Source organism: Orlajensenia leifsoniae, from assembly GCF_004570845.1.
Lineage (GTDB): Bacteria > Actinomycetota > Actinomycetes > Actinomycetales > Microbacteriaceae > Orlajensenia > Orlajensenia leifsoniae.
This window is the reverse complement of sequence record NZ_SPQZ01000001.1, coordinates 1-450,288: the sequence shown is the minus strand read 5'-3', so window position 1 is coordinate 450,288 and position 450,288 is coordinate 1. Positions and strand designations below refer to the sequence as shown.

At 68.2% G+C, this 450,288-nt stretch carries 437 protein-coding genes, 5 tRNA genes, 2 pseudogenes and 2 riboswitches (1 of these 446 only partly in view); of the genes and pseudogenes, 253 read left to right on the top strand and 191 right to left on the bottom strand.

Going from position 1 to position 450,288, the window contains the following annotated elements; all coding sequences use genetic code 11:
* Together E4M00_RS02205 and E4M00_RS02200 are read right to left on the bottom strand one after the other, a co-directional pair.
* Nucleotides 1-2,627 carry the 5' portion of an FtsX-like permease family protein gene (locus tag E4M00_RS02205; protein ID WP_135118907.1) on the bottom strand. Its footprint begins 91 nt before the window's first position, so the window shows 2,627 of its 2,718 coding nt (coding positions 1-2,627); it begins with the start codon at nt 2,625-2,627; the stop codon falls past the left edge of the window.
* The gene (locus tag E4M00_RS02200) at nt 2,624-5,314 is read right to left on the bottom strand and encodes an ABC transporter permease family protein (RefSeq protein WP_135118906.1); all 2,691 of its coding nucleotides are present in this window, start codon (nt 5,312-5,314) and stop codon (nt 2,624-2,626) included. Before E4M00_RS02200 ends, E4M00_RS02205 begins: the two co-directional genes overlap by 4 nt.
* Nucleotides 5,315-5,767: 453 nt before the next feature.
* Between E4M00_RS02200 and E4M00_RS02195 the strand changes: the two genes are divergently transcribed.
* Both E4M00_RS02195 and E4M00_RS02190 read left to right on the top strand, forming a co-directional pair.
* Nucleotides 5,768-7,630 carry an ABC transporter ATP-binding protein gene (locus tag E4M00_RS02195; RefSeq protein WP_135118905.1) on the top strand — a complete coding sequence of 621 codons (1,863 nt, stop codon included), beginning with the start codon at nt 5,768-5,770 and terminating at the stop codon, nt 7,628-7,630.
* The gene (locus E4M00_RS02190) at nt 7,627-9,432 is read left to right on the top strand and encodes an ABC transporter ATP-binding protein (RefSeq protein WP_135118904.1); all 1,806 of its coding nucleotides are present in this window, start codon (nt 7,627-7,629) and stop codon (nt 9,430-9,432) included. The genes E4M00_RS02195 and E4M00_RS02190 overlap by 4 nt, the downstream gene beginning before the upstream one ends.
* Here the strand turns inward: E4M00_RS02190 and E4M00_RS02185 are convergent.
* Both E4M00_RS02185 and E4M00_RS02180 read right to left on the bottom strand, forming a co-directional pair.
* Nucleotides 9,429-10,712: a type III PLP-dependent enzyme gene (locus E4M00_RS02185; protein WP_204772950.1), complete on the bottom strand. Its 1,284-nt coding sequence runs from the start codon at nt 10,710-10,712 to the stop codon at nt 9,429-9,431. The two genes, E4M00_RS02190 and E4M00_RS02185, sit on opposite strands and share 4 nt — an antisense overlap.
* Nucleotides 10,657-11,172 carry a hypothetical protein gene (locus tag E4M00_RS02180; RefSeq protein ID WP_135118903.1) on the bottom strand — a complete coding sequence of 172 codons (516 nt, stop codon included), beginning with the start codon at nt 11,170-11,172 and terminating at the stop codon, nt 10,657-10,659. Before E4M00_RS02180 ends, E4M00_RS02185 begins: the two co-directional genes overlap by 56 nt.
* Before the next feature lie 392 nt (nt 11,173-11,564).
* Here E4M00_RS02180 and E4M00_RS02175 point away from each other — a divergent pair, with 392 nt between their 5' ends.
* From E4M00_RS02175 to E4M00_RS02165, 3 genes are all read left to right on the top strand, one after another.
* Entirely contained in the window at nt 11,565-11,915 is a 351-nt protein-coding gene (locus E4M00_RS02175) for a response regulator (protein WP_135118902.1), read from the top strand.
* A gap of 89 nt (nt 11,916-12,004) precedes the next feature.
* Nucleotides 12,005-12,682, top strand: a complete 678-nt coding sequence (locus E4M00_RS02170; RefSeq protein WP_135118901.1) for a response regulator transcription factor — start codon at nt 12,005-12,007, stop codon at nt 12,680-12,682.
* Nucleotides 12,679-14,472 carry a sensor histidine kinase gene (locus E4M00_RS02165; RefSeq protein ID WP_135118900.1) on the top strand — a complete coding sequence of 598 codons (1,794 nt, stop codon included), beginning with the start codon at nt 12,679-12,681 and terminating at the stop codon, nt 14,470-14,472. Before E4M00_RS02170 ends, E4M00_RS02165 begins: the two co-directional genes overlap by 4 nt.
* Before the next feature lie 33 nt (nt 14,473-14,505).
* Here the strand turns inward: E4M00_RS02165 and E4M00_RS02160 are convergent, their stop codons facing one another.
* Together E4M00_RS02160 and E4M00_RS02155 are read right to left on the bottom strand one after the other, a co-directional pair.
* Nucleotides 14,506-14,883 carry an MGMT family protein gene (locus E4M00_RS02160; RefSeq protein WP_240036783.1) on the bottom strand — a complete coding sequence of 126 codons (378 nt, stop codon included), beginning with the start codon at nt 14,881-14,883 and terminating at the stop codon, nt 14,506-14,508.
* On the bottom strand, nt 14,867-15,319 hold the full coding sequence (locus E4M00_RS02155; protein WP_135118899.1) for a GNAT family N-acetyltransferase: 453 nt from the start codon (nt 15,317-15,319) through the stop codon (nt 14,867-14,869). Before E4M00_RS02155 ends, E4M00_RS02160 begins: the two co-directional genes overlap by 17 nt.
* Nucleotides 15,320-15,479: 160 nt before the next feature.
* On the opposite strand from E4M00_RS02155, the gene E4M00_RS02150 reads away from it, so the two are divergent.
* The 9 genes from E4M00_RS02150 to nagB all read left to right on the top strand — a co-directional run bounded on the left by E4M00_RS02150 (nt 15,480) and on the right by nagB (nt 26,425).
* Complete coding sequence (locus tag E4M00_RS02150) at nt 15,480-16,694, top strand: NADP-dependent isocitrate dehydrogenase (RefSeq protein ID WP_055911435.1); 1,215 nt, start codon at nt 15,480-15,482, stop codon at nt 16,692-16,694.
* 153 nt (nt 16,695-16,847) lie between these two features.
* The gene (locus E4M00_RS02145; RefSeq protein ID WP_135118898.1) at nt 16,848-18,440 is read left to right on the top strand and encodes an ABC-F family ATP-binding cassette domain-containing protein; all 1,593 of its coding nucleotides are present in this window, start codon (nt 16,848-16,850) and stop codon (nt 18,438-18,440) included.
* A gap of 126 nt (nt 18,441-18,566) precedes the next feature.
* The gene (locus E4M00_RS02140; protein ID WP_135118897.1) at nt 18,567-19,724 is read left to right on the top strand and encodes an ROK family transcriptional regulator; all 1,158 of its coding nucleotides are present in this window, start codon (nt 18,567-18,569) and stop codon (nt 19,722-19,724) included.
* A 99-nt stretch (nt 19,725-19,823) separates the two neighbouring features.
* Nucleotides 19,824-21,122: an extracellular solute-binding protein gene (locus tag E4M00_RS02135; protein ID WP_135118896.1), complete on the top strand. Its 1,299-nt coding sequence runs from the start codon at nt 19,824-19,826 to the stop codon at nt 21,120-21,122.
* Between the two features lie 139 nt (nt 21,123-21,261).
* Nucleotides 21,262-22,215 carry a carbohydrate ABC transporter permease gene (locus tag E4M00_RS02130; protein ID WP_240036781.1) on the top strand — a complete coding sequence of 318 codons (954 nt, stop codon included), beginning with the start codon at nt 21,262-21,264 and terminating at the stop codon, nt 22,213-22,215.
* Nucleotides 22,212-23,153, top strand: a complete 942-nt coding sequence (locus E4M00_RS02125) for a carbohydrate ABC transporter permease (RefSeq protein ID WP_135118895.1) — start codon at nt 22,212-22,214, stop codon at nt 23,151-23,153. The genes E4M00_RS02130 and E4M00_RS02125 overlap by 4 nt, the downstream gene beginning before the upstream one ends.
* On the top strand, nt 23,150-24,730 hold the full coding sequence (gene nagZ / locus E4M00_RS02120; RefSeq protein WP_135118894.1) for a beta-N-acetylhexosaminidase: 1,581 nt from the start codon (nt 23,150-23,152) through the stop codon (nt 24,728-24,730). The genes E4M00_RS02125 and nagZ overlap by 4 nt, the downstream gene beginning before the upstream one ends.
* Nucleotides 24,727-25,647, top strand: a complete 921-nt coding sequence (locus E4M00_RS02115; RefSeq protein ID WP_135118893.1) for an ROK family protein — start codon at nt 24,727-24,729, stop codon at nt 25,645-25,647. Before nagZ ends, E4M00_RS02115 begins: the two co-directional genes overlap by 4 nt.
* Complete coding sequence (gene nagB / locus E4M00_RS02110; RefSeq protein ID WP_135118892.1) at nt 25,640-26,425, top strand: glucosamine-6-phosphate deaminase; 786 nt, start codon at nt 25,640-25,642, stop codon at nt 26,423-26,425. Before E4M00_RS02115 ends, nagB begins: the two co-directional genes overlap by 8 nt.
* A gap of 127 nt (nt 26,426-26,552) precedes the next feature.
* Here nagB and nagA read toward each other — a convergent pair whose 3' ends face one another.
* From nagA to purU, 3 genes are read right to left on the bottom strand one after another with little or no spacing between them, the layout of a single operon-like run.
* A complete protein-coding gene (nagA, locus tag E4M00_RS02105) occupies nt 26,553-27,704 on the bottom strand; it encodes an N-acetylglucosamine-6-phosphate deacetylase (RefSeq protein ID WP_135118891.1) in 1,152 nt (383 codons plus the stop codon).
* A complete protein-coding gene (locus E4M00_RS02100) occupies nt 27,701-28,060 on the bottom strand; it encodes a YrdB family protein (RefSeq protein ID WP_135118890.1) in 360 nt (119 codons plus the stop codon). Before E4M00_RS02100 ends, nagA begins: the two co-directional genes overlap by 4 nt.
* A 22-nt stretch (nt 28,061-28,082) precedes the next feature.
* Nucleotides 28,083-28,964, bottom strand: a complete 882-nt coding sequence (gene purU / locus E4M00_RS02095) for a formyltetrahydrofolate deformylase (RefSeq protein ID WP_056165958.1) — start codon at nt 28,962-28,964, stop codon at nt 28,083-28,085.
* A gap of 155 nt (nt 28,965-29,119) precedes the next feature.
* Here purU and E4M00_RS02090 point away from each other — a divergent pair, with 155 nt between their 5' ends.
* Complete coding sequence (locus tag E4M00_RS02090) at nt 29,120-30,346, top strand: MFS transporter (protein ID WP_135118889.1); 1,227 nt, start codon at nt 29,120-29,122, stop codon at nt 30,344-30,346.
* A gap of 10 nt (nt 30,347-30,356) precedes the next feature.
* Here E4M00_RS02090 and E4M00_RS02085 read toward each other — a convergent pair whose 3' ends face one another.
* Genes E4M00_RS02085 through E4M00_RS02075 form a run of 3 tightly spaced genes read right to left on the bottom strand, consistent with a single transcriptional unit; the run spans nt 30,357 to nt 34,486 of the window.
* A complete protein-coding gene (locus E4M00_RS02085; RefSeq protein ID WP_135118888.1) occupies nt 30,357-31,568 on the bottom strand; it encodes a low temperature requirement protein A in 1,212 nt (403 codons plus the stop codon).
* A 34-nt stretch (nt 31,569-31,602) separates the two neighbouring features.
* Entirely contained in the window at nt 31,603-32,823 is a 1,221-nt protein-coding gene (locus tag E4M00_RS02080; protein WP_167756792.1) for a low temperature requirement protein A, read from the bottom strand.
* Nucleotides 32,824-32,833: 10 nt separating this feature from the next.
* Nucleotides 32,834-34,486: a beta-N-acetylhexosaminidase gene (locus E4M00_RS02075; RefSeq protein ID WP_135118886.1), complete on the bottom strand. Its 1,653-nt coding sequence runs from the start codon at nt 34,484-34,486 to the stop codon at nt 32,834-32,836.
* Nucleotides 34,487-34,578: 92 nt separating this feature from the next.
* Nucleotides 34,579-34,663, top strand: a riboswitch (ZMP/ZTP riboswitch).
* 37 nt (nt 34,664-34,700) lie between these two features.
* On the opposite strand from E4M00_RS02075, the gene glyA reads away from it, so the two are divergent.
* The 5 genes from glyA to E4M00_RS02050 all read left to right on the top strand — a co-directional run bounded on the left by glyA (nt 34,701) and on the right by E4M00_RS02050 (nt 40,520).
* On the top strand, nt 34,701-35,975 hold the full coding sequence (gene glyA, locus E4M00_RS02070; RefSeq protein WP_056165971.1) for a serine hydroxymethyltransferase: 1,275 nt from the start codon (nt 34,701-34,703) through the stop codon (nt 35,973-35,975).
* A complete protein-coding gene (locus E4M00_RS02065) occupies nt 35,972-36,856 on the top strand; it encodes a bifunctional methylenetetrahydrofolate dehydrogenase/methenyltetrahydrofolate cyclohydrolase (RefSeq protein WP_135118885.1) in 885 nt (294 codons plus the stop codon). Before glyA ends, E4M00_RS02065 begins: the two co-directional genes overlap by 4 nt.
* A 109-nt stretch (nt 36,857-36,965) precedes the next feature.
* Nucleotides 36,966-38,225 (top strand): acylneuraminate cytidylyltransferase, encoded by a 1,260-nt coding sequence (locus tag E4M00_RS02060; RefSeq protein ID WP_135118884.1) that lies wholly within the window; start codon nt 36,966-36,968, stop codon nt 38,223-38,225.
* Between the two features lie 34 nt (nt 38,226-38,259).
* Nucleotides 38,260-39,135, top strand: a complete 876-nt coding sequence (locus tag E4M00_RS02055; protein WP_056165977.1) for an N-acetylneuraminate synthase family protein — start codon at nt 38,260-38,262, stop codon at nt 39,133-39,135.
* A 5-nt stretch (nt 39,136-39,140) separates the two neighbouring features.
* Nucleotides 39,141-40,520 carry a DUF6716 putative glycosyltransferase gene (locus E4M00_RS02050; protein WP_135118883.1) on the top strand — a complete coding sequence of 460 codons (1,380 nt, stop codon included), beginning with the start codon at nt 39,141-39,143 and terminating at the stop codon, nt 40,518-40,520.
* A 53-nt stretch (nt 40,521-40,573) separates the two neighbouring features.
* Here the strand turns inward: E4M00_RS02050 and E4M00_RS02045 are convergent, their stop codons facing one another.
* On the bottom strand, nt 40,574-41,110 hold the full coding sequence (locus tag E4M00_RS02045) for a gamma carbonic anhydrase family protein (protein WP_135118882.1): 537 nt from the start codon (nt 41,108-41,110) through the stop codon (nt 40,574-40,576).
* 112 nt (nt 41,111-41,222) lie between these two features.
* Between E4M00_RS02045 and E4M00_RS02040 the strand changes: the two genes are divergently transcribed.
* Nucleotides 41,223-41,711, top strand: a complete 489-nt coding sequence (locus E4M00_RS02040) for a YbaK/EbsC family protein (RefSeq protein WP_135118881.1) — start codon at nt 41,223-41,225, stop codon at nt 41,709-41,711.
* 86 nt (nt 41,712-41,797) lie between these two features.
* On the opposite strand, the gene galK is transcribed toward E4M00_RS02040, so the two are convergent.
* Nucleotides 41,798-42,958 carry a galactokinase gene (galK, locus tag E4M00_RS02035; RefSeq protein WP_135118880.1) on the bottom strand — a complete coding sequence of 387 codons (1,161 nt, stop codon included), beginning with the start codon at nt 42,956-42,958 and terminating at the stop codon, nt 41,798-41,800.
* Nucleotides 42,955-44,133 carry a galactose-1-phosphate uridylyltransferase gene (gene galT / locus E4M00_RS02030; RefSeq protein ID WP_135118879.1) on the bottom strand — a complete coding sequence of 393 codons (1,179 nt, stop codon included), beginning with the start codon at nt 44,131-44,133 and terminating at the stop codon, nt 42,955-42,957. The genes galK and galT overlap by 4 nt, the downstream gene beginning before the upstream one ends.
* An 87-nt stretch (nt 44,134-44,220) precedes the next feature.
* Between galT and E4M00_RS02025 the strand changes: the two genes are divergently transcribed.
* A complete protein-coding gene (locus E4M00_RS02025; protein ID WP_135118878.1) occupies nt 44,221-45,072 on the top strand; it encodes a DeoR/GlpR family DNA-binding transcription regulator in 852 nt (283 codons plus the stop codon).
* Nucleotides 45,069-45,992, top strand: a complete 924-nt coding sequence (locus E4M00_RS02020; protein ID WP_135118877.1) for an aldose 1-epimerase family protein — start codon at nt 45,069-45,071, stop codon at nt 45,990-45,992. Before E4M00_RS02025 ends, E4M00_RS02020 begins: the two co-directional genes overlap by 4 nt.
* 112 nt (nt 45,993-46,104) lie before the next feature.
* On the opposite strand, the gene E4M00_RS02015 is transcribed toward E4M00_RS02020, so the two are convergent.
* On the bottom strand, nt 46,105-46,761 hold the full coding sequence (locus E4M00_RS02015) for a fasciclin domain-containing protein (RefSeq protein WP_135118876.1): 657 nt from the start codon (nt 46,759-46,761) through the stop codon (nt 46,105-46,107).
* A 313-nt stretch (nt 46,762-47,074) separates the two neighbouring features.
* Here E4M00_RS02015 and E4M00_RS02010 point away from each other — a divergent pair, with 313 nt between their 5' ends.
* Nucleotides 47,075-47,674: a sigma-70 family RNA polymerase sigma factor gene (locus E4M00_RS02010; RefSeq protein ID WP_056165996.1), complete on the top strand. Its 600-nt coding sequence runs from the start codon at nt 47,075-47,077 to the stop codon at nt 47,672-47,674.
* Nucleotides 47,671-48,597: an anti-sigma factor gene (locus E4M00_RS02005; protein ID WP_135118875.1), complete on the top strand. Its 927-nt coding sequence runs from the start codon at nt 47,671-47,673 to the stop codon at nt 48,595-48,597. The genes E4M00_RS02010 and E4M00_RS02005 overlap by 4 nt, the downstream gene beginning before the upstream one ends.
* 132 nt (nt 48,598-48,729) lie before the next feature.
* Here E4M00_RS02005 and E4M00_RS02000 read toward each other — a convergent pair whose 3' ends face one another.
* Nucleotides 48,730-49,458, bottom strand: coding sequence for an alpha/beta fold hydrolase (locus tag E4M00_RS02000; protein ID WP_135118874.1), 729 nt, complete (start codon nt 49,456-49,458; stop codon nt 48,730-48,732).
* 290 nt (nt 49,459-49,748) lie between these two features.
* Here E4M00_RS02000 and E4M00_RS01995 point away from each other — a divergent pair, with 290 nt between their 5' ends.
* Nucleotides 49,749-50,789: an LLM class F420-dependent oxidoreductase gene (locus E4M00_RS01995; protein ID WP_135118873.1), complete on the top strand. Its 1,041-nt coding sequence runs from the start codon at nt 49,749-49,751 to the stop codon at nt 50,787-50,789.
* A 30-nt stretch (nt 50,790-50,819) separates the two neighbouring features.
* On the opposite strand, the gene E4M00_RS17975 is transcribed toward E4M00_RS01995, so the two are convergent.
* A complete protein-coding gene (locus E4M00_RS17975; protein WP_204772949.1) occupies nt 50,820-51,623 on the bottom strand; it encodes a DUF2510 domain-containing protein in 804 nt (267 codons plus the stop codon).
* 91 nt (nt 51,624-51,714) lie between these two features.
* Nucleotides 51,715-52,656: an oxygenase MpaB family protein gene (locus tag E4M00_RS01985; RefSeq protein WP_135118872.1), complete on the bottom strand. Its 942-nt coding sequence runs from the start codon at nt 52,654-52,656 to the stop codon at nt 51,715-51,717.
* 106 nt (nt 52,657-52,762) lie between these two features.
* On the opposite strand from E4M00_RS01985, the gene E4M00_RS01980 reads away from it, so the two are divergent.
* Nucleotides 52,763-53,719: a 5'-3' exonuclease gene (locus E4M00_RS01980; protein ID WP_135118871.1), complete on the top strand. Its 957-nt coding sequence runs from the start codon at nt 52,763-52,765 to the stop codon at nt 53,717-53,719.
* A 114-nt stretch (nt 53,720-53,833) separates the two neighbouring features.
* A complete protein-coding gene (locus tag E4M00_RS01975) occupies nt 53,834-54,835 on the top strand; it encodes a hypothetical protein (protein ID WP_135118870.1) in 1,002 nt (333 codons plus the stop codon).
* A gap of 3 nt (nt 54,836-54,838) precedes the next feature.
* Here the strand turns inward: E4M00_RS01975 and E4M00_RS01970 are convergent.
* Nucleotides 54,839-54,911 (bottom strand) — tRNA-Lys (locus E4M00_RS01970).
* An 87-nt stretch (nt 54,912-54,998) separates the two neighbouring features.
* Here E4M00_RS01970 and E4M00_RS01965 point away from each other — a divergent pair.
* From E4M00_RS01965 to E4M00_RS01955, 3 genes are all read left to right on the top strand, one after another.
* The gene (locus E4M00_RS01965; protein WP_135118869.1) at nt 54,999-55,628 is read left to right on the top strand and encodes a DNA-directed RNA polymerase subunit beta; all 630 of its coding nucleotides are present in this window, start codon (nt 54,999-55,001) and stop codon (nt 55,626-55,628) included.
* A 107-nt stretch (nt 55,629-55,735) separates the two neighbouring features.
* Nucleotides 55,736-56,509, top strand: coding sequence for a class I SAM-dependent methyltransferase (locus E4M00_RS01960; RefSeq protein WP_135118868.1), 774 nt, complete (start codon nt 55,736-55,738; stop codon nt 56,507-56,509).
* A 283-nt stretch (nt 56,510-56,792) separates the two neighbouring features.
* Nucleotides 56,793-57,680: an aminodeoxychorismate lyase gene (locus E4M00_RS01955; RefSeq protein ID WP_135118867.1), complete on the top strand. Its 888-nt coding sequence runs from the start codon at nt 56,793-56,795 to the stop codon at nt 57,678-57,680.
* Between the two features lie 105 nt (nt 57,681-57,785).
* Here E4M00_RS01955 and pstB read toward each other — a convergent pair whose 3' ends face one another.
* From pstB to E4M00_RS01920, 7 genes are all read right to left on the bottom strand, one after another.
* Nucleotides 57,786-58,565 carry a phosphate ABC transporter ATP-binding protein PstB gene (gene pstB / locus E4M00_RS01950; protein ID WP_055821005.1) on the bottom strand — a complete coding sequence of 260 codons (780 nt, stop codon included), beginning with the start codon at nt 58,563-58,565 and terminating at the stop codon, nt 57,786-57,788.
* Nucleotides 58,566-58,623: 58 nt separating this feature from the next.
* Nucleotides 58,624-59,715 carry a phosphate ABC transporter permease PstA gene (gene pstA, locus E4M00_RS01945; protein ID WP_193555534.1) on the bottom strand — a complete coding sequence of 364 codons (1,092 nt, stop codon included), beginning with the start codon at nt 59,713-59,715 and terminating at the stop codon, nt 58,624-58,626.
* Nucleotides 59,715-60,659 carry a phosphate ABC transporter permease subunit PstC gene (gene pstC / locus E4M00_RS01940; RefSeq protein WP_135118866.1) on the bottom strand — a complete coding sequence of 315 codons (945 nt, stop codon included), beginning with the start codon at nt 60,657-60,659 and terminating at the stop codon, nt 59,715-59,717. Before pstC ends, pstA begins: the two co-directional genes overlap by 1 nt.
* 136 nt (nt 60,660-60,795) lie before the next feature.
* Entirely contained in the window at nt 60,796-61,887 is a 1,092-nt protein-coding gene (gene pstS, locus E4M00_RS01935) for a phosphate ABC transporter substrate-binding protein PstS (RefSeq protein WP_135118865.1), read from the bottom strand.
* A gap of 178 nt (nt 61,888-62,065) precedes the next feature.
* Nucleotides 62,066-63,004, bottom strand: coding sequence for an NUDIX hydrolase (locus E4M00_RS01930; RefSeq protein WP_135118864.1), 939 nt, complete (start codon nt 63,002-63,004; stop codon nt 62,066-62,068).
* Nucleotides 63,001-65,169, bottom strand: coding sequence for an RNA degradosome polyphosphate kinase (locus E4M00_RS01925; RefSeq protein WP_135118863.1), 2,169 nt, complete (start codon nt 65,167-65,169; stop codon nt 63,001-63,003). The genes E4M00_RS01930 and E4M00_RS01925 overlap by 4 nt, the downstream gene beginning before the upstream one ends.
* Nucleotides 65,170-65,386: 217 nt before the next feature.
* Nucleotides 65,387-66,067 (bottom strand): winged helix-turn-helix transcriptional regulator, encoded by a 681-nt coding sequence (locus tag E4M00_RS01920; protein WP_055823076.1) that lies wholly within the window; start codon nt 66,065-66,067, stop codon nt 65,387-65,389.
* Between the two features lie 76 nt (nt 66,068-66,143).
* On the opposite strand from E4M00_RS01920, the gene E4M00_RS01915 reads away from it, so the two are divergent.
* Genes E4M00_RS01915 through E4M00_RS01900 form a run of 5 tightly spaced genes read left to right on the top strand, consistent with a single transcriptional unit; the run spans nt 66,144 to nt 69,426 of the window.
* Nucleotides 66,144-66,428: a hypothetical protein gene (locus E4M00_RS01915; RefSeq protein WP_135118861.1), complete on the top strand. Its 285-nt coding sequence runs from the start codon at nt 66,144-66,146 to the stop codon at nt 66,426-66,428.
* A gap of 30 nt (nt 66,429-66,458) precedes the next feature.
* Nucleotides 66,459-66,581, top strand: coding sequence for a hypothetical protein (locus E4M00_RS18135; RefSeq protein WP_268765571.1), 123 nt, complete (start codon nt 66,459-66,461; stop codon nt 66,579-66,581).
* Between the two features lie 6 nt (nt 66,582-66,587).
* Entirely contained in the window at nt 66,588-67,196 is a 609-nt protein-coding gene (locus E4M00_RS01910) for a nitrobindin family protein (RefSeq protein WP_135118860.1), read from the top strand.
* A 5-nt stretch (nt 67,197-67,201) separates the two neighbouring features.
* Nucleotides 67,202-68,359: a CAF17-like 4Fe-4S cluster assembly/insertion protein YgfZ gene (ygfZ, locus tag E4M00_RS01905; protein WP_135119194.1), complete on the top strand. Its 1,158-nt coding sequence runs from the start codon at nt 67,202-67,204 to the stop codon at nt 68,357-68,359.
* Nucleotides 68,359-69,426, top strand: coding sequence for an FUSC family protein (locus tag E4M00_RS01900; RefSeq protein ID WP_135118859.1), 1,068 nt, complete (start codon nt 68,359-68,361; stop codon nt 69,424-69,426). The genes ygfZ and E4M00_RS01900 overlap by 1 nt, the downstream gene beginning before the upstream one ends.
* Before the next feature lie 145 nt (nt 69,427-69,571).
* Here E4M00_RS01900 and E4M00_RS01895 read toward each other — a convergent pair whose 3' ends face one another.
* On the bottom strand, nt 69,572-70,381 hold the full coding sequence (locus E4M00_RS01895) for a class I SAM-dependent methyltransferase (RefSeq protein ID WP_420813401.1): 810 nt from the start codon (nt 70,379-70,381) through the stop codon (nt 69,572-69,574).
* Nucleotides 70,382-70,414: 33 nt separating this feature from the next.
* On the opposite strand from E4M00_RS01895, the gene E4M00_RS01890 reads away from it, so the two are divergent.
* Nucleotides 70,415-71,167, top strand: coding sequence for a phosphoglyceromutase (locus E4M00_RS01890; RefSeq protein WP_135118858.1), 753 nt, complete (start codon nt 70,415-70,417; stop codon nt 71,165-71,167).
* A gap of 114 nt (nt 71,168-71,281) precedes the next feature.
* Here E4M00_RS01890 and phoU read toward each other — a convergent pair whose 3' ends face one another.
* Complete coding sequence (gene phoU / locus E4M00_RS01885; protein WP_056166052.1) at nt 71,282-71,935, bottom strand: phosphate signaling complex protein PhoU; 654 nt, start codon at nt 71,933-71,935, stop codon at nt 71,282-71,284.
* Nucleotides 71,936-72,126: 191 nt separating this feature from the next.
* Here phoU and E4M00_RS01880 point away from each other — a divergent pair, with 191 nt between their 5' ends.
* On the top strand, nt 72,127-73,281 hold the full coding sequence (locus E4M00_RS01880; RefSeq protein WP_135118857.1) for a sensor histidine kinase: 1,155 nt from the start codon (nt 72,127-72,129) through the stop codon (nt 73,279-73,281).
* Nucleotides 73,278-73,958 (top strand): response regulator transcription factor, encoded by a 681-nt coding sequence (locus E4M00_RS01875; protein WP_056166058.1) that lies wholly within the window; start codon nt 73,278-73,280, stop codon nt 73,956-73,958. The genes E4M00_RS01880 and E4M00_RS01875 overlap by 4 nt, the downstream gene beginning before the upstream one ends.
* 87 nt (nt 73,959-74,045) lie before the next feature.
* Here the strand turns inward: E4M00_RS01875 and E4M00_RS01870 are convergent, their stop codons facing one another.
* The gene (locus E4M00_RS01870) at nt 74,046-74,555 is read right to left on the bottom strand and encodes a hypothetical protein (protein ID WP_135118856.1); all 510 of its coding nucleotides are present in this window, start codon (nt 74,553-74,555) and stop codon (nt 74,046-74,048) included.
* Between the two features lie 175 nt (nt 74,556-74,730).
* On the opposite strand from E4M00_RS01870, the gene E4M00_RS01865 reads away from it, so the two are divergent.
* From E4M00_RS01865 to E4M00_RS01835, 7 genes are all read left to right on the top strand, one after another.
* Complete coding sequence (locus E4M00_RS01865; RefSeq protein ID WP_055820959.1) at nt 74,731-75,213, top strand: CarD family transcriptional regulator; 483 nt, start codon at nt 74,731-74,733, stop codon at nt 75,211-75,213.
* A gap of 99 nt (nt 75,214-75,312) precedes the next feature.
* Nucleotides 75,313-76,506 (top strand): 2-C-methyl-D-erythritol 4-phosphate cytidylyltransferase, encoded by a 1,194-nt coding sequence (gene ispD, locus E4M00_RS01860; RefSeq protein WP_135118855.1) that lies wholly within the window; start codon nt 75,313-75,315, stop codon nt 76,504-76,506.
* A 39-nt stretch (nt 76,507-76,545) separates the two neighbouring features.
* Nucleotides 76,546-77,964: a cysteine--tRNA ligase gene (cysS, locus tag E4M00_RS01855; protein ID WP_135118854.1), complete on the top strand. Its 1,419-nt coding sequence runs from the start codon at nt 76,546-76,548 to the stop codon at nt 77,962-77,964.
* On the top strand, nt 77,961-78,980 hold the full coding sequence (gene rlmB / locus E4M00_RS01850) for a 23S rRNA (guanosine(2251)-2'-O)-methyltransferase RlmB (RefSeq protein WP_135118853.1): 1,020 nt from the start codon (nt 77,961-77,963) through the stop codon (nt 78,978-78,980). The genes cysS and rlmB overlap by 4 nt, the downstream gene beginning before the upstream one ends.
* A gap of 31 nt (nt 78,981-79,011) precedes the next feature.
* Entirely contained in the window at nt 79,012-79,785 is a 774-nt protein-coding gene (locus tag E4M00_RS01845; RefSeq protein ID WP_135118852.1) for a hypothetical protein, read from the top strand.
* A 125-nt stretch (nt 79,786-79,910) separates the two neighbouring features.
* Entirely contained in the window at nt 79,911-80,738 is an 828-nt protein-coding gene (locus E4M00_RS01840) for a DUF4397 domain-containing protein (RefSeq protein ID WP_135118851.1), read from the top strand.
* Nucleotides 80,739-80,770: 32 nt separating this feature from the next.
* Nucleotides 80,771-81,409: a class F sortase gene (locus tag E4M00_RS01835; RefSeq protein ID WP_135118850.1), complete on the top strand. Its 639-nt coding sequence runs from the start codon at nt 80,771-80,773 to the stop codon at nt 81,407-81,409.
* Nucleotides 81,410-81,419: 10 nt separating this feature from the next.
* Here E4M00_RS01835 and E4M00_RS01830 read toward each other — a convergent pair whose 3' ends face one another.
* Both E4M00_RS01830 and E4M00_RS01825 read right to left on the bottom strand, forming a co-directional pair.
* Nucleotides 81,420-82,736: a DUF4032 domain-containing protein gene (locus E4M00_RS01830; RefSeq protein ID WP_135118849.1), complete on the bottom strand. Its 1,317-nt coding sequence runs from the start codon at nt 82,734-82,736 to the stop codon at nt 81,420-81,422.
* A 77-nt stretch (nt 82,737-82,813) separates the two neighbouring features.
* Nucleotides 82,814-83,914 carry an ABC transporter ATP-binding protein gene (locus E4M00_RS01825; protein WP_135118848.1) on the bottom strand — a complete coding sequence of 367 codons (1,101 nt, stop codon included), beginning with the start codon at nt 83,912-83,914 and terminating at the stop codon, nt 82,814-82,816.
* A 286-nt stretch (nt 83,915-84,200) separates the two neighbouring features.
* Here E4M00_RS01825 and E4M00_RS01820 point away from each other — a divergent pair, with 286 nt between their 5' ends.
* The 3 genes from E4M00_RS01820 (at nt 84,201) to E4M00_RS01810 (ending at nt 86,317) form a co-directional block, all read left to right on the top strand.
* Complete coding sequence (locus tag E4M00_RS01820) at nt 84,201-85,121, top strand: DsbA family protein (protein WP_135118847.1); 921 nt, start codon at nt 84,201-84,203, stop codon at nt 85,119-85,121.
* Nucleotides 85,122-85,233: 112 nt separating this feature from the next.
* Nucleotides 85,234-85,306, top strand: a tRNA-Thr gene (locus E4M00_RS01815).
* A gap of 18 nt (nt 85,307-85,324) precedes the next feature.
* Complete coding sequence (locus tag E4M00_RS01810; RefSeq protein WP_135118846.1) at nt 85,325-86,317, top strand: DMT family transporter; 993 nt, start codon at nt 85,325-85,327, stop codon at nt 86,315-86,317.
* A 3-nt stretch (nt 86,318-86,320) separates the two neighbouring features.
* Here the strand turns inward: E4M00_RS01810 and msrB are convergent, their stop codons facing one another.
* Complete coding sequence (msrB, locus tag E4M00_RS01805) at nt 86,321-86,722, bottom strand: peptide-methionine (R)-S-oxide reductase MsrB (RefSeq protein WP_056166090.1); 402 nt, start codon at nt 86,720-86,722, stop codon at nt 86,321-86,323.
* 159 nt (nt 86,723-86,881) lie between these two features.
* Here msrB and E4M00_RS01800 point away from each other — a divergent pair, with 159 nt between their 5' ends.
* The 5 genes from E4M00_RS01800 to groL all read left to right on the top strand — a co-directional run bounded on the left by E4M00_RS01800 (nt 86,882) and on the right by groL (nt 91,045).
* Nucleotides 86,882-87,187 carry a DUF3263 domain-containing protein gene (locus E4M00_RS01800; RefSeq protein WP_135118845.1) on the top strand — a complete coding sequence of 102 codons (306 nt, stop codon included), beginning with the start codon at nt 86,882-86,884 and terminating at the stop codon, nt 87,185-87,187.
* A 10-nt stretch (nt 87,188-87,197) separates the two neighbouring features.
* Nucleotides 87,198-87,740 (top strand): LytR C-terminal domain-containing protein, encoded by a 543-nt coding sequence (locus E4M00_RS01795; protein WP_135118844.1) that lies wholly within the window; start codon nt 87,198-87,200, stop codon nt 87,738-87,740.
* 220 nt (nt 87,741-87,960) lie between these two features.
* Nucleotides 87,961-88,164 carry a cold-shock protein gene (locus E4M00_RS01790; RefSeq protein ID WP_055820931.1) on the top strand — a complete coding sequence of 68 codons (204 nt, stop codon included), beginning with the start codon at nt 87,961-87,963 and terminating at the stop codon, nt 88,162-88,164.
* Nucleotides 88,165-88,258: 94 nt separating this feature from the next.
* Nucleotides 88,259-89,293: a DUF3048 domain-containing protein gene (locus E4M00_RS01785; RefSeq protein ID WP_135118843.1), complete on the top strand. Its 1,035-nt coding sequence runs from the start codon at nt 88,259-88,261 to the stop codon at nt 89,291-89,293.
* 132 nt (nt 89,294-89,425) lie between these two features.
* Complete coding sequence (gene groL / locus E4M00_RS01780; protein ID WP_056166098.1) at nt 89,426-91,045, top strand: chaperonin GroEL; 1,620 nt, start codon at nt 89,426-89,428, stop codon at nt 91,043-91,045.
* A 151-nt stretch (nt 91,046-91,196) separates the two neighbouring features.
* Here the strand turns inward: groL and E4M00_RS01775 are convergent, their stop codons facing one another.
* The 3 genes from E4M00_RS01775 to E4M00_RS01765 form a co-directional block, all read right to left on the bottom strand.
* Nucleotides 91,197-91,487, bottom strand: a complete 291-nt coding sequence (locus E4M00_RS01775) for a WXG100 family type VII secretion target (protein ID WP_056166101.1) — start codon at nt 91,485-91,487, stop codon at nt 91,197-91,199.
* 120 nt (nt 91,488-91,607) lie between these two features.
* Nucleotides 91,608-93,350 carry a sensor histidine kinase gene (locus E4M00_RS01770; RefSeq protein WP_135118842.1) on the bottom strand — a complete coding sequence of 581 codons (1,743 nt, stop codon included), beginning with the start codon at nt 93,348-93,350 and terminating at the stop codon, nt 91,608-91,610.
* A gap of 76 nt (nt 93,351-93,426) precedes the next feature.
* A complete protein-coding gene (locus tag E4M00_RS01765) occupies nt 93,427-94,119 on the bottom strand; it encodes a response regulator transcription factor (RefSeq protein ID WP_056166107.1) in 693 nt (230 codons plus the stop codon).
* Nucleotides 94,120-94,284: 165 nt separating this feature from the next.
* Between E4M00_RS01765 and E4M00_RS01760 the strand changes: the two genes are divergently transcribed.
* From E4M00_RS01760 to E4M00_RS01750, 3 genes are read left to right on the top strand one after another with little or no spacing between them, the layout of a single operon-like run.
* On the top strand, nt 94,285-95,529 hold the full coding sequence (locus tag E4M00_RS01760; protein ID WP_135118841.1) for an NAD(P)/FAD-dependent oxidoreductase: 1,245 nt from the start codon (nt 94,285-94,287) through the stop codon (nt 95,527-95,529).
* Nucleotides 95,526-96,437: a dihydropteroate synthase gene (gene folP, locus E4M00_RS01755; RefSeq protein WP_135118840.1), complete on the top strand. Its 912-nt coding sequence runs from the start codon at nt 95,526-95,528 to the stop codon at nt 96,435-96,437. The genes E4M00_RS01760 and folP overlap by 4 nt, the downstream gene beginning before the upstream one ends.
* A complete protein-coding gene (locus E4M00_RS01750; protein WP_204772948.1) occupies nt 96,424-97,077 on the top strand; it encodes a pyrimidine reductase family protein in 654 nt (217 codons plus the stop codon). The genes folP and E4M00_RS01750 overlap by 14 nt, the downstream gene beginning before the upstream one ends.
* A gap of 233 nt (nt 97,078-97,310) precedes the next feature.
* Here E4M00_RS01750 and E4M00_RS01745 read toward each other — a convergent pair whose 3' ends face one another.
* The 3 genes from E4M00_RS01745 to E4M00_RS01735 all read right to left on the bottom strand — a co-directional run bounded on the left by E4M00_RS01745 (nt 97,311) and on the right by E4M00_RS01735 (nt 101,182).
* Nucleotides 97,311-98,960, bottom strand: coding sequence for a DNA repair helicase XPB (locus E4M00_RS01745; RefSeq protein ID WP_135118839.1), 1,650 nt, complete (start codon nt 98,958-98,960; stop codon nt 97,311-97,313).
* Between the two features lie 85 nt (nt 98,961-99,045).
* The gene (locus E4M00_RS01740; protein WP_135118838.1) at nt 99,046-100,902 is read right to left on the bottom strand and encodes a helicase-associated domain-containing protein; all 1,857 of its coding nucleotides are present in this window, start codon (nt 100,900-100,902) and stop codon (nt 99,046-99,048) included.
* Between the two features lie 13 nt (nt 100,903-100,915).
* Entirely contained in the window at nt 100,916-101,182 is a 267-nt protein-coding gene (locus E4M00_RS01735) for a hypothetical protein (RefSeq protein ID WP_135118837.1), read from the bottom strand.
* Nucleotides 101,183-101,380: 198 nt separating this feature from the next.
* On the opposite strand from E4M00_RS01735, the gene E4M00_RS01730 reads away from it, so the two are divergent.
* A complete protein-coding gene (locus E4M00_RS01730) occupies nt 101,381-101,761 on the top strand; it encodes a cold-shock protein (RefSeq protein ID WP_056166128.1) in 381 nt (126 codons plus the stop codon).
* Nucleotides 101,754-102,563 carry a DUF3027 domain-containing protein gene (locus tag E4M00_RS01725; protein ID WP_135118836.1) on the top strand — a complete coding sequence of 270 codons (810 nt, stop codon included), beginning with the start codon at nt 101,754-101,756 and terminating at the stop codon, nt 102,561-102,563. Before E4M00_RS01730 ends, E4M00_RS01725 begins: the two co-directional genes overlap by 8 nt.
* A gap of 21 nt (nt 102,564-102,584) precedes the next feature.
* Here E4M00_RS01725 and E4M00_RS01720 read toward each other — a convergent pair whose 3' ends face one another.
* Both E4M00_RS01720 and serC read right to left on the bottom strand, forming a co-directional pair.
* Nucleotides 102,585-102,821 (bottom strand): DUF2530 domain-containing protein, encoded by a 237-nt coding sequence (locus tag E4M00_RS01720; RefSeq protein ID WP_135118835.1) that lies wholly within the window; start codon nt 102,819-102,821, stop codon nt 102,585-102,587.
* Nucleotides 102,822-102,963: 142 nt separating this feature from the next.
* Nucleotides 102,964-104,082, bottom strand: coding sequence for a phosphoserine transaminase (serC, locus tag E4M00_RS01715; protein ID WP_135118834.1), 1,119 nt, complete (start codon nt 104,080-104,082; stop codon nt 102,964-102,966).
* Between the two features lie 99 nt (nt 104,083-104,181).
* On the opposite strand from serC, the gene E4M00_RS01710 reads away from it, so the two are divergent.
* From E4M00_RS01710 to E4M00_RS01690, 5 genes are all read left to right on the top strand, one after another.
* A complete protein-coding gene (locus E4M00_RS01710; RefSeq protein ID WP_056166138.1) occupies nt 104,182-104,874 on the top strand; it encodes an iron-dependent transcriptional repressor DtxR in 693 nt (230 codons plus the stop codon).
* 341 nt (nt 104,875-105,215) lie between these two features.
* Entirely contained in the window at nt 105,216-105,917 is a 702-nt protein-coding gene (locus tag E4M00_RS17935; protein WP_240036779.1) for a C40 family peptidase, read from the top strand.
* Nucleotides 105,918-106,315: 398 nt separating this feature from the next.
* A complete protein-coding gene (locus E4M00_RS01700) occupies nt 106,316-106,813 on the top strand; it encodes an HNH endonuclease (protein WP_055820881.1) in 498 nt (165 codons plus the stop codon).
* 222 nt (nt 106,814-107,035) lie between these two features.
* The gene (locus E4M00_RS01695; protein ID WP_135118833.1) at nt 107,036-108,208 is read left to right on the top strand and encodes a CHAP domain-containing protein; all 1,173 of its coding nucleotides are present in this window, start codon (nt 107,036-107,038) and stop codon (nt 108,206-108,208) included.
* 288 nt (nt 108,209-108,496) lie between these two features.
* Nucleotides 108,497-109,321: a hypothetical protein gene (locus E4M00_RS01690; RefSeq protein ID WP_135118832.1), complete on the top strand. Its 825-nt coding sequence runs from the start codon at nt 108,497-108,499 to the stop codon at nt 109,319-109,321.
* On the opposite strand, the gene E4M00_RS01685 is transcribed toward E4M00_RS01690, so the two are convergent.
* A complete protein-coding gene (locus E4M00_RS01685) occupies nt 109,318-109,602 on the bottom strand; it encodes a GlsB/YeaQ/YmgE family stress response membrane protein (RefSeq protein ID WP_056166146.1) in 285 nt (94 codons plus the stop codon). The two genes, E4M00_RS01690 and E4M00_RS01685, sit on opposite strands and share 4 nt — an antisense overlap.
* Nucleotides 109,603-109,743: 141 nt before the next feature.
* On the opposite strand from E4M00_RS01685, the gene E4M00_RS01680 reads away from it, so the two are divergent.
* Nucleotides 109,744-110,412, top strand: a complete 669-nt coding sequence (locus E4M00_RS01680; protein ID WP_135118831.1) for a response regulator transcription factor — start codon at nt 109,744-109,746, stop codon at nt 110,410-110,412.
* 65 nt (nt 110,413-110,477) lie between these two features.
* Here the strand turns inward: E4M00_RS01680 and E4M00_RS01675 are convergent, their stop codons facing one another.
* Complete coding sequence (locus tag E4M00_RS01675) at nt 110,478-110,759, bottom strand: hypothetical protein (RefSeq protein WP_135118830.1); 282 nt, start codon at nt 110,757-110,759, stop codon at nt 110,478-110,480.
* A gap of 276 nt (nt 110,760-111,035) precedes the next feature.
* Between E4M00_RS01675 and E4M00_RS01670 the strand changes: the two genes are divergently transcribed.
* The 5 genes from E4M00_RS01670 (at nt 111,036) to E4M00_RS17765 (ending at nt 119,191) form a co-directional block, all read left to right on the top strand.
* Nucleotides 111,036-111,752 carry a hypothetical protein gene (locus E4M00_RS01670; RefSeq protein WP_240036777.1) on the top strand — a complete coding sequence of 239 codons (717 nt, stop codon included), beginning with the start codon at nt 111,036-111,038 and terminating at the stop codon, nt 111,750-111,752.
* A 7-nt stretch (nt 111,753-111,759) separates the two neighbouring features.
* Nucleotides 111,760-112,146 carry a PRC-barrel domain-containing protein gene (locus E4M00_RS01665; RefSeq protein ID WP_135118829.1) on the top strand — a complete coding sequence of 129 codons (387 nt, stop codon included), beginning with the start codon at nt 111,760-111,762 and terminating at the stop codon, nt 112,144-112,146.
* A 456-nt stretch (nt 112,147-112,602) separates the two neighbouring features.
* Nucleotides 112,603-112,674, top strand: a tRNA-Arg gene (locus E4M00_RS01660).
* Nucleotides 112,675-113,618: 944 nt separating this feature from the next.
* Nucleotides 113,619-118,751, top strand: a complete 5,133-nt coding sequence (locus E4M00_RS01655) for a glycoside hydrolase family 2 TIM barrel-domain containing protein (RefSeq protein ID WP_135118828.1) — start codon at nt 113,619-113,621, stop codon at nt 118,749-118,751.
* A gap of 284 nt (nt 118,752-119,035) precedes the next feature.
* On the top strand, nt 119,036-119,191 hold the full coding sequence (locus E4M00_RS17765; RefSeq protein WP_167756791.1) for a hypothetical protein: 156 nt from the start codon (nt 119,036-119,038) through the stop codon (nt 119,189-119,191).
* Between the two features lie 131 nt (nt 119,192-119,322).
* On the opposite strand, the gene E4M00_RS01650 is transcribed toward E4M00_RS17765, so the two are convergent.
* The 4 genes from E4M00_RS01650 to E4M00_RS01635 form a co-directional block, all read right to left on the bottom strand.
* Nucleotides 119,323-121,617 (bottom strand): FAD-dependent oxidoreductase, encoded by a 2,295-nt coding sequence (locus E4M00_RS01650; protein ID WP_338033183.1) that lies wholly within the window; start codon nt 121,615-121,617, stop codon nt 119,323-119,325.
* A 10-nt stretch (nt 121,618-121,627) separates the two neighbouring features.
* A complete protein-coding gene (locus tag E4M00_RS01645; protein ID WP_135118826.1) occupies nt 121,628-122,929 on the bottom strand; it encodes a type 2 periplasmic-binding domain-containing protein in 1,302 nt (433 codons plus the stop codon).
* Between the two features lie 72 nt (nt 122,930-123,001).
* Entirely contained in the window at nt 123,002-123,910 is a 909-nt protein-coding gene (locus E4M00_RS01640; RefSeq protein ID WP_135118825.1) for a carbohydrate ABC transporter permease, read from the bottom strand.
* A 3-nt stretch (nt 123,911-123,913) separates the two neighbouring features.
* Nucleotides 123,914-124,843, bottom strand: a complete 930-nt coding sequence (locus E4M00_RS01635) for a carbohydrate ABC transporter permease (RefSeq protein ID WP_240036775.1) — start codon at nt 124,841-124,843, stop codon at nt 123,914-123,916.
* Between the two features lie 412 nt (nt 124,844-125,255).
* On the opposite strand from E4M00_RS01635, the gene E4M00_RS01630 reads away from it, so the two are divergent.
* The 6 genes from E4M00_RS01630 to E4M00_RS01605 all read left to right on the top strand — a co-directional run bounded on the left by E4M00_RS01630 (nt 125,256) and on the right by E4M00_RS01605 (nt 129,615).
* Nucleotides 125,256-125,588, top strand: a complete 333-nt coding sequence (locus tag E4M00_RS01630; RefSeq protein WP_135118824.1) for a twin-arginine translocase TatA/TatE family subunit — start codon at nt 125,256-125,258, stop codon at nt 125,586-125,588.
* A gap of 37 nt (nt 125,589-125,625) precedes the next feature.
* Nucleotides 125,626-125,817, top strand: coding sequence for a twin-arginine translocase TatA/TatE family subunit (gene tatA / locus E4M00_RS01625; protein ID WP_135118823.1), 192 nt, complete (start codon nt 125,626-125,628; stop codon nt 125,815-125,817).
* 1 nt (nt 125,818) lies between these two features.
* Nucleotides 125,819-126,667 (top strand): twin-arginine translocase subunit TatC, encoded by an 849-nt coding sequence (gene tatC / locus E4M00_RS01620; protein ID WP_338033182.1) that lies wholly within the window; start codon nt 125,819-125,821, stop codon nt 126,665-126,667.
* A gap of 120 nt (nt 126,668-126,787) precedes the next feature.
* A complete protein-coding gene (locus E4M00_RS01615) occupies nt 126,788-127,561 on the top strand; it encodes an IclR family transcriptional regulator (RefSeq protein WP_167756790.1) in 774 nt (257 codons plus the stop codon).
* A gap of 243 nt (nt 127,562-127,804) precedes the next feature.
* Entirely contained in the window at nt 127,805-128,962 is a 1,158-nt protein-coding gene (locus E4M00_RS01610; RefSeq protein WP_240036773.1) for an alpha/beta fold hydrolase, read from the top strand.
* A gap of 227 nt (nt 128,963-129,189) precedes the next feature.
* On the top strand, nt 129,190-129,615 hold the full coding sequence (locus E4M00_RS01605) for a BP74-related protein (RefSeq protein WP_135118820.1): 426 nt from the start codon (nt 129,190-129,192) through the stop codon (nt 129,613-129,615).
* Between the two features lie 287 nt (nt 129,616-129,902).
* Here E4M00_RS01605 and E4M00_RS17760 read toward each other — a convergent pair whose 3' ends face one another.
* Nucleotides 129,903-131,672 (bottom strand): peptidase associated/transthyretin-like domain-containing protein, encoded by a 1,770-nt coding sequence (locus E4M00_RS17760; RefSeq protein WP_167756789.1) that lies wholly within the window; start codon nt 131,670-131,672, stop codon nt 129,903-129,905.
* A gap of 99 nt (nt 131,673-131,771) precedes the next feature.
* Between E4M00_RS17760 and E4M00_RS01590 the strand changes: the two genes are divergently transcribed.
* On the top strand, nt 131,772-134,018 hold the full coding sequence (locus E4M00_RS01590) for a CocE/NonD family hydrolase (protein ID WP_204772947.1): 2,247 nt from the start codon (nt 131,772-131,774) through the stop codon (nt 134,016-134,018).
* A 4-nt stretch (nt 134,019-134,022) separates the two neighbouring features.
* Nucleotides 134,023-134,640: a DUF2165 domain-containing protein gene (locus E4M00_RS01585; RefSeq protein ID WP_135118818.1), complete on the top strand. Its 618-nt coding sequence runs from the start codon at nt 134,023-134,025 to the stop codon at nt 134,638-134,640.
* 1,224 nt (nt 134,641-135,864) lie between these two features.
* Here E4M00_RS01585 and E4M00_RS01575 read toward each other — a convergent pair.
* Nucleotides 135,865-137,859, bottom strand: coding sequence for a beta-galactosidase (locus E4M00_RS01575; protein ID WP_135118817.1), 1,995 nt, complete (start codon nt 137,857-137,859; stop codon nt 135,865-135,867).
* Nucleotides 137,860-138,026: 167 nt separating this feature from the next.
* Between E4M00_RS01575 and E4M00_RS01570 the strand changes: the two genes are divergently transcribed.
* The 5 genes from E4M00_RS01570 to E4M00_RS01550 all read left to right on the top strand — a co-directional run bounded on the left by E4M00_RS01570 (nt 138,027) and on the right by E4M00_RS01550 (nt 143,965).
* The gene (locus E4M00_RS01570) at nt 138,027-138,941 is read left to right on the top strand and encodes a carbohydrate ABC transporter permease (protein ID WP_135118816.1); all 915 of its coding nucleotides are present in this window, start codon (nt 138,027-138,029) and stop codon (nt 138,939-138,941) included.
* 4 nt (nt 138,942-138,945) lie between these two features.
* The gene (locus tag E4M00_RS01565) at nt 138,946-139,923 is read left to right on the top strand and encodes a carbohydrate ABC transporter permease (protein WP_135118815.1); all 978 of its coding nucleotides are present in this window, start codon (nt 138,946-138,948) and stop codon (nt 139,921-139,923) included.
* Nucleotides 139,924-139,987: 64 nt separating this feature from the next.
* A complete protein-coding gene (locus E4M00_RS01560) occupies nt 139,988-141,349 on the top strand; it encodes an ABC transporter substrate-binding protein (RefSeq protein WP_135118814.1) in 1,362 nt (453 codons plus the stop codon).
* Nucleotides 141,350-141,366: 17 nt separating this feature from the next.
* Nucleotides 141,367-142,944 (top strand): family 43 glycosylhydrolase, encoded by a 1,578-nt coding sequence (locus tag E4M00_RS01555; RefSeq protein WP_135118813.1) that lies wholly within the window; start codon nt 141,367-141,369, stop codon nt 142,942-142,944.
* A 121-nt stretch (nt 142,945-143,065) separates the two neighbouring features.
* A complete protein-coding gene (locus tag E4M00_RS01550; RefSeq protein ID WP_135118812.1) occupies nt 143,066-143,965 on the top strand; it encodes a MurR/RpiR family transcriptional regulator in 900 nt (299 codons plus the stop codon).
* Nucleotides 143,966-144,111: 146 nt separating this feature from the next.
* On the opposite strand, the gene E4M00_RS01545 is transcribed toward E4M00_RS01550, so the two are convergent.
* Nucleotides 144,112-146,355 carry an FAD-dependent oxidoreductase gene (locus tag E4M00_RS01545; protein ID WP_135118811.1) on the bottom strand — a complete coding sequence of 748 codons (2,244 nt, stop codon included), beginning with the start codon at nt 146,353-146,355 and terminating at the stop codon, nt 144,112-144,114.
* A gap of 146 nt (nt 146,356-146,501) precedes the next feature.
* Here E4M00_RS01545 and E4M00_RS01540 point away from each other — a divergent pair, with 146 nt between their 5' ends.
* Complete coding sequence (locus tag E4M00_RS01540; RefSeq protein WP_135118810.1) at nt 146,502-148,280, top strand: glycoside hydrolase family 35 protein; 1,779 nt, start codon at nt 146,502-146,504, stop codon at nt 148,278-148,280.
* 205 nt (nt 148,281-148,485) lie between these two features.
* Here E4M00_RS01540 and E4M00_RS01535 read toward each other — a convergent pair whose 3' ends face one another.
* On the bottom strand, nt 148,486-151,116 hold the full coding sequence (locus E4M00_RS01535; RefSeq protein WP_135118809.1) for a helix-turn-helix transcriptional regulator: 2,631 nt from the start codon (nt 151,114-151,116) through the stop codon (nt 148,486-148,488).
* A 163-nt stretch (nt 151,117-151,279) separates the two neighbouring features.
* Entirely contained in the window at nt 151,280-152,560 is a 1,281-nt protein-coding gene (locus tag E4M00_RS01530; protein ID WP_240036826.1) for a threonine/serine exporter family protein, read from the bottom strand.
* A 607-nt stretch (nt 152,561-153,167) separates the two neighbouring features.
* Between E4M00_RS01530 and E4M00_RS01525 the strand changes: the two genes are divergently transcribed.
* Nucleotides 153,168-153,761 (top strand): hypothetical protein, encoded by a 594-nt coding sequence (locus E4M00_RS01525; protein ID WP_135118807.1) that lies wholly within the window; start codon nt 153,168-153,170, stop codon nt 153,759-153,761.
* 224 nt (nt 153,762-153,985) lie between these two features.
* Here E4M00_RS01525 and E4M00_RS01520 read toward each other — a convergent pair whose 3' ends face one another.
* Nucleotides 153,986-154,315, bottom strand: coding sequence for a hypothetical protein (locus E4M00_RS01520; RefSeq protein WP_135118806.1), 330 nt, complete (start codon nt 154,313-154,315; stop codon nt 153,986-153,988).
* Nucleotides 154,316-154,550: 235 nt separating this feature from the next.
* Between E4M00_RS01520 and E4M00_RS01515 the strand changes: the two genes are divergently transcribed.
* Nucleotides 154,551-155,402 carry an SAM-dependent methyltransferase gene (locus E4M00_RS01515; protein WP_135118805.1) on the top strand — a complete coding sequence of 284 codons (852 nt, stop codon included), beginning with the start codon at nt 154,551-154,553 and terminating at the stop codon, nt 155,400-155,402.
* Between the two features lie 247 nt (nt 155,403-155,649).
* Nucleotides 155,650-156,093, top strand: coding sequence for a hypothetical protein (locus tag E4M00_RS01510; protein ID WP_135118804.1), 444 nt, complete (start codon nt 155,650-155,652; stop codon nt 156,091-156,093).
* A 61-nt stretch (nt 156,094-156,154) separates the two neighbouring features.
* Here E4M00_RS01510 and E4M00_RS01505 read toward each other — a convergent pair whose 3' ends face one another.
* Together E4M00_RS01505 and E4M00_RS01500 are read right to left on the bottom strand one after the other, a co-directional pair.
* Entirely contained in the window at nt 156,155-156,655 is a 501-nt protein-coding gene (locus E4M00_RS01505; protein ID WP_204772946.1) for a GyrI-like domain-containing protein, read from the bottom strand.
* A 421-nt stretch (nt 156,656-157,076) separates the two neighbouring features.
* Entirely contained in the window at nt 157,077-157,682 is a 606-nt protein-coding gene (locus tag E4M00_RS01500; RefSeq protein ID WP_135118802.1) for an HAD family hydrolase, read from the bottom strand.
* 231 nt (nt 157,683-157,913) lie between these two features.
* On the opposite strand from E4M00_RS01500, the gene E4M00_RS17755 reads away from it, so the two are divergent.
* Both E4M00_RS17755 and E4M00_RS01495 read left to right on the top strand, forming a co-directional pair.
* Complete coding sequence (locus E4M00_RS17755; RefSeq protein WP_167756787.1) at nt 157,914-158,054, top strand: hypothetical protein; 141 nt, start codon at nt 157,914-157,916, stop codon at nt 158,052-158,054.
* Nucleotides 158,055-158,368: 314 nt separating this feature from the next.
* Nucleotides 158,369-158,698, top strand: a complete 330-nt coding sequence (locus E4M00_RS01495) for a biopolymer transporter Tol (protein WP_135118801.1) — start codon at nt 158,369-158,371, stop codon at nt 158,696-158,698.
* Between the two features lie 144 nt (nt 158,699-158,842).
* Here E4M00_RS01495 and E4M00_RS01490 read toward each other — a convergent pair whose 3' ends face one another.
* The 7 genes from E4M00_RS01490 to E4M00_RS01460 all read right to left on the bottom strand — a co-directional run bounded on the left by E4M00_RS01490 (nt 158,843) and on the right by E4M00_RS01460 (nt 163,017).
* The gene (locus E4M00_RS01490; RefSeq protein WP_135118800.1) at nt 158,843-159,328 is read right to left on the bottom strand and encodes a hypothetical protein; all 486 of its coding nucleotides are present in this window, start codon (nt 159,326-159,328) and stop codon (nt 158,843-158,845) included.
* A 42-nt stretch (nt 159,329-159,370) separates the two neighbouring features.
* Nucleotides 159,371-159,736, bottom strand: a complete 366-nt coding sequence (locus tag E4M00_RS01485) for a hypothetical protein (RefSeq protein ID WP_135118799.1) — start codon at nt 159,734-159,736, stop codon at nt 159,371-159,373.
* Between the two features lie 105 nt (nt 159,737-159,841).
* Nucleotides 159,842-160,036, bottom strand: coding sequence for a hypothetical protein (locus E4M00_RS01480; protein ID WP_135118798.1), 195 nt, complete (start codon nt 160,034-160,036; stop codon nt 159,842-159,844).
* A 99-nt stretch (nt 160,037-160,135) separates the two neighbouring features.
* On the bottom strand, nt 160,136-160,471 hold the full coding sequence (locus tag E4M00_RS01475; protein WP_135118797.1) for a hypothetical protein: 336 nt from the start codon (nt 160,469-160,471) through the stop codon (nt 160,136-160,138).
* Nucleotides 160,472-160,476: 5 nt separating this feature from the next.
* Entirely contained in the window at nt 160,477-161,019 is a 543-nt protein-coding gene (locus tag E4M00_RS01470; RefSeq protein WP_135118796.1) for a hypothetical protein, read from the bottom strand.
* 292 nt (nt 161,020-161,311) lie between these two features.
* Nucleotides 161,312-161,926: a response regulator transcription factor gene (locus E4M00_RS01465; RefSeq protein WP_135118795.1), complete on the bottom strand. Its 615-nt coding sequence runs from the start codon at nt 161,924-161,926 to the stop codon at nt 161,312-161,314.
* Nucleotides 161,923-163,017 carry a sensor histidine kinase gene (locus E4M00_RS01460; RefSeq protein WP_135118794.1) on the bottom strand — a complete coding sequence of 365 codons (1,095 nt, stop codon included), beginning with the start codon at nt 163,015-163,017 and terminating at the stop codon, nt 161,923-161,925. The genes E4M00_RS01465 and E4M00_RS01460 overlap by 4 nt, the downstream gene beginning before the upstream one ends.
* Before the next feature lie 147 nt (nt 163,018-163,164).
* Between E4M00_RS01460 and E4M00_RS01455 the strand changes: the two genes are divergently transcribed.
* The 3 genes from E4M00_RS01455 to E4M00_RS18240 all read left to right on the top strand — a co-directional run bounded on the left by E4M00_RS01455 (nt 163,165) and on the right by E4M00_RS18240 (nt 164,738).
* The gene (locus E4M00_RS01455) at nt 163,165-163,512 is read left to right on the top strand and encodes a hypothetical protein (RefSeq protein ID WP_135118793.1); all 348 of its coding nucleotides are present in this window, start codon (nt 163,165-163,167) and stop codon (nt 163,510-163,512) included.
* 216 nt (nt 163,513-163,728) lie between these two features.
* Nucleotides 163,729-164,100, top strand: coding sequence for a hypothetical protein (locus E4M00_RS01450; protein ID WP_135118792.1), 372 nt, complete (start codon nt 163,729-163,731; stop codon nt 164,098-164,100).
* Between the two features lie 194 nt (nt 164,101-164,294).
* Nucleotides 164,295-164,738: a DUF6984 family protein gene (locus E4M00_RS18240; RefSeq protein ID WP_420813409.1), complete on the top strand. Its 444-nt coding sequence runs from the start codon at nt 164,295-164,297 to the stop codon at nt 164,736-164,738.
* On the opposite strand, the gene E4M00_RS01440 is transcribed toward E4M00_RS18240, so the two are convergent.
* The 8 genes from E4M00_RS01440 to E4M00_RS17750 form a co-directional block, all read right to left on the bottom strand.
* Entirely contained in the window at nt 164,735-165,205 is a 471-nt protein-coding gene (locus E4M00_RS01440; protein ID WP_204772945.1) for a GNAT family N-acetyltransferase, read from the bottom strand. The two genes, E4M00_RS18240 and E4M00_RS01440, sit on opposite strands and share 4 nt — an antisense overlap.
* Nucleotides 165,206-165,465: 260 nt before the next feature.
* Entirely contained in the window at nt 165,466-166,434 is a 969-nt protein-coding gene (locus E4M00_RS01435) for a GNAT family N-acetyltransferase (protein ID WP_135118790.1), read from the bottom strand.
* On the bottom strand, nt 166,431-166,865 hold the full coding sequence (locus tag E4M00_RS01430) for an SRPBCC family protein (protein ID WP_167756786.1): 435 nt from the start codon (nt 166,863-166,865) through the stop codon (nt 166,431-166,433). The genes E4M00_RS01435 and E4M00_RS01430 overlap by 4 nt, the downstream gene beginning before the upstream one ends.
* Nucleotides 166,862-167,158 carry a hypothetical protein gene (locus tag E4M00_RS01425; protein WP_135118788.1) on the bottom strand — a complete coding sequence of 99 codons (297 nt, stop codon included), beginning with the start codon at nt 167,156-167,158 and terminating at the stop codon, nt 166,862-166,864. The genes E4M00_RS01430 and E4M00_RS01425 overlap by 4 nt, the downstream gene beginning before the upstream one ends.
* A gap of 233 nt (nt 167,159-167,391) precedes the next feature.
* Nucleotides 167,392-169,050: an ABC-F family ATP-binding cassette domain-containing protein gene (locus tag E4M00_RS01420; protein WP_135119186.1), complete on the bottom strand. Its 1,659-nt coding sequence runs from the start codon at nt 169,048-169,050 to the stop codon at nt 167,392-167,394.
* A gap of 553 nt (nt 169,051-169,603) precedes the next feature.
* Complete coding sequence (locus E4M00_RS01415; RefSeq protein ID WP_193555533.1) at nt 169,604-169,837, bottom strand: hypothetical protein; 234 nt, start codon at nt 169,835-169,837, stop codon at nt 169,604-169,606.
* Between the two features lie 4 nt (nt 169,838-169,841).
* Nucleotides 169,842-171,008 carry an inorganic phosphate transporter gene (locus tag E4M00_RS01410; RefSeq protein WP_135118786.1) on the bottom strand — a complete coding sequence of 389 codons (1,167 nt, stop codon included), beginning with the start codon at nt 171,006-171,008 and terminating at the stop codon, nt 169,842-169,844.
* A 9-nt stretch (nt 171,009-171,017) separates the two neighbouring features.
* Nucleotides 171,018-171,164: a hypothetical protein gene (locus E4M00_RS17750; RefSeq protein ID WP_167756785.1), complete on the bottom strand. Its 147-nt coding sequence runs from the start codon at nt 171,162-171,164 to the stop codon at nt 171,018-171,020.
* Between E4M00_RS17750 and E4M00_RS01405 the strand changes: the two genes are divergently transcribed.
* The 4 genes from E4M00_RS01405 to E4M00_RS01390 all read left to right on the top strand — a co-directional run bounded on the left by E4M00_RS01405 (nt 171,163) and on the right by E4M00_RS01390 (nt 174,055).
* Nucleotides 171,163-171,546, top strand: coding sequence for a hypothetical protein (locus tag E4M00_RS01405; RefSeq protein WP_135118785.1), 384 nt, complete (start codon nt 171,163-171,165; stop codon nt 171,544-171,546). The two genes, E4M00_RS17750 and E4M00_RS01405, sit on opposite strands and share 2 nt — an antisense overlap.
* 460 nt (nt 171,547-172,006) lie before the next feature.
* Nucleotides 172,007-172,312: a hypothetical protein gene (locus E4M00_RS01400; protein WP_135118784.1), complete on the top strand. Its 306-nt coding sequence runs from the start codon at nt 172,007-172,009 to the stop codon at nt 172,310-172,312.
* Between the two features lie 261 nt (nt 172,313-172,573).
* Nucleotides 172,574-173,002, top strand: coding sequence for a hypothetical protein (locus E4M00_RS01395; protein WP_135118783.1), 429 nt, complete (start codon nt 172,574-172,576; stop codon nt 173,000-173,002).
* 24 nt (nt 173,003-173,026) lie between these two features.
* Nucleotides 173,027-174,055 carry a D-glucuronyl C5-epimerase family protein gene (locus E4M00_RS01390; RefSeq protein ID WP_135118782.1) on the top strand — a complete coding sequence of 343 codons (1,029 nt, stop codon included), beginning with the start codon at nt 173,027-173,029 and terminating at the stop codon, nt 174,053-174,055.
* Nucleotides 174,056-174,249: 194 nt separating this feature from the next.
* On the opposite strand, the gene E4M00_RS01385 is transcribed toward E4M00_RS01390, so the two are convergent.
* Nucleotides 174,250-174,462, bottom strand: a complete 213-nt coding sequence (locus E4M00_RS01385; protein ID WP_135118781.1) for an LPXTG cell wall anchor domain-containing protein — start codon at nt 174,460-174,462, stop codon at nt 174,250-174,252.
* A gap of 246 nt (nt 174,463-174,708) precedes the next feature.
* Between E4M00_RS01385 and E4M00_RS01380 the strand changes: the two genes are divergently transcribed.
* The gene (locus E4M00_RS01380) at nt 174,709-175,230 is read left to right on the top strand and encodes a sigma-70 family RNA polymerase sigma factor (protein WP_240036767.1); all 522 of its coding nucleotides are present in this window, start codon (nt 174,709-174,711) and stop codon (nt 175,228-175,230) included.
* Nucleotides 175,220-176,590, top strand: a complete 1,371-nt coding sequence (locus tag E4M00_RS01375; RefSeq protein ID WP_135118779.1) for a hypothetical protein — start codon at nt 175,220-175,222, stop codon at nt 176,588-176,590. The genes E4M00_RS01380 and E4M00_RS01375 overlap by 11 nt, the downstream gene beginning before the upstream one ends.
* Nucleotides 176,591-176,668: 78 nt before the next feature.
* Here E4M00_RS01375 and E4M00_RS18010 read toward each other — a convergent pair.
* Nucleotides 176,669-176,789, bottom strand: a pseudogene (locus tag E4M00_RS18010) (recombinase family protein); the annotation flags it as partial.
* A 100-nt stretch (nt 176,790-176,889) separates the two neighbouring features.
* On the opposite strand from E4M00_RS18010, the gene E4M00_RS01365 reads away from it, so the two are divergent.
* The gene (locus E4M00_RS01365) at nt 176,890-177,360 is read left to right on the top strand and encodes an SHOCT domain-containing protein (protein WP_240036765.1); all 471 of its coding nucleotides are present in this window, start codon (nt 176,890-176,892) and stop codon (nt 177,358-177,360) included.
* A gap of 62 nt (nt 177,361-177,422) precedes the next feature.
* Here the strand turns inward: E4M00_RS01365 and E4M00_RS01360 are convergent, their stop codons facing one another.
* A complete protein-coding gene (locus E4M00_RS01360; RefSeq protein WP_135118778.1) occupies nt 177,423-178,376 on the bottom strand; it encodes a hypothetical protein in 954 nt (317 codons plus the stop codon).
* A 51-nt stretch (nt 178,377-178,427) separates the two neighbouring features.
* Between E4M00_RS01360 and E4M00_RS01355 the strand changes: the two genes are divergently transcribed.
* Both E4M00_RS01355 and E4M00_RS01350 read left to right on the top strand, forming a co-directional pair.
* Nucleotides 178,428-178,835, top strand: a complete 408-nt coding sequence (locus E4M00_RS01355; RefSeq protein WP_135118777.1) for a DUF6855 family protein — start codon at nt 178,428-178,430, stop codon at nt 178,833-178,835.
* Between the two features lie 95 nt (nt 178,836-178,930).
* The gene (locus tag E4M00_RS01350; RefSeq protein ID WP_135118776.1) at nt 178,931-179,740 is read left to right on the top strand and encodes a class I SAM-dependent methyltransferase; all 810 of its coding nucleotides are present in this window, start codon (nt 178,931-178,933) and stop codon (nt 179,738-179,740) included.
* A gap of 17 nt (nt 179,741-179,757) precedes the next feature.
* Here the strand turns inward: E4M00_RS01350 and E4M00_RS01345 are convergent, their stop codons facing one another.
* The 3 genes from E4M00_RS01345 to E4M00_RS01335 form a co-directional block, all read right to left on the bottom strand.
* Nucleotides 179,758-179,958: a hypothetical protein gene (locus E4M00_RS01345; protein ID WP_240036763.1), complete on the bottom strand. Its 201-nt coding sequence runs from the start codon at nt 179,956-179,958 to the stop codon at nt 179,758-179,760.
* A gap of 154 nt (nt 179,959-180,112) precedes the next feature.
* Nucleotides 180,113-180,538 (bottom strand): pyridoxamine 5'-phosphate oxidase family protein, encoded by a 426-nt coding sequence (locus E4M00_RS01340; protein WP_135118774.1) that lies wholly within the window; start codon nt 180,536-180,538, stop codon nt 180,113-180,115.
* Nucleotides 180,539-180,641: 103 nt separating this feature from the next.
* A complete protein-coding gene (locus E4M00_RS01335; protein WP_135118773.1) occupies nt 180,642-182,132 on the bottom strand; it encodes a DUF6345 domain-containing protein in 1,491 nt (496 codons plus the stop codon).
* Between the two features lie 276 nt (nt 182,133-182,408).
* Here E4M00_RS01335 and E4M00_RS01330 point away from each other — a divergent pair, with 276 nt between their 5' ends.
* The 7 genes from E4M00_RS01330 to E4M00_RS01300 all read left to right on the top strand — a co-directional run bounded on the left by E4M00_RS01330 (nt 182,409) and on the right by E4M00_RS01300 (nt 189,993).
* The gene (locus E4M00_RS01330) at nt 182,409-185,141 is read left to right on the top strand and encodes a helix-turn-helix transcriptional regulator (protein ID WP_204772943.1); all 2,733 of its coding nucleotides are present in this window, start codon (nt 182,409-182,411) and stop codon (nt 185,139-185,141) included.
* Nucleotides 185,142-185,236: 95 nt separating this feature from the next.
* A complete protein-coding gene (locus E4M00_RS01325) occupies nt 185,237-186,061 on the top strand; it encodes an alpha/beta fold hydrolase (RefSeq protein WP_135118771.1) in 825 nt (274 codons plus the stop codon).
* 36 nt (nt 186,062-186,097) lie between these two features.
* Nucleotides 186,098-186,940 (top strand): alpha/beta hydrolase, encoded by an 843-nt coding sequence (locus E4M00_RS01320; protein WP_135118770.1) that lies wholly within the window; start codon nt 186,098-186,100, stop codon nt 186,938-186,940.
* Nucleotides 186,941-186,972: 32 nt separating this feature from the next.
* Nucleotides 186,973-187,752 carry an MBL fold metallo-hydrolase gene (locus E4M00_RS01315; protein ID WP_135118769.1) on the top strand — a complete coding sequence of 260 codons (780 nt, stop codon included), beginning with the start codon at nt 186,973-186,975 and terminating at the stop codon, nt 187,750-187,752.
* Between the two features lie 55 nt (nt 187,753-187,807).
* Nucleotides 187,808-188,644 (top strand): alpha/beta fold hydrolase, encoded by an 837-nt coding sequence (locus tag E4M00_RS01310; RefSeq protein WP_135118768.1) that lies wholly within the window; start codon nt 187,808-187,810, stop codon nt 188,642-188,644.
* A gap of 143 nt (nt 188,645-188,787) precedes the next feature.
* A complete protein-coding gene (locus E4M00_RS18235) occupies nt 188,788-189,204 on the top strand; it encodes a DUF4279 domain-containing protein (protein ID WP_135118767.1) in 417 nt (138 codons plus the stop codon).
* 57 nt (nt 189,205-189,261) lie between these two features.
* Nucleotides 189,262-189,993: an alpha/beta fold hydrolase gene (locus E4M00_RS01300; protein WP_135118766.1), complete on the top strand. Its 732-nt coding sequence runs from the start codon at nt 189,262-189,264 to the stop codon at nt 189,991-189,993.
* Nucleotides 189,994-190,034: 41 nt separating this feature from the next.
* Here E4M00_RS01300 and E4M00_RS01295 read toward each other — a convergent pair whose 3' ends face one another.
* A complete protein-coding gene (locus tag E4M00_RS01295; RefSeq protein WP_135118765.1) occupies nt 190,035-190,817 on the bottom strand; it encodes an SDR family oxidoreductase in 783 nt (260 codons plus the stop codon).
* A 77-nt stretch (nt 190,818-190,894) separates the two neighbouring features.
* Between E4M00_RS01295 and E4M00_RS01290 the strand changes: the two genes are divergently transcribed.
* The gene (locus E4M00_RS01290; RefSeq protein ID WP_135118764.1) at nt 190,895-191,779 is read left to right on the top strand and encodes a sigma-70 family RNA polymerase sigma factor; all 885 of its coding nucleotides are present in this window, start codon (nt 190,895-190,897) and stop codon (nt 191,777-191,779) included.
* A gap of 47 nt (nt 191,780-191,826) precedes the next feature.
* Nucleotides 191,827-192,540: a LysE family translocator gene (locus E4M00_RS01285; RefSeq protein ID WP_240036761.1), complete on the top strand. Its 714-nt coding sequence runs from the start codon at nt 191,827-191,829 to the stop codon at nt 192,538-192,540.
* Nucleotides 192,541-192,786: 246 nt separating this feature from the next.
* Here the strand turns inward: E4M00_RS01285 and E4M00_RS01275 are convergent, their stop codons facing one another.
* Nucleotides 192,787-194,172 carry a GGDEF domain-containing protein gene (locus E4M00_RS01275; RefSeq protein WP_135118763.1) on the bottom strand — a complete coding sequence of 462 codons (1,386 nt, stop codon included), beginning with the start codon at nt 194,170-194,172 and terminating at the stop codon, nt 192,787-192,789.
* A gap of 168 nt (nt 194,173-194,340) precedes the next feature.
* Nucleotides 194,341-195,306: a LacI family DNA-binding transcriptional regulator gene (locus E4M00_RS01270; RefSeq protein WP_167756784.1), complete on the bottom strand. Its 966-nt coding sequence runs from the start codon at nt 195,304-195,306 to the stop codon at nt 194,341-194,343.
* Between the two features lie 115 nt (nt 195,307-195,421).
* On the opposite strand from E4M00_RS01270, the gene E4M00_RS01265 reads away from it, so the two are divergent.
* The 5 genes from E4M00_RS01265 (at nt 195,422) to E4M00_RS01245 (ending at nt 203,740) form a co-directional block, all read left to right on the top strand.
* Nucleotides 195,422-197,863 (top strand): glycoside hydrolase family 2 TIM barrel-domain containing protein, encoded by a 2,442-nt coding sequence (locus E4M00_RS01265; RefSeq protein ID WP_135118761.1) that lies wholly within the window; start codon nt 195,422-195,424, stop codon nt 197,861-197,863.
* Nucleotides 197,864-197,905: 42 nt separating this feature from the next.
* Nucleotides 197,906-199,249, top strand: coding sequence for an MFS transporter (locus E4M00_RS01260; RefSeq protein ID WP_135118760.1), 1,344 nt, complete (start codon nt 197,906-197,908; stop codon nt 199,247-199,249).
* A 62-nt stretch (nt 199,250-199,311) separates the two neighbouring features.
* The gene (locus E4M00_RS01255; protein ID WP_135118759.1) at nt 199,312-201,393 is read left to right on the top strand and encodes a hypothetical protein; all 2,082 of its coding nucleotides are present in this window, start codon (nt 199,312-199,314) and stop codon (nt 201,391-201,393) included.
* On the top strand, nt 201,384-202,640 hold the full coding sequence (locus E4M00_RS01250) for a glycoside hydrolase family 1 protein (RefSeq protein WP_135118758.1): 1,257 nt from the start codon (nt 201,384-201,386) through the stop codon (nt 202,638-202,640). Before E4M00_RS01255 ends, E4M00_RS01250 begins: the two co-directional genes overlap by 10 nt.
* Entirely contained in the window at nt 202,637-203,740 is a 1,104-nt protein-coding gene (locus tag E4M00_RS01245; RefSeq protein ID WP_135118757.1) for a family 43 glycosylhydrolase, read from the top strand. Before E4M00_RS01250 ends, E4M00_RS01245 begins: the two co-directional genes overlap by 4 nt.
* Nucleotides 203,741-203,758: 18 nt before the next feature.
* On the opposite strand, the gene E4M00_RS01240 is transcribed toward E4M00_RS01245, so the two are convergent.
* Complete coding sequence (locus E4M00_RS01240) at nt 203,759-204,655, bottom strand: ADP-dependent NAD(P)H-hydrate dehydratase (RefSeq protein WP_135118756.1); 897 nt, start codon at nt 204,653-204,655, stop codon at nt 203,759-203,761.
* Complete coding sequence (locus E4M00_RS01235; protein WP_135118755.1) at nt 204,639-205,388, bottom strand: histidine phosphatase family protein; 750 nt, start codon at nt 205,386-205,388, stop codon at nt 204,639-204,641. The genes E4M00_RS01240 and E4M00_RS01235 overlap by 17 nt, the downstream gene beginning before the upstream one ends.
* 205 nt (nt 205,389-205,593) lie before the next feature.
* Here E4M00_RS01235 and E4M00_RS01230 point away from each other — a divergent pair, with 205 nt between their 5' ends.
* The gene (locus E4M00_RS01230; RefSeq protein ID WP_135118754.1) at nt 205,594-205,941 is read left to right on the top strand and encodes a hypothetical protein; all 348 of its coding nucleotides are present in this window, start codon (nt 205,594-205,596) and stop codon (nt 205,939-205,941) included.
* 9 nt (nt 205,942-205,950) lie between these two features.
* On the opposite strand, the gene E4M00_RS01225 is transcribed toward E4M00_RS01230, so the two are convergent.
* Nucleotides 205,951-206,271, bottom strand: coding sequence for a DUF7882 family protein (locus E4M00_RS01225; RefSeq protein WP_135118753.1), 321 nt, complete (start codon nt 206,269-206,271; stop codon nt 205,951-205,953).
* Nucleotides 206,272-206,575: 304 nt separating this feature from the next.
* Between E4M00_RS01225 and E4M00_RS01220 the strand changes: the two genes are divergently transcribed.
* Nucleotides 206,576-207,274 carry a 4a-hydroxytetrahydrobiopterin dehydratase gene (locus E4M00_RS01220; RefSeq protein WP_135118752.1) on the top strand — a complete coding sequence of 233 codons (699 nt, stop codon included), beginning with the start codon at nt 206,576-206,578 and terminating at the stop codon, nt 207,272-207,274.
* Here the strand turns inward: E4M00_RS01220 and arfB are convergent.
* From arfB to E4M00_RS01205, 3 genes are all read right to left on the bottom strand, one after another.
* A complete protein-coding gene (gene arfB / locus E4M00_RS01215; protein WP_135118751.1) occupies nt 207,265-207,702 on the bottom strand; it encodes an alternative ribosome rescue aminoacyl-tRNA hydrolase ArfB in 438 nt (145 codons plus the stop codon). The genes E4M00_RS01220 and arfB overlap by 10 nt on opposite strands.
* Nucleotides 207,703-207,801: 99 nt before the next feature.
* Nucleotides 207,802-208,368, bottom strand: a complete 567-nt coding sequence (locus E4M00_RS01210) for a GrpB family protein (RefSeq protein ID WP_135118750.1) — start codon at nt 208,366-208,368, stop codon at nt 207,802-207,804.
* Between the two features lie 98 nt (nt 208,369-208,466).
* Entirely contained in the window at nt 208,467-209,486 is a 1,020-nt protein-coding gene (locus tag E4M00_RS01205; RefSeq protein ID WP_135118749.1) for a VOC family protein, read from the bottom strand.
* 261 nt (nt 209,487-209,747) lie between these two features.
* On the opposite strand from E4M00_RS01205, the gene E4M00_RS01200 reads away from it, so the two are divergent.
* The 6 genes from E4M00_RS01200 to E4M00_RS01175 all read left to right on the top strand — a co-directional run bounded on the left by E4M00_RS01200 (nt 209,748) and on the right by E4M00_RS01175 (nt 216,324).
* Nucleotides 209,748-210,776 carry a fumarylacetoacetate hydrolase family protein gene (locus E4M00_RS01200; RefSeq protein ID WP_135118748.1) on the top strand — a complete coding sequence of 343 codons (1,029 nt, stop codon included), beginning with the start codon at nt 209,748-209,750 and terminating at the stop codon, nt 210,774-210,776.
* Nucleotides 210,773-211,780 (top strand): cyclase family protein, encoded by a 1,008-nt coding sequence (locus tag E4M00_RS01195; RefSeq protein ID WP_135118747.1) that lies wholly within the window; start codon nt 210,773-210,775, stop codon nt 211,778-211,780. Before E4M00_RS01200 ends, E4M00_RS01195 begins: the two co-directional genes overlap by 4 nt.
* 51 nt (nt 211,781-211,831) lie before the next feature.
* The gene (locus E4M00_RS01190) at nt 211,832-212,965 is read left to right on the top strand and encodes an FAD-dependent monooxygenase (RefSeq protein WP_135118746.1); all 1,134 of its coding nucleotides are present in this window, start codon (nt 211,832-211,834) and stop codon (nt 212,963-212,965) included.
* Nucleotides 212,962-214,044, top strand: coding sequence for an amidohydrolase family protein (locus E4M00_RS01185; RefSeq protein ID WP_135118745.1), 1,083 nt, complete (start codon nt 212,962-212,964; stop codon nt 214,042-214,044). The genes E4M00_RS01190 and E4M00_RS01185 overlap by 4 nt, the downstream gene beginning before the upstream one ends.
* Nucleotides 214,041-215,015 (top strand): fumarylacetoacetate hydrolase family protein, encoded by a 975-nt coding sequence (locus E4M00_RS01180; RefSeq protein ID WP_135118744.1) that lies wholly within the window; start codon nt 214,041-214,043, stop codon nt 215,013-215,015. Before E4M00_RS01185 ends, E4M00_RS01180 begins: the two co-directional genes overlap by 4 nt.
* 67 nt (nt 215,016-215,082) lie before the next feature.
* Nucleotides 215,083-216,324 carry an MFS transporter gene (locus E4M00_RS01175; protein ID WP_135118743.1) on the top strand — a complete coding sequence of 414 codons (1,242 nt, stop codon included), beginning with the start codon at nt 215,083-215,085 and terminating at the stop codon, nt 216,322-216,324.
* Between the two features lie 61 nt (nt 216,325-216,385).
* On the opposite strand, the gene E4M00_RS01170 is transcribed toward E4M00_RS01175, so the two are convergent.
* Together E4M00_RS01170 and E4M00_RS01165 are read right to left on the bottom strand one after the other, a co-directional pair.
* Nucleotides 216,386-217,324, bottom strand: coding sequence for a LysR family transcriptional regulator (locus E4M00_RS01170; RefSeq protein WP_135118742.1), 939 nt, complete (start codon nt 217,322-217,324; stop codon nt 216,386-216,388).
* Nucleotides 217,325-217,420: 96 nt separating this feature from the next.
* Nucleotides 217,421-218,284: an IclR family transcriptional regulator gene (locus E4M00_RS01165; RefSeq protein WP_135118741.1), complete on the bottom strand. Its 864-nt coding sequence runs from the start codon at nt 218,282-218,284 to the stop codon at nt 217,421-217,423.
* A 114-nt stretch (nt 218,285-218,398) separates the two neighbouring features.
* Here E4M00_RS01165 and E4M00_RS01160 point away from each other — a divergent pair, with 114 nt between their 5' ends.
* Entirely contained in the window at nt 218,399-219,382 is a 984-nt protein-coding gene (locus E4M00_RS01160; RefSeq protein ID WP_135118740.1) for a PDR/VanB family oxidoreductase, read from the top strand.
* Between the two features lie 27 nt (nt 219,383-219,409).
* Complete coding sequence (locus tag E4M00_RS01155; protein ID WP_135118739.1) at nt 219,410-220,615, top strand: cytochrome P450; 1,206 nt, start codon at nt 219,410-219,412, stop codon at nt 220,613-220,615.
* Between the two features lie 38 nt (nt 220,616-220,653).
* On the opposite strand, the gene E4M00_RS01150 is transcribed toward E4M00_RS01155, so the two are convergent.
* A complete protein-coding gene (locus E4M00_RS01150) occupies nt 220,654-221,109 on the bottom strand; it encodes a MarR family winged helix-turn-helix transcriptional regulator (protein ID WP_135118738.1) in 456 nt (151 codons plus the stop codon).
* 63 nt (nt 221,110-221,172) lie between these two features.
* On the opposite strand from E4M00_RS01150, the gene E4M00_RS01145 reads away from it, so the two are divergent.
* The gene (locus E4M00_RS01145) at nt 221,173-221,541 is read left to right on the top strand and encodes a VOC family protein (protein ID WP_135118737.1); all 369 of its coding nucleotides are present in this window, start codon (nt 221,173-221,175) and stop codon (nt 221,539-221,541) included.
* Between the two features lie 81 nt (nt 221,542-221,622).
* Nucleotides 221,623-222,303, top strand: coding sequence for an SDR family NAD(P)-dependent oxidoreductase (locus tag E4M00_RS01140; RefSeq protein WP_135118736.1), 681 nt, complete (start codon nt 221,623-221,625; stop codon nt 222,301-222,303).
* A 27-nt stretch (nt 222,304-222,330) separates the two neighbouring features.
* On the opposite strand, the gene E4M00_RS01135 is transcribed toward E4M00_RS01140, so the two are convergent.
* Entirely contained in the window at nt 222,331-225,072 is a 2,742-nt protein-coding gene (locus E4M00_RS01135; protein ID WP_135118735.1) for an ATP-binding protein, read from the bottom strand.
* Nucleotides 225,073-225,208: 136 nt separating this feature from the next.
* Here E4M00_RS01135 and E4M00_RS01130 point away from each other — a divergent pair, with 136 nt between their 5' ends.
* The 4 genes from E4M00_RS01130 (at nt 225,209) to E4M00_RS01115 (ending at nt 230,006) form a co-directional block, all read left to right on the top strand.
* Entirely contained in the window at nt 225,209-226,300 is a 1,092-nt protein-coding gene (locus tag E4M00_RS01130; protein ID WP_135118734.1) for a class I SAM-dependent methyltransferase, read from the top strand.
* A gap of 27 nt (nt 226,301-226,327) precedes the next feature.
* Nucleotides 226,328-228,469 carry an alpha/beta hydrolase gene (locus E4M00_RS01125; RefSeq protein WP_240036759.1) on the top strand — a complete coding sequence of 714 codons (2,142 nt, stop codon included), beginning with the start codon at nt 226,328-226,330 and terminating at the stop codon, nt 228,467-228,469.
* Nucleotides 228,470-228,607: 138 nt separating this feature from the next.
* The gene (locus tag E4M00_RS01120; protein WP_135118733.1) at nt 228,608-229,639 is read left to right on the top strand and encodes an aldo/keto reductase; all 1,032 of its coding nucleotides are present in this window, start codon (nt 228,608-228,610) and stop codon (nt 229,637-229,639) included.
* 1 nt (nt 229,640) lies between these two features.
* A complete protein-coding gene (locus E4M00_RS01115) occupies nt 229,641-230,006 on the top strand; it encodes a DUF2255 family protein (RefSeq protein WP_135118732.1) in 366 nt (121 codons plus the stop codon).
* A gap of 7 nt (nt 230,007-230,013) precedes the next feature.
* Here the strand turns inward: E4M00_RS01115 and E4M00_RS01110 are convergent, their stop codons facing one another.
* Together E4M00_RS01110 and E4M00_RS01105 are read right to left on the bottom strand one after the other, a co-directional pair.
* Nucleotides 230,014-230,601: a VanZ family protein gene (locus E4M00_RS01110; RefSeq protein ID WP_135118731.1), complete on the bottom strand. Its 588-nt coding sequence runs from the start codon at nt 230,599-230,601 to the stop codon at nt 230,014-230,016.
* Nucleotides 230,598-231,254 (bottom strand): M15 family metallopeptidase, encoded by a 657-nt coding sequence (locus tag E4M00_RS01105; RefSeq protein ID WP_135118730.1) that lies wholly within the window; start codon nt 231,252-231,254, stop codon nt 230,598-230,600. The genes E4M00_RS01110 and E4M00_RS01105 overlap by 4 nt, the downstream gene beginning before the upstream one ends.
* An 87-nt stretch (nt 231,255-231,341) precedes the next feature.
* Between E4M00_RS01105 and E4M00_RS01100 the strand changes: the two genes are divergently transcribed.
* The 4 genes from E4M00_RS01100 (at nt 231,342) to E4M00_RS01085 (ending at nt 236,199) form a co-directional block, all read left to right on the top strand.
* Nucleotides 231,342-232,028 (top strand): response regulator transcription factor, encoded by a 687-nt coding sequence (locus E4M00_RS01100; RefSeq protein ID WP_135118729.1) that lies wholly within the window; start codon nt 231,342-231,344, stop codon nt 232,026-232,028.
* On the top strand, nt 232,006-233,106 hold the full coding sequence (locus E4M00_RS01095; RefSeq protein ID WP_275668141.1) for a sensor histidine kinase: 1,101 nt from the start codon (nt 232,006-232,008) through the stop codon (nt 233,104-233,106). Before E4M00_RS01100 ends, E4M00_RS01095 begins: the two co-directional genes overlap by 23 nt.
* Nucleotides 233,107-233,529: 423 nt before the next feature.
* Nucleotides 233,530-235,458: a diguanylate cyclase gene (locus tag E4M00_RS01090; protein WP_240036756.1), complete on the top strand. Its 1,929-nt coding sequence runs from the start codon at nt 233,530-233,532 to the stop codon at nt 235,456-235,458.
* 60 nt (nt 235,459-235,518) lie between these two features.
* A complete protein-coding gene (locus tag E4M00_RS01085; RefSeq protein ID WP_193555532.1) occupies nt 235,519-236,199 on the top strand; it encodes a DNA alkylation repair protein in 681 nt (226 codons plus the stop codon).
* On the opposite strand, the gene E4M00_RS01080 is transcribed toward E4M00_RS01085, so the two are convergent.
* The 3 genes from E4M00_RS01080 to E4M00_RS01065 form a co-directional block, all read right to left on the bottom strand.
* A complete protein-coding gene (locus E4M00_RS01080; RefSeq protein WP_240036754.1) occupies nt 236,171-236,800 on the bottom strand; it encodes a GyrI-like domain-containing protein in 630 nt (209 codons plus the stop codon). The two genes, E4M00_RS01085 and E4M00_RS01080, sit on opposite strands and share 29 nt — an antisense overlap.
* Nucleotides 236,801-237,005: 205 nt before the next feature.
* The gene (locus tag E4M00_RS01070; protein WP_135118727.1) at nt 237,006-237,323 is read right to left on the bottom strand and encodes a hypothetical protein; all 318 of its coding nucleotides are present in this window, start codon (nt 237,321-237,323) and stop codon (nt 237,006-237,008) included.
* Nucleotides 237,324-237,448: 125 nt separating this feature from the next.
* Entirely contained in the window at nt 237,449-238,336 is an 888-nt protein-coding gene (locus E4M00_RS01065; RefSeq protein ID WP_135118726.1) for a helix-turn-helix domain-containing protein, read from the bottom strand.
* Between the two features lie 216 nt (nt 238,337-238,552).
* On the opposite strand from E4M00_RS01065, the gene E4M00_RS01060 reads away from it, so the two are divergent.
* Complete coding sequence (locus E4M00_RS01060) at nt 238,553-239,374, top strand: alpha/beta fold hydrolase (RefSeq protein ID WP_135118725.1); 822 nt, start codon at nt 238,553-238,555, stop codon at nt 239,372-239,374.
* A 105-nt stretch (nt 239,375-239,479) separates the two neighbouring features.
* On the opposite strand, the gene E4M00_RS01055 is transcribed toward E4M00_RS01060, so the two are convergent.
* From E4M00_RS01055 to E4M00_RS01045, 3 genes are read right to left on the bottom strand one after another with little or no spacing between them, the layout of a single operon-like run.
* Nucleotides 239,480-240,277, bottom strand: coding sequence for a glycosyltransferase family 2 protein (locus tag E4M00_RS01055; RefSeq protein ID WP_135118724.1), 798 nt, complete (start codon nt 240,275-240,277; stop codon nt 239,480-239,482).
* Nucleotides 240,274-240,924, bottom strand: a complete 651-nt coding sequence (locus E4M00_RS01050) for a DUF2238 domain-containing protein (protein ID WP_135118723.1) — start codon at nt 240,922-240,924, stop codon at nt 240,274-240,276. Before E4M00_RS01050 ends, E4M00_RS01055 begins: the two co-directional genes overlap by 4 nt.
* Nucleotides 240,921-241,871, bottom strand: a complete 951-nt coding sequence (locus E4M00_RS01045) for an endonuclease/exonuclease/phosphatase family protein (protein WP_135118722.1) — start codon at nt 241,869-241,871, stop codon at nt 240,921-240,923. Before E4M00_RS01045 ends, E4M00_RS01050 begins: the two co-directional genes overlap by 4 nt.
* Nucleotides 241,872-241,982: 111 nt before the next feature.
* Here E4M00_RS01045 and E4M00_RS01040 point away from each other — a divergent pair, with 111 nt between their 5' ends.
* A complete protein-coding gene (locus E4M00_RS01040; protein ID WP_135118721.1) occupies nt 241,983-242,372 on the top strand; it encodes a VOC family protein in 390 nt (129 codons plus the stop codon).
* 15 nt (nt 242,373-242,387) lie between these two features.
* Here E4M00_RS01040 and E4M00_RS01035 read toward each other — a convergent pair whose 3' ends face one another.
* Both E4M00_RS01035 and E4M00_RS01030 read right to left on the bottom strand, forming a co-directional pair.
* A complete protein-coding gene (locus tag E4M00_RS01035) occupies nt 242,388-242,684 on the bottom strand; it encodes a GNAT family N-acetyltransferase (RefSeq protein ID WP_135118720.1) in 297 nt (98 codons plus the stop codon).
* Nucleotides 242,685-242,802: 118 nt separating this feature from the next.
* On the bottom strand, nt 242,803-243,123 hold the full coding sequence (locus E4M00_RS01030) for a DUF7882 family protein (RefSeq protein ID WP_135118719.1): 321 nt from the start codon (nt 243,121-243,123) through the stop codon (nt 242,803-242,805).
* A gap of 113 nt (nt 243,124-243,236) precedes the next feature.
* Between E4M00_RS01030 and E4M00_RS01025 the strand changes: the two genes are divergently transcribed.
* On the top strand, nt 243,237-243,497 hold the full coding sequence (locus E4M00_RS01025; RefSeq protein WP_135118718.1) for a hypothetical protein: 261 nt from the start codon (nt 243,237-243,239) through the stop codon (nt 243,495-243,497).
* A gap of 3 nt (nt 243,498-243,500) precedes the next feature.
* Here E4M00_RS01025 and E4M00_RS01020 read toward each other — a convergent pair whose 3' ends face one another.
* A complete protein-coding gene (locus E4M00_RS01020) occupies nt 243,501-244,289 on the bottom strand; it encodes an EAL domain-containing protein (RefSeq protein WP_135118717.1) in 789 nt (262 codons plus the stop codon).
* Between the two features lie 302 nt (nt 244,290-244,591).
* On the opposite strand from E4M00_RS01020, the gene E4M00_RS01015 reads away from it, so the two are divergent.
* Together E4M00_RS01015 and E4M00_RS01010 are read left to right on the top strand one after the other, a co-directional pair.
* A complete protein-coding gene (locus tag E4M00_RS01015; protein ID WP_135118716.1) occupies nt 244,592-245,410 on the top strand; it encodes an alpha/beta fold hydrolase in 819 nt (272 codons plus the stop codon).
* Nucleotides 245,407-246,801: a sensor domain-containing protein gene (locus E4M00_RS01010; RefSeq protein WP_135118715.1), complete on the top strand. Its 1,395-nt coding sequence runs from the start codon at nt 245,407-245,409 to the stop codon at nt 246,799-246,801. Before E4M00_RS01015 ends, E4M00_RS01010 begins: the two co-directional genes overlap by 4 nt.
* A 44-nt stretch (nt 246,802-246,845) precedes the next feature.
* Here E4M00_RS01010 and E4M00_RS01005 read toward each other — a convergent pair whose 3' ends face one another.
* The 3 genes from E4M00_RS01005 to E4M00_RS00995 form a co-directional block, all read right to left on the bottom strand.
* Nucleotides 246,846-247,709: a serine/threonine-protein kinase gene (locus tag E4M00_RS01005; RefSeq protein WP_240036752.1), complete on the bottom strand. Its 864-nt coding sequence runs from the start codon at nt 247,707-247,709 to the stop codon at nt 246,846-246,848.
* 98 nt (nt 247,710-247,807) lie between these two features.
* Nucleotides 247,808-249,070, bottom strand: coding sequence for a glycosyltransferase family 2 protein (locus tag E4M00_RS01000; protein WP_135118714.1), 1,263 nt, complete (start codon nt 249,068-249,070; stop codon nt 247,808-247,810).
* A complete protein-coding gene (locus tag E4M00_RS00995) occupies nt 249,067-250,116 on the bottom strand; it encodes a glycosyltransferase family protein (protein WP_135118713.1) in 1,050 nt (349 codons plus the stop codon). Before E4M00_RS00995 ends, E4M00_RS01000 begins: the two co-directional genes overlap by 4 nt.
* Nucleotides 250,117-250,231: 115 nt before the next feature.
* Between E4M00_RS00995 and E4M00_RS00990 the strand changes: the two genes are divergently transcribed.
* The 4 genes from E4M00_RS00990 to E4M00_RS00975 are packed head-to-tail and all read left to right on the top strand — an operon-like array spanning nt 250,232 to nt 254,317.
* Nucleotides 250,232-251,380 carry a glycosyltransferase family protein gene (locus E4M00_RS00990; RefSeq protein WP_167756783.1) on the top strand — a complete coding sequence of 383 codons (1,149 nt, stop codon included), beginning with the start codon at nt 250,232-250,234 and terminating at the stop codon, nt 251,378-251,380.
* A complete protein-coding gene (locus E4M00_RS00985) occupies nt 251,377-252,504 on the top strand; it encodes a glycosyltransferase (RefSeq protein ID WP_135118711.1) in 1,128 nt (375 codons plus the stop codon). The genes E4M00_RS00990 and E4M00_RS00985 overlap by 4 nt, the downstream gene beginning before the upstream one ends.
* Entirely contained in the window at nt 252,501-253,523 is a 1,023-nt protein-coding gene (locus E4M00_RS00980) for a glycosyltransferase (protein ID WP_135118710.1), read from the top strand. Before E4M00_RS00985 ends, E4M00_RS00980 begins: the two co-directional genes overlap by 4 nt.
* Complete coding sequence (locus E4M00_RS00975; protein WP_135118709.1) at nt 253,520-254,317, top strand: glycosyltransferase family 2 protein; 798 nt, start codon at nt 253,520-253,522, stop codon at nt 254,315-254,317. The genes E4M00_RS00980 and E4M00_RS00975 overlap by 4 nt, the downstream gene beginning before the upstream one ends.
* Here E4M00_RS00975 and E4M00_RS00970 read toward each other — a convergent pair.
* A complete protein-coding gene (locus E4M00_RS00970) occupies nt 254,307-255,479 on the bottom strand; it encodes a glycosyltransferase family 4 protein (RefSeq protein WP_167756782.1) in 1,173 nt (390 codons plus the stop codon). The genes E4M00_RS00975 and E4M00_RS00970 overlap by 11 nt on opposite strands.
* Before the next feature lie 29 nt (nt 255,480-255,508).
* Entirely contained in the window at nt 255,509-256,405 is an 897-nt protein-coding gene (locus E4M00_RS00965) for an ATP-grasp fold amidoligase family protein (protein ID WP_135118707.1), read from the bottom strand.
* Between the two features lie 104 nt (nt 256,406-256,509).
* Between E4M00_RS00965 and E4M00_RS00960 the strand changes: the two genes are divergently transcribed.
* Nucleotides 256,510-256,821, top strand: a complete 312-nt coding sequence (locus E4M00_RS00960; RefSeq protein ID WP_135118706.1) for a DUF7882 family protein — start codon at nt 256,510-256,512, stop codon at nt 256,819-256,821.
* A gap of 10 nt (nt 256,822-256,831) precedes the next feature.
* Here the strand turns inward: E4M00_RS00960 and E4M00_RS00955 are convergent, their stop codons facing one another.
* The 4 genes from E4M00_RS00955 to E4M00_RS00940 form a co-directional block, all read right to left on the bottom strand.
* Nucleotides 256,832-258,007, bottom strand: a complete 1,176-nt coding sequence (locus E4M00_RS00955) for an alcohol dehydrogenase catalytic domain-containing protein (protein ID WP_135118705.1) — start codon at nt 258,005-258,007, stop codon at nt 256,832-256,834.
* Nucleotides 258,008-258,088: 81 nt separating this feature from the next.
* The gene (locus E4M00_RS00950; RefSeq protein ID WP_135118704.1) at nt 258,089-258,817 is read right to left on the bottom strand and encodes a GAF and ANTAR domain-containing protein; all 729 of its coding nucleotides are present in this window, start codon (nt 258,815-258,817) and stop codon (nt 258,089-258,091) included.
* Nucleotides 258,818-258,851: 34 nt separating this feature from the next.
* On the bottom strand, nt 258,852-259,478 hold the full coding sequence (locus E4M00_RS00945) for a GAF and ANTAR domain-containing protein (protein WP_135118703.1): 627 nt from the start codon (nt 259,476-259,478) through the stop codon (nt 258,852-258,854).
* Between the two features lie 38 nt (nt 259,479-259,516).
* On the bottom strand, nt 259,517-260,638 hold the full coding sequence (locus tag E4M00_RS00940) for a fatty acid desaturase family protein (RefSeq protein ID WP_135118702.1): 1,122 nt from the start codon (nt 260,636-260,638) through the stop codon (nt 259,517-259,519).
* 386 nt (nt 260,639-261,024) lie between these two features.
* Here E4M00_RS00940 and E4M00_RS00935 point away from each other — a divergent pair, with 386 nt between their 5' ends.
* The 4 genes from E4M00_RS00935 to E4M00_RS00920 all read left to right on the top strand — a co-directional run bounded on the left by E4M00_RS00935 (nt 261,025) and on the right by E4M00_RS00920 (nt 263,937).
* A complete protein-coding gene (locus tag E4M00_RS00935; RefSeq protein WP_135118701.1) occupies nt 261,025-261,816 on the top strand; it encodes a hypothetical protein in 792 nt (263 codons plus the stop codon).
* Entirely contained in the window at nt 261,816-262,232 is a 417-nt protein-coding gene (locus E4M00_RS00930; RefSeq protein ID WP_135118700.1) for a phage holin family protein, read from the top strand. The genes E4M00_RS00935 and E4M00_RS00930 overlap by 1 nt, the downstream gene beginning before the upstream one ends.
* Nucleotides 262,229-262,801, top strand: a complete 573-nt coding sequence (locus E4M00_RS00925) for a DUF3618 domain-containing protein (RefSeq protein ID WP_135118699.1) — start codon at nt 262,229-262,231, stop codon at nt 262,799-262,801. The genes E4M00_RS00930 and E4M00_RS00925 overlap by 4 nt, the downstream gene beginning before the upstream one ends.
* Before the next feature lie 77 nt (nt 262,802-262,878).
* On the top strand, nt 262,879-263,937 hold the full coding sequence (locus E4M00_RS00920) for a YihY/virulence factor BrkB family protein (protein ID WP_135118698.1): 1,059 nt from the start codon (nt 262,879-262,881) through the stop codon (nt 263,935-263,937).
* A 24-nt stretch (nt 263,938-263,961) separates the two neighbouring features.
* Here the strand turns inward: E4M00_RS00920 and E4M00_RS00915 are convergent, their stop codons facing one another.
* The gene (locus tag E4M00_RS00915; RefSeq protein WP_135118697.1) at nt 263,962-264,147 is read right to left on the bottom strand and encodes a hypothetical protein; all 186 of its coding nucleotides are present in this window, start codon (nt 264,145-264,147) and stop codon (nt 263,962-263,964) included.
* A 94-nt stretch (nt 264,148-264,241) separates the two neighbouring features.
* A complete protein-coding gene (locus tag E4M00_RS00910; RefSeq protein WP_135118696.1) occupies nt 264,242-264,841 on the bottom strand; it encodes a dienelactone hydrolase family protein in 600 nt (199 codons plus the stop codon).
* A 228-nt stretch (nt 264,842-265,069) separates the two neighbouring features.
* On the opposite strand from E4M00_RS00910, the gene E4M00_RS00905 reads away from it, so the two are divergent.
* Nucleotides 265,070-266,317: an HNH endonuclease signature motif containing protein gene (locus E4M00_RS00905; RefSeq protein ID WP_167756781.1), complete on the top strand. Its 1,248-nt coding sequence runs from the start codon at nt 265,070-265,072 to the stop codon at nt 266,315-266,317.
* A gap of 198 nt (nt 266,318-266,515) precedes the next feature.
* Here E4M00_RS00905 and E4M00_RS00900 read toward each other — a convergent pair whose 3' ends face one another.
* From E4M00_RS00900 to E4M00_RS00880, 5 genes are all read right to left on the bottom strand, one after another.
* Nucleotides 266,516-267,034 carry a DUF6328 family protein gene (locus tag E4M00_RS00900; protein ID WP_135118694.1) on the bottom strand — a complete coding sequence of 173 codons (519 nt, stop codon included), beginning with the start codon at nt 267,032-267,034 and terminating at the stop codon, nt 266,516-266,518.
* An 89-nt stretch (nt 267,035-267,123) separates the two neighbouring features.
* A complete protein-coding gene (locus E4M00_RS00895; RefSeq protein WP_135118693.1) occupies nt 267,124-267,852 on the bottom strand; it encodes a DUF72 domain-containing protein in 729 nt (242 codons plus the stop codon).
* Nucleotides 267,853-267,864: 12 nt separating this feature from the next.
* A complete protein-coding gene (locus tag E4M00_RS00890; protein ID WP_135118692.1) occupies nt 267,865-268,821 on the bottom strand; it encodes a TIGR03557 family F420-dependent LLM class oxidoreductase in 957 nt (318 codons plus the stop codon).
* 113 nt (nt 268,822-268,934) lie between these two features.
* Entirely contained in the window at nt 268,935-269,600 is a 666-nt protein-coding gene (locus E4M00_RS00885; RefSeq protein WP_135118691.1) for an HAD family hydrolase, read from the bottom strand.
* A complete protein-coding gene (locus E4M00_RS00880; protein WP_135118690.1) occupies nt 269,597-269,986 on the bottom strand; it encodes a hypothetical protein in 390 nt (129 codons plus the stop codon). Before E4M00_RS00880 ends, E4M00_RS00885 begins: the two co-directional genes overlap by 4 nt.
* Before the next feature lie 150 nt (nt 269,987-270,136).
* On the opposite strand from E4M00_RS00880, the gene E4M00_RS00875 reads away from it, so the two are divergent.
* Together E4M00_RS00875 and sufU are read left to right on the top strand one after the other, a co-directional pair.
* Entirely contained in the window at nt 270,137-271,447 is a 1,311-nt protein-coding gene (locus tag E4M00_RS00875) for a cysteine desulfurase (protein WP_135118689.1), read from the top strand.
* Complete coding sequence (gene sufU / locus E4M00_RS00870; RefSeq protein WP_135118688.1) at nt 271,444-271,881, top strand: Fe-S cluster assembly sulfur transfer protein SufU; 438 nt, start codon at nt 271,444-271,446, stop codon at nt 271,879-271,881. Before E4M00_RS00875 ends, sufU begins: the two co-directional genes overlap by 4 nt.
* Before the next feature lie 25 nt (nt 271,882-271,906).
* Here sufU and E4M00_RS00865 read toward each other — a convergent pair whose 3' ends face one another.
* The 4 genes from E4M00_RS00865 to E4M00_RS00850 all read right to left on the bottom strand — a co-directional run bounded on the left by E4M00_RS00865 (nt 271,907) and on the right by E4M00_RS00850 (nt 275,463).
* On the bottom strand, nt 271,907-272,689 hold the full coding sequence (locus E4M00_RS00865) for a PspA/IM30 family protein (protein ID WP_135118687.1): 783 nt from the start codon (nt 272,687-272,689) through the stop codon (nt 271,907-271,909).
* Nucleotides 272,686-273,318, bottom strand: a complete 633-nt coding sequence (locus tag E4M00_RS00860) for a hypothetical protein (protein WP_135118686.1) — start codon at nt 273,316-273,318, stop codon at nt 272,686-272,688. The genes E4M00_RS00865 and E4M00_RS00860 overlap by 4 nt, the downstream gene beginning before the upstream one ends.
* 180 nt (nt 273,319-273,498) lie before the next feature.
* On the bottom strand, nt 273,499-274,110 hold the full coding sequence (locus E4M00_RS00855) for a CGNR zinc finger domain-containing protein (RefSeq protein ID WP_135118685.1): 612 nt from the start codon (nt 274,108-274,110) through the stop codon (nt 273,499-273,501).
* Between the two features lie 342 nt (nt 274,111-274,452).
* Nucleotides 274,453-275,463: a LacI family DNA-binding transcriptional regulator gene (locus E4M00_RS00850; RefSeq protein WP_135118684.1), complete on the bottom strand. Its 1,011-nt coding sequence runs from the start codon at nt 275,461-275,463 to the stop codon at nt 274,453-274,455.
* A gap of 206 nt (nt 275,464-275,669) precedes the next feature.
* Here E4M00_RS00850 and E4M00_RS00845 point away from each other — a divergent pair, with 206 nt between their 5' ends.
* The 7 genes from E4M00_RS00845 to E4M00_RS00815 all read left to right on the top strand — a co-directional run bounded on the left by E4M00_RS00845 (nt 275,670) and on the right by E4M00_RS00815 (nt 285,480).
* On the top strand, nt 275,670-276,986 hold the full coding sequence (locus E4M00_RS00845; RefSeq protein ID WP_240036750.1) for an ABC transporter substrate-binding protein: 1,317 nt from the start codon (nt 275,670-275,672) through the stop codon (nt 276,984-276,986).
* A gap of 88 nt (nt 276,987-277,074) precedes the next feature.
* Nucleotides 277,075-277,959: a carbohydrate ABC transporter permease gene (locus tag E4M00_RS00840; RefSeq protein ID WP_135118683.1), complete on the top strand. Its 885-nt coding sequence runs from the start codon at nt 277,075-277,077 to the stop codon at nt 277,957-277,959.
* 4 nt (nt 277,960-277,963) lie between these two features.
* Nucleotides 277,964-278,875, top strand: coding sequence for a carbohydrate ABC transporter permease (locus E4M00_RS00835; RefSeq protein WP_135118682.1), 912 nt, complete (start codon nt 277,964-277,966; stop codon nt 278,873-278,875).
* A 4-nt stretch (nt 278,876-278,879) separates the two neighbouring features.
* The gene (locus E4M00_RS00830; protein WP_135118681.1) at nt 278,880-281,522 is read left to right on the top strand and encodes an alpha-L-rhamnosidase; all 2,643 of its coding nucleotides are present in this window, start codon (nt 278,880-278,882) and stop codon (nt 281,520-281,522) included.
* 62 nt (nt 281,523-281,584) lie between these two features.
* Entirely contained in the window at nt 281,585-282,625 is a 1,041-nt protein-coding gene (locus E4M00_RS00825; RefSeq protein ID WP_135118680.1) for a family 43 glycosylhydrolase, read from the top strand.
* A gap of 44 nt (nt 282,626-282,669) precedes the next feature.
* On the top strand, nt 282,670-284,394 hold the full coding sequence (locus E4M00_RS00820) for a long-chain-fatty-acid--CoA ligase (RefSeq protein WP_135118679.1): 1,725 nt from the start codon (nt 282,670-282,672) through the stop codon (nt 284,392-284,394).
* A gap of 75 nt (nt 284,395-284,469) precedes the next feature.
* A complete protein-coding gene (locus E4M00_RS00815; protein WP_135118678.1) occupies nt 284,470-285,480 on the top strand; it encodes a diacylglycerol/lipid kinase family protein in 1,011 nt (336 codons plus the stop codon).
* A gap of 42 nt (nt 285,481-285,522) precedes the next feature.
* Here the strand turns inward: E4M00_RS00815 and E4M00_RS00810 are convergent, their stop codons facing one another.
* Together E4M00_RS00810 and E4M00_RS00805 are read right to left on the bottom strand one after the other, a co-directional pair.
* On the bottom strand, nt 285,523-286,479 hold the full coding sequence (locus tag E4M00_RS00810) for a manganese catalase family protein (protein ID WP_135118677.1): 957 nt from the start codon (nt 286,477-286,479) through the stop codon (nt 285,523-285,525).
* A 110-nt stretch (nt 286,480-286,589) separates the two neighbouring features.
* The gene (locus tag E4M00_RS00805) at nt 286,590-287,768 is read right to left on the bottom strand and encodes an ROK family transcriptional regulator (RefSeq protein ID WP_167756780.1); all 1,179 of its coding nucleotides are present in this window, start codon (nt 287,766-287,768) and stop codon (nt 286,590-286,592) included.
* Nucleotides 287,769-287,939: 171 nt separating this feature from the next.
* Between E4M00_RS00805 and E4M00_RS00800 the strand changes: the two genes are divergently transcribed.
* The 6 genes from E4M00_RS00800 to E4M00_RS00775 all read left to right on the top strand — a co-directional run bounded on the left by E4M00_RS00800 (nt 287,940) and on the right by E4M00_RS00775 (nt 293,323).
* On the top strand, nt 287,940-288,992 hold the full coding sequence (locus E4M00_RS00800; protein ID WP_135118675.1) for a substrate-binding domain-containing protein: 1,053 nt from the start codon (nt 287,940-287,942) through the stop codon (nt 288,990-288,992).
* Between the two features lie 85 nt (nt 288,993-289,077).
* Complete coding sequence (locus tag E4M00_RS00795; RefSeq protein WP_204772941.1) at nt 289,078-290,073, top strand: ABC transporter permease; 996 nt, start codon at nt 289,078-289,080, stop codon at nt 290,071-290,073.
* A complete protein-coding gene (locus E4M00_RS00790) occupies nt 290,070-290,837 on the top strand; it encodes an ATP-binding cassette domain-containing protein (protein WP_135118674.1) in 768 nt (255 codons plus the stop codon). Before E4M00_RS00795 ends, E4M00_RS00790 begins: the two co-directional genes overlap by 4 nt.
* Nucleotides 290,838-290,842: 5 nt before the next feature.
* Nucleotides 290,843-291,727, top strand: coding sequence for a sugar phosphate isomerase/epimerase family protein (locus tag E4M00_RS00785; RefSeq protein WP_167756779.1), 885 nt, complete (start codon nt 290,843-290,845; stop codon nt 291,725-291,727).
* 41 nt (nt 291,728-291,768) lie between these two features.
* Nucleotides 291,769-292,638, top strand: coding sequence for a sugar phosphate isomerase/epimerase family protein (locus E4M00_RS00780; protein ID WP_056166493.1), 870 nt, complete (start codon nt 291,769-291,771; stop codon nt 292,636-292,638).
* A complete protein-coding gene (locus E4M00_RS00775; RefSeq protein ID WP_135118672.1) occupies nt 292,628-293,323 on the top strand; it encodes a nucleoside/nucleotide kinase family protein in 696 nt (231 codons plus the stop codon). The genes E4M00_RS00780 and E4M00_RS00775 overlap by 11 nt, the downstream gene beginning before the upstream one ends.
* Before the next feature lie 69 nt (nt 293,324-293,392).
* On the opposite strand, the gene E4M00_RS00770 is transcribed toward E4M00_RS00775, so the two are convergent.
* Nucleotides 293,393-294,115: a hypothetical protein gene (locus E4M00_RS00770; RefSeq protein ID WP_135118671.1), complete on the bottom strand. Its 723-nt coding sequence runs from the start codon at nt 294,113-294,115 to the stop codon at nt 293,393-293,395.
* Between the two features lie 59 nt (nt 294,116-294,174).
* On the opposite strand from E4M00_RS00770, the gene E4M00_RS00765 reads away from it, so the two are divergent.
* Nucleotides 294,175-295,347 (top strand): epoxide hydrolase family protein, encoded by a 1,173-nt coding sequence (locus tag E4M00_RS00765; RefSeq protein WP_135118670.1) that lies wholly within the window; start codon nt 294,175-294,177, stop codon nt 295,345-295,347.
* Between the two features lie 111 nt (nt 295,348-295,458).
* Here the strand turns inward: E4M00_RS00765 and E4M00_RS00760 are convergent, their stop codons facing one another.
* A complete protein-coding gene (locus E4M00_RS00760) occupies nt 295,459-296,097 on the bottom strand; it encodes a CoA transferase subunit B (RefSeq protein WP_135118669.1) in 639 nt (212 codons plus the stop codon).
* 1 nt (nt 296,098) lies between these two features.
* Complete coding sequence (locus E4M00_RS00755; RefSeq protein WP_135118668.1) at nt 296,099-296,833, bottom strand: CoA transferase subunit A; 735 nt, start codon at nt 296,831-296,833, stop codon at nt 296,099-296,101.
* Nucleotides 296,834-296,965: 132 nt separating this feature from the next.
* On the opposite strand from E4M00_RS00755, the gene E4M00_RS00750 reads away from it, so the two are divergent.
* Nucleotides 296,966-297,745 (top strand): IclR family transcriptional regulator, encoded by a 780-nt coding sequence (locus E4M00_RS00750; protein WP_135118667.1) that lies wholly within the window; start codon nt 296,966-296,968, stop codon nt 297,743-297,745.
* A gap of 27 nt (nt 297,746-297,772) precedes the next feature.
* On the opposite strand, the gene E4M00_RS00745 is transcribed toward E4M00_RS00750, so the two are convergent.
* A complete protein-coding gene (locus tag E4M00_RS00745) occupies nt 297,773-298,423 on the bottom strand; it encodes a VOC family protein (RefSeq protein ID WP_135118666.1) in 651 nt (216 codons plus the stop codon).
* Nucleotides 298,424-298,517: 94 nt separating this feature from the next.
* Nucleotides 298,518-299,408 carry a helix-turn-helix domain-containing protein gene (locus E4M00_RS00740; RefSeq protein WP_135118665.1) on the bottom strand — a complete coding sequence of 297 codons (891 nt, stop codon included), beginning with the start codon at nt 299,406-299,408 and terminating at the stop codon, nt 298,518-298,520.
* 139 nt (nt 299,409-299,547) lie between these two features.
* Between E4M00_RS00740 and E4M00_RS00735 the strand changes: the two genes are divergently transcribed.
* Both E4M00_RS00735 and E4M00_RS00730 read left to right on the top strand, forming a co-directional pair.
* A complete protein-coding gene (locus E4M00_RS00735) occupies nt 299,548-299,874 on the top strand; it encodes a carboxymuconolactone decarboxylase family protein (RefSeq protein WP_135118664.1) in 327 nt (108 codons plus the stop codon).
* Between the two features lie 68 nt (nt 299,875-299,942).
* Nucleotides 299,943-300,929, top strand: coding sequence for an aldo/keto reductase (locus E4M00_RS00730; protein ID WP_135118663.1), 987 nt, complete (start codon nt 299,943-299,945; stop codon nt 300,927-300,929).
* 59 nt (nt 300,930-300,988) lie between these two features.
* On the opposite strand, the gene E4M00_RS00725 is transcribed toward E4M00_RS00730, so the two are convergent.
* Together E4M00_RS00725 and E4M00_RS00720 are read right to left on the bottom strand one after the other, a co-directional pair.
* Nucleotides 300,989-302,842 (bottom strand): glycoside hydrolase family 3 protein, encoded by a 1,854-nt coding sequence (locus tag E4M00_RS00725; RefSeq protein ID WP_135118662.1) that lies wholly within the window; start codon nt 302,840-302,842, stop codon nt 300,989-300,991.
* Between the two features lie 4 nt (nt 302,843-302,846).
* Entirely contained in the window at nt 302,847-304,169 is a 1,323-nt protein-coding gene (locus E4M00_RS00720) for an MFS transporter (RefSeq protein WP_135118661.1), read from the bottom strand.
* 133 nt (nt 304,170-304,302) lie between these two features.
* Here E4M00_RS00720 and E4M00_RS00715 point away from each other — a divergent pair, with 133 nt between their 5' ends.
* The gene (locus E4M00_RS00715; protein WP_135118660.1) at nt 304,303-305,583 is read left to right on the top strand and encodes a TetR/AcrR family transcriptional regulator; all 1,281 of its coding nucleotides are present in this window, start codon (nt 304,303-304,305) and stop codon (nt 305,581-305,583) included.
* A gap of 206 nt (nt 305,584-305,789) precedes the next feature.
* Complete coding sequence (locus tag E4M00_RS00710) at nt 305,790-307,250, top strand: HNH endonuclease signature motif containing protein (RefSeq protein WP_135118659.1); 1,461 nt, start codon at nt 305,790-305,792, stop codon at nt 307,248-307,250.
* Nucleotides 307,251-307,253: 3 nt separating this feature from the next.
* Here E4M00_RS00710 and E4M00_RS00705 read toward each other — a convergent pair whose 3' ends face one another.
* Genes E4M00_RS00705 through E4M00_RS00695 form a run of 3 tightly spaced genes read right to left on the bottom strand, consistent with a single transcriptional unit; the run spans nt 307,254 to nt 309,457 of the window.
* A complete protein-coding gene (locus tag E4M00_RS00705; protein WP_135118658.1) occupies nt 307,254-308,219 on the bottom strand; it encodes an endonuclease/exonuclease/phosphatase family protein in 966 nt (321 codons plus the stop codon).
* Nucleotides 308,220-308,264: 45 nt separating this feature from the next.
* Nucleotides 308,265-308,837 carry a YdeI/OmpD-associated family protein gene (locus E4M00_RS00700; protein ID WP_135118657.1) on the bottom strand — a complete coding sequence of 191 codons (573 nt, stop codon included), beginning with the start codon at nt 308,835-308,837 and terminating at the stop codon, nt 308,265-308,267.
* A 35-nt stretch (nt 308,838-308,872) separates the two neighbouring features.
* Complete coding sequence (locus E4M00_RS00695) at nt 308,873-309,457, bottom strand: GNAT family N-acetyltransferase (RefSeq protein ID WP_135118656.1); 585 nt, start codon at nt 309,455-309,457, stop codon at nt 308,873-308,875.
* A 47-nt stretch (nt 309,458-309,504) separates the two neighbouring features.
* On the opposite strand from E4M00_RS00695, the gene E4M00_RS00690 reads away from it, so the two are divergent.
* The gene (locus E4M00_RS00690) at nt 309,505-309,810 is read left to right on the top strand and encodes a Dabb family protein (RefSeq protein WP_135118655.1); all 306 of its coding nucleotides are present in this window, start codon (nt 309,505-309,507) and stop codon (nt 309,808-309,810) included.
* 33 nt (nt 309,811-309,843) lie between these two features.
* On the opposite strand, the gene E4M00_RS00685 is transcribed toward E4M00_RS00690, so the two are convergent.
* On the bottom strand, nt 309,844-310,896 hold the full coding sequence (locus E4M00_RS00685; protein WP_135118654.1) for a LacI family DNA-binding transcriptional regulator: 1,053 nt from the start codon (nt 310,894-310,896) through the stop codon (nt 309,844-309,846).
* Between the two features lie 167 nt (nt 310,897-311,063).
* Between E4M00_RS00685 and E4M00_RS00680 the strand changes: the two genes are divergently transcribed.
* From E4M00_RS00680 to E4M00_RS00665, 4 genes are all read left to right on the top strand, one after another.
* Complete coding sequence (locus tag E4M00_RS00680; RefSeq protein ID WP_135118653.1) at nt 311,064-312,356, top strand: ABC transporter substrate-binding protein; 1,293 nt, start codon at nt 311,064-311,066, stop codon at nt 312,354-312,356.
* 84 nt (nt 312,357-312,440) lie between these two features.
* Nucleotides 312,441-313,364: a carbohydrate ABC transporter permease gene (locus tag E4M00_RS00675; RefSeq protein WP_135118652.1), complete on the top strand. Its 924-nt coding sequence runs from the start codon at nt 312,441-312,443 to the stop codon at nt 313,362-313,364.
* A gap of 3 nt (nt 313,365-313,367) precedes the next feature.
* Complete coding sequence (locus E4M00_RS00670) at nt 313,368-314,273, top strand: carbohydrate ABC transporter permease (protein ID WP_135118651.1); 906 nt, start codon at nt 313,368-313,370, stop codon at nt 314,271-314,273.
* On the top strand, nt 314,270-316,243 hold the full coding sequence (locus E4M00_RS00665) for a glycoside hydrolase family 127 protein (protein WP_135118650.1): 1,974 nt from the start codon (nt 314,270-314,272) through the stop codon (nt 316,241-316,243). Before E4M00_RS00670 ends, E4M00_RS00665 begins: the two co-directional genes overlap by 4 nt.
* Before the next feature lie 137 nt (nt 316,244-316,380).
* On the opposite strand, the gene E4M00_RS17745 is transcribed toward E4M00_RS00665, so the two are convergent.
* From E4M00_RS17745 to E4M00_RS00660, 3 genes are all read right to left on the bottom strand, one after another.
* A complete protein-coding gene (locus tag E4M00_RS17745) occupies nt 316,381-316,548 on the bottom strand; it encodes a hypothetical protein (protein WP_157497832.1) in 168 nt (55 codons plus the stop codon).
* A gap of 5 nt (nt 316,549-316,553) precedes the next feature.
* Entirely contained in the window at nt 316,554-316,721 is a 168-nt protein-coding gene (locus tag E4M00_RS17740) for a hypothetical protein (protein WP_167756778.1), read from the bottom strand.
* Nucleotides 316,722-316,836: 115 nt separating this feature from the next.
* Nucleotides 316,837-317,304, bottom strand: coding sequence for a DUF805 domain-containing protein (locus tag E4M00_RS00660; protein WP_135118649.1), 468 nt, complete (start codon nt 317,302-317,304; stop codon nt 316,837-316,839).
* 215 nt (nt 317,305-317,519) lie between these two features.
* On the opposite strand from E4M00_RS00660, the gene E4M00_RS00655 reads away from it, so the two are divergent.
* From E4M00_RS00655 to E4M00_RS00645, 3 genes are all read left to right on the top strand, one after another.
* Nucleotides 317,520-318,095 carry a hypothetical protein gene (locus E4M00_RS00655; RefSeq protein ID WP_135118648.1) on the top strand — a complete coding sequence of 192 codons (576 nt, stop codon included), beginning with the start codon at nt 317,520-317,522 and terminating at the stop codon, nt 318,093-318,095.
* Nucleotides 318,096-318,178: 83 nt separating this feature from the next.
* Nucleotides 318,179-322,177 (top strand): Pls/PosA family non-ribosomal peptide synthetase, encoded by a 3,999-nt coding sequence (locus E4M00_RS00650; RefSeq protein WP_135118647.1) that lies wholly within the window; start codon nt 318,179-318,181, stop codon nt 322,175-322,177.
* Entirely contained in the window at nt 322,177-323,508 is a 1,332-nt protein-coding gene (locus E4M00_RS00645) for a M1 family metallopeptidase (RefSeq protein ID WP_135118646.1), read from the top strand. Before E4M00_RS00650 ends, E4M00_RS00645 begins: the two co-directional genes overlap by 1 nt.
* Here the strand turns inward: E4M00_RS00645 and E4M00_RS00640 are convergent.
* The 4 genes from E4M00_RS00640 to E4M00_RS00625 form a co-directional block, all read right to left on the bottom strand.
* Nucleotides 323,450-324,199: a 4'-phosphopantetheinyl transferase family protein gene (locus E4M00_RS00640; protein WP_135118645.1), complete on the bottom strand. Its 750-nt coding sequence runs from the start codon at nt 324,197-324,199 to the stop codon at nt 323,450-323,452. The two genes, E4M00_RS00645 and E4M00_RS00640, sit on opposite strands and share 59 nt — an antisense overlap.
* Before the next feature lie 9 nt (nt 324,200-324,208).
* Nucleotides 324,209-324,421: a three-helix bundle dimerization domain-containing protein gene (locus E4M00_RS00635; protein ID WP_056166566.1), complete on the bottom strand. Its 213-nt coding sequence runs from the start codon at nt 324,419-324,421 to the stop codon at nt 324,209-324,211.
* Between the two features lie 77 nt (nt 324,422-324,498).
* A complete protein-coding gene (locus E4M00_RS00630) occupies nt 324,499-324,717 on the bottom strand; it encodes a hypothetical protein (protein ID WP_135118644.1) in 219 nt (72 codons plus the stop codon).
* Nucleotides 324,718-324,784: 67 nt separating this feature from the next.
* Nucleotides 324,785-326,866, bottom strand: a complete 2,082-nt coding sequence (locus E4M00_RS00625; RefSeq protein ID WP_167756777.1) for an acyltransferase family protein — start codon at nt 326,864-326,866, stop codon at nt 324,785-324,787.
* 131 nt (nt 326,867-326,997) lie between these two features.
* Here E4M00_RS00625 and E4M00_RS00620 point away from each other — a divergent pair, with 131 nt between their 5' ends.
* Both E4M00_RS00620 and E4M00_RS17735 read left to right on the top strand, forming a co-directional pair.
* Nucleotides 326,998-327,645 carry a DUF2278 family protein gene (locus E4M00_RS00620; protein WP_135118642.1) on the top strand — a complete coding sequence of 216 codons (648 nt, stop codon included), beginning with the start codon at nt 326,998-327,000 and terminating at the stop codon, nt 327,643-327,645.
* A 34-nt stretch (nt 327,646-327,679) separates the two neighbouring features.
* A complete protein-coding gene (locus tag E4M00_RS17735) occupies nt 327,680-327,856 on the top strand; it encodes a hypothetical protein (RefSeq protein WP_167756772.1) in 177 nt (58 codons plus the stop codon).
* 46 nt (nt 327,857-327,902) lie between these two features.
* Here E4M00_RS17735 and E4M00_RS00615 read toward each other — a convergent pair whose 3' ends face one another.
* The 4 genes from E4M00_RS00615 to E4M00_RS00600 form a co-directional block, all read right to left on the bottom strand.
* A complete protein-coding gene (locus tag E4M00_RS00615; RefSeq protein ID WP_167756776.1) occupies nt 327,903-328,355 on the bottom strand; it encodes an SRPBCC family protein in 453 nt (150 codons plus the stop codon).
* Nucleotides 328,352-328,699: an ArsR/SmtB family transcription factor gene (locus tag E4M00_RS00610; protein ID WP_135118640.1), complete on the bottom strand. Its 348-nt coding sequence runs from the start codon at nt 328,697-328,699 to the stop codon at nt 328,352-328,354. The genes E4M00_RS00615 and E4M00_RS00610 overlap by 4 nt, the downstream gene beginning before the upstream one ends.
* A gap of 18 nt (nt 328,700-328,717) precedes the next feature.
* Nucleotides 328,718-329,419, bottom strand: coding sequence for an RNase H family protein (locus E4M00_RS00605; protein WP_135118639.1), 702 nt, complete (start codon nt 329,417-329,419; stop codon nt 328,718-328,720).
* 135 nt (nt 329,420-329,554) lie between these two features.
* On the bottom strand, nt 329,555-331,444 hold the full coding sequence (locus tag E4M00_RS00600) for a DEAD/DEAH box helicase (protein WP_135118638.1): 1,890 nt from the start codon (nt 331,442-331,444) through the stop codon (nt 329,555-329,557).
* Between the two features lie 100 nt (nt 331,445-331,544).
* Between E4M00_RS00600 and E4M00_RS00595 the strand changes: the two genes are divergently transcribed.
* The 3 genes from E4M00_RS00595 to E4M00_RS00585 all read left to right on the top strand — a co-directional run bounded on the left by E4M00_RS00595 (nt 331,545) and on the right by E4M00_RS00585 (nt 336,376).
* Nucleotides 331,545-331,808, top strand: a complete 264-nt coding sequence (locus tag E4M00_RS00595; protein WP_135118637.1) for a hypothetical protein — start codon at nt 331,545-331,547, stop codon at nt 331,806-331,808.
* Nucleotides 331,809-331,943: 135 nt separating this feature from the next.
* Nucleotides 331,944-333,584, top strand: coding sequence for an esterase/lipase family protein (locus E4M00_RS00590; RefSeq protein WP_167756775.1), 1,641 nt, complete (start codon nt 331,944-331,946; stop codon nt 333,582-333,584).
* Nucleotides 333,585-333,685: 101 nt separating this feature from the next.
* The gene (locus tag E4M00_RS00585) at nt 333,686-336,376 is read left to right on the top strand and encodes a reprolysin-like metallopeptidase (RefSeq protein ID WP_135118635.1); all 2,691 of its coding nucleotides are present in this window, start codon (nt 333,686-333,688) and stop codon (nt 336,374-336,376) included.
* On the opposite strand, the gene E4M00_RS17730 is transcribed toward E4M00_RS00585, so the two are convergent.
* Nucleotides 336,369-336,683 carry a helix-turn-helix transcriptional regulator gene (locus tag E4M00_RS17730; protein WP_167756774.1) on the bottom strand — a complete coding sequence of 105 codons (315 nt, stop codon included), beginning with the start codon at nt 336,681-336,683 and terminating at the stop codon, nt 336,369-336,371. The genes E4M00_RS00585 and E4M00_RS17730 overlap by 8 nt on opposite strands.
* 107 nt (nt 336,684-336,790) lie before the next feature.
* Between E4M00_RS17730 and E4M00_RS00575 the strand changes: the two genes are divergently transcribed.
* The 4 genes from E4M00_RS00575 to E4M00_RS00560 all read left to right on the top strand — a co-directional run bounded on the left by E4M00_RS00575 (nt 336,791) and on the right by E4M00_RS00560 (nt 341,902).
* Nucleotides 336,791-337,282, top strand: a complete 492-nt coding sequence (locus E4M00_RS00575; protein ID WP_135118633.1) for a pyridoxamine 5'-phosphate oxidase family protein — start codon at nt 336,791-336,793, stop codon at nt 337,280-337,282.
* Nucleotides 337,283-337,399: 117 nt separating this feature from the next.
* Complete coding sequence (locus tag E4M00_RS00570) at nt 337,400-337,816, top strand: DapH/DapD/GlmU-related protein (protein ID WP_135118632.1); 417 nt, start codon at nt 337,400-337,402, stop codon at nt 337,814-337,816.
* Between the two features lie 81 nt (nt 337,817-337,897).
* Complete coding sequence (locus tag E4M00_RS00565; RefSeq protein ID WP_240036747.1) at nt 337,898-341,674, top strand: AAA family ATPase; 3,777 nt, start codon at nt 337,898-337,900, stop codon at nt 341,672-341,674.
* Between the two features lie 36 nt (nt 341,675-341,710).
* Complete coding sequence (locus E4M00_RS00560) at nt 341,711-341,902, top strand: hypothetical protein (protein ID WP_135118631.1); 192 nt, start codon at nt 341,711-341,713, stop codon at nt 341,900-341,902.
* A gap of 78 nt (nt 341,903-341,980) precedes the next feature.
* Here E4M00_RS00560 and mscL read toward each other — a convergent pair whose 3' ends face one another.
* The 3 genes from mscL to E4M00_RS00545 are packed head-to-tail and all read right to left on the bottom strand — an operon-like array spanning nt 341,981 to nt 343,417.
* Nucleotides 341,981-342,400: a large conductance mechanosensitive channel protein MscL gene (gene mscL, locus E4M00_RS00555; RefSeq protein WP_135119176.1), complete on the bottom strand. Its 420-nt coding sequence runs from the start codon at nt 342,398-342,400 to the stop codon at nt 341,981-341,983.
* Between the two features lie 41 nt (nt 342,401-342,441).
* The gene (locus E4M00_RS00550) at nt 342,442-342,798 is read right to left on the bottom strand and encodes an FmdB family zinc ribbon protein (RefSeq protein WP_135118630.1); all 357 of its coding nucleotides are present in this window, start codon (nt 342,796-342,798) and stop codon (nt 342,442-342,444) included.
* Nucleotides 342,799-342,838: 40 nt separating this feature from the next.
* Nucleotides 342,839-343,417 (bottom strand): 5-formyltetrahydrofolate cyclo-ligase, encoded by a 579-nt coding sequence (locus tag E4M00_RS00545; protein WP_135118629.1) that lies wholly within the window; start codon nt 343,415-343,417, stop codon nt 342,839-342,841.
* Between the two features lie 91 nt (nt 343,418-343,508).
* Between E4M00_RS00545 and galU the strand changes: the two genes are divergently transcribed.
* The 4 genes from galU to E4M00_RS00525 all read left to right on the top strand — a co-directional run bounded on the left by galU (nt 343,509) and on the right by E4M00_RS00525 (nt 346,271).
* Nucleotides 343,509-344,402 (top strand): UTP--glucose-1-phosphate uridylyltransferase GalU, encoded by an 894-nt coding sequence (galU, locus tag E4M00_RS00540; RefSeq protein WP_135118628.1) that lies wholly within the window; start codon nt 343,509-343,511, stop codon nt 344,400-344,402.
* 9 nt (nt 344,403-344,411) lie between these two features.
* Nucleotides 344,412-345,074: a GNAT family N-acetyltransferase gene (locus tag E4M00_RS00535; protein ID WP_135118627.1), complete on the top strand. Its 663-nt coding sequence runs from the start codon at nt 344,412-344,414 to the stop codon at nt 345,072-345,074.
* Nucleotides 345,075-345,140: 66 nt separating this feature from the next.
* Entirely contained in the window at nt 345,141-346,148 is a 1,008-nt protein-coding gene (locus E4M00_RS00530) for a hypothetical protein (RefSeq protein WP_135118626.1), read from the top strand.
* Nucleotides 346,149-346,198: 50 nt separating this feature from the next.
* Nucleotides 346,199-346,271, top strand: a tRNA-Ala gene (locus tag E4M00_RS00525).
* Nucleotides 346,272-346,320: 49 nt separating this feature from the next.
* Here E4M00_RS00525 and E4M00_RS00520 read toward each other — a convergent pair.
* The 9 genes from E4M00_RS00520 to E4M00_RS00480 all read right to left on the bottom strand — a co-directional run bounded on the left by E4M00_RS00520 (nt 346,321) and on the right by E4M00_RS00480 (nt 352,813).
* Nucleotides 346,321-346,821, bottom strand: coding sequence for a DUF427 domain-containing protein (locus tag E4M00_RS00520; protein WP_135118625.1), 501 nt, complete (start codon nt 346,819-346,821; stop codon nt 346,321-346,323).
* 92 nt (nt 346,822-346,913) lie between these two features.
* On the bottom strand, nt 346,914-347,087 hold the full coding sequence (locus E4M00_RS00515) for a CsbD family protein (protein WP_055901669.1): 174 nt from the start codon (nt 347,085-347,087) through the stop codon (nt 346,914-346,916).
* An 84-nt stretch (nt 347,088-347,171) separates the two neighbouring features.
* On the bottom strand, nt 347,172-347,873 hold the full coding sequence (locus tag E4M00_RS00510; protein WP_135118624.1) for a DNA alkylation repair protein: 702 nt from the start codon (nt 347,871-347,873) through the stop codon (nt 347,172-347,174).
* Between the two features lie 3 nt (nt 347,874-347,876).
* Complete coding sequence (locus E4M00_RS00505) at nt 347,877-348,752, bottom strand: alanyl-tRNA editing protein (RefSeq protein ID WP_135118623.1); 876 nt, start codon at nt 348,750-348,752, stop codon at nt 347,877-347,879.
* Nucleotides 348,753-348,756: 4 nt separating this feature from the next.
* Entirely contained in the window at nt 348,757-349,146 is a 390-nt protein-coding gene (locus E4M00_RS00500; RefSeq protein WP_135118622.1) for a VOC family protein, read from the bottom strand.
* A gap of 46 nt (nt 349,147-349,192) precedes the next feature.
* Nucleotides 349,193-350,557 carry a threonine/serine exporter family protein gene (locus E4M00_RS00495; protein WP_135118621.1) on the bottom strand — a complete coding sequence of 455 codons (1,365 nt, stop codon included), beginning with the start codon at nt 350,555-350,557 and terminating at the stop codon, nt 349,193-349,195.
* 9 nt (nt 350,558-350,566) lie between these two features.
* The gene (locus tag E4M00_RS00490; protein WP_135118620.1) at nt 350,567-351,052 is read right to left on the bottom strand and encodes a glutathione peroxidase; all 486 of its coding nucleotides are present in this window, start codon (nt 351,050-351,052) and stop codon (nt 350,567-350,569) included.
* A 48-nt stretch (nt 351,053-351,100) separates the two neighbouring features.
* Nucleotides 351,101-352,303 carry a cation:proton antiporter gene (locus E4M00_RS00485; RefSeq protein ID WP_135118619.1) on the bottom strand — a complete coding sequence of 401 codons (1,203 nt, stop codon included), beginning with the start codon at nt 352,301-352,303 and terminating at the stop codon, nt 351,101-351,103.
* 15 nt (nt 352,304-352,318) lie between these two features.
* A complete protein-coding gene (locus E4M00_RS00480) occupies nt 352,319-352,813 on the bottom strand; it encodes a cation:proton antiporter regulatory subunit (RefSeq protein WP_135118618.1) in 495 nt (164 codons plus the stop codon).
* A 1-nt stretch (nt 352,814) separates the two neighbouring features.
* Here E4M00_RS00480 and E4M00_RS00475 point away from each other — a divergent pair, with 1 nt between their 5' ends.
* On the top strand, nt 352,815-353,000 hold the full coding sequence (locus E4M00_RS00475) for a hypothetical protein (RefSeq protein ID WP_135118617.1): 186 nt from the start codon (nt 352,815-352,817) through the stop codon (nt 352,998-353,000).
* Here E4M00_RS00475 and E4M00_RS00470 read toward each other — a convergent pair whose 3' ends face one another.
* The 3 genes from E4M00_RS00470 to E4M00_RS00460 form a co-directional block, all read right to left on the bottom strand.
* Complete coding sequence (locus E4M00_RS00470; RefSeq protein WP_420813396.1) at nt 353,001-354,164, bottom strand: acyl-CoA dehydrogenase family protein; 1,164 nt, start codon at nt 354,162-354,164, stop codon at nt 353,001-353,003.
* A gap of 10 nt (nt 354,165-354,174) precedes the next feature.
* Nucleotides 354,175-355,134, bottom strand: coding sequence for a DUF4349 domain-containing protein (locus E4M00_RS00465; protein ID WP_135118615.1), 960 nt, complete (start codon nt 355,132-355,134; stop codon nt 354,175-354,177).
* A 127-nt stretch (nt 355,135-355,261) separates the two neighbouring features.
* Nucleotides 355,262-355,855 (bottom strand): TetR/AcrR family transcriptional regulator, encoded by a 594-nt coding sequence (locus E4M00_RS00460; protein WP_135118614.1) that lies wholly within the window; start codon nt 355,853-355,855, stop codon nt 355,262-355,264.
* Between the two features lie 117 nt (nt 355,856-355,972).
* Here E4M00_RS00460 and E4M00_RS00455 point away from each other — a divergent pair, with 117 nt between their 5' ends.
* A complete protein-coding gene (locus E4M00_RS00455) occupies nt 355,973-357,124 on the top strand; it encodes an ABC transporter permease family protein (RefSeq protein ID WP_135118613.1) in 1,152 nt (383 codons plus the stop codon).
* A gap of 39 nt (nt 357,125-357,163) precedes the next feature.
* A complete protein-coding gene (locus E4M00_RS00450) occupies nt 357,164-358,147 on the top strand; it encodes an aldo/keto reductase (protein WP_135118612.1) in 984 nt (327 codons plus the stop codon).
* A gap of 112 nt (nt 358,148-358,259) precedes the next feature.
* Here the strand turns inward: E4M00_RS00450 and E4M00_RS00445 are convergent, their stop codons facing one another.
* Together E4M00_RS00445 and E4M00_RS00440 are read right to left on the bottom strand one after the other, a co-directional pair.
* On the bottom strand, nt 358,260-359,057 hold the full coding sequence (locus E4M00_RS00445) for an aldo/keto reductase (RefSeq protein ID WP_240036743.1): 798 nt from the start codon (nt 359,055-359,057) through the stop codon (nt 358,260-358,262).
* A gap of 23 nt (nt 359,058-359,080) precedes the next feature.
* Nucleotides 359,081-360,307, bottom strand: a complete 1,227-nt coding sequence (locus tag E4M00_RS00440) for an MFS transporter (protein ID WP_135118610.1) — start codon at nt 360,305-360,307, stop codon at nt 359,081-359,083.
* 76 nt (nt 360,308-360,383) lie between these two features.
* Between E4M00_RS00440 and E4M00_RS00435 the strand changes: the two genes are divergently transcribed.
* The 7 genes from E4M00_RS00435 (at nt 360,384) to E4M00_RS00405 (ending at nt 367,706) form a co-directional block, all read left to right on the top strand.
* Nucleotides 360,384-361,220: a sulfurtransferase gene (locus E4M00_RS00435; protein ID WP_135118609.1), complete on the top strand. Its 837-nt coding sequence runs from the start codon at nt 360,384-360,386 to the stop codon at nt 361,218-361,220.
* A gap of 14 nt (nt 361,221-361,234) precedes the next feature.
* On the top strand, nt 361,235-362,134 hold the full coding sequence (locus tag E4M00_RS00430; RefSeq protein WP_135118608.1) for an ABC transporter substrate-binding protein: 900 nt from the start codon (nt 361,235-361,237) through the stop codon (nt 362,132-362,134).
* 2 nt (nt 362,135-362,136) lie between these two features.
* Nucleotides 362,137-363,102, top strand: a complete 966-nt coding sequence (locus E4M00_RS00425) for an amino acid ABC transporter permease (RefSeq protein WP_135118607.1) — start codon at nt 362,137-362,139, stop codon at nt 363,100-363,102.
* Nucleotides 363,099-363,887, top strand: a complete 789-nt coding sequence (locus E4M00_RS00420; protein WP_275668140.1) for an amino acid ABC transporter ATP-binding protein — start codon at nt 363,099-363,101, stop codon at nt 363,885-363,887. The genes E4M00_RS00425 and E4M00_RS00420 overlap by 4 nt, the downstream gene beginning before the upstream one ends.
* A 98-nt stretch (nt 363,888-363,985) precedes the next feature.
* A complete protein-coding gene (locus tag E4M00_RS00415) occupies nt 363,986-364,993 on the top strand; it encodes a PLP-dependent cysteine synthase family protein (protein ID WP_135118606.1) in 1,008 nt (335 codons plus the stop codon).
* The gene (locus E4M00_RS00410; protein ID WP_135118605.1) at nt 364,990-366,291 is read left to right on the top strand and encodes an NtaA/DmoA family FMN-dependent monooxygenase; all 1,302 of its coding nucleotides are present in this window, start codon (nt 364,990-364,992) and stop codon (nt 366,289-366,291) included. The genes E4M00_RS00415 and E4M00_RS00410 overlap by 4 nt, the downstream gene beginning before the upstream one ends.
* Entirely contained in the window at nt 366,291-367,706 is a 1,416-nt protein-coding gene (locus E4M00_RS00405; RefSeq protein ID WP_135118604.1) for an aromatic amino acid ammonia-lyase, read from the top strand. The genes E4M00_RS00410 and E4M00_RS00405 overlap by 1 nt, the downstream gene beginning before the upstream one ends.
* Here the strand turns inward: E4M00_RS00405 and E4M00_RS00400 are convergent.
* Both E4M00_RS00400 and hrpA read right to left on the bottom strand, forming a co-directional pair.
* Nucleotides 367,673-368,179, bottom strand: a complete 507-nt coding sequence (locus E4M00_RS00400) for a GNAT family N-acetyltransferase (protein ID WP_135118603.1) — start codon at nt 368,177-368,179, stop codon at nt 367,673-367,675. The genes E4M00_RS00405 and E4M00_RS00400 overlap by 34 nt on opposite strands.
* Nucleotides 368,180-368,496: 317 nt before the next feature.
* Nucleotides 368,497-372,411: an ATP-dependent RNA helicase HrpA gene (gene hrpA / locus E4M00_RS00395; RefSeq protein WP_135118602.1), complete on the bottom strand. Its 3,915-nt coding sequence runs from the start codon at nt 372,409-372,411 to the stop codon at nt 368,497-368,499.
* A gap of 235 nt (nt 372,412-372,646) precedes the next feature.
* Between hrpA and E4M00_RS00390 the strand changes: the two genes are divergently transcribed.
* The 6 genes from E4M00_RS00390 (at nt 372,647) to E4M00_RS00365 (ending at nt 376,759) form a co-directional block, all read left to right on the top strand.
* Nucleotides 372,647-373,381 (top strand): hypothetical protein, encoded by a 735-nt coding sequence (locus E4M00_RS00390; protein WP_135118601.1) that lies wholly within the window; start codon nt 372,647-372,649, stop codon nt 373,379-373,381.
* Nucleotides 373,374-373,670, top strand: coding sequence for a transcriptional regulator (locus E4M00_RS00385; protein WP_056166689.1), 297 nt, complete (start codon nt 373,374-373,376; stop codon nt 373,668-373,670). Before E4M00_RS00390 ends, E4M00_RS00385 begins: the two co-directional genes overlap by 8 nt.
* Nucleotides 373,667-374,608: an ABC transporter ATP-binding protein gene (locus E4M00_RS00380; RefSeq protein ID WP_135118600.1), complete on the top strand. Its 942-nt coding sequence runs from the start codon at nt 373,667-373,669 to the stop codon at nt 374,606-374,608. Before E4M00_RS00385 ends, E4M00_RS00380 begins: the two co-directional genes overlap by 4 nt.
* The gene (locus tag E4M00_RS00375; protein WP_135118599.1) at nt 374,605-375,357 is read left to right on the top strand and encodes an ABC transporter permease; all 753 of its coding nucleotides are present in this window, start codon (nt 374,605-374,607) and stop codon (nt 375,355-375,357) included. The genes E4M00_RS00380 and E4M00_RS00375 overlap by 4 nt, the downstream gene beginning before the upstream one ends.
* An 87-nt stretch (nt 375,358-375,444) precedes the next feature.
* The gene (locus tag E4M00_RS00370) at nt 375,445-375,837 is read left to right on the top strand and encodes a PPOX class F420-dependent oxidoreductase (RefSeq protein ID WP_135118598.1); all 393 of its coding nucleotides are present in this window, start codon (nt 375,445-375,447) and stop codon (nt 375,835-375,837) included.
* An 88-nt stretch (nt 375,838-375,925) separates the two neighbouring features.
* Nucleotides 375,926-376,759 carry an aldo/keto reductase gene (locus E4M00_RS00365; protein ID WP_240036741.1) on the top strand — a complete coding sequence of 278 codons (834 nt, stop codon included), beginning with the start codon at nt 375,926-375,928 and terminating at the stop codon, nt 376,757-376,759.
* A gap of 29 nt (nt 376,760-376,788) precedes the next feature.
* On the opposite strand, the gene E4M00_RS00360 is transcribed toward E4M00_RS00365, so the two are convergent.
* Nucleotides 376,789-377,652: a hypothetical protein gene (locus tag E4M00_RS00360; RefSeq protein WP_135118596.1), complete on the bottom strand. Its 864-nt coding sequence runs from the start codon at nt 377,650-377,652 to the stop codon at nt 376,789-376,791.
* Between the two features lie 41 nt (nt 377,653-377,693).
* Here E4M00_RS00360 and E4M00_RS00355 point away from each other — a divergent pair, with 41 nt between their 5' ends.
* The 4 genes from E4M00_RS00355 to E4M00_RS00340 all read left to right on the top strand — a co-directional run bounded on the left by E4M00_RS00355 (nt 377,694) and on the right by E4M00_RS00340 (nt 383,017).
* Entirely contained in the window at nt 377,694-379,598 is a 1,905-nt protein-coding gene (locus E4M00_RS00355; protein WP_135118595.1) for a thioredoxin domain-containing protein, read from the top strand.
* 70 nt (nt 379,599-379,668) lie between these two features.
* Nucleotides 379,669-380,256: an FMN reductase gene (gene msuE / locus E4M00_RS00350; RefSeq protein ID WP_056166711.1), complete on the top strand. Its 588-nt coding sequence runs from the start codon at nt 379,669-379,671 to the stop codon at nt 380,254-380,256.
* Nucleotides 380,256-381,584: an aminotransferase class V-fold PLP-dependent enzyme gene (locus E4M00_RS00345; RefSeq protein ID WP_135118594.1), complete on the top strand. Its 1,329-nt coding sequence runs from the start codon at nt 380,256-380,258 to the stop codon at nt 381,582-381,584. The genes msuE and E4M00_RS00345 overlap by 1 nt, the downstream gene beginning before the upstream one ends.
* The gene (locus E4M00_RS00340) at nt 381,584-383,017 is read left to right on the top strand and encodes an NtaA/DmoA family FMN-dependent monooxygenase (RefSeq protein ID WP_135118593.1); all 1,434 of its coding nucleotides are present in this window, start codon (nt 381,584-381,586) and stop codon (nt 383,015-383,017) included. The genes E4M00_RS00345 and E4M00_RS00340 overlap by 1 nt, the downstream gene beginning before the upstream one ends.
* Nucleotides 383,018-383,067: 50 nt before the next feature.
* Here the strand turns inward: E4M00_RS00340 and E4M00_RS00335 are convergent, their stop codons facing one another.
* Nucleotides 383,068-383,412, bottom strand: a complete 345-nt coding sequence (locus E4M00_RS00335; protein WP_135118592.1) for a hypothetical protein — start codon at nt 383,410-383,412, stop codon at nt 383,068-383,070.
* A gap of 101 nt (nt 383,413-383,513) precedes the next feature.
* Nucleotides 383,514-384,014 (bottom strand): hypothetical protein, encoded by a 501-nt coding sequence (locus tag E4M00_RS00330; RefSeq protein ID WP_135118591.1) that lies wholly within the window; start codon nt 384,012-384,014, stop codon nt 383,514-383,516.
* A gap of 59 nt (nt 384,015-384,073) precedes the next feature.
* Here E4M00_RS00330 and E4M00_RS00325 point away from each other — a divergent pair, with 59 nt between their 5' ends.
* The gene (locus E4M00_RS00325) at nt 384,074-386,584 is read left to right on the top strand and encodes a DEAD/DEAH box helicase (protein WP_135118590.1); all 2,511 of its coding nucleotides are present in this window, start codon (nt 384,074-384,076) and stop codon (nt 386,582-386,584) included.
* Nucleotides 386,585-387,108: 524 nt separating this feature from the next.
* On the opposite strand, the gene E4M00_RS00320 is transcribed toward E4M00_RS00325, so the two are convergent.
* Nucleotides 387,109-387,384, bottom strand: a complete 276-nt coding sequence (locus tag E4M00_RS00320; RefSeq protein WP_135118589.1) for a GIY-YIG nuclease family protein — start codon at nt 387,382-387,384, stop codon at nt 387,109-387,111.
* A 465-nt stretch (nt 387,385-387,849) separates the two neighbouring features.
* On the opposite strand from E4M00_RS00320, the gene E4M00_RS00315 reads away from it, so the two are divergent.
* The gene (locus E4M00_RS00315) at nt 387,850-390,807 is read left to right on the top strand and encodes a helix-turn-helix transcriptional regulator (protein WP_240036739.1); all 2,958 of its coding nucleotides are present in this window, start codon (nt 387,850-387,852) and stop codon (nt 390,805-390,807) included.
* 60 nt (nt 390,808-390,867) lie between these two features.
* Complete coding sequence (locus E4M00_RS00310) at nt 390,868-392,571, top strand: stealth family protein (RefSeq protein ID WP_135118588.1); 1,704 nt, start codon at nt 390,868-390,870, stop codon at nt 392,569-392,571.
* On the opposite strand, the gene E4M00_RS00305 is transcribed toward E4M00_RS00310, so the two are convergent.
* Nucleotides 392,501-393,451, bottom strand: coding sequence for a phosphodiesterase (locus E4M00_RS00305; protein WP_240036737.1), 951 nt, complete (start codon nt 393,449-393,451; stop codon nt 392,501-392,503). The genes E4M00_RS00310 and E4M00_RS00305 overlap by 71 nt on opposite strands.
* Nucleotides 393,452-393,608: 157 nt before the next feature.
* On the opposite strand from E4M00_RS00305, the gene E4M00_RS00300 reads away from it, so the two are divergent.
* A complete protein-coding gene (locus E4M00_RS00300) occupies nt 393,609-393,827 on the top strand; it encodes a hypothetical protein (RefSeq protein ID WP_135118586.1) in 219 nt (72 codons plus the stop codon).
* A 14-nt stretch (nt 393,828-393,841) separates the two neighbouring features.
* Nucleotides 393,842-395,383 (top strand): DUF7059 domain-containing protein, encoded by a 1,542-nt coding sequence (locus tag E4M00_RS00295; protein ID WP_240036735.1) that lies wholly within the window; start codon nt 393,842-393,844, stop codon nt 395,381-395,383.
* Here E4M00_RS00295 and E4M00_RS00290 read toward each other — a convergent pair.
* The gene (locus E4M00_RS00290; RefSeq protein ID WP_135118585.1) at nt 395,355-395,822 is read right to left on the bottom strand and encodes a LysM peptidoglycan-binding domain-containing protein; all 468 of its coding nucleotides are present in this window, start codon (nt 395,820-395,822) and stop codon (nt 395,355-395,357) included. The genes E4M00_RS00295 and E4M00_RS00290 overlap by 29 nt on opposite strands.
* Before the next feature lie 147 nt (nt 395,823-395,969).
* On the opposite strand from E4M00_RS00290, the gene E4M00_RS00285 reads away from it, so the two are divergent.
* Complete coding sequence (locus tag E4M00_RS00285; RefSeq protein WP_135118584.1) at nt 395,970-396,386, top strand: hypothetical protein; 417 nt, start codon at nt 395,970-395,972, stop codon at nt 396,384-396,386.
* A 51-nt stretch (nt 396,387-396,437) separates the two neighbouring features.
* Nucleotides 396,438-397,367 carry a J domain-containing protein gene (locus E4M00_RS00280; protein WP_135118583.1) on the top strand — a complete coding sequence of 310 codons (930 nt, stop codon included), beginning with the start codon at nt 396,438-396,440 and terminating at the stop codon, nt 397,365-397,367.
* Nucleotides 397,368-397,432: 65 nt separating this feature from the next.
* Here the strand turns inward: E4M00_RS00280 and E4M00_RS00275 are convergent, their stop codons facing one another.
* Both E4M00_RS00275 and pdxR read right to left on the bottom strand, forming a co-directional pair.
* Nucleotides 397,433-397,861, bottom strand: coding sequence for a DUF1761 domain-containing protein (locus E4M00_RS00275; protein WP_135118582.1), 429 nt, complete (start codon nt 397,859-397,861; stop codon nt 397,433-397,435).
* A 42-nt stretch (nt 397,862-397,903) separates the two neighbouring features.
* Nucleotides 397,904-399,361 carry a MocR-like pyridoxine biosynthesis transcription factor PdxR gene (gene pdxR / locus E4M00_RS00270; RefSeq protein WP_135118581.1) on the bottom strand — a complete coding sequence of 486 codons (1,458 nt, stop codon included), beginning with the start codon at nt 399,359-399,361 and terminating at the stop codon, nt 397,904-397,906.
* A gap of 78 nt (nt 399,362-399,439) precedes the next feature.
* Between pdxR and E4M00_RS00265 the strand changes: the two genes are divergently transcribed.
* From E4M00_RS00265 to E4M00_RS00250, 4 genes are all read left to right on the top strand, one after another.
* Nucleotides 399,440-400,108, top strand: coding sequence for a pyridoxamine 5'-phosphate oxidase family protein (locus E4M00_RS00265; RefSeq protein WP_135118580.1), 669 nt, complete (start codon nt 399,440-399,442; stop codon nt 400,106-400,108).
* A 131-nt stretch (nt 400,109-400,239) separates the two neighbouring features.
* Nucleotides 400,240-400,659: a hypothetical protein gene (locus tag E4M00_RS00260; RefSeq protein ID WP_135118579.1), complete on the top strand. Its 420-nt coding sequence runs from the start codon at nt 400,240-400,242 to the stop codon at nt 400,657-400,659.
* 35 nt (nt 400,660-400,694) lie between these two features.
* On the top strand, nt 400,695-402,005 hold the full coding sequence (locus E4M00_RS00255) for a M18 family aminopeptidase (protein WP_135118578.1): 1,311 nt from the start codon (nt 400,695-400,697) through the stop codon (nt 402,003-402,005).
* Between the two features lie 209 nt (nt 402,006-402,214).
* Nucleotides 402,215-402,544: a hypothetical protein gene (locus E4M00_RS00250; RefSeq protein WP_135118577.1), complete on the top strand. Its 330-nt coding sequence runs from the start codon at nt 402,215-402,217 to the stop codon at nt 402,542-402,544.
* Between the two features lie 16 nt (nt 402,545-402,560).
* Here E4M00_RS00250 and E4M00_RS00245 read toward each other — a convergent pair whose 3' ends face one another.
* From E4M00_RS00245 to E4M00_RS00235, 3 genes are all read right to left on the bottom strand, one after another.
* Nucleotides 402,561-402,983 (bottom strand): four-helix bundle copper-binding protein, encoded by a 423-nt coding sequence (locus E4M00_RS00245; RefSeq protein WP_240036733.1) that lies wholly within the window; start codon nt 402,981-402,983, stop codon nt 402,561-402,563.
* 156 nt (nt 402,984-403,139) lie between these two features.
* Entirely contained in the window at nt 403,140-403,409 is a 270-nt protein-coding gene (locus E4M00_RS00240) for an acylphosphatase (RefSeq protein ID WP_135118576.1), read from the bottom strand.
* Nucleotides 403,406-403,954: a dihydrofolate reductase family protein gene (locus E4M00_RS00235; protein WP_167756773.1), complete on the bottom strand. Its 549-nt coding sequence runs from the start codon at nt 403,952-403,954 to the stop codon at nt 403,406-403,408. Before E4M00_RS00235 ends, E4M00_RS00240 begins: the two co-directional genes overlap by 4 nt.
* A 127-nt stretch (nt 403,955-404,081) precedes the next feature.
* On the opposite strand from E4M00_RS00235, the gene E4M00_RS00230 reads away from it, so the two are divergent.
* The 4 genes from E4M00_RS00230 to E4M00_RS00215 all read left to right on the top strand — a co-directional run bounded on the left by E4M00_RS00230 (nt 404,082) and on the right by E4M00_RS00215 (nt 407,614).
* Nucleotides 404,082-404,570 (top strand): rhodanese-like domain-containing protein, encoded by a 489-nt coding sequence (locus E4M00_RS00230; RefSeq protein WP_135118574.1) that lies wholly within the window; start codon nt 404,082-404,084, stop codon nt 404,568-404,570.
* Between the two features lie 73 nt (nt 404,571-404,643).
* Complete coding sequence (locus E4M00_RS00225) at nt 404,644-405,771, top strand: type III polyketide synthase (RefSeq protein WP_135118573.1); 1,128 nt, start codon at nt 404,644-404,646, stop codon at nt 405,769-405,771.
* Nucleotides 405,772-405,774: 3 nt separating this feature from the next.
* The gene (locus tag E4M00_RS00220; protein ID WP_240036731.1) at nt 405,775-406,503 is read left to right on the top strand and encodes a class I SAM-dependent methyltransferase; all 729 of its coding nucleotides are present in this window, start codon (nt 405,775-405,777) and stop codon (nt 406,501-406,503) included.
* Nucleotides 406,496-407,614, top strand: a complete 1,119-nt coding sequence (locus E4M00_RS00215; RefSeq protein WP_135118572.1) for an FAD-dependent oxidoreductase — start codon at nt 406,496-406,498, stop codon at nt 407,612-407,614. Before E4M00_RS00220 ends, E4M00_RS00215 begins: the two co-directional genes overlap by 8 nt.
* A 69-nt stretch (nt 407,615-407,683) precedes the next feature.
* Here E4M00_RS00215 and E4M00_RS00210 read toward each other — a convergent pair whose 3' ends face one another.
* Entirely contained in the window at nt 407,684-408,571 is an 888-nt protein-coding gene (locus tag E4M00_RS00210) for a sulfurtransferase (protein ID WP_135118571.1), read from the bottom strand.
* An 80-nt stretch (nt 408,572-408,651) separates the two neighbouring features.
* Between E4M00_RS00210 and E4M00_RS00205 the strand changes: the two genes are divergently transcribed.
* Entirely contained in the window at nt 408,652-408,954 is a 303-nt protein-coding gene (locus tag E4M00_RS00205) for a hypothetical protein (protein WP_135118570.1), read from the top strand.
* Here E4M00_RS00205 and E4M00_RS00200 read toward each other — a convergent pair.
* Complete coding sequence (locus tag E4M00_RS00200) at nt 408,946-409,821, bottom strand: aminoglycoside phosphotransferase family protein (RefSeq protein WP_135118569.1); 876 nt, start codon at nt 409,819-409,821, stop codon at nt 408,946-408,948. The genes E4M00_RS00205 and E4M00_RS00200 overlap by 9 nt on opposite strands.
* 36 nt (nt 409,822-409,857) lie before the next feature.
* Nucleotides 409,858-411,231 (bottom strand): L-serine ammonia-lyase, encoded by a 1,374-nt coding sequence (locus E4M00_RS00195; protein WP_135118568.1) that lies wholly within the window; start codon nt 411,229-411,231, stop codon nt 409,858-409,860.
* 116 nt (nt 411,232-411,347) lie between these two features.
* Here E4M00_RS00195 and E4M00_RS00190 point away from each other — a divergent pair, with 116 nt between their 5' ends.
* Complete coding sequence (locus E4M00_RS00190) at nt 411,348-412,358, top strand: ATP-binding cassette domain-containing protein (protein ID WP_135118567.1); 1,011 nt, start codon at nt 411,348-411,350, stop codon at nt 412,356-412,358.
* Nucleotides 412,355-413,197, top strand: coding sequence for an ABC transporter permease (locus E4M00_RS00185; protein WP_135118566.1), 843 nt, complete (start codon nt 412,355-412,357; stop codon nt 413,195-413,197). The genes E4M00_RS00190 and E4M00_RS00185 overlap by 4 nt, the downstream gene beginning before the upstream one ends.
* 108 nt (nt 413,198-413,305) lie before the next feature.
* Here E4M00_RS00185 and E4M00_RS00180 read toward each other — a convergent pair whose 3' ends face one another.
* Nucleotides 413,306-416,533 carry an AfsR/SARP family transcriptional regulator gene (locus E4M00_RS00180; RefSeq protein WP_135118565.1) on the bottom strand — a complete coding sequence of 1,076 codons (3,228 nt, stop codon included), beginning with the start codon at nt 416,531-416,533 and terminating at the stop codon, nt 413,306-413,308.
* A gap of 80 nt (nt 416,534-416,613) precedes the next feature.
* Between E4M00_RS00180 and E4M00_RS00175 the strand changes: the two genes are divergently transcribed.
* Nucleotides 416,614-417,177 (top strand): hypothetical protein, encoded by a 564-nt coding sequence (locus tag E4M00_RS00175; protein ID WP_135118564.1) that lies wholly within the window; start codon nt 416,614-416,616, stop codon nt 417,175-417,177.
* A 21-nt stretch (nt 417,178-417,198) separates the two neighbouring features.
* Here the strand turns inward: E4M00_RS00175 and E4M00_RS00170 are convergent, their stop codons facing one another.
* Both E4M00_RS00170 and E4M00_RS00165 read right to left on the bottom strand, forming a co-directional pair.
* Nucleotides 417,199-417,798, bottom strand: a complete 600-nt coding sequence (locus E4M00_RS00170) for a CoA-binding protein (RefSeq protein WP_135118563.1) — start codon at nt 417,796-417,798, stop codon at nt 417,199-417,201.
* Entirely contained in the window at nt 417,798-419,090 is a 1,293-nt protein-coding gene (locus tag E4M00_RS00165) for an O-acetylhomoserine aminocarboxypropyltransferase/cysteine synthase family protein (RefSeq protein WP_135118562.1), read from the bottom strand. Before E4M00_RS00165 ends, E4M00_RS00170 begins: the two co-directional genes overlap by 1 nt.
* A 75-nt stretch (nt 419,091-419,165) precedes the next feature.
* Here E4M00_RS00165 and E4M00_RS00160 point away from each other — a divergent pair, with 75 nt between their 5' ends.
* From E4M00_RS00160 to E4M00_RS00145, 4 genes are all read left to right on the top strand, one after another.
* Complete coding sequence (locus E4M00_RS00160) at nt 419,166-420,515, top strand: MFS transporter (protein WP_240036729.1); 1,350 nt, start codon at nt 419,166-419,168, stop codon at nt 420,513-420,515.
* A gap of 65 nt (nt 420,516-420,580) precedes the next feature.
* Nucleotides 420,581-420,907 carry a rhodanese-like domain-containing protein gene (locus E4M00_RS00155; protein ID WP_135118561.1) on the top strand — a complete coding sequence of 109 codons (327 nt, stop codon included), beginning with the start codon at nt 420,581-420,583 and terminating at the stop codon, nt 420,905-420,907.
* On the top strand, nt 420,904-421,200 hold the full coding sequence (locus E4M00_RS00150) for an antibiotic biosynthesis monooxygenase family protein (RefSeq protein ID WP_135118560.1): 297 nt from the start codon (nt 420,904-420,906) through the stop codon (nt 421,198-421,200). The genes E4M00_RS00155 and E4M00_RS00150 overlap by 4 nt, the downstream gene beginning before the upstream one ends.
* A gap of 24 nt (nt 421,201-421,224) precedes the next feature.
* A riboswitch (guanidine-III (ykkC-III) riboswitch) is annotated at nt 421,225-421,290 on the top strand.
* A gap of 14 nt (nt 421,291-421,304) precedes the next feature.
* Nucleotides 421,305-421,622, top strand: coding sequence for a DMT family transporter (locus E4M00_RS00145; RefSeq protein WP_056166812.1), 318 nt, complete (start codon nt 421,305-421,307; stop codon nt 421,620-421,622).
* 119 nt (nt 421,623-421,741) lie between these two features.
* Here E4M00_RS00145 and E4M00_RS00140 read toward each other — a convergent pair whose 3' ends face one another.
* The 3 genes from E4M00_RS00140 to E4M00_RS00130 form a co-directional block, all read right to left on the bottom strand.
* A complete protein-coding gene (locus tag E4M00_RS00140; protein WP_240036728.1) occupies nt 421,742-422,848 on the bottom strand; it encodes a fatty acid desaturase family protein in 1,107 nt (368 codons plus the stop codon).
* A gap of 189 nt (nt 422,849-423,037) precedes the next feature.
* Nucleotides 423,038-424,024, bottom strand: coding sequence for a YeiH family protein (locus tag E4M00_RS00135; RefSeq protein WP_135118559.1), 987 nt, complete (start codon nt 424,022-424,024; stop codon nt 423,038-423,040).
* Between the two features lies 1 nt (nt 424,025).
* Nucleotides 424,026-425,717 carry a dolichyl-phosphate-mannose--protein mannosyltransferase gene (locus E4M00_RS00130; protein ID WP_135118558.1) on the bottom strand — a complete coding sequence of 564 codons (1,692 nt, stop codon included), beginning with the start codon at nt 425,715-425,717 and terminating at the stop codon, nt 424,026-424,028.
* Between the two features lie 97 nt (nt 425,718-425,814).
* On the opposite strand from E4M00_RS00130, the gene rsmI reads away from it, so the two are divergent.
* Entirely contained in the window at nt 425,815-426,630 is an 816-nt protein-coding gene (rsmI, locus tag E4M00_RS00125; RefSeq protein WP_135118557.1) for a 16S rRNA (cytidine(1402)-2'-O)-methyltransferase, read from the top strand.
* 84 nt (nt 426,631-426,714) lie between these two features.
* Nucleotides 426,715-427,806 carry an NADP-dependent oxidoreductase gene (locus E4M00_RS18005; RefSeq protein WP_135118556.1) on the top strand — a complete coding sequence of 364 codons (1,092 nt, stop codon included), beginning with the start codon at nt 426,715-426,717 and terminating at the stop codon, nt 427,804-427,806.
* Nucleotides 427,807-427,816: 10 nt separating this feature from the next.
* Here the strand turns inward: E4M00_RS18005 and E4M00_RS00115 are convergent.
* Nucleotides 427,817-428,800 (bottom strand): annotated as a pseudogene (locus tag E4M00_RS00115) (AI-2E family transporter); the annotation flags it as partial.
* A 62-nt stretch (nt 428,801-428,862) separates the two neighbouring features.
* Here E4M00_RS00115 and metG point away from each other — a divergent pair.
* The 8 genes from metG (at nt 428,863) to E4M00_RS00075 (ending at nt 437,944) form a co-directional block, all read left to right on the top strand.
* Nucleotides 428,863-430,425, top strand: a complete 1,563-nt coding sequence (gene metG / locus E4M00_RS00110) for a methionine--tRNA ligase (RefSeq protein WP_135118554.1) — start codon at nt 428,863-428,865, stop codon at nt 430,423-430,425.
* The gene (locus E4M00_RS00105) at nt 430,418-431,353 is read left to right on the top strand and encodes a TatD family hydrolase (RefSeq protein ID WP_135118553.1); all 936 of its coding nucleotides are present in this window, start codon (nt 430,418-430,420) and stop codon (nt 431,351-431,353) included. Before metG ends, E4M00_RS00105 begins: the two co-directional genes overlap by 8 nt.
* Nucleotides 431,350-432,219 (top strand): 16S rRNA (adenine(1518)-N(6)/adenine(1519)-N(6))-dimethyltransferase RsmA, encoded by an 870-nt coding sequence (rsmA, locus tag E4M00_RS00100; RefSeq protein ID WP_135118552.1) that lies wholly within the window; start codon nt 431,350-431,352, stop codon nt 432,217-432,219. The genes E4M00_RS00105 and rsmA overlap by 4 nt, the downstream gene beginning before the upstream one ends.
* A 32-nt stretch (nt 432,220-432,251) precedes the next feature.
* Nucleotides 432,252-433,187: a 4-(cytidine 5'-diphospho)-2-C-methyl-D-erythritol kinase gene (locus tag E4M00_RS00095; RefSeq protein ID WP_135118551.1), complete on the top strand. Its 936-nt coding sequence runs from the start codon at nt 432,252-432,254 to the stop codon at nt 433,185-433,187.
* A gap of 184 nt (nt 433,188-433,371) precedes the next feature.
* Nucleotides 433,372-435,192, top strand: a complete 1,821-nt coding sequence (locus E4M00_RS00090) for an ABC-F family ATP-binding cassette domain-containing protein (protein ID WP_135118550.1) — start codon at nt 433,372-433,374, stop codon at nt 435,190-435,192.
* A 146-nt stretch (nt 435,193-435,338) separates the two neighbouring features.
* Entirely contained in the window at nt 435,339-436,247 is a 909-nt protein-coding gene (locus E4M00_RS00085) for a MetQ/NlpA family ABC transporter substrate-binding protein (protein WP_135118549.1), read from the top strand.
* A gap of 9 nt (nt 436,248-436,256) precedes the next feature.
* A complete protein-coding gene (locus E4M00_RS00080; protein ID WP_135118548.1) occupies nt 436,257-437,285 on the top strand; it encodes a methionine ABC transporter ATP-binding protein in 1,029 nt (342 codons plus the stop codon).
* Nucleotides 437,285-437,944 (top strand): methionine ABC transporter permease, encoded by a 660-nt coding sequence (locus tag E4M00_RS00075; protein ID WP_056166847.1) that lies wholly within the window; start codon nt 437,285-437,287, stop codon nt 437,942-437,944. Before E4M00_RS00080 ends, E4M00_RS00075 begins: the two co-directional genes overlap by 1 nt.
* A 19-nt stretch (nt 437,945-437,963) precedes the next feature.
* On the opposite strand, the gene E4M00_RS00070 is transcribed toward E4M00_RS00075, so the two are convergent.
* Complete coding sequence (locus tag E4M00_RS00070) at nt 437,964-438,482, bottom strand: pyridoxine/pyridoxamine 5'-phosphate oxidase (RefSeq protein ID WP_135118547.1); 519 nt, start codon at nt 438,480-438,482, stop codon at nt 437,964-437,966.
* 26 nt (nt 438,483-438,508) lie between these two features.
* Here E4M00_RS00070 and E4M00_RS00065 point away from each other — a divergent pair, with 26 nt between their 5' ends.
* A complete protein-coding gene (locus tag E4M00_RS00065) occupies nt 438,509-439,294 on the top strand; it encodes a TMEM175 family protein (protein WP_135118546.1) in 786 nt (261 codons plus the stop codon).
* On the opposite strand, the gene E4M00_RS00060 is transcribed toward E4M00_RS00065, so the two are convergent.
* Nucleotides 439,275-439,766: a MarR family winged helix-turn-helix transcriptional regulator gene (locus E4M00_RS00060; RefSeq protein WP_135118545.1), complete on the bottom strand. Its 492-nt coding sequence runs from the start codon at nt 439,764-439,766 to the stop codon at nt 439,275-439,277. The two genes, E4M00_RS00065 and E4M00_RS00060, sit on opposite strands and share 20 nt — an antisense overlap.
* Before the next feature lie 97 nt (nt 439,767-439,863).
* Between E4M00_RS00060 and E4M00_RS00055 the strand changes: the two genes are divergently transcribed.
* The 3 genes from E4M00_RS00055 to E4M00_RS00045 all read left to right on the top strand — a co-directional run bounded on the left by E4M00_RS00055 (nt 439,864) and on the right by E4M00_RS00045 (nt 442,412).
* Nucleotides 439,864-439,935, top strand: a tRNA-Gln gene (locus tag E4M00_RS00055).
* Nucleotides 439,936-439,963: 28 nt separating this feature from the next.
* Entirely contained in the window at nt 439,964-441,400 is a 1,437-nt protein-coding gene (gene glmU / locus E4M00_RS00050; RefSeq protein WP_135118544.1) for a bifunctional UDP-N-acetylglucosamine diphosphorylase/glucosamine-1-phosphate N-acetyltransferase GlmU, read from the top strand.
* 34 nt (nt 441,401-441,434) lie between these two features.
* Nucleotides 441,435-442,412, top strand: a complete 978-nt coding sequence (locus E4M00_RS00045) for a ribose-phosphate diphosphokinase (RefSeq protein ID WP_056166854.1) — start codon at nt 441,435-441,437, stop codon at nt 442,410-442,412.
* A 21-nt stretch (nt 442,413-442,433) separates the two neighbouring features.
* On the opposite strand, the gene E4M00_RS00040 is transcribed toward E4M00_RS00045, so the two are convergent.
* Nucleotides 442,434-443,057, bottom strand: coding sequence for a hypothetical protein (locus tag E4M00_RS00040; protein ID WP_135118543.1), 624 nt, complete (start codon nt 443,055-443,057; stop codon nt 442,434-442,436).
* Nucleotides 443,058-443,249: 192 nt separating this feature from the next.
* On the opposite strand from E4M00_RS00040, the gene E4M00_RS00035 reads away from it, so the two are divergent.
* Nucleotides 443,250-444,944 (top strand): long-chain-fatty-acid--CoA ligase, encoded by a 1,695-nt coding sequence (locus tag E4M00_RS00035; protein ID WP_135119169.1) that lies wholly within the window; start codon nt 443,250-443,252, stop codon nt 444,942-444,944.
* A gap of 18 nt (nt 444,945-444,962) precedes the next feature.
* On the opposite strand, the gene E4M00_RS00030 is transcribed toward E4M00_RS00035, so the two are convergent.
* Nucleotides 444,963-445,658, bottom strand: a complete 696-nt coding sequence (locus tag E4M00_RS00030) for an SDR family NAD(P)-dependent oxidoreductase (RefSeq protein WP_135118542.1) — start codon at nt 445,656-445,658, stop codon at nt 444,963-444,965.
* A gap of 111 nt (nt 445,659-445,769) precedes the next feature.
* On the opposite strand from E4M00_RS00030, the gene E4M00_RS00025 reads away from it, so the two are divergent.
* Nucleotides 445,770-446,630: a helix-turn-helix domain-containing protein gene (locus E4M00_RS00025; protein ID WP_135118541.1), complete on the top strand. Its 861-nt coding sequence runs from the start codon at nt 445,770-445,772 to the stop codon at nt 446,628-446,630.
* Nucleotide 446,631: 1 nt separating this feature from the next.
* Here the strand turns inward: E4M00_RS00025 and E4M00_RS00020 are convergent, their stop codons facing one another.
* On the bottom strand, nt 446,632-446,994 hold the full coding sequence (locus E4M00_RS00020) for a hypothetical protein (RefSeq protein ID WP_135118540.1): 363 nt from the start codon (nt 446,992-446,994) through the stop codon (nt 446,632-446,634).
* Between the two features lie 48 nt (nt 446,995-447,042).
* On the opposite strand from E4M00_RS00020, the gene E4M00_RS00015 reads away from it, so the two are divergent.
* Nucleotides 447,043-448,290: an APC family permease gene (locus tag E4M00_RS00015; RefSeq protein ID WP_240036727.1), complete on the top strand. Its 1,248-nt coding sequence runs from the start codon at nt 447,043-447,045 to the stop codon at nt 448,288-448,290.
* A 3-nt stretch (nt 448,291-448,293) separates the two neighbouring features.
* Here E4M00_RS00015 and gnd read toward each other — a convergent pair whose 3' ends face one another.
* On the bottom strand, nt 448,294-449,706 hold the full coding sequence (gnd, locus tag E4M00_RS00010; RefSeq protein WP_240036822.1) for an NADP-dependent phosphogluconate dehydrogenase: 1,413 nt from the start codon (nt 449,704-449,706) through the stop codon (nt 448,294-448,296).
* A gap of 319 nt (nt 449,707-450,025) precedes the next feature.
* On the opposite strand from gnd, the gene E4M00_RS00005 reads away from it, so the two are divergent.
* A partial coding sequence (locus E4M00_RS00005) for a 50S ribosomal protein L25 (RefSeq protein WP_135118537.1) occupies nt 450,026-450,288 on the top strand: 263 nt, incomplete at its 3' end.

Here is a 450,288-nt window from a genome sequence, read left to right as displayed (position 1 = left end):
AAGCCGAGCACGAGGGCGAGAGTGAGGAGCGGGTCCACCGCGAGCGCGGGCTGCAGCCGGCCTCCGGTGAATCCGCGCAGGTCGACGCCGGCGAGGATCACGAGAGGCAGACCGATGCCGAGCGCTGCGCCGAACACCAGCGCGACGACGGCCATCGGCGCGATCTCCCAGACGGCGAGCGTGCGCGCCTCGCGCCGGCCTCCTCCGAGCATGCGCAGCAGCACCAGGATGCGGGCGCGCGCCGGACCTCCGAGCACGAGGGTCATCGCGATGGTGAGGGCGCTGAGCAGGGCGGTGACGGCGATGGCGATGAGCAGGGCGGACTGCAGGCCGGCAGCAGCCGGAGTCGAGGCCAGGACCGCGGCGGAGTCGGCCGGGGTGTCGACTGTCGCGGCATCGCCCGCAACGGCCTGAACTGCCGCCCGAGTGGCCTCGAGGTCGGCGCCGGGCTCGAGCCTGAGCAGCATCACATGCGTCACGGGGTTGACGACTCCGACCCTGTCGGCGAACCGGCTGTCGACGACGGCCCAGTTCGCCCGAGTGCTGAGAGCCGTGCTTCCGTCGACCGTCGCGACGATGGTGATCGGCTCTCCGTCGAGGGTGGCATCCGTTGACGTGCCGACAGCGGCCGTCGTCGCGCCCGACGCGACGATCGGGACCGAATCGCCGTCGGCGCGCAGTGCTGCCCCGACAGGGATGGCGCCGGGAGCGTCGCCCTGCACCCGCCCGAGGGCATCGGTGTCGACGACGATGATCGAGGTGTTGGTGCGCCGCCCGTCGACGTCGATGAGCGCGCTGTTCGCGCCGGACACCGCAGCGGCATCCGCCACCCCGGGGACGGCGCCGATCGCCTCCACCTGTTCGGTGGTGAGCGGCGTCCCCTTCACGCGCAGGTCGGCACCGACGGCCGTCACGGCGGCATCGTCGATGCCGGACCGGATGGTCGTGAGCAGCACTCCCGACGACACGGCGACCGCGACGCCCACCACCAGCGCGAGCACAGGTGCGAGGCCGGTCGCCGGATCGCGGAGCGCCCGCACCGGGCCGAGGTAGGCGCTGAGGCCGCGTCGCCCGTGCGAGCGGCGGGCCAGCCACGCCAACGGCACCGGGTAGATCCTGAGCGCGGCGACGCAGACGGCCAGTGCGAGCAGCAGGGGAGCCGCGGCGAGCAGCGGATCGATTCCGGATGCCGCCGCCGCCGTCGTGAGACCCCGCTGCACCAGCGCGAAGGTCGCCACGGCCGCGAGGCCGACGACGACGAGCTCGACGATGATGCGGGCCCGGCCTGAGGCCCGGCTCGCGCCGTCGAGGTCGTCGCGCTCGCCGCGTCGGAGGTCGGGCGCCGGAAGCGCGAGGAGCACTGCCGGGAGGAGTCCGAGCAGGACCGGCAGCAGAAGCGCGCCGGCCGTGACCGGGCCGGTGGTGACGAGGATTCCGACGATCGATCCCACGATCGCGGCCGGAACGCCGATCACCAGTCCCTCGATCGCCATGAGGCCGCGCAGGGTGCCGCCGCTCGCGCCCCGGGCCGCGAGCAGGCGAAGGGCATCGGCCCGGCGGCCGCTGATCATCCGGCAGCCGAGCAGCAGCACGGCGATCATCACGCCGAGGGGTCCGGAGGCCGTCATGGCGAGCACGGCGTCGACGGCGGCATCCGTCGTCAGGGTGTCCTCGATGGTGTCGGCCGGACCGGCGGAGAACGACAGCATGGAGTCGAAGAACTCGTTGCGCGTCATCACGACGGTGGGAGGAGCCGACTCGAGGCGGCGCAACTGCTCGACCAGCTCCGGCGCGTCGGCCTGCGTCACGGCATCGGGGTCGAGCGGGAACCACACCTCGACGCGCACCGCGGTGGGGGAGACGGCCAGAGCGGGCAGCTCGGAGGAGTCGACGAGCCCGGTGACCGTGTACACCGGAGGACCGAGCGGCTCCTGCACGAGGCTCGGCTCGAGCAGGAGAGGGGCGTGCGACCAGTAGTCGTCATCGGGGTCGACAGGCTCGAAGACGCCCGAGAGGCGGGCGCTGTACGTCTCGCCACGGTCGGCCTGGACCTGGCGGATCTCGCCGACTCCCCAGGAGAGGATGTCGGCATTGGCGGTGGCGAGGCCGATCTCGACGACGTCGTCGTCCGTCTCGGAGGGCGGTGAGCCGTCGATGTACCGCACGTGGTCAGAGGCTCGGGGGTCGTAGGCGAGGGCCAGTTCGCCGTAGTTCTCGTCGCCGATCCTGGTGATGGGCAGGCTGTCCTGCGACAGGAAGTACTGCGGCCGACCCGTCGCCTCGCGGAGCGGTGACGGCAGGCTGTCGTGCAGGGCCACGACCCTGTCGTTGAACCCGCCCCATGCCGCCCGGGACTCCGACGGCAGCGCATCGGGCCCTGACGTGCCGCCGGCGCCGGGATTCGGCACGCCGATCGCCCCGCCTGTGACGTCGCGTTGCGCGGGTTCGAGCGCACTGACGGCGTAGTCGAGCGATCTGGTGTGCATGGCCTCGACCGCCCGGGGCGCTGCGGCAGCGAGGGCTGACAGCAGGATGACGAGCACAGCCACGGTGAGTCCGCCGGCGGGGTGGGCGGCGAGATGGCGCAGCAGGAGCGCTGGGCCGGAGTGTGCTGAGCGGCGACTCACGATGCCTCCCCGACGGCCGCGGGGCTGGCGGCACGGCGACGCACGGAGCGGGCGTGCAGCGCGATGATGACAGCCAGCGGCAGACCGAGGGCGAGCAGGGCCAGTACGAGGGCGAGCACGCCGATCGATGGCGGCACGCCCGTGACGAGGGACGCCTCGGCGACGGATGCCGCGGCGAACTGCGTGGCCGTGAGTGCAACGGTCGCGGTCCCGACGGCGACGCCGACCAGGCCGCCGGCGACGACCGCCACAGTGAGCTCGACCGCGCGGCCCCTGCCCTGCGCACGCGACGGCACGCCGATGGCCCGGAGGAGCGCCACCTCGCCTGAGCGGGCGGCGCCCAGCGCCGAGAGGATGCCGACGGTCGCGATGAGGGCGAGGGCGATGGCGGCTCCGACGCCGACCCACACGGCGGCGACGACGGGCTCAGCGAGCAGCGTCGCGGCCCCGGGAGACGCGATCGTGACGACGTCGGCAGCGCTCTCAGCAGTACCGTCTGCCGGCCCGGCTTCGATGGCTGCGGCGACGCCGGCCGGATCATCGGCCGCAGCCCAGACCTCGTTCGCGGCGGCCGTCGTATCGTTGCCGCGCAGGAGCGCGTCATCGAGGGTGGCGAGCGGGAAGAGGGCAGCGAGTTCGTCGGCCGACCCGGGTACCGAGGGCGTCAGCCCCGCAACGACGGCTGATCCCGAACGCAGCAGTCCGTCGAACTGGTAGTCGAACGGGTCGCCGACCCGCAGTCCGCGCTTGTCGGCGAGGGCGGTCGAGATCACGGCAGGCACGCCCTGGCCTGCGGCATCCGTCGTCATGATCCGGCCGAGCGGCTCGGTCGAGGCCAATGTCGCCTCGGCGGCACTGGGCAACGGCAACGTCTCGGGAGCTTCCGGCGCCGTCTCGACGGCGGTCAGCTCGATGACGATGCCGTCCGCGCCATCTGCGGCACTCAGCCGGCCGTCGACGGCGAGCAGGCTCCAGCCGCCCTCGGTGGCAGGCAGCTCGCCCGTGACAGTGCCACGTCCTGGGCCGTCGACCTCGAGGGTGCCGAGGTCGATGGAGACGAGGGCACCATCGACGTCCGCGAGCCAGGCGCTCAGCGCGATCGCGCCGCGTCGGCTGTCATCCGGCGCCGAGACGCCCACATCGAGCCGCAGCGACTCGGAGCCCTCGGGAAGGGCGAGGCCGGGTCGCACGTCCTCGGCGAGTGCGGCGGCCAGGGCGGCTGTGTCGACCGTGCCGCCGACGTCGGCCAGCACTCCGGTCATCTCCGCGGGCGAGAGGGCCGTGAGCGAGGCCGGGTCGTCGCCCACCCTGATGGGAGCCGTGGCGACGGGGGCGGCATCCGTCACCCCGTCGACCTCGCGCACGGCAGCCGTCGTCGTCGCGGCCGTCGAGTCGTCGGCGAGGGCCACCCGCACCGACGTTCCCGTGGCCTGCTGGGCTGATGCCTCGGCTAACGCACGCCAGGTAGCGGAGTACCCCGAGGCGAACACGGCGCTGCCCACGGCCAGGCAGACCAGGAGCACGGCCACCTGGAACATGGGGAAGCGCCGCGCGACCTGGCGGGCGGCGAGAGAGCCGGCGAGCCCCGTTCCCCGGGCCGTCGCCCGCTCGACGGCGACGACGGCGGGCCGCAGCACGAGCACGGCGATGAGCGCCCCGGCCACCAGCACGAGCACGGGGGCGAACTCGGCGATGAGGTCGACGCGCACGCCGCCGTCGGCGGAGGAAACGAGGGGCGAGCCGTACTGCAGCAGCTGCGCGACGGAGACTGATGCCGCGACGGTGGCGAGAACGGCCCCGGTCGCCGTGGCCGCGAGGGTGCCGACGCCGCGACCCGAGCGCTCGGCCCGCCGCCCGGCGGCGCCGCCGAGCACACTGCGTGCGGCGCTGAGCCCAGCCACGAGAAGCGCCAGGAGTGCGACGACGACTGCGAAGGGCCATCCACTCAGCGAGGTCGCCTCGACGGGGTGCAGGACCCCCAGCAGGGCGACGGCGACCGCCGTGCCGACGATCGCCGCGGGGATCACCGTCACGGCCGACTCGAGCACGGCCAGCGTGCCCAGCTGCGACGCCGTCATCCCGCGCGCCGTCAGCAGCTCGCCCTCGAACGAACGAGCACTGCGGAGAAGGCGGGCGATCTGGGCCAGCGCGAACCACGCGAAGACGAACACGAGCAGCAGCGGAACCGGCTGCACCGACGACACGGCGACGACACCGCGATCGAGCTCGGCGAGGGTGGCGGGCAGCGCCCCGGAGGTGGACACCGTCGTGGCCGGGATGGTCGCCGTGTCGAGCACCGCCACGAGGTCGTCGATCTCGTGGCGCAGCTCGGTCGCACCGTCGGGCGTCAGCGCGCTCTCGGCCGGGGTGATCACCCACACCAGCCGGTCGTTGTCATCGACGGATCTCTCGACCTCGCCGTGTCCGACCGTCTCGCTGATGAGGGCGTCGACGGCGTCCTGGGCGGCCGCAGCGTCGTCGGGATCGGATGGGTCGGCCGCGACCACGAACTCCGTGGCGGGTCCGGATGCCGCCAGGGCATCGTGCACGCCGGTCGCCGTCGAGGTGGCGAGCCCTCCGATGATGCCGACGCCGGCCAGCGCCGCGACGGCCACGACGGCTCCGAGGCCGAGGAGGAGTCCCGCGTGGGCTCGTGCTCGGAGCACGGCGAGACGGATCGATCCCACCAGCGCCCCCTCGTCTCGTCCGCGTCCGCCGCCATGCCGACACTCCCGTCAGCGTAATCGACACATCGGCAGCAGATCGCGCGACGCCGCCGTTGCGGTCGACGGACGCGCGGGTATAGTCTGCAAGGCTGCCTGCCGCCCCGCACGCGACGGTGGCACCCAGATTCGACGAAGACGCGCAGGAGGATGCCATGACGAAGACACAGAAGCCGACGCCCCGATCCGGAGCGACCACCGGCCTTGTCGTCGCGGCCCGCCTCGCCGCGATCACGGAGTAGCCGAACCGCACGCCGCACGGGCGACGCCCGTCCCGCACAGCGCCGGTCCGCGCGACCGACCGGCGCTCACACCCTCACCACCACGCCGACAGCGGATTCCCGCTCGCCAGCGCCGTCCTCAGCACGGCCGCGCCACGAGCAGGTTCCTCGGCCACCCCGTCAGAAACAGTGAGACATGCCCTCCGTTCAGCACCAGCACCCGCCTCAAGACCGTCCCGGAACGATCCGGACGCTCCTGAGGCTCTACCCCTACGTCAAGCCGGCCGTGCCCTTCCTCATCCTGGGCGCGGTCTCGGCGCTGCTCGCCAGCCTCGTCGCGCTCGCGATCCCGCAGGTGCTGCAGGTGCTCGTCGACGGCCCGCTGTCGACCGGTGACGCCTCGGCCATCTGGCCGGCGACCCTGCTCGTGATCGGGCTCGGCGTGCTCGAGGCCATCTTCATCGCCCTCCGCCGCTGGTTCGTGCTCACCCCGGGCACCCACGTCGAGGCGGCCATGCGCAACGGCCTCTACGACCAGCTGCAGGATCTGCCCGTGGCGTTCCACGACAAGTGGCCGAGCGGCCAGCTGCTCTCGCGCGCCGTCAGCGACCTCGGCCTCATCCGTCGCTTCCTCGCCTTCGGCATCATCCTGCTCGTGGTCAACGTGATCACGATCATCGTGGGCTTCGGCATCCTCATCTCGATGAACTGGATCCTCGGCCTCATCTTCTTCGTGTGCTCGATCCCGCTCTGGATCTACGGCTTCGTCTTCGAGGGCAAGTACTCGACCATCGCCCGGCGCAGCCAGGACCAGGCCGGAGACCTGGCGACGGCCGTCGAGGAGTCCGTGCACGGCATCAGGGTGCTGAAGGCGTTCGGTCGCGGAAAGCATGCGCTCAAGAACTTCACCTCGCAGGCCGAGGACCTGCGCGGCACCGAGATCGAGAAGGCCCGGGCCATCGCCGGCATCTGGCTGTGGCTGCTCATGGTTCCGGATGTCGCGTTCGCGCTCTGCCTCGTCGTCGGCGTGTGGCTGACCGCGCAGGGCGAACTCAGCGTCGGAACGCTGCTGGCGTTCTTCGCCACGGCGACGGTGCTGCGCTTCCCCGTCGAGTCGATCGGCTTCCTGCTGTCGATGACCTTCGACACCCGCACGGCCACCGACCGCTTCTTCGACATCCTCGACGAGGTCAACGCCATTCGCGACCCCGAGGCTCCGGTGACCATCACGGATCCGCGCGGCGAGCTGCACTTCGACGACGTGCACTTCCGCTACCAGGACTCGCCCGAGCGCTTCCCCGACCTGGTCGACGGCGTCGAACTCACCCTGCAGCCGGGAGAGACCATGGCGCTCGTCGGCCTCACCGGCTCGGGCAAGTCGACGATCACCGCTCTCACCACACGCCTGTACGACGTCACCGGGGGAGCAGTGCGCCTCGACGGGGTCGACGTGCGCGACTTCAGCCGCGAGGAACTGCGCCGCCACATCGCCATGGCCTTCGAGGACGCCACGCTGTTCTCGGCGTCGGTGCGCGACAACGTGCTGCTCGGACGCCCCGAGTTCGCCGAGCGCAGTCCTGAAGCGGATGCCGCCCTCGCCGAGGCGCTGGAGATCGCCCAGGCCGGCTTCGTGCACGACCTGCCCGAGGGTGTCGACACCACCGTCGGCGAGGAGGGCATGAGCCTCTCGGGCGGTCAGCGCCAGCGACTCGCCCTGGCTCGTGCCGTCGCGGCCAAGCCGGCCGTGCTCGTGCTCGACGACCCGTTGTCGGCGCTCGACGTCGACACCGAGGCCCTGGTGGAGGCAGCACTCCGCCGGGTGCTCGCCTCGACGACGGCGCTCATCGTGGCGCACAGGCCGTCGACGGTCATGCTCGCCGACAGGGTGGCGCTGCTGCAGGACGGCCGCATCACGGCCGTCGGGCGGCACTCCGAGCTGCTGGAGACCAACGACCACTACAGGTTCGTGATCTCGAGCCTGGAGGACGAGGAGCGCCGTGACCAGGCGCGCCAGACCGATCGAGATCTGTTCGATGAGAAGGAGGGGGTGAACCGATGAGCGTCACCGGAGTGGAGGGCGAGGAGCGCACCGACTTCAGCAAGGAGGAGTCGCGTCAGATCCGCCAGCGCTCGTTGAAGCTGCTCGGCTCGCTGCTGCGTCCGTTGCGGCCGCACGTCGTGCTCGCCGTCATCGTCATCGTGTTCTCGACCGCCTTCCAGGTGGCCGGTCCGGCGCTGATCGCCATCGGCATCGACCAGGGCCTTCCCGCCCTCATGAAGCAGGACTGGGGTCCGCTCGGCCTCGTCGGCGGCGCCTACCTCGTCACCGGCGTGCTCGGTGCGGTGCTCATCGCCTGGTACACGGTGTTGAGCGCCCGCATCAGCCAGGCCGTACTCATCGACCTGCGCACACGTGTGTTCCTGCAGACGCAGCGCCTCAGCCTCGAGTTCCACGAGTCGTACACCTCGGGTCGTATCATCTCGCGCCAGACCAGCGACCTCGACGCCATCCGCGAGCTCCTCGACGAGGGCATCAACGGCCTCATCCGCGGTGTGCTCTACATGGGATTCATCGGCATCGCACTGTTCACCCTGGACTGGACGAGCGGCCTCGTGCTGGTCGTCGCGCTGGTGCCGTTGTTCGTGCTCACCCGCTGGTTCCAGACGCGGTCGCAGCGGCTGTTCCGCGAGTCGCGCGTGGCCTCGGCGAAGCTCATCGTGAAGTTCGTCGAGACCATGACCGGCATCCGTGCCGTCAAGGCGTTCCGCGTGGAGAAGCGCAACGGGAAGGAGTTCGGCGACCTCACCGAGGACTACCGCGACGTGAACGCCCGCGTCATCCAGCTGTTCGGCATCTTCGACCCCGGCCTCGTGCTCATCGGCAACGTGGCCGTCGGTGTCGTCCTGTTCGTCGGCGGCTTCCGCGTGATCGACGGGCAGATGGCGATCGGCGTGCTGCTCGCGGCCCTGCTCTACACGCGGCGCTTCTTCGACCCCATGGAGGAGATGGCGATGTTCTACAACTCCTACCAGTCGGCCACGGCGGCGCTCGAGAAGATCTCGGGAGTGCTCGAGGAGAAGCCGAGCGTGCCGGATCCCGTGAAGCCCGTCGACCTCTGGGAGGCCCAGGGCACGGTGCGGTTCCAGGGCGTGAGGTTCGCCTACAGGTCGGATCGCGAGATCCTGCCGCAGTTCGACCTGGAGCTGCCGGCAGGCCAGACGATCGCCCTCGTCGGGTCGACCGGTGCGGGCAAGACCACCCTCGCCAAGCTCATCTCGCGGTTCTACGACCCGACTGACGGGGCCGTCACGCTCGACGGCGTCGACCTGCGCGACCTGCACCCGAAAGACCTGCGGCGCGCGATCGTCATGGTCACGCAGGAGGCCTACCTGTTCTCGGGCTCCGTCGCCGACAACATCGCCATCGGCAAGCCCGACGCGTCGTTCGACGAGATCGTGGCGGCGGCGAAGGCGGTCGGTGCCCACGAGTTCATCGACGGGCTGCCGAACGGCTACGACACCGACGTGAACAAGCGGGGTGGGCGGGTGAGCGCGGGTCAGCGCCAGTTGATCTCGTTCGCCCGGGCATTCCTCGCCGACCCCGCCGTGCTCATCCTCGATGAGGCGACGTCGTCGCTCGACATCCCGAGCGAGCGTCTCGTGCAGGAGGCCCTGCAGACCCTGCTCGCAGACCGCACGGCCGTCATCATCGCCCACCGGCTGTCGACCGTCGCGATCGCCGACAGGGTGCTGGTGATGGAGTACGGCCGCATCGTCGAGGACGGCACCCCCGACGACCTCATCTCGGGCACGGGGCGCTTCGCCCAGCTGCACGCGGCCTGGCGGGACTCGCTGGTCTAGAAGCGGAGCGGGCCGGCGTCGATCACATGGATCGGCGTCGGCTCGAGTCCGTTGAACCCCGAAGCCGTCACCGAGGTGTACGCGCCCATCATCGGGCTCACCAGCAGGTCGCCCTCATCCAGCGCGGGCAGTTCGATGCCGCGCGCGATCACGTCGACGCTGTCGCAGGTCGGTCCGGCGAGGGTGGCGCGTTCGCGTGCGGCATCCGGGACCGCCGATCCCGTGAGCTCGCTCGCGGCGAAGACCAGCGGATGCACCCCTTCGGTCAGCACGTTGGAGTAGCTGCCGTACAGCCCGTCGTCGAGGTAGTGCCACCGCCCGTCGACCCGGTCGCTCGATCCGATCACGCGGGAGACCAGCGTCATCGCCGTGGCGGTGACGAACCGGCCGGGCTCCAGCAGCACGGTGTCATTCCGACCGCCCGCGGCGATGGCCGTGCGGATGCCGGCACCCAGCACGGCGAGATCGGGCACGGCCTCGTCATAGCCGATCGGGAAGCCGCCGCCGAGGTCGAGCACGGAGAAGCGCGCTCCGGTGCGAACCTCGAGTTCGCTCATCAGGCTGGTCGTGCGGCGGATGGCGCGCTCGAAGGGAGCGACCGTCGTGGTCTGACTGCCGACATGGAAGCTGAATCCCGCAACGCTCACTCCCAGCCCGATGGCCTGCTCCACGAGAGCCGCTGCCTGCACCTCGGTCGCGCCGAACTTGGTGGACAGGTCGCACCGCGCGGCGGGGTTCGGAAAGCTCAACCGCACGAGCACGTCGATGTCGCGGGGCAGCACCGCGAGCTTCCACAGTTCGCCCGGGTTGTCGACCACGAAGCGCCGGATGCCGCTGCAGTAGGCATCGGCGATATCCGCTCGCGACCGGATCGGATGCGTGTGCAGCGTGCGCCCGACATCGACGCCGGCGTCTCGGAGCAGGGCGATCTCACCCCGTGACGCGACCTCGAACGAGGCCCCGGTCTCCGCGATCGTACGGACGACGGCCGGATGCGGGAGGGCCTTGGTCGCGAAGTGGACGTGCGCAGCCGGAAGTTCCCGCTGCAGGAGGTGGAGTTGGTCGCGCACGCGCGCGGTGTCGAGCACCAGGAGCGGCGAGCCATGGCGCCGCACGATGCCGGTCAGCCCGATGGCCGCGCTGTACCGCGCGAGCTCGGCGCGCACCCTGGCGCGGTGTGTAGGGGCCGGAACGCGGGCGGCGGTTCGAACGATGTGCCCGTCGTCAGCGGACTGCCGGACCGACGGAGCCGGCAACGTCGACAGGGATGCGGGGGTCATGATTCTCCTTCGGGTGGGGCAGGATGACACGCTTGCCGAGCTCGAAGCTCGTGATGGTGATGACATAGAAAACGACGTCGGAGGCGAGCTTGCCGACCAGCCAGGCGAGCGGGGTGGCGCCCATCGTGGCCGGGATGGCCCAGAGCAGTGCGGGGCGCACCAGCAGGGTGTCGACGATCTCGGCCGGTCCGAATTCGGCACCGAGCGAGCGGATGCTGAGCCACGTCGTGGCGACCGGGCCGTTCGTCGCCGCATGCCCGCGCACCGTGCGCGCGACGATGACCGCGTAGTAGCCGATGGTCTCGGCGAGAGTGCCCGCCACCGCGGAGACGGCCAGGGACCGAGTCGCCTCGTAGACGCTCCACGCCGCCAGCAGGGCCGCCGCCGTTCCGAGGATCTCGGGCACCAGGTAGCGCGCGAGCCACACCTGGGCTGATCGACGGGTTCGGAGGGAGGTCACGCAGGCGATCCTCGTCCGCTGCAGCCGCTGCCGCGTCGGTGCTGGCACCTCGACGTGGAGGGGACAACCCGGACATGTGGCCGGCCGCCGCGGGGGAGTCCGGCCGGCTCCACGCGCACGTGAAGAGGGGGAGGACCTGTCGGGTTCAGGTCTTCCCCCTCTTCGTGAACCCGACCGGCTGATCGTCTGTCCGTGTTCGGGTCCGGATGCCGACGAGCTGGATCTGCGAGTCACGACCGCTGTGCCCGGTACGTTTTCGCGAGTTCGACAGTCATGTTCCTCCCTCGAACGGGGGCGCGGATCGGTGCGCGCCCTCCGTGAGGTCTCGGGGTGGTCCCCGATCTTCGGCTCGCTGGTCAGGTCGAGGTCTGCGCCCGGGGGACAATCGGGACATGGTGTCTCGGGTGGTGATCGTCGACGACCACGACGTGTTTCGTGATCAGGTGCGCAGGCTCCTCGAAGCCGACGGCTTCGAGGTGGTCGGCGACGCCGCGTCCGCCCTCACCGGGGTCGCGCTCGTGGGCGAGAGCCTGCCGGACCTCGTGCTTCTCGACGTGATGCTGCCGGATGCGATGGGTTTCGATGTTGTTCCATCGCTGCGCGCGCTCGGTTCGTTCGCTATCGTTCTCACATCGAGTCGCGATCGGAGTGACTATGGCAGTCGCATCGAGACGAGTGGCGCCGACGGCTTCATCCCGAAGGACGAGCTCTCCGGAGCCGGTCTCCGCGAATTCGTCGCCTGACCCGCGGCACCTGCACAATCGCACAGCACCTTCAGTCAAATCCGTCACCCCCAGCGTCGCGAGAACGGCGCCCGACAGACTGGACGATCATGAACGCGGAGAGAGTCACCCCTGACGGGACGCCGACCAGGGTCGCCATCGCCGACGACGCGATGCTGTTGCGCACGGGGATCTCCACGGTCCTCACGGCCGGCGGCTGCGAGATCGTCGCCTCGGTCGGCACGGCGGCCGAGTTGCTGCGGGTCGTGCAGGAGCAGCCCGTCGACGCCGTCGTCCTCGACATCCGGATGCCGCCGACGCACACCGACGAGGGCATCGTCGCTCTCGAGACCCTGCGTGCCAACGGCTCGAAGGTCGGCGTGCTCCTGCTCTCCATGTATGCGACCCCGGCCTACGCCATCCGGGCGATGAGCGCCGGTGGAGGCACGGGCTACCTGTTGAAGGACCGCGTCGCCGAGCCGGAGCGGCTCGTCCAGGCGGTGCGGACCGTGGCATCGGGCGGTTCGGTCGTCGACAGCGAGGTCGTCGCCCAACTCGTCGCGCAGAAGGGCAACCCATCGGTCGAGGTGCTCACCCCCAGGGAACGGGACGTGCTCTCGCTCATGGCCGAGGGGAAATCGAACTCCGGCATCGCCTCGACGCTGTTCCTCAGCCTCAAGACCGTCGAGACCCACATCGGGAACATCATGTCGAAGCTCGGCATCGACGAGTCGCCCACGGATCACCGGCGGGTCCTCGCCGTGCTCCGCCTGCTCGGCCAGCCGTGACACCACTGCGGCTCCGCAGGCTCCTGCTCGTCGCCCTCGCGGCGGCGCTCATCGTCGCCCAGGAGGTCATCGGCTTCGAGGCCGCGGCACTGACCCAGCCCTGGTCGCTGAGTGGGACGATCTTCCACGCCTTCGCCGGCCTCAGCTACGCCGTGTGCGCGTGGATCGCGTGGGAGACGGCCGACTCGCCCATCCCGGCGCGCATCATGATCACGATCGCGTTCCTCTGGCTGCCGCCGGCCTTCATCGCGGCCATGTGGCCCTACGGCGCGCTCTGGCCGCTGCTGGAGTCCGTCGGGCTCTTCTGGGCCGTGCTGCAGGCTGGACTCGTCGTCGTGTATCCGACAGGGCGCTTCTTCGGCCCCGTGGAGAAGTGGCTGCTCGCCATCGGGGGCGTCGCGGTCGTCATCCGGATGCTGGCCGTGCTGTTCCTCATGCCGGCTCCGGCTCGCTACCCCGACTGCGCCTGTGCTCCGAACGCCTACGCCTTCGCGGCCAACGAGGCTCTCTACTCGGCCATCGACCTCGGGTTCCGGGCTCTCGGCATCGCGCTGATCATCGGCATCATCGTGCTGGTCACTGTGCGCTGGATGCGCGGCACGACGCCGGCGCGCAACGTCGCGTTCGTGATGCCCGTCGCCCTCATCCTGTGGTGCGCCGCAGTCACCTACGGCACGGTCTCCGACATCACCGGCGGCAGCTCCGCCCTGTTCACCTACCTCGGGTACCTCGGAACGGCTTCGATCCCGATCAGCTTCGTCGCCGGGCTCGTCTTCATCCGGAGCCTCCGGGGGCGGGTGTCGGACCTCATGGTGCACACCCGTGACGGCGTCGACCGCGACTACTGGCAGGCGGTGCTCGCCGAGACCCTGCGCGACCCGGCGCTCAAGGTGTACTGGTGGGAGCCGCAGCTCGACGGCTACGTCGACTCCCGTGGCACCGTGATGCAGGGGGAACCCGATCGGTCGCGGCCCCGCGGGCGCGCCATCATGCCGATCGACTCCCAGTCCGGGCGTCTGGCCGTCATCGATCACGACAGGGCGCTCAGCGAGAACCAGGAGCTGCTGGACGCCGTGTCGACCGCCCTGACCCTCTCCGTCGACAACGGACGCCTGCGCGAGGAGCTGGAGCAGACGCTCGAGGAGGTGCGGGAGTCGCGCGTGCGCATCATCGAGGCCGGCATCCAAGCCCGCAAGAAGATCGAGCGCGACCTGCACGACGGCTCGCAGCAGTCGCTCGTGTCGCTCGCCCTCAGCCTGCGGATGGCGATCACGCGTGCCAGCGCCGACGGCAACGACGGGCTCGCGGCCGATCTCGAGGACGCACTCGCGCAGCTGAGCGGCTCCCTGAAGCAGCTGCGCGAGCTCGCGCGCGGCATCCACCCGAGCTCACTCACCCTCGGCGGCCTGGGCATGGCGATCAGCGAGCTGGTGGCGCGCTCACCGGTGCCCGTGCAGGTCGACGTCGACGTCCCCGATCACCTGCCCCCGTTGACCGAGACCACGCTCTACTTCTTCATCGCGGAGTGCCTGACGAACGTCGCCAAGTACGCCGGGGCATCGCACTGCAGCATCCGTCTGGCCGCAGATGACGACGGACTGAGCGTGAGCGTCACCGATGACGGCCGCGGGGGAGCCGACTTCTCGAAGGGCACGGGGCTCATGGGGCTCGTCGACCGCATCGCGGCGCTCGGCGGAACGGTGGAGCTGTCGATGGGGGATGGAGGGCGCGGCACGACGGTCGCCGCGCGCATCCCGGCCGCTGCACTCGTCGAGCAGCGCGTCAGCTGACGACCACCACGGGCGAGCTGGGGGACCGGGCGGTCAGGGCCGCCAGCGCGCCGCCGACGCCACGCGGTAGCCGGCATCCGTCAGCACGATGGGGGTGCCCTCGTCGCGGTAGTGCACGAGAGCGCGATCCTCGTGGTCTATCGGCGGATGCCCGCCGGCCCTGATGACGCGCCACCAGGGCGCATCGGAGCCGTACCGCGCCATGACCTGCCCGACCACGCGGGCGCCACGCGAACCGAGGGTGGCTGCGACATCACCGTAGGTCATGACGTGGCCGGGCGGAATGGAGTCGACGACCTCGAGCACCGCGGCGACGAAGCCCTCCGCGATGGCAGGCTGACGACGGGGAGCGGATGCCGCTGCCGGCCGTCCGGCGCGCCCGACGTGGCCGGGTTCAGAGGGCGAGGGCACCGATGATGTCGCCGTACTGGGTCTGGTCGACGTCGACGAATCCGATGCGGTGGAAGAACGCCTCCGGCCCCTCGGTGCCGGGCTCCCACATCACCGTGATGCGGTCGAAGCCGCGCGTGCGGGCCTCCTCGGCGAGGGCGCGGGCGAGGAAACGTCCGACGCCCTGGCCCTGGGCATCGGCGTCGACGTTGATGCGCCAGATGCAGGCACGGAACTCGTCGTGCTCGTTGTCGGGATCGAAGTTGCCGTGGATGAAGCCGACGACCTTGTCGTCGAGACGGGCGACGCGCTGCCAGGCCGCGGCGGGGTCGGTGACCGTCGTCTCGGCCGAGTACGAGACCGGCGTGATGAACTGCTCCTGACCGGGCTTCAGGCTCAGGGTGTTCGCCGCCGCGATATTCGACGCCGACAGTTCTTCCAGTCTGATCTCACCCATGACGCAAGGCTATCCTGCTCGTCGCCGCAGCGGAAAGTCGGCCTTTGCGCCGACGTCACCCGCGGAAATCCGAGCAAACTGTCTTGATGTCGAGATAGTTGCGTTGCTCGGGTAGGATTGTCGGGGCCGATCGGCCCGCATCTTTCGAGGAGAACAACAATTGTCCAAGATCAAGGTTGAAGGCACCGTCGTCGAGCTCGACGGCGACGAGATGACACGCATCATCTGGCAGGCCATCAAGGATTCACTCATCCACCCGTACCTCGACATCGACCTCGAGTACTACGACCTCTCCATCCAGAAGCGTGACGAGACCGACGACCAGATCACGGTCGACGCGGCTCACGCCATCCTGAAGCACGGCGTCGGCGTCAAGTGCGCCACCATCACCCCCGACGAGGCCCGCGTCGAGGAGTTCGGCCTGAAGAAGATGTGGCGCTCGCCGAACGGCACCATCCGCAACATCCTCGGCGGCGTGATCTTCCGCGAGCCGATCATCATCTCGAACATCCCGCGCCTCGTCCCCGGCTGGAACAAGCCGATCATCGTCGGTCGCCACGCCTTCGGCGACCAGTACCGTGCCACCGACTTCCGCTTCGAGGGCGAGGGAACCCTCACGATGACCTTCACCCCGAAGGACGGCTCGGAGCCGCAGTCCTTCGAGGTCTTCCAGTCGCCGGGTTCCGGCGTGGCGATGGGCATGTACAACCTCGACGACTCGATCCGCGACTTCGCTCGCGCCTCGCTCAACTACGGCCTCGACCGCAACTACCCGGTCTACCTGTCCACCAAGAACACGATCCTCAAGGCCTACGACGGCCGGTTCAAGGACCTCTTCCAGGAGATCTTCGAGACCGAGTTCAAGGAGCAGTTCGACGCCGCGGGTCTCACCTACGAGCACCGCCTGATCGACGACATGGTCGCATCGTCGCTCAAGTGGGAGGGCGGCTACGTCTGGGCCTGCAAGAACTACGACGGCGACGTGCAGTCCGACACCGTGGCCCAGGGCTTCGGCTCGCTCGGCCTCATGACCAGCGTTCTGGCCACGCCGGACGGCAAGGTGGTGGAGGCCGAGGCCGCCCACGGCACCGTGACCCGTCACTACCGCCAGCACCAGCAGGGCAAGCCGACGTCGACCAACCCGATCGCGTCGATCTACGCGTGGACGCGCGGCCTGTCGCACCGCGGCAAGCTCGACGGCAACCAGGAGCTCATCGACTTCGCGTCGACGCTCGAGGACGTCGTCATCAAGACCGTCGAGTCCGGCTCGATGACGAAGGACCTCGCGCTCCTCGTCGGACCGGAGCAGGGCTACGAGACGACCGAGCAGTTCCTCGAGTCGATCGCCGCCAACCTGCGGGCGCGCCTGGCGTAAGCAGCAGCATCCGTCGTCCGGCCCACCGCCGGCGCCGCGCTCCAGTCCTGCGACTGGAGGATCGCAGCGCCGCGGTGGGCCGGATGTCTTTTCCGCACCGAGCCACTGCAGCACCGCCGGGTTCGGCACCACGATGAATCCCGAGGACACCCCATGAGCCAGATCCGCCTGAACGACGTGACCAAGGAGTACGACGGGCGACTCGTGGTGCGGGAGGCCTTCCTCAAGCTCCGCGAGGGCGATCGAGTGGGCCTCATCGGCAAGAACGGAACCGGCAAGACCACGTTCCTCGAACTCGTGCTGGGCAGGCAGGAGCCCACGAGCGGCACCGTCGACGTGTCGCTGGGCACCACGATCGGCTACTTCTCGCAGTTCTCCGAGCTCGACGGCGACCTCTCCATTCGGCAGATCCTGAGTGGCCTGTTCGCCGAGGTGCACGAGACCCAGGCCCGCATCGACGCCATCGGGACGCAGCTGGCCGAGCCGATGGACGACACCGAGATGACCCGGCTGCTCACCGAGCAGGGCGAGCTGTTCGAGAAGATGGACGCCATCGACGGATGGGGCTACGAGAACGTCATCGAGACCGTGCTCACCCGCATCGGCTTCGACGATGCCCGCAGTGCGCTGCCCGTCGACCGACTCTCGGGCGGGTGGCGCAACAGGGCGGCACTGGCGAAGATCCTGGTGCAGGCTCCCGACGTGCTGCTGCTCGACGAGCCGACCAACTTCCTCGACCTCGACGGCGTGCGTTGGCTCGAGGGCTGGCTGCGCACTTTCCCCGGCGCCGTGCTGGTGGTCTCGCACGACCGGCAGTTCCTCGACGGCGTCGTGACCCGCATCGTCGAGATCGAGAACCACCACCTGCACGACTACGACGGCGACTACTCCGCCTACGTGCAGGCCAAGCAGTCGCGGCTGAAGATGCTCGAGAAGCAGTTCGCCCACGAGGAGGAGTTGCTGGCCTACGAGCAGGCCGCGAGCAGTGCTCGCCGCGAGGCCGCCCGGAATCCCGACCGGGGACTGGCACGCAAGCTCGCCGACATCAAGAAGCGTCAAGCACCCCGCCCGGTCGACCAGGTCATCACGGCCATCTACGACGGTCTGCGGGTCAGCAACGACCTGTTGACCGTCGAGGGCCTCGCCAAGGGGTTCGGCGGCGAACCGTTGTTCTCCGGTCTCACCTTCAGCCTGCACCGTGGCGACCGCTTCGCCGTGGTCGGCTCGAACGGCTCGGGCAAGTCGACGCTGCTCGACGTGCTGACGGGCCAGACGGAGCCCGATGCCGGCCGCGTGCGCTGGGCGAAGGGCGCGCGCTTCGTCTCCTACAACCAGGTCTACGCCGAGCTCGACCTCACCGACACCGTCGGCCACGCCGTGAACGCCTACCCCGATTCCCTGGCCTTCACGGCGACCAAGAAGAGCGTGAACCGCTTCCTCGCGATGCTGCAGTTCTCGGATGCCGACCTGCAGCAGAAGATCGGCACCCTGTCCGGCGGTCAGCGGGCGCGCGTCGCCATCGCCCAGTGCCTGCTCTCGGGTGCGGCGGTCATCGTGCTCGACGAGCCGACGAACCACCTCGACATCACGAGCACCCAGGTGATGGAGCGCGCACTGACGCACTTCCCGGGCGCCGTGGTCGTGGTCAGCCACGACAGGTTCTTCATCGACAAGATCGCAGACACCCTGCTCGTCTTCGACGGGTCGGGCACAGTCACGCAGACCGCGGCGACGGGCGCGCTGTAAGCGTTTCCGGGCGGATCCCCTGCTCGACGGCGGCATGTTTCCGAAAGATCACAGGTTTGTAAAGAGCATGGACTAACTTCCTCCGCGATCTTGCAATCTGTTTGTTCGTAAGCTTTACTAACAAACATGACGGCAACGCAGCTCTCTCCCAGCCGGGCACTCCGCCCGACCGCCAAGGTGTTGCCCGAGCATGCTCGGGGGCACAACCGCTCCCTCGTCCTCCAGACGCTGTACCGCGCATCGGGCCAGAGCCGCGCCGATGTCGCCCGCGAGACCGGCCTCACCCGTGTGACGGTCTCCGACCTCGTGGCCGAGCTCATCGCCGAGGGACTCGTCGTCGAGACGGGACAGCGTGAGGATGCTCGTCCGGGGAAGCCCGCCACCCTGCTCGACTTCGATCGCGGCGCCTTCCAGGTCGTGGCCGTCGACCTCTCTGACGACTCGGTCTTCCGAGGAGCCGTGCTCGACCTCGGCGGCGCGATCCTCGCCCGCGTCGAGGTCGCCCTCGCCGGAAGCACGGGCTCGGAGGCCATCGCGAAGGTCCTGCACCTCGTCGACAGCCTCGTCGCGGCCGCAACGGCCCCGCTCCTCGGCATCGGAGTCGGTTCCCCCGGCATCGTCGACCTCGAGGGCACTGTGCGCACCGCACCCAACCTGCGGTGGACCTCCGTCGACCTGCACGGCCTCCTGGCCGAGCGCTTCGAGGTTCCCGTGCTCGTCGCCAACGACGCCAACGCCGCCGTCTTCGCCGAGCACAGCTTCGGCGGTGTCGACGGCGACATCATGCTCATCAAGGTGGGTCACGGTGTGGGCGCCGGCCTGCTGGTCGGCGGTCGCCCGCTCTTCGGGGCCACCTCGGCCGCCGGCGAGATCGGCCACGTCGTCGTCGGTACCGACGGCGGCCCCGTCTGCGCCTGCGGCAAGACCGGATGCCTCGAGGCCTGGCTCGCCGCCCCGCGCCTGGCGGCACGCATCGCGGCCATCACCGCGACCGGAGCCGAGGCCGATGCCGAGCGCGACACTGTTCTTCGGGAGGCGGGCCGCCGGCTCGGCATCATCCTCGCCCCCGTGGTCGGAGCCCTCGATCTCTCCGAGATCGTGCTGAGCGGCCCGACCGAACTGCTTGAAGGCCCGCTGGCGACAGCGGCCATCGAGACGATCCGCACCAGAACGATGGCCGAGTTCACCGGCTCTCTGACGGTTCGGATGACCACGCAGGGGCAGGACATCGTCCTCCGCGGCGCCGCGGTCATGGTCCTATCCGGACAGCTCGGGGTCTCCTAGGGACCCTGACGAATGGGAGTCGGAAAGCCGCGACGCCCAGTGCTCGTGAACCAACCACACTCCGAAGCACCACCACCCAACCAAGAGAAGGAAATCCCAATGAAGAGAAAGTACGCAGTAGCTGCCATCGCAACCGCAGCCGCACTCGTTCTCGCCGGTTGCAGCTCGACGGGCGGCGACGCCGCTTCCACCGAGTCTGCCAAGGGCCAGGACATCACGCTGTGGCTGATGGGCGGTGACACCCCCGACACCCTCCGCGACTACCTCAAGACGGAGTACAAGAAGGCGACCGGTGGCACGCTGAAGATCGAGGAGCAGGGCTGGGGCGACGCCGTCGCCAAGCTCACCACTGCGCTTCCCGACGCCGCCAACACTCCTGACGTGACCGAGATCGGCAACACCTGGTCGCCGACCTTCACCAACGCCGGCGCCTTCACCGACCTGAGCGACATGTACGACGAGCTCGGCGGCGACAAGCTGCTGAAGTCGTTCGTCGAGGTCGGCGAGGTCGATGGCAAGCAGTACGCGCTGCCCTACTACTTCGGCTCGCGCTACAACTTCTACCGCAAGGACATCTGGTCGGCTGCGGGCAAGACCGTTCCCACGACGCTCGCCGAGTTCGACGAGACCGTCAAGTCGCTGAAGACCGACACGCAGTCGGGCTTCTACATCGGCGGCTCCGACTGGCGCAACGGCATCTCCTGGATCTTCGCCAACGGTGGGGACCTCGCCAAGAAGGACGGCGACAAGTGGGTCGGCACGCTGGCCTCCGACGAGACCGTCAAGGGCCTGACCGAGTTCCAGTCGCTGTTCGAGGGCGCTTCCCTCGCACCGGCGACCGAGTTCGACAGCACCCCGTGGGTCAACATCAACAACAACGAGGCGACCGGTGTCCCCGAGGCCGCGACGATCATCGCTCCCGGATGGGCGCACTGGTCGATCGGTGACCTGGCTCCGGACCCGAAGGACGCGACCAAGACCGTCGCCACCTGGAACGACGACACCTTCGGCACCTTCGTGCTTCCCGGTGTCGACGGTGGAGCAGCCCCGGTCTTCGCCGGTGGATCCAACATCGCCGTCTCGGCCGCCAGCAAGAACCAGGCCGGCGCCAAGGAGCTCATGAAGATCATCTTCTCCGAGGACTACCAGACCCTTCTCGGCGAGAACGGTCTCGGCCCGGCGAACCTCGACTACGCGTCGGCTCTCGGTGACGACCAGTTCGCCAAGGCCCTCGTCGAGTCGGCTGCCGGCTCGAAGCTGACCCCCGCTGCCCCCGGATGGGCTGCAGTCGAGGGTGCCGGCATCCTCGAGGAGTTCTTCGGCAAGGTCTCGGCCGGCGGCGACGTCAAGGCCCTGGCCACCGAGTACGACGAGAAGCTGGACAAGCTCCTCAACTAGTCGGACCCCCGGTCCGCGGTCGGTCACGGCTGCGGCATCCGGAACACAGCACGAAACCAGGGGCCGCGAGCGACTCTTCGCTCGCGGCCCCTACCCCTGATCTCTTGCACGCGCACCACACTGAAAGGAGGATGAGACCGTGACAGCAACGCTCACCCGGGACGCCCCCGCAGCCGCGCCGAAGCCGCCGGCGCAACGCCCCCGACGACGCCTCTCCGTTCCGCATCTTCTCCTCATCCCCGCGATCGTCATCCTCCTGGTCGGCATGGGCTACCCGCTCATCTGGCAGATCGTCACCTCGATGCAGGAATTCGGCATCAAGCAGCAGTTCGGCCAGCCGGCTCCGTTCGTGGGCCTCGCCAACTACTTCAGCCTCGCCACCGACCCCACCATGTGGGAGGTGGTCGTGCGCTCCATCGCCTTCTGCTTCATCACGGCCGCCGTCACCCTCGTGGTCGGCCTGCTGCTCGCCGTGCTCATGACCGCCGTCGGCACCGTCGTGCGGCTCATCCTGCAGATCTCGCTGCTGCTCGCCTGGGCCATGCCCGTCGTCGCCGCGATGACAGTGTGGATCTGGCTCTTCGATCGCCGCCGCGGTGTCGTCAACTACCTTCTCGACATGATCCCGGGCGTCGACATGAACCGGTTCTCGTGGCTGTCGACCCCCATCACCTTCTTCATCGTCGCCAGCGTCATCGTCATCTGGATGAGCGTTCCGTTCGTGGCGTTCTCGGTGTACGCCGGTCTCACGCAGGTGTCGGAAGAGGTACTGGAGGCCGCCCAGCTCGACGGCGCGAACGGTGTCAAGCGCCTGCGTTACATCATCATGCCGATGATCCGACCGGTCATCATGATCGTGCTGCTGCTGCAGCTCATTTGGGACCTGCGCGTGTTCACCCAGATCACGATGCTGCAGGATGCCGGATCCAAGTCGAGCGAGTACGACCTGCTCGGCACCTACATCTACAAGCTCGGCGCCGGGTCCCAGGACTTCGGCATGGCCAGCGCCGTCTCCATCTTCGTACTCGCGCTCACCCTGGCCATCAGCTGGTTCTACGTGCGCAGCCTTCTCAAGGAGGACGAGCAGTCATGACCGACACCAGCCTCAACACCCACGTCATCGCGAGCGAGCTCGCTCCCGCTCCCGCTCCCATCCCCACGGCCCCCGAGACGCAGCCTCAGAAGCTCACGCGCTTGCGCTTCCGTCCGGCGCGCATCCTGCTGTCGATCCTCGCCATCGTGGTGTCGGTGGCCTGGGTGTTCCCCGTCTACTGGATGCTGAACTCCTCGCTGCTCTCGAACCGCACCCTGCAGTCGTTCATCCCCACGTTCGTGCCCATCGGCGGCTCGTTCGAGAACTACGCCAACGCCCTCGAGAACGGCACCTTCTACTCCGCACTCGGCATCAGCCTCTCGGTCACCCTCATCGCGGTGTTCTTCTGCCTGCTGTTCGCCTTCCTCGCCGCCGTGGCCATCAGCCGGTTCCGGTTCAAGGGCCGCAAGTCGTTCGTGCTGGCCGTGCTCATCATCCAGATGCTCCCGGCCGAGGGCCTGTTCATCGCGCAGTACAAGATGGTCTCGAGCGTCGGGCTCCTGAACTCGATCATCGGCGTGAGCATCATCTACACCGCCGCCGTCGTCCCGTTCACGATCTGGATGCTGCGCGGATTCGTCGCGGGCATCCCGGCCGACCTCGAGGAGGCGGCCATGGTCGACGGACTCAGCCGCACCGGCGCCTTCATGCGCATCACGTTCCCCCTGCTCGCACCCGGGCTGGTGGCATCCGGAGTCTTCGCGTTCCTGCAGGCCTGGAACGAGTTCACCGTGGCCCTCGTGCTGCTGCCGGCCGAGGACATGCACACGCTGCCGCTGTGGTTGCGCGGCTTCATCCAGGCCAGCGCCACCCGTGAGACCGACTGGGGCCAGGTCATGGCCGCGTCGACGCTCGTGGCCCTGCCCGTCATCGTCTTCTTCCTCATCGTGCAGGGCCGGATGACGAGCGGACTCGTGGCCGGGGCGGTCAAGGGATGAGCGGAGCAGCCACCACAGCATCCGTTCCCGACTCCGACACCCTCAGCAGCAGGGGAGAGCTCCGCCAGCTCGTCGCCGCGACGCTCATGCCCGGTTTCGTGGGCACCGAGCTTCCCGACTGGCTCGCCGCCCGGCTGCGTGCCGGCCTCGGCGGAGTCTGCGTCTTCGGCCCGAACATCGTGTCGCGGTCGCAGCTGCGTGCACTGACGGATGCCGTCCGCGCGGCGAATCCGCGCGCCGTCATCGCGATCGACGAGGAGGGCGGCGACGTCACGCGGCTCTACTACGATCAGGGATCGCCCTACCCCGGCCCGGCCGTACTCGGCCGGCTCGACGACCTGCAGCTCACCGAGCGGGTCGGTCGCACCGTCGCCGAGGAGCTGGCCGCCGTCGGCTGCACCCTGAACTTCGCACCCGACGCCGACGTGAACTCCAACCCCGACAACCCCGTCATCGGCGTGCGCAGCTTCGGCACCGATCCCGTCGCCGTCGCGCGCCACATCGGCGCGTGGGTGACGGGACACGAGGGCGCCGGCATCGCCGTGAGCGCGAAGCACTTCCCCGGCCACGGCGACACCGCGCAGGACTCGCACCTCGCACTGCCCGTCATCGACGCCGACCTCGAGACCCTGCGCTCGCGAGAACTGGTGCCGTTCCGAGCCGCGATCGAGGCCGGAGCCCGCACCATCATGACCTCGCACATCCTCATCCCGCAGGTCGACGCCGAGTTCCCCGCCACGCACTCGCGCATCATCCTCCAGGGGCTGCTGCGCGAGGAGCTCGGCTTCGACGGCCTGATCGTCAGCGACGCCCTCGACATGAAGGGCGCCAGCGGCATCCACGGCATCCCCGAAGCCGCCGTGCGCGCCCTCGACGCCGGCTGCGACCTGCTCTGCATCGGAACAGAGAACACCGACGCCGAACTGGGCGAGATCGAGGACCGCGTGCTCGCGGCGATCGCGAGCGGTCGCCTGTCGATCGAGCGTGTGCTCGAGGCCGCGCTCCGCGTTCGCGAGCTGGGCGAGGAGACCAACGCCGTGCTCGCAGCGCTCGACGCCGGCTCGAACGGGGCTTCGGCCTCGACCCGCGCCGACGACGATGCCCCGGCCTCCGAGTTCGCCGAACCCGTCTTCGACACCGCGCAGGTGCAGCGTGCCTTCGACGTCTCGCCGCACGCTCGGGCCTGGCTCGATGCCGGCATCGCACCGAGTGCCGTCGTGCGCATCGACACCGTCGCCAACATCGCCGTGGGAGTCGCCCCCTGGGGGCCGTTCGCCGAGCTGGCGCGGCATCCGTTCCCCACAGACTCGGCGTGGAGCGCCCCGCACGCTCTCGCAGAGGGGAGTGCGGCACTTCCCGAGGTCCCGGGACCGGTGATCGTGGTCGGAAAGGACATCCACCGCTACGCTTTCGCACGCGACGCCATCGATGAGCTGCGCGCGAACGGGGGAGCAGTGCTCGTGGTCGACCTGGGCTGGCCGAGCGACGATCGCGCCTACGCCGACATCGCCACCTTCGGGGCCTCGCGCCTGCTGGGACGCAGTGTCCTCGCCCTGCTCGAAGGGCAGCCGGCATGAGACTCGGAATCGACATCGGCGGCACGAAGACCGCCGCGATCGCCATGGACTCCGACGGACGCCTCAGCGACCAGGTGCGGATGCCGACGGGGTGGGGCGGCCCGGCCGTCATCGAGACCGCCGTCGACGCCGTGCATCAGGTCGCTGCGCTCTCGGGCATCAGGGTCGGCGACCTGCGCTCCATCGGCATCGGCATCCCGGGTGCCGTCGACTCGGCCACCGGACGGGTGCGTCACGCCGTGAACCTGGGCGTGGACGACCTCGACCTGGGCCAGGCGCTCATCGAGCGCCTCGGAGTGACCGTGAGCGTCGAGAACGACGTCAAGGCCGCGGCCATGGGTGCGCAGCACCTGCTGACCGAGACCGGGGCTGCCAACGGGTTCGACTCGATGGCCTACCTCAACCTCGGTACCGGGCTCGCGGCGGGCATCGTGCAGCACGGAGTGCTGCTGCGCGGCGGCCACGGCATCGCCGGAGAGATCGGCCACATCCCGATCGACCCGAACGGGGCCGTGTGCAGCTGCGGTCAGCGCGGCTGCGTCGAGACCGTCGCCTCGGGCTCGGCGATCGCGCGCCTGTGGCCGACGGATGACGCCCTCCCCGCTCGCGCCCTGTTCCGGGCTGCGGCATCCGGAGACCCCGAGGCTCTCGCCGTGCAGGAGCGCTTCTTCGAGGGAGTCTCCGCGGCCGTGCGCATCCTCGTGCTGTCGACCGACGTGGACGCCGTCGTCATCGGTGGCGGTCTCAGCGCTCTCGGCACCCCGCTCATCGATGGCGTGCGTTCAGCGCTCGGTCGGGCGGCGGAATCCTCGCGCTTCCTGGCATCGATCGCTCTCGCCGAGCGCGTGCACATCATCCCACTCGGATTCCCGGCCGCAGCGGTCGGAGCAGCCCTCACAGGAGTCACCCATGGCTGAAGTCGTCATCGTCCCCGATGCCGCGGCGGCTGGATCGGTCGTCGCCGACGCCATCGTCGCCCTCATCGAGCGACGACCGGATGCCGTGCTGGGCCTCGCGACAGGCTCGACACCGCTCACCACGTACCGCGCCCTCGAGACCCGTATCCATGCCGAGAGCATCGATGTGAGCAGGGTGCGCGGGTTCGCGCTCGACGAGTACGTCGGCCTGCCCGTCGATCACCCCGAGAGCTACCACTCGGTCATCCACCGCGAGGTCGTCGAGCCGCTCGGTCTCGACCCTGCGCGCATCAACGTGCCGAACGGCGACCCGAGCGGGATCCTGACCTCGGGCGACGAGTACGAGGCGGCGATCCTCGCGGCCGGCGGCGTCGACCTGCAGATCCTCGGCATCGGGACCACGGGTCACATCGGCTTCAACGAGCCGGGCTCGTCGCTGGCCTCGACGACGCGCTGGAAGACCCTGACCGAGCAGACCCGTCGTGACAATGCGCGTTTCTTCGACTCGATCGATCAGGTGCCGACGCACTGCATCACCCAGGGGCTGGGCACGATCATGCGGGCGCGGCACCTGGTGCTGCTGGCGTTCGGAGAGGGCAAGGCCGCTGCGCTGGCCGACGCGCTCGAGGGGCCGGTCTCGGCGAGCCATCCCGGCTCGGCCGTGCAGCTGCATCCGCACGTCACCGTCGTCGTCGACGAGGCTGCCGCGTCGAAGCTCGGCAACGCCGAGTACTACAGGCACGCGTGGGCGTTGCGTCCGGTGGGCGTGCCGCTGTAGGGGTGATCCCGCTCGCTGAGGGCCGAGCGGAGCGACCGCCCGAAGCGCAGTGGATGCTGGGCTTTCGGCGCGCTTCGACCGCGGACTGCGTCCGGGCCTCAGCGAGCGGCTGACACGAACGGAGGGGTTAGAGCGCGACGCCGTTCGCCCAGACCTGCTGCACCGCGAAGTCGGCGTCGAGAAGCACGGCGTCGGCCGCGTAGCCCTCGGCCAGCAGGCCGAGCTCCGAGTCCAGTCCGAGCACCCGTGCCGGAGTGAGCGTGAGCGCCGTGACGGCGACGACGGGGTCGAGCCCCACGAGGTCGACGGCGTTCCTCAGGGCGACGTCCATCGTGAGGGTCGAGCCCGCGATCGATCCACCGGAGGTGAGCCTCGCGACGCCATCGGTCACGGTGACGTCGAGAGAGCCCAGCTCGTAGTGCCCGTCGCCTGCCCCTGTCGCGGCCATGGCATCGGTGATGAGGGCGATGCGTCCTGGTGCGGCGGCGAAGGCGAGCGCAGCGACCTCGGGTCGCACGTGCACGCCGTCGAGGATGAGCTCGAGCGTGACGCGCTCGTCGCCGAAGGCCGCGACGATGGGGCCGGGCTGGCGATGGTGGATGCCGGGCAGCGCGTTGAAGGCGTGGGTGATGAGTGTCGCGCCCCTGTCGAACGCGGCCTGCGCCTGCTCGAAGCTCGCCGCCGTGTGACCGACGGCGACGACGACGCCGGCCGCTGAGAACGCCTCGACGGCATCGAGGCCACCGGGCAGCTCGGGAGCGAGGGTGATCTGGCGGAGGGTGCCCCGCGCCGCGGCCAGCAGGGTCGCGATGACCGCGGCATCGGCCTCGACCAGCAGCTCCGCATTGTGCGCCCCGCGATGAGAGTCGGCGAGGAACGGACCCTCGAGGTGCGCGCCGAGCACCAGCGGGTCGGCATGCGCGAGGTCCGCGATGATGCCGAGGCTGCCGGCGAGGGTGTCGACGGGGTTGGTGACCAGGCTCAGCACCGACCGGGTGGTTCCGTGAGCGCGGTGCACGGCGAGGGCGGTGCGGATGCCGTCGAGGTCGTGGTCGAAGTCGGTTCCGCCGCCGCCGTGGCCGTGCAGGTCGATGAAGCCCGGGGTGAGCCAGCCCCCGGCGGCGTCCGTGACGGCGGCGGAGGGGTCGGATGCCGCGACGGCACGCCATCCGTCACCCGTGCCCGTCGCCGTGATGCGATCGGCGGATGCCGCGAACCAGAAGTCGTCGATGATGCCATCGGCGTCGAGCTTGCGGGCACCGTGGACGATGAGGGTCACGCGAACTCCTTGCGGCCGCTGATGACCCCGGAGATCGTGGCCACGATGGCGAAGACCGCTGCGACGATGGGCTGTCCGAGCTGCCACCAGGCCACGGCGGCCGAGCCCATCACGACGATCTCGACGACGGCCTTGCCGAAGGGGTCGATCCTGAACACGGCCTTGGGGGAGCGGAACAGGCCCCAGAGCAGGATGGCGAGAAGCGGCGCTCCGATGCCGATGAGGGCGCCGGGCCACGGCAGCGGCCAGGCCGTGAATCCCCAGATGCCCAACGTGACGACCGCGAAGATCTCGAGCAGGAATCGGAGGATGTCGTTCGGGCTCACCCTGTACTGTTCTGGCGCTGCGTCACTCACCCGTCGAGTTTATCGGGCGGGCTCAGCGGAAGATGATCGTGCGAGCGCCGTCCTGCAGCACCCGACGCTCGGCGAACCACTTGACCGCCTGGCTCAGGGTGCGGCTCTCCTCGTCCTGGCCGATGGCGACGAGCTCGCTGGGGGAGCGCGAGTGATCGACGCGCACGACGTTCTGCTCGATGATCGGGCCCTCGTCGAGGTCGCTCGTGACGAAGTGCGCCGTGGCGCCGATGAGCTTCACGCCGCGTGCATGCGCCTGCTTGTACGGGTTCGCGCCCTTGAATCCGGGCAGGAAGGAGTGGTGGATGTTGATGGCCATGCCCTCGAGCCGCTCGCACAGCTCGGGGGTCAGGATCTGCATGTAGCGCGCCAGCACCACGAGCTCGATGTCGTGCTCGTCGACGGCCCGCAGCACGCGCTCCTCGAAGGCGGCCTTGCTCGCGGCATCCGTCACCGGAAGGGACTCGAACGGTACGCCGTGGAATCCGACGAGGTCGCGCAGGGTGGAGTGGTTCGAGAGCACCAGCGGGATGTGCACGGGCAGTTGGCCGGCGCGCTGGCGGAACAGCAGGTCGTTGACGCAGTGCGCGGCCGTCGATGCGAGCACGAGGGTGCGCAGCGGCCGGCCGACGGTGTCGATGTGCGCCGCCATGCCGTAGCGCTCGATGACCGGGGCGAGGGCCGCCTCGAACTCGCTGCGGTCGGCGAGCGACTCCACCTGCAGTCTGATGAAGAACCGGCCGGTGTCCGCGCTCGAGAACTGCTGGCTCTCGGTGATGTTTCCGCGCGCCGAGACGATGGCGCCGCTCACGGCGTGCACGATTCCGGGCTGGTCGGGGCAGCTCACCGTGATGACCCAGTGGTGGTGGATCTGCGGAGGCTGCACGGCGGCGTCGAAGTCCATCCGCTCAGGTTATCCCGTGGAGCCCGGCTAGACTCGACGACGGCCGGTGTGATCGACCCGGCCCTGGGCGCGCACAACAGCGCGTAGTCGACCCGCAGTGCTCGCGCTCATCGAGCGAGAGAGCGTCACGCGGGGAACGCCTGTCGGAGACTCCCATGTCCACGACCGATTCCGCTGCCGCGAGCAGCACCTCCACATTCCCCTGGCTGGGCCTCATCGTGCTGGCCGTCGCCGTCTTCCTCTCGGTGACCGGCGAGATGCTGCCGACGGGCCTGCTGCCCGACATGAGCAGCGACCTCGGCGTCTCGGAGCCCCTCGTCGGCCTGCTCGTGACGGTGTTCGCGTTCACCGTCGTGCTCACCAGTGCCCCGCTCACTGGGCTCACCCGGCGACTGCCGCGCCACGCCCTGCTGGTCGCGGCCATCGTCGTGCTCGGGCTCGCGAACGTGCTCACGGCTCTCGCCCCGAACTACGGCTTCGTGGTCGGATCCCGGGTGGTCGGGGGCATGGCGCACGGCCTGTTCTGGGCGATCGTCGGCGCCTACGCCGGTCACCTCGTGCCCAAGGAGCAGATCGGCCGCGCCGTCTCGATCGCGCTCGGCGGCGGCACCCTGGCGTTCGTGTTCGGGGTTCCGCTCGGCACCGCACTCGGCCACGCCGTCGGCTGGCGCCTCGCCTTCGGCATCGTCGCCGGCCTCACGCTGCTGAGCGCGGTGCTGGTCTGGCGCTTCCTGCCCGTGGTGCACCGCGTCGAGCCGGGCGTGAACACCGCGGCCATCCCCGCGCTCCGTGATCGCTCGGTCATGGCCGTGGCCATAGTCTGCGCCGTGACGGCGATCACGATGATCGGCCACTACGTGCTGTACACCTACATCGCCCCGTACTTCATCGACGTGGTCGGAACGGATGCGGCTGCCGTGAGCCCGCTCCTCTTCGTCGCCGGGGTCTCGGGCCTCATCGGCCTGGTCGTCGCCGGTGCCGTGTTCAGCAAGCGCCCCACGCGAGGCCTGCTCATCTCCCTCGGCGTCGTGGCGCTCTCGGTCTCGGCGCTCGGGCTCTTCTCGGGCAGCTTCATTCCGGCGCTGATCGCCTTCATCATCTGGAGCCTGGCGTTCGGCATGCTGCCGCCGCTGTTGCAGACGCGACTGCTGCACGCGGCATCCGCTCGCATCCGCGACGCGGCCAGCGCGTTCTACACGACGGCTTTCAACATCGGCATCGGCGGGGGCGCTCTGCTCGGCGCCGTGCTCTACGACACCCTCGGGCTCGCGGCGCTGCCGTGGGTGTACGCGGGCATCGTCGTCGTCGCGTTCGTGGTCGTCGCCGTCACCTCGGGCCACCACCGGCCGCAGGGCGCTGACGTCGTGCAGGCCGGCGCGTAGCCGAGCGCCCTCACTCGAGCCTGATGGCGTCGGCACCCACGAGACGGCGGTAGCGCCACTCGTCGATCACGACGACCACGAACAGCACCACGTTCACCAGCCAGGTGAGAACCAGCGGGCTGAGGAGCCCGGCGATCGCGAACAGCGCAGCCAAGGCGACGATTCCGAGCAGGTGGGGGAGCAGCCACGGCCCGCCGACGGAGCGCTTGAACAGCGTGGTGCCGAACAGGTAGATGGCGGCACCTCCGGTGATGATCGCCGCTGTGGCCGCATCCGTCTCGCCGTGATGACCGAACGGATGCGCCAGCACGAGGTCGTCGCCGACGGCAGTGAGCACGATGCCGATCACCATGAGGATGGGGATGTACGTGTAGGTCGCGCGAGCGATACTGCCGCTGGACTCGGCGCTGGCGATGTAGGCGGAGCCGCTGCGCTCGCCGTGGGCGAAGTAGAGCAGCCACAGCAGCACCGTGCCGACGAAGGCGGCGAGGAGGGCGGCGAAACCCTCCCACGAGACGGGCTGCGCGGAGAACACCGACCCCGTCACGATGATGGACTCGCCGAGCGCGATGATGAAGAACAGGCCGACCCGCTCCGCCATGTGCTCGCCGGAGACCTCCCACGTCTCCATCGGCGACTTGCCCATTCCCGGCACCCAGAACCTGGCCGCTGGGCCGACGCACTCGATGGCGAGGGCCACCACCCAGATCCAGATGCGCTGCTCGGGATCGGCGAAGCCGCCCGTGATCCAGAGGGTGCCGGAGGCCAGGTACCAGATGATGATGCGCACGACGTTGAGCGCATTCTCCTGCCGACCCTGCTCGCGGAAGGAGAAGTACGCGAACGTGGTGCGGCTGAGCTGCATGGCCACGAAGGAGATCGCGAACAACCAGCCCTTGTCGGTGAAGGCCTCGGGGATGGCGCTCGACATGAGCAGCCCGAACAGCATGAGCACGATGAGCATGCCGCGCACGGCGCCGCGCTCGGGGTTCAGCCAGTTGGCGATCCAGGTGGTGTCGACCCACGCCCACCACACGGCGCCCACGAGGATGAGCACCTCGGCGAAGCGCAGCAGTGTCGGCTCGTCGATGAGGCTGTGCGAGAGCTGCGTGATGGCGAACACGAAGACGAGGTCGAAGAACAGCTCGACGAAGGTCACGCGGTGCGACTCGTCGCCCGTCGTGGGACGCAGGAGATTGCGGGTGAAGCCCGTGCGCGGCATCCGTTCGCCTTCCGATCGAGGGAGTGGCCTCAGGCTAGCGGTGCGTTGCGCTCTCGACAGCCCGGCGCAGGCCGCTTCGATAGCTCCACTCGTCGGCGAGCACGACGACGGCCAGCACGCCGTTCACGGCGAAGCTGAGGCTCACCGGGGTGATGCCGACGCCGATGACGCCCAACACGATGAGCGCGGCGATGGCGACGAGGTGCGACAGCAGCCACGGCATCCCCACGGACCGCTTGAACAGCAGGTTGCCGAGCACGTAGACGGCGGGTCCGCCGCAGATGAGCCAGGCCGTCGACGGATGCTCCATCTCGTGCGGATGCAGGATCACGAGCTCGTCGGCCACGGCCGTGAGCACGACGCCGATCACCATGACGACCGGGACGATCGTGTAGGCGTTCCGCGCCACGATGCCCGTCTTCGATGCCTCCTCCATGCGCTCGCGGCCGCCGCGCTCGCCGTGGTTGAAGTAGAGCATCCAGAGCAGCACGGAACCGATGAACGCTGCGAGGTAGCCGCCGATGGAGTCGGCGCTGAGCTCGACCCCGGCGAAGACGGTTCCCGTGACGATGATGGACTCGCCGATGGCGATGATGAAGAACAGGCCGACGCGCTCGTTCATGTGCTCGCCGCTGACGTCCCAGGTCTCGGCCGGTGTGCCGCCGAGGCCGGGCACGCGGAACCTGACGAGCGGGCCGAGGAAGGCGAGGGCCAGCGCTGCAGCCCAGATCCAGACCCGCGCGTCGGCCGGGCCGAAGCCGCCGAGCAGCCAGAGCAGGCCACCCGCGCAGGTCCACACGAGGATGCGCACGAAGTTGCGGGCGTTGTCGGGTCGGTGGATGCGGAAGGCGACGATGGCGAAGACTGTCCGCACCAGGCCGATGAGCACGATGCCGACGGCGAAGACGGCTCCACCGACGTCGCTGTCGAAGGCGTGGGGGAGCGAGCTCGAGAGCGTGAGGCCGAGTGCCATGAGCACGAGGAGCAGGGCGCGTACCGGCCACTTCTCGGGGTTGAGCCAGTTGGTCACCCAGGTGGTGTCGACCCAGATCCACCAGATGGCCGCCGTGAGCACGACGGTCTCGACGAGGCCGACCGGGCTCGGCTCCTCGAGGAACAGCTTCGAGAGCTGCGTGAACGCGAAGATGAAGACGACATCGAAGAACACCTCGATGAAGGTCACGCGATGAGCGGCCTCGCCGTCTTCAGGGCGGAGCACGCCCGGTCCGGCAGCGCGATCGTCGTCGGTCTCCACATCGCTCAGGCTACTGGGCCGCATCCGTCCAGGGCAGGTCGGGCGCGCGGTGGTATCCGATACCGGCTGCCTCGAGGCGCTCGGAGAAGGCGACGACGCGCGGCGCGAAGGCCTCGAAGTCGTGCTGGTCGTGTTCGGCCTTCGGCGACCAGGCGATCTCCATCACCGACGCGAGGCGGGGGAACGCCATGTATTCCACGTCCTGCATACGATGCATCGTCTCGGTCCAGATCGGAGCCTCGATGCCGAGGATCTGCTCCTCGCCGACGCCGTCGATGATGCGCGTCGGCTTCCACCCGTAGGACTCGCGCACCGAGGTCGGTCCCTGCGCCCACGCTTGGCCGAACTCGGTGCCGGTCTCGTAGACCATGTCGAGATAGGCCACGTCTGCTGGCGACAGGATCACCTGGCCGCCGTTCCGCACGAAGGTGATCGTGTCGTCCTCGGCGCCATCCTGAGGACGGGTGAAGCTCCAGTACTGGCCGATGGTGCCCTTCGGCATGGCTGTCGCGGCGCCCATCTCGTGCCACCCGATGATGGTCTTCCCGGTCTGGGCGGCATCCGTCGTCACCCTCTCGATGAACCTCACGAAGTCGGCCTCGGGAGTGGAGAGCGACTCGTCGCCTCCGAGGTGGAGGTAGGGACCTGGCGTCATCGCCGCCATCTGGCGCACCACGTCGGAGACGAAGCGGTAGGTCTCCTCGGAGTTGATGCAGACCGTGCTGAAGCCCACCTCGATGCCCGTGTAGAGCGGGGGCGCCTGCCCCGTGCAGGTGAGTTCCGGGTAGGCCGCGAGGGCGGCGTTCGTATGCCCGGGCAGGTCGATCTCGGGAACCACGGTGATGAAGCGCTGCTGCGCGTAGGCGACGATCTCCGCGTAGTCGGCCTTCGTGTAGAAGCCGCCGCGCTCGTCGTTCACCGAGCTCGTTCCGCCGATCTCCGTGAGCTTCGGCCAGCCGTCGATCTCGATGCGCCAGCCCTGGTCGTCGGTGAGGTGGAGGTGCAGGTGGTTGGTCTTGAGCAACGCGATGTCGTCGATGTAGCGCTTCACGTCTGAGACGTCGAAGAAGTGGCGGGCGACGTCGAGCATCGCCCCGCGATAGGCGAAGCGCGGATAGTCGTCGATGTCGACGGATGCCGCTGCCCAGCGGGTGCCGAGGGCGTCGACCCGCTCCCGCGACTCGATGGCCGCCGGGAAGAGCTGCCGCAGGGTCTGCACGCCGCGGAACAGCCCCTCGGCGGTGTCGGCGGTGAGCCGGGCGCCCGTGGCCGCGGTGCTCAGCGCGTAACCCTCCTCCTCATGGCCTGCCGGAGCCGAACCCGGTGCGACGGCGAGGGTGATGTCGTGGGGGCCCGGGGGTGCGGCATCCGTCGTCGCGTCCGCCGTCTCGACCACGGGCAGCTGGTACCCCGTCGAGACGCGGAAAGTGGCGGCGAGGTGCTCGCCGACCGCGTCGGCGCCGCCGCCGTCGACGAGGATGCGGCTGTCGCCGGTGAGCTCGAACGGATCGCCGTCGTGCGTCGTGATGGAGACGGGCTGGGGAACGAGCTGGGGCATGGAGACCTCGGGAGGGCGCAGGCCGATGGCGAGAGCCGTGCCACCGGCGGCGAGGACGACGAGGGCGAGAACGACGAGACCGACGGTGGTCCGGCGTCTGGGCATGCCTCTCCTCGGTGCGTCCTCTGGGTGTCCAGCGAGTATGTCAGGACTCCTAACTAACACACAAGAGCGAAGAGGCGGCTCGGCTGCTACTCTGATCGGGTCGCAACTGGCGTTCGGATGGGTGACCATCGGGGAGCGATGAGAATCGGTTGGTGGCCGTTCGCCTGGGCCACGACACGAACCCCTAGTTCACCGATTCCGCGAGGAGACGCCAGTGTCTGATTCCGTGTTCAATGCCCCTCTGTCCGAGGTCGATCCCGAGATCGCCGAGGTGCTCGAGCTCGAGCTCGGTCGCCAGCGCGACTACCTCGAGATGATCGCCAGCGAGAACTTCGTTCCCGTCTCGGTGCTGCAGTCGCAGGGGTCCGTGCTCACCAACAAGTACGCGGAGGGCTACCCCGGCCGCCGCTACTACGGTGGCTGCGAGTACGTCGACATCGCCGAGTCGCTCGCCATCGAGCGTGCGAAGAGCCTGTTCGGCGCCGAGTACGCCAACGTGCAGCCGCACTCCGGCGCCACGGCCAATGCCGCGGTGCTCTCGGCCATCGCCACCCCGGGCGACACCATCCTCGGCCTCGAGCTGGCCCACGGCGGCCACCTCACCCACGGCATGAAGCTCAACTTCTCGGGCAAGCTCTACAACGCCGTGTCCTACGGCGTCGACCCCGAGACCTTCCTCGTCGACATGGACGTCGTGCGCGACAAGGCGCTCGAGCACCGCCCCCAGGTCATCATCGCCGGCTGGAGTGCCTACCCCCGCCACCTCGACTTCGCCGCCTTCCGCGCCATCGCCGACGAGGTCGGTGCCAAGCTCTGGGTCGACATGGCGCACTTCGCCGGTCTCGTGGCCGCCGGTCTCCACCCGTCGCCCGTCCCCTTCGCCGACGTCGTCTCCTCGACGGTGCACAAGACCATCGGAGGACCGCGCTCGGGCTTCATCCTGTCGCGCGACATGGAGCTGGCCAAGAAGCTCAACTCCAACGTCTTCCCCGGCCAGCAGGGCGGACCGCTCATGCACGTGATCGCGGCCAAGGCCACGGCGTTCAAGATCGCGGCGTCCGAGGACTTCAAGGATCGCCAGGTCCGCACCATCCGTGGAGCGCAGATCCTCGCCGAGCGCCTCACGGCCGATGACTCACGCGCGGGTGGCGTCGACGTTCTCACCGGGGGAACGGATGTGCACCTGGTGCTCGCCGACCTCCGCAACTCTCCGCTCGACGGCCAGCAGGCCGAGGACCTCCTGCACGAGGTGCTCATCACGGTCAACCGCAACGCCGTGCCGTTCGACCCGCGCCCGCCGATGGTGACCTCGGGCCTCCGCATCGGAACGCCCGCCCTCGCCACCCGTGGCTTCGGCGACGCCGAGTTCGTCGAGGTCGCCGACATCATCGCCGAGACGCTGAAGCCCGGCGCCGACGTGGCCGGCCTTCGCGAGCGCGTGACGAAGCTCACCTCGGTCTTCCCGCTCTACCCGGGTCTGCAGCAGTGACGACCGCAGTACGCCTGGACGGCGTCGCGACGGCGACGACCATCAAGGGCGAGCTCGCCTCGCGGATCGAGGGCCTCCGGGCGCAGGGCATCGTGCCCGGCCTCGGCACCCTGCTCGTGGGCGACGACCCCGGCTCACGCTCCTATGTGGCCGGCAAGCACCGCGACTGCGCCGAGGTGGGCATCGAGTCGATCCGCGTCGACCTGCCCGCCACGGCGAGCCAGGCCGATGTGCTCGCCGCCATCGCCGACCTGAACGCCGCTCCCGAGGTCACGGGATACATCGTGCAGTTGCCGCTGCCGAAGGGCCTCGACGAGCACGCCGCGCTCGAGGCCATCGATCCGTCGAAGGACGCCGACGGCCTGCATCCGACCAACCTCGGCCGTCTGGTGCTCGGCATCGAGGGGGAGCTGCGCTCGCCGCTGCCCTGCACCCCGGCAGGAATCGTGGAGCTGCTTCAGCGCTACGACGTGCCGATCGCAGGAAAGCACGTCACCGTGGTCGGCCGCGGCCTGACCGTGGGCCGCCCGCTCGGGCTGCTGTTCACGCGCAAGGGCCTCGATGCCACGGTCACGCTCACGCACTCGCGCACGGTCGACCTCGCCACCGAGGTGCGGCGTGCCGACATCGTGATCGCCGCCGTGGGGGTCGCCCACCTGGTGCAGGCCGACTGGGTGAAGCCCGGTGCCGCCGTGCTCGATGTGGGCATCACCCGCGTCGAGGACCCGGAGACGGGCAAGGGGCGGCTCACCGGTGACGTGCATCCGTCCGTCGCCGACGTGGCCGGCTTCCTGTCGCCGAACCCCGGCGGAGTGGGCCCGATGACCCGCGCGATGCTGCTCTCGAACGTCGTGAAGGCCGCAGAACTCCGCCTCGGCTGACGGCCTGTCGCGCCGCATTCCCCGGGAGTGCGGCGCGACGCCCCGGGGTGACCGGCCCCGTTCACCTCCCGATCACGGGCAGGTCACTTCCGGGTCCTAGCCTCGCGGCATGTCCCAATCGGAGCGAACGCGAGTCGGGGTCGCGACTCGTGCCGGCACGGCTGAGGCCGCCACCGTAACCGTGCCCGTCGATCGTGTCGTGGCGATCATCCCCGCCCGAGCCGGCTCCAAGGGCCTCCCCGGCAAGAACTCCACTCCCGTCGGCGGAGTGCCGCTGATCGTGCGCGCCGTGCGATCTGCACTGGCCGCCCCCTCCATCGACAGGGTCGTTGTGACGACGGATGGCGACGCCATCGCAGCCCTCGCCCGCGATGCCGGCGCCGACGTCGTGCAGCGCCCACAGGAGCTCGCCGGTGACACGGCCAGCTCGGAGTCCGCCCTCCTGCACGCCCTCGCCTCGATCGAGGACGAGACGGGCGCGCTGCCCGAGGCGACGGTGTTCATCCAGGCCACCTCGCCGTTCATCGACGCCGCCGACCTCGAGGTCGCCGTGCGCACGGTGCTCGACCGTGACGCCGATGTCGTCTTCTCGGCGGTCGAGAGCCACTCCTTCCTCTGGCGGGCGCGGCCGGACCATGACGGCACCGTCGAGGGAGTCAACCACTCGGCGGCCGTGCGTCCGCGGCGCCAGGACCGCGACGTGGAGTACCGCGAGACCGGCGCGTTCTACGTGCTGCGCACCGAGGGCTTCCGCGAGGCCGGGCACCGCTTCTTCGGTCGCGTCGCCGTGCGCCTGGTGCCGGAGGTGCACGCGATCGAGATCGACACGGCGGCCGACCTCGCGATCAGCACAGCGCTCGCACGCGTCATCGACCCGTCGCCGCATCCGCTCATCGACGTCGATGCCGTCGTCACCGATTTCGACGGCGTCCACACCGACGACACCGCATCCGTCGACACCCTCGGCCGCGAGTCCGTGCGGGTGAGCCGCCGGGACGGCCACGGCGTCAAGCGTCTCCGCGAAGCCGGCATCCCGATGCTGATCCTGTCCGCCGAGACCAACTCCGTCGTCGCCGCGCGGGCAGAGAAGCTCCGCGTCGACGTCGAGCACGGGATCGACGACAAGGCGACGGTCCTCGTCGCCTGGGCCGAGCGCGTCGGGGTTCCCCTGGACCGCATCGCCTACCTCGGCAACGACCTCGCCGACCTGGCGTGCATGCGCATCGTGGGATGGCCGGTCTCGGTGGCGGATGCCGACCCCGCCGTGATCGCCGCTGCACGCGTCGTGCTCTCCCGCGTCGGCGGTGCCGGCGCCGTGCGCGAGCTCTCGGACGCGATCATCGCCGCTCGTGGGACCCACGAGAACTGACGTCCCGCCACGCGGGCAACACGAAGGAGAACACATGTCTGTGCGAATCGGACGATCGGTCATCGGACCGGGCGAGCCCGTCTACGTCATCGGCGAGATCGGACTGAACCACAACGGCTCGGTCGACCTCGCCAAGGAACTCATCGACGTCGCGGTAGAGGCCGGCGCGCAGGCCGTGAAGTTCCAGAAGCGCACGCCCGAGATCTCGACTCCCGAGCACATGAAGGACGTCCCGCGCGAGACGCCGTGGGGCACGATGACCTACCTCGACTACCGGCGTCGGGTCGAGTTCGACCGCGACCAGTACATCGAGCTGGCCGACTACGCCTACCTGCGCGGCGTCGACTGGTTCGCCTCGCCGTGGGACGTGCCGTCCGTGGCCTTCCTCGAGGACATCGGGGTCGTCGCCCACAAGGTGGCCTCGGCATCCGTCACCGACATCGAACTCCTCTGGGCCCTCCGCGAGACGGGCAAGCCCGTGATCCTCTCGACGGGCATGTCGACCCTCGACGAGATCGATGCCGCCGTCGAGGTGCTCGGAACCGACCGCCTCGTCATGCTGCACGCCACCTCGAGCTACCCGATGCCGACCGAGGAGGCGAACATCTCGGTCATCCGCACGCTCCAGGACCGTTACCGCGGCGTGCCGATCGGCTACTCGGGCCACGAACGCGGCCTGCAGATCTCGCTCGCCGCCGTGGCCCTCGGCGCCGTCGCCGTCGAGCGGCACATCACGCTCGACCGCACGATGTGGGGTTCCGACCACGCAGCCTCGCTGGAGCCGCAGGGCTTCGACCACCTGGTGCGCGACATCCGCATCATCAGCGAGGCCATGGGCGACGGCGTGAAGCGCGTCTTCCCGGGCGAGGAGGCTCCCAAGGCGAAGCTGCGGCGGGTCAACGCGTCATGAGGCCGGTGGCCGCCAGGCGCATGCTGGTGATCGGCGACTCGGACTCCTACGTCAAGTGGGGCGCCGCCCTGGCGTCCGGGCTTCCGGCCGACTGGGCCGTCGAGATCGTCGTGCTCGCGTCTCCTGTGCAGCCGAGCGCGCGCCAACTCGAGGACGCACTCTCCGGATCGGCCTTCACCATCGGGCAGGTCCGGGTGCGTCAGCTGACCGACGTGGCGCGCGTCGTGACCGAGCTCCGCCCCGACGCTGTGCTCCTGGCCCTCCGGGGACCGATGGTGCGGGTCGTGATCCGGGCGATGGCGTCGGTTCCGAACCGACCCGTGCTGGTGAGCGGCTTTCCGGGCATCACCATCCCGGCGGTTCCGAAGGCCATCGTCTACCGCGAGCAGACCGACCTCATCGTGCTGCACAGTCGGCACGAGGTGCGCGAGTTCTCTCGGAATGCGGAACGGATGCCGGTCTCCGTCGGCTTCGGTCTGGCGACCCTGCCCTTCCTGGGCCAGCCGGCGGCGGCGCCGACGTCTGAGTCGGCGCCTGATCGGGCGCCCGAGGCTCCGACCCCGACCCCTGCTGCCGCTGACTCGATCGTGTTCGCGGCGCAGGCGATCGTGCCGCGTCGGCTGGAGGATCGCATCGCCCTGCTGCAGTGGCTCATCGAGACGGCGCGAGCCCATCCCGAACAGCGCGTCGTCGTCAAGGTGCGGGCTCGGGCCGGGGAGGCCCAGACCCACGCCGAGACCCACGACTTCGGCGCCCTCCTCGAGAATCGCGAGTTCGTCGACCGGTGGGGCGGAACGCTGCCGGCCAACCTCGTGGTCGAGGACGGGCCCATGGCAGACCATCTCGCACGGGCCGTCGCCCTGGTGACGGTCAGCTCGACGGCTGCGCTCGAGGCCGTCGCCGCCGACATCCCGGTGCTGCTGCTCGACGACTTCGGGATCGCCCCCGGGCTCATCAACACGGTCTTCGTGGACAGCGGCCTGTTCGGCGACGCGGGCGACCTGCGCGCCGGTCGGTTCCGCCACCCGCGACCCGAGTGGCTGGCCGACAACTACTTCCACGGCGTCGCGGCCGATGACTGGCACGAACTACTCGAGCAGCTCGTGGCCAGGCGCGACGCGGCCCCGCTCCCACTGGCGCCTCAGCGCCACAATCTGCGCGGCGGTCGACTGCGTCGGGCGTGGGACCGGAAGCGCATGCTCGGCTCCCACGACGACTCGGCGGCCGGCTTCCTCGCGATGGTCGTCGCCGTCCCATCGCTCTGGCTCCTCCGGCGAGCTCGTCGCGTGCTGCGGGTGGTGCTTCCGGCGCCGCTGACGGTTCCTCTCGCACGGGACTCGACGCCGGTCGAGCGGGCCGTGGCGGGGGAGGCCGCGCTCCGCTGACGCGACCCGCCAGGCGAGCGGCGACCCGGGCGCAGCCTCAGCCCGGCGACGCGTCAGGCGAGCGGCGCGCTGTGCTCGCCGACGTGGCGCAGGTAGTGCTCCGCATTCGTGCGGATGCCCTGGCGTTCGGCATCCGTCAGCTCCCGACGCACCTTCGCCGGAACTCCGGCGACCAGCGATCCCGGGGGAACCTCGGTTCCCTCGAGCACGACGGCGCCGGCAGCCACGAGGGAGCCCTCGCCGATCACGGCACCGTTCAGCACCGTGGCCGACATGCCGACCAGGCTGTCGTCTCCGACGGTGCAGCCGTGCAGCACGGCGCCGTGGCCGACGGACACGTTGGCTCCGATCGTGAGCGGGAAGTCCGCATCGACGTGGCAGACCACGGTGTCCTGCAGGTTGGAGCCGGCTCCCAGCACGATCGGGGCGCCATCGGCTCTCAGCACGGCGTTGTACCAGACGCTGGAGTGCTCGCCCAGGGTGACGTCGCCGACGATGACGGCGCCGGCCGCCACGAAGGCGCTCTCGGCGATGGAGGGGCTGCCGATGCCCGGTAGGGTCCTGATGACGGCCAACTCGTCGATGCTCATGGGCCCACCCTATCGACGGCGAATCGCCCGTCTTCGTCGCCTCCGTCGGTCGCTGCGCTCCCGGATCCGACGAGTTTGGGCGACTCGGTGCGTGAGCTCTAGGGTGGCGAGCATGGTCGACACCTCCCACCCGGCGGTCGAGCGCGTGCGCGCCGCCCTCGCCGAACACGAGCTCACTCCCGACGTCACGTGGTTCGAGGTGGCGACGCCGACGGCCCTGGCCGCAGCCGACGCCATCGGAACGACGGTCGGGGCGATCGCCAACTCCCTGGTGTTCACGCTCGACGGCGAACCGCTTCTCGTGCTCACCTCCGGCGCGCACAGAGTCGACACCGAGTGGCTCGGAGCGAGGCTCGGGGGCACAATCGCGCGGGCGACGAAGGAGCAGGTGAAGGATGCGACGGGCCAGACCATCGGCGGGGTCGCGCCGGTGGGGCATCCGGCACCCGTGCGCACGGTCGTCGACACGGCGCTCGCCGACTACGACACCGTGTGGGCCGCGGCCGGCCACGCGCACACGGTCTTCCCGACGACGTTCGCCGAACTCGTGCGCATCACGGGCGGCGAGCCGTCGGCGGTCGTGGCGCCACCCGCCCGCTGAGGGCCGAGCGCAGCGACCGCCCGAAGCGCGCTCCGCCTGAGCGCCACGGCCGCGGACTGCGTCCGGGCCTCAGCTGGCGAGTGCCACTAGACCTCCCGCGCCGCGCCCTGCGCCGCGCGCACGGTGAACAGCTCGGGGGTGGCGTAGCCGGCAGCGTCGAAGGCCGTCAGCACGGCGTCGCGCACGGCGGGCAGGTCGGCGTCGGCCACCAGGGCGATGGCAGCACCACCGAAGCCGCCGCCCGTCATCCGCGCACCGATGGCACCGGCCGTCCGCGAAGCCTCGACGGCCAGGTCGAGTTCGGGCGTCGAGATCTCGAAGTCGTCGCGCATCGAGGCGTGCGATGCATCGAGCAGGGAGCCGATGGCGCGAGGTCCCTCGGAACGCAGGGTGCGCACGGTGTCGAGCACGCGCTGGTTCTCGGTGACGATGTGCCGCACCCGGCGGAAGGTCTCGTCGTCGAGGATCTCGGCGGCCTCGGCGAGGTCGCTCATCTGCACGTCGCGCAGGGTGTCCGCGCCGAGAGCCTTGGCTCCGGCCTCGCAGGACGCACGGCGGGCCGCGTAGCCGCCGGTCGAGTGGGCGTGGCTCACCTTGGTGTCGATCACGAGCACCTCGAGGCCTGCGGCATCGAAGCCGAGCGGGATGACCTCGGACTCGAAGGAGCGGCAGTCCAGGAAGACACCGGCATCCTCTCGCCCGAGCAGCGAGGCCGACTGGTCCATGATGCCCGTCGGGGCGCCGACGGCGCGGTTCTCGGCGAGCTGGCCCACCTGGGCGAGGGTGCGGCGGTCGAAGTCGAGGCGCCAGACGTCTTTCAGCGCCACGGCCATGGCGCTCTCGATTGCGGCCGACGACGACAGGCCGGCACCGACGGGGACCTCGGAGTCGAGGTACACATCGGCCCCGCTGAGCGAGTCGAGGGGCGCCCCGAACTGGCCGAGCGCCCAGGCGACGCCGAGCGGATAGGCCGACCAGCCGTGCAGTGCCTCGGGTGCGAGGTCGTCGAGCGAGATCGAGACGGGGTCCGCCGAGAACGACGACGCGACGCGCAGGATGCGGTCCTCGCGCGGAGCCAGCGCCAGGACCGTACGGCGGTTGATCGCGAACGGGAACACGAATCCGGCGTTGTAGTCGGTGTGCTCGCCGATCAGGTTGACGCGGCCGGGAGCGGACCAGACGCCGGTCGGACGGCGCCCGTACAGCTGGGTGAAGTGCTCCGTCACGCTGGAGTGCAGGTCGGTCATCGGTTCTCTTCCGTGTGCGGTTCGATCGGTGTCGCGGCGTCGGCCCTCGCGATGGCCTCGCGGATGCTCAGCGCCTGCTGCTCGGGAGTCACATCGCCGATCCAGGCGCCCATGGCGGCCTCGGAGCCGGCAAGGAACTTCAGCTTGTCGGCGGCACGGCGCGGACTTGTCACCTGCAGCATCAGCCTGATGTCGTCGCGACCGACGTTCACAGGGGCCTGGTGCCAGGCGGCGATGTAGGGGGTCGGCGTCTCGTAGAGCGCGTCGATGCCGCGCAGCAGCCGCAGGTACAGGCGCGACAGCTCGTCCCGCTCCTCGAGCGTCGTGGCGGCGAAGTCGGGCACGTGCCGGTGGGGGAGCAGGTGCACCTCGATGGGCCAGCGGGCCGCGAACGGCACGAAGGCGGTCCAGTGCTCGCCCTGCAGCAGCATCCGTTCGCCCGATTGCTCGCTGGCGAGCAGATCGGCGAAGAGACCGGGGCCGTAGCGCTCGATCGACTCGAGCAATCGGGTCGTGCGAGGGGTCACGTAGGGGTAGGAGTAGATCTGGCCGTGCGGATGCTGCAGCGTGACGCCGATCGCCTCGCCGCGGTTCTCGAAGGGGAACACCTGCTCGATGCCCGGCAGTGCCGAGAGCGCCGCCGTGCGATCGGCCCACGCCTCGATCACGGTGCGGGCGCGCGAGACGCTCTGGGTGCCGAACGATCCGGCGTGCTCGGGGCTGAAGCACACCACCTCGCAGCGGCCGATGGAGGTGCGCGTGCGGCCGATGCCCACGGCGGAGAGCTCGGCGAGGGCCTCGGGGCCGGCATCCGTCACGGCGGCGAGCTCGGGCCCGAACGACGGCGACTTGTTCTCGAACACGGCCACGTCGTAGGTGCTCGGGATCTCCGACGGGTTGCCGGGCTTCTGCGGGGCGAGCGGATCGAGGTCGGCCGGCGGCAGGAACACGCGGTTCTGGCGGGCGGCCGCGATGGAGATCCATTCCCCGGTGAGGGCGTCCTGGCGCATCGTCGCCGTGGCCGGGCGCGGGTCGAGCTCGCGCAGGTCGGGAGCGCGCTCGGGCGAGAGAGTGGTGTCGGCGTCATCGAAGTAGATGAGGGCACGGCCGTCGGCGAGGGTGTGCTCGAGGCGACGGATGCTGGGGTCGGCTGTGAAGGCTGAGGGCTCTGTCATGACAGGCTCACGATACGCGGCTTGCGTTTACGAAACAAGTTGATTTGCGGATTGCAAAGAGAAAGCAAAACCCGGGACAATGGGCGGATGACGACGACCGAACGCGACCCGGGCAACTCCGTGCCGGCCGGCATCCGCCGCGACCGTGCCGCAGCCCTCGTCGCCGACCGCGGCTTCGTGCGGGTGCGCGACCTCGCGGTCGCCTTCGGGGTGACCGATGTCACGGCCCGAGCCGACCTCGACCAGCTCGAGCGCGAGGGCCTCATCCGACGGGTGCACGGGGGCGCCGTGCCGTCGACGGATCCCGCTGCCACGGCCATCGCCCGCCGCCCCGAGCGCGAGCCCAGCTTCGAGGAGGCCCTCTCCGCCTCCGCCGGGCCGAAGGAGAGCATCGGCGAGGCCGCAGCAGCCCTCGTGAGCAGCGGGCAGAGCGTCATCCTCGACGTCGGCACGACGACCTTGCAGGTGGCGCGTTCGCTGCGCGCCCGCCGCGACCTCGACGACGTCACGATCTTCACCAACGGGTTGAGCATCGCCCTCGAGCTCGAGAGCGCCATCCCGCGTTTCACCGTCGTCCTCACGGGCGGCACGCTGAGGCCACGGCAGCACTCGCTCGTCGACCCGTTGGCCCGCGGCATCCTCGCCGACCTCCGTGCCGACATCGCCTTCATCGGCTGCAACGGCGTCGACGTCGAGCGCGGCGTCACCAACGCCAACCTGCCCGAGGCCGCTGTCAAGATCGCCATGATCCGTGCGGCCGGCCGCGCCGTGGTCGTCGCCGATTCGTCGAAGCTGGGCGAGGTCCACCTGGCGCGCATCTCGTCGCTCGACGAGGTCGACATCCTGGTGACGGATGCCGCAGCCCCGGCCGTGCTCCTCGGCGAGTTCGAGCAGGCGGGTCTCACCGTGCTGCCCGCCGGCTCTAGGCTCTCTGCATGACCTTTCCCACCGGTGAGCAGTACGAGTTGTCGACGAGGACCGCGAGCGGAGAGCTGCGCGCGACGATCACGGGACTCGCTGCAGCCATCCGTCAGCTGAGTCTCGACGGGGTCGACCTCGTCGAGACCTACGGCGAGGAGTCGTCGCCGCCCTACGGCGCCGGCATCGTGCTGGTGCCGTGGCCGAACCGCATCCGCGACGGTCGCTGGGAGCACGAGGGCGTCGAGCGGCAGCTCGACATCACCGAACCGAAGCTGAACAACGCCATCCACGGCCTGCTGCGCTACACGGAGTACCGGGAGGTCGACCGCACCCAGGACTCGGTCACCCTCGCCGCGACCGTTTACCCGCAGCACGGCTATCCGTACCTGCTCGAGACCGCCGTGCACTACGAGCTGGTCTCCGACGGGCTCAAGGTGACGCACTACCTGCGCAACCTCGGGCACGAGTCGGCTCCGGTCGCTGTGGGAACGCATCCGTTCCTCCGCATCGGCGACGTGCCGACGGACACTCTCACCCTCCAGCTCTCCGCTGCGAGCCACATCGAGGTCGACGACCGGCTGCTTCCGACGTCCGAGGTTCCGGTCGAGGGCACGGAGTGGGACCTGCGCGACCCGCGCCGCGTGAGCGAGCTGCAGCTCGACGACGCCTGGGGCGAGGCCTTCGCCACCGACGGCGAGGTCGTGCACACGCTCACGGCACCGGACGGACGCACGGTGTCGATGTGGTCGGAGCCGGAGTTCGGATTCGTACAGGTCTTCACGACGCGGCAGTTCCCGGGCCGCGAGGGCGACGCCGCCATCGCGATCGAGCCCATGACCGCCCCCGCCGACGCCTTCAACTCGGGGAAGGGCCTGCGCTGGCTCGCCCCCGGCGACGAGTGGGAGATCAGCTGGGGCATCCGCTTCGGCGGGTTCTAGACAGACTCGCTGATCGAGTAGCGCCCGACGAAGTCGGACGCGTATCGAGATCAAGCGCACGAAGAACGGCCCGCCTCCACTGGAGACGGGCCGTTCCCTCTTCACCGGATCATCAGGCCGGCGGCATCAGCACGGAGTCGATGAGGTACACGGTGGCGTTGGCGGTCTTCACGCCACCGCAGATGACCTTGGCGTCGTTGACCATCATGTCGTCGCCGCTGCCGGTGACCTCGACGGTTCCACCCTCGACCGTGGTCTGGGTTCCCTCGATGTCAGCAGGAGCGATCTGGCCGGGAACCACGTGGTACGTGAGGATCTTGGTCAGCGTGGCCGAGTCGGTCTTGAGGCCCTCGATGGTGGCGGCGTCGATCTTGGCGAACGCGTCATCGACGGGAGCGAAGACGGTGAACTCGCTGCCGTTCAGGGTGTCGACGAGGTTGACGTCGGGGTTGAGGCCACCCGAGACGGCTGCGGTGAGCGTCGTGAGGATCGGGTTGTTCGAGGCGGCGACGGCCACCGGGTCCTCAGCCATGCCCGCGACGGAGCCGGCGCCATCCGGAACCTGCTCGGCGTAGGCGGCGCAACCGGAGCCGACGAGGTCGGCTGCGGGGTCCATGGCCTCCGGGGTCTCGGCCATGGGGGCTTCGGAGCTGGGGCTGCTCGACGACGAGGTGTCATCGGTGCCGCTGCCCATCGAACAACCGGTCAGGCCGAGGGCTGCGATGCCCACGATCGAGAGGGCGGCGAGTGAAGTGCGTGTGAGTCGCATGGATCTTCTCCTTGGAATCGTTGGCCGGGTTCGGCCGGCTCCACTTGCTGTGGTGCCTTCAGGAGGGCATTCGGAACCCCGTGGGGTGCGGATTGGAGAATCTCCAGAAACTTTCCGAAGCTGGGAATCGGGCGTGATCAGGCCCCGGATGCATCCGGTAGAGGGGTGCGAGCCGAATGCGATCGTGGCTGCTTCGGGCCGCTCGCGCGTCGGCGATGGGGTGAACGGATGCCGGAGGCCGAAGGCGGCGGCATCCGGAATCTCATACCGTCAACCCGGCAATCCGAAACGGGCATCGCGCCGAACACCTGACATGCTTGTTCTCGTGCCCCATGAGATCGGTGAAGACGACATCGGAATTCCGCCTGTCGTCACGCTGGAAGAGCTGCTGGAACGTGTCGCCACGGGAGACCAGCGGGCTTTCAGCGAACTCTACGACGGGGTATCGGCTCGGCTTTTCGGACTGGTTCGGCGGCTCGTCGTCGATCCAGCGCAATCGGAGGAGGTGACGCAGGAGGTGTTTCTCGAGATCTGGCAGTCCGCAGCACGGTTCCAGCCCGAGCGGGGCAGTGCCCTCTCCTGGATGTTCACGCTCGCCCATCGCCGCGCCGTCGACCGCATCCGTTCCGCCCAGGCTTCCCGTGACCGCGACACTCGCATCGGCATCCGCGACCTGCCCATCGATACCGATGTGGTGAGCGAGGCTGCCGAACTACGGGTCGAGAACGAGCGGGTGCAGCGCGCACTCACCGAACTCACCGACGTGCAGCGCCAGGCTGTGTCGTTGGCCTACTACTCCGGCTTCTCCCATAGCGAGATCGCCGATGAACTGAGCGTGCCGATCGGCACTGTGAAGACCCGAATACGCGACGGGATGATCCGTCTGAGAGACGCACTGGGGGTGACCGCATGAGCGAGAAAGACCAGCGACCCGTCGGTGACGAGCACGCCCTGAGCGGTTCGTACGCCCTGGACGCCGTCGACGCCGAGGAGCGTGCCCGCTACGAGCGCGCCCTGCTCGATTCCGAACGGCTGCGTGAGGAGGCGGCCGGTTTCGCCGACACAGCAGCCCTGCTGGGGTCGAACGTCACGCCCGTCACGCCTCCGCCCGCTCTGAAGGCGAGCATCATGGCGCAACTCTCCGGCCTGCCGCAGTTGCCGGCAGACACCGCGGGTGGAGCCAACGCGGCCGATGCCGAGGTCGACGCAGTGCCGTCGACCGCACCTGCCCCTGCTCCGGATGCCGCGACCCCCGTCGCGGCGCCGAGCCCGGCCGCTGTTCCCTCGGCACCCGGTGCTCCCCTCGGCGCTCCCGCATCTCCATCCGCTCCTGCCGTGCCGCCCGTCGGCCGCGCCGAAGCCGCCGCCCAGCGTCGCTGGTTCTCCCGCCCCGGCGCCTTCATCGGCGCAGCCGCCGCGGCCGTGGTGCTCATCGCAGCAGTGGTCGTCGGCGTGAACTGGCCGGGGCCGAACGGATGGGGAGCCCAGCGCGACCTCGCCAGCATCTCGGCCGCCTCCGACGCCCAGCAGGCGACGGGCGAGGTGGCCGGCGGGGGAACCGTCACTCTCACCTGGTCGGAGGAGCTCGGCCGCTCGGCCGTGATGGTCGACGGCATGCCGGCTCTCGACTCCGACCAGACCTATGAGCTCTGGTACATCGACAGCGAGACCGCCGTTCCCGCCGGAACCTTCACCGTCGGCGACGACGGCACCACCTGGCGGGTACTCGAGGGCGACATGACCGCAGGCGCTGCCGTGGGCGTCACCGTGGAGCCGGCCGGTGGCTCGCCCCAGCCGACGACGCAGCCCGTCGTCGTCGTGCCGACGGCCGTCTAGCCCGTTCAGCCGCCAGCCGCCCGGAGTTCCAGCCGCGCGCCGGGCCGCTGCATCCGGCGCCGGAAAACAGGACGAGCACGCCGATGAGGTCTGTGCGACCGGCATCGACGTGCTCATCCTGTATTCAGGCTGTCACTCCGAGACTGCGGCCACTGCGGCGAGGATCACGTCGACGACCGCTGCGGGCTGCGACACGAGGGACACGTGCGATGCCCCGACCTCGGTGATCGTCGCTCCGGCGCGCTCGGCCTGAGAGCGCTGCGTCGCCGGCGGGATGACCCGGTCCTCCGTGCCGACGACGGCCCAGCTGGGCAGCGTCTTCCAGGCGACGGTCGTGGTCGGCGAGGCGTTGGCGCTGAGCGTGATCGGGCGCTGACCGGCGGCGATGAGCCAGCGGTCGGCCTCGGGCAGGTCCTGCGCGAAGGACTCATGCACTGTCGCCGGCTTGAGGAAGGCCTCGGCGTCGCCCTCGGGCGCACCGGGGTAGCCTGCGACGTCGAGGACTGTCGTGGGGTCGGGTACGTCGAGCGCCGAGCCGGAGCCGCCGAGGATGGAGAACACGGTCTCGCCCTCGTCGGGGATGAAGGCGTCGACGTAGACCAGCGCCTTCACCTCCCCGCCACCGGTGCCGGCGTTGGTGATCACGGCGCCGCCGTAGGAGTGGCCGACCAGCACGACGGGTCCGCTCGTGCGCTGTGCCAGGAAGGATGCGACGTAGGCGGCATCCGTCGCGATTCCACGCAACAGGTTCGTGGGTGCCAGTACCGTGAAGCCGCGACCCTGCAGGTCACTGGCGACGGCGTTCCAGCTCGAGGCATCGGCCCAGGCTCCGTGCACCAGGACGATCGTGGGTTGTGTCATAAACGTGCCTTCCATTCAGGGGGGTGAGAGCGCTGTCATTCGAGCGAAGACTATTCCCCTGATCAGGGGGTGCGCCATCGATGTTTCACAGAGTTCACCTGAGGCGTCACACGGGCGCCCACGGCAGCCGTTTGCAGGATGAGACAAGGTTCAGGTGCATATGGCGGCTGAAACGCAGCTCATCCTGCAAACGCGCACAGCGGCTTCGATCCGGATGCGGCTGCGGGGCATACTGGACGCTGGCCGCGTGCATCCCGGCTCGACGACACCACAGCGCAGTGAGGACTCACATGGACATCGGCATGATGCTGAACTACTCGGGCGGATTCCGCGAGACGGCGGCCGAGGTCGGCGAGCTCGAGAAGGCCGGCGTCGACATCGTCATCGTTCCCGAGGCCTACTCGTTCGACGCGGTGAGCCAGCTGGGCTACCTCGCCGCCGTGACGGAGAAGATCAAGCTGGCCTCCGGCATCCTGCAGATCTACACGCGCACACCGTCACTCACGGCCATGACGGCGGCGGGACTCGACTTCGTCTCGGACGGACGCTTCGTGCTCGGCATCGGAGCATCCGGACCCCAGGTCATCGAGGGCTTCCACGGCGTGCCCTATGACGCACCGCTGCGCCGCGCTCGCGAGATCATCGACATCTGCCGCATGGTCTGGCGCCGCGACCGCGTGGAGTACGACGGCCGCAGCTACCAGATCCCGCTGCCGGCCGAGAAGGGCACCGGGCTCGGCAAGCCGCTGAAGCTCATCAACCACCCCGTGCGCGAGCGCATCCCGATCGTGGTGGCCGCGCTCGGTCCGGCCAGCGTGAAGCAGACGGCCGAGATTGCCGACGCCTGGATGCCGATGTTCTTCCACCCCGAGCGGGCGCGCGACGTCTGGGGCGGGTCGCTCGATGCCGGTCTGGCCAAGCGTTCGGACGACCTCGGCACTCTCGACGTCTTCGCCAGCCCGGCGCTCTACATCGGCGACGATGCTGATGCCGTGCTGCCGCTCGTGAAGCCGCAGATCGCCCTGTACGTCGGCGGAATGGGCGCGCGCGGCAAGAACTTCTACAACGACCTGGTGTCGCAGTACGGCTTCGAGAAGGAGGCGGCTCTCATCCAGGACCTCTACCTCGAGGGCCGCAAGGACGAGGCGACGGCCGCGGTTCCCGACGACCTGGCGCGTGCGATCAACCTCATCGGGTCGCCCGGTCACGTGAAGGAGCGCGTCGCGGCCTTCGCCGAGGCCGGAGTCACGACCCTCGCGGTCACGCCGCTGGCGCGCACCTCGGAGCAGCGTGTCGGCCTGATGAGCGGATTCCGGGCGCTCGTCGACTGAGGCGTCGCCGGCGTCCCGGCGCGGACGACGCTACTTCTCGCCGACCTCGCCCAATTCTGCCGGCTGCCACAGGAGCCCCGACGGCGTCTGCGAGACCACGGCGACGTTCGTCGATCCGTCGAGGTAGTGGATGGTGCACAGGAACTGCACCTCGTTCGTGTCGGGGCACTCCACGGTGTCGGGGTACGGCACCGACGGGTCTGCCGTTGCAGCCGTTTCGAGCTCTCGCATGATCTGGCGCTCGGCTGCCTCAGGGAGTGGTTGCGCGTAGTCCATGCCCGGGAATCCGAGGTTCGGAGTCAGCGCGATGATCGCCACGATCCAGACGATCCCGGCCAGGATGACGCCGACAGGGCCGAGCACGGTTCCCCACCCCGACGACGCTCGTCCGGTGCGCGTGCGCACGGACCGCACGATCCCCAGGATGCCGAAGAGCAGCGCGAGCACCCCCGCGATGACGGCGACGAGTCCTGCGAGCGGGTTCACCGCCACGAGGGCGGCCGCGGCGATGGTCGCGATGCCGAATATGAGCGCGTAGCGCGAGAACGGGTTGCGCTCGGCGGTGACGTCGGTAACGGCGGTGACGGCTGTCTCATCGGTGGCGGCTGTCTCGGTGGTGACGGATGCCGGCGCTGCGGCCGAGCCGGGAGCGACGAGCACGGGAGCGAAGGCGGTGCCTGACGCGGCGAGTCGCGCAGCCGCATCCGGTGGCGTCGGCGCGTGCGTGTGCTCGGTCCACGCGGATCCGTCCCACCACCTCAGGGCGTCGGCGGGAAGCGACGCGTCGTAGGCGGCACCGGGGTCGGCGTACCAGCCGGGCGGTGCTGTCGTCATCGCGGGCATCCGTTCGCGTAGGGGCGGCTTGACGGCAGCGTAGGGGAGCCGCGTCGAGCGCCGCGCGCCCCCAAGAAGGGCACCGGGACGCTCAGTCCGCCGTCGTGCGCGCCTGCTGCGGAGAGCTCGGGCCGACCGGCCCGCCCCTCCCGATCCGTGCGATTCGGGCGCGCGCGGCATCCTCCGACGGTGATCTCCTCCCGAGCAGGCGGTGCACGGCGCCGAGCGCGCGGGCCGTCGCCCACACGACGGGCAGCCGAGAGCGTCGGAGCCCGAGCATCCGTCGATAGTCCTCCGGAAGGCTCGCGACGGCGCCGGCGAAGAGCACGCGGTACGCCGGCAGCATGGGCTTCGGCAGGGGCGGATGCCTGATGAAGCGCACGGCCTCGGCGACGCGCTCGTCGCTCTTCAGGATGCCGTTGTTCGAGAACGCCGCCAGCTGGTCGCGCAGCTGCCACTCGGAGCGCGGCGGCGACTCCACCCCGACGAGTTCGCCCGCCGTCGCCCACTCGCGCACGTAGGCGTCGGCCCCGCCGGGAATCGCTCCGCCCCAGATGGTGTGGCAGGCGAGGAACGAATCCGTGAACGCGAGATGCACCCAGGCGAGAAGCTCGGGGTCACCGGCCGCATAGGGGCGCTCGACGTCATGGGCGTCGAGGTAGGTGCCGATGACGCGCGAGTGATACTTGCCGACCCGCGCCGACTCCTCGGTGGCGAACACGGTGTCGGCGTAGGTCACGATGGTGAGCCACTGGATCGTGCCCGCGAGCCGGCCGAGAGGATCCTCGCCGAAGCGCGAGTGGTCGTGCACTCCGGCCATGGCTCCGGGATGGAGCGTCTGCACGAGCAGGGCCCGGATGCCGGCGACGAGGGTCGGCATCCCGCCGTGCACCGCCCACGCGGCCGAGCCCGGCCCGAAGAACCCGGCGTCGTCGCCCTCCTCGATGCGGTCCACCCAGGCCGGTCTTCCGTCGTGCGTGCCCGAAAGCGCGGCCAGCAGTCGCGACCGCGAGCGATCCTTCCTGGTGGCCATGGGCCGAGTGAACACCGCGCACCTGAGTGCCGGGCGAGAGGAGTCCGGCCGGATGCGGCATCCGTCGGCCCAGCAGCAGGTCACCGGGTCGTGCCATGATCGGGACATGCCCGAGCGTCTGATGCTTCTCGACACCGCCTCGTTGTACTTCCGAGCCTTCTACGGCCTGCCCGACACGATCCGGGCACCCGATGGAACCCCGGTGAACGCCGTGCGCGGCCTGCTCGACTTCATCGGCCGTCTCGTCACCGACTTCGAGCCCACCCACCTGGTCGCCTGCTGGGACGACGACTGGCGCCCGCAGTGGCGCGTCGACCTCATCCCGAGCTACAAGGAGCACCGGGTGGAGAAGGTCGTCGAGGGCGGTCCCGACGTCGAGGAGACTCCCGAGCTGCTCGTGGCGCAGATCCCGCTCATCCGCGAGACGCTCGAGGCCTTCGGCGTCACCATCATCGGCGCGGCCGACCACGAGGCCGACGACGTCATCGGCACCCTCGCGACCCGGGCCACGATGCCCGTCGACATCGTCACCGGCGATCGCGACCTGTTCCAGCTCATCGACGACGACCGCGACGTGCGCATCGTCTACACGGCTCGCGGCATGAACAAGCTCGAGGTGCTCACGGGCGAGACCGTGCTGTCGAAGTACGGCGTCACCGCCGCTCAGTATGCCGACTTCGCGGCTCTGCGAGGCGACGCATCCGATGGCCTGCCCGGAGTCGCGGGTGTCGGCGAGAAGACCGCCGCGACCCTGCTGCAGGAGCACGGCGACCTCGACGGCATCATCGCCGCGGCGGCGGATGCCGGCGAGCCGATGTCGGCGGGCATCAGGGCGAAGATCCTCGCGGCCTCCGACTATCTCGCCGTGGCGCCGACGGTCGTCGAGGTGGTGCGCGATCTCGACCTCGGTGAGTTCGACGCACGCATCCGTCCACTCGATGCCGGAGCCACCGCATCCGTCGCCGCACTCTCCGAGACCTGGGCGCTCGGCGGATCAGCCGATCGCGCCCTCAAGGGGCTCGCGGCCCGCGCCTCGCGGCGTGCGGCTCCTCCCGCACGCTGAGGGCGACGCGCGGCCCCGACCTCAGTCGTGGACGGCGTCGGTCCTCGTAGGCTGAACTCAGGCGTGGGGGCGCCGAACCGCCCCCACGCCGTCTTCTCGAGGGGGATGCAACGCATGAGTGCGACGACGCAGGGCGGATACGGGTCGACAGCGGTCACAGTTCCCGAGATCAAGCCGATCGCCCCGTGGTTGTGGCTGCTCATCGGGGTCGGGTCGGCGCTCGCCGGGCTCCTGCCCTGGCTCGTCACGGGCATGCGCCTGCCCCTGCAGAACCTCTGGCAGAACGACACGACGCCGGAACGGATGCCGCTCGTGCTGCTGCCGTTCAGCCAGTACACGCTGACCCTCATCGTCGCACTGCTGCTCATCGGATCGGCGGCGGCCGGACTGGTCGCCCGGGCGACCCGCGCGCGTCAGACCCGCGGAGGGTTCGCAGCAATGGTGGCCGGCGTGCTGCTCGTGCAGCTCGTCGCGACAGTGCAGACGGCGGCCGTCGTCGGGGGCGGGCTGCAGTCACGGAGCGAATCGACGCTGTATCTCGCTCTGCTCATCGCCGTTGCCGCGCTCGCCGTGGCCGTGGGCGTCGTCGTCCTCTGCCTCATCGCCCGAGCGCCGCGGGCCGGCTCCCTCGTCGGCCTGAGCATCGCCGCCGTTGCAGCCGGGCCGTGGCTGAGCGGCCTGCTCTCCCCGATCGGGTCCTTCCCGGCCGAGTGGCTCGTCCAGGTGCTGGGCTACACCCGCTGGATCCCGGCGATCCTCGTAGGCGTCGCGATCGCCTGGTGCGGCGTGAACACCGTGGGCCGCGTGATCGCGTCCGTCGTCGCACTCGTCCTGCTCTGGATCGGTCCGACGCTGATCACGGCGATCAGCGCCGCGGCCGGCAGCCGGGTGCTCGCCGCATACCCGTCGGAGATGCTCGACTACGGCGTCGGCGTCTTCCGCATGGCGGTCCTGATGCCCGAGTTGGTGGTGCCGCCGATCGTCGTCGCCGTCGTGGTCGCGGCGATCGGTCTGTGCGGGCGGATGCTGCTGCAGCGGTCGCGCTCCGCTGCGGCCAGGCCGGGCGCTGATGCTGATGCTGATGCTGACGTGGATGCGGGTGCTGAACAGGAATGAGGGTGGGCCCCGTCGGGCTCGAACCGACGACCCAGGGATTAAAAGTCCCTTGCTCTACCAACTGAGCTAGAGGCCCGTGTCTCTAACTTATCGTGGATCACGGGCCGTCGAATGCGCGTAGCGTTGGGCGGAGCGCCTTGGACGAGACCCGGAACGGAGCACCATGGCAGACGGATTCCACAAGCCCACGAAGTTCCCCTCACGCGTGTTCGAGGCGTTCCACGGCGGTGACGACCCGGCCACACTCAGCCGCGTCGCCCACGAGACGGCGAACGCGCTGTTGTCGCGGGTGCGGGAGAATCCCGACCCGGCCGTCGTCGAGCGCCTGGTCGCCTACACCGACGAGCACGGCATCGACGCGGTCGCCGAACTCTGGGCCCAGGCATCCGCCCGCAGCCTGCCGGGTGCGCTCTGGAGGCTCTACCTTCTGCGCCTGCTGATCCGTCAGGATCCGACGGGCACAGCGTTTCTGTTCCAGCGCGGCACCGAACTCGCTGTGGGCGTCGACCCCGTCGTGGCCGGCGCTCCCACGCCGACGGGTCCCGAGGAGGTCGTGGCGCTGGCCGACGACATCCTGCACGGCATCTTCGCCGGCGACTTCGGCATCGCGCTCGACCGCGCTGCCGCCTTCTGCCGCATCATGGCGGGAGGGGCGACGAGCATCGCCGACGATTCGGAAGCCACCGAGCCCGAGCGCAGCAGCGAGCTGACGACCCGCGCACTGCGGTTCTCCGAACTCGGCCAGGAGTTGGGTGCCTGCGCCCGCCTGTGGCGCAGCTACTCGCTGGACTGAGCGTGCCCACTGGCGTAACGCGGCATCCATCGCCTGACAGACTGGGCTGAGACGCCACGTGGCGTGTGGATTCGGCTGAGACGGATGCGGGGAGGACGACGATGGCCATGGAACGCACCGGAGACGGCAGTGCCGGCGACGCCGATTACGCGCGCATAGGCTTCGGCTACGCCGACTACCGTCGCCCCGATCCACGGATCGCCGCGGCCATCCTGCGGGAGTTGGGCGACGCGTACACGGTTCTGAACGTCGGTGCCGGCGCCGGATCGTACGAGCCGCGCGACCGCGACGTCACCGCCGTGGAACCCTCGGCGACCATGCGCATCCAGCGCGAAGCCGGCCTGCCCCGCGCCATCGACGCGACGGCAGAGAAGCTGCCGTTCGACGACGACGCCTTCGACGCCTCGCTCGCCACCTTCACCGTGCATCAATGGGCCGACATCGACCGTGGTCTCGCCGAGATGCGACGGGTGACGCGCGGACCGGTGCTGGTGCTCAGCTGCGACCCTAAGGCCCTCGACCGGTTCTGGCTCGACGAGTACGCGCCCGAGGTCATCGACACCGAGGCCGCGCGCTACCCCGCGGTCGAGCACATCGCCGAAGCTCTGGGCGCGAACAGCCGCATCATCGAGGTTCCGATCCCGCTCGACTGCCTCGACGGCTTCGGCGAGGCCTACTACGGACGCCCCGAGGCGCTGCTCGACCCCGGTGCACGCCAGGCGAACTCGGCGTGGAGCTTCGTCGGCCCGCTCGTGGCGCGCCGTTTCGTGCGCGAGCTCGGCGACGAACTGGCCTCCGGTGCCTGGGATGCGAAGTACGGCGACCTGCGCACCCAGCCCGAGTTCGATGGCTCGCTGCGGCTCATCGTGGGACTGGAGTAGGGGCGCGCTTCGTCCGCGGACTTCATCCGGGCCTCAGCGAGCGACGTGATGGGAATAGCTCACGGCATCCGTCGCTTACACTTGTACATGGCCGGGCCGCAGTAACCCCGGGCTCCAATATTCGCCGCTCCGAGCGGCCTCGCGCCGAGAGGCGTTCTGCGGCCCGGCCATTTCTCTGCCCTGCGGGGCCGATGCGCATGCCGCCGGGACGGATGCCTCCTCGCGGCCGCCGCGGATGTCAACCCGCCGCCACCGCGCCATCCGCCGAACTAGGCTTTCGATCATGTCGTTGCCGTACACGCTGCTCATCGATCCGCTCGCCGCGGATGACGCCACCTCCGCCACCGCCGGCACCTTCCGGGAGATCGACGCCTCGGCGCCCGCTCTCAGGGTGGGCGAGCTCAGCACCCAGCGCGGCGACGGCATCTTCGAGACCATCGCCGTGGTCGACGGCCACGTGCAGGAGTCCGAGCCCCACCTCGCGCGTCTGGTGCGCTCGGCCGAGATCTGCGACCTCCCCGTGCCGAACCTGCGCCAGTGGCGAGCCGCGATCGCCTTCGCGCGCGAGCAGGTGCCTGCCGAGGGCGAGCTCGCCATGAAGTTGGTACTCAGCCGCGGGGTCGAGCACGGGCCGGCGCCGACGGCGTGGCTCAGCGTGAATGCGGCATCCGATTCGACGGATGCCCGCACGAAGGGCATCCGCGTCGTGACCCTCGACCGCGGTTACGACCACGGGGTCGCCGAGCGTGCTCCCTGGCTGCTGCTCGGCGCCAAGACGCTGAGCTACGCCATCAACATGGCGGCCCTGCGCGAGGCGCATCGTCGCGGAGCCGACGACACCATCTTCGTCACCAGCGACGGCTACGTCATGGAGGGGCCGACCTCGAGCGTCATCGCCCGCATCGACGGTGTCTTCGTCACGCCGAAGCCCTCGGGATCCATCCTCGCGGGCACCACGCAGGCGAGCCTGTTCGAGCACATCCGCGAGCACGACTTCCCCGTCGCCGAGCGCGACATCACGGTCGAGGAACTGCGGCGGGCGGATGCCGTCTGGCTGGTCTCGAGCGTGCGCCTGGCCGCACCGGTCGTCGACCTCGACGGGGTGCCTCTCGCCCTCGACGCCGAGGCCAACGCCGCCTTCACGCGCTACCTGCTGAGCCCGCGCGACTGACCTCCGATACGCGAACTGCCCACTTCCGCCAGTGCGCGAACGCGCACACCGGCGGAAGTGGGCAACTCGACGATCAGATGAGCGTCAGCCGAGCACGAGCAGGGATCAACCGAAGCGGCCCGAGACGTAGTCCTCGGTGGCCTGCACGCTCGGGTTCGAGAACATCGTGGTGGTGTCGTCGTACTCGATGAGCTTGCCGGGCTTGCCGGTTCCGGCGATGTTGAAGAACGCCGTGCGGTCGGAAACGCGCGATGCCTGCTGCATGTTGTGGGTCACGATGACGATCGTGAACTCCTGCTTCATCTCCTCGATGAGGTCCTCGATGGCGAGGGTCGAGATCGGGTCGAGGGCCGAGCACGGCTCGTCCATGAGGATGATCTCGGGGTTGACCGCGATGGCGCGAGCGATGCACAGACGCTGCTGCTGACCGCCCGAGAGGCCGGAACCCGGCATGTGCAGGCGGTCCTTCACCTCGTTCCAGAGGTTGGCTCCGCGCAGCGACTTCTCGATGAGGTCGTCGCCCTCGGACTTCGACATGCGCTTGTTGTTGAGCTTCGCGCCGGCGAGCACGTTGTCGCCGATCGACATCGTCGGGAACGGGTTCGGACGCTGGAACACCATGCCCACCTGGCGGCGCACGAGCACGGGGTCGACGCCGGCCCCGTAGAGGTTGTTGCCGTCGATCAGCACCTCGCCCTCGACGCGTGCGCCGGGGATGACCTCGTGCATGCGGTTGAGGGTGCGCAGGAACGTGGACTTGCCGCATCCGCTCGGACCGATGAAGGCGGTGACGGTGCGGGGCTCGATGGTCAGCGAGACGCCTTCCACAGCGAGGAAGCTGGAGTAGTAGACGTTGAGGTCGTTGACCTCGATGCGCTTGGACATGGATTCCTTCGTTCGGTGGTGCGGGGGAGGAGTGCGGGGAGGTCGGTGGCGCCGCGGCTCAGCGCAGGCCCTTGGGGGCGAGGAACTTCGCCACCAGTCGGGCGATGATGTTGAGCAGGGCGACGATGAGGATGAGCGTGAGAGCGCCGGTCCAGGCGCGGTCGAGGTAGGCCTGCGCATCCGTTCCCTGGCTCGCGTACTGGTTGTACACGAACACGGGCAGCGTCATCATGCGCTCGGCGAAGAGGTTGTAGTTCATGCTCGCCGTGAAGCCGGCGATGATGAGCAGCGGCGCCGTCTCACCGATCACGCGGGCGATGGAGATCATCACGCCGGTGATGATTCCGGCGATCGACGTCGGCAGCACCACCTTGAGCACCGTGAGGTACTTCGGAACACCGAGGGCGAGGGCGGCCTCGCGCAGCTCGTTCGGAACGAGCTTCAGCATCTCCTCACTGGAACGCACGACCACGGGGATCATGAGCACGCTGAGGGCGACGGCGCCACCGAATCCGAAACGGATGCCGGGATCGTCGAAGAGCAGCGCGAACAGGGCGAATGCGAACAGGCCGGCCACGATCGACGGGATGCCCGTCATCACGTCGACGAAGAAGGTGACGCCGCGCGCCAGGCGGCCGCGTCCGTACTCGACGAGGTAGATGGCGGTGAGCAGGCCGATCGGCACGGAGATGAGCGTCGCCATGCCGGTGATGAGCAGCGTTCCGACGATCGCGTGCAGTGCGCCACCGCCGGCGCCGACGACGTTGCGCATCGACTCGGTGAAGAACGAGAGGTCGAAGCGGGCGACGCCCTTCACGATCACCGTGTAGGTCACCGAGATCAGAGGAACGAGCGCGATCGCGAAGGCGCTGGAGACGAGGGCTGTGACCAGGCGATCGGTGGCCTTTCGGCCGCCCTCGACGAGGCGCGAGATCAGCCAGATGAGCACGCAGAACAGCACGACGGCGAGCACGGCCATGCCCGCCCAGTTGAACGCTTCACCGCCGGCGGCGTCGACGACGGCGAAGATCGCGATCGACAGGGCGAACGCGCCGGCCAGCAGCCAGAGAGGGGAGTACTTCGGGAGCTTGCCCGAGGTGAGGGCGTTGGGCATCGCCGTGGCGGGAGCCTTGGTGGTCGTCATGGTCATCAGTTGGCTCCCGAGAAGGCCTTGCGGCGGCCGACGATGTAGCGTGCGATCGAGTTCACGCCGAGGGTGATCACGAACAGGATGAGCCCTGTCGCGATGAGGATGTTGACGCCCACGTCATGGGCCTCGGGGAAGTTCAGGGCGATGTTTGCCGCGATGGTCGTCGGGTTCTGCGACTGCACCAGCGCGAACGAGATGATCGTGGCAGGGGAGAGCACCATGGCGACGGCCATGGTCTCGCCGAGTGCGCGGCCGAGGCCGAGCATCGCCCCCGAGATGACACCGGGGCGTCCGAACGGCAGCACGGCCATGCGGATCATCTCCCAGCGGGTGGCGCCGAGCGCCAGGGCGGCCTCCTCGTGGAGGCGAGGGGTCTGCAGGAAGACCTCGCGGCTGATGGCGGTGATGATGGGGAGCACCATCACGGCGAGCACGATGGCCACGGTGAGAATGGTGCGACCGGTACCGGAGACGGGCCCGGCGAAGAGCGGGAACCAACCGAACCACTCCGTGAGGTTCGCGTAGTACGGCTGCAGCGCCGGGGCCAGCACGCCGATGCCCCAGAGGCCGAAGACGACGGAGGGGACCGCGGCGAGGAGGTCGACGACGTAGCCGAGGCCCTGGGCGATGCGGCGCGGGGCGAAGTGGGTGATGAAGAGAGCGACGCCGATCGCGAGCGGCACCGCGAAGATCATCGCGAGAGCGGCGGACCAGACGGTTCCGAAGACGAGCGGGCCGACATACGACCAGAAGTTGGTGGCGTCGCCCTTGAAGTCGTCCGATTCAGCCACGAAGGCCGGCATGGACTGGGCGACCAGGAAGATCGCGACGGCGGCGAGCACCGCGAGGATCAGGCTGCTCGCGACGACAGTCAGCGTGGAGAACACCCGGTCTCCGGGTCGCTCCTTCGCGGTGATTGCGGGGGCGGCGACGGTGGTCGTCATGGCTGGCGAGTCCCTTGCGGTGCGTGAGGTGGGGGTGTCTGTGCGGGGTCCGCTGCCGCGAACCCCAGTCTGCCCGACCGGTCATCCGGCACGCAATGCGTGCGGATGACGGGCCGGGCAGGCGGGATATCCGTTGTTACTTGATCGAGGCCACGACGTCGGCGACCTTGCCCTGCAGCTCGGTGGAGAGCGGCGAGGAGCCGGCTGCGTCGGCAGCGACGGTCTGGCCGTCAGCCGAGGCGATGTAGCCGACGTAGGCCTTGACGAGCTCGGCCTGAGCAGCATCGGCGTACTCGGGGCAGACGATCGCGTAGCTCACGAGAACCAGCGGGTAGTGCGACGGGTCGGTCGTGGTGCGCTCGAGCTTGACGGCGAGGTCGTTGGCCTCGCGGCCCTCGACGGCGGGCGAGTCGTCGACGACGGCTGCTGCGCCCTCGGCGCTCGGGGCGACGAACTCGTCGCCGACCTTGATCTTCACGACACCGAGGTCACCGGCGCGCGAGGCGTCGGCGTAGCCGATGGTGTTCGTTCCGTTGGTGACGGCGTCGATGACACCCGAGGTGCCCTGGGCGCCCTCACCGGTCTGGTACGGGAATGGGTCGGCCGGCTTCTGGTCCCACACGTCGGGGGCGACCTGGTTGAGGTAGTCCGCGAAGTTCTTGGTGGTACCCGAGTCGTCCGAGCGGTGGACGGCCGTGATGTTGGCGTCAGGCAGGGTCACACCGTCGTTGAGGGCGGCGATCGCCGGGTCGTTCCACTTCGTGATGTCACCCTTGAAGATGTGGGCGATCGTGGCTGCGTCGAGCGAGAGCTCGTCGACACCCTCGACGTTGAACACGACGGCGATCGGGGAGATGTAGACCGGGAGGTCGACGGCCTTGGTGTCGGGAGCGCAGGCGGCGAAGGTGCCGGCGATCTCCTCGTCGTTCAGTGCGGAGTCGGAGCCGGCGAAGTCGACTCCACCGGAGATGAAGGCCTCACGACCGGCGCCGGAGCCCGACGGGTCGTAGTTGACGGTCACGTCGGGGTTGGCGGTCTGGAAGCCGGCGACCCAAGCCTCCTGGGCAGCCTGCTGGGACGAGGCGCCGGCAGCGTTGAGCGTGCCGGTGAGCGAGGAGGTGGTCTCGCTGGCTGCGGGAGCTGCATCCTCGTTTGCTGCGCACGAGGACAGTGCGATGGTGGCTACGACGGCCAGGACGACCGGGGCGCCAAAACGCTTGAGTTTCACGAATGTCCCTTTCAGGGGAAGTGATTACATGATGTGAACCTGTTCGGCTCGGTCCCGACGCTAAGCGGGCTCCGTGACGCGCAGCCTCACTGCAGGTGAACGGAGTCTTAACGGGCGCGGACGATACGTGCGCATACTGCCCTCATGCGCGGCGGTCGCCGCAGACTCCCGGCGGGGGTCAGACCCGCGGCGAGTGCGTCTCGATGGCGATGATGCCCGAGCTCGGGTTGGTCGACGACAGGTGCACAACGGAGAACGCGCCGGGCTCGAGGGAAGCCGCATCCGAGATGTAGGCACCCGTCGGCGTTCCCGTGGCCAGGGCGATCTCCCGCAGGATGTCGCCGAGCACAGGACCGTGGCTGCAGATGACGGCGGTCTTGCGCGAACGCACCCGCTTGCCGATGACGGAGCGGATGTCGGCCTTGCCCTCCTCGAACAGGTCCTGGCTGAGGTTGTCGGTGCGCTTGAGCTCGATTCCGGATGCCGCCGAGAGCGGTGTGACCGTGGTCACGCAGCGCGTCGCGGTGCTGGTCGTGATGCGCTTGGGGTGCCAGGCCGAGATGGTGTCGACAATGGTGGACGCCTGCTGCACGCCGCGCTCGGTGAGCGGTCGCGTCGCGTCGGACTTCTTCCAGTCGCTGCGGGCCATCGCCTTGGCGTGCCGCAGCACCACCAGCGAGAACGTGCGGGTCACGCCGCCGTCGACGAGTTCCGCGAAGGCGTCAAGGATCTCGACGTCGGAGGTGAAGGTCAGGTAGCTGCGGGCCTTCTTGATGGTCACCCACTCGAGGGCTGCGACCTCGCCGTTCGGCACGAAGGTGGAGTGCCGCACGGCGTCATCGCTCACCTCTGCGGCCCAGTAGTGCACGATCTTCGTGCGGTTGCCCGAGAGCGGGTAGTTCGAGACGCCGAGCGGAACGCCGAGGGCGACGGTGAGGCCGGTCTCCTCCTTGATCTCGCGCACGGCGGTCTGGGGAAGCGTCTCCCCGGGATCGACCTTGCCCTTGGGGATGGTCACATCGCCGTGCACTGTGCGGTGGATGACGAGCACCATCATGCGGCCGTCGACCACCCGCCAGCAGACCGCCCCCGCGGCGTAGATGGCTGTCGCCGTCATCGGTTCCTCCCCGGGCGCTTGCGTGATCCGATCTCGTGCATCAGCGTGTTCTGCATGTCGACGAGGAGGGCGCCGTCCTCGTCGAGGTGATGGCGCACCCACACGCCATCGTCGCCGAGCCACCACGACGAGGTGCGCTCGTCCATGGCGCGGTCGAAGAGCCCGGCGATCTCGTCGAGGTGCTCCTGCTCGGTGAGACGCACCAGAGCCTCGACGCGTCGGTCGAGATTGCGGTGCATCATGTCGGCACTGCCGATGAAGACGTGCGGGTCTCCGCCGTTCAGGAACGAGAAGATACGCGAGTGCTCGAGGTAGCGTCCGAGGATCGATCGCACCCGGATGTTCTCGCTCATGCCGGGCACGCCCGGCATCAGGCTGCAGATGCCGCGCACCCAGATGTCGACGGGGACTCCGGCGTTCGATGCCCGGTAGAGGGCGTCGATGATGGCCTCGTCGACCATGGAGTTCACCTTGATGCGGATGCGGGCGGGCTTGCCGTCGAGTGCGTTCTGCGTCTCTGTGGCGATGTGCCGCAGCAGCCCCTTCCGCAGATGCAGCGGCGCCACGAGCAGCCGCTTGAACTTCTTCTCGATGGCGTAGCCCGAGAGCTCGTTGAAGAGCCGGGTGAGGTCCTTGCCGACCTGGTCGTCATCCGTCAGCAGCCCGAGGTCTTCGTAGATGCGGCTCGTCTTGGGGTTGTAGTTGCCCGTTCCGATGTGGCTGTAGTGCTTCAGCTCGCCCTTCTCCTCGCGGATCACGAGGGCGAGCTTGCAGTGGGTCTTCAGTCCGACGAGGCCGTAGACCACGTGCACGCCGGCCTTCTCGAGCTTGCGCGCCCAGCTGATGTTCGCCTGCTCGTCGAAGCGCGCCTTGATCTCGACGAGGGCGAGCACCTGCTTGCCCGACTCCGCAGCGTCGATGAGGGCCTCGACGATGGGGCTGTCGCCCGAGGTGCGGTAGAGCGTCTGCTTGATGGCCAACACGTGCGGGTCGGCTGCGGCCTGCTCGATGAACGCCTGCACACTGGTCGCGAAGGACTCGTACGGGTGGTGAAGCAGCACGTCGCCGCGGGCGATGGCCGAGAAGATGTCGGGACGCGAGTTCGGCTCGAGCGGCTGCAGGCGTGCGCTCGTCGTCGGCACGTGCGTCGGGTAGTGCAGGTCGGGCCTGTCGATCTTGGCGATGTCGAACAGTCCGCCGAGGTCGAGCGGCGCCGGCAGCCTGTAGACCTCGTTGTCGGTGACGTCGAGCTCGCGCACGAGCAGCCCGAGGGTCACGTCGTCCATGTCGTCGGTCACCTCGAGGCGGATGGGCGGACCGAACCGGCGGCGCAGCAGTTCCTTCTCGAGCGCCTTGATCAGGTTCTCGGTCTCGTCCTCGTCGACTTCGACGTCCTCGTTGCGGGTCACGCGGAACACGTGGTGCTCGAGGATCTCCATGCCGGGGAAGAGGTCGCCGAGGTGATTGGCGATGAGGTCCTCGAGGGTGATGAAGCGCTCGGCGCCGGGGTCGTGCGGAATCTTCAGGAAGCGCGGCAGCATCTGCGGCACCTTCAGGCGCGCGAACTCCTGCTTGCCCGTCTTCGAGTTGCGCACGCGCACCGACAGGTTCAGCGAGAGTCCCGAGATGTAGGGGAACGGATGCGCCGGGTCGACGGCGAGAGGCATCAGCACCGGGAAGATCTGGCGCGAGAAGTAGTCGCGCAGGTTCGACCTCTCGGCATCCTCCAGCTCGTCCCAGCGCACGATGTGGATGCCCGATTCGGCCAGGGCGGGCCGCACCAGCTCAGCGTAGGCGGCGGCATGGCGCTCCTGCAGCTCGTGCGCCTTGGCCGAGATGTCGGCGAGAACGTCCTGGGGAGCACGCCCCACGTTGGTCGGGATCGCAAGGCCGGTGAGGATGCGGCGCTTGAGGCCGGCGACTCTCACCATGAAGAACTCGTCGAGGTTCGAGGCGAAGATCGCCAGGAAGTTCGCGCGCTCGAGAACCGGAGTCGTCGGATCCTCGGCGAGCTCGAGCACGCGCTGGTTGAACGCGAGCCAGCTCAGCTCGCGGTCGAGGTAACGCTCTCCGGGCAGGCTCGTGTCTCCGGCGGGGTCGAAGGGCTCGAAGTCGTCGTCGAAGTCGCCCGCGAGTCCGGTGTCGATCAGGTTCTCGGCATCCATGTCTTCATCATGGCATCAGCCGCATGAACAGCACGTGACGAGGACGTTATCTCCGCCACGGATGTTCTCCGGTAAGAACCGCGCGGCCGGATCTGGTCGCGTTTACAGGATGAGAGCGAGGATGACCCTCCGAGGGGCATCATGTGCGGGCTCATCCTGCAAACGTGACGGCGTCGGCACGTGACGGCGGCCGCGCGGCGCAGGCGCTGCCCGGAACTCAGCGACCGAGGCCGGCCGGTTCCTCGTCCTCGTGCACGTTGAACCTGTAGCCCACGTTGCGCACGGTGCCGATGAGCGACTCGAGGTCGCCCAGCTTGGCCCGCAGGCGCCGCACGTGCACGTCGACCGTGCGGGTGCCGCCGAAGTAGTCGTAGCCCCACACCTCGCTGAGCAGCTGCTCGCGGGTGAAGACGCGCGACGGGTGCGTCGCCAGGAATCGCAGCAGTTCGAACTCCTTGAAGGTGAGGTCGAGCGGCTTGCCGCGCACCTTCGCCGAGTAGCTGGCCTCGTCGATGATCACGCCGGAGGTCTGGATGCGGGTGTTCACCTCGGGCGCGATGCGCCCGACGGCGAGACGGATGCGGGCATCCACCTCGGCGGGGCCGGCGGACTCCACGATCACGTCGTCGACTCCCCAGTCGGGGCTGACGCCGGACAGGCCGCCCTCGGTGAGCACCAGCAGGAGGGGAACGGATATCCCCGTGGTGCGCAGGATCTGGCAGAGGGCCTTGGCGCTGGCGAGGTTCGTGCGGGCGTCGACGATCACGGCGTCCGAATCGGGCGCGGTGATGAGCTGCTGCGGATCCGCAGGGATCAGCCGCACCCGATGGCTCAACAGCGCGAGGGCGGGGAGAACTTCATTGTTGACTGCCGACGTCAGGATCAACAATTGCGCCACGCGCATTCCTCCAGCTCGTTCGTTGCGTAATCCTATCCTGATGACGCAGCCCCATTCGCGCGCCACAATGGGAACCATGACCGACACCGAAGTGCCGCTGACCCCCGCCGTGACGTTCGCGGGCATCGTCGCCGTCTGGATCCTCGCTGTCGTCGGAGCCGTCGTGGTCCTCACGGCGGTCGCACCGGAGGAACGCTTCGGCGGCCTCTGCCTCAGCCTCGCGCTGTGCGCGATCGCGGCGTTCTGCGTGCAGCTCGCCACCCGTCGTCGCGACGGTTTCGTCTCGCGCGTGGTCGCGAGCTTCGTGGGCAGCGTCGTGATTACCGCCATCGCCGGCATCGTGGTCGCCGTGACGCTCTGAACGGTCCTCGAGCGGGGATAGACTCGAGCCATGGCCGGCGGCGAACTCATCTTCCTCGAACTCTTCTTCCTCGGACTTCTGGGCCTTGCGAGCCTCGCGATCGCGTGGGTCTCCGGCGTCGTGGTCTACAAGCTCTTCCGGGGGCAGCGGTAACACCCCATGATCGAGCTGCCCGTCGAGCTTCCGGCCGAGCTGGTTCCCCTCTCGTGGCTGCTCGGGGTCTGGGAGGGCTCCGGCGTCATCGACTACACCATCGGTGAGGCATCCGTCACCCACGAATTCGGTCAGCGCGTGAGCTTCAGCCACGACGGACTGCCGCACCTGAACTACACCTCGTACAGCTGGCTGTTCCCCACCGAGGAGGGCGGGGAACCGACGCCGCTCGTGACCGAGACCGGGTACTGGCGTCTCAGCCGCCAGCTCGGAGACGCCGACGCCGGTCCGGCGATGCTCCCGGGCGTCGGCGAGCGGCCGTTCCGTGACGCCGAGTCCGTCGAGACCCTGCGCAACGCAGCAGGAGGATTCGACATCGAGGTGACGCTCGTGCACCCCGGAGGTGTCGCCGAGCTCTATCTCGGCCAGGTGAAGGGCCCGCGCATCGATCTGGCGACGGATGCCGTCATGCGCACGCAGGGCGCCAAGCCGTACTCGGCGGCCACCCGCCTCTACGGCCTCGTCGACTCACACCTGCTCTGGGCGTGGGACATCGCCGCCCTCGGCCAGGACCTGCGCACGCATTCCTCCGGCCGACTCGCGAAGGTCGAGTGATGACGATGACGGATGCCGTCTCCCCCCTCCTCGCCACCCCCGGTGCCGTTCGTGCCGACGGGGTCGACGAGGGGGTCGCCGCCCACTACGGCAACCCGAACGTCGAGCAGCGCCGTCTCGAGGACGGCACGGCCGTCGTCGACCTCTCCCACGCCGGCGTCGTGAGCGTCACCGGCCCCGACCGCCTCACCTGGCTCAACTCCATCTCCAGCCAGGCGCTCGATCGTCTGGCGCCGGGGGAGTCGTCCGAGACCCTCATCCTCGACCCGCAGGGCCGCATCGAGTACGACGCCCATGTCTTCGACGACGGTGTCACGACCTGGCTGCTCGTCGACCGTGTCGAGACCGCCGGCCTGTTCGGCTGGCTCGACCGCATGCGCTTCACGCTGCGTGTCGAGGTGGCCGATCGCACCGAGGAGTTCGCCACCGTCGGCACCATGGCGACGGATGCCGCATCCGTCGGCCTCGAGATCGCCGCCCCGAACGGCGTCCCCCTCGTCTGGCGCGACCCGTGGTCGGAGATCGCCGTGGGCGGCTGGCAGTACGCGTCCGAGGTCGAGCATCCGGCCGCCACCTGGGACTTCAGCGAGGTGCTGGTGCCGCGAGCATCGCTGACCGCTCTCGCCAAGCGAGCCGGCACCGGTACCCCGGTCCTGGCCGGCACCCTGGCCCTCGACGCCCTGCGCATCGCCGCCTGGCGCCCCCGGTTCTCGACCGAGGTCGACGAGCGGAGCATTCCGCACGAGCTCGACTGGATGCGCAGCGCCGTGCACCTCGACAAGGGCTGCTACCGCGGCCAGGAGACCGTGGCGAAGGTGCACAACCTCGGCCACCCGCCGCGCCGTCTCGTGATGCTGCATCTCGACGGATCCGACACCGTCCTCCCGGCTCATGGCGACGAGGTCTTCGCCGAGAAGAAGCGCCCGGAGTCCGAGGCCGGCTGGCGCGGGGTGGGGAGCGTCACGTCGAGCGCCATCCACCACGAGCTCGGGCCGATCGCGCTCGCCGTCATCCGTCGCGGAGTCCCCGTCGACGCACCGCTCGAGGTGCACACGGCCGAGACGGGTGAGATCGTCGCGGCCGCCCAGGTCGTGGTCGTGCCGCCCGAGGCCGGATCCACCGCCGGCATCCCGCGGATGCCGCGGCTCGGCGTCCGCCGCTGATGCGGCCGCGGTTCGACACCGCGGCGGCGTGGGCACGTACCAGGGACGCCCTGCCGCCCGTCGCCCAGATCACAGTGACCGCGGTGGCGAGCTTCGCCTTCGCCCACTACGTGGTCGGGCACCAGTCGCCGCTGATCGCGGCCATCGTCGTCATCTCCGCCCTCGGCTTCGTGCGCGACGCGAGGCCCGTGCGCATCCTCGAGACCGTGCTCGGCATGACCCTGGGCATTGCGCTGGCGGAGTTGCTGCTGCTCGGATTCGGAATCGGTCTGCTGCAGTACGCCGTCGCCCTGGCCCTCACGATGCTCGTCGCCCGGTTCCTGCTGCCGAATCCGGCCTTCGCCGTCGCGGCTGCCGTGCAGTGCTCCCTGGTGATGCTCTCGCCATTGCCGGCCGGCGGTCCGTTCACCCGCACCGTCGACGCACTCGTCGGCGGAGCGTTCGCCCTCCTCGCCACTGTGCTCATCCCGCGTGACCCGGGCAAGGCGGCCACGCGCGCGGGGTTGCGCATCCTCGCCGAGCACGACGGCATCCTCGCCGACCTCTCGGCGGCGCTCGCCGAGGGCTCGGCGCCGAGAGCCGACTCGGCTCTGGCGCGGGCGCGGGCGACCCAGCCGTTGACGGACGCCTGGTCGAACGCCGTCGAATCGGGCGTGGCCATCGCGCGGCTGTCGCCCTTCCTGCGTCGCCGCCGCTTCGACCTGGCCAGGCAGGCGTCGATGCAGGCCGCGATCGAGCTGTGCACCAGGAGCCTGCGCGTCGTCGCCCGTCGTGCCGCCTACGTCGCCCGCGATGGTGCTCCGCGGCTGGCCGTCGCCGACCTCCTGGCGCGGGTGCGGGTGAGCGTGGAGCTGATCAGCGAGTCGTTGACGGATGTCTCCCTGCAACCCGTCGCGCGACAGTCGCTGGTCGAAGTGGCTCGCCATCTCGACCCGGCCGGGATGGCGCCGGACGGCGACTTCGCCGACCGCAACCTCGTGCAGGCGATGCGGCCGTACATCGTCGACGCCCTCGCCGCGACGGGCATGAACGCCGACGAGGCGAGAGACCTGCTGCCGCGGGCGTAGGACCCGTACCCGCTGCTCAGCACCACCCGCGCGCAGAGGGACGGGAGCGAAGCGAGCGCCCCGAAGCGCCATTCCATCCCGCAACTCGGCTTCGCCGCAGCCGCTGGCGCGTCTGTGGCTCTGCCAGCGGAGGTGGCGCCAGAGTTCAGAGCGGCGCCACGGCCGCCCAGTCCACGGTGAGCTCTCCGAGCCGCCAGCGCCGCACGCCTCCGCGCACGGGCCAGCCGGCATCCGCCAGCATCCGCACGACGGCGATCCAGCGTTGCGACGGCCCGTAGACCGAGAGTGGAGCGTTCACCTGCCAGGCGCGATCCAGCTCGAGGAGCAGGGCGTGGATGCGCTCACCGGGCACGTTCCGGTGGATGAGCGCCTTGGGCAGCCGTTCGGCCACGACCGACGGCGCCTCGAGCTCCGCGAGGCGCAGGCTGATCGTGAGGGTCTGCACGGCATCCGGAGTCACCGCCACCCAGCTCGAGATCCGGCCGATCTCGTCGCAGGTCCCCTCGACGAGCACTCCGCCGGGCTGGAGCCGCGACGTCATCAGCGCCCAGGCGTCGAGAACGTCGGCCTCGTCGTACTGGCGCAGCACGTTGAAGGCACGGATGACGACCGGCCGCCGACCGGAGGGGAGCGGCACCTCGAAGCCCCCGAGCGCGAACGACACCCGGGCGTCCGCGGCGAAGCCCGTGGTCCCGGCGCGCACGATGGCGAGCTGCTCGGTGGCCGTGCGCACCCGGCCGGGCTCGATCTCGACGCCGAGGATCTCGACATCGGGGCGCGCCTTCGTGAGCCGCTGGTGCAGCTCGAGGGCCGTCACGCCGCTGGCGCCGTATCCGAGGTCGACGACGAGAGGGTCCTCGGTGGTGCGGAGGACGGGCAGCTCCGCGATCCAGCGGTCGACGCGACGCAGCCGGTTGGTGTTCGTGGTGCCGCGGGTGACGGATCCGACGGGCATGCTCCCCAGTATCGCAAGCGATAGATTGGAGCCATGACTGCGCCTTACACCCTCATCCTGTTGCGCCACGGAAACAGCGACTGGAACCAGAAGAACCTGTTCACCGGATGGGTCGACGTCCGCCTGTCCGACCAGGGCCGCGCCGAGGCCAAGCGCGCCGGCGAGCTGCTCGCCGAGTCGGGCCTGCTGCCCGACGTTCTGCACACCTCGGTGCTCACCCGCGCGATCCAGACCGCGGACATCGCACTCGAGGAGGCCGACCGCCTCTGGATCGACGTGAGGCGCTCCTGGCGTCTGAACGAGCGTCACTACGGCGCCCTCCAGGGCCTCGACAAGGCCGAGACTCTCGAGAAGTACGGTCCCGAGCAGTTCCAGCTCTGGCGTCGCTCCTTCGACGTGCCGCCGCCCGTGCTGGCGGACGACGCCGAGTACTCGCAAGTCGGCGACCCCCGCTATGCCGACCTCCCCGATGCAGACCTTCCGCGCACCGAGTGCCTGAAGGACGTCATCGACCGGATGCTGCCCTACTGGGAGTCCGACATCTCGGTCGACCTGAAGGCGGGCAAGACCGTGCTGGTGACCGCCCACGGCAACTCGCTGCGCGCACTCGTCAAGCACCTCGACGGCATCTCGGACGACGACATCGCCGAGCTCAACATCCCGACCGGCATCCCGCTCGTCTACCGCCTCGACGAGAGCCTCGCCCCACTCGGTGCCGGCGAGTACCTCGACCCGGAGGCGGCGGCAGCCGGCGCAGCCGCCGTGGCCGCGCAGGGCAAGAAGTAACCGCTTAAACCCCAAAGCGAGGAACTTCTCCCGAATCACGGCATCCGGCTCCCGGATGCGGTGGTTCAGGCGAGAAGTTCCTCGCTTTTCAGGTTAAAGCGGGACGAGGCGCGCTCAGGCGCTCTCGGGCACCCATTCGCCCGTCGCCAGGTACTGCACCTTCTTGGCGATGGCCACGGCGTGGTCGGCGAATCGCTCGTGGTAGCGGCTTGCCAGCGTCGCGTCGACGGTGTCGACGGTCTCGCCCTTCCACTTCTCACCGAGCACCTTGTCGAACACGCTGAGGTGCAGTGCGTCGATCTTGTCGTCGTCGTTGCGGATGGTCTCGGCGAGCTCGACCTCCTGGGAGCTGAGCAGCTCGGTGAGCTTGCGGGCGATCTCGACATCGAGTCGGCCCATCTCGGCGAAGGTCGGGCGGAGGCTCTTCGGCACGACCTTGTCGGGGAAGCGGTAGCGGGCGAGCTGCGCGATGTGCGTGGCGAGGTCGCCCATCCGCTCGAGCGATGCGCTGATGCGGAGCGCGCTCACGACGATGCGCAGGTCGCGGGCGACGGGGTTCTGACGCGCCAGGATCGTGATGGCGAGCTCATCGAGGGCCACGGCCAGCTCGTCGATGCGAGCGTCATCCTCGATGCACTCCTCGGCGAGGGCGACATCGGACTCGTTGAACGCGCGCGTCGCCTTGTCGATCGACGTCGCAACGAGTTCTGAGATCTCGACGAGGCGATCCTGCACCTCTCGGAGTTCCAGCTGGAATACTTCGCGCACGTGTGAATCCTCTTGTCATTCGAATGCGCACGCAGGAATGCATGCAGGTAGACGGAGCCCGCGTGGCCCCACCCCATCGTTGCGAGCCAAGGTTAACGGCGGGTGCCGCAGGTTTGAACATTCCCTAAAGTAGACCTCCTGCGAGACGGATGCGGCGGCCGGGTGCTCGGTGGAGACATTACTCTGATGCCATGGATACCACCTGGCTGGTGCTGTTGTCCCTGGCACTCGGGTTGGTGGTGGGGGGCGGCTTCATCGCGCTCCTGCATGTCGCCGAGCGGCGCGGAACGCACGCCGCGACAGTGGTCAACCCGTCGGTGCCCGACGGCATCGCGGAGGTCATCGACGCCCTCGAGACCCCGGCCGTGGTCGTGGATCCCTCGAACAACGTGCTGGCGTCGTCGCATGCCGCGCTCGTCCTCGGGCTGGTGCGCCTCGACGCCCTGGTGCATCCGGAGCTCATCGAGATCGTCGCTCGAGTCCGTCGAACAGGGGAGCCCGTCGCCGAGCAGCTCACCATCGCGCGCAGCCGTTTCGGCGAGTCGAACATCGTGCTCGACGTGCGGGCGGCTCGGCTCGGATCCCGCTACGTGCTCCTGCTGGGTGACGACCTCACCGATTCGCAGCGCCTCGACGACGTGCGTCGAGACTTCATCGCGAACATCTCGCACGAGCTGAAGACCCCGATCGCCTCGGTCGGCCTGCTCGCCGAGGCCATCGACATGGCCGCGGACGAGCCGGCGCAGGTGCGACGCTTCACGCACCGGCTCACCCAGGAGTCGGCCAGGCTCGCGCGCATCACCCAGGACATCATCGACCTGTCGCGGTTGCAGTCCCAGGACGTGCTCTCCAAGCCCGATCTCGTCTCCGTCGACGAGATCGTGGCCGCGGCGGTCGACCAGAACCGCGTCGTCGCCGAGGCGCGCGACATCGTCCTCGCCGTGCGCAACAAGAGTCGGGCCGAGGTTCTCGGCGACGAGTCGCTGCTCGTGATGGCCGTGAACAACCTCATCGCGAACGCCATCAACTACTCCCTGCCGGGAACGCGGGTGGGAGTCGGCGTCAAGAGCACCGACGGTGCGGTCGAGATCGCGGTCACCGACCAAGGAGTCGGAATCCCGGAGGAAGACCTCGATCGCGTCTTCGAGCGCTTCTTCCGCGTCGACGAGGCGCGCTCGCGCAACACCGGCGGCACCGGCCTCGGCCTCAGCATCGTCAAGCACGCCGTGCAGAACCACGGCGGCGACGTCCGTGTGTGGTCGCAGTCGGGTCGCGGCTCCACCTTCACCATCCGTCTCCCCGAAGCACCGATCGACGCCGTCAAGGCTGAAAAGGACCCCCAGTGACACGCATCCTCCTGGTCGAAGACGAGACCGCACTGAGCGAACCGCTCGCCTTCCTGCTCGAGCGCGAGGGCTACGACATGACCGTCGCGGCCGACGGGCCGAGCGCACTGACCGAGTTCGACCGCACGGGCGCAGACCTCATCCTGCTCGACCTCATGCTCCCGGGACTCTCCGGCACCGAGGTCTGCCGCGAGATCCGCACCCGCTCGAGCGTGCCGATCATCATGCTGACTGCCAAGGACTCCGAGGTCGACGTCGTCGTGGGCCTCGAGCTCGGCGCCGACGACTACGTCACCAAGCCGTACTCCACCCGCGAGCTGCTCGCCCGCATCCGCGCCATCCTGCGCCGCCACACCGACGACGACCGCGACGAGGGCACCCTGCTCGAGGCCGGAAGCGTGCGGATGGACATCGAGCGGCACACCGTCGCGGTCGACGGCGTCGTGACCCCGATGCCGCTCAAGGAGTTCGAGCTGCTCGAGTTCCTGCTGCGCAACGCCGGACGCGTGCTGACCCGCGGTCAGCTCATCGACAGGGTGTGGGGCAGCGACTACTTCGGTGACACCAAGACGCTCGACGTGCACATCAAGCGCATACGGTCCCGCATCGAGAAGACTCCGTCGGAGCCGCGGATGCTGGTCACGGTGCGCGGTCTCGGCTACCGCTTCGAGGAGTAGCCCCACCCATCCGCTGCAACGAAGAACGCCCGGTCCTCGTGGAGGCCGGGCGTTCTCGTTTCTGCGGGCGGATGCCGCCGAACGGCGTTACTGGGCGACGACCTCGTCGAGCTTGCCCGTGATCACGTCGATCGGCAGCAGATCGGAGTACTCGGGCAGGCCGCCGTCGAGCACGGGAACCTGGAGGTCCTCGCCCTGCTCGTCGCCGTACTGGAAGTACACGTCCAGGAGCGAACCGGCCTGGGCGTCGAGGTCACGCAGCAGCACCTGCTCGCCGCCCGCCGGACCGAAGAGGGTGGTCTCGTTGGCCGGGGCGTCGATCGTGACGGTCTTCTTACCGCTGGACGACTCGTGCTGCACGGTGATCTCGGCATCTTCGGAGCCGGAGTTCACGATGGTGACGACGAGGTTTCCGAGCTTGCCCTTGTCGGTCACGATGACGGCGTTGCGGATGCCGATCTCACCGATGTCGCCGCTCACGCCGTCGCTGGCGAAGTAGTGGTACGTGGTCGCCTGCGGTGCGACCAGGCCGCAGCCGGCGGTGCCGACGATGATCGCAGCCGCAACGATGACGGATGACGCGATACGCCCTCTCACAGTGCCTCCCAAGCTCTGCGCCCCCCATGACGGGAACCCGTGGCCGGGCGCTATGAAATCCGGTGTCGAGCCTAGCGCACGAGCGGTCTCGCGGGCGCGCGGGGCGCTGGCGGAGGCGAACCTTACCACCATGCAGCCTGTGGTATTCTGGAGGTTGCTGAAGGGACATATATTCATGCTTTTCGAGGTCGGCGAAACCGTCGTTTACCCGCATCATGGTGCGGCAACCATCACCGAAGTCAAGACCAGGATCATCAAGGGCGAAGAGAAGGTCTACCTCAAGCTGAACGTCACGCAGGGCGATCTCACGATCGAAGTTCCCGCTGAGAACGTCGACCTCGTCGGCGTGCGAGACGTCATCGGACGGGAGGGCCTCGACCGCGTGTTCGAGGTGCTGCGTGCCCCGTTCACCGAGGAACCGACCAACTGGTCACGTCGTTACAAGGCCAATCTCGAGAAGCTCGCTTCTGGAGACGTCATCAAGGTGTCCGAGGTCGTCCGCGACCTGTGGCGCCGCGATCAGGACCGCGGCCTCTCGGCCGGCGAGAAGCGCATGCTCGCCAAGGCCCGCCAGATCCTCATCTCCGAGCTCGCGCTCGCCGAGAAGACCGACGAGGAGAAGGCGTCCACCGTGCTCGACGAGGTTCTCGCCTCCTAGCCGGTCGGTCCACCAGATCATCCGAGACGCGTCTCCCCACCACGGGGAGGCGCGTTTCGCATTGTCGGGGCCCGGATGCTCACGCGATAGCCTCGGCTCATGACTGAATCGCCTCCGGATGTCGCCGTCATCGTGGTCGCCGCCGGCAGCGGCACGCGTCTCGGGCTCGGGATGCCGAAGGCCTTCGTCGAGCTCGCGGGCCGGCCTCTGCTCGCGCACGCCCTGAGCGCGGTGTTCGCCCTCCCCGAGGCCGTGCAGGTCGTCGTCGTCGCGCCGGCCGACGGACTGGAGGAGGCGCGCTCCATCTGCGCCGAAGTCGCCGGACCGGCATCCGGGCACCTCACCCTGGTGACGGGAGGCGCGACGCGACAGGAGTCCGTCGCGGCAGGTCTCGGCGCCGTCGTCGATTCGGTGAGCGTCGTCCTGGTGCACGACGCCGCCCGTGCCCTCACCCCGACGCGCCAGCACGAGGCCGTCATCGCCGCCGTGCGCGCCACGGGAGCCGGTGTCATCCCCGGCCTCGCCGTCGCAGACACCATCAAGCGGGTCGACGTCGACGGGCGCATCCTCGAGACCGTCGGCAGGTCGCAGCTCTCGGCCGTGCAGACCCCGCAGGGCTTCCCCCGCGTCCAGCTCGACGTCGCCTACGCCGACGCCGCCGACGACCACACCGACGATGCCGCCCTCGTCGCGGCAGCCGGGGGAGACGTGCGCGCCATCTCCGGCGACCCCCTCGCCTTCAAGGTGACGACGGCCTGGGACCTCGCCCGCGCCGATCAGCTGGTGACGGATGCCGCCCCCGCCCGGCCCGCGGCATCCGCGTTCCGCGTCGGAACCGGCACCGACGTGCACGCCTTCAGCGACGATCCCTCGGAGGAGCTCTGGCTCGTCGGCCTGCACTGGCCGGGGCAGGTCGGTCTCTCCGGCCACAGCGACGGCGACGCCGCGAGCCACGCCATCTGCGACGCGCTGCTCGCAGCGGCAGGGCTGGGCGACGTCGGGGGAGTGTTCGGCACGTCGGACCCCGCGTTCTCCGGAGCCCACGGCGCCGTCTTCCTCGCCGAGGCGCGGCGCCTCGTCGAGGCGGCCGGCTTCATCATCGGCAACGTGTCGGTGCAGGTGCTCGGCAACCGCCCCAAGCTGTCCCCACGCCGCGCCGAGGCCGAGGCCGTGCTGAGTGCTGCGCTGGGCGCGCCGGTGAGCGTCTCGGCGACCACGACCGACGGGCTCGGGTTCACGGGCCGGGGCGAGGGCATCGCCGCCATCGCGACGGCGCTGCTGACCGAGCGCTGATTCCGGGCGAGGCGCGCTGCCGCCGCTAGTCTGGATTCCGTGACCGTGCGCCTCTACGACTCGAAGACCCAGTCGCTCCGCGACTTCGTTCCCCTCGTTCCCGGACGCGTCGGCATCTACGTGTGCGGGCCAACCGTGCAGTCGAGCCCGCACATCGGGCACCTGCGCAGCGCCCTCGTGTACGACATCCTGCGGCGCTGGCTCGACCACGGCGGCAACGACGTCACCTTCGTGCGCAACGTCACCGACATCGACGACAAGATCCTCGCCGGCGTGGCCGAGTCGGCCGAGGAGTGGTGGGCTCTCGCCTACAGGGTGGAGCTTGAGTTCACGGCCGGTTACACCAGGCTCGGCATCCTGCCCCCGACCTACGAGCCGCGGGCGACCGCATCCGTCGATCGCATGCAGCACCTCATCGCCGTGCTCATCGAGCGCGGCCATGCCTACGCGGCCGCCGACGGCACGGGCGACGTCTACTTCGACACGGCGAGCTGGCCGGCCTACGGCGAGCTCACGCGCCAGAACCGCGACAACATGGAAGCGGCGACGGATGCCGATCCCCGGGGCAAGCGCGACCCGCGCGACTTCGCGCTCTGGAAGGGCGCGAAGGAGACCGAGCCGGCATCGGCGTCGTGGCCGTCGCCGTGGGGCGCCGGCCGACCGGGCTGGCACATCGAGTGCTCGGCGATGTCGCAGCGCTATCTCGGTGACGCCTTCGACATCCACGGCGGCGGCCTCGACCTGCGCTTCCCGCACCACGAGAACGAGCTCGCGCAGTCGACGGCCGCAGGCCTGCCGTTCGCGAGCTACTGGGTGCACAACGGTCTCGTGAACGTGGCGGGCCAGAAGATGTCGAAGTCGCTCGGCAACTCCGTGTTCGCCTCCGAGCTCCTCGAAGCGGCCTCGCCTCTCGCCGTGCGCTACCTGCTCGGCCAGGCCCATTACAGGTCGACTCTCGACTACAGCCCCGGCGGGCTCGCCGAGGCACAGGCGGCCGTCGACCGCATCGCGGGCTTCCTCGATCGGGCCGCCCGGCGCCTCGCCGACACCCGCTTCGCGTCGACGGGGGCGATCCAGGTTCCCGATGCCTTCGCAGAGGCGATGGACGACGATCTCGCCGTGCCGCAGGCCCTCGCCGTGCTGCACGACACCGTGCGGGCGGGGAACGCGGCGCTCGATGCGGAGGATCTCGGAGCTGCGGCATCCGCCCACGGCTCCGTGCTCGCCATGGTGCGGGTCCTCGGCATCGATCCGGGAGCGCCCGAGTGGGCGAATTCGGGCGATGCGGCGTCCGAGCAGGCTCTTGCTATGCTGGTAGGTCGCCTTCTCGTCGATCGATCCGACGCACGTACGGAAAAGGACTGGGCGACAGCTGATCGCATCCGCGCGGAGCTCTCTGCGGCGGGCATCACCATCGAAGACACCCCGACGGGTGCGCATTGGAGTCTTGAATCATGAAGTCGAGTAGCGGCAAGTCGCGCGCTGGCGCGGTACGCAAGGGCAAGAAGGGTCCCCAGGTGGGCTCGGGCGGGCAGGGCCGCCAGGCTCTAGAGGGCAAGAAGCCCACCCCCAAGGCCGAGGACCGCCCGTACCACCCCGCCGGCAAGCGTAAGGCGGCGCAGGAGCGCTACACCGCTGCCGGCGGCAAGAACTCCTCCGGGGGACGCACGGCGGCCAATGGTCGCCCCGACACCCGCTCGCAGGGCCGCACCAAGCCCAAGAGCGAAGAGGCCGAGATCGTCACCGGACGCAACAGCGTCGTCGAGGCCCTGCGCGCGAAGATCCCCGCCACGGCCCTCTACGTGGCCGCCCGCGTCGAGATGGACGAGCGCGTCAAGGAGATCCTCTCGATCGCCAACCACCGCGACATCCCCATCCTCGAGGTCATGCGCCCCGAGCTCGACCGCCTCGCCGGCCGCGACGCCGTGCACCAGGGCGTGGCCATCAAGGTTCCGCCGTACGAGTACCCGCACCCCGTCGACCTGCTCGAGGAGGTCATCGGTCGCGGCCAGACGCCTCTGTTCGTCGCCCTCGACGGCATCACCGACCCGCGCAACCTCGGCGCCATCATCCGCTCGACGGCTGCCTTCGGCGGTCACGGCGTCATCGTCCCGGCTCGCCGTTCCGTCGGCCTCACGGCCTCCGCCTGGAAGACCTCGGCCGGAGCCGCGGCTCGCACGCCCGTCGCGATGGCTCCCAACCTCACCGCCGTGCTCAAGGCGTTCAAGGACGCCGGAGTGTTCGTGCTCGGCCTCGACGGCGGCGGCGAACTCTCGCTGCCCGGCCTCGAGCTGGCCGACCGTCCTGTCGTGGTCGTCGTCGGCAGCGAGGGCAAGGGCCTGTCGCGCCTCGTCACCGACACCTGCGACGCCGTCGTCTCGATTCCGATCAGCTCGGCGACCGAGTCGCTGAACGCCGGCATCGCGGCATCCGTCACCCTGTACGAGATCTCGAAGCTGCGCGCCGAACGCTGACGCATGGCCTGAGCGGAGGAGTCACAGCGAGGTGACACAGGACGCGGAGCGGGACCGGCTGGTGCAGCGGGTCTACGCCCGCGCCTCCGCCGACGAGGCCGAGCAGAGCTTCGTCGATCCCGACACCGGCGAACGCGTGAGCATGCGCTCGTCGGTCTGGGAGCTCATGCTCCACGACCGACGGGTGGCTGCGGCCGCTGCGACTCCGCAGGTCGAGACGGCGGTTCCGGATGCCGCTGCCGACGCATCGGTGATGGACGCGGCGCCCAGCCCTCCTCGCGGTGCGAGCCGCAGATCCGGCCGCCGCATGCTCCTCATCGGGCTCGCCGCCGGCGTGCTCATCGGCGCTCTCGCCGTGACGGCGGTCGAGGCCGTCAACCGGGCCGTCCTCGCCGCCCAGCCGCCCACGCCGGCACCCACGGCGATGCTCGAGACCGTGTTCAACAGCCTCGCCTACCCGACGGCGAACCCCGGCGACGCCGTCGTGCTGGGTTACGCCAGGGAGTCGTTCCGGCAGCTCGCGTCTGACATCGTCAGCGATGACGACGTGGAGATCTACGCGGCCATCCGCAACGACGGCGCCTACTGCCTGGTCTCGGTGGTCTCGGGGGTGCGCGCCGTGTCGGAGTGCGCGACGGCGGAGGAGATCGGCGAGCGGGGTCTGCGCATGGAGAAGACGGCCACCCGACGGGGCAACCCCGAGCTGTTGACTCTCACGATCGACTGGGGGCGTGACGGCATGATCACCTGGCACGTCGACGAGGCGGCCTACGGCCCGGCGACGACAGACCTTGCTCCGGGCTGACAGACACCCGGCGGACGTGTCATTCCGCACCGATCTCGTCGAGGGTGCATCCGAAGACCCCCCTTGGTGCGGAAGTAGCAGTGACAGCACTTCTGAGCCCCACGGGGCCCGACACGGAGGTAACTATGCGCACGACCATCCTCGCCACCGGCATTGCCGCCGGTGCGCTGCTCATCATCGGGGCCGCCGCTCCCGCCAATGCCGCAGAAGGAGACGCTCAACTCTCCGTTCTGCATGCGGTTCCCGACGTCACTGTGGACGTCTATGTGAACGACGAGCTGACCATCGACGACTTCGAGCCCGGCTCGATGGGCGGCCCCTTGGCGCTCCCCGCCGGAACATACTCCGTGGCCATCACGGCGTCGGACGCCGCGGATGCCTCGAGCCCGGTGATCGGGCCGGTCGATCTCGCACTGGAGTCGGGAATGAACTACACGGCTGTGGCTCATCTCGGCGAGGACGGAACGCCGACCGCGACGCTCTTCACCAACGACATCTCCACCATCGCGGCGGGGGAGGGGCGGCTGACGGTGCGCCATGTCGCGGCTGCGCCGGCTGTCGACGTTCTGGCCGGTGGCACCGCTGTGATCACGGGGCTCACCAATCCGGATGAGGAGATCCTCGCGCTTCCGGCCGGTGTCGTCTCGGCGTCGGTCGCCGCGACCGGAACGACCGATCCGCTGATCGGACCGGCCGACGTCAACGTCGCCGAGGGCGTCAACACCATCGCCTACGCGTGGGGAAGCCTCGACGATGACAATCTCGCTCTCGCGGTGCAGACGATCGAAGGACTGCACTCCAGCCCTGACAGCATCCCGGCCGGCTCCGCTGGTCTGGTCGCCACCAACAAGCCGTTCGACGCGACCGGCATCTGGGTGGGAGCATCAGTGCTGACGCTGCTCGTCGCAGCCGTCGCCGCCGTCGCGGTGACCCGGGTCAAGGCACGAGCCTGACCACCAGCGTGGGTGCCGCGACGAGGAGAGCAGTGGTCCTCGTCGCGGCGCTCACGTGCGTCCTCCCACTCGTGGGGTGTGGCGCGCCGATGGCCTCTGGACCGGCGGTCTCTGCGCCGACGGTCACCGCTTCGCCGTCCGCGACGCCGTCCGCGGTGCCGCCGACTGCGGCGGTCACCGTTCCTGTCGCCGGGGCCGGGCTCGACCAGCAGATCCCGATCGCCGTGGCTCCCGTTCGGATCCGCATTCCGGCCATCGGCGTGGACATGAGCGTGCAACCGGAGGGCCTGGCGGACACGGGCGCAATGGCGCTGCCTCCTGATCCAGCCGACGCGGCCTGGTATCGCTACGGCTCGTGGCCCGGCAGTGCCGGCGGTGCCACTGTCATCGCCGCTCACGTCGACTCGCTCGACTATGACATCGGGCCTCTGGCGCGGCTCCCGGAGGTTGTGGCCGGCACGGAGATGATCGTCACGACCGAGGAGGGCCGCGAGATCAGCTATCTCGTGCAGGCGGAAGGCATGGTGCGCAAGACCGACGTGGACTGGCCGGCTGTGTTCGACCGGTCAGGGCCACCGCGTCTGACGATCGTGACCTGTGGAGGGGAGTTCGACTACGACCGCCGAACCTACCTCGAGAATGTCGTGGTGACGGCCCTGCCGCAGGGATGAGCAGCCACCGTCACACCTTGAGGCGCCAGTCCTCGTCGCTGTCGCTGGTGGAGTCGTCGTCGCTGTCGCTGTCGCTGATCACCGAGATCGGCACGGTGAAGGCGCCGGTCGGCGGATCGATCATCGTGGCCTCGTCGCGGCGGTGGCGCAGCACGTCGTTGATGTAGCTGGTCACGGCCTCGGCCAAGGGGATGTCGTGGCCGGCGTTCTGCGCCATGTACCAGCGGTGCTCGAGCAGCTGATGGAACACCTCGGCCGGCTCGAGCTTGCCCTTCAGGTCGCGGGGGATGGCGCGAATGACGGGCTCGAAGACGCGCATGAGCCACTCGTGGGCCACCATCTCCTCGTCGAGGTCGTTCTTGCCGTAGGTGGCCGCGTAGGAGTCGAGGTCGTTGAGCAGTCGGCGGGCCTGGTTCTCCTCGGCGTCGAGGCCGGTGAGGCGCAGCAGGCGACGCTGGTGGTGGCCGGCGTCGACCACCTTCGGCTGGATGCGCACGGTCGAGCCCTCATCGGTGGTGCGGATGGCGAGCTCCTCGATGTCGAAGCCGAGCTTGTTGAGACGGTCGACCCGCTCGCTGATGCGCCAGCGCTCCGACGAGTCGAACGACTCGGAGCCCGTGAGCTCCTTCCAGAGCAGGCGGTACGCCTCCACGATGCCGTTGGAGATGCGGATGGGATCGAGCTCGTCGGCGACGCGACCGCCCGCCTCGAGATCCATGAGCTCGCCGGCGATGTTCACGCGGGCGATCTCGAGGTCGTTCTCGCGCTGCCCGTTCGAGAGGCCGCCGGTGTAGAGCTGGCCGGTCTCGGCGTCGACGAGGTAGGCGGCGAAGGCGCCGGCGTCACGGCGGAAGAGCGTGTTCGAGAGCGACACGTCACCCCAGAAGAAGCCGATCATGTGCAGGCGCACCAGCAGGACGGCCAACGCGTCGACGAGACGGGTCGCCGTGTCGGGCCGCAGAGTCTGCGAGAACAGGGCCCGGTAGGGGAGGGAGAACTTGAGGTGCCGGGTCACCAGCGCAGGGGGCAGCGGGTCGCCCTCGTGGTCGACGCGGTTTGTGATCACGGCGACGGGCTCGACGCACGGCACCTCCATGCGCTGCAGCGTGCGCAGCATCTCGTACTCGCCCTTGGCCATGACCTCGGTGGTCTCCTTGACCGCGATGACGTGGCCCGAGAGGTTGGCGAATCGAACAAGGTGACGCGAGATGCCCTTGGGCAGCACGGCGATGTGGTCGTTGGACCACTCGTCGAGGGGCTGGTCCCACGGCAGGTCGAGCAGCGCGGGGTCGGTGACCGCCGAGGTGATGGTGAGGGAGCCTCTCATGAGGATCGAGCCTACCGTTCCGGGGAAAAGCGAACGGCCGGCGGGATGTACCCGCCGGCCGTTCTGAATGGTGATGACTAGTGCGCGATGGCGGTGTGCAGCAGACGCTCGCCGCTCTCGGCGTCGAAGACGTGCACGTGGCCCGGCGTCGGCGTGAGGTAGACCTTGTCGCCGGCGTTCGGGTGGATGCGGCCGTCGACGCGAGCGACGATGTCGGTGCGCTTGCCCTCGATGGTCGAGTGACCGTAGAGGTAACCGTCGGCTCCGAGCTCCTCGACCAGGTCGACATCGACCTCGAGGCCGGTGTTGGCGGTCGTCGAGACGGTGATGTCCTCGGGCCGAACGCCCACGGTGACGCTCTTGCCGGTCGCGCTGTCGAGGGCCTGGCGCTCGACGGGCACGATGGCCGAGCCGAACTTGACGCCGCCGTCGGCGATGTCGGCCGAGAACAGGTTCATGGCCGGGCTGCCGATGAAGCCGGCGACGAACACGTTGTTCGGGGACTCGTACAGGTCGCGCGGGGTGCCGACCTGCTGCAGCACGCCGTCCTTCAGCACGGCGATGCGGTCGCCCATGGTGAGCGCCTCGGTCTGGTCGTGCGTGACGTAGACCGTGGTGACGCCGAGGCGACGCTGGAGCGACGCGATCTGGGTACGGGTCTGAACGCGCAGCTTGGCGTCGAGGTTCGACAGCGGCTCGTCCATGAGGAACACCTGCGGCTGACGCACGATGGCGCGGCCCATGGCGACGCGCTGACGCTGACCGCCGGAGAGGGCCTTCGGCTTGCGGCTGAGGTAGGGCTCGAGGTCGAGCAGCTTGGCAGCCTCGAGAACGCGGCTGGCGCGCTCGTCCTTGCCGACGCCGGCGATCTTGAGCGCGAAGCCCATGTTCTCAGCGACGGTCATGTGCGGGTACAGCGCGTAGTTCTGGAAGACCATCGCGATGTCGCGGTCCTTCGGGGGAACGTCGGTGACGTTGCGCTCGCCGATGAAGATGTTGCCGTCGTTGACCTCTTCGAGGCCGGCGAGCATGCGGAGCGACGTGGACTTGCCGCAACCGGAGGGGCCGACGAGAACGAGGAACTCGCCGTCGGCGACCTGCAGGTCGAGCTGGTCGACAGCGGGGCGGGTACCGCCGGGGTACAGGCGGGTGGCCTTGTCGAAAGTGACTGATGCCATGGGTTTCGCTTCTCCTTCACCGGCAGGTACGTGCCGGACGATCCGTAGTGAATGGATGGTGGTCGCCATCGGTCGACGGTGACCAAGTGTCAGTATTGCATGCAGAGGGGATGACACCGAATCGGGGGGTACCTCTTCGGCCCGGGCGCGGGGATCGGAGCGCACCCCCCATTCAGGCTCCGGTTGGCCAATTCCCAGACTGTCGGCCTACTATCTTCGAGGCGTTTGCCTGCAGCCATCCGCGGTTTTCTCCGCGGTCCCCCGACGCATTTTCAAGCGAGGACCCATGACCAACGGGAGCGACCCCCGTCCGACGAAGAACCAGCGCCGTGAGGAAGCCCGTGAGAAGGCACGCCTCCTGCGCGAGGAGCAGAAGAAGCGCGATCGGCGCAACAAAGTCCTGCTCCAGGGCGGAATCGCGATCGCGATCGTGGCCGTTGTCGCCATCGTCGCGCTCATCATCGTGCAGTCGGTCAAGCCTGCAGGACCCGGTCCGAAGAACATGGCCAGCGACGGAATCGTGATCGGCGAGGGCCTCAAGGCCGTCACCACTCCCGCGCTCGCGGCCGGAGCGTCCCCGACGCCCACGGTGCCCGACGAGAGCGGCAAGGTCGCCAACATCCGGGTGTACCTCGACTACCTCTGCCCCTACTGCAACCAGTTCGAGACCACGAACGCCGAGCAGATGCAGAAGTGGCTCGAGTCCGGCGCCGCGACGCTGGAGATCCACCCCATCGCCCTGCTGAAGACCAAGTCGGCCGGCACCATGTACTCGAGCCGCGCCGCGAACGCCGCCGCCTGCGTCGCCAACTACAGCCCCGACGACTTCTTCGTGTTCAACAGTGCGTTGTTCGCGAACCAGCCCGAGGAGGGCACGGCCGGCCTCTCCAACGAGGAGATCGCCGCCGTCGCCAAGGACGCCGGCGTCGGCTCCTTCAGCAGCGTCGAGAAGTGCATCACCGACGGCAAGCTCGGAACGTTCTCGAGCTGGGTCGAGGCCTCGACGGATCGCGCGCTCAACGAGCCCATCCCGAACTCCGACCTCAAGGCCGTCGGCGGAACCCCCACCGTCCTCGTGAACGGCAAGCAGTACTCCGGCTCGCTCACCGACCCCGAGGAGTTCGCCTCGTTCGTCATCCAGGCTGCGGGTGAGACCTACTCGACGTCGACGCCCACGCCGACGCCGACGGCCACGCCCGCCGGCTGAGCCGTCTGACTCGCTGAACGGATGCCCGCCCTCGTCTCGAGGGCGGGCATCCGTCGTTCGAGCACCGGGTGCACTTCGGATAGGATCGACTCTCGAAGTCGCGAGGCTTCCTGCCGGCTTGGCGCAATTGGTAGCGCACCGCTCTTGTAAAGCGGGGGTTGCGGGTTCGAGTCCCGCAGCCGGCCCCGATCGGGGGAAGACACGTGACACAGCAGGATGCGCCCGCCGCGACGGATGCTCCGCACGAGGCTCCGGCACGCTCGGCGGTCATCGGTGCCGTCGCGTGCGCTGTGGTCGCCGGTGTGCTGGTGGCTGTGCAGTCGCGCATCAACGGCGAACTCGGCCAGCAGTTGGGAGACGGCTTCGCCGCCGCGCTCATCTCCTTCGGCAGCGGCCTGGTCATCCTGCTCATCGCCCTCGCGTTCTGGCGACCGGGACGCGCAGGATTCCGCCGGGTGCCGGCGGCCCTCCGCGATGGGCGCCTGCGGTGGTGGATGCTCTTCGGCGGGGCCGCCGGTGCATTCCTCGTGCTCAGCCAGGGCCTCACAGCCGCCGTGCTCGGTGTCGCACTGTTCAGCGTCGCCACCGTCGCCGGCCAGTCGATCAGCGGGCTGCTCGTCGACCGCACGACCCTCGTCTCAGGAGGACCGCGCCACCTGACGGTTCCACGGGTCGTCGGCGCCGGCCTCGCCATCCTCGCCGTCGTCGTCTCGGTGGCGACGCAGCTGAACGGCGACGCTCCGTTCTGGATGCTGGTGCTGCCGTTCCTCGCGGGTCTCGGTCTCGGCTGGCAGCAGGCGGTCAACGGCAGGGTGCGCGAGAGCGCCGAGAGCGCGTTGACGGCGACGGTCGGCAACTTCGCCGTCGGCACCGTCGTGCTCCTGATCGCCTTCGTCGTGCACGCCGTCGCCGTCGGCTGGCCGCAGTCGCTGCCGAGCGAGCCCTGGCTCTACCTGGGCGGCGCCATCGGCTGCGTCTTCATCGCGGCGGCGGCGGTGCTCGTGCGCATCACCGGAACGCTTGTGCTGTCGCTGGCCATGATCGCCGGCCAGCTCGTGGCCGCGATCGCCATCGACACGATGCTGCCCGGGCACGCGGGATCGCTCGCCGTCTCGACTGTGGTCGGCACGGCGCTCGCTCTTGCCGCCGTCGTGGTCGCCGGGGTGAACTGGCGTCAGTTCCGCCGTGCGGCCTGAGGCTCAGGCGTCGGGCGTGAAGTTCAGCGCGATCGAGTTCATGCAGTAGCGGTCGCCGGTCGGCGTGCCGAAGCCGTCGGGGAAGACATGCCCGAGGTGCGAGCCGCAGCTGGCGCAGCGCACTTCGGTGCGCTCCATGCCGAGGGTGGTGTCGGCGATCAACTGGACGGCCTCGGGTCGCACGGACTCGTAGAAGCTCGGCCAGCCGCATCCGGAATCGAACTTCGTTCCGCTCTTGAACAGCTCGGCGTTGCAGGCGCCGCAGGTGTAGATCCCGCCGCGCTCCTCGTCGAGGAGCTCACCCGTCCACGGGCGCTCGGTCGCGGCCTCGCGGAGCACCTGGAACTGCTCGGCGCCCAGTTCCTCGCGCCACTCGTCGTCGGACTTCGATACCTGGTAACTCATGGGGGTCCTTCCGGGGATTCAGCGTCGACGTGGGACAACGCCCGTATCGATGATCGCATTCCGACGGGCCGGGTGACGCTCAGCTACAGCACGATCGCTCGTGCATATGATGGCCGCAAGCCGACCCGAACCGGTCGCGGTCGACTGTGGGAGGTGCGCATGGCCGAGGCGAGTGAGACCCGACACGACACGGCGCGCGCGTCGTCCGGCCTGTCGGAGCGGGACGAGGCCGTTCTCGCCTTCGAGAGGCAGTGGTGGGTGCACGCCGGCGCGAAGGAGCAGGCGATCAGGGCCGAATTCGGTCTCTCCGCAGCCCGCTACTATCAAGTGCTGGGAGCCCTCATCGACTCGCCGCTCGCGCTCGCGCACGACCCCATGCTCGTCAAGAGGCTGCAGCGGCTCCGCGACGCCCGCACTGCGGCACGCCGACGGCGCTCCCTCGGCACCACTGACGACACGAACTGAACCGGGAAGAATGGCCACCTCGTACCCTGAAGACCGCTTCGACGACATCCCCAAGGATCTCGAGCGGGTCGGAGCCCACCGTTCCCCCCGCAAGCGCGGCCGTGGCTGGATCGCCCTCGGCTGGGCGGCGCTCGCCACCGTCGTGCTCGTCGTCGTCGGCGCCGTGGCCATCATGCTGTTGAACAGCGGGTTGGACTCGGCTCCCGGCGACACCAGCACGTCCGAGACGCCGGCAGCCACGGCCACAGCGGCGCCCACGCAGGACCCGTCGGTGAGTATCACCGTGCTGAACGGCACGGGCACCTCGGGCCTGGCCCGGGAGGTCGCCGACTCGCTGGGTGCGGCCGGCTGGACCGTCGGGGCGGCATCCAATGCCGACAAGCAGGACTACACCGACACCGTCGTGTACTACGCGGACGCCACGCTGGAGGGCGCGGCACGCGGTCTCGCAGCCGCCGTTCCGGGTGCCGACGTGCAGTTCTCGCAGGACTTCGCGGACGCCGGAGCGCAGCTCGTGCTCGTGGTCGGATCCGACTACGAATCGCCCGCCTGACGCTCGCTTCGAGCGCCTGCGACGGGGCGTGTGACGAATCGTTGCCAATCTGCGATGAAAAGCAGCGTTCCATCCCTTGTCGTCGCCGTCGATTTCAGTAACATCTGGTGCTGGTCGAACAATTTCCGCGAGAGCGGGGAAGCAGGCGCAGTTCACTGCGACAGGCCCGGTACAGGCATATGGGCAGGTGCTGCGAGTTACACAGCAATGGGAGCAACGAATGGCGAACGGAACCGTCAAGTGGTTCAACGCTGAAAAGGGCTATGGGTTCATCACGGTCGACGGTGGGGGTCAGGACGTCTTCGTTCACTACTCCGCCATCGACATGGCGGGCTACAAGGTTCTCGAGGAGGGCCAGCAGGTGGTCTTCGAGGTCGGAACCGGAAACAAGGGTCCTCAGGCCGAGTCGGTTCGACTCGCCTGATCAGCACGATCTGCGGGCATAGCCCGTGTCCTAACGCCGTCCGGGTGACCGGGCGGCGTTAGTGTTTGGTCGAGGAACCGACTGAGGGGTGCGGATGCGTCGCAAATCTGTCTTGGCCACGACTCTCGTGCTGCCCGTGATCCTGCTCGCTGCAGGGTGCACGTCGGCCGCGCCCGAGAAGTCGGCGAGCCCGACTCCGACCGGACCGGCCTACGTGTCGACGTACGAGGCTCCGGCGGCGACGCAACTGGCGCCGCTCCGCGGGAACACGGTCCCGGCAGGCACCATGGACCACCCGTCCCTGGCCGCCAAGATCGACAACCACGAGGGCGCGCGGCCGCAGGTGGGACTCGACCGCACCGACATCGTCTTCGAGGAGCTCGTCGAGGGTGGCCTCACCCGTTACGTGGCCGTCTGGCAGTACGACATCCCGAGCGAGATCGGCCCCGTGCGCTCCATCCGCCCGATGGATCCCGACATCATCTCTCCGTTCGGCGGCCTCGTCGCCTACTCGGGCGGCCAGGAGGTCTTCGTCAACATGATGATGAACACCCCCGTGCGCAACCTCGTGTTCGACTACGACACCTCCGGCATCTTCTACCGCTACGACGCTCACGAGGCACCGCACAACGTCATCCTGCACGCCTCCGACGCCGTCAAGCAGGCGGCCGACCTCGGTGCTCCGCAGCAGCAGTACGCCTACTCCACCGACATCGCGACGTCGACGGCCGCTCTCGACGGTGCGCCGACGGCGAACATCGCCGTCGTGTTCTCCCCGGAGCGCTTCCCGAACTACACGTGGGACGAGGCGAACAAGGTGTGGCTCCGCAATCAGGAGGGCGCTCCCGACCTCGACGACAAGGGCAAGCAGCTGCAGGCCACGAACGTCGTGACGATGCGCGTCGATATCGACGGCACCTACGGCGAGGTGCCGAAGACCGTGCTGACCGGGTCTGGAGCGGCGACGGTCTCCACGGGCGGCAAGACCATCAATGCCACCTGGTCGAAGGCGAATGCCGGCAGCCCGATCCGCTTCGTCGACGGCAACGGCGTCGTCGTGAGGCTGGCCCCGGGCAACACCTGGATCGAGCTCGTTCCCAACGGTCAGGGCTCCGTCACTCTGCAGTAGACGTTCACTACCCGCAGCGTCGCACCGGCTTGCACTCGGGGCATCAGAGTGCCAGAATCGAATTAGCACTCGTTTGGATTGAGTGCTAACTAGACGCAGATTGAAACGTCCGGGAAGGGACGAGAATCACACATGGCAAAGATCATTGCTTTCAACGAAGAGGCCCGTCGCGGCCTCGAGCGCGGACTCAATATCCTCGCGGACGCCGTCAAGGTGACGCTTGGCCCGCGCGGTCGTAACGTCGTCCTCGAGAAGAAGTGGGGCGCCCCCACCATCACGAACGACGGTGTCTCCATCGCCAAGGAGATCGAGCTCGACGACCCGTACGAGAAGATCGGTGCGGAGCTCGTCAAGGAGGTCGCCAAGAAGACCGACGACGTCGCGGGTGACGGAACCACCACCTCGGTCGTTCTCGCCCAGGCACTCGTGCGCGAGGGCCTCCGCAACGTCGCTGCCGGCGCAGACCCCATCAGCCTCAAGCGCGGCATCGAGAAGGCCGTCGCCGCTGTGACCGCCGAGCTCGTCGCCAACGCCAAGGAGGTGGAGACCAAGGAGGAGATCGCCGCGACCGCTTCCATCTCCGCCGGAGACCCCGAGATCGGCGCGCTCATCGCCGAGGCCATCGACAAGGTCGGCAAGGAGGGTGTCGTCACCGTCGAGGAGTCGAACACCTTCGGCACCGAGCTCGAGCTGACCGAGGGCATGCGCTTCGACAAGGGTTACCTGTCGGCCTACTTCGTCACCGACCCCGACCGTCAGGAAGCCGTCTTCGAAGACCCCTACATCCTGATCGTCAACGGCAAGGTCTCCAACATCAAGGACCTCCTGCCGATCGTCGACAAGGTCATCCAGACCGGCAAGCAGCTCCTCATCATCGCCGAGGACGTCGACGGCGAGGCTCTGGCCACGCTCGTCGTGAACAAGATCCGCGGCATCTTCAAGTCCGTAGCCGTCAAGGCTCCGGGCTTCGGTGACCGTCGCAAGGCCCAGCTGCAGGACATCGCCATCCTCACCGGTGGCCAGGTCATCTCCGAGGAGGTCGGTCTCAAGCTCGAGAACGCCACCCTCGACCTGCTCGGCAAGGCTCGCAAGGTCATCATCACCAAGGACGAGACGACCATCGTCGAGGGTTCGGGCGACGAGGAGGCCATCGCCGGCCGCGTCGCGCAGATCCGCGCCGAGATCGAGAACACCGACTCGGACTACGACCGCGAGAAGCTCCAGGAGCGCCTCGCCAAGCTCGCCGGCGGCGTCGCCGTCATCAAGGCGGGTGCCGCGACCGAGGTCGAGCTCAAGGAGCGCAAGCACCGCATCGAGGACGCCGTGCGCAACGCCAAGGCAGCCGTCGAAGAGGGCATCGTCGCCGGTGGTGGCGTCGCCCTCATCCAGGCCGGCAAGACCGCGTTCGAGAAGCTCGAGCTGGTCGGCGACGAGGCGACCGGTGCGAACATCGTCAAGGTGGCCATCGACGCTCCGCTCAAGCAGATCGCCCTCAACGCAGGCCTCGAGCCCGGCGTCGTCGTCGACAAGGTGCGCAACCTCCCCGTCGGCCAGGGCCTCAACGCCGCGACCGGCGAGTACGTCGACATGCTGGCCGCCGGCATCAACGACCCGGTGAAGGTCACCCGCTCGGCTCTGCTCAACGCAGCGTCGATCGCCGGACTGTTCCTCACCACCGAGGCCGTCGTCGCCGACAAGCCCGAGAAGAACCCGGCTCCGGCCGGCGACCCCACGGGTGGCATGGACTTCTAAGTCCCGCTGAAACACGAGAAGAGGGCGTCTCCCACACGGGAGGCGCCCTCTTTCGCGTCGTCAATCCACCCGGCCCATCGTGCGCGGACGGGCCCATGGTGCGTTGTGGGCCCGTGTTCCGAAGGGGGCCGGACGAAGGCCGGCCGTGGGCTCAGCGCCCGAACAGCCGCAGGTTGGCCTGCTCGGTCTCCGCGTACTGCTGGCCGGCGCTGCCGAGCGCCGTCGTGATGCCCACGAGGCTCTCCTCCACCCGCTGCTGGGTGGCCCTCCAGTCGGCGACGACCGACTGGAACGCGACCGAGGCCTGGCCGCTCCACGAGCCCTCGAGGCTGGTGAGCTGGCCGAGCAGTGCCTGCACCTCGGTGCGGATGCGCTCGATGGAGCCGTGGGCGCTCTGCGTGGTCTGGATGACGGCGTCGCTGTCGACGTGGTAGCTGGTCATGGGGTGGTGTCCTCTCCGATGGTGCGAGGACACGAGGCTAAGCCGGCACGCGCGCGCAGCCGGGCGGCATCCGTTCTCCGTGGACGGATGCCGGGGCCCGCTGGGCAGGGGAGGGGCGCGTCAGACGACGGGAACGGCCGCTGTGGGCGTCCCTGTGGCGTCGAGCGACTGCGGTGCCGACGGCGAGGTCGCCAGCGGCAGCGAGACGCGGAACGTCGCTCCGCCGCCCGGCGTCTCGACGACGTCGACGGTTCCGTTGTGCGCGGCGACGATGGCCGAGACGATGGCCAGGCCCAGCCCGCTGCCGCCGGTCTCGCGGGTGCGGGAGGTGTCCGCACGCCAGAAGCGCTGGAAGATCTTCTCTCGGATCTGCGGCGGGATTCCGTCTCCGTGGTCGATGACGGAGAGCACGGCCCGGTCGGTCGACTCGTCGATGGCGACGCCGATCTCGATCGGGCTGCCCGCCGGGGAGAAGCGCATCGCGTTGCCGAGCAGGTTGGTGAGCACCTGGCGGATCTTGTTCTCTTCAGCCAGCACGATGGCTTCGCCGGCCTCGGTGTGCTCGGGGGCCGGAGCGACGGCCGAGGCCACGATGGTTCCCGAGGCGACGGATGCCGCATCGGCCTTGCGATAGCGCCGGCCGCGGAGGCGGGCGAGCGTGGCACCGGCGAAGGCTACAGGGCCGGTGGCGTTGCTCGTGCCGAGGCGCTCAGGGGTGCTCGTGGGGTCCAAGGCGTCATCGGCAACGGCATCCGTCGGCTCATCGTGATGCCGGACGACGGGCGGGAGGATCACCGTGACCGTGCGGTCGGGCGAGGACGCCATGGTGTCGAGCGCGGCGTCGCGGGCGATCGGCACGAGGTTGACCGGAGCCAGCTCGAGCGGCTTGGTCTCGTCGAGGCGGGCCAGGGAGAGCAGGTCCTCGACGAGACCGCCCATGCGGATGGCCTCCTTCTCGATGCGCTCCATCGCCTGGGCGACGTCTTCCGGGCTCTGCAGGGCGCCCATGCGGTACAGCTCGGCGTAGCCGCGCACCGAGACGAGCGGCGTGCGCAGCTCGTGGCTGGCGTCGCCGACGAAGCGGCGCATCTGCTCGATGCTGCGGGCGCGGTCCTTGAAGGCCCGGTCGATGCGGTTGAGCATCGTGTTGAGCGAGCGGTTGAGGCGCCCGACCTCGGTGTTGGGAGTCGCTCCGCCGAGTCGCTGGCTGAAGTCGCCGTCGGCGATCGCGGCGGCGGTGCGCTCCACCTCGCGCAGAGGCGAGAACGTCGTCGTCACGAGCATCCGGGTGATGAGGCCCCCCAGGATCACCACGCCGATGCCGAAGCCGAGGAAGATCGACAGGTAGGTGGCCATGATGTTGTCGGTCTCGCGCATCGAGACCGCGATGAGGGTGGTGCCCATGTTGCCCTGATCATCGAGCTTCTGCGGCACCGCGATGGCGTGGAACGCGGTGCCCTTCGAGTCGCGCAGCTCCGTGATCGCGCCGTCGATGTCGTTCGTCGTCGCAAGCGGAAGGGTGCCCTCGATGATGGGGAGATCGTTGAGGGATCGCGTCGTCCAGTTGTGGACGATCGGGTCGCCCTCCGTGTCGAAGACGGCGACGAAGTAGTCGGTCGCGGTCGAGTCGCTCGTGAGCGAGGTGATCTCGGCGTCGCCATCGACATCGAAGAACTTGTCGAGCTTCCCCGAGGCGACGGCGGTCAGCCGCTGGTCGACCTGCTGGGTCACGTACTGGCGCAGCATCGCCATGGTTCCGATGCCGGAGACCAGGAGACCCAGAGTCAGCATGAGCACCGTGACGCCGGTGATCTTGCTGCGCAGGGAGACGCGGTTCCACCGCTCGGAGAGTGATTCATGCATGGCGGCGCCAGTCTACGAACGCAGTCTGAGCGTCAGCCCATCGACTCCCGCACATCACCCGACCGACCCCCGGGAATCAGCCCTTCGAGCTCTTCAACATGTAGCCGAAGCCGCGCTTGGTCTGGATCAGCGGCTCGGTGGAGTGCTGGTCGAGCTTGCGGCGGAGGTAGGAGATGTAGCTCTCGACGATTCCGGCGTCGCCGTTGAAGTCGTACTCCCAGACGTGGTCGAGGATCTGCGCCTTCGAGAGCACCCGGTTCGGGTTGAGCATGAGGTAGCGCAACAGCTTGAACTCGGTGGGCGAGAGCTCGATGGGGATCTCGCCGACGAGGACCTCGTGGGTGTCCTGGTCCATGGTGAGCTCGCCCGTGCGGATGACGGCCTCTTCGTCGGCGTGCATCGTGCGGCGCAGGATGGCGCGGATGCGTGCCACGATCTCGTCGAGGCTGAACGGCTTGGTGACGTAGTCGTCGCCACCGACGGTGAGGCCGGTGATCTTGTCCTCGGTGTCGTCCTTCGCCGTGAGGAAGAGGATCGGCGCCGTGTAGCCGGCTGTACGGAGGCGTTTGGTCACGCCGAAGCCGTTCATGTCGGGCAGCATCACGTCGAGGATGATGAGATCGGGCTCTTCTTCGAGGACCGCGGAGATGGCCTGTGCGCCATTGCCTACGGCACGCACCGCGAAGCCGGCGAAACGCAGGCTCGTGGTGAGGAGATCGCGGATGTTGGGTTCGTCGTCGACGATGAGAATGCGGGGACCGTCAGCCATGGTTCCAGTATCTGCGCGTTTCCTGAAACCCGCCTGAGAATCGCGTGGAGGCGAGTCGGGTGAACGCTGTGCCGCGTGTCGACGGAACGCAGAGCCTGCTGGGAGTCGGGCGGCGATCGTCGTCGGCGCTGGCCGCGGCGGGGGCGGCGTGGAAGACTCGGCAGCATGAGCGCTCACCATCGGATCGTCATCGTCGGGGGAGGTCTGGCCGCGGCACGGGCGGCCGAGAGCGTGCGCAGTGAGGGCATCGACGCATCCGTCACCGTCGTCGCGGCCGAGGCGCGGCCGCCGTACGAGCGGCCGCCGCTGTCGAAGGGCTACCTGCTCGGAACCGATGACGCCGCCTCGACCATCCCGCTCGATGCCGGGTGGTACGCCGCCCACGACATCGCCCTGCACACGGGCGTCGAGGCGTCCGAGCTCGACACGGCTGCGCACACGGTGCGTGCCGGCGACGAGACCCTCACCTACGACCGGTTGCTGCTGGCGACCGGGGCGTCGCCCAGGCACTTCACCGGACCGGGCGCCTCCCTCACCGGCGTCCACACGCTGCGCACCCTGCACGACTCGACTGTGCTGCGCACGGCCATCGCCCGGGGCGGCCGGCGCGTCGTCGTCATCGGCTCGGGCTGGATCGGCCTCGAGGTCGCTGCGGCGGCGACCACCTACGGCAACTCCGTGACGGTCATCGGCCACGGGTCCATCCCCCTCGAATCGGCCGTGGGACCGGTCATCGGCGAGGTGTTCGCCGAGCTGCACCGCGCGAACGGCGTCGACCTGCGGATGGACGCCGCCGTGACCGCCATCCGCGGCTCCGGCGGCGGCTCCGGTCACGTGAAGGGCGTCGTGCTCGGTACAGGGGAGGAGCTCGACGCCGACCTCGTCGTGGTGGGAATCGGGGCGATGCCGAACACGACGCTGGCAGCCGCATCCGGGATCACCGTCGACAACGGCATCGTGACGGATGCGGGACTCCGCACCAGCGCACCCGATGTGTTCGCGGCCGGCGACGTCGCCAACGCCTACCACCCCGTGCTCGGCCGGCGCCTGCGGGTGGATCACTGGGCGAACGCGGACAAGCAGGGAGCGGCAGCCGGGCGGGCGCTCGCCGGAGTCGACGTCGAGTACGCCGAGATCCCCTACTTCTTCACCGACCAGTTCGACCTGGGCATGGAGTACTCGGGCTATGGAACACTCGCGGCAGGCGGCGACCTGGTGGTGCGCGGCGACCTGGCCACCCGCGAGTTCGTCGCGTTCTGGCTGCGCGACCGTCACGTCGTCGCCGGCATGAACGTGAACGTGTGGGACGTCAACGAGAGCGTGCAGAAGCTCATCCGCGCCGGCGTGAGGGTCGACCCCGTCGCGCTCGCCGATCCCGGTGTGGCACTCGACTCCCTGATCGCCGCATGATCGCGAACCCTGTGCGCACGATCGGCCCGCGCACCTTCGACTTCTCGCGCGAGGTGGCTGTCATGGCCATCGTCAATCGCACGCCGGACTCCTTCTACGACAAGGGCTCGACGTTCGCCCTGGACGCCGCCGTCGCCGCGGCGCACCGGGCTCTTGCCGACGGCGCCGATTGGGTCGACATCGGCGGCGCCAAGTTCGCGCCGGGCCCGCCCGTGCCGGTGGAGGAGGAGATCGCCCGGGTGGTCCCCGTCGTCGAGGCCTTGCACGGCTCCGGCACCGTCATCTCGGTCGACACCTTCCACGCTGCCGTCGCCGAGGCGGCCATCGCCGCCGGGGCTCACGTCATCAACGACACCACGGGCATCCACGACGTGCGCATGGCCGAGGTCGTGGCCGCCAGCGACGCCACGATCGTGGTGACGCACAGCCTCGCCGAGCCGCGCACAGTCTTTCCGGCGCCGCACTACGACGACGTGGTGGACGAGGTCGTCGACTTCCTGCGAGCGCGCGTCGATCGGGCGCTCGAACACGGGGTTCCGCTGGAACGCATCGTCGTCGACCCGGGCCACGACCTCAACAAGAACACCCTGCACTCGCTCGAGCTCACCCGCCGCCTGTCCGAGGTCACGGCACTCGGGCATCCGACGCTCGTGGCCCTCTCGAACAAGGACTTCATCGGGGAGTCGATCGACCGCGATCGGGGCGATCGCATCGAAGGGTCGATCGCAGCGGCCGTGTACTGCGTGCTGCAGGGCGCCCGCATCGTGCGCGTTCACAACGTGCGCCAGACCGTGGACGCCATGCGCATGACCGAGACGATGGCCGGATGGCGGGAGCCCGCCACGCTGAGGCACAACGTGAGCGCCGAGACCGCGGCGGAGTGGGAGGCGCGACGTGCTGGAGCATGACGAACTCACGGCGGCGTACGCGATCGAGCGGCGCGGGACGCCGCAGGTGCGCATGAACTTCGTGGTGTCGCTCGACGGCGCCGCCACTCTCGACGGCCGCAGCGGCGGCCTCGGTGATGCCGAGGACCAGCGCGTGATGGGCGTGCTGCGCGAGATGGCCGACGTGCTGCTGGTGGGGGCGGGCACCGTACGTGCCGAGGGCTACGGCGGGGTCGGGCTGCCGTTGGCCGTCGTCTCGGGATCCCTCGAGATCGACCCGGGGCATCAGGTATTCACGGGCACGGATGCCGCCCGCTATGTGATCACCCACGCGGGGTCTCCCGCCGCCGGCCGTGAGGCGCTCGCCGAGGTCGCCGAGGTGCTGGTGTGCGGCGAGGACGCCATCGACCTCGACGTTGCTCTCGCGGCTCTGGCCGAGCGCGGTCACACGCAGGTGCTGTGCGAGGGTGGCCCGCACCTGTTCGGCGAGCTGGTGAACGCAGGCCTCGTCGACGAGCTGTGCCTGAGTCTCAGCCCGGTGCTCGTGGGCGGCGATGCTGGGCGCATCCTGCAGGGAGCGTCGGAGCAGCTGCGACGGATGCGGCTCGTGCATGCCCTGCAGGGGGAGACGCTGCTGTTCCTGCGGTACGGGCGCGGCTGACGCCTTCCGCCCGCAGAGGCACGGGAGCGCAGCGAGCGCGCCGAAGCGCACCCCCGCCCGCAGAGGCACGGGAGCGCAGCGAGCGCGCCGAAGCGCACTCGGTTGCGCCGGTCCCTACGCTTCAGGGCCGCTTCGCGGTCCTTCTGCGGGCGGGGGTGCCGCTTCGCGGGCCTTCTGCGGGCGGGGGTGCCGCTTCGCGGTCCCCTGCGGGCGGGGCCGATGCGGTGGTACCGCTACGCCGCCACCGCATCCAGCGCGTGCGCGTCGAGGATGGTGTAGCTGTAACCCTGCTCCGCGAGGAAGCGCTGACGGTTCTGCGCGAAGTCCTGGTCGACGGTGTCGCGTGCCACGAGGGTGTAGAAGTTGGCGGTGAGGCCCGACTCCTTGGGGCGCAGCAGTCGTCCGAGGCGCTGGGCCTCCTCCTGGCGCGAGCCGAACGAACCGGACACCTGGATCGCGACGGTCGCCTCGGGCAGGTCGACGGAGAAGTTCGCGACCTTGGAGACCACGAGCACCTCCTGGCTGCCCTCGCGGAAGGCCTGGTAGAGCCGCTCGCGCTCGTCGACGGGCGTCGCACCGGTGAGCTTCGGGGCGTTCAGCGCTTCGGCCAGCTCGTCGATCTGGTCGAGGTACTGTCCGATCACGAGGATCCGCTCGCCCGGATGCCGCGCCACGAGCTGGCGCACGACGTCGAGCTTGGCCGGGGCCGTTGCGGCGAGCCTGTAGCGCTCGTCGTCAGCGGCGGCGGCGTAGGTGAGCCTGTCGCTCTGCGGCAGGTCGATGCGCACCTCGTAGCAGGACGCCGGGGAGATGAAGCCCTGGGCCTCGATCTCCTTCCAGGGGGCGTCGAAGCGCTTCGGGCCGATGAGGGAGAACACGTCGCCCTCCCGGCCGTCCTCGCGCACGAGGGTGGCCGTCAGGCCGAGGCGGCGTCGAGCCTGCAACTCGGCCGTGAGCTTGAACACCGGGGCGGGCAGCAGGTGCACCTCGTCGTAGACGATGAGTCCCCAGTCGAGCGCGTCGAGGAGAGCCAGGTGGGCGTACTCGCCCTTCCGCTTGGCTGTGAGGATCTGGTACGTCGCGATGGTGACGGGCTTCACCTCCTTGATCTGGCCGGAGTACTCGCCGATCTCGTCTTCAGTGAGCGAGGTGCGCTTCAGCAGCTCGTCGCGCCACTGCCGGGCCGAGACGGTGTTGGTCACGAGGATGAGCGTGTTGGTCTTCGCCGTGGCCATGGCTCCGGCGCCCACGAGGGTCTTGCCGGCGCCGCAGGGGAGCACCACGACTCCCGAGCCGCCGTCGAAGAAGTTCGTGACGGCCTTCTTCTGGTAGTCCCGCAGGCTCCAGCCGTCTTCGGCGAGGTCGATCGCGTGCGGCGTGCCCGGCGTGTAGCCGGCCAGGTCTTCTGCGGGCCAGCCGAGCTTGACGAGCTCCTGCTTCAGGGCTCCGCGCGCCCACGGCTCGATGAGGTAGGTGTCCGACGACGGGTGCCCGATGAGCAGCGGCGCGATGCGCTTGGCGTGCGAGATCTCGGTGAGCACGGGCTCATCGGTCGACCGCAGCACCAGCTCACCCTCGTCGTTGCGCTCGATGACCAGGCGGCCGTAGCGGCCGACGGTCTCGGCGATGTCGATCGTGACGGTCTGCGGAACCGGGAACTTCGAGTACTTCTCCAGCGTCGCCAGCATGTCGGATGCCTCATGACCGGCGGCGCGAGCGTTCCACAGGCCCAGCCGCGTGATGCGGTAGGTGTGGATGTGCTCGGGGGCACGTTCCAGTTCGGCGAAAACGGCGAGGTCGTGGCGTGCGTCCTCGGCGAGCGGATGCGCCACTTCGAGCAGCACAGTGCGATCGCTCTGGACGATCAGGGGTCCGTCTGACATAACCGTCAATCCTACAGTCGGTCGCTGGAGGATCGGCCGACGTGCGCTGGGCCACGACATGACCGTGCGGGGTCGGATCGAGCGCTCAGGAGATGCCGTCGATGCTCGACAGGGGCAGGGTGCGCTCGATGTCAGCGCGCCTATCGCGGGCGCGCATGCGGCCGTTGGCCACGGAGGTGGGTTCGAGCAGGTAGTCGGAGACTGCGCCTCCCGGCATCCGCACGCTCACCGTCAGCGTTCGCTTCTCGCGGATGGCCGCCTCGATCTGGCGGGCCAGGAAGGCCTGTCCGGTCTCGCCCATGTCGGCATCCGCAGCCCGCAGCCGCACCACGAGGTCGACGAGGGGGTCGGCCTTGGCCGGTGGCGCGGGTCGACGCACTGTGCGCCGCGCGATGTGCACGATCTGCTCGCTGTCGTTCTCGGCGGCGACCGGGTAGCGCGCGTCGCTGAGGGCCCAGAACACGATGCTCGGCTCGAACCGGCTGGCCACCCTGTGCCGTCCGGTACGCACGAGGGCGAGGGCGGTGAGGGTCTTGTCGACGCTGATCTGGCCGATGAGCGACTCGTCGTCGCTGCGCACGTAGCTGTGGAACTGCTCCTCGCCGTGGGTGGCGCCCACACGCACGCGGCCGTATCGGGCGGCCGTCTCGCTGATGAGGTAGCCGAGCGGTTGCGGCATGCCCGTGAGAGAGATCTCGCCGAGGAAGGCCAGCATCGACTCGGCGGTCTCTCCGACGGCGAGGGCACGTTCGACGGATGCCGCAGTCACACGGTAGCTCGAGGCGAGTTCGCGGCTCTCCACGTCGGCCAGCGTGCGCAGCCTGGCGTCGAGGCGTGGCGCCAGCGGGCCGGGGGAGATGACGGTGAGGTCGTGCTGCAGGTAGACCTTGTCGACCTCGTGGGGAAGCAGTCCGTCGAGGGTCTCGACGGCGGCTGACAGCTCGCCGCGCAGCACGAGCGCGCCGACGGCACCGGGAGTGCTGCCCGCCGTGATGCCGAGCAGCTCGGCATCCGCCGAGAACTCGTCGATGCGGCCTTCGAGGGCGGCGCCGGATGCCGGATACAACCAGGCGACGTAGGCACGGATGCCGGGGCCCCAGGGCACGCGCGCGCTCGCCAGGATGTCGTGTACGTCGGTGGGCATGGCCTCGTACCAGGACGCGGCGAGGGCTGCCCAGCGCTCGGGCGTCGAGCCGTTCAGCCAGTCGCCTCCGGCGTCGGTCTGCATCCAGTCGGTGACGTTCAGGGCGACGAGCCCGGCACGCGCCGCGACCCGGAGGTGGCCGGCGACCTGTTCGATCGGGATGGACATGGCCGTGGCCAGGCGCTTGGCATCGGGGAGCGAGAGGCCGCCCTTGCCGAGTTCGCGAGCGGGCTCGGTGCCGACGGCGGTGACGAGCTCTGCGATGGCGGCGACAGTGGAGAATGCTCGCTCGGCGGCCAGGGCGTCGAGCATGCGGGTGTCGGTGCCGCTCTCGGCGACGGGCGTCGGGGGGAACGGGGCGGCGAGCTCGGCGAGGGAGGGCAACCCCTCCGCCGGCCACGCGGCGAGGCGCTCGCCGACACCGCGGAACACGGCGATGCCGTCGTCGTCGGCGCGACAGAGCAGCACGGCCGCGAGGTCGGCGGCGGCGGCGCGCACCTCGTCGGCGGTGATCGGCTCGGTGCGCAGCAGAGTGAGGCGGGCGGCGATGTCGTCGTAGCCGACCGGAGTCTCGGGTTCGGCCCCGGTCTCGGCGATGATGGCGGCGGTCGCGCCCAGCACGGCCAGGTGCGTGCGGTCGAAGTCGCCGAGGGCGGCCTGCACCGAGGTCGGCGTCAGAAGCCACTCCGCGAGATCGAACAGATCGCGCATGCCCGTGGTGGGCACCCCGCGCGCGTGCAACGCCCCGACGAGAGCGTCATCGCTCATCGATCGTGCGAGGGCGGCCAGCGCGATCATGGCAGGGGAGGAATCAGCTCTGCCTCGATGAGGACTCTCGAGAACGGCGCACGCCAGACACGATGATGAAGGCGATGATCAGCAGCAGCCCGATCGGCAGGGCGATGAGCGGGATGACCAGCACGACCACCCAGAAGCCGCCACTCAGGTCGAGCCCGGCGGCGCTGCCGATGAGCAGGGCGATGATGGCGAGCACGGCCAGGCCGACTGTGGTGCCGGCCATCGCGGCGAGCGAGCGCTCCAGGCGGTGCTTGCCGGGTGTGGTCGGTTCAGAGGTCACCCGATCAACAATACGAGCATTCAGGCCGTGTCGGGCCCGTGCGCGGCAGTGCTGCCCCGAATGGGGTGCGTGCTCCCGGGCGGTGGTGGATCGGGGAAACGGATGCCCCTCGCCGGCACGCGGCATCCGTCGCCCCTCTAAACTAGGAGCAGGACTGCGTCGCGATTCGGCGCGCCCGTACACAAGACGAGGTTCAGTATGCCCACCGGCAAGGTCAAGTTCTACGACGAGGACAAGGGATTCGGCTTCATCAGCGCCGATGACGGACAGCAGGTTCACCTGCCGGCGTCAGCTCTGCCCGCCGGCGCTGTCGTCAAGGCCGGCAGCCGCCTCGAGTTCGGCATCGCCGAGGGCAAGCGCGGCCCGCAGGCCCTCTCGGTGCGGGTGCTCGACACCCCTCCGAGTCTCGCGAAGCTCAACCGCAAGCCCGCTCAGGAGATGGCGATCATCGTCGAGGACCTGGTGAAGTACCTCGACGGCGTCGGCGGCGACCTGCGCCGCGGACACTACCCCGACAGCAGCAAGACGCGCATGACCGCGACGCTGCTGCGCAAGGTGGCTGACGAGCTGGATGCCTGACACCGACGGAACGACAGACGCTGAGCTCGCCTCCGAGGTCGAGTCGGTCGTCGATGACGTGACGGTGACGGATGCGGACTCTGTGACGGATACCGCTTCTCCCGAGGCGGACGACGCCGATGTCGACGAGGCCGAGACGCCCGCGGAAGCTCCGGCTCCCGTCGCCGACGACGTGCTTCTCGCCGCCGAGGCCCTGGCACGCACGGCTCTCGCCGAGATCACGCCGGTCGAGACCATCGGCGAGCCCGCCGGGCACATCGTCGAGGGCGAGCACGCGTTGTCGCTGCTGTTCGAGACGCGCCTGACCGGCTACCCCGGCTGGCACTGGACTGTCACCCTGGGCCGTGTCGAGGGCGCCGAGCCGACAGTGCTCGAGGCCGAGCTCATGCCCGGCGAGAACGCCCTGCTGGCGCCCGACTGGGTGCCGTGGTCTGACCGCCTCGCCGACTACCGTGCCGCGCAGGAGGCCGTCGCCGCTGCGGCAGCCGAGGCCGCGGCCGAGGGCGACGACGCCGACGAGCTCGACGAGGAGGACGACGAGGACTTCGACGACGACCTCGATGTCGACGTCTTCGGCGATGGTCGTGCGGAGTCGGACGACGACGACGAGACGGATGACGACGAGTCGGATGACGACGATGAGTCGGACGATGACGATGAAGACGACTCCGACGACGACGATGAAGACGACTCCGACGACTCCGACGACGACGAGTCAGACGACGACGAGTCAGACGACGACGAGTCAGACGACGACGAGTCAGACGACGACGACGAAGAAGACGACTCCGAAGACGAGTGACCCCGCCCGGGGCTGACGCCGTCAGCTCCGGCGCATCACCTGCACGACGACGAGGCCGATGACGCCGAATGCGATGCCGGTGATGCAGGCCCAGAGCCACCAGCCGAAGCCGGCGTCGGTGAGCATCTCGCCCCAGATGAACCAGGCGATGAGGCCGATGAGCCACACGGCTGTTCCGGCGACGACGGCTTTGCGTCCATCGGCGCGAGCGGGCTCCGGATCGGGTCTCCGCTCACTGTCCTTCAGCCAGATGCGCATGCTTCGACCCTAAACCCCGCTCGCAGAGGCCCGGGAGCACAGCGAGCGCGCCGAAGCGGAGGACCGGCGCAGGGCCCTCGGCTTCGGCGGCGACTGCGTCGCTGCCTCTGCCAACGGGCTCGCTGCGACCGATCGGTCGTGATCAGCGGGCCGTGTTCTCCACCACGTACTCGATCGACGACACCAAAGCGCGCACGTCGTCGGGCTCGATGGCCGCGAAGGTCGCGAAGCGCAGCTGGTTGCGGCCGAGCTTGCGGTAGGGCTCCGTGTCGACGATGCCGTTGGCGCGCAGCGTCTTGGCGATGGCGGCGGCGTCGATCCCGTCGACGAAGTCGACGGTGACGACGACCTGCGACCTGTGGGCGGCATCCGTCACGAAAGGCGTCGCGTAGTCGACGCGCTCGGCCCACTCGTAGAGCACGTCGGACGACTCCCGGGTGCGCGCCGACGTCCAGGCGAGTCCGCCGTTGCCGTTCATCCACTCGAGCTGGTTCTCGAGCAGCAGCAGTGTCGCGAGCGCAGGAGTGTTGAGCGTCTGGTTGAGGCGCGAGTTGTCGACGGCGTTCTTCAGCGACAGGAACTCGGGGATGTAGCGGTCGGATGCCGCGATGCGATCGATGCGCTCGAGGGCCGCGGGGGAGAGGAGCGCCAGCCAGAGGCCTCCGTCCGAGGCGAAGTTCTTCTGTGGAGCGAAGTAATAGGCGTCGACCTGCGACGCGTCGAAGTCGATGCCCCCGGCGGCACTGGTCGCGTCGATCACGGTGAGGGCGCCGGCATCGCCGTTCACGCGCTCGATCGGAGCCGAGACGCCGGTCGAGGTCTCGTTGTGGGTCCAGGCGTAGACGTCGACACCGGCAACGGCCTCAGCATGGGTGCGCGACCCTGCGGGGGAGGTGCGCACGTCGGGGGCCTGCAGCCACGGAGTCTTCGCGGCGGCCGCGAACTTGCCGCCGAACTCGCCGAAGACGAGGTTCTGGCTGCGGTTCTCGATGAGACCGAAGGCGGCGGCGTCCCAGAAGGCGCTCGATCCGCCGTTGCCGAGCACGACCTCGTAGCCGTCGGGCGCCCGGAACAGCTCGGAGACGCCGGAGCGCACGCGGCCCACGAGATCCTTCACCGGAGCCTGGCGGTGAGAGGTGCCGAGGATGGCGGCGCCGGCCGAGACGAGGTACTCGAGCTGCTCGGCGCGCACCTTCGACGGGCCGCACCCGAAGCGACCGTCGGCGGGCAGGAGTGACGTGGGGATGGTCAGCTGGGGCATGCGTAGATTCTAGATGGAGCCTCCAGCGAGTGACGGCGAGTGACGCCGGCGGACGGGTAGGCTTACCGGGTACGTGCCAAGGCGACAGGGGAGGCGTGAGTGACGGACCTCATCGACACGACGGAGATGTATCTCCGCACCATCCTCGATCTCGAGGAGGAGAACATCGTTCCCCTTCGGGCTCGCATCTCCGAGCGTCTTGGGCACTCCGGACCGACGGTCTCGCAGACCATCGCCCGCATGGAGCGCGACGGTCTCGTGGTCGTCTCGGGAGACCGGCACCTCGAGCTGACGGATGCCGGACGCCTGAAGGCCGTGCACGTCATGCGCAAGCACCGCCTGGCCGAGCGCCTCCTCTCCGACGTGATCGGACTCGAGTGGGAGTTCGTGCACGAGGAGGCATGCCGCTGGGAGCATGTGATGAGCGAGCAGGTGGAGCGGAAGCTCCTCGAGATTCTCGATCACCCCACCGAGTCGCCCTACGGCAACCCGATCCCGGGACTGGAAGAGCTGGGCGAGCCGGCATCGACCCCCTTCATGACCGGTGTCGTGAACATCGTGGCGCTGGTCGCCGAGGGGGGAACCGCCGTGCCCGGCCGCATCCGTCGCCTCGCAGAGCCCGTGCAGTTCGACCCCGAACTCCTCGCGCAGCTCAAGCAGTTCGGCATCCTTCCCGGTGCCCAGGCGTCGTTCTCGAACGCCGGCTCATACGTGCGCATCGAGGTCGACGGCGTCGACGGGGGCCTCGAGCTGCCCAACGAATCAGCCGGCCACATCTTCGTCGAGGCCTGATCCGGTCGTCCTCCCCAGACTGAGAAACCGCTCTCAAAGGCGGCCTGTCGGGAAAGAGGATGTGACATAACCGCGACCTTGGGCTAGCGTCGAGGAGTCCCACAGACCATCCCCCCTGGTCGAAGGACTCGGAACAAGACGCCTCCCATCCCGTCTCTTGACCTTCCGATACGCACGCGATACCCGCAGTGGACGGACCAGCCCCAGGGCTGTCGGAGGCGCCGGAGGTGACTTTGGCCCAGCTACACACACGTCGTGACCCACGAGACAATTCCAGAACGATCGAGGCTGTACCCGGCGCTGCGATCGCGAAGCCCAAGCCCCGCGCCAAGCGCCGTGGCGTGGCTTCGAACCTCACCGTTATGGCCGTCGCCGTCGGCCTCGTGGCCACCGTCGCGCTTCCCGCGTACGCCAGCGCGCCCGGCGTCGGCGACCAGGCGTTCGCCGAGTCCGACGTCAACCGCGCCATGAAGGCGGGTGAGCAGGAGGTGACCGTCGACAAGCAGGCCGCCACCATCACCGTCGCGCGCGACGGCTACGACGCCACGACCAAGGCCTCCATCGACGCCGCTGCCGCTGCCGCCGCTGCGGCCGCAGCCGCTCAGGCCGCAGCCACCGCCGCCAGCGAGATGACCGCATACAGTGCGGCCTTCTCCGGTCCCACCGTGGGCGACCTGCTCGCCAGCCCGCCGTTCCCCGGCGGCTTCGACCTCGCCGCCGTCTACAACGTGGCGCTGCAGTACCAGGGCGTTCCCTACGTCTACGGCGGCAACACCCCGGCCGGCTTCGACTGCTCGGGCTACGTGCAGTACGTCTTCGCCCAGTTCGGCGTCAGCCTCCCGCACTCCTCGTCGGGCCAGGGCGCCATGGGCACCCCCATCTCCCTCGCCGACGCCCAGCCCGGTGACCTCGTGATCATGGACGGCCACGACGGCTTCTACGCCGGCAACGGCAACATCCTGCACGCTCCCTACGAGGGCGCGTCCGTGCGGGTGCAGCCCATCTGGACCGGCGACTACACGATCGTTCGCCTCGGCATCTGAGCGGCATCCGTCGACGAAGCGCTGCGGGATCCGTCTGCGGCATCCGGCGGCATCCGGGAATCGCACAGCGGCGTGAACGATCTGTGACGAACGGATGACGTCACGCGCGCGCGGCGTGCCTGATGGTGAGTGTTCCTCCGGTGTGGTTTAGCCTGAAGCTCTGACAAACGAGTTCTCGGGAGAGTCGATGCACGAGCAGAGCAGCATCCGCACCATGGATGACCGCTGTGCGTTCGTGCGCCGGCATTCGAGTCGCACGCAACACCGCATTCGTGTGGTTGGTAGGGCACTGTCTTCGTGACGGTGCCCTTTTCTGTTCGCCCTCGCTCCTGAAGACCCGCTCGTCTGGGTAGTTCGAATGGCTGGAAGCCGTCCAGCCTCATTCGAGAGGGAGAGACATGCGCACACTGGTCCTCAACGCCGGCTACGAGCCGCTGGCCGTCATCTCGTTCAAACGAGCGCTCATCCTGGTGATGAACGGCAAGGCCGTCCTGCTGCAGTACGACGCCGATCACCCTGTGTGGGGGCAGTCGGGTTCCTGGGATCGCCCGTCGGTCATCCTGCTGACGCGCTACGTGCGTATTCCCTACGCCCGCGACGTGCCGGTGAGCCGCCGCGGCGTGCTGCGACGCGACAATCACCGCTGCGGATACTGCGGGAAGTCGGCCGCGACGATCGACCACGTGCTGCCCCGCTCGCGCGGCGGCCGCGACTCGTGGGAGAACCTCGTGGCGTGCTGCGTGCGCTGCAACAACGTGAAGGCTGACCGCACCCCGAACGAGATGGGCTGGCACCTGCGCATCACGCCGACGATGCCGCAGGGCACGGCGTGGCTGGTGCGCGGCTTCGAGCGCTCCGAGCCGCAGTGGGACGAGTTCCTGACGCTGGCCGCGTGAGGCGTGCGGCGCGGCATCCGTCGGATGGCGTCGGGCGGCGCGTCCGTCGGCATGAGAGCCCTCTCAGGCGCACCGGAACGCCTACCCGTTTCGCACCGTGACAACCTCGGGGCTATCACGTAGTCTGGGGCAGGTCGCGCCGCGGGAGCTCCCCCTCTCCGCCGGGCGACGTGCCCCCATGTACGACGACGTGGTGCCCACCAGCACCTCGGAGGACGATCTGTGACTGAATCCGGCAACCCCGACCGACTCGCACCTGAGTCGGCACCGGAGACCACCGGAACAGGTCTACCCGCCGAGCTCCCCACGCGTCGTTCGCTCCGCGCCCAGCGCGACGGGTCGCAGGCGACCACCACTGGATCCGTTCCGGCCCAGCAGTGGCCGACGCCGGGCGCCGTCGTCGGCCGCGATGAGCGAGCGGATGCCGCCGAGCCGCGCACAGCCCCGATCATCGTCGGGCCGCCAGCCGCGTCTCCTGCCGCATCTCCTGCCGCATCGCCAGCGCCCGCTGGCGCATCGGCCGCGCCCGAGGTTGCTGCCACTGCGGTGGAGCCCGTCGCAATACCGACCGTGCGCGCCTCGGTCTCGCCCTCGGCCGCTCGAGCCGCGGCATCCGGAGCGGGAGCCCCTCCGCGAGGACCCGCCTCGACGTCGAAGCCCACCCGCCGACGCAAGAACCCGTTCGGCGCGATCGTGGCCCTCGTCGTCGTTCCCGGTCTGTTCCTCACCGTTGCCCTGCCCGCCTACGCCTTCGCGCCGACGAGCGGATCGGAGTACTCCGAGTCCGGGACGCACGAACTCGCGGTCGCCTCGGCCCAAGAGGTCGACGTCTCGAGTTCCGCCGCGAAGATCACCGTCGCGCGCGACGGCTACACCGCCGTGAGCGGCGAGGAGATCCGCCGGCAGACCGCCGAGGCAGAGGCTGCCGCCCGCGCCCAGGCCGCGGCGGAGCTCGCGGCGCAGGTCGGAACGTACTCCGTACCGGCGCAGCGCCAGGAGGGCGACGACTACCCGTGGCCCGGCGGACCCGTCGGCGTGCTCTCACCCCTCAACTACGAGTACCGCGAGTGCGTCGACTTCGTCGCCTGGCGCCTCAACCGCGACGCCGGTGCGACCGGACCGTTCCGCTGGGTCTGGTCGAACCTCACGCCCGGCGGCGGCAGCGCGTGGAACTGGGCCAACGCCTGGTACGCGAACGGCTGGCAGGTCAGCCACGACCCGATCGTCGGATCCGTCGCCTGGTTCACCGGCAACCACGTGGCCTACGTGCAGTCCGTCAACGGTGACGGCACCGTGACGATCGAGGAGTACAACCAGAACTCCGATCACAACTACCACCGCCGCACCATCGGTGTCGGCGATGCGGCGCTGTACCTCTACCCGCCGCCGGCGTAGTCCAGAGGCATCCGCCGACTCCCGAACTGGCGGGGCGGATTGGCGCTGGGGCGTCTGGCGTGCGTGGCAGCATGGCATGACGCCACGAGCCTGAGGACCGCCAGTGACCACGATCGACGACCCCGGGTCCGACCTTCTCCCGACACCCGATGCGGATGCCGCAGCTCCCGTCGCTGCGGATGATCTCGCTGCGGATGCCGGTGCTGAGACCAGTGCCGAGTCCGGTGCCGGTGCCGAAATCTCTCCCGATGCCGATGGAGTCCCGAAGCGTCCGAGTCGCCGGCGGCTGTGGATCAGCCTGGTCGCCGGTCTGCTGACGGCAAGAAGCTCATCAAGCGCCTCATCGCCGACGATCGTAAGGTCGCGTCGGCCGGCAAGGACACGATGACGGCCGTCGCGGCCAGCGCCCCGACCGTGATCGGCGGCTACGCCTCGGCGCGGAACACGGCGCGCGATGCGCTGAATCGCTCCGCTGAACGACTCGGCTGGACGGAGTGGCCGGCAGCCGAGACCGAACTCGCCAGCTACGTCACAGCGGTGGGCGAACTGAAGTCGAGCCAGGACGCCGAGCTGGCCGAGAAGTCGGGCTCCCTCCTCGATACGCGCCTCGCCGCGGAGGAGTACGCGCGGTCGATCGCGGGTGGCGTCATGCTCGATTTCGACTGGGCCGACATCGTGATCGGCTACGGCTGGGGCGACAGCATGGCGGGCACAGCGGAGGGCACCTGGTACTCACCGAGTGAGGTGTACTCGATGATCACCCTCACCAACACCGTCGCGTCGCTCTGGAACAACGGGTCCGGATGGTCGCAGGCTCTCGTGGCGCACGAGGTAGGCCATGCAATCCACCCGAAGTGCTTCGACGTCTACCCGAACGATGCCGCCACCGAGGAACAGTGGGCGACGGCGTGGTCGATCAGCATGGGGCCACACCGGCGATGCGACCGGTGTGCAGGCATACGGCTATCCCGACGACTCCATCATCGAGGCGGCCGGTCGCTGCCGCTGACGGCTGCGGAACGCACGACGCGCCCGACTCCGAAGAGTCGAGCGCGTCGCCGCTGGATCAGCGAGGGTTCGGGTGATTCGCCTGCCCTCGCGACCAGCGCTTAGGAGCGGCGAGCGGTGCTGCGGCCGCCGGCGAAGCGCACGTAGAGGAACAGCACGATGATCGCGCCGATGATGGAGCCGATGATGCCGGCGGGCTGGAAGAAGCCGTCCATCGGGTCGTGCTGGAAGATCAGGAATCCGAGGAATCCGCCGACGAACGAGCCGACGATGCCAACGAGGATCGTCATGAGGATGCCGATGTTCTGCTTGCCGGGAATCACAGCGCGAGCGATGAAGCCCGCGATGAGGCCGATGACGATGAGGCTGATGATGAGACCGAGCATGAATGTTCTCCTTCTGGGTGCAGAGCGGGGTGCGGCCTGGTGTGCACCGGGTTCAGCGCGGGCCGCCGCTCGGCAATAATACGGAGTCAACCACCCCTGCGGGTGTGGCTGTACACCCCTGGGGGTGGAATGATATGGGGTATGTCCTCGTCGTCCACTCGGCCAGTCACCGTCGCCCTCGTCGACGATTACGACGTGGTGCTGAAGGGGCTGGCGCACCTGTTCGACGACTATCGCGACCGAGTCGTCGTCGCCGAGATCGACGCCAACGCCGCCATGGAGGACTACGTCGACGTCGTGCTCTACGACTCGTTCGCGCAGCCGGAGTCCGATCAGAGCGAGATCGCGGGGCTCATGCGCAATCCGCGTGCCCGTCACGTCGTGGTCTACACCTGGAACTTCCAACCCGATCTCATCGAGGAGGCCCGCCGACTCGGCGTGCACGGCTACCTGTCGAAGACGCTGACGGCGGCAGCTCTCGTCGCCGCCATCGAGGCGGTGAACGCGGGGGAGATCGTGATCAGCGAGCAGAACCGTCGAGCGCCGAGCGCCCCGGGCCTGGACTGGCCCGGGAAGCGGGAGGGGATCACCGATCGCGAGTCGGAGATCCTCGCGCTCATCACCCAGGGCAAGAGCAACGCGGAGGTCGCGCGACTCACCTACCTCAGCCCCAACACCGTCAAGTCCTACATCCGCTCCGTCTATCGCAAGATCGGGGCGACGAGCCGCACGCAGGCCGTGCTCTACGGAGTGAGCCACGGGTTCGCCCCCGACACCCACCGGATCGAGCACTGGCTGGGAGGTCCGTGACTCAGCTGACGGATGCCGTCAGTCGATGCATCCGGAGTCACCGCATCCGGAGTCGGATTCTCGTCTCAGAGGATCTCGCCCAGAGCGCCGTCGAGTGTGCGGTGCAACACCGGTAGCGCGACGGTGAACTGATCCGCACGCACGGCTCCGTGCTCGTGCTCGGAGTACGGAGTGATGTATCCGAGCACGACATCGCCCTCCACGACCTCCAGCTCGGCGCCGTACCCGGGGGTGCCGTTTCGGCGTGCGTCGCTGCGCCTCAGGATGAGGTCGTGTTCTCCGAACGTCACGGCGAGCGGTTCGTGCTGCACGCCGGCGATGAACTCCTCGGTGAGCCAGGTCGTCATGCTGGCATCCTACGGCGGGGTGTCGAATGGCGCCCCGGGGCTTCTGCTGCCGCCGCGTGTCCGCAGAGTGTAGACCCCGCGGCGGCACCAGTCGACCCGGGCCTGTCAATCCGAAAAGGATGGCTGACTTAGGGAGGGCCGCTCGCTGAGCGGTGCGCTCTCCGACGAAGGGCGAACGCCCCCAACCGGCGTCACAGCAACGACACACCACGCCTCACCACGACAGGATCCAGGACGATGACGAACCGTGAACAAGCCGATGATGGTCGGCCCCAGATGACTCCGCCCCAGACGACACCAGCCCAGACGGTGCCGGCCCAGACGACACCGGCCCAGACGGTACCGGTCCAGACGGAAACCGCCCAGACGGCACAGTCTCAGACGAACCCACCCACGGCAGCCCCGTCGGGGTCGGTGCCGGTGGAGGACCGCGGCACGCTCCGCGAGGAGGTCGTCAACCGCGAGCGCGAGAGGTTCGGCGGCATCAAGTTCGGTTCGGCCTTCTTCGGATGGCTCACCGCGACAGGCACCGCCGTCATCCTGACCGCCCTCGTCGCGGCGACAGGCGCTGCGGTCGGCCTCGGCACCACAGACGGGCAGGCATCCATCGACGAGGATGAAGCCGCGACGATCGGCATCGTCGGGGCCATCGCGCTCGTCGTCGTGCTCCTGGTCTCGTACTACTGCGGCGGATACGTCGCCGGACGCATGGCCCGGTTCGACGGCGTGAAGCAGGGCCTCGCCGTGTGGCTCTGGGCTGTCGTGATCGCCGTCGTCGTGGCCATCGTCGGCGCCATCGCCGGGAGCCAGTTCAACATCCTGGCGAACGTCAACAGCTTCCCCCGCATCCCACTCAACGAGGGCGATGTCACCTTCGGCGGCGTGATCACCGCTGTCGCGCTGGCGCTCGCCAGCCTCGGCGGCGCCCTGCTCGGTGGGGCGGCCGGCATGCGATTCCATCGTAAGGTCGACCGCGCCGGCCTGGGTCGGTGACGGGCTGATGCTGCCGTCGAATAACATCCAGAGCATCGTCGGCGCCACGCTCTTCGGCACCGATGATGACAAGATCGGGCGGATCGCCCACGTTCTCGTGGATGCCGCAGACGGGCATCCGACCTGGGCGGTGGTGAACGTGGGAACGCTTACCCGCCATTCCACGTTCGTGCCCTTGAACGATGCGACCTGGGAGAACGACGACGTCTCCGTTCCCTTCAGCAAGGATGTGGTCAAGCACGCTCCTCGGATCGAATCCGACGGCGGACTCGATCCGGCTCAGGAGCAGGAGCTCGTGAGCTACTACTCGACAGGCTCGCCGACCGACACCTCCGGGGCGGCCCCGGAGGGCGCTCCCGACACGAGCCTCGGTCGGCACGAGGAGCCGCGCTGACGCCATGAAGGTCTGTCGAGAGCATGGTATCCGCGTCACCCCGGCGCTCAAACCGTCCCGGGCGACACGGATGGGTGTGCCCGGCCCCGATCTGGTGCCCGTCGGCTACCTCTGCCCGTTCAGCCCATCGCGCGTGCTCCGTGAGGACGAAGTCGTCGATCCTGACGCGTAGCGCTCGGACTGTAACGGTTCCTGATCAAGTTGAATCGCGTAGTGAGCCGAAGCGTCTCGAGACAGCTCGGACCATGTGATCGGCTGTCAAGCCCCGTGGGGCACTGGGCGGATCACCGTAGTCTCAATACGTGCCGAACCCGAATCGGCGTAGTGCCACAGGTGCGGGGCCATGGACAGAGTCCAGCGGCCCTGCACCTGCGTCAGGCCTCGAGATGCCGGCGTGACTTCTGCAGGCAGGCGCAGTCGGCGCATCCGCTCGGACCAGATAAACTCGTGCAGTCAGCCTCTGTAGCTCAATGGAAGAGCAGTTCCGTCCTAAGGAAAGGGTTGGGGGTTCGAGTCCCTCCAGGGGCACCGTGCGTCGGCGGTTTGACAAGTCTCACGAGAATCCGGACTTGTCTCAGTTTCGCCGGACTCCCAAGAGTCGTGGGGCATCGCGATATTCGCTTCTACCGGTCTTTTCTCTGAAGGTCGCTGTGAGAGCCATACTCTCGTAAGTTAAGGGTGGGCAGTAGCAGAGGTTCAACGGGCACCTTTCACCGTCACGCGTAGTGTCACGGTGCATCCGATTCTGGACTTTCCGCAGGTGCGCTGGACCAGTTCGTCTGCGAACGACTGATCCGCGCTGCCGACGAGACGCACGACTTCGTTTCGTAGGCAGGCCCGTCGCAGGTGATCGGCAAGGCCGTGCCGACGGAGGACAGCGACCGGAACTCCTAGTTCTTCGTGTGAGCCCCGAGCGCAACCCTCACCGGTTCGAATATCGGGCCGCAGGTCACACCACGCATCGTCGGATCGCTGCCCGAACCATTCGTGCGCGGTGCTGGCCGTATCCCAGCACCGTCCGGGCCGCGCGGGCATGGACTCGGACTCGCCATTGTGAACAGCATCGCGCTGACACCACCAGCCCGGCCGACGCAGGTAGATCGCACGCGTGAGTCGGAGCTCTGCGCCCGCTCGCGGGCCACGCTCGGCAAGCGAGTCGGCCGACCACCGGCGGTGAGCGGGGACACGGGCCAGGGATGCGTTGTTCGCCGAGACCGTCTGCATTGGGCGCTGGACTTTGTGGACCCGACCAATTCGACTGTTGCACATCCCGCGTCGGCTCCGCCTGGCCGTCGCGCGGCGCACCGAATCGGACCCGAAGAGCATTCAGTATGCATAACGTGCACGGAGCTTGGTTAATGCGTTGCTTATGTGCACAGAGTGGGCTAACGTCGGGGCTGTTCAGATGCAGTTCAAAGGAGAACTCCGTGCGTCCAGGCCTGTCCGTCCGTGCTATTTCCCTTGCCGCGTCCGTGGCGGTCCTGCTCCCTCTGGGCGCCGTCAGCGCCGCAGGGGCAGCTGAGGAGCCAGGCGCGGTCGGGCCCGGGGCCTTCTACCTCGAGGACTTCGCCGACGGTCTCGCGGACTGGACGGCCATCACAGCGACCACTCCCGAATGGTCAACGACCGGCGGGACCATCGGGATCGACACCAGGGGCCAGACATCGGGCCGCTACATCCGACCGACGGCTGCGCTTGCTCTGCCTTCCGCCTATGAGCTGCGCACCTCTGTCAAGATCGACGCGGTCGACGCTCAGGGCACCGTGACCCTCATGCTCGACATGCGCGACCTAAGCAACTGGAAGAGCACGGGCATCAGCCCGCAGTTCACCGGCTTCGACAGCGCAGGGCGCGGCAAGTTCCAGATCTCCAAGCCGGTCGCGGGTGCGTATCTTTGCCAAGGCATCTCCCCAGTGGGCCAGGGGCAATGGGTCGACCTCCTGGTTCGCCGTGCCGGTGGGATCACCGCCGTCTTTGCGGACGGCCAGCTGATCGGAGCTGTGGACTCTCCGACCGCCGGAGGAACCATCGGGTTCGGCTCCTACAAGAGCAAGGTGAGCTTCGGCTCCATCTCGATCGATCCCGTCACCACGACACCTGCCGATCAGCCCGCCACGGCGGCGGGATGCCCCTGGGTCGCCCCCGTGGATCCGCCGGATCCGGTCGACCCCGCGCCCGGTGACGGGGAGGTCTCGGGCACGGGCCAGTGGACGCCCGCGACCGCCGCGGCGTCCGACCGTCCCGGCCACGAGGTCACCGGCGGCCAGTCGTCGATCTCTCTGGACGGCCCCTGGAAGTTCATCACCGACAAGGACGAGGTGGGCCAGGCCGCTGGCTTCGCACTTCCGGAGACGCCCATCGACGGCTGGCGCACTCAGCAGGTACCCGGCAACTGGGACCTGCACGACGACCTGGGTACCTATCAGGGCGCGGCCTGGTACCGCCGTACCTTCGAGACTGGAAACCTGAGCGCCGCCGCGGGCGAGCGCGCCTGGCTCACCTTCGGCGCCGTCTACAACGACGCAACCGTCTGGCTGAATGGCGTCAAGCTCGGTTCCCACAAGGGCGGCTACACGCCGTTCCGCTTCGACGTGACCAAGCATCTCGTCGACGGAGAGAACACCCTCGTTGTACTCGCCGACAACTCGTTCCAGCAGGGAGCCTGGTGGTCGTGGGGCGGCATCTCGCGCTCCGTCGACCTGGTTAAGACCGGTGAGGTGACGGTGAACCGGCAGCAGATCGTCGCCAAGCCCGACCTCACGGCAGGCACCGCCCGCGTCGAGTCGACCGTATTCCTGGACAACGCCGCCGGCGAGGACCGCACGGTGTCTGTCTCTGGAACGATCATCGATGCGAGCACCGGGGCCGTCGTCATCGACGGCCTGCACGCCAACGTGGCGGTGCCGGCGGGTGGCTCGGCCGAGGCCGTCCTCGCCGCAGATCTGGCACCGGGGTCATTCGCGCTCTGGAACATGGACGACCCGAATCTCTACCGCCTCGATCTTGCCCTCGACTCGCCGTCCGACGCTGACGACGCGACGCAGAGTGACCGCTTCGGCATTCGCGAGTTCCGCATGGACGGTACCAAGATGCTCCTCAACGGCGAGATCCTGAAGCTGGCAGGCGGGAACCGCGTCTCCGACGACCCGGTCAATGGGAACGTCGAGCCCACCTGGGTCGTTCGCCGCGATCTCGACCGGATGAAGGCATCCGGAATGAACATCACCCGCATCATGCACTACGCGCAGTCGCCGGAACTGCTCGACTACGCCGACGAGATCGGCATGATCCTCATCGACGAGGTGCCGGTCTGGGGGACGTCGCGCAACCTGACGAACGACATCGACCAGATCAAGCATGAATTCCGCGAGATGGTGGAGCGGGACTTCAACCACGCCAGCACCTTCGCGCATTCCGTCGCCAACGAGATCGAGTCGAATACGGCGCAGGGTCGCGTGTACCTGAAGGCCATGGCCGACTACTCGCACCTGATCGATCCCAGCCGGTTCGTCACCCACGCCAACAACAAGGTCGAGCGCGCGGAGACGGCCACGGCTGCACAGGACGGAGCCATCTACATGGACTTCGTGAGCATCAACCTGTACGGCAACTACGGCGGAGGTCCCGACAAGGTGCACGGCTTCTACCCCACGAAGCCGATCTTCATCTCCGAATACAGCCCAGACGGCTTCTCCTTCCCGATCAACCGGGAATGGCTGGACTTCGCGACGGGCACCGACAGCACCGCGGCGAACTTCAAGACCCGCGACTTCGTGTTCGGCTGGTCGCAGTGGACGTACAACGACTACCGCAGCGATTACAGCGGATCGAGCGAGAACCTGGTGCGCGGCTGGGGGAACGGCGACGTCTGGGGTCGCCTCAAGGCAGCATACGACGAGGTGCAGGTGGCGAACGCGCCCGTCGCGTCGTTCTCCCTCGCCGACGTCGCGGTAGCTTCAGGCGGCGGATTGGGGGTGGTCTCGATCACCCCCTCCGGCGCAGTTCCCACTGCGGGCCCGTCTAATGTGCTGCGCGACTACCGGGTGAGCCTGCAGGCGTTCGATGCGAGCGGTGCCGTCGTCGGAGGCACGATGATCGGCCTGCCTGAGATCGCACCGGGTGCCGCTGCGTTCGACGTTCCCGTGGCGTGGGCTGCGAGCGCGAAGGCCACCAGGCTCCGCGCGACGCTGCTGTCGGTGACCGGCTACGAGGTGGCGGTGTCGACGACGGATGCGGCGAAGCCGAGCGCACCTGAGATCCGCGACGTGGTTGCCGCGAGTGGCACCCTTCGGGTGCGGTTCCAGGATGCGGCCGGCATCGGCTCGTACAAGGTCGTCGCCACCGCGCCGGACGGTTCCACCAAGTCCGTCACGACGCGTGAACTGTTCGCCGATCTGGCCGGGCTATCGAACGGGACCGAGTACACCGTCACGGTGTCGGCGGTCGGATCCTCCGGGCCCGGCGCGAGCGACTCGGCGAAGGGAACTCCGACCGGCTCGCTCACCGTTCCCCCCAAGGTCGTGAACCTCGAACCGATCGAGGGCGGGCTGGTGCTCGGATACTCCAGCGCGACCCGCGACGGAACTTTCGAGGTTCACGTCACCGACGCCGCGACCGGCGAGGATGTCACCTCGTACACGACCAAGAACCGACCCGGCACACGCATCGAGAACCTCGAGCCCGGTGTGGCGGTCGATGTACGCATCCGCGAGGTGACGGCGGCAGGCGCGGCAGTCTCCGCCTGGAGTGAGGCGTTGCGTGGAACTCCGCTCGCATCCGCCGGCACACCGGTCCTCGATGTGCACGGCCTGATCGCCGGATCGAACACCGCTGGCATCGTCCTCACGCCATCGAACCGCACCGAGCGATACCACGTCACGGTGACGGGCGATGGCGTCGACGCCGGATACGACATCGAGCGCTCGGCGGTCGACCTCATCCCGATCGACGGCCTCAGCCCCCAGCGCGACTACACGGTCACCGTCACTGCGCAGGGCCCGGGCGGGTCCTCGGAAGCGTGGTCGGGAAGCGTCCGCACCCGGGCGGAGACACCCACCGGGGCAGCAACACTGCCGACCGGCGTGCGGCTGACCAACCGGGGCGACGACGCGTTCCTGGTGTGGGACGACTCCGGTGCGGACGGCTACGTCGTGACCGGCGAGAACTGCGGCGAGACCACGTCCACCACAGTGATCGGCACAGAGTTCGCCCTCGGCAAGCTCGGTCAGCATCCCGGCGACTATGCCGTCTCAGCGATCCTCGGCCGATCGGTATCGGATGCCTCGGCCTCGGTCACAGCGCCCGGCGAGCGATGCCCGATCGTGGTGTCGACTGCGGACAAGTCTCCACGCGCCGACGGATCGCTGCCATTCAGCACCACCGGCAGCTGGCTCGCGAGCGCGCTCATGGGACCGGGCGGTCACCCATCGGTGTACGCCGAAATCCCTAAGGCGCCCGGCGCATCCGCCACCTGGACAGCACCAGCGGTTCATGACGCCGAATACCGGGTGGAGGTGTCGCTGCCCGCGAGCACGACCAGCACGAAGGGCGCCACTTATGTGGTGAAGGCCGCCGACGGGGACAAGACGATTCCGGCAGATCAGGTGGCGAGCGGCGGCGCCTGGCTCGACCTGGGCGAGTTCTCCTTCGACGCGGCCCACCGGCCCACCGTGGTGGTGACCGGCCAGGACGGGTTCCTCCGGGCATCAGCTGTGCGGTTCACCGACACGAGTGTCGCCGACCTGCCGACCGCGCCTCGGCCGGTGTTCTCTGCGCAGCAGCTCGTGCCGGGCGACGCGATCACCGGAACCGGCACCACCGCCGGCGACGCGATCACGGTCACCTCGGCGGGAGGAACCGTGCTGGCCACCGCCACTGTCAGCGATGACCTGGTGTGGAAGGCGCGCAGCACGGCACCGTTCACGCCCGGCGTCTACACCGACGCAGTGGTGACCGAGACCGATGCGGCCGGCTGGGTCGGCATCGCGAAAGCCACCATCACCGTCATCATGGATGACGGCGCGAGCGCGGCGCCCGCCAGAGGCGTGCTCTCCTCCGACAACGGCTGGGACACCGGGCTGCAGGATGGCGACTTCCGCGTCACCGTGAACCTGTGGTGGGGCGAAAACGCCACCACCTTCCGCCTGTTCGAGAACGGCCAGCTCGTCGCGACGGTTCCGCTGACGGCGGCGACGCCCGGCGCGCAGTCGACGTCGGTGCAGATCTCCGGACTCCGCAACGGCGTCTATCAGTACACCGGGGAGCTGGTGAACTCGAAGGGGAGCACCTCGGTGCAGCCCGTCACGGTCACCGTCAGCGACGCCCTTCCGGCACGCCCGGCGCTCAGCTCGGACAACTGGGACGGCGACGGCGCCTACACCGTCACCTCCAACCTGTGGTGGGGCACCAACGCCATCTCGTACCGGTTCTTCGAGGACGGCGAACCCGTCGCGTCCGGCACGCTGACAGCAAGTACCCCCGCCCATCAAGTGGCCACCGTATCCGTCACTGGACGATCGGTCGGAGCCCACGTTTACGAGATCGAACTCACCAACTCGGCCGGCACCATCCGGAGCGGAGCCTTGACGGTGAGCGTTTCCCGCTGATCACCAACTCCATGACGGCCGCCGGTTGTGTCGGAATTGCGGGTAGTGAATCTCTCGTGGCCAGACCGATCGGTGCGGCGATTCCCCTGATCGCCATCGCCCCGCCGTCACGCCCGAGCATTCGACGCGACGGAGGCGATCCTCGAGGCGCTCGGCCCGGCTGACCTGTCGCCTCGCGATGCGCTCGACGTGGCGCAGATGCGGGCGCGAATGACCATGGGTCACGTCGCGACCCAGCGGGTCCCCCTCCCGGCGCCGACGGCGACGGACGGGAATCAGCCCATTTGGAAGCAGCCTCCACGCTTCCGGCTGACCGCTTCCCGCGTATCGCCAGCGCCTTCGCAGCGGGGTACGGAATCGATCATGATGTCCTCTTCGCCAGGGCCGTCGAGGCCACCCTCGCCGATGTCGAGCACCCGGTGCTCGACGACGGGCGGTGAATCGACTATCTGATCCGCTTCACTGAGCTAGCTACAACAGGCTGGCCGCCAGAGTACCGGCCCGCTTGTCGTCTGGACCGCCCCTGCCCGAGGCGTCGGTACGCCCCATCACAGCGTGGCGCAAGTCACGGTCACTCATATGCGCGCACGGCGACTATGCGGGCGTGGGCATCGCCGTTCGTCGCCGTAATCGACACCCGCAGAGCCTCGATCGGCGAACTCGGCCGGACGTCGTGCACGCGGTGACGTCGGCGGTTCCCCGTCTCCGTCACCAGCGTCTCCCAGCCTTGGGCTGTTCGCCCTTCTACGGCGTAGTCGCGAACCAATTGAGGGAAGACCACGTGGGGGGAGCGGTGATGATGCAGGGTGTTGAGCTCGACGTCCACGTCGTCGTCGAAGACGAGGCGGATCTCGGTGACGGTCTTGGGCTCATCCCAGTCGAGCAGGACCCACTCATCGCGAGTGGCAGGTCCCGCAGCGGACACCCACATCTGCGGCCCTCCGTAGGGTCGCTGATACCCGCCGGCGACCTTTGCGACGTCGTAAGCCGCAGTCGGGGGATGAACCCGCAGCCGCGCGCCCCACCCGCGCAGAATGTGGGCGGGCCATTGCACGATGGGCTCATCATGACTGACGGCGACGTTGGCGTCGCCGTCGTCCTCCGGCTGATGGGCGAGGGCCAGCACGCCGGGTGCTGGAGCATCCGTCAGCTCGATCGAGACGTGCGGATTCGCTTCGAAGACGACGACGACGTTTTCAGGCTCCGACGGCGTCCAGGAGAGCGGAATGGTTACCCATTGTGCTCCCTCGGACCCGGGCACTGCGATGACGGAACGGAGTTCCTGGTGGACCGGCACGGCGTTCTGGCGCTTCCCTGTCGTCCAGAGGGAGACTTCGAGCGACGTGTCGACAGCCGTGGAGAGCAGGACCGTCACGGAGTCCAGTTGTGGATCAACCGGGAGGAGGACTCCGAGATCGTGATCGAGACGGTGGAGCCGTACTGTGCTCCCGTCGTCGGGCTGGGAGTCGAGCGTGGTGAGCGTACTCGATGCGCTGACGCGAGCGGTGCGCGCGATGTCGAGCGGATCCTCATTGCGCACGCCGAAGACTGAGGCATCCTGTCGGAGCAGCAGTTGCCGAAGGTCGGCGGCATGGTCCGGCGCAAGAGCGCGCGGCTGCACTCCGAGGTCGAGCGCGAGCGCAGCGCCGGTTCCGGCGGCCTCGCCCCCGACCGCGCAGGTCGCCATGACTCGAGTGGAGCCGAAAGCGACGTGCGTGGCGGAGATGTCGCGACCGGCCATGAGGAGGTTCGGCACGCTGCGTGAGTAGTAGCAGCGGAAGGGGATTCCGAAGATGCCGTTCGAGTAGCGCTGATGCGCGCCGGCGACCGTGCCGTACATTCCCTCGACTGGATGCAGGTCGATCGACCAGCCGCCGAACGCGACGGCATCATCGAAATCTCTCTGCTCGAGGATGTCGTTCTGAGTCAATACGTGGTCGCCGACGAAGCGCCGGTACTCGCGCTTGCCCGGCATCGATCCGACCCATTCGAGGTCGAGAGTCTCGGCGTCGAAACGCCCGGAGTTCTTGATGTAGTCCCAGATGCCGAAGATGACCGAACGCAGTTCATCCCTGATGCGCTCGTTCTCGTGGACGATGTCGAGCTCTCCGCCCCATTCGATCCACCAGTAGTGTGCGCCGGAGTCTCCACTCCTGATGATGCGCGACTCGGGGATCGGAGTTGTCGAGATGTCCTTGGCGGAGTCCGGGGCGACGAACCGGACGGGCTTGCCGGTGTCCTTTGTATAGAACAGGATCGTCGATCCCAGGAACTCGCGATCGGCGACCTCCGGTGCCCAATCCTCTCCGAAGTCGGATTTGGCCTCCCGGCCGAGCATGTACTCGGCACCGGCGCGGTCGCCGACCAGGCCGTCGCCGGTGGCGTCGATGAAGTACGGGCTCAGGAACGTCGTCTCGATCTCCGAACCCATGGTCCACCCGACGACCGAATGGATGAACGGCTCACCGTCCCGGTCGTCGGTCTGCACCGAGCGCACATCGGTGTTGAGGAAGAGCTGGATGTTCGGTTCGGCGCGTACAGCATCGAACACCACCTCGTCCCAGTGGATGGGGTTGCCCTCCGGGTTGCGGTACTGGTTCTCGACGTAGAGCTCGCCGATCACCCCCGATTCACGAGCGAAACGCTGCATGCCGTGCGCGGTGGCTCCCACCACCCAGACTCTCACCTCCGAGGACGAATTGCCGCCGAGTACCGGCCGGTTGCCCACCAGCGCGACGCGCTTGCCCAATCGGGCGGCGCTGATTGCAGCGCTCACCCCGGAGAGGCCACCGCCGATGACGGTGATGTCGGATTCCACGATCTGGTGTTTCACTTCTGTCCTTGAATTGAGAGTCTGGGTGGTCAACGCTGCAGCGTCAGCCGATGAGGGACTGGACCTTCTGGCCGGCTGCCTTCATGGCGTCCTTCGGTGAGGCCGATCCGATCAGCACGGCCTGCACCTGCTCCGCGATCGCGGTCTCCATCTGGCCGTACTGCACGTACTTCCAGAGCGGGCTGGCCTTCGCGTCCTTCGTGATGTTGGCGGTGAAGGCGTCCACGAACACGTTGCCGCTGACGGCGGAGGAAGCGAGGGCCTCCTCCGTGGTCGGCGGCAGGCCGAGGGCCGTGAAGTAGCTGATGGTCTGCGCGGGGTCGCTCGTCATCCACTGTGCGAAGTCGCCGGCCGTGTCGGCACCCTTGCCGTCGACGACCACGAGCAGGTGGCCCCACAGGAGCTCCTGCGGAGTGTCGCCCGCCTTCTTCACCGGACGGGCGATCGGGGCCATCTTGCCACCGAGTGAGGCGTCGGGCGATGCCTTCAGTACGGAGGCGCGCGCCACGGGGGCGTCGTCGTAGATGGCGGTCTTGCCCTGGGAGAAGAGGGCGCGTGCTGCGGCCCGGTCCACGTCAGGGGCGATGAGGCCCGCGTCGAAGAGCTTCTTGTACCAGGTGACCGCCGCGATCGACTCCGCATCGCCGATGGTGCACTTCTCGCCGTCGATGATCGGCGATCCGAAGGTCTGCATCCAGACCAGGATGTCCTTGAGCTGGGCCGTCTTCGTCGACGCCGCGTAAGGCACGATGCCGCCGCCGAGTCCCTTGATCGCTGTCAGGGCGTCCTCGAACTCCTCGATGGTCGCCGGGGCCTGCGAGACGCCGGCCTTGTCGAACAGTTCGGTGTTCGAGACCAGGCCGATCGCGGCGATGGTCCAGGGCAGGCCGAACTGCTTGCCATCGATCTGTCCTGCCTGGAGGGCCGCGTCGGTGTAGCCGCGGCCCTCGGCCTTGGCACCGAGGTCGTCGAGCTTGCCGAGTGCGGCGAGGCTCGACAGCCAGGCGACGTCGAGCTGGGCGGCACCCGTGAACTGTCCACCGCGCACCTGGAGGGTGAGCTGGTTGAGGTAGTCGTTGAACGGGTAGCTCGACGTTGCGATCTCGATCGCGTCCTTCTTGGCGAAGGCGTTGACGGATGCCTGCAGGGCCGGCTTCGTCGCCTCCTCCGACATGCCCCACGAGACGAAGTCGAAGTTCGTGGGGCCAGCCGGTGGCGCTTTCGTGGCTGATCCGCCGCCGGCCGCAACGGGGGCGCACCCTGTTGCGAGGCCGGCGAGGGCGATTCCGCCGAGGCCGACGGCCGAGTAGCGGAACATGTCGCGGCGACTGAGCTGTGCAGTCATGATTTCTCCTTTGATTTCGTGGTGCGTGATGCAGTGGGTGGGATGGATGGTGCTCACCGGCAGAGGGCTGGGTCAGCCCTTGACGGCGCCTGCGGTGATACCGCCGACGAGGTAGCGCTGCAGCAGGATGAAGGCTGCGCAGACGGGGATGGAGACGAGCAGGGAGGCCGCCATCAGCTCGGGCCACGCGGTGGCGGCCTCGCTCACGTAGGTGTTGACGAGACCAGGGGGAAGCGTCTGCTTCTCGGGACCTGCGAGGGTCAGGGCGAACATGAAGTCGTTCCACCCGCGCACGAATGCGAAGAGCCCGGCGGCCACGAGGCCCGGGGCCGCGAGCGGCAGGATGACGGAGTGGAAGGTACGCCACGGTCCTGCGCCATCGATCTTGGCCGCCTCGATAAGGTCGTCGGGGAGGGTGTCGAAGAAGCCCTTCAGCATCCACACGCACAGGGGCAATGTGAACGTCGTGAACGAGATCACCAGGGACTGGTAGGTGTTCAGCAACCCGGCCTGCGCGAAGACCACGTAGAGCGTGACGAGCAGGAGGGCCTGCGGAAACATCTGACTCGACAGCACGAAGTACATGAGGGACTTGCGTCCGCGGAAGCGGAACTTCGAGAACGCGTAGCCCATGTACATCGAGACCGCGACCGAGAGGACGGCCGTGATGGTCGAGACCACGATGCTGTTGCGGAGGTACTCGAAGATCGCGGGAGTCTGGAAGACGGCCAGATAGTGCTCGAACGTCACCGTGGAGGGGAAAAGCCGGGGCGGGAAGGTGAACGCGTCGCGCTCAGGAGTCACGGACGTGACCGCGAGCCAGTAGACGGGAAGGAAGGCGAACAGGCCGAGTACGATGAGGGCGGTCCACAGTGCCCACCGTGGCCGACGACGCACGGCACGACGAGCCGTGGGGGTGCGCTCGGATACGTGTTCCTGTGTCGACGGCGCCTCGACGGCGAGCGATGTCAGAGTTGCCATGGCCTACTTCTCTCCGCGCTCGGAGAAGCGCACATATACGACGACGAGGATGAGCAGGAGTCCCATCCAGAGCAGGCCGAGAGCCCCGGCGTGACCGAGGTCGTAGCCCTTGAACGCGGTGTCGTAGACCTCGGTCGCGAACGTCTGCGTCGTCCCGGCGGGTCCACCGCCCGTCAGCACGAAGATCGTGTCGAAGTGCTGGAAGTTCCAGATGAACTCGAGCAAGATCACGAGGCCCGCGACACCGGCGATGTGCGGCCACGTCACGGCGAAGAATCGGCGGATCGGTCCGGCCCCGTCCATCGCTGCGGCCTCGTGCAGTTCACCGGGCACCGTCTGGAGTGCCGCGAGGAGCATCACCATGACCCAGGGGAACGAGTTCCACGACTTCGCGATGATGAGAGCTCCGCGAGCCGTGTCGGTGTTGAAGAGCCATGCGATCGGAGTGTCGATGAGGTGCAACTGCATGAGCACTCCGTTGAGCACGCCGTAGTTCGCGTCGAAGATCCACATCCACAGGAACGACACGACAACGCCCGGGATGAGCCAGGGGATGAGGAACGCGCCACGGAGGAATCGTTGGCCCCGGAACTGCTCATTCAGGACGAGCGCTAGTGCGAGACCGACGATGAAGGGCACGATCGTCGCGCCGATCGTGAAGATGAGTGTCTGTGAGAGCAGTTCGGCGAAACCGTCCTGCAGCACGTCGATCACGTTCTGCAAACCGACCCAGGTGGCTCCGGGGTACAGGAGGCTCTCCGCGAAGAAGGCGGAGGCGAGCGAGCGCAGCAGGGGGTAGAGCACGACGCCGACGAGCAGGGCGGTGCCCGGGAGGAGGAGGAGGACGATGAAACGGACCTCGCTCAGCCGCGCTGCCCGAACGTTCGAGCTGTGTGGCTTCTTCTGTCGTCGTCCGATGGTGGTCGTCGTCACGATCGTGCCTCTCGGCTGGTGGCGAAAATCATGTCGGGGTCGCTTTCTCGTGCAGTGGATCGTGGGGGGCGCCCGTGACACGTTCCGTGAGTTCGTCGCTGTGCTGGACCGCCCGTGGGTGTTCCGAGATGTGCAGTCAGCGCAGAGGGGAGTGCCGGCTCTTTCGCAAGGCTGGTGCGTTCCGTGATCTGCATTGACCGTCCATCTGCTTTCATGCGTTATGTGCATGACTATCGCATAGAATGCATGGTATGTTAAGTTCAATGCAAGTCAAATGAACGATAAGAGGTTGTGATCGTGATGGCGGATCGAAGACGAACCCACAGCATCGGGTCAGAACTGGCCAATCCGACGATCGATGCCGGATTGCCTAGCCATCCCAGCCGCGGCGCGACGGCGTAAACGACTCGCCATGTTCGGTCTCACTGTCGAGAAGGTCGTCATCATCGGGGTCATCGCCGCGTTCCTGCTCGGACCGGAACGCCTACCCGGAATCGCTCAGCAACTGGGCGCGCTCGTTCGGCGCTTGAAGACGCTGACGGGCTCAGCCGAACAGCGACTGCGGGACGAGCTCGGCCCGGACTTCGAGGATGTCGACTGGCGCAAGCTCGATCCTCGGCAGTACGACCCGAGGCGCATCATCCGGGAAGCGCTCGTGGAGGACACCAGCGCCAGTCCGATCGCGCGGTCGTCGTCGATGACCCGTAACAGCACAGAGACTCCAGCGGCGACCGCCGCTGAGTGAACACTCAGTACTACCAACTCGACACGGAGGTCGAACAATGCTCGCAAACCTCAACGGCTGGCACGCCGTTCTCATTCTCGTCGTCGTCCTGCTGCTCTTCGGCGCACCGAAGATCCCGGCGCTCGCCCGCAGCCTGGGCCAGTCCATGCGCATCTTCAAGAAGGAGATCCGCACCACGGACGACGAGCCCGAGTCGTCAGCCGCGGGCACCCTGCCGACTCAGCCCTGACATGGCACTGCTCCCGGCCCGTCTGCGGGCGAAGAGGGCGCAGCGTTCGACGTCCACGATGACCCTCGGAGGACACCTTCGTGAGCTGCGTAATCGTCTGTTCATCGTCGGCATCTCCTTGGTGATCGGGGCCATCGCCGGGTGGTTCCTCTCATCCGTCGTCTGGGACGTGCTGACGGGACCGGTCAGTGCCCTCGACGGCCAGGACGGCCGTGTGGCGTCGATGAACTTCGACACCATCACCGGCGCGTTCGACCTGCGACTGCGCATTGCGCTTCAGCTCGGCCTAATCCTGTCGGCCCCGGTCTGGCTCTATGAGGTCTTCGCCTTCGCCGTGCCCGGATTGACGCGCAAGGAATCGCGGATCACCCTTGGGTTCCTGGCATCCGCTATCCCGCTCTTCGTGGGCGGATGCGCTGCCGGACTGTTCGTCCTGCCGCACGTGATCGAGCTCATGGTGAGCTTCGCGCCCGGGCAGACGGCGTCATTCCTCGCCGCCTCCGCGTACTACGACTTCGTGCTGAAGCTGGTGCTAGCGATCGGGGTGGCTTTCGTCCTGCCCGTCTTCCTGGTCGTGCTCAACGTCGCCGGAGTGCTGAGCGGTGCGACTATCCTCAGGTCCTGGCGGTACGCGCTCCTGGCCATCTGCCTGTTCACGGCGATCGCCACACCGGCAGCCGACGTCTTCTCCATGTTCCTGCTCGCAGTGCCGCTGGTCGTGCTCTACTTCGGCGCCGTCGGCATCGCGCTCCTGCGAGATCGCCGGGCAGCGAAGATCGAGGCGGCGCTAACCCGTCGCGACGAGATTCCGAGCCTGCTTTCAGAAGTGGCGAGCCGCGCAGACGATTGAGGTTCCACCTCCCGCATCGGCTGACATCCGATGAGAAGCGGTCGGGCGGGATCGAGACGAACCTCGCAACCTTCGTGCATGATGTGCATAGGGGAGGTAGGAATGCCCTATTCTGTGAATATGCAGAATCCGCCCGGCACCATCCAGAGCGTGGGGAAAGCCGTCTCCATCCTCCGCATTTTCGCGGACGGTCAGCCGCAGCGAGTCTCCGATATCGCGCGGTCAGCCGGCATCGGCCAATCGACCGCCTCCCGTCTTCTGAGCACCTTGGAGAATGCCGGACTGCTCGATCGCGATCCGGTCGGGAATCTCTACCGGCTCGGCCCGGAACTCATCACTCTGGGTGGTGCCGCGCTCAACCAGCATCCGTTGTTCCGTGCGTCGCGCCAGATTCTGCAGAATCTCGCTGGACATCTCGGACTTGGAACCAACGTGGCTATTCTGAGCGACGGTGCCGTGCTCTACCTGGCGAACTTCGAGGGCCCGGAGGCGCCGCGCAATCACACCATTGCCGGTCGTCGTGATCCGATTCACGCAACGAGCATGGGCAAGTGCCTGCTCCTCGGAGTGCCCGAGGAGCAGCGCGCGGCGATGCTCGGTGACCTCGAGCGATACACCGAGGCCACGATCACGAACATCGCGCAGCTCAATCTCGCCGTGAGCGAGGTCGAGCGCCGCGGCTATGCGGTGGATGTGGACGAGTTCGCTCTCGGGCGGGCGAGCGTCGCAGCACCCATCCGCGACTCGCAGGGTGGCATCGCAGGAGCCATGACCATCTCGGGGCCGGCGACGGCCCTTAGGCTTGAGCGGCGCCAGGACGAGCTCGCCGCCCACGCGATCGAGACAGCGGATCGGATCGGGTCGAGTCTCGGCTTCACCGCATCACGCTCCTGAGAGCGCACGAGCGCACGAGCGCACGAGCGCAGATCGCGATCGCGATCGCGATAGAGCGACTCGCGTGATGCGGGACCGCACGGGGCTCCGCTTGCGGATCCGCTGAAGGCTGCTCATGGGTCCGCCGCGTACACGACTCGCATTCGGTCGATGAGGTACATTGCAACAGTGCTGAAGTCTGGTGACCAGCCGCAGGTCCCGCGCCGACACTCGCGTACCGTTCTCGCGACTGTCCTAGCAGCATTGGTAGCGCTCGCGATCGCGGTTTTCACCTTCACCATCGACCGGCGGGTGGATGCCGGCACCGTCGAGGAGTGGGCGGCCCCGGCCTTTTACAAGACGACCGGGACGGAGAAGGATGCTCCTCCCGGCACGGTCGTTCGGACTGAGTCGCTCCGGAGCGCCCCGACCGGATCGAAGGCCTGGCGAGTGCTCTATCACTCGACGGATGTGCTGGGTCACGACATCCTTACCTCCGGCGTCGTCCTCACGCCCGACGGACCAGCACCCGAGGCCGGTCGCACGATCGTCTCCTGGGGCCACCCGACCACGGGTGTAGCCCAGCGGTGCGCTCCGTCCGTCGGCGTCGATCCGTTCATCCTCATCGAGGGGCTAGGCGACTTCCTCAAGGCGGGTTACGTGGTGGTCGCTGCCGACTATTCCGGGATGGGCGCGGCCGGCCCCGACTCTTACCTGATCGGCGAGACGGAGGGCAACAACCTGCTCGACGCCGCCCGGGCCGCCCGGCATCTTGACGTCGGCGCGAGCGACCGCCTGGTGCTCTGGGGGCACTCGCAAGGTGGTCACGCAGCGCTCTTCGCCGCTCAGACCGCTGCGACCTACGCGCCCGAGCTGAAGCTGTCCGCCGTTGCGGTCGCAGCGCCCGCCACCGATCTGGCTGCGCTGATGAATTCCGACATCGGCGACGTCTCGGGCATCACAATCTCCTCATACGCGTTCGCGGCCTACTCCTCGGTCTACGGCCCGTCGACACCGGATGCGACCCTCGACGACATCCTCACTCCCGCAGGTGCGGCCGCGGTTCCCGACATGGCAGAGCTCTGCCTGTTCGGACAGAACAAGCAATTGCACACCATCGCGACGCCGCTGATCGGAAAGTTCCTGACTGGCGATCCGGCCACCGCAGATCCGTGGAAGACCCTACTTACCGAGAACACGCCGGGGTCCGTCGCGATGCCTGTGCCACTGTTCGTGGCTCAGGGGCTTTCCGACACGCTCGTGCACCCCGATTCGACAACCGACTTCGTTACGCAGCAGAAGACGCTTGGCGCCTCGGTCGTCTACGACGAGATCCCGGCTACCGGGCACGGTGAGGTCGCCCTGCGGGCGCTGCCGAGACTGCTGCCGTGGCTGGAGTCGGTCGGAGGAGGTCCGCGCTAGGTGCCCACGCGGCGGACCTCGGACCAACCGAGGAGCGACAGCCGGCGTCGTTCACACGCAGCGATGATGCTCTGGCCAAGTGGTTGTCGACAGCCTCATCCAATCAATCGCTGCGGAGACCGCTCTTCGGAGATGGCCTCCTTGGTTCCGTCGGCGGCCGGTGGACAGAGCTCCTCCTAGTGAAGCCGCCATTCCTCACCCATACTCGTACTAGAAGGGAGCGAAAGGTGCGTGCATCTGGGTTAGGGCGACGCATAGGAATCTCGGCGATCGGCGGTGCCTTCCTGCTGGTGATGCTCGCCGGGTGCTCAGGGGGTTCTGGAGGCGGCACGACCGTTCCGAGCGTTGCCACGTTCGAGATAGAGCAGCAGACCTTCAAGATCGAGCTCGCGACGCCCGAGCTGGTGCAGCACGCGAAAGCGTTGTTGGCAGGCGAGGAGGTGGCAGCGATTCCTGTCGGGCATATTGTGCGGGATGACCCTTCCGTGAACGCGCCGTGGAGCTGGCACATCGACCCGGCTACCCTCGAGTTCGCGGATTTCACCACCGAGGTGTGCGATGGCCTCCCCGAGTACGTCGAGGATGGCACCCTCACCAGTGACATCTACTGCCCGTGGCTCGCCAAAGTGACGTCGGTGCAGCCGATTCGTTGAGGCCAAACGGGTAGATGCGGATCGGGTCAAGTGCCCTCAGCGGACTCGCGGAAGCGTGCCGGAGGCCCACGCAGTGAGTATCCGGCGCATGGGACGAGAAGCGTGATGGGTCTAGCGACGGGTGAAGCAACCCGGGGCTCGGATGTGTGGACACTTCGGTGCGGCAAAGATTGCGTCGATGCGCCAACAAGTATGCAGACAAGCGAGAGCGACGTCCTCTTCGAAGCGCAAGCTGCCGCGACGAAACTCCCGCGGATCCACGTCAAGTGAATCCGCGGGAGTTCAGCTCACGAGCGAGGTCGACGTGGACGCCGTAGTTTGATGGCTATCCAGGAGAGCGCGATTCCTGCTACGGCCATCGCGAGGGCAACGATCAGCAGACCTGTCGGGGCGGATTGACCGGTTTTCGCGAGGTGGGTGGCACCCGGAGCGACGTCCGAGACGTTGCTCGTCGCCGTTTCGTTACTCGTCTCGGTGTCGCTGCTCGTCGCGGGGTGCGGACCGGACTCGTGAGAGCCGCTGGGCGGAGGCGTCGTCTTGTGAGAGCCGTTGGGGGGAGGCGTCGCACCGTGGTGGGCGGAGTTGGTCGTCACCGTGAGCGTGACCGTTGCCGACGGGTAGCCAGGGTAGGAGGCCGTGATGACATGCGTGCCGGGTGCCGTCATGGTGAGCTGCCACGGCGACACGCTCGAGAATTTGTCGCTGGCGACGCTGCTCGTGAATGTGACGTCGCTCGTCGCATCGCCGACGAGGTTACCCCAGTGGTCCGTCCCTTCGACGCCAAGCATCACCAGCGTGCCGGGGGATACCGTGCGATATTGCGGAATCGGGGCGACGAACTCGAATCCGACGATCGGTCCGTGGGTGACGCTCACTTGGAAACTCGACGACGTGGCGGGGTCGCTGGCCCAGGCGGCGGTGATCGTGCGAGTGCCGGCGTGGGTCATGACCACACCCGCCGCGCTGAAGACGTCGCTCTGATCACTGCTGGACCAAGTGACGAAGGCGGAGGGGTCGGGCAATGTTTCCCCCGAGTCGTCCGTCGCGGTGACGGACAGCGGGTGAGGCGTGTCGGATGCCGCGACCGTCGCGGGGAGTGGCGTCGTGGTCAGTGTGGTTCCGCCGATCCAAGTGAGCTCGATGGATCCGTCGCCGGCAGCGCCAGCCGTTGCAACCGAGGTGTCGAACACTGAGGCAGCGGTCGATGACTGCCCGCCGCCGCCGCCGCCGCCGCCGCCGAATCCGGTATTCCCGGTGCCGACCGCGCCGCCGGCTCCGCCGAGCGCGGAGCCACCCCCGCCTCCACCGCCTTGGCCGAACGTGCCGCCGTCCCAAGTCACGGCCGCGGCACCGTCACCGCCGCTGACGGTGTCACTGCCACCCGCAGCGCCGCCGACTCCGGCACCGAGGGTCGTGCCGCCGACGCCTGTGGCGCCGCTTGTCGGTGTCGCGCCCCCGTCTCCGCCGTCGCCTCCTGCGGGCTCGCTCGGGTACTGCGCGGAGTCGTGCGCGCTGGCTCCGCCGCCGCCGCCGCCGGCGGCGACGATGGCCGGACCTGTGCCGGTCGAGATGACCGTGGCGCCGCCACCGCCGCCCGCGTCCACGGGACCGTCGCTGTTGTTCCAGCCCGAGGCCCCAGGCGTTCCGCCGAAGTACTGCTCCATGCCCCAGCCCGGCGCTCCTGTCAGTCCCGCTTGGCCGACCGCGATCTGGAGTTGCTCTCCGGGTGTGACGTAAAACGCGCCATCGACGGTCGCGCCGGGCCCGCCTTTAGCGCCCATCGTGGCGTCGCCGCCTGAGCCCCCGGTGGCCTGAATGAACACCATCTGCACGTCCTCTGGCACGGTGACCGCGGTCGGTGAGCCCGTGTAGATGTAGGTGATGGGGTCGGAGTTTGCCTTTTCCGCCGCAGATGCTGGGAGCGCCGCGGCGGTGACGACCGTGGACAGGCCGACGGCCAGGCTGAGCGCGGCGAGGCCGGCAAGGACTCGTTTCGAGCGGGACCTAGTGGGACGTTTCGGGTGATGCCGCTCGGAGAGCGCGCGCAGGTGTCGCATAAAAATGCCTTTCTAAGGGGGAAGGTTGTCAATCGCCGATCCGGTCGTGGTTGCTCTTGTGCGCTGTTTCGCCGGGCGACGTACCTCGAGTCTCTTGGCGTGACCTCACAAGGTGACTGCGCGAAATTAACAGTTCGGAGGAGCCGCCTGATCGAAGAGTCGACTCTGGAACGTCTTTCCGCGGTGGACGCGGGCGCGATTCGGATCGAACTCACTACCGGCAGTCCGATCGACCGGCTTATCGTCGCCCTGTCCCACGCCAATCGCGGCGAGTGGTCGCGGGCTGCAGAAGTGCTGCTGCCGCTGGACGACGAAGCCGTGGCCGCCCGCACAGACCGCATGGCATTCCGTGCTCGGGTCGTCCGAGCGTGCGCCCCGATTGGCAGCGGTCGGCCCAGCTCGCTCGCCCTTGAGGACTGCCCACTGCTTGTCGTCCGCACTTGGGAATCGCTGCAGACGAAAGCTCGCCCAAAGCGGAGCGCTCGCTTGGAACTGGCAATTCTGCGCAGTCGGGGTGAGTCAGCCGCCGCGAAGACTATGACTCATATTCACCTCAACCGAGGAAACACGAGCGAGAAACGGGAGAATCCGATGCGAGTTGCAGGAATCGATCCGGGGGAGCGGCACCTCAACGGGCCGCAGACCACCGGGCGGAAGTACCAAAACCTCTCCGAACCCACATTCACGATGACCAGCAAGCTCGACGTCGCGGCACCGATGCGAGACGGGGCCGAGCTGATGGTCGACGTGTGGCGGCCCGCGGAGCCGGGAATTTATCCGGTGCTGGTGTCGGCCTCTCCGTACCCGCGCCAGATCCAGGATCTCGGCGCCCCTATGGGCTTCATCGAGGCGGGAGCGAGTGACTTCTTCGTCCCGCGCGGCTATGTGCACGTGATTGCCAACCTCCGCGGCACCGGCGGGTCCGACGGCACCTTCGGATTCTTCGACACGCAGGAGCGCCACGACATGTACGACCTCGTCGAGTGGGCCGCTGCGCAGGAGTGGTCCGACGGCAACGTGGGAATGCTCGGCATCAGCTACTTCGCCATGACGCAGCTGGAAGCCGCTGTCGAGAACCCTCCGCACCTGCGCGCGATCATGCCGGTGGCCGTCACGTCAGACGCCTACGAGGCCTGTAGTCATCACGGGCTGGTGAGCACGGGCTTTCTTTCGCCCTTCATGGCCATGATCGGGCTGACGGCCGACAAGACCGACAAGCTCTGGCGCGGCACCTTGGCGGATGCCGCACGGCACGTGTTGAACTCGCCCGAGCTGCACGCGAAGTTCGGCCGGATGAACGGTGAGGCGGCCGTCGTGTTGCTCAAACGCCTCATGCGCCTGCACCACGACCCGCACCCGTGGGACGACTTGTGGCGTGACGCCGTCGTTGCGCATCCGCGCCGTGACGAGTGGTGGGATGAACGCAACCTGGTCTCCTTGCTCTCGCGGGTGAACATCCCGGTCTATCTCGGCTGCGACTGGCAGAACGTGCCCCTGCACCTGCCGGGAACGTTCAGCACACTCGACGCGCTCACCGCATCTCCCGAGGTGCGGGTCGGACTGCTCGGCGACTTCGGACTGACGTGGCCGTGGGAGAGCCTGCACGTCGAAGCGCTCGCCTGGTACGACCACTGGCTGAAGGGCCGCGACACCGGAATCCTCGACGGCCCGGCCATCCGCTATGTCCTTCCCGGCGACGACGAATGGCACGCGACCGCGACGTGGCCGCCGGAGGACACGGTGCTGCAGGACTGGGTGCTCGCCGGCGACGGCACGCTCACCCCGGACGTGGCGGACGCCGTGACCGAAGGCACGCGCAGGTTCATGACCCTGGGCGCCGGGCTCAACCGGCCGGAAGTCAGCGAGACCGACCCACCCTCGAGCCTGGAGTGGACCAGCGAACCTCTGGACACGGACCTCGACGTGGCCGGCGACATCGAGCTCCACCTCGATGCCGCGGCGACCGCATCCGATGTTGCCTGGATCGTCACACTCTCCGACGTCGCACCCGACGGAACAGCCGACCCGGTCACCGCCGGCTACCTCCGTGCCACGCTTCGAGCCATCGACGAAGCGGCCAGCCGCCCTGGTGCTCCCGTCCTCCCATGCACCACCGCAGAGGCGGTTCCCGTCGGCGAAGTCGTGCACTACCGCATCCCATTCGTACCCAACGCCCGACGGTTCCCCGCCGGCCACCGCGTGCGAGTGACCGTGGTCGGCGACGATCAACCCGCTGCCACCCCCGCGATCATGGGATTTCGCCACGCGAGCGTCGGCACGAGCAGCATCAACACGATCGCCGGCACCTCGCGGCTGAGACTGCCCGTCCGCGCGTCGGTACGGTGAACCGATGTCCGAATCTGCTCTCGCCCGCCGAGCTCTCACGTTCGGCACGTTGCCTGTTGTCTGCGCAGTTCTCGTCGCCCTGAACGGCCTGTACCTGCTGATCGTCGCATTCGGCAACATCACCGACTTCCCGACGAATCAGGCTTTCGTGCACCACGTCCTCGCCATGGACACCACGAACTTCACCACGAAGCCGGGCACCGGCCTCGACCCTCATGTGATGTGGCGGGCGATCACCGCGCCATGGCTGCAGGACCTCTGCTACGTGGCGTTGATCGCCTGGGAGGTCGCTGCAGGCCTCATGCTCGCGATCGCCACCGTCTTCTGGTTCCGCGGGCGGCGCACGGGATACGAGACAGCCCGCCGGCTCTCCACTACCGGCCTCGTCATGCACGTCCTGCTCTTCTTCGGCGGGTTCACGGTCATCGGCGGGGAATGGTTCCAAATGTGGACTTCCACATTCTGGAACGGCGAAGACCCCGCTTTCCGCAACTCGGCGCTGGCTATACTCACGCTCGTCGTCCTTTATCTCCCCGTTGAGCGCCCGTCGAGCGACAAACGTCTCACCCACTCGTTCGATGGAGACCAGCGTCTCAACTGCGCGAAGACAGCCGATGTGTAAGCGGTTCCTGTCGAATGGCAGGGTGAAGCGGCGCTCGAGGTGTACTGCCTCGGGCGCCGTTTCGTTGGGCCGAGAGGGCGTCTTGGGCTGGCGTGCTTGTCGTTGGCGACGCGCGGTCAGACTGATATCCGCGGGTCGGTTACCCCAGGGCGAGCTGTCCAGTAAGCCGTGTCGGCCCAAGGTCGCCCCACGGCCGTGTCCCCCTGCGCGGGCGGCCATAACTGAGGCTGGTGATGAGGACATCACGGGACTCGGAACGGTCTGAGAAGGGTTGTTAGTCGTAACCTTCGAACGCGTGAAGTTCCCACCAGTTCGGTCAGGTCATAGCCGCAGGATCGCTTGGCCGCGAAGTCGTGATCCAGACCCGCGCTGCGATCCGATCACTCTTACTCCGCCCACGCGTGGTTGTCGTACTCGACCGCGTACGAAGTATCTGTGTTGTATACACCTTCGTGACTGATGCGAAACGTCTCATTGTGTTGAGTCGATCCGTTCGACACCATCACGAAATCAGGATCGTAGAACTTCTCCATCGCGCCGATGTCCTTCCGGACAGCCTTTTCCTCAACATCGAGATGAGAACGTCGCGTTGCACGGAGGGCGGTATGGGCGCGGTGGAAGATGCGCCAAATGTCGCGCACAGATGGTAGCCCGAGGCAGCCAGGTGCAGCCGGTCGATACAGGCGATTGCGGGGCGGTCGTGACCTCGCCTCCCGAGAAAGAACTCCGATCGCCGTACCCGGCTTCCGTTAGGGCTCGGTCGTCGTGGACTCATGAACTGGGAATTTCGGGCAGGTGTGCGACGGCAATTCGAAGGGATGATCGTCACACACCTCGAAGATTGAAGGGAGTGAAGACAATGTTCCAGTCGCTTTGGCCTTGGCCGATCTTTATCGTCACCGTCGGAAACTGACAGGCGCGATCTCAGGGGCGGGGTGCGCAGAGCACCCCGCCCTTTCCATTTCTGCGTCGCCTTGCCGGCTCATCCAGCGCTGCGACCACCTCACCCAACCTGATCCGACGTACAGCGACCGCCGCGACACATGCGCGAGACACGGGGACTTCAGATCGATGCCCTCCTCTTCGCAGTGCTGTACATCACAAGGGAGATCCGTGCCTTCTTACCCGACTGGCTCACGGCAAGGCCTCATCCGCTTTTTCGACGAACGCAGGTGGGCCACAAACCCACGCCGACCTCGCCTGTACGTCCGCCGTGGCGATGGGTCAACGAGCGCGAACAGGAAGATGCCGCGGCCCTCTTTGGAGGAGATCCCCGGCCTCCTCGGGGGCTTCGATCAGAACTACCTCGTATGGTTCCAGCACCATGGCGACGCTTTCCACGGTCACTGTGGCGGTGGTCCTGCCATGATTGATCGCGAACACCAACCCGCCCCGGCGAACCACTTCCACTCCCGGTGCGTTCTCGAGGAACTCGGGTTCCACATCGGTGTCCTCGATGACCCGGCCGAGCAGGTCGCTGATCGCGGTTCGGTCCAGTTCCGCGGCGGAGTACCAGGCGGTGCCCGAGGTGGTGGGGCGACGAGTCACGGCCGGGTGGCCGCTCGCTGTACCGTCGTCGAATCTCGCGACCACCTCTGCAGTTTTCGCGGTGATGATTTCGGACCACACTCCATAGTTGCCTTGGACGCCTCCGCTGATGCGGCGGGGTTCGTCTGCGCGGTGGGTGGCACGCGGCGAGAATTCGTCGATCTGGATTCCGAGTGTGGCGGCGAGAGGGCCGAGGTATCCGCTAGGCGTGAGCCTGGTGGTCTCATCGGTTATGCCTGTCAGATAGGTGACCAGCAAGGTCCCGGTCTCGGCGTAGTCGGCCAGGTTCTGCAACTCCGACTCCGACGCGCAGAAGAGGCTTGGCGCGATCACGAGATCGTACCCGGACAGGTCGGCACCCGGGGCGGCGAAGTCGGTCACGATTCCGCGGTTGAACAATGCCGTGTACCACGCCGTCAACCCGGCGATGTAGTCGGTCTCGGCGGGGAGCGCCTTTTGATCGAGGGACCACCACGAGTCCCAGTTGAAGACGATGGCGACCTTCACACCCTCGACGGGAGTTCCCTCGAGCTGCGCAAGAAGAGGCAGTTCATTGCCGAACGCTTCCACCTCCCGCCAGATGCGATGGTCGGTGCCTTGCGCCGGAACCATCGCGGAGTGGAATTTCTCAGCGCCATGGATCGATTGCCGCCATTGGAAGAACATGATCCCGTCTGCACCGCGTGCGAGGGCCTGGTACGACGTCGCCCGCATCTGCCCGGCAGCTTTCGGGGTGTTCACCGCTCGCCAGTTCACCGCGCTGGTCGCCTGCTCCATCAGGATCCAGGGTTTCCCGTGACCGAGCGAACGCATCAAGTCGCGTTGCATCCCGGACTGGATGTAGGAGTCATACGCTCCCGGATCCGGGTAGGCGTCGTCGCAGACGAAGTCCACGAGCTCCGCCCACTTCCAGTAGTCGGCCGGGCCGAAGAACCCCATGAAGTTCGTGGTCACCGGGATGTCCGGTGTGTACTCGCGGAGGATTTCCAGCTCGGCGACGTAGCAGGCGATGTGCTCGTCGGAGGAGAACCGCTCGAAGTCGAGCAGGTGGGCCGGGTTCCCGAAGGTCGGCGTGGACCTGGGCGGAAGGATCTCCTCGAAGGAGTCGTAGCGCTGGGACCAGAACGCGGTTCCCCACTCGGAGTTCAGGGCGTCGATAGTCGTGTACTTGGAGCGCAGCCAACGCCGGAATGCAGCGGCAGCGACATCCGAGTAGTCGCGCGGGTTGTCGTTGCCGAACTCATTGCCGATGTGCCACGCGATGAGTGCGGGGTGGGATCCGTAACGCTCAGCAAGTTTGCGCACGAGCCGGGCCGCATAGCGGCGGTACACCGGCGACGACGGCGAATAGTGCTGGCGGCTGCCGGGCCACAGGGTGACGCCGTCCCGTGTAACGGGGAGGATCTCCGGATGAGCCGCGCTCAGCCATGCCGGCGGCGACGCGGTCGCGGTGGCCAGGTCGACACGGATGCCGCCGGCGTGGAGCCGGTCGATGATGTCATCCAGCCATCCGAATTCGAAGACGCCGTCGCGAGGCTCCAATTGCGCCCACGAGAACACGCCGACCGTCGCGACGGTAACGCCCGCGCGGCGCATGAGGGTGACGTCCTGGTCCCATACGTCCGAGGTCCATTGTTCGGGGTTGTAGTCCCCGCCGTACCACAGCACCATTGCCCGCTTCTCTCTGCCTTCTCGCCATCAGTTGGTGGGAAAAGATTATCAGAATCTATTCAGGAAAACGGCTCATGCTGTAAATACTTGACAAGCGTGCTGGAAAGTGGCACCTTGATCTCGCCGCCGCTTTCCCGTGACGGTTCTCCACATCGACAGGAATTCTCATGACGACGGTGTCACGCATTTCGCGGCCCCTGCGGACCGCGGCCCGTAGGGCGAAACGGTCATGGATCGGTTGGGCGTTCGTGGCCCCGTTCATGGCTGCATTCGCAGTCGTGATCGTCGCTCCGCTCGCGTACACGGTCTATCTCAGCCTGTTCCGGCAGAAGATGATCGGCGGGAACGCGTTCGTCGGCGTCGAGAACTACACCCAGCAGCTGACGAATCCCGTCTTCTGGGATGCGCTGCTGCGAGTGAGCCTGTACATGCTGGTGCAGGTGCCGATCATGGTTGCGATCGCTTTGGCGGCGGCGCTGGCTCTCGACAGTGCCCGGCTCTACGCCGCGCGGCTGTTCCGACTGGCGATCTTCCTGCCGTACGCGGTCCCGGGAGTTGTAGCCGCCCTCATGTGGGGGTACATGTACGGCACCCACTTCGGTCTGATCGGCAACCTCGACGACTTCTTCGGCATCACTCTGCCCGACCCGCTGTCCAGCAACCTGGTTCTCGCGTCGATCGGAAACATCATGGTGTGGCTGACCATCGGCTACAACATGCTCGTCTTCTACTCCGCCCTCAAGGTCGTGCCCGGCGAGCTGTACGAAGCAGCAGAGATCGACGGCGCCGGAGCATTCCGTGTCATCCGTGCGATCAAGCTTCCGGCCATCCGGCCAGCGCTGGGTGTGGCGATCGTCTTCGCCGTCATCGGTGCTTTCCAGCTGTTCAACGAGCCGAACATCCTGAAGGTGCTGGCCCCGAACGCGATCAGCAGCCACTTCACCCCGAACATGTACGCATACAACCTCTCCTTCGCCGGGCAGCAATACAACATGTCGGCGACCGTCGCCATCCTCATGGGCCTCATCACCGTCGTCGTGGCATACATCATCCAGCGCGTCGCCGCGCGAAAGGAGGCCTGAGACGATGGCCATCACCACATCGTTCACCTCGAACCCCGAAGCTCCTCCGGCCGGTGCGAATAGGACAGCGCCCTCGCCTGTGGCAGCTCACGTTGCGCCGAAGCGGATGCGGGCATCCGGGCTGCTGCGTTCCCCGCGAAAGGGTCGCAAGTCCATTCTCCTGACCGCAGTCATGGCGCTGCTGATGGTCTACAGCCTCCTCCCGCTGTTCTGGTTGGCCGTCAACTCCACCAAGACGCAAGGCGCCCTCTTCTCCAGCTTCGGTCTCTGGTTCTCCGGACCCTTCGCGTTGTGGGACAACATCGCCACCGTGTTCACCTATGATGACGGGTTGTTCGCCCGCTGGCTCGGCAACACCCTGATGTACGTCGTCGTCGGCGCCGGCGGGTCCACTCTCCTCGCCACCCTTGCCGGATATGGTCTCGCCAAGTTCGACTTCCCTGGACGCAAAGCCACATTTGCGATCATTCTCGGGGCGGTCGCGGTACCCGGTACCGCGCTGGCGGTGCCGACGTTCCTGCTGTTCAGTCAGCTGGGTCTCACGAACACCCCGTGGGCGGTCATCATCCCTTCGCTGATCACTCCGTTCGGGCTCTACCTGATGTGGAGCTACGCCCAGGAGTCGATCCCGACCGAGCTGCTCGAAGCCGCCCGGATGGATGGCGCAGGCGAGTTCCGCACCTTCTTCACCATCTCGCTGCGGCTGCTATCCCCGGGCGTCGTGTCGGTGCTGCTGCTGGAGATCGTCGGCACGTGGAACAACTACTTCTTGCCGCTCATCATGCTCAGCGACCCGAAGTGGTACCCGCTGACCGTGGGGCTGAACCAGTGGAGTGAGCAGGCAAACACGGCCGGCGGCGAGGCAGTGTTCAACCTCGTCATCACCGGCTCTCTACTCACCATCATCCCCATCATCATCGCCTTCCTCTTCCTCCAGCGGTTCTGGCAATCAGGACTCGCCGCCGGAAGTGTCAAGCAGTGACCAAATGGTCGCTGGCAGTTCCCACCACCACCACCACAGCACGCCCCATCCCGAAAGGAACATCATGAGCTCAACCAGTCGCTGGCGACGGAGCCTGAAGAAGACAACTGTCATCGGCGCGGTCGGCCTGGCCGTCATTGCCGGACTCACCGGCTGCGCCGGTGCAACACCGGCTGCCGCCCCGGAAACCAGTGCGGCCGACATGAAGGCTGCCGTCGATAAGGGCGCCGACCTGACACTGTGGACCTGGTCCACCAACGTGCAGAACGCGGTGGACGCATTCGAGAAGCTCCACCCCAAGGTGAAGATCGAGATCGTCAACGTCGGCACCGGTGCCGCTCACTACACGAAGCTCGAGAACGCCATCAAGGCAGGCTCCGGCGCGCCCGACCTGGCGACCATCGAATACAGCGCGCTCCCGCAGTTCGCCCTCAAGGACGCCCTCGTCGACCTGAACAAGTTCGGCTTCGACAAGCTCGAGAAGCAGTTCACCGCATCGACGTGGAACAACGTCAACGTGAACGGCGGTCTCTACGAACTGCCGCACAACGCCGCCCCGATGGCGCTGTTCTACAACAAGACCGTCTTCGACAAGTACGGCGTGGATGTACCGACCACCTGGGACGAGTATGCGGACGCCGCAGCGAAACTGCACGCCGCCAACCCGGACACCTACATCGCCGCGGATACCGGCGACGCCGGGACCACCACCAGCATGATCTGGGCCGCCGGAGGCCACCCCTTCAGCACCACCGGCGACAGCACCGTGAAGATCGACCTCGCCGACAAGGGAACCAAGAAGGTCGCCGATCTGTGGACCCCGCTCATCAACGACAAGCTTCTCCTCCCCGCCGCGGGTTGGAGCACCGAGTGGTATCAGGGTCTCGCGAACGGCAACATCGCGACCCTCACTGCCGGTGCCTGGATGGCTGGAACCCTGGCCTCCGGTGTTCCCACCGGAGCCGGACAGTGGCGCGTCGCACCGCTGCCCACCTACGAGAAGGGAGAGAAGGCCAGTGCCGAGAACGGCGGAGGCGGCTACGCCGTCCTGAAGCAGAGCTCGACCCAGAAGCAGCTCGTCGCGGCAGCGTTCATCAAGTTCATGGACGCCGGTGATGGCGTGCAGGTGATGATGAAGGCCGGCCAGTTCCCGTCGACGGTCGCCGACCTCGACTCCGACGCCTTCCTGTCGGCGAAGAATGATTTCTTCGGTGGCCAGGAAGTGAACAAGGTGTTCGCCCAGTCCGCCAAGGACGTGCTGCCCGGATGGCAGTACCTGCCCTACCAGGCCTACGCCAACAGCGTCTTCGGCGACACCGTCGGTCAGGCGTACAACGGCTCCACCACCCTCTCCGCCGGCCTGCTCGACTGGCAGTCCGCGCTCGAGGACTACGGAACCCAGCAGGGCTTCACCGTCACGAAGTAAATACCCCACACAGGCCAGTGGCCGGCGAGCTCCCCCCTGTTCGCCGGCCACTGCTGTTTCTCTGCCCACCGAAACAAAGGAGTTTCACCGTCATGCCCACCCGCAGAACCACAACCATCCTTCTCGCCGCCGCCACCACTATCGCGGTCGTCCTCGGTGTCGGAACACCCGTGTACGCAGCTGCTCCATACCCCAACGTCGCGAACGACACCGTGTGGCAAGACGCAGCTGGGACCCCGATCAAAGCGCAGGGCGGAAACGTTCTGAAGGTCGGCGCCACCTACTACTGGGTCGGCACCGGCATGGACAAGAGCCCGGACCCGGCGAACCCACTACCGAAATCCGTGAACCTCTACAGCTCCTCCGACCTCGAGAACTGGGCGTTCGTGAAGAGCCTCGTCACCCAGTCCGGGACCGGCGATTTCGCAGCGGGCAAGTGGCTCGGACGACCGCAGCTGGTGCTGAACCCGAACACCGGACAGTTCATCCTCACCGTTGAGCTCGGTGGCGGTCGAGTGAACTCGGCACAGAAATCACTCGGCAACGCCGTCGGATTCTTCACCAGCGCCAGCATCGATGGCGACTACAGCTTCCACGGCAAACAGTACCCAGATGGTCTCACCCGCGGTGACGGATCCATCTTCGTCGACGGCGACAACGCCTACATGGTCTACGTCGGTGATAGCGCCGAAAGTCGGAACGTGTCCATCAACGTCGCACCGCTGAGCAGCGACTGGTTGACCCTGCAGCCGCACTTCTGGACGGACACGAACAGCAATCACAACGAAGCCCCCGCCATCGTCAAGATCGGCGCGAAGTACTACCTGTTCGCATCCGGGATGAACTACTGGGCAGGGACCCCCACCAGCTACCGGACCAGCACCGACCTGCTCGACTGGTCGGCATGGTCAACGATGAGCACCGAACCAGCATCGAACACGTCCTTCGGTACCCAGTTCGAACAGATCATCCCAGTCACAGGAACAGCCGGCACTTCCTACCTGTACAACGGCGACCGCTACTCGCAGTTCTACGCACCCACCGCCGACCCCGCCCCCGGCGGCATCGGCCGGAACGCCTGGTACCCGGTGACGTTCTCCGCTACCGGCGTCCCGACCTTGCACGGGAACACCGACGTTTCCGTCGATGCACCCGCGGGCACCCTCGCCGTCAACGAAGTCGCGAATGGCCGGTTCGATCAGGACCTGCCCGGCACATTCATCCCCCAATGGACCGCAACAGGCACGAACGGAGCCGCCAAGGTCGAAAACACCACCACCCCCGGCAATCGTCAACTCACCCTGTGGAATGCGGCCACCTACAACACGTGGGTCGCCCAGAGCGTCACTCTGCCGAACGGGACGTACACCGTCTCGTTCGACTACAAGTCAAGCGGCGGGCAGAACAACGCCTACTTCTCCGTGAAGAACCACGGCAGTGCCGAGATCCAAACCCCGCTGACCGCTCAGAGCTCCTGGACCGCCAAGACAGTCACATTCACTGTCACGACCGGCAGCGTCAGGATCGGCTTCTGGTCCGACGGTCCCGGCGGCAAATGGACCAACGTCGACAACGTGTCGATCTGGAAGAACTGACATACAGGAGGAGACCGTGGCTGATCGAGTACGTGGCGACGGGTCAAGTAGGGTTCTTGATGTTGCCGGACCCCGCCCGCGTACTCGATCAGTGCCGCGAGACCACACGAGGAGAACACCGATGAATCGAGGCGCCGAAGCGCGGCCGCTGCAGATCATCCGTGACGCCTTGCCACAGCTCACCGGCGCGAAACTGAGGGTCGCCGAAGCCATCCTGAATGACCCCGACGAAGTCGAACGCGGATCCATCACCTGGTTGGCCAAACAAGCCGACACGTCACCGACCACGATCACCCGGCTGTCGATCGCCTGGGGATATACAGGGTTCCCCGACCTTCGAGCGGCGATCGCCAACGAGAACGGACGCGACGTCCAGGCCGGCTGGGAAAGCGACATCGGCTCCGAGGTCACTCCAGAGAGTGCCCCAGCGGACGTCCTGCGCATCCTGGGAAGCTTGCAATTCAAAGCCGTCCGCAGCGCCATCGAACTGGTCGACCTCCAAGCGATCGACTCGGCCGCGACAGCCATCGCGAAAGCGAAGCGAGTCCATATCTTCGCGGAATGGGGAGATACCCCACCCGCCACGGAATTGTACTTCCGCCTGTTCCGGATCGGCGTGCCCGTATGGATCCATGCCGGTGCCTACGAAGCCGAAGTCGGGGCTGGACTGCTCGGCAAGGAGGACGTCGCCCTCGTCCTCTCGCGCTCCGGGGAAAGCGAGATTGCGCGCACCTTCCTCGAAAGGGCAAAGGAGAACCGCGCGATCGCACAGCTCGTCACCGGTACCCCTGAGTCAACACTCGGCCAGCTTGCGGACATCTCCATGTTCACCGGAACCGGTCTCGGAGGCTCTTGGACCGAGTACTTCGCTGGCCGCTCCAGCGATGGGCTCATCTGCGGCCTGCTGTGGATGCTCGTCGCCCAGAAAGTCCCCGACTCGTTCGAAGTGCCGGCGCCGTCAGCGGTAGCGAAGCCGATCCGAGCTGAGGCCGGCAAGAAGAACCAGCGTCGGCGGCAATAGCGGTCCCGGGCAGGCACGCCCGTGTGCGGTCGTGCCAGAAACTCTGGGCCACTGCTCCGCGTGCTTGGCCGCTTCAGGGTTGCCGCTCAGGACCAGTGAGGTCCTCATCCGCTGGACCGTTCCAATACTCGCCTTGGTGCGAGCGTTCAGCTGAACGCCCGGATCCCGGCGACAGTCACGCACTCGGCGCCATTCGTCGCCGTGGCGACAAGGCGGAGCGCCTTCACCTGGGCTGCCTCATCCCAGCGGTGAACTCGCCGGCGCACACGGTTCCCCAGTACGGTCTCCGCGCGGACCCACCCGTCCTCGGTCAGGAAGTCGATTCCGTAGTCGCGGACGACTTCCGGGACGACCGGGAACGGGGTGCGGTGATGGTGGAGATTGACGAGGTCCTCGTCGACGTCGTCGTTGAAGAGAACTTCCACGGATCTGACCGACTGTGGGTCATCCCACGTCAGGACAACCGATTCGCCGTCTTCGCCCAGCGGTCTCGACGACCAGAGCTGCGGTCCATCGAAGGGCCGCTGGAATCCGCCGGAGACGTGTGCAGCGGCATAGGCGTTCGTATCGGGTGTCACCCGGATCGCTGGTGCGCTGCGCCGCATCTCGAACGCCGACCAGGCGTTGCTCTGCGGGCCGTCCATCTGGAACCGCGGGGTCCGGCTGACCAGACCGAGCACGCCGTATGGGGCGGACCGGGGGAGGACGACCAGCTTCAGATCCGGATTCCGATCGATGACGACCACCACGTTCTCGGGCTGATCGGGCGTGTAGTCGAATCGCGCCGTCACCCAGGAGTGACCCGGGTGCTCGACCCGTGCTTCCGTTGCTGAGACCTTCTCGACGGGGATATGGTTCTCGCCTCCGTCGGTGCGCCAGAGCTCGATGAGAGCCAGCGTCGGGCGAGAGGCGTCGAGGAGCAGCTGCACTGTGTCGATGCGCGGATCGGCAGGGATGATGATCCCGATGTCATGCCCGTCGAGGGTGACGGCGTGGGGCTGCTCGTCCGGGCGCGGTTCGACGTCGATCGACGTGATGGTGCTCGAGGCGGTGACCTGGGCTGTGAGTGCGAGGTCGCTCGGGTCCGTCCAGGGTCGTCCGACGATGGACGCATCAGCGCGTAGCAGCGCCGTTTGAAGTTCCCCGAGACGTTCCGTCGCGAGCGTGCGGGGGGTGACGCCGTGGCGCACGCTGAGTGCCGCCCCGGTGCCGGCGGCCTCACCGGTAACGGCGCAGGTGGCCATGACCCGCGTGGTGCCGAAAGCGACGTGGGTAGCAGAGATATCTCGTCCGGCCATGAGCATGTTCGACACATTCTTCGAGTACAGCGCCCCGAACGGAATGTGATAGATCCCTTTGGTGAACAAATGCTTGGAGCCTTCGTCGACGGAGTACATCCCGCCGGGCGGGTGCAGGTCGATGGACCAGCCGCCGAAACCGATGGTGTCAGGGAAGCGCACTTGGTTCATGATGTCGTTCTGGGTGAGGATCGTGTCGCCGATGAAGCGGCGATACTCCCTCTTCCCGGGCACGGAACCGACCCACTCGAGGGTGAGGGTGTCCGCGTCGTACAGGCCCGAGTTCTTGATGTGGTCCCAGATGCCGTAGACGACGCCCCACAATTCGTCGCGGATGGCTTCGTTGTCGTCGACGGCGTCGAGCTCTCCGCCCCATTCGATCCACCAGTAGTCGCACCCGTTGTCCGTAGCGCGCACTCTCCGGTTGTCGAGGATGCTGGTGGTGCTGATGTCCTTCGCGATCGATGGCGGAACGAACCGCACTGGCTCGCCTACATCCTTGGAGTAGAACAGGATGGTGCTGCCGAGCATGTTCGAGTCGGGGATCTCTGGAGCCCATTCCTCACCGAACTCGGCTGCTGCCTCTCGCCCGGTCATCGCCCAGGCGCCGGCCAGGTGGCCCACGATGCCGTCGCCCGTGGCGTCGATGAACATGGCACCGACGAACGTGATCAGCTTCTCAGAACCCATCTGCCAACCGGTGACTGACCGGATGGTGCGGTCGGAGTCGGCTCCGTCCGCATCCACATCACGTACATCGGTATTCAAGTACATGGTGATCAGCGGCTCAGCTCGAACAGCATCGAGTACCACCTGATCCCAGAGGTGCGGGTTGCCTTCAGGGTTCCGGTACTGGTTCTCGATGAACAATTCGCCCATGATCCCGGTTTCGCGAGCGAACTTCTGCGAGCCGTGGGCGGTAGCCCCACACACCCAAACCCGCACTTCGCTGCTGGAGTTCCCGCCGAGCACCGGGCGGTTATTGATCAGCGCCACAGTCGCACCCTCGCGAGCGGCCGCTATCGCCGCCGCTACTCCCGCGAGTCCACCGCCGATGACGGTGACATCGGATTCGACTGTGAACTTCTTCATCGGCTGTGCTCCCTCGGATTACCTGATTGAAAAAGAATATCAGGATAGCGCGCCTTATCTCGCCAAAGTTGCAAAAGAATTGCCAGCTTAAGGTACCTTGGCTTCCGGTATCGCGCACCGCACGCGGGTGCCGAAAGGAGAGTCCAATGGCGAGATTCGAGATCGGTGAGCATGATTTCCTGCTCGATCGGGAACCATTCCGGGTGCTGTCAGGCGCATTGCACTACTTCCGCGTGCACCCTGGCCAATGGGCGGACCGCATTCGCAGCGCGAAGGAGATGGGCCTCAACACCATCGAGACCTACGTCGCGTGGAATGAACATGCCCCCAAACGCGGCCAGTTCGATTTGGATGGCCGGCTGGACCTGACCCGGTTCCTGAGCCTGGTCGCAGCGGAGGGCATGTACGCGATCGTCCGGCCCGGCCCCTACATATGCGCGGAGTGGGACAACGGTGGCTTCCCAGGCTGGTTGACGAAGGAATGTGGAACCGAGCTGCGCCTTGATGAGCCGCGCTACATGAGGGCCGTCATCGAGTACTTCGCTCAACTGCTTCCCGTTCTCGAGCCGTTGCAGATCGACCGAGGTGGGCCAATCATCCTGGTGCAGATCGAGAACGAGTACGGGGCGTACGGTTCCGATAAGGCGTACTTACGCCGGCTCGTCGATCTCACTCGGGCCGGCGGAATCACCGTGCCATTGACCACCATCGATCAGCCCACCGATCAGATGTTGACTGATGGCGGCCTACCGGAGCTGCACAAGACTGCATCGTTTGGATCGCGTGCCACGGATCGACTGGCGACGCTCCGCACGCACCAGCCGACGGGGCCCATGATGTGCGCCGAGTTCTGGGACGGCTGGTTCGACCACTGGGGTGGTGTCCACAACACCACCTCTGCAGCGGGTGCCGCTGCGGAATTGGACGCGATCCTCGCGGCTGGCGCATCTGTGAACATCTACATGTTCCACGGCGGTACCAACTTCGGATTGACCAGCGGGGCGAACCACAAAGGCAGATACGAGCCGACAACGACATCGTATGACTACGACGCACCCCTCTCCGAGAGCGGCCAACGGACCGCGAAATATTTCGCGTTCCGGGATGTCATCGCGAAGTACGCTCCCGTCCCGTCGCTGGAGAGCGAACAGGGCACCACCAGAGCGCCGGTGTTCACCGCACCGTTCTGTCGTCATGTGCGAGTGTTCGACATTCTGGACAGAGGGGCTCCGGTAGTGTCGCGGACGCAGCACGACCCCCCGAGCATGGATGACCTCGGCGCGTTCCGGGGCTTTGCGCGATACAGCACAGTCACATCCGGCGGCGGAATACTCGAGTTCACGGAGGTGCGTGATCGCGCCCAGATCTACTTCGACGGGATGGCAGTCGGGGTGCTGCTCCGTGAGCACAACGAGACAACGATTCACCTCCCACGCGCGCTGAACGAAGGAGCTCGACTCGACGTGCTCGTCGAGGACATGGGGCGAGTCAACTACGGCTCAAGAATTGGCGAGAGCAAGGGCCTCATCGGTCCCGTCACGCTGATGGGCCAGGCTTTGAACGGCTGGAGTGTCGAGCTGATCGACGTCCAAGGTGCGTTGCCGCAAGAATTCGAAGAGGCACTCAACGACCCAGCCGTGATGCCCTCGACGGGTGGGAAGCCGTTGCTGTCCTCGGCCACTTTCAACCTCGGCGAGCCAGCCGACCTCCATTTCAGCACGAAGTCCCTAGGCAAGGGTGTCGTCTGGGTCAACGGTTTCAATGTCGGCAGGTATTGGTCGCGGGGTCCCCAGCAGACGATATACGTGCCTGGTTCGGTGACCCTCGCCGGTGCGAATGAGCTCGTGATCCTGGAGACGAACGGTGTCCCGCATCCTGAGGCGTGCTTCGTCGACGGACCGGCATGGAGCCCCCTCGAGAAATAGTTCGACCGGAGTGTGGTGACGTCGACGCACGAACCCGGATTCGGGACTTAGCGGTCACGTTCGCGGGTGCCGGTCATGATCGCTACCGATTTCGTCTTGAGTGCAAGAACTTGTTGGAAATCAAGTGGGATGTCGCTCCTCGACGGTCGCGCTCTAGTAGTGGCTATCGCGGGAGCTCGGCCACGACGAAGGTCGGGTCGGTTGGTCAGCCTCTCGCGAGCGCGGTGAGGTCGTGCCGGCTCGTGGTGCCGGTCTTCGCGTAGATGTTCGACAGGTGGAACCCCACGGTACTTCTCGAGATGAACAAGTTCCTGCCGATCTGTTCGTAGCTCAGCCCGGAGGTGACGAGAGCGAGAACGTCGCGTTCGCGGTCCGATAGGCGCTCGAACACGATCGGCCGCGCTTCCACCCGCGTACGCTCAGTGGACGCGAGTTGCTTGACGTACGGCACCTGTCCGAGAGCTCGGTAGGCCTCCACAGCGCTGTCTCTGGTGGTGGTGTCGCCGTCGATCCGTGCCCGGTCCGCGAGAACGTGTGCGGCAAGCAGCGGGATGTGCCCGATGTCCCCGTTGAGGGCATCGTCGAAGTGACGGCGTGCTCGCCCGGCCTGTTGGCGCTGCTCCGCGACGAGCCCTTGGAACCAGTGCTCGACACCGGTCATCCATGGAAGGTGGCCCTGGACCTGATGAAAGCTGCTGATGAGCGTCGAGGCTTCATCGAGGCGCCCGGCCCAGATCGACAGTGGGATCCGGTGGATGAGCCACAGTGGGAACCCGGGCCCTGTCCCGACGGCCGCTGGGCCGAAGTCACGCTCGAGATCGTCAAGTTCCCCCGCCTGTGCCCCAGCGTCCGCCCCTGCGTGTAGTCGGATCGAACGCGCGGTTGCGTACCAGAGGATGCCCTCGGCCCACGGCTGACGCAGCAGTCGCATGCGAACGTCCCGTAGTACGAGGTCGGTTGCGGCGAAGTCGCCTGCCCCGGTCGAGCCGATAGTCGTGATAGCTGATGTCAACGGATTCAGTATCTTTCGCTGCATCTCGCGAGCAGTACGGAACTTCACCTCTGCGAGTTGCCAATCTCCTCGCAGCCAGTGAGCGACGCCCAAGGACGAATGGGTGAGTCCATCTGCGACATCGATGATGCCGCGGTGAAAGCGTCGTTCGACCTCATCGAGGTCGGCAATGGCTTCCGAGAAGGCACCGTCGGCGACACGTGAGATGCCCCGAATCATCAGGCGGTAGGTGGAGCCGACTGGAACCTCGGTGGCCGCCACCGTCAATCCCTCCCAGTACGCCCTGAATCCGGCTGTGCCCGATCGGCGCGCATGCACGCGACCCTCTGCCAGCGTCTGGAAGCCGAGCAGCGCTGGATCATTTGCACCTGTTTCGCGCGCGCGAAGGAGGCGAGCCTGAACCCAGTCCGTCGGCTCACCCGCTCCCATGCCGGCGTATGCCGCAAGCACCTCGCATCTGTATCGAAGTAGTGGGTCAGTTGCTCCGGTCGGCTCGTCGAGTACCGGCTCGAGTGCGCGGATCGCGTCATGCCAGCGATTGTCGAACACAGCGAGCGCGCCAACGATCGAGGCGACCCTGTGGTCGTAGCCGGCTCGTTCGACTTCATGATCGATGCCTGCGAGGTCATTTGCGAGGATCCGCTCGAACAGGCCATCCAGATGTCGATCGCGACGGAGCCGAGCGTCCGCGCTGAGGCGGCTCGACCAGCCCAGTTGATCGGCGGCGGGGCGGAATGCACTGACTTCATGGTTACGCCGGGCGGCAGCCTCCAATTCATCCGCGAGATCCGGATCGAACTCATCAGCGGCGGCGACTCGATGTCCAAGCGCGGTGTTCAGGTCGGTCTCAAAACTGGCCGCCGACAGATGGAGTTCTCGCCGCTCATCCAGACTCATCTGTTGATAGACGGCGGCCAGAACAAGTTCATGAACCGGTCGGATCGAGCCGCCGAGCTCAAACGATGGTCGGTGGACGAGCAATCCTGCCTTCATGAGTGCTTCGATCGAGGCAGACGGAGCCCGGACGCCAGCGACGGCCGCAACGGTGGGGACTGGTTGCCAGTCAGTACCCAGAACCGCCGAGGCACGCAACAACGCGACCGCCGCGGGACCGAGCCGGTCGACTCGTTGAGCGACACTTCGGGCGAATTCTTGGGGCGCAGGCAAGAACGCCATTCGCGCCAGTTCGTCCGGGCCGCACTCCCTCAGAATCGAGGACATGTAGAGCGGGTTGCCGTTCGTCAGTCGCCACAAACGCTCCACAGTGGGCTCGTCGATGAACGGGTGCACAGCGCGCGCCATTGCGGTCGCTGATGCGAACGGCAGCCCGTCGATATGGAGCCGACGGGCACGGCCGCTCGCGACGAAGTCTTGCAGCTCCTCGTGAACGCCGAGGGGGAGCGGATGCATGGCCAGCGCCACCAGGAGCTCATCCCGGTCAACGCGATCCACCAATCCGAGGAGGGTGGCGACAGTCTCCCGATCGGCCCATTGCACGTCATCGACCGCGATGAGTACCGGTCTTTCGGCTGCGGCCGCGTCGAAGTGATCCCGCACTGCGTTCGCAACCACGAGCGGCGAGGCCTGCGGCGTCACTTTGACTCCGAGCCGTGACAGCGTCACGTAGGGTCGCCGGTCGCCCTCGGTACTCTCGATCATCGCCGAACCGAATCGCTCGCCGGCGTGCTCCACAACAGTCCGCAGCAGCGATGACTTGCCCGAGCCGGGCAAACCCTCGATGACAAGAAGGGTAGGGACGCCACCTCCGGCGGCGGTGAGCGCAGCATCGATCTGCTCGACCCGATCCGCCTCCAACCCAGGCATCACACTCCCGGACACGACATCGCTGCCATGATCTCTGCTCGAACTTGAGCCGAGGTCAGAGCGATTAGCATGCCATGGCTGAAACGATAGTGGCGGTGGAGGGTGGAGGGCAATCGATGCATGCCGCCGCTCGGTCCGCCATCACCGGCGATTCTCGACGTCGTCAGTCGTCGCGGGCTCCAGGCCGACATCGCCGGGGCCGACCTCGGACACGCCTCCGGCGAACTCGTGCGATCCGAGACGACCCGTGGCGTCCGGGTCCCGGCTCGCCCACCGCAGAAGAATCCTGCGTGAAGCCGACACCGACGACCATTCCGATGGCGATGGCAAGGAGGGAGGTGAGGCAGTTCAGGACGAGACTGCTCCCGCCCGGTGTCTGTTCCGCCGCCGTGGTGAGGCCGATAAACCCGAGGCCGCCCGGGACCAGCAGCCAGTACGCACAGGTCAGCATGACCGCCGAGGGTGGCGAGCTGGTGATCCGGCGGAGCAGACCGACCACGACGATGATGGCGACAGCGCCGACGAAGCCTGCAAGGGCAGCGCCGATGAAGAACCCGGCGAGAAGTTGGGCGCCGTACGCGACGGTGAGCGAGAGCACGATCCATGGCAGTGCACGGCGCGGCGCCACGGAGAAGAGATTGAAGCCGATGGCCGTGAGCAGGATGCCCAGCCATGGCGCCCACATGCCCAGTTGCGGAGGTGATTGTGTGCTTGGATGTGTGCCCAGAAGAGCCAGTGCAGCGTACACACCGAACACGAGCAATCCGAATTGTGCTGCCCCGTAAACCATCCGACTCGCCCCTGCGACCACTTGATTACTGGTCAGTTCCACCGCGGCGAGGGTGACCGTCAGTCCGGGAAGAAAACTCACCAGGGCGGGTGCGACGAGCCGGATGGGATCGTCGCCCACTATCGGCGCGACGAACCAGGCGGTTAGTAGGGTGAGCGCGAATGCGGTCAACGTTGGCAGCAGCAATGCCAGTGTGCGCACTCGAGAGCCGAGGACGGTCGTTGCTCCGACGATGAGTCCGAGCACGAGATAGACAGGGATCGCGATGGCCACCGGGTCGAGGACGAGTCCGAAGCCCACGGTGAGCACGGCATGACCGAGGATGCGTGCGAGCACCCCGAACCGTGGGCGCGTCGCACGAATCTGGTTCAACTCGGTCGCGACCTCGGACGGTGATGGTCGCTCCGCTAGCGCGCGCAGTGTCAGCTGCTCAACGCTGTCGGCCTGGTCGAGTCGGAGGGCAGGACCAGTGGCGGGGAAGATCGACGTTCGCTCATTCTGTTCGCGCGGATCCTCGATCATCACAAGTGTGGGCAGCACGAAACTACGGACATCTTTACGCCCGTAGGCGATGCTTAGTCCGCGCAGAATCCGCTCGACAGCGCTGGTAGCGCGAGACGATTGCAGGAGCGCTGCTCCGACGAGTCCGAGCATTTCTGACACGGCCTCAGAACGATTCGCAGGCTCAGTCGGTAGAGGCGCAGCCGGTCTCTCGAGGGAGAGGCGGACTCGATCGATCGCGAACATGCTCAGTGACACCCCTCTGCAATCGACCAAAGTCTCTGGTTCGCTGAAGCGCGCGATCTCGAGGGCGGCCACCAGCAAGCGGACCGAGAAGACAAATCGCGAGCAACCGGTTGCGATTGCGATGACGTTGTGGAAATGGCTGTCTCCTCAGGTGGTCGAGTAACTCGCGACGCCGCTAGACCAGAGTCAGGTGACTGGGCATCGCCGGGTGGCGGGAAAGTGTTACTGCAGAGCCTTTCCCAACTACAGCGGCGAGCGACTGCGGAAAATACACAGTTCATCGCTCCAAATAGGGATGCCATTGGCGAAAGGCGTCCAAGCGTGGTCCGGTCAAGCCTTGATTCGACCGTGGCTGCGACCTTCGGGCGACGGCGTGTGCACCTCTCGACGGGAGGCTCCGCGACGTTCAACAAACGAAACCTATGCATTCTGCGCAGTCGGCCGCGCGAGCCTCGACAGCACAGTTGTCGAGGGACATCAACGTCCCAGACTGAGACAGGAAAGAGAGAGATCCATGACCTCCAAGCACTCAAGGTCCCGCTCATTCGCGGGCGAGGCCTTCATCGCGATTACCGCGCTCACGCTCGTGCTCACGGGTTGTGCAGCCGCGTCCGCGCCAGCACCAACTCCGGTGAAGACGAAGACGGCCGAACCCACCCCGGCGCACACCACACCTGCACCCATCCCTTCGGCGATCACCTGTGATGACGTCCTTCCCACTGCCGTGCTCGACTCCGCGCTCGGAGGGACTTTCACCCTCACCACCTCTTACGTGCCCACCGCCGGCTCGCCCGCTGCCCAGATCGCCGGCGCGGGAGGGGTGGCCTGCGAGTGGACTGAGGAGTCTGGGGCGACGGTGCTCGCCGCCGCCGGGGAGCCGGGCGCTTCCATCACGGCGTCGGGAAAGAGCGAGGCTGCCAGGGCCGGAACGCCCATCGACACATTCGGCGCATCCCTGACGGCGTACCAGTCTGGACAGGGAGGCACTACGTTCGACATCTTCAGCGAGGCTGGAGCCTGGGTGGAGACCACGTCGTCGCTGTACACATCCCCCTCGGACGTGACGAGCATCGTCGAGCAGATCATGCAGGCCCTGCCCTCTGATTGACCAGGTCGGCGCACGCCCTGACCGTATGGCGGGCCCCTCAGCTGTTCCGCAACGTCCAGGACATCGATCCAAGGCAAGCTGATGCGAGATTCCCGTGGGCTGCTGCATCCGGTGGGCCTGGGGACGGGACGCTGATTGAATGTACGGCGGCAGCTCTCGCGATGATTGTCTCTGCCCTGGCTACGACTGGGCACGGGGTTGGCGCCCATGCAGCCGGTGTGGGCCTACCGCACAGAGATACTCGTTCCGTTAGTGGGGCCGCGCGTTCGAATTCCGCGCGTCGAGGAGCTGCAGAACCTCCGGGCCGGCAACGGCGTGAACGGCAAGAGCGTCAACCTCATCCGCGACCGCTTCACCGAGGTGCCTGCCACATTCATCTTCCCCGGGATCGACATCGCATCCAGCACCATGTTCGCCGGACCCTTGGCCAGCAGCTCGCCTCCCGATGCCTCCCACTGCACCTGCCGACCTACAACATCAACAACACCGCCGACGTTGAGGAGTGGCGGGGCATCGGGGAGGCGAGCTATCCGCTGATCCAGGTTGTCAGCCACCCACGGACCCTTGGGACGAAGGGAGAATTGCACGACCGCGACCCTTCCGATGTCGATTAGGAGGACAGAGATCGTTTGCTGGTCAGGGGGGTCTGCGATGCCGTTCTGCGGTCGAGTGGAGACCTCGTGAGGGCACAGGCCAGGCCCGCCCTCTTGCCGGAGGAGGGCAGGTGACGGGGCGGTGGGAGCAAGCGCTTACTTGACGGCTCCCCGAGATCCGCGCAGGATTGCGTCCATGGGCGAGTCGCATGAGGAAATGCTTCGTCACTACGAGCCGGGCGAACTTCTGCCGCGAATCGCGGCGGGGTTGCAAGCTCTCGGCAAGGACCTGGACTCGGTCACGTACGAAGATCTCGCGCCGGCCGACGAGTTTCACTCCGCGGGACGTTCGGCCACGCGCGCATTGGTGGAGCTTGCAAAGATTCCGCCAGGATCGCGAGTGCTCGACGTGGGCAGCGGGTTGGGCGGCCCCGCGCGTTACCTCGCCGCAACTTTGGGTTGCGACGTGACAGGCATCGATCTCTCGCCTGAATTCTGCGGGGTGGCCAACGCCCTTTCTCGGATGACGCGGTTGTCCGATCGCACCCGCTTTCAGGCGGGTGATGCCCTCGAGCTTCCGTTCGCCGCGTCCAGCTTCGACGTGGTGTGGACGATACAAATGCAGATGAACATCCGGGACAAGCGCCGCCTGTATTCCGGAATCGCCCGGGTACTCAGGCCGGGCGGGCTGTTCGTCTGCCAGGAAATCTGCGCGGGGAACGGCGAGCCGATCGAGCTTCCGGTCCCATGGGCGAGCCGCCCCAACCAGAGCCATTTGGCCGATGCGGAATCCCTCCGCGGGTTGATCCGCGGTGCAGGTCTCCTAGAGCGCACCTGGCGCGACATTACCGCCGACATCGTGGCGGCGCGCAAGGCACAGCAGGCGAAGGCGCAAGCGTCGGGTGCAAGCGGCTCCAGCGCCCCTCCTCCGCTTGGAATGCATCTCGTGCTGGGAGAACAGGCAGCCGTCAAGATGAGTAACTCCGGGCGCAACACCGACGCCGGGCGCACGGTGTTCATCCAGGGCGCATTCGACAAGCCTGGCTAGTGGTCCGATCCGCTGATCCCGCTGGAAAACTCTGTCGAAAGCACGGGCGCGGCGAATCTCCATCGATCGTCCAGTCAAAGGGCACATTCGGTCACGACGACCGAAATTCGCCCGCTGAGGGATCCGCTTCCGGACGTCCGTAGCGGGACCCGCTCGGGCGTCCGCTAATAACGATTGGGGTACGCTCACGCTCAGAAGAGCACCGGCCGTGAACTGACGATGGCATTCAAGGATGGGAGCCAGATCCGTGGGCGATTCGAAATCATTCCCTGACGTCGGAGCGCCAGTGCATCGGACGGGTCTTTCCGTCCGGATCGTTCTGGTCATCTTGTGGGCCGCACTGGCAGCTATGGGCATGTACCTGCTCTACAACGGCGCCGTGGAGAGCCTCTCTATTCTAACGACCGCTGACGAAACTGAACGGCTAGCGTCGGTCGGGAATATGCTCCTCGTCGGCGCGGCCCTCATCCTGGCCGCCGCAGCGATCGCCTTAGCGTTCAAGGTCCTGTGGTGGCAGGCCGCCCTCGTCGCTGCGCCCGCTCTGACCTATCCGCTGTCCGAGATCAACTGGATCTTCGGATATGTCTGGAGCATGGTGTCCCTCATCGTCCTCGTGCTGGGAGCCACCGCTGTTGTGATGAAAGCGTTCGGCCTCGGGGGCGACCAGCTTGATCAGCGGCCCTCAGCATAGCCGTAACTAGAAGGCGTCCGGTGTTCGTATGCGGATCCCTGAACGACCGCTGTCGCCCACGCTAGCTTCGAGTCATGAACGCCAGCTCGACGACCCAACGCGTCTTTCGCCGCTCCTTGCGTGGGTCAGTCAGATAGATCTCGCATCGAGAGGCGAAGGCTTCGCCCCTCGGATGCGGACGGGTTTCGAGCACCAGTCCTTGCTCGCGCACCCAGGCGTGTAGTCGACGGTTTGCCGCCATCGACTTCGCCCGGTACGCCAGCACCGCGTAATCGCCGGCAGGGAGCGATCCTGCTTGCACCCGCCCGTCGCTGATATCAGTCGCCCCGGAGGCCCCGACCTCGATATCCATGAGGCCGGACATGTTGACAACGTGGAGCCGAAGAAAGAAGTGCCCGGTGGGTTCGACACCATGGTCAGTGAGCCACGCGATCAGTTCCGCGAGCAACCTGTCCCGATTGGAGAGCATCGTGCGGAATGGCACGGTCTCGCGAATGCCGAGCGTCGGCACTTCCTGGCGACGCTCCAACCGCGGGCCACTCACTACATCGAGTTCGCCCATGTTCACGTCAGTAGTGTGCCAGATACCGCTACCCGGGCGCCTCTGCGTGGAACATGGGCCGACAAGCGAGAGCGAAATGAGGAAGGCCCAGCGACTGGTGTTCTGGACGCCCGGAGGCGGATCCGCATTCGGACGTCCGATGAAGGACCCCTTGTGGACGGCCGCTGTCGGAGCGGCCATCAGGCGCAGTGCGTAGTGTGTGGCTGGGCGGGTCGGCAACGTTTGCCGCTTCAAAGCGCCTTCCGCAGCTGCTGTATGACGACTTCATACCCGGAGGATCTGTAGAGAGCAATGGCCGCCTAGTTGCGGGGTGGATGACAGGCGGAATCCGGTCGCTGATGAACCCGGCCCAGTTCTCCTAGATGTCGGAGGCAGCCCTTGGCGAGCAGATCATCAGGTCTGCGCCGAGAACCTGAAACTCTTAGAACGCGTGCCGCCGAACTTCAACACCCGCCGCTATGAGGTGATCGCGAAGGTCCCCAACTCCTTCAAACAGGTGGGTGCGCATCAAGAGGCTATCGGCGCCCTTAAGTTTCGAGGCGGAGTCGTCGGTGAAGAACACTTCCGCGCCAGTCACACTCAGCGCATCGAGCACATGCCCGAAAGCGCGGACATCGGGCTTCACGAAACCGATGTCCGCCGAGTTGAAGATGGCATCGAACCGGCTGGCAATACCCAGTGCAGCGACCTCATCCGGGATGGTGTCGGTTCCGTTCGTCAGCACAGCCGTCCTGAGCCCCAAGCTGCGGACCTCGTCCGACAGATCCAAAACAGCCTCATCCAGGACCGCAGGTTGAACACCCCACTCTTCCGCAGCCGACACATTGCCGACCAACTCGCTGACCTGGCGCACCCAATCAGCTCTGGTGATCCTCCCGGTCGTGACCTCCTCGACCAACGGAGTCGCGAAGGCAACCCCTTCGATCGATCCAATAGCCAACCCGTGCTTGTGCTCGATGTCGGCCACATTGTCCGGGTCGAAGTGCCGAATGACGCCGTCGAGGTCGAAAAGCACAACGCGAATCATCCAACGATCCTCTCAGACCGCGGCTTGGTCCGATCGAGGATCGACTCCTTATCCATGTCGTTGGCGACCGATGGCAAACCGAGAGAAGTCGTCCGCTCGATGAGATCGTCGTCGCCTCAGCATCGCGCCCGCAGAGCGATCCTGATGCGGGCCGGCTATCCTTTTTGGGAGACGACGGTACAACTGCGAGCGACCTGGTTGCCTACCCTCCGGAGCGGTAGCATGCGAGACATGTGGTTCGTGTACCTCGCCATCTTGGTGGTCTTGACACTGGCGATAGTGGGCTTGGCTCTGGTTCTGTCTGCCGAGCAACAAGCCAAACGCAACGCACTGCACGATCCCGACCACCTGGGCGACCGACACAGGGCCTGAGCGTCGACGATCAACATCGATGCAGTCGGCCAGTGGCCAGCCAGTCTCGTTCATGGATCCCCAGAGGGCAGCATGCCGGCCCAGCTCAGATGCGATCGATGTCGGGCAAGAAGGCAGCTCTATCGCGAACTTCTTGGGTAGCTCCATGCGAACGGAAGCATCTGAACCAGTCGCGACCCACCGTCGGATCCAATGAAGTGTTGCGTGTTCGCGTGGGGCTGACGCAGGTCGTCGACCCGTCCGCGTTGACGCAGCACCTATGCGAGACCCGCAGCGTCATCCACACCCGGGCGTGGCGGCAGTACCGTCGGAACGTGGCGGAGCGCGAACAGAACTCACCGGCGGAGACGCCCGACAGCGAGCGGTGGCTGACGATCCGCGGCCGACGATGGCGCCGGACTGACCCCTCACTGCCCGAGGACCTCGTGCAGGCCCTGAAATCGCACCTGGGACGCGGTCGGTCCGGCGTCAGGAGCGCGAAGCTCAAGAACGACCCCGACGCGACAGCGGCAGCGCGGGTCCGGGTGGGCCTCGCCAAGAAAGGGCTGGGAGAACGGGGGCCGTATTGGTGGGACGAGTCCGAGGAGGAGCGACTGGAACGAGCACGAGGCGCGTTGCGGCAACTCGATGCGCTAGACAGCTGACACCTGCGCTTTTGCACCCAGACCCGGCTTGGGGGAAGCAACCGTTGATGGATCCTTCTGCGGAAAAGTGGATCAGTGAGATTGATTGTGATGCTAACGGCGGCGGCGTTGCCCACCCCCATGGTTTGTTGATCGTTGCATACGTCAGTCGCAGGCTTCAGCCAACTCGATCGAGGTCGTCCCATGTTCGACATACGCGGTGCCGCCGACGGTGTACCGGATCTGAACACTGGATGCCGTGCCACTCATGTCGCCGGTCCGTTCGAGGACGACGAGCAGGTTGCTGGTCGTGTCTTCCGGCAGCGTCGCCCCGGCCGCGTCCCGCCGCAGCGTCCACGCCTCCTCTGTCGGTGGGTAGGCGGAGGTTCCGATCGCTGACTGATTGATGATCGGCGCGATCGACGCCTCGGTCAGCTTCAGGTTCCTTGCGTCGACGAGCGTCACGTCGATCACTGTCGCTTCGAATCCGTCCGGAGCGACGATGGTCTCCCCGACGACCATGCTGGTGCCCGGGACAGCGGGTACGCACACCGCGTTGTGTTCAGGTCCTTCGTACTCCAACGGACCTTCGCCGGAACCGTTGACGCTGCAGCCGGAGAGGACCAGAAGGACGGCTGCGACAGCGGCCACCCTTCCGTGAAGCTGAGTCATTGCGGGCTCGCCGTTAGCCCGCTAGGACGCCAGCGCCCCGAACTGGAACAGGAACCCGACACCGGCCAGCAGCACGGTGAGGACCAGTGGCAGTCCGACCGCGGTGAGCAACGCGATAAGCGCGGGTCTGACGCCGGCGTCACGGCTGTGCGCTTGGACGAGAGCGATGACGGCCAGGGTTGTGGGGATGATGGCGATCACCCAGAATCCCCACCACGGGAACGTGTGAACGCCGGTGTTGTCGACCGCGCCGAGGAAGAACACGAACACTGTCACCAGCGACAGCATGAACGACAGCACCAGCGACGGAGTGACCACTTTGTCGAGGTACGCCTCGAACTCCGGGTCGACGGGGATGGGTCCCGCACTGGGTGTCGTGTCGGTCATCGGTCAGCTCCGTCTGTTCGGTCGTATCGCGGTGGCCGCGCTCGGCCATCCTGCTGTCAGTGGTCAGTGGTCAGTGGTCAGTGGTCAGTGGTCAGTGGTCAGTGGTCAGTGGTCGGTGACGTCGCCGTCCTCCGCCAGGAGGAGCGTGATCTTAAGTTCCTGCGCGCGGCGGTAGCTCTGCAGCGCTTGGGTGGCGACGAAGATCAGCCGACCGAGCAGGACCAGCAGTGTGAGCGTCCCGAGCGTCAGCAGGACGAGGAACGCGATATACGGGATGGTGAACCAGTCGACGGTGTACATGCCCTGAACCTATGGGCAGGGCGCTGGTCGCCGACGGCAACTCGCCGCATCCGAAGACGAGGCCACGGCCGGGTGTGCTCAGGACCCGACCGGTCTCGGCTACTGAGCCGGACCCGTGGTCAGCTGATGGCGCTTCACTCTGGGTCGCATGAACCACAGCACGACGAGCGTGAGGACACCCAAGGTGGCGGTGGCGAGCCCATAGAACATGTGGATGCCGGCGAACGGGTCAGCTGAGTGAAACTGGTCGGATGTGCTGGCCCCGGTCATAGCCATCCACCCGAACAGCGGTGGTACCACAACAACGGCTGCGGCAGCCCACAGGTAGAACCATGGCCTGGACACGAATCGAGGATTTAACACCCGGAGCACTGACCACAGAATCGCGAGGAAGACCGGCACGATCAGGGTCGGGATAAGCAGCAAGATGATCATGGATTTCAGCCGTCGAAGACTTCGCCACTCGCGAAGGCCGCATCTGCAGGCATCAACTCGACGAGGGCCGGAGGGCAGTGATCGAATGTGGTCCGACCCACGGAGGGCATCGCTCCCGGCGAGAACTCGGCCTCAATCCGATAGCAAGTGAAGACCTGGCTTGGACCGTCGTAGTTGCGGCCCCAGTCGGTAGGGACATCAGGACGCGGTCCGGAAGCTATGAAGATGGAGAGCCCGGCGGCGTTGTCGGTCGAGGTGCGGTCGTAGAGTACGACGCCACCCTCTTCGAGATCGAGGTCGGATGCTGATTCCAACGAGCCGCTCCAACGTTCGGCCTGGAGGGAGTTCAGGTAGCCGATGGGTTCGTACGCAGATGGTTCGAAGAGGCTTGAACTCAATGGATCCTCAAACGAAGCGATCTGTCTCCACAATGTCCCATCGATTCCGCTGTCGTAGCCGTGATACTCGGTGTGGCAGCCGGTGAGCGAGAGCGCAACAAAAGTGGCCACCACGCCAAGAGCCCATGTGCGCCTGCCTGCCAGTCTCACTCGGCTGCCCCTCATCGTCAGAGTGTTACCTGCCTCGGAACGTGAACTCGCTGCCGTTTTCGGCGCGTCCCACCAGCGAAGGCTGTGTGCGGCCTCGAGGATCGCGGCCCCCGCAGCGATCCTCGAGGCACCCAGCCCACCGATTCGTCAGTGTCACTGGTGCTACTCCGCTTCCCGAGACGCCCCCCGACGTCGTTACTGGAAGAGGCTGTCTTGATCCTGACCGCGCCTCAGCTAAGAAGCAACGTGATCGAACACGGATGTTCCTTTGGGTGTAGTCCAGCTGCTTTCCTCACTGTGAGGAAATGATGCCCAGCAGGGATGCGCGCCGCACCGCGTCCAGACGCGAGGTCGCGTTGAGCTTGCGGTAGATGCTGTTCGTGTGCCGCTTGACGGTACCGACGGAGATGGAGAGCGTCGTTGCGACTTCAGCGTTCGAGTGCGCGTGGGAAATCAGGCGGAGCACCTCATGCTCCCGAGCTGAGAGCAGTTCACCCGTGCTAGATGACTTCTGAGGCGGCGCCATCCCTCCGGCAATCGAAGCCGAGCGGATGGCCGCGATCAGCTCAGTACTGGGCGTCGACTTTGTGAGGAACGCGGTCGCTCCTGCCTTGAGTAGTTCCTCGCTGAGGATCCGGTCGCGATGCATCGTCAGGATGATGACTCTGGTAGCGGGGGCGATTCGTTTGAGACGTCCCAGGGTGGCTGTGACGCGTGCGCCGGGCATTTCGACGTCGAGGAGGACGACGTCTGGTTCATCGCGGATGACGACGTCGAGTGCGTCATCGGCGTTTGCCGCTTGCCCGACGACGGTGATGCCTGGCGCGTGCGCGATCAGGGCGGCGATCCCGTCGCGGAACAATTCGTGATCGTCAACGATCACGACTCGGATGGGGACACCTGTCATGCGAGGACTGTCGGTTCGAGTGGCAGGGACAGGGAGACGGTCGTTCCGCCACTCGACGCGGAGATCTGCAGCCGTGCGCCGATCGCCCGGGCACGCTCTTCCATCCCTGAAAGCCCGATAGCGCGGGTGTGGACGTTGGTGGGATCAAAGCCGGGACCGTCGTCAGTGACGTCGATGCTCAGCATCCGTTCCTCCCATCGCACATGCACATCGATCCCGCTCGCTCCGACAGCGTGGGTGCGTGCATTTCGGAGTGCTTCAAGGACGATGGTGAACGCTTCTTCGGCGACGGAGGCGGACAGCGGCAAGTTCGTACCGTCCACTTTCAGACGAACCGGCGGTGGCACGTCCCCGGCGTTGACGATGTATTCCGCGAGAGCTTGGTCCAGGGATCGATCGCCCACGCGTTGACGCAACTCCAACGCCAGGTCTTGCACGTCATCGAGAGCCGCACGGAAGATCGACAGCGCCTCGACCAGTTCCGTTGAGGGATCTGCGCCACCGTTCAGCGTGCTGAGCTCGATGCGCTGGATACCAGCAGCAATCCCATGAGCGACACGGTCGTGCAGCTCCAACGACACACGGCGCCGGCTCTCCTGGTGCGCGGTTGAGAGTCGGGCGCGTAGCACCTCGACGTAGCTGATAGCTCCTGGCGGGAATCGCCGCCAGACGGCATGGTGCAGGGTGCGAGCCACCACGACCAGGTCCGCATCCGGTGTTCGCTGGACGATGACGTCTCGCACGATGGGAAGCGCGACGCCAAAGAGTGCTTCAGCGGCCATCAGGGGTTCGGCTGGGTGAATGTCTTGGGCGGCGCGGATGTGGGCGGTCTCGACCATGGATGCCGCCGACCCGTACTCCACGGTCACAAGATGGGGAAGTTCCGGCGACAGGTGCTGCAACTGGCTGAATGCTTCCCGCAGGATGGCTCGGGTCTGACGTTCGAAGTCGGCGTCGAGGAGGCCATCGGTAGCCAGTCTGCTGTTGCGGCGGGAGAGTTCCGCGCCGAGAGACTCCACAACGACGTTGATGGCGACAGCTTCGGCTGAGATCGACGGGTCCGAATGGGGTTCTGCTGACAGCCTGATCATCTCGTCTCGCTCTTCTGGTCTGACAAAACCCTAGCCTCGCGAAGTACATCTCCCCGCGGAACGAATATCACCAAAGGCACATGGTCACAGCTGATTGCGCGACGTAGATTCGGCCTCGGAGTCGGAAGCAATCGTGCGGGGGTGCCCATGGGGTGGACGGTAGCCTCACTGCTGATCCCCGCGGCCGCGATAGTCGTCGCCGTCCTTCTGCACCGAAGCTGCGTACCAACCAGTGCATGGGTCTGGTTCACAGCCGTGTTCGGGGTCGCCGCCCTGGCCTTGCTGCTGAATCCAGTCACGTTCGACGCGTATGTGCCTGTCTCCCACCCGGAGTTGTCGGCTGGGCAAGGCCTAAACCTCCGAGGTCTCAGCTTCCTGGTCGGCGGTGGCCCAGCAGGAGCGCTGACCGCGATCATCGTATTCTTCGCGGTCGTCATCCGCGTCGCCGACGATCGCACGCACGAAACGCACACCCTGGAACGGACGGGATCATGAAGTGCATTCCAGACACCGGTGCAAAGAGATCTTCACACCCTGGTCCACACGAGCACCGGAAGGCCCTCAATGCCGCGTACTTTCACTGCGATACTCACAACCGTTCTCAGCGCTGGGGCTGTTGCCCTCCTCCTGACCTCCTGCTCCACATCCGGGGTCTCCGCCACCGAGGCCACAACAGCAACAGCGACTCCTGCACCCTCAGAGACGAGACCGATGGATGGCATCATTACCGTGGATCACGTCTGCGGGCAGGTGTCAGCCCTTGAGACTATGGATGCAAACGCTGGCTGGGAATACGACAATGGCAAACTCGACGACGCCAGCTACGCGGCCGTCAGGGTCCAGATCGCTCGAGGTTGGCAGAACGTCCTCCTCGCCCCGCGAACTGGATCGGGTACCGACGTCGCCGTCAACGAAGCCGTGAAGGCTGCACAAACCCATGCGTCCGAACTCCTCGCCGCCAACCCGGAAGGCTACGTCCCGACCTTCAGCGACCTTTCAAACCTTGCGGCCGGCGTCGGAGAAGCGTGCACCTCCGTCGGGTCCCAGATCGCCGTCAAGATGGCACCCGGATCCGGCGGATAAGTCCCATTGGATGCCCGTGTCAGCTTTTCGACGCTCGCAAGAGATGGCTTGCGGACGTCCGAGGGACCGGCTTGTGGGAAATGGATTGAGGGCTGACACTCAGGCCGTGGAGACGGTCAACGTCGTGTCCCTGGGTGCCAATTGAGGCTCCAACTGCCGAGTGGGCTTCCGGCAGAAAACTGCCGGGTGGGTGGATGATCTCGATTAGGGATGGGTTTCATCGGCTGTGGTGTGGGGGCAGAGTGGGGTCATATTGGAGATCGCCGTCTGCGGCTGAGACCAGCATCATTTTGGAGCTGATCCGTCGAGCATCCTTGCCAGCGCTCATTTCTCAGCTTGAGGTCGCACGGGTCCAAAACATGGACGATGGACAGATGGGCAGCCTTCTAGTTCTTCCTCCGGGACTCTCAGCTGATGCCACACGTCGATTTGGCCGCGAAGTCGCCGAGCTCCGTTTCATGGACGGTGATGGCGTGCTCATATCTGCCGCTCTCAACGTCGATAGCGACGGGAACTTGTTCGAACTCGATATGTTCAAAGGCGACGGTTCGCCGTTGATCCGTATCCCTGACGCACTTCTAGTGCGGTTGTCGATTCGCTTGCGCGCCATGGAGTGGTGCGATGACGGACCGGCTTAGAGGGACTTCGAGTACCAGACCTCGGCGTAAGCGTCGGCATTGAATGCTTCCACGCGGGCGAAGCCGAGGCCTTCATAAAGCGCACGGGCTTCGACGAGGTCACTCCGCGTATCCAGACGAACCACGTGAACGCCGCGTGCTCGGCAGACATCTTCAATTTGCAGAAGTAGGCGCTTTCCCCACCCCCGACCGCGAGACTCGGGCTCCGTGAAGACCTTGGTCAATTCCGCGATGTCGCCGGCGAATCGAGCGCCGGCACACGCGATGGGATTGCCGTCCTCCGTCGCGATGAGGAGAACACCGGTCGGCCCCGTGAGGTCGTCGTATGGCTCGTCGCGGATGGCCTGGTCCACCTCGGTAGGGGTCGCCGGTCGACCGTAGTACCGAGATGCCAGCTCGAACATGTATGACCGGATGATCGCGTGCGCGATCGGCGCCTGCGGGGTCACGGTTTCAATGGTGAACACGGTCCCCAACCCTATGGTCTTGTTCGAGACGCAGGTCGTAGTCGACCGGTGGCCGCCACCCGTACTCTGCTAACGACCGGCGCGACCCGCAGTAAATGCGCCGCATGGCCGCAATGAACACCAGCGCTGGCATACCGCCGCCCACCTGGTCGACGCCCAGGCGACAGCCACCTCGCGCCCGCACGCGACCTCGGGCAAGTCAGGAACTCAGCGTGCTCCCGCGTCAGCTCTCCCGAGCGGCACCCCGCGAGACCGCGAACTCACACACGTCGATCATCACTCGCAGGTTGCCAGGTCATGTTGATCAGCCGCTCGAAGGTGGCGTATCCGTTGCGTGCAAACGCATTCGCCATCGGCACGTTCCCTACATCCGTTGAGGCGCGGATGTGGCCAGCTCCAGCCGCGTCGAGCAGACGGGTCGCCTCCGAGAGAATGCCGTCGACGTATCCGTTGCCGCGATGTTCCGGCAGCACGCCAAGGTAGGCGACGATGGGATGGTACGCGTTACGGGCAGGGAACACGAAGCCGACGGGACCCCCGTCCACATCCGTCGCCACTCGCCACCACTCGCGCGGACTGCCGTACTTCGCGAACTCCTCGTCGTACTGAGCGCGGGCCACAGCTGCTGGGTCGATGTTCGCGAGTTCCTCGGTGCTATGAGCGTCGAGTGTGCCCGTCAAAGCGCGCGTGGTCAGATCGATGAGCTCATCAATCGTATGAAAAGAGCGGAATGAGAGCCGTGGGTCCGGCGCCGCGATGGGCGTGCCGGCCCTCCATTCCAGACGCAGGCGTTCGACGACGAAGCGGGCACCTCTGCTCTCCAAAATGTTGATCAGCATCTCCGTTGTCCGTCGTGATGCGGCATGGTCCCGCCAGTCGGCGGGCAGGTAGCGTGCAAATTCGGGCGGCGTCGCCAGACGCCCCAAGACTTCGGTACGAGCTGCATCGAACAGCGCCTCACCAACCTCGCGCTGCTCCTCTTCCGGGAGCGCGGAATCGGTGTCGAAGATGTCGAGCTGCATCGGCTCGCTGAAACTACTGGTGCTCCACAGAGCGAGGCGGCCGAGCAGGCGACCATCCCCGACGGCCAGCCACGTCCACTCTCGGCGGCGGCGACGAGTGTCGAGGTCACCGGCAACCTCGTGATTAAGTGCGTACGGCAGCCCGAGAAGGAGGTCGAGGTCTTCGGGTCCGACGTAGTGACGGATCTCGAACGCGGGCCGCGTCAACGCGAGCTTCGTTCGAGCTGGTCCTTCAGCACGCTGAGGTTTGCGGCGACCGATGACCGGATGCTGCGGGTGGCGAGGTGCGCCAGGAGGCCCAGGGGTGGTGGTGCCGTGAGGTCCATCAGATTCGCCAGTTTCGTCATGCCGTCGCCCCCGCTCAACTCATATGTCACACGGCCATGGAGGGACGCGAGATCGCCGACGACAACGAGTCGACGGTCCGTTTCAATCTCGACGACCTCGAATTCCTCTGTGGTCGGGGAAGGAACCGTGCGCGTTTGCCGGTAGCGTGTGCCAACACCGACCGGACCCCTGGTGAGCTTGCGCGTCTCGCTGATGGCGTAGTTCCACCGCGGGACGTTCTCGAAACGGGCCAGGTATTCGAAGACCTCGGCAGGCTGGCGAGTGATCGTCACGACGTTCTCGAACTTCACAGGATCTCCCTGGTATTCGCGTCGAACAGGCTCGATGTCGGGTGAAACACCTCGTCGAGCCGGCTCACATCGCCGGTATTCAACGGCCGGAAACACACATCGACCGCTTCGAGCAGCACAACTTCCGTGGCCGGTTCAGGAGTTTGCGCCATGCCGTTGCCAAGAGTCATGCGCCCGACGATAACAACACAATCCCCGCCGGGGATCCCCTGCCATCGCCAAGAATGGTCGAGAATCTGCCAACGCACCTCGCCGCGGTGCTTCAAAATGACGCTGCAGAACGCTGCCATCACCGAGCAACCCTGACCACGAGGTCTAACCAGGTTCGGCTGGTGCCATCGTCCGCGACTGCGGTCGAACGTGCCGTAAGGGTCGACGGCTTGGGAGCAGGACGGTGTGTCCGATCACCGCTGCTTCGCCAGATGTTTGGCGGCATCAAATACGACCAGGTCCGCGAACAGGACCGTCCGGGTGGCCGGTACTTCGGAGGACGGGCGGTTCCGGAAGGTCACCAGGCGATGTCGTGCTACGTGACCAACTCGAGCCGGTCGCCCCCGAACCGTTGACGCATCAGTCGATCATGGGAAATCAACACCACCGCGCCGCTGAACTCCTCAAGCGCTCGCTCGAGATCCTCCACGAGGTCGGGCGAAAAGTGGTTGGTTGGTTCGTCGAGCAGGAGTAACTCATGCGCCTCGCTCACGAGCAGCGCGAGTTCAAGTCGCCGCCGCTGACCGTAGGAGAGATCAGCGACCGGCACCGCGAGGTCGCGCTGGTGGAACAGGCCGAGGCTCATGAGCTGGTGCTCGGCCGCGTCGACGCCATCGCGGGTGCCTGCGGCAAACGCCTCCACCAGGGTGCGCCGGCTCGGGCCGATCTCACTGTGCTGACGTAAGTGGCCGATCCGAGGGGTCGCCGTGACCGTCCCGGTTTCCGGTTGCAGTTCACCCGCGATGACGCGCAGGAGACTCGTCTTTCCGATGCCGTTCGGGCCGGTGACCAGCAGCCGATCACCCGCTGCAAGCTGCAACGCACCGACCGACGCACCTGCGATGCGCACCCCGCACAGCTCGAGGAGCGGGGAATCCACAGCGACAGCCGCGTCGGATCCCACCTCTTCGATCCGCTCCGAGGCATCACCCGTTCTCAACAGCCCGAGTGGTGGCGTGAACGAGAGGGGAATCGGTGGTGGTGCCAGCGGTTCGTCAAGCAGTCGTCCCACCCGCGCCTTCGCATTCCGGATGCGTCCCATCGCGCCGTGATCGCGGCCCCGTGCCCGGAACGCGCCGGCGCCCATACCGGCCTTCGCCAGCTTGCGGGGGATCGCATCGATCCGCCCCGCGTTCGTCGTCACGAGTTCGCGGTTCCGCGCGAGCTCGGATATCCACGCCTCATACGCGAGTCGATGCCGCGTGCGCTCGCTCGCCTTCGCGATCAGATACCCCGCATAGCCGTTGCCGAAACGCATGACGGATGCTCCGTCGACCTCCCAGATCACGTCTGTAAGCGCCTCAAGGAACGCTCGATCGTGCGTCACAGCAACGACTGTGCCGTGGTGCGAGCGAAGCCGGTTTACAAGCCACTCCCAGGCTGCGTCATCGAGGTCGTTGCTCGGCTCATCGAGCAGGAGTACCTCAGGATTAGCTGCCAACGTCGCCGCGAGCGCGATCCGCGAGCGCTCGCCACCCGACAGGCTCGACCACAAACGGATGCGCTCGATGCGGGCAACGCCGAGCGTATCGAGCGCGGCGCTCAGTCGCGCGGGCGCGCCGTAGCCGCCTCGCGCGTCGAAGCGTTCCGTCAGCGCGGCATAGGAAGCGAGGGCAGACTCGAGTGCAGCACCTTCGAGCACAGCGAGACCATGCTCTGCTTCGTACATGGCGTGCTCGAGTGAGCGGAGCTCAGCCGAGCACGCATCGATCGCCTCGCGCACGCTCGCACCAGCGGGTAGCTCAAGCACCTGGCTGAGTGCACCGATACCTCCGGCTACCGCGACGGTGATGTCGCCTGCATCGGGGAGCAATTCACCGCTCAGGAGATGAAGCAACGTGGACTTTCCGGAACCGTTGTCCCCGATGACGCCGACGCGTTCGCCTGAGCGCACCGCGAGGTCCACCCGATCGAGAACAACGCGGCCGCCGAATCGCTTGGTCACGGCATGAAGGGACATTTGACTTGGGTACATCGAGAACTCCATTCCCGGCCCCCACGCCGACACCTAACGCAGTGCATGCGGAACCGCTGAGCGGGCGAATGCGACGAAGCGTCGAAGGCTGGATGACCGAAGGATCAGGTGACAGAAGCACGTGAACAGCACAGAGACCGCGGAGCAAAGCTCAACGCGGTTCGCTGCTAGGAGTAAATCAGAGTACCCATCGCGACGAGAATATCATATCGGGGCGTCGTTCAGTCTCTGTCGCTACGTGACGATGATCGAAGTCGTCGGGGCTCGAAACAAACAGCCTCGACGAGATTCGGCCTTCGGCGCCATCCCTGACCTCTGATCGCTATGCCGAGGTACAGGTCGGTCGTGCTTTCGGCATGAGCGAGGCGCGGGCGCGGGTAGCTCTTTCGCGGGACGATCAGGACAGGATCCCACCGAATCAAGGGGTGGCCCGCATGGGGATCCGCCTGCGGGCGGTGACAAGTTGACCCTTGAACGCAACTCCGTCGCGGCTGCGCCAGTGGCATTCGCTGGACACCTTCGTCACAGTGGAGGGTCCGGCAATTGTGGCCAATCAGTGGAACTGCGGGATCACGAGGTACACCCCGTAGAGGACGACGGCCCCGCAGATGCCGATGAGGGTCCAGGCTGCGACGGATGCCGCCACAGGGCGGGCGGTGCCGCTCTGCGGGTCACCGAGCGAGAGTAATCGCAGCCCGACCGAGTACAGCACGACGACGGCCACGGTGGTGATGAAGGCGACGCCGAGCACGAGGACGAGCGAGCCCCATTCGATCTCGAGATCCATCGGATTACGCCTTCCCTGCCGGCTGAGCGGCATCGGTCGTTCGATCGGCTTGGGGCGGTTCCTCGTCGTTGACGTTGGAGCGCGTGACGGGATTACGTCGGGATAGGGCGACGAAGCCGAGCCCAGCCACCAGTGCCAGTACGACGACGAGTGCGAGGCCGATCGGTCCTGCCGTCGCCAGTAGCGCTGCGAGCGCGCCGACCAGGGCGGCGGCCGGCAGGGTGATAATCCAAGCGATGGCGATCCGGCCGACAACGCCCCAGTGCACGCCGGCGAGTCGGCGTCCGAGGCCGGCACCCACGACCGCACCGGAGGTCACCTGCGTGGTCGAGAGCGGGAAACCGAGGGTAGAGGACACGAGGATCGTCGAAGCTGAACTGGTCTCTGCCGCGAAGCCCTGCGGCGCCTGCACGTCGGTGATGCGCTTGCCGACAGTGCGCATGATCCGCCAACCTCCGGCGTAGGTGCCGGCGCCGATGGCGAGACCCGAGATCAGGATCACCCAGAACTGCGGTGCCGTTCCGGCGGTCTGGTAGCCGGCAACGATGAGCGTGAGGGTGATGATGCCCATGGTCTTCTGCGCGTCGTTGGTGCCGTGCGCGAGTGAGACGAGCGACGCTGACACCGTCTGCCCGTGCCGGAATCCGCTGTCGGCTCCCCGCGCCTTCGCCATCGAGGTGATCCGGTACGCCAGATACGTCGCGGTCAGAGCCACGAAGCCTGCGATGAACGGTGAGATCAGCGCCGGGAGGATGATCTTCGACACCACCCCGGCCCAGTTCACCGCGTCGAAGCCGACACCGATGATGGCGGCGCCGATGAGACCACCGAACAGCGCATGGGTGGAGCTCGACGGCAGGCCTCGCCACCACGTCGCGAGGTTCCACAGCACGGACCCGACCAGGCCGCCGAAGATCATGATGGGAGTGACGCTGGGCAGGCCAGCGTCGTTCTCGGTCAGTATGCCATCGGAGACAGTCTTTGCGACAGCCGTCGACAGGAAGGCGCCCACAAGGTTGAGGGTGGCCGAGATGAGCACGGCCACCCGCGGTTTCAGGGCGCCGGTCGCGACGGAGGTGGCCATCGCGTTGGCTGTGTCATGGAAGCCATTCGTGAAGTCGAAGATCACTGCGGTGATGACGACGAGCAGGACCGGGATGAAGATCTCCATGCTGCTGACCTATTCGGTGTCGCTTGTGCCGAGCCGGGCAGCGTCGCCACCGTCTGGGGCTGGCTGCGCAGTTCTCACCGCGGTCTCGAAGTCCTGCCCGTGATACCGGTCCTCGATGCGAAGCATCTCCTCGTAGCCGTCTTCGTCTGTGCCCATGACGGCAGTCAACGCCTCACCGATTCTCGCTTCAAACAAACATCCGGTGAACGCGGGAGCCGGAACCGAAGGGCCGCCGTTTCGATTGCTGCGCCATTCACGCTTCGACCGCTGGCGCCCACGATTCGCCAGCACGTCCTGCCAACGCGCGCTCCATACCCCGGGCAGTAAAGTCCTCCACTGGGAGGACGTCGACGTGACCGAGGATGACTGGCTCACAGCCGTCAATGCTCTCGCCCGTGAGCGCGCTGGTCAGCCGCGTGATGTCGTCTACAACGCCCTATTCGAATTGACGATGTCGACGGATGCAGCCGCAACCACAGGAGAACTCGCGCGGTGGGCGGAAATCATTTCCGCCGGTCTCGACTTCACCCTCGAATAGCCTCGACTACCCGTTCGCCTGTACGTCGCTTGACCGTCATTTCCCAGACGTATCGTCGCCTCAGTTCGAGAGGGGACCCATGACGTACGTAGAAGCGTTCGACGTAATCGAAGCAGGTGAAGGACGATGGTCCATACAGCTACGGCAACCGTACTGTCTGGTCGGCGAGGTGTGGCGAACAGGTGCGGGATTCCTTCTCTGGGATTCGAACCAACGCCAAGTGGGTACATTCTCCTCGATGACCGATGCGCTCCGAACTCTGTGGAGCATCGAGCGGGAACAGGCAGTCTTAGAGCGACTTTGAGTTGTGCATGTCGCTTGGTCGAGCAGTTTGCTACGCCGTCCCGCACAGGGATCCCGTATCGCGACACTCGATGCCTTGTCTTCGGGTTGGTCCCAGTCTTACTTCGGTCCCGGCCTGACGGTTGAACGTGTTCGCGATGGCTGTCATCGTTGCGCTATGAGCGACAACGGAGCGTTGGCCGAGAGCGACCCTTCTCCATCTGGGTTGATGACTCGTCGTATGGCGGCGGAGCGTGGGCGCACAGCGGGTTTCATGCAGATTCTTGTCGGGCTGGCATGGCTGACGGTTGGCGTGTGGATCTTTTCTAGTGGGGATCAGGGTGAGTGGTACTGGGTCAAGCTCGTCGGTTTCGCGGCTCTTGGTGTCTGGTTCGTCGTGATGGGGATTGCTCAACTTCGTGCTCGAGCGAAGCGGATCGCCGCGTTTGATGCCCAGCACGGAGTTAACGCCGGACGCCAGTGAGCGACCTTGCCCCCTCCCTCGCCTAGAGCAAGCGACTCGCTCAGGAATCCCTCTGCGGGATCGGTCGGGCCGCCGCCCGGCCGCTGTCACCGCGCCTGAGAGTCAGGGGTAGAGCGTTGTGACCGTGGCGAGAGTCGTTTCGCTGGGCAACTGTAACTGTCGATGAGCGGGGACGCTCCCGTTGGCCGGAACGAAGACCTCCATTCCGAAAGCAGTGAGTGCCGCTCTATGAAGCTGCACTAGTCGTATCGAAAGTCCGACGTGGGCAGCCAAGTCGCTGTGGGACAGCATCGTCTGCCCGCGATCGTTGGCGTTGGAGGCTTCGACCTGAGCGACCTGCCTACCGTCACCAAGGTCAAGAACCCCGCGTCTCCGGATCAGGTCAAGGATCTCCGGTCGACTGGTGGTTGCGTCGTACGCTCGCAGCCACTCATCGGCCGTTGTGAAGTTCGCTTGCGGCATGGGTCGAATTATCCGCTCACCGCGCAGCTTGGTCGAGTCATCAAAGCCGCCCGCCGAATCGAGGAACCTCCACAGGTCGGCAAGGAGTTCACCATCTCCGATCTTGACGCCCGCAAGCCGATCGTCGATCGCGACAGCTTCTATCGGCGACGGCCTAGTGCGAAGCTCAGCGGACACGAGTGTCCGGTGTTATGGTCGCAGAGCGGGGACACCATCGTCGGGGTCTGAAGCACTGGTCCGGGGGGATTCCATATGAGCGCGCGCGTTGCCGGCATCGTCATCATCGCATTCGCTCTGTTGCTGGTCGCGCAGCTTGCCGGGCTGGCCGGCACCCCCGCGGACTTCCACAGTTCTTCAGCTGCACGCGCCGAAGCACCCGTATCATCCGCTCCGGCCGAGTCGCTCACCACCTGGGCGCTCACTCCGTGGACACTGAACGCCGAGGCTGCGGCTCCGTACTCGGACCGCCCGCCGGTAGATGTTGCCGACCCGTCGAACGATCTCGACTCGACAGGGCTGCGCATCTACCTGCGACGGGATACTGGAGAGCGCGCCGACCATCCCGTCGCGTACGCGCAATACGGGATCTCGGCGCTCATGGAGTATCAGCGCACCGGTGAGAGAGTCTGGCTCGATCGCGCTGTACGGCAGGGTGAGCAACTCGTCGGCCTGCACACCGTGCGCGACGGCGCCTGGTGGTATCCCTACTCGTTCCCATGGACATACTACGAGCGCACACTCTCCGCTCCCTGGTATTCCGGAATGGCGCAGGGCCAGGTGCTGTCGCTGTTCGTGCGGCTGGCTGAGGAGACTGGGGAGAAGCGGTGGGACGAGGCCGCCGATCGCACGTGGGCGAGCTTCTCTCAGGCGAAGACCGGCACCGAACCGTCGTTCTCCCTCGTCGTCGACGACCACCTCTACTTCGAGGAGTACGCCGGAGACCAACCGCCCCTGCTCGTGCTGAACGGCCACATCTTCGCCATGTTCGGGCTGTACGACTACTGGCGCCACACCGGCAACGCCGAGGCGGCGCGCTACTTCACGGGCGGCGCGACCACGGTGCTCGAGCGCATGATGCCGGCCGTGCGGGTGGAAGGCGGAGTCTCGTACTACTGCGTGCAGAAGCCCTACTGCCAGAGCGAGCTGTGGCAGAACCAGACCTATCACGTGATCCACTCCTGGCAACTGGACACCCTCGCCAGACTCACCGGCGACGCAGACTTCACCGTGTGGGCCGATCGCCTGCGTACTGACTGGCAGCCACCGGATGCCTCCAAATGAACGTGGAACGGCCGTGCGAGCATCCCTTATGACGGCGGACTCGATGCGGACGCCCGCCACCGAAAAGCTGGCAGCGAGACTCTCGGCGCTCACCACGACAACTCAAGGAGATCGACCGGCTCGAAGCCCTAGAACCGGTGTTGGTGATGGAAGTGTCTGTTCTCAGCGGCCCAACGGCATTGGATTGATCACAATCAGTCGCGGAGACGCGCCTTCCTGCGCTTCCATGCGAAGTAGAGCCCAGCTCCGATGTAGATGAGGCCGAGCGCTAGGAAGCCCCAACTGGACCACCTCGGGTCGGTCAGGAAGCTGAGCACAGCCAAGACGAGCCAAGCCAATCCGATGCCGAGTTGAAGCCATACCGTGGCGAGCGACGGTGGAGGCTTCAGGTCCAACTCTTTGGTCACAGCCGCGAGCGTACGCCTCTGACGGGATCGATCACCACATCAACCCGTGCCGGCCGGGCGACGCCTGAGCCCGGCTACTGGCAGGATGACGCCATGCCCGCCGAGCAGCCACCCATCGTCGTTCCGGCGGCCGGAAATGACCTGCGCGTCCACCCCAACCTTTTCGATGAGGTCGTCGTCTAGGTAAGTAGAAGGAATTCATCGAAGGGGGATGCCATGGCCGGAAGGTCAGGGTGGGAGCAGGTTATGACAGACCTGGTGGCGGAGCGCGGGGTGAACCTCACCAGGTACGCCTACCTACTGTCGGGGAGCCGCGATGACGCGGCTGACCTGGTGCAGGACGCGTTGGTGCGTACCTTCGAGCGGCTGCTGAAAGGGTTCACCCTGGACAGCGCCGAAGCGTACGTTCGCCGCTCCATCCTCAACGCCTACCTGGACGACGGCCGACGCTCTTCACGGTGGCGGGCCACAGCCCACCTGCACGTCACTCCTGAGGAGCGGGAATCCTCCTCACGGCTGACGGATGCCCGCCTCGACCTGCACGCTGAGCTCGCCAAGCTCAGCCCTCGGGAGCGTGCATGCATCGTGCTGCGTTACTACGACGACTTGACCATCGACGGTGTGGCCGGCGCGCTGGGGATCGCATCCGGCACCGTCAAGCGCTACCTCAGCGACGCCCTGGCCAAGATGGCTGTCGCTCTCACCGACGACGACGACACCGCGCTTCAGACGGCGCTTGCACTGAAAGGACCCGACCATGCCGAGTGAAGACGACCTGCGCCGTCAGCTGCATGACGACGCTGCCCGGTCCACGTACACGGATGCCGCCCACACGATCGACGTGAGCCAGGCGATCCAGCGCACCCGCGGCCGCCGCCGGGTACGGATGCTGCTTGCCAGCAGCGGCACCGCACTCGCCCTCGTCGGTATCGCCGTGACTGCCGCATTCGGGGTGCCCGCCCTCACGTCGCAGTACACGACACCGCCGCCGTTCGCGGCGACGCCGACAGATGCGCCCGACCCGAACGACAGTGTTGCACCACGGGATCAGGACATCACACCGACGCCGGAAACCCAGACAGCACCCACTGTCACCATCCCAACGGACTGCTCAGCTATCTACACGAAGGACTGGACGCCGGACTTCGGCGGGCTCGTCCTGAATCCGGAACGCCCGGGCGATGATTCCCAGAAGTACGCCGCTCTGGATGACGTTTTCGGCCCCACGCTCCAGGCGAACAGCAAGCTCGGATGCCTGTGGGCAAGCGCCGACCCGGGCTCCGACGAAGTCGGACTCAGAACCGAGGTCGCCTCACTCACCCCCGAGCTGCAGGCCACTCTGATCGAACACGCCGAGACGAGCGGATACGCCTGCGCGGACGAGTTCGGGGGAACCCGTTGCGACATCGAGAGTGAAGCTGAAGTCGCCCCCGACGAGGCGAGATCCGGGACAATGCACTTCTTCCGGGACGGCATCTGGGTCTCCACCTGGTGGCTGCGCATCAACCCGCCCGGGTACACCGAAGACATCGAGAAGGCGCTCTTCGGTGCGCCGGAATCCCCGGGCGCTACGGAAGACCAGAAAGCCCCGGACGTCACGAAGATCGTCGTTCGGCCAGAGATGCTGCAGCTGTTGGATGCAGGAGGGGTGGAACAAGGCAGCATCTCCTACGACGCCGAGGTGGAAGGGTTCGTCGCCCTGTTCACCGACCTGACGGGTGCTGACCCTGCAATCGAGGAGCACCCCGGCGGCATGGAATCGTGGCCTTCCACCAGCTACACCTGGGATGGCGTCAGGGTCAGCGACGACCACGAAGGCAAAGGCCCCATGGACATGAACGTGGACGTGACATTCAGCACGCCGGAGCTCGGGCCGGCGAACGTCGCAGTGTCCACCATCCAAGGGTTCCAGCCCGGTGACGACCTGGCCTGGCTCGCGGAGTACATGGATGAGCCCTACAACGCGGACAGCGTGTGGCACGAAGTTCAAGCGGAGCATGGGCCAGTCATCGGACCGCAGGAGTCCGAGACGTACTCGAACTCGAACTCCGTCGTGGGACGGAAGTGGCCGAACATGGACGGATCGGTGATTTTCGCACCATGGAACCTCGGCATCGGACACGACTGAGCCGGCGCCCGCGATAGTTGCGGATCGTCGTCCGCATAGTCGGGTAGGTCGGACGGGAACGCGCTGTGGGCCGGAGTGCTTGGGCTGCTTTCCGCGGAGCCGGCCCTTCGACTTCGCCACCCGCATTGCCTTCCCGAGTGCGAGCTCGAATCAGGTCGGATTCGAACTCAGCCACCATTGCGAGCACGCTGAACAACAGCCCTGCGAGACCTCCTGGTCGGGCTGCTCGGAGTCATCCAGAACGTATGATTCGGCAGATCTCTTGCGCTGGTAGCCTCCGTGAATCACCTTGCGTTGACATGACTGCTGGAAACCGGGTTCCGACCCTTCTACCGCTGGTTGCGACGACGTCTGACAAGCTCCAGCCGAAAGGGAATCTTATGTTCAACGACAACGGGTCGTTCCTGCTCGCACTCTTCGAGTTCTTCCTGTTCTTCGCCTGGTTCATGTGCTTGTTCTGGGTGATCGGCGACATCTTCCGAAGCAGCGACCTGGGAGGGGGCGGGAAGACGCTCTGGATCATCTTCGTGATCCTCATTCCGTGGCTGGGCATCCTGGTCTACGTGATCGCGCGCGGCAGTGGCATGCAGGAGCGCCAGCTGGAACAGGCGAAGGCGATGCAAGCGAGGCAGGCTGAGTACATCCAGTCCGTGGCCCAGTCCTCCTCTTCGTCAGCGACTGAAGAGATCGCTTCGGCGAAGTCGCTGCTGGACTCGGGCGCCATCACACAGGCCGAGTTCGATGTCCTGAAGTCGAAAGCCCTCGCATAACGCTAGTCCAACGACTGCGCGAGCACAGGCTTCGACTACGAGTTCGGCGCGCTCTTCCGGCTCTACGATCCGCTGAAGAGCACGGGAAGGAGTTGCAGACCGATCGCGCTAGCGACCAATCGGTGGCGTCGGTTGCTGGTCAGCTGCGCTACCCAGTCGAAGACTCCGACGTCCACGATCTCGTGAAAGGATCCGGCTGCATCGTGGACGCCGTAGCCGATGCGGAGCCCGCGGTAATAGGTAGAGTCCAGCCACTCCTCTCGAACAGCGACGTCTGGGAAGGCATCGGCAAGAGCGACGGTGAGACGCGTGCTGATCGCGGGAAGTGCGTCATTCGAACGGATGATGAGAGCGGGCCGCTCCCACACGAGTCCGTGTGCGCGCGCTGCCGCGTCGAGCAAGCGCCCGTAGATGGCCAGGTGAGCGAGAACGGCGGTGACTTCGAAGCCGTCCTCAGGCAGTCCTGCACCTGCGTCGGCGAGCATCAGCAGCCGGAAATGCTTCGAATGTCCACCTTCGTCGCTGATCGGCTGCATGCGAAGAAGTTGATGCACCGTGCAGAGACGAACATGCGCAGCCGAGTCTCGGCGGAGCCGCAGCGCGCACTCGAGCGCGAGCACGTTCGTCGCATCCGAAACGACCTCCGTGCCGCGAGTGGTCGACAGGACTCGGTCCTGAGACGTTGGCGCTAGCACCGATGTCACACCTATCGGCGCGACTGGTGACAACAGCAACGCCTCGTAGTCGTGCGCGGCGTCAAGCGCGAGCAGGTCATACGCCAGGCTCGTTCGCAGATCGACGCCGCTTGGCCGCACCGTCGGGTCACCCGTCCATTGCCCCAGGAGATCGGCCGGACGCCGTCTGCTCGCTTCGAACCGCGCCCCGGCGAGCTGCTCGCCCCGGCGATCGCTGGGCGCTGTTCTGCCTCCTCGACGGCGCTCTTCCATCCGTTCATCATCCACCACGAACCAGACCCGCAATCCGAGCAATGTCCGGGCGATGAGGGACCTGGCCATGGAGTCTGCGCGGCCGCGGTGCCAGACTGGCTGGGTCGAGAAGAGGACACCATGGTCGACGGCGACGGAACCAAGTCCGATCCCTGGAGGCTCACCACGGCGCCAGGCAGTTCGAGCTATGTGATGTATCGCGACGAAGCGAGCGATCCACCCGCTCTCGTTTGCGTCGTGGGATCAACGACGCTGAAGTACCACCTCAGCGCGGCGGACGACCTGGCGGCGTGGCTCCGCGCGGAGGGAGGCTGGGTGCCGTTGGGCGCCGCAGACGAGAAGAAGGATGCAGCCGACGGCACCGTCGAGGCGTGGGGTCGTTCCGCCGAGAATCCGGTCGGAGGCTGGTACGGGCTCCGGAACGGGTACCGCGGCCGGTTCGGGATGTATCTGCCGCCTCTGCTGGAGGCCCTCGGCCTGGCCGAACTCACCCACGACCCGCGCAACAACAGCATCCGCGCCGCCTGAGACGGCGGCCTGCTCTGTGGCGCCGGCTCTTCGATGACGCGCATACTGTGCGTACCGGCACACCGAGCAGTGCCGGTCTTGGACGAGGAGTAATCATGCCGAGGTCTGATGCCGCCTTCGAAGGCTCCATTCCGGTCCTGTACGAGCGTTATCTGTCGCCGATGCTCTTCCAGCCCTACGCGATTGACATCGCGGAACGCATCGCACCGCTCGCCCCGCGGCGCCTGCTCGAGACCGCGGCTGGTACCGGGGTCGTCACCCGCGAGCTGGAACGGGTGCTCGGCGAGGACACGGCCATCACCGCCACGGATCTGAATCAGGCGATGATCGACGTCGCCACCACGACGGCGGGATCCGGCCACGCCACGTGGACGCAGTGCGACGCGATGGCGCTGCCCTTCCAAGGAAATAGCTTCGATCTCGTCGCCTGCCAGTTCGGGGTGATGTTCTTTCCCGAGCGAATCCGGGCGTACCGAGAGGCCGCCCGCGTGTTGGCAAGGGACGGCGCCTTCATATTCACAGTCTGGGACAGCCTCGCGGTCAACGATGTCACCCGCATCATCGCGGAAGCGTTGGCGGCACGGTATCCGGATGATCCTCCGTCCTTCATCGAACGCGTGCCGTTCGGGTACTTCGACGTCGACCTGATCCGCTCAGAACTGATCGAGTCCGGCTTCTCCGAGGTCGCCGCCGAGACGGTGACCCTGCCCAGTCGAGCAGGTTCAGCGCGTGATGCGGCGATCGGAGTGTGTCAGGGCAGCCCGGTGAAGGCCGAGATCGAATCGCGGGAAGCCGACGGCCTGCAAGCAGCCACGGAAGGCGCGGCGCAGGCCCTGGTCGCACGTTTCGGCTCCGGTCGCCTCGAGAGCAGCATGCAGGCGATCACCATGACAGCGCGGCTGTGATTCCTCAATCGCGCCGATCACCGCGTCCGGCGGCGCCGGCCAATCGCGATCCCGATGAGCGCCAACCCGACCAGTAGAACGATCGGACCAATGGTCGCCCACAAGGGGGAACCGCTCATCGCAGACCCACGCAGCAGGCCGAGACCCTGCAGGGTCCACACCAGCCCGACACCGCTCAGGATCACGCCGGGGACGAGGAACGGCCAGGTTCGCTTCACAGGTCCCACCATAGTTCGGCAGTCGTTGATCAGGGAGACAGTCGCAGAGCCACCGATCCGGCGGCGCAACGAAACACCGAGCCTCCGCACGGTTCGCTGGCGGCCGGGTCGGGGCCCATGGCTCCGTACGCGTCGGCTGCGCCAGCCGTTCCGGTCACGAGAGTTCCACCTCGACGGACACAGGCGGGCCCACGCGGTAGTCGCCGTACCTGGCCCAATCGAGGTCCACCCGAACGAGTTCGAACTCCGACTTCGCGAGTGACTCGGCGAACCACGGGAACGCCCGGCCGTAGGCCTCGGCGCACCGTGCCGCCTCGGCGCTTCCGGGCTCGAGCACCTCGGCCCTGCCCTGCGCCTGCACGGTCGTCTTGTCGGCGCCGCCGATGACGACGGCGATGCGCGGGTCGCGTCGGAGGTTCGCGATCTTGCGCGACCCGCCGCGGGCATTGAAGACGAGCTCGCCTGACTCGGTCGCCGTGATGCTCAGGTAGGCCGACTGAGGTGCGCCCTCGGGCCCGACGGTGCTCACGACGGCATCGCCGCGCTCGCGCACGTAGTCGACAAAGGCTGAACGATCCATAGCGTCATCGTGGCATGCGGATGCCGCTACTGTCGTGGAGTGCCCGACGCGTGTGTCGCCCGCAAGCTGCTACCAACGTCCTGGCCGGGCACACCTGGGCAGCTCAGCTGAGCGGCACCTCGACGAGGTGGCGCTTGCTGAACTCGCCATCCGTGACGGTCACCGACCTAACTGCCACGAGGTAACCCTCTTCTCCGCGCAGGCGGTAGCCGACCTCATCCGTCTCCGGATCGAAGTCGACGTCTCCGCGATCACACGGGTCGTGCAGCTGGTGCTGGGCTCGATCGAGCGCCTCCCGCGCATTCATCTCGCCCTCTCCCTGGTCGGATGCCGGCTCGGCCTCCCAGCGTTCCTGCACGTCGACGGTGCGGTCCAGGATGCGGTGCAGCCGGCCGGAGCGATCGAGGGTGATCGCCACGTGTCCGTCGCCTCCACTCGCCACGGGCGTGCCGTCGATCCGCTGCCGGTAGTGCGCCGTGACGTCGGACACCTCGGCGTCGACGACATCGCCGGATCGGCTGACTCCGGCGTGGCTGGTGCTGGTGAACTGGTCGAAGACGAGGTCGTGGACGCCGTCCGGATCGAACTGCCGGGCCGCTTCGTCGGCCGCCGCCCGCAGCACGTCGTCGGGGGCGACCTCCGCGGCGCGGTCGAGCGGTGACACGGTGATCGAGACGCTGCCGTCCGCCAGGAGTACCAGCCGTGGCGACTCCCGGCGCTGCAGGAAGACCAGGCGGCTGGACCGCCCGGGATCGCCGACCGTCGCGGTCACTGCCTCGACACCGAATCGGCCGGCGAGGTCGGACACCCGGTCGAGGTCGCCGCCTCGGCGGGCGAGTGACAAATGCAACCTGGCGGGCAGTTCGTCGGGGCTGAGCTTGGACTCCGACTTCGCCGCAGGTGATCCGGCCCAGCGCCACCAGTACCAGTCATCGGCGACGCGGCTTCCGGAGAAGAGCCGTTCGTTCCAGAGTCGATTCTGGGCCTCCGCAGCCGTCGCGCCGCAGGCCACAGAGGAGACCACCTGATCGGTGCGGTGGCCCAGGCTGTTGTCCTGCCACGCCTGGCTGAACGAGCTGCCCGAGTTCCAGCGGTCGAAGAAGCCCCCGCCATAGCCGCCCCAGTCGTAGGAGATGCTGCCGTAGCCGAAGATCATCCGCATGCCGACATTCGCGGCCGACCAGGTGCGGAACGGGTCGTCACCGCCATCGATCCGCACTGAGTCGCAGGTGCTGAGGAACAGGTAGCGCAGGTCCTGGTCGGCCAAGCGCATCCGATCAGAGGTGGCGCGGTTGCGTCCGCTCCACACCGCACCCATCGGCGAGTTGAAGACCCCGTCGGCGTTCATGGCGCCGTGGCTGGAGTGATAGTAAGCCCTCACGGAGTCCATGCCGAGGGCATCCTGCCAGTCGTCGAAATCGGCGTCGAAGCGCCACTGCTTCACGTTGCCGTCCTGGGCATGGAAGTTGACGCCGGCGAAGCGGCCAACGTAGTCCAGGAAGCCGCTTGCGTCCTCGTGCGTGTGTTTCAGCGTCTCCACCTCGGACTCGGCGAACGTCTGGTTCGAACTTCCGGCGTACAAGTTGTCTGACATGGGGTTCTCCTCGGGTCGGGTCGGGTCACCGCCAGCGTAGGAAGATCGGGATCCGCGCCACAGGGTGCGAGCACTGAGCGGTCACCGGGCGGGCACGCACACACGGTGGACCGGTAGAGCCCCACCGACGCAGCCCCCGCCGACGCGCCCGCACCGACGTGGTCGCATCGAGGGGGATCTCTCCGGGCAGTCAGAGTCGCTCCTGGGCCTGGGGCAACTGGCAGAGACGAGATCTGTAGGTGACACCGACTTTTCCCACTCAATATGATGCGAGCCATGGATGCCGCGAATCACCCCCTGATCGGCCGGACTGCCGAACTCGAGCGGTTAAGCGACTTGGTGGCTGGCTCGCGGAACGGTCACGGCGCTTCGTTGCTCATTCAGGGTGAACCTGGAGTTGGAAAGACCGCGCTCCTGTCCGAGTTCTCCGGAGCGATGCACGGTACACGGTTGATCCGCGCTGACGGGTTCGAGGCCGAATCCTCGATGCCATACGCAACACTGCAACGGATCAGCCGACCGATGACCCAGCATATGGGGGCGCTTCTGCCGACCCACTCTGCAGCCTTGCGGATAGCGGCCGGACTGGACGACGGTCCACCTCCGGACCGGTATCTCGTCGGGTTGGGGATGCTCTCCCTGCTCGCAGCCGCAAGTGACGAAGAACCGATCATCTGCATCGTCGATGACGTGCACCTCGTGGATGCTGAATCACTGCAGGTGTTGGCGTTCGTCGCCAGGCGGCTCGAGGCTGAACGCGTGTTGCTTGTGCTGAGCACCCGCCCCGACGAACAGGTCGACATGGCAGCTGCCGGCGTACCCGTATTCGAACTCGGTGGGCTCGACCCTCTGTCGTCCGTGGAGTTGTTGAACCAATCGAAGGCGCTTCTCGATCCGTTGCTGGCGACGCAGATCGCTGCGGAAACCGGCGGTAACCCGCTCGCCCTCGTCGATCTCACAAGAGATTTCACTGCGTCTCAGCTGACGAGTTCGTGGCTCACGCCGGAGCCGATGCCCTTGGGATCTCGACTCGAATCCCACTATCTGCGTCGAATCGAGCAACTGCCGCCGGACTCCCGGTTGTGGTTGCTCGTCGCCGCGGCCGAGTCCACCGGCGACATCGAGCTGATCAATGCGGCGGCGGGGCGACTCGGGATCGGCCCGAGCTTTGTAGCGGAGGTCGAACGGGGCAAGCTTGCGTCGGTTCGCGACTCGGTTGTCTTCCGTCACGCGTTGGTTCGGTCGGCCGTCTACAACGGGATGCCGGACGCTGATCGGCGACGCGTTCACGACGTCTTGCGAGTGGAGGCGGATGCACTCGGTCGCCCCGAGGTGGCCGTTTGGCACGCTGCCGCAGCTGCCATCGGCACGGATGAGGCCGTCGCGAAGCGGTTGGAAGCAGCAGCACGCACCGCCGGGGAGCGTGGCGGGACCGCCTCCCGCGCGCGGCTGCTCGCACGCGCCGCGGAACTCACGCCCGCCGGGTCCGCTCGCGCCGAAAGACTTCTCTCGGCCGCCGAGTCGGCCGCATTGGCAGGGGCCGCGACATTCGCCCTCGACCTGATCAGCCGCATCGATATGGCAAGCCTCGACCGGGTGAGCTCTGGCCGTGTCGTGCAACTCCACACCCTGGTCGCCCTGTTCATCGCCGATCACGATCGGATCGTCACTGGTGCCGCCGACATGCTACGCGCGGCCGGCTTGTTTCACGGTGCCGTCCCCGACCTCGAGCAGCGCGCGTTGATCCGCGCGTTTCAATTGATGCTGGGGGCAGAGGGGTCAGTCGACGGAGTGACGCTGACCGAGTTGGGACAGCGACTTGCTGCCGGCGTCGACGTCGCCGACGGCCCGCTGTGCCGCATCCTGAGAGGACTCAGTGCACACATACTGCTTCCGTACGACCAGGCCGTTCCTGTGATGCGCGTGGCATTGGCGACGCTGTCCGACTTGGATGATGCGGACCTGTTCGACTTCGGGAGCGTAGCTGTCGCACTCACGATGGCCCTGTGGGAGGAACGTGCTGGCATCGAATTGCTCGAACGGTCGGCACGCGCTGGCAGGCGACTGGGACGGCTGCTCGAGGTTGACACGTCGCTCTGGCTGCTGGGCACGCTTGAGCTTGTGCGGGGAGACCCAGCCGCCTCCGGCCGCAACATCGAACAAGTGCGACAGCTGCGGCAGGCGATCGGGTACGACGCCGAACAAGTCGTCGATGCTTCCTACCTGGCCTGGTCTGGCATTCCCATTCCGCAGGTTGAGATGATCGCAGACGCCATTCTGGCAACCGGATTCGGGGGTGCATGGTCCATTGCGATGATGGGGCTCAGCGTGCGGGAGATCGCAGACGGCCATTACCGCGACGCATTCGAGCGTCTACAACCGATGATCGCGCGACCGTTCCTCCAGGTGACTTATCTGCAGCTGCCCGCCTTCGTCGAAGCGGGCGTGCGCAGTGGAAATGCGCACCTTGTGAAGGGGTCGGCCGAGAAGCTGGCCTGGTTTGCCGCTCACTCAGGTACCCCCTGGATTCGTGGAGTCTCGGCGCGCAGCGCTGCCCTCCTGGCTGACGACGACCAGGCAGAGGGGCTGTATATCGAGGCCATCGAACACCTTGAGCAGTCCAGCGCGATTGGCGAGCTCGGACGCGCGCACCTGCTCTACGGCGAGTGGCTACGGCGGGCGAAACGCCGGCACGACTCGCGCGAGCAGCTTCAGCAAGCGTTGCTGATCTTCGAGCAATGCGAAGCACCTGCCTTCGCAGCCCGCGCCCGACGTGAGCTGGAAGCGACCGGGTTGAAACTGGGTGGCAAGACACCGTCCTCGGCGGATGAGCTCACTCCCCAAGAGTCAGCTGTAGCGCGGCTCGCGGCGAGCGGCCAGACGAACCCCGACATCGGGGCAGAGCTTTTCATCAGCGCGAACACCGTCGACTACCACCTGCGCAAGGTGTTCCGGAAACTGGGCGTCACGTCCCGGCGGCAACTCTCTGAGCGGTTCCCCACGGACTGAGACGTCACGACTACGTGGATCACGTGGTCCGCATCGCACACCCTCCGCGGGAGCATGGGGCATCTCGATCGCTCATGCCACAGGAGGGACTTCCCATGCCCTACGTCACCACCGACGACGGTACACAGATCTTCTACAAGGACTGGGGAGGTGCCGGCTCGCCCGTCCTCCTGAGTCACGGCTGGCCCCTGAACGCCGACGCCTGGGACGCTGCCGCGCGCTTCCTCGGTGACCACGGTCACCGCGCCATCGCCCACGATCGGCGCGGACATGGCCGGTCGAGCCAGACGTGGGACGGCAACGAGATGGACACCTACGCCGACGACCTCGCATGCCTGATCGAACACCTCGACCTCACCGACATCACACTCATCGGACACTCGACCGGTGGCGGCGAGATCGTGCACTACATCGGCCGGCACGGCACCGAGCGCGTGGCGAAACTGGTGCTGGTCTCCGCGGTGCCCCCGCTGATGCTGCAACGGGGCGACAACCCCGACAGCGTGCCCATCGATGTCTTCGACGGGCTCCGTGCCGGCGAAGCATCCGACCGCTCGCAGCTCTATCGTAACCTCGCAGACGGGCCGTTCTTCGGCAACAACCGCAACAACGACATCTCTCAAGGTGTACGCGACGCCTTCTGGCTGCAGAGCATGGCCTGCGGCCACCGGGCAGCCTACGAATGCATCGCCGCATTCTCGGCCACCGATTTCCGACCCGATCTCGCCAAGGTCGACGTGCCCACCCTCGTCATCCACGGCTCCGATGACCAGATCGTCCCGTTCGACGTTGGCGGCAAGCGGTCTGCCGCGGCGCTCGCCGACGCAACTCTGATCGTGTACGAGGGTGGCGCTCACGGCCTGCCCGACACCGACCGCGATCGTCTGCACGCCGACCTGCTCGCCTTCATCGACTCCTGACACTCAGCCGTATCCCACCCCGAGAGGAACAACATCATGACCGCGCAGACCGACGCTCCCGACACCATCGTCCTCGTCCACGGACTCTGGATGACCCCGCGCAGCTGGGAGGGCTGGAAGGCGCACTTCGAAGCGAAGGGCTTCACCGTGCTCACCCCCGCATATCCCGGGTTCGAGATCGAGGTCGAAGCCCTCCGCGACAACCCCGACATCATCGCGAAGCAGTCCGTTCCCGACGTCGTCGACCACATCGCAGCCCAGATCGAGGCACTGCCGAAGCCGCCCATCATCATGGGGCACTCCTTCGGCGGCACCCTCACCCAGCTGCTCCTCGCCAGGGGCCTCGGAGCATCCGGTGTCGTCGTCGACTCCGCCCCGACAGAGGGGGTGCGCGTGAACCCGCTGTCGCAGGTCAAGTCACTGTTCCCGGCGCTGAAGAACCCGGCAAACCGGCACAAGGCGGTCGCGTTCACCCAGGAGGAGTTCCACTACGCATTCACCAACACCCTCTCCCGCGAGGACTCCGATGCGGTCTGGGAGCGCTACGCGATCGGCGCACCCGGCAACTGGGTGTGGGCCTACGGCCTCATCGCCAATTTCAAGCCCGGCCACCAGGAGACCTGGGTCGACTACAAAGCCGACCGCGCACCGCTGCTGTTCATCGGTGGTGAGCTCGATCACATCATGCCGCCCTCGGTGAACAAGTCCAACGCCAAGCACTACGCCGCGGGGCCGGCCGTGACCGACTACCACGAGTTCCCGGGCCGCGACCACTGGACGTGTGCAGCACCCGGATGGGAAGAGGTGGCGGACTACGCCCTCGACTGGGCGCTGGCCCACGCCCGAACTGCTCCGGTCGCCACCGCCACAGCGGACTGACGCGGCGGATCGCGAGGGACCCGGTCCCGGACATGCGAGTGACGCGGATCGGCGGGCCCAGTGTTCTCGTCGAACTCGACGGATGGCGCATCCTCATCGACCCGACCTTCGATCCGCCGGGACGACGGTACCCATTCGCCCTCGGAACCTCGAGCGTCAAGACGCGCGGCCCGGCAATCGAGCCGAGCAGCCTCGGTGAGATCGATCTGATTCTCGTCAGCCATGACCACCACGCCGACAACCTCGACACGGCCGGCCGCGGGCTGTTGCCCACCGCCACGCATGTACTCACAACGGCCAGTGGGGCACGACGTCTGGCGCTGCCGAACGTCCATGGGCTGACCGCCGGACAGAAACTCGAGCTCGAGGTGACGGGGAGGGCGCGGCTCGAGGTGACAGCGACGCCGTGTCGACACGGGCCGGCGTTCAGTCACCCGATCGTCGGCGACGTCATCGGCTTTGCTTTCCGGCGGCCAGGACAGCCCGAGGTCGTTCTCTGGGTCACCGGGGACTCCGTCCTTCATCGCGCCATCCGACGCACAGCATCCGTGCTCGATGTCGACGTCGCCATCGTCAACGCCGGCGGCGTCGGCTTCCCCATGACCGGCCCCCTCAAGTACACGATGACCGGTGCCGACGCCGTACAACTCATCACCGAGCTCGCTCCCCGAGTCGCCATACCCGCTCACTACGACGGCTGGTCGCGCTTCCGGGACGGTGAGAAAGGGATGCGCGCCGCCGTCGACGCCGCCCCACCCGACGTGCGATCACGCATCCGCTGGCTCCCCGACGGTCAACCGGTCGACATCTGACCACCATCGCCGAGGTCATCCGCAACACCCGACTCCACCATCGAAGGGAACCACCATGATCTTCACCAAACGACGAGGGCTCCTCGCCCTTGCAGCCGCAGCTGCCCTCGTCCTGACCGGCTTCGCCGCACCCGCGGTCGCCCAGAACGAAGGCAAGACACCACCAGCAGCCGTCACAGCGGCCAGGGCCCCTAAGCCGACCATCGTCCTCGTCCACGGCGCTTTCGCAGACTCCAGCGGGTGGACACCCGTCGCGACAGCGCTCCAACTCAAGGGCTACCCCGTCATCGCGTTCTCCAATCCGCTGCGCGGTCCACAGTCCGATGGCGAATACCTGCGGCAGTTCCTCACCACCATCACCGGACCCATCGTCCTCGTCGGGCACTCCTACGGCGGAGCGGTCATCACCAACGGCGGAACCGGCAACCCGAACGTGAAGTCGCTCGTCTACATCGCCGCATACGCGTTGGCCGAAGGGGAGTCGGTCCAAGCCGCGAATGCCCTCAGTGGCGGCCACACCGATGTCATCGATCACCTCGTTCTCCGCCCGTTCCCAGGAGCGACAGAGGGCGACGGGGACGCGTACATCGACCCTGCGTACTTCCCGCAGTTGTTCGCTCAGGACCTGCCGAAGGTCGTCGCCCAGGGTATGGCCGCATCTCAGCGACCCGGTGCCCTGGCGTCACTGGTCACTCCGTCAGGGCCGGCAGCGTGGGAGTCCATCCCGAGCTGGTACATGGTCGCCAAGAACGACCGGATCATCCCGCCCGAAGCGGAACGAGCAATGGCAGCCCGGGCAGGAGCGACCACGGTCGAGATCAAGAGCTCACACGTACCGATGCTGAGCCACCCCCTGCAGGTGCTCAGCCTCATCGAGAAGGCAGCGCGCTAGCGCCGTCCGCAGATCTGGCATCAGTGCCATTGGGAAGAGGGCGTTCCACCCGGCAACACCGGTTGGAGCGTCCTCTTACCCGCTAGAGCGACGCGAGGTTGCGTGTCCGCTGAGCGAGTCCGAGCACGATATATGTTCGTGACATGATCCAGTCTGGTCGCGCTTCGCTCGTGGTTCATTCGACGACAACGGATCCAGCGGAGGTCTCTCGCATCCTCGGTCTGCAGCCGACACGCGTCAACGAGCGGGGGAGCGTTCGACGCTCTGGTCGCATCCTCGATCACAACACCTGGCGCTTCGATGTTGACGAAATGTCGAACACGGAGGATGACCGGACTGGACTCAGATCCCTCACTGAGCTGCTCGCACGCGTCCGTGTGGCTGCCGGCAGGGTTGGACTTCTTCCGCCGGATTGCGAAGCGAGAATCTGGTGGCATGGGAGTTCTGACTCGTCCCAGGGTGGTTTTGTGATTCCAGTCGAGCTCGCCAGTGACGTCGCTGCACTCGGTGTGGCAGTTCATGCGACGGTCTACCTCGACCAGCCGGCTGACGAGTTGTAGGGAGCATCCTCGAACGACGCGTCTCCGCCCCACGCGCGTTTCCGACAGGATGAGGGGATGCAGCTGAAGACGACGACCACCGGATCGGGACCGCGACACGTCGGGCTGGTGCATGGTCTCGGCGCATCGGCGGCGACCTGGGGGCCGTTCGTCGAGCGGCTCGCCGCCACAGGTCGCTACACCGTGACGACCGTCGATCTGCGCGGGCACGGAGCGAGCCCCCGAGCTGAGTCGTACCGGATCGATGACATGGCCGCCGACCTGGTCGATTCACTGCCGACCGGGCTCGACAGCGTCGTCGGCCACTCGCTCGGCGGTGTGGTGCTGTACGGCGCCGTCGCGCGCCTCGCTCCTGGCCGGGCGGTGTATCTCGATCCCGGGTTCGCCCTGGCCCTACCGACGAGCGGCCTGGCCGGACGACTGTTCTGGATGGCACCGCTCGTGTCGCTCGGATTCGCCCAACTCGGGCAGGTCAGGGCCAGCGCCGCGGCCCGCGCCGCTTACAGTCCCGAGACCCGGGCGCTGCTCGACGACGCGAAGAAGCAGTTCGACGCGCGGATGGCCGTCGGCGTGTTTCGGGAGGTCGCCTTCCACCCGATTCCGGCCGAGGCTCCCGCAGTCCCGTCGACGATTGTTCTCTCCGACCAGTCGGCGGCAGTGCTGCCCGACTCCCTGGCCGCCCGCCTCGAGCAGCACGGCTGGCAGGTGCGCCGTATCCAGGGCGTACGTCACGACATGCAACTGGAAGACCCCGACCGCACTTTCGCGGCGGTCGAGGACGTGCTGTAACTGGCCCGGCTGGCTACCGCCGGCTTCCGCGGGCAATCGCGTCAGCGTCTGGCCGGCTCCCTGCGGTTCTGCGTGAGGTAGTCCCGCCAGGTGGCGGTGCCGTGATCGGCCGTCTCGTCGGCGAGGTTCACGCCGGCACGATAGGCGCGCCCGATCGTGCCTGGCACATGGAGTGGTACTCGGATGCGCCTCGGTCGCGACCCGGCGGCGTCGACGTAGGCCGCGGCGAGGGTCGGGACATCGAGAACCTCAGGCCCGGCGAGATCGGAAACTCGGCCGGCTGGCGCGCCCAGCGCCAGCTCTGCGAGACGTCTGGCCACCTCGTCGCCGTGCACCGGCTCGAACCGCAGGCCGCCGGGTGCGAGCATGACCGGCATCCGTGACAGCCCGCGGGCGAGTGGGAGCAGGAAGTCGTGCAGCTGCGCCGCACGCAGTACGGTCCATGGCACTCCAGACGCGGCAATGGCGCGCTCGGCCTCTGCCTTCGCACGGAAGTAGCCGATGGGCATCCGGTCGGCGCCGATCACGGATATCAGCACGATGTGCCGCACGCCGGCCCCGCGTGCTGCCTCGGCGAGATTGCGGGCCGCGACGTCATCGCCCTTCGCGCCACCGGCGAGATGGAGGACGACGTCGACTCCCTCGACGGCCGCCGTGAGACCTTCGCCCGAGACCGTGTTGCCCGCCAGATGTTCGACGCCGGGCTCCGGCGGAAGGGGATGCCTCGATAGGATCCGGATGTCCCGTCCGGCCGCACGCAGAAGCGGTACCGCTCGACGTCCGATGTTTCCGGTGCCGCCCGTCACGAGCAGGGGTGAGTTCATGGTCAAGGTCCTCTCATGTCACATCCGAGGCCGGTACCTCGTCATCATCTCGACGATCACCATCGAGGAGATGTGACATGACCGATCCGAGAAGGATCGCCGAACGGTTCGACGCCGAGCGGCCCCGGCTGCGAGCGATCGCGACGCAACTGCTGGGCTCGGCCGCGGACGCCGATGACGTCGTACAGGAGGCATGGCTCCGTCTGGATCGAACGGATGCCGCATCCATCGAAAACCTCGCGGCCTGGTTGACGACAGTGGTCTCGCGCATCAGTCTCGATCAGCTGCGTGCACCCCGCCGCAAGCGGGAGCACTCCTGGCAGGTGGAACCGTGGCGGGATGAACCCGTCGCCGCAGAGGCCGACCCCGCCGACCTCGTGGCCCGCGGTGACCAGGTGAGCGTCGCTCTGTTCGTGCTGCTCGAGACCCTCAGCCCGGCGGAACGGATCGCCCTCGTTCTGCACGACGTGTTCGGCCAGTCGTTCGAGGAGGTCGCGACTGTGCTCGATCGCTCTCCGGATGCCGCACGGCAGCTGGCATCCAGGGCTCGCCGCCGGGTTCGGGGAGCCGCCGAGCCCGATCGGCCGAATCGGGAACGCAGTCGCCGGATCGTCACCGCTTGGCTCGCCGCGGCCCGAGACGGTGACATCGCCGCCTTGCTCACATTGCTGGACGACGGCGCCCAGCTGCGCGCCGATTACGGCACCGCGATGCAACACGTCGACGGGGCCAGGTCCATCGCGGAGCAAGCCGTGCTGTCCGGACGCCTCGCCGCGCATTCGACCCCGATACTCATCGATGGACGACCCGGCGTTGCCGCCGTCATGCATGGGATCGTCGTCTCGATCATGGCCTTCGACATCCAGGACGATCGCATCCTGGGACTCGACGTGCTCGCTGATCCGAAGCGACTCGCCACCCTCGGCATCGGACGCATCCTGGCCGGTCCTGACGAGCGCTGAGTGGTGCCGCGGTCGCATGCCGTGACGGCGCCGCATCCGTTTGCCGTGTGGGAGACTTCGAAGAACTTCGCATCGATGAGGATGCCCATCCGTCCCACCTCGCGAAGGAAGTCATGATCTCGTTGGCCGCCGCATCCGGCATCGCCCTCGTCGAGTTGGGACTCGCGCTCACACCCGGCCCGAACATGATGTACCTCGTATCGCGCAGCATCAGCCAAGGCTGGCGCGCAGGCATGACCTCGCTGTCCGGCACGGCGGTCGGTTTCGTCGTGTACATGGCGATGGCGAACCTCGGGCTAGCGGCCGTGTTCGTCGTGGTGCCCTGGCTGTTCATCGCACTCAAGGTCGCTGGCGCCCTCTACTTGATCTGGCTGGCCTACAAGACGATTCGCCCGGGCGGCAAGTCGCCGTTCGAGACGAGCGCGCTTCCTCGGGACTCAGCCGGCAAGCTCTTTCGTATGGGACTGGTGACGAACCTCCTGAATCCCAAGGTCGCGATCCTGTACCTGGCGCTGATCCCGCAGTTCATCGACCCGTCGGCCGGTGGCGTCGTTGCCCAAGGGTTCCAACTCGGTGTGATCCAGATCCTGGTGGGGGTCGCGGTGAATGGGGCGATCATCCTCGCCGCTGGCTCGGTAGCGACGTTCCTGCGGCGGAAACCCGCGTGGATTCGCTGGCAGAAATGGGTCACCGGCACCATCCTCGGCGCGATCGGGGTCAAGCTGGCGATCGACGCACCCTCGCCGGTCGTCTCCGGCTAGCGCCAGTTGCGTCGCGGACAGCGACCGATCTGGACCATCGCAACGGCGACCGCCGTCGCCGCCATCGACTCGGATGTCACCATTGTCGGCATCGGTGGCGGGTCCGCGACGGTGGGATTCGGTTCGATCGCCTTCGACGCGGCAGTGCGCGTGCCCTACTGGGGTTCGCGAAGCGAACTCATCGAGGTCTTCGAGCTGGCGAGGGCCGGGAAGATCTGCACGCGGGGAGTATCCGCGGCAGAGCCGTCATCGTTCCGTAGCCTCCATGGCGGTTCGCGAGCGAGCGTCGAAGACGATCGCTCGGTCGCCTCCGTCCCGCTTCGCGGCATACATCGCCTGGTCGGCCGCTCGGATGAGTTGGTCGATGGTGGTCCCGGCAGCATCAGCGTCAGCGACGGCGATGCCGACGCTGGCGGTGATGTCCAGTTCTCGCGGAAGGCCCCGGAACGGTCTGGCGATGGCTGCACGAGCCCGGTCTGCGAGCTCGATGGCGTCGGACGTGTCCGCGACGTGCAGGGCGGCGATGAACTCGTCGCCGCCGTATCGGGCGATCGTGTCCTCGTGCCGGAAGACGTTGGTCAGCCGCTCCGCGACTTCCTTGAGCACCGCGTCGCCGGTGGAGTGCCCGAGCGTGTCGTTGATGGCTTTGAACCCGTCGAGGTCGACGAAGAGCACGGCGATCTGCTCGGTGAGGGCGGGCTGCGTCTGCTGGAGGTTCTCGTCGAACAGTCGCCTGTTGGGCAGGCCAGTCACTTCGTCGAGCATCGCCGCCCGTCGCAGGCGGGCTTCCAGGCGCAGTCGCACAAGGACCTGTCCGGCAAGCTGAGCCAGCGCCTCCGCCAACGGAACGGCCTGGTCATCGAACGTCCGATGCTGGTCGAAATAGCACGCGAAGGCCCCGAACGGCGTTCCGTCCTCGATGATCGGTGCACCGATGACGGAACACACTCCGGCGCGTCTGAAGATGTCACTCAACCCGATGCCCGGCACGACGGTGTCGGCATCCTCGGGAGTCTCTATCGTCACCACATGCCCGAGCTGCACGGTCAGCCCGGCTCGCGGCGGTGCGTCGTCCGGCCAGACCCCGGCGAGCATATTCTCGCCCGCCACCAGCGCATATGTTCCCTCTTCGCCGGTGTGCACGCTGCAGGCGTTCGCGTTGAATGCGCGACGCGCGGTCTCCGAGAGGAGCTCACCGAGTTCTTCTTCCGATCGCGTGTTCGCGAACGCTACGGATGCGGAGAGCAGCAATTGCAGCCGTTCGCTTTCGCGTAGACCCAGCGCGCGGGTCTGATCGCCCACCGCCGCGAGCTCAGGGTCGAAGGCGACGATCGTGTGCCCTTCGGAGATCCGGACGGCACGAATCACTATCGAACTCCGGGTCTCCTGATAGCTGTGCGTGGTCGAGGGGAGGCGGACGCCACCCGGGTTTCCGGTTGCGAGCGCCGCGGCGAGCTCATCATCGTCGACGCCGAGTACCTCCGCCAACGTCATCCCGACAAGCGTTCCGGTCGGCCGGCTGGCCCAGACTTCCAGCGCGATGTTGGCGTCGACGACGACGCGAGATCGGTCGATCACGGCGCGCGGGAAGGGCTGCATGCGGGCGACCTCGTCGCGCAGGGCGGCCTTCACCTGTGGGAAATCTCGTCGCGCATTCCATGATCGTGGCGGGTGGGCGCAGGATCGTCAAGTTGGGAGTAGCAACGACGGCGCGATAGCCCCGCCCCGGCGATGAACTGATCGGTTGGATCGAGCACGCTGACGAGGAGACTCGCTGGCGTGGCGCCGGCTCCGCAATAGTCAGGCGGTTCCTCTCGGCACCAGTGCGAACTTCACGTCCATGGGTTCTCGGTCGTCGACCGATTCGCCCAGCCCGTGGAGCGCTGCGGTGATGAGGTTGTACGCCGCTGCGCGCTGGTCGTAGCCGACGGTGGAGAGCGGTGGAAGGGTGACGGCGGAGAGAGGGGTGTGGTCCATCCCGATGAAGCCGACCTCGTCCGGGACCTTCCATCCTCGGATGGTCGCCGCCGACAGCAGTGCCGTTGCGACGTCGTCGTTGTAGCAGACGACGCCCGCGCCGGGAAGTTTGATGGAGTCGATGGCCGCGAGCGCGTCATCTGGATCGATACCGAGGCGAATGATCATCGGCTCGGGCAACCCGTGCTCGGTACAGACCCGACGCACGCCCTCTTCGCGCCCCTCGCCGAACGGATCGAGTCGAGCATCCTGGAGGTGGGCGAAGACGAGGCTCTCGTATCCGCGGTCGACGAGATAGCGGGCCTGCAGGGCGCCGATGTCGACGTTCGGATCGGTTCGCACCTTCGACGATGCCGATTGCGGGTCGAACGCCAGGACACCGCGGCTCTTCAGCAGATCGAGCTCGGCTCGGGAGAACGGCGTGAGTGAGATGACGGCGCGTGGCTTCATGCCGGTGACCACTCGGTCGAGAGGAGCAGTGGAATCAGTGGCGAGGTGCAATAGCAGCGTCAGCCCGCGGGTCGCCAGCTCTTCTGTCGCCGTCTGGAAGATGTCCTGCAGGTTGCCACCGAACGTCGTGTACGGAATGACCGCGATCACGATGTCGCTGGACCCCTTCGCGAGGGTGCGACCGGCCGCTGAAGGCTGATACTCGAGCTCCGACGCCGCCTGCGTCACGCGCTCGCGGGTCTCGACGGCGAAACGCTGCCCGCGCCCATTGAGGATCTGGCTGACGGTGGCGCGCGATACGCCGGCACGTCTGGCCACGTCCTCACTGGTAGCGATCACAGGTTCAGCATATAGCGCGGAGTTGACGCGCGTTACTAAATGTGGTTTCCTGCTCGGTAACGCGCGATACCAACCCGCGTTCACATCCGCACGACGACGTTCTGGAGCGCACTGCATGACTCGCGACATCTTCACCACCGGCTGGAGCTACCGGCCCAAGGTCAGCGCGTTCATGGAGTTGGGCGGCTCGGCCACGTCGGAGTGGACTGACGTCTTGCTTCCGCACGATGCGCTGATCGGCGTCGAGCGCCGGGCAGACGTTCCTCGCGGAGAGACCAGTGGCTACTTCCCCGGAGGCGCTTTCGAGTACCGGAAGACGTTCCACGCGACCGCCGAGATGCGCGGGAAGCAGATCCTTCTCGAGTTCGATGGTGTCTACCGTGACGCAGCCGTCTTCGTCAACGGCAACCTCGCCGGCCAGCGCGCATTCGGCTATTCGCGGTTCTTCATTCAGATCGATCCGTATCTCCGGTTCGGCTCCGACAATGAGATCCGAGTCGAGTGCCGCACCCATCTCGACAGTCGCTGGTACTCGGGCGCCGGCATCTACCGCGACGTGCACCTCCTGGTGAAGGATCCCGTGCACATCGGCGCAGATGGGGTCATCGTGACGACTCCCGAGATCGAGCCCGATCGGGCCGTCGTCGAGATCGCAGTGGAGATCGAGAACTCGAGCGCCCTCACGACGACACTCGTTCTGAACGCCGAGGTGAACGGGCCGGATGGCGCAACTGTTGCGACCTCACGATCGCCGATCAGCCTTCTTCCCGGCACCCGCGGCACGGTACGTCTGCGCACCTACGTGGCGCAGCCCGAGCTCTGGAGCGTGGACGCACCGAATCTCCACTCGGTTCAGCTCGTGCTCGCCGAGGGGGACACCGTGATCGACGAGCGCTCCGCGGTGTTCGGCATCCGTTCACTGCAACTCGACCCGCAGAAGGGACTGCGCATCAATGGCGAGATGGTCAATCTGCGCGGTGCCTGCATCCACTCGGACAACGGTCCTCTCGGCGCCGTCTCGATGCGTGCTGCGGAGGAACGGAAGGTGGCCCGTCTCAAGGAGGCCGGCTTCAACGCGATCCGCAGCGCGCACAACCCGATGAGCACTGCACTGCTCGACGCGTGCGACGAGCTCGGGATGCTCGTCATGGACGAGACGTTCGACATGTGGACCCAGAGCAAGAGCGACTTCGACTACGCGTTCGACTTCCCCGAGTGGTGGGAGCGCGACGTCGAAGCGATGGTCGCTAGGGACATCAACCACCCCAGCGTGATCTTCTACTCGATCGGCAATGAGATCCCCGAGACGGGCAGCCCGGTCGGCTCGATCTGGGGCCGCCGCCTCGCTGAGAAGGTGAGGTCGCTGGACAGCACCCGCTACGTGACCAACGGCATCAACGGGTTCGTATCGATGATCGACACGATCGTGCCGCAGATGCAGGCCAGAAGAGATGCCGCGGTGGCCGCGCCCGAGGGCGGAGTGAACACCATGATGGCCGGGTTCGGCCAGATGATGAGCCGCATCCAGACCTCGGAACAGGCGACGCACCGCACCGAAGAGTCCTACGCCGTGCTCGACGTGGCCGGTATGAACTACGCGGAAGCCCGGTACGAGCTCGACCGCGACCTGTTCCCCGATCGCATCATCGTCGGCACCGAGACGTGGCCGACCTCCATCGTCGGCAACTGGGAACTCGTCAAGGCCAACGGCCACGTCATCGGCGACTTCACCTGGACCGGATGGGACTACTTGGGCGAGACCGGTATCGGGGCGACGCGCTACAGCGACTCCGACTCGGCACAGCCCGGATTCTCCGGCGGGTTCCCGGAACTGACCGCGTGGTGCGGCGACATCGACATCGTCGGCAATCGACGCCCGGTGTCGTACTTCCGCGAGATCGTCTTCGGTCTGCGGTCGGATCCATTCATCGCCGTGAACCCGCCCGCGAACCATGGCCGGTCCATCGCTGCAGCGACCCCGTGGGCCTGGGGTGACGCGATCGCGAGCTGGACCTGGGACGGCTTCGAGGGTCGAGCCGTCACGGTCGACGTCTACAGCGACGCCGAAGAGGTCGAACTCCTGCTCGACGGCGCGACGATCGGCCGCGCGCAGATCGAGTGCTTCCGAGCAGCGATCGAGACGACCTACCGCACGGGCACGCTGACAGCAGTGGCCTATGCGCAGGGCGTCGAGACCGGACGATTCGACCTCACGACAGCCGGACCTTCCCTCGTACTGGAGGCGACACCCGACCGGCGTGATCTCCGATCCGACGGGACGGACCTCGGCTACGTCGCGCTGGCGCTCACCGACGGGAACGGAATCATCCGCACCGGCACCGACCGACTCATCACCGTCACTGTCGATGGGCCGGCAACCCTCCAAGCGTTCGGCAGCGGGAACCCCGTCACCACCGAGTCCTTCAACGCCGCCGAGCACACCACTTTCGGCGGGCGAACCCTCGCAATCGTGCGTCCGACCGGGCCCGGCGAGATCACGGTGACCGCGGTCGCCGATGGTTGCCCACCGGCCGTCACCACCTTCAGCGCGAGCTGATCAGCACCACCTCAACCTGCAACACTGACAAAGGAGCCCACGATGAATACCACCGACGACCAGCCGCCCGTACCCTCGAACGGTGCCTTCCCCCTAGGGAGCGCGACCGCTGCCGAGGACACCGAGCAACTCGCCGCCGCACTCGGCGGGGATGCCGATCGCCCCAAGGTCAGCGCCACCTTCATCACGCTTCTCGCGCTCGGCCTGTTCGGCACGTACCTCGCCTTCGTCACGCCGATCGCGATCTCCCTCGCCATCCGCGTCAACGCCCTCGCCCCTGACAACGACGAATATCTCGGTCTCGTTCTCGGATTCGGCTCACTGGCTGCGCTTCTGACCAGCCCTCTGGCCGGTCAGCTCTCCGACCGCACTCGCTCGCGCTGGGGTCGCCGCCGCCCGTGGCTTATCGGCGGCATCCTCGCAGGCCTCATCGGCCTCGCCATCATGGCCGCCTCGCCGGCGGTGCTCGGCCTCGGCATCGGCTGGGTCATCGCCCAGATCGGCCTCAACTCGACGGTGAACACCTTCGGCACCATCCAGGCCGACAAGCTTCCGGAGAACCAGCGCGGCAAGGTCGGAGCCATCACCGGCTTCGCCACCATGGTCGCCCCCGTCGTCGGTGCCGTCTTCGGTGGCACCGTCGCGAACCAGCCCTTCCTCCTCTTCCTCATCCCCGGCGCCATCGGACTGGTGGTCGTGCTGATCTTCGCCGCGTACTACAAGGACGCCGACAGCCGGAACATCACATTCGACTCGCCGTTGACCGCCAAGGTTCTCATCTCGAAGTACGTCTTCAACCCGAAGCGGTACCCGGACTTCGCTTGGAACTGGCTCGGTCGCTTCCTGTTCTTCTTCGGCCTCACGCTGAACACCAGCTACACGGCGTTCTTCTTCGCAGAGCGCCTGAACATCCCCGTCGACGAGATCGGCGGGACCGTGGCGACGGTCGGCGGAATCGGCATCCTCGGCACCATCGCCGGCGTGTTCCTCGGTGGGTTCCTCTCCGACAAGCTGCGTCGCCGTAAGGCGTTCGTGCTCGGCTCCGGCATCCTGTTCGGTATCGGCGCCATCGTTATGGTGATGGCTCCCGACCTCACGCTGCTCCTCGTCGGATCGCTGCTGTGCAACATCAGCATCGGCGTCTTCTCAGCGGTCGACCAGGCGCTGTACCTCGACGTGCTGCCCGAGCGGGACACCGAGGCAGGCCGCTTCGTGAACATCATCCAGCTCGCGAATGTGCTCGCGCAGGCGATCGCCCCGTTCGTGGCTGCGGCAGCTCTCGCGCTGATCACGACCGGTGATCGCTACGCATACATCTATGCGGCGGCAGCAGTGTTCACCGTCGCCGGTGGCCTTGTCGTCTTGAAGGTCAAGGCCGTTCGCTGACCACTGTTGCGGCCGGGCTCGTCCATGGCCCGGCCGCAACCACCCCTCCGAGAAAGGCCGACATGTCCGGCGACTCCCGCCCGATCGACCGCCACGCCCTCGTGCGACGTCACAACGTGACGCTCACGGTTCCCCATCCCGAGTCCGTGCTCACCGTCGGCAACGGCGACTTCGCCTACACCGCCGACATCACCGGGATGCAGACCTTCACGGCTTTCCACGACCAGACCGCTGCGATCATGCAGGGTCGAGCCGCGATCAACACCTCGACGATGAGCACGTGGGGCTGGCACGAGATGCCGAACCCGGAAGGCTACGTGCTCGAGGACGCGATGTCGGATCACAGCACCAGCCGCGGAATCGTGCGGTATCCCGATCGCCACGACATGGAAGGCTCCATGCGCGGTCAGGTCAGCGATGAGAACCGTCCGGGCGCCTGGCTCAACGCCAATCCCCAGCGACTCGATCTCGGCCGAATCGGCTTCTCGTTCCACGCCACGAACGGCGAGACCGTCGACGTCAGCCCTGAAGAGCTCGGCGACACGGTCCAGGAACTCGACCTGTGGTCCGGGACGATCACCACCCGATTCCGCTATGACGACGAGTCTGTGCAGGTGTCGACTGTGGCAGCCCCCGATGACTCGATCGTCGCATTCCGCGTCCAGTCCCCGCTACTCAGCAGCGGCCGCCTGCGGATCTCGCTGCGGTTCCCCGGCGCGCATCCCGGCTTCTTCCAGACGTCGGACTGGCAGAACCCCGACCGCCACACCTCGAGTCTCGCTACCGAGGGGTCTTCGGCCACCATCTCGCGCAAGCTCGACGCGACCGCCTACCTCGTGGCCGTCGAAGCCAGCAGTGGGTCGATCAGCCAGACCGCGACTCATGAGTTCGAGGTATCCACGGAGGCCGAGTCCCTCGACTTGGTCGTCCGCTTTGCCCAGAACGATGGGGGAGCGCTCCCGTCCTTCGACGCCCTCGCTCAGGCAGCAGCCACGTCGTGGGAGCGCTTCTGGCTCTCCGGGGCGGCGATCGACTTTCGTGACACGGCAGATGGGCGGGCACGCGAACTCGAACGCCGGGTGGTGCTCTCCCAGTACCTCACGGCAGTGAACTCGGCCGGGGTGATGCCACCAGCTGAAACCGGGCTGACCACGAACTCCTGGTCGGGCAAGGCCCACCTCGAGATGCACTTCTGGCATGCTGCCCATTTCGCGACCTGGGGCCGACCGGAACTCCTCGAGCGCAGCCTCGGTTGGTATCGCTCGATCCTTCCGCGAGCTCGAGCCACTGCGGAAGGCCAGGGATACCCGGGAGCACGGTGGCCCAAGCAGGTCGGTCCGGATGGCCGCGAGAGCCCCGATCCGATCGGCTCGTTCCTCGTCTGGCAGCAGCCGCACGTGCTGTACCTACTGGAGCTGACCTGGCGCGCATCCACTCCCGAGAAGCGCAACGCGCTGGTTCTCGAGTTCGCCGAACTGGTGGCGGAGACCGCGACGTTCATGGCCGCGTTCACGGCCGAACGCGACGGCGAGTACCATCTGTCGCCGCCGATCATGCCGGCACAGGAGTTCTATGACGTGACGACAACCGAGGACCCCACCTACGAGCTCGCCTATTGGTGGTGGGGACTCGAGATCGCGCAGCTCTGGAGAGCGCGCGCCGGGCTTGTGCGCGAACCCGACTGGTCGACTGTGCAGGACGGGCTCGCCCGACCGCACATCGAGGACGGCCACTACACGGCGATCGCAACCGAACCGTTCCTGCGACGCGACGACCACCCCGCGCTCCTCGCCGCGCTCGGCGTCCTCCCGCCCACTCCCATCATCGATCCCGCGACGATGAAGACGACTCTCCTCGACGTACTCGGGAACTGGGAGTGGCCGTCAGCATGGGGCTGGGACTTCCCCGTCTTGGCCATGACGGCATCCCGGCTCGGTCGACCCGACATCGCCATCGACGCTCTGTTGCGGGATGAGATCAAGAACCATTTCAGCCCCGTTGGCCATAACCCGCAGATGGGCTCCATCCTCCCCATCTACCTCCCCGGCAACGGCTCACTGCTCGCTGCCGTCTCGCTGCTCGCCACCACCGGCTTCCCCGATTCCTGGGACGTCGCGACCGAAGGATTCGTACCATGGCCGTGAACGCCGACATCGTCTTTCCCGCCGGTTTCCTGTGGGGAGCATCATGCGCGCCGCACCAGAACGAGGGCAACAACCTCAACAGCGACATGTGGGCCTTGGAGCAGCTGCCCGGCTCGTCGTTCGTAGAGCGCAGCGGTGACTCCGTCGACTTCTACCACCGGTGGAAAGAGGACATCGACCTGCTGAAGTCGCTCGGCCTGAACTCCTTCCGCTTCGGGATCGAGTGGGCGCGTGTGGAGCCTGTTCGAGGCGATTTCTCGGCTGCCGAGCTCGCCCACTATCGGCGGATCATCGACTATTGCCTCGCGCAGGGCGTCGAGCCCGTCGTGACCCTCCACCACTTCTCGAGCCCACTGTGGTTCGTCCAATCGGGAGGGTGGGGATCATCTGAGGTGGTCGACCGCTTCGGCGACTACGTCGCCGCGGTCTGCCCGATCCTCGACGGCGTCACCTGGGTGGCGACGATCAACGAGCCGAACATGTTCGCTGTCATGTACCAGATGTCGATTCCGCTGCAGTACCCGGACCCCGCGGCGGTGCTCGCCCGCACGGGGGCGGCACGTTCGGCGGTCGATGGTGAAGCCGGTCTCAACGCGTTCTCCATGCCCGAACCGAAGGACGAAGCCGCGCAGACCATGCTCCGCGCGCACGCCCGAGCTCGCGAGATCCTGCGGGCGAGAACGTCAGCCAAGGTCGGATGGACCATCGCCATCCAGAGTCTCGTGGCGCGCGAGGGGTACGAAGACCGGCTCGACCACTACCAGCGCGTCTGGGAGGACACCTATCTCGAGGCTTCGCGCGATGACGACTGGGTGGGCGTGCAGTCCTACACGAGCCAGCTCGTCGGACCGGATGGCCTGGAAGGCGCACCCGCGGGTGCCGAACTCACCCAGACTGCGTGGGCGTACCGGCCTGACGCTCTCGAGATCGCTCTCCGCCGCGCGTGGGATGTCACCGGAGGCACACCCATGATCGTGACGGAGAACGGTATCGCCACAAGTGACGACCGACGGCGCATCGACTACACCACCGGCGCTCTCAACGGCATCGCGCGGACCCTGGCAGACGGACTCGATGTGCGCGGATACCTGCACTGGACATTCATCGACAATTTCGAATGGGTGCACGGATACGCCATCACGTTCGGCCTCGTCGCTGTGGATCGCACCTCGTTCGAACGAACGCCCAAGGGCAGCGCAAGATGGCTCGGCCGTGTCGCAGAGACGAATGGAGCACACCTGTCATGACCAACGATGCGATCCGGCCCGGCCAGCCATGGCTCGACACGAATGGCGAACGGATCCAGGCCCATGGCGGCTCCCTGTACTTCGAGAACGACACCTTCTACTGGTACGGCGAGAACAAGGAGCACACGACCCCGGGCAGCGGCAACTGGCATTGGGGCGTGCGCGCATACTCCTCGACCGACCTCTACAACTGGGACGATCTCGGCCTGATCATCCCGCCCGTGCTCGACGACCAGTCATCTCCTCTGCACCCCGCGCAGAAGATGGACCGCCCGCACATCATCTTCAACGAGCGGACCGGCAAGTACGTCTGCTGGCTCAAGGTCATGGGGGACGGTGCCCATGACACACAGGCGTCGACCGTGCTCACCTCGGACTCCCTCCTCGGTCCCTACGAGATCGTCCGAGCCGGCCTGACCCCGCTGGGCATGAGCGCCGGCGACTTCGACCTGGTCGTCGATCCCGGGACCAGGAAGGCCTACTACTTCTTCGAGAAGGTGCACACCGACCTCGTCGTCGCTGAACTGACAGACGACTACACGGATGTCACCGGCGAGCACTCTCTCCACTTCCCGCACCCGAGCCCACCATTCACCCGTGAGGCTCCCGCACATTTCGAGCGCGACGGCGTGCACTACCTTGTCACGTCGGGGTCGACCGGATACTTCCCGAACTTCTCGGAGGTCGCTTCGGCTCCCGACTATCACGGGCCATGGACTGTGCTCGGCGACCCGCATCCGGACGACCCAAGCCGTACGTCCTTCCGGTCGCAGATCAGCTGCGTGTTCAAGCATCCGCTCAAGAAAGACCTCTATATCGCCCTCGCGGATCGGTGGCTCCCGCAGTTGCCCGAGAACATGCCCAACGTCTACGACGTGGTTGCGGCCATGGCCCAAGGGGAAGCCGTTCCCTCGAGTGCGCCGCAGACCGACACAGGTGACAGCCGCGCAGCAATGACGGCCGGCCTGGGCGAGAACACGGCGATCGCCGACTATGTCTGGCTGCCCATCCGCTTCGACGGATCGCACCCCATCATCGACTGGCGCGACGAATGGAGCGTCGACGAGTTCGAGGACGTAGACGGCTGGCTCAGCGCCTGAGCCATTGCTGGTGAAGCGTCACGATGCGCCCGTCCGGCTGACGACTCGGTCCAGGGAGATCGGAAGCTGCTCGGAGATCTGACGTGCGAGGAATCCGATGGCACCGACCTGCTCCACCAGGGCGTCACCGGCCGCAGTCTGCAGGAAGGTGCCCCAGACGGCCGCCTGGGCACCGTCGCCGGTTCGCGCGGCGAGTCCGACGACGGCTCCAGCCAGAACGTCGCCGCTACCGGATGTCGCAAGACCCGGGTTGTCAGAACGGATGCTCCACGTCTGACCGGAGGGCGAACCCACGATGCCGTAGCAGCTGACGACGGCGTCGTAGGTGGCGGCGATGCGGGCCACGTCCCTCGGGCCCGCATCCTCGTCGCTGGCGCCGCTGTCGTCGTCATCGCTGTCGAGCAGTAACGCGGCCTCCTCCCGGTTCGGGGTGAGCACCAGCGGGTTCGCCGACTTCCGAATGTCGTCTGCGAGCTCGGGCAGCACGCCCAAGGCGAAGGCATCCAGGACGACCACGGTCGCGGGTTCCAGCACGGGGAGCACTGCGCGGAGTAGCCGGATCGTGGTGCCGGCATCGGTGAGGCCGGGGCCGATCAGCACCGCGTCGGAACTCGACAGGTCGTCGATCGCCTCGGGGGTCAGGTCGTCGTCGAACGGGAACACCCCGCCCTCGGGAACGGCGACGGCGAGTGGAACCGCCACTGCCCGTGGCACGTGCAATGAGAGCCTCCCTGCCCCGACACGCAGAGCCGACAGGCCAGCCAGCGAGACGGCACCCGGCGCCCGTTCCGAGCCGCCGACCACGGCGATCCGCCCGCGGCTGTGCTTGGAGTCGCCCGGCTCTGGTAGTGGCCAGCGCCGAAGGACCTCGGCGGTGACCTCCCCGTCGCCCGTTGCGTCAGGCTGGTCGGACATCGTCGTCCCCGGGGTGCACGGTGACCGGTGCCCCGCCGTGCTCTAGGTGGTCCACGTTCGAGAAGTCCACGAGATCCCATCGATCTTCCGTGGACGGACGTGCCAGGTGCGTCACCGACGCATTGGCCACGGTGTGGCTCTGGGCGAACTCCAACAACTCGGCCTCCGAGAGGTCGAGGCAGATGTAGAGGAAGAGCATGACGACGGCGTCGTGTGCGACGACGAGGGCCGAGCTCGAATGGACGTGCTCGCTCGGCAGCGCATCCGCGACGAAGGAACGCAGCCTCAGCACGACGTCGGCCCAGGACTCGCCACCTGGTGGCCGGTGGTAGAACTTGCCGAGGTGCTGACGACGTGCCACCTCGTCGGGATGCAGGTTGCGCACACCGGTGGTCGTGAGCAGATCGAGGATGCCGAGCTCGCGGTCGCGCAGGCGTTCGTCGACGGCGATCCGGATGTCGGATCGGTCCTGGCCGAGTGCCGCATCGAGGGTCTGGCGAGCCCGGACGTAGGGCGAGCACCAGACCGAGCCGAGCGAACTGCGCCTATCCGCCAGCCAGGGCTGCAGAGCCTCGGCCTGTTCGTGTCCGGTGCGTGAGAGCGGGACATCCGCATCCCGGATGTCCAACGTAATGACGTCGGCGCCGTCGACTTCAGCGGCCGATGCCGCGATGTTCCCGATGCTCTCGCCGTGCCGGACGAGCCACAGCTCGGTCCAGGGACCATTCGCCACGAGCACCCCTCTTCCGGAATTGTCTGATGGATCTCACGCTAGATCGAAGCCGGAGGGCCTTCGAGGGGTTGACTTCCCTGGTCGGACGTCGATCATCCACGTCGCACATCGAGTCTGTACTCTGCTGTCTGTCCGGCGTGCAGCGCATGGACATGCGCTGGACGACAGGCCTGCTGCATCCGCAGCCGGAGAGAAGGGCAGGATCGTGTCTGTGAAACTGAACGACGCCGCATTGACCCACGCGCGCTCCCTCGTGCGCGACGGTCAGGCGACCCACGATGAACGCGACGACTGGAGCGAGCATGCTCCATCGGCCGCCGAGGAGAACGCCTTCATCGACAAGCACGGCTGGGGCGAGTACTCGAAGTGGCACCTCGGAATCGACACCGAGCAGAGCGCGGAGACCAAGGGGCGCTACAGCTTCCCGTACGGTGACTTCCGTCGCGTGCACCGCTGTGCAGTCATCTCGCTCGAATCGCGGGCCGGCCAGTACGACCATGACGAGATCGAGACCGCCGCGAAGAATCTGCTCGGGCTCATCGACGGCAACTGACTCCACCGATCACGTGAGGCCGAGAACTGACGCGGATTCACTCTCGGGCATGATCACCATGCCGCCCTCATTGAAGGCACTGGCATCCAGCGTCCGGAGCCAATCGCGGTTGAGTTCGATGGGCCGCGACCCCGCGAAGTGGAACTGCAGGGGTATGGACGGGGACAGCCAGATGCTCACGCGACCCGATCCCAGACTCTGCGGGACCGACCAGGTGAGGTAGAACGACTCCTGGCGACGCAACCGGATGCCCACGGCGATCTTGACATGGCTCATGGTGCGATCGTCCATGTCGTAGGCGGTGCCAGCCCCATAGATCAGCTGTCCCATGGCCCAATTATTTCACTCGTCCACAGCCTTGAAACCACCCCAAAGGGCTCTTGACCTAGCGCGGGCGAGGACGTATTCGGGTTTGAACCGAGTCGAGATCGCGGATGCGCCGACGCGCGAAAGTGGCTGGGGTCAAGCCCTCTCCGCAAGTGGGTCCAGTCAGGTCAGGCCGCGGGCTCTGATTCTCCTTGATGACGCGCTCGGCATCGGATTTACTGGGTGGCACGTGCACCGCGGCACAGCCAGCGACGTCGAGTGACGAGCTCGAGGGCCGGTGCAGATTCGCAGGGAGGTTCTTTCGAGAATGGACATGCTGACGGGCGAGGAGATCGCCGAGGCCAAGCTGACCGACTGGCGCAAGTTGGCCCAAGGGCTGCATGCCCGCTACCTGGTCGGCGACTTCGGCACTGGAGCACGGTTCGTCACCGCGGTGGGGGAGGCGGGCGACGAGTTCGGACACCACCCGAGCGCGATGATCGGCCTTGGGCACGTCGACCTCAAGCTGGTCAGCCCCGACGCCATCTACCGCGACGACGATGGAACCGAATACGTCGTCGAGTGGGTGACCCAGCAGGATGTCGATCTCGCGCGACGGATCACCGAGATCGCCGCCGAACACAGGGTCGCCCCCGACCCGAGCTCGGTCAGCGTCATCGAACTCGGCCTCGACACGGGGCGTTCCGCGACCATCGCCCCAGTGTGGGCGGCCCTGCTCACCGGGAACGCCGACGCCCAGGGCCACGGGTCGCCCAGCGACGAGATCCGGGACGCCACGGGCCGCGTGCCGAACCTCTGGTTCGGTGACGCCGACGAGGAGGAGACCTCGAACCAGCGGTTCCACCTCGAGGTCTATGTGGCGGCAGAGGTGGCCGAGCAGCGGATCGCAGCCGCCGTCGCGGCGGGCGGGACCGTGGTCGATGACAGCGACGCGCCCTCGCTCACCGTCATCGCAGACCAGGACGGCAACACGGGCGTCATCTGCGTCGCCAGCGGTCAGTCCTGAGGTGGGCGACGCATCCGCTTGACGTCGGTGCGCCGCTTCTTCGCCGACAGGCGTCTCTCCTTGGCGCCGCGACTCGGCTTCGTCGGCCGTCGCGACGGTGACGGCGGCTGCAGTGCCTCAACCACGACGGCGACCAGCCGATCGCGCGCAGCATTCCTGTTGCGCAGCTGTTCGCGGTGTTCGGATGCACTGATCGTCAGTACGCCGTCGACGACGCGACTGCTCAGCCGGTCGAGGAGACGTTCTCGTTGTGCCGGAGACAGTGCGGCCGATCCGGCCACGTCCCAGACGAGTTCCGCTCGGGAATCGGTGGTGTTCACGCCTTGCCCGCCGGGACCGGATGACCGGGAGAACCGCCAGGACAGCTCGGACTCGGGGATCGTGAGACCCGAGTCGACCTGAAGGCCGGGACGGTGGGCAGCGGGCATGGGTCCATCATCCTCCCGCTGTCGGCGTGCTGTTCGCCGGCGTGGTCCACGTCGTCACGGTCGGAGTCTGCATCGGAGCATCCGTCCCCTGAATCGGCGTCAGGATCCGCGAGCCGCCCTGGCGCGGGCCTTGATCGCGAGGATGACGTCGGTCTTCGCGTCGGCGTAGTCGTTCATGTCGTCCCACCGCTTGCTGAGCAGGCTCCTCTTGGTGCTCTCGTAGAGGGTCCGATCGTTCGCGTCCGCACGCAGGTGGTCGCGGAGGAGGAGGTACGCGTCGATGGCCGGATCATCTCGTTCGTAGAGGTGCACGTGCACGTCGCGCGCCGGGGTGCGCACGAGACGGTGCCGCGGTTCGCGGACCCGGAGCTCGTAGCCGGTCGCCAGGAGCGCATCGAGGTAGTCCTCCTCGGCGGTGATGTCGTCGACCGCCACGACGATGTCGATGATGGGCTTCGCGGCCAGCCCGGGCACGGCCGTGGAACCGATGTGTTCGATCGCGACGTCGGATCCGGCGAGGGCATCCGTGATCCGTCGGCGGTGCTCGAGGTACATCTCAGGCCATCGCTCGTCGTAGTCGTTCAGGTCGACCGTGAGTGCCTCGGCACCGCCCACCAGTTCGAGTGTGGTGACGTCGGGTCGGCGCGGTATGCGATTGCTGCTCACGGGAACATCATCGCAGCGCGGCCAGGTCGTCGACGATGCGGGAAGGGCGGGGAGGGTGTCGCCCTTCCCGCCCTTCCCGCACCTCGCACGTCGGAGAGCTACCCGCGGCCCTGCTTCGCGTACGGGTTGATGATGTCGGCGAGGGTGTCGGGGTGCACGCCCTCCTCGGTCGCGCTCGGGCCGTCCGCGGGCGGGAACGATTCGGTCATCGACATCGGCATCGAGCCGTTGCGGTAGAAGTTGTTCGACCCCTGCGAGGGCTTCCAGTCGTAGGGCTCCCAGTCGGGCACGTAGTTGCGGTAGCCACCCGTGTTGACCTCGACGCGCATACCGCTCGGGTCGCGGAAGTAGAGGAAGCTCTGCTCTCCGATGCCGTGGATCGACGGTCCGTACTCCATGTCGGTGCCGTTCTCCATGAGAACGTCGGCGGCCTGCAGGAGCTCCTCGCGGGTGTCGACCCAGTACGCGTAGTGGTTCACGCGGCCGGCGCGGCTGGATCCGTCGTAGACGATTCCGAGATCGTGCGACTTCTCGTTGGTCGTGATGACGCCGAAGACCGTGAGCGGCGCTTCGTCGAGTTCGGTGAACGCCATGGCTCGGAAGCCGAGCACGTCGCCGTACCACTGCGCGAAACCCTTGACGTCGCTCGATGCGACGGTCACATGGTCGAGCTGGCGCGGTGCGACCGCATGCCGGCTGCGACGCTCGGGGCGATCGGGATAGACCGACGCGAACTCGCCCTCGCCCTTGTACTTCTCGACGTCCCAGTACAGCTCCATGGTGTGTCCGTACGGGCCCGTGAACGTGTACGAGCGGCCGTGCCCGAAGCTCTTCTCGGTCCAGGTGCCGGCATGTCCCGCCGCCTCGATGCGCCGCACGGCCTCATCGAGGGCGTCGTCGCTCGAGGTGCGCCAGGCCATGACGGCCAGGGTCGTCTCCGGCCCCTCCGAGATCACGAGGCTGTGCGTGTAGTAGTCGCCCCACGCGCGGAGGTAGTGCTTTCCGTCCTCAGTGTGGATCGTGCGCAGCCCGACCTGCTCTTCGTAGAAGGCGACGGATGCCGCGACGTCGGGTGTCGTGATCTCCACATGGGAGAGGTGGGAGAGGAGTTTGATCATCGTTGATCCTTCGATTCAGGGATGTCGCCAGACGGTCGACTGTCTGCCCCTCAACACTCGCGACCGCCCGAACATCAGGGAAGCTGAATCCACTGATGTCTGCCATCAGTCTGACTGATGACATGGACGCGTCAGGTGATGGCATCCGGACATCGATAGGAGTGATGCAGCGCATCAGTCATATGCGCTTCACTGATGGATCGATCGCCGATTGGATGGCCTCACGGCCGCAACGCTGCGCCGCCGTGATCGGAGATCCACGTGACATCGTCGTCCACAGGGCTGACCGCCCCCTTCGCCCTCGCCCGCTTCACCGCGGACGGACTCGCCGGCTCCGCCGGCCTTCCCGCTGAAACCGGCGGGCGGCCCTCACTCGGCCTCGTCGTCGGATCGCGCATCCGTCCGCTGACCGAGAGGGAACTCGGTGCGCCAGACCTCAACTCCTTCCTCGCGCAGGGTCCGGAGGCGTGGACCCGCCTCGCCTCGCTCGCTGACGAGCAGCAGGGCGACGGGGCAGGCTGGCTCGATCTCGACGACGTCACCCTGACCGCTCCGGTCGAACCGCGGCAGGTGCTGCAGACCGGTGCCAACTACCGCACCCATGTCATCGACCTCGTGGTTGCCGGGCGGCAGAAGACCGACCCTCGCCCGGTCGAGGAGCTGCGGGAGTGGGCGGCGGAGATGATGGACACCCGAGCGCGCGAGGGCATCCCGTACTTCTTCATCGGCCTCCCGGCGTGCGTGGTCGGTGACGACGTCGAGCTCGTGCTTCCCGCATACAGCGACCAGCACGACTGGGAACTGGAACTGACCGTCGTGATCGGGAAGCCCGCTTTCCAGATCGACCGCGAGCACGCGATGGAGCATGTCGCCGGATTCACCATCGCGAACGACATCACGACCCGCGACCTGGTGTTCCGCCAGGACATGAAGGAGATCGGTACCGACTGGTATCGCGCCAAGAATGCGCCCGGGTTCCTTCCCGTCGGTCCCTTCCTGGTTCCGGCTTCGGCGGTCGCCGATCCCGGAGCTCTGCACCTCCGCCTCGACCTGAACGGGGACACCATGCAGGATGCGACGACGAGCGACCTGCTGTTCGACATCCCCGCGTTGATCGCCGGCGCCTCCCAGAACATGCCGCTCCTGCCGGGTGATCTTCTGCTCACCGGCAGTCCCGCGGGAAACGGTGCGAAGTGGGGCCGGCTGCTCCGCGATGGCGACGTCATGGTCGCCAGCATCGAGGGCCTCGGCACCCAGACCGTGCGCTGCGTCTCGGAGCAGAACCGATGAACGCGCCGACGGAGGACCCGACGCAGCTGGATCGCGCCGGCGCACCGGCCGCGGTCATCGCGTCAGCGGAGGCGTACCGCAACTGGGGTCGCTGGGGGCAGGACGACGTGCTCGGCACCGTCAACTTCATCGACGATGCCAAGCGGGCAGAAGCCGCCGCCCTGGTGAAGCGGGGCGTGAGCTTCTCGCTGTCGCAGCCATTCGACATGAACGGTCCCCAGCTCGGCTGGCGCCGGCGCACGAACCCCGTGCACACGATGCTCGACACGGGAACCGACGCGGAAGCCGGCAAGCAGGGTTTCCCTCACGGCATCGGCGGCGCCGACGACGTGGTCGCGATGCCGCTCCAGTGCTCGACTCAGTGGGACGGGCTCGGCCACATCTTCGACAGGGGCTTCGCCTGGAACGGCCGTCGCGCCGGAGACGTCGTCACGAGCGACGGCGACCTCGTCACCGGCATCGAACACATGGCCGCCTCGTTGGTGGGACGCGGCGTGCTTCTCGACCTCGGGCGCTTCCTTCGCCCAGGCACCTCCGTCGGCGACGGCGAACTGCCCGACGGTTACGCGATCACGACGCAGGAGATCGAGGCGTGCATCGCCGCGCAGGGCGAGACCAGCAGGGTCGGCCGCGGCGACATCGTGCTCGTGCGCACGGGCCGCTACTCGCGGGCCCGACGCGAGGGATGGAACGGCTATGCGGGTGGGCCATCCGCGGGGCTGTCCTTCACGACGGCCGGATGGCTGCACCGAACCGAGATCGCCGCCATTGCGACCGACACGTGGGGGTTCGAGGTGCGTCCGAACGAGTTCGACGACGCCTTCCAGCCCCTGCACCAGGTCGCCATCCCGAACATGGGGCTCACCATCGGCGAGATGTGGGACCTCGACGCCCTCGCGGAGGACAGCGCCGCATCCGGGAACTACGAGTTCCTGCTCGCGGCACCCCCGATCCCCATCACCGGAGCAGTCGGTTCCCCTGTGAACCCGATCGCCCTCCGCTAGATCCAGCTCAGCTCAGCTCAGCTCAGCCCAGACCAGAAAGCACAGAACATCATGAGCGCAGTTTCACGCGTGGCCATCGTCGGGGGCGGCGCTGCCGGCACGGCGGCGGCCATCCTTCTCGCAAAAGGAGGCGTCACTGTCGACGTCTTCGAGGCGAAGCCCGACATCTCGGCCCTCGGCTCCGGTATCACCCTGCAGGGGAACGCCCTGCGGGTCTTCGCCCAGCTGGGGATCTGGGAGCAGGTGCAGGAGGCCGGCTACGGCTTCGACGTGCTCGGCCTGCGCACGCCAGGCCCTGAGGCCCGAATCCTGGCCGAGATTCCCGATCAGCGCACCGGAGGCCCGGAGTTCCCGGCGACTGTCGGCATGTACCGACCTGACCTGGCGCGCATCCTCGTCGACCGCGCGACCGAGGTCGGGGCGTCCGTTCACTTCGGTACGACCGTCACCGGAATCGCCAGCGACGATGACGGAGTCGACCTGACCCTCTCGGATGGGTCCTCCGGTCGCTACGACCTCGTGATCGGGGCCGACGGCCTGCACTCCCGCGTGCGCGAACTCATCGGAATCGACGTCGGGCCGCAGCGCACCGGCATGGGAATCTGGCGCGCCTTCGTGAATCGGCCCGCATCCGTCACCCATACGGAGCTCTACTACGGCGGGCCCTGCTTCATCGCCGGGTACTGCCCGACCGGCGATGACACGATGTACGCCTACCTCGTGGAGAAGGCGGAGGATCGCTCGGCCGTCACCGACGAGCAGGCCGTCGAGATCATGCGGGACCTGTCGATGGCCTACCACGGCCCGTGGGACGACTTCCGCGCAGACCTCTCGACGGCGTCGCGGGTCAACTACACCTGGTTCACGCAGCACGTCGTTCCCGACGCCTGGAACCGCGGTCGTGTCGTCATCATCGGCGAGGCTGCCCACAGCGGACCGCCGACCCTGGCGCAGGGCGCGGCCCAGGCCGTGGAGGATGCGTCTGTCCTCGCCGAGCTGCTGCTCGCGGCGGACGACGTCGATCAGCACCTCTGGGACGCCTTCCACGCGCGACGTCTCCCGCGAGCGCGTGAGGTCGTCGAGGCATCCGTTCAACTCGGCACCTGGCTGATCGAGGAGAGACGGGACGCCGACATCCCGGGCCTGATGGGCCGCATCGGTGCACTCGTGAGCGAGCCGGCATGATCGAGTCGATCCCCGCAGCGGCTGCGGACGCCCCTGTCGTCGATGTGCACGCCCACGTGCTCCTCCCGCAGCTGCAGGGCGCCATGCAGGAGCGCGATCCGGCCGGGTTCGGTGCAGCGGGCGAGCTCGAGGCGCGGCGCAATGGTGCCGAGAGCCTGGCCGCGTCGGGAGCGATGATCCGCGACAGGTTCGCGCGCCTCACCCAGCTGCCGCTTCGACTCGAGGACATGGAGGCGCAGGGCGTCGACGTGCAGCTCGTCTCGCCATCCCCGTCGCACTACTACCCCTGGGCTTCGCCGACGGATGCCGCCTGGGTCGCACGCGAAGCGAACGGGCTCACCGCCGAACTCGTGGCGAGCGCCCCTGATCGCCTCGTCGGGCTCGGACTCGTTCCGCTGCAGCATCCGGACCTCGTCGTCGCCGCCCTCGACGACGCGATGATCGAACGAGGCCTCGCGGGCGTCGAGATCTCATCGAGCGCCGGCGACGTCGAGCTCTCCGATGTTCGGCTCGAGCCGTTCTGGCGGCGCGCCGCCGAACTCGGCGCCGTGGTCTTTCTGCATCCGTTCGGCTGCACCCTCGACGAACGCCTCGACAGGTTCTACCTGTCGAACACCGTCGGGCAGCCAGCCGAGAACGCCGTCGCCCTGTCGCACCTGATCTTCTCGGGCGTGCTCGACCGCCACCCGGGGCTGCGCATCGTCGCCTCCCACGGCGGCGGCTACCTGCCCGGATACATCGGTCGCTCCGATCACGCCTGGACGGTGCGCCCCGAGGCGCACGGATGCCGGGAGAAGCCGTCGAGCTATCTGCGCCGGCTCTGGTTCGACTCGCTCGTCCACGACCCGGCCGTGCTGCGGGCCCTCGTCGACGCCGTCGGCCACGAGCGCGTGCTCCTCGGCAGCGACTATCCGTTCGACATGGGCGTCGACGATCCGGTGGAGCGCGTGCAGGCAGCTGATCTGAGCGACGATGCCGAGCAGGCGATCCTGTCGGGCAACGCGGCTCGACTCCTCCCGGCGCTCGCCGGAATGGCGCGGACAGCGGGGCATCGCCGAGCAGCGGGGATCCCGCGATGAGGATCGCACGATGGGTGCAGCAGGGCCTCGTGTCCGACGGATTCGTGGTCGATGACCACGTCGTCGCGTTCCCCGGCGGCGTGACCGTGGCCGACGTTCTCGCGGGTGGACTGGCCGCTGCGCTCGAGCTCGGGGCATCCGCTCACGCCGCCGACGGCATCCCGCTCACCGAGGTCTCGCTCCTGGCGCCGCTGGTGCCGGCGAGCATCCGGGACTTCGTCGCCTTCGAGGAGCATGTGGAGGGCGTCACCGCCTCGATCGACGGCGTCAGGGAGGTGGTGCCGGAGTGGTACGAGTACCCGACGTTCTACTTCACCAATCCGCACACCGTGCTCGCCACGGACGACGTGGTCAGCCCACCCGTCACCGAGCGCCTCGACTTCGAACTCGAGGTCGGCGCCGTGATCGGGGGAGTGCCCGGCAGGGACGGTGCGAATCTGACGGCTGCGGATGCCGCGGAGCACATCTTCGGCTATCTCGTCTTCAACGACTGGTCTGCCCGTGACGTGCAGGGCCGGGAGATGAAGGTGCGTCTCGGCCCGTGCAAGGGCAAGGACTTCGGAACCACCCTCGGTCCCTGGATCGTGACGGCCGATGAGTTCGCCTCCCTGCACGACGACGAGGGCTTCCTGCCTCTCGGCATGGACGTGGCCGTCAACGGAGAGCCGGTCGGTCGGGACCTGCTCTCGAACATGGGCTGGCCGTTCGCCGAACTCGTCGCGTACGCCTCCCGCAACAGCCGCGTCGTGCCGGGAGATGTTCTCGGCTCCGGCACCGCGGGACACGGCGGATGCCTCGCCGAACTGTGGGGCAGACGCGGCGAACTCTCGCCTCCTCCTCTCGCGACGGGCGACGAAGTCGTCATGCGCGTCGAGGGCATCGGCGAGATCCGGAACGTCGTGGGACCGACCGCATCCGTGCCCCCGATCCCACCAGCCAGAATCCGGCCCCGCCTGCGCGAGCGACCGTGATCCAGACCCCGATCGGCACCCCGTCCGGTCGGCCCCTGCACCATCCATCACGAACCCAGGAGATTCAATGACGAACTCATCCATCGGGCGCCCCGCCGCCGTCAGGCACGCGGGCGTCTGGCAGGCGGTACTCCTCCTCGCCGGCAGCTGCATGCCCGTGCTCGGCGCGGTGCTGCTCACGCCCATCCTCCCTCAGCTCTCCGAGGTCTTCGGAGCCGAGCCCGGGTCGGCGATCCTCGTTCCGATGATCGTCGCGATCCCGGCACTCATGATCGCCATCTTCGCGCCGTTCGCCGGCCAGATCGTCGATCGACTCGGGCGGAAGAAACTGCTCATCGTCGCGATGATCGCGTATGCGTTCGTCGGCACGGCCCCGGCCTACCTCGAGTCGCTCAACCTCATCCTCGCGACGCGAGTCGGCGTCGGCATCACCGAAGCCGCGATCATGACGGCCTGCACCACCTTGATCGTCGACTACTTCCACGAGGAGAAGCGACGCAACAAGTACCTCGGGCTGCAGACCGTCGTCACGACGCTCGCCGCGACGGTGTTCATCATCCTGGGTGGCGCGCTCGGCGTCGGCGGGTGGCACACGCCGTTCTGGATCTACGCCCTGAGCCTGGTGATCGCGATCCCGATGATCTTCGGCCTCTGGGAGCCGAGCCGCGCGGACACGACCGACGCCCATGCCGCAGAGGCCAAGGTTCCCGTGCCGTGGCGTCGGCTCCGTCTGCCGCTCGTTGTCGCCTTGTTCGGTGGTTTCTCCTTCTACGTCATGCTGATCGAGACGAGCTACCTCCTGGTGGCGAACGGCGTCGACGCGACGAACACCGCGATCATCGGAGCTGTGGCCGCCGCGGCCTCCCTGGTGACCGCGGCCGGTGCGTTGACCTTCCCGAAGCTCGCCGCGCGCGGGCCGAGGTTCCTGCTTCCCCTCGCCTTCGGACTGCAGGCCCTGGGAATGCTGATCATCTGGATCATCGGTGGCGTGCCGGGGGTCGTGATCGGCGCTGTGGTCGCCGGGTTCGGCTCAGGACTGCTGCTGCCTTCCATGCTGACGTGGGCGCTGTCGACGATCAAGTTCGAGGAACGAGGGCGCTCGACGGGCTGGTGGCAGTCCGCGTTCTTCCTCGGTCAGTTCCTCACGCCGATCCTGATCGGCGCGATCGTCGCGGCGGTCGGTGGACTGCCGTTGGCCGTCGGCATCGTGGGGATCGCGTGTGCCGTGGTGGCGCTCGCCCTCGGTCTCGGGCTTCGGCGCGCGGCCGACTCGCCTGCCGAGCCGCAGCTCGCCTCCGCTCGACCGTAGGGACCGCTCGACCGGGACAGGGACCGGGACCGGGGCCGGGGCGACCCGGTCCCGGTCCCTGTCAGCCGGGGCTGGAGGCGGTGTCGATCATGCCGCCGGCCTCGACGAACAGGGCACGCATCCACTCGTGCTCGGGGTCGCTCCGGTGGATCGGATGCCACCACAGGGCGTTGGTGATCCGAGTGGCCTCGAACGGCGTCGCGAGTACCCGGATGCGCGGATTCTGCAGGGCGAACTCGGTGAGGTGCGCCTGGATGAGCCCGAGTCGGCGAGTACCCGCGATGAAGGAGGGCAGCGTCAGGAATCCCTCCACGACGCACTCGACGGTCGGCTCGATGCCCAGCTGCTGCAGCTGACGCGATGCCGAGGTGAACGCCGACCGCGACTGGTACGTGAACACCCACGGGGAGGATGCGACATCCGCCATCGAGAGCGTCTCGCCGATCAGGTCGTTGTCGGCCGACGCTATGACCACCCAGCCATCGGATGACACGTCCACGTACGGCAGATCGGTCAGGAAGCCGTGGGGGAGCAGCAGCCCGTCAGACGAGCGGAGTGTCCCCACGGCGTCCTCGACGATCTTGGGCGTGTGCTGCATGAAGCGGAACCGCACGTGCGGGGCCCGCTCGGCAGCGAGGTCGGCGACCACGCGGCCGACGGTCGCGAAGCCGTAGTCCGAGCCGTAGACGGTGAACTCACGCGTCGATTCGCTCGGGTCCCACGCTGCCTGGCTGGCGAACACTCTCTGCGCCGCGTCGAGGGCGATGCCCGTCTGCTCGGCCAGCCGCGACGCCAGGGGAGTCAGCTGGTAGGAGTTGCCCTGTCGCGCGAGGATCTGGTCGTTGAAGTGCACGCGCAGTCGAGCCAGTGAGGCGCTGAGGGCCGGCTGGCTCAGGTTGAGGCGTTCCGCCGCTCGCGTGACGCTGCGTTCAGTGAGGAGCGCATCAAGGGAGACGAGCAGGTTCAGGTCGAGTCTGGCGAGGCTGGTGGAGGTCGGCACGTCGTCGTGTCCTTCGCGGTCGGGGTCGACGCGGCATCAGCGACGTCTATGTCTACCGATTACTTTATAACGTCGATCGATGCCTGGACGGCCGTGCTACTGGCGAATCGGGCGATCCCGTGAGAGGAACTCCATCGACTGGTCCGACGAGTGCACCAGTGCGCGGTACCGGCCGCCGGGACTCGCGTCGGGGTCGCTGGCGGGGCGCGCGGCCGCGCGCAGAGCCGTGGTCGTCCGCTCAGCCGCGGTGCGCAGAGTCTGGACGATGTGCAGCCACGGCTGACTGTCGTTCGGCACGACGGCCCCGATCGCGGCCACGGTCTCACCGGCGGCTCCGACGACGGGAACCGCGACACCTCGGGCGCTGGGATGGATGTGCCCGTCGGTCACGGCGTAGCCCTGTCGTCGAACGTCGGCGAGCGCGGCTCGCAATGCGCGCGGCTCGTGGATGGTCGCGTCGGTGTACGACGGCAGTGCGCCGGCGAGGAAGTCCGCGAGCGCATCGGGGTCAGAGTCCGCCAGCAGCACCAGCCCTGTCGCGGATGCGTGCAGAGGGAGGCGCCCGCCGATGATCGTCGACGAGACGACGGCGTCCTGCATCGACAGGCGCTCCAGGAAGAGGACGTCCCGTCCGTCGGCGATGCCGAGTTGCACATGCTGCCGGATGACCGCATGCGCGTCATGAAGGTAGGGCGATGCTGTCTCGCGCAGGCCGATCGCGCCGGGGGTCCGGCAGGCGAGTTCCCAGAGCCGGACGCCGAGCCGATAGGTCCTGTCGTCCAGCCTCTCCGTGAGGCCGGTCTCCGTGAGCTCAGCCATCAGGCGGTGCGTCGTGGACAGCGCAAGCCCACTCCGACGCGAGAGCTGGGAGATCGTGAGGAATGGCTGGTTGGTCGAGAACGAGTCGAGCAGCAGGATCTGCCTGCTGAGTGCCGATCGTCCCGCGGATGCCTTCGCCATCGATCCTCCCAGCGGATGCTACCACTTTCCTTTCAACGGAAAATCGGTCCCACGCATGCAGAGCAGGCCCTAACGTGACGTCACTCGTCGTCAACGCTGACACCAGGAGACTGCATGGAATCCCCGACCCACTCCGCACCCGCTGCCCTCGAGCGACCGGATGGCCGCAGCCTCGTCGTGGTCGAGAAGACTCTCATCGCGGCATCCGTCGTGTCGATCAGGCTCCGCCGAATCGACGGCGGGCGCCTTCCGGACTGGACTCCCGGCGCGCACATCGACCTCATCCTGCCGAACGGCGTCACCCGGCAGTATTCCCTCTGCGGCGATCCCGCAGACAGCGGCGAATACCGGATCGCAGTACTGCGCGAGGCGGCGGGGCGCGGCGGATCCCGGTTCATCCATGATCTGCTCGCGGTCGGCGATCGAGTCGGTCTCGGGGGGCCGCGGAACAACTTCACCCTCGTCCCGTCGACGTCGTACACCTTCATCTCTGGTGGCATCGGAATCACCCCGATCCTCCCCATGCTGCACGCAGCCGAGGCCTTGGGTTCTCGATGGAGGCTCCTCTATCTCGGGCGGGACCTCAGCACGATGGCCCTCGTCGAGGAGCTCACCGTGGGCAGCGGGGACGTCACCCTCCACCCGGCATCCGAGCGCGGACGAATCCCGCTTGCGGAGTGGATCGGGTCGTACGACGAGGCGACGAAGGTCTACGCCTGTGGCCCGGCCCGCCTCCTGGAATCCGTCGCCGACGCCACCCGGACGTGGAGGCCCGGGTGGGTGCGCAGCGAGCGGTTCACGGCGCGCACGATCGACGAGCCGCTGCGTGCCACCCCGTTCGAGGTCCAGGTCTTCGGAACCGACATCACGGTCGGCGTCGGCCCCGGCACCTCCGTCGCGGCAGCACTGCGCGGCGCCGGGATCGACATCCTCACGTCATGCGCGCGAGGGGTGTGCGGCACCTGTGAGACCACCGTGGTGAGCGGCGAGCCGGATCACCGGGACTCCATCCTCAGCGACGCGGAGCAGGCGGCCGGTGACTGCTTCTTCCCCTGCGTCAGCCGGTCGCGCAGTGACCGCATCGTCATCGCCGTCTGACCACGCTCACCTCACAGAAGGACCACCATGACCATCACTGACGCGCACACCGTGGCCCAGAGCTCCGATGATCCCTTCAGCGCCGAGATCCTCCAGGATCCTCTTCCCTTCCAGGAGCGGCTCCGCGAGGCAGGCAGCGTCGTCCGGCTCCAGACATACGGGGTCTACGCCATGGGCAGGTACGACACCGTTCGTTCCGCCCTGCTGGACTGGCAGGACTTCCAGTCCGCCGCCGGGGTCGGCATGACCGACTTCACGCGTGAGAAGCCCTGGCGACCTCCGAGCCTGCTCCTCGAAGCGGACCCGCCGCATCACGACGCTCCGCGCGAGGTGCTCGCGAAGATCCTGAGCCCCCGGTCGATCCGGGAGCTGGAACCCGTGTGGGCGGATGACGCGGAACGCCTGGTCGATCAGCTGATCGAGGGTCCGCTCGAGTTCGACGCGGTCACGCACCTGGCGGAGGCGTTCCCGCTGCGCGTCTTCCCCGACGCGGTGGGCCTGCCCGGCTCGGATCGCGACCATCTGCTCCCGTACGGCGACCACCTGTTCAACACCTTCGGCCCCGAGAACTTCCTGGTCCAGCAGGGTGCGCCGCGCGCTCCAGAACTCTCGGCCTGGGTGAACGCCCAGTGCTCTCGCGAATCGCTGGCTGCAACGGGGTTCGGTGCTGACATCTGGGCGGCGACGGATCGGGGCGACATCACGCCCGCGCAGGCGCCGCTCATCGTCCGGTCGCTGCTCTCCGCAGGCGTGGACACCACAGTGCACGCGATCGGCGCAGTTCTGCACGCCTTCGCAACCCACCCCGACCAGTGGCGGGCGCTGCGCGAGGACCCGCGGTTGGCACGCCGAGCATTCGATGAGGCGATCCGCCTCGAGTCGCCCGTCCAGACCTTCTTCCGCACCACGACCCGGGATGTGACCCTCCACGGCACCACCATTCCCGAAGGACACAAGATCCTCATGTTCCTCGGAGCGGCGAACCGCGATCCACGGCGGTGGGAGCGCCCGGACGCCTTCGACCTGACGCGGGACCCGTCAGGTCACGTCGGTTTCGGAATGGGCATCCACCAGTGCGTCGGCCAGCATGTGGCCCGCCTCGAGGCAGGCACGCTCGTCACGGCGCTCGCGCGGCGGGTGAAGACGATCGAGCTCTCCGGTCCGCCCTCACGTCGCCTCAACAACACCCTCCGGGCGTGGGAGAGCATGCCAGTGCGCATCACCCTCGAATGACCTCGCTGGTGTCAGCGGCGCTGATGGGTGCGAGTCGGCTACACCCCGTCGTGTTTCTGCAGGGACCGGATCATGCTCTGCAGGGCCGTGAACGCATCCGCCTGCTCGTCTTGGGTCATGCCGCCCAGCATCCTGAGTTCGACGGATCGGACCGCGACAGTCGCCTTCTCGAGGCTCCGTCGGCCGCGTGGGGTGAGTCGTGTCGGCAGGACCTTTCCCACGGATGCCTCCGCAGGCCTGGTCACGAAGCCGTCGCGTTCCAGCGCCTGAAGCAGCACGTTCATCGACTGTCGCGTGACGAACGCCCCCCGCGCGAGCTCGGAGTTCGACAGGCCGGGCCGCTGCGCCAGCAGCTCGAGGCAGGAGTAGTGCGTCACCGTCATGCCGAGCGGCCGCAGCTCCGCCTCCATGGCGGCGCGGAGAGCGCTCGACGCCTCCTTCAGCAGGTAGCCCAGCGACGTCTTCAGGTCGACGCCGACACCGTCTTGACTCATGTCAGTATTCTGACATACATTGGTGCGTGTCAGAAAACTGACATGCATCCAAGGAGCACCATCATGCCCGTCACCGGCCCCGACTTCATCTCCCTGCAGACCCGCGACCTCGACGCGTCGCAGGCGTTCTACGAGCAGTACCTCGGCCTCGTCCGCTCGCAGGCGGGCCCTCCCCACGCCGTCGTGTTCGAGACGCAGCCGATCGCCTTCGCGCTCCGCGACATCGTTCCCGGAACGGATCTCGCGTCAGCAGCGCAGCCCGGCATCGGTGCGGCGATCTGGCTCCACGCCACAGACGTCCAAGCCATTCACGATGCGCTCCTCGCCGACGGGCACACGATCGTCGCCGCCCCGATCGACGGACCCTTCGGTCGCACGTTCACCTTCGCCGACCCCGACGGCTACCAGATCACCCTTCACGACCGCGCCTGAGAAGCAGCCGTCCGAGCGCAGGATCCCGGCCATTCGCGACCACTCCTACCGGTGCAGGCGACGCTGCAATACGGTTGATCCATGGATCTGCAGCTTCACGGACGCGTCGTCCTGGTCGTCGGGGGAACCGGTCTGATCGGGAGTGCCGTGGTCGAGCGGCTCGTCGCGGAGGGTGCGACCGCGGTCGTCGCCTCGCGGCGGGGTACCGGCGGTATCGAGCTCGATGCCCGTGACGACGCATCCGTCACCACTGCGATCTCGCACGTGGTGAGGAACCATGGTCGTCTCGACGGTGTCGTCGTCGCTGCAGCGCCGAGCGCGCAGACACTCGATCCGACGCGCAACTCCGATCCGGCGCAGGTTCTGGAAGCCATCGATGCGAAGGCGCTGGCTTTCCTCCGCGTCGCGAATGCCTCGCTTCGCGTCATGACGGAGGCGGGCTACGGCCGCATCGTCGGCATCAGCGGGCAGAACGCCTTCGTCACCGGCAATGTCACCGGCGCCGTGCGGAACGCGGCACTGATCATCGCGGCGAAGAACCTCGCGGACTCCGTCGCCGGCACCGGTGTCACCGTGAACACGGTGAGTCCCGGCATCGTCAGCGAGAACCCCGCACCCGATGTCGCACACGGGAAGGCAGGCGAGTCCAGGCCCATGGACATCGCCAACCTCGTCACCTACCTGATCTCACCTCTCTCCGGTGCAGTGTCCGGCGAGTCGATCGCGGTCGGGCACCGCGTGCGCGGCGCCACCTCGCTCTGAACCGGAGCGCCGCGCACAGCGGGGAGTTCAGTGTTCGAGCACCTGCCGCAGTTCGTCGCGTGAACGGATGCCGAGCTTCAGGTACACGTGTCGCAGGTGGTACTCCACGGTCTTCGGACTGAGGAACAGCGATGCGGCCGCCTCGCGCGTCGTCAGTCCATCGGCCAGGAGGGCGCCGATCTGGCGCTCCTGCGGGGTGAGCGTCGCGAGCGAGCCGGCCTCACGGCGCACCGCGGTCTCGCCGGTTGCGGCGAGCTCCGCGGCGGCGCGGTCGGCCCACGGGGTCGCTCCGAGCCTGTCGAATCGCTCGAGGGCCGCCCTCAGCGGATCGCGTGAGGCGGCACGGCGGCGAGCTCGCCGCCGGCGCGATCCCAGGGCGAGGAAGGTGCGGGCGGCCTCGTAGACGTCGGGGGTGCCCTCGTGCAGTTCGAGGGCTGTGCCGAACCAGCGCTCGGCCTCCTGCTCGTCGTCGGCGACGATGGCCATCGCCCGGTGAGACCTGGCGAGGGCCCACGGCAAGGCCTTTCTCCGCGCGGCCTCGAGGTAGGACCGGGCGAGGGATTCCAGCCGCTCGCCGGCTCCAGCCGCCGGCTTGAGGTGTTCGATCAGCTCGGGCACCGGCGCCAGGTCGACGTCGCCGAGGGAGAGCTCGCGCAGTCGATCCTGCAGGGCCTCATACGACGTCGTCGCCTCCGAAGCCCGCCCTTCGACTGAGGCGAGGTCGGCGATCGCCCACGACGCCCAGATGCCGGCGAGGTTGGCGTCGTGCGCTGAGGCGAGTTCGCCCGCCTCCCTGGCATGCTCTCGCGCACTGTCGGAGTCTCCCCGGCGAGCGCCGAGCCAGGCCCATCCGCCGAGCGCGAGCGCCAGATCGGTGTCATGACCGCTCTCCCGCGCGAGCCGCACGGCCTCGGCGTAGCCCTCGTCGGCGCGATGCCAGTTCGTCGCGGCGGCATCGTCCTTGGCCAGCAGGGTCAACAGGAAGGGGAGCACCCCGACGGCCGCGTGAGTTCGCGCGACCCGGGCGGCCTCGGTGATCCTGTCGCGTGCCGCGCCCGACTCGCGCAGGAACAGGGGCGCCGTGAGGCTCCAGCTCAGTCCCCACTGCTCCTCCACGGCCGAGGACGCAGGGGAGGACGTGGCCGAGGGGGTAGCCCGTGCGAGCCCCGTGCGGATGAGGTTCGCGCCCCGGTCGGCGCTGCCGCCGAGGATCTCCGCGACTCCGGCCGCGTAGTACGGGATGCCGTCGAGGGAACCGGATGCCGCGTGCTCGACCAGCATCTCGCCCGCCCTCAGGGCGGACTCCGCGTCGGCGAGGAACAGGCAGGACTCCACGGCATCCGCCAGAGCCGACACGGCGAGGTCGGTGTCGTGCCCCCGTGCCTCCGCGTAGGCCTCGAACTGCAGATCGCGTGCCGCAGCGAGAGATCCGCAGCGGGCCTCGACCGTTCCCAACCGGATCAGCGCGCGCGCCCTCGCGTCGGAGGTCGGCGCAGCCTCGAGCGCGCGGCCGAGCAGGGTGCGCGACCGATCGCGGTCGCCCGCCAGCCACGACTGCTCTCCGGCGTGCAGCATCCGTTCCGCCTTCTCATCCCTCGCCACCGTGAGGTCTGCCGCGCGTTCGTACTGCGCAGCGGCGACGGCATAGGCGCCGCGAGCCGCCGACACCGCTGCGACGCCGTCGAGCAGAGCCGCGGTGGCCTCGTCCGGCCCGATCGCGGCCTCCGCCCGGTGCCAGGCTCGACGGTCGGGCTGGCTGCTGCCCAGAACGTCGGCGAGGATCCGGTGCGCGGCCCGCCGCGCGGTCGGAACGGAGTCCGCATACACGGCTGCCCTGACCAACGGATGCCGGAAGCCGACCTCCCCGGGCTGCAGGCGCACGAGCCCGGCGGCCTCGGCCTCCTCGAGCGCGGCGAACGGCACCCCCTGCGCCGTGCACGCACGCATCAGCACGTCGACGTCATCGCCGCTGATCGATGCCAGGAGGAGGGCCGCCCGCGCGTCATCGGAGAGCGAGCGTTGCCGCACCGAGAAGGCCGTGAGCAACTCGCCGGTGAGGGGAATCGGCGAGCCCGGGGGAGCGGCGGCGAACTCGATCCGACGGTTCCCCAGCTCGAGCAGGGCCAGCGGGTTGCCCGCCGTTGCCCGGTGGAGTCGGGAGAACTCCTCGTCGTCGAGCGGTCGGCCGGCATCAGCGGTCAGCAGCTCACGGGCGGCGGTGGCCTCGAGCGGCCCGAGCTCGAGCCGCGTCAATCCCGTGAGAACGGATGGGCTGCCGGTGCGCTCGGCGACGAGGATCGCGACGGGGTCGCTCGACAGCCGTCTCGCCACGAAGGCGATGGCGGAGGCCGATGACTCGTCGAGGTGCTGGGCATCGTCGATGACGACGGCCAGCGGCGTGTCCTCGGCCGCGCGGGTGAGGAGCCCGAGGAGGGCGGCTCCGACGGCGAACCGTCCGGGGGCCGGACCGTCGCGGAGGGCGAGGGCCACGCCGAGGGCGTCGGCCTGCGGGGCGGCGAGGTCGGGGATGAGCCCCGAGAGCGGAGCGCAGAGCTGGTGCAGTCCCGCGAACGGCACCTCGTGCTCGGCCTCCGCTCCGCGCACGGTGATGACCAGCATCCCGGCTGTCGTCGATCGCACGGCATCGAGCAGGGCTGACTTGCCGATGCCCGGATCTCCGGTGATGACGAGTGCGCCGCCGTCGCCCACGCGTGCCCCGGCGAGCAGGCGCTCGATCGCCTGCCGCTCCGCAGCACGCCCGAGCAGCACGCCGCCAGTCTAGGCGTGAGGCGGATCCCGCGTCCGGGCGGATCCCAGGGGGCCCACCCGATACGAGCGACCGCGCGGTCGGCCTAGCCTCGCTGGCGTCGGCAACCGAGCCGGCAACCCGAACAGAGGAAGCATCATGACCGACATTCAGGACTCGCCGGCTGCGGCCGCGACCATCGACATCGACAAGCTCATGGCATTCGTCGGCAAGGCCGTCGACGAGGTCGGGGCGACGCTCAACACGGCCCTCGTCGTGCTCGGCGACAAGCTCGGCTACTACCGGGCGATGGCCGCATCCGGACCCACGAATGCAGCCAGGCTCGCGCAGGACACGAGCACCGACGAGCACTACGCGCGGGAATGGCTGAACGCCCAGGCCGCCGGCGGCTACGTCGAGTACGACGCCGCCACCAACCGGTACACGCTCCCGCCCGAGCAGATCGCCGCCCTCACCGACGTCTCGAGCCCCGCCTACCTGCCGGGCTTCTTCCAGATCGCGCTCGGGACCATCCACGATGTCGACAGCGTGATGGACGCCGCCCGCAACAACGCCGGCGTCGGCTGGCACGAACACAACAGCGACGTGCACGACGGCTGCGAGCGCTTCTTCCGCACCATGTACAACGCCCACCTCGTCGACGAGTGGCTCCCCGCCCTGGACGGCGTCGTCGAGAAGCTGCAGCGGGGAGCTCGGGTCGCGGACATCGGATGCGGGCACGGGGCGTCGACCGTCATCATGGCGCAGGCGTTCCCGAACTCCACCTTCGTCGGCTCCGACTACCACGAGGCATCCATCGACGTCGCCCGCGAGCGTGCTCGCTCGGCCGGGGTGGACGACCGCGTGACCTTCGAGGTCGCCGGATCCACGGCGTTCGGCGGGGAGGGCTACGACCTCGTGACGACCTTCGACGCCCTGCACGACATGGGCGACCCCGTCGGCGCGGCGCGGCACGTGCGCGAGAGCATCGCGCCCGACGGCACCTGGATGGTCGTCGAGCCGATGGCCGGCGACAGCGTGAGCGACAACCTGAACCCCGTCGGACGCGCCTACTACGGCTTCTCCACGCTGCTCTGCACGCCGGCATCGCTGTCCCAGGACGTCGGGCTTGCGCTCGGAACCCAGGCCGGACCGGCTCGCATCCACGACGTGGTCACCGCCGCGGGGTTCTCCAGGTTCCGCTCGGCGGCCGAGACCCCGTTCAACCGCGTGCTGGAGGTACGTCCGTGACCCGGGTCGGCGGAGGATACTGGCGAGGTGGCTGAACCCGTGTCAGTGGCGAGCCCACGAGACAGCGGCTCGATCGTTCGGGACGGCGTGGAGATCTCCTACGCCGTCTACGGCGACGGGCCGGCCACCTTGCTGCTCATGCCGACGTGGACGATCGTGCACTCGCGCATCTGGAAGGGCCAGCTCGGCTACCTCGCCCGGCACTACCGCGTGGTGGTGTTCGACGGCCGGGGTAACGGCGCATCGGCTCGACCGAGCGGTGCTGCGGCGTACCGCGATGACGAGTACGCCCGAGACGCGGCGGCCGTGCTGGAGGCGACATCGACGCCGCGGGCCATCGTCGTCGGGCTCTCGTGGGGCGTCACGTGGGCGCTGCACCTCGCGGCGTCCCATCCGGATCGCGTCGTCGGCATCGTGGGGATCGGCGCGTCCGGCAACATCCGCGTCACGCGACCTGCACGCGCCGGCGCCGGGTGGGAGGCTCCGAGCGACGCGGGCTCGGGCTGGGCGATGTACAACCGCGAGTTCTGGCTCACGGGTGGCTACGACGCCTTCGTCGACTTCTTCTTCGCCCGCATGTTCGCCGAACCGCACTCCACGAAGCAGATCGAGGACGCCGTGGAGTGGGCTCATCAGACCAGCCCGGAGATCGTCGCCGACGCCACGGCGGGGATGCACGGCTACCTCGGAGTTCCGGTGGTTCCGCTGGAGGAGGTCTGCGCGGAGATCCGCTGCCCGGTGCTGCTCATCCACGGCACGCAGGATGAGATCTCCCCGCCGGCGGTGAGCGAGCGCATCGCTGCGCTCACGGGCGGTGACGTCGTTCTCCTGCAGGGCTGCGGGCACGGACCCCTCGCCCGCGACCCCGTGAGGGTGAACCGCCTGATCCGGGACTTCGCGGACCGGATCGCCGTGCCGACCCCCGTGCGGCGCACCACGACGTGGACGCGGGCGGCCCGCCGCCGTCGGAAGGTGCTCTACCTCTCGTCACCGATCGGCCTCGGCCATGCCCGACGCGACCTCGCGATAGCCCGAGAGCTGCGGATGCGGCATCCGGATGTCGAGATCAGCTGGCTCGCCCAGCATCCGGTCACCGCCGTGCTCGAGCAGGCGGGGGAAATCGTGCATCCGGCGTCGGCGTTCCTCGCCAACGAGAGCAGGCACATCGAGCACGAGGCCGGCGAGCACGATCTGCACGCCTTCCAGGCCATCCGCCGCATGGACGAGCTCCTCGTGCACAACTTCATGGTGTTCGACGATGTCGTGCGCGACGAGGACTTCGACCTCGTCATCGGCGACGAGGCGTGGGACGTCGACCATCACCTGCACGAGAACCCCGAACTCAAGCGCTTCGCCTTCGCCTGGATGACCGACTTCGTCGGCTGGCTTCCGATGCCGGATGGGGGAAGCCGGGAGGAGGCGCTGACGGCCGACTACAACGCCGAGATGATCGAGCAGCGCGCCCGTTTCCGGCACGTGCGCGAGAGGTCGATCTTCGTGGGCTCGCCCGACGATGTGGTGCCGCACGCGTTCGGCCCCGGCCTCCCGCTCATCCGCGACTGGGTCGGGGAGAACTTCGACTTCGCCGGCTACGTGACGGGCTTCGACCCCGCTGAGGTCGCCGACCGTGAGCGACTCCGGGGCGAGCTCGGGTACGCGCAAGGGGAGCCGCTGTGCGTCGTCGCCGTCGGGGGATCCGGTGTGGGTGAGCCGTTGCTGCGACGCGTGCTCGACGCCGTTCCGCTCGCTCGACGGGCGGCATCCGATCTCCGATTCGTCATCGTCGCGGGTCCCCGCATCGATCCACGCTCGCTTCCGCGTCGACGAGGCTCGACGGTGAAGGGACACGTCCCCGACCTCCACCGCCATCTCGCCGTCGCCGATCTCGCCGTCGTGCAGGGCGGCCTGACGACCTGCATGGAGCTCACGGCCACCCGCACACCGTTCCTCTACGTGCCGCTGCGCCACCATTTCGAGCAGAACTTCCACGTGCGCCACCGCCTCGAGCGATACCGAGCCGGTGATCTGCTGCCCTATGAGGAGGCCGCTGATCCTGACGCGCTCGCCGAGGCCATCATCGCGGGGCTGGGCCGGGAGACCACCCGATACAGGCCGGTCGAGACGGATGGCGCAGCACGGGCAGCCGCGATGATCGCCGAGCTGCTCTGAGGACGGGCCAGCGGGTCCGGCCCGGGCGACCGCAGCCGGCGAAGCAGGTAACGGCAGAGCCTCCCTCGGCGCGGAACGCCGACCTAGGTTGGGGGAGATACGGGCCGCCAGCGCGGCACGAGACCAGGAGAACTGCAGATGGATTACCGCATATTGGGCCGCACCGGCGTTGACGTGAGCCCGTTGTGCCTGGGCACGATGATGTTCGGCCCGTGGGGCAACCAGGACGTGGATGACTCCATCCGCGTCATCCACCGGGCGCTCGATGCCGGCATCAACTTCGTCGACACCGCCGACGTGTACTCGGCCGGCGCATCGGAGGAGATCGTCGGTCGGGCCCTCCAAGGGCGACGCGATGACGTCGTGCTCGCGACCAAGTTCTTCATGCCCATGGGGGAGGGGCCGAACCGAAGCGGCGGCTCCAGGAAATGGATCATGAGCGAGGTCGAGAACTCCCTGCGCCGCTTGGGAACCGACTACATCGACCTTTACCAGGTGCACCGTCCGAGCGTCACCACCGATGTCGAGGAGACGCTCGGTGCTCTCACCGATCTGGTGCGGCAGGGCAAGGTGCGCTACATCGGTTCGTCGTCCTATTCCGGAAGCCAGATCGTCGAGGCACAGGTCGCGGCCCGCGATCATCACCTCTCCCGTTTCGTCACCGAGCAGCCGCCGTATTCGATCCTCGTTCGCGGTATCGAAGAGGACGTGCTCCCCACGACCCAGCGCCACGGCATGGGAACCCTCACCTACAGTCCTCTGGCCGGCGGATGGCTCTCCGGCAAGTGGCGCAAAGACAGCGCCCCGACTCCGACGTCGGCCGCGCGTCCCACCGCCCGGTTCGACATGACGTCGGCGGCGAACCAACGGAAGCTGGAGATCGTCGATGCGCTCGCCCAGGTCGCCGACGAGGCCGGCATCAGCCTCATCCACCTGGCCATTGCCTTCGTCATCAACCACCCGGGAGTGACGGCGGCCATCATCGGCCCGCGCACCATGGAGCAGCTCGACTCCCAGCTGCCGGCGGTCGACGTGCGGCTGACCGACGAGATCCTCGACAGGATCGACCATCTCGTGCCCCCTGGCGTGACGGTCAATCCCGACGACAACAGCTACGGCGGCGCGACGCTCGTGCCGAGCGCCCTCCGCCGCAACCAGGGAGGGAACTGACATGGCTGAGTGGACCGAATCCGAACTCGACCGCATCGGCCGAGCCGGGGAGTTGCGCATCGCCGGGCGGCGTACCGACGGCACCCTGCGCAAGCTCGTCATCATCTGGCAGGTCCGGGTCGGTGACGCCATCTACGTCCGTTCAGTCAACGGACCCGAAGCCGCATGGTTCCGTGGCACTCAGGTGCTGGGCACGGGCCGGATCGAGTCGGGCGGGGTCTCGAGGGATGTCGTCTTCACCCGGGACGACACCCGTGACGCCGAGATCGATGCCGCGTACCGCGCCAAGTACGGACATGGTTCGCCTGTGCGGGCGATCACGAGTGCGCAGGCCGTCTCGACGACTCTGCGCGTCGACCCCAGCTGACGACGCGTCACGCCTCCAGCCCGAGCGATACCGTCGCCGAGCGCTGGAGGCGACCGCCGTCGGGCGGTCTCATGTTCAGGGGAGCGGCGACGAAGATCGCGCTCGCGATCACGACGACCACAGTCCCGGCCGAGCAGATTCGCGTCATGGTGCTCGTGGTCACCCGCCACCGGCGGCGTGCCAGAGTGAGGAGGCCGAATCCGATCAGGCCGCCGGCCGCGTTGACCAGGACGTCGGTGACGTCGGTGCTTCCGACGGCGAGGACGTACTGCGTGACCTCCAGGGCGAAGCTCGCGCCCGCAACCGTGCCGCCGGCCCTCCACCACGACCACCGTGGTGCGAGGAGGCCGAGGTAGACGCCGAAGGGAATGAAGAGCACGAGGTTCATCGCGACCTCGAACGGTGCACTGGCGCCGTTTCCCGACGTGGCCGCGAACGGGACGACCTTGATCACGCGCTGCACACCGCCGACCCAGGGCACGTCGAGCTTCCACAGCACGATCCAGGCGAGCAGCGAGAGATAGATTCCGAACAGCACGACCAATGTGGCCGGGTTCCCCTGACGGACGCCGGCGGCACCTCCGTCCCGAGTCACTGCTGCATCCGCGGGTCGAAGGTGGGGTCCTCGTACATGGCCGGGCAACCGTCCGCGACGGCATCCGGTCTCAGCTCGAAATGCCACGACTCGTTCGCGTAGATCTGGCACAGTCCGTACTCGGCCCCGTGCTGCGACAGCCAGTACGTCGCATCGAACGGTCCGATGTCGATCGCGTCTCCGCTCACGTGGGGCGAGGTCTCCGCCGTGGCGACCCAGCGGGCAGCCTCAGCTTCGGACCCGTACTCGTCGACGGCCTCGCGGAGGAGCTGTTCCTGGTAGCTGGGGGATCGCCACCCGCTGTTGACCGTGAAGGTCACGTCGTCGAGGGCGGCGGCGTCGGTTGCGGCTCGGCGAACCGCATCGAGAAGCGCCGGGTCGAGGTTCGCGATGGCAGGAACGTCGTCGTCGAAGACGCTCACCTCATCGTCGACCTCGCCGTCCGCCCCGAGAGCGTCGACGCCGATGCTTCCGAGACCGGGAGAGAGCACTGCCGCCGCCGAGTGCCCGCTGGACGACGCGAGAGTGCTGACGACGACCGCCCCGGCGGCGACGATCCCGGTCACAGCCATCGCCACGGTGATGATGATGGCCGAGCGGATGCGGTGGGTGGTCGTGCGGAGCGGACTGTGGAGTGGCTTGCTGGAGGACATGCCTCCAGCACAGTCGACAGGATGTTGCGGGGGCGTAAGCCGTTTTCGATATCCCGACGATATGCGCCGGCTCGTAGCATGGCGGGTGTGCGAGTGCTGATCGTCGAGGACGAGCCCTACCTGGCCGACGCCATCCGCGATGGCCTGCGCCTGGAGGCCATTGCGGCCGATATCGCAGGCGACGGCGGCACGGCCCTGGAACTGCTGAGCATCAACGACTACGACATCGCCGTCCTCGACCGCGACATCCCGGGGCCATCGGGCGACGAGGTCGCCGAGCGCATCGTCGCATCGGGCAGCGGGATGCCGATCATCATGCTCACCGCCGCCGACAGGCTCGACGACAAGGCCACCGGGTTCGAGATCGGCGCTGACGACTACCTCACCAAACCGTTCGAGATGCGCGAGCTGGTTCTCAGGCTCCGAGCGCTCGACCGCAGGCGCGCCCACACCAGGCCACCGGTGCGTGAACTCGCCGGCCTCCGACTCGATCCGTTCCGGCGCGAGGTCTACCGCGACGGGCGATACGTGGCGCTCACCCGCAAGCAGTTCGCCGTGCTCGAGGTGCTGGTCGAGGCTGAGGGTGGAGTCATCAGTGCCGAGGAGCTCCTCGAGCGCGCGTGGGACGAGAACGCCGACCCGTTCACCAACGCGGTGCGCATCACGGTCTCGGCTCTCCGCAAGAGGCTGGGTGAACCCTGGCTCATCGCCACGGTGCCCGGCGTCGGCTACCGCATCGACACGGCACCGGATGCCGGAGGCCGAAGTGGCTAGGGAGCCCGGATGGAGCGTCAGGCTCAAGCTCACCCTCAGTTATGCCGGATTCCTCGCCGTCGCCGTGGTGCTGCTCCTCGCAGTCGTGTGGGCGTTCATCCTCCGCTACGTTCCGGCCGAGGCGGTCAACACGATCGGTGGGTTCGTTCCCGGCCGAGACGATCTCGTGCGGGCCTTCGCCCCGGCGGCGGCATGGGTCGTGCTCTTCCTGGTGCTGTTCGGGCTGCTGGGCGGGTGGTTCCTGGCCGGTCGGATGCTCGCGCCGTTGACGCGCATCACGACGGCAACGCGCAAGGCCGCGAACGGCTCCCTCTCCCAGCGCATCCGGATGCCGGGCCGGAACGACGAGTTCCGGGAGCTCGCCGATGCCTTCGACACCATGCTCGAACGGGTCGAGGCCCAGGTCGCCGAGCAGCGACGCTTCGCGGCGAACGCGTCCCATGAGCTGCGCACCCCGTTGGCGACGACGCAGGCGATGCTCGACGTCGCCATCACCGATCCGAACCAGGACACGACGGCGCTCCTCGAACGCCTGCGCGCCGTCAACACTCGGGCGATCGACCTCACCGAGGCCCTGCTCCTTCTCAGTCGTGCCGACCAGCGCGCCTTCACCCCCGAGAGCGTCGACCTCTCGCTCCTGGCCGAGGAGGCCACCGAGACGCTCCTGCCTCTGGCGGAGAAGCGCGGCATCACCATCACGACGGCTGGGGAGCTGGCCCCGGCTGTCGGTTCCCCGGCGCTGCTGCTGCAGATGACCACGAACCTCGTGCACAACGCGATCGTCCACAACCACCCCGAGGGGGGAGCGGTGTGGGTGACGACGACAGCCGCTCCGGGCTCGGTGATCCTGGCGATCGAGAACACGGGGGAAGTGCTCGCGCCCGGCGTGGTCGCGACCCTCACGGAACCCTTCCAGCGCGGAACCGAGCGCGTCCACCGCGACCAGGCCGGAGTCGGCCTCGGGCTCGCGATCGTCGCGAGTATCGTGCGAGCGCATGACGGAACCCTGCTCCTGACGCCACGGGCCGAGGGCGGGCTGCGGATCGAGGTTCGCCTGCCGGCATCCGTCATCGCCTGAAGCAGCCGGTTTCGGCTAACTGTCGGGATCGACGACCTCGTCCTCCCGCAGCACCCGCCCCGGCGAAGCCGGGCATGCGTAGCCGACGACCACAGGATCGGGCGGTCGTCTCCCGCTCTTCACCGCCCGCGACGGCTTCCTCACCTCGATGACCCGTACTCCGTGCTCCCGACAGACCCACATCGTGCCCACCGCACTCTCCGACATCCGGGTGCCATGCTCGGTCCCGCTCGATCGTTGATCACGTCGAATCCGACCACAGTCGAGTCGGGATCGGCAGGGCACCGTCACCCCCCCACGGTACGCCGGAGTGGCGGATGCCGGTAGGCCGCCTTCGGCAGGCGGCATGTCCGACACGGAGCCTCTGTCCGGCGGCTGAATAGACTGGATCAGCCGGCCCGATCCCCGGCAGACGGAGTCGCAGTGGACCCGGCGGAACTCGCCATCGATCCCGACGAGCTTCGTCGACTCGCCGAATGCGCGAAGGAGCCCATCCGCACGCCCGGCGTGATCCAGTCTCACGGGACGCTGCTGGGCGTCGACGCTGCCACGCAGGTCGTCGTCGTCGCGAGCGAGAACGCACGCAGTTGGCTGGGCCGCCCGTTCGCCGAGATCGGGAACCCCGAGTTGCAGGGGGCTGTTCGCTCCGGGAGCGCGATCGATCCTGTGCGGGTGGTCTGGGAGGGGTCGCCGACGGACGCGATCGTGCACCGGGTCGACGACCTCACGATCGTCGAGCTCGAGGCCCTGCCGCACGACGAGTACGCGCGCACGGCCGTCGTCACGGCGATCAACCGGCTGACAGCCGTCGCATCCGTCGCCGAACTGCGTCAGCAGGCCGCCGCGGAGATCCGGAGGGTCACCGGTTTCGACAGGGTGATGATCTACCACTTCCACGAGGACGGACATGGGGAGGTCGTCGCAGACGACAGCGTCCCCGAACTCGAATCCCTCCTGGGGCACCACTTCCCCTCATCCGACATCCCTCCGCAGGCTCGTGACCTGTACGTGACGAAGGTGGGTCGGGCCATCGCGAGCACGAGCAGTCCCACCATCCCCCTGCTCGCGATCTCCGACGAGCTGCGAACCGTCGACCTCTCGAACGCCGAGCTGCGGGGTGTGTCGCCCTACCACCTGCAGTACATGCGCAACATGGGACAGGCGTCGACGTTCTCCCTCTCCCTCGTCGAGGACGGCCGGCTCGTCGGCATGATCACGTGCGCGCATCGCACCGAGCGGCGCCTTCCCGTGCTGCTGCGACGCGCTCTGGAAGTGCTCGCCGCCCAGATCACCATGCAGTTCGCATCGATGCGCGAGATCGCTCGACTGCGCCACCTCGTCGAGGTGCGCGAGCGGCGCACCGAGTTGCTGGCTCCTCTCTACGCCTCGGACGACATCCCGTCTGCACTGCTGCGGGGCCCGCGGACCGTACTCGACCTGGTGCCGGCCGACGGCGTGCTCGTGCACATCGGCGGCACCTCTCGAGTGGCCGGCGACGTGCCTCCTCTCGACGACATGACCCGGGTGCTCGAGCTGCTCTCGGGAGAGGCCTTCGTCTCCGAGGGGCTCGAGGCCGACCGTCCCGATATCTCGGCCCTGCTGCCGAGCACCGCCGGGCTCCTCGTGGTACCGCTCGCCGGACCCGACGACACGCTCGTCTTCTTCCGGGGGGAGGTCGCACGCGAGATCTTCTGGCTCGGCGATCAGAGTGCGGGCAATCGTCCGAGCCAACTGTCGCCGCGCACCTCGTTCTCCACATGGAAGAGCACCGTGCGCGGGAGGTCCTTGCCGTGGGGAACGGTGATCCAGGATGCGCTCGAACTCGGACACGAGCTCGAGACCGTGCTGCACCGTCGGGCTCAGGCGCAGCTCGCCGAGTTGGCCATGCGCGACGCGCTGACCGGGTTGCACAATCGCCGCTATCTCGCCGAGCGACTGGCGGCCGGGAGTCCGGTCGACCTCGACGGCCGGGCGCTGCTCTTCGTCGACCTCGACGACTTCAAGAGCGTGAACGACGTTCACGGTCACGATGTCGGCGACGTCGTCATCCTCGAGGTCGCCCGTCGCCTGATCGCGCATTCGCGAGAGCGGGATGTCGTCGTGAGGCTCGGCGGAGACGAGTTCGTGGTGCTCCTCGACGTCGTCGGCGGCGAGGACGTGCATGCGATCGCCGACCGGATGGTGGCCGCCATCGCCGCGCCCATCGAGACGAAGGTGGCGACGCTGATCGTCACCGCGTCGTGCGGCATCGTGGTCGCGGAGCCCGGCGCCTCGAGGGTCGGACTCCTCGAAGAGGCGGATGCCGCGATGTACCGGGCCAAGCGCGCCGGGCGCAACCGCGTCTCCAGCTAGCGCGTGACCTGAGCGCGTCGTACGACGACGTGCGGCCGACGAGATGGAAGGAAGGACACCATGGATTCAGTCGCGGTGCATCCGGGAACGGTCGAAGGCGTGCTGGCCGAGTTGGCCGCGCTGGAGGACCCGAAGGTCCGAGCGGTGAACGAGCGGCACGGCGACGACCACGGCGTCAACCTGACGAAGCTCCGCGGGGTGGCCAAGGAGCTCAAGATCCAGCCCGACCTCGCCAGAGACCTGTGGGCGACCGGGAACACCCCTGCCCGCCTCGTGGCGATCCTGATCAGCCGTCCCAAGCTGTACTCGGCGGCCGAGCTGGATGCGATGCTCCGCGAGGCGCGCGTGCCGAAGGTGCACGACTGGCTCGTGAACTACATCGTCAAGAAGAACCCCGACGCCGAGGAGCTGCGCGTGCTCTGGTTCGGTGACGAGGATCCCGTCGTCGCCAGCGCCGGGTGGGCGCTGACCAGCGAACGCGTGGCGAAGGCGCCGGAGGGTCTCGACCTCGACGACCTGCTCCGCATCATCGAAGCCCACATGAAGGATGCCCCGGATCGGCTGCAGTGGGCGATGAACGAGTGCCTCGCCCAGATCGGCATCCGTCACCCGGAATATCGCGCTCGGGCGCTCGCGATCGGCGAGGAGCTCGAGGTGCTGAAGGACTATCCGACGCCGCCGGGGTGCACGTCACCGTACGCACCGATCTGGATCACTGAGATGGTTCGCCGGCAGGGCTGACGGGCTGGCGCAGGATCGTCTTGAGCTTGTCGGATGCCGTTCGTCTGGGATCGCTGAGATAGATCTCGTGGTGCCTGCCGGTCATCCGCAGCGAGTGCGCCGGGATGAACTCGGAGTGGAGCTCATTCAGCACCGGGGCCTCATCGTCGTACGATCCGATGTGGAGGGTCTGGACCACCTGCCCTTCGTCGAGCATCTTCATGCGCAGCATGTCGAGCACGGGTGCGTCGCCTTTCTTCGCGGCGACCTGGCGTGCGACATCGAGGTGATCGACCGTGATCCAGTCGGGGACCAGGTTCATAAGCGTCCAGCTCCACTGCGACTTGTCGCGCGCTGTCGTGAAGGAGTCCATGTCGTCGGCCCACCACAGTGCTTCGAGCGGCATCACCGTGTAATCGCGGTCGAGCTCGCGCTTGCTGAAGAACTTCAGTGCGTAGGCGATCGGGAAGAGCGTGGCGAGCGCATCGGCGTAGGCACCTGACGTGTTGGGGTCGCCGTGTCCGTCGATCATGAGGAACTGCAGCGGCGGAACCGTCACGATCTCGAACCGTCCGCGGGGCGCCGTGTAGCTCGGTATCTGCTTCTTGAGGTCGATCTTCACTCGGATGCCTCCACTCTCGCCGGTGCCATCTTCACGCATCCCTGCCAGCTGCATGGTGGAGCGCCGGGCCGAGTGGAACACCGAGGACTACGGATGCTTCGGCCGCATACACGATCCGGAAGGTCTGCCGATCGAGCCGTGGGAGCCATCTGCCGAGTGATCAGTCCGGCCCTCGTGTCGATGATCGATCGCTCGCGGGCTCGCGTCAGCCCCGGCCGGGCATGTTCAGGTCGGCGGGATCGACCTCGACGTCGCCGGCATCATCGGGCCCGCCGGTGCCCGGAACGGCCAGGATCTGGGATCGATCGATGTCGTCGTCGACGCCATCCGGAATCGGGTCGGCCTGCTTGGCGGCGGTCTCCGACTCGCTACCGGGGCTCTCGGCAGTGTCCTTCTCGGTCAGCTCCGAGTCGCTCAGCCCCGAGTCGCCGGAACCGGTCCGTGCGAAATCGGCGTCGGTAATCTCGCCGCTCGCGATGTCGGGATCGGTGTGGCCGGGGTTCGTGCCGTCGGGGTTCGTCATGAGCGTCTCCAGTTCCGTCGGCTGATACGCCGTCACCTCGACGTTAGGCGTGCTGATCGGACGTCGACAGGGACTTGACACCCTCCGACCGTCGTGCCGTGCGACGCAGTGCCGTCGAGCTGCAGCTACTCGGCGATGGACTGCAGGTACCGTTCCCGCCACTCGCGCGGCGCCAGCCCGTAGCGGGCCCGGAACGCGCGGCTGAACGCCGAGGGCGACGCGAAGCCCGAACGGACGCCGATATCGCCGATGGGGAACAGGCCGCCGCGGTCCCGTTCCATGAGGGCTCTGGCACGCGCGAGCCGACTCTCGAGGATGAGGCGGCCCAGCGTGTCCTCCTCGGGCTCGAAAGCCTTCTGCAGCGTGCGGGGCGAGACCTGCAGTGCGGCAGCGACCGATGCCGCAGAGAGAGCCGGACTGCTGGAGTAGAGGTCGACGTACTGCCTGGCCTCGGTCACGAGATTGCTGCGCATGGTCTCGGGCGCCGATCGCCGACCGAGGAAGTCGTCGACGAAGGCCGTGGTGAGTTCGAGGATCGAGTGCGCTAGGGCGGCTCCGGATGCCGGTCCGAGATCGCCGCTCATCCTCATGGTCTGCGAGGCGAGCGAGCCGATCATCAGCGGCAGTCCCTCGGTGAGTGGGAAGACCGTGCGCGCGATCGAGTCGATGTCGGAGGACGAGAGACCGAGTGCCTGCCGGTCCATGCGGATCGAGAGCGCGCGGAAGTCCGGCGTCATCTGGAAGCCGCTCAGCCGTGGCATGTGATTCATGTTCATGTGGCCGGCACGGTTCTCGAGGTCGTTGTAGGCACGCTTGCACACGATGGCGCCGTCGGTGATGAAGGCCCAGACGAGGGCATCGCCCGGATCGGTGTAGCCGGCGAACGGGTCGTCTCCGGCGAGCGGCGCCTTGGTGTGCACGAGGTGCACCGGACCGAGCGCCTTGCTCTTCACCACTGTCGCCACGGCTGACGAGAAGCCCGTCTGCTCGCGCGTCGCCTGCGGAAGGTACATCGAACCCCCAACCTTCGCGTGCGCTGTCAGTTCAGCCCACGTTCTACAGGATGCCGCTTCGGAGGGCCACACTCAAAAGAAGTGAGGGATCATCGCTGCTCCAGGCCGGGGAATTGACCTGAGGCGAACGGATTCTTCACCATTCGCGAACCGCTGTCGGCGAAGTCGCCGACGAAATGGATCATGGTTCGAGCACGACCGAATCGAAGGAGAGACATGCCGTACTTCACCACCTCTGACGGAACCGACATCTACTACACCGACCAGGGCGAGGGCCAGCCCGTGCTGCTCAGCCACGGCTGGCCGCTGTCATCCGACGCGTGGCAGGTCGAGGTGAAGCTGCTCGCCGACAACGGATACCGGGCCATCGCCCACGACCGCCGCGGCCACGGGCGTTCGTCCAAGACCTACACGGGCAACGACATGGACACCTACGCCCGCGACCTCGCAGAGCTCATCGAGCACCTCGACCTGCAGAACCTCGTCGTGGTCGGCCACTCCACGGGTGGTGGCGAGGTCGTGCGCTACGCCGCCCAGCACGGCGTCGGGCGCGTCGTCAAGGTCATCACGGCCGGTGCCGTCCCCCCGATCATGGTCAAGTCGGACTCGAACCCCGACGGCCTGCCGATCGAGGTCTTCGACGGCATCCGTGCCGGTGTCCTCAAGGATGCCTCGCAGTTCTACATCGAGCTCACCGAGGCGTTCTTCGGCGCCAACCGCGAGGGCAGCTCGGTCTCCGAAGGCGCCAAGCGCGACTTCTGGCGTCAGGGCATGCTGGTGAACCTCGCTGCGGCCTACGACTGCGTGAAGGCGTTCTCCGAGACCGACTTCACCGAAGACCTGAAGGCCCTCGACGTTCCGATCTTCGTCGCCCAGGGCGACGACGACCAGATCGTTCCCATCGGCGACGCCGCGCTCAAGACCATCGAGCTCGTCAAGGACGGCACACTCAAGGTCTACCCGGGTGCCCCGCACGGCATCTACGGCGACTACCAGGCCGAACTGGATCAGGACATCCTGGCCTTCATCAAGAAGTAGACGTCGTACCCGCGGTCACTTTCGACCGCGGCTCTGCTCGGGTCGCCGTCGTCGTCTTCCACGACGGCGGCCCGGCAATCACCTCACCAGACGGCGGACATGACGTCAGCGGCGAGACAGGCTGCGTGGCGGTGACTTTCGGGCTCGGTGCACGACGCGCCTGCCGAGTCTGAGCCACGGCAGGTCGTGCGGCCAGTGGATCGTCACCGTGTGGAAACCGCGTTTCCAGCGAAGCGAACCCCGGCCGTCGTTCAGCGGCCTCATCGAGATCCCGGATCGGAGCGACGGGATGAAGCGGATGGAACCGCTGACCCCGACGTGGAACGACAGGTCGAGATCGTCGTGGGTGAGCTGGTCGTGCACGTGCACCTCGTGGCGAACCGATCTCCAGGTCGATCTGCGGAGTGCGAGATTGGAGCCGAACAGGGGCACGTGCCCGAGCGCCATTCCCGTGAACAGGAAGTACGAGCCGAGATAGACGGCCGCGGCCGGTGAGCGCAGCCACTCCGGCCCGTCGATGAAGTGCGCAGGGCCGGTGATGGCGTCGACATCCTCGAGTCTGGCGAAGGTGTCGGCGATGGTCGCCACCCAGTCCGACTGCGGGATCGAGTCGGCGTCGAGCCGAGCGATGATGTCGCCGGATGCCGCGCTGTAGCCGGTCGCGCTGGCCACCCCGATGCCGGGCTGCGATTCGGTGATGACCACGGCGCCGAAGGACCGCGCCACGTCTCCGGAGTCATCCGTCGACCCGTTGTCGACGACGATGATCTCGATGGGAGCGACGGTCTGCGCCCGAAGCGCCCGAAGGCAGTCGACCAGCGGCCGGGCGTCGTCCTTGACGGGGATGACGACGCTCACGGTGGGCGCCGGGAGGGCGGTCGTCGTCGGATCCAGCCGCGTCATCGCGGCCTGCCTGCGGTGATCCGGGCATCGGCGTGAGCGTCGGTGCCGATATCGGTGCCCTCGGCGCCACTCCGTACGGCGGCACTCCGCCCGGTGAGGAACGGCAGGGCCAGGCCGGCGATGATGCCGCCGACGGCATCCGCCGCCAGATCGCCGATGGTGTCGTCGTAGCCGACGTAGATGACGGCGTCGGTGAGCGCATTGCCTGCCCACTCGAGCATCTCCCAGATACCGCCGACCGCGAGGCCGAACGCCCCGGTGGCCATCACGAGTCCGGCGCGGTGTCCGGTCGTCGGCAGGAGCCCGCTGCGCTGCGCCGCGATCACGGCGAGTGTCGCGATGACGCCGGTGAGGGCGATGTGCACGAGCTTGTCCCAGCCGAACACCTCGGAGTACAGGTCGAACACGTTGCTCCACGCAGCCACGAGAACGATGAGGCCGGTGGCGATGTCCACGGACGGACGCAGGCCCAGCGCGCGGGGAACGAGCACGCCGAGGAGCGCGAGCATGAAGATGCCGACCTGCACCGCGCCCCAGCCGATGCCGGCAGCGATCACGCTGGCGACGGCGAGTGCGCGCACGCCGTCGGCCGCGACTTCTCCCGGCCCGACAGGGCGTCGCACGAACGTCTGGATGAGGTCGCTCATCGGGGGGAGTCGCCATCCTCTCGGGGCTTCGGATTCGGATTCGGATTCGGGTGTGGATCCGGATGCGGCTCCGGCCGCGGCTCCGGATGCGGCCGCGGCTCCCGCTCAGGCCAGCGCACGACGGCGTGAACGGGTTCGTGATCGGATGCCGCAGCCCCGTCGAAGCGGACGGGGTTGATCGCGGCGGCATCGACGTGAACCGACGGGCTCACCAGGATCCTGTCGAGTCTGTTGCCGCCGGCCGCCGGTGCCCTGTAGCGGGAGTACGTTCCCCACTCCGGGCTCAGGCGCCGAGCGGCGGTGCCCCAGGTGTCGACGAGCACGTCGTCGCGGGTCAGTTCGGCGAAGACCCCAGACCGGCGTCCGCCGTTGAAGTCGCCCATCACCACGACGGGGCCGTCGAGGCTGCGGGCGATCTCGCGCAGCAACCGGGCGGACCGGCGGCGCGACTTCTCGGAGAGGTGGTCGAGGTGCGTCACGATCACGTGGAATCGACTACCGACCTCGAGGTCCTCCACCTCGGCCTGCACGGCCACTCTCGGCAGGAGGTTGCCGAAGGAGCGCGAACCCGGGACGTCTGGAGTGCCGGAGAGCCAGTGCACGCGCATGTCGAGGAATCGCATCCGGTCGCCGTCGATGTGGATCTCGCAGCGTTCCCCTCGCCGATCCGTGTCTCGGCCCGTGCCGACGCACGTGTACCGGTCGCCGAGGGCATCCGCCACCACGACAGCCTGATCGGGAAGGGCCTCCTGGATGCCGAGCACTGTCGGCCGTTCCGATGACAGCAGTCGGGAGACGAGGGGCGCTCGCCGGTTCCAGCGATCGTGGGGTGAGACGGATGCAGCCATGCGGCGGCGCACGTTGAGCGTCATCAGGTGCACCTCGGGAGAGGCGACCGCACCGACGGCGGGGGAGCCGACCGCGTCGGGCGTGACGATGCGCTTCATCCCATCGACGCTACGCGACACCGGGAAGATCGGTGAGGGCTTGCTTTCGTGCGCGGATCGCCCTCGATTTGCTAGACAGGGACCGAACACCGAACCGATGAGGAGATGGCCATGCCCAGGATCAGCGTCACGAGCGTGCTGGTGGACGATCAGGCGAAGGCGCTCGCCTTCTACACGGAGAAGCTCGGCTTCGTCCCGAAGACCGACGTCTCCCTGGGGGAGTACCGCTGGCTCACGGTGGTGGGTGCCGGAGAGCCCGACGGCGTCGAACTGCTGCTGGAGCCGGATGCGCATCCGGCATCGAAGGCCTTCAAGGCGGCACTGCGCGCAGACGGAATTCCGCTCACCTCGTTCGAGGTGGAAGATGTGGCCGCGACCCACGCCGACCTGAGCGCTCGCGGGGTGACGTTCACGCAGCCGCCCACGGCGATGGGCCCTGTGGTGACGGCCATGCTCGATGACACCTGCGGCAACCTCATCCAGTTGACGAGTCCGGCCTAGACCACAGGCGGCGCCTCAGGCCGCCGACCGCGGCTTCAACAGCTCTGCCCTCTCGGGGTGCGACTCGAACCACTCGGCGACGTACCAGCACATCGGGATGATGCGCAGACGCGTGGTGCGCTCCACGTCGTCGACCGCGAATTCCACGAGGTCACCGGCCAGGCCGTGCCCGCGAAGCCTGGGGTTCGTGTACGCCCGCGTCATGGAGATGGAGTCGCCCAGCACGGAGTAATCGAGGCTCGACGCGATGACACCGTCACGCAGCAGCACGTAGCGGTTCGCGTCGGGCTCGTTGAGGAACTGATCGGTCATGCTCCGAGGCTACGCCCGACACATCGGTGGCGTGTCGGGCTGGACAAACCGGTTGCGACCAGCATCGCCCGGGAGCACTGCGCTTCGACCGCGAACGTCGTACGGGGCGTGGACGGGACTAGCCGGCAGCCGGCGCGGGGCGGCTCTCCGTGGGCTCGTCGCCGAGGATGAGGCCGGAGGCGCGGGAGGCGGAGAGCATGAGGCTCTCGATCCACTCGCGGTTGATGCTCGGGGTGCGCGAGCCGCTGAAGTAGAAGCGGATGGGCACGCCGTTGTCGATCCAGATGGAGTGGCGTCCACTGCCGCGCTCCATCGGAACGGACCAGGTCAGGAAGAAGTCCTCGCGGCGGCGCAGCTTCGTCGAGACGACGAGCTGCAGGTGGGCGAGAGTGCGATCGTCGAAATCGAATTCCTCGCCGTCGTAGTAGAGAGCGCCCACGTGTAACCCCGTCACCTTTCAACGCCGCGAATGCGGCACGAATGAACTTTACAGGCACGGTAGCCTTGGCGAGCGCCCCTGATCGGGGCCGTGCGACGAAGTGGAGTGGCTGGGTGATCATCAACAGGCTGACTGTCGACGGCAAGGACTACTTCCTTCCCGATCCCGTCACCGACCTCAAGAACGAGATCCTCACGGCGATCAAGGCCGGCGGCGGCTACGTCAACATCCCGCCGTTGAAGTCGGGTGGCTCCGGCCTCGACATCCTCTTCTCGCCGGGCATGCCCGTCACCTGGACTCGACTCGACGTGGGCGGCGCCCCTGAGGCCGACGACATCGCGGCGGCGAACGCCGACTTCGACCTCGACGTCTGATGCCTAGCCGGCGGCGTTCCGCCTAGCTATGAACTCCTCGACCTCGAGCCGGGGCAGGGGAGGGGCGATGAGGTATCCCTGCACGCGATCGCAGTGCAGGAGCCGAACGCGCTCGAACTGCTGTTCGGTCTCGACGCCCTCGGCGACGACGCGGAGTCCGCGACGATGCACCAGATCGACGATGGCGTTCATCGCTCGCTGACCGGCCTCACTCTCCTCCCGCACGATCGCCTGGTCGATCTTGAGCTCCGTCACGGGGAGGTTGATCACCTGCTCCACCGTGGAGTGCCCGCTGCCGAAGTCGTCGACCGAGATGCCGACTCCGAGCGCCCGCACCTTGGCGAGATCACGCACGGCCGCGTCGACGTCCGTGATCATCTGCGACTCCGTGATCTCGATGGTGAGCCGGCCGGGGCCGATTCCCTCACGAGCGTGGAATTCGCCGAGATGGCCGAAGAAGCCCGGTGCCAGTTGCGTCGCCGAGACGTTCACGGCGACCTCGACTGGAAGTCCGGCCCGCTCCCACTCGGCCGCCAGACGGCATCCGTCCTCGATCATGAAACGGCCGATGGTGTGGATGCTCCCCATCGCCTCGGCGATGGGGATGAAGACCGCGGGGGCGATGGATCCGAATTCCGGATGCCGCCAGCGGCACAACGCCTCGACGGCGACGACCTGCCCCGATTCCGTGTCGATCTGGGGCTGATAGTGGGCCAGGATCTCACCGCGATCCACGGCGACCTCGAGGTCGCGGGCGAGGCGATCCTGTCCGTAGGCGGTGCGTGAATTCATGGGCCTCTTGTTCGTGGGCGGCGTTGCTCAATGGTGGGCGGACGTGCCCTCCGATGCAACCCGCCCGACGTCGGCATCGAATGCTGTATGGTTCGCGGTCGCGGCTCCGTGTGCGTGCCGTCGTCGCCGTGAGGCACCCCGTTCACCGGGGGGCCGGCGAGACCGGAAACACCGTTGACAGGGCCGCGGATGCGCCAGCTCGAGCGCCAGCATCCGTCCCTCTTGTAGTGCGGCTAAGCTGGGGACACCAGTCAGGCCCGTGTTCGTTGGGGGCTCGCAGAGCCGCCCCGAAGGAATCAGACATGACGATCGCCCCACCGCTCGATACAAGCGCTCTGAGTCGCAACAACGTGAAGATCTCGGGGAATCCCGCGGGCCGACCGATCATCTTCGCCCACGGTTTCGGATGCAGCCAGGAGATGTGGCGGCTCGTCGCCCCGGCCTTCGAGAGTGACTACAAGGTGGTGCTCTTCGACCATGTCGGCGCCGGCGGCTCGGACCTCACGGCCTACGACCGATCGAAGTACGACTCGCTGCACGGCTACGCCGACGACGTGCTCGAGATCCTCGAGGCACTCGATCTGAGCGACGCAGTGTACGTGGGTCACTCGGTGAGCGCAATGGTCGGTGTTCTGGCGTCCACGCACGACCCGTCGCGTTTCGGATCCCTGGTGCTCGTCGGTCCGTCTCCGCGCTACGTCGACGACGTCGACTACACCGGCGGATTCAGCCAGGACGACATCGACGCCCTGCTCGACGCCCTCGATGCGAACTACCTCGGCTGGTCCTCGGATCTCGCGCCCCTGATCATGGGAAACAGCGGCCAGCCGGAACTCGGCGAGGAACTCACGGCGAGCTTCTGCACCATCGACCCGGCCATCGCGCGCCACTTCGCCCGGGTCACCTTCAGCTCGGACAACCGCGACGACCTCAAGGACGTCGTGACGCCCACCTTGATCCTCCAGTGCAACGACGACATCATCGCGCCGCGGGTCGTCGGTGAGTTCGTGCACAGTCAGATCCCCGGCAGCAGCTTCGTGATGCTGGCGGCGACCGGCCATTGCCCGAACCTGTCGAGCCCCGACGAGGTCGTGAAGGAGATCCAGGACTACCTGCGATGACGCAGCTCGAGACCTCGTTCGAGGACCTCTACGAGCACTCGCCGTGCGGCCACATGTCGCTGACGACCGATGGCATGATCGTGCGGGTCAACAGCACCTTCCTCGACTGGACGGGATACGCCGCCGCCGATCTGGTCGGCCGGCCCTTCGCCGAGCTGCTGACCCGCGGCAGCCAGATTTTCGCCGAGACCCGCTACCTGCCGGTCCTGCTTCTCGAGGGCGCCGTCAAGGAGGTCGCCCTGACTCTGGTGTGCGCCGACGGCTCCGACCTGCCCACACTGGTCAACTCGGTCGTGGTGGAGCAGGCGGGTGAGGAGCCCGGGCTCATCCGCACCGCCGTCTTCGACGCGACCGATCGCCAGAACTACGAGCGCGACCTGCTCACCTCCCGTCGTCAGGCCGAGGCATCCGAAGAGCACGTGCGGGTGCTCCAGCGTGCGTCATCCGCCTTCGTCAGCAGCAGCTCCGAGGAGGAGCTGGCCGAGGCCATCGTCGAGAGCATGCGGCACGGCTTCGCAGCGGCATCCGTCGCCGTGCTCCTCACCGACGAATCGGGGAAGCTGGCCCTGGCCGCCGGGGAACGCCCCGGAAGTGAGGAGGGCCCCGAACTCGAGGCCCTCAGCAGCCGACAGACGGTGGTGCTCTCCGATCGCCGCGCTGTGCGCGATCGCTACCCGACGCTCGCCGACGAGCTGAAGTCGGCACGCCTCGAGGCCGTGACGGCGACGCCGCTGTCGTTCGAGGGGGCGGCATCCGGTGTCGTGCTCTGCTATTACGGCCGTGCGCGTTCCTTCGACGGCGATGCCATCGACCTGCAGGAGGCCGTGGCCAGGCAGGCCTCCGAGGCGCTGGCCCGCGTGCGCCTGCAGCGACGCCTGGAACGGATGGCGCTGTTCGATCAGCTCACCGGGCTCGCCAACCGCCAGCTGCTCAAGGTACGCCTCGAGGAAGCCCTCGCGACAGGGCAGCGCACCCATCACTCGACGGCGCTGATCTTCCTCGACCTCGACGGCTTCAAGACGGTCAACGACGAACTGGGGCACGTGGCGGGCGACGAGGTGCTGCGGGAGGTCGCCACGCGCCTGCGCTCCACGATCCGTCCGAGCGACGTGGCCGGCCGCTTCGGTGGCGACGAGTTCGTCGTCATCTGCGAGGACGCCGACGTCGACGCCGCATCCGCCGTCGCCGAGAGACTCCGTGATGTCGTGGGCGCTCCCATATCCGGCATCCCCGACGAGTTCACGGTCTCGGCGAGCATCGGCGTCGCCGTGCACTCACCGGGCATCTCCCAGTCCGTGACTCCCGACCGCCTGTTCGACCTCGCCGACACGGCGATGTACACGTCGAAGAACTCCGGGAAGAACCGTACGACCGCGGTCATCGTCGCCTGACGCGTCGCTCGATTCCTGACGCGGCGCTCGGGCCGGAGTCGGACTCAGGACCTGCGCCGTGGCCGGAGCTCGCGCAGCGCCTCACGCAGTTCCCCCTCGACCTCCGCGGCGGAGGGCCGACGACCGGGATCGCGAGCCGTCATACGGTCGATCAGGGACCGCCACGGCTCCGGAACGGTCTCGGGCGGCATGGCCGGCGCCGTGTTCAGGCGGGCCATCGCCGAGGCGACCGGGATGCCGGGGAAGGCCCGAGTTCGGGTGAAGCACTCCAGCATCACGAGCCCGAGGGAGTAGATGTCGGAGGCTGTGGTCAGGGGAAGGTTCCGCACCTGCTCCGGACTCAGGTAGGCGGGGGTTCCCGTGATGTTCTCCGACTGGAACACGGATGACTCCGTCGACACCGCGATGCCGAAGTCGGTGAGCACGGCCCTCTCGCGGGAGTACTGCGTGCCGTAGTTCACGATCATCACGTTCGACGGGGTGATGTCGCGGTGGATCACGCCGTTCGCGTGGATGTACTCGAGCGTCTCGGCCACTTCGTAGGCGAACTCGCCGATCTCCCGCACCGAGAGCGCCCGCTCGGCCAGCCTGTCGCGCAGCGTCGTTCCGCGCACCAGCTGCATCACGAGAAAGGGGCGGGGATCGTCGGGGGCCGACGTGTCGACGCCGGCGTCGACGATCGAGACGACTCCGTGGTGGCTGAGGCCCGCGAGCATGCGGAGTTCTGCCCGATAGGTCTCGACGTGCTCCTCGTTGCCGCCGCTGAACACCTTGATCGCCACGTCGCGGCCGAGGTACTCGTCGCGCCCGCGGAACACCGAGGCCATGCCGCCGCGCGCGATCAGCGAGAGCGGTCTGTAGCGGTCCAGCAGGAGGGGCGCCGAGAGGGTTCGCTGCGGGGAGCTCACGCGCGCCTCCGATCCATGGCATCACCTTATGCGCGAGCGGATGCCGCGCAGAAGCCCGGACTGGGGGATTGACAAAACATCCGTCGATCGGTCGTCGATCACCACCCGCCGAGGTATGCCTCGACGTCCACCTCGTCGACGATCCGCTCGACGGCGCTCGATCGCAGCTCGAGGGTGGGCAGCCGCTCGGCACGGGGCCAGCGAGCCTGACGGGTTCGTTCGCGCCGTGAGGTCAGGCGGACCAGGGGAGTGCCATCGGGGTCGCAGACGGCCACTGCTGCAACGCGGCCGCTGTCGACGGCATCGACGGCGTCGACCAGCCCGCCCGGATGCACCCGCACGGGCGCCTCGATGGTGACGTCGATTCGCACCCGATCGAACCGCTCCGATTCGACGTCCGTCGGCGGGGCGATTCCTGCTCCGGGAAGCTCGGCGAGCACGGAGTCCACGCTCACGAAGCGCTGACCTGCCGACGCCTGGTCGGGCGGTCCGAAGACGGCGACGTCCACCCGTCCGGACCGGATGCCCCGCCCGCGAGATCCCGGAACGGGGATGAGATCGGAGAGGCGCAGCGTCTCCTCGTTCTTGGCCGCGACGTCCGCCGACTCGCGGCCGGCCTGGTCAGGTCCGTCATGCCAGGCGACGGCATCCGGCACGTGAGCGAGGACGGCGCCGTTCAGCCAGGCCCGATACGCCCACTCCCAGTCCTCGCCGCCGTACGCGGTGAACGACTCGTCGAAGCCGCCGGTCTCGTCGAAGAAGCGGCGCGTGCACGCGATGACGGCTCCGACGACGAAGCGATAGCTGCGGTGGTCGACCTTCAGCAGGTCTTCCGACTCGCTGTAGGCGTCGAGCAGCCACTTGGGCTCGGGCAACGACCGCTCGGGTCCGATGACCTCGATGGCAGCACCGACAGGTGCGTCCCCCAGATCGGCGTGCAGGCGGTGGCCCACGGTGACGCAGTCCCAGTTCAGGGCGGGCAGCCGCGTGATAGCGCGGAGGTAGGTCGGCTCCGGGGAGGTGTCGGCATCGAGGAACACGAGAACGTCGTTCTCGGCCGCGGCGGCTCCCAGATTCCGTGCTGCCGCCAGACGGAATCCTCGATCGTCCTGGGTGATGAGCCGCACGTGGGGCGGCACTCGCGGCGCCTCGGCGGATCCGTCGTCGACGACGATGATCTCGACCGCGGCGTGCGCATGGTCCTGCCGCTCCAGCGCGTGCAGGGTGCGCGCGAGTTGCTCGGGTTGCTCGTAGTGGGCGACGATGACCGAGATCGAGGGCGGAGTGGCCGGCGTCAGCCCGTCGAGGAGGTCCCAGCGATTGCCCGGCAGGCCTCGATCGGGGTCGTACCGCGCGCTCACCGGAGAGCCAGTCCCGCCCACCAGTCCCGATAGGCGAGAGCCGCGTCGGAGAGGGTGGGACGCAGCGACGTCAGCGGTGCCAGGCGTGTGGACTCGGGCGAGCGGAACGCCTGCACGAGGGCATCCGGAAGATCCGATGGTGCGTACACCGTGAGGGTGCCGGGTCGGAGGCCGTCCATCTCCTGCGCATACCTCGAGGTGCGAACCAACGGGCGGCGTCCCCGTTCGGCCCAGTCGCTCATCGACCGCGACGCGGACACGTGCTGATGAGCGGCCACGGGGATGCCCTCGGAGGCGAGCCGGCGCTGGAAGGCGGCGTCGTCGAGCACGCCGGTGACCTCGAGGGCGACGCCGAGTTCCCGAGCCCGCTCGCGCAACCGCTCGACGTCGGCCTCATGCCCGCGGGACGGCCCGCCGATCGCGACGACCCGTGCACCGTCGATGGGCGTTCCCTCCACGCGCAGCCGTGAGACGGCCGCCGCGGCAGCTTCGATGGCGTCGAGATGTCCCTTGCCGGGATAGAGATAGCCGGCGATCAGCACGGTGAGGGTCGTGGACGTCGTCGCGGGCGCGTGGTCGCTGTCGGGTACCTCCGCGGTGGTTCCGAGCGGGATCGCCGTCACGGATGCCGCACGCGGGCCGAGGTGCTCGACGACGAGCTCGGCTTCATGGCGGCTGTTCACCACGACACCGTCGGATGCGTCGATGAATCGACCGTAGGCGGCGACCCTCCGCTCATAGGAGGAGCCGTCCGACTCCTGCGGCAGGTCGTGCAGGGTGATGGTGAGGCTGGTGAGAGCGGCGAGCCGCTCCACGGTCTCGGCTGCCTCCTCGGGAGTCGATCCGAACAACCTGTCGGTGACGTGGGCGTGCACCCGGTCCGCGCCGACGACAGCGCGCACCGCCGCAGCTCCATCCGCGACGACGAGGGGCTGCCGCCCGAATCCGGCTGCCTCGGCGGCGTCAGCGAGGTCGCGCGCGTACCTGGTGACGCCGTGGCGCGGCGGTCCGACGACCAAGAGGTCAGGCGCATCGGGGGTGGGCATCTGGCACATGCTTGTTCATCTCCCTCTCCACGTCAAGGCCCCTTCGCCTCCTCGACTCGCGACGTACGGTTGGCCCTGCGTCACGACCCTGTGCGCCCGACCAGAGAGGTGCATCATGCTTCCGACGGTCTCCTCGATGCCCGTCGCCGATGACGTACGGCCTCTGGCTCCGACCACAGACGCAGCGGCGATCACCGTCGTCTCCGTTCCCTCATCGCACCCCTATGTCGACAGCGTCACCGCGTCGCCGCACGTGCGCATCCACCGACCGGATGACGACGGCACCCGGGAGGCTGCTTGGCGGCCGTCCGCAGCCCTCGATCCCGAGTGGATCCGGCTGCACGCTCGGGATGCCGACCTGCTCCACATCCACTTCGGAACCGAGTCGTTCGAGCCGGCACGGATCGCCGCCTGCATCGAAGCCGCCCACGAGGTCGGCTGGCCGGTCGTGTTCACCGTGCACGACCTCGAGCACCCGCAACTGCTCGACCAGGCCCCGTATCGCGCGCAGCTCGACGTGCTGGTCCCGGGCGCAGACGCCGTCATCACATTGACCGAGGGGGCCGCTGCCGAGATCGGGCGGCGCTGGCGACGCCCGCCGCTCGTGTCGCGGCATCCGTCGGTGCTGTCGGGCGACGTGTCGACGCCCCGGGTCCTGTCTTCAGAACAGTTCCGAGTGGGGATGCACCTGAAGGACCTCCGCCCCAATGTCGACGGAGCGGGGATGGCCGAAGCCCTCGTCGCCGCGGTGGATTCGGTCGCGGGGACGGGCGTGGATGTCGTCGCCGAGGTGAGGATGCACCGCACCGTCCGGGACCCGGCGTCCCGCGATGCCGTGCGCGAGATCACCGGACGCACCGATCGCGTCGTGCTGATCGAGCACGAGCGCCTCGACGACCAGGAGCTCGTGAACGTGCTCTCGCGCATGGACGCCTGCGTGCTCCCGTACAGCCACGGAACCCACTCCGGGTGGCTGGAGCTGTGCTGGGACCTCGCCGTTCCGGTGCTCGCCCCGCGCGTGGGCTTCTACTCCGAGCAGCATCCGGATGGGAGCACCGAATCGTTCGATGTCGCGGCAGGCGGGGAGTCCTTGGCTGACGCGATCCATGCCGTCGTCCGCCGACAGGACGCGACCCGAGCCGGCTCGGTGGAGCGCGCACGGCAGATCCGCGCCCGGGGTGCAGCCCGGACGGTCGATGACGTCACGACAGCCGGCGATCACGAGGCCCTCTACCGTCGACTGATCGCGGAGCGCCGACCATGAGCGGGCTCGCGCCGCTCCGCGTCGTGGTCATCGCCCCCCTCCGGTTCCCCATCCGTCGACCGCACGCCGGTGGCCTCGAGTCGGCCGTGTGGAACGAGGTGGACCAGCTGCGGGCCCGTGGCCACGATGTGACGCTCATCGCGGCCGAGGGGTCCGACTGGCTGGACGAACGGAGCGAGTTCACGATTCCCGCCATGACCTGGCCCGGCGCAGCCAGACCGACGGATGACAGCTATCCGCCGAGCTACGCAGCGCGTTCCGTTCCGGCACTCGACCGCGCTCTCGACCGGATCGCGACGACAGCGGGCGACTACGACGTGATCTCGAATCACTGCCTGCACGGACTGCCCCTCGAGAGAGCCGGGGATCTCGGCGTGCCCATGATCTCCACCCTGCACACGCCTGTCGACGATGCCCTGGTGGCGTCGCACGCCGCAGCACGCGGGCGGCGCAGCGAATTCCTGGCCGTCAGCGAGCACACTCGTCTCCAGTGGGCGGATGCCGGTATCGAGTCGACGGTCCTGGCGAACGCCGTGGACCCGCTGGCGTGGCCGCTGGGTCCCGGGGGTCCGGACCTCGTCTGGTTCGGTCGGATCGTTCCCGAGAAGGCCCCGCACCTCGCCATCGAGGTCGCCCAGCGGCTCGGCCGGGGTCTCGTCATCGCCGGACGGATCGGTGACGAACTCTATGCGGATCGCGCCGTGCTGCCGCACGTCGGCGGTGCCATCAGGTACGTCGGACAGCTCTCGCCGGTCGAGCTCGCCCATCTCGTCGGTCGGAGCGCCGCGCTGATCGCGACGCCGGTGTGGGAGGAGCCGTTCGGTCTGGTGGCACCCGAGGCGCTGATGACGGGAACGCCCGTCGTCAGCTTCGCGATGGGCGGGGTGTCGGAGATCGCCGCCGGGTCCGTCGGGATGGTGACAGTGCCACCGGGCGACGTGGCCGCGTTGGCGAAGCGTGTGGAGCACATGATCGTCCGGGCATCCCGGGAGCCTGGATTCCGACCGGCCATCCGCAGCAGCGCGGAGGCACGGTTCTCCCTGCCGTCCCGCATCTCGGCGCTCGAGCGCAGGTTCCGTTCGATGCTCGACGCCAGCGAGAGTGCCTCGGAGCAGGCGGCATGAGCCGCCCGCGCATTGCGTGGTACGTGCACCATCACGGCCGTGGGCATGTCGGGCGCCTCCTGGCGATCGCGCCGTACCTCGGCGCCGACGTGGTCTGCTTCAGCTCGCTGCCGACGCCCGACGACCTACCCGACAACTGCCGGTGGACGCAGCTCGAACGGGACGACGGCGTCGAGCCCGAGCGTGCGCTTCCCGGCGGCGACCGAGATCCGACGGCCAACGGGCTCCTGCACTGGGCGCCGCTGCTGCACGACGGACATCGCCGGCGGCTGTCGGTCATCGCGGCCGCTCTGGAGCGGCATCCGGTCACCGCCTTCGTGGTCGACGTGTCGGTGGAGGTCACCGTCTTCGCCCGCCTGCTCGGTATCCCGACCGTGCTCATCACCCAACCGGGGCGACGCGACGATGCCGCCCATCAGCTGGCCTTCGGACTGGCGACGAAGGTCATCGCGCCGTGGCCCGAGGAACTCCTGCGTCCGGATCACCTGTCCGCGTTCCCTCATGTCGTCTACGTGGGCGGCATCAGTCGCCACGACGGGCGAGGACCTGAATCCGTCGAGCGCTCAGGGGTCCTCGTTCTCGGGGGAGCGGGCGGATCGAGCGTGACCGCGTCGTCGATCGCGTCGGCGGCGGCAGCGACATCAGAGCACCGCTGGTCGGCCCTGGGGATGTCGGGGAGTCGTGACTGGGTCGCCGATCCGTGGCCCGACATGGCTGCGGCCGACGTCGTCATCGCGTGGGCCGGACAGAACTCCATCGCCGACCTCGCGGCCGTCGGCGCCCGTGCTGTGGTGATCCCCCAGCCACGACCGTTCGCGGAGCAGGCTGACACGGCGGATGCCGTCAAGAGGGCCGGGCTCGCGATCGTGCACCCCGAGTGGCCGGAACCCGCCGAGTGGGGGCGCATCCTCGACGAGGCTCGCGCGTTGCAACCCGACTGGGCGCGCTGGCGCACGCGAGGCGCCGCGGAGCGCGCGGCGATCGAGATCGCAGCCGTGGCGCGCGGGGACGCGACGTGATCGGCGTCGTGACCCTGTGCTCGGCCGAGCGGGTGGGCCACGTACGCGCGCAACTCGCCGCACTCGCCCGCGAGCCCGATCTCGGCACCACCGTGGTCTGGGTCGGAGCTGACAGGCCTCCCTCGCTCGATGCCGACGTCGTGCTGCACCTGCCCCCGACGCCGCTCGGGCTCCGCCTGGCTGCTGCACGCAACGCCGGGGCGGATGCCGCGGTCGCGTCCGGAGCGGACCTCCTGATCTTCCTCGACGCCGACTGCGTGCCCGGGCCGCAGCTCGTAGCGCGCTACCGCGACGCCGCGCAGCGGCATCCGGAGGCCGTGCTGTGCGGCCCCGTGACATACCTGCCGCCGGGAGTCGACGTGTCGCGGCCGGAGACCCTCGTGGAGGCGACCGACCCGCATGCCGCCCGGCCCTCGCCCGCTGCCGGCTCCATCGAGCTCGCCACGGCCGAGGAATATCCGCTGTTCTGGTCGTTGTCGTTCGCGATGACGGCCGGGCTCTGGGCGACCTCCCCCCGCTTCGACGAACGATTCGAGGGCTACGGGGGCGAGGACACGGACTTCGCCTTCGGGCTGCGCGACGCCGGGATTCCCCTGGCGTGGGTGGGCGGCGCCCACGCCTATCACCAGCACCACCCGACGAGCTCCCCGCCGTGGCAGCACGTGGACGACATCCTGCGGAACGGCCGCCTGTTCGCCGACAGGTGGGGAGAATGGCCGATGACGGGATGGCTGGCCGACTTCGAATCGGCGGGGGTCGTGCGTCGGCGCGGTTCCGACTGGGTCAGGGCCTGACGGGCCCGAGAAGCTCGTCGGCAGCGTGGGTGAGGTCGGCGGCGATCCGGTCGGGAGCGAATCTGCCCACGTCGGCCTGACCCGCCAGCCCCAGCGCGGCGCCGAACGCCGGGTCGCCGATGATCCGACTGATGGCCCTCGCCAACCCGGCAGCGTCGGCCGGAGGAACCATCAGACAGTCGACGCCGCTGGTGCAGAAGTCGTCGAAGCCGCTGCCCGTCGTGCAGACCAGGGGAGCTCCGATCGATCTCACCTCGAGGGCGACGTTTCCGAAGCCCTCCCAGAGTGACGGGCAGATCGTCACCGCGGCCTCGCGGATCGCCCGGTAGAGCTCGTCGCCGCCGACGTGCCCGAGCCAGGCGACCTGGTCGCGCGAAGCCGCGGGAAGGTAGCCGAGCAGCTCCTCGCGATCCGGTTCGAAGCGCCTGTCGCCGCTCGACCCTGCCAGCACGAGACGGGCCGATGGCACCTGCGCCGAGACGATCGCGAAGGCCTTCAGGGCATCGACGATGCCCTTCCGTCGTTCGAGACGACCGAGGAAGAGCACGATCGGGCCGTCGGATGCGGGCCAGCGGTCGGGGAGGTCGGCTGAGCGGGATGCACTCTCGACGCGGGTGACCTCGATGCAGTTCCATACGACGCGCACCGGAGGCAGCGTCGCGAACGAGCCCGACGTCCACCTCGCCATGGCCTGCGATATCGCGATGAGTCCCGCGGACCGGCGGATCTGTCGGTCCTCCAGCCTGTTCTGCACCGCCACCGCCAGGCGCGTCGATGCCGGAAGGTCGCGGGGTCGGAGGTGGGCGACCTCGTTCGAGAGCCGCATGCTCGTGGCCAGGTTCGTCAGCAGCGGGGCTCGGGAGGGCAGGGCCGCCCCGAGGCCGCTCCACTCCGGCGCGAACACCCTGTCGTAGGTCCTGGCCGCGAAGGCCCGACGCACGCGGAGGGCCATCAGGGGCAGCGCGATGATGCGGGGCACCCGCCGACCGATGCGAACGCCCCGGAGCTCCACGCCGGGGTCATCCGTCTCCCGGATGAGTGCGCTGTCGGAGAAGACCAGGAGGTCCACGTCGATGCCGCGGCGCGCGAGTGCCGGCACGAGGGCGGCGTAGTGGCGGCCGATGCCGCCCGTGTAGGCCGTGACTCCCGCATACTCGGTCACCGGGACCAACCATCGTTCTCGTCCGGGCATCAGCGGTATCGCCTCGGAACGGTCCAGTGCTTCCCGAAGCTCGCATTGAAGCTCTCCGGCTCGAATGGGCTGTCACCGCCGGCGGGGTAGCTGGTGAGTTCACCGAACACGATCCTGTCGCCCAGGTCGTACAGGTCGACCCTCACGAAGTCGGTGCCCGCCCCGAGGCGCTCGGCCAGGGCGATCATCTCGTCGAGCTTCGCCGGACGAGGTGGTGGTGGCACCGCCCAGGCTGGCCCGCCGCTCATCGGCAGGTGGCGCCACGAGCGGTCGTGGAAGTCCTGGGTCCTGTGTCCGAATCGGCCGGCGTCGACCTGCACGTACTCGCATCGGCCGTGGAAGACGAAGAACTTGTAGTCATCCGGGATGCCGCCGGTCGGCGTGGTCAGGAACTCCTCGACGATGATCCTCGGCGGGACGCGGCCGTAGGCCCACTCCCGGTTGGGTCCTTGGCCGTAGACCTGACCGAGCCAGTGGCGACCGATGGCGACAAGGTGCTCCGGAGGCGCGGCGGCACGCCGCACGTGGCGATAGACCCAGCTCTCCGACGGTGCCGGAAGCCGGATGTCGGGAGCCGCGCCCGGGGAGATCACGATGGCGGCACCACTTCCATGAGTCGGCTTGAGGACGGCGGCGTCGGGCAGCGCAAGATCTCCGATCCGCTCGGGGTCATCGATGATCGCGTACGCCCGGGGGAGGACCTGCTCTCCGACGAGGGCCGCGACATGGGCGCGCACCGCCGCCTTGTCGGCGAAGGTCACGATGAGCCGGCGGTGATCGCGGAGCATCTTGTAGCGCACCTTCTCCGTGAAAGTGCGAGGGTTCCTGGTCGCCCACAGACGTCGCATCCGCACGAGGCGACTGCGCTCAGCCCAGGGGATCTCATCCCATCTCATCGGAATCGCCTCTCGTCCGTGTCGCTCGGCAGTGGGTGGTTGTCAAGCCTCAGCACCGACTCGTCGAGGCACGTAGCCTCAGAGCCAACAGATGGGGTGCTCAGATGAGTTCAATGTTCTACGGCGAGGCAGGCACCGAGATCGTCGTCGCAGACGAACTCGTCGTGCACCTGCGGGCGACCATCACCGAGAAGATGCGGCGCGGTGAACGCTTCCTGTTGTCGTGGCACGAGCCGGCCGTCGTGGGGGACGGCACGAGTTCCGTGTGGCTGGACCCGTCGATTCCGGTGCGGTACCACGTGGACAGCGGGGTGGACGACTCGATCGATCGCGGCTGGGTCGAGGCGATGATCGTCGCCGCATCATCGGACGATGGCCTCCTGATCGGCTCAGTCCCGAGGCCTGCCCGGGACTGAGCGTTATCGATCAGGGCTGGATGACGACCTTGATGCATCCGTCTTCCTTCTCGTTGAAGGTGTCGTACATGGCGGGCGCCTCGTCGAGACGAACACGATGCGTGACGAGGTCCTCCACCCCGAGCGGATCGCTCGGGTCTTCGACGAGCGGAAGGAGTTCGTCGCGCCAGGAGTGCACGTTGCACTGGCCCATGCGCAGGGCGATCTGCTTGTCGAACATCGTCACCAGCGGCATGGGATCGGCAGCGCCGGCGTAGACCCCGCTGAGCGAGACGGTTCCGCCGCGCTGCACGGCGTCTATGGCGAGGTGGAGTGCGGCCAAGCGGTCCACGCCGGCCTTCTTCATCAGCGGCTTGGCGATGGCATCGGGGAGCGCGCCGACAGCGGACTGGACGAACGACGTTCCGGGATTCCCATGCGCCTCCATGCCGACGGCGTCCACGACGGAGTTCGGTCCGCGACCGTCGGTGGCGTCACGGAGTTCCGCGAGGATGTCGTCGGTGAGGTCGAAGGTCTCGATGCCGTGCCGATCGGCCATGGCCCGACGCTCGGGAACGGGGTCGACGGCGATCACGCGGTGGCCGAGGTGGCGACCGATACGCGCGGCGAACTGGCCGACGGGTCCGAGGCCGAGAACCGCCAGGGTCCCACCCTCGGGAACCTGGGCGTACTGCACGCCCTGCCAAGCCGTCGGAAGGATGTCGCTCAGGAAGAGGTAGCGCTCGTCGGCCAGCTCCTGCCCGACCTTGTAGGCGTTGAAGTCTGCGCGGCGCACGCGCAGGAACTCGGCCTGTCCGCCGGGAACCGAGCCGTAGAGCTCGGAGAACCCGTACAGGTCTGCTCCGCTGCCGCTCTGGTGGTTCTGGGTGGTCTCGCACTGGGTTGTCAGCCCCTTACGGCACATGTAGCACTCACCGCAGGCGATCACGAAGGGGATGACCACCCTGTCGCCGACCGCGAGGGTCGAGACCGCGGAGCCGACTTCGACGACGATGCCCATCGGCTCGTGGCCGAGCACGTCGCCCTTGTCGAGGAACGCGCCGAGCACGTTGTACAGGTGCAGGTCCGAGCCGCAGATGGCCGACGACGTGATGCGGATGATCGCATCCGTCGGTTCCTCGATTCGAGGGTCGGGGACTTCCTCAACGCTTACCTTGCCGGTCGACTGCCATGTCAGAGCTCTCATCCTCCGAGTAGACGCCCTTTCACGGATGATTGCGCAGGGGTTGACAGATGCTCTGCCGCGTCTCCGGCTGTTCGGAGGGAATCAGGGAAACGCGGTTCGCGGATAGGCGGTCGCCGCATCCACGACGTCCCGCGCGACGTCCGACAGTCGACGATTGGAGCTTCGCGCACTCTCCCGGATCCGACGGAAGGCCTCGTCCATGTCGATGTTCTCGGAGTGGGAGAGCACACCCTTGGCCTGCTCGATGATGACGCGACTCGACAGGGCGTGTTGCAGCTGGGCGCGGGCGATCGAGCTCTCGCGCAGGGCACGCTCGTGCAGGATGCTGACGGTCGCGACGTCGGCCAGGCCTCGGGCAGCGACGGCGTCCTGGTCGGTCAGCTCTCCGGGCCCGTCGCGGAACAGGTTGAGCGATCCGACGGTGTCTCCGCGCAGCCGCAACGGGATGGCGTGCACCGAGGCGTACCCCAGATCGCTGGCCTCGACGGAGAACCTCGGCCAGCGGGCGTAGATGGCGGCGATGTCGGGCACGCTCACGGTCTCTCCGGTCTCGTAGGCCTCGACACACGGGCCCTCACCTGCGCCGAGCTGCATCAGACCGATGAGCGCACTGCGCTCGCTCGTCGACGCGATGACCTCGAGCACGCCTGACTCGTCAGCCAGGATGATCCCGGCATCCGTCGCGTCGAGGATGTCCTTGCACTCCTCGACGAGTGTGTGCAGGAGGTCGACGATGTCGTAGCCCACGACCATGCTGTCCGCGAGACTCACGAAAGCCTCGACGAGCCGGTGCTCACGCGACTGGGTCATGGTCGGTCAAGTCTAGAAGCGACCGTCGCCGGTGTCACCGGTCGAAGACCAGTCGGCGACTCGTCACGTCCGCCGCGACCTCCCGCACCGAACGGCCGGTCGCGAAGGCGTGGGCGCGCAGCATCAGGGCGGCGTCCTCGGCGGGCACGCCCGTCTGGGCGATGACCATGCCGGTCGCCTGATGGACCTCGCGTCGGGAGTACGGGAAGTCTCCGTCGTCTCCGGGGAAGGACGCGCGCGCCATGGAGATCCTCAGCACCTGAGTCGCGGTCGCGCGCGCGAGTTCGACGGCATGATCGACGTCCACGCCTCCGAGGGCGTGTGCCGTGTCGGCTGAGAGGATCACGGCACCGATGCCGAGCCGCCCGATGGCGAGCGGGAACGCGTACAGCGATCGCATCGGGGAGGATTGCAGGCCGTCGACCAGGCCTGGCCATGCACCACTGGGCGCACCGTGCATCGTCGGCTCGAGCACGGGGATCCCGGTCGCGATGGCGTCCCACGACGGCCCCTCGCCGAGATCGATCTGCAGCTCGGTGATGAGCCCGGCATCCGTTCCCGAGGCGCACAACGTCTCCGACCCGAAGGGATCGCCCAGCGTGGCCACAGCGGCACCCACACCGCTGAAGGCGGACGTATAGGGCTGACAGAGGTCGATCATCGGATGCGACTCATGATCGTCATCGTAGGCCTCGGTCGCTAGATCGACAGCCGTTGGGAGGCCAGCGGGCAGTCGAACGGGTCGCGTTCGCCCAGCCCGACGCGATTGATGTGACGGATGACGATGCCGTAGCTCTCCCAGAGGCCGGTGAGCATGTAGGAGACGTCCTTCTCGCGGCAGTACTCGGCGATCATCGGCGCTGCCCGGTGCAGGTGAGGCCGCGGCATCGACGGGAAGAGGTGGTGCTCGATCTGGTAGTTGAGACCTCCCATGAGCACATCGACGAAGCGACCGCCGCGGATGTTCCGGCTCATGAGCACCTGTCGGCGGAGGAAGTCGAGCTTCATGCTCTTCGGGACTATCGGCATGCCCTTGTGGTTCGGTGCGAATGATGCACCCATGTAGAACCCGAACAGACCCAACTGCACGCCGAGGAAGGCGGCTGCGACACCGGGGGAGAGCACGAGGAAGATCAGGGTGACGTAGCCACCGAGTCGGACGACGAGGAAGGTCATCTCGACCCACCGGCGGTCGACGTGATCGCGGGCGAACACGCGCCGCACGCTCGAGGCATGCAGCGAGAGCCCCTCGAGCAGGAGGATCGGGAAGAAGAACACGCCCTGGTGTGCGATCAGCCACGTCGTGACGGCGTTGCGCCTGCGCTCGACCTGCTCATGGGTGAAGGAGATCACCGGCAGGTCGATGTCCGGGTCGCTGCCCTCCTTGTTCGGGTTGGAATGATGCCTGGTGTGCTTGTGCTGCCACCATCCGTAGCTCATGCCGACGAAGAGGTTCCCGATGACCAGACTCGTCCAGTCGTTCCACTTCCCCGAGATGAAGATCTGCCTGTGGGCGGCGTCGTGGCCGAGGAATGCGGTCTGGGTGAACAGCACAGCGAAGCCCGCGGCCATGAAGAGCTGCCACCAGGTGTCGCCGATCAACACGAAGGCCGCGCCAGCCACGAGGAAGACCAGCGGCACGGCGCAGAGCTTGGTCCAGTAGTAGCCGTAGCGGCGGCGCATGAGTCCGGACTGCAGCACCATCCGCGACAGTTCGGTGTAGTCGTTGGTGGTGACGCGCGGGGTGCGCGGCGTGCTCCCGGGGCCGGGGCCGGGGTCAGGGTCTGGCGCGTCGGCATTCGCGCGAACGGTGATTGTCATTCCGACCCTCCGGGCTGCGGACCAGCGATGTGGTCAACGCGATGCCGGGGTCTGGGACAACTGGCCTCAGTGTACGTCCGATTCCGGGGGATGAGCTGGTGAGTATTCGTCGGCTACGCGGTTCCGAAGTCGGCTGCGCAGTTTTGGAAACGCTTCCATGGGCGCGTGCGCGATACATCGCGTTTGCGAATTCCGCAATCCCTTTTCGGGGGCACGGTGTCGCCCGCACTCTTACTCCACCCCTGATGCCGGCCGGTCGGCCACCGACCGCCGGCGCTACAGATTCATCCCCAAGGAGCACAACCATGACAGACGCATATCGGACGGACACACCGTCTTCCGGAGGTACTTCGACAGGAACTGCCGATGCCGTGAAGGGCGAGGCCGTGAACGTCAAGGACCAGGTCGTCGACTCCGGCAAGAACGTCGCTGCGACAGCCAAGGACGAGGCCGCCGGAGTTCTCCAGGAGGCGAAGTCGCAGGCTTCCGACCTGTTCGGACAGGTCACGAGCGAGCTGCGGGAGCAGGCCGCCACCCAGCAGACGCGCGCAGCCGCGGGCCTCAAGTCGCTCGGAGACGACCTTGACCAGATGTCGCAGGCCTCGTCGGGCGGACTCGCGGCCGAGCTCGTCTCGCAGGCATCCAGCCGAGCCGGTTCCATCTCCACGTGGCTCGACGGCCACGACCCCGAGTCGCTTCTCGACGAGGTGAAGAACTTCGCGCGACGTCGCCCCGGAACCTTCATCGCCGTCGCTGCCGTCGTCGGCCTTCTGGCCGGTCGGATCACGCGCTCCGCCGTGGGCAATGCCGCCGACGCCAAGGATGCCGCAGCGCAGGCGCCTGCCTACAAGCCGGCGGCCGCACCGAGCGTGCGCGCGGAGACCTACACCGAGCCCTTCGTCGCCGTGGGCGCGGCGGGAACCGTCGGCACCACCGGCACGGCCACGGACACCCAGACGGACCTCGACGCCGACGTGTACGCGACTCCCGGTGGCCCTGCAGCCGGCGCGCCGACGACCACGCCGGTGTACTCCGCACTCACCGGAGACGGAACCCGCACGGGTCCCGACGACGACACCGCGAGGGCATTCGGTGACGATGCCACCGCTGAGCGTGACGAGACATCGAACGAGTTCGGTGCCGGCAACGCCCAGCGCTCGTGGGGAGACGGCAACTGATGACCGATCTACCGACACCCTCTGAAGAGAAGGCCGCGAACACCTCGCTGGGCGACCTCCTGGGCGAGGTGACCCGCGATGTGTCCACGCTGATGCGGCAGGAGATCGCGCTCGCGAAGGCGGAGCTCTCGCAGTCGGCGAAGCGTGCGGGCAAGGGAGCCGGACTGCTGGGTGGGGCCGGAGTTGCCGGCCACCTCACGTTGGTGTTCCTCTCCGTGGCCGCCTGGTGGGGCCTCGGCTACCTGATCGGCAACGCCTGGTCGGGCCTCGTCGTGGCCGTGATCTGGGGAATCGTCGCAGCGATCCTCTTCGTCACGGGCCGTAAGGCGATCGCATCCGTCGAGGGTGCGCCCCAGACCGTCGAGACGGTCAAAGAGATTCCAGAGACATTGAAGCGAAACGAGGAGAACCGATGACGAACGACCCCGACCAGATCCGGTCAGATATCGAAGCCACACGACGCAACCTCGGCAGTGATGTCGACGCGCTCGCCGACAAGGTCGATCCGTCGAAGATCGCCCAGCGCCAGGCCGACAAGGCCAAGGATGCCGTGCGCTCCGTGCGAGACCGCGTCATGGGCGTCGCCTCCGACGTGCACGACGACGCGAGCAGCGTGGGCGACAACGTCGCCGGTGCCGCACAGAGCGCTGTCGCGAAGGCGAAGGGCAATCCGCTCGCCGTCGGCCTCATCGCCTTCGGCGCCGGATGGCTGCTCTCGTCGCTGATCCCGCCGAGCGAGAAGGAGAAGCAGCTCACCACGACGCTGACCGACGCCGCCCAGCCCCTCGTCGACGAGGTCAAGGATGTGGCGTCGACCGTCGCCGGCGACCTCAAGGAGCCTGCCCAGAACGCCGCCGCAGCCGTGAAGGAGTCGGCGACGGATGCCGTCGACAACGTCAAGGCCGAGGCGACGTCGGCTGTCGACGACGTCAAGGACCAGGCCGCTGAGTCCCGCGACAACGTCCAGAGCGCGAGCTCGAACTAACGAACACCCTTCGTCGAGCGTCGGCGCCCCATCGGGGTCCGACGCTCGACGTCGTTCCGAGAGAAGTGAGAATCCCCATGTCCCCAGAACGTGCCAGTGAGAAGGCTGCTACGGCGCCTGCGCCCGACGACGAGCGCAAGCCCGATTCGCCCACCGAGGTGACGAAGCGCTCGTGGGGCTACGTCCTGAAGAAGACGCTTCGGGAGTTCACCTCCGACCAGTGCTTCGACATCGCGGCGTCCCTCACCTACTACGCGGTGCTGTCCATCTTCCCTGCACTGCTCGCGCTCACCTCGTTGCTCGGCGTCTTCGGTCAGGGACAGAAGGCGATCGACGAGCTTCTCGGCATCGTCTCCCAGATCGCGCCGGGATCGACCGTGGACGTCATCCGTGAGCCTCTCGAGCAGTTCGCCTCGTCGCCGGCCGCGGGATTCGCCCTCGTCACCGGTATCGTGCTGGCCATCTGGTCGGCATCCGGTTACGTCGGCGCCTTCAGCAGGGCGATGAATCGCATCTACGAGATCGAGGAAGGGCGGCCGTTCTGGAGGCTCCGCCCGATGCAGCTGCTCGTCACGATCGTCGCCATCGTGCTCATCCTGATCATGGCGGTGGTGCTCGTGCTGTCGGGCCCTGTGCTCGACGCCGTCGGCGATGCGCTCGGCTTGGGCGCCGCTCTCAAGCTGACCTGGTCCATCGTGAAGTGGCCGATCCTCGCCCTGGCCGTGATCCTGATCATCGCGGTGCTCTACTACGCCACCCCGAACGCGAAGCAGCCGAAGTTCCGGTGGATGAGCATCGGGGCGGCGGTCGCGCTCGTGCTCCTCGTCATCGCATCCGTCGGCTTCGGACTGTACGTCGCCAACTTCTCGAACTACGACCGCACCTACGGCTCGTTCGCCGGCATCATCGTCTTCCTGCTCTGGCTCTGGATCGCGAATCTGGCCCTGCTCTTCGGTGCGGAACTGGATGCCGAACTCGAACGCGGGCGTCAGCTGCAGGCCGGAATCGAGGCCGAGGAGGACATCAAGCTGCCTCCGCGCGACACGGCCAAGAGCGACAAGGCCGCTGCGAAGGAGAAGGAGGACGTCGAGGAGGGTCGCCGCATTCGCGAGAGCAGTAACGCGGAGCGCGACTGAGCTCGGGGAGGGGTCTAGAAGCGATCAGGGCTCGCCGTCATGCTCGGCCGGGGAGGTGTCGGCGACGCGGTCGTCTTCGGCTGCCGCCGGTTCCGACATCCGTCGCCCCATGGCGAGGGCCTCGTTCGGTTCGTGCTCCGCGAGGAGGGGATGCTCGGTGTGCGCTCCGGTGTCGACCTGCGCTCCATCTGCCGTTGTCGAATCCGTCATGCAGCCAGTGAACTCCTGCCGGCTCGCGTGCGTCAGGGGTTGACAGGCGCGCAGAAGGAGGATTGTGCCGGTTTACTGGCGCTCTGCCACCGGCCTAACGTTGGTCGACCTCGGCGAGGAAGGCGAGGACGCGGCCGGTGAGAAGCGCTGCCGCCTGCTCGTCGTAGTCGGGTAACGACGAGTCCACGAAGAGATGCGTGTCGCCCGGGTACAGGAACAGCTCCGCGTTCGGCGTTGTGGCCAGCAGGTCGCGGGCGGCATCCAGATCGCCGTCATCGACGAAGAGGGTGTCGGCGTCCATGGCATGCACCTGCACGGGCACCTGCTCGGGCCACGCCTCGCCGAACTCCGAGACCGGCGCGAACGAGTGCAGGAGCAGTGCACCGCGCGCCTTCGGATCGGTCTGCGCCAGCTTCTGGGCGGGAAGGACGCCCAGCGAGAAGCCCACATAGACCCGCCTGCCCCGGCCGTCGCCGTCGCCGAGCGTCTCGACCGCGGCGACTCCGTCATCGAGGAGCTTCTCGAATCCGATCTCGCGGGCGAACGCCATGCCCTCGTCGAGAGTCTCGAAGGTATGGCCGGAGTAGAGGTCGGGCGCGGTGACAGTGTGCCCCGCGGCCGTCAGCTGTTCCGCGAAGGCTGCGACGCCTGCGGTCAGGCCCTGGGCGTGATGGAAGAGGACGACGTCGGCCATGAGTGCTCGCTTTCGTTCGAGAGAGACCTGCTGCTTCGTATCGGATGCTACTGCGCCCCTCTGTCAGTCCCCGCTCGGTGAGGCCCGGGCGAAGCCCGCGGCTGAAACGCGCTACCTTGACGTACACACCATCGAATCTGCCTGTACACAACCACTGAACAATCGTCACTTTGTGCTAGAATAGGGCGCTCTCAAGCACCCGTGCCGTGACCTTCGATGGAGTACCGGATGGCCACATCCACCCCCACACGTCCGCCCGGCACCACGGTTGCGACCGGGCTCGACCTGATCCTGGACCGGCTCGACGAGGCCACCCAGGCGCGTGCCGACGAGACCCGGGCGCAGGCCCGCCTGTGGACGGCGTTGGCGGAACTGCTGCGGTTGGCTCGAGCGAACCCGCACCTCTACCTCCGCACCGCCGGCACCGGGCAACCCGACGCGATCGCCCTCGCCGAAGACGTCGCCGCCTACGACGCCGGCCTCCGGTTACGGATGACCTCCGGGCAGGTGCGTCACCTCGCGCACCGCGCCCAGACCCTCGAAGACCGGATGCCGCAGCTGCACGCCGCATTCACCGCCGGGACCACGACCCTCGGGCACGTGAACACCGCCCTGGACCTCCTCATCGGGTGGGACGATCCCACCGGGGTGTCATCCTTCGATGAGCAGCTCGCCGACGCGGCCAGCACCCTCACAGTGGCAGCCTTCCGACGACGCGCCCGCCACCTGAAGGGCACCCTCTACCCGGAACCCGCGGAGACCCTGCACGCCCGCGCCTTCACTACTCGCCGGGTCAGTCTGGAACCGGTCGAGGACGGTATGGCGTGGATCCACCTCCTCGTCGCCGCCCCCGACGCCATCCGCATCATCGCCCGCCTCACCGGAACCGCCCGCGCCGTCCAGAAGACCACCACCCGCACCGATCCCGACTGGAGAACCCGGAACCAGATCCGCGCCGACCTCGCCGCCGGCTGGCTCGCCGGCGACGACACCCCCACCGCCGCGCAGGTCGGCCCCATCCTGCTGATCCCAGCCCTCACCCTGCTCGGCGAGGGCACCGAACCCATCGAACTGCGCGGCTACGGACCCATCGACCGCGCCAGCGCCGCCCGCCTCCTCACCCAGGCACCGGCATTCCGGCGCGTGCTCACCGACCCGATCAACGGCGAGAAACTCGTCTACGACCGCACCAGATACCGACCCACGACAGCGCAACGCGACTGGGTCGCGATCCGGTTCGAGGACTGCATCGACCCCACCTGCACCCGACCCGTCGACGACACCGACCTCGACCACCTCGAGGAATGGGCCAGAGACCACGGCGCCACCAACAGCGACAACCTCTACCCCCTCTGCGACACCGGCAACAGACGCAAGAATCTCAGCCGCATCCGCTACCACCGCCAACCCGACGGCACGGTGCGCATCACCACCCCGACCGGCTATGAATTCACCACCCAGGTCGCACCCTTCTAGCCGCCAGCCCCATCCACCGACGCTTCGAACGCGCGCTCCGCGCGGTCCTCAGCGAGCAAGCCGTCAGCGAGCAGGCCGTGAGCGAGGTCTGCAACGAGCGCGCCCACCACCCCGCTCGTTGACGCCCGGACGAAGTCCGCGGCCGAAACGCACCCGCCGTCGGCCGCTCAGTCGCACAGCTCCCAGGGAGCGCGCCAATTACGCGGCGTCGGCCGGACTGTCGACGGCGCCATGACGCCGCAGCACCAACGGCAGCACCACCCAGAGGCCGAGCGCGACGACGATCACGGCACCTCCGGCGATCCATCCAGCTGGTGACGGCAGGAGGAAGTCGAACAGGAACAGCACGATCCCGGCGAACAGCAAGGAGCTCGCGGCGAGACAGGCGATCAGGATGCGGCTGCCAGCGCTCACCAGCACCGGCTTCGCGTGCCGGCGGAAGAGCAGGCGATGGAGACTCACCGGGGTGAGCGCGAGCAGCGTCAGGAGGACCGCACCGATCACCAACGCCAAGTAGATGCCGACGTCGAACGCACTCAGCTCGTCGAAACGCGCCTGGAAGGGCAAGGTGAGCAGGAAGCCCGCGAGGATCTGCGTTCCGGTCTGGAGAACACGGAACTCCTGCAGCAGCTCGTTCCAGTTCCGGTCCGAGCGCTCGGTCGCGGTCTCGTCGCGGCCGTCACTGGGATCGGCGTCGGTGGTGATGGGGTCGGCCACGCGTCCTCCGTCCTGGTCGGCTGTCGAATGCTCACGTCTCGTCGCCCGAGCGTAGCCGAGTTGACCAGACGACCGTGCGGGCCTTGACATCACACGCCGACGAAGCGCCTCAGCGTCGTGGCATTGCGTACGGCGTTGCCGCCTCCGTCATTGTTGAAGTAGACGAAGACATCCCGGCCCTGGTCGTCCCACTCCCGCAACCGCCCCGCCCACCACCCGAGGTCGGCGTCGGAGTACGAGCCTCCGTAGAGGTGGTCGTGGTCGGGTCCGTGCATGCGCACGTAGACGATCGACGCGGTGGCCCGCAGGATGCATGGCAGACCCGCCCCGCTCATGACCACGTAAGCGGCATCGTGGGTTTCCAGCATCCGGAAGACCTCATCGCAGTTCCACGACGGATGCCGGAACTCGACCGCGACCCGCACCCACGGTGGCATCTGCTCGAGGAAGAACGAGAGACGACCGTCGTCGCGTTGCATCCCCGGTGGCAGTTGCACCAACAGCACGGCGCGCTTGTCGCCGAGCTCGTGCCAACCCGCCGTGATGCGACCGATCCACTCCTCGGGCGCGTAGAGCTTCTTGGCATGGGTGAGGCCACGCGGCGCCTTCACCGACAGCAGGAAGCCGTCGGGCAGACGCTGCCTCCAGCTCCGAAAGGCCGCGGGCTGCGGCCAGCGGTAGAAGCTCGCGTTGAGTTCCACCGTCGAGAACTGCGCGACGTAGCTCGACAATCGTTCCCGCGGCGGAAGGCCCGGCGCGTACAGCACGCTCTCCCAGTGGTCGTAGCTCCACCCCGACGTTCCGATGTGGATGACCACGGATGCCTCGTCTCAGCCTGTGACGAGTCGAGGGCGCAGTTCCTTCTCGAAGAAGTCGAAGAATCCGTCGGCGTCCGGGCCGGTGTTCATCAGCGCGACGTGGTCGAAGCCGGCGTCGGTGAACTGTCCGATGACCTCGAGGTGCCGCTCGACGTCGGGGCCGCACGCGAACTGCTCGCGGATGTCGTCCTCGCGCACCGTTACGGCGGCCGCCTCGAAGTTGACCGGATTCGGCAGCTCGGCCAGCACCTTCCAGCCGGCGACCGACCACGCGTTCGTCGTGTGGGCCGCCTTCACGGCGGCCTCCTCGGTCGTCGCCCACGCGAGAGGTGCCTCGCAATAGAGAGGTCCGGTGCCGCCAGCGTCACGGTATCCCGAGACGAGGTCGCTCTTCGGCTCGACGGCGAACAGTCCATCTCCGTGCTCGGCGGCGAGGGCGATCGAGTCCGGACCGCTCACGGCCACGGCCAGGGTCGGCAACACATCGGGCAGGTCGAAGATGCGGGCGTCCTCGAGCTTGAGGTACGTGCCGTCGTAGTTCTGGTAGCCGCCCTTCCAGAGGAGGCGGATGATGTCGAGAGCCTCGTCGAACATGGCGTGGCGCTCGTGAACCCCGGGAAAACCGCGACCCACGATGTGCTCGTTGAGTCGCTCGCCCGACCCGACGCCCAGGGTGAAACGGCCGTCCGAGAGGAGGGCGAGCGTGGCCGCGGCCTGGGCGATGATCGCCGGGTGGTAGCGCACGCTCGGGCAGGTGACGCCGGTGGCCAACTCGAGAGTCGTGGTCTTCGCGGCGATGGCGCTGAGCACGTTCCAGACGAAGGGGGAGTGCCCCTGGGCCTCCACCCACGGATGGAAGTGGTCGCTCATCTCGACGAAGTCGAAGCCCGCCTGTTCGGCGCGCACCGCCTGTCGCACGAGTTCCTGAGGGCCGAAGGCTTCGGCGACGAGCTTGTATCCGATCTTCATGCTTCGACGCTACGCAGCCCGCAGCGATCGGCAAGGTGCTTGCCGATCGCGACGGAGAGGTCCACAATGCGGGGCGCCGGTGCGCCCGGGGTGCCCGCGGTCCGCGGCCTGTGTCAGCCGAGCAGTGCGATCTCGCCGAGACGATCGAGCAGGTCGGCCGGGTCGTCGAAGACTCCCAGGGCTCCGGCATCCGTCAGTAGATCGGCGGAGATTCCACCCGAGAGCACCCCGTACGGCGTGACGCCGGCCCTCACTGCCGCCTTCATGTCCCACACCGAGTCTCCGACGAAGATGGCGTGATCGGCGTCGACGCCGGCCCGCGACAGGGCGACGCGCACGATGTCGGGTTCGGGCTTGGCGGTGTCGACGTCGTCGGCGTTCGTGGTGGCGGAGATGGCGTCGTCTGCGTCGATCACGGGCAACAGGAGGTCGAGCTCATCCTGGGGAGCCGAGGTCGCGAGTACGACGACCACTCCTCGCTCGGAGAGGGCGTGCAGGAGCCGTCGCGCCCCGTTGAAGGCGCGGAGCCGGGGCGCGAGCTCCGTGTAGTAGGTCGAGTTGAGCTCGGTCGCCCGCGATGTCCAGTCATCGTCCCGCTCGCCGACGAGCGACGCGAGCAGCTGATCGCCGTCCTGGCCGATCGAGCGGTGGATGCGCCAGGCGTCGACATCGACCCCCATGTCGCGGAGGGCGTGCTGCCACGCCTCGACGTGGAGGTAGTTCGAGTCGACGAGGGTGCCGTCGATGTCGAAGAGGACCGCGATTCGCTGCTGGGTCATGATGCACTGCCTTCTTGGCTGGCCGTGACGGTGACGGTGAACATGACGTCTTCTATGCCGCCATCCGTGTTCGAGAGGACGACGCCCGTCGACCCGACAGCCACAGCCTTCACGCCTGGGTTGTAGGTCGCGCTCCCATCATCTCGTCCCTCCACGAACTCGGCGATCGACGGATCGGCGATCTCGGCGGAGTAGCTGTCGACCGCCAGGTCACCTGTCGTGATGTTCAACGTCTGCCCCACGATGAGCTCGACCGTCGACCCCGCAAGGTCGCCGACGTCCTTCGTCACCGGCGCGATCACCGGTGATGCCGGTGCAGCGCAGGAGGTCAGCAACACCGCCGCCCCGACGATGGCGACGATTCCGAGCCTTCGGGAGATCCGCATCGGTTCAGCATGGCACTCCCGGACGGAGTCGACAACGGATGCAGACAGCCGATGCAGACAGCCGATGCGGGCAGTCGACGCAGCCAGCAGATCCGGCCGCCGGGCGTCTTAAGCTTGAGGGGCACCCAACAGGAAGCTCCCACCCACCCCATGCCCTCCAGCATCACCAGCACGACCACCGCAGAACCGCTCAGCCCAGCCGAGGTCGCCGCCCTGCGGAGCGACTTCCCTGCCCTCGCGCAACAGGTGAACGGGCATCCGCTGGTCTATCTCGACTCCGGCGCGACCTCGCAGAAGCCCCGATCCGTTCTCGACGCCGAGCGCGACTACTACGAGAACCGCAACTCGGCAGTGCACCGTGGCGCCCACACCCTCGCGGCGCTCGCCACCGAGGACTTCGAGGAGGCCCGCGAGAGCATCGCCGCTTTCGTCGGCGCATCCGCCGAGGAGATCGTCTGGACGTCGAACGCGACAGAGGGCATCAACCTCATCGCCTACGCGATCTCGAACGCGAGCCTCGGCCGCGGGGGAGCGGCGGCCGAGCGCTTCAGGATCGGCGCCGGCGACGAGATCCTGGTGACAGAGCTCGAACACCACGCCAACCTCATCCCGTGGCAGGAGCTGGCGGCCCGCACCGGTGCGACCCTGCGCTTCATCCCGGTCGACGACGACGGATCGCTGCGCCTCGACGAGCTCGACGACCTGATCGGCGAGCGCACGAGAGTCGTGGCGTTCACGCACGTCTCGAACGTGCTGGGCACTGTGAGCCCGGTCGAGCTGCTCGTCGCGCGCGCCCGTGCCGTCGGCGCACTCGTGGTGCTCGACGCCTGCCAGTCGGCACCGCACCTGCCGCTCGACGTGCGTGCGCTCGACGTGGACTTCGCCGTGTTCTCCGGTCACAAGATGCTCGCGCCGACGGGCATCGGCGTGCTCTACGGCCGACGCGACCTGCTCGACGCGCTGCCCCCGTTCCTCACCGGCGGCTCGATGATCACGACGGTCACGATGGAGAAGGCGGAGTACCTGACCGCCCCGCTGCGTTTCGAGGCCGGAACCCAGCGCGTCTCGCAGGCGATCGCGCTCGCTGCCGCCGTGCGCTACCTCGACGCGATCGGTATGGACCGCGTCGCCGCGCATGAGACGCTGCTCGGCCGGCGCCTCACCGATGGCCTGGCGGCCATCGACGGCGTGCGCATCCTCGGGCCCGTTGCCGGAGTCGAGCGCGTGGGCCTGGCCAGCATCGACGTGCCCGGCATCCACTCCCACGATCTCGGTCAGTTCCTCGACAGCCGCGGCATCGCGGTGCGAGTCGGCCACCACTGCGCCCAGCCGCTGCACCGGCGCCTCGGCGTCACCTCGTCGACGCGGGCGAGCACCTACCTGTATTCCACCCCCGATGACGTCGACGCCTTCCTCGCGGGCGTCGCCGACGGCATCGCATTCTTCGGAGGCCCACGATGAGCGACCTCGCCGGGCTCTACCAGGAGCTCATTCTCGATCACGCCAAGCGGCCCCACGGCTACGGCCTCGTGGAGCATCCGTCGGCCGAATCCCACCAGCTCAACCCCACCTGCGGCGATGAGATCACGCTCCAGTTGAACGTCGCCGACGACGGCACGCTCACGTCGGTGACCTGGGAAGGTCACGGATGCGCCATCTCGCAATCGTCGGCATCGCTTCTCGCCCAGCTCTTCGACGGCCTGCCGGTGTCCGAGCTGCAGCCGCGCATCGACTCCTTCCGCACCATGATGCGCTCGCGCGGCACCATCGAGCCCGACGAGGACCTGCTCGGCGACGCCGCGGTCCTGAGCGGCGCCTCGAAGTTCGTCGCACGCGTGAAGTGCGCCATGCTCGGCTGGGTCGCCGCAGAGGATGCGCTGGCGAAGCTGAAGTGAGGCGACCCGGCGCCGGGCGCTCGCCCTACTGCGGCGCCTGCCCGATGCTGAGCCAGCCGTCCGTCGAGTCATCCTTCTTCGACCCGCGGATGCCGTCGGCACCGTCGCCCTTCATGGCCTTGAGCTGGCGCTCGATGTCGGAGCGCGACGCGAGCTCGGCCAGCTGACGCTCGATGTCGGCATCCGGTGCCGCCGTCAGGTCTTTCAGCGCGCCGCTCGAGAGGAGCTCGTCCGTGGCCTGCGCGCGCGCCTGCATCTGGGCGACGCGGTCGCGAGCCCGGTCGAGGCTGACGCCGACGTCGTTCATGTTCGCGCCGATGCCGGCCACGGCCTCGTTCGCGCGCACCTGGGCGGCAGAGGCGCTGTACGTGGCCTTCATCGTCTCCTTCTCGATGCGGAAGGCGGCGATCTGCTCGGCGAGGCGACGCTCGCGTTCCTGCAGTTGAGACGTCTGCTTCTGCAGCGAGCTGTGCTGCTCTTGCAGCTTCGACACCTGCCCCTCGAGGGCGGCGCGCCGTTCGAGGGCGGCGCGTGCCAGGTCCTCGCGGCCGTGCTCCATCGCCTCGCGAGCCTGGTCGCCGAGTCGCTGGTAGCGCGACCCCATCTCCTCACCCTGCAGCTCGATGCGCTTCTTCGCGGTGGCGACCTCGGCCACGGCCTGCCGCACCTGGTGCAGCAGCTTCACCTGCTGCTCGTAGCTGTCATCGAGGGCGTCGCGCGGGTCCTCCATGCGATCGAGCGCCTTGGAGGTCTTGGTGCGGAAGATCGTGCGCATCCGGGCGGTGTTGCTGTTGCTGTCAGTGCTCATGACTGGACTCCCTTGTTCTGGAGGCGATCGGTGGGTGACGTGCGGAGAGGAGCGGCCGAGGGCGCGGTGAAGCGACCGTCGACGGCGTTGAGATTGCGGAGTTCCTCGACCCCGGCGTGCAGGGCTGCGACCTCCCGGTCGACCTCGTCGCGGAGGGCAGCGAGCGACTCGCCGGTCGGGTCGCCGAGACCGGCGGCGACGGATGCCCGCAGTCGACGGATCATCTCGGAGACCTGCTCGACACGGAGGCCCGCCGCCGGAAGCTCGTCCGCCAGGGCCGCGGCGTCTGTCTCGGTCTCCATCAGGCGCAGCTGCGCCTGCAGGGCGACCCCCTCGGCCTCGATACGGCGGAAGATGCGCGGCAGCTCGCCGCGACGCCCGTTGGTGCGCACTGCGAGGTCGATGGCCGCGCGTCCGCTGTCGAGCGCGTCGTTGAGCTGCAGCTGCAGCGCGAGCACCTTGCGCTGCGGTCCCCAACTGAGGCTGGCTCGGCCCTTCAGTACTGCTCCGTTCAGAGCCCGGCTGCGGCGGATGCGACGGTAGACCGCCCGCACCACCAGAACGATGGTGGTGACGGATGCCGTCACGATGAGCGCGAGCGAGAGGAGCACCGACATCAGCACGTCCATCAGCGCGCCTGCCCTGCCGTCGTGCGAGTCGAGTCAGTCGTACGAGTCGAGTCCATGGATGCCCCCTCGGTCACCGACGCGTGGCTCGGGTGTCCGAACGCAAACGCGATATAACGCAATCTACGCTCGGAGCGGGTCCAGCGTAAGGGCTCCCACGAGATCCTCAGATCCGCACGTTGCTCACTGCGCGGCCTTCGACTGGCCTGTCCTGGCCGCATAGGCCTTCTTCATCTTCACGATGTTGCCGCAGCCGGCCATGGTGCACCACCGGCTGGATCGGTTGCGGGAGTGATCGTAATACGCCCACCGGCACGACTGGCGGGCGCACGCCTTCAGTCTCGGCCAGGTGCCGTCCTCGGTCGACTGGCGCACGGCATCGAGCATCGAGGCGAGAGCGCGTCTGACCGCATCTCCGCCGGCCGGAACCAAGCCGAAGGCCTCCGTCGCTCCGGGCTCGTCCACGCGGAAGGAGATGCGCACCGGCAGGTCCGCGAGGGCATCGTTGAGGCGGCGGATCGCTGCAGGGTCGGCATCGTGGCCGGCGTGCAGCTCGAGCACACCGCGCAGCCCCTCGCGCAGCGTGATGGCGAAGTCGAGGTCGTCGCCGGTGGCGACGGCGCCCGGATCGAGGAGGTGTCGGCCGTCGAGCCAGTCGCGCAGGTCGTCGGGGCTGGTCAGCCGCTCGTCATCCTCCTGGAACTCCACGGTGTTGACGAAGTCCCGGATGAGGCGGAGAGCAGGCGGGATGACCTGGTCTTCCTTCTGGAACGCGAGATCTGTCTGATCGCCCATAACACCAGCATAATTACTTGACAGGTGTGAATTCAAGGTTCACGGTGGAAGGACCCCATCGAACCAGTTCGGTGGTGTTACGAAGGGATTCGGGTCATGACGGATGCAGCTGACACGAGTGCAGAGGACGAGCGACCGCGAACGAGGACGCGGATGGCGATCCTGCGAGAGCGACGTCGTGCCGCGCGCGGCGGGCGTCGGTCGCGCCGAACCGACCGGCGGCTGGAACGGGACGCGGAGCGTGCGGAGCGCCGCGTGCGGGACCCCGAATGGGATATCCCTCCGATCGCTCTCGGAATTCTGCACAGAGGCGGCTAGGCGCCTCGGGCGTGCAGACGGCGACTAATCCCGTCGCCAGGCATCTCCGAGTGAGCTGCGCCGGGGAATGAGATCGGGCTTGATGACCACGGTCTGCTTGATCGTCGTCGGTCCGCCCTGTATCTCGTTCATGAGCAGCTGCGCCGCAACTCGTCCCATCTCCTCACCGTGCTGGCTGATCGTCGAGACCGGGATCGCGCTCTCGGACGCGAAGTGGTTGTTGTCGTAGCCGACGACAGCGAGGTCGGTCGGTACGTCGAAGCCTGGCTTCCCGTCGAGGATCTGGATCGCACCGACGGCCAGGAGGTCGGATGCCGCCACCAGGCCGTCGAAGGTGCCGGCGCCGCGAGCGAGGATGTCCTGACCGGCGTGCCTGCCATGGGGGATGTTGAGGCCGCGCGTCTCGATGTGTTCCAGTGTCACTCCCGGATTCGCGGCCACTGCTGCGCGCGCGCCCTCGAGGCGCTGGGCGACGGCGGTGAGCAGGAGCGGCCCGCCGAGGAAGGCGAGTCGGGTGCGGCCGAGCCCGATGAGATGCTGCGCCGCCTCGTAGCCGCCGTGCTCCTCGTCGGCGACGACTCCGGCATAGTGACCGGACTCCGCTGCGAAGTTCACGAGCACGAGGGGAGTGCTGCGCAGCAGTGTGGCGCTGCCCCGCACGTAGGCGGTGTCGAGTGGCGCAAGCAGCACGCCGGCGACGCGGGACTCCTCGAACAGGCTGATGTTCATCGACTGCTTCGCCAGATCCACGTCAGAGTTGGCGATGATCAGGTTCATGCCGTGCTGTCGGGCTGTGGCATCCGCTCCTCGGGCGATGTCAACGAAGAAGGAGTTGCTGAGGTCGGCCAGCACGATCCCGATCGTGCTGCTGGTTCCCGTGGCCAGCGACCGCGCTGCGTCGTTGCGGATGAAGCCGAGTTCGGCGATCGCGGCCTGCACCTTGCGGCGCGTCGCCTCGCTCACCTTGTCGGGATTGTTCATCGTGTTCGACACCGTGCCCAGGGCGACCCCGGCGTGACGGGCGACATCGGACATGCTCGGGGCCGACTTGCCGGCTTCCCGTCGCCCCTGTGCCACTGGATGTTCCCCTTGCTGCGCGCCGTGTTGCGCGATATCCGCTCATGCTCTCAGAATGAAGCGCTCCAAAACATATCCTATTTGGCTTGACAGAAGCCAGAAAACGCGTATATTTTCCGAATGAAACGCTTCAATTGTGAGGCTTCGCATTTCAAGGAGGAATTGTGACCACAGCACCGAAATCACGACTGCGGCGTCTCGCGCCCCTCGTGGCCGTCGTCGGAGCGGGAGCCATGCTGCTCACCGCGTGCGGACCCGCCAGTGGCGGAGGAAGCGCGGACAGCGGGAAGTTCACCTACCTCGGCCAGACCGAGAACACCACCATCATCAGCACGCTCGAGGCACTGGGCAAGGATCAGTGCGCGGCCGAGGAGAAGGCGGCACCGCTCACCTCGGACTCCGTCGCCGGAACACAGTGGGACCAGAAGCTCCAGCTCCTCGCCGGCCAGGACGCCCTGTCGAACATGTCGATGGCCGCGGGCACGCCGTCGCTGATGAAGCAGTTCATCGATGCCGGTCAGGTCGTCGACCTCTCGGCCGAGCTCGAGAAGCTCGGTGTCGCCGACAAGATCCTGCCCGCCGCGGACTCGACGATCAAGGCTCTGTACGGCGAGGACAGCCTGTACGCCCTGCCGACCGAGCTCAACATCGAGGGCTTCTGGTACAACAAGCAGCTCCTCGCCGACAACGGCCTCGAAGCGCCGGCCACCTGGGACGACCTCGTCGCGGCCGCGGACACCCTGCAGGGAGCCGGCGTCCAGCCCTTCGCCGCAGCAGGCAAGGACGGATGGCCGGTCACCCGCCTCGTCGGCGACTACATCGCCCGCGACCTCGGCCCCGACGCACTCAAGGACGTCGCCGACGGCACGGCCAAGCTCACTGACGACGAGTACGTCAAGGCCGCTGACGCGGTCGCAGAGCTCGGCAAGGCCGGCTACTTCGGCGAAGCCGTCGGATCGGTCGACTACAACGCGGCGATGAACGAGTTCCTCACCGGTAAGGCGGCCTTCTTCTACATGGGCAGCTGGGCGCTCGCCAACTTCAACGACGAGACGCAGAACACCATCGGCGTCGACAACGTCGGCTTCGCGCCCTTCCCGGCCGTCGACGGCGGTGCCGGCAGCATCGACCAGGTTCCGGCGAACGTCGGCATCCCGGTGATGCTCGCCAAGAAGGGCTTCGGCGACAGCCAGGCCGCCTGGCTCAAGTGCATCGCGTCCAACTACGGCGACGCGGTCCTCAAGGAGAGCGGCGTGGTGTCCGGCTTCGCACTCGACACCCCGCCCACCGACCTCCCCGAGACGACGCAGACCGTGCAGCAGGTCATCCAGGATGCTCCGTCGAGCATCCTCTGGTTCGAGGCGCTGTTCACCTCGAAGGGCACCAGCGTCAGCCAGACCAACGGCGGAGGCCTCGCGAACGGCACACTGAGCGGTGCTGACTTCATGAAGCTCGTGCAGGCGGCGAACGACGAGGGCTGATTCCTCACCACCCGAATGCAGGGGCGCAGTGCGCTGCGCCCCTGCATTCATCGCCTGCTGCTGACGCGGCCGAAAGATTGAAAGAACCATGGATAGAGTCCTCGGCGACAAGCGCGCCATCTTCGTACTGCTGGGGCCGGCGCTGCTGGTCTACTCGCTGGTCATGCTCGTGCCGATCCTCTGGTCGCTCGGCTACACGGTCTTCGACGGCAACCCCATCGTGGGCTTCACGTTCAACGGGCTCGGGAACTTCACCAAGTTCTTCCAGGACCCGGCCGCCTGGAGCGCGATCTGGTTCACGATCCGTTACGCCCTGGTCCTCACCATCCTGCAGGTCGGCACGGGATTCGGCCTGTCACTGCTGTACGTCTTCTGGCTGAAGAAGGCGTCGTCGACGATCCGCACGATCGTGTTCTTCCCGGTCGTGCTGCCCACCGTCGCCGTGGCGCTCCTGTTCCAGCGCCTCTTCGAGGCGGCGCCGACGACGGGGCCGGTCAACTCCCTGCTCAACGTGTTCGGCATCCCGTCGGTCGACTGGTTCGGAACGCCGGATGCCTCGTTCTGGATCATCATCCTGATGGACCTGTGGCGGTCGATGGGCTTCTACGCGGTTCTGCTGTACGCAGGCCTGCTCGACATCCCCGAGGAGATGCTCGAGTCCGCCCGCCTCGACGGCGCTGGAGGATGGAAGCTGGTGCGCACGATCGTGCTGCCGCTCTCCCTCCCCGTGCTGCTGTCCTCGCTCATCTTCAGCATCAACGGCACCCTCAAGGTCTTCGACACGATCATCGCCCTCACCAACGGCGGCCCGGGCAACGCGACGACCCCGTTGACGCTCTACATGTTCCAGACCTCGTTCACCTACGGCGAGTACGGCTACGGCAGCACGATCGCGCTGATGCTCACGATCCTCTGCCTGCTGTTCACCGTGTTCATCTTCCGGTCCACGCGCCGCGACATCACGAAGGGCTGAGACCATGACCACGCAGACCACGGCCATCGCCAGCGTCCACCCGAGGGGGCTGACGAGCGGCGGTGTCCCGCGCAGCCGCCGAAGCACTCCACGCCGCTTCTTCGCCAGGCTCCCGATCCGCATCCTCATCGCCGTGCTCCTGATCGTCGAGATCTACCCGATGCTCTGGATGTTCCTCGGCTCGTTCAAGACCCAGAGCGAGTTCCTCAACGACCCGTTCTGGGCGCTGCCGAAGACCTGGTCGCTCGACAACTACGTCGAGGTGTTCGACAGCGGATTCGGCCACTACATCGTCAACAGCATCATCGTCGTCTTCCCGTCCCTCGCACTCATCCTGCTGTTCGGCGTCGCGGCCGGCTTCGCCCTCGAGGTGATGGTCTGGAAGGGCCGCGGCACAGTCCTCCTGCTGTTCCTCGCCGGCATCATGGTGCCGACCCAGATGATCCTGCTCCCGCTCTTCACCATCTACTTCCGCACGGGTCTGACCGGGACCTACTGGCCGCTCATCCTCACCTACGTCGCCACGGGCCTGCCCTTGACGGTGTTCATGATGGCGACGTTCTTCCGGTCGGTTCCGCGTGAGATCTTCGAGGCGTCGACGCTCGACGGCGCCAGCATCCTGCGGTCGTTCTGGGCCGTCGGATTGCCGTTGGTGCGCAACGCGATCTTCACCGTCGGCCTCGTGCAGTTCTTCTTCCTCTGGAACGACCTGCTGATCGCCTTGACCTTCACGAACAGCGACGCCCTGCGCACGATCCAGGTCGGTCTGCTCAACTTCACCGGCCAGTACGGGGCGGTGCAGTACGGCCCGACGTTCGCGGCCATCGCGGTCAACGTCCTCGGGACGCTCCTGCTCTACCTGTTCCTCAATCAGCAAGTCATGAAGGGCCTCACAGCCGGATCGGTCAAGGGATAGACGAATGACGATCACCGATCACCTCACCCTCACCACCATCGACGACGTCTGGCTCGAGAATCGCCGCGGAGGCTCGTCGATCGGCATCGGCGAGAGTCGACCCCGGGTCTCGTGGGCGACCGCTTCGGCGAGCCCGGTCGGCTCGGTCGCCTTCGAGCTCACTCGGGAGGACGGCACCGTCGACCTGCACCTCGAGCACGGCGGCGGTCGTCGCCTGATCGAGTGGCCGTTCGCCCCGCTGACCTCGCGCGAGGCGGTGAGCCTCCGGCTTCGAGTCGTGGGCGACGGGGTCGACTCCGTCTGGAGTGCGCCGTACCGCATCGAGGCCGGTCTGCTCGAGCGCACGGACTGGCACGTGCCGTTCGTCTCGCCATCTCCGGCGGAACCCCAGGGGGAGCTGCGACCGGGCTACCTGCTGCGCGCCGACTGGGACAGCGTGGATCCTGCCCGCATCCGTCGGGCCCGCATCTACTCCACCGCCCATGGCGTCTACGAGGTTGAACTGAACGGTGCACCAGTGTCGGAGGAGCTGCTCTCGCCCGGTTGGACGAGCTACAGCCACCGGCTCCGCTCCCAGACCTTCGACGTGACCGAGGCGATCCGCGCCGGACGCAACGTCATCGGCGTCTGGCTTGCCGATGGCTGGTACCGCGGACGCATCGGTTTCGAGGGCGGCCTGTGGGACGTGTACGGGCGCGACGCGTCCGTGCTGCTGCAGGTGGAGATCACCCTCACTGACGGCTCTCGTCTGGATGTTCCCCTCACCGACTCCTGGCGGTGGAGCAAGGCGCCCATCACCAGCGCCGGCCTCTACGAGGGTGAGGCGTACGACGCCAGGCTGCTCCCGTCCGGTTGGAGCGACACCGGCTTCGACGCCCAGCACTGGCAGCGACCCGTCGTCCTCCCCTTCGACGACTTCGACGCCGCGATCGAGGCGCCGACCGGCCCCCCGATCAAGGTCACCGAGGTGTTGCGCCCGATCAGCGTCGAGGCCATCGCCGGCTCCCGCATCCGTCTCGACTTCGGACAGAACATCGCCGGGAAGCTGCGCATCCGGGCCTCCGCCGACGCCGGCCACACCCTGACGTTGCATCACGCCGAGGTGATCGAGAACGGGGCACTCGGCGTTCGCCCCCTGCGCTCCGCGATCTCAGTCGACAGCTACACCTTCGCCGGCGACGGCGTCGAGGAGTGGACGCCGCGTTTCACGCTGCACGGCTTCCGCTACGCCGAGCTCGAGAACTGGCCGGGCGGCATCGACACCGTCGACGTCGAGGCGTTGGTCGTGCACACCGACATGGAGCGCACAGGTTGGTTCGAGAGCTCGCATCCCGGACTCAATCGCCTGCACGAGAACGTCGTGTGGAGCATGCGCGACAACTTCGTCGACCTGCCGACCGACTGCCCGCAGCGAGACGAACGACTCGGCTGGACCGGTGACATCCAGGTGTTCACTCCCACGGCCCTGCGACTGTTCGGAGCCCACGGCACGCTCAGCGGCTGGCTTCGCGACGTCGCCCACGAGCAGGCCGATCAGGGTCACGTGCCCAACTTCGTTCCCTGGATCGAATGCGGATTCCCGAACCACCCGACCGCGGCGTGGGGAGACGCCGCCGTCATCGTGCCGTGGGAGATGTACCGGCACGACGGCGACACCCGGGTGCTCGTCGATCAGTACGACAGCATGAAGGCGTGGGTCGACCTCGTCGACGACCTGACCGGCCACACGGGCCTGTGGAACACGGGCTTCCAGCTCGGCGACTGGCTCGACCCCGCGGCACCGCCGGACAGCCCCGGCGCCTCCCAGACCGACAAGTACCTCGTGGCGACCGCCTATCACGTGCGCACGGCGCGCATCCTCGCCGAGACTGCAGCCATTCTCGGCAGGGAGACGGATGCCGCTCACTACGGCGCCGTCGCGGAGCGGGCGACGACAGCGTTCCAACGGGAGTACATCGCACCGAGCGGCCGGATCGTCAGCGACACGGTCACGGCGATCGCCGTCGCCCTCGTGTTCGAGTTGTTCGCGACCGAGGAGCAGGTGGCCCACGCCGGCGACCGGCTGCTGCACCTCGTCGCCGCCGGTGACTTCCACATCAGCACCGGATTCGTCGGGACTCCGATCATCTGCGACGCGCTCGTGCGGGCCGGAGGGATCGACGCCGCCTACCACCTGCTCCTGCAGGAGGAGCTGCCCTCCTGGCTCTACCCGGTGTCGATGGGTGCGACCACGATCTGGGAGCGCTGGGACAGCATGCTGCCCGACGGTTCGGTGAACCCCGGTGACATGACCTCGTTCAACCACTACGCGCTCGGCGCCGTCGCGGACTTCATGCACCGCGTCGTCGCCGGTCTCGATTCGGCTGAGCCCGGCTTCGCGTCGCTGCGCATCGCACCTCAGCCGGGTGGCGCGCTCACACACGCCTCGGCGAGCCACCGCACGCCACTGGGCCTGGCGTCGTCGGCCTGGCGACGTGACGGGGAGTCGTTCTTCCTCGACGTCGAGGTGCCTCCGAGCGCCACCGCGACCGTCGTACTTCCCGGCGGCGGGGGCGAGCACAGGGTCGGCCCAGGCCGGCACTCGTTCACCTCCACCTTCCGTCCGGCGTCGCAGGACGCCCCCAAGCCGCCCTACCGCCGGTGGTAGACACCACGGAGCGCGAGCGCGCCCGCACCCACGGCTCCACCACCACCAGACGAGGAACAGCAATGCAGCAGTCCATCCGACCCGGCCAGCCATGGTTCGACACAGCGGGGGGGCGGATCCAGGCGCACGGCGGATCGATCCTCTTCGTCGACGGAGTCTTCTACTGGTACGGCGAGAACAAGGAGAGGACCGCACCCGGAAACGGGATCTGGCACTGGGGTGTGCGCTGCTACGCCTCCACCGATCTCTACAACTGGGAGGACCGCGGTCTGATCATCCCGCCCGTCGTCGATGATCCCCAGCATCCGATGCACCCTGCGCAGTTCGCCGACCGGCCGCACATCATCCACAACGCCCGCACGGGCAAGTACGTGTGCTGGGTGAAGGTGATGCAGCGCAACGGCGAGCAGATGTCGAGCGTCTTCACCGCGGACGACATCCTGGGACCTTACGAACTCGTGCGCAGCGGACTCCGGCCACTCGGCATGAACGCCGGTGACTTCGATCTCGTCGTCGACCCTTCGGACGGGAAGGCTTACTACTACTTCGAGCGCGTGCACAGCGAGATGATCTGCGCCGACCTGACCGACGACTACACGGACGTCACCGGGTACTATTCGACGCATTTCCCGCACCCGCAGCCCCCGTTCGTGCGGGAGGCGCCGGCCTACTTCAGGCGGAACCGTCGGCATTACCTGATCACGTCGGGAACGACGGGCTATTTCCCCAACCAATCCGAGTCCGCCGTGGCCGACAGTCATCACGGCCCCTGGACCGTCATCGGAGACCCGCACCCCGGCGATGAGTCCCACACCTCTTACCGATCGCAGCTGTCGTCGATCTTCAAGCATCCGCTGAAGCGGGACCTCTACATCGCGCTGGGCGACCGGTGGGTGGTGGACCCGCCCGCCGACCTCCCCGACATCCCAGCCCTCTTCGAGAGGGTGTTCAGTCCCGACCACGATCACAGCGAGTGGGGTGCTGTTCCGCTTCCCGACCCCGACACATCGATCGCGGACTACGTCTGGCTGCCTCTCCGATTCGACGGCGACGAGGTGATCATCGACTGGCACGACGAGTGGCGCATCGAGGACTACGACTGAGGCGCATCACCCGCACGGCATACCTCGCGACCTAGGCTTGAGGGGTGCCTCAGGACTCGAACGATCCGTCCCAGCTGTTCCGTGACAGGCCCTGGCTGGCCTCCTACGCCGAAGGCGTGCCGGCCGACATCGACGAGCCGACCGAGACGCTGGTCGACATGCTCGATGCCTCCGTCGCGAGGTTCGGATCGAAGGTCGCACTCGAGTTCTTCGGCGCCCAGACGACGTACCGCGAGCTGGGGGAGCAGGTCTCGCGCGCGGCCGAGGGGCTCCGCAGGCTCGGCGTCGGCCCCGGCGATCGGGTGGCCCTCGTGCTGCCGAACTGCCCGCAGCACGTCGTCGCGTTCTACGCGGCGCTGCGCCTCGGAGCCATCGTCATCGAGCACAACCCGCTCTACACGGCCCGCGAGCTGAGACACCAGTTCGAGGACCACGGGGCGAGCGTCGCGATCGTCTGGGACAAGGTCTACGACCTCGTCACCGACATGCCGAGCGACGTGAAGCTCGCGCACATCGTGTCCGTCGACATGACGGATGCCCTTCCCTTCGGAAAGCGCCTCGCCCTCTCCCTGCCGATCAGGAAGGCGCGGGAGTCGCGCGCTGCGATGACCAGCACTCCGAAGGCACGCCGGGTGTTCACCTGGGATCGCCTCGTCGGCGGTCACAGGCTGTCGAGGCGCGTCATCCGCCCGACCATCGACGACACGGCCCTGCTGCAGTACACAAGCGGCACGACCGGCACCCCGAAGGGTGCCATCCTCACGCATCGCAACCTTCGGGCGAACGCAGCCCAGGGCCGAGCCTGGGTTCCCGGTCTCGCCGAGGGCGATGAGACCTTCTACGGCGTCCTGCCTCTCTTCCACGCCTACGGCATGACGCTCTGCCTGACGTTCGCCATGAGCATCGGCGCGAAGCTGGTGCTGTTCCCCAAGTTCGACCTCGACCTGGTTCTCAGCGCCATGAAGAAGTCACCGCCGACCTTCCTGCCCGCGGTGCCGCCGATCTACGACGCGCTGGCCCGGGCGACGAGCCGGAAGGGCGTCGACCTGTCGAGCATCCGGTTCGCCATATCGGGCGCGATGAGCCTGCCCGTCTCCACCGTCACACGGTGGGAGGAGGCGACCGGGGGTCTGCTCGTCGAGGGCTACGGCATGACGGAGACGTCGCCGGTGGCCGTCGGCAATCCGATCGGCCCATCGCGTCGGCCTGGCACGGTCGGGGTGCCATTCCCGAGCACCGACATCCGCGTGGTCGACCCCGATGCCCCGACCGAGGATCGCGCGGCGGGGGAGCCCGGAGAGCTTCTGCTGCGCGGGCCGCAGGTCTTCCAGGGCTACTGGCGGCGGCCCGAGGACACGAGAGCGGCTCTGCTCGAGGGCGGATGGCTGCGCACCGGCGACATCGTGACGGTGTCGGCGGACGGCTTCGTGACGGTCATCGACCGGGTGAAGGAGATCATCATCACCGGCGGCTTCAACGTGAGCCCGTCGGAGGTGGAGGAGGTGCTGCTGAGCCACCCCGACGTCATGTCTGCAGCCGTGGTCGGCCTTCCGCGAGCCTCCGGCGGAGAGGACGTGACGGCTGCTGTGGTCATGCGCGCCGGCACCAGCTTCGACGGCGGCGCGCTTCGCGACTACTGCCGCACCCGCCTGACCGCGTACAAGGTGCCGAAGAGGGTGGTTCAGCTCGACGCACTGCCGACCTCGCTCATCGGCAAAGTGCTGCGCAAGAAGGTCCGGGAGTCGCTGATCGCCGGTCGCAGCGCGTAGCGCTGCGCCGAGGGCCGCCACCCGCCGTCGCGCAAGCCCCCAACGGGTGAGGCGCCGATCCCGTACGGTGAGCGGATGACCGACGTCGCCGTTCCGCCCGAGACCAGCTCGGATTCCACCTCGACCCGCCGGGCTGTGCTGATCTACAACCCGGTCAAGCTCGACGCCGACGCCCTGCGCCCGGCGTTGACGGCGCTCGAGACCGAGACGGGTTGGGCTGAGACGCTCTGGCTCGAGACGACGGAGGAGGACCCCGGCGCCGGACAGGCCGCCGAGGCGCTGAAGGCCGGCGCCGACGTGGTGATCGCCGCCGGCGGCGACGGAACCGTGCGCGTCGTGGCCGAGGCCCTGCGAGGGTCGGGCGTTCCGCTCGCCCTGCTTCCGTCGGGCACCGGCAACCTGCTGGCCCGCAACCTCGATCTGACCCTCGACGACGCCGAGAACTCGCTCCGCACGGCGCTCACCGGCGCCGACCGCCCGATCGACATGGCGGTGATCGACATCCGCGGCGACGACGGCAAGACCCGTCGCCACGCCTATCTCGTGATGGCCGGGCTCGGGCTCGACGCCAAGATGCTCGCCAACACCGACGACGACCTTAAGGCGAAGGCGGGCTGGCTGGCCTACGTCAAGGCGATCGGCCTCGCACTCCGCGACAAGAACCAGTTGCGCCTGCGCTACAACCTCGACGGCCGGGGCAACAAGACGCTGCGCGCCCACACCATCATGGTCGGCAACTGCGGCTCGCTTCCGGCCAACATCCTGCTGCTGCCGGATGCCGCCGTCGACGACGGCGAGTTCGACATCGTCGTGCTGCGCCCCGAGGGCTTCTTCGGCTGGATCCAGATCATGACGAAGATCTTCTGGGAGAACGGCGTCCTGCGCCGCACGACAGCCGGTCGCCGGCTGATGGGACTCACCAAGGAGGTGCGCGCGCTCAACTACCTCAAGGGGAAGGAGCTCGTCGTGTCGCTCAGTCGAGCCGAGCAGATCCAGCTCGACGGCGACTCCTTCGGCGAGGCGCGCTCGTTCAAGACCTGGATCGACCCGTCGAGCCTGATCGTGCGGATGCCGCCCGAGGCCTGAGCCCGGGGCGGCATCCGTCTGCCACATGCGCGCTGGAGAGCGCTACTTCTTCGCCACGGGTCCGAACATCGCCTCGACGTCGGCGAGCTCCATCTCGGCCGTCGCCTGGATGAGTTCCATGAGGTCGGCGTCGAGACCGGGGGAGAACTCCTCGAGCCGCTCGGGCGAGATCGTGGACGGAACGCCCTCCGGTGCCTGCTCCGTGGCATCCAGGTCCGTGCCGTCCTTCGAGGGCGACATGCCCTGGAAGATGCGCCCGGCCTCGGACTTGCCCTCCAGGTCGAAGCTGTACTGCTTGGACTGCAGGCCGAGGTCGAGGAGTTCCTTCACCTCGGGGAACTGCTCGGCGTTCGTCTTGGGGATCGGCAGCAGCTTGTTCCAGTCGACGCCGAGGGACTCGAGTGCCTTGGCGTAGGCGTTCTCGTGCGCCTGGTCGCGCACGATCAGGTAGGCGACGGTGGATCGTGCCGTCTTGTTGTCGGTCATCTCGTAGATGCGGCACTTCTGCAGGCGTCCGGTCGACTCGAGCATGAGGTTGTACAGCAGGTCGAGGGGCAGGTTGCCGGAGTTGTAGACGTAGCTGCCGCTCCACGGGTTGCCGACGGCATCGACCGGCAGCGCGCCCTGGGCGCCCACGAGGTAGTGGTGGATGTTGCTCTCATCCAGCGCGATCTTGAGCGGAGTGGCGCCACCGGCACCAGGAGTGTCGAGCGGGTCCGTGAGCTTGCCCGTGTAGCGGGGCGAGCCGTCGAGCAGGCGCGAGATCGTGGTGCCGATGAGCTCGACGTGACTGATCTCCTCGGTGCCGATGCCCTGGATCAGGTCGCGGTAGGGCTTCGCGGCCGCCCCGCGGAAGTTGATGCTCTGGAAGAGGTACTGCATCATCGTGCGCATCTCGCCGAACTGGCCACCGAGCCCCTCCTGCAGGGCATTGGCTGCTGCCGGATCCGGCTCATCCGCTGCGATCTCGTTGATGTAACGCTGTGCATGGAAGTACATGGACGTCCCCTCAGGTGATCCCGCGTCGTCGCGAGGTGGGGCAAACGTACGTCCGGACGGCAGTCTCCGCTTCGGGCTTGACAATCCCTCAGCTGCGGTGCACAGGAGAGTCAGGCTCCGCGCAGCGCAGGAGGCGCCTCGAGGATGGCGTCGACCGACTCCGGTTCGAACAGGGCGTCGATCGCGATGAGAGCAAGCCCGGTCACGCCGGCCAGCTCACCGAGCGTCGACTTCGTGATCTGCAGGCTTCCCGTGGCGAGCGGCACCGTGTGCTGGTAGACCCGCTCGCGGATGCCGGACATCAGCACCTCGTCGCAGTCGGCGAGCTGGCCCGAGAGGGTGATCGTGCGGGGGTTCAGGATGCTGACGAGATCGGCGATGGCGTCTCCGATGATGCGTCCGGCGGCACGGACGCGGCGCATCGCCTCCATGTCGCCCGAGGCGACGAGGGCGACGATGTCGTTCGTGGTGTTCGTGTGGATGCCGACCTTCTCGAGCTCCCGCTGGATCGCCCAGCCGCCGGCGTACGCCTCGACGCAGTCCAGGTTGCCGCAGCGGCACTCCCTCGGCTCCGCATCCGACATCGTCGCCTGCGTGTGACCGATGTCGCCGGCGGCGCCCTTGTCGCCTCGGATGATCTGCCCGTTGAAGACCAGGCCGGCGCCGATACCCGTGCCGAGCTTCAGGCTGATGATGTTGTCGACGTGGTGGAGCCTCGCCTCGGCGACGGCGCGGGCGTTGGCGTCGTTCTCCACGCTGACCGGAGCCGCGTACCTGCCGGCGAACCAGGCCGCGATGTCGAAGCGGTCCCATCCCGTCATGATCGGCGGGTTGACCACCCGACGGGCGGCGAACTCGACCGGGCCGGGAACGCCGATGGCGATGCCCCACACGTCGAAGTCGTGTCCGAGGCCGCCGAAGGCCTCGTCGACAGCCGAGAGAACGGCATCCGGACCCTCCCAGACGTTGATCACCCTCTCGGCGTGGACGAGGGGGACGCCGTTCAGATCGCAGGCGGCGACGACGAAGCCCGAGGCGCCGATGTCGGCCGTGAGGATGACGGCGCGGGAGGCCTGGAAGGCGAAGCGGCTCGACGGCCGGCCGCCCGTCGACTCTCCGCCTCCGACGTCGGCGAGGAGTCCGGCGGCGCTCAACGAAGCGAGACGCTGGTTCACGGTGGAGCGGGACAGCCCCGACAGCTCGATGACGTCGGTGCGGCTGAGCTCACCGTGCTCACGGAACAGGGCGAGCACATCGCTGGCGTGCGAGCCTCCGTCGATCGATCGCATCCGTCGTCCCTCTCTGAGCCGTCCTGGCTGTCCGTCGTCTGACGGTGACATCATCTTAGCGATATGAAAGCACGAAAGCGTGGATACTTTTGTATTGACGAAAACCAAAAGGGTGTGTAGTTTCAAATGGACGGCACGCAGTGGTGCCCCAAACCCCCACCAAGGATCGACATGTTCAGCAAAGAAGCTTCCAAGACTCGTGCGGTGTTCGTCGCGGTGCCCGTCGTCGCCATCGCACTCGCACTCGCCGGGTGTTCATCCGGCTCCGACTCGTCGGGCGGTTCCAGCTCGGGTTCCGGGTCCACGAAGGTCGCGGCCGTCATCAAGGGCCTCGACAACCCGTTCTTCCAGGCCATGGAGGACGGCATCAAGACGACGGCCAAGGAGGACGGCGTCGACGTCACGGTCCAGGCCGCCGCCGACATCGGCGACACCACGGGCCAGGCCGACAAGCTCACCACCCTCGCCGGTCAGGACTACGGATGCTTCGTGGTCAACCCGATCAGCGGCACGAACCTCGTGCAGGCGCTCGCGCCGGTCGCTGCGGCCGGTACGACGATCGTAAACATCGACAATCCCATCGACGCCGATGCGGCCGAGGCAGCCGGCATCGACATCGCCACCTACATCGGCACCGACAACAAGGCCGCGGGCGGCAAGGCTGGCGACTTCATCACCAGCAACGTGGATGCCGGAGCCGAGGTCGCCGTCATCGGCGGCGTCGCCGGCGACGTGACCAGCGCCGCCCGCATCGACGGCTTCACGGCCGCTGCCGGTGACAAGGTCGAGATCGTGCAGGAGGAGGCGGCCGACTGGAAGCGCGACGTCGCCCTCACCAAGGCCACCGACATCATCGCGGCCCACCCCGACGTCAAGGCGTTCTTCGCCGCGAACGACGACATGGGACTCGGCATCGTGAAGGCCGTCGAGAACGCCGGACTCACGGGCGAGATCGTGGTCGTGAGCGTCGACGGCAACAAGGACGCCCTGCAGTCCGTCGCCGACGGAGGCCTCAGCGCCACCGTCGCCCAGTACCCCTACGCGATCGGCTCCCTCGGAGTGCAGGCCTGTGAGGTCGTCGCGGCAGGCGAGGAACTCCCCGCCACGGTCGAGTCGCCCACGGCCCTCGTCACGGCGGATGTCGCGCAGGAGGCCATCGACGCCTTCCCGCAGCCGTTCGAGGAGTTCGACAACCCGCTCGCGGACCTCCTGGGTTCGAAGTAGGACCCCGGGCCCCGGCTGAAGCACCGCCGGGGCCCGGTTCCATCCTCCCCACACCCCGCCACCGCCGAGAGAGACAGAGACACTCGTGAACCTCCCACTTCAGACCACGAACATCGCGGTCCCTGAGAAGGGCATCCGCCCCCTACTCCGAGAAGCCAAGAGCCTGAGCTTCTGGGCTGAGAACGCCGCACCGATCGGGCTCATCGCCCTCGTGATCGTGTTCGCCATCCTGAGCCCCACCTTCCTCAGCATCGGCAACATCCGGGCCATGCTCGTGGCCGCCGCCATCCTCGTGATCCTCGCGGTCGCCCAGTCCTTCGTCATCACCACCGGAGGCATCGACCTCTCCATCTCGGCCACCATGACCCTCGGCGCCGTCGGCTTCGGCATCGCCTGGCAGGCCGGCTTCGGGTTCTGGATCTCGGCGATCATCGCCATCCTCTCGGCCGGAGTCATCGGCCTGATCAACGGTCTGTTGATCGCGAAGGGCAAGGTGACGGACTTCATAGCGACGCTCGGAACCCTCTCGGTCGCCACGGGTCTCGCCCTCATCGTGACGAGCGGCAAGCCGGTCTCGATCACCAGCCCCGACCTGCTCCGCCTCACCACGGGGTCCGTCTGGATCGTCGGGTATCCGTTCATCATCGCTCTCCTCGTCGGTGTCGTCGGCTGGTTCGTCATGTTCCGCACCCGCTTCGGCCTGCACGTGCAGGCCGTCGGTGGAAGCGAGGAGGCGGCGGTCGCCAACGGCGTCAACGCCTCCCGCGTGCGCATGGCGGTCTACCTGATCGCGGCGCTGCTCGCCGGCCTCGCCTCGCTGCTGCTGGTCGCCCGCATCGGCGCGGCCGAGCCGGCCATCAACACCAGCTACCTGCTGAACTCCATCGCCGCCGTCGTGCTGGGCGGTGTCAGCCTCACGGGCGGCCGGGCGAAGATCGTCGGCCCGATCCTCGGTGCGCTGCTGCTCACCGCCCTCACCAACGGGCTCACCCTGCTCGGTGTCTCGCAGTTCTACCAGCCGCTCGCCGTCGGACTCGTCGTAGTCCTCGCGGCCCTTCTCACGAGGTTCCAGAAGAAATGAACACCACAGCATCCGTCGACACCGACGTCATCCTCTCGGCCCAGAACATCACCAAGTCGTTCGGTGGCGTGCACGCCCTCCGCGGCGCATCGATCACCATGCGCCGCGGCGAGGTCACCGCACTCATCGGCGACAACGGTGCAGGAAAGTCGACCCTCGTGCGCTGCCTCTCCGGCATCCACCGACCCGACTCCGGCACCATCACCCTCGACGGGAAGGTGGTCGAGTTCGGAACTCCGCTCGCAGCCCGCGAGCACGGCATCGAGACCGTTCAGCAGAACCTCGCCCTCGTCGAGGAGCTCACCGTGTGGCAGAACTTCTTCATCGGCCGCGAGAAGACCAAGGGCTTCGGCCCGTTCCAGATGCTCGATCGCAAGGCCATGCGCTCCACCGCCGAGAGTCTGCTCTCGGACCTCGCCGTGAACGTGCCTCCGGTGACCAGCCGCGTGCGGCGCCTCTCGGGTGGTCAGCGCCAGGCCGTCGCCATCGCCCGCGCCGCCGGCTGGGGCAGCTCGATCGTCATCATGGACGAGCCGACAGCTGCGCTCGGTGTGCAGGAGACGGCCCGCGTCGAGTCGATCATCCGCAAGCTGCAGGACCAGGGCGTCGCCGTGCTGCTCATCAGCCACAACTTCGACCAGGTGCTGCGCCTCTCCGACCACGTGTGGGTCATGCGCGGCGGCCTCGCCGTGGCCGAGCGTCGGTCGTCCGAGACCAGCGGCGACGAGCTCGTCGCCCTCATCACCGGCGCCAAGGCGGCCTGATCACAGTGACCGCCAACCGCATCGGAATCCACGCCGGGGTGTGGGGCTTCGACTGGTCACCGGATGCCGCGGAGCGCGCCATCCGTGGAGCCTCCGAGGCCGGCTACGACCTCATCGAGATTCCGGCCATCGATCGTGCCGCGCTCGACTCCCTCGACACCCGTCGCCTGCTCGACAGGCACGGCATCGACTCCGTCGTCTCGCTCGCCCTCGGCTTCGACGACGACATCAACTCGACGGATGCCGCCCGCTCCGCCCGCGGTGAACACCGACTGTCCGAGGCGGTGGCCTTCGCAGCGGAGATCGGTGCCCCGTTCGTCGGGGGCGTCGTCTACTCGGCGATGGGCCGCTACGGGCATCCGTTCGCCGCAGCCGATCGTGAGAACGCGCTCGGTGTACTGCGGCGGATCGCCGCCCTGGCGGCTCGCGACGGGATCACCCTCGGCATCGAGTACGTCAACCGCTACGAGTCGAACCTGCTCAACACGGCGGCGCAGACCGTGCGCTTCCTCGAGGACCTCGGCGTCGACAACGCGGTCGTGCACCTCGACACCTTCCACGCCCACGTGGAGGAGATCGACGTCTCGACGGCCGTCGCCGTCGCGGGGGATCGCCTCGGCTACATCCACGCCAGCGAGAGCCATCGCGGCCGCCTCGGCACCGGGGCCATCGACTGGCCGCGGCTGGCCAGAGCCCTCGTGGCCTCCGGCTATGGCGGGGCGATCACGGTGGAGACCTTCTCCAGCGCCGTGCTCACGACTGAGCAGTCCGTCGACATCGGGCTCTGGCGCCCGATGTGGAGCGACCCCACCGAGCTCGCCCACGAGTCCAACACCTTCCTGCGCACCGAGCTGGCTGCGGCATCCGTCGCCGTCTCGCTCGCCGCCTGAACCGACCACCAGACCCGCACCACCACCAGAACAGGAACACCATGCCGACCAACAAGCTCGGAGTCCACGCCCTCGTCTTCGCGGGTGGAACCACCCCCGCCGAGATGACCTCGATCATCGCCGAGACCAAGAAGGCCGGCTACGACATCCTCGAGCTGTCGCTGCACGATTCTCCGGCCCTCGACGTGGCGGCCGCCCGTGCCGAACTCGAGGCTGCCGGCCTCGGCATCGTCTGCTCGCGCGGCCTCGCCTTCGAGGCCGACGTCTCGAGCGACGACTCCGCCGTGGTCGCGAAGGGCGCTGCGCTCCTGCACGATTCGTTGCAGATCACGCACGACCTCGGCGGCACTCACTTCACCGGGGCGCTCTACAGCGCTCTCGGCAAGTACGGGCACCCGCTCTCCTCGGCGGGCCGGGCGAACGTCGTCTCGACGCTCAAGGACCTCGCAGTCGAGGCCGCGCAGAAGAACATGACGCTGGGCCTCGAGGTGTGCAACCGCTACGAGACCAACGTGATCAACACCGCGGCGGACGCCCTGCGCCTCGCCGACGACATCGGTGCCGACAACGTGGTGATCCACCTCGACAGCTACCACATGAACATCGAGGAGGATGACTTCTCACGACCCGTCAAGCTCGTCGGCGACCGCCTCGGCTATGTGCACATCGGCGAGAACCACCGCGGCTACCTCGGCAGCGGCCACCTCGACTTCACGTCGTTCTTCCACGCGCTGGAGGACATCGGGTACGCCGGTCCCATCACCTTCGAGTCGTTCTCCTCGGCCGTCGTCTCGCCGACGCTCTCGAACGACCTGGCGATCTGGCGTAACCTCTGGGACGACGGCCCCGCGCTCGCGCGTCACGCCCACACCTTCCTGAGCAACCGACTCGAGAGCAACCGTGTCTCCTAAGCCAGAACGCGCGGAACGGCCGCCGCTCTCGACCGAGGCCGTCGATGCCCTGGTCGCCCGCATCCATTCGCTGACGGATGCCGCCGGTCGGCGCGTTCTCATCGGCATAACCGGCAGCCCCGGCAGCGGCAAGACGACGCTGGCGACGACCATCGTGGGCCGGATCAACGGCGAGGCTGGAGCCATCGGCCCCGCCGTGCACCTCCCGATGGACGGCTACCACCTGGCCAATTCCACGCTCGACAGACTCGGCATCCACGATCGGAAGGGTGCCATCGAGACCTTCGACGGATGGGGTTTCGTGGCCCTCCTCGACCGGCTGCGCTCCGAGAGCGGCCACACGATCTACGCGCCGAGCTTCAAGCGCAAGGTCGACGAGGGGGTCGCCGGCGAGATAGCCGTCGACGACTCGGCGACGATCGTCGTCATCGAGGGCAACTACCTGCTGTCGGATGCCGCGCCGTGGTCCGGCATCCGGGACCGACTCGACGCCGCCTGGTTCTGCTCGACTCCGGTGGACGAGCGCGAGCGCCGCCTGATCGATCGGCACACCCGGCATGGGCGCACGCCCGAGGCCGCGACGGCCTGGGCGCGCGACGTCGACGGGGCCAACGCCTTGCTCATCGAGCGCTCGCGCGAGCGGGCCGAGCTGGTGATCTCCGGGGTGACCGGCGAGATCCTCTAGGGGGCGGCTGCGGCTGATGCGGCTGCGGCGGCGACGGCGGCTGTTGCGACCGGCCTGCGCCCCCTGGTGCTAGATGATGTGGATCGTCACGTCGTCGACCCAGAGGCCGGCGGCGAGCAGCACGGCCAGGCTTCCGGTGACGGCGAGCAGGCCCGGATGCGCGAGACCGACGACGAGGGCGTGCGTGCGCGGCATGCCTTCGAGGAAGCCCTTCGGCAGCCGGGTGCGCTTCGGGTGGGCGCGCCAGCCGCGCAGGCGCGAGAGGTACCAGGCGTAGCGGAACGTCAGCACGAGCCAGAGGAAGAGCACGACGACGGGAACCGCTGCCAGCACCCAACCGGCGCCGATCCCGAGGGTCGCGGTCTCGTTGTCCTTGCCCGCGTTCTGCAGCTGGGCGGCGATGGTGGCACTCAGGACGACCGAGATCGTCCAAGCGAGAAAGGCGAAGGTGTAGCCCGCGAAGCGTCCGAAGAAGTGCGCGAGCACGGACTCGGGGCGCTCGAGGTGAGAGCGTGGCGTCTGGCTCAGCACCACGATGGTCGCAGCGAAGCTCGGCAGCACGGCGATGACGACGAGCACCACCCAGATGACCGCGTGCAGGTCGAAGTGGTCTGCCACGAACAGCAGGGCCACCCAGAACGCCGCCCAGATCCAGCCCGCGGCGAGGGCGTGTTCCACCAACCACGTCGGGTGGCGGTCTTCCATGCCCGCGGCGATGCGATGCGCCCGTGCGCGTGGGGGTATCCGCGCCGGCTGCGGCGTGGTGTGCTGCTCCTGGTTCGCTTCGTCCATCGACCCCATCCTGCCGTGCGCCCGCCCGATCCGGGCATACCGTGCCTAGGCTGGTGGGCATGTCGGATGCCGCACTCGAGCCGTTCAGCCCCCACGCCGACCCTGCCGCCCTCGACGATCTGCGAGCCCGGCTGCTGGCGACGCGATGGCCCGATGCCCCGGAGGAAGCCGGCTGGAGCCTCGGTGCCGACCTCGACTACCTGCGCGAGCTCGCCGCCTACTGGGCCGACGGCTTCGACTGGACGACGCAGGAGATCGCGCTGGCGAGGCTGCCCCGCTACAGGGCGCGGGTGGGCGGACTGGGCATCCACCTCGTGCACGCTCCGGCGGCGCCGTCGTCGGCGGCGGCATCCGGTGTTGCGATTCCGCTGATCCTCACTCACGGCTGGCCCGACTCGTTCTGGCGGTTCTCGAAGGTCATCCCGCTGCTCACCGATCCCGGTGCCCACGGTGCCGACCCCGCCGACGCCTTCGAGGTGGTCGTTCCCGACATGCCCGGCTACGGCTACTCGGAGCATCCGTCGCCCGCCCTCGACTCCCGAGCCGTCGCGGGCCTGTGGTCCGAGCTGATGACGGCGCTCGGGCACGAGAGGTTCTTCGCGGCCGGCGGCGACATCGGCAGCCACGTGAGCCGCTACCTCGCCCTGGATCACCCTGAGAGGGTCGTCGCCGTGCATCGAACTGATGCCGGGATCCCGGCGCCCGGAGCCGACCTGTCGCAGCTCTCACCCGACGAGCGGGCCCTGGTCGCCGACGCTGCGCAGTGGAATGCGACCGAGGGTGCCTACGGAGCGATGCACCGCACCAAGCCGCAGACCGCGGCGTTCGGGCTGACCGACTCGCCCGTGGGCCTGCTGGCCTGGATCGTCGAGAAGCTGCGCTCGTGGAGCGACTGCGGCGGCGACATCGAGCAGAGCTTCACGAAGGACGAGATCCTCACGAACGTCACGATCTACTGGCTGACCGGCACGATCGGCTCGTCGATGCGCATGTACAACGCGAACTCGCAGCTGCCGTCGGAGCAGCTGGCGCGGCGGGTGGAGGTGCCGTCGGGCTTCTCGATCTTCCCGGCGGACATCGTGCGGGCGCCCAGCGACTGGCTCGAGCGCTCCACGAACCTGGTGAGCGCCACCGAGCCGGCGCGCGGCGGCCACTTCGCGGCCTTCGAGGAGCCCGAGCTCTACGCGCAGGAGCTGCGGGACTTCTTCCGGCCGTTCCGGACGCAGCTGTAGCGTTCTCCACCCTCGCGTTTACAGGATGAGCGCCCGTTCACGCTCTGGGGGAGGGGCATCCTCGCGCTCATCCTGTAAACGTGCGCTTGCATGCCGTTCGCGCGCTGAAGCTCAGCGAAGAGCGCTGGTGAACGCGGCCCCGGTCGCCTCGCGCACCTGCTCGAGGGAGACATCCGGAGCCAACTGCGTGAGCACCAGGCCGTCGTCCGTCACATCGAAGTCGGCGAGATCGGTGATGATGCGCTGCACGACCCGCAGGCCGGTGAGCGGCAGCGTGCACTCCTCGACGATCTTCGGCGCGCCGTCCTTCGCCACGTGCTCGGTGAGAACGACCACGCGCCTGGTGCCGGCCACGAGGTCCATCGCGCCGCCCATGCCCTTCACGAGCTTGCCCGGAATCGACCAGTTGGCGAGGTCACCGGAGCCCGACACCTGCATGGCGCCGAGGAAGGCCACGTCGACGTGTCCGCCGCGGATCATCGCGAACGAGTCCGCCGAGTCGAAGATGCTGCTGCCCGGAAGCACCGTCACCGTCTGCTTGCCGGCATTGATGAGGTCGGCGTCCTCCTCGCCCTCGAACGGGAACGGGCCCATGCCGAGCAGGCCATTCTCGCTCTGCAGCGTGATCGAGAGCCCGTCGGGAACGTTGTTCGCCACGAGGGTCGGGATGCCGATCCCGAGGTTCACGTAGTCGCCGTCGTGCAGTTCACCGGCGGCGATGGCCGCCATCTGGTCGCGGGTCCATGGCATGTCAGTTGCCCTCCTCGGGGCTCGCGGGGTTCACGGATCGCGGCGGGCGCACGGTGCGCTGCTCGATCGGCTTCTCGCGCTCGCTCGCCTGCACGAGGTGCTGCACGAAGATGCCGGGCGTCACGATGACGTTCGGATCGATCTCGCCGGCCTCGACGATGCGCTCGGCCTCGGCGATGGTCACCCGGCCGGCCGTCGCGACCGGCGGGTTGAAGTTGCGCGCCGTGTAGCGGTAGACGAGGTTCCCCTCGGTGTCGGCGAGGTGAGCACGCACGAGGGCGATGTCGGCCGTGATGGCGCGCTCGAGCAGGTAGGTCTCGCCGTCGAAGTCGGCCAGCGGCTTCCCCTCGGCCACCTGGGTGCCCACGCCCGTCTTCGTGTAGAACGCGGGGATGCCGGCCCCGCCGGCGCGCAGTCGCTCGGCGAGGGTGCCCTGCGGCACGAACTCGACCTCGAGGCGGCCGTCGAGGTACTGGCTGGCGAACAACCTGTTCTCGCCGACGTAGGAGCCGACGACCTTCGCGACCTGGTTGTTCTCGAGGAGCACGCCGAGGCCCCGGCCGTCGACGCCCATGTTGTTCGACACGATCACGAGGTCCTTCGCCCCCGAGTCGCGCACGGCGTCGATGAGGTCGAACGGCACGCCGCTGAGACCGAATCCTCCGACGGCGATGGTCATGCCGTCGGTGACCAGACCGCTGATCAGCGCTGCGGTGTCCGTGGCCAGTTTCGTCACGTTGCTCCCTCTCCATCGAGTGGCGCCCCGCGGACGCCGTCATGCCGACCCTAGGACGGCATCCGGAGTCGATCAACATGTGGACTAGCATGTGGAATCTCAGACAGGAAGTTTCACGATATGGAACGACGGATGCCGCAGCCTCCCGCGGGGACCCAGGTGGTGCAGCGCGTCGGCCACCTGCTGCGCGAGGTCACGAGCGCCCGAGGTGATGGCGTGCGACTGAACGACCTCGTCGCGAGAACCGGCCTCACCAAGCCCACGGTGCACCGCCTGCTCAACTCCCTCGCGGCCGAGGGACTGCTCGACCAGGACGAGAGCAGCGGCCGCTGGTTTCTCGGGGCCGAGATGTACGTGATGGGCTCGGCAGCGGCGAGCCGGTTCCCGATCGAGGAGATCGCGCATCCGTCGCTCGTGCGCCTGGCCGCGTCGACGGGGGAGTCGGCGTTCCTCTCGATGCGTCGGCGCAACGAGACGATCTGCCTGCTGCGAGAGGAGGGGAGCTTCCCCATCCGCTCCTTCGTGCTGGCCGAGGGCACCCGGTTCCCGCTGGGGATCGGCTCGGCCGGGCTGGCGATCCTCGCCCACCTCGACGAGGCGGAGCAGGAGGAGCACCTCGCCCGGCTCGACCTGAGCGGCAACCGGCACGGCGTGAACCAGACCCTGGCCGGCATCCGCAAGACCATCGCCGCGGCGCGGGAGGTCGGCTATGTCGTGAACCCGGGCCGCATCGTCGAGGGCAGCTGGGGCATGGCGGCGGCGATCTTCGACCGCGCCAACCGCCCGATGTGGGCGCTCACGCTCACCGGGATCGAGAGCCGGTTCAAGCCCGCCCGCCAGAAGGAGCTCGGGCGGGCACTGCTGCTCGAGGCCCACAGGGTGTCGCGCAGGCTCGCGAATCAGGCCGAGTGATCGGGGCGACCGGGCGGATGCGGCCGGTCAGGCCGCGCTCGACACCCACTCGAAGCCGTCGGGGTCGGTGAATCCGGCGTCTCCGGTGATTCCGCCGCCTCCGATCGCGATGCGGTGCGATCCGCTGCCCTCCGGCGGGACTCCGGCGGCCTTGGCGAGGGCCTTGCGGCTGTAGAGCCCCAGCTTGACCGGGCTCGATGGAATGTCGAACTCGGTGTAGGCGCCGAAGCTCTTCCCGACCGCCAGGCCGCGGTCGACGTAGAAGCGCTTGCTGGCCTTCACGTCATCGGCGGCGAGCAGGAGCACGACCTCGTCGATCTGGCGCGTGGCCGGGCCGGTGTCCTTCTTCGACGATGTCGCGACCTGCCAGATGGCGCCGTCCGGTGCCTGCACGACTCCGCCGTGTCCCCACAGGGACTTCTGCACGAGCTTGACCAGGGTCGCGCCGGCAGCGACGGCCGAGTCGACGAGGCTGCCGACGGTCGAGGGCTGGGAGACGATGAGCGAGAGGGTGTAGCCGCGGAATCCGCTGGACGGGCCTGCCGCATCCGTCATCTGGCGAAGCCTCAGCTGGGGGAGGACGCCGAAGGCAGCGGTGTAGAACTGCTCGGCGGAGGTGACGTCGGGAACGTCGAGGGCGACGGTGTCGATGGTGGTGAGTGCTGTGGTGGTGTTCATGTCGACCACGCTAAGTGGGCGCCTTCGTGTGGCGCTTCTCGGATCCTGCTCGGTTGGAACGACGACGCGTGGATGTCGCTGGGAGGGGTCGGAATCAGGTCGCCGCGCCAGAAGCCGTCGCCGGGAACGTGACGGCGGTCTGAGTGAGTGCCCAGCTGCCCAGCAGGCGCAGCTTCTCCTCCGTAGCGGAACCCCGAGCAGCGTTGTAGACGGTGAGCGTCAGTCCGGGGTCGGCGGGGAGGTCGAGGGCGTTGTAGATGAGCTCCAGTTCGCCGACGACCGGGTGGATGAAGGTCTTCGCGCCCGTGTGGTGCAAGCTCACCCGGTGGGCCGCCCAGCGGGTGCGGAACTCCTCGCTGCGCGTGCAGAGCTCTCCGACCAGATCGGTCAACGCCCGGTCGTACGGGTTCCGTCCGGCTTCGGAGCGCAGGATCGCGACATTGTCGTTCGCGGCGCGGTCCCAATCGCGGTAGAAGTCGTGCGCCTTCGGATCGAGGAAGATGAAGCGGGAGTGGTTCACCGGGCGGTCGGGGCTGGCGAAGAGCGGGGAGTAGAGCGCCTGGCAGAGCAGGTTGCCGGCGACGAAGTCCATGCGGGCGTTCCGCACGAACGCGGGAGCTGCGGAGATGGAGTCGAGGAGCAGTTGGATGCCGTCTCGTAATCTCGGCTGGGTCGACCGTCTCCGTGGTCCACGCGTGCTGGCGTTCGCGGCTCGTGACAGATCGAAGAGGTGGGCCGTCTCGGCGTCGTCGAGGTGGAGAGCTGCGGCGACGGCGTTGAGCACGCTGTCGGAGACGCCGGTGAGGTTGCCGCGCTCGAGGCGCGTGTAGTAGTCGGTCGAGACTCCGGCCATCATCGCGACCTCCTCCCGCCGGAGCCCGGGCACGCGACGAATGCCTCCATAGAGCGGCACTCCTGCCTGCTCCGGTGTGATCCGAGCCCGTCGCGCCGTCAGGAACGTCTGGACGTCGTCGCGGTTCTGCATGCGGCAACGCTACGCCGACGCCTGCATCCGCTGGGAGGTTCTGGCATAACCGGGATGAACCCGCCCTCCCACCCGGCGTCCGCGCGGGTGTCGAATGAGAAGCGGGACATCGACAGGAAACGACAGGAAGAGGAAGCTCATGACCGATCAGCAGAAGCAGGTCGGCGGAGGCCGCCGCATGTTCGGCGACTTCGCACCGAAGCTCGCCGCTCTCACCGACGACGTGCTCTTCGAGGACGTCTGGAACCGACCGGAACTCTCCGCCAGGGACCGCAGCCTGATCACCGTGGCCGTGCTCGCCGCCGGAGGGGACACCGCACAGCTCGAGTTCCACCTCGGGCGAGCCGTCGAGAACGGCGTCACACAGGACGAACTCATCGAAGCCATCACCCATGTGACCCTCTACGCCGGCTGGCCGAAAGGCATGGGCGCCATGGGCGTCGCCAAGAAGGTCTTCACCGACTAGCCGCCCGGTCGCCGGAAACAGGAATCGAAGCAGGACAAGAATCGGATCGGAACAAGGAGAGAACCCGGATGCACACTCGAACGCTCGGCCAGGGACTCGAGGTCTCGGCGATCGGCCTAGGATGCATGGGCATGTCGCAGAGCTATGGTCCCAATCCGGGCTCGCGTGACGACATGATCGGCGTCATCCGTGCCGCGGTCGATCGGCAGATCACCTTCTTCGACACCGCCGAGGTGTACGGGCCGTACGTGAACGAGGAACTGGTCGGCGAGGCTCTGCAGCCTGTGCGCGACCAGGTGGTGATCGCCACCAAGTTCGGCTGGAGGATCGAGGGCGGCAGGTCGGTCGGACTCGACAGCCGGCCGGAGCAGATCAAGCGGGTCGCCGACGCGTCGTTGCGACGGCTCCGCACCGACGTCATCGACCTGTTCTACCAGCACCGGGTGGACCCCGACGTTCCCATCGACGACGTCGCCGGTGCCGTCGGGGAACTGGTCCAGGCCGGGAAGGTGCGTCATTTCGGCCTCTCGGAGCCCTCCGCCGCGACGATCCGCCGAGCCCATGCCGTGTTCCCGGTGACAGCGGTGCAGAGCGAGTACTCGCTGTGGACGCGGGATCCCGAGCCCGAGGTGCTCCCGACGCTGGCCGAGCTCGGCATCGGCTTCGTTCCGTTCAGCCCGCTCGGGAAGGGCTTCTTCACGGGAACCGTCGACTCCGCTGCACCGTTCGCCGATGGCGACGTGCGCGGAGCGATCCCGAGATTCGATGCCGAGAATCGGCGTGCCAACCAGGCGCTCGTCGATCACGTCGCGGAGCTCGCCGCGACGCGCGGAGTGACCCCCGGCCAGGTCGCGCTCGCGTGGCTGCTCGCCCAGAAGCCGTGGATCACCCCCATCCCCGGCACCCGACGCGTCGAGCGCATCGACGAGAACGCCGCCGCGACGCAGACGGCGCTCTCGGCCGATGACATCGCCGACCTCGACGGCATCGTCGCGCGACTCGGTGTGACGGGCGATCGCTACAACGAGCAGCACATGGCGTACGTCGGCCGGTGACCGGATCAGTCGCGGTAGCGGGTCGCCAGAGCCCGTGGGACCCTCAGCGCCTCAACGCGTCAGATGCTCAGCCCGTGCCCGAAGCGGAACAGCGGGTCCTTCGTGTCGAACGGCACGTCCTCGCGGCTGGCCTCGACGGCGGCCATGCTCGACGGCAGGTCGAAGGGCAGCCTGCCCTTCGCCTCCGCGGCGCCGGTGAGCACATCGAGCAGAGCACGGGCGTTCGCTCCGTAGTTCGCGACGACCGCGGCCGGAGCACCGGGTGAGGCGACGATCGGCGTGAGGATCGCCGGGCGGTCGAGGTGCACGTCGACGATGGTGGGCACGGATGCCGCGACCTCGCGCAGGTGCGCGACGGCCTCGGCTGTGAAGTCGAGCGAGCCCTGGTGGAAGAAGTTCTCGAACACCGTGCTGCGCACCTCGAACGGAGCGTGCGTGCGGATGATCGCGACGTCGGCATCGGCGGGGGTGGCGACGACGGTGCCGTACTCGGCTGCGACGGCGACGTCGATGCCCTCGACATAGAGCTTCAGCCCGGTCGCGATCGGCAGTGTCGGAGTGGCGGCATCCGTCACCGGATTCGTGATCTCGGTGTTGGTCAGCACCGTGATCGAGGCGCGCTGGGCCGCCTCGCCGGCGGCACGGAACTCCTCTGACCCGACGACGATGCCCGCCGCAGCCACGTCGACGAGCGGGGCGTCGAAGAGTCCGAGCACGAACTTCTCGCGGAGGAGTCGACGGGCCGACTCATCGAGGCGGGCCTCGCTGATCTCGCCCGACTCGACGAGCTCGATGAGCAGTTCGGGGATCGCCTCGCCGCCGAACTGGTCGACACCGGCCTCGATGACCTTCACCATGCGCTCGCGCGGGGTGAGGTGCTCGACGCCCCAGGCGCGCGCCGGGAACGGCTGGCCGAAGATCTCGGAGTCGGAGATGAGCCCCCAGTCGGTGCAGACGATGCCGTCGAAGCCGTAGCGCTCGCGAAGCAGGCCGGTGATCACGCTCTTGTTGAAGCCGAAGCCGACCTCTTCGTACTCGGTGCCGACGGGCATGCCGTAGTAGGGCATGATCTGGCTGGTTCCGGCCTCGAATGCGGCCTCGAACGGCTTGAGGTGCAGTTCGAACTGGCCGCCGGGGTAGACCTGCTCGCGGCCGTGCGGGAAGTGGGCGTCCTCGCCGTCCATCTGCGGGCCGCCGCCGGGGAAGTGCTTGGTCATGGTGGCGACGGATGCCGCACCCAGCTCCGAGCCCTGGAAGCCGCGGATGTAGGCCGCTCCGAGGACGCTCGTGAGCTCGGGGTCCTCGCCGAAGGTGGCGACCTGGCGGCCCCAGCGCGGTTCGGTGGCGAGGTCGACCTGCGGATGCAGCGCCACCCGGATGCCGACGGCCGTGTACTCCTGGCGCGCGACGTCGGCGAACCGCTCGACGAGAGCCTCGTCGCGGATGGCGGCGAGACCGACGGTCTCGGGCCAGCTCGAGAACGGGCCGGACAGCATGCCGGCGAGCGGGTTGTCGCTGAACGAGTGCCTGGGGTCGGTGGAGATGGTGACGGGGATGCCGAGACGGGTCGTCGCCGCCAGTTCCTGCACCTTGTTGTGCCAGGCCGCCATGAGCTCGCCCGACGGCGCCGAGCCGAGCACGTTGAAGTGCGTCATGCCCTTGCCGATGACCATCGCCTCGTTGGACTCGAGTCCGAAGGTGGGGTCGGCCGCGGCGAGCTCGCCGTCCTGGCTCATGGCGATCATGGTCTGGAAGAACAGGCCCGCCTTCTCCTCCAGGCTCATCTGGCCGAGCAGGTTCTCCACGCGCTCGTCGACGGGCAGCGCCGCGTTCCGGTAGGTGGGATCGACGGTGTCTGCTGCGGTTCCGGATGCTGCGGCATCCGTCACGCTGGAATCGATGATGTCGGTCATGGTGTTACTTCACTCCCTTGATGCGATAGACGAGCACGGCGCCGGCGAGGGCGACGAGCGCGCCGAAGAGGTAGTAGACGGTGTAGCCGCCGAGCGCCGTGGTGGCGCCGAAGGCGATGATCATCGGGGCGATGGCCGGGGCGATGGACTGGGGGAGTGCGTTGGCGATGTTGAGCACGCCGAGGTCCTTGGCGGAGTCCGCCGCGTTGGGAAGGACCTCCGTGGCGAGAGCCATGTCGACCGACATGAACGAGCCGGCGCCGAAGCCGATGATCGCCTGGGCGAGGAGGACGACCCCGATGCTCGGTGCGAACGCCAGCACGACCAGACCGATGACCATGACTCCGCCGGCGACGGCCACGAACGGGCGGCGCTTGCCGATCCGGTCGGAGAGGATGCCGCCGATGGGGCCCGAGATCGCCATCGCGGCCATCGAGGCGAGGTTGGCCATGAGGATGGTGCCGATCGCATCCTGCTCGCTGAGCTTGAACTGCTCCACGAGGTAGAACGGCAGGAAGGTGGCGATGCCGGCGTAGCCGAACATGACGAGGAACTTGGTGAGCCACGTCCAGCCGAAGTCGGGGTGCTTGCGCGGGTTGAAGACGAAGGATCCGAAGAACTCCCTCACGCCGTAGCGCTCGGCCGGCTTCTCGGTGAGCACGCGGTCCTTCAGCACGACGACGAACACGACCACGGCGATCACGGCGATCAGGCCGGGAACGACGAATCGGCTGACGTCGTCGGCGAGGAAGTTCACCAGGAAGCTGCCGCCGAGGATGCCGAGCGGGGTGGTCAGGCCGACGATGCCCGACACCTTGCCACGACCCGAGACAGGAACCTGATCGGGCACGGTGGCGGTTGTCGCGGCGAGCACGCCGTTGAGCGCAGCCTGCACGATGCACCAGCCGATGAGCACGATCCAGGTGCTGGTCGCGACGCCGATGAGCGTGAAGGCGCCGAGGGCGACGAGCACGCCGCCGAGCATCCACGGGCGACGCATGCCGAACCGCGATGCCGTGCGGTCGGAGAGGCGGCCGACGAGAGGGTTGCAGATGAGGGCGAACAGGGCGCCGACGCCCATGATGATGCCGAGCTGGGCGGTCGCCTCCTCGGGCGAGGCGGTGATGTGCTGCACCTTGAAGGCCATCGAGACCATCACCGGGGTGAGCAGGGCGAGGTAGACGCCGAAGTTCGAGAGAGCGAGACCGGGGAGGAAGCCGCGGGGGGCCCGTCCGCTCTGCTTGCCCGCCGTGGCCGATTCGGCCAGGAGGAGATCGGACTGCGCGCCCAGCGAGGTCGCTGCGCCAGCCATTGACGACTCTGTCATGGGGTTCCTTTCGAATGAACCTGAGCCGCCATCGGCTCGCGGATGAGCATACATGAAAATAGACCGTGTGGTAACTCAATAAAGACCGCGTGGTAATCGGATGCCGTCCGAGCGGTAACCGTGCTGTGGGAGGATGGCTCTCGACCGGACTGATGGGGGACTCATGGGCGTGGTGTTCATCGCCGCCGCCGGCGCCGCGAATGCGCGGGCCGCCAGCGCCGCCCGCACGCGCGCGGCCATCCTCGAGTCAGCTGCCACCCTGTTCGTCGAGCGCGGCTTCGGTGCGGTGTCCCTCCGCGACATCGCCGCGCAGGCCGGGCTGTCGCATCCGGGAGTCCTCAAGCACTTCTCCTCGAAGGACGAGATCCTCGATGTGATCGTCGGCGATTTGGAGCAGGCCAACGAGGACCGCATCGGCGAGCGGGTGATGGGGGTCGACGTCTTCGTCGAGATCGCCCGCCAGAACGCCCTGCGCCCCGGCTACATCCCGTTGTTCGCGACGCTCGCCGGCGAGGCCACCAGCGCCGCTCACCCGGCGCACGTTCGATTCCGAGATCGGCACCGGCGCCTGCGCGGTCTCTCGGGGCAGTTCTTCGCGCAGGCCATCGCCGATGGCGAGCTCTCCGCGGAGACGGATGCCGTCGGCGAGGCGATCCGCCTCGCTGCGGCCTGGGACGGGCTGCAGCTCATATCGCTCTATCTTCCGGATCGCATCGATGTGCCGGCGATGCTCGAGACCCACCTGCGTCAGCTGCAGGGGATGGCGACGGCCGCCGCCGGGAACTCGGGCGTCGACTCCTCGAATGCGGAACCGACGCTGGACTTCGCGCCGTGGACGAACGACGTCGGCTACGCTCCGGGCCGCAAGCGCCGGGAGCAGATCATCGTCGAAGCCTCCGCCGTCTTCGCCAGTCGCGGCTTCTATGCCGCGAGCCTGCGCGAGATCGCCGAGCAGGTCGGCATCGGCAAGTCGACGCTGCTGCACCACTTCTCCAGCAAGGAGGAGCTGCTCGCAGCGGTGATCGAGCGCCGCGACTCCACGATCGGCGAGCGCACGGTCTTCGACCCGCAGACCGATCCGCGCGGCACGATGCTCTCCCTCCCCGATGGTGCGCGCCACGACGCCGCATCCGAGCCGGGCCTCATCGAGCTCTATGCCGTGCTCTCGGCCGAGGCCGCGGCGCCGTCGCATCCCGCTCATGCCTACTTCGAACAGCGTTTCGCGATGGCGATCGACCGTTTCGCCGGGATCATCAGTCGGCTCGACCTCGGGCCTGACGTCGACCCGTGGTTCGAGGCGTCCTGGCTGGTCGCGCTGTGGGACGGCTTGCAGCTGCAGTGGCTCTACGACCCCGACGGCGTCGACGTCGGCGATCAGCTCGAGGCGCACGTGGCGGCACTGCTGGCGCGCTGAGGCTCGTTCCGCTCGCTCGCCGACCCCCTCCGCTGATCGAGTAGCCCGCGAGCGCAGCGAGCAGGTGTATCGAGATCCACCCAGCTCGGCGCTCCTCCCCAGGGCTGCGCTCGTTCGTCGGAATCCACACCCTGTGGACAGAAACTTCCTGATCAAACGATGGATTCAGGGACTCGAGTGTCGGTGGGTGCCCGTAGCGTGAGGGTATGGAATCGCTCGGACAGCGGATGCGGGAGGCAGTGGCGGCGAACCGTGCGCTGCTCGCCGAAGCCGCTGCCGTCGGGGTGATGGGCGGCCTGTCGGATCAGGATCTGCTGCTCGTCGCCGCCGTGTCCGAAGACTCCGGCCGCGCCGCCGACGCGGTGCGTGTCCTCACCGCCGGTGAGGTCGCCGACCGGTCCCGTCCGATCCTGGGGTCGGAGTCGTTGGCGAAGCGGATGGGGTTCCCCACCCCGGCGGAGTTGCTGGAGCACGTCACCCGGGTGGACCTGCCCACTGCTCGGGCACGGCTGCGACTGGGGGCCCAGACCCGGCAGCACACCGCCCTGACCGGTGAGCTGCTGCCGGCGGAGTTCGACGCCGTCCGGGCGGGGCTGGCGTGTGGACGGTTGGGCATCGACTCGGCGCGCACCATCACCCGCATCCTCAGTCAGGCGAAGCGCGGCGCCCCGACCGACACCTACTCGAGGTTCGTACCCGCGGAGCATGAACTCGTCTGCGCGGCGATCGGCGAACCGGTCGAGCCCGGGGCCGCGGCGGAGCCGCCGGTGCCGCCGTCGATCACCGAGATCCAGGCTGGCACGTGGGCGGCGTACCTGAATCCCGACGGTGCCGAGCCGACCGAGAAGGACTTCGCGTCGCGCGGGTTCTGGTTCAAGCCCGCCCGCGACGGCCTGATCCCGTGCGGAGGCCTCCTCGTTCCCGAAGTCGCCGGTGCCATGCAGGCCGTGTTCACGTCGATGACCAACCCGCGCCAGTCGGAGAAGTTCATGGCCGAGGGGGATCGCGCTGCTCTCGAACTGCAGGCGCAGCAGGACGGGTTGAATGCGGTGCAGCTCACAGACCCCCGCACGCGCAGTCAACGTCAGCACGACGCCCTGGCGACGGTGTTCGACATCGCAGGCAGGTCGGGGGAGCTGCCCACGCTGGGCGGGGCATCGCCGACGATGCTCGTCACGGTCCACGCTGCCGATCACGAGTCGGGGCACGGGGTCGGTCACGTCGACGGACTCGAGATTCCCATCCCCATGGTCGCGGTGCGGCAGTTGTGCTGTGCGAACGGCATCCAACAGGTCGATCTCGCCGCGAATGGGAAGGTTCTCGCCCTGGGCACCACGGAACGGTGCTTCAACCGGACGCGACGTCGGGCGATGGACGCCCGCGACGGCGGCTGCGTCATCTGCGGTCGCCCCGCCGTCGAGACCGAAGCCCACCACGTCGTCCCGTGGGCTGTCGAACAACGCACCCACGTCGACAACGGGGTGTTGCTCTGCTGGTTCCACCACCGCACCATCGAGACCCGCGGCGGCTGGCGGGTGCGCATGGTCGATGGCAGCCCGCAGATCATGCCCCCACCCGAGCTCGGACCGCCCGAGTGGCGACCGGCGCGACGATCCCGGGTGAGGCAGGCCGAGGCGCTCCGACACCGGATGCGCAACCGGCAGTGAGAATCACAGGTCGAGCGTCGCCACCACCATCGCGTGGTCGGAGACCGGCGCCTCCTTGCGGGCAGCGGCATCCGGCGTGATCGACGGAAGTGCCGTCGCGCCGGTCACCGTGTCGACATCGGTGACATGAGCCCGCAGCGCCGTGGAGACGAAGATGTGGTCGATGAGTTCGGCGCGGCCCTCGAAGATTCGGGAGAAACGCCGCTCCTCGGGAATGAGGGGCGCGAGATTGAGCAGGCGCCACGCGTCGCCCTTGTCGGGTGACTTCTCGCCGCGCGTGCCGATCTCGGACCCGGGAGGACCCTGCAGCATCTGCGTTGTCGCCGCGCGCACCTCGTCGTTGAGATCTCCGAGCACGGCCAGCAACCGAGTGGCGCCCTCGCCGTCGAGCAGGTCGTCCGCGACTCCGCGCATGGCCACGGCCTCGGCCGCGCGGCGGTTCAGCGCGTAGGCGGCGAACCGCGCGCGCTGGGCCTCGTCCCGCGGCGAGAACGACGTCGTTCCGGGCACCCGGCCCGGGAACGAGAGCAGCTTGCTCTTCAGATGACCGACGAGGAGGTCGAGCGGATGCCCGCCCACGGTCACCCGGATCCTCAGAGCACCCCGGCCCATGGTCGTGAGCGGAGTGCCGTCGTCCGACGTCGGCGTCGACTGCAGGGCGGCCGGGATGGCGGTGTGCTCCGTCGTCTCCTCGATCGTCAGTCGCGACAGGAACCCCACCCTGATGGCGTGGTCGACGTCGAAATGCGTCGACAGCACACCGGTCCAGCCGTCGCCGAGGGCATCGATGAGGGCGTCGAACGCCGCGGGATCACCGACCTCCTCGACGGCCAGCACGTCGAGGTCTGCTGCGGCGATCGTCGACGCGAGCAGGGAGATCTTGCGCGCGAACGTGGTCGCATCCGTGGGACCGAACGGACTGCCCGGGGAGAACAGATTCTCGAGATTCCAGGTTCCGATGGTGGTCATGGTGCGCCTCTAGGGTTGCCTGTCGAGTCTCCTCCGCCTCGCCCGTCAGCGATAGTGCTGTTCGCCCCGTTCGGCCTTCTCGATGACATCGCGGATGCGCGCCGCACGCACGGCCGGAGTCTTGATGTTGCCGATGCGGAAGTAGACCCTGAAGCGGTCGATCTTGGTGAGGGTGTCGAAGAACGCCGCGGCGTCGGGACTGTTGTCGAGCGCGATCTGGAGGTCGGGCGGGGCCACGGCGTCCTTCTGCCGGTAGGCGGCATCCCAGCGGCCGTCGGCCTGGGCACGTTCGACCTCGGCGTGGCCGCCGGGCCGCATCCGTCCCTCCTCGATCAGGCGGGCCACGTGCTCGCGGTTGATCTGCGACCACGGGCTGTTCTTGCGGCGCGGAGTGAACGCCTGCAACGTGTAGTCCTCGTCGAAGCGGCCGGCCTGACCGTCGATCCAGCCGTAGCAGAGGGCGACGTCGAGGGCCTCCGACCAGGTGATGCCCGGAGCCGACGAGTTCTTCTTGCGGAGCTTCAACCGCACGCCGCCGTCGTCGGGCGTTCCCGAGAGGTACGCCTCCCACTCCTCGATCGTGACGTCGAGGATCGGCTTGTCGGCAAAGCTCACCATGGCTACGACGCTAGCGCGCCCTACCGACGTGCGGGCTACCTGCGTGAATCCGCCACCTCCATGCGCATCACCGTGTTGCCCTGGCCTTTGGGCCGCACGAAGGTGAAGCCCACTCGTTCGTACAGAGTGCGGGTGGCGTTGTAGAGGAAGGACGCCGACACCTTCTTTCCCGGCGGAACGTCGTGGGGGTAGCCCTCGACGATGCCGCCACCCGCTTCACCGATCAACGCGACGGCTCCACGCACGGCGAGTTCGGCGACGCCGTCGCGACGGTGGTTCTTGTCGACGAAGAGACAGGTGATCCTGTAGTCGGGCAGGCTGTCGAGGGTGGCCAGGTACTGCTTCTGATGATGGATGACCGGCAGTTCGGCTGGGGTGCCGTATTCGGCCCAGGCGATGGCGGTGTCACCGTCGAAGACCAGCGCCGCGTGCGCCCGGCCCTCCCGCACCAGTCGTTCCTTGTAGGCGCGGTTGCCCTCGGCCGTCTGGCCCTTCTCCTCGCACGCCGGATGGAACCAGGTGCACCAGCACCCGCCCCACACCCCGTTGTGACGCTCGGCCAGATCGGCGAAGGCGTCCCAGGTCTCCGCGGTCAGCGGCCTGATCTCGTGGTCGTCCATGTCGCGGAACTCTACGACTGCTCCGCCGTCAGCGCTACGGTGGAGCGGTGATCCAGCACACAGTCAGCTTCGTCCTGCGGCATCCGAGCGATTCGACGGAGGAGCGTGCCTTCCTCACGGATGCCGCCGCCATCCTCCCCGCCATTCCGGGTGTCGAGAACTTCCGCATCTCGCGTCAGGTCAGCGAGAAGAGCAGCCACGACTTCCAGTTCTCGATGGAGTTCCCGGATGCCGCTGCCTATGCCGCGTACAACGGGCATCCCGCTCACGTGCAGTTCGTCGAGACGCGCTGGGTGCCCGAGGTGGCCGACTTCCAGGAGCTGGACCTCGTTCCGTTCTCGCGCGGTCGCTGAGGCCCGGACGCAGTCCGCGGCGGAAGCGCCCTCTCAGCGGCGGGGGATCGTCGATCCGCGGATGACGAGGCGCACGGGAAGGTGCTCGGTTCCGCCGGTGACCTCGGTGCTGCCAGCCCCGCCGGCCCCGTCGAGTGCGTCGAAGATCCGCGTCGCCGCGACCCGTCCCAGCTGCTGCAGGTTCGCGTCGATGGTGGTGAGTCCCGGGCGCGAGTTGGTCGCGAGGATCTCCCAGTTGTCGTAGCCGATCACGGCGACGTCGCCCGGCACATCGCGGCCGAGGTCGCGAAGGGTGTCGAGGGCTCCTCGGGCGATCTGGTCCGATCCGCAGACGATGCCGTCGACATCGGGGTACTGGCGCAGCAGCATGGCCGATGCGTCGCGGCCCCAGTGCTCCGACCAGTCGGAGTACATCGGCGATCCGACGAGCTCGAGGCCGGCATCCGTCAACGCCTCCCTCACACCGACCGCGCGGTCCTGGGCTGCAGCGAATGCCGGGTCGCCCGAGATGAGGGCGATGCGGCGCCGACCACAGGAGAGCAGATGCTCCACGGCGAGACGGCCGCCAGCGCGGTTGTCCGGAGTGATGGAGATGTCCGTCGGGTCGTCCGACGGCGCGTAGGCGTAGACCACGGGAACCGGGATGTCGTGGCCGAGCGAGGGGCGCGGGTCGGTCTGGCGTCCGACGACGATGATGCCGTCGACCCGGCGCGTGAGCAGGGCCTTGAGGTGGTGCTGCTCCCGGATGGCGTCGCCTCGCGCATCGCAGAGGAACACGTTCACCTGCCCGGCTCCGAAGGCGTCTTCCGCGCCCATGAGGATGGGGATGACGAAGCGACCCTCGAGGTCGCTGGTGAGGAGTCCCACCGTGCCGGTGCGCCCGTTGATGAGGCCGCGGGCGAGTTCGTTGGGGGTGAAGGAGATCTGCTCGGCTGCCGCCATCACGCGCTGGCGGGTGGCTGGAGCGACCTGGTCACGGCCGTTGATGGCCTTCGACGCCGTGGCGATGGAGACACCGGCGAGCTTCGCGACATCGCTCAGGGTCGCCGCGCGTCCGGTCGACCCGCCCGCTTCCCGCTCTGCCATGCCCAGCTCCCCTCGCGTGTCGTAAACGTTACAGGATGTCGCACTTGACGGGCCGGATTGCCCCGCGATACCGTACCGAAAAGCATTTCGGATGTTTCGGTAGTTCCTGCCGCACAGCACCGGGCCCCACCCGGCCCACTCAATGACGAGTTCGAAGGAGTACTTCCATGACACGCACCATGAACCGACGGATGCGCAGGGTCGGTGCCCTGGTCACCGCCGGCGTCCTGCTGGCCGGCCTCGCCGCCTGCTCCAGCTCCGATCCGGGCACCTCCGCCGCGAGCGCCGGACCCGAGGGCGTCGACGACGGCACATCGCTCACCCTGTGGACCCGCGCCCCTCTCGAGAAGCAGGCCAACCTGCTCGTCGACGCCTACAACGCCAGCCACGAGAACCAGGTGAAGCTCACCGTCGTGCCCAACGACGACTACGTCGCCAAGGTGGGCGCGGCTGCCGGCTCCAACAGCCTGCCCGACCTGTTCGCCGCTGACATCGTCTACGTTCCCAACTGGGTGAAGCAGGGCCTGTTCCAGGACCTCACCGCCAACATCGACGGCCTCGACTTCAAGGACTCCATCAACAAGGGTCACCTCGCGGCCGGAACCGCAGACGGCAAGGAGCACGTGCTTCCGTTCGTGCTCGACCTGTCGATGCTGTTCTGGAACAAGGCCCTCGCCACCGAGGCCGGCCTCGACGCCGAGGCGGGTCCGGCCGATCTCGCCGAGTTCGCCGAGTGGGCCAAGGCCATCCAAGGCCTGAACAAGCCCGACACCTACGGCACGGCGACAGGCCTGAACTGCGGCGGATGCCTCGTCTTCACGTGGTTCCCGAGCGTGTGGGCCGCCGACGAGCAGGTCATGAACGAGGAGGGCACCGAGTCGCTGCTCGCGAGCGACACCGCGAAGGAGATCTACAGCACCTGGGCCGACCTGTGGAAGTCCGGCGCCGTACTGCCGTCGTCGAAGGACGAGGCAGGACCCACCTGGACCGCCGGCTTCACCGAGGGCAAGGTCGGACTCATGCCCTACCCGGCCACGCTGCTGTCGTCGACTCCCTTCGACGTCGGCGTCTCCGGCATCCCGAGCCCGAAGGGCGGCGGATCCACCTTCGTCGGCGGTGACGGCATCGGTGTCTCGAAGGACTCCAAGAAGGCCGCCCAGGCGTGGAACTTCCTCAACTGGATGATGTCGGAGGAGGCCCAGGTCGGCGTTCTCGCGAAGGACAACGACGTGGTCTCGCGCTCCGACCTCGCCACCAACGAGTACTCCGAGAAGGACCCGCGCCTCATCACCATCAACGAGGTCGCCGGCGAGGGTGACACCCCGGTGTCGCTCAACTTCCAGGAGGCGTTCAACTCGCCCACCAGCCCCTGGCTGACCCTCGTGCGGAACGCCGTGCTCGAGGGCACCGACACGGTCGACGCGGACAACGACGCGATCACCGACGTGCTCTCGCAGTAGCAGACGGATGACTGCGCCGGCTGACCGAGCGTCGGCCGGCGCAGCCCCCACCCGCCCGTGACGACAGCATCGAAAGGCACCACCATGAGCGTCACAGCTCCTCTCATCCCGGCCGAGATGACACCCCCGCCCCGGCGGCGCCGGCGCACGTCCGGCCGGGCAGGGATCGGATGGCTCTACGCCCTGCCGACGGCCCTGTTCGTGCTCTTCCTGTTCATCCTGCCGCTGCTGCTGGTCTTCAAGATGTCGGCTTCCGACTGGCCGCTGCTCGGCGGCGACCAGGGCTGGAACTTCCCCGAGAACTACGCGAGCGCCATCAGCAACAGGTTCTTCCTCGACTCGGTGCTGTTCACCCTGAAGTACACGGTGCTCGCGACCATCCTGCTGATCGGTCTCGGCCTCGGCCTCGCCCTGCTGGTGCAGGAATCGAGCCGGTGGAAGGGCTTCCTGCGGGCGTCGTTCCTCATCCCGAGCGCCCTCGGACTCGCATCCGCCTCGCTCCTCTTCTACGTGCTCTACTCGCCCATCGCCGGGCCGTTCGCCGAGCTCACGCAGGCCTGGGGATTCACCTTCCTCGGAACCCCGGATGCCGCCCTCTGGTCGACGCTCTTCCTCATCGTCTGGCGCTACGCGGGCTTCTACATGCTGCTCATGCTCGTCGGACTGCAGGGCATTCCCGACGAGGTGTACGAGGCGGCCCGCATCGACGGCTCCTCGCGCTGGCAGACCTTCCGTCACGTGACGATCCCGCTGCTGAAGCCCACGCTCGCCCTGACGACGGTGCTCTGCGTCACCGGTTCGCTGCTCGCCTTCGAGCAGTTCTACATCCTCACCAAGGGCGGGCCGGACAACAGCACGATCACCGTCGTGCAGCTGATCTACAGCGTGGCCTTCCAGGGCCAGAACGACCTGGGAGTGGCCGGCGCCCTGTCGGTCATCGTGCTCGCGGCCCTCGTCGTGATCAACATCGTGCAGATCCGCGGCTTCAGCCGGAAAGTGGAGGACTGAGCCATGACCAACACCCTCGCCCGACCGCCCCGCACCGAGACGTCGTCGATCGCCTCCGTCGCTCCCCGGCCGCACCGCCGTCGCTACTCTGTCGCCGGCATCGCGCTGCAGATGCCATTCTGGGTCTTCACCGGCGCGATCGCCATCATCTTCCTCTACCCGCTGGTCTGGACGGCGGTGTCCTCCGTGGCCCCGCTGGCCGGCACCAACCAGACCGACGGCTGGGGCCTCGGCAACTACATCACCCTCGCCAACTACCAGGACGGCATCGGGCAGTACATCCTCAACTCGGTGTTCGTCTCGCTGCTCACGGTCGTGCTCACGCTGGTCATCTCGCTGCTCGGCGGGTACGCGTTCGCGCGCTTCGAGTTCCGGGGCAAGAACACGCTCTTCCTCGCGACCATCGCGATCCTCATGGTGCCCTACGCCACTCTCCTCATCCCGCTCTACGTGCTGCTGAACATGGTGGGGCTCTCCAACTCGCTGGTGGGAGTGGCGCTGGTGCTCACCATGTTCCAGCTGCCGTTCTCCACCTTCATGATGCGCATCTCGTTCGAGTCCATCCCGCGCGAGCTCGATGAGGCGGCGATGGTCGACGGATGCACCTCCTGGACCGTGCTCTGGCGCGTGCTCGTTCCGGCCGTGAAGCCCGGTCTCATCACCGTGGGCCTGTTCGCCTTCCTCGCGGCCTGGAACGACTTCATGGCCCCGCTCATCCTCATCAACGACTCGGCTCGCATGACCCTGCCGTTGGCCATCTCCAACCTGCGCGGGCAGGTGCAGGGCGTCGTCGACTACGGCGCCACCGAGGCCGGCGTCGTCGTGCTCGCACTGCCGTGCATCCTGCTCTTCCTCATACTGCAACGCCACTACGTGCGCGGATTCATGTCCGGCGCCTTCAAGGGATGACCATGACCACCACCACACGCATCATCGCGGCCCCCGTCGTCCCGTCCACAGGAGCACTGCGCCCTCTGGGAGTCGACGAGGTGCACATCACCGACGGATTCTGGGCCGAACGCCAACGCGTCAACGGGGCGGCAACGCTGCCCCACATCGAGCACTGGCTGGAGAAGGACGGCTGGCTCGGCAACTTCGACCTGGCGGCATCCGGAGCCCTGCCCGCAGGCCGCCGTGGCCGCGAGTTCTCCGACTCCGAGGTCTACAAGTACCTCGAGGCCGTGGCCTGGGAGATCGGTCGACGGGGAACGGATGCCGCTCTCGAAGCCCGCTTCCGCGCCGTGGTCGACCGTGTCGCGGCGGCGCAGGAGTCCGACGGCTACCTGAACACGAACTTCGGTCGTCCCGGTCAGGGTGCACGCTGGTCCGACCTCGAGTGGGGTCACGAGCTGTACTGCCTGGGCCATCTCTTCCAGGCCGCCGTGGCGCGAGAGCGCACCCGGCCGGGCGCCGACGACGGTCTGCTGGCTGTCGCGACGCGCGCGGCCGACCTGGTCTGCTCGGTGTTCGGCGAGAGCGGCATCCAGTCGGTGTGCGGGCACGCTGAAGTCGAGGTCGGGCTGGCCGAGCTCGGCCGGCTCACAGGGGAGCCTCGCTACCTCGCGCAGGCGGCGCTGTTCGTCGACCGGCGCGGCCACGGCACCCTCGCCGACATCGAGTGGGGGCGGTCGTACTTCCAGGACCACGTTCCCGTGCGCGACGCCGACGCCCTCACCGGGCACGCCGTGCGCGCCAACTACCTCGCGGCCGGTGCTGCCGATGTCGCCGTCGAGAGCGGTGACCGCGCGTTGCTCGACGCGCTCCGGCGTCAATGGGATCGGACCATCGCGCGTCGCACCTACGTCACCGGCGGCCAGGGATCGCACCACCAGGACGAGGCCTTCGGCGACGACTGGGAGCTGCCGCCGGACCGCGCGTACTCCGAGACCTGCGCTGGCATCGCGTCGATCATGTTCAGCTGGCGCCTGCTGCTGGTCGAGGGTGCCGGAGCCGCCGACGCCCGCTACGCCGACCTCATCGAGCGCACGCTGTTCAACGTCGTGGCGACCTCGCCATCGGAGGAGGGCACGGCGTTCTTCTACGCGAACACGCTGCACCAGCGGCGGCCGGGGGAGCCGGCATCGCCCGACGTCATGTCGCCTCGGGCGTCGTCGTCGCTGCGTGCACCGTGGTTCGAGGTCTCGTGCTGTCCGCCGAATGTCGCCCGCACCTTCGCGAGCCTCGCCGGGTACCTCGCCACGACGGATGACGACGGCCTGCAGCTGCACCAGTACGCGCCGGCGTCGATCCGCACGCATATCGCCGGGGGGCGCGACATCGCCATCGACATCGCGACGCTCTACCCCGACGACGGCACGATCACCGTGACGGTGGTCGACGACGTCCCCGAGCCGGTCACCATCGCGCTGCGCGTGCCCGCGTGGGCGGCATCCGCGGGTCTGACTCTGCGGGGCATCGACGGCTCGGTCGAGTCGCTCGAGGCGGCGCCGGGCTACGTCTCGGTGCGGCGGGCGTTCAGCGCCGGCGATGTGCTCGAGCTCAGCCTCCCGATGGCGGCGCACTTCACCGTGCCCGACCCGCGCATCGACGCGATCCGCGACACCGTCGCCGTGGAGCGTGGCCCGATCGTCTACTGCCTCGAGTCGACCGACCTTCCGGCGGGCGGCGACGCGTTCAGCGGGCTGCAGGTCGACAGGGCGACGCAGCCCGCCGACGGCGAGTCGGGCGTCGCCGTCGTCCTCCGCTCGGCGTCGGCTGAGACGTCGGGGGCGACCGATGGGGGCTGGCCGTATTCGTCGACGGATGCCGCTGCTCCGGCCGCGGCCCCCATCACCGTGAACCTCGTGCCGTACCACCGCTGGGCCCAACGGGGTCCGTCGACGATGCGCGTCTGGCTGCCTGTGCACCACGCGCGATGAGACTCGGGCTGCGGCGATCGTCCATGACGCCGCAGCCCGTCGGGCTTCCGAGCGCAGAGGCAGCGACGAAGTCGCCGCCGAAGCGGACCGAGTCGCGCGTCGGCCGCAGACGTCGTCCGGGCCTCAGCGAGCCGAGATCACACGAAGGGATCGACCAGCGCGGTGTAGCCGCAGCCGAGGCAGCGCAGCGAGATCAGCATGCCGATGTCGTCGCCGCCGATCACGCCGCCGTTCATGGCGTCACCGCACTGCGGGCAGGGCTCGGGGCTCACGAACCGCGGATCGTCGCCGTCGTCGATCTCCATGCGACTCAGCGCAGTTCGGCCAGAGCCATCGCACCGTTGAAGACCTGGCGCACCCGCCACGACGAGACGCCGCGGTGCGCGGCGATCCGTTCGGCGGCGTCTTCAGCTTCTGCCTCCGAATGGAAGGTGCCGACCAGCTGCGGCATGGTGTCGAATTCGATGACGTACTCCACCCGTTCAGGCTAACCGCGCGCGGAGTGCGGTGTGGCCACTGCGCGGGAACGACGAAGCCCCCGATCACGAGATCGGGGGCTTCGGACGACGGATGCCGCAGGGCGGCCGCCGAGACTAGCGCCGGTCGAACCGAGCGCCGGCCGGGTCGGACTCGAGGATGAAGAACACCAGCACGATGATGCCGCCGACCAGCGGGATGAGGCCGAGGAACCAGAAGCCGCCCGAGCGGTTCGTGTCGTGCAGGCGGCGCCAGCTGATCGCGAGCGTCGGAACGAGGACGGCCAGACCCCAGACGACGTAGACGATCGTCATGATGATCCCGAAGGGCGAGGGGTTGAGCACGGCGGCACCGGTCGTGGCGTCAGTCGTGACGCCACCGCTCGTGATGCCGACGAGCAGGAGGATGTACAGCACGGTGCTGACGATGACGAGGAAGAGATACGACCACCAGAACTCGCTGCGGCTGGCGCGGCCCGAGAAGGTGGCGTACTTCGACCAGAACCGCGAGATGGCCTGACCGAAGGAGGCTCCGTAGAGGGGAGCGTCGAGGGGAGCCGCGGGTGCGGGAGGAACTGTGGTCATCGGCTGGTCTCCAGAGGTGAAGGGTCAAGGCAGGTGAAGCACCCCCACGCGGTGCGTGTGGCAGCACCGAGCGTGGCAGATGAGCGTGCCTCAGGCGGGGAGGCGCGCAACGTGAGTTCACACTGGGGCGTCCGATGTCGGCGCGCTTCGGCGTCGTTCACCTCGGAGTGACAGACTGGGTCGCCAATTGCACCACTGACGATGGGATTGATCGAATGGCGAAGAACAAGCTCGAGAAGGCCGCGAAGAAGGCGCTGGACAAGGCGAAGGACGCCGTCGCCGAGGCCAAGCGCACGGCCAGGAAGGCTGGTGCGAAGGCCAAGCGGCGGGCGGCCAAGGTCGAGGCGGAGCTGAAGCTCCTCGCTGCGAAGATCGAGAAGGACGCCGCGAAGCGCGCGAAGAAGGATGCCCGCGCGAAGAAGGCCGCGTCCGCGACGGCAGCGCCCGCCACCGTGAAGAAGCCTGTGCCCGCGAAGGCTGCGCCGTCGACCAATGCACCGTCGAAGCCCGCACCGGCGAAGGCGGCCCCCACGAGGGCGACGAAGCCCGCGAAGGTCTCGGTGCCGAGCGAAGACGACGTCGTGATCGTGCCGGCCGTCGCCGAGCCGGCCCCGGCCGAGGTGAACACTCCCACGAAGACCCGCGCCAGCGCCCTCACCGACGAGGCCGCCGAGCGCGGCGACCTCAGCGCACTCACCGTCGTCCAGCTGCGCGGACGAGCCCGCGAGAAGGGCCTCACCGGTTACGGGAAGTTCACCAAGGCGCAACTCATCGCTTCCCTCGCGGACTGACGCCGGACATACGATCGCCCGTGGGTAGCCGCGCTGAACTCGCGGGCGCGCGCCCGTGATTCGATGCGAGTTGGAGTGAGACAGTGACCGCACCCCTCGCCGGAGTCCTCGATCGCGCCGCCGACGCGCCTGCGCCGCGCACTCTCCTCGACGTCCTGCGCGAGACGACGGCTGAGCATCCGGACTCCTCGGCCATCGAGGACGCCGTCGGCGCGCTGAGCTACAGGCAGCTCATGGCCGCCGTGGTGCAGTCGGCCGCCCGCCTGCACGAGGCGGGCGTGCGCCGCGGCGACAGGGTCGGCATCCGCATGGAGTCCGGCGCGCGTGAGCTCTACATCGCCATCCTCAGCGTCATCGCCGCCGGCGCCGCCTACGTTCCCGTCGACGCCGACGATCCCCAGGAACGCGCTGACCTCGTCTTCGGCGAGGCGAAGGTGGTGGGGGTCATCTCCGGGCGCGGAGGCTTCATCGCCTCTGAGCGACTCGAGGCGACTCTCGATGCGACTCCCGATGCGCCGGATGCGGCGACGGATGCCGTCCCGGCCGTCCCGCTCTTCGACGGCGCCACCGCCCACCCGAGCACCCACGCCACGCCCATCCTCACGTCTCCGACCGTCGACGACGATGCGTGGATCATCTTCACCTCGGGGTCGACGGGCACACCGAAGGGCGTGGCGGTCACCCACCGCTCGGCGGCGGCCTTCGTCGACGCGGAGGCGAGGCTGTTCCTCCAGGGCGCCCCGCTCGGGCCCGGAGACAGGGTGCTCGCCGGACTCTCCGTCGCCTTCGACGCCTCGTGCGAGGAGATGTGGCTCGCCTGGCGATACGGAGCCTGCCTCGTCCCGGCACCGCGCTCGCTCGTGCGCTCGGGCATGGACCTCGGACCGTGGCTCGTCACGCACGGCATCACCGTCGTGTCGACGGTGCCGACCCTCGCCGCCCTCTGGCCGGTCGAGTCCCTCGAGAACGTGCGTCTGCTCATCTTCGGCGGCGAGGCCTGCCCGCCGGAGCTCGCCGAGCGCCTCGCCTCCGCCGAGCGCGAGGTCTGGAACACCTACGGCCCGACCGAGGCGACCGTGGTGGCGTGCGCCGCCCTGCTCGACGGATCCGTTCCCGTGCGCATCGGCCTGCCCCTCGACGGGTGGGCGCTCGCCGTGGTCGACGCCGCCGGCAACCCCGTCGCCGACGGCGAGGTGGGCGAGCTCATCATCGGGGGAGTCGGGCTCGCCCGCTACCTCGATCCGGCGAAGGACGCCGAGAAATACGCTCCGCTGCCGAGCCTCGGCTGGGACCGCGCCTACCGCAGCGGCGACCTCGTTCAGTTCGACCGCGCCGGCCTCGTCTTCCAGGGCCGAGCCGACGATCAGGTGAAGGTGGGCGGCCGCCGTATCGAACTCGGCGAGGTGGAGGCCGCCGTGCAGGCGCTCCCGGGCGTCACCGGTGCCGCCGTCGCCGTCCGCCGCACCGATGCAGGCAACCAGGTGCTCGTGGGCTACATCGCCGTCGCCGACAGGACCTCCTTCGACCAGGGTGCCGCCCGTGCGCGCCTCGCCGAAGAACTGCCCGCCGCCATCGTGCCGCTCCTCGCGATCGTCGACGAGCTGCCGACGCGCACCTCGGGCAAGGTCGACAAGGCGGCGCTGCCGTGGCCGCTGACCACGGAGGGCGCGGCAGACGCCGACGGCGACTCCACGACCCAGTGGCTCGCACAGCACTGGCTGGCCGTGCTGGGCGTGCCGGCATCCGGACCCGATGCCAGCTTCTTCGACCTGGGCGGAGGGTCGCTGTCCGCGGCCCAGCTCGTGACCCGCATCCGTGAGCGCGATCCGGAGTTCACGGTCGCCGACATCTACGACTACCCGCGCCTCGGCGCCATGGCCGCAGAGCTCGACACGCGGGTGCGCGCCCAGACCGACGAGGGAGCCGCGACCTTCCGCGAATCGGCTCCCACTCCGCGCTCGACGCAGTGGCTGCAGACCCTGGTCGGCATTCCGTTGTTCATCCTGCGCGGGGTGCGCTGGCTGATCTTCCTGCTGTCGGCCGCGCAGATCCTGGCCTGGATCAGCGACGACTTCGCCTTCCTGCCCGTCGTGCCGCTGTGGATGCTCGTCCTCGGCATCCTCGTCTTCGTCACCCCGTTCGGGCGCATGGCGATCGCGGTGGTCGGAGCCCGGATGCTGCTCTCCGGCGTCGAGCCCGGAGACTACGCCCGCGGCGGCTCCGTGCACATGCGCATGTGGCTCGCCGACCAGATCGCCCACCAGATCGGCGCCGTCGGCCTCGCCGGAGCGCCCTGGGTCAGCTACTACGCCCGCGCCCTGGGTGCGAAGATCGGCCCCAACGTCGACCTGCACACCATGCCGCCGGTCACAGGCATGCTCACGATCGGGGAGGGCGCCGCCGTCGAACCCGAGGTCGACCTCGCCGGCTACTGGATCGACGGCGACGTGGTGCGCATCGGCCGCATGCGCATCGGCGCCCACAGCACCATCGGCGCTCGCAGCACGCTGCTTCCGGGCGCCCGCATCGGCAAGTACGCCGAGATCGCACCGGGATCGGCGGTGTTCGGGCGCGTGCCGTCGGGCCAGCGCTGGGCCGGCTCACCCGCCGAGCGCGTCGGACCTGCCCCGGCGCGACGCGACCGCCCGGAGCCCGCACGCCGCACCCGCTGGCTGTGGGCCTACGCCGCGGCCTCGCTCGTGCTCTCGCTCCTGCCGATCATCGCCTTCGGTGCCGGTGGCGTCGTCATCGCCGCCGGGATGCGCGGCGCCGACGACCTGGGTGAGGCCGCGCTCGCCGCCGCAGCCTGGCTCGTGCCGGCGACCCTGGTGACCGGCGTCGTCTTCGCCGGGCTGGTCGTCGTCCTGGTGCGACTGCTCGCCATCGGTCTGAACGAGGGGCGCCACCCCGTGCGCAGCCGCATCGGGTGGCAGGCCTGGAGCACCGAGCGCCTGCTCGACGCCTCCCGCACGCTGCTCTTCCCGCTCTACTCCAGCCTGTTCACCCCCGTCTGGCTCCGGATGCTGGGAGCCAAGGTGGGCCGAGGAGTCGAGGCCTCGACCGTGCTGTTGATCCCGTCGATGACCACGATCGACGACCACGCCTTCCTCGCCGATGACACGATGGTGGCGTCCTATGAGCTGCAGGACGGCTGGATGGTCGTCGGACCCGCGCGCATCGGCAAGCGCGCGTTCCTCGGCAACTCCGGCATGGCGGCCCCGGGGCACAGGGTGGCGAAGGACTCGCTCGTGGCCGTGCTCTCGGTGGCGCCCGCGAAGTCGAAGGCCGGGTCGTCGTGGCTGGGCTCGCCACCCGTGCGCCTGCGCCGCGCGAACGTGGCCGGCGACGAGACGCGCACCTACAACCCGACGCCCGGCCTGCGGCTCGCCCGCACCCTCTGGGAGCTCTGCCGCATCCTGCCCGTCTTCGTCACCTGCGGCATCGGGCTCGGGGTGTTCTTCGCGCTCGCCGTGCTGGTCGAGTCGACGGGCCCCATCGTCACCGTGCTGCTGAGCGGCGTCGTGATGCTGGTCGCCGGGGGAGTCGCGGCATCCGTCACCACCATCGCGAAGTGGGTGTTCGTCGGCCGCATCAGGGTGGGGGAGCATCCGCTCTGGTCGAGCTTCGTCTGGCGTACGGAGGTCTCGGACACCTTCGTCGAGATGGTCGCGGCACCCTGGTTCGCACAGTCGGCCGCAGGAACGCCGGCGCTCGCCGTGTGGCTGCGCACCCTCGGCGCATCGATCGGCCGTGGCGTCTGGTGCGACAGCTACTGGCTGCCCGAGGCCGACCTCGTGCGCCTCGGCGACGGATCGACCGTGAATCGCGGCTGCGTCGTGCAGACCCACCTGTTCCATGATCGAATCATGAGCATGGATGTCGTCTCACTCGACGCCGGAGCGACCCTCGGGCCGCACAGCGTCATCCTCCCCGCCGCCCGCATCGGCGCGCACGCCACCGTCGGCCCCGCCTCGCTCGTGATGCGCGGCGAGGAGGTACCCGTCGGCAGCCGATGGAGCGGCAACCCGATCGGACCGTGGCGCGTCGTCTCGACTGCGGACTATCACGTGCGGGTGCGGTGATGGCTGCCGGCGGAGTCGGTGCCGAGAGCGCCGGTGATTCCTACCTGCCTGCCAGCGGCAACGGCGGATACAGGACGCTCGGCTACGACCTCGACCTGAAGTACCGCATCAGCACGAACCGGCTCACGGCGACCGCAGCCATCTCGGCCGTCGCCACCCAGCAGCTCAGCCGCTTCAGCCTCGACCTCGTGGGGCTCCGGGCGTCGCGCGTGAGCATCGGCGGACACCGGGTGGATTTCCGGCAGACCGCCACCAAGCTCCGGGTGACCCCGGTGCTGCCGCTCGTCGATGGGGAGTCGTTCGTCGTCACCGTGGAGTACGCCGGCGCCCCGCGGCCCCGCCGAACCCGGTGGGGGACCCTCGGCTGGGAGGAGCTCGAAGACGGACTCCTCGTGGCCTCGCAGCCCTCGGGTGCCCCGACGTGGTTCCCGTGCAATGACCACCCGTCTGACAAGGCGAGCTACCGCATCCGTTTCGAGACGGAGGCCGCCTATCGGGTGGTCTGCAACGGGAGGCTCACCGACTTCCGTGTGGTGGCCGGACGCGGCCAGTGGACCTACGAGCAGCCGGAACCGACGGCCACCTACCTCGCGACCGTGCAGATCGGGCGGTACGCGGCAACCGACCTGGGCCTCGGGAGCACCGCGGGCACGCTCTACTTCCCGCCGGCGATCGAGCGGGCCGTGCTCGCCGACTTCGCCGACGTTCCCCGCATGGTCTCGGTCTTCGAGCAGGCGTTCGGGCCGTACCCGATGGAGTCCTACGGCGTCGTGGTGACGGCCGACGTGCTGGAGATCCCGCTGGAGGCCCAGGGTCTCGCGGTGTTCGGGTCGAACCACGCCGACGGGCGCGGGGGATCGGAGCGCCTGGTCGCCCATGAGCTCGCCCACCAGTGGTTCGGCAACAGCGTGGGGCTCGCGGCGTGGAAGGACATCTGGCTCAACGAGGGGTTCGCCTGCTACGCCGAGTGGATCTGGTCGGAGGCTTCGGGCTCGGTGAGTGCCGACGCCCTCGCCCGCCAGTACCGGGTGGAGCTCTCGCACCTGCCGACCGACCTCATCGTCGGCGATCCCGGAGCGGCGCACATGTTCGACGACCGCGTCTACAAGCGCGGGGCGCTCACCCTGCATGCTCTGCGCCTGGTCGTGGGCGACGCGGCGTTCTTCGGAGTGCTGCGCGCCTGGACCACCCTCAAGCGCCACGACACGGCGTCGACGGCGGAGTTCGTGGCGCTCGCCGAGGCCCAGACGGGTCTGGCGCTGGGCGCTCTGTTCACGGCGTGGCTGTACGAGCCCGCGCTTCCGGCGCTGCCGGCGGCCTCGGCGCGCTGACGGCGTCGGCGATGGCGACGCTCACGACGGCGCGCCTGCGGAGGCCCGAGCCGATGCTCCGGTCGAGCACGGTGTAGCCGGTCTCGCTTCCGGCGACGGATGCCGTGAGTCGACCGGCCGCGCGCTGCACCGTGACGGCTCGGGGGTCGGCGAGCAGGCCCCGCCCATCGGCCTTCAGCACGGCCTCGACGCGGGTCCAACGGCGGAGGGTGGCGCTGGCCGTTCTGCCACCCCGGGCTCGGGATCCCGGCTGGACCGGCACGAGCTCGTCGATCGCTCTCAACCGTTCGCGGGAGCCGGCGATCGCCTCCACGTCGATCCCGACGGCGGACCCTGCCGTGGCCGGAAGGATCACGGCGACGACGAGGTCGGTGGTGTGCGAGAGGCCGGTGTGCGGGGCGGGCGCGCCATGCTCGTTCATCGCGCCGGCCGCGCTGATCCTGGGGATCCCGTGCGGCCCGCCGCAGCTCGGGCACTCCGCCTGCACCGTGATGGCCTCGAGCGGAAGGCCGAGGAGGTCGGCGCTCAGCTCTCTGAGCAGCATCCGCCCGACGAGGAATCGGTCGCGCCGCTCATCGCTCGGCTCCGACTCCCAGCGGGCGCGCTCCGGCGCACTGAGGACATCGAGGATGCGGTGTCGCCGCTCGTCGCTCGGTGTCGACGCCTCCCAGCGCACGATGGCGCTGCTCATCGGTGCGCCCTACGCGACCTCTTGCGAGGACTGGGCGCGCAGCTTCTGCTTGGCGCCCCGCTCGACGAGGACCGGCACGTAGGCGCGCACGGGACGACCGTCGTAGGCGTGATGCTCACTGTCGACCACCGCCTCGACGTCGGCGCGGGGAGCATCCGGGAATCGGGTCGTCAGGCGGGACACGATCTCCGCAACGGCCTCGTCTTCATTCGGGGTCTTCATATTTCGAGTGTCCAGCAACATTCTCGGCGACGCAAGGTCGCTCGAGGAACGTGACGGTGAACTCGGAGCGGAACGGATCAGCTCCGCTTGTGCCGAGGCTCGTCGCGGTGCTTCGCCCCGAATTCCTCCACGGAACCGCCGCCGAGGGCGCCGTACTCGGTCTCCGCCAGCCGCGCGGCGTCGTCGCCGTTGAACGCCTCCGGCGCCACACCCTCTTCCGTCTCGTAGTTCTGCCCTCGGTACGGGTCCTCGATGCGGAGCATCTCCTCGTAGCCGTCGTCGTCGTTTCTGCCCATGACGGCAGTCAACGCTCCGCCCCGGCGACATTCAAGCGAACATCGGGTGAACGCGGAGGCGGTGCGGTCATCGGATGCCGTCGAGGTAGGGCGCGAGTCGCTGAGCGAGCGCTGGAGCCAGGATTCGGGAGAACGTCGCGGTGAGGTGGTGCTCGTCGGAGTAGACCAGGGTCTGGCCGATGACGGCGGGGCAGGTGGAGTCGTTGCAGAGGTAGTCGGTCAGGTCGATGACCACGGCGTCGTGCTGAGCCGCCGCAGCGCGCTGGGCATCGCGGATGGCGGGGTTGAGTGCCGTCGAGCGTGGGGCGGAGCATCCGTCGGCGTCGTCCAGATGAGAGGAGAGGCACACCACGGGGGAACTCGGGAACTCGGGAGAGTCGGCCAGCATCACCACGAGGCTGGAGGCCGGCAGGCGGTCGAGGACTGCTGAGAGCCCGGTCGTCCAGTCGTCCCGCATCACGGCCGCGTTCCTGCCGGGCTGCGGTCCGAGATGGTTGGCCAGCACGATCACGTCTGGGGGATCCGCCGTCAACCGTGCGATGGCGTCGTCGCGCCAGAGCGAGCAGGAGGGGTTGTCCGTGGAGGTCCAGGCGGTGACGGTGTCCTCCGACCGGCATCCCGACTTCGTGTAGGTGTCGAGCCTGTAGTCCAAGGCAGCGGCCGCACGGTCCAATGCGGGGAACCAGCGGCCGGCGTGGGAGTCGCCGAACAGCGCGATCGTGCGCGAGGACTCGACAGCGCCGAAGGAACAGGTGACCACGGCCGCTCGGCTCTTGTTCTGCTGGCATCCGTCGGTGTAGATGACGCCGGTGTCATCGACGGCGGCCGCGAGCGTCGGAACCACGTTGGCCGGGACGAAGGCCGTGCCCGTCGGGAGCTCGCTGACGGGGGTCTCCTGCTCGACGCGGTCCGAGGTGAGGGGCAGTCGAGCGGCGGCCGCGCCCCCGACCGACAGACAGGTGACCACTGCCACGATGACGGCGAGCGCGACGACCAGAACCGTGCGTGGGCTGCTCCGGCCGGTACGGAACGGCGTCTCGACGAACCTGTTCAGCAGCCACGCCACGGGCACCGACACCACGACGAGGGCGAGGCCGACGGTCAGCGGAAGTGGTTCGCCCAGCCCGTGGTGCTCGTGGACGAGCACGAGGATCGGCCAGTGCACGAGGTAGAGCGAGTAGGAGATGGCGCCGACGAACTGCACCGGGCGGCGCGCGAGCAGTGAGGCGGCCCCGCCGGCTCCGGCGTCCCCTGTGGCTCCGGCGCCGCGGGTGGCGCCGCCGAAGCCGATCACGAGGGCCGCCCCGAGGACGGGCAGCACTGCGGCGACGCCGGGGTAGGCGAGGTCCGGTGTGTAGATGAGCGCAGCGAGCAGGATGGCCGCGAGGCCCACCCAGCTGAACGCTCGAGCGACCACGGCCGGAACTCGGGTGAGCAGGGCGGCGCCGCCCGCGATCAGAGCACCGACGCCGAACTCCCACGCGCGGGTGTGCGGCGAGAAGAAGGCCAGCGACTGGGAGTCGGTCGTGGTCAGAACGCACGCGACGAACGAGACGACTGTGACGATACCGATCGCGGCCATCAGCACCCGGCGCGATCGCCGCGCGAGGAGGAAGACCGCGAGGAGCAGCGCCGGCCACACGATGTAGAACTGCTCCTCGACTCCCAGCGACCAGAAGTGCTGGAAGGGCGACGGAGCCGTTCCGGCGAGGTAGTCGGTCTCGCGCACCGCGAAGAGCAGGTTCGGCACGGAGAGGGCCGAGGCGACGGCATCCTGCAGGATCTCGACGAGCCGCAGCGGCGACACGAGGACGAAGGCCGCGACAGCAGTGGCGAGAATCGTGACGAGGGCGGCCGGCAGGATGCGCCTGGCACGGGCGGCATAGAAGCCGACGACGTCGATCCGACCCGCCCGGCGCAGCGACTCGACCAGATGGCCGCTGATGAGGAAGCCGGAGATGACGAAGAACACGTCGACGCCGATGAAGCCGCCTGGAGTGAACGGCAGGCCGGCATGCTCGAGGAGCACCAGGACGACCGCGACGGCGCGCAGGCCTTGGATATCAGCGCGGAACGGTCTGCGCGTCTTCGTCGGCACATCCGGCGGGGCGGGATCGACCCGCGATGCCTGACGACTGTCGACGCTCATCATCTCCCCCACCGTGGGCGGCTGCCCGCGCGGAGCGTAACAGGGCCGGAAGAACCGCAGGAGAACTCACGGACTGCCGATCGTCATGACAGCCATCGCGTCGGAAGGGGCGCGGGTGTACTTTCGGAATTGTGCCGCTCGATCACTACGGCGTCCTGGCCGGCACCCTCACGAAGCATGTGCGGGACACTCCCGATGACCAGGGCCGCTGGTATCACGTCAACCTGCAGGTCTCGGCGCCGGCGGGCTCCTACCGCAGTGCCGTCGACGTGGACAGCAAGCAGTCCGCGGTGGGCGTGCAGTGGAAGGTGCTCGTGGTGCGACGACCGTCGATCCTCCCCGCTGGCGGCGCATCACCCGGCTACCACGAGCTCGCCCGGGCCAGGGACGCCGGCGCCCTCGACCACATCCGTCACCTCGCACTCGTCGACAATCCGGGCTGCCTGTTCATCGTGCGCCCACCGGGGTGGTTGTCCGGGCTGTTCCCTCGACGTCCGTGGATCGCCGGATCCAACCTCGAGGCGTCTGTGGACCTCGAGTCGATCCTCGAGATCGGCCGGCGCACGCTCGTCTGGGGCGAACCGTTCGAGACCGGCCTCGGCATGCACAACGTGCACCAGAACCAGGGAGACCCGATCGACTCGCAGTGGGCCGACTCCAACGGGATCTGGCAGGACGGCGCCGTCATGGTCGAGAGACCGGACGGTGACTACAACGCCTTCATCTCGAAGTTCACGTCGCAGTCGTCACGGACCGACGACGCCGGTCATCCGCTGTGACGCGTCAGAGCCAGCTGCGGCGTAGGGTTCAAGGATGACCGAGATGTCGAACGACGAGAAGCGCCACGACCAGCTCACGACCGCACCGAAGGCGACGGAGGCCGATGCGGCCCCGCGCATCGAGGTCGACGAGCTGCCGGACGGCACGACACGTATCGACATCGCCGACACCGCGGCAGTGCGCCCGGGTCGTCCGGCCGACCCCGCCTGACTCACACGCTGAGGCCCGGGCGCAGCTCGCGGTCGAAGCGCCGACCTCAGTCCCTGCCCACCCAGGCGGCCAGTTCCGTCAGGCAGTCGGTCCAGCCGGCGTCGTGTGCTGCTCGCGCCGCGTCGTGCGGCAGGCGCTCGTGCGTGACGGCGACCTCGGTCCCGGCATCCGTCACCCGGAAGTCGACCGTCACCACGGTGTCGTCGTCGTCGGTGAACCGCGACCGCCACGTGAACACCAGACGTCGCGGGCGATCGACCTCGAGGTAGGTGCCGCGGTGGAGCACGGGGGAACCGGGCATGTGCATGAGGATGCTGAACTCGCCGCCGACGCGCGCATCGGCTGACACCTCGGTGAGCGTCGCGTCGCCGGGTTGCATCCACGCCGCCAGGCTGCGCGGATCGGTCCAAGCGTCGAACAGCACCTCGGGCGAGGCCGCGATGATGCGCGAGACGACGAGGGCGGGGGTGGCCGAGTCGGCTGGGGCGTCGATGGTCACTCGGATGCCGCCTCTGCTGCCTCACCCGTCACGAACCTGTCGAGCGCCGCGAGCCTGTCGCTCCAGAAGCCGCGGTAGAACTCCATCCACGCCGCGGCCTCGGCCATCGGCACGGCGTTCAGGGAGAGCACATGATTGCGTCCCTGCACCGATCGGGTGACGAGCCCGGCGCTCTCGAGCACGCGCACGTGCTTCGAGACCGAATTGAGCGACATCGAGAAGTTGCTCGCCACATCCGTCACTCGCTCATCGGCTCGTGAGAGCCGCAACAGGATCTCGCGCCTGGTCGGATCGGAGACGGCGGCGAAGACCCGATCCAGCGTTGCCGACGTTGATTCACCCATGGGGGTGAATTTAGCATGTCAGATCAGGCGGCGCAGGGCCTCGTCGACGGAGATGCCCTGGGCACGCGCGGAGCGGCTGAGGCGTGCGTGCTCGTCGGCGCTCAGCTGAACGGTGACCGCGCGCAGCGGCTCGGCGGCGGGCTCGTCGTCGAAGAGCGAGAGCTGGGTCTTCGGCGGTGCGGATGCCGCAGCCGGGGGAGCGGCGACGGTCGAGGCCGGCGCTGCGGGAGCGGCGGCATCCGTCACCGCCGTGCCGGCACCGGGGAAGCCGGGCCCGCTCGGAACCGGACGACCGCGCTGGTAGGCCTCGGCCGCTGCGCGGGCGCGTTCGTCGGCGGCCTCGTTGAGAGGGTGGCCGGCGTGCCCCTTCACCCACTCGAACCTGTAGCGGCGGCCCGCGATGGCGGCGTCGAGCTCCTGGATCAGCTCGAGGTTCATGACCGGCTTGCCATCGCCCTTGCGCCAGCCCTTGCGCTTCCAGCCGGGCATCCACTTGGTGACCGAGTTGATGACGTACTGGCTGTCGCAGAGGATGAGCAGGTCCTCGTCGAGGTGGGCGGTGGAACGGAACAGCTCGAGCACGGCGGTGAGCTCGCCGATGTTGTTGGTGGCGTGCTTCCAACCGCCGGCGGCCCACGCGTTGTCGTCGACGTACCAGGACCAGCCCGCCGGACCGGGGTTGCCGAGGGCGGAGCCGTCAGCGGCAGCGGTGATCGTCACGGGGGAGCCTTCCGAAGGGGTCGAGCGCAAAGCTCCATGGTATTCGGGTGACGGCCGGGCGCCGCGCAGCAGTTGTGGCGGGAAAGCGTCGCTCAGAGCGACCAGAACTGCTGCGCGGGCGGCGTCGGCGTCGAGCTAGTCGTGCCGCGGCTTGCGGTACGGGCGGTCGCCGCCGTCGGAGTCGCGGTTCGCGCGCGACGGGCCGCCGCTGTCGGGGCGCAGCTCGATGAGCTTGCCCGAGATGCGGGTTCCACTCAGCTTCGACAGGGTGTCGTCGGAGAGACCGGCCGGAAGCTCGACGAGCGAGAAGTCGGGACGGATGTCGATGACCCCGAAGTCCTGACGGCTGAGGCCGCCCTCGTTCGCGAGCGCGCCGACGATCTGGCGCGGCTCGACCTTCTGGCGCTTGCCGATCGCGATGCGGTACATGGCCATCGGTCCGCTGCTCGGCCGCGAGCGACGCTCGGGGCGGTCTCCGCCTGCGCCGCGGTCGGCGTAGCGGTCCGGACGATCTCCGCGTCCGCCACGGTCGGTGCGGTCGCCACGGTCCCAGCGGTCGCCGCTGCGCGAACCGCCACGATCGCCGCGGTCGCCGCCGGCGCCGCGCTCGTTGCGCTCCTTCTCGCGCTCGAAGCGCTCGGCACGCTGCTGGGCGCGCTCGTCCTCGGCGGAGAGCAGCAGAGGAGTCTCACCCTGCGACACGATGGCGAGCGCCGCGGCCACATCGGCCTCGGGCACGTCGTGGTGCTCCACGTAGTGGGCGATGATGTCGCGGAAGCGGTCGAGCCGCTCCTGCTGTCCGAGGGCCTCGGTGATGGCGTCGTCGAAGCGGGCGAGGCGCGTGGCGTTCACGTCGTCGACGCTCGGCAGCTGCATCTGAGTGAGGGTCTGGCGGGTGGCCTTCTCGATGGAGGTCAGCATCCGTCGCTCGCGCGGCGTCACGAAGCTGATCGCCTCACCACTGCGACCGGCGCGACCGGTGCGGCCGATGCGGTGCACGTACGACTCGGTGTCGATGGGGAGGTCGAAGTTGACCACGTGCGAGATGCGCTCGACGTCGAGGCCTCGAGCTGCGACATCCGTCGCCACCAGGATGTCGAGCTTGCCCGACTTCAGCTGGTTGACCGTGCGCTCGCGCTGGGCCTGCACGACGTCGCCGTTGATGGCCGCGGCGGAGTAGCCCCGGGCGCGCAGCTTCTCGGCCAGGGTCTCGGTCTCGTTCTTGGTGCGGGTGAAGATGATCATGCCCTCGAAGTTCTCGACCTCGAGGATGCGCGTGAGGGCGTCGACCTTCTGCGGGTACGACACCACCAGGTAGCGCTGCGTGATGGTGGAGGAGGTCGTGGTCTTGGTCTTGACCGTGATCTCCTCGGGGTTCTTCAGGTACTGGGCCGAGATGCGGCGGATGGCGGCGGGCATCGTGGCCGAGAACAGAGCCACCTGCTTCTCGTCGGGAGTGTCGGCGAGGATCGTCTCGACGTCTTCCGCGAAGCCCATCTTGAGCATCTCGTCGGCCTCGTCGAGCACGAGGTACTTGAGCTCGGTGAGGTCGAGGGTGCCCTTCTCGAGGTGGTCCATGATGCGACCCGGGGTGCCGACGACGATGTGCACGCCGCGACGGAGGGCCGAGAGCTGCACGCCGTAGCCCTGGCCGCCGTAGACGGGGAGCACGTGCACGCCGCGCACGTGGGACGCGTACTTCTCGAACGCCTCGCAGACCTGCAGGGCGAGCTCGCGGGTCGGGGCGAGCACGAGGGCCTGCACGGACTTCTGCGAGACGTCGAGGTTCGAGAGGATGGGCAGCGCGAACGCCGCGGTCTTGCCGGTTCCGGTCTGAGCGGTGCCGAGCACGTCGCGACCGGCGAGAAGCGGCGGGATGGTGGCCGCCTGGATCGCGGACGGGGTCTCGTAGCCGACGTCTTTGAGGGCCTTGAGCACGGCGTCTGAGAGGCCGAGATCGGTGAAGGTAGGCTCGGCGGGGGTGGTGTCCGCCTCGCTCTGCGGGGTGGAGTCAGGGGACGTCATGGTTCCAACGGTACCGCGCCCCGCTGTGCAGCGGTGGTGAGGCCTCCTCCGCTCGGTGAGCCCGCGCCGTACGTGCGGCATCCGGTGCTTGGATGGAGCCATGGCTGAGACGGATGACTCACTCCCCGGCTTCGCACGCTTCAGGCGTGTGATCCTCGATCGTGGCGGTGCGACGGATGCCGCATCCGAGAGTGCAGCACCCGCCGATGCAGAGCCCGACGCCGAGCACCCGACCCAGGTGCAGCCTCCGGGCTGGCCGCACGAGGCCGGGCCGTTCGACGAGCCGCCCACCGAGCCGATCGTGCTCGACGAGGACGAACTGCCCTGGGAACTGCGGGACGCAGCGCCTCCGACCGGGGACTAGCGCCGAACACCCTGTTGACGAGCGGATGCCGCGAGCGGGACGATGGTGCCATCGACGCGGGCACGGCTGCCTGCGCCTGCACGCGGTGAGCGACGGGCGCTCATCGGAGCACCCGACCCTCGAGGGGCAGGCACGATGGAGACACGACCGCGACCACTCGTCCTCATCCGAGGCTTCGGCGGCCTCGACATCGAGGACGACAGGCGCAACGCCTACCAGGGCTTCAACGACGGAACCGTCTATCCGGGCAAGCGCGGACAGAACTACATCTACGAGGGCTTCGTCATCAAGGCCCTCAAGTCGTCGGAGCACCGGTACAACGACGCCACCGACGTCATCGGCTACTACCCGTCCGCCGTCGAGGGACCGACGGAGATCGCGGGATGGAACCCCGAGTTCGTGAAGGGCTCCATCGTCATCGACCCCCGCATGGTCGACGACCACGAGGGCTGGAACACCCGCGGAACGATCTGGGTGTTCCGCTACTACGACCTGAACCCGCGCAACATCGACACCTTCGCCGAGGGTCTCGTGCAGCTCATCGAGCGCATCAGGTACCTTGCCGAGCGCAACGGCGAGGAGGAATTCGACGGGGTCGACGTCATCGCCCACAGCATGGGCGGGCTCGTCATGGTGCAGGCCATGCGACTGCTGCACGAGGCGGCCGTGAAGAAGGACCCGAGCGTGACGCAGGGGGCGGCTGAGTCCATCCATCGCGCCATCACCCTGGGCACCCCGCATCGCGGAATCGCCTTTCAACGGATGCCGGAGGCCTTCCTCTCCTTCGTGCACGTGAAGGCGGCGAGCGAACTCGGCGCCTTCGACCCGACGAGCACGGAATTCCTCGGCGTGCCGACCTGGTTCCCGTTGTCGAGACTGCTCACGGTCGTCGGAACGAACTACCGCGACTACAACATCAAGATCTCCTCGGCGGGCAACAGGCTCGCCAGCCTGCTCGCCGGAGACGGCATGACCTACAACCGCAGCGACGGACTGGTGAAGCAGGCGGCCGCCCAGCTGCCGGGAGCGCCGAGAACGTTCGTGCACAAATGCCACGGCGGAACCGACTCTCTGGTGACCAGTCGCGAGGCCTACGAGATCGCCATGCGGTTCTTCCACGGCACCCACAGCATCCGTCTCTCGCTCGATGCCGCCAGGATCAACGGAGACGAGAAGGACTTCTTCGGCCGCAGCGAGTTCTTCTTCGGAGTGACGGTCAAGCCGCGGTTCGTCGATTTCTCCCTGTTCGAGCAGTCGGCGGCCGCCGAGAACTGCTACGGGCCGTTCCGCACCGTCGACCTGAGCGACGACGGGCCGGGAGCGCTGCCGACCGCGTTGAGTCAGCCTCTTGCCGCATCCGACAGGGCGATGGGCTGGGCGGGTGACGGCCGGCTCATCTGGGAGGGCTGGATCGACGCGAACGCCAACCCGAAGGCGCCCGACATGGTCTTCCGTCTCGACGTCTACGTGGCCGAGCGCGACACCCTCGGCATCGGCTTCTCCGACAACGTGATCTTCGCCGGCCAGTACTGGCTCCAGGTGATCAAGGGCGCGCACCCGGTCATCTTCATCCACACCACCGAGCAGACGCTCAAGCTGACGAGCGGTCTGACCGACGCGGATGCCGAGACGGTGATCGACCCGCGCATCAGCCGGGCGACGGAGGACGCGACTCCCGAGAACGCCGCAGCGGCAGGGTGGACCTTCCCTGTCGGAGGCCCGAACTTCGCGGCGACGCTGCGCCTCGAGGTCGCCGCATCGGACCAGGCCGCGTAGGGACTCGGTGCCCCATGCGGTGACGGCATCCGATCGGCGCGCATGAATGCGCCCCCTTCGGGAGGTACGGACACGCCCGCCGAACCGATAACTTCGTCAGCATGCCTACCCGGGGAATCATCAGCATGCGCTCGCTCAGGATCCCCGTGCTCACGGCCACGGTCGCGCTTCTCGGCGGGCTGCTCGCCCCCGTGCCGGCCGCGATCGCCGATGACCTGGCGACGGATGCCGCCGTGCACGTCGTCGGCACCCTCGTCGTCATCCAGGCCGAGGAGTCGCCCTCCCCGGTGACGCCGCCGCAGGCCGTGACGGATGCCGCACCCACGCTCGGGGCGCACGTGCTCCTGCCCGACGGTGCCTCCGTGCCCATCGACGGAGACCTCATCCCCGCGGATGCCGCATCCGGCGCACCCGTCGACGTCGTGGCAGCGCCCAGCGCCGAGGTGCTCGCCGACGCCGGCGTCGCGGCATCCGGAACCGTCGCAGCAGACTCCGCCGAGGGTCAGCAGATCGTCGAGGCCGCCGTCGTCGCCGACGACCCCCTGACCGTCGTCGCGGGCGAGATCGGCGCCGTCGAGGTGCAGGCAGCGGCCGCAGCGCACACCATCGACGTCGCCGTCGTCTCCAACGGCTCGACAGCGACGGCCGCCAAGACCGACGACTACGTGAAGAAGGTGGTGGCGAAGGTCGGAGCGTTCTGGTCGGAGCAGTCGGCCGGCAAGGTGCCCGCGATCACCCTCACCACGATCAAGCGCTACTCATCGGCGAAGGGCTGCGGCACCGAGAATTCGACCATCGCCCTCTGGGACGAGGCCGCGAAGAAGTTCGGCCACTCGGGCGGAGCGAACGACTACGTGGGGGCGGCCACGAAGCACCTGTTCGTCATCAGTCCGCCGTCGTGCGCGGTCAGTTTCAACGGCCTCGGATCGATCGGGAACGGTGTCGGGAACGGTGGCGTGGTCTGGGCGGCCTTCGACGGCGGCGACGGGTCGGGAGACGAGCTGACCCTCGCCCACGAGATCGGCCACAACTTCTCGCTCAATCACTCGAACGTGCAGCAGTGCACCTACCCCGAGTCCGACGTCAAGATCGTGGGATCGTCGTACGGCTCGACGTCGTGCTTCGAGGACTCCTACGCCGACCTCTACGACGTGATGGGCATGTCGTTCGTGGTCAACGACGGCACGACTCTGCACGGGAACGACAACACCCCTGCCCTCAACGCGATCTCCAAGCTGAGACTCGGTCTCATCTCGGCGACGGACGCCCCGGTCCTGACGGCGACGACTCCGACCACGACCAGCTATACGCTCGCTGGAGCCTCTGCCCTGTCGGGGCGCCGCGCGCTGAAGATCGTCGACCCGGTCTCGAACGAGCGCTACTACGTCGAGTACCGCAATGCCCAGGGGCGCGACGCCGGCTCGCTGTACTCGCGCTTCGCGGATCCGCCCGCCCACTGGTCGATCGCCGCGATGGGCCCGGGCATCCGCGTCCTCAAGGCCGGCCCAGGAGGGGCGACCTCCGTCGTCATCCCCGACAGCACGGCGAGCAGCCGGCGCCTCGCGTTCGTCGCCGGACGCACCTTCACCTCGCGCACAGGTGGCCTGAAGATCACGGTGTCGTCGCTGACGACCTCGGTCGCCACCGTCGCCGTGAAGCTCACTCCGCCGCTCGCGGCCTTTGCTGGCACCAGCCCGCCCGCGGTCTCCGGCAATCGACAGGTGGGGCAGACCCTCACGGCAACCGCGGGAAGCGGCTGGACACCCGCCCCGGCGACGCTGACCTACAAGTGGATGCGCAACGGCGCAGCCATCTCCGGCGCCACCTCGAGCATTTACGTGCCGGTGGCGGCAGACGTCGGCACACTCACGACCGTCGCTGTGACGGGGGCGAAGGCCGGGTACGCGACCAAGACCTGGACGTCGACGACAACGATCAAGACCGTTGCCGACACGGCCTTCGCCGGAGAGAAGCTCCCGGTCGTCTCGGGCACCCGCGCAGCAGGGAAGACCCTCACCGTGACTCCGGGCGCCGGCTGGACGCCGACGCCGACGTCGTACACCTACCGCTGGTACCGCGGCTCCGCGCTCATCGCCGGAGCCACGGAGGCGAGCTACACCCAGAAGCCCGACGACATCGGAGCCATCGTGACGGCATCCGTCACCGCCGTGAAGACCGGGATCACGAGTCGGAGCTACCGTTCAGCCACCGCGGCCAAGACCACCGGCGCGTTCAGCGGATCCGCCGTGCCCACGATCGCGGGCGACCCGTTCGTCACGCGAACGCTCACGGCGAGGCCGAGCACGGCGTGGGTGCCGACTCCGACGTCGTACGCGTACCAGTGGTACCGGAACGGCACCGCGATCTCGAAGGCCACGGCCAGGACCCACGTCGTCGTGACTGCCGACAAGGGGGCGAAGCTGACCGTGCGGGTGACCGCCGTGAAGGCCGGGGTCACCTCACGCGCCGGAGTCAGCGCGCCGACGGCCACCATCGCGGCTCTCAAGTCGTTCACCGGAAAAGCCCTCCCGACGGCCAAGGGCACGCGCGCGGTGGGTTCGACACTGACCGCGCTCTCCGGCTCCGACTGGTCGCCCAAGAAGGCGCCCACCACGTTCACCTATCGCTGGTACCGCGGCACCGTGGCCATCAGTGGGGCCACGGGCAAGACCTACACGCAGGTCACGGCCGATGTCGGCAAGGTCATCCGCGTGAAGGTGACCGCCGTGCGCTACGGCTACGCCTCCAAGAGCGGGTACTCGTCGACGACGGCCGCGAAGACGGTCAGGTAGCGGGCGATTCGGTCTCGGCTGGCGGTGCCGCGGTCTCGGGCTCGGCCTCGGTCTCCATCTCGACGACGACGGACTTCGGCCTCCCGCCCGTGCGGCTCCTGCCCTCGATCTGCGCCGCGACGGCCTCGATGTCGTCGGCGAGCCAGACCACGCCGCGGGCGAGGGGCTCCGGCAGGATCGACGGCACTCCGCCCGTGGCACCGGCGTCGCGATGGCTGAGCCAGACCCGCACGGTCGAGGTCGAGACGCCGAACCTGGCGGCGACGTCAGCAACGGTGAGCAGGGCTGGGCGATCCTCGTTCGGCATGAGGGCGATCGTAGCGCTGTCAACCCCTGTCAGCCGGCGAGCGGTGAACCTAGCGTCGAGGGAGCGCCCCGATGACGGAGGCCCCCGCCCGAGCAAGGAGCACGGACATGACCGACACGACCGAAGATCCCCGAATCCGCATCGTCGAACTCGCTCGGAAGATCCCGATCGCCATGCTCACGACCATCGATGGCGAAGGCCACGTCGTGAGTCGCCCGATGTCACCCCAGGAGATCACCGACGAGGGCGTGATCTGGATCATCGCCGAGGCCGACTCCCGCGATGCCGCCGAGATCAGCCTGAACCCGAGCGTGGGCGTCTCCCTCACCAGCGGGTCGTCGTTCGTGTCGTTCTCCGGAACGGCGGAGGTGGTGACGGATGCCGCCAAGCTGCACGAGCTCTGGAACCCGGCCGTGGAGGCCTGGCTCCCCGACGGTCCGGACAGCCCGCAGGCCGTGCTGTTCAAGGTCTCGGCGGAGAGCGGCGAGTACTGGGATTCCCCCGGAGGGCGCATCGCGACGGTCATCAGCTTCGTCAAGGCGAAGCTGACGGGCGAGCGCTACGACGGCGGAGAGAACGAGACGGTGTCGCTGCCCTGAGAGAACTCTGGTAGCCGTATTGTCAGCGGAATAGCGGCTGATCATCAGGCGTTCTTGTCATCGTAGGGCGAACGAAGTCAAGACTCCCCAGCAGCCCTCGGAAGGCAGGGAAACCCCGTGAGACGTGTGAACGAAGAAGTCGAGCTCGAGAAGGGCGTCGTCACCAAGTACCGGCGACACTCCAACGGCGGCGGATTCGTCTCGCCCAAGGCGCATGTGGACGCTACGGCGTACGTGGCGTCGACCGCTTATGTCGAGAACGGCGCGAGCATCGGGCGCGACGCCTGGGTGGGCGCAGGCAGTTGGATCGACCGCGACGCCATGCTCGGCGCGCACGCATTCATCGGCGCCAACGTGCACATCGGTGCCGGAGCAGTCGTCAGCGACAGCGCTCGCATCGGAAGCCATTCGCGCATCGGCGCGAACGCGCGCATCGTCGCCGGGCACCACCTCGAGCGCGACGCCATGATCCCCGACAACGCCGTGGTCGGCGGCACCGACGGCCCCAAGACCCGCTACGTGCGGGCGGCCTGAGCGATTCCGACGCGAGGCCGGTCTGGCGAAAACCCGACCGGCCTCCGACGGAATGCCGCACTATCGATTTAGGGTGTCGGTGTGTGGCGCCTCGACCGAAAGACTGACGACGATTCTGATCAGACGTCGTCGAACCTTCCCCCTGCCCAAGTGACTGCACCGCACGCCGTCACCACGGGCGATCCGGCTGAACGTCCGGCGAACATCGCCGAGCCCGAGTGGCAGCGCTGGCGCGACGAACTCGCCGCCATCGGCGGGCGTTCCCCGCTGCTCCACTTCGACGACCAGCCGCGCACGCGCATCGAGCTGAGCGTCACGCACCCCGGAGGACTCCCGCAGTTCATCACGGGCAAGACCGTGCTGTTGTCCAGCCTCATCCGCGACGAACTCGCCCTGCGGAACGCCCGGCTCGCCGCCGGCGCCATCACGCAGAAGGGCATCGAGCTGCGCTCCATGCGCGGCATCGAGAGCGTGCACCTCGGCATCGGCCTCGCCCAGTGGACTCACGACGACGTCGAGTACCTCGCCCCGGTGCTGCTGCGCCCTCTCGCCATCCGCCGCTACGGTCGTGACTTCGAGCTGAAGCTCAAGGGCGCGCCGTTCCTGAACCCGGAACTCGCCCACGCCCTCAAGGAGCAGTTCCAGATCACCCTCGACGCCGACGCCTTCGTGGCTCTCGCCGTCTCGAACGGCGACTTCAAGCCCCAGCCCGTCATCGATCGTCTCCGCGGCCTCACCTCGCACCTGGCGTGGTTCAGCGTCGCCCCTCGCCTCGTGGTCTCGTCGTTCTCCGACGTCGGTCGTCGCATGACGACGGATGCCGCCAAGCTCGACCACCCCGTCATCGACGCCGTCGCGGGCAATCCCGCGGCCCGCGAGCGCATCGAGAGTGCCTACAACCCCGTGCAGGCCATGGGCCAGGACTCGCGCCCGCCGGCGACGGACGTGCTGCTGCTCGACGCCGACCCCGAGCAGGAGAACGTCGTCGCGCAGATCTCCGCCGGCAACTCCCTCGTCGTGAAGACGCTGCCGGGCACCGGCGGCACCCAGACGATCGTCAACGCCCTCGGCACCCTCATCGGCCAGCACAAGCGCGTTCTCGTCGTGAGTGCGCGCCGCGCGAGCCTCGAGGGCATCGCCCACAGGCTCGGACAGGTGGGCCTTCCCGGCGCCGCCGTGTCGGCCCGCACCCTGCGCCGCGACCTGATGCTGTCGATCGGTCGCAACGAGAAGGCCGAACGGCCCCAGGTGAGCGACGTCGACGACGCCCTCGTGCGCCTGCGCAAGGTCCTCCTCGACTACCGTGGCGCTCTGACACGCCGGGACCCCGCCCTGGGTGTCTCGGTTCTCGATGCCCTGGGCGAGCTCACCCGGCTGTCTCTGCTGCCCACCCCGCCCGCCACGACGGCACGCCTCGACCACTCCTCCATCGTCGCCCTCGCCGGCGACCGCGCCGGTGCCGCCGCCGCCCTCATCAAGGCCGCTGCGTTGGGCGAGTTCCGCTACGGCCCGGGCGACTCGCCCTGGTACGGCGCATCCTTCACCTCGACCCAGGACGCCGACAACGCCCACGCGCTCGCGAAGCGCCTGAACACGCAGGAGCTGCCGCGCCTCATCGAGCGCGCGAACGCCCTCGTCGGCCAGACCCGTCTGCGGCCGTTCGAGTCGATCGCCGAGCTCGGCATCTACCTGCGCCTGCTCCTCGACATCCGCGAGACGCTCGACAAGTTCCAGCCCTCGGTCTACGACCGCTCGCTGGTCGAGCTCATCGCAGCCACCTCCACCCGCCGCGACGCCCCCGAGATGACCGGCGCCAACCGCCGCCGCCTCAAGAAGCTGGCCCAGGAGTACCTGCGGCCCGGCGTGCACGTCACCGACATGAACGAGGCGCTTCGCCGCGTGCAACAGCAACGCACCCTCTGGCAGCGCTACGTTGTGGCGGGCTCGACGCCGGCCGTCCCCGTCGGCATCGCCGATGTGCATGTCGCCTACCAGCGCGTCACGGAGGACCTCGCTCGTCTCGACGCTCCCCTCGGCACCGCCGGCACCCCGCGCCAGCTCGCCTCGCGTCCCACGCGCGAACTGATCTACACGATGTCCGGCCTCGCGGCGGAGTCCGAGGTGCTCGCCAACCTGCAGGAGCGCACGGCCCTGCTGGCGCACCTCCGCGACCTGAACCTCGACCCGCTGCTCACCGACCTGTCGCGCCGCCACGTCGCCGAGGAGGACGTCGTCTCCGAGCTCGAACTCGCCTGGTGGCAGTCCGTGCTCGAGTCGATGCTCGCCGGCGACAAGGCCCTCCTGAACGCCAACACCGGCGTCCTCGACAGGCTCGAGGCCGACTTCAAGCTCGTCGACGAGGCCCATGCCTCGGCATCCGGCGGCCTGCTCGCGGCCCTGCTCGCCGAGACCTGGAAGATCGGCGTCGTCGACTGGCCCGAGGAGGCCGACCAGCTGCGTCGCCTGCTGCGCTCCGATCGCACGAACCCCCGCAACCTCCACCTGGCCGCTCCCCATCTCGGGAAGGTCGTCGCGCCGGTGTGGCTGGCCTCGCCCTACGACGTGGCCGAGATCACCGACGACATCGTCTTCGACACCGTGCTCCTCGTCGATGCCGGCGCCACCAGCTTCGCCGAGAACCTGGGCGCCATCCGTCGCGGAAAGCAGATCGTCGCGTTCGGTGACCCGGTGACCCAGACGCCGTCGCTGTTCGACACCGGCATCCGTGGAGCGGCGGATGCCGCAGCCGACGCACCCGAGGGTCCGGGCGTCGACGCCCTGCACGCCGATTCGGCTCTGGCACGCCTCGGCGAACTGCTGCCGACCCTCACCCTCACGCGCAGCTACCGAGCCGGGGGAGAGGACCTCGCCGAGCTCGTCAACCGCCGCTTCTACGCCGGACGCATCGACGCCCTCCCGTGGGCCGGAAGCTTCCTCGGACACGGCAGCCTCAACCTGCACTACGTCGTCGGCGGCCACGGCATGCCCGACAACGAGAGCGGGGCCGTCGAGAGCGTCGACGCCGAGGTGGCGAAGGTCGTGGAGCTCGTCATCGACCACGCCGTCAAGCGTCCTCGCGAGTCGCTCATGGTGATCACGGCATCCGGCCGTCACGCCGTGCGCGTGCACCAGGCGGTGCTCGCCGCGTTCGCGAAGCGCACCGACCTGTCGAGCTTCATCCTCAACGACACAGCCGAGCCCTTCACCGTGCTCACTCTCGAGCAGGCGACGGCCCAGAGCCGCGACAGGGTCATCTTCTCGATCGGCTACGGGCGCACCCCGCACGGCCGCCTGCTGTCGAACTTCGGCGCCCTGGGAGAGGCGGGCGGCGACCGCCTGCTGGCCGTGGGCATGACCCGCGCCCGTCGGGCCATGGACATCGTCTCCTGCTTCACTCCCAGCGACATCGACGAGGACCGCCGCAGGCATGGCATCCTCGCCCTCGCCCAGGTGCTCGAGCAGATCGACCTCGCCGAGTCCACCCCGCCGACGGCCATCGCGAGCGAGGCGATGCTCATCGACCTCGCTGAGCGCCTGCGTGTGCGCGGCGTCACCGTCGAGCTCGGCCACCGCGAGAAGCTCGCCCTGGCCGCATCGTTCCGGGGCAAGGCACTGGTCGTCGAGACAGACGCCGTGGTCGGCACGATGAGCCTGCGCGAGTCGCTGCGGCTGCGCCCCGACGTGCTGCGGCGCCTCGGCTGGCACTACCTGCGCGTGCACGCCTTCGAGCTGTTCGCCGATCCGGATGCCGTCGCCACACGCATCGCCGGCCTCCTCGGCGCGCCGACCGCTGTGGTGCCCGGAATCGACACCGAGACCGCACCCATCTCCATCGTGTCGCCCTCAGGACTGCGCTGAGTCCTGCCACCGGACGCCCGGCGTAGGCTGGACGACGTGACAGACGAGGGCCCCAGACAGCACGTTCAGAAGCACGGCACACGCAATCGTCGTGCCCGTCTGACCGCCGTCGAGGGCACCGATACGAGCCCGGAGTCTCCGGTCGAGCGCGACGAGCCGCCTGCGTCATCCGGCCCGGCCGGACCCAACGACGAGCGGCTCAAGCGCGACCGACCGCCGCACTGGTAGGCGGCACGGCTCGGCTCGGCACGGCTCGGCTCGGCACGACTCGGCCCTGACTCGTCCGTCAGGTCCGGCGGATGCCGCTCAGTCGCGGGTTCGAGCCTGGGCGGCGAGAAGGTCGCGGATGTCGCTGAGGATGTCGAGCTCGGTGTCCGGGGCATCCGGCTCGGACACGCCGGCCTTGCGTCGGCGCTCCTGGGCTTCCTTGAGCTTGTTGATCGGAAGCACGAAGACGAAGTAGACGACTGCCGCCACGATTAGGAACGTGATGACCGACCCGATGACGGCGCCGAACTTCACCTCCGCAGACCCTGTGGGCAGGGCGATGGTCCAGACCAGCGACTCGTCGAGGCTCTCGGCCTTGAACAGCGCGCCGATCAGCGGGTTGAACAGGTTCGTGACGATGGAGTTGACCACCGCTGTGAAGGCGGCACCGATGACGACGGCGACGGCCAGATCGATGACATTGCCTCGGAGGATGAATTCCCGGAATCCCTTGAGCACGTGCTTCCCCTCGTCGAGTGTTGAGCGTTTCTCCATCGAGGCTATGACGAGGAGGAGCCCGACGTCGAACCCGAGCCGGACGAACCGGACGAGCCGGACGACGAGGACGACGACCCTGACGAACCTGACGACGAGGACGACGACCCCGACGAGGAGCTGGTCGATCCCGTGACGCTCCCGGCACCCGACGACTTCGAGCCGCCGGAGCCTCCGGTGGCCCCTGCACGGGAATCGTTGCGGTAGAAGCCGGAGCCGTTGAAGGTCACGCCGATGGTGTTGAACACCTTGCGGAGTCGCCCGCCGCAGACCTCGCAGATCGACAGGCTGTCATCGGTGAAGGACTGCTGGATGTCGAAGGCGTTGTCGCACTCCGTGCAGCGGTAAGAGTAGGTGGGCACTGGGTCTCCGTGCTGTGTGGTGCTCGTGGATCAGGGGAAGTCAGAAAGCGAGGATGCGCGTCGGCGTGACGGCCCCGTCGACGGGGGAGTCGTGACGCTCGCGGGGCACCACGTCGACGACCTCGGAGTCGAAGACGACGGCATACACCGGAGGACAATTCTGCATCGATCCCAGCGTCTTGTCGAAATAGCCCCGGCCCCAGCCCATGCGCATGCCCGTCGAGTCGACGGCGGATGCCGGCACGATGATGAGGTCGACGTCGTTGATCGCGATGGGGCCGAGCAGTTCGCCGACGGCCTCGGGCATCCCGTAGATGCCCTCGGTCTCCGCCTGCTCCTCGCCGACGGTCCAGTCGAGCAGGCCGTCCTGCCGGCTGATCGGGAACAGCACCCTGATGCCCTGGGACTCCGCCCAGTTGATGTACGGGCGGGTGTTCGGCTCTGTCGGGAGTGAGAGGTAGCAGGCGATGGAGCGGGCCGACAGGTCGATCGTGATGGCCTCGAGGTTCTCGGTGAACCCGGCCGTCGCCGCCTCCCGTTCCCGGGTCGACATGTTCTGCCGGCGTTCGCGGTGCTCGGCGCGCAGGGCGCGCTTCTGATGAGCTGCGTCGGATGCCATGGCCCCAGTCTAGGCGCGGCCATGTTACGAGCAGATGAGCATCGCGTATGCGGGACGATACCTGTCGCCTGCTGTGTGTAGCCTTGCGATCATGACTCATCGGATCACGAAAGCCGTCATTCCTGCTGCCGGCCTGGGAACACGCTTCCTGCCCGCCACGAAGGCCATGCCCAAGGAGATGCTGCCCGTCGTCGACAAGCCGGCCATCCAGTACGTCGTCGAGGAGGCCGTCGCTGCCGGGCTCGAGGACGTGCTCATGATCATCGGGCGCAACAAGAACGCTCTCGCCAACCACTTCGACCGGGTCACCGAGCTCGAGAGCAACCTCGAGGCGAAGGGCGACCTCGACCGCCTCGAGCGCACGAAGGCGCCCAGCGACCTCGCCGACATCCACTTCCTCCGCCAGGGCGACCCGAAGGGCCTCGGTCACGCCGTGCTGCGCGCTCGCCGCCACGTCGGCGACGAGCCCTTCGCGGTGCTGCTCGGCGACGACCTCATCGACGCGGCGAGCCCCATCCTCCCCAAGATGATCGACGAGCTCGAGAAGCGCGACGCCACGATCATCGCGTTGCTCGAGGTCGACCCGGCCCAGATCCACCTGTACGGCGCCGCAGCGGTCGAGGCGACCGACGACCCCGACGTGGTGCGGGTCACCGGTCTCGTCGAGAAGCCGGCCACCGAGGACGCCCCGTCGAACCTCGCCATCATCGGCCGCTACGTGCTGAAGCCCGAGGTCTTCGACGTTCTCGAGCACACCCAGCCCGGCAAGGGTGGCGAGATCCAGCTGACGGATGCGCTGCAGGAGCTCGCGGCGGACGTCGAGGGCACCGGCGGTGTCTACGGCGTCATCTTCCGCGGCCGACGATTCGACACCGGCGACCGCCTCGACTACATCAAGGCCATCGTGCAGTTGGCCGTCGAGCGCGACGACCTCGGCCCCGACCTGCGCCCGTGGCTGCGGGAGTTCTCCTCGCACCTCGAATAGTCTGGTGCCGTGCCCGCCCCGATCCCCACCCTGCGCGAAGGCGCGATCACGATCCGCCCCATCAGGCTGCGGGACTCCCGCATCGTGGAACGCGAGCTGCTCGAGAACCGACGCTGGCTGCGCCAGTGGGAGGCCACGAGTCCGCACGCCCCGATGAACTTCGACATGAAGGCCAGCATCCGGAGCCTGCTCGCCCATGCGCGCACGGGCACGGGGCTGCCGTTCATCATCGAGTACAACGGCGAGATCGCCGGGCAGCTGAACGTCTCGAGCATCACCGGCGGGTCGCTCGCCTCTGCGACCATCGGCTACTGGGTGTCTGAGCGGTTCGCGGGGAAGGCGCTCACTCCCACGGCGGTCGCGCTTGCGACGGACTACTGCTTCTACAGGCTCGGGCTGCACCGCATGGAGATCTGCATCCGCCCCGAGAACGCCCCGTCGCTGCGCGTCGTCGAGAAGCTCGGCTTCAGGTACGAGGGGCTGCGGCGACGGTTCATCCACATCAATGGGGACTGGCGCGATCACTTCTGCTTCGCCCTCGTGGTCGAGGAGCTGACCGACGGAGTGCTGCGCCGCTGGCTCGACGGTCGGGTGCCAGAGGATGCCGCGACGGTGAGTGAACACGACCGTGCTGCCGCGGCCGTTCCGCTCCCGGTCACGACGCGATTCTGAAGAAAGTCTTCGCAACACACCCCCGGCCGCGGGTCGCACGGCGCCGTGCTGCCCTACCGTTGACGCATGGGCGACGTACTCAGCGGCGGGGTGATGGTGGCGATAGCCGCCGTGCTCTGGATCGCCTACCTCGTGCCCAGCTGGCTGCACCGTCGGCAGTACCTCGCCACCGAGCGGAACGCCGTGCGACTGCAGCAGACCCTGCGCATCCTCGCCGAGACGGCTGAGACCCCTGAGGCCGTGCGCCTCGAGACCACCGCCCGAGCCGTCGCGGCCCAGGAGCACGTTCTCCGCGAGCGCGCTGCCGCCGAGCGGGCCAGGCTGAAGGCCGAGGCGACGATCGCCACCGAGGCGCGTCGTGCCGCAGAGCGGGAAGCGGCGGAGGCGGTTCGCCGTGCCCGTGCCGCCGCCGCTCGTGCCGCAGCCGAGGCCGGGCGCGCCCGTTCCCGAGCGCGCACGCTCCGCCGCAGCCGCGCTCTCACCTCGCTCGGGCTGCTGCTGTCGCTCGGAGCCCTCGTCGCCGGCGTCGTGAGCGGCGCCCTCGGCGCCACCTGGACCCTCGCCGTCGCCGGCCTCGGAGGCACCGCCGTCGCCCTGTTCGTGCTCTCGTCGCTGGCGAAGGCCGGCCGCCGCGTGCCGGCATCCGGTGTCGTCGCGCCCGTCGCCGTCAGCGAGCAGTTCGTGCCCGTCGAGTTCGCGGATGCCGCCCCTGTCGCGACCCGCGCCGCCTGGACGCCCCAGCCGCTGCCCAAGCCGCTCACCCTGGCGCGTGGCACCGTCGCGGCCGCCGCGATGGACTCCGTCGACGAGGCCGCTGCGCTCCGACGTGCCGCGGTCTTCGCCGCCATGAGCGAGAAGGCCGCCGCCATGAACGCCGGCGCTCCCGTGCCTCTCCGCCGGGCTCCGGCAGCGGCCGCACCGGCCGCTGCGTCGGGCACCGCGCAGGCCGTTGCGCCGGCCACGGCATCCGCTCCCGGCGTCGACAGCCGCTTCGCCCGCATGGGCATCGTCGACGACGCGACGCCCGGAATGAGCGACCTCGATGCCGTGCTGAGGCGACGTCGAGTGGGCTGATCGGGCTGGTTCTGCACGGTCCGGATCGGGTGGTATCGTGGTGAATGTCAGGGCCTATGGCGCAGTTGGTAGCGCGCCTCGTTCGCATCGAGGAGGTCAGGAGTTCGAATCTCCTTAGGTCCACCGACACGGAAAGAACCCCGGGAGCTCAGCTCCCGGGGTTCTTCGTTTCTCACCAGCCGAGCGTGCCCGGCTCGCCCTTGAACGGCCCGACGACGGTCGAGGTGATCCAGCCGCCGTAGAAGCCTCCGGGCTGTGGAACCACGATCTCGCCGTCGACGCTGGCGTCGTCGACCTGGCCGGCGTAGACGGCCACGCGGTCGCGCAGCAACTCGTACCCCGGCTCGGGAGCCGGGTAGGTCCAGGCCGCGCGCTCGGCGGTGGTCCCGCCCGACGCGAGCGAGAAGTACCGGGCCGAGCCCTTGAACTCGCAGAACGACGACCCTGCGGCCGGAATCACGCTTCCCGGGGTGAAGTCGGCGATCGGCAGGTAGTACACCGGAGGATGGCTGGTCTCGAGCACGCGCACGACGTCGTGGGAGTCGACGATGACGGTGCCGCCCAGGCGGATGCGTACGCGGGCGTCGATCCGCTCGATCCGCGGCGGCCGAGGGTAGTCCCACACCGATTCCTGGCCGTCGGCGGGTCGGATGGGTGTCACAGGAGTCCTCATGGCCGGATGCTACGCCGCAGGCTGGGTAAACACCCGGGAACGCGGAACGCCTCCGCCCGGAGCGGGCGGAGGCGTTCTGTCGAAGGTCAGTGTCAGCTCTTGAAGGCGTCCTTGACGTCGTCGCCAGCCTGCTTGACGTTGGCCTTGGCCTGGTCAGCGTGCCCCTCTGCTTCGAGACGCTCGTTGTCGGTCGCCTTGCCGACGCCCTCCTTGACCTTGCCCACAGCCTCTTCGGTACCGTGCTTGATCTTGTCGTCCAAACCCATGAGAGTCCTCCTTCGATCGATTGATACCACGCTCTCAGGATGGAACAGTGCGCTGCTAGGGGTTGACTTCCCAGCCGACCCGCGTCATCGCCCGAGTGCGCGGTAGTGCGCCTTCTCGGCCGTGTCCAGGTGCTCGAGCGCGTTGCTCAGCATGACGCGGGGCATGGCGGCCGCGTGGGCGTCCAGGAACGCCAGGAGGGCCGCGCGGTCGGTGTCTCCGGCATAGCGCAGCATCCACCCGGCGGCTTTCGTGACGAGGGGCTCCGGGTCGGCGACCAGCAGTTCGGAGATGGCCAGTGCATCCGTGACGTCACCCGCCCTGATGAACCAGGCCGTCGCGAGCAGTGCCGATCTCCGATCCGGCCAGAACGACGACTCCGCCAGCCGATACAACGGATCGCGCGGCTTGTCCGCGAGCCAGCCGCCGAGGACGTCCCGGGCAGCGAGGTCGACGAGGTCCCAGTTGTTCACCCGGTCGGAGCGGCGGAGGTACAGCTCGTACAGTTCGCTGCGGCGCTCGAGCGTCGCCGTCTTCGCTGCAGTTGACTTTCCCATGATGCTGCAGGCGCCGACGCGCACCTCGTGCACGGGGCTCTCCAGCATCGACTCCAACTCGGCGATCGGCATGTCGAGGTGCTGCTTGGCCAGCTCGAAGATCGAGCCCATGCGCACGCCGATGAACTCCTCGTCGGGGCCGGCGGTGAAGTAGCGCAGGATCTTCGTCAGCTCGACGGGATCACGGAGCGAGTCCAACTCCACGATGAATTCCGCCGCCGTCGACGTCATGGCTCAGCCGGTGGCATCCGTCAGCATGGTGAGGGTGGGCGTTCCGTCGACATCGGCCAGCTCGAGGGTGACTGTGAGCGAGCCGAGCTCCGACAGTGCTGAGACGTGCGTTCCCCCGCAGGGGATGCTGACGGATGCCTCGGCGAGGTCTGCGACCCACGATCGGCGATCGGTCAGGCCGGGCCCGGCGACATCGATGTGCACGGGGGCGTCCTCGGAGATCCAGGCCGCCAGCGTCGCGCCGGTCGCGGCCTCGATGGCGGCGAGCTGCTCGGCGAGGCCGTCGGCGGCGAACCCCTTGCGGCGCAGCGACTTGTTCAACCGGAACACGTCGGTGGACCCGTTCTCCCGGATGAGGGAGCTGGCGATCGCGGCTCCGTCGAAGTCGGGCTCTCCGAGGCCGTCGACGCGCACCTCCTTGGTCCATCGGTCGGCGAGGGCGCGGTTCAGGGCCAGGGAGGCGAGGTGACAGGCGGTGTGACCGATGGACAGAGCGTTGCGGTACTCCTCGTCGACGACCACGGTGACCTCGTCGCCCTCGCTGACGGCGGCATCCGGGGTCACGAGATGGGCCACGACGAAGGCCCAGCCCTCCTCGCCCTTGCGCACGGGCACGTCGGCTCCGATGAACAGGGTCTCACCGTCCGTCGCGGCGACGACGGCCTCGGTCACGGCGACCTCCTCGCCGGTCGAGGTGAGGAACACGGCGCGGTCGGTGCCCTGGTCGGGCCAGCCGGCGTCGACGGGGTGGCAGGCGGTCTCGTCGAGGAGCACGGCCATGCGGCCGTCGGGCACGGGCTCCAGGTGCAGCACCACGGCGCCGTTGCGGGTGCTGCCTGCCGGGTAGAGCACGACGGTATCGGTTGCGGGGAGAGTCATGCCTCTATTCTGCTGGAGGCTGGAGCACCGAGAGGATGTTGCCCGCCGGGTCCGTGAACCACGCGATGTTCGGTCCGGGGTGCTCGCCTGACGGGCGCTGGATGCCGCGCTCGTCCTGGCCGAAGCCGTCGTAGCGGAGCAGCTGGACTCCGGATGCCTCGAGCGAGGTGACGGCGGCGTCGATGTCGGCGACCTCGAGGTTGAGGATCGTGTAGGTGGCCGGAACATGGTCGGGTTTCGGGTAGACGAAGATGTGGTGGTCGTCGCCGAGGTCGAGGACCAGGCCGCCCATCTCCTCGGTGACGCCGAGACCGAGGGTGTCGGCGTAGAAGGCCTTGGCGGCCGGGACGTCGGGAACGGCGAAGCCGCTGAAGATCCGCGTTGTTTCGATCATGGCCCCAGCCAAGCACCCGCGGGGTCGCGGCGACAAGAGGGACGGGTCAGACTCTGTCGGTGTGCTCGTGAACCTTCTTGCGCCCCAGCTGGATGGGCAGCGCCATGAGCGGCCCGACGAAGCGGCGCTGCAGCTTGCGCGCCGGTCCGAGGACGGCCTGCACGAGGTACTGCCCGAGGATGGCGCCTGCGGCCAGTGCGGCGGCGACGGCGGCTGCAGTGAGCAGGGAGAGGAGGCCGTTGATGTCGGCATCCGCCACCTGCAGCAGACCCTGGAACAGGGCGAGGCCGGGAACGAGGGGGATGAGGGCTGAGACGACGACCACCAGGGGCGGAACGCGCACGACGAGCACGGCGATGGCCGCGAGCATTCCCACGATCACGGAAGCGCCGGCGGAGGCGAACACGATGCCGCTCTCGGCGCCGATGAAGAGCAGGTAGAGCAGTTCGGCCGCGGCACCCAGCAGGCAGACCGCCCAGAACGCCCGCAACGGAACCTGCACGGCGAGGGCGAATCCGAACACGATGATGACGGCGGCGATCAGTTGCATCGTGAGACCCTCGATGGACGGCGCCATCGTGCCGTCGATCTCGAGCACGATGCCGAACCTCGTCAGCAGCAGAGTGGTGCCGAGCACGCCCGCAACGAGGCCGCTCGTGATGAGCACGGCCTCCACGAGACGCGCCGTGCCTGTCACGTAGAAGCCCGAGAGGGTGTCGTGCACGGCTCCGAAGGTGGTGACTCCCGCGAGCAGCATGATGATGGTCGCGACGACGACGAGCGACGGATTCACGCCAGGATCGAGCGTGTAGACGACGGCGGCCACGAGCGGGCCGATCGCCCCGCCCACCACCGACTGGTAGAACACCGGAACGCGGCGCTTCTGCAGGGCCGAGGTGATGACGTCGATGAAGAGCGTGGCGACGAAGGACGCCGCAGCGACGATGAGCCCGCCGCCGAGGAGGAATGCGGCACCTGTGCCCACGATCGCCCAGCCGATGCGGCGCAGCGTGCGCGGGTAGGCGGGGGCGCCGCCCACGATCGCGGCCACCTGGCGTCGGGCATCCGGAACCGACGGCGGATCCTCGATGATGCGCCCGATGAGCTCTGTCGCCCTGGTGAGCTTGTGATAGTCGAGGGTGCGGTACTTGACGTTGCGGCTGCGCGAGATCGTCTCGTAGGTCGCCGGGTTCTCCCAGCTCAGGGAGATGAGCGTGTGGGTGATGTCGGCCTCGATGTTGCGCAGCCCGTAGGCGTGCGTGACGGCCTGCATGGCCGCGACGGCGTCTTCAGCGCCGGCGCCGTTGGTGAACAGCACCTCGGTCACCCTGATGGCGATGTCGAGCACGGCGCGGGTGTAGTCCGCGGCGTCCGTCGAGCTCATGCCCGCCGTGCCGTTGGAAACCGCCATACGAGCAGATTACCGGGGGAGGGAGCCCTCGATGAGATCGACGATCTCGGGGGCGTCGGGCTCCGTCGTCGGACGGAAGCGGTGCACCTCGCCGTCGGGGGTGATCACGAACTTCTCGAAGTTCCACTTCACCTTGCCGGCCTTGCCGTTCGCGTCCTCCGTCTTCACCAGTTCGGCGTAGAGCGGGTGCTGGTTGCGGCCGTTGACCTTGATGCGCTCGAACATCGGGAACGTCACGCCCCACGTGGTCGAGCAGTACTCGGAGATGGCCTCCTCGCTGCCGAGCTCCTGCAGGAACTGGTTGCTGGGGAAGCCGAGCACGGTGAAGCCGCGGTCCTCGTACTGCTTCTGCAGCGCCTCGAGCTTCTCGTACTGCGGAGCCAGTCCGCAGCGCGAGGCGACGTTGACGATGAGCTTGACCTGGTCGCCGTACTCGGCGAGCGTCTTCGTCTCGCCGGTGATGGTCGTGAGCGGAATGTCGTTGATGGTGGTCATAGAGATGACAATGCCATCGATGGCTGGGTTATGCCCGATTGCTGCGAACTACGGGGTGGCGGCCTGGGCGCGATCGCGGGCGACGGCTGCGCGGCGCTTGAGCATGCCCTTGAACCAGCGGGCGTCGGGAACACGGGCGAGGATCGGCCCCAGGATGACCGTGATCAGTACGTAGGCGGTCGCGAGCGGTGCCAGAAGGGGAGCGACTCCGGCTCCGACGGCGAGGCCGGCGATGACGATGGAGAACTCGCCGCGGGCCGTCAGCGCGAAGCCTGCACGCCAGCGACCGGGAACACCGATGCCGGCGCGCTTGGCCGACAGGTAGCCGGTGGCCACCTTGGTGGCCATGGTGATGGCGGCCAGGACGATGGCCGGCACGAGCATGCCGATGAGTTCGCGGGCATCCGTCGCCAGACCGAAGAAGACGAAGAACACGGCGGCGAAGAGGTCGCGCAGGGGTGTGAGCACTTCGCCGGCGTTCTGTGCCACCCGACCCGAGAGCGCGATGCCCACGAGGAAGGCGCCCACCGCGGCGGAGACGTTCACCTGGGCGGCGAGGCCGGCGACCAGCATGGTGAGTCCGAGCACACCGAGCAGCAGCGGCTCGTTGTGCTCCGGCGTGAAGATGCGCGAGATCACGTGGCCGAAGCGCAGGGCGAGGAAGAGGATGAGCACCACGACGCCGACGGCGATGGCGACCGTGATGGCGCCCTGCAGCAGGGAGACGCCGATGACGACGGCTGAGAGCACCGGCAGGTAGAACGCCATGGCGAGGTCCTCGATGACGAGGATGGCGAGGATCGTGGGCGTCTCGCGGTTGGAGATGCGGCCGAGGTCGCGGATGGTCTTGGCGATGACGCCCGACGACGACACCCAGGTGATTCCGGCCAGAGCGACGGCGGCGACGGGGCCCCAGCCCAGCAGCAGCGCGAAGGCAGCGCCGGGGAGGGCGTTGAACAGGGCATCGATGATGCCGGCCGTCTTGGACTGCTTGAGGTTGGTGAGCAGCTCGCTCGCGGTGTACTCGAGGCCCAGGAGCGCCAGCAGCAGGATGACGCCGATCTCGCTGCCGATGGCGAAGAAGTCGCTGCTGGCGTCGAGCGGGATGAAGCCGCCCTCGCCGAACGCGAGTCCGGCGATCAGGTAGAAGGGGATGGGCGAGATGCCGATCCGGATCGACAGGCGCCCGAGCAGACTCATGCCGAGAAGCAGCGCGCCGACTTCGATGAGGATCAGCGTGTTGTCATGCACAGGCGAGCCCCCGGATCAGTCGGGGCCGTTGGCCATGAGCCGACCGGCGGCGTCGAGACCCTCCCGCGTGCCGACGGCGACGATGACGTCACCGGGGCGGAGGATCTCTGCGGGGGTCGGAGAGGGGATCACCTTCTTCTCGCGCACGATGGCGACGATGGAGACGTGCGTGCGGGTGCGCGTCTTGGTGTCGCCGAGCGGCCGATTGATGAAGGGCGAATCGGTCGCGAGTTCGAGCTGCTCCGTGTAGAGCCCCTCGGTGTCGGCGCTCAGCTTGGTCAGTCGGCTGAGCGTGACGGATGTTCCGAGGACGTCGGCGAGTGCCTCGGCCTCGTCCTCGGTGATGGGGATCGAGTCCCGACAGGCGTCGGGGTCGTCGACGTCGAAGATGCCGAGGTTGCGCTCGCCATCACGGTACGACACGACGCTCAGGCGACGGCCGCTCTCGGTGACGAGATCATGACGCATGCCGATGCCCGGCAGGTCGATCTTCTCAATTCGAATTCCCACGGTGACCAAACTACTCCCGTTGTGGAGAGCATCCGTTCGCCCCGCTCCGGTGGGTGCGCTTCGCCCGTGGGGGCTGGTGGACATCATCGAACTCGAAGTTTCGACGGGTGGTGCAAGATCCGCACCCGCCGAGAAGTCGTTCTCGGCGACCGCCACCCGCAAGAACTGCGGGGTCGAGGAGCGCTGACTAGTCGATCGGCCCGAGCCACGCGTTGGCGACAGTGTTGTGCGCCGACTCCGCGTCGGAGGGGTGGAAGATGCCGGCGAGGACGTCGCGGTAGAGCCGTCCCAGCTCGCTGCCGGCGAAGTACGAGCCGCCACCCGAGACGCGCAGCGCCTGGTCGACGACGTGGCGGGCGTTCTCGGTGGCTCTGACCTTCAGGCCGACCAGCTGCGGGAACCACTGCGCCCCATGGTCCACCTGATCGTCGACATCGCGGGCGAGGGAGACGAGTTGGGGCCGGATGCCGTCCTGGGCGATCGCGGCATCCGCGATGCGCCACCGGATGTCGGGGTCCTGCGCGTACGACCGACCGCCTGCCTTGAGCGAGGTGCGGCGGTGCGCTGCGGCGACGGCGAGCTCGAGGGCGCGCTGTCCGACGCCGGTGTAGACGGCGGCCAGCAGGATCTCGAAGTTGGAGAAGATCGCGAACACCAGCGAGTCGGGGTTGGGCCCGGGGTCGAGGCGCCTGATGATGCGGTTCGCGGGGGAGTAGGCACCGTCGAGCACCGTTGACTGGCTCTGCGAGGCGCGCATGCCGAGGGTGTCCCAGTCGTCCTTGCGGGTGACGCCGGAGTCGGCGCGCTCCACGAAGCCGTAGACGATCTTCGGCGCATCGGGGGAGGTGGTGTCGACGCCCATCGTGCCGAGCCTCGTCCACGCCGGGGAGAGGGAGGTGAACACCTTGGTGCCGGTGAACCTGTAGCCGCCGTCGGGCTGAGGGGCGGCATCCGTCGTCGAACCGAACAGCACGAGGTCGTTGCCCGACTCGCTGATGCCGAAGCCGAACACCTCGCCGGCGCCGGCCTCCGTCAGCAGGAAGTCGAGCGAGGAGTCGCCGCGGTCGTGCAGCACCTTGGCGACGCCGGTCCAGACGAGATGCATGTTCACGGCGAGGGCCGTGGCGGGAGCCGCCGATCCGAGGCGCACCTGTTCGAGCACCACCTGTTCGAGCGAGAGACCGAGGCCGCCGAAGTCGACGGGGACGAGCGCCCGCAGGTAGCCGACGGCCACCAGTTCGTCGAAGTCCTCCGTGAAGAAGGTGTTGTCGCGGTCGTAACCTGCTGCGCGCGAACGGATGCGCTCCAGCAGGGCGTCGTCGAGGAGCGGGGAATCGGATGCTGAGCTCACGCCACTCACACTACGCGCGGGTGTCGACGGGATCGGGTTCGGCGGCCGGTTCGGGTTCCGGCGCGGGTCCGGCGGGAGCTGACCGGCCGTTCTCGGGCCGCGGCTTCCGGGGCCCGCGGCGCGACGCCCGCACGATGAGCAGCACGATCGCCGCGATGGCGCCGAACAGCAGCAGCCACGGCAGGAACGCCCCGATGACGACGAGTGTTCCCGCGAGGAACCCGATGAGGGCGTTCCATCCGGCGAGGAAGCCGTCCCAGAAGGTGCGGGGGGATCCGGGGGAGACCACGCCGGGCGCCGTGAAGTCGACGGACAACGTGGAGAAGGCGACCTGGTCCTCGAGGTAGTCCCGCTGGGTGGTGAGGCTGTCGAGCTCGGCCTGTCGGCCGGACAGGGCGTTCTCGATCTCGATCAGGTCGGCCGTGGAGTCTGCATCGGCCATCAGGCTCTCGAGGCGCTTCGTGGACGTCTCGAGCGCGCTGATGCGGGCGTCGATGTCCTGCTTCTGCTGGGTGACGTCGCTCGCCTCGGTCGAGTAGTGCGTCACGCCGCCCAGCTTCTGGATGTCGGCGACGACGGCCTGGTAGCGGGCAGACGGCACGCGGATCACGAGGGAGGCGCGAGCGGGCTGCGAATCCGTGCCCGGCTGCTGGTTCTGCGAGTCGATGCGTCCGTCGGCCGCGGTGACGAGCGCCGTCGTCTCGGCCGCAGCCAGCACGGGATCGTCTGCCGTCACCGCCATCGTGCCCGTGGTGACGACGTCGCGGGTCTCCACGGTCGAGCCGAGACCCCCGGCCTCGTCACCCGCGGCGTCGCGACCGGCGTCGAGTGCGCCGTCGCCCTGCTCGGGAGCCGGTTCGGCGACGGATCCGCCGCCGAGGTCGGAGTCGGCGGAACCGGATGCCGAGCATCCGGCGAGCAACAGGGTGGCGGCCACGGCGACGACGGTGGCGAGGTGCGCGCGCTTCATGTCTGCACTGTAGAACCGCTGATCAGCCCCCGGGTGCGACGCAACCCGATCGTGATGTCACGATCGGGTATCGCGCAGGGGGTGCGTTTCGGCCGCAGACGTCGTCTGGGCCTCGACGAGCGGAGGGTCAGCGGGCGAGCAGGGCCGCGCTCGTCTCGATGTACGCCTCGGCGTCGAACGCCTCGAAGATCGTCGACTGCACCATGTAGCCCTGGCAGATGCCGATGTAGACCCACGCCTCCCGGCTCGCGCGGGCCTGTGCTTCGCTCTCGCTCAATCCCGTCGAGCGCACATGCCACGCGGCGAGGTAGGTCTGGAAGACGCCGCGGATCGTTCCGGCGATGGTGTCGGCGACGCCGCGGAGTCCGGCATCCGTCGCCGCAGCGGCCCAGAGCTGGAGCAGCACGCTGAGGTTGCCGAACTCGCGCTCCACGCCGCGCAGGAAGACTCCGATGAGCTCGCCCGGCTCCATGAGTTCCTCGCGCTGGAGAGCGGTCTGCACCTCGGCCATGCGCTGGCCGAGCAGCTCGGAGACCGCCAACTGGATGAGCTCGTTCTTGCTCTTGTAGTGGCCGTAGATGGCCCCGGCCGACAGGCCGGACTCGGCGATGATGTCGGCCACCGACGTGCCCTCGAACCCCTTACGCGCGAAACAGCGCATGGCGGCCTGCGCTATCTCCGTGCGGCGGGCGATGCGATGCTCCTCGGTGACTTTCGGCATACGTCGATAATAAAAAGAACGTTCGTTCTTGACAAGCGGGTTCGGTGAGTTCACAATAAAGAACGATCATTCGTTTTCACAGATCACCTCCCCCTGATCCACCCTGTAGGAGCCGTCATGTCCGAGATCGTCGTCACCAGCCCGCACACGAAGTGGGGGCGATCCATCGGGATCGCCGTCGCTGCAGCCGTGGTCGTGGGGGTCTTCGTGCTCGCCTTCATCTGGCCGGGAATGACGAGCACCATCAAGGACTTCCCGATCGCCGTCACCGGTGACGCGACGCAGGTCACCGCCTTCACCGACGCCCTCGATGAGAATGCCCCCGGTCGGTTCGACGTCACCCCGGTCGACAGCCGTGCCGACGCCGTCACGGCGATCGAGGAACGCGACGTCTACGGCGCCGTCGTGCTGAGCGACGCTCCCGAGGTGCTCACGGCGAGCGCCGGCGGAACCGTCAACGCCACGGTCATGGCCCAGATCTCGGCTCAGCTGCAGCAGCAGGTGACCTCGGCCGTGACGGCGGGAGTCCAGGACGGCATCGCCCAGGCGACTGCTGCCCAGGCTGCGGGTCAGCTCCCGGCCGACCAGGCCCTCGCCATCATCGAGAAGGCCAGCGCCGTCACGGCGCCCGTCGTCATCACCACCGACGTCGTCCCCCTGGCCGACACCGACCCTCGCGGGGTCGGCTTCGCGTCGGCCGCGTTCCCGATGGTCATCGGCGGCATGATCGGCGGCGTGCTCATCTCGCTGCTCGTCACCGGGGTCTGGCGCCGCTTCGCCGCCCTGGCCACCTACGCCGTCGTCGCCGGCCTCGGCCTCACCGCGATCATGCAGACCTGGTTCGGCATCCTGCAGGGAGACTTCCTGCTGAACTCCGTCGCCGTCGGCCTGTCACTGCTCGCCACCGCCAGCGTCATCGTCGGAGCCACCGCCCTGATCGGCCGGGTGGGCATCGCCGTGGGAGCCCTGCTCACCATGCTCATCGGCAACCCGCTGTCGGCCGCGACGCAGCCGATGCAGTTCCTGCCCGGCGCGTGGGGCGAGATCGGACAGTTCTTCGTGCCCGGAGCCTCGACGACCCTGCTGCGCGACCTGTCGTACTTCCCCGACGCTGACGCGACGCAGGCCTGGCTGGTGCTCGGAGGGTGGGCCGTCGCCGGGATCGTCCTGAGCTTCCTCGGTCACTTCCGCAGCCAGGAGGTCGTGCACGTGGAGGGTGCCCTCGAGGCCCCGCGCACGACAGGCAGCCTCGCGGCGGTCTCGGCCTGACCTCCCGATGTCTGCATGCCCCCGGCCTAGGCTGGAGGCATGCAGCATCGCACCCTCGGACGTACCGGCCGCACCGTCTCGGTCATCGGACTCGGCACCTGGCAACTCGGAGCCGATTGGGGCGAGGTGAGTGAGACGGATGCGCGTGACGTGCTCGCGGCATCCGTCGACGCGGGTGTCACCTTCTTCGACACCGCCGACGTCTACGGCGATGGCCGGTCGGAGAGCGTGATCGGCGCCTTCCTCGCCGACAACCCCGGTCACGACATCACCGTCGCCACCAAGATGGGCCGCCGTGTCGACCAGCTGCCCGAGAACTACGTGCTGGCGAACTTCCGGGAGTGGACCGACCGCTCGCGTCGGAACCTCCGCGTCGACACCCTGGACCTGGTCCAGCTGCACTGCCCGCCGTCGGCCGTGTTCACCAGTGACGAGGTCTACGACGCGCTCGACACCCTCGTGTCCGATGGCGCCATCGCGAACTACGGCGTGAGCGTCGAGACGACCGCGCAGGCGCTCGACGCGATCGCCCGGCCGGGCACCGCGACAGTGCAGATCATCCTCAACGCCTTCAGGCAGAAGCCCCTCGACGAGGTGCTTCCCGCGGCGCAGGCCGCCGGCGTCGGCATCATCGCTCGCGTGCCGCTGGCGTCCGGCCTGCTGAGCGGCAAGTACACCCGCGAGACCACCTTCGCGGCGAACGATCACCGAACCTACAACCGCGACGGCTCGGCGTTCGACGTGGGGGAGACGTTCTCCGGCGTACCGTGGGAGACCGGCCTCGAGGCTGCACACGAATTCGCCGATCTGGTTCCGGATGCCGTTCCCGTCGCCGAGGCGGCCCTGGCCTGGATCGCCCAGCACCCGGCCGTGAGCACGGTCATCCCGGGCGCGCGCTCGGTGAAGCAGGCCGTCGCGAACGCCGCTGCAGGCTCGACGGCGCCACTGGGCGCCGAGTTCGATGCAGCCGTCTCCGACCTCTACGACAGGAAGCTCCGGGAGCTCATCCACCCGCGGTGGTGAGCTGCCCCGCTCGCTGAGAACCGAGCGAAGCGACCGTCCGAAGCGCTCGTCCGAAGCGCTTCGACCGCGGACTGCGTCCGGGCCTCTGCGGGCGGGAATGTCAGCGTGACCGTCAGTCGTCGTCGGGGTCCCGCCCCGTGCGCTCGCCGGCGTCCAGCGCCGCGATCGCATCGAGGTCGGCATCCGTCAGCTCGAAGTCGTAGACGTCGGCGTTCGCACGAATGCGCTCAGGCGACGCCGACTTCGGGATGACCACGTTGCCCTGCTGCAGGTGCCAGCGGATGGCCACCTGGGTCGCCGTCTTTCCGTGGCGCTCGCCGATGACGGTCAGAGTCGGGTCCTCGACGGCGCGCCCCCGCGCCAGCGGTGACCAGGCCTCGGTCACGATGAGGTGCTCGGCGTGGAAGGCACGCAGCTCACGCTGTTGGAGCCACGGATGCAGCTCCACCTGGTTGACGACGGGGTGTACACCGGTCTCGTCGAGCAGGCGCTGCAGGTGGTGGCGATGGAAGTTGGAGACTCCGATCGAGCTCACCCGCCCCTCCTCGCTGAGCCTGATGAGCGCGCGCCAGGTCTGCACGTAGAGGTCGGTGCTCGGCACGGGCCAGTGGATGAGGTAGAGGTCGAGCCTGTCGAGGGCGAGGCGCTTCATGCTGGCGTCGAAGGCGCGCAGCGTCGCGTCGAAGCCGTGGTCGGCGTTGCCCACCTTCGTGGTGACGAACACGTCGTCGCGCTCGATCCCCGCGTCGTCGATGCCGAGACCCACGCCGACCTCGTTGCCGTACAGCGATGCCGTGTCGACATGCCGATAGCCGGCATCGAGGGCGGCGACCACCACGCCGGGAGTGTCGGCATCCGGAACCTTGTACACGCCGAGACCGAGCTGCGGGATGCTCAGCCCGTCGCTCATGGTCACGCGATGCGAGAGGTCCATCAGCTCGGCTGCACGGGGACGGGCTCGGTGTCGGGCATGGGGCTGGCATCGCGGCCGCGCAGGTCGGGGTGCCAGCGCTTGCCGACCACGGGAACGATGAATCCCACGAGGGCGAAAGCCGAGGCGGCCCAGAACGCGCCGACCGGTCCGTTGGTGTCGATGAGGAGACCGGCCGCCGCCGACCCGAGAGCGGCGCCGATGAGCTGGCCCGTGCCGACCCAGCCGTAGGCCTCGGCGGTGTCGCTGAACTTGACGCTGGCCGACACCATGGCGAACAGCACGGCGAGAGCCGGGGCGATGCCGATTCCGGCGACGAACAGGGTGACGGAGAGCCAGAGGAACTCGGATCCCGCCATGGCCACGAGGCCGATCGTCGCCGCGACGGTTCCGACGAAGACGATGAACATGCGGCGGGCGCTCGCCCACGGTCCGATGGCGATGTGGCCGAAGCTGAGGCCACCCGCGATCGAGCCGACGGAGAAGATCGCGAGCACGATGCCGGCCTCGGCGCCGCCGTGTCCGAACACGGCCACGACGCCGGCCTCGATCGCGGCGCACGCCCCCACGAGCAGGAAGCCCACGATGGTCGCGAGCATCACGGGAGGCCGGCGCAGCACGGTGCCGAAGCGGCGCTTGCTACGGGGGATGCGCACCCGCCCGAGCTCGGGGGACGACAGGAACCAGAGGCCGCCGCCGACGAGGAAGATCACCGCGGTGAGGATGCCCCACACCGTGCTGATCTGCGTGGCGATGAAGGTGGTGACGACCGGGCCGACGACCCAGATGATCTCCTGCGCCGTGGCGTCGAGCGAGAACAGCGGGGTGAGCTGGCGGGAGTTGACCATCTTGGGATAGATCGTGCGCACGGCAGGCTGGATCGGCGGCATGCTGAGGCCGGCGAGTGCTCCGACGGCCATGTACCAGGGGACTGTGAGCGGCAGCAGTGCGATGGCGGTGACGGCCGTGGCGCAGACCGCGATGGTGACGGCGATCACCGGGCGCATGCCCCAGACGCCCATGAGGCGGCTGGTCAGCGGGCCGGCGATGGCCTGGCCGATGCTCGTGGCCGCCAGGACGAGTCCGGCGGAGCCGTACGATCCGGTCTGCTGCTCGATGTGCAGCAGGAAAGCGAGCGAGAGCATCCCGAACGGGAAACGCGCCGTGAGCTGCGCGCTGATGATCCGGGCCACGCCCGGCGTCTTCAGGAGATCGGAGTAGGCGCTCACGATGATCCAGACTATCCGGTTGGTCGTGTGCCCCGTCAGCGGGTTAGCGTGTACTGATCACGAACCGAGGGGTGCCATGCCAGACCAGCTCATCAGCGTTGACGAGCTCGCCGCAGCGCTGTCCGGCGACGCCGCTCCGAGGCTCCTCGACGTGCGCTGGAGCCTGGGCGGTCCCCAGGGCGCCGACGAGTTCGCGCGCGGGCACATCCCCGGCGCGGTGTACGTCGACCTCGACGAGGAGCTCGCGAGCCACGGCCCGGCGACCGACGGACGGCATCCGCTGCCCTCGGCATCAGATCTCGAGAGATCCGCCCGGGCCTGGGGCGTCAACGACGGCGACACTGTCGTGGTCTACGACGACAATGCAGGGCAGTCGGCTGCCCGCGCATGGTGGCTGCTGCGCCACGCCGGCGTCTCCGACGTGCGGCTGCTCGACGGTGGCTGGTCGGCGTGGACGGCTGCCGGGCTTCCGACGACGACGGATGCCGCAGCCCCGCCGCCCGGCGACGTCACCCTGAGCTACGGCCACCTTCCCGTGCTCGACATCGACGACGCGGCCGCCCTGCCCGCGAACGGCGTGCTCCTCGACGCCCGTGCCGCCGAGCGCTACCGGGGCGAGGTCGAGCCGATCGATCCGCGAGCCGGCCACATCCCCGGCGCCGTCAGCGCGCCGAGCTCGGGAAATATCGACGCCGATGGACGATTCCTGTCGCCCGACGAACTGATCGCACGCTACACGGCCCTCGGCGTCGACTCCGAGCATCCCGTCGGCGTGTACTGCGGCTCCGGCGTGACAGCGGCGCACGACGCCCTCGCGCTGACCATCGCGGGCTTCGAGCCCGCCCTCTATCCCGGCTCCTGGTCGCAGTGGGCCAACCATCCTGATCGTCCCGTCTCCACCAGCACCAACTAGAAAGTAGAACCTCTATGCGACTCACCAGATCCCTGCCGGTCATCCTCGCCGCCACGGCGGCGACGGCCCTGCTTCTCACGGGCTGCGTCGACAACTCGACCCCGGCCGAGACGACCGGATCAACGACCGCCACCACCACGAAGGACGACGCCGCAGCCAAGCTCCTCCCCGAGGAGGTCGCCTCGTCGGGCAAGCTCATCATCGGCACCGACCCGACCTATGCCCCCAACGAGTTCAAGAACGAGGCCGGTGAGCCCATCGGCTGGGGCATCGAGCTCGCTGCAGCCGTGGCCGCCAAACTCGGCCTCACCCCCGAGTACCAGGTCGCCAAGTTCGACAACATCATTCCGAGCGTCACGGGCGGCAAGGCCGACATCGGCGAGTCGAGCTTCACCGACACCGTCGAGCGCGAGAAGCAGGTCGACTTCGTGAACTACTACACGGCCGGCATCCTCTGGGCCTCGGCGAAGGGCAAGGACGTCGACCCCGAGAACGCCTGCGGCCTGACCGTCGCCGTGCAGGCGACGACCTACGAGGACACCGATGAGGTCCCCGCGAAGAGCGACGCCTGCGTCGCGGCCGGCAAGGAGCCCATCAACAAGGTGCAGTACGACACTCAGGATGCCGCGACGAACGCGGTCGCCCTGGGCCAGGCCGACGCCATGAGCGCCGACTCTCCCGTCACCCTCTACGCCATCTCGCAGACCGACGGCAAGCTGCAGGCAGCGGGCGAGTCGTTCGACGAGGCGCCGTACGGCATCGTCGTCGGCAAGGACTCGGGACTCACCGAGGCCATCCAGGCTGCGGTGCAGTCGCTCATGGATGACGGCACCTACACCGAGATCCTCGAGTCGTGGGGTGTGGCCGACGGCGGCATCACCGAGGCCACCATCAACGCTGCAGCGAACGGCTGATCATGTCGGACGACGAGCGTCGGCCTGAGCCGATCAAGGCCATCAAGCTGAAGCATCCGTGGCGGAACGTGCTCGCCGTGGTGCTGATCCTCATCGTCGCGCTCGTCGTCATCGACGCCGCCCAGAGGCCGGCGTTCGACTGGCCGGCGGTCGGCAAGTACGTCTTCGACAGGCGCATCTCGCAGGCCGCCCTCGTGACGCTCGAGCTGACGGTGCTCTCGATGGCGATCGCCATCGTGCTCGGCATCCTGCTCGCCGTCATGCGGCTCTCGCCCAACCCCGTCGTGAAGAGCGTCGCGTGGGTCTACCTGTGGATCTTCCGCGGCACCCCGATCTACGTCCAGCTCACCTTCTGGGGCCTGATCGCCGTGATCTACCAGTCGATCGACATCGGCGTCCCGTTCACCGAACCATGGGCGTCGTTCGAGACCAAGAACGTGATCAGCGTGTTCTGGATCGCCGTGATCGGCCTGGCGCTCAACGAGGCCGCCTACATGGCCGAGATCGTGCGTGCCGGCCTGCTGTCGGTGGACCGCGGGCAGGAGGAAGCCGCAACGGCGCTCGGCATGAGCTGGTCGCAGACCATGCTGCGCGTCGTGATCCCGCAGTCGATGCGCATCATCATCCCGCCGACGGGCAACGAGGTCATCTCGATGCTGAAGACCACCTCGCTGGTCACGGCAGTGCCGTTCGGGCTCGACCTATACAACCGGGCACGCGACATCTCGGCCGAGACGTTCAACCCCATTCCGCTGCTCATCGTGGCATCGCTCTGGTACCTGCTGTTCACCTCGATCCTGATGGTCGGGCAGTACTTCCTGGAGAAGCGCTTCGCACGCGGCGTCGGTGATCGCCGACCCGACAAGGGCGCCGGCCCGACCGGCACCCTGCCCGTCGTCGGCGCCGGTCAGCCGACGGTCATCGCCCCTGTCCCATCCGAGTCCACCGAGGCCGGAGGCCACCGATGACCGACACCGCAGCATCCGCCGCATCCGTTCCCATGGTCCTCGCCGACGGCGTCTCGAAGAGCTTCGGCTCCAACGAGGTGTTGAAGTCGATCTCGCTGGAGGTGAAGCGCGGCGAGGTCATGTGCCTCGTCGGGCCGTCGGGCTCGGGCAAGTCGACGTTCCTGAGGCTCATCAACCACCTCGAGATCCTCTCGGCCGGGCGACTCAGCGTCGACGGCGACCTGGTCGGCTATCGGGAGCACGGCGGCAAGCTCTACGAGCTGAAGCCGAAGGAGGCCGCCATGCAGCGCCGGGACATCGGCATGGTGTTCCAGCGCTTCAACCTGTTCCCGCACATGACGGCGCTCGAGAACGTGATGGAGGCGCCCATCCGTGTGAAGGGGCAGTCGAAGGCCGAGGTGCGCAAGCGCGCGCTCGACCTGCTCGCCCGCGTGGGTCTCGCCGAGCGAGCCGACTACTACCCGGCGCACCTCTCGGGCGGCCAGCAGCAGCGTGTCGCCATCGCGCGAGCTCTCGCCATGGACCCGAAGCTCATGCTCTTCGACGAGCCGACCAGCGCGCTCGACCCCGAGCTCGTCGGCGAGGTTCTCGACGTCATGAAGGAGCTCGCGACCTCGGGCATGACCATGATCGTGGTGACTCACGAGATGGGCTTCGCCCGCGAGGTGGCCGATTCGCTCGTCTTCATGGACGGCGGCGTGGTCGTCGAGTCGGGCGATCCTCGCGATGTGCTGTCGAACCCGCAGCACGAGCGCACGAAGGCGTTCCTGTCGAAGGTGCTGTGACCTCCGTGCGCTGAGGCCCGGACGGAGTCCGCGGCCGACGCGTAACGCGACGCAACCCGCTTCGGGCCGGCATCCGTTCCCCACGTAGCCTGTCTCCCATGTCCATCGCCGAGTCGCCGTCGCCTGCGCTGCCGCCGGCCATCGCGGCCGCCCTCGACGCCCCGGCGTGGGAGGTGCTGCCCTCGGTGGCGCACCTCATCGGCGAGACGCCGATGGTGGAGCTCACCACCCTGACGCTCGGTCTGCCGGCACGCATCGTGGTGAAGCTGGAGGGACGCAACCCCGGTGGGTCGGCCAAGGACCGGGCCGCACTCACCATGGTCCGCTCCGCCGAGGCGTCGGGCTCGCTCGCCCCCGGCGGCACCATCGTCGAGTCGAGTTCGGGCAACACCGGCATCGGCCTCGCACTGGTCGGCCGACTCACCGGGCATCCCGTCGTCATCGTGCACGACGCGAACACCTCGGCCGAGAAGAAGTCGCTGCTCGCGGCGTTCGGAGCCCGTCTGGTCGAGGCCGACTGGGATGCGTCGCCCGACGACCCGGCCAACCCGCGCGCGATCGCCGCGCGCATCACCGCCGAGACACCGGGCGCCTGGCAGTCGCGCCAGTTCGACAACGCCGACAACCCCGAGGCCCACGTGCTCACGACAGGCCCGGAACTCTGGCGTCAGACCGCAGGGCTCGTCACCCACTTCGTCGCCTCGATCGGCACCGGCGGCACCATCAGCGGTGTCGGCCGCTACCTGCGCGACGTCTCCGATGGCCGGGTGCGCGTCATCGGCGCCAACCCGGTCGGCTCCACCTATGGAGGAGCTCCTGACGGTCCGATCCGCATCGACGGCGTCGGCACCCGTTGGCCGCGCGAGTGGTGGCCTCGGAATGTCGACAGCACCGTCATCGACGAGGTGCGTACGATCGACGACGAGCGCGTTCACGACATCGCCCGCGCCCTGGCGCTCGAGGAGGGCCTGCTGCTCGGGCCGTCGTCGGCGCTCGCCGTGGCCACGGCGCTCGAGGTGGCGGGCGAGGCGCCGGCCGGATCCGTCATCGCCGTCATCTCGGCCGATTCCGGCCTCAACTACCTGAGCAAGGGACTGTACACATGAGCCTGCTGCACTTCGGATGGTTCCTGGGGGCCGGCTTCGGGGTGCAGGGATGGGGCGATGACAGCTACGGCGTCGGCTACGACTGGAAGAAGCCGCAGGTCTACCAGGATGCCGCGCGCGTCTTCGAGGCATCCGGTCTCGACCTTCTCGTCATCGAGGACGGCGTGACCGTGCCCGACACCTACGGCGGAACGGCCGAGGTCAACCTGGCCAGCGCACGCTTCGTGCCCAAGCACGACCCGCTGCCGCTCGTGCCCTACCTTCTCGGCGCCACCTCGAAGCTCGGCATCGTTCCGACCCTCTCGGCGAGCTTCTACGAGCCGTTCACCGCCGCACGCCTGCTGTCGACGCTTCAGCACTTCGCCGACGGTCGCCTGGGCTTCAATGTCGTCACCAGCGGCAGCGACCTCGCCGCCCAGAACTACGGCCTCGACAAGCAGATCGAGCACGACCAGCGCTACGACCGCGCGGACGAGTGGATCGACGTCGTGCGCAAGCTCTGGCGTTCGTGGGAGCCCGACGCGATCGTCGAGGATGCCGCGGGCCGGGTCTTCGCCGATTACCGCAAGGTGCACACCATCGACCATGAGGGTCGCTTCTTCAGGGTTCGCGGACCCCTGACGAACGCGCCGCTCCCCGAGGAGCCCGTCATGGTGCAGGCCGGTGCCTCCGGCCGCGGACAGGCCTTCGCTGGCAAGAACTCCGACGTCGTCCTGGCCCTGGCATCGACACCGGAACGGATGCGAGCCCACCGCGAGTCGGTGCGGCAGGCCGCGGCCGACGCCGGGCGCTCGCCCGACGACATCCGCGTGCTCTTCGTCGTGCAGCCCATCGTCACGGCGAACGCCGAGGAGTCGGCCTCCGTGCGGGCAGCACGGGCCGAGCTGACCCAGGCGGCTATCGACGAGGCGCTGCAGTCCATCTCCTACCTGTCGGGCGTCGATTTCAAGAAGTTCGATCTGGATGCGCCCTTGCCCGAGCTCAGCACCAACAGCAATCAGGGCACGCTCGACAACTTCGTGAAGAGTGCGCCGGCCGGGTCGACGCTGCGCGAGATCCTGCAGACCAGGGCTCGGGGCGACGGTCTCGCCGTCATCGGAACCCCCGACGAGATCGCCGACCACCTCGCCACGCTCGGCGAGCAGGTGGGCGGCGACGGCTTCCTGTTCACCGGCCACGTGCATCCGGCGAACGTGCACCGCATCCTCGATCCGCTCGTGCCGGCCCTGCGTCGTCGCGGCGTGCTGCGCACCGAACTGGGCGACGGCGGGCTGCGGCAGAACCTGCTGGACTTCTGATGACGGTGCTTCTCGGGGCCGCTGCGACGACTCCCGACGACATCCGTCGGATCGCCGCCGGGGAGTCCGTTGCGATCTCCGAGGAGGGGCTGGATCGCGTGCGCGCAGCGCGGGCCGTGGTGGAGCGCGTGCTGGAGTCCGGCGAGTCCGTCTACGGTCTCACCACGCGGCTCGGCGCCGGACGCGACGAGCGGATCGACCCGGCAGACCTCGCCGCCTTCCAGAGGCAGGTGGTGGCGAATCACCTCGGCGGCGCCGGCGATGCACTCTCGGAGGATGCCGTTCGCGCCATCATCGGGGCGCGCCTCGCCGTGCTTCTGAACGGGGGCGCCGGCGTCCGCGAGGAGCTCGTGCACGCCGCAGCCGCCCTGCTTCTCGATCCTCCGCCCGTGTACGCGCTCGGCTCGGTGGGGGCCGCCGACCTCACCCACCTCGCCGCGCTGCTCGCCGCCATCACCGACGAGGGCTTCGTGCTCGCGCCCCACGAGGCCGCCGCCTTCCTGAGCGCCAATGCGGCGACGATCGGTCAGGCCGTTCTCGCCGTCGGGGAGCTGCGGCGGACTCTCGCTGCAGCCGACACCGACGTCGCCCTGAGCCTGCAGGCCCTCGGCGCCCACGGCCCGGCCGGCTCCCTGTCTCCGTACTCGGCCGCCGTGCAGGGCGCGACCGGTCGTCCCGGTGCCACGGCGAGTGCCGAGCGCATCAGGATCGCACTCGCCGGGAGCTTCCTGGAGGACTCAGACCGTGCCGTGAGCGTGCAGGACCCGCTGTCGCTGAGGACCGCGCCCCAGGTGCACGGGGCCGCCAGGGACATCGCGGACCGCATCGACCACGAACTCGGCATCGAGCTCGCCGCCCGCCCGGAGAACCCCGTCGTCGACGGCGATCGGATGCTCTCCGGCGGCAACTTCTCGGCCGTCGGCCTCAGCATCGCCATCGAGAGCGCCCGCCTCGCCCTCGCGCACGTCGCTGCAGCGAGTGAGCGCCGCACCGCGTTGCTGTCAGCGGAGCTGCGCGCGTTCCGTGCCGCCGGTCGCACCCGGCTGGCCGGCCTCAGCTGGTACGCCGCCGCCGACGCCCTGGCCGAGGTGCGTCAACTGGCCGCACCGGTCTCCCTCGGTGCGACGGTGCTGTCGGGCGTCGAAGATGTCGCGTCGTTCGCTCCGGCCGCCCTGCGCCTGCTCGAGCGCAGCCTGAGCCTGACCCGAACGGTCCTGGCCGTCGAGGCGCTGCATGCCTCCGAGCTGCTGGCACTGGCGGACGTGCCGCCCCGGGTGGCGCCGGCGTCTGCGCCCACGTTCGCGGCGCTGGCGACCCTCCGTGACAGTGCGACGCCTGACGCGGTGGCCGGAGCATCCGTTCTGCTGGAGAGTCTTCACTCCTACGGGGCGAGCGTCTTCTCGAACGGCAGGTAGCCGAACGACTCCCAGTCCCCATCGAGGTCGAACAGCGGGCTGTAGCCGAGACTGCGGTAGAGCGCCACGGCCTCGGGCTGGCGGGCACCCGTGGTGAGTTTGAGGCGACGGATGCCGCGACGCGATGCCTCCGCCTCGAGCTCGGCCATCACACGCCGGGCCAGGCCGCGGCGGCGGTGGGCGGAGTGCGTCCAGACGCGCTTGATCTCCACCGCGTCGTCGCCGGCGCTCTTGAACGCGCCTCCGGCGACGGGGTCGCCTGCCGCATCGAGCAGCAGCAGGAAGTCGCCGCCGAACTCGGGGGTGAACAGCTCGGCCGGGTAGCGCGAGAGCTCGACCGACGAGGGGATCCCGTCGTTCAGGCCGTAGCGCTCGTCGTACTCGCGCGACAGCTCCTCCACGAGGGGTCGGGCGAGCACGTCGTCGGAGCGCACGTGCACGACGGTGACGGGAGCAGCGTCGAGATCAGGCATGCGGGAAACGCTACTCGCGCCCGCCTGGGTGCCTGCTCAGGATGACGAACCGTTGCGGACGTCACGGGTCTCTCGGTACTTCGAGCGCCTCATCTGCCGCCAGCTCGGGGTGGGCACGAGCGTTTCGGTGCGGCATCCGTGATGACACGGCCAAGCTCGCGCGTCTCGCGACGCCTTCGGGTCCTGACGGCGGCGCTCGGGACATCCGCTCGCCACTTCTGGTCGCTCGGGCGCGTGGATGCGACCGAAACCGGCGAGTGGAAGCACGTCCAGCGCCAGGGGGCAGCGGAGCCTGGTCAGGCAACCGGCAACCCGACTCAGCGCCCGCTCAGCACCTTCACGATGCGCTGCAGCGACACCGTCTCCGCTGCACGCAGCTCCTGCGCGAACAGGCTGATGCGCAGCTCCTCGATCATCCAGCGCGCCTTCACGAGCGACGGTGTCGCTCGCGCGTCGATGGGGATCGTGCCCCCGGCCTCCTCGTAGCGCGCCGTGGCGTTCTGCACCTCGGTCATCCACACGCGATCGCGCGCCGGGTTCTCGCGGAGCTTCACCACGCGGGCGAGGATGCCGTTGAGGTAGCGCGGCACGTGCCGCAGCCGCTCGAGCCCCGTGGCCGAGACGAAGCCCGGGTACACCAGTCCGCCCACCTGCCCGCGGGCATCCGTCAGCGCCGAGATGACCTGCATGCTCGTCGCCTCCTTCAGCGCCTTGTCGACGGAGCGGGCGGCGGAGAGCGTGCGCGAGACCAGCCCGACGGTCTCGAACATCGACTCCATGATCACGCCGGAGACGCGGTCGCGCACGGCCTCGAACTCCGAGCGCTGGAACAGCATGCCGTCGGGGGCGATGCGATAGAGCACGTCGTCGATGCAGGCCAGCAGGCAGTCGTCGAACAGGGCGGTCGTGCTGCGATAGGGGCTTGCCGCCAGCGCGAGCTTCTCGGTGTTCGTGAGGTGCTGCTGCACATAGCTCGACGGAGACGGAACGGCGAGGGCGAGCAGGCGACGGATGCCGCCCGGCATCGCAGCCGCCTGGTCTTCGGCCGTCGGCAGCAGACGCAGGCTCACCGATGCCCCGTCGTCGACGAGGGCGGGGTAGGCGCGGATCGAGTTGCCTGCGACGCGGGTATCGACATGACGCGGGATCTCATCAAGGTCCCAGGTGGTGATGCCGGTGCGCTCGCTGAAGGCGCCGGTGGGCCGCAGCCGGGTGCCGGTGAGGGCGTCGCGGGCGGCAGCGACCTGGGTCGGGCCACCGGCCCGTTGGCGCGGCTGCTTCTCGGCGAAGGTGCGGGCCACGGCGTCGCGAGCCTTGTCGGCGAGCTGCAGCTGCAGCGCGCGCAGGTCCTTGCCCGAGGCGACGGGCCGGCCGCGGTCGTCGACGATGCTGAAGGTCACGCGCAGGTGGCCGGGGATGCGGTCGAGCTCGACATCGGCGGCCGTGACGGCCGTGTACGTCAGTCGCTGGATGATCGCGGCGACGGCGGCGGTGAACGGCTCGTCGGCCGGCTCATCCGGCAGCTCTGCCGCGATCTTCACAGCCCAGTCGTTCGCCGGGACGACCTGTCGACGGATGGCCTTCGGGAGCGCCTTGATGATGGCGGCGATGAGCTCGGTTCGCAGGCCCGCCACCTGCCAGTCGAAGCCGTTCGGGCTCACCCGGGCGAGCAGGGCCAGCGGGATGACAGCCGTGACGCCGTCGTCGACCGCGCCCGGCTCGAAGCGGTAGCGCAGCGTGAAGCGCTGGTCGTCCTGCCGCCAGCTCGGTGGGTAGGCCGTCTCGTCGACCTCGGGTGCATCCTCTGGGGCCAGAGCCTCCGGCGTCATCGTGAGCAGGTCGGGGGTGTCGTTGCGAGCGCGCCGCCACCATCCCTCGAAGCTCCGCGTCGAATATACGTCGGCGGGTATGCGCTTCTCGTAGAACTCGAAGACGGCCTCGTCATCGAACAGGATGTCGCGGCGACGCGTGCGTTCCTCGAGTTGCTCGAGCTCGGTGCGGAGCTTGCGGTTGGCGCGATCGAAGGCCTGCTTCGAGTCCCACTCGCCCTGCACGAGCGCGTGCCTGATGAAGAGCTCGCGGGCGTAGGGCTGGTCGATGCGGGCGAACTGCACCCGACGCCTCGGGATGATCGGAACTCCGTACAGCGTCACCTTCTCGTAGGCGACGACAGCGCCCTGCGTCTTCTCCCAGTGCGGTTCGCTGTGGCTGCGCTTCAGCAGGTCTCCGGCGAGCGGCTCCGCCCAGGCCGGGTCGATGGCGGCGTTCATGCGGCCGAAGAGGCGACTGGTCTCGACGAGCTCGGCGCTCATGACGGCATCCGGCTGCTTCTTGGCAAGCGATGAACCCGGGAAGATGGCGAAGCGCGCCTGGCGTGCACCGATGTACTCGATGCGCGGGCGGCCGCCGGCGCCCTTGGCCGGCTTCTCGTCCTTGAGTCCGATGTGGGAGAGCAGGCCCGAGAGCAGGGCCTTGTGGATGCCGTCGGCGTCGGGGGAGTCGCCGGCCAGCTCGCGGTCGTTCACCGTGAGGCCGAGCGGCTTCGCGAGCTGGCGCAGCTGGCGGTAGACGTCCTGCCATTCCCGCACGCGCAGGTAGTTGAGGAACTCGCTCTTGCAGAGTCGCCGGAACGCGCTCGACGACAGCTCCTTCTGCTGCTTCTCGATGTGGTTCCACAGGTTCAGCAGGGTGAGGAAGTCGCTCGTCGGGTCGGCGAAGCGGGCATGGAGCTGATCCGCCTGGGGCCGCTTCTCGAGCGGACGCTCCCGCGGATCCTGGATGGTGATGCCGGCCACGATCGCCAGCACCTCGCGGCTCACGGCCTGCGTCTTCGACTCGATGACCATGCGGCCGAAGCGCGGATCGATGGGCAGGCGGGCGAGGTCGCGTCCGATGCGCGTGAGACGCAACGAGGCGCCCTTCTCCACCGCGCCCAGCTCCTTCAGCAGGTCCAGGCCGTCCTTGATGCCGCGCGAGTCCGGCGGCGTGAGGAACGGGAAGTCCTCGATGGATCCGAGTCCGAGCGAGATCATCTGCAGGATGACGGCGGCGAGGTTCGTGCGCAGCACCTCGGGCTCGGTGAACTCGGGGCGACGGGTGAAGTCCTCCTCGGAGTACAGCCTGATGGCGATGCCGTCGCTCGTGCGGCCGGAACGGCCGGAGCGCTGGTTCGCCGACGCCTGCGAGATCGCCTCGATCGGCAGGCGCTGCACCTTCGAGCGCACGCTGTACCGGCTGATGCGCGCAGTTCCGGCATCCACCACGTACCGGATGCCGGGAACCGTGAGCGAGGTCTCCGCCACATTGGTGGCCAACACGATGCGACGTCGAACGCCGGCGGTCTTCGAGGGCTCGAACACACGGTGCTGGTCGGCGGACGAGAGGCGGCCGTACAGGGGCAGGACCTCGGTGACGGATGCCCCACCCTGGTAGTGGCCGCGCACGGCCTCCTCGGCGTCGCGGATCTCGTTCTCGCCCGACAGGAAGACGAGGACGTCGCCCGTCGACTCGCGTGCGAGCTCGTCGAGGGCGTCGATGATGCCCTGCAGGTAGTCCTTGTCGTCGCGGGCGGCTCCGTCGTCGTCCTCGTCATCGCCCTCCGTCTCGGCGACCAGGGGTCGATAGCGGATCTCGACGGGGAAGGTGCGCCCCGACACCTCGATGATCGGGGCGGGTGTGCCGTCGGCATCCGCGAAGTGCTTCGCGAAGCTCGCCGGGTCGATGGTCGCCGAGGTGACGATGACCTTGAGGTCGGGGCGGCGGGGGAGCAGCTGCTTCAGGTAGCCGATGAGGAAGTCGATGTTGAGGCTGCGCTCGTGCGCCTCGTCGATGATGATCGTGTCGTACTTCGACAGCAGCCTGTCGTGGTGCATCTCGTTGAGCAGGATGCCGTCGGTCATCAGCTTCACGCGGGTGTCGGCCGACGAGCGATCGGTGAAGCGCACCTGGTAGCCGACGAGACCACCCAGCTCGTCGCCGAGCTCCTCGGCGATGCGCTCGGCGATCGTGCGAGCCGCGAGGCGCCGTGGCTGAGTGTGGCCGATGTTCTTGCGACCCAGCTCGAGGCAGATCTTCGGCAGCTGCGTCGTCTTGCCCGAACCGGTCGCCCCGGCCACGATCACGACCTGGTTGTCTCGGATGGCGTCGGCGATCTCGCCGCGCATTCGACTGACCGGCAGCTCCGGAGGGTAGGTGATGACCGGGATCGTGGGGGTGGTCGCGGTCTCAGCCATAGCCCTCCATCTTAAGCCGGTGCGGGGGTTCATTCGGCTGCTGCGCGTTTGTTGGCCGCCGGCGCAGCAGTTCCGGTTGGACAGCGCGGTGCATTCCAGTCCTTTCTGCAGCACGGGTGGAGCGGTGCGCTGTTGAGTGTCGACAAAGTCATTGACATCGCAGAGTACTTTGCATTACAAAGTTAGTAGCGCCAGTACGAACCCGATGACGGCGTGACAGGAAAGCGAGTCGATCATGACGAATCACGACACCGGGGGCGCCGCTCCCGCAGACCACGACATCGATCACGACGACGAGCCGCTGGCGCCCGAACAGATGCTGGCACTGCTGAACGACCAGCAGCGCAGCGTGCAGGGGCAGATGGGCGGCTTCGTTCCGATCATCATGCTCACCTGGGGCGTGGCCTGGCTGGTGGGCTTCGGATGCCTCTGGCTCATCGACGGCCTCCAGCCCGAGTTCGGCATCCCGCTCGGCCTCGCCATCGCGGTGTTCTGCGTGCTGATCGCCGTGGCCATCGGCGTCTCGACCTTCCTCGGAGTGCGCTCGAGTCGTGGCATCCGTGCCTCGTCGGGGTCGTCGTTCACGGGAGCCGTGTACGGGATGACCTGGTGGGTCGGCTGCCTCGCGATCGCCGGGTTCGGGGGAGCGCTCGCCGTCAACGGCATGGACCGCGAACTCGCGAACATCTTCTATCCGACGGCCTATGTGCTGTTCTCCGGTGTGATGTTCATCGTCGCCGGCGCGATCTGGCGGGCGGTGCCGTCCGTCGTGCTCGGTGGCTGGACGGTGCTGATCGCCGTCATCGCCCCCTACTTCGGCTACCCGACGCACTACCTGGTGCTGGCGATCGGCGGCGGCATCGGCTTCCTCGGGCTCGGCATCGCGTCGATCATCCACCTGCGCTCGCTCCGGGCCAAGACGTCGGGAACGGCGTCAGCAACCGCATCCGGAGCGCAGTCCCGTGGCTGACCTCGACCCCGTCATCCACGCCCAGGCCCGACTTCGCATCACCGCAGCCCTCGCCACGCGCGAGCCGGGGGAGTCCATCGCCTTCCCACGCCTGCAGGAGCTGCTCGACATGACGGCCGGCAATCTGTCCACACACCTCCGCAAGCTCGAGGATGCTGGCTACATCGACGTCGAGAAGTCGCACAAGGGCCGCACCCCGGTCACGTATCTCTCCCTCAGCAAGACCGGACGCCGCGCCTTCGAGGACTACATGGAGACGCTCAGATCAGTGTTGGGAACCACATCATGACCGCACTCGCCTCACTCACGAACGTCAGCCGTCGCTTCGGTGACCAGCTCGCCCTCGACGACGTCTCGCTCGACATCGAGCCCGGCAGCATCCTCGGGCTGCTCGGCCCGAACGGTGCGGGCAAGACCACGCTCATCTCCCTGCTCGAAGGGCTGCGCTCGCCCTCGAGCGGAACCGTGCGCCTGTTCGGCGGGTCGCCCGGAGACCACCGCAACCGCGTCGCGCTGGGCAGCACCCCGCAGGAGACGGCGCTGCCGGACACCCTGCGCGTCGGTGAGGTCATCGACTTCGTCGGCAGGCACTTCCCCGAACGGATGCCGACAGCCGAGCTCGCGGGGGACTTCGGGCTGACCGAACTCCTGCGTCGCCAGACAGGCTCGCTCTCGGGCGGGCAGAAGCGTCGGCTGAGCGTGGCGCTGGCCTTCGTCGGCAAGCCGCGGCTCGTGCTGCTCGACGAACCGACCACCGGACTCGACGTCGATGCCCGCCGCACTCTGTGGGACGCCCTCCGGCGCCAGCATGAGGCTGGAGCCACTGTCGTCGTCACGAGCCACTACCTCGAGGAGATCGAGGCGCTGGCGCAACGGGTGGTGGTGATGGCCCACGGCCGCGTGATCGCCGATGACGCGTTGCCGGCGGTGCTCGCCCGCGTGGCGCTGCGTCGGGTGCGGCTGGTCTCGCCCGAGGTGGAGCGCATCGCCACCCTCGACGGGGTCGTCAGGCATGAGGCATCCGGAGACGGCACGACGACCTTCTACGCCCAGGATTCCGACAGGCTCATCGTCGAGCTGGTGCGGTCGGGCATCCCGTTCTCCGAGCTCGCCGTGCGCGGGGCCACGCTCGAGGAGGCCTTCCTCACCCTCACCGAAGACGCGCCAGAAGACGCGCCAGAAGACGCGCCCGAAGACGCGTCCGAATCTGAAGGAGCACGATCATGAGCACGGTCCAGCTCACCCTGCTGCACGCGAAGTACAACCTCATCGAGACCGCGCGCATCCCGATCGCTCTCATCGGGTCGCTGGCGTTCCCCTCGCTCGCCCTGCTGTTCTTCGTGGTGCCGCAGCGCACGGTGGCCGACGACCCGGTGTTCGCGACGCAGGCCGTGATCTCGCTGTGCGTGTTCGCCGTGATGTCGAATGCGCTGTTCAGCTTCGGACTGAACATCTCCGAGGCGCGGGAGAAGCCATGGGATCCCTACCTGCGCACCCTGCCGGCGCCCGGGGTCGCGCGAGTGCTGGCGCACGTGTTCTCGACGGGCGCCATGGGACTGGCCGCGATCATCCCGGTGATCGTGATCGGCGGTCTCGCGACGGCGGCCGAGGCGCCGCTCGGCAACGTGCTCGCCGGCTTCGTCGCTCTCGCCGTGTCGGGCCTGCCGTTCATGTTCATCGGCATCTGCATCGGCTACTCGATGCCGTCGAAGGCCGCCATAGCCGTCGTCCAGGTGGTGATGTTCGCGCTCGCCTTCATCGGCGGCCTGTTCCTGCCGCCGTTCCTCTTCGCCGACTGGCTGAACACCATCTCGATGTTCACGCCATCGCGGCAGGCCCGCGAGCTGGTCATCTGGGCGGTGCAGGGCGGCGACCTCGAGCCGTGGGTGTGGCTGGGGGTCCTCGCCTGGACCGTCGTCACCTTCGCGCTGGCGCTGCTGCTGTTCCGACGCGACGAAGGACGCCGGTACCGCTGACGGACGATCCCGACTCGAGGGTCGGCATCCGTCGCCCGCCCTCGGAGAGCGGATGCGATCCGAAACGCGGTTAGCGTTGGAGTCATCATGCCGATGACCCCCGAGCTCCTCGCCCTGCTGCGCCAGCCCAGCCCCTGCTTCCTGTCCACCCTCATGAAGGACGGGTCGCCACAGGTGACCGAGACCTGGGTCGACACCGATGGCGAGAACGTCATCATCAACTCCGTCGTCACCCACCTCAAGGTGCGCAACATCGAACGCGACCCCCGCGTGGCGGTGGCCATCCAGGACCCGGAGAACCCGTTCCGCTACATCCAGGTGCGCGGCCGCGTCACGTCGATGACGACGGAGGGCGGAGTGGAGAGCATCGAGGCGCTCTCGCAGAAGTACACCGGCCGCGCCTACCCCTGGTACGGCGGACGCGACCAGCAGCGCATCATCCTCACGATCGACCCGGAGAAGGTCAGCGGCCAGGGCTAGGGCACCGGCGGGTATTCCCGCTTCCGCGCCCGGCGAACCTGAGTCAACCCCCGGGTGTGTCCGGGGCAACCGTGGTGGGATGGATGACATGACGAACACGGTTCCCAGCATCACCCTCAACGACGGCCACACGATCCCGCAGCTCGGCTTCGGCGTGTTCAAGGTCGACCCGGCCGAGACCGAGCGCATCGTGACCGACGCGCTCGAGGTGGGCTACCGCCACCTCGACACCGCCAAGGTCTACGGCAACGAGGCCGGCGTCGGCAAGGCCATCGCCGACTCCGGCATCGCCCGCGACGAACTCTTCGTCACCACGAAGCTGTGGAACGACGACCAGGGCACGCAGTCGGCGCTCGACGCCTTCGATCGCAGCCTCGAGCAGCTCGGCCTCGATCACGTCGACCTCTACCTCATCCACTGGCCGAGCCCGAAGAAGGACCGCTACGTCGAGAGCTGGAAGGCCCTCGAGCAGATCCAGGCCTCGGGTCGCGCGCGCTCCATCGGCGTCTCGAACTTCCTCGTGCCCCACCTCGAGAAGCTCCTCGCGAACACCGACGTGGTTCCCGCGGTCAACCAGATCGAGCTGCACCCGGCCCACCAGCAGCCGGCCGTCACGGCGTTCGCCCGCGAGCACGGCATCCACATCGAGGCGTGGGGCCCGCTCGGACAGGGCAAGTACCCGCTCTTCGAGGCCGAGGCCGTCACCGGAGCGGCATCCGCCCACGGCAAGACCCCCGCCCAGGTCGTCATTCGCTGGCACCTGCAGACGGGCAACATCGTCTTCCCGAAGTCGAACCGTCGCGAGCGCATGGCCGAGAACTTCGACGTGCTCGATTTCTCGCTGACGGATGCCGAGGTCGCCGCCATCACGGCGCTCGAGCGCGAGGGTCGCGTGAGCGCTCACCCCGACGAGGTCGAGTAGGCGCCCACGGTCAGGCCGGTTCGGCCGGCTCAGCCCGTGAAGCCCACTGGCGACCCTGACAGCGAGAATGTGCCGTCACGGTTCCAGTGGGCTTCCACCTGCCACGGCGCCTGCGTCGGCGGCGGCGTGGAGGTGGCGTTGTCGGCGAGCAGGCTGACGGCTCGCTGGGCGGGCACGACGGCCGTGACGCGCAGACCCTCCTCGATGATCTGCTGCTCTGTGCCGCAGTTCGCCTGATACTTCTCCCCGGTCTTCAGCAGCACGAGGCAGTACAGGTCGCGACTCTTGCGGGCAGCGAAGATGTCGTAGTCGCCGCCGTTCGTCGACGGGTCGTAGATGCGCTGCACATCGATGGCGTCGAACTCCGCGAGGATCTCGGTCGGCAGCGTGCGCACGTCGGGCGGCGTGCGATCGAAGACGGCCAGCACTGCGTGGTCGGTCGGCGGTTCGGCTGCTCCGAAGTACGAGACGGCTCCGGTGCTGCCGATCCTGGTCGGCGGAGTCGACTCGTCGACGACGGTCTGGGCTCCGTAGGCGGCGATGAGCCCGACGGCGACTCCGGCCGCGACGAGGGCGGCGCCGCGCCAGCCGCGTCTCGCGCGCGGCGAGCTCTCGGCGTCGGATGCTGTGTCCTCAGGCGCGTCATCGGAGCCGGCATGCGCCGCCTCGGCGGGAGCGCCGAGCGCGTCCCGAGCAGCGGCGGCGGCTTCGTCGGCGGCCAGGGCCTGCGCCCGGTCGAACTCCCGCAGCGCCCACTCGCTGGGCCGCATCCGCAGGGCTTCTCCGCTGGCCTCGTCGACGAAGGATCGTTCGACCTCGGCCTGCCCGGCGGCGGAGTAGACGCGGGCGAGCAGCGCTGAGCGCTCCTCGAGGCCATCGTCGGCAGCCGGCATGCGGCCAGAGTACGCCGCACGGCCAGCCGTAGGCTGGGAACATGGCGCCCAACCGATTGGCCGACTCCACCTCTCCCTATCTCCTCGCGCACGCCTCCAATCCGGTGGCGTGGTGGCCGTGGGGAGCCGAGGCGTTCGCCGAGGCGAAGCGGCGCGACGTTCCCGTGTTCGTCTCCATCGGCTACGCCACCTGCCACTGGTGTCACGTCATGGCGCGCGAGAGCTTCAGCGACCCCGTCGTGGCCGCCTACCTCGACGAGAACTTCGTGGCCATCAAGGTCGATCGCGAGGAGCATCCCGACGTCGACGCCAGCTACCTGGCCGCCGCGGGCGCCTTCACGAAGGAGCTCGGCTGGCCGCTCAGCGTCTTCACCACCCCCGACGGCCTGGCGTTCTTCGCCGGCACCTACTTCCCGCCGCGGCCGGTGCAGGGCGTGCCCGAGTTCCTGCAGGTTCTGGGTGCCGTGACGGATGCCTGGGCCGACCGACGCGCCGACGTGCTGGGAACGGCCTCGGCCATCGGCGAGGCGCTGGCAGCGGCCGGGGCGGCTTCGGCCGGGCCCCATGACGGCGCCGTCGACCTCCCCGACGCCGCGGCTCTCGACGACGCCGCCGGTCGGCTCATCGCCCACGAGGACCACGTGCACGGCGGCTTCGGCACGGCGCCGAAGTTCCCCGTGGCTCCGGTGCTCGGATTCCTCCTGGAGGGCGGCGGAGAGGGGGGCGCGTCCGCGCTCCGTACTCTCAAGGCGATGGGCGCCTCAGCGCTCCGCGACTCCGTCGAGGGCGGGTTCTTCCGCTACGCCACCCGTCCCGACTGGACCGAACCGCACTACGAGCGCATGCTCTACGACAACGCGCTGCTGCTGGGCGACTACACGACGGCGTGGGCGCAGAGCCCGGATCGCAACCCGTGGGCGGCGACGGTCGCCTCGGAGGTCGCCCGCTTCCTGCTCGAACGGATGCAGCTGCCCGATGGAGGCTTCGCCAGCGCCCAGGACTCCGAGAGCACCATCGACGGCAGACGCTCCGAGGGCGGCTACTACGCCCTCGACCGGGAGGCGCGTACCCATGAGACGCCGCCCGCCCTCGACCGCAAGCTCCTCACGGGCTGGAACGGACTCGCCATCGGTGCGTTGAGCCGCGCCGGTTTCGCCTTGGATCGCGCCGAGTGGATCGCCGCGGCCACCCGCGCCGCCGACCTGCTGCTCGACCGGCACGTGCGCCCCGACCGGCTCGTGCGCTCCTCGCTCGACGGCCGGGCCTCCGACGCCACGGCGACGCTCGAGGACTACGGCATGCTCGCCGGCGGACTGATCGACCTCGCCCTGGCCAGCGGTGTCGCCCGATACGCCGTCGCGGCGCGGGACCTCATCGACGCCGTGACCCCGACCGACGGTGGACTCTTCGCGGTCCCGGGCGGGCCGGACCCGGTGCTCGCCTCCCAGGGCATCGCGCTCGGCGTCGACCCGTCGGAGGGCGCCTACCCGTCGGGCCTCACAGCCACGGCCGATGCCGCGCACAGGCTGTTCCTGCTCACGGCGGACCGGCGCTTCCTCGACGCGGCGCGCACGGCGATCGGGTTCGCGGCTCCCGGCGCCCTCGCCAACCCCCTCGCCGCCGGCGGAGCGCTCGCGTCGATGCGCCGGCTCACGCAACCGATCGTGCAACTCGTGACGGTGGTCCCGGATGCCGCAGACGCACAGGCGGACGCAAGCGCGGACGCACACGCAGGCGGCGACGCCCTCGCGGCCGCCGCGCGTCGGCATCCGGCATCCGTCAGCACCATCGTCACCGATGCCCAGGCGTCGGCCTTCGCCGACGCGGGTTTCGAGCTCCTCGAGTTCCGCACCAGCATCGACGGTGCCGCTGCCGCCTACCTCTGCAGCGATTTCGTCTGCCGCCTTCCGGTGACGGAGCCGTCGGAATTGCAACGACAGCCGTAACAAAACGCACTCTTACGTCGTGTTGCTGGAGTGCTGGCGGCACGCCGGGCACGCGCCTAGCGTCGCTGCCATGCCCATCCTGAATGTCGTCGCCGTCTCCGGAAGCCTGCACGCTCCGTCGAAGACCACAGCCCTCGTGCACGAGATCGTGCGCGTGCTCGAGCGCACGCTCGACGGTGCCGTGGAGGTGCGCACGCGCTTCGTCGAGCTGAGCGTGAGCGGCCCCGCCTTCGCCGGGGCGTTGCGTCGCGATCAGCTCTCCCTCGAGGCCGAGGAGGAACTGCGAGCCATCGAGGCCGCCGACCTGCTGATCGTGGCCAGCCCCGTCTACCGGGCGTCGTTCACCGGGCTGTTCAAGCACCTCTTCGACTTCGTCGGCCAGTACTCGCTCATCGACAAGCCGGTGCTGCTCGCCGCGACCGGTGGAAGCGACCGCCACGCCCTCATCATCGAGCACCAGTTCCGCCCGCTGTTCTCCTTCTTCCAGGCACTCACCCTGCCGATCGGCGTCTATGCGAAGGACGCGGACTTCACCGACTACGTGGTGACCAACCCGGCGCTCGACGAGCGCATCGAGCAGGCCATCAACCGCGGCCTTCCGATCATCCGCACCATCGTCGCGCCCGAAGACGTCTCGGCGTACGTCGGAACCTGGTGATGACGGTGACGGTCGCCGACAGGTCGCTGCTGGGCGTCGTCGGCTCCTCCCTGCGCGTGCCGTTGGTGACGGGTGGCGAGAGCCGCTACGTCAACCTCGACCAGGCAGCGAGCGCCCCGGCCCTCACGGCCGTCGCCGAGCATGTCGCCGAACTGCTGCCGCTCTACGCCAGCGTGCACCGCGGTGCCGGCTACGCGTCGCAGGTCTCGACCAGCGTCTACGAGAGCGCACGCGGCATCGTCGGAGGGTTCGTCAACGCCCGTGAGAACGATGTCGTCGTCTTCACCCGCAACACCACGGAAGCGCTCGGCCTGCTCGCCAGCGCCGTTCCGGGCGAGACCGTGCTGCTCGACATCGAGCACCACGCCAATCTGCTGCCGTGGCAGCGCGGCTCCGGCCGCATCGTGCTCTCCGCCGACACCGTCGCCGAGACCCTCGAGCGCCTCGATGCCGAACTCGCCGCCCGGCCTGCCGCCCTTGTGACGGTCACCGGCGCGAGCAACGTCACCGGCGAGACCCTGCCGTTGCGGGCCATCGCCACGATCGCGCATCGCCGCGGTGCCCGACTCGCCGTCGACGGCGCCCAGCTGGTTCCTCACCGCCGCGTCGACCTGCTGCGCGACGGCATCGACTACCTGGCCTTCTCAGGCCACAAGATCTACGCGCCGTTCGGCGCCGGCGTGCTCGTCGGCCGCAAGGACTGGCTCGACGTCGCTCCGCCGCTGCTGCAGGGCGGGGGAGCGGTGGCCGAGGTCACCCTGCACGGTGCCACGTGGCATCCGGCCCCCGCGCGGCACGAGGCGGGCTCGCCGAACGTCGTCGGCGTCGCAGCGCTGGCCCGCGCCGTCAGCGAGATCGGACGGCTCGATGCCGACGCCTGGGCCGACCACGACCGCGCACTCCGCACCCGTCTCATCACCGGACTCGAGGCGCTGCCCGGCGTGCACCCCCACCGCATCTTCAGCGACAGCGCCGACGCCGTGGGCGTGGTGTCGTTCTCGATCGATGGTACGGATGCGCGCCTCGTGGCCGCCTACCTGTCGGCGGAGCACGGCATCGGCGTGCGCGACGGGCGCTTCTGCGCGCATCCGCTGCTCGCCAAGCTCGGCATCGACGGGCCGGCACTGCGCGCGAGCTTCGGCGTCGGATCGACGGAGGCCGACGTCGACGCCCTGCTCGGAGCGCTCACGCTGTTCCTCACCAGCGGCCCGGCCTGGCGGTACGAATTCGTCGGCGGCCAGTGGGCACCGGTGGACGACCCCCGTCCCCGGCCCGACTGGGCGCCGGTCCTCGGCGGATCCGCCGTTCGATTCGGGTGCGCCGCCTGATGACCACCCCGGCCAGGGAGCACATCATCATCGGAGCGATGGTGAGAGCCCTCGGCGCCTACCCGTCGGGCTGGCGCATCCCCGGTGCGCACGCCGACCCGCGCACCGATACGGCGGTGCTCCGCCGCACGGCGAAGCTGGCTGAAGCCGCCCACCTCGACTACCTCTTCTTCGGCGACTGGCTGGCGACGGGCAGCGACCTCGAGGTGCGGGATCCGTACCTGCTGGCGCGCATCGACCCGCTCTCGGCGATCACCTACCTCGCCGGCATCACGCGGCGCATCGGCCTGATCGCCACGGCGAACACCACCTACAGCGATCCGTACACGCTGGCTCGGGCCACGGCATCCGTCGACGCCCTGAGTTCCGGTCGTGCCGGCCTCAACCTCGTGACCGGAGCCGAGCCGCGGGCGGCAGGCAACCACGGCCGCGACGCGCACTGGGGCAACGAGCACCGCTACGACCAGGCGACGGAGTTCATCGAGGCGCTGCGCCTGCTCTGGGACAGCTGGGAGGACGACGCCTTCGTGCACGATCGCGCGACAGGCCGGCTCATCGACCCGACGCGGCTGCACAGCGCCGACTACAACGGCGAGCACGTGCGCGTGGCCGGTGCCCTGAACGTGGTGCGACCGGTGCAGGGCCACCTGCCGATCGTGCACGCCGGCACGGCGCTGCGCTCGCGCCAACTCGCTGCCGCGACGGCGGATGTCGCCCTCGTCGCCGTGCCGACCCTCGCCGAGGGCGTGCAGTTGAGCAGTGAGTTGCGCCGTCAGACCGTGGCGGCCGGCCGCGCGGCCGACGAGCTCCGCATCATCTCGCCGGTGCTCCCCGTCGTCGCCAGCACGCAGGAGGAGGCGTGGGCGATCTTCGACCAGCTGCTCGCCCTGGTTCCGCTCGACGACGGCTCGGCCCTCTCCCTCTCACCGGACTTCCCGGCGGGCCGCGGCATCCGTGCCCTGTCGCAGGCCGTCGGCGTCGCTCTCGGTCCGCAGGCTCTCGACGCCGTCGTGACCCGCCGGCTCGCCGAGAGGTTCAGCGACCTGGGTCAGCACCTCATCGAGCTGGTGGCCGTGCGCACGGGCCGCCGCATCGGCGACAGCGAGAGGCCGATCACGCTGCGCCACCTGCTGGCGACGCACCTGGTGCCGAGCGCGGCCATCGTCGGCGACGCAGGCACCGTCGCCGATCACCTGCAGGAGTGGTTCGAGGCCGGCGCCGTCGACGGCTTCAACGTGCTCACGGCCTTCCACGGCGATCAGTTCGAGGCGTTCACGACGCTCGTGATCCCGGAACTCCAGCGCCGCGGGCTGTTCCGGGAGGCGTACGCAGGTCGCACCCTGCGCGAGCACCTCGGCCTCGAGCGGCCGGCGAACCTGCACGCGGCGGCGCGCGAGGCACGCGCCGCACAGGCCGAGCTGCGTCGCGCCTGAGCTGCGTTAGCCCCTGAGCTGCGTTGCGGCTGAGCTGCGTCGCGGCGGAGCTAGGCCGCGTGCGGCAGACGGGCGAGCACGCCCCAGACGGCCGTGGAGAGCTCCGGATGCTCGAGGGCGATGGAGCGCAGCAGCTTGTACTCGAAGGCTTCGGCCGCACCGCGCGGCGACGCCGGGTGGTGGGCGCGGGCGCGCTCACTGGTGAGACGGGCGTCGGCCAGGCGCTCGGCGCGGATGGTCGCCACGACCTGCTCGTCGACCGAGGGCAGGTCGGGAAGGAAGTCCCACGGGTCCTCGCCCTGACGGCACTTGATCTCGATGACGGCCGACAGCTCGTCGCGTGCCTCGTTGCGCAACTGCTCCAGCAGCAACGGTTCCAGCGGTGCTTCCCACATCTGAATATCCCTCCCCTTGCTCACACAGTACGCACGCCGTGTGACACGCACGTTAACGGGATTTCGTCGTGTGTCGGCCGGTCGGATTGGGGCGATCGGGGTCACCCGGGTTCGGTGCAGCGGGTGGTGCTCAGGATCGTGACATGGGGAACCCCCGTGTCGGCCGTCGCGACGACGCTGACGATGATGGTCTGGGGAGTGACCAGCCGCACCTGGGCGTCGGCCTGCTGGGTGAGCTGTTCGAAGTCCGACGCCCAGCCCTCGCGCCCGCGGAAGGTCTCCTCGAGGTCGAGCATCCACTGCCGCCTGTCGAAGTCGGCCGGCACCGTGATCACGTGTCGCAGACGCACCTTCCGAGCGCCACTGCGTACGCAGTCGACGGTCTCGCTCTCGTCGAGGGTGTCGACGACGGATGCCGCAGGCACCATGTCATGGATCTCATCGACCACGGCCATGACCTCGGCCTTCACGCCGGCGAGGGTGGTGGGGGTGTCGGGGCGCGTGTTCATGACCACGATCCACACCACGAGCACCAGTGCCCCGGTGAGGACCGCGGCGACGATCGTGATGATCGTGTTCCTGGAGCGTCGCCCGCTCGCCATGGGCAGCATCGTACTCCGGCACCGGGGCCCTGCGTGCCGCGACCGTAGGATCGATCATCATGAGCTCCGATGCGCGTCCCCTCCTCGATCGCCTTCCGGAGTCGACGGATGCCGACGTGATCTTCGAGGCGTTCGAGGGATGGGTGGCCGACACCGGCCTCAGCCTCTACCCCGCCCAGGAGGAGGCGCTCATCGAGATCGTCTCGGGAGCGAACCTCATCCTCTCGACTCCGACGGGAACCGGGAAGTCGCTCGTGGCGGTCGGTGCCCACTTCGCGGCGATGGCCTCGGGCAGGCGCTCCTTCTACACGGCCCCGATCAAGGCTCTGGTGAGTGAGAAGTTCTTCGCCCTCGTCGACACCTTCGGCGCGGAGAACGTGGGCATGATGACCGGCGACTCGGCCGTGAACCCCGACGCGCCCATCATCTGCTGCACCGCCGAGATCCTCGCGAACCAGGCACTGCGGCACGGCAGCGACACCGAGGCCGACGTCGTCATCATGGACGAGTTCCACTTCTACGCCGACCAGGACCGTGGCTGGGCCTGGCAGGTGCCGCTGCTGCTGCTCTCCCGTGCCCAGTTCGTGCTGATGTCGGCCACGCTCGGCGACACGACCGAGATCGCCGACGACCTCACCCGGCGCACCGACCGCGACACGGCATCCGTCACCGGAGTGGAACGCCCGGTGCCGCTCAGCTACTACTACGAGACCACGCCGGTGCACGAGACCATCGACGACCTGCTGCAGACGAACCGCGCGCCGGTGTACATCGTGCACTTCTCGCAGGCCTCGGCGCTGGAGCGGGCGCAGGCGCTCGCGAGCGCGAAGATCGCCAGCCGGGAGCAGCGCGACGAGATCGCCGAGCTCATCGCCGAGTTCCGCTTCACCACGGCGTTCGGCAAGACCCTGTCACGGCTCATCCGCATGGGCATCGGCGTGCATCACGCCGGCATGCTGCCCAAGTACCGCCGACTCGTCGAGACCCTCGCCCAGCGCGGCATGCTGCGCGTCATCTGCGGCACGGACACCCTCGGGGTCGGCATCAACGTGCCCATCCGCACGGTGCTGCTCACGGCTCTCACGAAGTACGACGGCCAACGGATGCGGCAGCTTAGCGCCCGCGAGTTCCACCAGATCGCGGGGCGGGCCGGCCGCGCCGGCTACGACACCACCGGCACCGTGGTGGCGCAGGCACCGGAGCACGAGTCCGAGAACCTCAAGGCCATCGAGAAGGCCGGCGACGACCCGAAGAAGAAGCGCAAGATCATCCGCAAGAAGGCGCCCGACGGCTTCGTGTCGTGGGGCGAGCCGTCGTTCCGCAAGCTCATCGACGCCGAGCCCGAGGCCCTGCGCTCCCACATGCAGATCACCAGCGCGATGCTGATCAACGTGATCGCCCGCGGGGGAGACGTGTACGCGAACGTGCACACTCTGGTATTCGACAACCACGAGCCGTGGAAACGCCAGCTCGAACTGGCCCGGCGCGCGCTCGGCATCTACCGCACGCTGCGGGCATCCGGGATCGTCACGCAGGATGGCGACGTCATCCGCCTCGCCGTCGATCTCGAGCCCAACTTCGCGCTCAACCAGCCACTGTCGCCGTTCGCTCTGGAGGCGTTCGAACTCATCGAGCCCGAGTCGCCGAGCTACGCGCTCGACATCATCTCGGTGCTGGAGTCGACGCTCGACGACCCGCGCGCGATCCTCTCGCAGCAGCAGTTCGTCGCGCGCGGCGAGGCCGTCGCCGCCATGAAGTCCGAGGGCATCGAGTACGAGGAGCGCATGGAGCTGCTCGAGGGCATCACGCATCCGCAGCCCCTCGCCGAGCTCCTCGACGCCGCCTACGAGACCTACGCCGCCGTGCAGCCGTGGGTGCGCGACTTCGCGCTCAGCCCCAAGTCGGTCGTGCGCGACATGTACGAGCGGGCGATGTCGTTCGGCGAGTTCATCGCGTTCTACAAGCTGGCGCGCTCCGAGGGGGTCGTGCTGCGCTACCTCTCCGACGCCTACCGCACCGCGCGGCAGACCATTCCCCTCGACCTGCGCACCGAAGACCTGACCGACCTCATCGAGTGGCTCGGCGAGCTGGTGCGCCAGGTCGACTCGAGCCTGCTCGACGAGTGGAACGAACTGGCGCACCCGGATGCCGCTGCCCACCACGCGCTCGAGACGGCCGTCGTGCCGCCGGCGCCCAGCCGCCTCACCACGAACATCCGCGCCTTCCGCGTGCTGGTGCGCAACGAGCTGTTCCGTCGGGTGCAGCTGGCGGCCCGCGAGGACTATCCGGCGCTCGAGGAACTCGACGCCGCGCACGGCTTCGATGCCGCGGCCTGGACGCAGGCCCTCGACGGCTACTTCACCGAGTACGACGCGATCGGCATCGGTCCCGACGCCCGCAGCTCGGCGCTGCTCGTGCTCGACGAGAGCACCCGAGTGTGGACGGCCCGCCAGATCTTCTACGACCCCGACGGCGACCACGACTGGGCTATCGAGGCGACGGTCGACCTCGACGCCTCCGACGACGCCGGCGAGGCCGTCATCAGGGTCACCAGGGTCGGCCCGGCCTAGCCCGGCCCGCCGCGGCTCCGCTCGCCGAGGCCCGGACGCAGAGGCAGTGACGAACCCGTCGCCCACCCCCGCTCGCAGAGGCAGCGACGAAGTCGCCGCCGAAGCGGAGGGCTATCGCGCTGACCTACCCGCTCGCAGAGGCAGCGACGAAGTCGCCGCCGAAGTGGAGGGCTATCCCGCTGACCTTCCCGCTCGCAGAGGCAGCGACGAAGTCGCCGCCGAAGTGGAGGGCAATCGCGCTGACCTCCCGCTCGCAGAGGCAGCGACGGAGTCGCCGCCGAAGCGGAGGGACCTGCGCCGACTCGAGGGCTTCGCCGCAGCCGCTGCGCGTCTGTGGCTCTGCCGGCGGGTTTGCGAGCCGGCGCGCCCACTCCCGCTCGCAGAGGCAGCGACGGAGTCGCCGCCGAAGTGGAGGGCTATCGCGCTGACCTACCCGCTCGCAGAGGCAGCGACGAAGTCGCCGCCGAAGCGGAGGGGCCGGCGCCGACTCGAGGGCTTCAGCGGGCCAATGACACGCGTCCCCCTCAGAATGACATGTCATCCGTGACGCGTACCCCGCGGCCGGTGCTGATGAGGTAGCGCTTGCGCGCGTGGCTCCACCCGTGGATGGTCTTCTCCCGTCCGTAGGCCTCATCCATCCGCTCGTACTCCTCGAAGTACAGGAGTTTCACCGGCATCCGTCGAGACGTGTAGACCGCGCCGATACCGGCGTAGTGCTCGTTCATGCGTTTGCGCAGATTCCACGTACTTCCCGTATAGAACGTGGTGTCGGCGCACTCGAGGATGTACATGAACGGCATCGGATCAGGATCGTCGATCGAACACGGCGCATGTGCAGGCAGCGTGCATGGTGAGGACGACGGCGGGGAGTGCTGCACCGTGGAGGAGAGCAGCTCCCTTCGCTTCGGGGCGCTCGCTACGCTCCCGTCCCTCAGCGAGCGGGACTGTGGAACTCGCCCTGCGGCCGGATCTGAGGTACCCGCACGCCCGATCTAGGGCATCCGCCCGATCCTCGCGAGGGTGCTCAGCGAGCACGCTGGATCCATCGAATCCAGGAGGCACATGATGCAGTTCGCAGCTCAGTACATGGCAGAGACGCTCCACCGCCACGAGTCGACCTCGGCAACCCAGTGGCTCGAACGGCGACGCCGGGCGGAGGACGACGCGACGGAATCCGACGACGATACCGGGCCCGTTCGCCGCCACCCGGCCTGGGCGCAGTTGTTCGGCCACGGGAAGGGGCAGCCGGCGCGCCTGGCCCACAGATGACGTCCTTCTCCCGACTGACGGATGTCGGCGGTCCGTGGCACGATCGAATGGTGCCGGCGTCGATGTCGAGCCCGCAGATGGTCGGGCGTGAAGGTGATCTCGAGCGGCTTCGGGGGCTCCTCGAGGCCGTGGCCGACGGCGTGCCCCGCACCGCCGTGATCGGCGGCGAGGCCGGCATCGGCAAGACCCGCCTGCTGGCAGAGTTCACCGCATCGGTTCCGCCCGAGGTTCTCGTCCTCCGCGGCCAGTCCGTCGATCTGGGCACTGTCGCGGCGCCGTACGCGCCCGTCAAAGACGTGCTGCGCAGTCTCATCGCCGAGGTCGGCGCCGAGGCCGTCATGAATGCGGCCGGCCCCGGTCGCCCCGCACTGACAGCTCTGCTCCCCGAGCTCGCGCAGGGCGACACCGATGCCGGATCGTCGGCGCAACTGCACGAGGCCGTGGCCGTCGTCCTCGAGAGGTTCTCCCACGACCGCTCGGTCGTCGCCGTCGTGGAAGACCTGCACTGGATCGACGCGGCGAGTCTCACCCTGCTGCGCTTCCTCATCAGGGCCGTGCGGCGCGGTCGACTTCTGCTCGTGCTCACCTACCGCAGCGACGACGTGACCCGCGGCCATCCCGTGCGGGGTTTCCTCACCGAACTCGACCGCGGGCGGGCCGTCGACCGGTGGGAGCTCGCCCGTCTCACCAAGGCGCAGGTGCGTCGTCAGGTGAAGGCGATCCTCGGCGGCGTCCCCGATCCCGACCTTCTCGCCCGCACCGCTGCCCGCAGCGAGGGAGTCCCCTTCTTCGTCGAGGAGCTCCTCGGCCTCGACACCTGCCCGACCGACGACGGGCTGCCCGACACCTTGCGCGACCTGCTGTTGGCCCGCTACGAGCGCCTCGAACCGGGCACCCAGGCCGTTCTCCGTCTGCTCGCGGCGGGCGGTGTGCGCGTGCCGCACGAGCTGATCGCCGCCGTGCACAGCGGCGCGGCCGAAGACCTCGACGCCGCCATCCGCGAGGCGGTCTTCGCGAGTGTGCTCGTGGCCGGTGACGACGACTACGCCTTCCGGCACGCCCTCGTGCGCGAGGCGATCCATGCAGAACTGCTCCCGGGGGAGCGCGGGCGCTTCCACGCGGCCTATGCGGAGGCTCTCGAGCGCACCGCTGGTTCCCGCCGCGTCGCGGCCGAGATCTCCTACCACTGGATGGCGGCCCACGTTCCGGAGAAGGCGTTCCCGGCCACGCTCGCCGCCAGGGAGGAGGCGCGTGCGGCCTTCGCCTACGCCACCGCCGGGCAGATGGGCGAGCGCGCCCTCGAGCTCTGGGACCAGGTCGCGGAACCCGAGCGGGTCGCCGGCATGAATCGCCTCGAACTCCTCGGCCGCACATCCTCGCATCTACGCAACGCCGGTGAGAACGAACGCTCGCTCGCCCTCATCGATCTCGCCCTGGCCGACGGCAGCCCCGACCGGCCGCTGCAGTACGCGCGTGCCCTGCGCGACAAGGCGTACTACCTCGGCAATGCCGGTCGAACCGGCACGGTCCCGCTTCTCGAGCAGGCGGTCGCGCTCGTCCCGCCCGGCAGCCCCGGTGAGCTGCGTGCCACCATGCTCACGGCACTCGCTGGGCGCCTGATGATCGAGGGACGCGCGCAGGAGGCCATCGCGATGGCGACGGATGCCTCGACCGAGGCCGCCGCAGCGGGCTCCGACCGCTACTCCTCGGTCGCCCACAACATCGCGGGCGTGAGCATGGTGCACAACGGCGACGTCGAGGGCGGCCTCGCCGAGCTGGAGCGGGCGCGCGTCCTCGGCGACGGCGATCGCGTGGCCGGGCTCCGCTACAGGGTCAACATCTCCGACGTGCACTACCTGCTCGGCCGGTACCGGTCGGCTGTGCAGCTCGCCGAGAGCGGCCTGGCGCGGGCCCGCGAGCTCGGTGTCGAGCGCATCTCAGGTGTCATCCTCGCCTCCAACGCGGTCGACCCCTACTACGCGTTGGGGGAGTGGGATCGCGCCGACGCCCTGATCGAGCGCGGGCTCTCGCTCGATCCGCCCTTCGCCTTCAGGGTGTACCTGCAGAGGGCACGCATGTGGGGAATGCTCTGGCGCGGAGACGTGTCCGGTGCCGCCGTCATGTTCCGATCGCTGGCCCCGTCCATCGCCTCGCTCGTCGAGGCCGAGATGCAGACCCGACTGGGCATCGCCAGGCTCGCGGCCGAGATCGCGATCGCCGAGGGCGACGACGAGCGTGCGTGGGAGGAGGCGAGCGTCGTGTTCCGTGCGGAGCACCGCAGTCTTCCCGGTTACGACCTGCCGCTCCTCGCCGTCGCCGCTCGAGCACTCGCCGGCATTCGTCGCTCCAACCCGGAAGCGGCATCATCGATCGACATCGACGCTGCGGCGAGCGACGTGCGCGGTGCCTCGGCCGACCTTGCGGGGTGGCCCACGGCCCCGGTCTGGACCGCGTTCGTCGAAGCCGAGCTGGGCGGCTCGGCGGGCACGGGGCTCGATCCCGTCCTGTGGCGCCGGGCGCGCACGGCTGCGGCGGGTGGTCCGGTGCATCTCGGCCCGTACGCCTCCCTCCGATTGGCCGAGGCGCAGATCGCCGCCGGCGACAGGGTCGGTGCGCACGAGAGCCTCCAGGCGGCCGTCGCCGACGCGGACAGCATCGGCATCGGACTCGTCGGCGACCAGGCTCGTGCGGTGGCACGGCGGGCACGGGTGAACGCAGAGCCCCCGTCCCAGCCTGTCTCCGATCCGGCACCGGATGCCGCCGCCGAGCCGCTCACGCCGCGCGAGCAGCAGGTGCTGGAGCTCGTCGCCCGTGGCCTCAGCAACCGCGAGATCGGCACCGAGCTCTTCATCAGCGGCAAGACGGCGAGCGTGCACGTCTCGGCGATCCTGCGCAAGCTCGGCGCGTCGACGCGCACCGAGGCCGTGTTCCTCGCCGGCGCCGCCACCCGCTGACGGAGCGCCTCGATCTCTCGCTTAGGATCGAGGGAGACCAACGAGGGGAGGCGGGTCCATATGACCGAGCATGCACATACGGGAGACCGGGTCGAGCGACCCGTCGCATTCGGGCGCCAGCCGACCCCGAAGCGACGGCGCGGATCACTGTCCGCGCTGCCCGAACCCCTGCTCATCGGCGCCCCCGATGGCCGCACCCGGTTCGGTCGCGACGACCTCGTCCTCCGCAAGGGCCAGTACGCGCTCGCCACGGGCCACTTCACCCCCCGCGAGTCGATGATCGAAGACCTCATCGCCGTGCGTGACGCCCTCATCGCCGCCGGCATCGAGTTCCTCCTCGTGCGCGGCGACGGCGACCGCGCCGTCATCGCCGTCGATCGCCGCAGCCGCCGTGAGGTGTGCGCGGCCCTCGCCACGGCCTTCGCCAACGAACCGTTCTACTCGCAGACCGTCGACCACCATGGCCTCCGCGACGTCCTCGTCGCCGACGGAACCCTCTCGGCGAAGCGCAAGGCCTCGGTCTTCAGGCTCTACCGTCCCCGCGTCGAGCCGATCGGGCGGCTCCGCTACGGAGCCGAGACGGCGTTCCAGCTCGAGTTCTGGCGCTTCGGCGACGAGGAGATCGTCGCCCCGCGTCCCAACAGCCTGATGCGCGAGCGGATGCCGCGATCCGAGGCCGTCGAGGACTCTGTGGAGCTCTACGGGCGTCGCTGGCGCACCCTCGAGAACATGTTCGCCACCCACGCGAGCGACATCGACTTCGACATCGACATGGTGTTCTCGTGGGTCGACGGATCGAGCGCCGACTTCGTGCGCGAGCGCGCCAAGCGCATGCAGGCCTACGTGGTCGGCGACGGCGACGACAACGAGGCGCGCTACCGCCAGATCGACGAGCTCAAGTACGCACTGCGCAGCGTCTACATGTTCGCGCCCTGGGTGCGCCGCATCTTCATCGCGACGGACTCGCCCGCTCCCGAGTGGCTCGCGGAGCACCCCAAGGTCACGATCATGCGCAGCGAGGACTTCTTCGCCGACCCGAGCGTGCTCCCGACGCACAACTCGCATGCCGTCGAGAGCCAGCTGCACAACATCCCGGGGATCGCCGAGCACTTCCTCTACTCGAACGACGACATGTTCTTCGGGCGCCCGCTCTCACCCGAGCTGTTCTTCTCGCCCGGCGGCATCACGAAGTTCGTCGAAGCGTCCACCCGCATCGGCCTCGGCGAGAACGACCCGACGCGCAGTGGATTCGAGAACGCCGCCCGCGTCAACCGACGTCTCCTCCAGGACCGCTTCGGCAAGGTCACCACGCGGCACCTCGAACACTGCGCGGCGCCGCTCCGCAAGAGCGTCATGCGCACCATGGAGACCGAGGAGTTCCCCGAGGACTTCACCCGTACCGCGGCCAGCCGATTCCGTTCGGCCACGGACATCTCGGTCACGAACTCGCTGTACCACTACTACTCGCTCATGACCGGTCGAGCCGTCGTGCAGACGCAGGCGAAGGTCAAGTACATCGAGACCACCCTCGCGATGGCCCCAGACCAGATGTCGCGCCTGCTGAAGCGTCGCGACCAGGACATGTTCTGCCTCAACGACGGCTCGAAGCCGGAGATCTCCGTCGAGGAGCGCACGGCAGCCGTCACGGACTTCCTCGAGCGCTATTTCCCGTTCCCGGCTCCGTGGGAGAAGGTCAGACCAGAATCGGGATCGGAGTCGTCGGCGGAGCTGAACGATGTGCGCTCTGCTGCACCAGGGGCCTGACGGGCTCCGAGATGCGGATGCCGACGGACTCGAGCCTGCGCTCGGTCTCCTGAGCGTCGACGAAGTCGAGTGCAGGGAACTCGCCGAGCGGCACCACGGAGTGCAGCACCGTCGTCGGGTACACGTGGATGAGGTTGAAGGCCCGTGCACCATCACGGGGACGTGTGCCGCCGACGGGAACCGTGAGGTCCTGGGTGTAGCAGCTGGCTGAGGCGACGGACACGGGGATGCCCGCGAAGGTCGCCATCGACGAGTAGTGCAGATGTCCGGCGATGATGCTGCGCACGTCGCTGCCGGCGAGCACCTCGGCCAGGTCCATCTGGTCGCGGAGCTCCACGGAGACGGCCAGGTCGAGCACGGACGGAACAGGCGGGTGGTGCATCGCGAGGATCGTCCCGTCGGGCGCGATGGTCGAGAGCTCCGCGGCGAGCCAGTCGAGCTGGGCGCTGGAGACCTCACCGTGGTGATGGCCGGGAACACTCGTGTCGAGCGTGATGATGCGCAGGTCGCCGAGCCACGTCACGGCATCGACGGGAGCCGTCGATGGCGCCTCGTCGAGCAGTCCTGCCCGGAAGGCGGCCCTGTCGTCGTGGTTGCCCATGACCCAGACCACGCGGGAGCCGAGCCGCTCCGCCACGGGGTCGACGATCGCACGGATGCGGCTGTAGGCGTCCGGCTCGCCCTTGTCGGCGAGGTCGCCGGTGAAGACGATGGCCTCCGGGCGTCCGCCGGAGGCTTCGAGGGAGGCGAACAGGTCACGCAGGTGACGTTCGCTGTCGACAGTCCCGTACAACCTGCCGTTGCCGGCGAGCAGGTGGGTGTCGCTGATGTGGAGGATGAAATGGTCGGGCCGTGGGTGCTCGGCCGTTCTGGGGATCACAGGGAAACCAAAGCAGACAAGACTGAACGGGCGGTGAATATAACCCCGCATGTCGGATGCCGGAGCGAGAATTCCTCACGGGATCTCAGGACGCGCCCCCAGGCGACGAGGGGTGCGCCCCGAGCCGCATGCGGAACGCCGGGAGCACGCTGGAGGAATGCCAGCACTCAGCCAGTACACAGCCCAGGCCGTCTTCCGCACCGATGACGACGTCGCCGTCATCCGGGAGCTCGAGATCCGTCGCCGCCGCGCCATCGCCGCCCGTCGCGAGTCGCGGCACCTCTTCCGCGCCCGACTTCGGGTGTGGGTCCTCGTGCCGGCGCGCGTCGAGCGTCATCGCGCTCAGGAGCACGGCACTCACCTCGCTCACGGCTGAGGTTCAATAGGGGTGTGAACCCCGTTGAACTGCTCCGCTCCGACCTCTCCGCCGCCGGCTACACGGTGCCGGCCCTCGCCGGTCTCTGGGGCCCTGATGCCGCCGAGGCCCTGCACCGCGATCAGCGCGTTCCCGCCCGTCGAGCCCTCGATGCGCTCCGGGCAGGCCGCTCCGACCTCCCGGCGGTCGCCGTTCTCGCCGATCTCTTCGTGCTCGGCCGTGCCGTCACCCTCCCGGAGCTGGCCGTCGCGTTCCCCGCCCTCGGGGTGCAGGGTGCAGCCGATCTCGGCTTCGTGAGCATCGACGGCGGGCAGGCGCGCGCCGCCCTCGACCTGCGCCCGTACTCCTTCGAGGACACGGCAGGTGCCGGCTCCTGGTGGATCGCATCCGATCTCGGCGAACTCGCCACGGGAGGCGCACTCCCCGAGGACCACGTGCTCGGCGTCGGCGGAGCCTCCCTCACGCTCAGCGGCCTGATGTTCCAGGCTCCGGTCGACTCCGTGCTCGACCTCGGCACCGGATGCGGCATCCAGGCACTGCACGCCGCCCGCCACGCCCGGCGGGTCGTCGCCACCGACATCTCCGAGCGGGCTCTCGCGATCGCCGCGATGAACGCCACTCTCAACGGCTTCGAGAACATCGAGTTCCGTCTGGGGAGCCTGTTCGAGCCCGTGGCGGGGGAGCGCTTCGATCGCATCGTCTCGAATCCTCCGTTCGTCATCACTCCACGCGTCGACGGCGTCCCCTCCTACGAGTACCGCGACGGGGGCATGGTCGGCGACGCCCTCGTCGAGGCCGTGCTCACGGGCGTCGCCGAACATCTGGAGCCCGGCGGCACCGCCCAGCTGCTCGGCAACTGGGAGTACCACGACGGCGACGACGGGCTGCCGCGCGTGCGCGCGTGGCTCGACTCCGTCGGCCTCGACTACTGGATCGTGGAGCGCGAGGTGTTGAGTGCGGCGCTCTACGCGGAGACCTGGATCCGTGACGGCGGCACCACGCCCGCGACCCCGGACTTCGACAGGCTGTACGCGGCGTGGCTCGACGACTTCGCGGAGCGCGGGGTCTCGGGCGTCGGATTCGGCTACGTCGTGCTGCGGATGCCGCGGGCCGGGGCATCCGTTACCCTCACACGCACCGAGCAGCAGCACGGCCCGCTCGGCGACATCGAGCCTCGGGGCGTCGGCGCGCACCTCGAGGCCGGCCTGGCCGCGAGCGACTGGCTGGCCGGCACCGACGACGCCGCGCTGTCGGCTGCTCGGCTGACCGTGGCCGGCGACGTCACGGAGGAACGCCACTACTGGCCGGGCGATGAGAACCCGACGGCCATGGTGCTGCGGCAGGGCGGCGGGTTCGGGCGTGCCGTCACGCTCGACACGGCGCTCGCCGCACTCATCGGTGCGTGCGATGGCGAGCTGTCCGTCGGCGCCATCTGCGCCGCGCTGGCCCAGCTCCTCGAGGTCGATGAGACGGCATTGACCGCAGACCTGCTGCCGGCCGTGCGCGAGCTGGTGCGGGGCGGCATCCTCAGCCCGTCGTCGTCCAGTCGAGGTTGATGACGGTGCCGATGTAGATGTCCTCGCCGAAGTCGGGGATGTTCGGGTTCATGCGCAACAGCTGCTGCTGCGGCAGGTCGAAGCGCTGCGCGATGTCGAAGAAGCTGTCGCCGGCCACGACCGTGTAGCTCACCAACGCTCCGTTGCCGTCGGTCTCGGGGGCAGCCGAGGCCCCGTCGCGGGCGCCGAGGTCGGAGGCCGGTCCCTCGACGACTTCGGGAGCCGGGGCGTTCGGCACGGGCACGACGACCTCGAAGCTGGGCTGCGGCGCGGGGAGGTCCGCGACCGGGGTGGGAGTCGGCGTGGGGGTGGGAGTCGGTGTCACCGTCACGACCACGGTGACGGGAGGAGCGGGGGGCTCGGGAGTGCTGCAGGCCACGAGGGTCGCGATGACGGTCAGTGCGAGTGCCGTCGCGACGACGGTGCGGCTTGCGATCATGCGGTCCCCCCAGCGGAACTGATGCCCCACCCCGGTGCATCCTGCATGACTCTACCGGCTCCTCCCCAGATGTCGATGCCCCAAGCGGAGTTCACCGATTGCCCTCGTGACCTGCGGTTCACGGATGCCGCAGAGCAGGCTGGCCGCATGACTCTCAGCGCAGATGAAGCCACGCGACAGCCCATCACGACGGACGAACAGGTGCTCGAGAGGGTCGACGCCCTCATCGGGAAGGCCGTGCGGCGTCAGCTCTGGCTTCTGTTCATCGACGCCGACGATCGGCAGATCCCGCTCGTCATCCCGATGGCGGATCATCCGGCGGCGCCCTACGGCGGCCGCGCCGAGTTGCTGGCCTCCCGCATCGCCGACATCGTCGAGAAGACCGGTGCCGCCCAGATCATCGTGGTGTGGGAACGACGACTGCGGGCGACGTCCACCGAGGCCGATCGGGCATGGGCGCGAGAGCTCGCGACGGCGTGCACCGACGTCGACGTGCGCATCCGTGCCCAGCTCATCAGCCACCGCGACGGCACGCGCTGGTTCGCACCCGATGACTACCTGTAAGCGCGCTGGTTCGCGCCCGATGACCGCCTGTCAGTGGGTTAGCCTCGATCAATGCCCGACAGTCCGATCTCGGCGACGCCCTACGAGGTGCTCGGCGTCAGTCCCTCTGCGACCGACCGCGAACTGAAGCGAGCGTTCCGCACCCTGCTCCGACAGACGCATCCCGACGCCGGAGGAACCGCCGAGCGCTTCCACGCCGTGCAGATCGCCTGGGAGAAGATCGGAACCCCCGAGGCCCGCGCCGCCTATGACCGCGCGCGCCCCTTCGCGTCCGCAGACGCGCCTCCGGCCTGGTCGACTCCCCAGGAGCGTCCCCGCACCGACTCGCGTCCGACGGCCCGCTCCTTCGGCCACCCCGGCGGCTGGTCCCGCGAGTACTTCCTCGATCACATGCGCGAGTGGATCGGTCGCGGCGAGACCGTGCCCGACTTCTACGACCCGCAGCTCGTGCGCAGCGCGCCGCGCGAGATCCGGCACCTGTTGGCCAACGCGCTCGCCGAGGAGGCGACGGCACGCCAGCTCTCGACCCTCGGAATCGGGTTCACCATCTGGCATGACGTGGCGACGGATGCCGCAGGCTCGCACGTCCCGCCGAAGATCGACCACATCGTGCTCGGCCCGAGCGGACTGTTCGCGATCCAGAGCGAGGACTGGGGCGACCCCGTCAAGGTGAAGCGCGGCGAGCTCATCGGGCAGGCGCTCGGCGGCGAGCGGCCGATGCACGACCTCGCGACCAGGGCCAAGTCGATCGCACGCGGGGCGAAGGTGAAGTTCACCGGTCTCGTCATCGTCGTGCCCGACGGCGCACCCGCCCAGTCACTCGAGGTGCTCGGCCACGCCCGCGGTGCCGTGACGGCGCTCGTGGAGCAGTCGCGCCTGCCCGGCGTGCTGCGCGACGGCCTGCCCGGCGCCGCGCGCATCAACGGCACCGAGCTGTTCGAGGTGCGCACGCGACTGCAGGAGAACGTGCAGCACGTCTAGTCGAGCCCGGCTCGCCAGCTCTGGCCGATCGAGCAGGGGAGCCGGCCTGTGCAGCCTCCCGTCGGTCAGACCCCGGCGGGTACCCAGGCGCCGATGATGATCGCCATCACGACGACGGTGACGAGCTCGTGGGCGATGTTGAGGATGGTGAGCCCGCTCGGGCGCCGGTCGAAGGCGTCGTGGGTGATGAATCGAGCGGCGGTGAATCCGGCCCACAGGATTGCGGCCGTGAAGACCGTGTTCCAGAAGAAGCTGCCACCGTAGAAGTCGAACGCGATGTACGCGGCGCCGGCCAGCACCCAGGCCGTGATGAAGCTCACGAACAGCGTCACGACGATGGGACCGATGGCGTCGGCGGAATTTCCTGACGGCGTCACGCCCGACTGCTTCATCCAGTAGTTGCCGAACACCTTCGGGGTGTACCAGATCGATCCCACGATCATGCTCGAGAGCGTGGCGAGGATGACGGCCCAGTAGTTGATCTCGGGAACCATGACGGGGTCCTTTCGCGAACGCGGCGGTGCGGTGGCCGCAGTCTATTCCCCGGGGTGCAGTTCGGTCGTGATCGCCGCTCGCAGCACGGTCAGCCCCTTCGCCAGCGCCAGGTCGGACGGGGCCGCGTAGCCGAAGACGATCCCGTGGTGAACGGATGCCGCGGGGTTGGCGGCGTAGTCGCCGAGGTCGGCGACGGCGACGCCTGCGCGCGCCGCGCGAGCGCGTACGCGAGCGGCGGCATCCGTCGACCCCAACTCGACCACGGCGTGCAGGCCGCCCTCGAGGCCGCGCAGACGGGCGCCGGAGCCCGCGCCGCACACATCGCCGAGGGCTCGGAGGACCAGATCACGACGGTGGGCGTAGTCGCGTCGGACCGCGGCGATGTGGCGGCGCACCGCTCCGCCGGCGAGCAGCGCGGCCATGGCCTCCTGGGCGACCCCGGCGATGGGAGCCGTGACATCCGCACGGATGCTGCGGAGAGCGGTGTGCAGCGCTGGCCTGCGGGGCAGCACGATGTATCCGAGCCGCAACCACGGGGTGAGCACCTTCGAGAAGCTGCCGATGAGGGCGACGCTCTCGGAGCGGTCGAGGGTGGTGAGGGCCGGCAGCGTGGCGGCGCCGTGCCTGAACTCGCTGTCGTAGTCGTCCTCGATGATGAGGGCGTCGTGCATCTCGGCCCACGCGAGAGCCTCGAGGCGGGCGGAGACCGGCAGGCGTCCGCCGAGCGGGTACTGGTGGCTGGGGGTGAGCAGCACGGCGTGCGGAGCCGGATCGAGGGCTGCGAGCACGTCCACCCGCAGGCCATCGTCGTCGACGGGCACGGGCACGACGGTGCAGCCGAAGCGCTCCAGCGCTCGCCGTGAAGACGGGTAGCCCGGATCCTCCATGGCGACCGTGGGGCCGTTCGTGCCGTCCGGGCCCTGCGGATGCAGCTCGCCCAGCGCGAGCGCCAGCAGCATGACGGCTTCGCTCGTCCCGGCCGTCACGACGATGTCGGCGGCGTCGCATGCCACGCCCCGGGCCCGACGCACGTGATCGGCGATCTGCTCGCGCAGGCCCGCCGTTCCGAAATCGTCGGCCTGCCGTGACGGCACGGGTTGCGACGCGGCCTGACGCCAGGCCGAGCGCCAGGCGCGCTCGTCGAGGCGAGCCGTCGAGGGGAAGCCGGGACGCATGTCGACGTCGGGCGGGTCTCCGTCGCCGACGGGCGTCGCGCTCGGCGTCGCCGGCCTCCTGGGGGCCGGTGAGGCGTCGACGGCGGCCACCCGTGCGGCGGCGCCCTGCGACACATCGAGGTATCCCTCGCCGGTGAGCTGGTCGTAGGCGGTGACCACGACACCACGCGAGACCCCGAGCGATGCCGCGAGGGAGCGAGACGACGGCACGGTGTCGCCGGGAGCGAGGGTGCCGGAGAATACGGCCGCGCGCACGGCGCCGACGATCTGCGCCGCGAGCGGGGCGGCATCCGTTCGGTCGATGGTGATGGCGAGGTCGCTCACGGATCTCCCAAGCTGGTCTTTTCAAATCTGCGTGTACTGGACTACAGACCGTACCAGTCGGATGACGACACTGGCACCATGACGACGACAGACACCCAGCCGAACACCCGCATCCGCCGACTCTCGGAGCGGCAGGTGACCGAGCGCAGCGCCCTCGACGCCGTGCTCGACGAAGCCCTCATCGCTCACGTCGCCGCCGTGACGCCGGCCGGGCCGCTGGTCATCCCGATGGCCTTCGCGCGCGACGGCGACGGCCTGCTCCTGCACTGCTCGACCGGTGCCGGTCTCGCCCTGCGCTCCGGCGGCCCGGAGAGCAGGCTCGCGGTGAGTGTCGCGATCCTCGACGGGCTGGTCTACGCAGGCACGCTCTACGACAGCAGCATGAACTACCGCAGCGCCGTGGTGTACGGCGTCCCCGTCGTGCTCGGTGAGCAGGAGAAGGGGGCCGCGCTCGACGCGATCGCGGCCAAGCTCATGCCCGGACGATCCGGAGAGGTTCCGACGTCGACCCGGCGCGAGCTCGCGGCGACCCAGGTGCTGCGCATCCCGATCTCCGATTTCGCGATGAAGGCGCGCACGGGGGATCCCTCTGCCAGTGATGGGGCTGACCCGTCGGCCTGGATCGGCGTGCTTCCCATGACGAGGGCGTGGGGAGAGCCACTCATCGCGGCGAGCGTCGATCCTGCGACCGTCGTCCCCGAGTCCGTTTCAGTCCGCACGGCGCGAGCAGCGGGAGGAGGGGCGTGATCGGCCGGTGGGGTTCTCGGAATCCTTAGGGGAGGGCACCCCGGGTGCAAGGGGAGGCTCCCGATGCGCTCGGAGAGCCCGGTGGCGAGTGTGGAGGTGGGGGATCCGCAACACCTCCGAAAGGCACCACCATGAAACGCACCACCCACAGAAGTCTCATCACCATCGGCACCATGACCGCCGTGGCCGCGGCCATCGTGGCGGCAACCCCGCTCTCGGCCACCGCCGCCGTGCGCGACCCCAAGGCGCCGGTCATCGTCCTGGTCCGGATCGACGACAGTGCACAGGTCCGGCAGGTCACCACCGCGCAGCAGTCGCCTCGTCTGACTCGCATCGGCGACCAGCTGGTGCGCGGCGACAACCTCACCGGGGCACCATCCGCCGCCTACCTGAACAGGATCGCGGCCGTGCACCATTCGGCCGATGTGCACGAGCGTCTCGCCACCGGGCAGAAGACCGTGGCACCGACAGCCGAGCACCACTCGGCCGACGTGCACGAGCGACTCGCCACGAACGAGTCGCGCCTCCCGAAGCCGGACGCCCCGCGCTGACGGCGATCCATCGAAGCGGGTGCTTGGATGGAACCATGTCCGACACTCGTACCTCCGAATACATCGACGGCCTCGCCCGGTTCATCCAGGCGGGGCCGTCGTCGTACCACGCCGCCCGGGAGACGGCCGATCGGCTCGTCGCAGCCGGCGCGGTCGAGCTCGATGAGAGCGCCGCCTGGCCGACAGCGCCGGGAAGCTACGTCGTCGTGCGCGACGGTGCCGTCATCGCCTGGATCGTGCCCGAGGGTGCCGGCCCGCTGACGCCGTTCCGCATCCTGGGCGCCCACACCGACTCGCCCGGCTTCAAGCTCAAGCCGCATCCGACCACCGTCGTGAACGGGTGGCTGCAGGCCGGGGTCGAGGTCTACGGCGGCCCACTGCTGAACTCCTGGCTCGACCGCGAGCTCGAACTGGCCGGTCGCCTCGTGACGACGGACGGCACGGTGCACCTCGTGCGCACCGGGCCGTTCCTGCGCATCCCGCAGTTGGCGATCCACCTCGACCGCGGAGTCAACAACGACGGGCTCAAGCTCGACAAGCAGAGGCACACGCAGCCCGTGTGGGGCGTCGGCCTGGACGCTGCAGCGCAGCTGGGTACGCAGGATGCACTGCTCGAGCACCTCGCGGGGCTGGCCGGAGTGGCGGCATCCGACATCGCCGGCTACGACATCATGACCGCCGACACGGCGACCCCGGCTCGGTTCGGACTCGATGACTCCCTGTTCGCCGCGGGCCGCATGGACAACCTGACCAGCGTGTTCGCGGGACTGACGGCCCTGCTGGCCGCTGCGTCCTCGGACGCTCCCGCTGCCCGGCACATCAGCGTGCTCGCCGCCTTCGATCATGAGGAGCTGGGTTCGGAGTCGCGCTCGGGAGCAGCCGGACCGTTCCTCGCCGATGTGCTCGAGCGCATCGGTGCCGGTCTCGGAGCATCGTCGTCGGACCGCCTGCGGGCACTGGCCTCGTCCTGGTGCGTCTCGGCGGATGCCGGCCACGCCCTCCACCCGAACTACGCCGAGCGGCACGATCCCGTGAACAAGCCCGTGCCGGGCGGCGGACCGCTGCTGAAGATCAACGCGAACCAGCGTTATGCGACGGATGCCGCGGGCGCAGCCCTCTGGGCGCGGCTGTGCGCTGCCGCCGGGGTGCCGTTCCAGGAGTTCGTGTCGAACAACGCGATTCCGTGCGGGTCGACGATCGGGCCGATCACGGCGACGCGGCTCGGCATCCGGGTCGTCGACGTCGGAGCGCCGTTGCTCTCGATGCACTCGGCGCGCGAACTCGTGCACGTCGACGATGCGGCGGCGCTCGCCGCAGCCGTGACGGCTTTCTTCGCGGGGAAGTAGCAGGCCGCTTCCCTGCGCCGCGCCATTTCCCGGGGATGTGCGCCACATGATGTGGCGCAGACGCCCCAGAAATGGCGCGAGGTCACGTGGCTGACCGCGTGTTGCGGCGTGTGACGGGGTGACGTGACTCCGGCGCGACCCCTGCCTACCCTCGAAGAATCGCACCCGCCGAGACCGCGGGGGCCAGATCAGGGGAACGGAGGAACGTGATGTCGAATCTCAAGCCTGGAGTGCCGCAGATCATGACCTGCGTCTCCGAGACGTGCGGGGCCCACGCCCAGGGCCACGCGATCAGCCCCATCCGCGAGCGCGCGGCGAACGCGACCCCCAGCAAGTGGCGCGACGCCTTCGTGGCGCATGTCGACGCCGACGGCTGGATCGCCGTCGACCTGTTCGACACCGGCGAGCGCCTCTGGGCGTGGCACCACGACGACCTCACCGCCTCGGTGAGCATCGGGCAACCCGTCGCACTGCACGCCGTCTACGACGTGCTGTCCGTCGGCAGTGCTCGACTCAGCGTCCTGGTGACCGCCGCCTAGCAGCGGTGACCGCCGCCTAGCTGTCGGCCATCATCATCTGCATCGAGTCCATCATCTTCTCGCACGCCATCGCGGCCTGACGGCAGGCCTCTGCGCACACCCGGCAGTCCTCGTGCATGTCGGCGTGCTTCATGCACTCGTCGGCGCACAGGCGGCACTGCACCATGGTGGCGTCCAGCATCCGCATCATCGAATCCATCATCATGCCGCTCGGACGCAGCATCATCCGCATCATCGTGTTGCACATGTCGGCGGTGTTCATGCACATCTCCATGTGCATCGCCGTGCCCTCGCCCATCATGCAACTGGCGCACATGGTGCAGGCCTGTTCGCAGGCGGAACAGGCCTCGATACACTCGGCCATCAGCTTCATGTCCATCCCGGGCATCGAAGACTCGGCGACGTGCATCTCCATCATCTGCATGGTCATGTCCATCATCAGCGCTCTCCCCAGACTGTGGTCACCGAGCGCCGACGGGTGTTGACGCTTTCAGGCGGCATTCCACGTTCTCCTTCGCATCCTACGGACGCGCGCTGCTCCTGTCAGCGGATGGGAGCGCAAGTTCACCCGGCCGAAACACCGAAGTTTCGCGACTCAGCGCTCGATGCTGAAGCCCGTGGATGGTGCGGCGTCGGTCTTCGTGACATCGACGGCGGTGACGGATGCCTCAGGCGGGCCGACTCGAAACCAGGCGACCATCGCATCCACGGCGGCGTCATCACCGTCGACGACGGCCTCCACCGTGCCGTCGTCACGGTTGCGGATCCAGCCGGTGATGCAGAGCCGGGCGGCCTCCTCGCGGGCGAACCAGCGGAAGCCGACGCCCTGTACGCCGCCGTGCACCACGACGTGCTTCGCCGTCACGGGTGGACGACGCTGTAGGTGGTGACGAGCGCTCCGCTGGCGAGCCTCTGCACCTCGAGGAGGTCGAGGGCCTGCTCACGGGCGAAGAGGGGGATGCCGGCGCCGATGGCGACGGGCTGCACGACGAGGCGCACCTCGTCGATGAGGCCGTCCGCGAGGAGCGACTGCGCCAGTCGAGCGCCTCCGGCGACGAAGATGTCGAGGCCGGGTTCGGCCCTGAGCTCGGCGATCTCCTCTGCGGGCGGCCGGGTCGCCAGCCGCGTGCCCTCCCACTCCACCCTCTCGAGCGTCGTCGAGAACACGAGCTTCGTGAAGCCGTTGAGCACCGGCGCGAGCGGCTCGTCGGCCGTCGGCCAGTGAGCCGCCTGGTCGAGGTAGTTCACCCGGCCCATGATCATCGTGTCGAAGCCCTCCAGGAACTCGGCCTGGGCGTCGAGCAGTTCCTCGTCCGTGCGGCTCATCAGCCACGACAGATCGTCGTCGACTCCGGCGACGAAGCCGTCGAGCGACACCTGCATTCCGAGCACGATCCTGCGAGCGGTCATCCTGCATGAGTACAGCGCCGGTGGAGGAGCTGTCAAGGATGTGAACGGGGCAAGACTGGCGCGAAGTCGTGCATCGTCGGCAGGCGATGCGAGGCGCTGCAGGAGCGGCATCCGTCACCATGGACTCATGACAGACACCCTGGCCCAGACCGACCTGCCGACCTCGTCGACGGCCCTCGCCGTCGCGCACTTCCGCGCCAAGCTGGCCCTGGAGACCGATGCGAGCGACGTCTACGCCGACTTGCAGAATGGCGCTGACTTCGTGCTGATCGACACCCGCAGCCAGCTCGCCTGGGACCAGGGTCACGCGGCCGGCGCCGTGCACCTGCCCACGGCGCGCATCACCGAGGAGGTGCCGGCTCGCTACCCGGCCGGCACGCGCTTCGTCGTCTACTGCTGGAGCCCGGGCTGCAACGGCGGCGACAAGGCGGCACTCGCCCTCGCCCTGCTCGGCTACGAGGCGAAGCTCATGAACGGCGGCTTCGAGTACTGGGCGCGCGAGGGCTACCCCGTCGAGACGGCGATCGGCACCGTGCGCCGCGACGTCGACGAGCTCGTGGGGCCGCGGTCGACCGGGCTCACGACCTCCGTCGCCGGGATCTCCTGCGACTGCTGAGCGGCCCCTAGGCTTCCTGCGAGTCGACCGCAAGGCCTCGACGCGCCGCCTCGCGCCGTGCCTAGACTGACCCATGACAGTCACCCTGCGCGGACTCAGCACCGCCGTTCCCCAGACAGTGCTCATCCAGGAGCAGGTGCGCGACGTCTTCGCGGCCCAGCCCGGACTCTCGAGGCTGGCTCAGCGCATCGTGCCGACCTCCTTCAACGTGTCGGGGATCGAGACCCGGCACACCGTGATCGAGGAACTCACCTTCGACGACTACGACGGCGAGCGCCAGTTCTTCGATCCCGCCAGCGGCGAGCTGCTGATGCCGGGCACCAAGGCGCGCAACGAGGTCTACATCCGCGAGGCCACGAAGCTGTACGTCGAGGCGGGGCGACTGGCGCTCGATGCGCTCGACGACGTGGCGGCATCCGACGTCACCCACGTGATCACGGTGAGCTGCACGGGCTTCTACGCTCCGGGGCCCGACTACATGCTGGTGCGCGAGCTCGGACTCGACCTCTCCGTGCAGCGCTTCCACCTCGGCTTCATGGGCTGCTACGCCACCATGCCCGCGCTGCGCCTGGCCAAGCAGCTCGTGGAGGCCGACGCGGGCGCGGTGGTGCTGGTCGTCACGGCCGAGCTCTGCACCCTGCACCTGCGCTCCTCGAACGATCCGGACACGATCGTGGCATCGTCGCTGTTCGCCGACGGGGCCGGGGCGGGCATCGTCAGCAGCCGGATGCCGGCGGCCGGCGAGACCGCGCTCGGACTCGACCGCTTCGAGACCGTCATCACGCCCGTTGGCGAGGCCGACATGGCGTGGAAGATCGGCGACAACGGCTTCGAGATGATCCTCTCGACGTACGTGCCGCACATCATCGACGAGCACATCGAGAGTGCGATCGCTCCGCTGCTGGCGCCCGAGCCCGACCTCGTCTCCGACCCCGCCACCTCGGTGGCGCACTGGGCCATCCACCCCGGCGGACGCAGCATCCTCGACAAGGTCGAGGCGAAGCTGGCCCTGAGCGAGGCGCAGCTGGTTCCGGCGCGCGAGACCCTGCGCGATTTCGGCAACATGTCGAGCGCGACGATCGCCTTCGTGCTGCTCAACATCCTGGAGAGCGGTGCCGCGCACGGCGATCGGGTGCTCGGGATGGCCTTCGGCCCCGGCCTCACCGTGGAGACCGGCCTGTTCACCGTGCTCGAGGGCTAGTCGGTGTCGCTCGACCTGCGGAAGCGGGAGACCGGGCTCGCCGAGCTCATGGATGCGCCGGACTGCGATCCACGCCTGCTCCAGAACACCTACGAGCAGTTCGCGACGGTCAACGCCGTCTTCTCGGGGTGGCGCGGGATCTACCGGCGCAGCATCCGTCCTCGGCTGTCGACGACGCTCGTCACGAGCGTGCTCGACATCGGCTCGGGCGGAGGGGACCTCGCCCGGGCGATCGCTCACTGGGCGGCTCGCGACGGTCTGCGCGTGCGGGTGACGGGCATCGATCCCGATGCCCGAGCCGATGCCTTCGCCAACGCCCTGCCGCCCATCCGAGGCGTGACCTTCCGGCGGGCGTTCAGCTCGGACCTGGTAGCGGCCGGCGAGAGCTTCGACTTGGTGGTGTCGAATCACATGCTCCACCACCTCACCGGTGCGCAGCTCGGGGGGCTCCTGCACGACAGCGAACGGCTCGCTCCGCGGTCGCTGCATGCCGACATCACCCGGTCGTTCGTGGCATATGCCGGATTCGGCATGCTGACGGCGCCCTTCTTCCGCGACTCCTACATCCGCCCCGACGGCATGACGTCGGTGCGGCGATCCTTCACCCCGCGCGAGCTCGACGCCGTGGTTCCCGCCGGGTGGCGAGCGGTGCCGCGCAGCCCGTTCGGCTACGTGCTCGAGTACGGCACGAAGACGATCGCGCGAGGCGGGACGGGCGCACCGGATGCCTGACGTCGTCCTGGTCGGCGGCGGCCCCGTCGGACTCCTGCTGGCCATCCTGCTGGCGCAGCGCCACGTCGACGTCGCGGTGCTCGAGGCGCGCACGGAGGGCTCGGCGCACTCGCGGGCCATCGGCATCCACCCTCCGGCGGTGCGCGTGCTCGAGGCAGCAGGCATCGCTGCGGAGGCGATCGGGCGCGGAGTTCCGATCACCCACGGCGAGGTGCTCTGCGACGGCCGGGTGCTCGGCAGCCTCGACTTCGCCGAGGCCGGTGCCGCCTACCCGTTCGTGCTCTCGCTGCCGCAGCGCGAGACCGAGGCGCTGTTGCGCGACAGGCTGAAGGAGCTGGCTCCGGATGCCGTCAGGCGAGGTGCACGGGTGATGGGGGTGCGCCAGCACGGCGCCGGCGCCGACGTCCTCCTCGAGGACGGGAGCAGCGTCAGCGCGTCGTTCGTCGTCGGGGCCGACGGAACGCGCAGCGCCGTCCGGGCGGCATCCGGGATCGGATGGAGCCCTCGCGGCGACCGCGTGGACTACGTCATGGCCGATTTCCCCGACGACACCGGCCACCCGGAGCGCGCGCTGCTCTTCTTCGAGCGTGGGGGCGTCGTGGAGTCGTTCCCGCTGCCGCAGGGTGAGCGGCGCTGGGTGGCGATGACGGACCGCGAGTGGACGGGAGTCACGAGCGCCGAGCTCGCCGAGTTGATCGCCGAACGCACGGGCATGCGGTCTGAGCCCGGCACCGGCGTCGTCAGCACCTTCTCGGTGCGCCAGCACCTGGCCTCGCGCATGGTCTCGGGTCGAGTGGTGCTGGTCGGGGACGCGGCCCACGAGATCAGCCCGATCGGCGGGCAGGGGATGAACCTGGGCTGGCTCGACGCGCAGATGCTCGCGCCGGCCATCGAGGCCGCACTGCAGGGAGACCACTCCGGTCTCGACCACTACGACCGGTCGCGGCGTCACTCGGCCGCGATCGCCTCGCGTCAGGCGGCGTTCAACATGGGAATGGGCAAGCCCGTGGCAGGCGTGCGGCTGCGCGCCCGGAATGCGCTGGTGCGCTCGCTCGCGGTACCCCCGACGAGGGCGCTGGTGGCGCGGGCGTTCACGATGCGGTGGTTGTGAGTCCCTCCGCGCTCGTGTGGTCTCGATACGGCTGCTCGCTCCGCTCGCGGCCTACTCGACCAGCGGTGGTCACGTGGTCGCGCTCGTCGTGACCAGCGGTGCTTCGGCGTCGGCCGCCCACTCGCCGAGCGACCCGTCGTAGACCGCGACGTCGGTGCGTCCCTCGAGGGTGAGCGCGAGCGCGCCGAGGGTCGCTGCGATGCCGGCACCGCAGTACAGGATGATGGACTCCGCCGAGCCCGTCGCCGGTGCCAGGCGTTCGGCGAGGGCGTCTCCGCGCAGCAGCGTGCGGTCCTCGCGCTGCACCAGGCGGCCAGACGGAACGTTGACGCTGCCCGGAATGTGCCCGAGCCGCGACCGTGAGCCGGTCTCGCCCGCGAAGTCGCCGGGCGGAAGGGAGCAGACCAGGGTGGCGGCGCGGTCGCCGGCGATGACGGCCTCGACATCGGTCTTGTCGGCCCAGAACCCAGGCAGCGCCGTCGCCGCGAAAGCGGCATCCGGAGTCACGGAACCGGCGGGGACGTGCCCGAACTCGAGGGGGCGCTCGGCGGCGCGCCACGCGGTCAGGCCGCCGTCGAGCACCGAGACGTTCTCGAAGCCGAAGGAGCGGAACAACCACCACAGGCGGGAGGCCCACTGGCCGATCGAGGTGTCGTAGACGACCACGGTGGAATCCCTGCCGATTCCGAGCCCGGCCACGGCAGCGTCGAACTGCTCCGCACTCGGGCGGGTGAAGGCGAAGCGACCCGCGGGGTCGGAGAACTCCTCGAGCACCTCGGCGAACAGCGCCCCCGGCACGTGACCCTCGACGAGGTACTGGTCGTAACCGCTCAGCCACGTTCGACCCCCGGCCGGTGAGGCCACGTCGAGCACCGTCGCGTCGAGCACGACGAGGCCCTCGGCGCCGAGGTGGTCGGCGAGCCACTGGGCGGAGGTCAGGTGGGTGAGTGCTGGCATGCCGCCACGCTAACCCCGGCGCCCCGCGCTCCACGATCGATGGCGCAATGCTGCGTCACACGTGCCGATACGCTGGGCGCATGACCGAACCGAGCCAGCAGCCGACCACGCCTCCGGGCTGGTTCCGCCTCTGGTCGGCCGTGGGCATCGCCGGGGCCGTCGTCGCCCTCATCGGCATGATCGCGCTACTGATCCCTGCTCCCACGGCATCGTTCGGCTGGGTCGCCTACCAGCCACTGGCGGAGACGGTCTTCCTGCCGTCGCCGCTGCCCACGCCGACGGCGATCTGGGGTGCCCTCGCCATCACTGTGGGCCTCATCGTGGTGGCCTTCAGCGCCGGCTTCCTGGTCGGGCGACGCACGGGGAGCGCCGGCTCAGAGTGAGGCGGCCACCTCGCGCAGCATGTGCAGCGAGGTGCCGGCCATCTGCGGGAACGTGTCGCGGTAGTACGCGAGAGCGATCGACGCCTGCGCCACAGCCCAGCCGCGGCCTCGCCGCCAGGTGTCATCGTCGACGTCGAGGCGTGCGCGCAGACGGGCTCGGGCCCGGGGCTGCAGGATGCTCCACGCCGCCAGCAGGTCGCAGGCGGGGTCGCCCACCCCGGCGCAGGCGACATCGAGCACGCCGACGAGCCTGTCGTCCTCGACGAGGAGGTTGCCGCTGAGGAGGTCGCCGTGGGTCCAGACCGGCGCACCGGTCCACGGCGCCGCGGCGAGGGAGTCGTCCCAGAGGCCGAGCAGGCCGGGAGCATCGACGAGGTCGGCGATGGCGTCGATGCTGGTGTGCACCGAGGCGTCGAGTGCGTGGAACGTGCCGCTGCGATAGCCGGGAGGCGCGTCGGCGGTGTCGATGCGGCGCAACGCCGCGAGGAGGGAGACGAGGTCGTCAGTGAGAGCCGTGTCGGCGTCGGCTCCCGCGGCCCCGGGGACCGGAGTGGTGCCGGGCAACCAGTCGAGTACCAACCAGGGGCACGGGTACTCCGCTGCCGGCGCCCCCGTCGCCAGCACCCGGGGGATTCGCACGGGCAGCGCCGGTCCGAGGACCGGCAGCCAGCGCTGCTCGAAGAGGATGTCGCCCGCCGCGCGTTCCACGAACGGCAGGCGCACCACCATCTCGTCGCCGAGCCGGAACATGGCGTTGACGGTTCCGGTGGCCAGCGGCGACACCGGCAGCGTCGCCCAGGCCGGGAACTGCTCAGCGAGGAGGCGGCGTACGAGGCCGGCGTCGACCGGGAGTTCGTCGGAGTGCATCCGTCGGCTTATCGCACCGGGCTCAGCATCGATGCGTCAGCACTCGATGACGTTGACAGCGAGACCGCCGCGGCTCGTCTCCTTGTACTTGGTCTTCATGTCGAGGCCGGTCTGGCGCATGGTCTCGATCACGGTGTCGAGAGACACGATGTGACTGCCGTCGCCGTGCAGGGAGAGGCGGGCTGCCGAGACGGCCGTCGACGATGCGATGGCGTTGCGCTCGATGCACGGCACCTGCACGAGTCCGCCGACGGGGTCGCAGGTGAGGCCGAGGTGATGCTCGATGGCGATCTCGGCTGCGTTCTCGATCTGCTGGGGGGTTCCGCCGAGCACGGCGCAGAGGGCTCCGGATGCCATGGCGCAGGCCGAGCCGACCTCGGCCTGGCAGCCGCCCTCGGCTCCCGAGATCGAGGCGTTCGCCTTGACGAGGGACCCGATCACGGCCGCCGTCAGCAGGAAGTCGCGGATGCCCTCCTGCGAGGCATCCGGCGTGAACCGCAGGTAGTAGTGGGCGACGGCGGGGATGATGCCCGCGGCCCCGTTCGTCGGAGCTGTGACGACCCGTCCGCCCGAGGCGTTCTCCTCGTTCACGGCGAGGGCGAAGGCGTGCAGCCACTCCGTCGTCGTGTCGCGGCGAGCCGATTCACCGCTCTGCTCGTAGGCCTCGAGCCGAGCGCGCACCGCCGACGCCCGGCGCTTGACGCCGAGGCCGCCGGGCAGCATGCCGTCGGCCTCGAGGCCGGCGAGCACGCACTGCAGCATCGACGCCCAGATGAGGTCGAGGCCGGCATCGAGAGCCTCGGCGCCGTGCATGGCCTCCTCGTTGGCTCGGGCGATCTGCGCGATGCTCAGGCCCGTCTGGTCGCAGAGAGCCAGGAGCATCGCCGAGGAGGAGAACGGATACGGCTGGGGGACGGTTCCGGCGACCACGGGCGCAGCCTGCTCGCCCTCGCGGCGGATGAACCCGCCACCGACGGAGTAGTAGGTCTCCTCGGCAACCGGGAGGACGTCTCCCGTTCCCCAGGCCTGCAGGGTCATGGCGTTCGGGTGGGCGGGCAGCCTGGTGAACGGGGCGAAGGAGATGTCGTCGCGCGCGATGTCGATCTCGTGGGTCCCGTTGACGGCGATGCGGGTGTCGCGCCAGCTGCCGCGCACGGCGTCGGGATCGCAGGTCTCGGGGCGGAGGCCGGCGAGACCCGCGACGATAGCGTCGGGCGTGCCGTGGCCGATGCCCGTGGCCCCCAGCGAACCGTAGAGCGTGCAGGTGATGCGGGTGACCCGATCGAGAGCACCCGAGGCGGCGAGGGAGTCGGCGAAGTGCAGTGCGGCCCGCATCGGGCCCACAGTGTGGGAACTTGAAGGGCCGATCCCGATCGAGAAGAGGTCGAGGGCCGAGACGTACGCTGTCACGTCTCCAACCTACGCCGTGCCGCGGATGCCGCAGACCCCGTGCGCGAGTGAGCAGCTGTGAGCGGGTGTAAGCCGAGCGTGAGCGCCGTGTAAGCGGCCGGCCGCACCATCGAGACATGACATACACATCACTCACCAGTGACTGGGCCGTCGAGGCCGACGGGCTGGTCAAGACCTTCGGCTCCAACCGCGCCGTCGACGGAGTGGACCTCCGCGTCAAGACGGGCACCGTCTACGGCGTGCTCGGCCCCAACGGCGCCGGCAAGACCACCACGATCAGCATGCTCGCGACCCTGCTCCGTCCCGACGGCGGCAGCGCCCGCATCTTCGGCCACGACGTGCAGCGCGAGTCCCAGGTCGTGCGCCAGCTCATCGGCGTCACCGGGCAGTACGCCTCCGTCGACGAGACCCTCTCGGCCACCGAGAACCTCTACCTCTTCTCCCGCCTGCACGGCCTCAGTGGCGCCGACTCGCGCCGCAAGTCCGTCGAGCTGCTCGAGGAGTTCGGACTGACGGATGCCGCCAAGCGACCGCTCAAGAACTTCTCCGGAGGCATGCGCCGTCGCCTCGACCTGGCCGCCAGCCTCATCTCGCAGCCGCCGCTCATCTTCCTCGACGAGCCGACCACGGGCCTCGACCCGCGTACCCGCATGCAGATGTGGGAGACCATCCGTCGCCTGGTGTCGTCGGGCTCGACCGTGCTGCTCACCACGCAGTACCTCGACGAGGCCGACCAGCTCGCCGACCGCATCGCGGTCATCGACCGCGGCCGCGTCGTGGCCGAGGGCACCGCCAACGAGCTGAAGGCTTCCGTGGGGGAGTCCAGCCTCGAACTGCGCCTCGCCAACGCGGCAGACCTCGACGACGTGCGCGTCGCGATCGAACGCGTGCTCGGAGTGGCGGCATCCGTCTCGCCGGAGGCGGGCCGAATCACCGCCCCCATGAACAACCCCGATCTCGTCACCGAACTGCTCGTGACGCTCCGCGACGAGGGCATCCACCTCGCCGAGATGAGCGTGCAGAAGCCGACCCTCGACGAGGTCTTCCTCACCCTCACCGGGCACGGCGTCGAATCAGACGATGCCGCGACCGGCGCATCCGCCGAGCTCGAAGGGAGCCGCGCATGACCACCACGCTTTCCCCGAAGGCGACCACAGCGTCGCCGATCACCCCGGGGGTGCAGCGCACCCTCAAGAACCGCGTCTCGGTCCCCGAGACCATCTCGCACACCCTCACGATGGCCTACCGCGGGCTGCTCAAGATCAGGCGCACGCCCGAGCAGCTGTTCGACGTGACCCTGCAGCCGATCATCTTCACCGTGATGTTCGTCTACATCTTCGGCGGCGCCATCTCGGGCGACATCCCGAGCTACCTGCCCATCATCATCCCCGGCATCCTCGTGCAGACCGTGATCACGGGTTCCATCGTCACCGGCGTGCAGTTGCGGGAGGACATGGACAAGGGCGTATTCGACAGGTTCCGCTCCCTGCCGATCGCGCGCATAGCCCCGCTGTCCGGCGCACTCCTGGCCGACACCCTGCGTTACGCGATCGCCACCACGATCACCCTCGGCATGGGATTCCTCATGGGATTCCGGCCCGAGGGCGGATTCGGCGGCGTCCTCGTCGCTGCGCTGCTCGTGATCGCCTGCTCCTGGGGCCTCAGCTGGATCTTCGCCTTCTTCGGCGTGATCGCCCGCACGGCCTCGAGCGTGCAGGGCATCTCGATGCTCGTGCTGTTCCCGCTCACCTTCCTGTCCGGCGCCTTCGCTCCGACCGACACCATGCCGGACTGGCTGCAGACCGTGGTCGCCTACAACCCCGTCACCCACCTGGTGGACGCGACGCGCGAGTTGATGAACACCGGCGTCTTCGGCGCCGATGCCTGGCTCACCCTGCTCGGTGCCGCCGTCATCGTCGCGATCTTCGCACCCCTCACGGTGAAGGCCTACATGCGGAAGGCGTAGGCCGCCTCCGTCAGCTGAGTCGCCCGTCTTCGTCGCCACGTCGCCCTCCTGGGACCGTCGTGGCGACGAAGACGGGCGATTCGGCGTATCCGGGCCGGGGGCGGGAGGCTAGGTGACGGGCCGCGCGATGACCTCGTAGGCGCGCTCGGCCCGCTCGTCGAGAGTGAGGGCGGCAGCGGCATCCTGGGCCGCGTTCACCCTGTCGACACCGAACGTCTCGCGCGCGGCTGCGAGGTGCGGCGCCAGCTGCAGCGCCGGCAGGTCCTGGCGAGCGTGCATGGCCTCGGCCAGGGCGAACAGTTCGAGGCCCCTGTCGGCGAGATCGGGCCGCGTCATCGCCCAGGCCGACCATCCCAGCAGCGACGCCGCCAGAACGGGCTTGTCGATGTAATCGGGCCTGGCGCGGTGCAGAGCCAGGATGCGGGCGCGGAGCCGTGCCGCCCAGCGCGCGATGTCACCGGCGTCCTGATCACCGTCGACGACGGCCGAGGAGACCCGCGCCGAGAGCGTCATGTAGAACCACGGGGAGGCCCGGGAGGCGGGCGTCGCGAACGACGCGATCGCGCGCAGGTAGCGCTCGGCGGCATCCGCCTGCCTGCTCTCCATGCGGGCGAGCTCGGCATGGCCGAACTCGCCGACCGAGACCATCTCCAGCCCGTCGTCGATGGTGAGGTCATTGGTGACCATGTCGTCGAAGAGGGTGCGGGCCTCGTCGAGCCTGCCGAGGGTGAGCAGGCTGCCACCGAGGATCCAATTGATCTGCTGGAGGTCCTGCACCACCCCCAGCTGCTCCATCCCGGCGCGCGCTCGGTCGACCCACACCAGTACCTCTTCGGCGTGAGCGGACTGGCTGGCCAACTGCGCGAGCGACATGGCCGCCATCGAACCGATCCAGGTGTCTCCCGAGTCCAGCGACAGGTCGTAGGCGCGGCGTGCGGCCACACGGGCGGCCTCGGGGTCGCCGTCATTCTCGGCGAGCTGCGCAGAGATGATGCTTCCGATCAGGGCGGAGGGAACATCGTCGGATGCCGCCATCTCGGCGAGCAGGGCGGATGCCCGGTGCATGTCGGGGAACGCCTGAAGGAAGCGGGCGGTCGCGGCGAGCCAGGGTGCGATCTCCATCCCGCTGCGCACGAGCCCGCGCAGTCGCGACAGCGCTCGGAATCCCTGGCGATTGCCGATCACGAGGTTCGTGCCGGTGAGCATGATGAAGGCGAAGGCTGCGGCGTCGGCATGCTCGGCATCCGGAACGTATCCGGTCGTGGCATCGAGCACGGGCTTGCTGAAGGAGAACACCTCCGTGTGCGCACCACGCACGCTCCAGTAGTAGCCGAGGAGGGCGAAGACACTCACGACCAGGCGGGCGTCGCGCAGGGCGATGCCCTCTCGGAGTACCGCGACGAGGTTGTCCTGCTCGATCGACACGTCGTGGAACATGGCCACCTGCCGAGACCCCATCGCGTTGCTCATGGCGCGCATGCTGAATGCCTCGGCCCAACCGAAGACGGCATCGCGGGCGGATGCCTCGTCGTCGGCCTCGATGAGGGCGACCTGACCGAACTCCCGCACGGTCTCGAGCATGCGGAAGCGCGGTTCCCCGGAGGAAGGGTCGTCGGTGACCGCGAGCAGCGACTGGGTCACGAGCGCGTCGAGGAGGTCTACCGCATCGCCGCCCGTCACCCACTGGGCGGCCTCGAGGCCGAACCCGTCGACGAAGAGCGACAGCCGGCGGAGGGCGCGCTGCTCCTCGGGTCGCAGCAGGGTCCAGCTCCACTCGATCACGGCCTGCAGGGTGCGATGGCGCTCGGGAGCCGATCTGTCGCCGCTGGTGAGCAGGGCGAAGCGGTTCTCCAGGCGCGCCTCGATCTGCTCCACCGACATCGAACGCACCCGGGCGGCAGCGAGCTCGATCGCGAGTGGCAGGCCGTCGAGGCGGGTGCAGAGACGGGCCACAGCGTCCACGGGCAGGGCGACGGACGGTCGGGCGGCGCGGGCACGCTCGGTGAAGAGGCGCACGGCGGGACCGGGCTCGCCCGCGGCATCCGTCGCCGGCAGGGATTCGAGGGCGTAGACCTGCTCGGCGCCGATCAGCAGCGGACTGCGACTCGTGGCGAGCACCCGCAGCCGGGGCAGGGAGGCCAGGAGATCGGCCACCCAGAGCGCGGCGCCCTCGATCACCTGCTCGCAATTGTCGACGATGAGCAGGGTCGGACGCTCGCCGAGCTGGGTGACTATGCGCTCACGCAGGTCGGGTCGCGCCGTCGTGTCGACGAGTTTCTGGCCGGGGGAGACCTCGCGGATGCCGAGCGTCGAGGCGAGCGCGAGGGTGACGTCGGCATCGGTCCTGACGCTGGCGAGTTCGACGAACACGACTCCGGGCGAGGCGGAGCGGGCTCCGAGCTCCTGGGCGAGGCGGGTCTTGCCGAGCCCGCCGGCACCGAGCACGGTCACCAGACGGGAGTGCTCGAGCAGGCTCTGCACCGCCTCGATGTCGGAGCTCCGTCCGAGCAGCTCGTTGGGCGCGGCCCGCAGGCCGATGCGCACCCGGCTCTCCCGGGAACGTGTCGGGGCCGTCTCGTCCTGGAGCAGGCTGGCGTTCAGCGCCACCAGTTCGGGCGAGGGGGAGGTTCCGAATTCGTCGCGCAGCAGGCCGCGGAACGAGGCGAAGGCGGCGATGGCCTCCTGCCGTCTGCCCGCCCCGGCCAGAGCGCGGAGGTGGGTGAGTCGCAGGTTCTCGCTGAACGGATGCGCCTCGATGAGGTTCTCGAGGTCGGCGATCGCGAGCTCCGGATCGCCGCCGTCGACGAGGCAGCGGGCACGGATCTCGAGCAGGCCGCTGCGCGCGGCGGCGGCCCCGCCGATCAGTTGCTCGCGCACCGGGGAGTCCGGCAGGTCGAGCCCGGGCTCACCGCGCCACAGGGCGAGAGCGCGGTCGAGGTGTGCGATCGCCGAGCTCGGGTCGTCGTCGGCCACGAGGGTCGCCTCGCGTCCGAGCAGACGCGCCTGGCCGGCATCGGTCTGCTCGTCGTGGACGGCGAGCGCGTAGCCGCGGACGGTCGAGACCACCAGCCCCTCGGCGGCCACGGCGCGCAGTCGCGAGACGAGGGTCTGCAGCGCCGCCCTCGCGTTGCGCGGCGGCTCGTCGCCCCAGAGCTCCTCGGTGATGGTCTCGACGCTCACGGCGCTGCCGGCCGGGCGCCCGGGATCACCCACCAGGACGGCCACGAGAGCCTTCGCCAGGGCGCCGGGAGGCTCGGTCATGCCGCCGTCGCGACCCTCGATGAGCACGGGTCCGAGAACCGCGACCCGCGGTTTCTCAGCGAGGGCTTTCAGCACCCTGCCGAGCTTACTTGTCAGGGTGCGCCGCCGAGCGCAAGGGCCTGCGCGGGGCCGCAGGCTCTGCCTAGGGTGAACGGATGCGCCCCCTGACGATTCCGCTGATCGCCGCCGCCCTGCTCCTCGGCCTGACCGGCTGTGTGCCGGGCACCGGCGGCAATCCGCTGAACCCGGCCGGGGATCCTGTGTCCCCGGGCGCCCCTGCCGCCACGACGACGGACAGCCCGGACCCGTCAGACACCGACCGGCCCGACACCGACCAGCGCTGCGCCGACGGTCAGCCGCTGGAACTCGACGGGCAGGGACTCGAGTTCCGCGTGACCGGAGCCTGCGGAGCCGTGAGCGTGCGCGGTCAGGATCTCGACATCGACCTGGAGTCCGCCGCCTCGATCCTCATCGAGGGACAGCGCACCGAGATCGAGAGCCGCGGCGGCATCGGGGGCCTCGAGATCAGGGGCGACGACAACGATGTCTCCTCCGACGACAGCATCGACGCCGTGTCGATCAGCGGTCAGGCGAACGAGATCGAGGCGCCGACGATCGGGTCGGTGGCGATCCAGGGCGGCGGCAACGTCATCGAGTCCGACAACGAGCCCTCGGGTTCCGTCGGCGACGGCGGCAACGTGGTGAAGCGCCGCGACTGACGACGCAGGCGAGCCCGGCCGCTAGCGGCCGACGGCTCCGCGGCGGCTCGAGATCTGGCCCGTGTCGAAGCCGAGCAGGTGCAGGCCGCCTCCGAAGCGGGCGTGCTCCACCTTGATGCAGCGGTCCATGACCACCGTGAGGCCGCGGGCCTCGCCGTCGTAGGCGGCATCCTGGTTCCAGATGCCCAGCTGCACCCAGATCGTCTTGGCGCCGACGGCCACGACGTCGTCGATCACGCTCGGGATGTCACTGCCGCGGCGGAACACCACGACGATATCGGGCACCTCGGGCAGCGAGGCGAGGTCGGGGTAGGCCCTCTCGCCCAGGATCTCCGTGGCGTTCGGGTTGACGAAGTACAGCCTGTAGTCGCTCGACTGCTGCAGGTAGGTGCCCACGAAGAAGCTCGAGCGGGCCGGGTTGGGGGAGGCGCCCACGATGGCGACGCTCTTCGCGGCGCGAAGGATGCGCAGGCGCTCCTTGGCATCCGGCCCCACCCACGTGCGCTGCGACTTCAGCAGCTTCGCGAGGGGGGAGTCCGAGGGCAGGTCGCAGCTCAGCCCGTTGACGAGGCGAACGGTCTCCGTGTCGTGGGCGTCGGATGCTTCGATGACTGTGCTCATCACTTGCCTTCCGTAGCGGTGGTCAGTGCCTGGTCCAGATCGTAGATGATGTCCTCGACATCCTCGATGCCCACACTGATGCGCACGATGCCGGGGAGCACTCCGGCGTCGATCAGCTGCTGCTCGCTCAGCTGCGCGTGTGTGGTCGATGCAGGGTGGATGATCAGCGTCTTGGCGTCGCCGATGTTCGCCACGTGGCTGGCGAGGTCGACGCCCTCGATGAGCTTCTGGCCGACGGATCGACCGCCCTTGACCTCGAAGCTGAACACCGAGCCCGGGCCCTTGGGCAGGTACTTGAGGGCACGGTCGTGGTGCGGGTGGGCCTCGAGGCCGGCCCAGTTGACCGCCTCGATGCGCGGATCGGCATCGAGCCACTCCGCCACGATGCGGGCGTTGTCGACGTGCGCCTGCACGCGATAGGGCAGTGTCTCGACTCCCTGCGCCAACTGGAACGCCGCCTGAGCCGAGAGGGAGGGGCCGATGTCGCGCAACTGCTCTGCGCGGAGCCGCGTGAGGAAGGCGTACTCGCCGAAGTTGCCCGACCACTCGAGTCCGCCGTAGCTCGGCACCGGCTGGCCGAACAGCGGGAACTTCTCCGAGTGCCAGGAGAAGCGGCCGCTCTCGACGACGACGCCGCCGAGGGTGGTGCCGTGCCCGCCGAGGAACTTGGTGGCGGAGTGGGTGACGACATCCGCTCCCCACTCGATCGGGCGATTGAGGTAGGGCGTCGCGATGGTGGAGTCGACGATGAACGGGATTCCGTGGGCGTGGGCGACGTCGGCGAGGCCCTCGAGGTCGGCGATCTCGCCTGACGGGTTGGCGATGGTCTCAGCGAACAGCACCTTGGTCTTGTCGGTGAAGGCCGCGGCGTAGTCGGCCGGATCCGACGACTGCACGAAGGTGGTCTCGACGCCGAAGCGCCGCAGAGTGACGTCGAGCTGGGTGATCGAGCCGCCGTAGAGGTTGGCCGAGGCGACGATGTGATCGCCGGCGCCCACGAGGCTGGCGAAGGTGATGTACTGCGCGGAGAGACCGGAGGCCGTGGCCACGGCGCCGAGGCCGCCCTCCAGGCTGGCGACGCGCTCCTCGAAGCTCGCCACGGTGGGGTTCGCCAGGCGCGAGTAGATGTTGCCGTACTTCTGCAGGGCGAATCGGGCTGCGGCATCCGAGGTGTCGTCGAAGACGAAGGCCGTGGACTGGTAGATGGGCAGCGCCCGCGCCCCGGTCACTGCGTCGGGGATGTTGCCTGCGTGGATTGCACGCGTCTTGAAGCCGTACTCGCGATCTGCCATGCGGCCACGCTACCGGTGCCGTCCGGCAGACACTCCGTGCGACGTAACGCGCCGAAACGCATACGATCGAATGCAGTGACCCTGCCCGACCACGCCCCAGCCGCTCAGCGACGTCGCTTCGTCGACCTCGCACCGCTGCGGGAGTCTCCGGCCTTCGCCAGGCTCTGGATCGGTGCAGCGGTCTCGGGCATCGGGGCACAGCTCACCATCGTGGCCGTCGGCCTGCAGATCTACGACATCACGGCGTCGACGCTGGCCGTGGCGCTCGTCGGCGGCATCGCGCTGCTGCCGATGATCGTCGCCGGCCTCTGGGGCGGCATGCTCGCCGACGCGTTCGACCGCCGGCTCGTGCTCATCATCTCGGCGCTCGTCGGCTGGATCGCCACGATCGCCCTGGTCGTGCTGTCGGTGACGGATGCCGTGCTGGCGGCATCCGGAACCCGCGTCGAGGTCTGGCCGTTCTACGTCTTCACCACCCTGAACGCCATCGCCGCGACGATCACCGGTGCCACCCGGTTCTCCGTGTACCCGCGCATCCTGCCCGAGCACCTGGTGTCGCGGGCGAGCGCACTGAACGGCATCTCCTCCGGACTCCAGCTCACGGTGGGCCCAGCGCTGGCCGGCGTTCTCGTCGCCGTCGCCGGATTCCCGATCACCTTCGCCGTCGACGCCGTACTGTTCACGGCCGGGTTCCTCGGCATCCTGTCGCTGCCGAAGCTGCCCCCGCTCTCGCACACTCTGCGACCCGGCCTGCAGTCCCTCCGCGACGGATACGCGTTCCTCCGGCGCGCGCCCAACATCCGCATGAGCTTCCTCGTCGACATCGTGGCGATGTCGTTCGGGCGGCCGTTCGTGCTTCTGCCGGCCGTCGGCGCCGTCGTGATCGGCGGCGGGCCGGTGACGGTCGGCATCCTGACCGCCGCCGCGGCCGTCGGCACCTTCGCGACCGGGCTGTTCAGCGGACCCGTCGCGCACGTGCACCGCTACGGGGTCGCCATCGGACGCGCCATCACCGTCTACGGCGCGTTTATCCTGCTGTTCGGCCTGGTGATCGCCGCCATGCAGACGGGGTGGTTCGGCCCCGTCGGCCCCGACATGTCGCAGGTGAACTGGGTGGCCCTCGCCATCGCCGGCGTCGCTCTCGCCGGCACCGGCGCATCCGACGAGGTCAGCGCCATCTTCCGCTCCACGATCCTGCTGACGGCCGCGCCCGACGAGATGCGCGGGCGACTGCAGGGCGTCTTCACCGTGGTCGTCACCGGTGGCCCGCGCATCGGCGACCTCTACGCCGGCATCCTGGCCTCCCTCGTCGCCCTGTGGTTCCCGCCCGTGCTCGGCGGCTTGCTCATCATGGCGCTCATCGGGGTGCTGCTGCGGCTGACGCCGAGCTTCCGCGCCTACGACGCCCGAACCCCGACTCTGTAGGGCTCGCGCCGGCAGACGACGGCTCACGCCAGGAGACCGGCGTCTCGCGCGGGTAGATTCGAGTCATGGAATCGATCACCCCGGCAGAACTCTCCGCCCTCGACGTCGCAGGTTCGATCATCGATGTGCGCGAGGTCGACGAGGTGGCGGGCATGCGCATCGCCGGCTCCGTCAACATCCCGATGAGCGCCTTCATGGACCGCATCCAGGAGGTGCCGCTCGAGGAGACCGTCTACATCCTGTGCGCCGTCGGTGGGCGCAGCGCCCAGGTGACCACCTACCTCGACCAGCGCGGCTACGACGTCGTCAACGTCGACGGCGGGATCATCGGGTGGGAGCGCGCCGGACTCGCCGTCGAGCACGGGCCGGCTGCACCGGCGGCCGACGCGTGATCCTCGAGCACGTCGTGCTCCCGGTGATCCCGGGGCGCGAGGCCGAGTTCGAGGAGACCTTCGCCGAGGCACGATCGATCATCGAACCGATGCCCGGGTTCCAGCGCCTGTCGCTCTCGCGCGGGGTCGAGACGCCCTCCTCCTACCTGCTGCTCGTGCACTGGGATTCGGTCGAGGCGCACGAGGTCGGCTTCCGCGGCTCGGACGGGTACCGGCGGTGGGCGGAGCTGCTGCATCCGTTCTACGACCCGTTCCCCGTCGTCGAGCACTTCGCCGAGGTGCACAGGGCCTGATCAGGCGGCGTTGCTAGCCTGCGATCAGGTCGCAGAGCACGCGGCCCCGGACGAGGGATCAGTACCCGGAACGCGACAAGACTGGCCACAGGAGTGGATCAGCCATGGCATGGATCGTTCTCATCGTCTCGGGCGTTCTCGAGGCAGTCTGGGCCACGGCGCTCGGCAAGTCGGAGGGCTTCACGAAGCTCTGGCCCTCGATCGTCTTCGGCGTCTCGCTGGTGGCCAGCATGGGCGGGCTCGCCCTCGCCATGCGCAGCATCCCCATCGGGACGGCCTACGCCGTCTGGGTCGGCATCGGTGCGGCCCTCACCGTCGGCTGGTCGATGATCTCGGGCGACGCCTCGGTGTCGTGGGTGAAGCTCGCCCTGATCGTCGGGCTCGTCGGCTGCGTCGTCGGGCTGAAGCTGGTCGACCACTAGCGGGCAGCTCGCTGCCTCGTTCGCGTGCGAGAACAGGCCGGATGAACGAGAACAGGCCGGATCGGCCTGTTCCCGGGGGAATCAGCCGATCCGGCCTGTTCTCGTGCGAGCGGATGCCGTCAGTGCGTGCGGAACCGTGCCGTCATCGGGCAGTCGAACGGGTCGCGGGCCGCGAGGCCGACCCTGTTGAGGTAGTCCACGACGATGGCGTAGCTCTGCACCAGCCCGGTCTCGGTGTAGAGGATGTTGTGGTCGCGGCAGTACTCGCGCACGATCTCGCCGGCCTTGGCGAGGTGCGGGCGCGGCATGTTCGGGAACAGGTGGTGCTCGATCTGATAGTTGAGGCCGCCCATGAAGGTGAGCATGCGCCAGTCGCCTCGGATGTTGCGCGAGGTGAGCACCTGGCGACGCAGGAAATCGACCTTGCTGTCGTGCGGCAGCTGCGGCATGCCCTTGTGATTCGGGGCGAACGACGCTCCCATGTACACGCCGAACACGGCCAGCTGCACGCCGATGAAGGCGAACGCCATGCCGAGCGGCAGGAAGTAGAAGATGACGGCGACATAGGCGGCCAGGCGGGTGACGAGCATGGAGACCTCGACCCAGCGCTTGTCCACCTTGCCGCGGCCCATGACGGTGCGCAGACCGTGGATGTGGAGGTTGATTCCCTCGAGCATGAGGAGCGGGAAGAAGAACCACCCCTGCTTGCGGGTGACGACGGCCTGCAGGCGGCCCACCTTGGCGGCCTCGGCCGGCTGGAAGACGATGAAGTCGTTGTCGATGTCGGGATCCTTGCCCACGACGTTCGGGTTGGCGTGGTGACGCGAGTGCTTGGTCATCCACCACGAGTAGCTGATGCCGACGAAGGCGTTCGCCAGGATGCGGCCTGCCGTGTCGTTGGCCTTGCCCGACTCGAACACCTGCCGGTGGGAGGCCTCGTGTGCCAGGAAGGCGAACTGCGTGAGGATGATGCCGAGGGCACCGGCCATGAGCAACTGGTACCAGGTGTCGCCGAGCAGGATGAACCCGGTGACGGCGCCGCCGAGAGCAGCCAGCAGGATGCCGAAGACCATCCAGTAGAAGCCCGTACGACGACGCAGGAGTCCGAGGTTGCGCACGGTGTGCAGCAGGGCCGAGTATTCGGTCGTCGGGTTGGAACGATCTCCGCCGGGCTTCGTGCGGATGATTCGGACCCCGGAGGAGAGTGCGGTGACTACTTCTGACACATCACTGCCTTCGATCGATGTGACTTCCCAGTCGAATGGATGAGGCAGGTGCCGCGCATCGCGGGTGGATCCCCGGCGATCGGATGCTGTTCAGCGTACGGGAGAAGGCTGGGTATTGCCCGGTTATTTCGGGCTTTCGCATGCCGTGGCGAGCATATGTCACTTGATAAAAGGCCCTACGGGAATGGGTCACGCAGGCAGCATCGCGGCCCCGTACGCGAGCACCGCGATGAGGGCCCATGACGTGAGTCCGACGACGAGTGCGCGCCATCCGGTGCGGGCGAGATCGACGATGCGGATCGACGCTCCGAGCGCGAACAGCGCCATGGCCAGCAGCGCCGTCTGCACGGTGTCGGCGACGCCGAGCACGGCATCCGGAATCGGCAGGAACGAGTTCAGCAGCACGGCCGCGAGGAAGCCCACGATGAAGAGCGGAACGACGGCCGGACGCGGGCCTGACGCCTCTGCCGAGCGTCGGCGTTCGACCACGGCCGTGACGGCGACCATCGGAGCGAGCAGGAGCACGCGCGTGAGCTTCACGACCACGGCCACGGCGAGTGCTGCCGGTCCCGCGATCTGGGCCGTCGCGACGACCTGCCCGACGTCGTGCACGCCGGCACCGACCCAGTGTCCGAACTGCAGGTCGCTGAGGCCGAGCGGATGCCACAAGGCGGGCAGTACCGCGATGGCCAGGGTTCCGCAGAGCGTGACCAGGGCGACGGGGGTGGCCTGCTCGTCGTCGCGGGCCTTGACGACGCCGCCCATGGCCCCGATGGCCGAGGCGCCGCAGATGGAGAATCCGCTCGCCACCAGCAGGGGCTGGTGCCCGGGCAGGCCGAGCGCGCGGCCGAGCCAGAGGGTGCCGGCGAAGGTCAGCACGACGATGAGCACCGTCGTCGCGATGGTCAGGGCGCCGAGCCCGGCGATGTCACCGAGGCTGAGCTTGAGGCCGAGGAGCACGATGCCGATGCGGAGCAGCCGACGGGCGGCGATGCGCAGCCCGGGCGCGAGGATCCCGTCGAGCAGGGCACGCGTCGCGGGCAGCTGACCGACCACGATGCCGATGGCCACGGCCGCCGTCAGGAGCGGGATGGCCGGCGCCAGGACGTGGACGCCCCATGCCAGGAGGGCGGCCGCGGCAGCGACCGTCAGGCCGGGTACGAGGCGAGCGACCACGCTAGCGCCAGCTCGGCAGCCAGATGTGCAGCTGCCAGTACCAGAACGGGATGCGCTCGCCGGTCCACAGCGGCCAGAAGAAGATCGACACCAGCACGGCGACGGCGAGGAACACGGCCACGACGCCGATGCCGCGCTGCCGTCGCCATGTCACGTCGTCGCGCTGCCCGAGGATGAGCGCCAGCACCGCCGTCAGCGCGAGGATCAGGTAGGGCTCGAAGGCGATCGTGTAGAACTGGAACACCGTGCGGCCCGAGTAGAGCAGCCAGGGCAGGTAGCCGGCGGCGACCCCCATCAGGATCAGCCCCACGCGCCACTCGCGATAGCGCGCCAGCCTGTAGACGAGGTAGAACAGCGCGGCTGCGGCGGCCCACCAGATGATCGGGTTGCCGATCGAGGTGATGGCGTCGGAGCACGAGTCGGTGGGGCATCCGTTCTCGGCCGTGGTTCCGAGGTAGTACATGCTCGTCGGCCGGATCATGAACAACCAGGTGAACGGGTTCGCCTGGTACGGATGCGGCGTCGCCAACGAGATGTTCCACTGGTAGGCGGCGGCCTCGTAGTGCCAGAAGCTCTGAAGCGACCGGGGAACCCAGGCGAGGGCACCGGTCCAGGCGTTGCCCGGCTCATCCGCCCAATTCCGGTAGTAGCCGGTGGCGGTGACGAACCAGCCGGTCCACGCGACGAAATACGTGACGACGGCGATCGGCACCATGAGCAGGAACGAGACAGGACCCTGCTTCAGCACCGCGCTGCTCGCCCAGAAGGTCACGCCGGCACGCCTGCGCGCCAGCATGTCGACCACGATCACGTAGAGGCCGAAGCCCGCGAGGAAGTAGAGGCCCGACCACTTCACGCTGGCGGCCAGGCCGAAGGCGAGTCCGGCGGCGAGCAGCCACGGACGCCACCAGAGGGCGGGACCCCAGCTGCCGGCATCCGGGTCACCGGTCCTCTCGCGCTTCTGCTGAAGCCACAGGGCGATGCGCTTCTCGTTCCACTCCCGGTCGAGCAGGATGGCGCCGAAGCCCAGCAACGCGAAGAACATGATCGAGTTGTCGAGGATGGCCACCCGCGACATCACGATCGCGTGGCCGTCGATCGCGAACAGGAAGCCGGCGATCACGCCGAGGAGGGTGGAGCCGCGGAACAGCTTGCGCGCGATGACGGTGATGAGGAATACCGCCAGGATGCCGACGACGGCTGTGCCGATGCGCCAGCCGAAGCTGTCGCCGGCGCCGAAGACGGCCAGTCCCAGGGCGATGATCCACTTGCCGAGCGGCGGATGCACCACGTAGGAGCCGTCGGAGTTGTAGATGTCGGTGTTGCCGGCGTTGAACTGCGCGTCGGCGTCGTCGGGCCACGTGCTCTCGACGCCGTTCCGCAGCAGGGTGTAGGCGTCCTTCACGTAGAAGGTCTCGTCGAAGACGAGGCTGTGCGGGTGGCCGAGGTTCCAGAGCCGCAGGACTGCGGCCAGCAGGGTCACGGCGAGCGGACCGCCCCAGTACCAGAGGCGCAGGCGCTGCGGGGTGGAGAGCATGCGGCCCCACCAGGCGTCGAGGCGGGTGCCGCGAAGTTCGTCGTGTTCGGGCCCGGTGTCGCGCTGGTCGCGATCGTCGAGTCCGTCGGTGTTCTCCGCGCCTCGTGCACCGTCGATGAGGTCGTCGATGGCGGGTCTCGGGGCGTCGACACTCATGGCGCAATGCTAAACGAGCGCGAGGGGCCTCGGGCACGACCCCTGTGCGAGCGGCGGCCGCGCAGCCGCGGTCGCCGAGGTGCGAGAGACTGGGGGCATGATCATCCTGGCCGGCACTCCCATCGGCAACCTCGGTGACGCGTCGGCCAGGCTCATCGAGGCGCTCGGCGCCGCCCAGGTGATCGCGGCGGAGGACACCCGCGTCACCCAACGCCTGCTGGCGGCACTGCACATCGAGAACCGACCGCGCCTCATCCCGCTGCACGACCACAACGAGCGGCTGAAGGCGGCCGAGCTCGTGGAGCTCGGCCGCGACGCCGACCTGCTCGTGCTGAGCGACGCCGGCATGCCGACGGTCTCGGATCCCGGGTTCCACCTCGTGGAGACGGCGGCAGCGGCCGGAGTGCAGGTCACCGTCATCCCCGGTCCTAGTGCCGTGCTCGCCGCGCTCGCCGTCTCGGGGCTCCCGACGGACCGCTTCACCTTCGAGGGCTTCCTCCCGCGCAAGCACGGAGACCGCACCTCGACCTTCCGCGAACTCGTCGACGAGCGCCGCACCATGGTGTTCTTCGAGTCGCCGAACCGCCTCGCCGCAGCCCTCACCGACCTGGCCGCCGTCTTCGGCGACGACCGCACCGTCGTCGTCTGCCGTGAGCTCACCAAGTTCTACGAGGAGGTTCGCCGTGGATCCGCCTCCGAGCTCGTCGCGTGGGCCGCCGAGGGAGTGAAGGGCGAGATCTGCATCGTCGTGGCCGGGGCCCCCAAGCGCGTGCACAGCCTCGAGGACGGCATCCGCCAGGTGCAGGCGCTGGTCGCCGGCGGTGAGCGGATGAAGGATGCGACGGCATCCGTCGCCCTCTCCACGGGCCTCGGCAAGCGCGAGCTCTACGAGGGAGCGCTCGCAGCTCGCTAACCAGGTTAGAGACTCACCGGCCATTCCCAGCGGGGAAGCGCACTCTGGAGGAGAACCACCACCTGGATCAAGCGGAGGTGCGCGATGGTGCGAGCAGTTCGATTCTCAGAGTTCGGAGGGCCGGAGGTTCTCGAGGTCGTCGACATCGAGATGCCGGTCCCGGATGCGGGCGAGGTTCTCGTGCAGGTCGTCGCGGCCGGCACCAATCCCGTCGAGAGCGCCATCCGTTCCGGGGTGTTCCCAGACCGGTGGCCCGTGGTCTTCCCCGAGGGGCAGGGCCGTGATCTCGCCGGCATCGTCATCGGCGTCGGGCCCGGGGTCACCGACTTCCGCGTCAACGACGAGGTCATGGGCTACGTGGCCCGCGGCTCGCACGCCACCCACGTCGCCGTGCCCGCCGGCCAGCTCGCCATCAAGCCGCACGGCGTGCCCTGGGAGATCGCCGGCAGCCTCTACGTCGCCGGGACCACGGCCCTCGACGCACTGCAGGACACGGCGGTCGGCCGGGGCGACACCGTCGTCGTCACCTCGGCGGCAGGCGGGGTGGGATGCCTCGTCGTGCAGCTCGCCGTGCGCCGCGGTGCCCACGTGATCGGGACCGCCGCGCCGCGGAACGCCGACTACCTGCGCCAGATCGGGGCGACGCCGATCGACTACGGCCCCGACCTCGCAGAGCGCATCCGTGCCGTCGCCCCGGACGGGGTCGACGCCTTCGTCGACTTCCTCGGCGGTGACGGAGTCGAGACCGCGGTCGAGCTCGGCGTTCCGACCGGGCGCATCAGCACCGTGCTCGACTGGCGCGCCGTCGACGAGTACGGCGTGCAGCGCGCGACGGCCGGCAGCGTGCGCGAGCTGCTCGTGGTGGCCGAGCTCATGGAGCAGCACGCCGTGCGGATGCCGATAGCCGACGTCTTCTCGCTCGATGACGTCGCTGAGGCCTACCGCAGGCTGGACCGCCGGGAGGCCGTCGGCAAGATCGTCATCGGCATGAACATCGTGGAGTACCGGAACCAGCGCCTGAAGGGAACAGCGCTCAAGCAGCAGGATGCGACTCTGGGAGTTCCGACTCCGCATCCTCCGACGCAGTCTCACGAGGTCCTTCCTCCGGTGTTCGGTCACCGGAGAGGGTTCGTGCCCAGCCGGCCCGCGGATCCGCATCCAGCAGCAGGAGTCTGAGCAGGAGCGTCAGCGGCACGGCGAGGAGAGCGCCGAGCGCGCCGAGCACGAATCCCCAGAAGATGACGGAGACGAACGTGATGGTGAACCCGAGGTTCACCGCCACGGCGACGAAGCGCGGCTGAACCAGCACCTGGAGGGTCACGTTCACCACGCAGTAGACGGCGACCACGATGAGGGCGAGGCCCCAACCGCCGGTCACCAGCGCCATGACCGCGGGTGGGATGACGCCGATCACGAATCCGATGTTCGGGATGAAGTTCGTGATGAACGCGAGCACGGCCCAGATGAAGGCGCCGGGGACGCCGAGCGCCCAGAGGATCAGGCCGTCGAGCACGGCCACGATCAGGCCGAAGATCGCGTTGACCACCATGTACTGCCTCACGCCGTGGGCGTAGCCGGTCAGCGCTGCGATCACCGAGGCGTGCGTGGTGCGGAACCTGGCGAAGATCGGCGCGACGTAGGCGCCATCCGCGGCCATGAAGAGCGTGTAGGCGAAGACGAGCACGATGGCCGTCACCGAGCTGAGGGCCGACTCTGCGATGGTCAGGGCGACGCTGAAGATGGTCGACGGATCGACGGCGCCCGTGACGGCCTCGGTCTGCGACTGGCTGAGGCCGAGAGTCGCGATCCAGTCGGTCAGCATCGTCGCCTGCTCCTTGAAGGCGTCGGCGCTGTCGGCGATGAGTCGGGCGAACTGCGCCAGGGCAGTGGCCAGAAGCACCCCGAGCACGAGCAGGATGAGGTAGACGACCACGATGACGGCGGTGGTCGCGGCCCAGCGCTGCCAGCCCTTGCGCTCGAGCACGGCCCGCACGGGGTGGGCGATGATGACGAGCACGATCGAGAGCACGATCGGGCCGATGATCTCCTTCGCGTTCGCCATGGCGGCGATGGTGATCGCGGCCGCTGCGAGGGTGATGAGCACCCGAGTCGCGAGGCCGAGACCCACGGGACCGACGGGCGGCGGCGGGGGAGGAGGGGCATCCGTCATGCCCTCATCGTCGCCCGGTAACACGGCGGAGTGGCCTCGGCGCGCCGAATAGGATGGTCAGCATGTCCGACGGCTCCTCCTTCTACATCACCACGCCGATCTTCTACGTGAACGACGTTCCCCACATCGGGCACGCCTACACGGAGGTCGCCGCGGACGTGCTCGCACGCTGGCACCGCCAGAGCGGCGACGACACCTGGTCGCTCACGGGAACCGACGAGCACGGCCAGAAGATCCTGCGCACGGCGACGGCCAACGGCGTCACCCCGAAGGAATGGGTCGACAAGCTCGTGGCCGAGGCGTGGAAGCCGCTGCTCGAGATCGTCGACCTGTCGAACGACGACTTCATCCGCACGACGGACGAGCGCCACGAGACCAACGTGCAGAAGTTCCTGCAGCACCTCTACGACGCCGGACACATCTACACGGGCGAGTTCCAGGGGTACTACTGCGTCGGCTGCGAGGAGTACAAGCAGCCGGGCGACCTCGTCGACGGCGAGGGCGACTACGAGGGGCAGAAGGTCTGCGCCATCCACTCCAAGCCCGTCGAACTGCTCAACGAGAAGAACTACTTCTTCCGCATGAGCGCCTTCGCCGACCAGTTGCTCGCCCTCTACGAGGAGCGTCCCGACTTCGTTCAGCCCGAGAGCGCCCGCAACGAGGTCGTCTCGTTCGTGAAGTCCGGGCTCGCCGACCTCTCCATCTCGCGCACCTCGTTCGACTGGGGCGTGAAGGTGCCGTGGGACGAGTCGCACGTCGTCTACGTCTGGTTCGACGCCCTGCTCAACTACATCACGGCCGTCGGCTACGGCGCCGACGATGAGGAGTTCGCCCGCCGCTGGCCGGCCACTCACATCGTCGGAAAGGACATCCTGCGCTTCCACGCGGTCATCTGGCCCGCCATGCTGCTGGCTGCAGGGCTCGAGGTTCCGAAGCAGGTCTTCGGCCACGGCTGGCTGCTCGTCGGCGGCGAGAAGATGAGCAAGTCCAAGCTCACCGGCATCGCGCCATCGCAGATCATCGACACCTTCGGGTCGGATGCGTTCCGCTACTACTTCCTGCGCGCCATCTCCTTCGGCCAGGACGGCTCATTCTCGTGGGAGGACCTCGCCGCCCGCTACCAGGCCGAACTCGCGAACGGCTTCGGCAACCTCGCCTCGCGGGTCATCGCCATGGTGTCGCGCTACTGCGACGGCGTCATCCCGACGGCCGGCGGGCTGACGCCGGCCGAGGAGGCCATCGTCGCTCTCGAGCGGTCGGTGACGGATGCCGCCAGCGAGGCCATCTCGCGCCTCGCCATCCACGAGGCGATCGCCTCGATCTGGGAGCTCGTCGACGCCCTCAACCTCTACATCACGGAGCAGGAGCCGTGGGCTCTGGCGAAGGACCCGGCCAATCGGGCACGCCTCGAGACCGTGCTGGCCACGGTCGTGCGCGGCCTCGGCACTCTGGCCGTGCTGCTCTCGCCGGTGACGCCGAAGGCGACGGCGAAGCTCTGGACCGCCCTCGGCGGCGAGGGCTCCGTCACCGACCAGCGCATCGACCGGGCATGGGAGTGGACCGGCGGAGCATCCGTCGCCCCCCTCGAGGCCCTGTTCCCGCGCATCGAGGCGAGTGGTGAGTAACGAGGAGCCGACAGGCGACTTCGTGCGCGTCCGCGAGCAGACCGCCGGACGCGACCTGAACTACCCGCCTCTGCCCGAGCCGCTCTCCGTCGGCGTGTACGACAACCACACGCACCTCGAGATCGCCGATGGCGAGGGGCTCGACTACCGCGAGCACCTCGACCGCGCGGCATCCGTCGGCGTGCGTGGAGTGATCCAGGTCGGCGGTGACGTCGAGACCTCGCGCTGGTCAGCCGCGACGGCGGCGATCGAGCCGCGCATGCTCGCCGCCGTGGCGATCCACCCCAACGAGGCCGCCGAGTACGCCCTGCGCGGCGAACTCGACGAATCCATCGCCGAGATCGACCGGCTCGCCGGGCAGCCCAGAGTGGTCGCCGTCGGCGAGACCGGGCTCGATTACTTCCGCACCGAGAGTGCCGAGGGACACGCGGCCCAGCAACGCTCCTTCGAGGCCCACATCGACATCGCGAAGAGGCACGGCCTCGCTCTGCAGATCCATGATCGCGACGCCCACGCCGCGGTCATCGCCACGCTGCTGCGGGTCGGTGCCCCCGAGCGCACGGTGTTCCACTGCTATTCCGGCGACGCCGAGATGGCCGGGGTGTGCGCCGAGAACGGCTGGTACCTCTCCTTCGCCGGCAACGTGACGTTCAAGAACGCCGACAACCTGCGCGAGTCCCTCGCCGTCGCCCCGCGCGAGCTGGTGCTCGTCGAGACCGACGCCCCGTTCCTCACGCCCACGCCGCTGCGCGGACGACCGAACGCGCCGTACCTCATCCCGCACACCCTGCGGGCCATGGCCGGCTACCTCGACACCGACGTCTCGGTGCTCGCCGCCCAGATCAGCTCCAACACCGAGCGGGTCTATGGAACCTGGGACGCCGAGCCCGCTCGCGGCTCCGCCGTCCCGTCAGGAGGATTCGCATGAGCGGAGAGCACAGCGCAGGCGGGGCCCGCCTCCTCGGACCGGCGGAGATCCGTGATCTCGCCGACCTGCTGGGCGTCACGCCGACCAAGAAGCTCGGCCAGAACTTCGTCATCGACGCCAACACCGTGCGCCGCATCGTCAAGACCGCCGGGGTGCAGGCGGGCGAGCAGGTCGTCGAGATCGGGCCGGGGCTCGGCTCGCTCACCCTCGGGCTCACCGAGGCCGGAGCATCCGTCATCGCCGTCGAGATCGACGGACGCCTGGCCGAGCAGCTGCCGAAGACAGTGTCGCTGATGCAGCCGGATGCCGCCCTCGAGGTCGTGCACCAGGACGCCCTGCGCATCCTCGAGCTGCCCGGTGCCCCCGTGCGCCTGGTGGCGAACCTGCCGTACAACATCTCTGTGCCCGTGCTGCTGCACTTCCTCGAGCACTTCCCGTCGATCCACGCCGGCATCGTCATGGTGCAGGCCGAGGTCGGGTTCCGGATCGCGGCGCTGCCCGGATCGAAGGTCTACGGGAGCCCGAGCGTCAAGGCCGCCTGGTACGGCGACTGGCGCACTGCCGGCACCGTGAGCCGGCAGGTGTTCTGGCCGGTGCCCAACGTCGACTCCGTGCTCGTCGGCTTCGAACGACGCACCGACGCCATCGGGACGGAGGCCGAGCGGCTCGCCACCTTCGCCCTCGTCGACGGCGCCTTCCAGCAGCGTCGCAAGATGCTGCGGCAGTCGCTCTCGGGCGTGCTCGGCGACTCCGCCACGGCATCCGCCGCCATGGAGGCGGCCGGCGTGAAGCCGACGGCTCGCGGCGAGGAGCTGACGGTTCACGACTTCCTCGCCATCGCGCGGGCATCGCACCTCACCGACTGACTCGTCACCGCTATCCGGGCTAGGTTAGAAGCATGACCCTGCCCGCCGCATCGCCTGTCGCGCACGCACGGGCTCCGGGCAAGATCAACGTCTTCTTCAAGGTCGGCGCCCGCCAGGACGACGGCTACCACGATGTCGCCTCGGCCTATCAGGCGGTGTCGCTGTTCGAGGACGTGCGCGCGTACCCCGCCGACGACTTCTCGGTCTCGTTCACCGGCAGCGTCGACACCTCGGGGCTCGCCACGGACGGCAGCAACCTGGCCATCAAGGCGGCCCGCCTGCTCGCCCGCAAGACGGGATTCCGCGGGGGAGCGCGACTCGAGGTCGAGAAGCACGTGCCCATCGCCGGAGGCATGGGAGGCGGGTCTGCGGATGCCGCAGCCACCCTGCTCGCCTGCGACGCGCTGTGGGGCACCGAGCTCACCCGCGACGAGCTCATCACCCTGGGCGCGAAGCTCGGCGCCGACGTCCCGTTCGCCCTGCTCGGGGGGACGGCCATCGGCACCGGCCGAGGCGACCAGCTCAGCCCGGCGCTGGCCAAGGGCACCTTCCACTGGGTGCTCGCCATCGCGGAGTTCGGCATGTCGACGCCCGCCGTGTACGAGGAACTCGACCGGCACCGCACCCGCAACGCCCGCGACATCCAGCCCGCAGAGACCGCGCCCACGGTCGACGCCGAGGTGCTGCAGGCGCTGCGAGCCGGAGACGCCCGCATGCTCGCCAACGCCCTGTCGAACGACCTGCAGGCCGCCGCTCTGCACCTGGCTCCCGGCCTCGGCCACATCCTCGAACTCGGCGAGGAGAACGGCGCCCTCGCCGGCATCGTCTCGGGCTCCGGCCCCACCGTCGCGTTCCTCGCCCAGGACGCCGACTCGGCGCTCGAGCTGCAGGTCGCCCTCTCGGCAGCCCGCCTCACCGCCGTGCGTGCCACGGCCCCGGTGCACGGCGCGCGCTTGCTGCACGACTGAGCCGCGGCATCCGCGCTGTCCGTGACCGGGAACCGTCGACTCGGCGGAGGTTCGGTGACACGGCGGATGGTCCTGCCTCCGCCCGGTCACCGGAACTCCGCCAGGTCACCGGGACCCCTCGAGCGTCAGGGCGAGCCCGGCGGCGGAATCCGTCGCCAGCCCGCGCGGGTAGTGTTGACCGGATATGGCACACCTGCTCGGCGGCGAGAAGCTGCGACTCGAATTCCCCACGCGCGTCATCTTCGACGGCGTCACCGTCGGCCTCAATGAGGGCGATCGCGTCGGCGTCGTCGGCAAGAACGGCGACGGCAAGTCGACGTTGCTGCGCCTGCTCGCCGGCCGCATCGAACCCGACGGCGGGCGCGTCACGCGTCGACGCGGCGTCGACATCGGCATGCTCGACCAGTCGGACACCGTCGACCAGACCCTGACCGTGGCCCAGGCAGTCGTCGGCGGCATCGACGAGCACGTGTGGGCCGGAGATGCCCAGGCCCGCGACGTGATCGGCGGGCTCCTCGGCGACGTGCCGTGGGACGCCGTCGTCGGAACCCTCTCGGGCGGTCAGCGCCGTCGCGTCGGGCTCGCCGCCCTGCTGGTCGCCGACCACGACGTCATCTTCCTCGACGAGCCCACCAACCACCTCGACGTCGAGGGCATCGCTTGGCTCGCCGGGCACCTCCGCAAGCGGTGGGCGCAGAACTCCGGCGGGCTCATCGTCGTGACCCACGATCGCTGGTTCCTCGACGAGGTGTGCAACTACACCTGGGAGGTCCACGACCAGATCATCGAACCGTTCGAGGGCGGCTACGCGGCCTACATCCTGCAGCGCGTCGAGCGCGATCGCATGTCGGCGGCGAGCGAGGCGAAGCGCCAGAACCTCATGCGCAAGGAGCTCGCCTGGCTGCGCCGCGGCGCCCCAGCCCGCACCGCCAAGCCCAAGTTCCGCATCGATGCGGCCAACGAGCTGATCGAGAACGAGCCGCCGCCCCGCGACACCGTCGAGCTCAAGCAGATGGCGACCTCGCGCCTCGGCAAGGACGTCGTCGACATCCTCGATGCCAGCGTCGTCTACGACGGCCGCACCATCCTCAAGGACATCGAGTGGCGCATCGCACCGGGGGAGCGCACCGGCGTCCTCGGTGTCAACGGCGCCGGCAAGTCGACGCTGCTCGGCCTCGTGACCGGGACGGTCAGGCCCACGAGCGGCAAGGTCAAGCGCGGCACCACTGTGCGCATCGCGAGCCTCACCCAGGAGCTCGCCGAGCTGAAGGACGTGCAGCACGAGCGCGTCTCGACCATCATCGGCAGGCAGCGGTCGAGCTACGTCGCCGGCGGCAAGGAGCTCACGCCCGGGCAGCTGCTCGAGCGCCTCGGCTTCACCAGCGCCCAGCTGGCCACGCCTATCAAGGACCTCTCGGGCGGGCAGAAGCGGCGCCTGCAGCTGCTCCTCATCCTGCTCGACGAGCCGAACGTGCTCATCCTCGACGAGCCCACGAACGACCTCGACACCGACATGCTCGCCGCCATCGAGGACCTCCTCGACTCCTGGCCCGGCACGCTCCTCGTCGTGAGCCACGACCGCTACCTCATCGAGCGCGTCACCGACCAGCAGTACGCCGTCATGGACGGCCACTTCAGGCACCTGCCCCGCGGCGTCGAGCAGTACCTCGAGCTGCGTCGTGGGGTGACGGATGCGTCGGCGGATGCCGCGCGCAAGCCCGCCGCATCCGGAGCCGCGGCTGCGTCCGGAGGCTCGTCGACGCCCGGCAAGCCGGCCCTCGGCGGAGCGGACAAGCGCAACGCCGAGAAGGAGCTCTCCTCCCTCGACCGACGCCTCAAGAAGTACCAGGGGGAGATCGCCGCGGCCCACGAGAAGCTCGCCGTGCACGACCAGAGCGACTACGCCGGCCTCGGCGCCATCACCGGCGAGCTGCAGAAGCTCGAGTCGACCGTGGCCGACCTCGAGGTGCGCTGGCTCGAGGTGTCGGAGCTGCTCGAGGGCTGACCTCGGGTCGAGGGCGGCGGCGGAAGGGCGGCGCATGGCGGCGACCGCCGGGCGGTGGCGGGCCGTACCCCGTTCCCGACCCCGAGGTGACGAAGTGTGACCCGCCGATTCCGCCTGTGACGGAGACGCTGGCTAGCGTCGAAGACATGTCACGCAGCAGCAAGAAGTCCCTGTCTCTCGTCGCGGCCCTCGCCGCGATTCCCCTCGTCTTCGCCCTCTCGGGGTGCGCCAACGGATCCGCCAGCGCGTCCGGCGACGACGCTGACGACACCGTCACCATCGGTGTGGTCGGCAAGAGCGACCCGCAGTGGGCGCCCTTCGTCGAGGCCGCCAAGGAGGAGGGCATCACGGTCGACCTCGTCGACTTCGCCGACTACGCGCAGCCGAACCCCGCCCTTACCGAGGGCGAGCTCGACCTCAACCAGTTCCAGCACATCGTCTACCTCGCGGGCTACAACGTGTCGGCCGACGAGGACCTCGTTCCGATCGGCTCCACCGCCATCTACCCGCTGGGCCTGTACTCCACGAAGTACACCTCCGTCGACGACATCAAGAAGGGCGACACCGTCGCCATCCCGGATGACGACGCCAACCTCGCGCGCGGACTCCTCGTGCTGCAGTCGGCCGGCCTCGTCAGCCTCAAGGACGGGGGCAGCATCTACTCCGGCCTGAACGACATCGACACCGACAAGTCCAAGGTGAAGGTGACGACGCTCGAGGCATCGCTCACGCCGTCGTCGCTTCCCGACGTCGCCGCGGCGATCATCAACAACGACTACGTCGAGGACGCCGGGCTGAAGGCCTCCGACGCCATCGCGCAGGACGACCCCGCCGATGCCTCCGCCCTCCCGTACGTCAACATCTTCGCCGCCAAGGCCGAGGACAAGGACAACAAGACGTACAAGAAGCTGGTCGAGATCTTCCAGGACACCCAGGCTGTGCAGGACGGTCTGCTCGAGGCATCCGGTGGAACGGCCGTCGCCCTGAAGACCCCGGTCGCCGACCTCGAGGCCTCCCTCAAGACCGTCGAGGCCGACACCCGGAAGAACGGCTGAGCGCACCGCGTGAGCCTCGTCAGTCTGCGCAACGTCACCAAGACCTACCCATCACCCGACAAGGGCGGTGAGCGGATCGTCGCCATCGACGACGTCTCCCTCGACATCGAGGCCGGCGACGTCTACGGCATCATCGGGTACTCCGGGGCGGGCAAGAGCACGCTCGTGCGGCTCATCAACGCCTTGGAGCCCGTGAGCGACGGCAGCGTGATCATCGACGGCGAGGAGATCTCGGGGCGGCCGGAGCGGGAGCTCCGCTCCGTCCGCCTCGGGATCGGCATGATCTTCCAGCAGTTCAACCTGTTCAACGCGAAGAACGTGTGGAACAACGTCGCCTACCCCCTGAGGGTCGCCGGCTGGCCCAAGGAGCGGATCGCCGCCAGGGTCGACGAGCTGCTCGACTTCGTGGGGCTCCGCGAGAAGGCCCGCAGCTACCCCGACCAGCTCTCGGGCGGTCAGAAGCAACGCGTCGGCGTCGCTCGTGCACTCGCGACCGAACCGCGCATCCTGCTCGCCGACGAGGCGACCAGCGCCCTCGACCCCGAGACCACGCAGGAGGTGCTCGCGCTGCTGAAGCGCGTGAACACCGAGTTCGGCGTGACGATCGTCGTGATCACCCACGAGATGGACGTGATCCAGTCGATCGCCACCAAGGTCGCCGTCATGGACGGCGGACGGGTCATCGAGAAGGGCGACGTGTTCGACGTCTTCTCGAATCCGCAGAACGCCTCGTCGCGACGTTTCGTGTCGACGGTGATCAAGGGCATCCCGTCGCCCGCCGAGCTGGCCGTGCTGCAGGAGCGCCACATCGGACGCATCGTCACCATCTCGTTCCGGGACGGCAACGCCGACCAGGCCGCGGTCTTCCTCGAGATCGTCAACGCCGGGGTCGCCTTCGAGCTCGTCTACGGCGGCATCAACGACATCCAGGGCCGCGCGTTCGGCCACCTCACGCTTGCGCTCCGCGGCGACGACACGGCCATCGACGCCGCCATCGTGCGCATCGGCCAGAGCACGCACGTGACGGAGGTGCGCTGATGGATGCCCTGATCGATCTCCAGGACGAGTTCTGGAAGGCGGCAGGCGAGACCCTGTACATGGTCTCGATCACCCTCCTCATCGGCGGTGCCGCCGGCCTGCTGATGGGGCTCGTGCTCTACGCCACGCGCGCGGGCAGCCTGCTGCCCAACAAGGCGATCTTCGTCGTGCTGAACGTCGTGATCAACTTCTTCCGGCCCATCCCGTTCATCATCTTCATCGCCGCAGTGCAGCCGCTCTCGCGCATGATCATCGGCACCGGAATCGGCATCAACGCGGTCATCTTCGCGCTCTCGCTCGCGGCGTCGTTCGCCATAGCCCGCATCGTCGAGCAGAACCTCGTGACGGTCTCACCCGGCGTCATCGAGGCGGCCCGGTCGATGGGAGCAGGTCCCTACCGCATCCTCCGAACCATCGTGATCCCCGAAGCGCTCGGCCCCCTCATCCTCGGCTACACCTTCATCTTCGTGGCGATCGTCGACATGTCGGCCGTGGCCGGCCTCATCGGCGGCGGCGGCCTGGGCTACTTCGCGCAGCTCTACGGCTACAGGCAGTTCGAGCCGGTCGTCACCTGGGCTGCGGTGCTGCTCATCGTCGTGTTCGTGCAGATCGCCCAGTTCGTCGGCAACAGGCTGGCGCGGGTGGCGCTGAGGCGCTGACGCGGTACGGCCTCGGCGCTCAGAAGTCGTAGCGGTGCCGGATGTGGTTGCGGTCGTGACGTGCCTGCCAGAACTCGATCTCCCGGGGCCGCACGGCGTAGACCTGCCACGCGGGGTTCGTCGCGCCGTCGGCGCTGGGGCGGGCCGCCCAGTCCGCTGCCGACACCTCGTCCGAGAGCTCGACGGCATCGCCGGTCACCCGCACCTGCCGGCCGAGTTCGGCCCAGAAGAAGTTGAGCGCGACCGCGGTGTTCTGCTCGAGCTCGCGGCCCTTGCGCGACAGCCTGGAGGTGGCGAACCACCACCCGCTCGCGTCGATGTCCTTCAGGATCAGCATGCGCGACGACACCAGGCCGGCGGCATCCGTCGTCGCCAGGGAGAACGCATGGGGCTGACGGATGCCGCGGACCACAGCGACCTCGAGCCAGTCCCGGAACAGCTCGACGGGATCCGACGGCGCCGTCTCGGGATCGAACTCGGGGAGCTCGTCGGGGAAGTCGGGAAGGGCACGCAGCATCCGCCTGAAGGATTCACTCACCTGCCTCACCCTATTAGGCTCGCCCCATGGCTGATCGGACCGAGCGCGTCGCACGCCGCACCGGCGCGGAGAGTCGGTACGCACGCCTGCTGACCCGGGGGAGGAACACCGAGCGCACCGTCTTCTTCAGCGACGCCGTCATGGCCATCGCGATGACGCTGCTCGTGCTGGAGATCCACATCCCCGAGGTGCCCGAGGCCGAGATCGGGCAGGCCCTGCTCGACGACATCGGGGTGTTCGGAGCCTATGCGCTCAGCTTCACCATCATCGGGGCGAACTGGATCACCCACCACCGCAAGTTCAGCGTCATCAGTCGCTACGACACCCCACTGCAGCGCATCAACCTCGTGTTCCTGTTCCTCATCGCGTTGCTGCCGGTCGCCACCATCGCCCTGACCATGTACCAGGTGCCGATCACCGTCACCCTGTACGCCCTCGACGTCGCGGGTATCAGCCTGGTCCAGCTGTGGATCTGGGTGTACGCCTGGCGCCACGACTTCATCCAGGACGACATCGACTTCGACGTCTACGCCCTGAGCGTGCGCAACCAGTTCCCTGCACCGGCGATCTTCCTGGTGTCGATCCCGATCGCGCTGTTCATCGATCCCGTGTGGGCGATGTACTCGTGGATCCTCATCATTCCGCTGGCCGTGATCACCACGCGGCTGCCGCTGCCGAACCAGCGACGCAGCGAGAAGCTGGTGGCGATCCGGGTCGAGGCGCGCACGGCCGAGAACGAGCGGATCGAGGAGGAGGACCTCGCCATCGCGGCCGTGGAGGCCGCGGCGGCGCTCAGTCGAAGTCGAGACTGAGCTTGCGGAGGAGACCCGCCAGACGATCCTGATCCGAGGCGCTGAGGGTGTCGAGGAGATCGGCCTCGGCCTCGACCAACTGGGTGATGGCGGCATCGACCTGGGCGAGGCCGGCTGCGGTCATCACGACCAGCACGCCCCGGCCGTCGCGCGGGTCGGTCTGGCGGGTCACGAGCCCGAGGTCGACGAGCCTGTCGATGCGGTTCGTCATGGTGCCGCTGGAGACCAGGGTCTGCTGCAGCAACTGCTTGGGGGAGAGCTGGTACGGAGCTCCGGCTCGGCGGAGCGCCGAGAGCACGTCGAACTCCCACGACTCGAGTCCGGCGCGCGAGAAGGCGCTGCGACGCTCGCGGTCGAGGTGCTTCGCGAGCCTGCCGACGCGGGAGAGCACCTGCAGGGGGGAGAAATCGAGATCGGGGCGCTCGCGTCCCCACGCATCCACGATGCGGTCGACCTCGTCATTGCTCGGCATGGCTCCATTATCCCGTTCGGATGCCGCCGGGCGCGTCACGGCCACGGCATCCGTTCTGGCAGACTGGAGGGCGCGTTGGACCAGCGGTCAGGCGTGGTCCGCCGTGGTGTAATGGCAGCACGACAGCCTTTGGAGCTGTTAGGTCCAGGTTCGAGTCCTGGCGGCGGAGCCCTTCGAAACACACCAGGGGAGACACCATGACCGACCAGAACCTCGCGATCGTCGTGCTCGCCGCCGGCCAGGGCACGCGGATGAAGTCGTCGCTGCCGAAGCTGCTGCATCCGCTCGGCGGCATGCCGATCGTCTCGCACGTGCTCGCGACGGCACGCAAGCTCGACGCGGCCCACGTGATCAGCGTCGTGCGCTACGAGCGCGACCGCGTCGCCGCCGTGATCGGCGTCGACATGCCCGAGAGCGTGATCGTCGACCAGGACGAGGTGGCGGGCACCGGCCGCGCCGTGGAGCTCGCGATCGAGGCGCTTCCCGCCGGATTCTCGGGCGAGGTGCTCGTGGTGAACGGCGACGTCCCGCTGCTCGACGCCGACACCCTCGGCCGCTTCATCGAGGCGCACCGGGCCGATGCCGCCGCCGCGAGCGTCATGTCGCTGTTCCCGCCCGATGTCACGGGCTACGGCCGCATCGTGCGCACCGACGCCGGCGCCTTCGACCGCATCGTCGAGCAGAAAGACGCGACCGAGGCCGAGCGCGCCATCGGCGAGGCCAACGCCGGCATCTACGTCTTCGGTGTGAACGAGCTGCGCGACCAGCTCGCCCACGTGACGACAGACAACGCGCAGGGCGAGAAGTACCTCACCGACGTCATCGGACTGCTGCGTGCAGCGGGCAGCGAGGTCGCGGCCGTCCCCGTCGACGAGGCGTGGCTCGTGGCCGGCATCAACGATCGCGCCCAGCTGTCCGAGGCCGCACTGCAGCTGAACGCGCTCATCGTGCGCGGCTGGCAGCTGGCCGGAGTCACCATCCAGGACCCGGCGACCACGTGGATCGATGTGAAGGCGACACTCGCCCCCGATGTCACCGTGAAGCCCGGCACGCAGATCCTCGGGGCATCCGTCATCGCCACCGGAGCCGTGATCGGCCCCGACACCACTCTGGTCGACACCGAGGTGGGCGAGGGAGCGACGGTCAAGCGAACGGATGCGACCCTCAGCGTGATCGAGGCCGGCGCGACGGTCGGCCCGTTCTCGTACCTGCGCCCCGGCACCATCCTCGGCGCCGACGGCAAGATCGGCGCCTTCGTCGAGACCAAGAACGCGAACATCGGCGTCGGCAGCAAGGTGCCGCACCTCTCCTACGTCGGCGACGCGACGATCGGCGAGGGCTCGAACATCGGCGCCGGGTCCATCTTCGCCAACTACGACGGAGTCGAGAAGAACCGCTCGGAAGTGGGCTCTCACGTTCGCACGGGGTCGCACGGCGTCTTCGTCGCCCCCGTTAGGATTGGTGACGGAGCGTACACCGGCGCCGGAACGGTCGTCCGAAAGGATGTCCCGCCCGGAGCCCTCGCCATCTCGGTCGCGCAGCAGCGCAATCTCGACGGCTGGGTCAGCCGGAAGCGTCCAGGAACGGCCGCCGATGCGGCGGCCCAGGCCGCCACCCCGGCGTCAGATGACTAGCGGTCACCGTACCGTCGAGCAGAGCGGAGTCCGAGTGTCCGGAATCAATATCACCGGCCAGAAGCACCTCGTCCTCGTGTCGGGGCGAGCGCATCCGCAGCTCGCCGCCGACATCGCGGCCGAACTCGGCAGCGAGCTCATCCCGACGGATGCCCGCACCTTCGCCAACGGCGAGATCTACGCGCGCTTCGACGAGAGCGTGCGCGGGTGCGACGCCTTCGTGATCCAGTCGCACACCTCTCCCATCAACGAGTGGCTCATGGAGCAGCTCATCATGGTCGACGCCCTCAAGCGCGCCTCCGCGAAGCGCATCACCGTCGTTTCGCCGTTCTACCCCTACGCCCGCCAGGACAAGAAGGGCCGCGGCCGCGAGCCGATCAGCGCCCGACTCGTCGCCGACCTGTACAAGGCCGCCGGCGCCGACCGCATCATGAGCGTCGACCTGCACGCCGCCCAGATCCAGGGCTTCTTCGACGGCCCCGTCGACCACCTCTTCGCCATGCCCGTGCTGCTCGAGCACTTCCAGTCCAAGCTCGATCCGGCCACCCTCACCGTGGTCTCGCCCGACATGGGCCGGGTGCGCGTCGCCGACATCTGGAGCGACAAGCTAGGCGTCCCCCTCGCCATCATCCACAAGCGCCGCGACCCGCTGGTGCCGAACCAGGTCTCGGTGCACGAGATCGTCGGTGAGGTCAACGGCCGTGTCTGTCTGCTGGTCGATGACCTGATCGACACCGGACGCACGATCGTGAAGGCGGCAGAGGCCCTCAAGGCGGCAGGCGCCATCGGCGTCGTCGTCGCGGCGACGCACGCCGTCTTCAGCGATCCGGCGACGCAGATCCTGCAGAGCGACGCCGTCGATGAGGTCGTCGTCACCGACACCCTGCCGGTGCCCGAGGAGAAGCGCTTCGACAAGCTCACGATCCTGCCGATCGCGCCGCTGCTCGCCCAGGCCATCGACGCCGTCTTCAACGACGAGTCGGTCACGTCGATGTTCGACGGCGCCGCGTAGGGAGCACCCGAGCGGACCCGCTCAGCCCCAGGCGTCGTCGGGAGCCTTGACGACGTCTGCGGGTCGAGAGCTCCAGTGCGAGCCGTTCGCGTAGTGGCTCGACGCCCACGGCGACGCCCAGATGGCCGCCTCGATCTCGCCCGTCGGGGCCGAGGCTGCGAAGCCCGCGGCGATGGCGGTGTAGCCCGAGTTGCGGTGTAGGGCGTCGGCGCAGTTCTCCGCCGCCGTCACCAGCGAGTCGTAGCTGCCCAGACCGCTTCCGCCGCCGGAGCCCCAACCGTTGTTCAAGGGGTTGTTGCGGTTCCACCAGTTGTCGACGCCGTTCTCCTGGCGCATCCACCGGGTGATGACCGTGATGTTGCTCTCGGTGGTCGGCCAGCCGGCGAAGACCAGCACGAGCTTCGCCCAGTCGTAGTTGGTGCCGTTGGCCGCGAGAGTCTGGGCGCCGTCGGTGGCTGTATAGCCGTCGCGCACGACCGAGATGTCCGGAACCGTTCCGTCGACGGTGAGCGACTGCGCCGGCAGCTGGGCCGCGCTCGACTGCGCCGCCGTCCGGGCCGTATCCGCGGCGCTCGGGAGCGGCGGGGGAGCCATCATCATGGCGGCGCCCCAGGCGATGACCGCCAGGGCAGCCGGGATTGCCATCCGATTGCGCGGATGCCGACGCGCGGCCGGCGCCGACGCCGACGCCGACGCTGCCGTAGCCGCGGGCGCAGCACGTCGCGTCGCGGAGTGCCGCGACGGGGGACGAGGACGGATGCGTTCGGGGGTCATGGGCCTTCGGGCGAGGGTAGCAGGGCGGCCTGAACACGGCCCCGGCGCTACTGTAAAGGTGTGATCACGACCCCACGCCCCTGGCTCGACTCGTACGCCGAGGGCGTGCCCCACGACATCGACCTGCCCGACGGTTCGCTGTACGACATGCTCGCCGCCTCGGTGCGCCAGTATCCCGACAACGTCGCGCTCGAGTTCTTCGGCCGCACGACCACGTACGCCGAGCTCGGTGCCCAGGTCGACCGTGCAGCAGAGGGGCTGCGCCTGCTCGGCGTGCAGAAGGGCGACACCGTCGCCCTGGTGCTCCCGAACTGCCCCCAGCACGTCGCCGCGTTCTACGCCGTGCTGAGGCTCGGCGCCATCGTGATCGAGCACAACCCGCTCTACACGCCGCGCGAGCTGCGGCACCAGTTCGAGGATCACGGCGCCACCGTCGTCATCGCGTGGAACAAGGTCGTCGCCACCATCCAGGCCTTCCCGTCCGACGTCGCTGTCGAGACGATCATCTCGATCGACGTGACCCGGGCCATGCCCTTCCTCACCCGAACGGCCCTCAAGCTGCCCGTCGCCAAGGCCCGCGAGTCGCGTGACGCCCTCACCACGAAGGTGCGCGGCACGACGTCGTGGGAGGAGCTGCTGAAGGCGTCGCCCGTCGACGAGCACATCGTGGCGCCATCCGTCGACGATGTCGCCCTCATCCAGTACACCAGCGGCACCACCGGCAACCCGAAGGGCGCAACCCTCACCCACCTCAACCTGGCCGCCAACGCGGCCCAGTCGCGTGCCTGGGTGCCCACGATCGAGCGCGGAACCAGCGTGGTCTACGCGGTGCTGCCGATGTTCCACGCCTACGGCCTCACCCTCTGCCTCACCTTCGCGATGAGCATGGGATCGCGGTTGGTGCTGTTCCCCAAGTTCGACCCCGCCCTGGTGCTGGCCGTCATGAAGAAGCATCCGGCGACCTTCCTTCCCGCCGTGCCTCCCATCTACGAGCGCCTGCGGCAGGCCGCCGAGAAGGAGGGGGTGTCGCTCGCCGGCATCCAGATCGCCATCTCTGGTGCGATGCCGCTCTCGGCCGAGGTCGTCGAGCCGTGGGAGGCGCTCACGGGCGGCTACCTCGTCGAGGGCTACGGGCTCTCGGAGACGTCTCCGGTGCTGATGGCCAACCCCGTCGCCCCCAACCGGAAGGCCGGAACCGTCGGACTCCCGCTGTCGTCGACCGAGGTGCGGGTCGTCGACCCCGAGGACCCGACGCAGGACCGGGCCACCGATGAGGAGGGCGAGCTGATCGTGCGCGGTCCCCAGGTCTTCTCCGGCTACTGGAAGAAGCCCGACGAGAGTGCGGCCGTGTTCGTCTCGGCGACGGACGGCGGTGCTGACTGGTTCCGCACCGGAGACATCGTGGCGCTCGACTCCGACGGCTTCGTGCGGATCGTCGACCGCATCAAGGAGCTCATCATCACCGGCGGGTTCAACGTGGCACCGAGCGAGGTCGAGGAGGCGTTGCGCACGCACCCCGACGTCGTCGACGCCGCCGTCGTGGGCCTGCCCGATGTGCACAGCGGTGAGAAGGTCGTGGCCGCCGTCGTGCTCCGGGAGGGCGCGGAACTCGACGAGCAGTCCATCCGCGACCTCGCCCGCGACCAGCTCACCGCCTACAAGGTGCCGAAGCGCATCGTGGCCGTCGACGAGCTGCCGAAGTCGCTCATCGGCAAGGTCATCCGCCGTCAGGTGCGCGACCAGCTGCTGAACGGCTGAGGCCGCGCGCCTCGGTCGTCACCAGGGCACGGTGCCTGCGGCATCCGTGAAGGTGCCCGTCGGTCCGTCTGCTGCGATCGTCGCCATCCGCACGATGGCGGCAGCGCCCTGCTCCACGGTCTGCGTTCCGAGGCGGCCGTTGAGATCCGTGGCCGTGTAGCCCGGGTCCACCACGTTCACCCTCATGCCCGGCAGGCCCTTCGCGTACTGCGAGGTGAGCATCGAGACGGCGGTCTTCGACGCCGGGTAGCCGAGGGTGTTGAGGGTGGACTCGAGACGGTCGGGGTCCGTCGTCACGGCGAGCGAGCCCATGCCGCTGCCCACGTTCACGACCACGGGGGAGTCTGACTTCTCGAGCAGTGGGATGAAGGCGTGCATCACGCGCACGATGCCGAACACGTTGGTGGCGAACACGTCCTCGAGGTCCCCGGCTGCGGTGTCGCACAGGGGAGTGTGGCTTCCCGAGATGCCCGCGTTGTTCACGAGCACGTCGAGGTGGCCCTCCTCGGAGGCGATGAGGCCGGCCGCGGCGGCGACGGAGGCGTCATCGGTCACGTCGAGCTGTACGAATCGGGCTCCGAGGGCGGATGCCGATGCGGCACCGCGCTCCGGATCGCGGGCCCCGAGGTAGACGGTGTGGCCGAGGCCGATGAGAGTGCGGGCGGTTTCGAATCCGAGGCCCTTGTTGGCCCCGGTGATGAGTGAGATCGTCATGGTTCCAGCGTGCAGGCCTCGGAAGGGCTCAGGCAGTCGTCCGGCGAGCCTGGGTCCGACAGGGCCACCCGACGCCTGCCGGGCACCCGCTGCACGCGCGATACTCGAGAGATGACTTCCGACGATCGCGAACTGGGACGCATGCTCCGGGTCTGGCGAGACCGCGCCGACCCGGTCGACGCCGGGATCGCGACAGGTCAGCGGCGCTCGCCGGGACTCCGGCGTGAGGAGGTGGCTGCCGCATCCGGCCTGTCGGTCGACTACCTGACCAGGCTCGAGCAGGGCAGGGCCCGGCATCCGTCCGCCCAGGTGCTCGCGGCTCTGGCCAGGTCGCTGCGGCTCTCGACCCCGGAGCGCGACCATCTGTTCAGGCTCGCCGACGTCGCCCCGCCGTCGACCGGTGTCGTCGACACGCACGTCACTCCAGGCGTGCAGCGCATGGTGGAACGGATGCGGGATCTCCCCGTCGGCGTCTTCGACGCCCGCTGGACCTTCGTGATGGCCAACCCGTTGTGGGAGGCGCTCATGGGCCCCGTGCCTGTCGAACCGCTGCACCGCAACCTCCCGTGGCGGCACTTCCATGGGGAGGGCGGCCGCGTCGTGCACGTCGGTGCCGAGGTCGACGCCTTCGAGGTCGGGATGGTGGCCGACCTGCGGGCGGCGACGTCGCGGTACCCACGGGACCGGCCGCTGGCGGAGCTCGTGGCCGGTCTCCGGGCGGAGTCGCCGCGCTTCGGTGAACTCTGGGCGCGCGGCGACGTCTCCGACCACGCGGCGGCGCGCAAGACCCTGCTGCATCCGGCCGTCGGCGAGCTCACCCTCGACTGCGACGTGTTGCTCGTGCAGGGTTCCGAGTTGCGGATCGTGGCCTATTCGGCCGCAGCGGGATCGACGGATGCCGAGAAGCTCGACCTCGTGCGGGTGCTCGGCGCGGTGCCGCCTGCGAGGCCGACGCCGGTCGCCGGCGGCTGAGTCAGGCGGTCTGGCCCGGCATGTGCGGCGCCGAGGGGATGAGCCCGAGCGAACCGAGGTACTCTTTCGGTCCGCTGGTGCTCACGGCGTAGCACTGCCAGCCCGGGCCGCCGGCTGCGAACACCTCGAAGCCGACGGACGAGCCGCCGGCATCCGGCCGCAGATAGGCGGCGTAGGTCGCGCAGGCGCGTGAGGCCGTGCCCTGGGCGACGCCCCAGGTCACCAGGATGCCCGGCAGCACGAGAGCGACGATGCCGATCCAGACGACGGCGCGCAGCATGCGGCTGCGACGGGCGCCGAGCGACGGACGACCGGAATCGTCGTCGTCCTCGTCGGAGCCCAGAAGCTCCGGATGCGTCGTCATAGGGGCGACCCTAACAAACGTTCACGCCCGATCGCTAAGGTCACTCGGGTGAGTACCCTCGAACGCCGCATCGGCACAGGACAGGCCGTCGGAATCGGACTGGCGTCGATGATCGGCGCCGGTGTGTTCTTCGTCTGGGCGCCCGCGGCAGCCGCAGCAGGGGGAGCGCTGCTCATCGGCCTGGTGATCGCCGGCATCGTCGCATCGCTCAACGCGCTGAGCACGGCGCAGTTGGCCATGGCGCACCCCGTGTCGGGCGGCGCCTACGCCTTCGGGCGGGCCGCCATCGGACCGTGGACGGGCTTCGCTGCCGGCTGGCTCTTCGTCTGGGGCAAGACGGCTTCGGCCGCCGCCATCGCGCTCATCGCCGGGAGCTACCTCTGGCCCGAGCAGGCGAAGGGCGTGGCCGTCGGCGTTCTGGTCGTTCTCGCCGCCGTCAACGCGACCGGCATCCGCAGCACGGCGCGGGTGAGCCTCGCGATCGTGACCGTCGTCGGCGCCGGACTGGTCGCCGTGCTCGTTGCGACGGCGCTCTCGGGAGCTGCTGACGGCCCCATCGTCGATCTCGGGGCGACGGATGCCGGATGGTACGGCGTGCTGCAGTCGGCGGGCCTGCTGTTCTTCTGCTTCGCCGGATACGCCCGCATGGCGACGCTGGGGGAGGAGGTGCGCGATCCGCAGCGCACGCTGCCGCGCGCGATCATCACCGCCCTGGCGGTGGCGCTCGTGCTCTACGCCGTCGTCGGTGCTTTCTGCCTGAGCGTGCTCGGGGTCGATGGGCTGGCCTCGTCGACGTCGCCTCTCGCCGACCTCGCGTCGACCGCCCTCGGAGGCGTGGCCTGGCCCGTCGTCGCGAGCGTGGTGGCTGCCATCGCCAGCCTCGGCTCCCTCATCGGCATCCTCGCCGGCCTCAGCCGCACCTCGCTCGCGATGGCGCGCGAGGGTGACCTGCCCGGCGCGCTCAGCCGCATCTCGACCCGCACCCACGCCCCCGTCGTGGCCGAGGCATCCGTGGCCCTGATCGCGATCGCGGCCGTCGTGCTGCTCGATCCGCGCCAGCTGGTCGGATTCTCGGCCTGCGCCGTACTCGGCTACTACGCGATCGCGCACGCCTCGGCCCTGCGGCAACCGCGCTCGGAGCGCTGGCTGCCGCACGCCGTGCAGTGGATCGGGCTCGCCGGATGCGTGCTGCTCGCGCTCACGCTGCCGTGGCAGGCCATCGTCGGCACCGTGGTGGTGCTGGCGATCGGGCTGATCACTCGCTCGTTGAGCGTGAAGGCCCCACCGAGCGAGTGAGCCTCAGTGGCCGGACCCGGCCGACTCGATCTCGGTGCGGTCGCCCGACCACAGGGTGTGGAAGGTGCCGTCCTTGTCGACGCGCTTGTAGGTGTGGGCACCGAAGAAGTCGCGCTGGCCCTGGATGAGGGCGGCCGGCAGGCGGTCGGCACGCAGGCCGTCGTAGTACGCCAGGCTCGACGAGAACGCCGGCGACGGGATACCGGCCTGGGCCGCCACGACGACGACGCGACGCCACGCCTCCTGGGTTCCGGTGAGCGCCTCGGCGAAGTACGGCGCCGTGAGCAGCGCGACCAGACCGGGGTCTGCCGCGTACGCCTCGGTGATGCGGTTGAGGAAGCGCGCACGGATGATGCAGCCACCGCGCCAGATGGCGGCGATGTCGCCCTTCTTGATGTCCCAGCCGTACTGCTCGGCACCGGCGACGATCTCGTCGAAGCCCTGCGAGTAGGCGACGATCTTCGACGCGTAGAGGGCGCGGCGCACGTCCTCGACGAACGCGTCCTTGTCGGCATCCGCCACGGTCCAGGCCTCAGACGGGCCGGGGAGGTCGGATGCCGCAGCCCGCTGGGCCGGCTTCGACGACAGCGAGCGAGCGAACACGGCCTCGGCGATGCCCGACACCGGGATGCCCAGGTCGAGGGCGGTCTGCACAGTCCAGGCGCCGGTGCCCTTGGCCCCGGCCTGGTCGAGGATGACGTCGACGAGAGGTTCGCCGGTCTCGGCGTCGACCTGGCGCAGCACCTCGGCCGTGATCTCGATGAGGTAGCTCTCGAGCTCGCCCCGGTTCCACTCGGAGAAGATGTCGGCGATCTCGGCCGGCGACTTGCCCGTGCCGCGACGGATGAGGTCGTAGGCCTCGCCGATCAGCTGCATGTCGGCGTACTCGATGCCGTTGTGCACCATCTTGACGAAGTGTCCGGCGCCGTCGTGGCCGACGTGGGTGACGCAGGGCTCGCCCTCGGCGACGGCCGCGATCGACTTGAGGATGGGGCCGAGGGTCACCCACGACTCGTCGGATCCACCGGGCATGATCGACGGGCCGTTGAGCGCGCCCTCCTCGCCTCCGGAGATTCCGGCGCCGACGAAGTTGATCCCGGTCTCGCGCACGGCCTTCTCGCGGCGGATGGTGTCTGTGAAGAGCGCGTTGCCGCCGTCGACGATGATGTCGCCGGGCTCGAAGACCTCGGTCAGCGCGTCGATGACGGCGTCGGTGCCCTTTCCGGCCTGCACCATGATGATCGCGGTGCGCGGGGTGGTGAGGGAGGCGGCGAACTCGGCGTACGTGGAGGCCGGGACGAACTCGGCCTCGGGGTGCTCGTCGAGGAGGGTCTGGGTCTTCTCGTACGACCTGTTGAAGATCGACACGGTGTTGCCCTCACGGCTGGCGAGGTTGCGCGCCAGGTTGGAACCCATGACGGCCAAGCCGACGACGCCGATGTTTGCAGTTGCCTCTGGCACGATTTCGCTCTCCTTCGATAGTCGACTTCCAGCGTAGTGTCGGCGCTCCTCTGTGACGCCGTGCTGCGGCACGGCTCGGGCCTGATAGACTCACAGACTGGTTTCCCGTGCCGCTCGCGGTGCAAGGGGACTGAAGACTTCGGCGAGGGATGCTCCGGCATCCGTTATCGACGCGGCGGATGCGGCTTCCCCTGGCTTTTCCTCACGCTGACATGCGTTCGAGTTGAACACACAGACCACTGATCTGGGCCACGAGCCCGCAAGGAGATACATCATGAGTGATGACAACAAGGTTGTCGCCGAGGTTCGCGAGTCCTTCGGCAAGGGCGCTGCCCGCAAGATCCGCGCCGTCGGCAAGATCCCGGCCGTCATCTACGGCCACGGCTCGGACCCCCGCCACGTGACCCTGCCCGCCCACCAGATCGGACTCATCCTCCGCAAGGCCAACGCCCTGCTCGAGCTCGACATCGACGGCAAGACCGAGCTCGTGCTCGTCAAGGACGTGCAGAAGGACCCGGTCCGCCAGATCATCGAGCA

Coding starts and splice junctions, on each gene's coding strand:
- rsmI (WP_135118557.1), top strand. CDS start 425,815: ATGATCATCCTGGCCGGCACTCCCATCGGCAACCTCGGTGACGCGTCG.
- E4M00_RS00740 (WP_135118665.1), bottom strand. CDS start 299,408: ATGCAGAACCGCGACGACGTCCAGACGTTCCTGACGGCGCGACGGGCT.
- E4M00_RS00700 (WP_135118657.1), bottom strand. CDS start 308,837: ATGGTGAGCTTTGCCGACAAGCCGATCCTCGACGTCACGATCGAGGAG.
- ispD (WP_135118855.1), top strand. CDS start 75,313: ATGACTGAATCGCCTCCGGATGTCGCCGTCATCGTGGTCGCCGCCGGC.
- E4M00_RS00320 (WP_135118589.1), bottom strand. CDS start 387,384: ATGCCGTTCATGTACATCCTCGAGTGCGCCGACACCACGTTCTATACG.
- E4M00_RS00880 (WP_135118690.1), bottom strand. CDS start 269,986: ATGCGGATCTCCCGAAGGCTCGGAATCGTCGCCATCGTCGGGGCGGCG.
- E4M00_RS01245 (WP_135118757.1), top strand. CDS start 202,637: ATGACCAACGATGCGATCCGGCCCGGCCAGCCATGGCTCGACACGAAT.
- galT (WP_135118879.1), bottom strand. CDS start 44,133: ATGACAGAGCCCTCAGCCTTCACAGCCGACCCCAGCATCCGTCGCCTC.
- E4M00_RS01665 (WP_135118829.1), top strand. CDS start 111,760: ATGCTGCCGTCGAATAACATCCAGAGCATCGTCGGCGCCACGCTCTTC.
- E4M00_RS00030 (WP_135118542.1), bottom strand. CDS start 445,658: ATGACGATCTCACTCATCACCGGGGCCAACAAGGGCCTCGGATTCGAA.
- E4M00_RS00275 (WP_135118582.1), bottom strand. CDS start 397,861: ATGGTTCCCGAGATCAACTACTGGGCCGTCATCCTCGCCACGCTCTCG.
- E4M00_RS02060 (WP_135118884.1), top strand. CDS start 36,966: ATGTCCCAATCGGAGCGAACGCGAGTCGGGGTCGCGACTCGTGCCGGC.
- E4M00_RS01770 (WP_135118842.1), bottom strand. CDS start 93,350: ATGCATGAATCACTCTCCGAGCGGTGGAACCGCGTCTCCCTGCGCAGC.
- E4M00_RS01685 (WP_056166146.1), bottom strand. CDS start 109,602: ATGCTCGGTCTCATCATCAGCCTCATCGTCATCGGCCTCATCGCGGGC.
- E4M00_RS00430 (WP_135118608.1), top strand. CDS start 361,235: ATGCGACTCACCAGATCCCTGCCGGTCATCCTCGCCGCCACGGCGGCG.
- E4M00_RS00355 (WP_135118595.1), top strand. CDS start 377,694: ATGGCGCCCAACCGATTGGCCGACTCCACCTCTCCCTATCTCCTCGCG.
- E4M00_RS02055 (WP_056165977.1), top strand. CDS start 38,260: ATGTCTGTGCGAATCGGACGATCGGTCATCGGACCGGGCGAGCCCGTC.
- E4M00_RS01145 (WP_135118737.1), top strand. CDS start 221,173: ATGCCCGTCACCGGCCCCGACTTCATCTCCCTGCAGACCCGCGACCTC.
- hrpA (WP_135118602.1), bottom strand. CDS start 372,411: ATGGCTGAGACCGCGACCACCCCCACGATCCCGGTCATCACCTACCCT.
- E4M00_RS00425 (WP_135118607.1), top strand. CDS start 362,137: ATGTCGGACGACGAGCGTCGGCCTGAGCCGATCAAGGCCATCAAGCTG.
- E4M00_RS00155 (WP_135118561.1), top strand. CDS start 420,581: ATGGAATCGATCACCCCGGCAGAACTCTCCGCCCTCGACGTCGCAGGT.
- E4M00_RS01485 (WP_135118799.1), bottom strand. CDS start 159,736: ATGACCGACACGACACCCAGTGCGGGACCCATCCCCGTCGACCCGGAG.
- E4M00_RS00095 (WP_135118551.1), top strand. CDS start 432,252: ATGACCCTGCCCGCCGCATCGCCTGTCGCGCACGCACGGGCTCCGGGC.
- E4M00_RS00815 (WP_135118678.1), top strand. CDS start 284,470: ATGACCGACGTCGCCGTTCCGCCCGAGACCAGCTCGGATTCCACCTCG.
- E4M00_RS01190 (WP_135118746.1), top strand. CDS start 211,832: ATGAGCGCAGTTTCACGCGTGGCCATCGTCGGGGGCGGCGCTGCCGGC.
- E4M00_RS00720 (WP_135118661.1), bottom strand. CDS start 304,169: ATGACAGAGTCGTCAATGGCTGGCGCAGCGACCTCGCTGGGCGCGCAG.
- E4M00_RS00435 (WP_135118609.1), top strand. CDS start 360,384: ATGCCAGACCAGCTCATCAGCGTTGACGAGCTCGCCGCAGCGCTGTCC.
- E4M00_RS00060 (WP_135118545.1), bottom strand. CDS start 439,766: ATGCCGAGCAATGACGAGGTCGACCGCATCGTGGATGCGTGGGGACGC.
- E4M00_RS01020 (WP_135118717.1), bottom strand. CDS start 244,289: ATGAATTCACGCACCGCCTACGGACAGGATCGCCTCGCCCGCGACCTC.
- rsmA (WP_135118552.1), top strand. CDS start 431,350: ATGAGCGGAGAGCACAGCGCAGGCGGGGCCCGCCTCCTCGGACCGGCG.
- E4M00_RS00420 (WP_275668140.1), top strand. CDS start 363,099: ATGACCGACACCGCAGCATCCGCCGCATCCGTTCCCATGGTCCTCGCC.
- E4M00_RS01760 (WP_135118841.1), top strand. CDS start 94,285: ATGAGCGCTCACCATCGGATCGTCATCGTCGGGGGAGGTCTGGCCGCG.
- E4M00_RS00955 (WP_135118705.1), bottom strand. CDS start 258,007: ATGAGAGCTCTGACATGGCAGTCGACCGGCAAGGTAAGCGTTGAGGAA.
- rlmB (WP_135118853.1), top strand. CDS start 77,961: ATGAAGTCGAGTAGCGGCAAGTCGCGCGCTGGCGCGGTACGCAAGGGC.
- E4M00_RS01040 (WP_135118721.1), top strand. CDS start 241,983: ATGCCCAGGATCAGCGTCACGAGCGTGCTGGTGGACGATCAGGCGAAG.
- E4M00_RS00075 (WP_056166847.1), top strand. CDS start 437,285: ATGGATGCCCTGATCGATCTCCAGGACGAGTTCTGGAAGGCGGCAGGC.
- E4M00_RS01045 (WP_135118722.1), bottom strand. CDS start 241,871: ATGAAGCGCATCGTCACGCCCGACGCGGTCGGCTCCCCCGCCGTCGGT.
- E4M00_RS00265 (WP_135118580.1), top strand. CDS start 399,440: ATGACGACGACAGACACCCAGCCGAACACCCGCATCCGCCGACTCTCG.
- msrB (WP_056166090.1), bottom strand. CDS start 86,722: ATGAGTTACCAGGTATCGAAGTCCGACGACGAGTGGCGCGAGGAACTG.
- E4M00_RS00260 (WP_135118579.1), top strand. CDS start 400,240: ATGAAACGCACCACCCACAGAAGTCTCATCACCATCGGCACCATGACC.
- E4M00_RS00285 (WP_135118584.1), top strand. CDS start 395,970: ATGACTCTCAGCGCAGATGAAGCCACGCGACAGCCCATCACGACGGAC.
- E4M00_RS00800 (WP_135118675.1), top strand. CDS start 287,940: ATGTTCAGCAAAGAAGCTTCCAAGACTCGTGCGGTGTTCGTCGCGGTG.
- E4M00_RS01240 (WP_135118756.1), bottom strand. CDS start 204,655: ATGTCCGACCAGCCTGACGCAACGGGCGACGGGGAGGTCACCGCCGAG.
- E4M00_RS01295 (WP_135118765.1), bottom strand. CDS start 190,817: ATGAACTCACCCCTGCTCGTGACGGGCGGCACCGGAAACATCGGACGT.
- E4M00_RS00735 (WP_135118664.1), top strand. CDS start 299,548: ATGACCGATCAGCAGAAGCAGGTCGGCGGAGGCCGCCGCATGTTCGGC.
- E4M00_RS00205 (WP_135118570.1), top strand. CDS start 408,652: ATGACCGAACCGAGCCAGCAGCCGACCACGCCTCCGGGCTGGTTCCGC.
- E4M00_RS01130 (WP_135118734.1), top strand. CDS start 225,209: ATGACCGACATTCAGGACTCGCCGGCTGCGGCCGCGACCATCGACATC.
- E4M00_RS00590 (WP_167756775.1), top strand. CDS start 331,944: ATGGAGACACGACCGCGACCACTCGTCCTCATCCGAGGCTTCGGCGGC.
- E4M00_RS01960 (WP_135118868.1), top strand. CDS start 55,736: ATGGAACGCACCGGAGACGGCAGTGCCGGCGACGCCGATTACGCGCGC.
- E4M00_RS01745 (WP_135118839.1), bottom strand. CDS start 98,960: ATGTCAGACGGACCCCTGATCGTCCAGAGCGATCGCACTGTGCTGCTC.
- E4M00_RS00825 (WP_135118680.1), top strand. CDS start 281,585: ATGCAGCAGTCCATCCGACCCGGCCAGCCATGGTTCGACACAGCGGGG.
- E4M00_RS01315 (WP_135118769.1), top strand. CDS start 186,973: ATGCGAGTGACGCGGATCGGCGGGCCCAGTGTTCTCGTCGAACTCGAC.
- E4M00_RS00455 (WP_135118613.1), top strand. CDS start 355,973: ATGTCCGAGATCGTCGTCACCAGCCCGCACACGAAGTGGGGGCGATCC.
- E4M00_RS00995 (WP_135118713.1), bottom strand. CDS start 250,116: ATGCCCACCCCCGATGCGCCTGACCTCTTGGTCGTCGGACCGCCGCGC.
- E4M00_RS01785 (WP_135118843.1), top strand. CDS start 88,259: ATGCGTCGCAAATCTGTCTTGGCCACGACTCTCGTGCTGCCCGTGATC.
- E4M00_RS00595 (WP_135118637.1), top strand. CDS start 331,545: ATGGCTGAGACGGATGACTCACTCCCCGGCTTCGCACGCTTCAGGCGT.
- E4M00_RS01310 (WP_135118768.1), top strand. CDS start 187,808: ATGATCTTCACCAAACGACGAGGGCTCCTCGCCCTTGCAGCCGCAGCT.
- folP (WP_135118840.1), top strand. CDS start 95,526: ATGATCGCGAACCCTGTGCGCACGATCGGCCCGCGCACCTTCGACTTC.
- E4M00_RS00170 (WP_135118563.1), bottom strand. CDS start 417,798: ATGAGCACAGTCATCGAAGCATCCGACGCCCACGACACGGAGACCGTT.
- E4M00_RS00495 (WP_135118621.1), bottom strand. CDS start 350,557: ATGGCGGTTTCCAACGGCACGGCGGGCATGAGCTCGACGGACGCCGCG.
- E4M00_RS01545 (WP_135118811.1), bottom strand. CDS start 146,355: ATGAAGAAGTTCACAGTCGAATCCGATGTCACCGTCATCGGCGGTGGA.
- E4M00_RS01500 (WP_135118802.1), bottom strand. CDS start 157,682: ATGATTCGCGTTGTGCTTTTCGACCTCGACGGCGTCATTCGGCACTTC.
- E4M00_RS00765 (WP_135118670.1), top strand. CDS start 294,175: ATGTCGGATGCCGCACTCGAGCCGTTCAGCCCCCACGCCGACCCTGCC.
- E4M00_RS01095 (WP_275668141.1), top strand. CDS start 232,006: ATGCCGGAGGCCGAAGTGGCTAGGGAGCCCGGATGGAGCGTCAGGCTC.
- E4M00_RS00610 (WP_135118640.1), bottom strand. CDS start 328,699: ATGGGTGAATCAACGTCGGCAACGCTGGATCGGGTCTTCGCCGCCGTC.
- E4M00_RS01890 (WP_135118858.1), top strand. CDS start 70,415: ATGACTGCGCCTTACACCCTCATCCTGTTGCGCCACGGAAACAGCGAC.
- E4M00_RS01180 (WP_135118744.1), top strand. CDS start 214,041: ATGAGGATCGCACGATGGGTGCAGCAGGGCCTCGTGTCCGACGGATTC.
- E4M00_RS01720 (WP_135118835.1), bottom strand. CDS start 102,821: ATGCGCATCTGGCTGAAGGACAGTGAGCGGAGACCCGATCCGGAGCCC.
- E4M00_RS01320 (WP_135118770.1), top strand. CDS start 186,098: ATGACCGCGCAGACCGACGCTCCCGACACCATCGTCCTCGTCCACGGA.
- E4M00_RS01175 (WP_135118743.1), top strand. CDS start 215,083: ATGACGAACTCATCCATCGGGCGCCCCGCCGCCGTCAGGCACGCGGGC.
- E4M00_RS00200 (WP_135118569.1), bottom strand. CDS start 409,821: ATGCACTCCGACGAACTCCCGGTCGACGCCGGCCTCGTACGCCGCCTC.
- E4M00_RS01790 (WP_055820931.1), top strand. CDS start 87,961: ATGGCGAACGGAACCGTCAAGTGGTTCAACGCTGAAAAGGGCTATGGG.
- E4M00_RS00225 (WP_135118573.1), top strand. CDS start 404,644: ATGACAGTCACCCTGCGCGGACTCAGCACCGCCGTTCCCCAGACAGTG.
- E4M00_RS00490 (WP_135118620.1), bottom strand. CDS start 351,052: ATGACCACCATCAACGACATTCCGCTCACGACCATCACCGGCGAGACG.
- E4M00_RS01525 (WP_135118807.1), top strand. CDS start 153,168: ATGACCTCCAAGCACTCAAGGTCCCGCTCATTCGCGGGCGAGGCCTTC.
- E4M00_RS01010 (WP_135118715.1), top strand. CDS start 245,407: ATGACGCAGCTCGAGACCTCGTTCGAGGACCTCTACGAGCACTCGCCG.
- arfB (WP_135118751.1), bottom strand. CDS start 207,702: ATGCCCGCTGCCCACCGTCCCGGCCTTCAGGTCGACTCGGGTCTCACG.
- pstB (WP_055821005.1), bottom strand. CDS start 58,565: ATGTCCAAGCGCATCGAGGTCAACGACCTCAACGTCTACTACTCCAGC.
- E4M00_RS00840 (WP_135118683.1), top strand. CDS start 277,075: ATGGATAGAGTCCTCGGCGACAAGCGCGCCATCTTCGTACTGCTGGGG.
- sufU (WP_135118688.1), top strand. CDS start 271,444: ATGAGCGACCTCGCCGGGCTCTACCAGGAGCTCATTCTCGATCACGCC.
- E4M00_RS00865 (WP_135118687.1), bottom strand. CDS start 272,689: ATGAGCACTGACAGCAACAGCAACACCGCCCGGATGCGCACGATCTTC.
- E4M00_RS00985 (WP_135118711.1), top strand. CDS start 251,377: ATGAGCGGGCTCGCGCCGCTCCGCGTCGTGGTCATCGCCCCCCTCCGG.
- nagB (WP_135118892.1), top strand. CDS start 25,640: ATGGCTGAAGTCGTCATCGTCCCCGATGCCGCGGCGGCTGGATCGGTC.
- E4M00_RS17975 (WP_204772949.1), bottom strand. CDS start 51,623: ATGACGACAGCACCGCCCGGCTGGTACGCCGACCCCGGTGCCGCCTAC.
- E4M00_RS00805 (WP_167756780.1), bottom strand. CDS start 287,768: ATGCGATCGATCGACGGAGGCTCGCACGCCAGCGATGTGCTCGCCCTG.
- E4M00_RS01640 (WP_135118825.1), bottom strand. CDS start 123,910: ATGGCAACTCTGACATCGCTCGCCGTCGAGGCGCCGTCGACACAGGAA.
- E4M00_RS00655 (WP_135118648.1), top strand. CDS start 317,520: ATGGCGAAGAACAAGCTCGAGAAGGCCGCGAAGAAGGCGCTGGACAAG.
- E4M00_RS00545 (WP_135118629.1), bottom strand. CDS start 343,417: ATGGCATCCGACGCAGCTCATCAGAAGCGCGCCCTGCGCGCCGAGCAC.
- E4M00_RS00165 (WP_135118562.1), bottom strand. CDS start 419,090: ATGGCAGATCGCGAGTACGGCTTCAAGACGCGTGCAATCCACGCAGGC.
- E4M00_RS01330 (WP_204772943.1), top strand. CDS start 182,409: ATGGATGCCGCGAATCACCCCCTGATCGGCCGGACTGCCGAACTCGAG.
- E4M00_RS00745 (WP_135118666.1), bottom strand. CDS start 298,423: ATGAACACCACCACAGCACTCACCACCATCGACACCGTCGCCCTCGAC.
- E4M00_RS00255 (WP_135118578.1), top strand. CDS start 400,695: ATGTCCGACACTCGTACCTCCGAATACATCGACGGCCTCGCCCGGTTC.
- E4M00_RS01530 (WP_240036826.1), bottom strand. CDS start 152,560: ATGCTCGGACTCGTCGGAGCAGCGCTCCTGCAATCGTCTCGCGCTACC.
- E4M00_RS00965 (WP_135118707.1), bottom strand. CDS start 256,405: ATGAGATGGGATGAGATCCCCTGGGCTGAGCGCAGTCGCCTCGTGCGG.
- E4M00_RS01550 (WP_135118812.1), top strand. CDS start 143,066: ATGAATCGAGGCGCCGAAGCGCGGCCGCTGCAGATCATCCGTGACGCC.
- E4M00_RS02145 (WP_135118898.1), top strand. CDS start 16,848: ATGAGCCAGATCCGCCTGAACGACGTGACCAAGGAGTACGACGGGCGA.
- E4M00_RS00790 (WP_135118674.1), top strand. CDS start 290,070: ATGAACACCACAGCATCCGTCGACACCGACGTCATCCTCTCGGCCCAG.
- E4M00_RS02135 (WP_135118896.1), top strand. CDS start 19,824: ATGAAGAGAAAGTACGCAGTAGCTGCCATCGCAACCGCAGCCGCACTC.
- E4M00_RS02020 (WP_135118877.1), top strand. CDS start 45,069: ATGACCTTTCCCACCGGTGAGCAGTACGAGTTGTCGACGAGGACCGCG.
- E4M00_RS00950 (WP_135118704.1), bottom strand. CDS start 258,817: ATGACCCAGTCGCGTGAGCACCGGCTCGTCGAGGCTTTCGTGAGTCTC.
- E4M00_RS00585 (WP_135118635.1), top strand. CDS start 333,686: ATGCCTACCCGGGGAATCATCAGCATGCGCTCGCTCAGGATCCCCGTG.
- E4M00_RS01460 (WP_135118794.1), bottom strand. CDS start 163,017: ATGATCAGGCTGTCAGCAGAACCCCATTCGGACCCGTCGATCTCAGCC.
- E4M00_RS01140 (WP_135118736.1), top strand. CDS start 221,623: ATGGATCTGCAGCTTCACGGACGCGTCGTCCTGGTCGTCGGGGGAACC.
- E4M00_RS00670 (WP_135118651.1), top strand. CDS start 313,368: ATGACCAACACCCTCGCCCGACCGCCCCGCACCGAGACGTCGTCGATC.
- E4M00_RS01740 (WP_135118838.1), bottom strand. CDS start 100,902: ATGATCGCGCTGGCCGCCCTCGCACGATCGATGAGCGATGACGCTCTC.
- E4M00_RS00945 (WP_135118703.1), bottom strand. CDS start 259,478: ATGATCGACCTCTGTCAGCCCTATACGTCCGCCTTCAGCGGTGTGGGT.
- E4M00_RS00830 (WP_135118681.1), top strand. CDS start 278,880: ATGACGATCACCGATCACCTCACCCTCACCACCATCGACGACGTCTGG.
- E4M00_RS00360 (WP_135118596.1), bottom strand. CDS start 377,652: ATGCCGGCTGCCGACGATGGCCTCGAGGAGCGCTCAGCGCTGCTCGCC.
- E4M00_RS00505 (WP_135118623.1), bottom strand. CDS start 348,752: ATGACTCTCCCCGCAACCGATACCGTCGTGCTCTACCCGGCAGGCAGC.
- E4M00_RS01515 (WP_135118805.1), top strand. CDS start 154,551: ATGGGCGAGTCGCATGAGGAAATGCTTCGTCACTACGAGCCGGGCGAA.
- E4M00_RS00910 (WP_135118696.1), bottom strand. CDS start 264,841: ATGGCCGACGTCGTCCTCTTCCATCACGCCCAGGGCCTGACCGCAGGC.
- E4M00_RS01565 (WP_135118815.1), top strand. CDS start 138,946: ATGGCCATCACCACATCGTTCACCTCGAACCCCGAAGCTCCTCCGGCC.
- E4M00_RS01070 (WP_135118727.1), bottom strand. CDS start 237,323: ATGACGAACCCCGACGGCACGAACCCCGGCCACACCGATCCCGACATC.
- E4M00_RS00675 (WP_135118652.1), top strand. CDS start 312,441: ATGAGCGTCACAGCTCCTCTCATCCCGGCCGAGATGACACCCCCGCCC.
- serC (WP_135118834.1), bottom strand. CDS start 104,082: ATGCCCCAGCTGACCATCCCCACGTCACTCCTGCCCGCCGACGGTCGC.
- E4M00_RS01365 (WP_240036765.1), top strand. CDS start 176,890: ATGACTGCTGGAAACCGGGTTCCGACCCTTCTACCGCTGGTTGCGACG.
- groL (WP_056166098.1), top strand. CDS start 89,426: ATGGCAAAGATCATTGCTTTCAACGAAGAGGCCCGTCGCGGCCTCGAG.
- E4M00_RS01465 (WP_135118795.1), bottom strand. CDS start 161,926: ATGACAGGTGTCCCCATCCGAGTCGTGATCGTTGACGATCACGAATTG.
- E4M00_RS01250 (WP_135118758.1), top strand. CDS start 201,384: ATGGCCGTGAACGCCGACATCGTCTTTCCCGCCGGTTTCCTGTGGGGA.
- E4M00_RS01560 (WP_135118814.1), top strand. CDS start 139,988: ATGAGCTCAACCAGTCGCTGGCGACGGAGCCTGAAGAAGACAACTGTC.
- E4M00_RS00695 (WP_135118656.1), bottom strand. CDS start 309,457: ATGGACGACCACGAGATCAGGCCGCTGACCGCGGAGACCTGGGACGCC.
- E4M00_RS00280 (WP_135118583.1), top strand. CDS start 396,438: ATGCCCGACAGTCCGATCTCGGCGACGCCCTACGAGGTGCTCGGCGTC.
- ygfZ (WP_135119194.1), top strand. CDS start 67,202: ATGACGGATGCCGTCTCCCCCCTCCTCGCCACCCCCGGTGCCGTTCGT.
- E4M00_RS01420 (WP_135119186.1), bottom strand. CDS start 169,050: ATGTACCCAAGTCAAATGTCCCTTCATGCCGTGACCAAGCGATTCGGC.
- E4M00_RS01680 (WP_135118831.1), top strand. CDS start 109,744: ATGTCCTCGTCGTCCACTCGGCCAGTCACCGTCGCCCTCGTCGACGAT.
- E4M00_RS00065 (WP_135118546.1), top strand. CDS start 438,509: ATGGCTGATCGGACCGAGCGCGTCGCACGCCGCACCGGCGCGGAGAGT.
- tatA (WP_135118823.1), top strand. CDS start 125,626: ATGCTCGCAAACCTCAACGGCTGGCACGCCGTTCTCATTCTCGTCGTC.
- E4M00_RS00890 (WP_135118692.1), bottom strand. CDS start 268,821: ATGAAGATCGGATACAAGCTCGTCGCCGAAGCCTTCGGCCCTCAGGAA.
- E4M00_RS00410 (WP_135118605.1), top strand. CDS start 364,990: ATGAGCCTGCTGCACTTCGGATGGTTCCTGGGGGCCGGCTTCGGGGTG.
- E4M00_RS02190 (WP_135118904.1), top strand. CDS start 7,627: ATGAGCGTCACCGGAGTGGAGGGCGAGGAGCGCACCGACTTCAGCAAG.
- E4M00_RS01065 (WP_135118726.1), bottom strand. CDS start 238,336: ATGTACCTTCCGCAGGCGACGCGCGAGCAGACGGGCTTCTCGTCAGCC.
- E4M00_RS01630 (WP_135118824.1), top strand. CDS start 125,256: ATGTTCGGTCTCACTGTCGAGAAGGTCGTCATCATCGGGGTCATCGCC.
- E4M00_RS00635 (WP_056166566.1), bottom strand. CDS start 324,421: ATGAAGACCCCGAATGAAGACGAGGCCGTTGCGGAGATCGTGTCCCGC.
- tatC (WP_338033182.1), top strand. CDS start 125,819: ATGGCACTGCTCCCGGCCCGTCTGCGGGCGAAGAGGGCGCAGCGTTCG.
- E4M00_RS00770 (WP_135118671.1), bottom strand. CDS start 294,115: ATGGACGAAGCGAACCAGGAGCAGCACACCACGCCGCAGCCGGCGCGG.
- E4M00_RS00340 (WP_135118593.1), top strand. CDS start 381,584: ATGACCACCCCGGCCAGGGAGCACATCATCATCGGAGCGATGGTGAGA.
- E4M00_RS01800 (WP_135118845.1), top strand. CDS start 86,882: ATGGCCGAGGCGAGTGAGACCCGACACGACACGGCGCGCGCGTCGTCC.
- gnd (WP_240036822.1), bottom strand. CDS start 449,706: ATGGGTTCCAACCTGGCGCGCAACCTCGCCAGCCGTGAGGGCAACACC.
- E4M00_RS01475 (WP_135118797.1), bottom strand. CDS start 160,471: ATGATCATCTTGCTGCTTATCCCGACCCTGATCGTGCCGGTCTTCCTC.
- E4M00_RS01570 (WP_135118816.1), top strand. CDS start 138,027: ATGACGACGGTGTCACGCATTTCGCGGCCCCTGCGGACCGCGGCCCGT.
- E4M00_RS01355 (WP_135118777.1), top strand. CDS start 178,428: ATGGTCGACGGCGACGGAACCAAGTCCGATCCCTGGAGGCTCACCACG.
- E4M00_RS00415 (WP_135118606.1), top strand. CDS start 363,986: ATGTCCATCGCCGAGTCGCCGTCGCCTGCGCTGCCGCCGGCCATCGCG.
- E4M00_RS00465 (WP_135118615.1), bottom strand. CDS start 355,134: ATGAAGCGCGCGCACCTCGCCACCGTCGTCGCCGTGGCCGCCACCCTG.
- E4M00_RS01730 (WP_056166128.1), top strand. CDS start 101,381: ATGCCCACCGGCAAGGTCAAGTTCTACGACGAGGACAAGGGATTCGGC.
- E4M00_RS01455 (WP_135118793.1), top strand. CDS start 163,165: ATGGGGTGGACGGTAGCCTCACTGCTGATCCCCGCGGCCGCGATAGTC.
- E4M00_RS00875 (WP_135118689.1), top strand. CDS start 270,137: ATGCCCTCCAGCATCACCAGCACGACCACCGCAGAACCGCTCAGCCCA.
- E4M00_RS01895 (WP_420813401.1), bottom strand. CDS start 70,381: ATGCCCGTCGGATCCGTCACCCGCGGCACCACGAACACCAACCGGCTG.
- E4M00_RS00520 (WP_135118625.1), bottom strand. CDS start 346,821: ATGAGGACTCCTGTGACACCCATCCGACCCGCCGACGGCCAGGAATCG.
- E4M00_RS00510 (WP_135118624.1), bottom strand. CDS start 347,873: ATGACGTCGACGGCGGCGGAATTCATCGTGGAGTTGGACTCGCTCCGT.
- E4M00_RS01925 (WP_135118863.1), bottom strand. CDS start 65,169: ATGGATGCCGAGAACCTGATCGACACCGGACTCGCGGGCGACTTCGAC.
- E4M00_RS01670 (WP_240036777.1), top strand. CDS start 111,036: ATGACTCCGCCCCAGACGACACCAGCCCAGACGGTGCCGGCCCAGACG.
- E4M00_RS00780 (WP_056166493.1), top strand. CDS start 291,769: ATGCCGACCAACAAGCTCGGAGTCCACGCCCTCGTCTTCGCGGGTGGA.
- E4M00_RS00145 (WP_056166812.1), top strand. CDS start 421,305: ATGGCATGGATCGTTCTCATCGTCTCGGGCGTTCTCGAGGCAGTCTGG.
- E4M00_RS00500 (WP_135118622.1), bottom strand. CDS start 349,146: ATGATCGAAACAACGCGGATCTTCAGCGGCTTCGCCGTTCCCGACGTC.
- E4M00_RS01575 (WP_135118817.1), bottom strand. CDS start 137,859: ATGGTGCTGTGGTACGGCGGGGACTACAACCCCGAACAATGGACCTCG.
- pstC (WP_135118866.1), bottom strand. CDS start 60,659: ATGACGACCACCGTCGCCGCCCCCGCAATCACCGCGAAGGAGCGACCC.
- pstA (WP_193555534.1), bottom strand. CDS start 59,715: ATGACCATGACGACCACCAAGGCTCCCGCCACGGCGATGCCCAACGCC.
- E4M00_RS00645 (WP_135118646.1), top strand. CDS start 322,177: ATGGCTGCCGGCGGAGTCGGTGCCGAGAGCGCCGGTGATTCCTACCTG.
- E4M00_RS01260 (WP_135118760.1), top strand. CDS start 197,906: ATGAATACCACCGACGACCAGCCGCCCGTACCCTCGAACGGTGCCTTC.
- E4M00_RS01820 (WP_135118847.1), top strand. CDS start 84,201: ATGACCAACGGGAGCGACCCCCGTCCGACGAAGAACCAGCGCCGTGAG.
- E4M00_RS00630 (WP_135118644.1), bottom strand. CDS start 324,717: ATGGGCAGAAACGACGACGACGGCTACGAGGAGATGCTCCGCATCGAG.
- E4M00_RS18235 (WP_135118767.1), top strand. CDS start 188,788: ATGATCCAGTCTGGTCGCGCTTCGCTCGTGGTTCATTCGACGACAACG.
- E4M00_RS18240 (WP_420813409.1), top strand. CDS start 164,295: ATGATCTCGATTAGGGATGGGTTTCATCGGCTGTGGTGTGGGGGCAGA.
- E4M00_RS01415 (WP_193555533.1), bottom strand. CDS start 169,837: ATGGATCTCGAGATCGAATGGGGCTCGCTCGTCCTCGTGCTCGGCGTC.
- E4M00_RS01505 (WP_204772946.1), bottom strand. CDS start 156,655: ATGGGCGAACTCGATGTAGTGAGTGGCCCGCGGTTGGAGCGTCGCCAG.
- E4M00_RS01050 (WP_135118723.1), bottom strand. CDS start 240,924: ATGAGCGACCTCATCCAGACGTTCGTGCGACGCCCTGTCGGGCCGGGA.
- E4M00_RS00980 (WP_135118710.1), top strand. CDS start 252,501: ATGAGCCGCCCGCGCATTGCGTGGTACGTGCACCATCACGGCCGTGGG.
- E4M00_RS01060 (WP_135118725.1), top strand. CDS start 238,553: ATGCCGTACTTCACCACCTCTGACGGAACCGACATCTACTACACCGAC.
- E4M00_RS02175 (WP_135118902.1), top strand. CDS start 11,565: ATGGTGTCTCGGGTGGTGATCGTCGACGACCACGACGTGTTTCGTGAT.
- E4M00_RS01645 (WP_135118826.1), bottom strand. CDS start 122,929: ATGACTGCACAGCTCAGTCGCCGCGACATGTTCCGCTACTCGGCCGTC.
- E4M00_RS00710 (WP_135118659.1), top strand. CDS start 305,790: ATGGAATCGCTCGGACAGCGGATGCGGGAGGCAGTGGCGGCGAACCGT.
- E4M00_RS01865 (WP_055820959.1), top strand. CDS start 74,731: ATGCTTTTCGAGGTCGGCGAAACCGTCGTTTACCCGCATCATGGTGCG.
- E4M00_RS00335 (WP_135118592.1), bottom strand. CDS start 383,412: ATGTGGGAAGCACCGCTGGAACCGTTGCTGCTGGAGCAGTTGCGCAAC.
- E4M00_RS02005 (WP_135118875.1), top strand. CDS start 47,671: ATGAGCGAGAAAGACCAGCGACCCGTCGGTGACGAGCACGCCCTGAGC.
- metG (WP_135118554.1), top strand. CDS start 428,863: ATGTCCGACGGCTCCTCCTTCTACATCACCACGCCGATCTTCTACGTG.
- E4M00_RS00685 (WP_135118654.1), bottom strand. CDS start 310,896: ATGGCAGAGCGGGAAGCGGGCGGGTCGACCGGACGCGCGGCGACCCTG.
- E4M00_RS02115 (WP_135118893.1), top strand. CDS start 24,727: ATGAGACTCGGAATCGACATCGGCGGCACGAAGACCGCCGCGATCGCC.
- E4M00_RS01980 (WP_135118871.1), top strand. CDS start 52,763: ATGCCCGAGCGTCTGATGCTTCTCGACACCGCCTCGTTGTACTTCCGA.
- E4M00_RS00515 (WP_055901669.1), bottom strand. CDS start 347,087: ATGGGTTTGGACGACAAGATCAAGCACGGTACCGAAGAGGCTGTGGGC.
- E4M00_RS00250 (WP_135118577.1), top strand. CDS start 402,215: ATGTCGAATCTCAAGCCTGGAGTGCCGCAGATCATGACCTGCGTCTCC.
- E4M00_RS01930 (WP_135118864.1), bottom strand. CDS start 63,004: ATGACGGCGACAGCCATCTACGCCGCGGGGGCGGTCTGCTGGCGGGTG.
- E4M00_RS00445 (WP_240036743.1), bottom strand. CDS start 359,057: ATGAGCGACGGGCTGAGCATCCCGCAGCTCGGTCTCGGCGTGTACAAG.
- E4M00_RS00860 (WP_135118686.1), bottom strand. CDS start 273,318: ATGGACGTGCTGATGTCGGTGCTCCTCTCGCTCGCGCTCATCGTGACG.
- E4M00_RS02085 (WP_135118888.1), bottom strand. CDS start 31,568: ATGCCGCGCACGGGCTTCACCCGCAATCTCCTGCGTCCCACGACGGGC.
- E4M00_RS02195 (WP_135118905.1), top strand. CDS start 5,768: ATGCCCTCCGTTCAGCACCAGCACCCGCCTCAAGACCGTCCCGGAACG.
- E4M00_RS00450 (WP_135118612.1), top strand. CDS start 357,164: ATGCAGCATCGCACCCTCGGACGTACCGGCCGCACCGTCTCGGTCATC.
- E4M00_RS00230 (WP_135118574.1), top strand. CDS start 404,082: ATGACAGACACCCTGGCCCAGACCGACCTGCCGACCTCGTCGACGGCC.
- E4M00_RS00715 (WP_135118660.1), top strand. CDS start 304,303: ATGGCTCTCGACCGGACTGATGGGGGACTCATGGGCGTGGTGTTCATC.
- E4M00_RS00190 (WP_135118567.1), top strand. CDS start 411,348: ATGACATACACATCACTCACCAGTGACTGGGCCGTCGAGGCCGACGGG.
- E4M00_RS01830 (WP_135118849.1), bottom strand. CDS start 82,736: ATGAGAGGCTCCCTCACCATCACCTCGGCGGTCACCGACCCCGCGCTG.
- E4M00_RS01300 (WP_135118766.1), top strand. CDS start 189,262: ATGCAGCTGAAGACGACGACCACCGGATCGGGACCGCGACACGTCGGG.
- nagZ (WP_135118894.1), top strand. CDS start 23,150: ATGAGCGGAGCAGCCACCACAGCATCCGTTCCCGACTCCGACACCCTC.
- E4M00_RS01195 (WP_135118747.1), top strand. CDS start 210,773: ATGAACGCGCCGACGGAGGACCCGACGCAGCTGGATCGCGCCGGCGCA.
- E4M00_RS00920 (WP_135118698.1), top strand. CDS start 262,879: ATGTCCCCAGAACGTGCCAGTGAGAAGGCTGCTACGGCGCCTGCGCCC.
- E4M00_RS00905 (WP_167756781.1), top strand. CDS start 265,070: ATGGCCACATCCACCCCCACACGTCCGCCCGGCACCACGGTTGCGACC.
- E4M00_RS01340 (WP_135118774.1), bottom strand. CDS start 180,538: ATGGATCGTTCAGCCTTTGTCGACTACGTGCGCGAGCGCGGCGATGCC.
- E4M00_RS01400 (WP_135118784.1), top strand. CDS start 172,007: ATGAGCGACAACGGAGCGTTGGCCGAGAGCGACCCTTCTCCATCTGGG.
- E4M00_RS17730 (WP_167756774.1), bottom strand. CDS start 336,683: ATGCCGAACGAGGATCGCCCAGCCCTGCTCACCGTTGCTGACGTCGCC.
- E4M00_RS01225 (WP_135118753.1), bottom strand. CDS start 206,271: ATGGGACAGCTGATCTATGGGGCTGGCACCGCCTACGACATGGACGAT.
- E4M00_RS02045 (WP_135118882.1), bottom strand. CDS start 41,110: ATGAGCATCGACGAGTTGGCCGTCATCAGGACCCTACCGGGCATCGGC.
- E4M00_RS02015 (WP_135118876.1), bottom strand. CDS start 46,761: ATGCGACTCACACGCACTTCACTCGCCGCCCTCTCGATCGTGGGCATC.
- E4M00_RS00835 (WP_135118682.1), top strand. CDS start 277,964: ATGACCACGCAGACCACGGCCATCGCCAGCGTCCACCCGAGGGGGCTG.
- E4M00_RS01585 (WP_135118818.1), top strand. CDS start 134,023: ATGTCCGAATCTGCTCTCGCCCGCCGAGCTCTCACGTTCGGCACGTTG.
- glmU (WP_135118544.1), top strand. CDS start 439,964: ATGACCGACCAGAACCTCGCGATCGTCGTGCTCGCCGCCGGCCAGGGC.
- E4M00_RS01410 (WP_135118786.1), bottom strand. CDS start 171,008: ATGGAGATCTTCATCCCGGTCCTGCTCGTCGTCATCACCGCAGTGATC.
- E4M00_RS00345 (WP_135118594.1), top strand. CDS start 380,256: ATGACGGTGACGGTCGCCGACAGGTCGCTGCTGGGCGTCGTCGGCTCC.
- E4M00_RS01055 (WP_135118724.1), bottom strand. CDS start 240,277: ATGACGCGGCTGGATCCGACGACGACCGCCCTCCCGGCGCCCACCGTG.
- E4M00_RS01390 (WP_135118782.1), top strand. CDS start 173,027: ATGAGCGCGCGCGTTGCCGGCATCGTCATCATCGCATTCGCTCTGTTG.
- E4M00_RS02125 (WP_135118895.1), top strand. CDS start 22,212: ATGACCGACACCAGCCTCAACACCCACGTCATCGCGAGCGAGCTCGCT.
- E4M00_RS00370 (WP_135118598.1), top strand. CDS start 375,445: ATGCCGATGACCCCCGAGCTCCTCGCCCTGCTGCGCCAGCCCAGCCCC.
- E4M00_RS01325 (WP_135118771.1), top strand. CDS start 185,237: ATGCCCTACGTCACCACCGACGACGGTACACAGATCTTCTACAAGGAC.
- purU (WP_056165958.1), bottom strand. CDS start 28,964: ATGGACTTCGACGCCGCCGTGCAGCCTCCGCAGATCCACCACCACTGG.
- E4M00_RS01105 (WP_135118730.1), bottom strand. CDS start 231,254: ATGTCCTCCAGCAAGCCACTCCACAGTCCGCTCCGCACGACCACCCAC.
- E4M00_RS17760 (WP_167756789.1), bottom strand. CDS start 131,672: ATGCGACACCTGCGCGCGCTCTCCGAGCGGCATCACCCGAAACGTCCC.
- E4M00_RS02185 (WP_204772950.1), bottom strand. CDS start 10,712: ATGACCCCCGCATCCCTGTCGACGTTGCCGGCTCCGTCGGTCCGGCAG.
- E4M00_RS00325 (WP_135118590.1), top strand. CDS start 384,074: ATGAGCTCCGATGCGCGTCCCCTCCTCGATCGCCTTCCGGAGTCGACG.
- E4M00_RS02155 (WP_135118899.1), bottom strand. CDS start 15,319: ATGGGTGAGATCAGACTGGAAGAACTGTCGGCGTCGAATATCGCGGCG.
- E4M00_RS17735 (WP_167756772.1), top strand. CDS start 327,680: ATGACCGAGATGTCGAACGACGAGAAGCGCCACGACCAGCTCACGACC.
- E4M00_RS01205 (WP_135118749.1), bottom strand. CDS start 209,486: ATGATCAAACTCCTCTCCCACCTCTCCCATGTGGAGATCACGACACCC.
- E4M00_RS02025 (WP_135118878.1), top strand. CDS start 44,221: ATGACGACGACCGAACGCGACCCGGGCAACTCCGTGCCGGCCGGCATC.
- E4M00_RS01985 (WP_135118872.1), bottom strand. CDS start 52,656: ATGGCCACCAGGAAGGATCGCTCGCGGTCGCGACTGCTGGCCGCGCTT.
- E4M00_RS01915 (WP_135118861.1), top strand. CDS start 66,144: ATGACCGACACCGAAGTGCCGCTGACCCCCGCCGTGACGTTCGCGGGC.
- E4M00_RS00315 (WP_240036739.1), top strand. CDS start 387,850: ATGACGTCCTTCTCCCGACTGACGGATGTCGGCGGTCCGTGGCACGAT.
- E4M00_RS01675 (WP_135118830.1), bottom strand. CDS start 110,759: ATGACGACCTGGCTCACCGAGGAGTTCATCGCCGGCGTGCAGCACGAA.
- E4M00_RS01255 (WP_135118759.1), top strand. CDS start 199,312: ATGTCCGGCGACTCCCGCCCGATCGACCGCCACGCCCTCGTGCGACGT.
- E4M00_RS00405 (WP_135118604.1), top strand. CDS start 366,291: ATGACGGTGCTTCTCGGGGCCGCTGCGACGACTCCCGACGACATCCGT.
- E4M00_RS01165 (WP_135118741.1), bottom strand. CDS start 218,284: ATGGCGAAGGCATCCGCGGGACGATCGGCACTCAGCAGGCAGATCCTG.
- E4M00_RS01975 (WP_135118870.1), top strand. CDS start 53,834: ATGAGTGCGACGACGCAGGGCGGATACGGGTCGACAGCGGTCACAGTT.
- E4M00_RS01120 (WP_135118733.1), top strand. CDS start 228,608: ATGGATTACCGCATATTGGGCCGCACCGGCGTTGACGTGAGCCCGTTG.
- E4M00_RS01480 (WP_135118798.1), bottom strand. CDS start 160,036: ATGTACACCGTCGACTGGTTCACCATCCCGTATATCGCGTTCCTCGTC.
- E4M00_RS01160 (WP_135118740.1), top strand. CDS start 218,399: ATGGAATCCCCGACCCACTCCGCACCCGCTGCCCTCGAGCGACCGGAT.
- E4M00_RS00660 (WP_135118649.1), bottom strand. CDS start 317,304: ATGACCACAGTTCCTCCCGCACCCGCGGCTCCCCTCGACGCTCCCCTC.
- E4M00_RS01335 (WP_135118773.1), bottom strand. CDS start 182,132: ATGTCAGACAACTTGTACGCCGGAAGTTCGAACCAGACGTTCGCCGAG.
- E4M00_RS00930 (WP_135118700.1), top strand. CDS start 261,816: ATGACCGATCTACCGACACCCTCTGAAGAGAAGGCCGCGAACACCTCG.
- E4M00_RS01765 (WP_056166107.1), bottom strand. CDS start 94,119: ATGGCTGACGGTCCCCGCATTCTCATCGTCGACGACGAACCCAACATC.
- E4M00_RS02040 (WP_135118881.1), top strand. CDS start 41,223: ATGGTCGACACCTCCCACCCGGCGGTCGAGCGCGTGCGCGCCGCCCTC.
- E4M00_RS00760 (WP_135118669.1), bottom strand. CDS start 296,097: ATGCCATGGACCCGCGACCAGATGGCGGCCATCGCCGCCGGTGAACTG.
- E4M00_RS00040 (WP_135118543.1), bottom strand. CDS start 443,057: ATGGCAATCCCGGCTGCCCTGGCGGTCATCGCCTGGGGCGCCGCCATG.
- E4M00_RS00680 (WP_135118653.1), top strand. CDS start 311,064: ATGACACGCACCATGAACCGACGGATGCGCAGGGTCGGTGCCCTGGTC.
- E4M00_RS00460 (WP_135118614.1), bottom strand. CDS start 355,855: ATGCCGAAAGTCACCGAGGAGCATCGCATCGCCCGCCGCACGGAGATA.
- E4M00_RS00885 (WP_135118691.1), bottom strand. CDS start 269,600: ATGACCCAGCAGCGAATCGCGGTCCTCTTCGACATCGACGGCACCCTC.
- msuE (WP_056166711.1), top strand. CDS start 379,669: ATGCCCATCCTGAATGTCGTCGCCGTCTCCGGAAGCCTGCACGCTCCG.
- E4M00_RS00575 (WP_135118633.1), top strand. CDS start 336,791: ATGACCGACACGACCGAAGATCCCCGAATCCGCATCGTCGAACTCGCT.
- E4M00_RS01220 (WP_135118752.1), top strand. CDS start 206,576: ATGGACATGCTGACGGGCGAGGAGATCGCCGAGGCCAAGCTGACCGAC.
- E4M00_RS01880 (WP_135118857.1), top strand. CDS start 72,127: ATGGATACCACCTGGCTGGTGCTGTTGTCCCTGGCACTCGGGTTGGTG.
- E4M00_RS01910 (WP_135118860.1), top strand. CDS start 66,588: ATGATCGAGCTGCCCGTCGAGCTTCCGGCCGAGCTGGTTCCCCTCTCG.
- E4M00_RS00915 (WP_135118697.1), bottom strand. CDS start 264,147: ATGACGGATTCGACAACGGCAGATGGAGCGCAGGTCGACACCGGAGCG.
- E4M00_RS01535 (WP_135118809.1), bottom strand. CDS start 151,116: ATGCCTGGGTTGGAGGCGGATCGGGTCGAGCAGATCGATGCTGCGCTC.
- E4M00_RS00925 (WP_135118699.1), top strand. CDS start 262,229: ATGACGAACGACCCCGACCAGATCCGGTCAGATATCGAAGCCACACGA.
- E4M00_RS00175 (WP_135118564.1), top strand. CDS start 416,614: ATGCGCCCCCTGACGATTCCGCTGATCGCCGCCGCCCTGCTCCTCGGC.
- E4M00_RS01115 (WP_135118732.1), top strand. CDS start 229,641: ATGGCTGAGTGGACCGAATCCGAACTCGACCGCATCGGCCGAGCCGGG.
- E4M00_RS01405 (WP_135118785.1), top strand. CDS start 171,163: ATGACGGCAGTCAACGCCTCACCGATTCTCGCTTCAAACAAACATCCG.
- E4M00_RS01775 (WP_056166101.1), bottom strand. CDS start 91,487: ATGACCAGCTACCACGTCGACAGCGACGCCGTCATCCAGACCACGCAG.
- E4M00_RS00130 (WP_135118558.1), bottom strand. CDS start 425,717: ATGAGTGTCGACGCCCCGAGACCCGCCATCGACGACCTCATCGACGGT.
- E4M00_RS02000 (WP_135118874.1), bottom strand. CDS start 49,458: ATGACACAACCCACGATCGTCCTGGTGCACGGAGCCTGGGCCGATGCC.
- E4M00_RS01360 (WP_135118778.1), bottom strand. CDS start 178,376: ATGGCCAGGTCCCTCATCGCCCGGACATTGCTCGGATTGCGGGTCTGG.
- E4M00_RS00850 (WP_135118684.1), bottom strand. CDS start 275,463: ATGTCCGATGTCGCCCGTCACGCCGGGGTCGCCCTGGGCACGGTGTCG.
- E4M00_RS01265 (WP_135118761.1), top strand. CDS start 195,422: ATGACTCGCGACATCTTCACCACCGGCTGGAGCTACCGGCCCAAGGTC.
- E4M00_RS01150 (WP_135118738.1), bottom strand. CDS start 221,109: ATGAGTCAAGACGGTGTCGGCGTCGACCTGAAGACGTCGCTGGGCTAC.
- E4M00_RS00365 (WP_240036741.1), top strand. CDS start 375,926: ATGACGAACACGGTTCCCAGCATCACCCTCAACGACGGCCACACGATC.
- E4M00_RS01185 (WP_135118745.1), top strand. CDS start 212,962: ATGATCGAGTCGATCCCCGCAGCGGCTGCGGACGCCCCTGTCGTCGAT.
- E4M00_RS00085 (WP_135118549.1), top strand. CDS start 435,339: ATGTCACGCAGCAGCAAGAAGTCCCTGTCTCTCGTCGCGGCCCTCGCC.
- E4M00_RS00215 (WP_135118572.1), top strand. CDS start 406,496: ATGCCTGACGTCGTCCTGGTCGGCGGCGGCCCCGTCGGACTCCTGCTG.
- E4M00_RS01350 (WP_135118776.1), top strand. CDS start 178,931: ATGCCGAGGTCTGATGCCGCCTTCGAAGGCTCCATTCCGGTCCTGTAC.
- galU (WP_135118628.1), top strand. CDS start 343,509: ATGACTCATCGGATCACGAAAGCCGTCATTCCTGCTGCCGGCCTGGGA.
- E4M00_RS01795 (WP_135118844.1), top strand. CDS start 87,198: ATGGCCACCTCGTACCCTGAAGACCGCTTCGACGACATCCCCAAGGAT.
- E4M00_RS00020 (WP_135118540.1), bottom strand. CDS start 446,994: ATGACGACGCATCCGGAGCTTCTGGGCTCCGACGAGGACGACGACGAT.
- E4M00_RS00640 (WP_135118645.1), bottom strand. CDS start 324,199: ATGAGCAGCGCCATCGTGCGCTGGGAGGCGTCGACACCGAGCGACGAG.
- E4M00_RS01290 (WP_135118764.1), top strand. CDS start 190,895: ATGACCGATCCGAGAAGGATCGCCGAACGGTTCGACGCCGAGCGGCCC.
- E4M00_RS01725 (WP_135118836.1), top strand. CDS start 101,754: ATGCCTGACACCGACGGAACGACAGACGCTGAGCTCGCCTCCGAGGTC.
- E4M00_RS00810 (WP_135118677.1), bottom strand. CDS start 286,479: ATGTACTTCCATGCACAGCGTTACATCAACGAGATCGCAGCGGATGAG.
- E4M00_RS01155 (WP_135118739.1), top strand. CDS start 219,410: ATGACCATCACTGACGCGCACACCGTGGCCCAGAGCTCCGATGATCCC.
- E4M00_RS01375 (WP_135118779.1), top strand. CDS start 175,220: ATGCCGAGTGAAGACGACCTGCGCCGTCAGCTGCATGACGACGCTGCC.
- E4M00_RS00625 (WP_167756777.1), bottom strand. CDS start 326,866: ATGAGCGTCGACAGTCGTCAGGCATCGCGGGTCGATCCCGCCCCGCCG.
- E4M00_RS01900 (WP_135118859.1), top strand. CDS start 68,359: ATGCGGCCGCGGTTCGACACCGCGGCGGCGTGGGCACGTACCAGGGAC.
- E4M00_RS00310 (WP_135118588.1), top strand. CDS start 390,868: ATGACCGAGCATGCACATACGGGAGACCGGGTCGAGCGACCCGTCGCA.
- E4M00_RS00855 (WP_135118685.1), bottom strand. CDS start 274,110: ATGGGCGATCAGACAGATCTCGCGTTCCAGAAGGAAGACCAGGTCATC.
- E4M00_RS00600 (WP_135118638.1), bottom strand. CDS start 331,444: ATGACGTCCCCTGACTCCACCCCGCAGAGCGAGGCGGACACCACCCCC.
- E4M00_RS00750 (WP_135118667.1), top strand. CDS start 296,966: ATGCCGCAGCCTCCCGCGGGGACCCAGGTGGTGCAGCGCGTCGGCCAC.
- E4M00_RS00375 (WP_135118599.1), top strand. CDS start 374,605: ATGAGCACGGTCCAGCTCACCCTGCTGCACGCGAAGTACAACCTCATC.
- E4M00_RS01995 (WP_135118873.1), top strand. CDS start 49,749: ATGGACATCGGCATGATGCTGAACTACTCGGGCGGATTCCGCGAGACG.
- galK (WP_135118880.1), bottom strand. CDS start 42,958: ATGACCGACCTGCACTCCAGCGTGACGGAGCACTTCACCCAGCTGTAC.
- E4M00_RS00730 (WP_135118663.1), top strand. CDS start 299,943: ATGCACACTCGAACGCTCGGCCAGGGACTCGAGGTCTCGGCGATCGGC.
- E4M00_RS17750 (WP_167756785.1), bottom strand. CDS start 171,164: ATGGGCACAGACGAAGACGGCTACGAGGAGATGCTTCGCATCGAGGAC.
- E4M00_RS02090 (WP_135118889.1), top strand. CDS start 29,120: ATGTCCACGACCGATTCCGCTGCCGCGAGCAGCACCTCCACATTCCCC.
- E4M00_RS00400 (WP_135118603.1), bottom strand. CDS start 368,179: ATGCCTGATCTCGACGCTGCTCCCGTCACCGTCGTGCACGTGCGCTCC.
- E4M00_RS01615 (WP_167756790.1), top strand. CDS start 126,788: ATGCAGAATCCGCCCGGCACCATCCAGAGCGTGGGGAAAGCCGTCTCC.
- E4M00_RS17745 (WP_157497832.1), bottom strand. CDS start 316,548: ATGGAGATCGACGACGGCGACGATCCGCGGTTCGTGAGCCCCGAGCCC.
- E4M00_RS00705 (WP_135118658.1), bottom strand. CDS start 308,219: ATGACCACCATCGGAACCTGGAATCTCGAGAATCTGTTCTCCCCGGGC.
- E4M00_RS17755 (WP_167756787.1), top strand. CDS start 157,914: ATGTGGTTCGTGTACCTCGCCATCTTGGTGGTCTTGACACTGGCGATA.
- E4M00_RS01450 (WP_135118792.1), top strand. CDS start 163,729: ATGGATGGCATCATTACCGTGGATCACGTCTGCGGGCAGGTGTCAGCC.
- E4M00_RS00235 (WP_167756773.1), bottom strand. CDS start 403,954: ATGACCGCTCGCAGGATCGTGCTCGGAATGCAGGTGTCGCTCGACGGC.
- E4M00_RS01700 (WP_055820881.1), top strand. CDS start 106,316: ATGCGCACACTGGTCCTCAACGCCGGCTACGAGCCGCTGGCCGTCATC.
- E4M00_RS00330 (WP_135118591.1), bottom strand. CDS start 384,014: ATGGCGAGCGGGCGACGCTCCAGGAACACGATCATCACGATCGTCGCC.
- E4M00_RS01540 (WP_135118810.1), top strand. CDS start 146,502: ATGGCGAGATTCGAGATCGGTGAGCATGATTTCCTGCTCGATCGGGAA.
- E4M00_RS02075 (WP_135118886.1), bottom strand. CDS start 34,486: ATGCCCAGACGCCGGACCACCGTCGGTCTCGTCGTTCTCGCCCTCGTC.
- E4M00_RS00300 (WP_135118586.1), top strand. CDS start 393,609: ATGCCAGCACTCAGCCAGTACACAGCCCAGGCCGTCTTCCGCACCGAT.
- E4M00_RS00530 (WP_135118626.1), top strand. CDS start 345,141: ATGGGCGACGTACTCAGCGGCGGGGTGATGGTGGCGATAGCCGCCGTG.
- E4M00_RS02140 (WP_135118897.1), top strand. CDS start 18,567: ATGACGGCAACGCAGCTCTCTCCCAGCCGGGCACTCCGCCCGACCGCC.
- E4M00_RS00960 (WP_135118706.1), top strand. CDS start 256,510: ATGAGTTCAATGTTCTACGGCGAGGCAGGCACCGAGATCGTCGTCGCA.
- E4M00_RS01965 (WP_135118869.1), top strand. CDS start 54,999: ATGGCAGACGGATTCCACAAGCCCACGAAGTTCCCCTCACGCGTGTTC.
- E4M00_RS02010 (WP_056165996.1), top strand. CDS start 47,075: ATGCTTGTTCTCGTGCCCCATGAGATCGGTGAAGACGACATCGGAATT.
- E4M00_RS00665 (WP_135118650.1), top strand. CDS start 314,270: ATGACCATGACCACCACCACACGCATCATCGCGGCCCCCGTCGTCCCG.
- E4M00_RS02170 (WP_135118901.1), top strand. CDS start 12,005: ATGAACGCGGAGAGAGTCACCCCTGACGGGACGCCGACCAGGGTCGCC.
- E4M00_RS00725 (WP_135118662.1), bottom strand. CDS start 302,842: ATGACCGACATCATCGATTCCAGCGTGACGGATGCCGCAGCATCCGGA.
- E4M00_RS00380 (WP_135118600.1), top strand. CDS start 373,667: ATGACCGCACTCGCCTCACTCACGAACGTCAGCCGTCGCTTCGGTGAC.
- E4M00_RS00210 (WP_135118571.1), bottom strand. CDS start 408,571: ATGCCAGCACTCACCCACCTGACCTCCGCCCAGTGGCTCGCCGACCAC.
- E4M00_RS00090 (WP_135118550.1), top strand. CDS start 433,372: ATGGCACACCTGCTCGGCGGCGAGAAGCTGCGACTCGAATTCCCCACG.
- E4M00_RS18135 (WP_268765571.1), top strand. CDS start 66,459: ATGGCCGGCGGCGAACTCATCTTCCTCGAACTCTTCTTCCTCGGACTT.
- E4M00_RS01085 (WP_193555532.1), top strand. CDS start 235,519: ATGGATTCAGTCGCGGTGCATCCGGGAACGGTCGAAGGCGTGCTGGCC.
- E4M00_RS00990 (WP_167756783.1), top strand. CDS start 250,232: ATGCTTCCGACGGTCTCCTCGATGCCCGTCGCCGATGACGTACGGCCT.
- E4M00_RS00940 (WP_135118702.1), bottom strand. CDS start 260,638: ATGACAATCACCGTTCGCGCGAATGCCGACGCGCCAGACCCTGACCCC.
- E4M00_RS00290 (WP_135118585.1), bottom strand. CDS start 395,822: ATGATCGCAAGCCGCACCGTCGTCGCGACGGCACTCGCACTGACCGTC.
- E4M00_RS18005 (WP_135118556.1), top strand. CDS start 426,715: ATGGTGCGAGCAGTTCGATTCTCAGAGTTCGGAGGGCCGGAGGTTCTC.
- E4M00_RS01825 (WP_135118848.1), bottom strand. CDS start 83,914: ATGGCATCAGTCACTTTCGACAAGGCCACCCGCCTGTACCCCGGCGGT.
- E4M00_RS00245 (WP_240036733.1), bottom strand. CDS start 402,983: ATGATGGACATGACCATGCAGATGATGGAGATGCACGTCGCCGAGTCT.
- E4M00_RS00390 (WP_135118601.1), top strand. CDS start 372,647: ATGACGAATCACGACACCGGGGGCGCCGCTCCCGCAGACCACGACATC.
- E4M00_RS01035 (WP_135118720.1), bottom strand. CDS start 242,684: ATGACCGATCAGTTCCTCAACGAGCCCGACGCGAACCGCTACGTGCTG.
- E4M00_RS00025 (WP_135118541.1), top strand. CDS start 445,770: ATGACTTCCGACGATCGCGAACTGGGACGCATGCTCCGGGTCTGGCGA.
- E4M00_RS01955 (WP_135118867.1), top strand. CDS start 56,793: ATGTCGTTGCCGTACACGCTGCTCATCGATCCGCTCGCCGCGGATGAC.
- E4M00_RS01380 (WP_240036767.1), top strand. CDS start 174,709: ATGACAGACCTGGTGGCGGAGCGCGGGGTGAACCTCACCAGGTACGCC.
- E4M00_RS01840 (WP_135118851.1), top strand. CDS start 79,911: ATGCGCACGACCATCCTCGCCACCGGCATTGCCGCCGGTGCGCTGCTC.
- E4M00_RS01015 (WP_135118716.1), top strand. CDS start 244,592: ATGACGATCGCCCCACCGCTCGATACAAGCGCTCTGAGTCGCAACAAC.
- E4M00_RS00185 (WP_135118566.1), top strand. CDS start 412,355: ATGACCACCACGCTTTCCCCGAAGGCGACCACAGCGTCGCCGATCACC.